The organism is Aquibaculum arenosum, from assembly GCF_029222965.1.
GTDB lineage: Bacteria > Pseudomonadota > Alphaproteobacteria > Kiloniellales > DSM-21159 > Aquibaculum > Aquibaculum arenosum.
In genome coordinates this window covers 110,553-456,566 of the sequence record NZ_JARHUD010000002.1, presented here as the reverse complement: position 1 = coordinate 456,566, position 346,014 = coordinate 110,553, and the positions used below count along the sequence as shown (strand labels likewise).

Genomic DNA, 346,014 nt, shown 5'->3' with positions numbered 1-346,014 from the left:
AAAGGCGCCAAAGGTGGCCCTCACAGCCATCATGCGCAAGCTCGTGATCCTCGCAAACGCCCTCCTCAGAGATCAGCGTCCATGGGTCAACTTTCCTTCTTGATCAACACGGATACTCTAGCGCGGGCCGATCACGTCCTTGCCAACATAAGGACGCAGCACCTCGGGCACCTGAATGGAGCCGTCCGCCTGCTGGTAGTTCTCTAGCACGGCGATGAGCGCGCGGCTGGTGGCGACCGCCGTGCCGTTGAGCATATGCAGGTGCTGCGGCCGGCCCCCGCCCTGTGGGCGGTAGCGGATGTTGAGGCGGCGGGCCTGATAGTCGGTGCAGTTGGAGGTGCTGGTCACCTCGCCGAACTCGCCAGCCTCGCCACGGCCCGGCATCCAGGCCTCCAGGTCGTACTTGCGATAGGCCGGGGCGCCCAGGTCGCCGGTGGCAATATCGAGAATGCGGTAGGGGATGCCCAGGTCATCGAACAGTTGACACTCGATGGCCTTGAGCCGCTCGTGCATGGCCGCGCTGGCATCGGGCGTGGTGAAGGCGAACATCTCCACCTTCGTGAACTGATGCACCCGGTAGAGCCCGCGCGAGGCGCGGCCGTGAGCGCCGGCTTCGGTACGGAAGCAGTGACTGTGGCCGCAGAGCAGGATCGGCAGGTCCGCTTGCTCCAGGATTTTACCGGAGAGCATGCCCGCCAATGTGATCTCGGACGTGGCGATGAGCGAGAGGTCGCTGTCGGCGATGGAGTAGATCTGGGTCTCCGGGCCGCGCGGCACGTAGCCCGTGCCGGCCAGCACCTCGTTGCGTGCCAAGTCGGGCGTAGAGACCAGGGTGAAGCCTTCTTGGACCAGGCGGTGCAGCGCAAAGCTCTGCAGCGCCATGTCGAGCAGCACCGCCTCATTGCGCAGGAAGTAGAAACCATGACCAGCGACCTTGGCACCGGCCTCCAGGTCGATGAGGTCGAGTGCTTCGCCGAGCTCCACATGATCTTTGGGCTGGAAAGCGTAGGCCGGCAGCGGAGTCTTACCCCGTCCGATCTCGCGGCTGTCTTCTTCGCCGCCTGCGGGGGACTCGGGGTGGCTCATGTTCGGGATAGCGGCCAGCAGCGCATCCGCTTCCTGCACCACGTCCTGCAGCGCCTGCTCCGCCTCGGCGCGCTGGGTGCGCAGGGTCTTGCCCTGCTCGATCAGCGCCGGCTTCTCCTCTTTGGCCGCCTTGGGAATGGACTTGGCCAGCTCGTTGGCGGAGCGGTTCAAGTCATCGACCTGCTGCTGCAAGCGCTTGCGCTGCTCCTCCAGAGAGACGAAGCGCGAAAGATCCAGGTGGATTCCCCGACGTTCGCAGTTGTCGCGGACGGCGTCGATGTTCTCCAGAACGAAGCGGCGGTCGAGCACGAGAGGCTCCCTCACGGTACAAACAGGCTGATGCGTCCTTTCCAGCCACGCCGGCAGCGTCGGGTCAACCGGAAAAGGGGCGCAAAGGGGACAAGCGACAGCGAAAGAGGATCAATCCTGTGTCACCTGGGAGCGAGGCGCGCACAAGATAGATAAAGATTTATCATATTGCCTCTTGATTCTCGGTGAAGCCTGCCTCTAGCATCCCTCCCACGGCAAGTTGTACAGGGCAAGGCTATCCAAAAGAGAGGGCCGCCGCCTTGATTGAGGCGAGCGGCCCTCCGTCTTTTCCAAAGTCTGTCGAGCTGGGGGAACAGGCCGCCTTTTTAGGCCGTCGCGCCGCACTCGGTCTCGGATGAAGCAAGGCTGCAATCGCTTTGCTGGCGCGCGCCATGGTCGTAGTCAGGCATCTCATCGCAGGACGTCAATTCGCTCACGAGAGGATGGCAGCGTACCAGGGTCACCAACTCTTCGCGCGTCACTCCGTCGCTCGCCATCATCGAGCGCATCACCGGGTCGTCCAGCATCTCCTGTAGACGGGGCTCTTCGCCCTGGCGCATCCATGTCTTCACTATCGTGTCTCCCTTTGCCCCGCTGCTGCGGCCACAGTCCAAGGCCGACGGCCCCGGAACCTGCACATCTTGTATCGCTAGTTGGTGACGTAGTGATGACGGCACCAGGGACAAAAAATGGACCGGAGCAGGAAAACCCACAGTACAGGGTGCGCGTTGCCTCTGTGATCGAGTCGGGGTGGACGGGCCGCCGGGAGCCATTATGCTCCACCTCCACGCCGTCTGGAGGAGAAGGCATGGCAGGCGCCAAGTTTCCCAATTTCGACACCCTGGCATTGCATGCCGGGCAAGTTCCCGATCCCGTGACAGGCTCCCGCGCGGTGCCGATCTATCAGACGACGTCCTACGTCTTTCAGGATGCCGACCACGCCGCGGCGCTCTTCAATCTCGAGCGGCCGGGCTACATCTACTCGCGAATCGGCAACCCCACTGTGTCGGTGCTGGAGGAGCGGGTGGCAGCGCTGGATGGCGGTGTCGCGGCCGTCGGAACCGCGTCGGGCCACGCAGCGCTCTTTCTGGCGATCGCCACTTTGATGGGGCAGGGGGGGCACATCGTCGCCTCCTCGGCGCTTTATGGCGGCTCGCTCAATCTCTTTGCCCACAGCCTGCCGCGCTTCGGCATCGAGACCACGCTGGTTAATCCGCGCGACACCGAAGCCTTCCGCGCCGCCATCCGGCCGGAAACCCGGCTGCTCTTCTCCGAGTTCGTCGGCAATCCCGGCCTGGAAGTCGCCGACATTCCGGCGCTGGCCGAGATTGCACATGAGCACGGCGTTCCACTTGCCGTGGACAACACCTTCCTCACGCCCTGGCTGTCCCGTCCCCTGGACCTAGGCGCGGACCTGATCGTGCATTCAGCCACCAAGTGGCTGGGCGGCCACGGCCTGGCCATCGGGGGAATCCTCGTCGACGGAGGCCGTTTCGACTGGGCGGCCAGCGGCAAATTCCCCACCCTGACCGAACCCTATGAGGGCTACCACGGCATCAACTATGCCGAGGAGTTCGGCCCCTCGGCCTTTGCCATGCGCGCACGCACCGAAGGACTGCGCGACTTCGGTGCCGTCATGGCCCCACAGACCGCCTTCTATCTGCTTCAAGGTGTAGAGACGCTGCCGCTGCGCATGGAGCGGCACATGACAAACACCCACAAGATCCTGGCGTTCCTGGAGAGCAGCGACGACGTGGCCTGGGTTTCACACCCGGACCTGCCGTCCCACCCGGATCACGCCCGCGCCCGAAGCCTGCTGCCCAAGGGCGCCGGCTCCATCGTCTCCTTCGGCGTGAAGGGCGGACGCGAGGGCGGCCGGGTCTTCATCGAGAGCTGCAAGCTGGCAAGTCACCTGGCCAATGTCGGCGACGCCAAGACGCTGATCATCCATCCGGCCAGCACCACGCACTCCCAGCTCGATGCCGAGGCTCTGCAGCGCGCTGGGGTGGGAGAGGACATGATCCGGCTGTCAGTCGGTCTGGAAGACGCGGGCGACATCATCGACGACCTGAAGCAGGCGCTGCGGGCTGCGCGCAAGGCGGTGTCGACATGAGCCGCGCGGGTCTGAAATTGCAGGTTGCCGGCAAGGGCGTTTTCGCCGGCACCGGCGGCGTCGCCTTCGATGCCGCGCAGCCGGTGGCCGTCTTCCTGCACGGCGCCGGCATGGATCACAGCGTCTGGGCGCTGCAGAGCCGCTATCTGGCCCATCATGGCCGGGCGGTGCTGGCCCTGGACATCCCCGGACATGGCCACTCCGAAGGACCGCCGCTGGCATCCATCGCCGAGATTGCCGACTGGCTGGCCGAAGTGCTGAATGCTGCCGGAGTCGAGCGGGCGAGCCTGGTCGGCCATTCCATGGGAGCGGTGGCGGCGGTCAGCTTCGCCGCGCGGCATCCCAAGATGGCCCAGTCCCTAGCTCTGCTGGGCTGTGCCGCCAGCATGCCGGTGCACCCCGACCTTCTGGCTGCGGCGGAGGCCAACGATCATGCGGCCATCGATATGGTCAACGGCTGGGCCCACGGCGCAGGCGCGCACATCGGCGGCCATCCGCTGCCTGGCACCTGGCTGACTGGGCAGGGCAACCGGCTGCTGGAGCGTGCAGCACCCGGCGTGCTCTACGCTGACCTGGCAGCCTGCAACGTCTGGAGCGACGGCGCAGCCGAGGCGGCGGCAGTGAAGTGCCCGGTGCTGCTGCTGATGGGCGAAGAAGACAAGATGACGCCGCCCAAGGCAGGCCGCAAACTGGCCGCGGCGCTCTCGGACTGCCGGGCGGAGGAACTGCCCGGTTGCGGCCACATGATCATGACCGAGCGCCCGGAGCAGACCCTGGCGGCGCTGAAGCGCTTCCTGCAGTAATCCCTACTCGTCGGGGTGCTGGCGCGAGGCGTAGGTGGCAAGGACGTCGGCCGGCGTGTTGGCTTCCGTTGTGGACTCGGGCAATTTGTCCAGACCGTTGAGCCAGGCGAGACGGCTCTCGCAGCCGAACTGCTGTTCGGGGACGACTGCGTTTGGCCGGTCAAGAGAGGCCAGGGCGACGTCGATCCAATCGCCTCCCACATAGCGGAAATGCAGCGAGGTGCCGCAAGCGGGGCAGAAGCCGCGCTCCGCCGCTTGTGAAGAGCGGAACCAGCTCGGTTGCTGTCGGGTCCAGACAATATCCGCCAGCGGCAGCTCGGCGAAGGCCATGAAGGGCGCGCCCGCTGCTTTCTGGCACATGCGGCAATGACAGACGTTCGGCTTGATCGGCCAGCTGTGCAGCTCGTAGCGCACAGCGCCGCACTGGCAGCCGCCCTGCAGGGGCAGCGAGGGGGTGGAAGGCGTCGTCATGTCCCCTGCAGCATTCGTCCCGACAGGGGTCGATGTCAAAGGCTTTTGCTGGGGGTGGGCGAAAGCTTGACGGCAACAGTTGCGCCCATCGGGAGAGGGTAAACTGCCCTGGAGTGTTTATGGATCGCTTTGTTGTAATTTCCGGCTGTTCGGGTGGTGGCAAGTCGACCCTGCTCGACGAGCTGGTACGCCGCGGCCACGCCGTTGTCGAAGAGCCGGGCCGGCGCATCGTGGAGTAGGAAGTCAAATCTGGCGGCCAGGCCTTGCCGTGGATCGATCTGGCGGCATTTGCGCGCCGGGCACTGGAACTGGCAATTCAGGATCGCGCCGCAGCGATGCGCACGGCCGGCTGGGTCTTCTTTGACCGAGGGCTGATCGAACCGGCGGCCGCACTGCAACATGCTTCCGGCGAGAAGTCGATAGAGCGCCATGCAGCACTCCATCGCTACCATCCCCGGGTGTTCCTGACGCCACCATGGCCCGAGATATACCGCAACGACTCAGGGCGCCAGCACAGCCTTCGCACTTCAGTCGAGGTGTATGAGCGTCTTCTCCACCTTTACCCACTGCTCGCTTTACCCACTGCTCGGCTACGACGTGGTCATTCTGCCCAGAACAGGTGTCGAGGAGCGCGCCGACCTGCTGCTTGCTGAGTTGGGCGGGGAGACGCCGTCGCGCACAAGCAAGAGTACTTTGGATTGAAGGCCGCGTCGGCGATTCCACCCACTCACGCAGATCGCGTCGCGCTTCCGGCTGAGTGAGCCCTGTATTACTCCGGCAGCTTGAAGATCGAGAGGTCTGGGCGGTTGCCGCCATCGATCGGGGCTTCCGGCTCCGGCTCGACCGGTGGGTTCGGGAGCTGGCCCGTGCGCTCGGCCTCTTCCTTGGCCTTGGCGATGGCCTGGTTCAGCTCAGACTGGCTGCACAGCCCCAGCAGGACCGGATCGCGCGGCCGGATGTTGGGGGAGTTCCAGTGGCTGCGGTCACGCACCGACTGGATCGTCGTCTTGGTGGTGCCGATCAGCTTGGCGATCTGCACGTCCTTCAGTTCCGGATGATTGCGCACCAGCCAAGCAATGCCGTCGGGCTTGTCCTGGCGCTTGGCCACCGGCGTGTAGCGCGGGCCCTTAGTCCGCTTGGTCGGCTGCGGCAGATCCTGGCGTTTCAGGCGCAGGCGGTGGCTGGGGTTTTGCTGCGCCAGTTCCAGCTCGTCCTTGTCGATCTGGTTGGTGGCAATGGGATCCTGGCCCTGGATGCCGGTTGCCACCTCGCCGTCGGCAATGCCCTGGACCTCAAGCTCGTGCAGGCCGCAGAAATCGGCAATCTGCTTGAAGCTGAGCGCGGTGTTTTCGATCAGCCAGACCGCGGTGGCCTTGGGCATCAGCGGGTATTGTTGCATGGCTTTCTCCTCAGGCGCCGGGCCGACCTTTGGCTCGTCGCCGCGCCACCCCTGAGGGTGACGCTTGCTGGGTTATCGGGAATTGAACCTTGGGCGGCTATATAAAGCCTTGCCGCTGGTGGTTAAAGGGCAAGCTTTGTCTTCGCGCCCCATCTGCCGCCCCTTTTTCCCGATCAGGTGGTCAGCATGATCTTACCGATGTGGCTGCTGCTTTCCATCAGCGCATGGGCTTCGGCTGCCTGTACCAGGGGAAAGGTGCGGTGGATCAGGGGGCGCACCTGACCCGATTCCAGCATCGGCCAGATCTTGGCCTGCAGATTGGCGGCAATCGCCGCCTTGAAGGAGATGGGGCGCGGCCGCAGGGTCGAGCCGGTGATGGTCAGGCGGCTGACCATGAGTTTCTGGAAGTCGACCTCCGCCTTGGAGCCGCCCAGAAAGGCGATCAGGACCAGCCGGCCGTCCGGGCGTAGCAGGCGCAGATTGCGCGGGATGTAGTCGCCGCCCACCATGTCCAGGATCAGGTCCGCGCCCTTGCCGCCGGGGGCATCGGCGGTCGCCTCGCGCACGGCCTCGACGAAGTCTTCGTTGCGGTAGTTGATGCCCTTTTCGGCCCCCAGCTCCTCGCAGGTCCGGCACTTCTCTTCGCTGCTGGCGGTGGCGAAGACCCGCGCACCATAGGCCTTGGCAAGCTGGATGGCGGTGGTGCCGATGCCCGAGCTGCCGCCGTGGATCAGGATGACCTCGTCCTCGCGCAAGCCCCCGCGGTCGAAGACGTTCGACCAAACCGTGAAGTAGTTTTCCGGCAGGGCCGCTGCCTCCAGCAGGCCCAAGCCGCGTGGCAGAGGCAGGCACTGGGCCGCCGGCGCCACGCAATACTCGGCATAACCGCCGCCAGCCACCAGGGCACAGACTTGATCACCCAAGGACCAGGACTGCACGCCCTCGCCGCAGGCAACGATCTCGCCGGCCAGCTCCAGTCCGGGAATGTCGGTGGCACCGGGTGGCGGGGCATAGTTGCCCTGGCGCTGGAAGACGTCCGGCCGGTTGACGCCGGCGGCGGCCACGCGGATCAGCACCTCGCCCGGGCCCGGCGTCGGCACCGGCCGCTGTGCGGCCTGCAGCACCTCCGGTCCGCCGGGCTGCGTGATCTCGATTGCCTGCATCGTCTCGGGCAAAGCGCTCATGGCCTCTCTCCTGCACCTTGGGTTCCTCAGCGTCCCGGCGCCGGATCCTTCGCGTGCCCGGCCGGCCGCCTGCTTCGTCCTTGGGACTTAGACCCTGCACGCCGCATGGACAAGCGTCGCCCCGCCCGAAGCTTGTGGTTCAGCCGGAAGCTTGTGGTTCAGATTGAAGGCGATCCGGTTTAAGCTCCCGCCAGCAAAGGAGCGCAGGAGCGAAAGGAGGGCCCCATGGACCGTGATGATCTGGAGCCGCGCGCGGCCAAGCCGAAGCCACGCGACCTGGACCTGATGGGTGTCGAGGAACTCAACGATTATCTGGCCGAGTTGGAGCAGGAGGCCGAAAGGGTCCGCGCCAAAATTGCCGATAAGACGGACTACCGTGGCACGGTGGAGAGCCTGTTCAAGACTTGAGGTCGCGCCCCGCCATATGCCGCCCCGCCATCCGTCGCCGGGTGCGCCAGAAGGCCAGCCAGCCCAGCGGCCCGGTGAGCAGCACCAGTACCAGCCAGCCGACGCGTGGGCCCAGCGGACAGCCGCTGCCCGGCGGCGGCCGCCAGGAGCCCCCACCAGGCGCAAAGCCGATGTGCAGCATCGGCAGCACCCAGCCGAGGATCAGGATCGTCCAGGCCATCCAGGGTTCCAGCATGACCGCAGCATGGCGGGCCCGCCCCCGTCTGCCAAGGCACTCGAATCACTGCCCTGAGAGACACTGACTCGCGTAGCTGACTTGGGGGGCGGAATCGGCTATTTAGCCCCATGACCGACCGCATCCTCATCCTCGACTTCGGCTCGCAGGTCACGCAGCTCATCGCCCGCCGAGTGCGCGAAAGCGGCGTCTATTGCGAGATCATCCCCTTCAATGCCGAGCCGCAGCGCATCCGCGACTTCGGCGCCAAGGGCATCATCCTCTCCGGCAGCCCGGCCTCCACGACGGCGGAGGGCTCGCCGCGCGCACCGGATCTGGTCTTCGAGCTCGGCCTGCCGATCCTCGGCATCTGCTACGGGCAGCAGACCATGACTCGCCAGCTCGGCGGCGAGGTCGAGGGCTCGGACCATCAGGAGTTCGGCCGCGCCTTCCTCGACATCCGCGAGACCTGCGCGCTCTTCGAGGGGCTGTGGCAGCCGGGCGAGCGCCACCAGGTCTGGATGAGCCACGGCGACCGGGTCGTGCGCCTGCCGCAAGGCTTCCGCGTCGTCGGCACTTCGGAGGGGGCGCCCTGCGCCGCCGTGGCCGACGATGCCCGGGGCTGTTACGGCGTCCAGTTCCACCCCGAGGTCATGCACACGCCCGACGGTGCGAAGCTGATCGCCAACTTCGCGCACCGCATCTGCGGCTGTGCCGGCGACTGGACCATGGCCGCCTTCCGCGAACAGGCCATCGCCGCCATCCGCGCCCAGGTGGGGCCGGAGGGGCGGGTGATCTGCGGCCTCTCGGGCGGCGTGGATTCCTCTGTGGCCGCCGTGCTGATCCACGAGGCCATCGGCGAGCGGCTGACCTGCATCTTCGTCGACCACGGCCTGCTGCGGGCCGGTGAAGCGGCGCAGGTGGTCGAGGTCTTCCGCGACCACTACAATATTCCCCTGGTGGCGCGCGACGCCTCCGAGCTTTTCCTTGGCAAGCTCGCCGGGGTCACCGACCCGGAGCAGAAGCGCAAGATCATCGGCAACACCTTCATCGAGGTCTTCGAGGAGGAAGCGGCCAAGGCCGGCGGCGCCGATTTCCTGGCCCAGGGCACGCTCTACCCGGACGTGATCGAAAGCGTCTCCTTCACCGGGGGGCCCTCGGTCACCATCAAGAGCCACCACAACGTCGGCGGCCTGCCCGAGCGCATGCGCATGGCGCTGGTCGAGCCCTTGCGCGAGCTTTTCAAGGACGAGGTGCGCGACCTCGGCCGCGAGCTGGGCATGCCCGAGACCCTGGTCGGCCGCCACCCTTTCCCGGGCCCGGGTCTGGCCATTCGCATCCCCGGCGAGGTGACGCGCGAGGATTGCGAGATCCTGCGCAAGGCCGACGCCATCTACCTCGAGGAGATCCGCAAGGCCGGCCTCTACGACGCCATCTGGCAGGCTTTTGCCGTCCTGCTGCCGGTGCGCACCGTCGGCGTGATGGGCGACGCCCGCTCCTACGACAAGGTCTGCGCCCTGCGCGCCGTCACCTCCACCGACGGCATGACCGCCGACTCCTACCCCTTTGACCACGCCTTCCTCTCGGCGGTGGCAACCCGCATCATCAACGAGGTGCGGGGGATCAACCGCGTGGTCTACGACGTAACGAGCAAGCCGCCGGGGACGATCGAGTGGGAATGATGCGCTGGGCAGCAGGGGCACAATACCCTTGCTTCCGCTCGCGTCGTTTCTTGCGCGGTCTTGTCAGCTGACGATCCGGTATGCCAGGACAGGGAGATCGTCCATCTGCAGCGTCTCCGCCTTCAGCGGAACAGGGCCACACTCGAACAGGGCTTTGAGCGCCTGCGGTGTCGGATCGACGCCGAGAATGATCGCCTGGACAATCGGCCCCTCCTTCAGTCGGATATGGCCGTAGACATAAGGCGCGATCTTCTCGAACCGCGGATGGCAGGCCGGCGAAATGTTGTGCGATGCTAGAAGAAGCGTGGCGTCGCCGCTGAGTTCGACCGGGATCACGTCCCAACTGCCGCAAGTTTCGCAACAACCGGTTGGCGGGAAGGTGTAACCGCCGCAGACTTTGCAAGTGATAGCCCGAAAGACGCCTTCGGAAAGGCCTTCGTAGTAGGAGCGGATGGCGCTCGGCTGTTCGGAAACGGTCGACATGTCAAATGCTCCCTAGAACGACGACGGTGCCGATCATGGCGTAGCCGTGCGTGTGGATGACGGAGATCTCCGGCTGCTTCTTGATTTGCCGCGGCCCGGCTTGGCCCCGCATTTGCAGGACGGCCTCATAGGTATCGGTGCCAGCGCTGGCACCCCACGCATGGCCGAAGGCGTGGCGACCGCCGTGGGTCGACATCGGCCGGTCGCCGTCAAATCGCAGCCGCCCGTCGCGCGCTGCGTTCAGTCCCTCGCCGGGTTCGAGGTAGCCGGTCGCCTCGGCGGTGCAGATCCCGGATATGTGCGAGCAGTCGTGGGTATGCAGGTAGTCGATATCGGCAGGTTTGATGCCGGCCATCTCGAAAGCGGTATCGATCGCGCGGCGGTCGAACTCCCAATATGTCGGGTCTTCGCCGTACCAGGGCAGGTCGCTGTAGCTGATGCCGAAGCCTTTGAGTTCGACCGGCGGCGACTTGCCGCCCTTGGCCAGATCGGCGCGGGTGATCACCATGGCCGACGCGCCGTCGGCGGTCGTCACCAGGCTGAGCAACCGTGACGGCCAGGCGACGAAGGGATTGTGCTCGTCGGACCGCCAATAGTCGAACGGATCGGAGAAGCCTTCCCTCTTGGCGCGGTCTTCGAGCTTTTCCTGGATGTTGGCCTTGGGATTCATCGAACCGTGCAGACGCCGAGTCTTGCATAGCTCGAACATGCTGCGATCGAAGTCCTCGATCGACATGCCGTATTTGCGGCAGTAGCCCAGCGCGACCAGACCGTTATAGGTCGAAAAGATGTCGTAGCCCTGCGGCACGCCATAGGCCTGGTTGACCGCCATGTCGGTCCACAGCCACGTCTGCTGGTGCGACACCGGTTCGCGCTCGTAGGGACTGAAATCTTTTACTTTGGTCCGTGTGGTCTCCAACCCGTAGACTAGTACGGTATCGTAGACGCCGGCCGCGACCGCCATTGCGGCGAGCGCCGCGCCGACATTGGTGGTCGAACATTGCGCCTCGAAATGGACGCCGGCCTTGAACTGGGTGCCCGTCCACTTTGACAGCTGCGAATAGGTGCCGGGCACCTGCGAACTGTGCACCATCGCATTGCCGGCGAATACCGCATCGACGTCCTGCCCGGTCAACCCAGCGTCATCGAGCGCCTCCTTGACCGCACGCGCCGTCAACTCCTGGATCGAGGTGCCCTTGAGCTCGGGCGTCTCAAGCAGATCACCGAAGCGCGAGCAGCCGACGCCCGATATTGCAATTCGTTCCCGCAATTTTCCTGTCATAAGACAACCCCTTTCATGGCCTGCCGCCTTTGCGTGGCAATGGCGGCGAGCTTAACTTCCACGAAATTCATTCCAGCATGACACCTGAACCGCTCCGGTAGCATGGAATAGCGCATGGATTAGCGTGAGCCTCGGCTGGGCGCCCATGCATTGACTCATGTCAACAAGGTCATAAGAAGAAATGCGCCTTCCGATCTCCACGGACAAAATCCGCGCCGCCGCGGCAGGCTGGCCGAGCGCATGCGTATGGCCCTGGTCGAGCCCTTGCGCGAGCTCTTCAAGGACGAGGTGCGCGATCTCGGCCGCGAGCTCGGCCTGCCGGAGACGCTGGTCGGCCGCCACCCTTTCCCGGGGCCGGGCCTGGCCATCCGCATCCCCGGCGAGGTGACGCGCGAGGATTGCGAGATACTGCGCAAGGCCGACGCCATCTACCTCGAGGAGATCCGCAAAGCCGGCCTCTACGACGCCATCTGGCAGGCCTTCGCCGTGCTCTTGCCGGTGCGCACCGTCGGCGTGATGGGCGACGCCCGCTCCTACGACAAGGTCTGCGCGCTCCGCGCCGTCACCTCCACCGACGGCATGACCGCCGACTCCTACCCCTTCGACCACGCCTTCCTCTCCGCCGTGGCGACCCGCATCATCAACGAGGTGCGCGGCATCAACCGCGTGGTCTACGACGTGACCAGCAAGCCACCGGGGACGATTGAGTGGGAGTGAGAGTGAGGGGGTGGCGGGACGCTCTTTGCCCCGGAAGGGGTAGGTGGAACTACCAGCAAGTGAAGCGATGAGCAGCAGCGAAAAGATCTATTCGGGCAAGACCAAGGATGTCTACGCCCTGGCCAACGGCAACGTCCTCCTCGTCTTTAAGGACGACGTGACCGGGGAGGGGGGCGTCATCGACCCCGGCGCCAACAGCGTCATCGGCCAGGTCGAGGGCAAGGGCCGGAAGTCGCTGGCCATGACCCAGCATTTCTTCCAGCGTCTCCAGGCCGCGGGGATCCCCACCCACTTCGTGGGCGCCGATCTCGAGAAGGGCAGCATGGAGGTGCGCCGCGCTGCGCCGTTGGGCAAGGATATCCATGGCACGGGTGGCTTCGAGTTCATCTGCCGCACCCGGCCCTGGGGCAGTTTCCTGCGTCGCTACCAGCGCTACATTCGAGATGCCGAGGGCAAGCTCGACTACCTTGTCGAGATCACCCTCAAGGATGATGAGCGCGGTGACCCCCTGATCAACGAAGACACCATCCTCGCGCTCGGACTTCTCGGCCCGCTTCACCTCGAGCAGGCCAGGGAGCTCACCCGCCGCGTCTGTCGCCTCGTCGAAGCCGACCTGCGTGACAAGGACCTCACCCTGATCGACATGAAGATCGAACTTGGTCTCGTGGAGGCGGAGGTGGTGGTGATCGACGAGATCTCTGCCGATGCCATGCGTGTCATGGACGAGACAGGCAAGGTGGTGGATCACGACACCTTGTACCGAGCGCTGATCCGTTAAGGCGGGGGCGAGCAGGCCTTCACTTATGCCAGGGCGCCAGGGGTTCGATCTCGCGCATGAAATCCACGAAGGCGCGCACGGCGGGCGCAAGCTCCCGCCGGCTGGGGAACAAGAGGGAGAGAGGCACGGGCGGGAGGCTCCATTGGGGCAGTACCTGCACCAGCCGCCCGGCTTCGAGATCCTCTTCGCAAAGGTAGCGCGAAAGGTCACCGATCCCGGCGCCGCCCCGGACCAGCTTGTGCAGTGTCAGGATCTCGTCGACCGTGGTGGTAGGACGCAGGTCGAGGAGCACCATGCCATCCGGACCATTGAACTGCCACCGCCTCGGACGGTGGTCGGGCGTCGGCATGTCCAGCAGGCGATGCTTGACAAGATCTTCGGGGTGCTCGGGCGTTCCGTAGCGGGAGAGATAGCTGGGCGCGGCGCAGAGAAGCCGATCGAGCACCCCCAGCCTTATCGCGACGAGGCTGGAGTCCGGCAGGTCGCCGAAGCGGAGCGCCACGTCGATGCGCTCCGATATCAGGTCCACCCTTTGGCTTTCGAGGTGCAGATCCACTTCGATATCCGGATAGCGTTCGAGGAAGGCCGGCAAGTGCTCCGCCAGAACCTTGATGCCGAGCCCGATCCCGGCGCTGACGCGCAGCGGCCCCGCGGGACGGCCGCCAAGACCCTCCATGTAGTCCAGCGCCTCTGACAGCTCCGCGATCGCCTCGGCCGACCGGCGATAAAGTGCCGCGCCCGCCTCCGTGAGCACCACAGCCCGGGTGGTGCGCTGCAGCAAGCGGGTGCCGAGGGCTTCCTCGAGCGCCGCCACTGCGCGGCTGACGCTGGAGCGCGGCATGCCCAGCTCGCGCGCGGCGGCCGAGAAGCTCCCGAGCCGGGCGACCCGCGCGAAGACCTTCAGATGGTTCAGGTCGACCTTCGCCATTGTTCCATTTCCTGCACAGAGCTGTCCGCACAAGAGGGCTACTGCATCGCGGCGAGAAGCGCGAACTTGACGTCATGGTCAGCACGCACTGCCTCGCCCGACGTCATGGCCCCACCGGCCGAGCGGTCGTCGAGGCTAGCGAGGCGCTGGCCCCAGGCAATCCAGTCACAGCAGGGAAGAGCATCATGAGAAATCTCTTCGAGCCATTCGACCTGAAGGGCCTGGCGCTGCCCAACCGCATCGTCATGGCCCCCATGACCCGCACCCGCGCCACCGAAGAGGGGGTGCCCACGGACCTCATGCGTGACTACTACGTCCAGCGCGCCGAGGCGGGCCTCATCATCACCGAGTGTAGCCGGATCTCCGAGGCGGCGCACGGCATCCTCCGCGCGCCTGGCATCTACAATGACGCCCAGGTCGCGGCCTGGCGCAGGATCACCGACGCCGTCCATGCCGCCGGCGGCAGGATCGTCAACCAGATCTGGCATCCGGGCCGCGTGTCCCATCCGGCGATCCTGGGTGGCAAGGCACCGGTCGCCCCTTCGCCCCTTGCCGCCGCGGGAGACTTTTTTCTACCCAGCGGTCGCGTGCCCTTCACGACGCCGCGGGAACTGCAGACCGAGGAGCTTCCCGGCATCGTCGAGGACTTCGCGCAGGCCGCGCGAAATGCGCGTTCCGCCGGCTTCGACGGCGTCGAGATTCACGCCGCCAATGGTTACCTGCTTCAGCAGTTCCTGGAGGAGGGCTCGAACCGGCGGAGCGACGCCTACGGCGGCTCCATCGAGAAGCGTGCCCGTCTCACCCTGGAAGTGGTGGAGGCGGTCATCGCCGCCTGGGATGAGGCCCATGTGGGCGTTCGGCTTTCGCCGGCCGGCGTGCACTACGGCATGGCGGGACGCGATCGGCCCGCCACCTACGACTACCTCATCCGCGCCCTTGCGGAGCGCCGCCTCGGCTACCTTCACGTCGTCCGGCCCAACAAGGCATCCTTCGATGCGGGGCCGGTGCAGATCGACGACGTCTCGGCCTTCGCCCGTGCGCGCTTCGCCGGCCCGATCATCGTCAATGGCGGCTTCGCTCGCGCTGCCGCCGAGGCGGTGCTCGCCAAGGGCGATGCCGACCTGGTGGCCTTCGGCGTACCCTTCCTCGCCAACCCCGACCTGGTCCGGCGCCTGGCCAGCGGCGCTCCCTACAACCGGCCGGACCCCGCGACCTTCTACGGCGTGGGTGCTGAGGGCTACACTGACTATCCTCTGCTTGAGGAGGTGGGGGTGTGACGGCCCCGACGCGGCCTGCGGTCGCCTCGCAAGCTGCTTCCCCACTTCGCGGCGACGAGTCGAGGGAGGAGCTTGTGGAAGAGGGCAGTACCTTCGCCGTCATCGTGAGAAGGCGCAGCCGACGACGCGATCCGGGCCACAGCCAATAGGTCCTGATCGCGCCGGCCTCAGGGCGCATTTACTGAGGAACCGGGTCTAGTTCGTTTGCGCTTCGAGCCACTTTTTCATCTGCTCGATCTCGTCGGCCTGCGTTTCGATGATCTCCTCGGCGAGGGCGCGCATCTGCGGGTCCTCTCCATGCTCCAGTAGCACTTCCGCCATGTCGATGGCGCCCTGGTGGTGGGGGATCATGGCGCAGGCGAAGGCAATGTCGGCATCCTCGATCATCATGCCGGCATGCATGGCGGGTACGGTGATGTCCATCCGGCGCATGTTCTCCCGGACGTGTTCCGGCAGGCTTTCGCTGTCGTGGGCGCTCATAGCGGTGGATGAGGTACCCGGGTCATGCTGCTCACCGCCATGATCATGGCCGTCGTGGCTGCCATGGCCGTCGTGTCCATCTGAGACCGGGAGGGAGGAGCTGCAGACTTCGGGAAGCTGGAAATGGAGGTCCTGGGCCGTGGCCGAAACCGTCAGGCCGCCTGTGGCCATAGCGGCCAAGAGGAAGGGCTTCAGCGCGTTCATCGGATGTCTCCTGTTGAAGTTGCAGCGCATCGAAGTGGCCGTGGCGGCTAGAGAGCGGCCGCCGTCTGCCGGATTGGGCGGCAGCCATGATCATCAATCAGGTGAGCCCATTACTGCGCCGATAAGCCTGGCGGCGCAGCTACTCTCTTCACCACCAGGGGGCCAGCGCCGCAGTGAGAGCGGTTACTCTTCGTCCTCCGGTGGGCGCAAGGCTCTAACTTCTGCGGCAGTGATTGGATCAGAATAGTCATTGCCGAAATGGCTGCGCACATAGTTCGTTACGGCGGCAACTTGTTCATCTGACATCATGTCACCGAACCGCGGCATCCCGTGATAACCGGTTAGAATGACCCCGGCTAGGAAATGCTTGGAGTTCATTCTGGGATTTTCGGCTAAGGGCGGATGAGCTCCTGCACCCTGATCGCCTCTGCCGTCTTCCATATGGCACGCCTGACAAGCCGCTGTCGCTGCGGTGGATGTTAGACTTAAGTTCCACCTCAAAGACCCTGTATGTGAAAGAATACCTAAGAATAACTGCCTGTAGAGGAACTAGGTTCCAAGGGCAGCAGCAAGGCGTGCGAGCCCCCTCCCGCATGAGGTTCTGGCGAGCCGCATCAATCACAAGTGTTGATCTATCGCGAAGCCGCCGCGGCGACGGCGCGGGGGCGACGAAGATACCGCCTCACCATGGCGTTTCACCCTCCGGCTCGACGAAGTGTCCGGAGCCCGTCCTCTCGCCCAGGGCGTAGGCGATGGGCAGTCTTGCGCCCTCTTCGGGGGTCATAAAGCCCCTGTGGCCGGTGAGGTCGGTCTGCACGAAGCCGGGGCACACGGAGTTCACCACGATCGGCGTGTCGCGCAGCTCGGCGGCGAGTTGCACGGTCAGCATGTTGAGCGCCGCCTTGGAGGCGTTGTAGCCGATCAGGCGTGAAGAATAGTAGGGCGAGGCAGGGTCGCCGTTGATCGCCAGTGATCCCAGGGTGGTGGCGAGGTTGACGATGCGGCCCGCCAATGATTTGCGCAGAAGCGGCAGCATCGCCTGGGTCACCGCCAGGGTGCCGATGAAGTTCGTTTCCAGGGCCCGGCGTGCGGCGGCGATTGCAGCCTGGCTCGGCGGGCCGTCCCCGGCGTCGAGGACCCCAGCGTTGTTGACCAGGATGTCCAGGCGGCCCTGCTTGGCGGCAATTACTTGGGCTGCGGCCGCGATGCTCGCTGTGTCGGTTAGGTCGATCTCGACGCTCCGAACGCGGAGCCCGGCTGCTGCCAGCTCGGCTGCCGCCTGCGCGCCGCGTTCCGGGTCGCGCGCGCCCAGAAGGACGCTCGTGCCGGCCTCCGCCAGTTGCCGGGCAATCTCGCGGCCGATGCCCTTGTTGGCGCCGGTCACGAGCGCGATGCACTGTTTGTCTGCCATGGAAGGCTCCTTTGGGGCTTGGTCTAGGCTTCTACCGAATATATGAAGGATTGTTCGCTTTGAGGATTCGCCTATGGACGCGACGCCGCCCCGTCACCTGAGCCCGCGGAAAAGCCCGCGCCAGCAGCGTGCGCTCGTGACCCTGGACGCCATTTTCGAGTCGACCATTCAGGTTTTGCTGGCCGACGGCCCCCATCGCTTGACCACCACCCGTGTCGCCGAGCGCGCCGGAGTGTCGGTCGGCTCCCTCTACCAGTACTTCCCCCACAAGCAGGCACTGCTCTACGCCCTGAACGAGCGCTATCTCGACAGGCTGGCAGAGAGGATCGAGACGGTCTGCGAGGAACAGCAGGGCGCTGCTGCCGCGGAGATGATCGAGGCACTGGTGAGCGCCTACTGGCGGGCCAAGACCGAGCGGAGGGAGGTGACGCGCGCCCTCTACCGCTCCGCCGTCGAGCTGGACAACGAGGCCTTGCTCGAGGCCTTTGCCCGGCGGGTGGATGCCGCCACGGCCGCCATGCTCGCCAGTGCCTCGGATGGCGGCGGCAGCGACCTTGCGCTGGTCAACACGACTCTGCTGTCGGTGATCTTCGGCACGGTGCGCAATCTTTTCGAGCGCAACCTGCCCGAGGCGCAGGAGGCCAATATCCGCGAGCAGCTGGTGATCCTGTGCCGCGCCTACTTGGCGGCAAGAACGAGCGTCCCGGCGAACTGACGACCGCCCGCCCCCGCGCCCCCCTGCGTCCGGCGCGGCTGCCGGTCTCCGGCATGAGCGGCATCGCCCGACTGCGATTTGCGCGGGGCCGCCGGCGCAGTGACAGCCCCGCGGCACGCCTGATCAGGCGCCGAAGGCGCCGTCGATCGTGTGCATCGCCCCCGTGACGAAGCTCGCCTCCGGGCCCGCCAGCCAGGCGACCATGCCCGCGACTTCCTCCGGGCGGCCGTGGCGCTTAAGGGCCATGAAGCTGTGCATCAGGTCCCTGTTCGGGCCATTGGCCGGGTTGGCATCGGTGTCGATCGGGCCGGGCTGGACCACATTGATGGTGATCCCGCGTGGCCCGAAGTCACGTGCCAGGCCACGCGCCATGCCTTGCAGCGCAGACTTGCTGAGCGCATAGGCCGCACCGCCGGCAAAGGGCATGCGGTCTCCGTTGACCGAGCCGATCACGATGATGCGGCCCCCATCGGCCATCTGCCGCGCCGCCTCGACCGAGGCGTGATAGGGGGCGTGGATGTTGATCCGGAAAAGCCGGTCCACCTCGTCGGGGTCCAGTTCCAGCGCATCGCCGAAGACACCGACCCCTGCATTCACCACCAGCACGTCCAGTGGCCCGGTTTTGCGCACCCGCGCGACAACCGCGTCACGGTCGGCACTGTCGGTCAGGACCGCTGTGCTGTCTGTTTCCGCTGCCAACTGCTCGGCCGCCTCAGGCGACCCGGCATAGGTGAAGGTCACCTTTGCCCCCTCGGCCGCCAGACGCCTCACGGTTGCTGCACCAATTCCCCGGCTCCCACCGAGAACGAGAACGGACTTTCTTTGAAATCTGGCCATCGGGCCCTCCTTGTGCTTTAATGTATCGATTGCTACATAAAACCTTACAGGCGTCCGTCAAGGTATTATGTAATGATCGATACAAAAAAACCTCGGCCCCGTGGTCGCCCGCGCCGCTTCGACCCCGAGCAGGCCGTCGCCGCTGCCCAGCGGCTCTTCCATGCACGTGGCTATGACGCGCTCAGTGTCGCCGAGGTCACCGATGCTCTCGGCATCAACCCGCCGAGTTTCTATGCGGCCTTCGGGAACAAGATGGGCCTGTTTGAGCGGGTACTGGACCGCTACGCCGATACCAGCGCCATTCCCTTTGAGCACCTGCTGCGGCCGGACCGTCCTGTGGCCGAAGCGCTTGCCGATGTGCTGGAAACAGCAGCGCGTCGTTACGCCGCCGATCCGGCAGCGACGGGCTGCCTAGTGCTGGAGGGGACGCGTAGCGACGACAAACAGGCGCGCGAAATGGCCTGCGCCCTCCACCGCGCGGCCGAGGATATGATCCGGCGCTATATCGCCGCGCGCCATCCGGCGGATGCCGATGCCCTGACGGACTACGTCAGCACAGTGATGGCGGGCATGTCGGCCAAGGCGCGCAACGGGCACGGGCTCGATCGACTGCTTGCCACTTCCAGAACCGCCAGCCTCGCGATTGCTCAGGTTCTTTCCGAGTGAGGACAACGCGCGCCGGCTATTATCGGTTTGTATGCAAAGTCTGCTATGTTGCCGTTGTGGGACTCGGCTGGCTCCAATGTCGGCACCCCGTGGGGGAAGGCTAAGCTGGCGATCGTCAAGGAACCAAGCGCGTGCCCTCGTTCCGACAAACAGGGAGGAATAGAATGAAGTTCGTGAAAACATTACTTGCGGCGACTGTGCTGGCGACGGCTGCAGTCCCGGCAATGGCTGAGTATCCTGAGCGGCCAATCACCATTCTCGTCGCGTGGGGCGCCGGAGGTGGAACCGATGCGGTTGCGCGCCTGATCGGAACCGGTCTCGAGAGGGAACTGGGTACCGATGTCAGCATCGTTAATCGCACCGGCGGTTCCGGAGTGGTCGGTCATTCAGCCATGGCCGAGGCCGAGCCCGATGGCTACACGCTGGGCCTTGCCACCACAGAGATCAATCTGATGCATTGGCTCGGGCTCACCGATCTGACCTATGAGGCCTACACGCCGCTCGCCCTAATGAACCAGGACCCGGCAGGCGTTCAGGTCGCAGCGGATTCGGAGTACGAGTCTCTGGAAGAACTGCTCGAGGCAATTGAGTCCTCACCGGCTGGAACGTTCAATGCGACCGGCAGCGGACAGGGATCCAGCTGGCACGTCGCCATCGCAGGATTGCTCAACGCCGAGGGTATGGACCCGTCCAAGGTCGTCTGGGTGCCCAGCGACGGTGCAGCCAGCGGTCTTCAGGATCTTGTGGCGGGCGGTGTCGACATCGTGCCGTCTTCACTCGTGGAAGCGCGCTCGCTCATCCAAGCCGAGCGGGTGAAGTCGCTGGCATTCATGAGCAGCGAACGTTCCAAGCTCTTCCCCGACGTACCGACGCTCCAAGAGGAGACCGGCTCAGACTGGGAGTTTGGCGCCTGGCGCGGCATGGTTGCTCCCCAAGGACTTCCGGATGACGTCCGCGAGCGCCTGATCTCCGCGCTCGACGCGGTGTACCAGAGCGATGAGTACCAGGAGTTCATGGATGCGCAGGGCTTCGGCGTGCAGTTTCTCGCCGGTGATGAGTTCGGCGAGTACATGGCAACCAATGACGTCAACTTCGGCGAGACGATGAAGGCGATTGGGCTGATAGACTAGGCTCGAACTGTTCTCAAAAAGGCTGCGCCCGAGAGGGTTCTCAAACCGAACCCACTCGGGCGCATAAAATTGCCTCGGGCTTTCTGAGCGTCAGGAGACGGCACTTTCGCCCGCCTCCGGCGCACGCACCATCGCCTGGAACACCGGCAGCGCCACATGGATGATCGGGCCGATTCCTAGCGCGAAGAGCAGGGTGCCGAATCCCACCGCGCCGCCCAGCAGCCAGCCGAGGGCCAGCACGCAGACTTCGATTGCGGTGCGCGTCCTCCGGATCGACCAGCCCGTGCGCGCGGAGAGGCCGGTCATCAATCCGTCGCGGGGGCCGGGGCCCAGGCCGGCGCCGATATACATGCCGCTGGCGATGCCGTTGAGCGCCACGCCGGCGATCAGCATCGCGGCCTGCGAGACCAGTTCCTCCGGCTGCGGCAGGATTGCCAGCGAGGCATCAGCGGCGAGGCCGACGAGCAACACATTGCTGATCGTGCCCAGACCGGGCCGTTGCCGCAGCGGAATCCAGAGCAGCATCAGCAGCGCGCCGACGCCGATGATCACCGTGCCGAAACTGAACGGCAGGTGCTGGGCCAGCCCCTGGTGCAGCACATTCCAGGGGTCGAGGCCCAGGTTGCCGCGCAGCATCACGGCCGAGGAGAAGCCAAAGAGCAGCAGGCCGGCATAGAGCAGGACGAGGCGACGAAGCAGCATGGGAGGGCGATCGACAAGAGTGAAGCAGAGGACGAGGCGGCAGCTTAGGCACAGAGCAGCGGCGATTGCACGCGTGGCGGGCGCAGCATTGACTAAGGCTGCCGTGATGACCAGTTATCTAACCAGTCTGTTTCCGCGGAGGCGCCCATGAAGACCTGGCCGGTTCAGGATGCGAAGGCACGCTTCAGCGAGTTGCTGGATAGCTGCCTGAAGGACGGACCGCAGATCGTCACCCGGCGGGGTGCCGAGGCGGCCGTTTTGGTTCCGATGCAGGATTGGGAGCGGCTGCAGAGAGCGGCAAGGCCGTCGTTGAAGGAGCTGCTTCTTTCCGGCGAGGTGCGCGCCGAGCTCGAACTGCCCGGGCGTGGCCGCCTCCGCCGGCGAGAGCCGCGCGAAAGCCTCTAGCGATGTATCTCCTCGACACCAACATCGTCTCCGAACTGCGGCGCCCGCGTCCGCATGGTGCGGTGGTCGCCTGGCTCGAAGGCACGCGCGACCAACAGCTTCACCTTTCGGCCGTCACGATCGGGGAGATCCAGGCGGGTATCGAGATCACGCGTGAGCAGGACAGTGCCAAGGCCGAGGAACTCGAAACCTGGCTGGAACTGGTTGCAGGCACCTACAATGTGCTCGACATGGATGCGCGCGCCTTCCGTGTATGGGCGAGGCTGATGCACCGCAAGTCCGACGAACTCATCGAAGACGCGATGATCGCGTCGACCGCTGCAGTCCACGGGCTGACCGTCGTCACACGCAACACCCGCGATTTCGAGACGCTGAACGTCGCCACCTTCAACCCCTTCGTCGGTTAAGGCGGGATTCGACGATTGATCTGGATATCACTGCCCACGCGCCAGAACTCAGGCCGTCATCTCTTCCTTCTTCAGGCGCAGTGCGCGTAGGCGAGCAGTTTTGCGTTCTTCTGCGCGGCGCTCGATCTCAATGAATTCTCGTGCAATTCGATCGGTGCGCGCGAGGCGGCTTTCTTTTTTCTCCGGAGCTTGGCTGGACATGATCGGCGTCTCCATTCTGGATCACACATATACTGTGTAGATATGGGAATTTTTTATACTATTGCAAGTCGCAACTTGATCCGGCCGCAATCGGAACTTCCGGCTCACGGGCCTTCTCGGTCCTTGGTACCAGTCTGCGCCGGACCTGGCTTCATAGTGGTGCGTTATGAATGCGGCTAATAAAGTGGGGGGTGCTCTCGAAGCGAAAGGAACAGCCCATGGCAAAGAATAGGATCTGCCTCTGGTACGACACAGAGGCCGAGGCCGCGGCCCGCTTCTATGCCGAGACCTTTCCCGACAGCGCGGTGACGGCCGTGCATCATGCGCCAACCGATTATCCGGGCGGCAAGGCGGGTGATGTCATCACGGTGGAGTTTACGGTGGCGGGGATCCCCTGCCTCGGCCTCAACGGAGGGACCGCGTTCAGGCACAGCGAAGCCTTCTCCTTCCAGATCGTCACCGAGGACCAGGAGGAGACCGACCGCTACTGGAACGCCATTGTCGGTAACGGTGGACAGGAGAGTGCCTGCGGCTGGTGCAAGGATCGCTGGGGGATTTCCTGGCAGATCACGCCACGCATACTGATGGAGGCGCTGGCAGCGGGCGGTGCGGCAGCCCAACGCGCCTTCGAGGCTATGCTCCCCATGAAGAAGATCGACGTCGCTGCCATCGAGGCGGCGCGGCGCGGGTGATCCGGTCTAGGTGGTCGCTTCTTCCCGCTTCAGGCGCAACTTGCGCAAGCGGGCAGTCTTGCTCTCCTTCGCGCGACGTTCGGCGGCGATCAACTCGCGTGAAATTGGGGCTTTTATCGGAGTAAGCGGCTGCTCCGCGGCGCGCCCACCCCTCCATTCAGTTGAGGCGCCAGATTGCGCCGTTCAGCAGCATGGCGAAGGCCACCCAGGCGGCGTAGGGCAGGAAGAGGAGGGCGGCGGGCCTGTCCTGGCGCCAGGTGACCGTGATGAAGGCGACGATCGTGAGCAGGAGCAGCAAGACCACCACGAGCGCGAGATCGACACGATGGGCCGAGAAGAAGAGCGGCGACCAGAGGAAGTTCAGCGCGAGCTGTGCCCACCAGAGCGTCATCGGCAGTCCGCGGTGCCCCTGGCGCCAGAGGCGCCAGCCTGCAATCGCGATCAGGATGTACAGCAGGGTCCAGGCCGGGCCGAAGACCCAACCCGGCGGGTTGAAGCTCGGTTTGTTCAGCGCCGCGTACCAGGCGCCGGGCGCCGTCACCAGGCCAATGATGAGCCCGCCACCCAGCACAAGGACCAGGAAGGGGAGTAGGCCGAGCAGGCCGACTGAACGCATTTTCATTGACGCATTGTCAGCCCATGTTAGCGGCAAGGGAAGGGGCGAATGCGATAGACCACTGGCACTGGCGTAAGGGAGGCCGTTATGGAGCGTTTCAGCGGAGGTTGCCTCTGCGGCAAGGTTCGGATCGTTGCGACGGGCATCCCCTATCGGGTCGGTCTTTGTCACTGCCTCGACTGCCGCAAGCACCATGGGGCATTGTTTCATGCCTCTGCCGTCTTTCCGCAGGAAGCGGTGACCATCGAAGGTGAGACCGCTGACTATGCCGGTCGCTTCTTCTGCCCGCACTGCGGTTCGTCGCTTTGCTCGCGCAGCGGCGACGAGATCGAGGTGAATTTGGGTATTCTCGATAGCCCCGACCAGCTGACGCCAACCTACGAACTCTGGACCGAGCGCCGCGAGACTTGGCTGCCGCCTTTCCCGCTCGCGCGACATTACACTCGTGATCGCGAAGGCTCGGGGCGCAGCGAAGGGTAGGGCGGATCGCTGTCAGCGCGCCCTGCCATTCTCTGATAGGCTTGTCCCAGGACGGTTGTCCGGTCCTAGCAGGAGATGACCCATGCCTGACCTGATGCCCGCGCTCTTCATCGGGCACGGCAATCCGATGAACACCCTGGAGGACAACGGCTACACCCGGGCCTGGCGCCGGCTGGGGCAGAGCCTGCCGCGGCCGCGGGCGCTGCTGGTGGTCTCGGCGCACTGGTTCATGGGTGCCACGGCGGTGACCGCCATGGCGCGGCCGCGCACGATCCACGACTTCTACGGCTTTCCCGAAGAGCTCTTCGCCTTCGACTATCCCGCACCGGGCCTGCCGGAACTGGCGGGGGAGGTGGCCGAGGTGGCAAAACCGATCTGGGTCGGCGCCGACCGCGATCAGTGGGGCCTGGATCACGGCACCTGGAGCGTGCTCGCCCACCTCTACCCCGAGGCCGACGTGCCGGTGGTGCAGCTCTCGATCAATGCCCTGAAGCCGATGGAGTACCACCTGGAGCTGGGCGCAAAGCTCGCCGCCCTGCGGGCCCGCGGGGTGATGATCCTGTCCAGCGGTAACGTGGTGCACAACCTGCGCCGCATCCAGTGGGACCAGCCCGAGGGCGGCACCGACTGGGCCCGGCGCTTCGATGAGGCGGTGGTGAGGCAGATGGTCGAGGCGCCCGGCGACGTGCTCAAGCTGCTGGAGCATCCCGACTACGACTTGGCGGTGCCCACGCCGGACCACTTCATTCCGTTGCTCTATACCGCTGGTCTCGCCGCGGCAGGCCAGGATGCCAAGGCGCTGGTGCGCGGCTACGCCCTGGGCTCGCTCTCCATGACCTGCTACGGCGTCGGCATGGAAGGGGTGGGCTGCGCCGAGGGCGAGGGCGCCGCCCCGCTGCCGCGGGACGTGCCGCCGGAACAGACCAACATGTGAGGCCGACGGGCAATGCGTCGTCAGGAAATCGAAGAGCAGAATGCCTTCCTGCTGCAGCAGCAGAACGACTTTCGCGCGGCCGCCGACATTGTGACAAAGGCGTTTGCACGCTTCGAGGAGGTCGAAGCCGTTGCGGTCATCGGCTCCGTCGTCAAGCCGCTTTGGAAGGAAGTGCCACGCTTTCCTGAATATCGGCGCGCAGGGATCGAGGTCTGGCACGAGCGTATGGACCTGGATCTTGCGGTCTGGCTCGGCTCGCTGGACCGTCTTGGCCGTCTGCGACGGGCCAAGGACATCGCCCTTCGCAGGGCCTATGAGGCAGGGCAGGGGCCCAGCGTCGCTTCGCACCAGGTCGAGGTCTTTCTCATCGAACCAGAAAGCGACCGCTATCTCGGCCGGCTCTGCAGCTACAACGCCTGCCCGAAGCACAAGCCGCCCTGTGCCGTGCCGGGGTGTGGCGCAGTGCCCTTCAATCAGGTGATCGAGGGCTTCGAGCCGTATCCGGACTTCCTCGCGCCTGCGGCTCACGCCACGCTCTACCGGCGCGGTCAGGGCATCCTCATGTCCGCCCTCGATCTGCCAGAGCCAGAGGGTCAATTCACCGGGTCGGCGAAGGGCTCGTCGGGCTCGCAGACATAGAAGAGCGCCATGCGGGTCGGCTCGCTGGCCCGGTTCCGGTCGGTCATGCTGACCTCCGCGGGCTCGACGAAAACCTCGCCGGCGGCGATCTGCAGCGGCTCCCGGTCATCGAGCCCAGCCCTGAAAGCAGCGCTTGTCGGATAGCGCGATGCTCTGCCGGTCGTTTCAACCGCAGCAGATTCGAGCCGAAACTGTGACTAGCAGGAAAGTTTGTTAATTCCAGGGATTGATTCTCGGCGTAATCTGACCCAATCTCCTGCCCCAGAGCAATAGCAGGGAGCAGACCATGGCCATTACCTGGAGATTTTCGGCGCTTGCGGATCGGCATCGCGCTCTGGGGTCCAACCTCGAAGACTGGGGAGGAATGGGCACCGCCTGGACCTACGATAAGGATCAGACGGAGGAGTATATGGCGATCCGCACCAAGGCGGGCGTCATGGACGTCTCCGGGTTGAAGAAGGTGCACATCAACGGCCCTCACGCCAGCCAGGTGATCGATCGCGCCACCACGCGCAACGTGGAAAAGATCCAGCCCGGCCGTTCAGCCTATGCCACCATGCTCGACGATCGCGGCAAGTTCATTGACGACTGCGTGATCTACCGCATGGGCCCGAATAGCTGGATGGTGGTGCACGGCACCGGCCAGGGCCACGAGCAGCTCACCATGGCCTCCAGCGGGCGCGACGTCTCGGTGCGCTTCGACGACAACCTGCATGACATCTCCCTGCAGGGGCCGCTGGCCGTCGACTATCTGGAAAAGCATGTCGAAGGCATCCGCAAGCTGCGCTACTTCAGCCACATGCACACGACCCTCTTTGGTTTCCCGGTCACGATCTCGCGCACCGGCTACACCGGAGAGCGCGGCTACGAGATCTTCTGCCGTGGCCAGGATGCGGTGGCGATCTGGGACCGGATCGTCGAGGAAGGCGCGGAGATGGGTATCATCCCGACCCGCTTCACCACGCTCGACCTGCTGCGCGCGGAGAGCTACCTGCTGTTCTATCCCTACGACAACTCCGAGACCTATCCCTTCGAGGACGAGCCGGGCGGCGACACCCTGTGGGAGCTGGGCCTCGACTTCACCGTGTCGCCGGGCAAGACCGGCTTCCGCGGCGCCGAGGAGCACTACCGCCTGAAGGGCAAGGAGCGCTTCAAGATCTACGGCGTGAAGCTGGAAGGCACCGAGCCGGCCGAAGAGGGCGCACCGCTCTTGAAGGACGGCAAGCAGGTGGGTGTCGTGACCATCGGCATGTACTCCCCGCTCAACAAGCACAACGTCGGGATCGCGCGCATGCCCGTGGATTGTGCGGTACAGGGCACGCCCCTCACCGTGAAGAACGCCACCGGTGAGATCGCCTGTATCGCGCATCCTCTGCCGTTCCACGACCCTGAGAAGAAGCGCCGCACGGTCAGGGACTGACCCGGCGAGGGGCGCAGGCCGTTGGTCTGCGCCCTTTTCCGTTTCTTCTCCAAGCCAGCATAAAAACAAGGAGGCGCCCGACGCATGTCGCACTCGCCCATCCAGCCCACCATTCTCAGTCGGCCGGTTTATGGTGAGCTCGAGCCCCGTTCCGGGTCCCAGCATCTCTTCGTGGCCGACGCGGAAGGCGGCGAGGCCATCCTGGACATGGCACGCGCGGCCCCCGAGGGTTTCTTCGACAAGGCCCACATCATCTTCATTCCGAAAGAGACCGGACAGTCCCTGGTCGCCAGGCTTGAAAGCTTGAAGCCGGCGCAGTTGCACATCGCGCCCTCCTACTCGGCTGTCGTGCCGCGGCTGCATAGGGTCCTGTCCAGCGCTCATATGGGCCTGCAGCTCTACCTCAGTGGCACCGAAGGCCTTATGGGTCAGGCGATGCTTGAGGCCACCAACCAAGGCATTCCGCATACCGCCATTCAGACCGAGCACCGCGGCTCACTCTGCCGCCGCGTACAGTGCGTGCACTGCAAGGGGATCACGGAAGACGTCACCATGGACCCCTTCCAGTGCTCGCACTGCGGGCTCCATCTCTTCGTGCGGGATCACTACTCGCGCCGTATGGCGGCCTTTCAAGGCGTGTGCGTCGATGCGGAGAACCCAGGCGATATTCCCGAGCCAGTGGAGCGTTTCCCATGAGTGGAGGTGCCAATTTCCAGGTGACCGTTTTCGAGGTCACACCCGTCAACGATCTGATCACGCGCTTCAGCTTCGTGCGCAGTGACGGCGGTGAACTGCCGCGCTTTTCCGGGGGCGCGCACACCGTAGTCGAGATGCACGATGAGGGTAAGCGTCGGCTCAATCCCTATTCCCTGATGAGCGACCCGGCGGACACGCGCGCCTACAGCATTTCCGTGCGCCGTGACGATGCGGGTCGCGGCGGCTCGCTCTTCATGCACCGCCAGGTCAAACCGGGCATGGAAATGACCATCAGCGCGCCAGTGAACCTCTTCGCGCTCGACCTGCGCGCGCGCAAGCACCTGATGATCGCGGGCGGCATCGGCATCACGCCCTTCATGGCCCAGATCCGGCAGCTTTCGATGATGGGCGGCCGCTTCGAGCTGCACTACGCCGCGCGCTCACCGGATCTTGCCGCCTATGCGGACACGCTGCTTGCGGCCCATCCAGGGCGGGTGCGCACCTATTTCGATGAGCAGGGACAGAAGATCGATCTCGAAGCCCTGCTCGATGGGCAGCCACTGGGCACGCACCTCTATGTCTGCGGCCCCAAAGGCCTCATGAACTGGGTGCTGGAGACGGCCACGCAGCTCGGCTGGCCGCGCGAGGCGGTGCATTCCGAAGAGTTCCTGGCGCCGCCGTCGGGCAAGCCTTTCGAGGTGAGGCTGGCGGCCTCGAACAAGAGCGTCACCGTGGACGAGCACCAGTCCCTGCTCGAAGCCATCGAGGAAGCAGGGGTCGACGCGCCTTATCTCTGCCGCGGTGGAGCTTGCGGACAGTGCGAAACCCGGGTGCTCGAGCACGAGGGGACACTCATACATAACGATCATTGGCTGACCGAGGAGCAGCGGGCCAGCGGGGAGCGGATCATGCCCTGTGTCTCCCGCTTCGAGGGCAGGACCCTCGTTCTCGATCGCTGAGGGAGGATGCGATGACCATTGTTTTCAAGGAAGAGAGCTTCCGCGACGACTTCACCTATTCCAACTCGGACTGGGCAATTCAGCGCTTTCCCTTCCCCTTCGACAAAGACAGCTACATGTACTCGGTCAACATGGAGCGCCACGTCCCCGTGCAAGCGGGAAGCGTGTTCGAGGCAGCCTTCGATGTGGACGAGCACTATGTCTCGGAGATGCGCGACCGCGCGCTGGTGCTGGCGGAGGATCCGCTACGCTGCCAGTCGCTGCCGCACATGACTTTGGCGGGATGGGACGTTCTGGAGCTCATCATGACCTCCAAGGCGGCCGATTACCCCGAGCACTTCGAGCTGCACCGGGACGGCGACACCTGGCGCTGGATCAATCGGCCGCTGGGCATCGACCAGAGCTTCACCTTCCTGGACGAGACCACGCTGCCCTATGGGCCGCTGGAGTACATCACCCGCCAGGCCCAGGGCGACTTCGCGGTCCTCGATCAGCGGGATGACAACCTCTGGATGGACGCCGGGATGGTCACCACCCAGGCGGACTGGAGTCTGGATTTCGACATCGGGATGAACTTTTTCGAGTGGCATGCCCCGGTGCCGAAGGCGCACGAGATGGGCATCTTTCAGCGGGCGTTGCAGTATCTGCTGAACATCCGCCAGGGCGAGCCGGCACGCCGGCTGAACTGGACCATGACGGTCAACCCGCTGCTGGACACCAGCCCGGAGAACTACCACAAGTGGGGCGTGATGCGCGGCGAGCTGACGCCTGAGAACATCGGGCAGAAGCTGCATCTCCGGGTCGAACTGCAGACCTTCTACCGCCTGCCGCGCTCGAACGGCCTGCTCTTCCCGATCCGCTGCTACCTGATCAGCCTGCAGGACCTGGTCACCGTTCCCAAGTGGGGCCGTCGGCTGCACCGGGTGATCCGGGACCTGCCGGAGGAGTTGGCGACCTACAAGGGCTTCATCGACAACCGGCCGCTGATTCTCGAGTACCTCTCCAAATACGATGACGGCGCGCCGACCTCACCCGGGATCTTTCCCGACTGAGTGAAAGTCCCGATCCGTCTGCTGCTTGAGTGAGGTGGGAGTTGGCCCCGACGCGCGCCCGTTCCGTCACCCGCTGGCGATGACCTCGTCCCAGGTGCAGGGCAGGCTTTGGTGGCCTTCGGCCATGGCTTCGGCCTCATAGCGCTGGCTGCGCGAGAGGTTGGTCCAGAGTTGGTCGGCCGTCTCGCCGGCCTCGGTTTCCCCACCGGCCTCGGCGCGGCGCAGCCAAGCGTAAGCCACCGGCAGGTTGGTGCTGCTGCCGGCCAGGCGTTGCGCCACGCGGCGCAGCACCCGCACGCCGGAGACCACGTCACCCGCATAGATCTCGCCCAGCATGTGCGCGGCGGGCGCATAATCCTGCCCCGCCGCTTTGCACAGCCAGCCAACCGACTCGGGCGTATCGTAGAAGCCGTGGCCTTCGTTTACCGAGCAGCAAAGCGCATCGCCGACCTTGTACTGCGCCTCAGCATCGCCAGCCCGGGCGTCGTCGATGTTCGAAGCCAATACCGCCTTGTCCTTGGCGATGTTGGCCCCTTCCGTGGCGGCGCCGACGCAGCCGCCGGCGAGCAGCAGCAGCGGCAGGGCACTCAGCCCCAGCTGATAGACTCGTCTCATTCCATCCCCTCCCTGGTTGGCGGTGCGCGCGACGGCTGGTGCGAGTGCTACCAATCAGGCGCGACCTGCCTCTTACGCGTCGTCTGCACGCGCTTGTCTCGTGACGATAGGCAGGAAGTTGCCGCCGTCGCAATCGGGGAATCAGTCCGCTGCGGCCCAAAGCTTGCGAGAGTGGCGGGTCGTGAAATGAAAAAGGCCCCTGACGGGGCCTGAGGCGCTACTTTTGTTTGGCTGGGGGACCTGGACTCGAACCAGGACTAGCGGAGTCAGAGTCCGCCGTTCTACCATTAAACTATCCCCCAACGTTGGCCGCAGACCTCCGCCGGAGCGCCGCCGCCGTTGCTGGGCAGTATCTAGTCCAGGTGACCGGGGCGTTTCAACCCCCTTCCTCGCAGAGAAGAGCGTCAATGATGGTGCGTCACGCACAAGCGGGGCTGATGGGCATCTGGTCACGACGGGCTGCGATCCGTAGAATGGTGTTATGGATGATTCCGACCTGGCAGAAACAGCCGTTGCGCAGCAGGGCGAGAGGCGAGAGGGCCCTGGCACGGCTGGGCACAGCGCGCTTGCCGGCGCCTCCGCTGCGGCACGAGCGGGCCAGCGCGTGCCCTCTGTCTATGCCGCGCTCGATCTCGGCACCAACAACTGCCGTTTGCTGGTGGCGCGCCGCGCCGGGGACTCCTTCCGCGTGGTCGATGCCTTTTCGCGCATCGTCCGCCTGGGGGAGGGGCTGGAGACCAGCGGCCGGCTGAGCGAAGCGGCGATGGATCGCACTGTGGCGGCGCTTGCGGTCTGCACGCGCAAGCTGCGCTACCGCCGCGTCGAACGCTTGCGGGCCATTGCCACGGAAGCCTGCCGCCGGGCCGCGAATGGCACGGTCTTTCTCGAGCGCGTGCGTCAGGAGACCGGACTGGACCTGGAGGTGATCAGCACCGCCGAGGAGGCGGAGCTGGCCTATCACGGCTGTGCGCCGCTGTTCGAGCCGGAGCGGCCCCATGTCCTGGTGCTCGACATAGGTGGGGGCTCCACCGAGGTCTGCTGGCTTGAGCGCGATCAGGGGGAGGCCATTGGGCGCCTGCGCCGGTCGCTCTCGCTGCCCTTCGGCGTGGTCACACTGGCCGAGCGGCACGGCGGGCGCGATGTCTCTGAACTGGTGTACCGCCGGATGATAGTCCAGGTTACGGAGGCGCTGCATAGCTTTGATCCAAAAGGCGAACTGCTCGCCCTGGCGCAGGCTGGCGCGCTGCAACTCGTGGGCACTTCGGGCACGGTGACCACCCTGGCCGGGGTGCACCTCGACCTGCCGCGCTATCAGCGTGACCGGGTTGATGGATTGCACCTGAGCCGGGAGACGGTCTTGCGCACCAGCCGGCTTGTACGCGAGCTGGACTTTCCGGCCCGCGCGGCGCATCCCTGCATCGGCATTCAGCGTGCGGATCTCGTGGTAGCCGGTTGTGCCATCGTCGAGGCCGTTCTCGAGCTCTGGCCACTCACGCGTTTGCGCGTGGCGGACCGGGGGCTGCGCGAGGGCATGCTCACGCGCATGATTCACGAAGACCTCAGCAGGGCAGGGGCGGCATGAGCGGCAGATCGGCCGGCAAATCCGGGCGCGGCCAACGCCAGTTGCGCCAGCGTGTGCAAACCGCAAAGGGGCGGCGCGCCTCCTCGGTGCGCTGGCTCGAGCGCCAGCTCAACGACCCCTGGGTGGCCGAAGCCAAGGCACAGGGCTATCGCTCCCGCGCTGCTTTCAAGCTGCTGCAGATCGACGAGAAGGTGAAGCTGCTTAAGCCGGGCCAGCGGGTGGTGGATTTGGGCGCGGCGCCCGGCGGTTGGAGCCAAGTGGCCGCGCGCAGAGTCGGCGCCAAAGGCAAGGTGGTGGGAATCGACCTGCTGCCTGTCGATCCTCTCCCCGGCGTTGATCTGATGCAGCTCGACTTCCTGGATGACACGGCGCCCGATCAACTGCGCGCGCGGCTGGGTGGTCCGGCTGATCTGGTGCTCTCTGATATGGCACCGCCGACCTCTGGACACTCGTCGACCGACCATCTGCGCATCATGGGGCTGGCCGAGGCAGCGCTGGATTTTGCCGAAGAGGTGCTGGCTCCCGGCGGCGGCTTCGTGGCCAAGGTCTGGCAGGGCGGCAGCGAAAAGGAGCTGCTGGATCGCCTGAAGCGGTGCTTCGCCAAGGTGCGCCACATCAAGCCGCCGTCGAGTCGCGCGGAGTCGCCGGAGCTGTTTGTGGTCGCGACCGGCTATCGGCCCCCGTCGGGGCAGGGCAGCCGGGTTGAAAGTGCGGATGATAGCCGGGACGAGGCCGGTGCATGACCGGCATGCGGTCTGCCGCGCAGAGTGTCCTTGAGCGGTCTTCCTCCTGGTGTAGGATGCGCCGCCAATTCCCCGCCGTCCGAGGGCTTTTGGCATGGAAATCCGTGAAGCTTTGACCTTCGACGACGTGCTGTTGCAGCCGGCCGCTTCCGCCGTGCTGCCAGCCGCCGCCGATACCCGTACCCGACTCACCCGCAGTATTCAGCTCGGCATCCCGCTGCTGTCCTCCGCTATGGATACCGTGACGGAGGGGCGCTTGGCGATTGCTATGGCCCAGGCCGGCGGGATGGGCGTGGTGCACAAGAACCTGAAGCCCGATGAGCAGGCGGACGAGGTCCGCAAGGTCAAGAAGTTCGAAAGCGGCATGGTGGTCAATCCGGTCACCATCTATCCAGACGAGCCCTTGTCCAACGCCCTGGCACTGATGGAGATGAACCGCATCTCCGGCATTCCGGTGGTGCAGCGCAACAGCGGCAAGCTGGTCGGTATCTTGACCAACCGCGACGTCCGCTTTGCCACGGACCCCAATCAGCCGGTGCAGGAGCTGATGACCCATGAGAAGCTGGTGACCGTCGCCGACGGGGTCAGCCGGGACGAGGCCAAGCGCCTGCTGCATCAGCATCGCATCGAGAAGCTGCTGGTGGTGGACGGCGACTATCGCTGCACCGGCCTGGTTACGGTGAAGGACATCGAGAAGGCCCAGGCCTACCCCAACGCCTGCAAGGACCCTCATGGCCGGTTGCGCGTTGCGGCTGCCGTGGGTGTGGGCGACGACGGGCTGCGTCGGGCCGAGGCCCTGCTGGCCGCCGAGGTCGACGTGCTGGTGGTGGACACCGCCCACGGTCATTCACAGGGCGTGATGCAGGCGGTCGAGCGGGTCAAGCGGCTGTCCCAGGAGGTGCAGGTGGTGGCCGGCAACGTGGCCACCGCGGAGGGTGCAAAGGCCTTGATCGACGCCGGCGCCGATGCGGTGAAAGTGGGCATCGGGCCGGGCTCCATCTGTACCACGCGTGTGGTGGCGGGTGTCGGTGTGCCGCAGCTCACGGCCTTGCTGGACACGGTTGCCGCCTGCCGCGAACTGGACACCCCGGTCATTGCCGACGGCGGCATCAAGTTCTCCGGCGATCTGGCCAAGGCGATTGCCGCGGGTGCCGACTGCGCCATGGTGGGCTCTTTGCTTGCCGGGACGGACGAGAGCCCGGGCGAGGTCTTTCTCTACCAGGGCCGCTCCTACAAGGCCTATCGCGGCATGGGCTCGCTCGGCGCCATGGCCCGCGGCTCAGCCGACCGCTACTTCCAGCAGGAGGTGGCCGATCAGCTCAAGCTCGTGCCCGAGGGCGTGGAGGGCCAGGTGCCCTACAAGGGGCCGGTGGGCGGTGTGGTGCATCAGCTCGTCGGCGGCCTGCGCGCCGCCATGGGCTATACCGGCAACGCCACGATCCCCGACATGCAGCGCAACTGCCGCTTCGTGAAGATCACCAACGCGGGCCTGCGCGAAAGCCATGTCCACGACGTTCTGGTGACGCGCGAAGCGCCGAACTATCAGCATAAGGGATGACGCCAGCCGCACGCCTGCAGGCTGCAATCACGCTGCTGGAGGCCATTGGCGAGGCGGCGCCAAAGCCGGCCGATCGGGTTGCCTCGGCCTGGTTCAAGCAGCGTCGCTACATCGGTTCCAAGGACCGCCGAGCGGTGTCCGAACTGGTCTGGGGCTGCCTGCGGGCGCAGGCGCGGCTGGGCTGGTGGCTTGAGCGACTCTACGTTCCGGACGGCGCGCGTGCGCGCGTGCTGGCCTTCGCCTTGCTCGAACAGGGCACGAGCGCAGAGGAGCTGCTGCGCCTGCTGGACGGCGGTGATCGCTATGGGCCGCCGTCGTCGGATGCTGCGGAGGCGGACTGGATTGCCCGTCTCGCCGGACAGCCGCTCGAACATGCCGAGCAGCCCCCTTCGGTGGCGCTGGAGGTGCCCGAGTGGCTGCTGCCGCGCTTCGAGGCGGCGCTGGGGCCGCAGGCTGAGGCGGAGTTGCGTGCCATGCGCGCACCGGCCGAGGTCGACCTGCGGGTCAATCGCCTCAAGGCCACGCGCGAGGCGGCGCGGAACGCGTTGGCTGAGGAGGGCATTTCGACCTGGCCGGGGCAGTGGTCGCCCCTGGCACTGCGGGCAGACGGGCGTCGACCGGTGGCGGCCACGCGGGCTTTTCGTGACGGCTTCGTGGAGGTGCAGGACGAAGGCTCGCAGCTTGTGGCATTGCTGACCGGTGCCAGGCCGGGCATGCGGGTGTGCGATTTCTGTGCCGGTGCCGGCGGCAAGACCCTCGCGCTGGCCGGTGAAATGGACAATCGCGGCCAACTCGTCGCCTGCGACGTTCTGGAGAAACGTCTGGAGCGCTCTGCCCTGCGCCTGCGCCGCTCGGGTGTGCACAACGCCACCCGGCGGCCGCTGAGCAGCGAGCGGGATCCTTGGGTAAAGCGCCACAAGGGCAGCTTCGACCGTGTGCTGGTGGATGCCCCTTGCAGCGGCAGCGGCACTTGGCGGCGCAATCCCGAGGCGCGCTGGCGGTTTGATGAAACGGGACTCGATGAACTGCTGGCTCTGCAGGCCTCGATCCTGGAAAGCGCCGCCCGCTTGGTACGCCCCGGCGGCCGCCTGACCTATGCCACCTGCTCGCTCCTGCGTGAGGAGAACGAGGAGCAGGTGGAACGCTTCATTGCCACCCGCGAAGATTTTCGCCTGTTGCCCTTGGCCGAGCTCTGGGATGATTCGATGGAGGGCGCGCCGCCCTGCGAAGGGCCGATGTTGCGGCTGACTCCGGCGCAGCATGGCACCGACGGCTTTTTCGTCGCCGTCCTGGAACGCGCGGCGCCAAACGTGAGTGAACCTGACGAAGCAGAGTCTAGGGAGGAAGAGAAACCATGATGTTGGCAGGCAAGACGGCCCTGATCACCGGGTCGACCAGTGGCATTGGCAAGGCCATGGCCGAGACTCTGGCTGCAGCCGGGGCGAACGTGGCGCTCAACGGCTTCGGCGATGCTGCAGAGATCGAGGCGCAGCGCGAAAGCCTGGAAACGCAGTTCCAAGTGAAGGCCAGCTATCATGCCGCAGACATGTCGAAGCCGGCGGAAATCGAGGCGATGATGGCCGCCGCGGCAGACACCCACGGCCCTATCGACATCCTGATCAACAATGCCGGCATTCAGCACGTGTCGGACATCGCTGATTTTCCGCCGGAGCGTTGGGACGCGATCATCGCGGTCAACCTCTCCTCAGCCTTCCACACCACGCGCCTGGCGCTGCCGTCGATGCGTGAGGCCGGTTGGGGGCGGATCATCAACGTTGCCTCGGTGCACGGCCTGGTGGCCTCCAAGCACAAGTCGGCCTATGTAGCGGCCAAGCATGGGATTGTCGGCCTGACCAAGGCGACGGCGCTGGACGCGGCCGGCAGCGGCGTGACCTGCAATGCCCTTTGCCCGGGCTGGGTGCTCACAGCGCTGGTCCAGAAGCAGGTCGACGCGCTGGCCGAGCAGGAAGGGCTGGATCAGGAAACCGCCAAAACCCGCCTCGTGAGCGAAAAGATGCCGGCGAGCCAGTTCGTCACGCCAGAGCAGCTGGCCGGCCTCACCCTCTTCCTCTGCGGGCCTAATGCCGATCAAATGAGCGGCGCGAGCCTGCCGGTGGATGGCGCCTGGACGGCGCAGTAGCCCGCTCGCAAACTTGAGAACTGGCTGGCCCGGGGCTGTGCGCTCCGGGCTGCTTGCGGGATTCCACTGCTCCGCTTGAGCGCGTTTGCCAGCACCGGGTGCACGGTGTCGCACGCTTGCCGATAATGTACTGCAAAGAGAAAACGCGGCCGTGGTGGCCGCGTCTTACCCTGGAATCAAGCCGGGGTCGGATGCCGGGCGATCCAGGGGGATCGCCGATCGGACACTCAGAAGCCCTCGCGTTCCATACGCTTGCGCAGAAGCTTGCGATAGCGGCGCACAGCCTCAGCCTGCTCGCGCTTTTTGCGCTCAGACGGCTTCTCGAAGTGGCGGCGCAGCTTCATCTCGCGGAAGACACCCTCCCGCTGCAGCTTCTTTTTAAGCGCGCGCAGCGCTTGATCGACATTGTTGTCGCGAACGTGGACTTGCACGGTGGCCTAGACCTCCAGCTCTTGAATGCATGCAGGAAAACCCACCTTAAGAGGCGGGCAAGTGGCACTTACCTAACACAGCTTCCGGCCCCTGTGAAGGCAAAGTTGCACCGATCCGCCCCGGCCTCCAAAGAAGGAGAAGCGCGCGGGACGGTCGGGGCCGGAGGTCAGGTTTGGTCACCCTAACGCAGCGATCACAACTCGTCCTGGGTTTCCTCAGCCTCGTGCTGCAGGCCTTCGCCACCTGATTCGATGTCTTCGCCCATGCCCTGCATGGTGTTGCAGGCGCTGGCGCCAAAGAGCAAGGCTGCGAAAAGGGTTGCGGTAGCAAGACGATGATTGAGCGGCATGGACAAGATACACTCTCCTTTCGATTATGGGCGAAGCGTTGCTCAAGGCAAGCATCTGCCCCTTAGCAGGAGATTAACGCCGGCAGTGTCGATAGGTTCCCGGATCGCGGGTCAGCCGGGATGCGGCACGCCGAAGGCTATTTGACAGCCATCCAAGTCCGGCGCATCATGCTGGCATGAGACGCTTTGCGACATACCCCCGCTTCTTGCATCACGCAGGAACATTGCGCTCGGGCGATTTGCCCCGGGCGTGGATTGTGCTTTCGTAAAGCTTCCCCGCCCGGGGCCTCCAGAATCCGTTCAATCACGCGAACAGAGGATAGTGCGAAATCCTCCGGGTGGAGTGCCTTATGGCTGCGTCATCATCCCATTGCGTCGCCTGTGGCGCCTCCCAGGCGCCGCAGGTTCCCACAGCGGTCCCTGAGCCCCGGACCGGAAGTTTCGTTCCGACCGCGCAACACCTGGTCCAGGTGAAAGCGGCTGCAGGCCGTTGCCTGCTCACGGCCGGTGACTACGCCGTGCTGCAGGAGTTGGCAGAAACCGCCGAGCATGGCGATCCGCTTGTCAGTTTCCTGCTTCGGCAGAAACTGGCGGCGGCGCGGGTTATTTTGCCGCAGGACATGCCGGCAAGTGTTGCGACGCTCAACAGCCGGGTCGTCTTCCGGCTTGAGGGGCGGGCGGCCGAGGCCCGCGTTCTCGCTTTTGATACGCGCCACGGGGCCCCGGGTCTGACGCTGGGGCTTTACACGCCCCTGGGCATCACATTGCTGGGCATGAGCGCCGGCGACCAAGCGCAGGTCTGCATGCGCGACTCCTCCTTCTGGCCCGTCATCCTTGAACAGGTAACGTGGCAGCCGGAGGCCAGTCTCAACCATACACTAGAAGGAGCGGCACAATGAGCCAGTTACCTGTCGAATCGGCGCCTGAAAGCGCGCCAACAGTCATCATCGATGCCGGTCAATACGAGCGCCTCGAAAGTCTCGCCGTTGGAGCTTTGGAGCACAGCGAAGACGTGGCGCAGCGTTTGCTGGATGAACTCGAGCGCGCCGAGGTGCGGCCGGCAGAATCCATTCCGCCGAGCGTTATCACCCTGGGTTCCGAGGTCACCTATCGCGACGAAACCAATGGTCGCACTCAGACGGTGCAGCTCGTCTTGCCGGGGGAGGCCGATATCAGCCGCCGGCGCATTTCGGTGCTTACGCCGATTGGCACGGCGCTTATCGGCCTGTCCGAAGGGCAGTGCATCGACTGGGAAACCCGCGACGGCAGCGAGCGGCAGTTGACCGTAGTCTCTGTGCGCCCCGGTAACGCGGACTGAGGTCCAGGAGCTGTTGTGCTCAGATGTCCTTGGCCGAGAGGCGCTTCAGCGCCTCACCGGCCTGGAGATAGACGAGCTTGTCCAACTGCCGCGCGCCGGGAAGGCTGTCGTAGAAGCGGCGCGCGCTGCGGTTCGGCCGGTCGACGGTCCAGACCAGCTTGGTCCAGCCCCGCGCGTTCGCCGTACGGGCGAGTTCGGCCATGAGGGCGCGGCCGAGGCCCGCCCCGCGGGCGCGCGGCCGCAGGTAGATTTCCTTCAGGAACAGGCCCATGGCACAATCGCTGGTCCAGAACACCGGAGCATAGAGCGCATAGCCCAGTATCTCGTCGTCAGTCGTTTCGACCAGCAGCGCCTCGAAACCCGGATCTGCGCCCAGATGACGGGCCAGGCGGCTTTCCAACTCGGTACGCGGGCAGGGTGGTTCTTCGCCGTAGAAGGCAAAGGTTTCAGTGAGCAGCGTCGCGAGCAGCGGCACGTCGCCCGGCTGAGCCGGCCGGAAGCGATGCGGTGCTTTGGCCGCCGGTTTCATTCCGGAAGATGCCCCACCTGGCCCCGGTGGCGCAGCAGGTGGTCGGCCAGGACCAGCGCCATCATGGCTTCGCCCACAGGCACAGCCCGGATGCCGACGCAGGGATCATGGCGGCCGCGGGTGACGATCTCAGTCTCCCGGTTGAAGCGATCGACGGTGCGCCGTGGCGTCAGGATGGAGGAGGTCGGCTTGACGGCGAAACGCACAACGATGTCCTGTCCGCTGGAAAGGCCGCCCAGCACCCCGCCGGCGTTGTTCGACAGGAAGGAAACCTGGTTGCCGGCCATACGCATCTCGTCGGCATTGGCCTCACCGTCGAGACGGGCAGCCTCGAAGCCGGCGCCGATCTCCACGCCCTTGACGGCGTTGATCGACATCATCGCTTTCGCCAAATCGGCGTCCAGCTTGTCATAGACCGGTTCGCCCAGTCCGGCCGGCACGCCTTCGGCCACCACCTCGACAATCGCCCCAAGGGACGTGCCGGACTTGCGCGCCTTGTCCAGGTCTTCCGCCCACTGCGCTGCGGCTTCGGCGTCAGGCGCAAAGAAGAGGTTGCGGTTCACCTCGTCCCAATCCCAGCGAGCCCGTTCCACCGCACGACCGCCCATCTCCACCAGCGCACCGCGGAGCGAAACCCTTCCCGCGCCAAGCAGTTGCTCAATCACCTTGCGCGCAACGCCGCCGGCGGCCACGCGCATGGCGGTTTCGCGTGCGCTGGAGCGCCCGCCGCCGCGGTAGTCGCGGATGCCGTACTTGCGGAAGTAGGTGAAATCGGCGTGGCCCGGCCGGAACTTGGACGCGATCTCGCCGTAGTCCTTGGAGCGCTGATCCTCGTTGCGGATGACCAGCGCGATGGGTGTGCCAGTGGTGCGGCCCTCAAAAACGCCGGAGAGAATTTCCACCCGATCCGGTTCGCGCCGCTGGGTGGTGTAGCGCGACTGTCCGGGACGGCGTTTGTCGAGCCAGGGCTGGATATCGCTCTCGCTTAGGGAGATGAGCGGCGGCACACCGTCGATGACACAGCCGATGGCCGGGCCGTGGCTTTCGCCCCAGGTGGTGAAGCGAAAAGCCTCGCCGAAGGAATTGCCGGGCATGCTATCAGCCTTGCGACTTGAAGCCTTCGAGCAGATCGCGGATCTGCGGCGCTGCGTCGACCTCCATCATGCCGACGGTGTGATAGCCGGAGTCCACATGGTGTACTTCGCCGGTAACGCCGGAGGAGAGGTCGGAAAGCAGATAGAGCGCCGAGCCGCCCACTTGGTCCAGCGAGACGTTCCGCCGCAGCGGAGAGTTGTACTCGTTCCACTTGAGAATGTAGCGGAAGTCGCCAATTCCCGAAGCCGCGAGCGTCTTGATCGGACCGGCAGACAAGGCGTTGACCCGGATGCCCTCGGCGCCGAGATCGGCAGCCAGATAGCGCACGCTCGCCTCCAGGGCGGCCTTGGCCACGCCCATGACGTTGTAGTGCGGCATCACGCGCTCGGCCCCATAGTAGGTGAGGGTGAGGAGGCTGCCGCCTTCGCGCATCATCGGCACGGCGCGTTGCGCTACCGCCGTGAAGGAGTAGCAGGAGATGTCCAGGCTGCGTACGAAGTTGTCGCGGGTTGTGGCGAGGTAGCGCCCCTTGAGCTGGTCCTTGTCGGCGTAGGCGATGGCATGGACCACGAAATCGAGGCCATCCCAGGATTTGCCCAGAGATTCGAAGACGGCGTCGATGGAGTCCTCGTCGGTCACATCGCAGGGCAAGACGAGGTTGCTGTCGACCGATTCGGCCAGTGGACGCACGCGCTTGGCCAATGCGTCTCCCTGATAGGTGAAGGCCAGTTGTGCTCCTTGCTCATGCAGGGCCTTGGCAATGCCCCAGGCGATCGAGCGGTCGTTCGCCACCCCCATGATCAAGCCACGTTTGCCGGACATCAGCAGGGAAGATTCACTCATCAGGTTACTCGCTCGAAGGCGGCCGGCAACGCGGCACAAACTGTCAAAAGGCGCGGCAGTCTACACCAAGCACCCGGGCGGTCAAAGGCAGGCTCTTCGCGGAAGAAGTCCGTTGGGAGGCCACGTTTATGTCAGGGTTTCGCTTCGGCTGTGGTCTCGGTCTCCGCCACGGTGGAAGGCCTAACGGGAGGCCCGGCGTAACCGAAGAAGGGGTCAAGATTTTCCGTGAGGTAGCGTTCCACAGCCTCGATCTCTTCCGGTTCGAAATAGTCGCGCCAGCCGCCGACCTTGGCCCGGCGCACCTTGTAGGCGTTCGGGTTGCTGGTGTCTTTGGTGGTCATGCGGCTGCCGGAGAGCCAAAAGGTCCGCTGGCTTTCCATCTTGCGCATGTTCTCGACAGAGGCGAAGTCAACCGCCTCCTGGATCTCCTCCGCTGTTGCCGGCGTGCCGATGAACTCCATGACGCGGACCAGCGCCTCGCCAGGATCGGCGCGCATGTCCTCATAGCGCACCAGAAGCAGGGCTTGCAGCTTGGGGGCCTCGCGGGCCCAGAGGTTCATGAAGTCGACGATCTTCGGCAGTCCGGCATCGCTCTGCATGACAAAATCGTAGATCGAGATGTCCGCATTTTCGTCCGGATAGTCGTTGATTTTCTTTTTCCGGCTGCGCATCCGGTACTTCCACTGGAAGTACTGCGACACGGCGGTGTCGGCCGGGTGACGCGCGAGGAGTACCACGGGGGTGTCGCGATAGTCGGACTTGTCGGCGTCGTGGCCGGTGTAGTCCTTTAGGTAGTTGTCGTGGCTATAGTGAACCTTGGGCACCGCGCTGTTGCGTCGGTGCATGTTGTCGTACTGCAGCAGCATCTGATCGGGCAGGCCGTGGCGCAATTGATAGAGCCTCGACATCATCACCCGCAGCCAAGTGCGCCCGCTCTTGCCGAAAGAAACGACAACGACGTCGCAGCCGCGCAGCTTCTGCCACTCGAAACGGCCGCGAATGCGCCGCTCAAGCGCGATGCGCCGCTCCGGAGGGAGAAAGAAGCAGCAGAGCAGGGTCGCTTCGCGAATGAGGGTTTCGATGACCGAGCGCATGGACAGTCCAAAATTCGGGGAAGGTGGGGAGCAATAGCAAGCGCGCCGCCCACTGACAACGCCGGGCGGGGCGCAGCTTACGGCGGCGCCGGCTTCAGTCTTCGTTTTCGCCTAGGACTTCGGCCAGCAGGGCATCGTCGACATTGCCGCCGGACAAGGTGATGGCGATCACCTTGCCCTTGGCATCGAAGCGCCCGGAGAGCAGGGCGGCGAGGCAGACGGCACCGCCGGGCTCCACCACCAGCTTGAGCCGCCGGGCGGCGAAGGCCATGGCTCGCCGGACGGCTGCATCGCTCACCGCCACACCACCCGCGGTGCACGTCTGATTGATCGCAAAGGTGAGTTCGCCGGGGGTGGGTGCCAGAAGAGCGTCGCAGATCGAACGGGCGTCAGCACTGTTTTCCTGACGCATACCGGCAGCCAGGGAGCGCGCGGTGTCGTCGAAGCCCTCAGGCTCAACGGTGTAGACCGCGGTCTCGGGAGACAGGGCTTTGGCCGCGAGCGCGATCCCGGCAGTCAGGCCGCCGCCGCCGCAACAGGCGAGAATGGCGTCAGGCGTGAGCGAAAGTTCGCGGGCCTGCTGCACGATCTCCAGGCCGACCGTGCCCTGCCCGGCGATTACGTGGCGGTCGTCGTAGGGGCGCACCAGCGTGGCGCCGGTGGTGGCCTGGACCTCGGCCGCGACCTCTTCGCGCACGTCGCGATAGCGATCGTAGGTGAGCACCGTGGCACCCAGGGCGCGGGTGTTTACCAGCTTGATTGCGGGCGCGTCGGCCGGCATCACGATGGTGGCCGGCAAGCCCAACCGTGCGGCGGCGGCTGCCACGCCCTGGGCGTGGTTGCCGGAGGAATAGGCAACGACACCCTTGGAGTGCTCACCCTTGGGTATGCGGCTGATCCGGTTGAAGGCGCCACGGAACTTGAAGGAGCCGGTGCGCTGCAGCACCTCAGGCTTGATGAGTATGCGCCCGCCGGTGCGGCGGTTCAGTTCATCGGACTCGAGCAGGGGGGTAAGAACCGCCTGGCCACGAAGCCGCTCCGCTGCTGCCTCCACGTCCTCGTAACGAGGCAACTCATCTCCCGTCATTCACCTATGCTCCTGGTTTCGTTGTGTCTGTTGTGTGCTCAGGGGATTCCCAGCAGCGCGCCGATCTCGTCAAGCGTGGCGACGATGCGGTCAGGCTGGGCGTCCAGCCGCTCCGGCGGCGCAGCAGTCCGGTTCAGCCAAGCCACTCGGAAGCCAAAGGCCGCCGCCCCGGCGACATCCCAGCCGTTGGCGGAGACGAACAGGATGGCGTTCGCCGGCATTTCCAATCGTTCCACAGCCAGGTGATAAACCCGCGGATCGGGCTTGTAGACGCCCAGTGCGTCGACTGAGAGCACTTGATCGAGCAGCGGCGTCAGTCCGGCGGCTTCCACGGCAGCGTCCAGCATCGCAGGGCTGCCGTTGGACAGGATGGCGGTCGCCAAGCCGCGGTCCCGCAGGTCTCGTAAACATGCTGCAGCATCGCTGTAGGCATCCAGCCGGCGGTAGAGTGCCAGCAGCCGCTCCCGCCGTTGCGGATCGACGAGACCTTCACTGTCGAGCGCATAGTCGAGGGCATCCGCCGTGATTCGCTCAAAGTCGACGTAGCGGCCCATGAGGCTGCGCAGCCAGGTGTACTCGAGCTGCTTCTGCCGCCAGACGACAGAGAGGCGGGCCAGATCCATACCTTGTGCCTCTGATTCCCGCTTTGCCGCGGCATGGACATCGAGCAGCGTGCCATAGGCATCGAACACGCACGCACGGATGCCGGTCAGCGGGGTCATGGCGCTCAGTTCTCGAGGCTGCTTTCAGCCGGCTCGGGTTCAATCTCGTGCAGTGCCACCGGCGTCGGCCGGGGCAAGGCGACGAAGGGGTTGTCGTCGGGGCGCAGACGGCGCTGGTAGACTGTGTAGGATTCCAGCACACGCTGAACGTAATTGCGTGTCTCGGAAAAGGGGATCTGCTCCATCCAGTCGATGGGATCGACGCTGGGGTGACGCGGATCACCGAATTCCACGATCCACTGATCGGCGCGGCCAGGCCCGGCATTGTAGGCAGCCAGGGCCAGCGGCAGGAAGCCCGCATAGCGGTCCAGCATGCGCTCCAGATAGTCGCGCCCCAGGCGGATGTTGTACTGCGGGTCAGTGGTCAGGCGATCGAAGCTGTAGTTGACGCCGATGCGCCGGGCCACCTGTTCAGCCGTGCCGGGCATGAGTTGCATCAGCCCCCGAGCGCCGGCCGGGCTCACCGCGCGGCGGTCGAAGGCGCTTTCCTGGCGCATCAAGCCGAGAAGAAGCGGCCCATCGGGGTCACCGCTGAGATCGACCGGTGGCGGCGGATAGAGCAGACCGGAAAGCTGATGTCCATCGGTGAGGGCCATGCGCCCGACACGGACCGCTTGCTCGGGATAGCCAAGGTCGAGTGCCAGGCGGCCCGCCAGGTAATAGTCCTCTGCCGAGCTTGCGTTGGAACGCAGAGCCAGGAAGAAGAAGGGCAGGAGATCCTGTCGGTTGAGCGCCGCGAGGGCGCGGGTGACGCGGGTCAGGTCCGCCTGTTCGAAAGCCTGGCGCTCGCTTTCGCTGAGCTGAACCACAGCATCCAGACCGCCGACGGGCAGGGCGCCCAGGTGCAGGCCGGCCATCTGACCATAGAACACCGTGTCGTACTGGGCTGCCACCCGATACCACTGCGTGGCCCAATCCTCGCGCCCCATGGCCTTTGCTGCTTCGCCGGCCCAGTAGGCGCCGCGCCCGAGCGAAATCGGCATGGAGACGTTGTGATAGAGGCGGTCGAAGTGGCGGTAGGCCTGTTCCGGGTCGTTGAGGAAACGCAGTGCGATCCAGCCCGCCAGGAACTCGCCTTCTGCCATGGTGAGGCCGGAGTCGGCACCATGGCTGCTGGCGATACGGTAGGCGGTGGCGGCTTGACCCTGGCGCAGGGCGCGCCGAGCCGCCCAATGCTTTACCCGCCACCAGTGGTCCGCGGTGAGCTCTGACACCGATGGCGCGGGGTCGAGCAGATCCAGCGCACCGTCGGAGGCGTTGCTGCGCAGGCGCCAACGCGCGCGCTCGTACGTCAGGCCCGGATCGTTGCGCAGGCCATCGGGAAGTGCCTCGATTGCGGCGTCGACACCACCCTGCATGGTGGCCAGGCGCAGTCGGGCTTCGGCCAACTGGGCTTGATCAGCTCCCAGGCGCTGCGCCAGTGCCACGGCCGAGCGGTCGCCGTTCTGCAGCAGGCGTTCAACGCGCGCCGCGAGATCGGCCTCCGTGAATGCTGCAGGAAACTCGGCCAAAAGCGCGCTTTCGGTCGATGAAGAGGGGGAGAGGTTGTGCCAGGCGTTTCGGGCGACGTCCTGGGCTTCATCGCGCAGGCCAAGCCCCGCAAGGGCGCGGGCAAAGCGGAGCGCTCCATCGCCCGTCTTGGGCGGATGCTGGCGGAACCAGTCGACGGTTTCCTGGGCGCCGAGCCAGTCGGGCAGGGCAACCTCGGCATAGCGGGCAAGGGTGCTGGCACTGGGCCAATGGCCATGCGTTTCCAGAAAGTCGGCCAGTTCGCCGAAGCCGACACGCGTTCCTTCGCGCATCAGGCGACGCCATTGCACGAGGTCGCGTAGGGCCGGGTCGCTCAGGTCGCGGGAGAGCGCCACGGCTTCGTCGTAGCGATCCTCGTCGATCAGGTCCATCAACCGGTCGAGGCGCTGCAGTTCCGCCCCGTCCTGCGCGTGGGCGGAGGCACCGCCCATCTGTGCCGGCCCGGCGAAGAGGGCCAAGAGGAAAACCGCGGTGGTAACGGCCATTCGGAACACGCTGCCAACTCCTACTTTAACCGGATACAGCCCCCAGCTTGCCATTGATTACCACGCCCGTGCTGCAGCCCCAAGAGAATGCGATCTATGATGCGATTCGGGCTGCTTGTTCCCACGGAGGGCGAACGCTATCTTGCGCCACTTCACCCGGCGAGCAGCCGCTTTCCGGGAAGAATAATGTTCTGCAGCTATGCGAGGCTAGGATACCATGACCGGGCCGCTATTTACGGGCTCCCTGACCGCCTTGATCACTCCCTTCGTCGATAATCGCGTGGACGAGCAGGGTTTTCGCGATTTCGTCAAATGGCAGATCGATGAAGGCACCGATGCCCTGGTTCCGGTCGGTACGACGGGTGAGTCGCCGACTCTCAGTCATGATGAACACAAGCGCGTGGTCGAACTCTGCATTGAGGCCGCCGCGGGCCGGGCACCGGTGATCGCAGGCGCCGGCTCGAACTCCACCGCTGAAGCCATCGACTTCATGCAGCATGCCGAGAAAGCAGGTGCCGATGCCGCATTGGTGGTGACGCCCTATTACAACAAGCCGAACCAGGAAGGGCTCTACCAGCACTTCAAGGCGATCCACGATGCCAGCAGCCTGCCGATCCTGATCTACAACATTCCTGGCCGCTCCATTGTCGACATGAGCGTGGAAACCATGGCCCGGCTGGCGGAGCTGCCGCGCATCGCCGGCGTGAAGGACGCAACCGCCGATCTGGTGCGCCCCGCGCTTACCCGGGCCGCCATCGGCAAGGACTTCTGTCAGCTCTCCGGCGAGGACGCGACCATTCTGCCCTACATGGCGCAGGGCGGGCATGGCTGCATTTCCGTGACCGCCAACGTGGCCCCGCGTCTGTGCGCAGAGTTCCACACGGCCTGGAAGCGTGGTGACATCGCGGCCGCGCAGGAGATCAACGATCGCCTGATGCCGCTACACACCACGCTGTTCATCGAGCCCAGCCCGCAGCCGGTGAAGTATGCGCTCTCCCTGCTGGGCCACTGCCGCAATGAACTGCGGCTGCCGCTGGTGCAGGTTACGCCGGAGACCCAGAAGCGAGTGCGCGACGCGATGATTCACGCAGGGCTGCTCAACTAGCCGCCCGGGACAGCAACACAAGACTGAAGAGGACCGGAGCCGTGGCGCAGGGGCGAAAGGTCGTCGCCCAGAATCGCCGGGCGACGCACGACTACTTCATCGAGGAGCGGCTGGAGACCGGTCTTGTCCTGATGGGCTCGGAGGTGAAATCTCTGAGAGCAGGCAAGGCCTCTTTGGGCGAATCCTACGCGGCGGAGCAGAAGGGCGAGCTCTATCTGCTCAACGCGCATATCTCCGAGTATGCGCCGGCCAATCGCTTCGGCCATGAACCCAAGCGGGCGCGCAAACTGTTGGTGCACCGCCGTGAGCGAGAACGCCTGCTGGGGCTGGTGCGCCGTGACGGCTACACCCTGGTGCCCCTTGCCATCTACTTCAATGATCGCGGCATGGCCAAACTGGAACTCGGTCTGGCCAAGGGCAAGCGTAAGGCCGACCGCCGCGAAGACATCAAGAAGCGCGATTGGCAGCGCCAGAAAGCTCGCCTGCTGCGTGACCGCGGCTAACTTTTGAAGCGGGTTTTTCTGGCCTCAGGGCGGCCTCAGCGGTCGCTTGGTGCGGCGTCCAGTTCTGCGCGCAAGCGCGCAACCACCGTATGAAACATCTCCGGCGTCAGGCGACGCGTGTTCACGTTATAGCGTGAGCAGTGGTAGCTGTCGGCCAAGAGGAGGCCGTTCGGCAAGCGGTGTAGCGCGCCATGGGCGAAGGCATAAGTGTTGCGCCGCAAGCCGAGGGTCGCCAGCAGCTGGTCGTGTGCAATGCGCCCCAGCGCCAGCACGATGCGAAGCTGCTTCAGGTTGGCCAGTTCCGCTTCGAAGAATGGGCGGCAGGCTTTGATCTCTGCTGTGGTCGGCTTGTTCTCGGGTGGAACGCAGCGCACAGCGTTGCTGATGCGGCAATCCTTGAGTTGCAGTCCGTCATCGGGGCGGCGCCCATAGTCACCACTGGCGAAGCCTTCAGACACTAGCGTCGGGTAAAGCAGGTCGCCGGCATAGTCTCCGGTGAAGGGTCGGCCGGTCTGATTGGCGCCGTGCAGGCCCGGCGCCAGCCCGAGGATGAGCAAACGCGCATCCTCGGGGCCGAAGGAAGCCACCGGCGCATTGTGGTAGCTGGGAAAGCGCACTCTGTTGTCCGCGCGAAAGCCCGCAAGCCGCGGGCAGCGTGGACAGTCATGCGGGGGAACGGTGAACGTCATGGACGACTATGCCTGCTCATGCACCGGTCGAGACAGGCTCAGTCCTGGCGCTCTTCGTCAAGCTCCGGGCCGTCGACTTCTTCACCGAGCGGGCGCTGCGACCGGCGACCCTCGCCATTCTGGCGCTGGATGTGTTCGCGAAGCTGGACGAGGTCGACGAAATTGTCGGCTTGGCGGCGCAGGTCGTCTGAGACCATGGGCGGCTGGGCCTTGATCGAGGAGATGACCGTGACGCGTACGCCGCGCCGCTGCACGGCTTCGATCAGGCGGCGGAAATCACCGTCGCCGGAGAAGAGCACCACATGGTCGAGGCGGTTGGCCAGTTCCATCATGTCGATGGCCAGCTCTATATCCATGTTGCCCTTGATGCGACGACGACCGGTGCCGTCGGTGAACTCCTTGACTGGCTTGGTGACCAGGGAGTAGCCGTTGTAGTCGAGCCAGTCGATCAGCGGGCGGAGCGGTGAGTACTCCTGTTCATCCAGCATGGCTGTGTAGTAAAAAGCACGCAGAAGGCGGGCCTGACTGGCAAAAAGATCATACAGCCGTTTGTAATCGATGTCGAAATTGAGGCTTTTTGCAGTCGAGTGGAGATTCGCGCCATCGATGAAGAGAGCGACGCGCTCTTCAGGGTAGAAATTCATGAGACAGGGATCCTTGTCGGCAGAATGCTGTTGAAGTGTCGCATCAGGAATGAAATGCGCGGGCCATTGCGGTTAAAAAGAGGACACAGTGGCCGGGTGCCCGCAAATTGGCATGAGCGTGCTGTGCGTGCAATGCCATGGTTATACATCAGTTGAGCGATACTTTGGTTTATGGACCATAATGAAGGTTTGGTGTCGGTGATCCTGATAGCTATAGGCTCCAATCTGCCGCATCCCGAGCATGGTCAACCACGTGCGGTTTGCGAGGCTGCTTTGCTTCGACTGGCGGAACTGGGCGTGCCCTTGCTGCGTCGTTCGCGCTGGTTTGGCAGCGCGCCGGTCCCGCGCTCCGACCAGCCTTGGTTCGTCAATGGTGTGGCAGCGGTCGAGCCGGAGCCAGCCCTCGCGCCTGCCGATCTATTGGCCGTGCTCCATCAGGTCGAGGCGGAGTTCGGGCGCGAGCGGCGGCTGCGGAATGAGGCCCGGATTCTCGATCTCGATCTGATCGACTACCGGGGGATCGTCTCGCCGCCCGATTCGGATCTGCGCCTGCCGCATCCGAGGCTTCAAGAACGCGCCTTCGTGGTGCTGCCGTTGCAGGATGTATCGCGCAATTGGCGCCATCCGGTCAGTGGCGAAGCGATTGCCGATATCGCCGCGCGTCTTCCCGAGGAACAGCAGACACAGCCACTGGAGTAGAGGGCGCTGGAATCGCACTCAGCCGTTCAACACGGTGCCGCCATTCGGATGCAGCACCTGACCAGTCATATAGGACGCATCCTCACTGGCCAGGAAGACATAGCTGGGGGCGACTTCGTTCGGCTGCCCGACGCGCCCCAGCGGCGCGCTGTCCCCGTGCTCGGAGACCATCTCTTCGTCAAAGCTTGCCGGGATCAGCGGTGTCCAGATCGGCCCCGGCGCAACCGCATTCACCCGTATGCCGCGGTCGAGCAGGGACTGAGACAGGGAGCGGGTGAGGGAGACGATCGCACCGCGGGTGGCGGCGTAGTCGATGAGCAGGGGATGCCCCTTGTAGGCCGTGATGGAGCTGGTGTTGATGATGCAGGCGCCACGGCCGAGATGCGGCAAGGCGGCTTTGGTCAAATAGAAGTAGCCGAAGACATTTGTGCCGAAGACTCGCTCCAGTTCTTCGGCAGTGATCTCCTCAAAACGGCGACGGACGTGCTGCTCCGCGGCGTTGTTGACCAGGATGTCGAGCCGGCCGAAATGGGCCAGGGTTTCCTCCACAATCTCCTGGCATGAGAGTTCCGAGCTGATATCCCGCTTTATCGCCCGTCCCTCGCTGCCTTCTTCGCGCAGCAGGGCCAGGGTATCCTGCGCATCATCATCCTCTTCGAGGTAGACGAAAGCGACCCTCGCGCCTTCCCGGGCCATGGCCAAGGCAACCGCGCGGCCGATGCCGCTGTCCCCGCCCGAGATCAAAGCAACCCGTCCATCAAGCTTCGCCGCCCCGGGATAGCGGGGGCGGAAGGCGGGCGCCGGGACCATTTCCCGTTCTTCTCCGGGCTGGCTCTCCTGCTCCTGTGGTGGAGGGGTCTCGATGGACGACATGGCGCTCTCCTCATTTGGCGGTAGCTCAATGTCGCGAAATCGCCGTCGCAGGCATGGGGTTCCGTGGGTCACAAACTGGAGGGATTGCTGGTTCCTAGAGTTCGAGACCAATCCGCTGCAGCTTTTGCGCAGTCAGTGACTGGCGCAGGTCCGCATAGCCCTTCCAGGGATCATCGGATTTCACGCGCTCGATGGCCTCCTTAAAACTGAAGCCGTTGGCCCGTTTTAGGCTCGATAGCTCGCTCCAGGTGACCGGCAGGGCCACAGGCGCACCTTCGCGCGCACGCGGCGAGTAGGGGGCAATAGCCGTGGCACCGCGGCGGTTGCGAAAGTGGTCGATGAATATCCGATCTTTGCGCTTTGCCTTCGACATGGTTGCCACGAATCGCTTCCGGTCCAGTTCCGCCATCTTTTCGGCAAAGGCTTTGGCGAAGGTCGAGGTCGTGTCCCAGCTGTGCCGTCGCACCACCGGGACGACCAGATGCACCCCTTTGCCGCCGGTGATCAGCGGAAAGGATACTAGGCCGGCTTCCTCCAGAATGTCCGCCAGGTCGCGCGCAGCCCGGCGAACCGCGGGGAAGGACACGGACTCGTCGGGATCGAGGTCGAAGACGATGCGGTCGGGCTTCTCGATGGCGTCCTTGCGACTGCCCCAGACATGCAGCTCCAGCACGCCGATCTGGGCACAGGACGCCAGTGCCGCCTCGCTTTCGACAAGGACGTATGCGCGCTCCGCGCCGTTTTTCTCGGCGATCGAGATGCTTCCGAAGGCTTCGGGAAAGCCCTCGCCGGCGTGCTTCTGGAAGAAGCAGGTCTTGGCACGTCCCTGGGGGCAGCGCACCAGACTCACCGGTCGGCCAGCCAGTTGCGGCAGCAGGCGCGGGGCGACCGCGACCAGATAATCGGCCAGATCGCGTTTCGTTGTGCCCATGGCTGGGAAGAGCACCCGCTCCGGGTTGGTCAGCGTCACCCCGGCAGGTTTCTCGTTCTTGCTTTCGTTTTCTGCGGGTTTGCGAGCTTCCATGACAACGCTCCTTGCCGGTTTGTCCTCGCGCAGCCCCAGGAAAACGCCGTGGCGAAGGTTCCCGTCGTGGGTCATCTCGCTATAGGCCACTTCTGCCACGAGGTCGGGCCGACACCAGTGGGCGGAGCGAGCAATCGCTGCCGGGACCGCCTCGAAGGGCGAGGTCTTTCGTTCGCGCTTGCGCAGATCCGCTCCGAGACGCTCCAGTGTCTGTTCATCGAAGCCGGTTCCAACCCTGCCAGCGTAGAGTAATTGCGGGCCCTCCCAGGCGCCGAGCAGCAGGGAGGCGAAGGGACGCTGGCGGGTCGAAGGCGACCAGCCGCCGATCACCAGTTCCTGGCGGCGGACACACTTCACCTTGCGCCAGTCACGGTTACGTGCGGAGCGGTAGGGGGCCTGCGCGCGCTTCGAGATGATGCCTTCCAGGCCCAGGCGGCAGGCCTGCCTGGCCACCCGATCTCCGCGACCGCGCTCATGGTCGCTGTAGCGCAAGGCATCGCGACGCCGGCCGAGCAGCTTCTGCAGCGCCTCCTTGCGTTCCAGCAGCGGCCGCGAGCGCAGGTCCGCTTTGTCGTGGCGCAGCAAATCGAAAAGGTAGTAGACGAGATCTCCGCTGCCTTGTTTCAGGGCTTTTTGCAGGGCGCCGAAGTCCGAGCGACCGCCGGTGCCGGCCACCACCACCTCGCCATCGAGCAGGACCGGCGGCCAGTCGCGCGCCTTCAGTGCTTCGGCGATCGACCCGAAGCGGTGGGTCCAGTCCCGCCCCGATCGGGTGTAGAGCCGCACCCTGTCGCCGGACACGGCCGCGAGCAGGCGATAGCCGTCGTACTTGATCTCGTGCAGCCAGTCCTCCCCCTCCGGCGCCGCATCGACCAGGGTCGCGAGCTGTGGCGCCACGAAGGCCGGCGGTGGGGCAGAGCGCGTTTTTGTTCGGCTCCGGCGTTTTACGGCCCGGCCGCCACCGGCGGGCGCCGCCTGCGCGATGGCGTCCATGTCCCTGCTGCTAGCGACGCTGGTGTCAAAGGTTTCAGCCTGCCAGTCGGCATCGACCACCTCGTCCTTCTGCTTGATCAGCAGCCAGTTCTCTCGCTTCTCGGCTTTGCGGCCGCGCAGACGTACCAACGCAAAGCGGCCATGCAGTCGCTCGCCCGCCAGTTCGAACTCCAGCTTGCCGCGCTTCAAGCCCTCCTCGAAATCCGCGAGTGGCTTGTAGGAGCCGCGATCCCACAGCATCACGGTGCCGCCACCGTATTCGCCCCTGGGGATCGTGCCTTCGAAGTCGGCATAGTCGAGAGGGTGGTCTTCTGTGCGCACGGCCAGCCGCTTTTCCGAAGGATCGAGGCTGGGGCCGCGCGGCACGGCCCAGCTCAGCAGCACCCCCGCATGCGCGAGCCGAATATCATAGTGCAGGCGCCGCGCCGCGTGCTTCTGCACGACGAAGGAACCCTCCGCCTTGCGTCTGCGACCGCCAGTGCCTTTGCCTGAGGGTTCTGTTGTGCGCGCAAAGTCGCGCAGCGCGCGGTAGCGTTCCAGCCGTGCCTCGGCCATTACGCTGCCTTGCCGGACCGCTTGCGGCTACTGGTGCTCTTGGATCGCCCAGACGCTTTGCTTTTGCTGCTGCGTTTGGTTGTGCCGCCCTTCTTGTCTCCAAGGCTCTTCTTCAGGGCCTGCATCAGGTCGACCACCTCGCCGCCCTGGTCAGATGTGGTTTCTTCGCTTTCCAGAGACACCGCTTCGCGGCCCTTGATCTTCGCCTTCACAAGTTGTTCCAGCGCCTTGCTATAGCGGTCGGTGAAGCTCTCCGGCTCGAAGGGGCCGGCCTGCCGCTCGATCAGTTCTTCGGCCAGGGCGACCAGGTCCTTGTCGCTCTTGGTATCGGCAATGGATTCGAAATAGGCATCGCTGCGCCGCAGTTCCTCGTCGAAACGCAGGGTCTCCAGCAGCATGCCCTTGCCGCAGGGCTCAAGCGCGGCGATGTACTCCCGCCCGCGCACCACGATCTGTCCCAGACCCACCTTACGGCTGCGGCGCAGAGCGTCGCGCACCACGCGGAAGGCATCCTCGGCCAACTCGCCGTCAGGGACCACGAAATAGGGGCGGTCGAAGTAGATCGGGTCGATCTCGCAGTGGTCGACAAACTGGACGAGCTCAAGGGTCTTCTTGGCGTCCAGTTTGATGTCGTTGACTTCCTCGTCCGAGAGCAGGACGTAGCGGCCCTTCTCGTACTCGTAGCCGCGCAGGATTTCGTCCTTGTCCACCGGTCCAATGCCGGGAACCACCTTTTCGTAGCGGACACGCTTGCGCGAGGGTTCGTGGACCTGATGGAACGCCAGCTTCGCGCGGGATTGGGTGGCTGCGTAAAGTTTCACTGGCAGCGATACCAGCGACAGACGAATCTGGCCCGTCCAGACGGCGTTTCCCAAGGATGCCATCGACACCTCCCGGCCCAATATCAAGCGTGACGTTGTTCGCCACCACAACGTCCGGCAAGCATCCTGGGTTCCGGTTCGCGTCGCTTCAGTGTGCGGTGGCCCAGCTCTCGCCAACGCCGGCGTCGGCCACCAGCGGGACCGAGAGGGTCACCACGGGGGCGCAGGCGTTCTCCATCACCTGCTTCACCAGTGCCTTGGTCTCTTCCAGCTCGGCTTCCCTCACTTCGAACAGCAGTTCGTCGTGCACCTGCAGCAGCAGCTTGGCAGAGAGGCCGGCGCGGGTGAGGGCCGGGGGCACATGGATCATGGCGCGCTTGATGATGTCGGCGGCTGTGCCCTGGATCGGTGCGTTGATCGCCGCGCGCTCGCCGAAGGCGCGCCTGGCCGGGTTTTTTTCCTTCAAGGCCGGCACGTGCACTTTGCGCCCGAAGAGGGTCTCGACCCAACCCTGCTCCCGGCCGAGCGCCTTCATGCTGTCCATGTAGTCGCGGATGCCGGGGAACTGCTCAAAGTAGGCCTGGATGTAGCTGCGCGCCTCGCCCTGGGTGATGCCCAGGTTCTGCGCCAATCCAAAGGGGGAAATGCCGTAAATGATGCCGAAGTTGATGGCCTTGGCCCGCCGGCGGGTTGCCGGGTCCATTTCCGCCAGCGGCACACCGAAGACCTGGCTGGCCGTCATGGCGTGAATGTCCTGGCCCTGCTCGAAGGCGTCGCGCAGTGCGGCCACATCGGCAATATGGGCGGTCAGGCGCAGTTCGATCTGGCTGTAGTCGACCGACAGAAGCTGGCAGCCCGCCTCAGCCACGAAGGCCTCGCGAATCTTACGCCCTTCCTCGGTGCGGATGGGAATGTTCTGGAGGTTGGGATCATTGGAGGAGAGGCGGCCGGTGGAGGCCACAGCCTGGCTGAAGGTGGTGTGCACCCGCCCAGTCTCGGCGTTGATCTGCTGTTGCAGGGCGTCGGTATAAGTGGATTTCAGCTTGGTCAGCTGGCGCCAGTCGAGCACCCGGCGCGGCAGGTCGTGCCCCTGGGCAGCCAGCATTTCCAGGATGTCGGCTCCGGTGGAGTAGGCGCCGGACTTACCCTTCCGGCCGCCGCCGTCGAGACCCATCTCGTCGAACAGCACTTCGCCGAGCTGCTTGGGGCTGCCGATGGTGAAGCTGCGCCCGGCCAGTTGGTGAATTTCCCTCTCCAGCGTATCGATGCGCTGGGCGAAGTCATTGGAGAGCCGGCGCAGATGCTCGCGGTCCACCTTAATGCCGGTGCGTTCCATTTCCAGGAGCACAGGCACCAGGGGGCGTTCCAGTGTTTCGTAGACCGTGGTGACTCGGGCCTGGGTCAGGCGCGGTTTGAGTGCGCGCCAGAGCCGCAGGGTGACATCAGCGTCCTCCGCCGCATAGTCGAGCGCTTTGTCCAGCGGCACGCGGTCGAAGGTGACCTGATTGCGCCCGCTGCCGGCCACCTCCTTGTAGGAGATCGGCGTGTGGCCGAGATGCAGTTTGGATAGCTCATCCATGCCGTGGCCGTGCACGCCGCCTTCGAGCACATAGGAGAGCAGCATGGTGTCGTCGATGGGCGTGACGGCGACGCCATAGCGGGCGAGCACGCGCATGTCGTACTTGAGGTTCTGCCCCACCTTCAGCACGGCATCGTCGCTCAGCAATGGCGCCAGCTTTTCCAGGACCGCATCGCGCGGGAGCTGCTTCGGCGCATCCGAGCCGTCGAAATCCAGATTGCCGTCGCCACCCACGGGTGAGCGGTGCCCCACCGGAATGTAGCAGCCCTGACCCTCCGTGACCGACAGGCTGATACCGACCAATTCAGCCTGCTGCGGATCCAGGGAGGTGGTCTCCGTGTCGATGGCGACCACGCCGCTTTCATTGGCGGCAGCAATCCAGGCGTCCAATGCCGGCCAGTCCTGGATGAGCTCATACTCGGCCCCGCTGCCCGGCTCCGGGAGCGAAGCCTTCGAACCGGCTTCGGGCTTGAGGCCGAGCTGGTCGCTCAAACGGGCCAGGGTCGAGCGGAACTCGTAGGCCTCGAGAAAGCGGCGCAGCTTGTCCGGGTCCGGGTCGGGCTTGATCCAGGACTCGAGCCCGTTCGGCAGCGGCACCTGCGCATCCAGGGCGACGAGCTGGCGCGAGATGCGCGCCTGATCGGCGAACTCCAGCAGTCGTTCGCGACGCTTGGGCTGCTTGATCTCGCTGGCGCGCGCCAGAAGCGTGTCCAGGTCGCCGTAGGTGCGAATAAGCTCCGCTGCGGTCTTCACGCCGATGCCGGGGACGCCTGGGACATTGTCCACCGAATCGCCGGCCAGGGCCTGAACGTCCACCACCTTCTCGGGCGGGACGCCGAACTTCTCCTCTACCTGCTCGACCTGGATCGGGGTGTTGCGGATCGGGTCGAGCATATCGACCCCATCGCCTACGAGCTGCATCAGATCCTTGTCCGAAGAGACGATGGTGACTTGCACGCAGGCTTCCCGCGCCTGGCGCGCGAGGGTGGCGATGATGTCGTCGGCTTCGTAGTTCTCCAACTCGATAATCGGCAGACCGCAGGCCTCGGCCGCCTCGCGCACAATGGCGAACTGCGGAATCAGGTCCTCGGGCGGATCGGGCCGGTTGGCCTTGTAGTCGGCATAGATGTCATTGCGGAAGGTGCGCTTGCCGGCATCGAACACGACGACCAGTCCGCCGGCCTCGTTGTCGCGCAGGAACTTCAGCAGCATGTTCGTGAAGCCGAAGACTGCCGACACCGGCACGCCTTGGCTTGTGGTCATCGGCGTCTTCAGCGCGAAGTAGGCGCGGAAGATGTAGCCGGATCCGTCAATGACGAAGAGGTGGTCATAGGGAGGCGTGGGGAGGGGCTTGGCGTCGCTCATGGCCGCGAGCATGCCGCGGCGCCCGCGACCTGTCGAGCCGCTTGCGCCGCCTTGATCACCACCGTCAGTGTGCGCCGGCTTCAGCGCCCTTCTTGAGAACGAAATGCCGGCTGCAGTAAGGGCAGACGATCTCGCCGCGCCCTTCCATGTTCAGCCAGACCCGGGGATGGCCGAGCGGACCGGTCCCGCCATCACAGGCGACTACTTCCGACTCCACCTCGATGTGTTCTTCCGACATCATCCAACCCCTCCAACGACTTGCAGTTCTGCACCGATCATAGTGGGCCTCGCTTCGCTGGCAACGGCAGCGATCGCTGCCTTGCACCCCGGCGGCGGGTGACTTAAGTCATCAAGCCATGCAACTGCAAGACAAGAAAACCCCCGCAACTGCCCAGCTTCCTCGGGACGCCGTGTCCGTTTCCAGCCTGAGGAAGGTTTACAAGGGCAGCGGTCGCAGCCCGGAAAAAGTCGCGCTACACGACATCGATCTCACGGTGCCGCGCGGCTCGCTCTTCGCACTGCTCGGCCCTAATGGCGCAGGAAAGTCGACACTGATCAACATTCTCGCGGGCTTGGTGCGCAAGACCAGCGGCCAGGCCGCGATCTGGGGCTACGACATCGACCGCGACACGCGTATGTCCCGGGCCTCCATCGGCGTGGTGCCGCAGGAACTCAATATCGACCCCTTCTTCACGCCTCACGAACTGCTGGAACTGCAGGCTGGCCTCTACGGCGTCCCGAAGCGCGAACGGCGCACCAATGAGATCCTCGAAAGCCTGGGGCTCCTGGACAAGGCGGACGCCTACACCCGCACGCTCTCCGGCGGTATGCGCCGACGCCTCATGGTCGCCAAGGCCATGGTGCATGCGCCGCCAATTCTGGTGCTCGACGAGCCGACTGCCGGTGTGGATATCGAATTGCGCCAGCAGCTTTGGTCGCAGGTGCGTGCTCTCAATGCCGCCGGCACGACCGTGCTTCTGACCACGCACTATCTCGAAGAAGCCGAGGAACTCTGCGATACCATCGCCATCATCAACTACGGTCGGGTGATCGCCTGCGAGCCGAAAGAGCAGCTCTTGCAGCGGCTTGATAACAAGGAGTTGCAGGTGACGGTGGAAGGGGACCTGCGGGTCACGCCGCCCGAGCTGGAAGCCTTTGCTCCGGAGTTGGCCGCATCGAACCGCTTGGTCTTCCGCTACAAGGCCAGTGAGAGCCCCGTGGCGTACATACTCGAAGCCCTTTCGCGGGCCGGTTTGACGGTGGCCGACCTGCGAACGGAAGAAGCCGACCTGGAAGACATCTTCCTGCAGCTCACCAGCGGGGCGCACGCGACGGACGATTCGTCCGGGAGAGGCGATGTCGGGGCTGTGCAAGGCTAAGGACTGGCTCGCTCGCCGCGTCGTGCTTGGCGTCGGGGTCTTTTCTGCCCTGTTCCTGGTGGCGACGGCCTGCACACCTGTGCAGGCGCCTGGCGGCTCCGAGAACCACAGCCCGGGCTTCAGCTTGGCCGAAAAAGCGAGCGCGGAGGAGGAACGCGGCTATCGCACGCACGTCGGGCATTTTCTCAGCTCCGATGGCCTCGAACTGGCGGTACGAGCTTGGTTGCCGCTGGAAGAGGAACCCCGGGCGGTGATCCTCGCCTTGCATGGTTTCAACGACTACGCCCATGCTTTTGCGCCACTCGGTGAGGCCTTGGCTCAACAGGACATTGCGGTTTTTGCCTACGATCAGCGAGGCTTTGGCGAGAGTCCCAACACCGGACTTTGGGCTGGCGGCGAGGTGATGACCGCCGACGTTCGCACTGTCTCCGCTCAGTTGCGCGGCACCTTTCCGGGGGTTCCGCTTTACCTTTTCGGGGAATCCATGGGCGGCGCTGTCCTGCTGGCTGCCGAAGCCGAGCCGGAGGGCCTGGATGCGGATGGCCTGATTCTCTCTGCACCGGCCGTCTGGGCGCGGGAAACACAGCCCTGGTATCAGCGAGTGGGGCTTTGGGTGGCGTTGCGCACCGTCCCCTGGTTCCGCCCCTCGGCCAGCAGCGTGCGCCGCCAGGCCTCGGACAACATCGAAATGCTGCGCGCTCTGGGGCGCGACCCCCTGGTGCTCGGGAGTGCACGCATCGATACCATTGCCGGGCTTGTCGACCTGATGGACCGGGCCCTGGCGGCCGGTCCGGCCGTGCACACTCCCACCCTGCTGCTCTATGGCGAGCGGGACGAAATCATTCCCCCCGAGCCAGTGGAACGACTTTGGCAGGAGATGCCGCAAGAGGCCGGTCATCGCTTCCTGCGCTATCCTGAAGGCTGGCACCTGCTGACCCGCGATCTGCAGGGACCGCGGGTGATTGATGACATTGCTGCCTGGATCGATAATCCGACCGGAACCTTGCCCTCGACGGTCGAGCGTCTTCCCGAAGAACACGCCCAGGAGGTGGAGCAGCGGGAAGGGTAAATGACCCTCCAGCGGGCTTGTTCGATGCCGCCCCCTCGGCTAATGTCCGCTCGCACGCGGGCCCGTAGCTCAGCTGGATAGAGCGCTTCCCTCCGGAGGAAGAGGTCTGGGGTTCGAATCCCTACGGGCCCGCCAATCTCTCAAAGACTTAGAGTTAGTCTTTGATCTGCGGGCTAAAGTGTTACCGCCCACGTCTCCACCTTCGGCGATGTCCGGCTCGATCACGAGGCCCATCCGCATGACCTCCCCGAAGTTGAGCGGTTTTCATTCTCCTGATTCTGTGCCGACCTGCTGCCCGGTGTGCCTTGCTCCCAATCCGGAGCCTTTCCTGGAGGTCGAGGAGAAGCACTATTGGTGCTGCGGCCTTTGCGAAGCGCGCTTCCTCGATCCCTCCCTACGCCTGAGTGCGCGGGAAGAGCATGTTTTCTACCTGACCCATGAGAACAATTCGGGGGATGCTGGTTACCGCCGCTTCCTGGCGAAACTCGCAATCCCGCTGCTGGCGCGTCTGCCGGCTTCATCCAACGGTCTGGATTATGGCTGCGGCCCGGCGTCGGCGCTGGCGGCCATGCTGCGGGAAGCGGGCCATGCCGTCGCGCTCTATGATCCCTTCTTCCGGCCCAACACCGACGACTTGGCCGGCACATACGACTTCGTGACCTGCACGGAGACGGCGGAGCACTTCCATCGGCCGGCTGAGGAGTTCGCCCGTCTCATGGCGCTGGTGCGCCCCGGCGGCTGGCTTGGTCTCATGACCTGCTTTCAGACCGATGATGCGCGCTTCGCCGACTGGCATTATCGGCGGGACCCGACCCACGTGGTCTTCTACCGGGAAGAGACCCTTCGCTACTTGGCAGCCAGCCGGGGTTGGAGCATAGACGTGCCGGTCAAGGACGTGGCGCTTCTGCGTCGGCCGATCAGTCCGAGCACCCCTTACTAAGCGGCCAGTTGCCGCCAGCCCTGCTCTGAGCGCGACGCTGTGACGCAAGAATCCTGCTTTTGATTCCGTTTGTGTACGTTTATTCAGGCACGCCCGCTGCCATCGGGGCGCTAGACCTGCTCTAGTTCCGGGCTGGGTGAAGAGGAGAGACACACTCAGGGGAGTAGCAAGCCTTGCCGCCGATCGACGAGAAGCTGGAAGCCATCCTGGCAGACGTGGTCCACCGCAATGCCGGTGAGGAAGAGTTCCACCAAGCCGTTCGCGAGGTTCTCGAAAGCCTGGGCAGGGTGATCGCGAAGCACCCCCACTATGCCGACCAAGCCCTGATCGAGCGCATCTGCGAACCGGAGCGCCAGATCATCTTCCGCGTGCCCTGGGTCGACGACCGTGGCCTGGTGCGCATCAACCGCGGCTTTCGGGTGCAGTTCAACTCGGCGCTGGGCCCCTACAAGGGCGGCCTGCGTTTCCACCCTTCGGTCAATGTCGGCATCATCAAGTTCCTGGGCTTCGAGCAGACCTTCAAGAACGCCTTGACCGGCATGCCCATCGGCGGCGGCAAAGGTGGGTCCGATTTCGATCCGCGCGGCCGTTCCGACGGCGAGATCATGCGTTTCTGCCAGTCGTTCATGACCGAACTCTGGCGCCACGTGGGCGAGTATACCGACGTGCCAGCCGGGGACATTGGTGTGGGCGGCCGGGAGATCGGGTACCTCTTCGGCCAGCACAAGCGTCTGACCAATCGCTTCGAGGCGGGGGTGCTGACGGGCAAGGGCTTGGTTTACGGCGGCTCGCGTGCGCGCCGAGAAGCCACGGGCTATGGCACCACCTACTTCGTGCAGTCCATGCTGGAAAGCCGCTCAGATTCCCTGGAAGGCAAGCGCTGCGTGGTGTCGGGCTCCGGCAATGTGGCCATCTACGCTATGGAGAAGATCCGCGCTTTCGGCGGCAAGGTCATCGCCTGCTCCGACAGCAATGGCTATGTGGTGGACGAAGCCGGCATCGACTTGGATCTGGTCAAGGAGATCAAGGAGGTCCGTCGGCAGCGCATTTCCGAGTATGCCCGGCGCAAGGGCGGCGACGCCCTGTATGTGGAAGGCGGCTCCGTCTGGGACGTGCCCTGCGCCGTGGCCATGCCCGCGGCCACTCAGAACGAGCTGACCGGCAAGGATGCCCGCACCCTGCTGAAGAACGGTGTGATCGCGGTCGGCGAGGGCGCCAACATGCCCTGCACCCCCGAAGCCATTCGCACCTTCCAGGAAGCGAACGTGCCCTTTGCCCCTGGCAAGGCAGCCAATGCCGGTGGCGTGGCCACCTCGGCGTTGGAAATGCAGCAGAACGCCTCCCGGGACAGCTGGACCTTCGGCCAGACCGAGGCGCGCCTGGCAGAGATCATGCGCCGCATCCATGATTCTTGCGCGGAAACCGCGGAGGAGTATGGCGCACCGGGCAACTATGTACTGGGCGCGAATATCGCCGGCTTCGTGCGCGTGGCCGAGTCCATGCAAGCACTTGGCGTGGTCTGAGCCACTGCGCTCAGAGCAAACGCGCGAATCCGCTCTGAATCAAAGGTGTAGAGCAGGTCGAGGTAGGCCTTTTCCCATCTGGCGGAGCTACCTGACCCTGATGCGTCGCCCTTGCCCCCTTTGGCGGCGGCGGGTAGCGTGACGGGCGTTGCAGCAGCCGAGTGTGACTCTTCATGGGGCGCCTGACCCTTCCCTTGTATCTTGCGCTCGTTCTGGCGAGCGGTTTGCCCGGTAAAGCCTGGAGCCAGGATTACGATGCGGGGCTGGCCGCCTATGGCCAGGGCAATGCGGCGCGGGCCGAAGTGAATTGGCTGATGGCCGCGGCCAACGGCAGTTCCGAGGCCGAGTTTGCCTTGGGCAAGCTCTACGAGGAGGGGGGCGCAGACGTGGGCGCCGATCCCGAGCGCGCTGCCACCTGGTATCGCCGTGCCATGCAGCGCGGCTCTCTTGCAGCCGAAACCAACTTTGCGCTCCTGCTGCTCGAGGGCCGGGGCTTGGTGCGTGACAGCCAGCGGGCCGTCGATCTTTGGCAGAATGCCGCCGAAGCCGGGCAGGCCGAAGCGCAGTACAATCTGGCGCTCGCCTACTACAACGGTATTGGCGTGGCGCCGCGCCTGCGACGGGCCGCAGAGTGGATGGAACTCGCCGCGGAGAACGGCCTGCCGGCAGCGCAGTTCGGCCTGTCCGAGTTCTACCGGCTGGGGATCGGCGTTCAGCGCGACTCGGGACAAGCAGCAGCCTGGGAGGAACGCGCGCGCGGCAACGGCTATGGGCGGGATGCAGGCGTCGGCGCGCCTGCCGAAGCGGAAGAACCGCTTGCGGTTGACGAGCCGCCGGCGGAGGAAGAGCGCCAGGTCACGGTCACGCCTGAGCCGCAGCCCGACAGGCAGGAACCGCCTTCGGCGGAGGCGGAGGCAGAGCCCAACTCCGATGACGGGACGCGTGAGGTGAGTGAAGCTCCGGACATCCCGGCGATACCCGGTCCGCCGGAACAGGTCGATCCAGCGCCGCCTGCGCGTTACGCTTCCCCACCAGAGACCGGCTTCGCCAGCCGGGAAACCGCGCTGTCGGCCACGATCTCCGCCATCCTGGAAGGCGAAGACAGTGACTTCTCGGCACGGGCGGAAAGGGGCATTGAGTCGATGGACGAGCGCGCGACGGAGGTATCCGAGATGCCCCTGTCCGAAGCGGAGGTCTTGGCGCCCGAGATGAGCGAGGCCGTCGTCCTGAATGGTGCGGTCAGCGATAGCGCCAAGGTGGCGGCAGAGAGTGCCGATCCGAAGCAGAACGCAATCGAAGAGCCTGAAGCCGCACCGGAACCGGAAGCAGCACTCGAACCCGTGCCTGAGCCCGAAACGGTTCCGGAGGTCCCGCAGGCAGCAGCCGACAGCCAAACAGCAGACGTCGGAGAGCCAGTGGCAGCAGCGGGCGGTGGCAACGCCTCCGAATCCTCGGCGGCTGAGAGCGACTTCGCGGTCTGGCTCGGCTCCATGCAAAGTCAGGAAGGGGCGAGCAGGCTCTGGCAGGAGGCTCGTGCCACCCATCCGGATCTGCTGGGTGATCGATCTGTTCACTATCAGACTGTCGAAACCGATCGCGGCGCCTATCGACGCGTCCTGGCTGGCGGCTTCAGCAGTCGAGAGGACGCCGGCGCTTTCTGTGAGCGCCTGCGGACTTCCAACGACGACGCCTTCTGTCAGCCCCTGCGCAAGGAATAAGTGATGTCAGCATCTCGGCCCGGTCCCAAAGCTCGCATGGCAGCAGGGGAAACGCTCTTCGGTGTGTGGCTTGAACTGGGCTCGCCCATGGCCGCTGAAGTGCTGGCCGAATGCGGCTACGACTGTGCCATGATGGATATGGAGCACGGCCCCCACTCCATCGGCGACACCATTGGCATGATGCAGGCAATGAAGGGCACTGGCTGCCTGCCGCTGACGCGCATCCCCGCAAACGACCCCGTGGCCATCAAGCGGGTCCTCGATGCGGGTGTGCGCGGCGTCATGGTGCCCTCAGTCAACACCGCCGAGGAGGCCGAGGCCGCCGTCGCTGCCTGTCGCTATCCCCCCCGCGGCAAGCGGGGATATGCTGCCTCCATTGTGCGCGCCACGCGCTTTGGGCTGGACCTCGAGGACTACCTGCGCCGCTTCGAGGAGGAGGAACTCCTCGTGATCTGCCAGATCGAAACCTGTGAGGCGGTGGAGAACATCGAGAGCATCGCGGCCGTTGAGGGCGTCGATCTGCTGTTCATCGGACCCAACGACCTCGCCGCCGATGCCGGGTTCTTCAACCGGCTGGACGCGCCGGAGGTCGATGCCATGGTCACACGGGTTGAGGAGGCCTGTCGAGCTGCGGGTCGCGGTCTGGGGGCGATTGTCAGCCCGAATCGCTCCCTGGCGCAGCTCAAGGCAAGCGGTGGCTATCGTATAATCCTGCAGGATGCCGATGTGGCGCTGCTGCGCGATTCGGCCCGTGCCTCGCTGGAGGCCCAGCGAAAAGCCTGGGGCTGATGGTAGAACTGAGGAACGCCCCGGCTGTCCTGCGGCCTGCCAGGGCGTTTCCGTCGCGTTACTGGCCCGCGACCTGGGCGACGTAATCGGCCAAGATCTGCTTTTCCTCTTCGCTTAGATCGTCGTAGGGCATCATGGGGCCGATGCCCTGGGTTATGGCGCGCATGACGATCTCGGATTCGGGCTGCATGACGTCGAGGCTCGGGCCGATGGTGCCGCTGGCCCCAGCGTCCTTCAGGGTGTGGCAAAGCGCGCAGGGCGGTTCGGCCTGTTCGGTGAAGAGGCTACGGCCCTGTTCGCGTGTGCTGTCGCTTTCGGCGCGAGCGCCGTCGAGGGGAGCAAGGAACAATACGGCTGTCGCAGCGAGTGCCGGCAGCCCAAACAGTGTCCGGTTCATCCAAGGGTTCCGCTGAAAAAAGGGAGCCCCCCGCCCATGCTGCGGACGGGGGACAAGGCGGGATTAAGAAACAGCGATCTCGACGCCGGGCGCGCGCCAGCCGTTGTGGCTGTAGCCCGACTGATTGGGTTCGAAGTTCTCCGGCTGGCTGTTGCCTTCGCTGTCGGTGGCCCGGCTGACCAGCATATAGTTCCCGGGCTCCAGGTCGACGGCCAGGACGAAGGGGCGCCAAGCGAAGCGTCCGAGATCGGGGCCGACGAAATCGGCCTGGTGCCAGGTCTCGCCGCCGTCGACCGAGACCTCGACAGAGTCAACCGGAGTGGTGCCGCCGAAGGCCACACCGGTGACCAGCACGGGGCCGGCACCGCGGTTGTCGAGTGGGCCGGTGATCCAGGACTTGACGTCCATCTTCCACACCGACGGCCACTGCGGGCCTCCTTCCTCGCCCACCGGCATGAGGCGGTAGCGAGTCTGCTGGATCCGGGCCGGTGACTCCTCCTCGGTGAAGGCGATCTTCTTGATGTACTTCACATTGTTCACACCGGTGTAGCCCGGCACGACCATGCGCAAAGGCCCGCCGTGCGCCAGCGAAATGGGCTCCCCATTGATGTCCCAGGCCAGCAGGATGTCTTCCATCGCCTCGAGCGGCACCGAGCGTTCGACCAGAATCGAAAGTGGGTCGATCCCCTCGGGGAGTTCTTCGCCACCCGTTCCGGTGACGTACTCTGCGCCCTCGGCGACACCGCCTAGCGCCTCCACGATGCTGCGCAGAGGCACCCCTGTCCACATCACGTTGCCGGCAGCACCGAGCTGCCACTGGGTGCCGCTGGGATCGTGATCGAAGTAGGCGCGGCCGTTGCCGGAGCATTGTAGGACCATGGTCACGGTTTCGATGCCCATGGTCTTCAGTTCGGCCAGGGTCAGTGTGCGCGGCTCGGCCACACCTTCGATCGAGACCTCCCAGGAGTCGCGATCCTCGACAATGGAGGACGGGGGCGGGGAGATGTTGTTGCGAATGTAGAGCCGGTCTTCCGGCGTGATGCTGGCGGTGCCGAAGGCGCTGCGCTTGGTCTCAAGCGTGTTATCCGAATGGATGATCAGCGTTTCCGGTTCTTTCCAGTTCACATACTCCGGCAGGTCGCTGCCTTCGCTGGCACGCAGGTTGGCGCCTGGCACAAATGTCCCTGCTGCGACCGCTGTGGCGGCAGTACCGGCTAGCAGGTAGCGGCGCTGCAGATTGATAACCTCGGGCATAATCTTTCCTTCCCTGTCGTCGTTTCTGTGCATGCGCGCGTGGACGAAGGCGCTGAGCAGCCCTCCGCTATCGAGAGAAGACGCCGCAGGGAGCCGAATTATTCCCGGCGGGTAGAGGAATAACGCAGCGAATGGCGGAAAGGTTGCGCATCAGGCCAGACAGGGGGCACTTTTCTCGCGATTGTGGGCCAATGCGGAGCGGGTTTTGGCAGGCATGGGAGCCAGCCGGCGGGTTGCCTCCTCCACCGCCCGCGCAATGAGCGCCATGCGCTCGGACTCCATGCCATCGGCCAGAAGCACATAGGCGACCGACCCGCCCTTCCAGAAATAGGCTTCCTCGCCATCCCCAGTGCGATGCGTCAGTTTCTGGGGGAAGCCGGCGACCGCCTTCTCCTGGCTTCGGAAAGCCAACAGGCTTACCTGGCAACCCCGGGTGCCAAGATAGCCCACGTGCAGCACGTCGCGTTGCGGGCCTGCCAGTGCGATATGCGCGATGCTCAAGCGCGTATCGCTGAGGTCCGGGATCTGTAGCGGCAGACCGAAGTCCTGGAGGGTGGCCAGCAGGACACCCGCCGAGGGTTCCGCCGCTTCTCCAGCGCCCTGCAGCCAGGTCTCGTGCAAGGACTCGGCCGTCTGCAGCGTCGCCTCCAGACGCGTAGGCGGTTGCAGGCGGGGATAAGTCAGCCAGAGTCCGCCCGCCATTACGGCCAAGAGAATGCAGGCGGCCAGCGCTTGCGCGACCCGGCGCGCACGGTGACGGCGGAGCAGCGCTTGCAGCAGTTCAGGCGGCAGGGCTTCCGCGCTGGCTTGCAGCGAGGATTTCAACTCCGCCAGTTGCGCGATCTCACGGGCCAAGCGGTGATCGGCCGCCGCTGCCGCAGCAACGCGAGCGGCCTCCTCACTGTCGAGTTCGCCGTCCACATAGGCATTCAGTTCCGCCCAGCTTGGGGCGTGGTCAAAGGGTTGAGAAGTGCTCATCGCGCCGATCGTCCGTTGCGGGGGCGCAGCGGTATCACATTGTCATCCTCGATGGCTGTCAGAAGCGCCGCGCGGGCGCGAGACAGGCGACTCATCACGGTGCCGTTCGGCACCTGCAGCAAACTTGCCGTTTCCGCATAGCTGAAGCCGGCTATATCGATCAAGGCGAGGATTTCCTGGTGTGCCGGCGAGAGGCGGCTCAGTCCGCGACGAACCGTGAGGCTGTCAATCAGAGGGCGCTCGCCCATGGTAGGCGGCGTGGAACCCGCGTTTGCATCGTCATCTGTCTGCTCAAGAACCTGCCTGCCCTTACGGCGCTGGGTGTCCAGGAAGCGATTGCGCAGGATGCGGAACAGCCAGGCACGATATGCGCTTTCGTCCTCCGGCACACGCCGCGCACCGAGCGCCCGCACCACGCAGTCCTGCACGAGATCTCGCGCCGCCTCCCGGTCATGTGCCAGAGAGAGCGCGTAGCCATAGAGCCGGTCGAGATAGGTCTCGATGCGCTGGCGTCGCGCTGCGGCCACCGCTCCGCTCCTCGCGTGGTCTAAGAAGGCAAGGCGATCGTCGCTCGAAATGCTGTAGGCCTGCAAGTATTCTGTGTTCTCTCGGCGGTACAGCCTATGGGCACAGGTTGGAGGCAGGGAGTGAACGATCATGGAGACCCAGCGACTGTGACGTGGCACACGAACATTACCCGCAACTCAGATTTGGCCATCCTGCCCGTGGAAGCCTGTTACCGCGCAGACCAGGCGGCGGCTGCGGCGGGCGTGCCCGGGGTGCGCCTGATGGAGAATGCCGGCCGGGCCGTCTTCGATGCCCTGCGGGCCGCCTGGCCGCTGGGCACGATACGCGGCGATGTGCTGGTGCTCTGCGGTCCCGGCAACAATGGTGGAGATGGCTTTGTCGTGGCCCGTCTGCTGGCGGAGGCCGGCTGGCCGGTGCGGCTCGGGCTCCTGGGCGCGCGCGAAGCTCTGAAGGGCGATGCGGCCCACCATGCCGCCCGCTGGAGGGGGGCCGTTGCAACGCTTGCGCCAGGACTGCTGGAAGGCGCGGGCCTGGTGGTGGATGCGCTGTTCGGTGCCGGCCTCGCGCGTCCGATCGAAGGCATGGCGGCGCAAACCCTGTCAGCGATAAGAGAGCGCAAACTGCCGGTTCTGGCCGTCGATGTGCCCAGTGGCCTGCAGGGCGACAGCGGCACGGTCCTGGGCGAGGTGGTCGCGCCGGCCAACGTGACAGTGACCTTCTTCCGCCCCAAGCCGGGGCACGTGTTGTTTCCCGGACGCAAGTTCTGTGGCCGGCTGGTGGTGGCCGACATCGGCATTCCCGAGAGCGTGCTCGCAACCATCGCGCCGCAGCTCCACCGCAATCAGCCGCCACTGTGGCTGCAGCACTGGCCGCAACGCACGGCGGAGAGCCACAAGTATCACTTCGGCCACGCTTTGCTCCTGGGCGGGGCAGAGATGACCGGCGCGGCCCGCCTGGCGGCCCGGGCGGCGCTGCGGGTCGGCGCCGGGCTGGTAAGCCTTGCCGCTCCGTCCGAAGCGCTTGCGGTCTACCAGCTCAGCTCGCCCAGTCTGATCGTGCTGCAGGGGAGCGATCCGCGGTCCCTGGCGCGCCGCCTGCAGGATCCGCGCTACAATGCCCTGCTGATCGGGCCTGGCCTTGGGGTGGGGGAGGAGACCAGCGAGGCGGCGGAAGCGCTGTTGGCCACCGGTCGCGCCTGCGTGCTCGATGCCGATGCCCTGAGTTCCTTTGCCGGCGCGCCGTCACGCCTCTTCGGCGCCATTAAGGGCCCGGCGGTGCTGACGCCGCATGATGGCGAGTTCGCGCGGCTCTTCCCCTCACTGAAGGGCGACCGCCTGCAGCGGGCCAGTGCTGCCGCGCGCGAGAGCGGTGCCGTCGTGCTCCTGAAGGGTGCGGACGCCGTGATCGCTGCACCCGACGGCCGCGCGGCCCTGGTGGAGAACGCGCCGCCCTTCCTAGCGACGGCCGGGACGGGCGATGTGCTCAGCGGCCTGATCGTTGGCCTCCTGGCTCAGGGCCTGCCGGCTTTCGAGGCCGCGGCGGCCGGCGCCTGGCTGCTTGGGGCTGCGGCTGAACAGTTTGGCCCGGGCCTGATATCTGAGGACTTGCCGGACTGCCTGCCCGCCATTCGAGCGGCGCTCGATCGTTAGGCGCTGACTGGTACGTGGTCAGGCTTGAGCCTCTGGTGGGCGCGTGGCAGCTTGCCGCCGGCTCGAACTCAGGAGGAAGTGACACATGCGGCTCAAGGACAAGGTGGCGGTGGTAACGGGCGCGGCGGCCGGAATCGGTTTCGCCTGCGCCGAGGCTTTTGCGCGCGAAGGCGCCAAGGTCGTGCTCTCCGACATCAACAGCGAAAGAGGTGAAGCCGCAGCGCAGCAGGTCCGCGATCAGGGTGGCGAGGCGCGCTTCGTCGCCTGCGATGTCGGCGACAAGGCTGAGGTTGACCAGCTGATCGAAGCCGCGGTCGCCGCTTATGGCGGAGTGGACATCGCCGTGGCAAACGCCGGCATCGTTCATGCCTGCGATTTCCTCGACCTTGCCGAGGAGGATTTCGACCGCGTGCTGCGCGTGAACCTCAAGGGCGTCTTCCTGACCGGCCAGGCGGCGGCACGCCAGATGGCAAAGCAGGGCCGGGGTGGCACAATCATCAACATGTCCTCGGTCAATGCCGTGCTCGCCATCCCGGCGATCACGCCCTACGTGGTCGCCAAGGGCGGGGTGAACCAGCTCACCAAGTCCATGGCACTGTCGCTGGTCGACAAGGGCATCCGCGTGAACGGCATCGGCCCGGGTTCGATCCGCACCGAGGTCTTTGCCACCGTGGCCAATGATCCGGAGAAGATGAAGGGCATCCTCTCGCGCACCCCCATGGGCCGGGTCGGCGAGACCTCCGAGATCGCCTCGGTTGCCGTCTTCCTGGCCAGCGAAGACTCCAGCTACATCACCGGCCAGACCATCTACCCCGACGGCGGCCGCATGGCGCTCAACTACACCGTGCCGGTCAAGCAGGACTGATGGGTTTTGGCTCTCGGCCTCAGACCGCGCCCGGGATGGGTTGTGGCGCGGAATAGGGCTGAGACTTTTCCGCCGGTTGGGCCAAAGTAACGGCCCAGCTGTCGTGCAGGCGCAGTTCGCTCAGGGTCAGCTCGTAGTCGATGCGCTCTCCGATCGCCACGCTGCGCTGGGGCACGCGGAACATGCGATTCCTCCAGTGCGTTCGGCGGCTGAAGGGTGAGGTGTCGAAGCGCAGGCCCTCATCGAAGACCACAGCGAAATACTGATAGAAGCCGTCGAGCCGGCCCGGTCGCTGCACCTCCCGCGATAGCGCGATGCGTTGCGGCAGGCCCGCGGCCTCGTCGATCTCGTTGAGGTCCACCGTAAGGGCCGCGCTCGGCTCGCCCAGGAAGTAGTCCACGTCGGCCCGGTCCATGGATCGACGGCGGTAGTGCGGGGAGCGGTAGGAGCGGGCGATCTCCGCCAGATGGCTGAAATCCAGCCCCTGGACGCGGATCTCCTCCAGGAAGGGCACGCGGTAGTCCGGATGGAGACAGGCCGGCTCCAGGTAGAGCTCGAAGCGCCCGGGCAGGATGCGCCCGCCCGGCTTGAGTAGTCGGCGCTTCAGGTCCAGCAAATTGTCCACCATGTTCTCGTTGAAGAGATTGTCGCCGATTTGTTCGTGCAACAGCACGTCAACCTGCTCCGGTGGGCGGAACTGCCGGCTGTTGGCATGGACAAAAGTGATGGTGTCGATGCCGTTGCGCCGCGCGTTGGCCTCGGCCAGGGAGATGAAGTCTGAGTGGTCGATGGCGTAGACCTTCGCCCCCTGGCGCGCGGCGAGCATGGCGAGCACGCCGCTGCCGGTGCCCAGGTCGACCACGACGTCGCCGGGCTTGATCAGGCGTCGGATGGCTTCGGCGTAGCTGTCCACGCGCACGCTGTCGGCCAGCATCTTCTCATGCTCGTAGAGATCGCTGAACTCGTGACTGTTGCGCAGACTATAAGCCAGGTCATAGAGGGTCTTGTTCGACTTGATGGTGTGCAGGGCGCGCCGGGACAGCCCGATGCCCAGCCCGGCCATTCGCCAGCCCACCCACGTCGTTGCATCGCGCAGCATGTCGTTCCGCCCTCCCGCAGCCTCGGTTTGTGGCTTGCTATCCTTAGACCGGGCTGCGGTGATCCAACGGTGATCTTGCGGCTGATTGGCGGGCGCGAAGGAGGGGGACTGTCCTCTTGCGGGTCAACGCAACAGACGAGTCACCGGTGTCGAGATCATAGCATCAGACGGCATTCTCCAGCACGGAGCTATGATCTTGGTGGGATCGACGATGCCCGCCATACTGGCGATCGGCGGGCTTGGCCTGGATCAAGGGTGAGGAGCGAGATGATGGAGCAGTTTGTCATGCTGGCCGGCTACAACAGCTGGGCCAATCGGCGCATTTACGCAGCCGCAGGCGCGTTGCCAGAAGAAGCCTATCGTCGGAATGCCGGGGCTTTCTTTGGATCGCTGCATGGCACACTCAATCATTTGCTGGTGGCGGACCGGATCTGGATGCAGCGTTTTACCGGCACGGGCGCTGCGCCGACGCAGCTGGATGCGATCCTTTTCGACTCGCTGCCCGAACTCACAGCCGCGCGCGAAGTGGAAGACCGGCGCATCGAAGACTTTGTTTCCGGCCTGAATGACACGGCGCTGGCCGGCAACTTTCGCTACCGCACGATCTCGAAACCCCAGGACATCGAGCAGCCGCTGGCGCCGGCCCTGACCCACTTCTTCAATCATCAGACTCACCACCGCGGCCAGGCTCACTGCCTGCTTACGCAGATGGCGGGCAATGCGCCGGGGCTTGATCTCATCACCTTTCAGCGCGAGACCGGCCTCGGTCTGGCAGGCACGGGAGCGGCCACTTGACCTTCTCCATCGTGGCCCGCTGTCCGCGCAGCGGGCAGTTCGGCATCGCGGCGGCCACCGCCATGCCGGCAGTCGGCAAATTGCTGACCCATGCCCAATCCGGTGTGGGCGCTGTGGCGACCCAGGCGCGGATCAATCCCTATCTCGGCATCGACGGTCTGGCGCTGCTGGCGCAAGGCGTGCCCGCTCCCGACGTTATCGAGGCCTTGAAGCCGCGCGATCCGCGCATGGACCTGCGCCAGGTGGCTGTGATCGACGCAGCGGGGCGAGCGGCCGCCTTCACCGGCGAAGGCTGCCCGGCCTGGTCGGGTCATATCACCGGGGAGGGCTACAGCTTTCAGGGCAACCGCCTCGCCGGGGCGAACGTGCTGGAGCGGGCGCGCGAGCGATTTCTGGCGTTGGAATCGGAGGCTCTGCCGGAACGCCTCGTAGAGGCCCTGGCCAGTGCCGATGCCGGCGGCGGCGATCTCAAGGGAGAACGCTCGGCGACGCTCTATGTGGTCGACAGCGAGGACTACCCGCTCTGGGACATTCGGGTCGACGAACATCCGCGGCCAATCGAGGAGCTGCGGCGCCTGCTGCAGGTCTTCGCGCGAGACGTGGTGCCGCATATCAAGCGCATGCCGACCCGGGAGAATCCGGCCGGAGAGGCGGGGGAAGAGGTGGCCTAGCTCTCCGGCACCGTCAGTGCACGAGCTGCAGCAGAACAGTGCCGGTCACAACCAGGGCCGAGGCGGTGATGCGATGGGCGCCGAAACCTTCCTTGAGGATGAAGGCGCCAATGCCAGCGGCCATCAGCACGCTGGTTTCCCGCAAAGCCACCACATGCGCCATGGGCGCCACGGTCATGGCCCAGATGACAATGGCATAGGCCGTACCCGCCATCAGGCCGCCGCCGATCCCAGGCAGCAGAATCGGGCGAAAGCTATGCACGAGACGCCCGCGCCGGAGATAGGCGACGATGACCATGAAAATCGTGCCCTCGAGAAAAAACAGCCAAGCGATGTAGCTAAGCGTCGAGCCTGCGTTGCGCGCGCCCAGGCCGTCGGCCAGGGAATAGCTGGCGATCGACAGTCCGACGAGCAGCGCCAGGACGACGGAGCGCAACTCACCAGCTCGGCGCGGTCCGCGCCGCAATGAGAGACCGAGAATGCCAAGGCTGACGATTGCTATAGCAGCCATCTCCGCCGGGGTCTTGGTTTCGCCCGCCAGCAGCCAGCCGCCCAAGGCTACCAGCAGCGGCGCGGAGCCGCGGGCGATGGGATAAACCTGAGAGAGGTCTCCCTGTTGGTAGGCCGCAGCCAGCAGGCCGTTGTAGGCGATGTGGATAATGACGGACGCGACGAGAAAGGGCAGGGCGGCTGCGGCCGGAAGGGGCAGGAACAGCAGGAAGGGCGCCGCCACGAGACCAGGTGCCAGCATCACCAGCGCCTGCACAGCCAGGCGGTCGCCGCCGGCCTTGACCAGCGCGTTCCAGGTTGCGTGCAGCGCCGCAGCCAGCAGCACCAGGGGCAGAACCCAGGTCGGGCTCATCGCCCCCAGATCCGGCATGGCCTAGCTGTCCAGGCCCATCAAGCCGCGGGCAAAGGCCTTGGCTTCGAAAGGTCGCAGGTCGTCGGCGCCTTCGCCCACGCCCACGGCATGCACCGGCAAGCCGAACTTCTCGGCAAGCGCCACCAGCACGCCGCCGCGTGCAGATCCATCTAACTTGGTTACCACCAGGCCGCTGACATGCACCAGGTCCTTGAAGGTGGACACCTGCTGGAGCGCGTTCTGGCCGGTGGTGGCGTCCAGGGTCAGGAGGACGTCGTGCGGGGCGACGGGGTCGAGCTTGCGGATCACGCGGATGATCTTCTGCAACTCGGCCATCAGGTTTTCTTTGTTGTGCAGCCGGCCGGCGGTGTCGATCAGCAGCAGGTCGGCGCGCTCGCTCTGCGCTTTCTGCAGGGCGTCATAGGCCAGGCCCGCAGCGTCGGCGCCTTGCTTGCCGGAGACAACTGGACAGCCGGTCCGTTTGCCCCAGATCTGAAGCTGCTCGATGGCCGCGGCGCGGAAGGTGTCGCCGGCGGCCAGCACCACGCTCAAGCCCTGCTCGCGGTAGAACTTGGCAAGCTTGCCGATGGTGGTCGTCTTGCCGGTGCCGTTTACGCCCACCACAAGGACCACATGCGGCTTGCGCGCCGGATCGGGCTCGAGCGGTCGGGCCACCGGCTCCAGCATCTTGGCCGCTTCCTCGGCCAGGGCGCCGCGGATCTCTTCCGGGCTCACATCCTTGCCGAAGCGGGTGCGGGCCAGTTGGCTCGTCAGCTTTGCCGCCGGCGCCACACCGAGGTCGGCGGCGATCAGAAGCTCTTCCAGCTCCTCCAGCGCCGCGTCGTCGAGCTTGCGCTTGGTGAAGATGCCGGTGATGCCTTCGCCGAGTCGGGAAGAGGAGCGGGCAAGGCCTTGCTTGAGGCGCGAGAACCAACCGCTCATGCCGCAGACTCCATTGCCTGCGCTTGCAACTGGCTATCTGTGCGCGAGGTGATCCGCGCCGAGACGATTTCGCCCACCGGCCCATCCAGGGCAACGGGTGCGAAATGGCTGCAGCGCCCCAGGCCGGGCTGTTCGATCAGGATCTCCGCGTGACTTCCCACCCGGCTTTCCAGAAAGCGGTCGACGGCCGCGTCTCCGGCGGCGCGCAGACGGGCGGCGCGCTCCTTGCGTTCGGGCTTCGGCACGGCGGGCATGCGCGCGGCCGGGGTGCCCGGGCGTTCGGAATAGGGGAAGACATGCAGCCAGGTCAGGCCGGCATCCTCCACCAAGTTCAGGGTGTTGCGGAACATGCTTTCGTCCTCGGTCGGGAAGCCGGCGATCAGATCGGCGCCGAAGACCACGTCGGGGCGCAGACGGCGCACCTTTTCGGTGACGGCCAGGAGATCGCGGCGCAGATGCCGGCGCTTCATGCGTTTGAGAATCAGGTCGTCGCCGGCCTGGGCCGAGAGGTGCAGGTGCGGCATGAGCCGCGGCTCTTCCGCCAGCAGGCGGTAGAGATCCTCGTCGATCTCCACCGGATCGAGCGAAGAAAGGCGCAAGCGCGGCAATTCCGGCACGGCCGCCAGAAAACGGCGCAGCATTTGCCCCAGGCTCGGTTGCCCCGGCAGGTCGCTGCCGTAGGAGGTGACGTCCACGCCGGTCACGACCACTTCGCGCACGCCGCCGGCCACGAGGCGTCGCACCTGTTCGACGATCTCGCCCATCGGCACTGAGCGGCTGGGGCCACGCCCGTAAGGAATGATGCAGAAGGTGCAGCGATGATCACAGCCCTGTTGCACCTCGATGAATGCACGGGTTTTCTCCGCGAAGCCCTCGATCAGGTGCCCGGCCGTTTCTCGCGCTTCCATGATGTCGGCCACCACCACCCGCGGAACGCCGTGGGGATTGAAGGAGCCGGCTTCGAGCTTCTCGAGATTGCCCAGGACGCGGTCCACCTCCGGCATGGCGGCGTAGCGTTCCGGATCGATCTGCACGGCGCAGCCGGTGACGATGATCATGGCGTCGGGATGTGTGCGCCTGGCCTTGCGCACAGCTTGGCGAAATTGGCGCTCAGCCTCGGCCGTCACGGCGCAGGAATTGAGGATCACAGCGCGCTCGAGCCCTGCCGCCTGGGCGTGGCGGCGCATCACCTCGGACTCATAGGCATTGAGCCGGCAGCCGAAGGTCACCACCTCCAGGGCGCTGCTCGACGGGTCGCGGGAAGGTTCTGCTAGGGTTGAGCGCATTCGGCGGTTATAGGAAGCAAAGCGAGCGCTGTCCATGGCCGCCCCGGGCCAGGCGCGCATGGCGGCTGCGCAGTCTCTGCGCAGCCGGAAAACCATTGTCTGGGCTTGCCTTCTTCGTGACTGTTCCTGCGCCGCGCCGAAACAATCGCTCCATCGCCGACCTGCTGGAGGGTCTGTCACAGACCTTGCCAGCGGGGGCCATCCACTTGCGCCAACTGCTCGATGCCCTGGGAGATCGGAGTATGGCCTCGGCGCTGCTCCTGCTCACGATTCCCCAGGTGCTGCCGATACCCCTGTTTGTTTCCAATCTCCTGGCGCTGCCGATTCTGGCTGTAGCCGTACAGATCATGCTGGGGCGCCAGAGTCTCTGGCTTCCGAACTGGCTGCTGGATAAGCCGGTCGCCCGCGAGCGGTTGGAGCAGATCTGCGAAAAGGTGGTCCCGACCTTGCGCCGGGTGGAGCGTCTGATCCGCCCGCGCTATGCGAACATCTGGGCCAGGGACGGCGGCCGGCTGCTCGGGCTGGCCTGCATTGCCATTGCGTTGGTCTCGGTGGCGCCGCTGCCCTTTACCGGCTGGGTGCCGGGCTGGGCCCTGCTGCTGATTGCACTGGGCCTGCTGCAGCACGATGGCTTGGTCGTGTTCGTTGGCCTGGCAATCGGCACGGTGGCCGTTGCGATCTTCATCGCGGTGGTGGTTGGGCTGGTGAGTGTCGGTGACTGGGTGACCTAACCGACAGACAGGGATTCACCCATCTCAGATGGAATGGCCGCCGCGGCGGAAGGGGGCGGCGGGGTAGACGCCGAGGATGCGGACCTCGCGGCTGAAGAATCCCAGTTCTTCCAGGGCAAGGCGCACCAGGCGCTGCTCGGGGTGGCCTTCGACGTCGGCATAGAACTGCGCCACCGTGAAGCGGTCGTCGATCATGTAGCTTTCAAGCTTCGTGATGTTGACGCCGTTGGTGGCGAAGCCGCCCATGGCCTTGTAGAGCGCTGCCGGCACGGAGCGGACGCGGAACACCAGCGAAGTGATCACCGGGCCGTTCTCGGGACCGATATCCAATGGCTCCCGCGCCATGACGACGAAGCGGGTGGTGTTGTGCCGCTGGTCCTGCACGTCGGGCAGCAAAGTCTGCAGACCGTATTCGCGCCCGGCCAGGGCGGACGCAATCGCACCGATGCGCGGATCCCCGCGCTCGGACACCTCTTTGGCTGCACCAGCGGTATCGGCGTGCACCACCGGCCGTAGGCCGTGCTCACGCAGGAACTTGCGGCACTGGGACAGGGCCTGCTCATGGCTGTGAACTTCCGCCAGCCCTTGCAGAGTCGCCCCCGGCGGTGCCAGCAACTGGTGCTCCACCTTCTGGAAGTGTTCGCCGATGAAGTGCAGGCCCGAGTCGGGCAGCAGGTGATGGATGTCGGCGACCCGCCCGGCGCTGGAATTCTCGATGGGAATCATCGCCAGTTCCGCCGCGCCCTCGCGCACGGCGGCAAAGGCTTCCTCGAAGGTGGAGCAGGGCAGGGTGGTGCGCTCGGGAAAGACCGCCCGGCAGGCCATGTCGGAATAGGCGCCGTGCGTGCCCTGAAAGGCAATGGCGGTAGAGGTTTCGGCCATGGAATTCACCGGTTCTCGGAACAGCGGGAGCGACTCAGCGAGGCGCGAGAAGCGAGCGGGCCCTCTCAAGGTCAGCGGGAGTATCGACACCCAGCGGAAGGGTGTCAACGCGCGCCACATCCACGCGCATGCCGGCTTCAAGAGCGCGCAGCTGCTCCAGTTTCTCCCGCAGTTCCAAGGGGCTGGGCGGCAGGGCTACAAAGCGGTCCAAGGCGGCGCGTCGATAGGCATAGATGCCGATGTGGTGATAGAGCGGCTTTCGCGGATCGCCCCCATCCCAGGGTGCACTGCAGCGTGTGAAGTAGAGCGCCCGAGCAATCGATGTCTTCTCAGCGAAGGCGCAGACCGGCTTCACGACGTTGGGATTGTCCCTTTCCTGCGCGTCCTCGATCTCCACCGCGAGGGAGCCGATATCTACGGCCGGATCGGCCAGCGGGCTGAGCACGGCCCGAATAAGTTCCGGGTCCAGCGTAGGCAGGTCGCCCTGGAGATTGACGATCAGATCATGTCGCGCCTGCGGATCGATCCGCTGCAGCGCCTGGTGGATGCGGTCCGAACCCGACGGCAGGTCGGGATCGGTCAGCACCGCCCGGCCGCCTGCAGCCTCCACAGCCTCCACGACCTCGGCTTCTGCGGCCGCGACCACCACGGGGCCGACCGCGGCTTCGCGTGCCCGGTCGAGGACATGGACGATCATGGGTTTGCCGTGAATGTCGGCCAGCGGCTTGTTCGGGAGCCGCGTCGAGGCCAGACGGGCGGGAATCAGTACGATGGGATCGGACAAAGCTGTGGCTTCCACTTGCGGGTCGGGGCTTGAGCGGTTAAAGCATCGGCCGGTGCCGTCGGCAAGCGCCTGTGGGGGTATGGCATTTCGGCAGGGGTCGATGCAGCCTTGCTTTTCTTCACATGCGCGGGTCAGGCACGCCCAGACGCAGGTCGCATCGAAAGGGTAGCGGAGCGCGATGTCCCTCGAGCTGAACAAGATGGCCGCGGCGGTTCTCACTGCCGGCGTGGTTGCAATGTCCACCGGCTTCATTGCCAAGCTGCTGGTTCACCCGGCTTCGCTTGAAGAGAATGCCTATCCTATCGAAGTCAGTGACGCCGGAGGAGCGGCGCCTGCGGAAGCGGAGGAGCCGGGTCTCGAGCCCGTGTTGCCACTGCTTGCGGATGCTGACGTCGAAGCCGGCGAGGGGGCCTTCCGGGCCTGCGCCGCCTGTCACACTGTCGACGAGGGCGGCGCGCATCGCGTGGGTCCGAACCTCTGGGACATCGTGGGTGCGTCCCATGCGCATGCGGACGGCTTCAACTATTCCGACGCCATGGCGTCCCTGAGCGACGAGCCTTGGACCTATGAGGCACTGAACGCCTTCATCGAGAACCCCCGAGAGACCATTCCGGGCACGCGCATGAGCTATGGTGGCATGCGCAGCGTGGAAGACCGGGCGAATCTGATCGCTTATTTGCGCAGCCTGTCCAACGATCCGGCTCCGCTGCCCACTGAGGAAGAGATTCAGGAAGTGGTCGGCGAAGAGGAAGCCGAGCCTGCTGAGGCCGAAGGCGAAGGCCAGGCTGAGGCTGAAGGCGAGGAGCAGGCCGCAAGCGAGGAAGACGGCAGCGAGGCCGCCACTGAAGAAGCCGCCGGCGAAGAGGCCGCACCTGAGGAAGCCGAGGGTGAAGAGGCTGCAGCCGGTTCCGAGGAGGCTGGTGCCGAGGACACGGCAGCTGAAGGTGACAGCGAATTGGCGGCGGCAATCGGCGATGCCGATCCGGCCGATGGAGAGAGCCTGTTCCGTCGCTGTGCCTCCTGCCACACGGCGGATGAGGGTGGTCCGAACCGCGTCGGTCCCAATCTTTGGGATATCGTCGGCGCATCAGTGGCTCACCTCGACAGTTTCAACTACTCCGATGCCGCCCGGGAGATGGGTGCGGAGGGTGTCACCTGGACCTATGAGAACCTCGATGCCTTCTTGGAGGCTCCTCGTGACTGGATGCCGGGCACTCGGATGGTTTTCCCAGGCCTTCGCGATGCGGCCGACCGGGCAGCCATGATCGCCTTCTTGCGCAGCAAGAGCGATGATCCCGCGCCACTCGAGTAGTGGACGACGCCATGACGGTCATCGCCGATGACAGCAACGAGGCCTGCCCTGCAGGCCTCGTTTCTCTTGCAGAGAAGCTTGCGGATGTGGGGGGCGAGATCGCCCTGCGCTATTTCCGCAGCCCGCTGGACGTAGACACCAAAGCAGACGAAAGCCCTGTCACCCGCGCCGATCGGGAGGCTGAGGCGGCCATGCGGGCAATCCTCGCGGAGGAGGTGCCGGACCATGGCATCGTCGGGGAAGAGCATGGTGTCCAGGGCGCGGACTCCGACTATGTGTGGATCCTGGATCCCATCGACGGCACCAAGGCCTTCATCACCGGCAATCCGATTTTCGGCACGCTGGTTGCACTCACCTACCGTGGCCGCCCCCTGGCCGGGGTGATTTCCATGCCTGCGCTGAATGAGCGCTGGGTCGGCGCGCTCGGCCATCCCACGCGCCATCGAGACCCGCAGGGTGTGACATCGACGGTCCAGGTGCGTGCGTGCGACGATCTCGAGCAGGCGATCCTCCGCTGTACCTCGCCACAGATGTTTGCGGCGTCAGCCCGCGATGGCGCGGCCTTCTCGCGCCTGGCGTCCAGAGCCCGCCTCGCGCTGTTCGGCGGTGACTGCTTCTGCTACGCCCAGCTTGCCAGTGGCTGGGTCGACCTCGTGGTCGAGGGCGATCTTCAGCCATACGATTTCATGGCGCTTCTGCCCGTTGTGGAAGGCGCAGGCGGCGTCGTCTGTGACTGGCAGGGCCAGCCTTTGACTCTGAAGTCCGATGGGCGGGTGGTTTGTGCGGGAAACACTAGGCTGCGCGACGCGGCCTTGGCCTGCTTGCAGCAAGTTGCGTGAAGCCTGTCGCGCGCAAATCTTTCCAAAATATAATGTTGCGTTAAACCTTCGACTGTTGCGACGCCTGCCTTATGCCTTAGGTTAAGGCCGCAATTGGAAACCGGGGACTCCGGGGAGGTTTTGAGGTGTACTTGCGCGTCGCTGTCTTGGCGTTGGCTGTGGGAGCGGCTTGCGTGCCGCCCAGTCTGGCTCAGGACGCAGAGACGCCACCCCTGTCCCCACCGCCCGAACTGGCGGTGCAGCCGGCCCATGGGCTCGCCATGCACGGCGAGCCGAAGTACCCGCCGAGCTTCACGCACTTCGACTACACCAATCCCGATGCTCCCAAGGGCGGGCGAATCCGCCTTGCCGCCCAGGGAACTTTTGATTCCTTCAATCCATACATCGTGCGCGGCACCTCGTCCTCGGGCATGGGCTACATCTATGAGACCCTGATGGTCTCCAGTGCCGACGAACCCTTTACCATGTACGGGCTTCTGGCAGAGACCATGGAGGTTCCAGAGGACCGCTCCTGGGCGATCTTCAACCTGAACCCCGAGGCGCGCTGGCACGACGGGCAGCCGGTGACCGTGGAAGACGTGATCTTCTCGCACGAAATCCTCACCACCGAGGGGCACCCGATCTATCGCTACTACTACAGCAATATCGAAGCGATCGAGAAGCTCGGCAAAGGCCGGCTTCGCATGCTGTTCAGCGAGGGCGAGAACCTGGAGTTGCCGTTGATTGCCGGGCAGATGCCGATTTTGCCCAAACATTGGTGGGAGACGCGGGACTTCGCACGCTCGAGCCTCGATCCACCTTTGGGCAGCGGCCCCTATCGCGTGGCCGACTTCGAGGCCGGACGGCATGTAACACTGGAGCGGGTCGAGGACTATTGGGGCGCGGATCTGCCGGTCAATCGCGGCCAGTACAACTTCGATCGCATCCGCTACGACTACTACCTCGATGACACGGTGATCCGGGAAGCCCTGAAGGCGGGCCGGGTGGATCTACGCCAGGAGAACCAAGCCAAGGCCTGGGCGCTCGACTACAATGTACCAGCGGTGCGCGACGGCTGGTTGATCATGGAGGCGCTGGAGCACGAGCGGCCCACTGGCATGCAGGGCTTCGTCTTCAACACGCGCCGAGAGATCTTCAGCGATCCGCGAGTGCGCGAGGCGCTGGCCTATGCCTTCGACTTCGAATGGTCCAATCGCAATCTCTTTTTCAGTCTCTATGCGCGCACCGACAGCTACTTCTCCAACTCGGAACTGGCGTCCAGCGGCCTGCCGGAAGGCCGGGAACTCGAGATCCTGGAGCAGTACCGCGGAGAGGTGCCGGAAGAGGTCTTCACCGAGGTCTTCGAGCCGCCCTCCACCGACGGCAGCGGCTGGCCGCGCGAAAACCTGCGTGCTGCTTTCCGCTTGCTGGCGGAAGCAGGCTGGGAAGTGGACCCGGACACGCTGCTCCTCACCAACCAGGAGACCGGTGAGCCCATGCGCTTCGAGGTGCTGCTGGTCAGTCCGGCGATGGAGCGCATCGTGCTGCCGTTCCAGCGCAACTTGCGGCGCCTGGGCATCGAGGTCTCGGTGCGCCTGGTGGACAGCTCCCAGTACATCAATCGCTATCGCGCCTTCGACTTCGACATGATTATCAACGTCTGGGGGCAATCGAGTTCCCCCGGCAATGAGCAGCGGGAGTTCTGGTCGTCCGCAGCGGCGGAGATGCCGGGCAGCCGCAATCTCGCCGGCGTGCAGGACCCCGTCATCGACGAGCTGATCGAGCTGCTCATCGCCGCGCCCTCCCGCGAGGAGCTGGTTGCGCGTACCCGCGCGCTCGACCGCGTGTTGCTCTGGGGGCATTATGTCATTCCACAGTACCACTCGCGGGTGGATCGGCTTCTCTATTGGGACAAGTTTGCCCACCCTGACGTGATTCCCGACTCGGGGTTCGAACTTGATACCTGGTGGTACGACGAAGAGCGGGCCCGGCGTCTCGAGGCGCGTGAGCAGCTTGTCGAGGGGGAGGGGTGATGGCCGAAACGAGGCTGACGCCGGCAGGTAGGACGGGGTGGTCGGCTCGATGAGCGCCTACATCGTTCGTCGCCTCTTCCTCATGGTACCGACACTCTTCGGCATCATGCTGCTTAATTTCATGGTGCTGCAGTTCGTACCCGGAGGACCGGTGGAGCAGGTGCTGGCCCAGCTCACCGGCGAAGCCGGCTCGGCCATGGAGCGGGTGACCCGCGCCGGCGACGCGGATGTCAGCGTCGCTGCACCCAGGCGGGAAGGCCAAACCGGGAGCTATCGCGGGGCGCAGGGGCTCGACCCAGAGTTCATCGCTGAGCTGGAGCAGCAGTTCGGCTTCGACAAGCCAGCGCATGAGCGCTTCTTTTTGATGCTCGGCAACTATCTGGTCTTCGACTTCGGGGAGTCCTTCTTCCGCAACCGCAGCGTGGCGGAACTGGTGGTCGAGAAGCTCCCGGTATCCATCTCGCTGGGGCTCTGGACCGCGCTGATCACCTATCTGGTCTCGATCCCACTGGGCATTCGTAAGGCCGTGCGCGATGGCAGTTCCTTCGACATCTGGACCAGCGGCCTTGTCATCGTGGGCTTTGCGATCCCGAACTTCCTCTTCGCCATACTGCTGGTGGTGCTCTTCGCGGGAGGCGGCTATCTCGACTGGTTCCCGCTGCGCGGCCTGACCTCGGACGGCTGGGATGACTTCTCCCTGCCCATGAAAATTGCTGACTACCTGTGGCACATCACCCTGCCGGTGCTGGCCATGGTGATCTCCGGCTTTGCCGGACTGACCATGCTGACCAAAAATTCCTTTCTCGATCAGATACATCAGCAGTACGTTCTGACCGCGCGCGCGAAGGGGCTGACCGAGAACCGGGTGCTCTACGGCCATGTCTTCCGCAACGCGATGCTGATCGTGATCGCCGGCTTCCCCTCGGCCTTCATTGGCGTGCTGTTCACCGGCGTCCTGCTGATCGAGGTCATCTTCTCGCTCGACGGCCTGGGGCTGCTGGGCTTCGAGGCGGTGGTGAACCGCGACTATCCCATCGTCCTGGCGACGCTCTACTTCTTCACGCTGCTGGGGCTCTTCCTGAACCTCGTGGGTGATCTGCTTTACACGGTGATCGACCCGCGCATCGACTTTGAAACGCGGGAGGGCTGATGGCACGCTCACCGGCTGCCGCCCCGCCGCGGCATTGCTTTCTCGGGTTCTCGGTCTCGCCCATCACGGCACGGCGCCTGCGCAATTTCCGCGCCAATCGCCGAGGGTTCTGGTCGCTGTGGGTGTTTTTGGTCCTCTTCCTGCTCAGCCTCTTTGCCGAGTTCCTGGCCAACGACAAGCCGATCCTGGTGCGCTACGACGACGCCTTCTACATGCCGATCTTCCAGGCCCTGCCGGAAACCCACTTCGGCGGAGAGTTCCCCACGGAAACGGACTATCGTGACCCCTATGTGCGTGAATTGATCGCCGAAAAGGGTTGGATGATCTGGCCGCTGGTGGCCTACAACCACCGCACGGTGGCCTGGGATCTGGCTGAGCCGGCACCGACCCCACCGGATTCGGAGCACTGGCTGGGAACCGACGATCAGGCCCGCGACGTGGTTGCGCGCCTCATCTACGGCTTTCGCATCTCGGTCCTCTTCGGCCTGGCCTTGACGCTTTTCAGCTCCATTGTCGGCGTGGCGGCCGGCGCGGTGCAGGGCTATTTCGGCGGCTGGACCGACCTGCTGTTCCAGCGCTTCATCGAGATCTGGTCCGGGTTGCCGGTGCTCTACCTGCTGATCATCCTGGCCAGCGTGGTGGAACCGAACTTCTGGTGGCTGTTGGGGATTATGCTGGCTTTCTCCTGGATGGGGCTGGTGGGTGTCGTGCGCGCCGAGTTTCTCAAGGTGCGCAACTTCGACTATGTCCGCGCGGCCCGGGCGCTGGGTGTGGGCAACGGCACCATCATCTTCCGGCACGTGCTGCCGAACGCCATGGTGGCCACGCTGACCTTCATGCCCTTCGTGCTTACCGGCTCGATCACGACGCTGACGGCGCTGGACTTCCTGGGATTCGGCCTGCCGCCCGGTTCGGCCTCCCTCGGTGACCTACTGGCCCAGGGCAAGGCCAACCTGCAGGCGCCCTGGCTTGGGCTGACGGGCTTCTTCGTCCTGGCGGTGATGCTGAGCCTGCTGGTCTTCATCGGCGAGGCGGTGCGCGATGCCTTCGACCCGCGCAAGCTCTTCGCCGGAGCGGCACCGCCGCCGGAAAGCGCCGTGACCGACAGTTCCCGCCCAGCGGCGGCAGCGAAGGGAGCCGAGTGATGGCGGAAACCGGCACGACGCCGCTGCTCCAGGTGCACAACCTCGGGGTTCGCTTTCGGAGCGGAGGGGCGGTCAGCGAAGCAGTGAAGGGCGTCTCCTTCGACCTGAACCGGGGCGAGACGCTGGGCCTGGTGGGGGAAAGCGGCTCCGGCAAGTCGGTGACGGCTCTCTCGGTGCTGCAGCTTCTGCCCTATCCCCTGGCCGAGCACAGCCCCGGCAGCTCTATACGCTTTCAGGGGCAGGAACTGATCGGCATTGGCGACCGGCGCATGCGCAGTGTGCGCGGCAACGCGATCTCCATGATCTTTCAGGAGCCCATGACCTCGCTGAATCCCCTGCACACGGTGCAGAAACAGATCGGCGAGGTCCTGCTGCTCCACAAGGGCATGGACCGGGTGCAGACGCGGCGCCGGATTCTCGAACTGCTCGACCTCGTGGGCATCGGCGATGCCGAACGGCGCCTCAATGCCTATCCGCACGAACTCTCTGGCGGCCAGCGTCAGCGGGTGATGATCGCCATGGCCCTGGCCAACGAGCCGGACCTGCTGATCGCCGACGAGCCGACCACGGCCCTGGATGTTACGATCCAGGCACAGATCCTCAAGCTCCTCAAGGAGCTGCAGGAGCGCCTGGGCATGTCCATGCTGCTCATCACCCACGACCTGGGCATCGTGCGCAAGATGGCGCAGAACGTCTGCGTGATGACCCAGGGGGAGATCGTCGAGCAGGGAGCGGTGGAGGAGATCTTCCAACGCCCACAGCACCCGTACACCCAGCGCCTTCTGGCTGCTGAGCCCAAGGGGCGCCCGCCGGCGCGAGATGCCTCTGCGCCGGTGGTCATGGAGGGGCGCGACGTCAAAGTCCACTTCCCCATCCGCAAGGGGCTGCTCAAGCGCGCGGTGGACCACGTCAAGGCGGTGGATGGCATCGATCTCACCGTGCGCGAGGGGCACACCGTCGGCGTGGTCGGGGAATCGGGCTCGGGCAAGACCACCCTGGGCATGGCCCTGCTGCGCCTGACCGCCAGCCAGGGCTCGGTGGTCTATCTCGGTCGCGATATCCAGGGATGGAAAGCAAAGCAAATCAGGCCGTTGCGCCGTGAAATGCAGGTGGTTTTTCAGGATCCCTACGGCTCGCTTTCGCCGCGGCTGTCCATAGCCGAGATCGTGGGCGAGGGGCTGAAGGTGCACGACAGCGGAAGCGCGGCAGAGCGCGATGCCCGCATTGTCGAGGCGCTGGAAGAGGTGGGACTGGATCCGGACAGCCGTCACCGCTACCCGCACGAGTTCTCCGGCGGTCAGCGGCAGCGCATCGCTATTGCGCGCGCCATGGTGCTGAAGCCGCGATTTGTGGTGCTCGACGAGCCGACGTCGGCGCTCGACATGTCGGTGCAGGCGCAGATCGTCGACCTGCTGCGCGGCCTGCAGTCCCGGCACCGCCTGGCCTATCTCTTCATCAGCCACGACCTGAGGGTGGTGCGCGCGCTTGCCGATGAGGTTCTGGTCATGCGCAATGGCCGCGTGGTGGAGCAGGGGCCGGCGGACCGGATCTTCGACGCGCCGCGTGAGGCTTACACCCGCGCACTGATGCGCGCCGCCTTTGAACTGGAAACCAGCGACGCCGTCTGAGCGAACTTACCTTCCAGATGGGCTTGCCGCCGCTGGGCTACGTCACCTCCGGCTCGTGGCGAACGGGGAAGTTGACCGAGCGGGCGATGAAGCAGCGGGCGTGCGCCTCCGCGTGGAGCGCCAGGGCCTTCTCCTGCGCCGCCATGTCCGAGCCCGATGCCAGGGTCACCCGCGGCCGCAGCGTCACCTCGACGAAACGCCCACCGCCATCGGATTCCAGAACCATGCGGCCCTCGGCCGGGTCCTCGTAGGCCATCACCACCACACCGGCCTCGGCGCAGAGGTGCAGGTACCAGAGCAGGTGGCAGGCCGAGAGCGCGACCAGCAACAGATCCTCGGGGTTGTGCCGGCTCGCGTCGCCTCGAAAGGCCGGGTCGGCCGAGCCGAGCAGCGGCGGTTTGCCGGCGATGCGCACCTCATGCTCGCGCCCGTAGGCACGGTAGTTCGCGGTGCCGGCGCCGCGGTTCCCGGTCCAGACAATCTCCGCGACATAGCGATGCTGGCTCACGGGTGTGGCTCCTTTGCTTGCGCTGGCCCGAGGGTTGGTAGGGGCGCCCGATTTGGGCAAGGGCCGCTCCGCTTGGAAGGGCGCGACCATCGCGGACGCCAAGCGGGTTGCTGCCCTACTTCCAGATCGGCTTGCCGCCGCCGGGCAGGCCGAGGTCGTTCCAGATTCCGGAGACGCGGTCGACGACCTCCTGGTCCATGCGCAGCACGTGGCCCCACTCGCGCTTGGTCTCCGGCGGCCACTTGTCGGTGGCGTCGAGGCCGATCTTGGAACCCAGGCCGGACTCCGGGCTGGCGAAGTCCAGGTAATCGATGGGGGTGTTCTCCAGCAGCGTGACGTCGCGGGCCGGGTCCATTTTAGTGGAGACGGCCCACCAGACGTCCTTCCAGTCGCGGGCGTTCACGTCGTCGTCCACCACGATCACCCACTTGGTGTACATGAACTGCCGGAGGTAGGACCAGGCGCCCAACATCACGCGCTTGGCGTGGCCAGGATAGGCCTTCCTCATGGAAATCACGGCAATGCGATAGCTGCAGCCTTCCGGCGGAAGCCAAAAGTCCACGATCTCCGGGAACTGCTGCTGCAGCAGCGGGATGAAGACCTCGTTCAGCGCCTCCCCCAGCACCGAGGGTTCGTCGGGCGGACGGCCGGTGAAGGTGGAGAGATAGATGGGGTCGCGCCGGCGGGTGATGGCGGTGATGGTGAAGACCGGGAAGGGCTCCACCGAGTTGTAGTAGCCGGTGTGATCGCCGTAGGGCCCTTCGTCGCCATAGTCCTCCAGGCTGACGTGGCCTTCCAGCACGATTTCGGCTTCGGCCGGCACCTTGAGCGGCACGGTCTTGCAGTCCACCAGGTCCACCTTGCGCCCGCGCAGGAGGCCGGCGAACTGGTATTCAGAGAGCGTGTCGGGCACCGGCGTGACGGCGGCAAGAATGGTGCCGGGGTCGGCGCCGAGCACGACGGCAGCCGGCAAGGGCTCGCGCTTCTCCGCCTTCCAGCGCTGGTGGTGCTGGGCGCCGCCGCGATGCTTCAGCCAGCGCATCAGGGTCTTGTTCTTCCCCAGCTTCTGCATGCGGTAGATGCCGAGGTTGAAATCGTCCTCGCGGCGCTTGCCCGGCCCCTTAGTCACGACCAGCGGCCAAGTGATCAGCGGCGCCGGCTCGCCGGGCCAGCAGGTCTGGATCGGCAGATCGTCAAGATCGATCTCCTCGCCCTGAAGCACGACCTCCTGGCAGGGGCCACGCGAGACAGTGCGGGGCTTCATGGCCATGACCGTCTTCAGCAGCGGCAGCAGGTCGACCGCTTCGCGGAAGCCGCCGGGCGGCTCCGGCTGGCGCAGGAAAGCCAGGGTCTCGCCCACTTCGCGCAGTTGATGCGGCTCCCGGTCCATGCCCCAAGCCACCCGTTCCACCGTGCCGAAGAGGTTGACCAGCACCGGCATGGCGTAGTCGCTGCCCTCGGGCTTCACAACCTTCTCGAACAGCACGGCAGGACCGCCTTCAGCGAGCAGCCGGGTTTGGATCTCGGTCATCTCCAGCACCGGCGAAACGGGATGGGTTACCCGCACCAGCCGGCCGTTTTGTTCCAGGCGTTCGATGAAGTCGCGCAGGCTGCGATAGGGCATGGCAGCGGGCTCCTGCAGTGGCGAGGCACGCCTTCAATGGCACCGCCGGCACCGGAAGAAAAGCAGAAGCTGGCTCAGCGCCATTGTCCAGCCGGGGTCAGGCCTCCTCGTCGGTTTCCTGCCACGACTGCAGGATTTCCACGAGAGTCGCAACATTTCCCGCCGGGAAGGGGTGCTGTTCCTTGAGCAGCGCCTCGTCGCTGCTGACCCAGGCCCAAGCCTCCTGGAGTTCGCCTTCCTGAGCGCCAGTGGCCACGAGTTCCGCCGCAAACTCGTCATCGACCGGGCCCAGGACCCGGTGAATCGCTTCGCGCGTCAGCATGGCTTGCGCCTCAGTGCAATGTGGGGCTCATCGGAAAGGTCCAGCTTTCATCGCGCGCTGCGTTGCCGGTCTCGGCCAGCAAAACTGAGACCTCAGTGCCTTCTCGGCTTTGTGGATACGGCAGGGCCATCGAGGCTTTCCCCAGCGCACGCAGCAACACGCGGTGGGCCGCTTCAGCGACTTCAACCCGCGAAGGAGGACGGCGCTTTGGACTGCGAACCGGCTGTGCCAGGCAGAGGTTGTGCAGTATGGTAAAGACCCATGCGCGCATTTCCCGCTCTGAGCGGTGCTGCCGCACACGGGTCAGTGCACGGATGATGCACTCCTCGACCAATTCCTCCGCGGTGCCTAGGTCGAGGCAGCGCGCCAGGGCATAGTCCAGGAGGTCCGGGATCTGAGCGACGATTCCCGCGTAGGGCGGGCGGGGAAGAGCGAATGAAGCCATGACAACACTCCCTGGTTGAACCAAGGATGCAGCGTCTCCCGGATCCGAAAAAGAACTTGAAGGCCTCCGGGTGACGCCCTCTCCCATACAGCATTGTCGGGCAAAGCTTCCGCCTGGTGCAAGCCAAACCGACAACTTGTCATGGGTCGCTCACAAACATCTTAAGTCAGCACAATTTGGAGCACGATTTTTCCTTGATCTGGGCGTTGAGGGTTCTAGCTCTTGCCCTAGGTCTGCGGCACTTCTCTGCTTTTCACCACATGGGAGATCGTTGTGCGCCCGGAAACCCGGCTGTTTCTTTCTCGTTGGCTGGCCAAGCCCACCCAGGTGGCTTCGCTTTATCCCAGCTCGCCGAAGCTTTCGGCCCAAATTGCTGCCAAGGCCCTGCGCACATCTCAGGAGACAGTGCTCTATCTGGGCGCTGGCACGGGTGCTGTGGGAACCGCGATGGTGCAGGCGGGCTTGCCAGAAGCGCAGCTCGCCATGGTCGAACTGGACGCGACCCTGTGCGAACATCTACGCAGCGCATTTCCCCGGGCTTTGGTGGTCCAAGGTGATGCGCTCAATCCGGCGACCTTACTGCCGCCGGAATGGGCCGGGCAGATCACAACCTGTGTGTCCGGATTGCCGATCGTCCACTATGGCGTGGAGAAGCAGAGGCGCTTTGTGGAGCAGGTCTTCGGCTTGATGGCCGAACCGCGGTTGGTGCAGTACGGCAATCTTCCGCGCCCGCCCATCGCTCACCGCCAAGTGGGAGTGTCAGCGAACCGGTTGGGCTTCGGCTGGAGTGGCGTTGTGCCGCACTTCATCTGGGAGTTTCGGCCCAACGCCTGACGCTGCGCGAGTGCGCGAGTGCGCGATTGTGCGTTGCTCAGTCCTGTCGGCCATGCATGAACCAGGCGGTGGCGATGGCCGCCACGCCCAAGACCAGCAGTCCGGTCACGGCGGGATGACGTTGCGCCAAGTCCCCGGCTTCGCGTCCGAGTTCGCCCGTGCGCCGTCCGGCGCGGCGCAGGCGTCGCCGCACCTCACCATCCTCGTTGCCCAATTCCTCAAGGCTACGAGCGGCCTCGTTTACCTGCTTTTGTAGTTCACGGATCCGTTTGTGAAGATTGTCGTTCATGCTCGCTACTCCTCTGGGCGGTCAAGGCGCCCTGAAACCCACCGATCCATCGGCAGCGGCAGGGTTCGGGGCCGGCCTATCATAGATATAGGCAAGTTTACGGCAGGAGGAAGCCGGGGTTTTGCCCCTGCTCCCACCTGACCGAATTGCGCACCATTCAAGTGCTCGTGCTTCGGATTGAATGCGACGGGCCCTACAAGCTGTGGCGCTCGATCTCCATGAACTCATCGTGGTGATACACCTGGAGCAGCAAGAGCAGGCGGCTGCGTGCACGACTCACGCGGCTTTTGATGGTGCCCAGGGCGCAACCGCACTGCTTGGCGGCTTCCTCGTAGCTCAATCCCGTTCCGCTTACCAAAAGCAGCGCCTCCTTCTGATCGTTGGGCAACTGCGCCAAGGCGTTGTTCATTGCCCGCGCCTTGATCGACCACTCCTGTGGCGCCTCGACCCAAGGCATGTCCTCTACCTCTCTCGAGAGCACAGTCCCTTCACGGTGGCGTTTGCGGTAGTTGGTGTAGAAGACGTTGCGTTCGATCCGGAACAGCCAGGCTTTCATGTTCGTTCCCGGCCGAAACTGATGGAGGCTGGACAGCGCGCGAAGCAGCGTTTCCTGCACCAAATCGTCAGCTTCGCTGGCATTGCGGGTAAGCGAGCGGGCGAAGGCGCGCAAAGATGGCATCAGTGAGATGATCAGTTCGCGCTCTGGCAGGCCGCTCGTGGCCGAGTTACGGGGCGTATCGAAAGGTTGCTTGTAAGACGCGTGTGGACTTCTCCTATCTACAGTTCTGTTGTGGGAATATTGAGGGGCAGTTGCTGTACACATGTTCATCCCGCTCTCCCATTCGTCTTTTAGGCGACGTCTACTAGATAAGACGCTTGTACGACGGGAAAAGTTCCGCAAGGTGCAATTATGGTACGAAAGGGCGCAGTTTTCTCACAGGTTGTAGGGTGATTACGTCCGTGAGTGCTTGTTTCACGGGAACAGGTCCCTAAATCCACGGCCAAAGCGGCGCCGCCGTTTTGCCCAACCACCGAGGATCGCCTGCATGCACGACGCGGAAGAAGCGCAGACTTTGGAAGAGGTTGTTCGGCGTATCAGCGCGGCCGGAGCTGGTGAGCGCGTCTCTGTCGCCGAGATCATGCAATCCGTTGGTCAGCGCAGCTTCGGGCCGCTTCTGCTGGTGCCAGGACTGCTGCTTGTATCACCTTTGAGCGGCGTTCCCGGCTCGGGCACCGTCGGCGGTCTGATCATCGGCATCATCAGCGTGCATTTGGTTCTCGGGCGCAGACGTATCTGGTTGCCTAGCTTCCTGCTGTCGCGGGCGGTGCCGCGGGCGCGGCTGACGGACGCGCTGCGCTTTCTCACACCCGCTATTCGGGTGGTCGACCGCTTGATAAACAGGCGCTTCAGCTTTCTCACCGAAGGAGCGTTTGCTCGTTTGATCGGCGTGATCTGTTTGACCATCGCCTGTTTCATGCCGCCCATGGAACTCATTCCCATGAGCAACTCGGCTATGGCAGCTACGGTGAGTCTTTTTGCCTTGGCGCTGGTTGCGCACGACGGACTGCTGGCGACCCTGGCCTTCCTGGCCACCGGTGCCGTCGGCTATCTGGTTCTACAAACGTTTTTGTTCTAGCGCTGATCGACTCAAATCGGGCTGGCGAAGCGACCCCGCGATCCGCTTTAAGGCCGAGCGCTTACTGCGGATGTCGCTTACTCAGCAGAAGCCGTGGCGTCCGTCATGGCGCCCGCTCGCCCCTTGGCCATGTCATAGTCGCGAAAGACGCGCGCAACACGGATCCGGTAGTCTTTGAAAATTCGCGCGCGTCCAGCCTGCTGCGCCGCCGAATGGCCGCTGTGGCAGTACCAGTCTTCGATCGCCGCTTCGTCACGCCAGGTGGAAAGCGAGAGAAACTTTTCCGGGTTGGTCACGGACTGGAAGCGCTCGATGGAGATGAAGCCGTCGATCTTCTGCAACTCTTCGCGCAGGCCCGCAGCGAGCGTGAAGTAGTCGTCGGTGGCCTCGCCTTTCGGCTCGACCTCGAAAATCACCAGGATCATGGCCTCATCCTCCGCCCAGCACTGCGCAGAGGATGCGGGGAAGGCGCGGGCGGGGTCAAGCCGCCAAGCCGCGGCTCAGGTCACCATGACGATCCAGAGCGCTGCCGCGCCCAGGAAGAGGGAGGCGATCAGGCCGCGGGCGGCAAACTCGCGCCAGCGTCGGCGCGTGGCCACTGCGGTGGGGAAGGCAGCCGGGTTTTCCTGCTGCTGGTACTGATTGGATCGGCAGGCGTCCATGCGACCCTGCTCCCGACTGTTTCAGATGAAAGCCGGGTAGGGTTATTTCTCTACCAAGTCAATAGGGAATAGGCGCAACAGACCGGCAGGCCGTCATCATCGCTCGGAGGTGGTGGCATCGTCTGTTTCAGAGGGCCCAGTGTATTCAAGAGGATAGATCACCTCCCGGACGTAGAGTGGACCCCCTGACTGCAGATGGCTAGAGTAGAGGTTGAAGGCATCAACCGTGATGGGGCCCAGTCGGAAGAGAGAATGCTCCATCAGGAAGCGCTCCAGCTTGGGGCCATGCTCGATGCGCCCGCGCGCCAGAGTGACGTGCGGCTTGAACTTGCGCCGGTCGGGTTTCACGCCAGCACGCACACTTGCCTGGTCCACCTTGGCCTGCAATCGTTCAAGCTCAGGGTTGTTCTCAACACCCACCCACAAGGTGTTGATACGTTTACCTTCAGTGAAGACGCCGATTCCCGTTAAGGTCAGCCCGAAGCGTGGAAAGTCGATGCTGTGCAGGGCATCGTCGATATCGCGTGCCAGCCCATGGTCCACGTCGCCAAGGAAGCGAAGGGTGAGGTGGAGGTTCTCAGGCGGCACCCAGCGCGCACCCGGCAGTCCACCGGCGAGGAATTGGAGCCGCTCGCGGACGTCTTCGGGCAGGCCGAGAGCGATGAAGAGGCGCATAGCACGACGCTCCCGCAGAACAGGGGACAAGCCTCTCTGTTAACAGGAAGCGGGCGGCCTTTCAAAAGCCGCCCGCAATTCCCGATCCAACGATGTAGCGTGATGCCTGCGCACTTAAGGGCAGGGGAACGTAAACTCGTGGTGGATCTTCTCGATCTCCGCCAGGATCTCCGGCGACAGGGTAACCGCGGTCGAATCGATGGCGGTCTTGAGCTGCTCCAGCGTCGTGGCGCCGACGATGGAGGAGGTGAGGAAGGGACGCGACAGCACGAAAGCGTGCGCCATCTGCGAGGGGTCGAGGCCGTGATCTCGCGCCAATGTGACATAGCGTCGTGTCGCCTCTTCCGCGCGCGGCGTGAAGTAGCGCGTGTTGTCCGGGAAGACGGTCATGCGCGCCCCGGGTGGGCGGGCGCCATCGAGGTACTTGCCGGAGAGCACGCCGGCTGCGTTCGGCGCATAAGCAAAGAGACCCACATCTTCGCGATGGGCGATCTCGGCCAGCCCCACCTCGAAGCTGCGATTGAGCAGGCTGTAGGGATTCTGCACGGTGACGACCCGCGGCCCAATGCCCTGTTCGGCAAGCTGCAGGAACTTCATGACGCCCCAGGGGGTCTCGTTCGACAGGCCGATATGGCGGATCTTGCCGCTTTCGACCAGCTCGTTGAGCGTCCCAAGGACATCCTCCAGCGGTGTCCAGTCGCCCTCGTCCGGGTTGGGCATGTAGCCCAGCTTGCCGAAGGTGTTGACGCTGCGTTCCGGCCAGTGGAGCTGATAGAGGTCGATGTAGTCGGTCTGGAGCCGGCGCAGACTATCGTCCACTGCCTGGGTCAACTGCTCCCGGGTGAACTTGGGGTAGCCGTCGCGCACGTGCCGGAAACGTGCGCCCGGCCCCACAGCCTTGGTGGCCAGGATCACCTTGTCGCGCTGGCCGCGGCTGGCGAACCACTCGCCGATGATTTCCTCGGTGCGCCCGTAGGTCTCGGCCTGCGGCGCGATGGGGTACATCTCGGCCGTGTCCCAGAAGAAGACGCCGCGGTCCAAGGCGTAGTCCATCTGTGCCAGCCCGTCTTCAAGGCTGTTTTGGCGACCCCAGGTCATCGTGCCCAGGCAGATGAGACTGACGTCGAGATCGGTTCGTCCGAGACGGCGAAGCTCCATGAGGCGTGGCTCCAAGCAGTTTTGAGCAGGTGCGGCTCGGGCAGAGCAGCGACACCGGCAAAAAGGGATGAAGTGCCCCTGGTATAGCCGCAGCGGAGGGCCATGGAAATCGCCGACTGTGGCTCAGCTTTCTGCCTCGGCCTGGTCGTTCACTTCCGACAGCAGTTCTTCGACGCTGGGCAGGATGCGCGCCACAATCTCCGCCACCCCTTCCGCGTTGGGATGGATGCCGTCGCCCTGGTTCAGCGCCGGCTCGGCCACCACACCCTCCAGGAAGAAGGGATAGAAGACGACGTCGTGATTTTCCGCCAGCTCGGGGAAAAGGGCATCGAACTCCGCCGCATAGTCAGACCCAAGATTGCGCGGCGCCAGCATGCCGGTGAAGAGGGTCGGAAGCTCTTCCTCTTCCAGCCGCTCGAGCAGCCCGGAGAGGTTGCGCCGGGTCTCACTGGGGTCCAAGCCCCGAAGGCCGTCGTTGGCGCCCAGCACCACCAGAATGGCGTCCGGCTCGTCAGCCAGGGCCCAGTCGATTCGGGCCAATCCGGCCGCCGTGGTGTCGCCCGAGTTGCCGGCGTTGATCACCTCCACCGCGTGCCCCTGGTCCCGTAGCGCGGTCTCGAGCTGCTGCGGGAAGACGTCGTCCGGGTCGAGGCCGTAGCCATGCACCAGGGAATCGCCGAACGCCATCAGGCGGATCGGTTCCGATGCCTGGGCGATCCCTGCAGTGAGCCCGACCACAAGGGCGAGCGAGGAGAGGCTGGTGGCCAGGCGGCGGGCGATGGGCATGAAGTCTTCCTCTTCGGCAGGGCGCGTTCGTCGATTGCACTGGGGTTCAGGTAGGCGTCGACACGCGCCGGTCAAGCAATGGCTCGCTCTGTCGCATGTCCCGCCTCCGGCGCGCTTCTCGTTGATCGTTTCGCTCTCTGCCCCATATCTGCCCCATGTCTTCCCCATCATCTGCGAAGCAAACGGCACAGAAGGACGGCGCAATGCAGCGAGCTGCTGACCGAGATACGGAGGAAATGATTGCGCTGCAGGACCTGCGCCTCACCTATCGCTCCGGCGCGGGACCGGTGGAGGTGCTCCGCGGCATTGATCTTACGATTCATGCCTCGGAAACGGTTTCGCTCGTCGGGCCTTCGGGCTCGGGCAAGACCTCCCTGCTCATGGTCATTTCCGGTCTCGAGCGGGCCAGCAGTGGGCTGGTGAGGGTGGCGGGCGCCGATCTCAACGCCCTGGACGAGGATGAACTGGCGGCTTTCCGCCGCGATTACGTCGGCATCGTGTTCCAGGACTTTCACCTGATTTCCACCATGACGGCGCTGGAGAACGTGGCGGTGCCGCTGGAGTTTGCCGGGCGCGATGATGCCTTCGATCGCGCAGCGCAGGTGCTGGAGCAGGTCGGGCTGGGCCACCGGCTGGATCACTACCCCGGCCAGCTCTCCGGGGGCGAGCAGCAGCGGGTGGCCTTGGCCCGGGCCTTCGCGCCCGGCCCGAAACTGCTGCTGGCAGACGAGCCGACCGGCAACCTCGATGGCGACACTGGCGCGCGCGTGGTGGAGCAGCTCTTCGCCCTGCAGCGCGCGCATGCAACGACCCTGCTCCTGATCACTCATGACACTCGGCTGGCCGAACGCTGCAACCGCGTGGTGCGGATCGGCGACGGTGCGCTGGTGGAGGATCGCAGGCTGGACGGGAACCGACAGGAATCGACAGGGCTGGAAGCGGAGCCGGTGGCGTGAGCGAGGGTGTGCTGGTCGGCCGGCCCCGCAGCGAGACGCAGCGGCCGCCATCCACGGTCGGTCTGGCTTGGCGGCTGGCGCGACGGGAACTGCGCGGGGGGCTTAAGGGCTTTCGCGTCTTCCTGCTCTGCCTGCTCCTGGGCGTGGCCGCGATCGCGGCCGTGGGCTCGCTTTCGCAAGCGATGCTGGGCGGGCTGTCGGAGAATGGGCGTGCGCTGCTGGGCGGCGACGTGGAGCTGCGGACCATTCACCAGCCCCTCACCGCCGAACAGCTCGACTGGATGGCGGACAACAGCGCGCGCCTGTCCCGGGTCGCCGACCTGCGGGCCATGGCGCGCACTGAGAGCCCCGATGGCGGCCGGCGTCTGGTAGAGTTGAAAGCTGTCGACAGTGCCTATCCGCTGCATGGTGCGGTGGCCGTCGATCCGCCGGTGGAGGGCGCGCTGCCGCTCACCCAAGAGGGCGAACGGTGGGGCGCCCTGGTCGACCCGGCGCTGCTGTCCCGCCTGGATCTCTCCGTCGGCGACAGTCTGCGCATCGGCGAACTTGCCTACGAGGTGCGGGGCACGGTCACCCGGGAACCGGATCGGGCGGCCCGGGCCTTCACGCTCGGGCCCCGCGTGCTCGTCCATGTGGACAGCTTGGGCGCCTCCGGGCTCGAGCAGCCGGGATCGCTCATCTACTATCACTATCGTGCGGATTTGCCCGAAGGCGAGACGGCCGAGTCCTGGCGCAGCCGTCTGGATGCGGCCTATCCCGATGCCGGTTGGCGTGTGCGGGACATCTCGCGCGCTGCGCCTGGCGTCGACCGCTTCATCTTCCAGGTGACGCTCTTCATGACACTGGTCGGGCTGACGGCCCTGCTGGTGGGCGGTGTTGGCATTGCCAATGCGGTGCATGCCTTTCTCGACAGCAAGCGCAGCACCATCGCTACTTTGAAGTGCCTGGGTGCGCCGGGGCGTCTGATCTTCACCACCTATCTGGCGCAGGTCCTGGCGCTCGCCCTACTGGGCATCGGCGCCGGCCTGGCCTTGGGCGCGCTTGCGCCGCTGGTCGCCGGGCCAATTCTCGCCGAGCGCCTGAACTTCCAGCTCCAGGGCGGTTTGCACTGGCCCGCGCTGGCGTTGGCCGCGGTTTTCGGGCTGCTCACAACCCTGGTCTTCACGCTTTGGCCTCTGGCCAGGGCGCAGTCGATTCCGGCTGGGAGCCTGTTCCGCGATGTGGTGGATCGTGCAGCAAGCCGGCCGCCGCGCTGGGCGCTTGTGGCGCTGGGGCTGTCGGGCCTGGCCCTGGCGGCGGTGGCGGTTCTCGGCACCGATGGCGGTCGCGTGTCGTTTGGGTTCGTCGTGGGTGCCGTCGGCGCGTTGTTGCTGTTCCGCCTCGCGGCGGCAGGCATCGCCTGGGCCGCGCGCCAGTTGCCCCGGCCGCGGCGCCCCGGATTGCGACTGGCGCTGACCAACCTCTACCGCCCGGGCGCCAGCACCGGCAGCGTGGTCACCTCCCTGGGGCTCGGCCTGACGGTGCTGGTCGCCATCGCGCTGATCGAGGGAAACCTGCGGCACCAGGTGGTGGAGCAGATGCCGGAAGAGGCGCCGGGCTTCTATTTCATCGACATTCAGCCGGATCAGGTGGAGCGCTTCGATGCGCTGGTGCAGGCCCATCCGGGCTTCGAGTCCATGGAGCGCGTGCCGATGCTGCGCGGGCGCATCACCCGGGTAAACGGCCTGCGGCTGGACGAGATGGAGGTGGACTCGGATGTTTCCTGGGTCTTCCGCGGCGACCGTGGTGTCACCTGGTCGGCGGAACCGCCGGCGGGCAGTCGCATCACGGCGGGAGAATGGTGGCCCGAGGACTACAGCGGGCCGCCGTTGATCAGCCTGGAGGCGCGCATCGCCGAGCAGATCGGCATCGGCCCGGGCGACAGCCTGACCGTTAATCTCCTGGGACGCGACATCGAGGCGGAGATCGCCAACCTCCGACCCGTCGACTGGTCCGAGCTGTCGATCAACTTCGTGATGGTCTTTTCCCCCGGTCTCGTGCAGCAGGCGCCGCAGACCCACATCGCCACGGTGTCCCTGGATCCCGAAGAGGAGGAGGCCCTGGAGGCTGCGGTTGCGGATGCTTTCCCCAATGTCTCGGCCGTGCGGGTCAAGGAGGCCTTGGAAAGTCTCGCGCAGATGCTGCGCGCCATTGCCACGGCGGTCACCTTGACCGCGTCCGTGACGGTTGCGGCAGGCCTGCTGGTGCTGGCCGGGGCGGTGGCGGCCGGGCAGCGGCGTCGGGTCTATGACGCCGTCGTGTTGAAGGTGCTCGGTGCCCGGCGCCGCGACGTGCTGCGTGCCTTCCTCCTGGAGTTCGGCCTGATGGGCGTGATTGCCTCACTGCTGGCGGTCATCATGGGCACGCTGGCAGCCTGGGCTGTGCTGACCACGGTCATGCGTGTCGAGAACTTCACCTTTCTGGTGACACCGGTGGCGCTGACCGCGCTTGTCGCAGTTGCCGTAACCCTCATCTTCGGATTTGGCGGAACATGGCGGGCCTTGGCGCAGAAAGCAGCGCCAATCCTGCGCAACGATTGATGGCACGCGGCGCTTTGATTTGTGCCTTCATGTCGCTTTTCGGAGGCAGTGCGACCGGTTTCTGTTGACCCCATTTCAGGGATCGCCCATATCTGGGTACGACATTTTTCTGTGTTTCAGGAGTGAGGAGCGCCATGGCGTTCGGTCAGGATCGCACCAAGTACATGTCGCGCAGTCAAGCTCAGACTGCGCAGCTAGACGAGGGCCTGCGCAGCTACATGCTGCGCGTCTACAACTACATGAGTCTCGGCGTCGCCTTTACCGGCGCCATTGCCATGATCGTCGCAATGAACCCGGCCCTGGTTCAGGCTGTGGCGTCGATGTTCTGGCTTTTCTTCATCGGTGTTCTGGGGCTTGGCTTCATGGCGCCGCGCATCATGACCTCCAAGTCCGTAGGCGCCGCCCAGATCTGCTTCTGGGTCTATGCGGGGCTTTGGGGCGCACTACTGGGGCCGATGATGGCGGCCTATGCCGCCATTGATCCCATGCTCATCGCACGGGCCTTCTTCATCACCGCGGGCACCTTCGCCGGCATGAGCCTGTTGGGGTACACGACGAAGAAGAACCTGGCGCCGATGGGGGCTTTCCTCGCGATGGCGACCATCGGTCTGCTGATCGCGCTGCTGGTCAACGCCTTCTTTATCCAGGATGGCGCCTTCCAGCTGCTGCTGTCGGTGGTCGTGGTTCTGGTCTTCTCCGGTCTCACCGCCTACGAGACCCAAATGATCAAGAACATGTACTACGAGACCGACGGCGCCGACGTGGCCACCAGGAAGTCGATTTTCGGCGCCTTCATGCTCTATGGCTCCTTCATCACGCTGTTCATCTACATCCTCAGCATCCTCGGGATCATGCGGGAGTAGCCACAGCAACGCTTTCCCTCCTGCGAGGGAGCGAAACGAGAAAGCCCGGTGAAGCTGTCTTCACCGGGCTTTTTTTGTCTGCGCCAAGGCGGTGAGCGGCATGCGGTCTTGGCCCCAAGCCAGAGGCAGATGAGGCCTTGTTCGACCGTGGCTTTCTCTGGGAAGCTGCGCCGGTTTCAAGATCGGAAAAGGAGATCGAGGTGAGTGCCTATCTGATAGCTCTGGTGGAGGTGACGGATGCGGAGGCCTATAAGGCCTATGCGGCCCGGGCGCCCGAGACCATTGCCCGCTACGGCGGGACCTACTTGATTCGCGGGGCTCAGCCCAAGGTCATGGAAGGCGACTGGCCGATCGACCGTATGGTGGTGTTGGAGTTCCCGGATATGGCCGCGGCCGAGCGCTTCTACAGCTCACCCGAGTACCAGGAGATCCTCCCGCTCAGGCAGGCCGCCTCGAAGGGTGCGGTGGCCATCCTGCCCCGCTACGAGGGATAGCGCTCCGCACTATAGCAGCAGGGCGCCGGCCGCCAGCAGGAGGGCCAGCGCGGCCAAAAGCATGGCCCGGCGGATGCCGGCGGCCTGTCGCTTGGCGTCGGTGAAGGCGGCCACCGTCTCGGGATGCAGGCGCAGACCGCCTACCGCTGCCTGCTGCACGATGCTTTCCATCTGGGCCAGTGTCGCAGGCAGGCGTTCCAGGCCTTCGATCATGGACTGCCCGGCATCGCGCACCCTGGCCTGGGGGCCACGGTGTGCGCGCATCCAGTCGGTGATAAGTGGTTCGGCCAGCACCCAGATGTTCAGGCTGGGGTCGAGATGGCGGCTCACCCCTTCGGCCATGAGCATGTTCTTTTGCAAGAGCACGAGCTGCGGCTGGACGCTGAGGTTGAAGGATTCGGTCAGACGAAAGAGCTGGCCGAGCAGGCGCGCAAAGGAGATGCGCGCCAGCGGCCGGCCGAAGATCGGCTCGCACACCGCGCGCAGGGCCTGGGCATAGAGATCCATGGACTGGCCGGGCGGCAGGTAGCCGGCATCCACCTGCACCTGAGCCAGGCGGCGATAGTCGCGCGCCAGGGTGGCCAGCAGCATGTCGGCCAGAAAGGTGCGGGTGCGGTGATCGAGACGCCCCATGATGCCGAAATCGACCGCCCCGATGCCACCGTCGGCGGTGACGAACATATTGCCGGGATGCTGGTCGCCGTGGAAGAAGCCGTCCCGGAAGACCTGATTGAAGAAGATGGCCGAGGCCTTGCGCAGCACCTCGGTTAGGTCATGACCGGCGGCCAGCAGAGCCTGGCGGTCGTCGAGGCGGATGCCGGACAGCCGGCTCTGGGTCATGACCCGCCGGGCCGTGCGCTCCCAATCCACGGCGGGAACCTGATAGTCCGGGTCGCCTTCGAAGTTCTCCCCCAGTTCCGAGGCGGCTGCGGCCTCCATACGCAGGTCCATTTCCGTGCGCACCGTTTCCTCGAAAAGCCCCACCACCTCCACCGGCTTGAAGCGGCGAAGGCGTGGCTGGGTGCGCTCGACCAGATAGGCGAGGTAGTAGAAGAGCTGCAGGTCCCGCTCGAAGGCACTTTCAATGCCCGGACGCAGAACCTTGACCGCCACTTCCCGGCTTTCGATCTCCGGATCCTCTTCGCGGGTAATGGCGAAGTGGACCTGGGCGATCGAGGCGGCCGAGATCGGCTTCTGCTCGAAGTGGTCGAAAAGATCGTCGAGCGGTCGCCCCAGTTCGCTTTCCAGGATGTCGCGCGCTTCCTCGAAGGAGAAGGCGGGCAGGCGATCCTGTAGCTCTGAAAGGTCGGCCGCCATCTGCTCGCCAATCAGATCAGCACGGGTGGCAAGGAACTGCCCGAACTTGATGAAACTGGGTCCCAGTTCGGTGAGCGCCCGTGCCAGCTTCTGCCCCGGTCGACCGCTGCCTGTGCGGCCGCCGACGCGTCGCAGCAGGGCGATGAGCGTGGGGTAGATGCCGAGCGCTTCCACCGCGGAAAGGGCATCGTGGCGCCGCAGGACGCGGGCGATGGTCAGCAGACGGAACGGCAGCCGCAGGGTGTGACGCATGATGCTAGAGGCGCCAGGCGGAATGGATGGCCGCGATTCCGCCGCTCAGATTGCGCCAGCGCGGCTGCTCGAGCCCGGCATCGGCCATGCGGGCCGCCAGATCGGCCTGCGGCGGAAAGCGGCGGATCGACTCGACAAGGTAGCGATAGGAATCGCGGTCCCGCGCCACCACCTGGCCCAGCCTCGGCAGCAGCTGGAAGGAATAGAGGTCGTAAAACCGGTCCAGCACAGGCAGCACGACCTGGCTGAACTCCAGGCAGAGGAAGCGCCCACCCGGCTTCAACACGCGGCGCGCCTCGCTCAGGGCATCCTCGATTCGCGTCACGTTCCGCAGGCCGAAAGCGATGGTGTAGGCGTCGAAGCTGCGATCGGGGAAGGGCAGGCGCTGAGCGTCGCCGCAAATCCACTGCAGGCCGTCCAATCGTCCGCTGTCGATGGCCCGGTCGCGCCCCACCCGAACCATATCCTCCGTCAGGTCGCAGACCATGACCTGTCCCTGACCCTCCATGCGCTCGCGGATGCGAAAGGCGATGTCGCCGGTGCCGCCGGCAACGTCGATCACCTGCCAGCCGGGGCGAGGCCGCAGCCAAGAGACCATTTCATCTTTCCAGAGGCGATGGATGCCGCCGGACATGAGATCGTTCATCAGGTCGTAGCGCGCCGCCACATTGGTGAAGACGTTGCGGACCAGCGGGGCCTTTTCCGCTTCCTCGACCTCGCGGAATCCGAAGTGCGTGGTGCGGTGCGGCGGGTTGGGAGACTGCTTCCTGGACATGGCGCGCAAGATAGCCATCCCGGGCCGCTTCGGCTACTCTGCCGCGACCTCAGCAATCAAATCGACAGCACCCATGCCAGAACTGCCTGAAGTGGAAACGGTCCGGCGCGGTCTGCAGCCTCTGCTGGAGGGGCGGCGGCTCGTCTCGGTGCTGCAGCGCCGGCCTGATTTGCGCTTTCCCCTGCCGCTGGATTTCGTGGCCCGCCTCGAGGGGCAGCGGGTGGAGCGCATCGACCGGCGCGCCAAGTACCTCCTGCTGCATCTGGACAGCGCGGAGGTGCTGCTGGTGCACCTTGGCATGTCCGGGCGCATGCTGCTGATCGACGACCCCGACTCCGTGGCCCTGCTGCCCCACGACCACATCGTGCTGCGCACCGAAGAAGAACGGGAGGTGCGTTTCAACGACGCTCGGCGCTTTGGCTATATGGATATCATTCCGGCGGGCGAGCTTGCGGGACATCGGCATCTGGCGGGGTTGGGCCCGGAGCCGCTGGGCAACGACTTCAATGGTCCGGTCCTGGCCGCGGCGCTGGCGAAGAAGCGCACGCCCATCAAGGCCGCCCTCCTGGATCAGCGGGTGGTGGCCGGCTTGGGGAACATCTATGTCTGCGAAGCGCTCTACCACGCGGGCATCGCGCCTGGTCGCCTGGCGTTGACGATTGAGGAGCATGAGGCCGACGTACTTGCTCAAGCCATTCGCCGAGTGTTGACCGAGGCCATTGCCGCGGGCGGCAGCAGTCTGCGTGACTATGTGCAAACCTCTGGCGAACTGGGGTATTTTCAACATTCCTGGGCGGTCTACGGGCGTGAAGGGCTGGCGTGTCCGGCCTGCGACTGCGGTGGTCCGCCGGCCGGCGGCATATCGCGGCTTGTGCAGTCGGGGCGCTCCACGTTCTATTGCTCGCATCGGCAGCGGTGAGTCGCTGGCGCCTGCGCCGCGGCCTGCCAAGCCCAAACCCCTTCAAGGAGACACTCATGGCCTACGAGAACATCCAGGTGGAGAAGAAGGATGGCGTCGGCATCGTCACCCTGCATCGGCCGCAGGCCCTGAACGCCCTCTGCGCAGCGCTGGTCGACGAAGTCGGTCAGGCAATGCGTACGTTCGATGCGGACCCGGAGGTCGGCTGCATCATCCTTACCGGCTCCGAAAAGGCTTTCGCCGCCGGGGCCGACATCAAGGAGATGAAGGACAAGAGCTATCAGGACGTCGCCGACGAGGACTTCATCACCGACGACTGGGAGGTGATCACCACGATCCGCAAGCCGGTGATCGCGGCCGTTTCCGGTTATGCCCTGGGCGGGGGCTGCGAATTCGCGATGATGTGCGACTTCATCATTGCCGCCGACACGGCCAAGTTTGGCCAGCCGGAGATCAAGCTCGGGACCATCCCCGGTGCCGGTGGCACGCAGCGCCTGACCCGCGCGGTTGGCAAGTCGCTTGCCATGTATCTCTGCCTGACCGGCGACATGATCGATGCGGAGACGGCTCTGCGTGCTGGCCTCGTGGCCAAGGTGGTGCCGGCGGACAGCCTGCAGGAGGAAGCCATGAAGGCCGCGAAGACCATCGCGGGTCTGTCGCAACCAGTGGTGCGGACCTGCAAGGAATCGGTCAATCGTGCCTTCGAGACCACGCTCGCCGAAGGCATGCGCTTCGAGCGGCGGCTGTTCCACTCGACCTTTGCGTTGGACGATCGGACCGAGGGCATGAGCGCCTTTGCCGAGAAGCGCAAGCCGAACTGGAAGAATCGCTGACCCACAGGGCCTGCTTTGGCCGCCGCTTGGGCCAAAGTTCGGCCCGGGTTGTGCGGCCGGCAGTCCTTGACGCAGCCGGGCTCGAGCAGTATATCGCGCCCTGAAACACGCTTATCCAACGGGATCAATTATGGCCAACCACAAGTCCGCCCAAAAGCGGATCCGCCGCAATGCAAATCGTAGCGAGATCAATGGTGCGCGCATGGGGCGCATCCGCACCTTCGTGAAGAAGGTTGAGCTGGCGATCGCCAGCGGCAACCAGGACGCCGCTAAATCGGCGCTGCAGGCCGCTCAGCCGGAGCTGCACCGCGGCGTTACCAAGGGCGTGCTCCATCGCAACACCGTGGCGCGGAAGCTCTCCCGCCTCAGTGGCCGCATCAAGGCGATGGCCTGACCCAAGGCTGACAGCCTCTCCTTACGGGGCGTCAATCCACACAGTCGGTAAAGTGGGCACCGGGCTTCCCGGTGCCCATTTGCATGGGCACAGGTCTGGCTTATCGCTCCTGGCGGGTGATTATGAGTCGGGTGCCCGCGCTCGGGCCATTGGGGGCGGATGCGATTTTTTTCGTATTTGTGACAGCTCAGGATTCTCGTTGAATCCGACGACTCTAAGGGCCGGAAGCTGAAGCTCGGACTCAGCAGAGCGCGGGCGTTCTGCAAACGGTCTCATTGCCTCTCACCCTCAGCCCCTGTACATTACCTTACTCGCACTAATGGTTGCCGTGTTCCCGGCACGCACCTTTTTGTAAAAGGGCTGTTAGGGCCAATTAGCACTTTGCAGATAGTACAAGAAAGACCTCTGGCGGGTGAATAACGGCTGCGAGGTCTGCGGGAAATAGTGGCCGCGCTTCGTTTGTGACTTTGAAAGTGGGTGTACGGTGGAGACTGTGGTCCTCACCGACATGTGGTGGCGCGCTCGGGGGCGATGGGCGGCATGAAGGGGCAGGAGTAGGCATGGCTGCGGGGCTGCAAGCGAGAGAGCTGGAGGACGTTGGGGCTGCCGGAGGAGAAACCGGCGATCTCGTGGAAATCTGGGCCAGGGTGCGGGCGCGGCTGCGTGCCGAGGTCGGCGATGCCGCCTTCCGCAGTTGGTTGAAGCCTCTGACGCTGATCGGCCTGCACAATGGACAGCTTCGGATGGCGGTCCCCTCGCGCTTCATGCGCGATTGGCTCAACAGCAATTACGTCGATCGGATCCAGATGCTCTGGAGCGAGGAGCAGCCGACGCTCGTCGGCGTTGAGATTGTTGTGCGCCCGCCTGCCCGCCCGGCAGCGGCTGAAACGCCCGCGCCTGCAAATGCGCCGTCAAACAAGAGTGCGCCCGGCGAGGCCCCTGTGGTGGAAGTACCGACTGGCCTTCCCGAACGCATTTCCCGGGCTGAGCCGGAGCAACCGCCCCTGCTCGAGGTAGATGACGAGGCTGAGCGCTGTCGAGCCATATCCGCCTCCCTGGATCCGCGCTTTACCTTCGAGAACTTCGTCGTGGGCAAGCCCAACGAGTTTGCCTATGCCGCAGCTCGCAGGGTGGCGGAGGCGGAAACGGCCCCCTTCAATCCGTTGTTTCTCTACAGCGGCGTGGGACTGGGCAAGACTCACCTCATGCATGCCATCGCTTGGCAGATCCGGCACTCTCATCCCGACAAGCGGGTGATCTATCTTTCGGCCGAGAAGTTCATGTACCAGTTCGTGCGCGCTCTGCGCACCAAGGACACCATGGCCTTCAAGGAGCAGTTCCGCTCCGTCGACGTGCTGATGATCGATGACGTGCAGTTCATCTCCGGCCGCGATGCGACCCAGGAAGAGTTGTTCCACACCTTCAACTCCCTGGTGGATGATAATCGACAGATTGTGATCTCCGCAGACAAGAGCCCCTCGGACTTGGAGGGTGTGGAGGAGCGTATGCGCTCGCGTCTAGGCTGGGGCTTGGTGGCGGACATCCATCCCACCACCTATGAGCTGCGCCTGGGAATCCTCCAATCCAAGGCGGAGCAGCTCGCTGTTCCTATCCCTGAGAAGGTGCTGGAGTTCCTGGCGCACAAGATCACCTCGAACGTGCGCGTGCTGGAGGGGGCGCTGAACCGCTTGGTCGCCCATGCCACCCTCGTGGGCCGCTCCGTGACCCTCGAGACCACCCATGATCTGCTCCAGGACCTGCTGCGCGCCAGCGACCGGCGGGTCACCATCGAAGAAATCCAGAAGAAGGTTGCCGAGCACTTCAATGTCCGCCTCTCGGATATGTACTCGGCGCGACGGGCGCGGTCCGTGGCTCGGCCGCGCCAGGTGGCGATGTATCTCGCCAAACAGCTCACCTCGCGTTCCCTGCCCGAGATCGGCCGCAAGTTCGGTGGGCGCGATCACACGACGGTGATGCACGCCGTGCGCAAAATCGAGGAACTCAAGGCCACCGACCACGCCTTTGCGGAGGATGTGGACCTGCTGCGGCGCATGCTCGAGGGCTAGCTCCAGCGGCCGCAGTTGCGCGCGGCAGAAGAGGCAAAAAGCCTGCGACTCGGCGCCTCGCCGCAGGGTGGCGCTGCGACGCCCAAATCCGCGAAAAACCTTATCTTTTTGCTGTGTTGTGGTATAGTGCCCCTCCGCTTCTCCGGCGGCCTTGCTGATGGCCGTCCGAAGGCGCGGAAACATGCCACATTTGGCCGTTCGGCGGGTTTGTCGGGCGCGCTCGGGTGTGCGTTCGTAACTCGTAATCGCAATCCGGACGTTTCTAGAGACGATATGAAGCTGACCATCGAGAGAGCGGCTCTTTTGCGGTCGCTGGCCCATGTCCAGAGCGTCGTGGAGCGACGCAACACCATTCCGGTGCTGTCCAACGTGCTGTTGGAGGCCTCTGAGGGGCAGCTTGGCCTCACGGCGACGGACATGGATCTGACCATTCATGAAACCACGCCGGCGATGGTCCAGGAGGCCGGGGCGACGACGGTGCCGGCCCACACCTTCTATGACATCATCCGCAAGTTGCCGGATGGCAGCGAGGTGGAGCTGGCCCTGGACGGAGAGAAGGGGCAGGTTCGTCTGCGCGCGGGGCGTTCGAACTTCTCGCTCTCGACGCTGCCGCGCGAGGACTTTCCCTCAACGGCCAGCGTCGAACTGCCTTGCCGCTTCACGCTGCAGGCCGGCGAGGCGATCAACCTGATCGACCGGACGCGCTTCGCCATCTCCACCGAGGAGACACGCTACTATCTGAACGGCATCTACCTCCACGCCGGAACCAGCAATGGCGTCGATGTCCTGCGCGCCGTGGCCACAGACGGCCACCGGCTTGCACGCTTCGAGATGGCCTTGCCGGAAGGGGCGGGGGAAATGCCTGGGGTGATCGTGCCGCGCAAGACCGTCAATGAGCTGCGCAAGCTGATCGATGAGGTTGAGGGCGGGGTCGAGGTGGCGTTGTCGGAGACTCGGGTGCGCTTCACCTTTGGCAGCGTCGAGCTGGCGTCGAAGCTGATCGACGGCACCTTCCCGGACTACGAGCGCGTCATTCCCAGCGGCAACGACAAGGTCATGAGCGTCGATTGCCGGTCTTTCGCTTCCGCCGTCGACCGTGTTTCCACGATCTCGACGGAGAAAAGTCGGGCGGTGAAGCTGGCGCTGCGGGATTCGGCGCTGGTGCTCTCTGCGACCGCCCCCGATGCCGGCAGCGCAGAAGAGGAGGTTCCGGTCCACTACGAGGGTCCTCCTTTGGAGATCGGCTTTAATTCCCGCTACCTCCTGGACATCGCCCAGCAGATCGAGGGCGAGGGGGCGGAGTTCACCATGGCCGACGGTGCCTCGCCGACAATCGTGCGTGATGCCGCCGACCCCAGCGCGCTCTACGTGCTGATGCCAATGCGGGTGTGAGGCAAAGCGCCCTGTCCGGGTGCCAGGCCCAGCCAGACGGAATGGAGCAATCAGCAATACAGCATAGCTCAGCTCTGCCAAGTGACACGCACCCGCTATCGGGGGCTGACGAGGGACGGGTATGGGTGGCACGGCTGTCGGTCCAGCGCTTTCGCAATCTGCGTCAGGCCGAACTGACAGTCGGTGCCGGGCCGGTTGTGCTTTTGGGCGAGAACGGCGCCGGCAAGACGAACCTTCTGGAGGCCCTGTCCTTCTTGACCCCTGGCCGCGGGCTGCGTCGTGCGCGCCTTGGTGACCTGGAAAGCCGGCTGCCCGGCAACGAGGGAGCGGGGCAGGGCGGCTGGGCCGTGGCAGCACGGGTGGAAACCCCTTGGGGCGCGCATGACCTTGGCACTGGGCGCGACATTACCACCGCGCCGGGCCAGGAGCGTCGCGTGATCAAGGTCGACGGCGAGTTTGCCTCGAGTCAAGCGGCTCTGGGCGCGGTGCTGGCGGCGGTCTGGGTGACGCCGGAAATGGACGGCCTGTTCCGAGAGGGCGCCAGCGAACGTCGGCGCTTTCTCGACCGATTGGTCTATGCCTTCGATCCGGCTCACGCCGGGCGTCTGAGCGCCTATGAGCGCGCTTTACGCGAGCGCGCGCGTCTGTTGCGCGAGGGGCGCGGCGAACCCGAGTGGCTGGGCGCCCTGGAGCGGACCATGGCGGAGAAGGCAGTGGCGATCGCCGCGGCCCGCCGGGATATGGTGGGGCGTCTTGCTGGTGCCTGCGCCGAGACCAGCGGTGCTTTCCCGCGCGCCGAACTTGGCTTGGCCGGAGATGCGGAGACCTGGCTGGACGAGTTGCCGGCCCTTGCGGTTGAGGAGCGGCTGCAGACGCGCCTGCTGGAAAGCCGGGGGCGTGACAGCGAGACCGGTGGCGCCGTGGTGGGCGCGCACCGCTGTGACTTGCTGGTTCATCACGGCCTGCACGGTCGTCCCGCCGGCCTCTGCTCCACTGGGGAGCAGAAGGCACTGCTGCTGGCTATCGTGCTGGCGCATGCGCGGCTGACCGGCCTGGAGCGAGGTGGCATGCCGCTCTTGCTCCTGGATGAGGTCGCCGCCCATCTGGATGCCCGGCGGCGCGACGCGCTCTACGAAGAGATTCTCGCCATGGGGCTGCAGGCCTGGCTGACGGGAACGGATGCCGCACCTTTTGCGGCTCTGAACGGCGCGGCACAGCGCTTTCGCGTGCAGGACGGCATGTTTATCGAGTGACGGCTGGGCGCCCGCCTGGCTGCTTTGTTGATGCAATGAAAGACGGAAAACTCATGGTCAGCGCAAACGTGAACCCCACTCCGGAGCGCGAAGACGGTCTGGATCCGGAAGTCTATGGCGCCGGATCGATCAAGGTCTTGCGTGGTCTGGAAGCCGTGCGCAAGCGCCCGGGCATGTACATCGGCGACACCGACGATGGCTCGGGCCTGCACCACATGGTTTATGAGGTGGTGGACAACGCCATCGATGAGGCGCTGGCAGGCTGGTGCGATACGGTCACCGTTACCCTGAACGGCGATGGCTCGGTGACGGTCACGGACAATGGTCGCGGCATCCCTGTCGACATGCATGAGGAAGAGGGCGTGTCGGCGGCAGAGGTCATCATGACCCAGCTCCATGCCGGCGGAAAGTTCGATCAGAACTCCTACAAGGTCTCCGGCGGACTGCACGGTGTCGGCGTCTCCGTGGTGAACGCGCTGTCTTTGTGGCTCGAACTGCGCATCTGGCGCGACGACAAAGAGCACCTGGTACGCTTCGAGGACGGGGAGACGGTGCAGCATCTCTCCGTGGTTGGACCGGCCGACGGCAAGCGCGGCACCCAGATCACCTTTCTCCCCTCCAAAGAAGTCTTCACGCAGACCGAGTACGATTTCCCCACGCTCGAGCACCGTCTGCGCGAACTGGCGTTCCTGAACTCTGGGGTGCGGATCCGCCTCACCGATGCGCGCCATCCGGAGCCGGTGCACAGCGATCTGCACTACGAGGGTGGCATCCAGGCCTTCGTGCAGTGGCTGGATCGCAGCCGGCATCCGCTGATCGACAAACCAGTCCACATGAGTGTGGAACGCGACGGCATCACTGTCGAAGTGGCGATGCAGTGGACCGACAGCTACCACGAGACAATGCTGTGCTTCACCAACAACATCCCGCAGCGCGACGGCGGTACCCATCTCGCCGGCTTCCGCGCCGCATTGACCCGACAGATCAATTCCTACGCCCAGTCCAGCGGCCTCCTGAAGAAGGAGAAGGTGAGCCTGACCGGCGATGATGCCCGTGAAGGTTTGTCGTGCGTGCTGTCGGTCAAGGTTCCCGACCCCAAGTTCTCCAGCCAGACCAAGGACAAATTGGTCTCTTCCGAAGTGCGTCCGGTGGTGGAGTCGGTGGTGAACGACCGCCTGTCGCAGTACTTCGAGGAGCACCCGGCCGAGGCCAAGAAGGTCGTCGGCAAGGTGGTGGAGGCGGCAGCTGCCCGCGAGGCAGCGCGCAAGGCCCGCGAGCTCACCCGCCGCAAGGGTGTGCTGGATGTGGCTTCGTTGCCAGGCAAACTGGCCGACTGCCAGGAGCGTGACCCAGCCAAGTCCGAACTCTTCATCGTCGAGGGCGACAGTGCCGGCGGCTCGGCCAAACAGGGTCGCGACCGGAAATTCCAGGCGATCCTGCCGCTGCGCGGCAAGATCCTGAACGTCGAGCGGGCGCGTTTCGACAAGATGCTTTCGAGCAACGAAATCGGCACGCTGATCACCGCGCTGGGCACCTCGATCGGGCCGGACGAGTTCAACATCGAGAAGCTGCGCTACCACAAGATCATTATCATGACCGACGCGGACGTGGACGGTTCCCACATTCGCACTCTCTTGCTGACCTTCTTCTTCCGGCAGATGCGTGAATTGGTGGAGGGAGGGCACCTCTACATTGCCCAGCCGCCGCTCTATCGTGCCAAGCGCGGCGAATCCATGACCTACCTGAAGGGCGACCGGGAAATGGAGGAGTACCTGATCGCCAACGCGATGAAGTCCACGGTGCTCACCAGCGACGGCCAGCAGCGCTCCGGCGAGGACCTTGCCGGGCTGGTGCGCCAGGCCCTGCATGCCCGCAAGCTGATCGAGACGCTGGTGTGGAAGGTCGGGTCCTGGGACGTGGTGGAGCAGGCGGCCATTGCCGGGGCCCTCGCGCCGCACCTGATGGCCGACGAGGCTGAGGCCGATCGGCTCGCCACGCTCGTGGCCGAACGCCTGGACACCCTCGCGCCCGAGTTCGAGCGGGGTTGGACCGGCAGTGCCGATGGAAAAGGGGGGCTGGTTTTCACCCGCACTTTGCGCGGCGTGCCGGAAACCCGTCGCCTGGAAGCCTCGGTCATCGCTTCCAGCGAGGCGCGCAGCCTAACCACGCTGCGCGATTCACTTTGGGAGCTTTACGAGGAGCCCTGCCTGCTCACAGGCAAAGACGTCGAAAAGATGGTCTATGGGCCTGTGTCCCTGTCGGACACGGTGCTGGCCTGGGGCCGCAAGGGAGTAACGGTCTCGCGTTACAAGGGCTTGGGCGAGATGAACCCCGGCCAGCTCTGGGAAACCACCCTCGATCCCGAGGCCCGTTCCCTGCTGCGGGTGCGGGTTGCACACGCCGAGGAAGCGGGCCAGATATTCGAGACCCTTATGGGCGACGAGGTGGAGCCACGGCGCGAGTTCATCCAGTCGAACGCCCTGCAGGTATCGAACCTCGACGTTTAGGCCCGATCGTCACTCCCTCTTTGGTATCGACCGGATTCACGCAAATGAACTAAACCCGGTGTGGCGTGGTTCATATTGAATGCGTGAATCCGATCAGAGACGACCGGCTCTAGGGAGAAGCCTGATGGACTTGGAAGAACAGCGCGAGGCATTGCTGCAGGCAGCACTGCCGCACGTGGTCTTCGACGGTTGGAGCGAAGTGACGCTGCGCGCCGCCTGTCGCGACCTTGGAATGGGCGTCGAGGCGGCCATGTCGGCCTTCCCCGGCGGCCCGCAGGATCTCGTCGAGGCTTTCTCCACCTGGGCCGACCGCGAAATGCTGGTGCGCCTGGCGGACCTCCCGCTCGAGGAGATGCGTGTGCGCGAGCGCGTTTCAGCCGGTGTGCGGCTGCGCCTCGAGGTCCTGGCGCCGCATCGCGAAGCCGTCCGACGTAGTCTGTCCTTTCTGGCGCTTCCGCAGAACGCCACGCTCGGTCCGCGCCTGCTCTGGCGCAGCGCGGACTGCCTCTGGTATGCCGCCGGTGACCGTGCAACGGACTACAATCACTACAGCAAGCGCATCCTGCTCTCCGGCGTGCTCTCCACCACCACGCTCTATTGGCTGGAAGACCGCTCGGAGGACTTCGCCGACACCCATGCCTTTCTCGAGCGTCGGATCGACGAGGTGCTCAAGGTCGGTGGCCGCTTCGGCAAAACCATGGGGCGCATGCTCGATCTCCCCGACCGCTTGATGCAGCGACGCAGTCGCTCTCCACTGCGCCGCCGCATGCGTGGCCTCGGCGTCAGGTAATCCGGCGCAGCAAGGCCAGAAAGGTCACCCGTTCCTCGGAGGACAGGCGGCCAAGGAGCCTGGCATCGGCTTCCTGTGCGCTGTCCAGCAGTCCGGCAATCAGAGCTTCGCCATCCTTCGTGAGTGTGAGCAGGGTGCGTCGCCGGTCCTGTGGATGGGGTGCCCGCGTGATCATGCCTCGCTCGCTCAAGCGCCTGACGACCCCCTGCACTGTGGCCGGGTCCATCGCCGCCAGCCGTCCCAGGTGGTTCTGCGACACGGGGCCCTGTTCGTGCAGCCGGGCCAGGGCAAAAAACTGGGTGGGAGTGAGATTGTCGGCGCCGATGCTCGAGAGGAAGAGCGCGCAGGCACGTTGATGCGCCCGGCGCAGCAGGTGTGCTACCTGCTCCTCGACGCAGAACGCAGGATCCGCCCCGTTGCGGTGGGCTGGGGACAGACTGATAATTTGGCTCATGAGGTTGCCTCCTGAAGAGAAGAGAGGGAACCTCCGCCTTTGATCCCGGCCAGTTTCATTGATCCGACCGTGCCAGCAACGGCATTTGCTTGATTTGTATCATATACGGGGCTTGCTGACCCGTCTATGGGAATGACACCATGCGCAGCAGTGCTCAACGCACGGGCGCGCAACGCGCAACGAGAACAGTGGGAGGATGGAGATGTTCCGCAAGATCCTGTTGCCGGTCGACCTGTCCGACGAAAGGCATGCTGATGCGGCTGTCGAGGAGGCGCGCAAACTGGCGCTGGTGCACGGCTCCGACGTGAGGGTGGTCACGGTGATCGACCTGCCTCCTGCGCCCGCGGCCAACTACCTGACCCGCTACATGCCGGATGAGATGCGAGCGGAGTTGGTGGGGACAGCCGAACGTGAAGCCGAAGCGATCGCCAAGTCCGTCCAAGCCGAGGGTCATTCCGCCGACGCGGTTGTGCGCTCGGGCAAGGTCTACCACGAAGTCCTGGAAGAGGCGGAGTCCTGGGGCGCCGATCTCATAGTCATGGGCTCGCACCACCCGGGGATGCAGACTTACCTTCTGGGCTCCAACGCAGCGCGCATCGCGCGCCACGCGGACTGCTCGGTGTTGATCCTGCGCACCCGCGAGGACTGATCACCCGGCCAGGGCACTAGAGCGGATCGCGTTTGATCTGTAACGCGCAGCGTTCAGAACAAAAGCGTGAATCTGCTCTAACGTTTGGTCTCAGCGGCAGAAGCGCCACTTTCCCATGTCGAGGTGGAAGTGGTCGTGGTGGGCGCGGTCGTGATCGGGGCCGATCACCCCCTGGAAGATGCTGCAAGCGCCGAGGTGAACCTCGCGCAGAAAGGCACGCTCGTCGCTGCGCCCGCGCCAGCCGGCTTCCACCTTGATCTTCCGTCCACTGGCCAGCGTGACCCCCGCGATGTCGATGGCATTGCCGGTGGCATGTTCGCTGCGTGGCCCCGCCATTCGGTTGTTCCGGTTGCGGCAGGCATAGGTTCCCCAATGCTCTACGTCGACCACGGCTTCGCCGAAGTGCCGCTGTGCCGCTGGCTGCAGCACATCCGCCTCGAAGATCGCGTAAGCTGCGGCGAGCGGGCAGGTGGCGGTGAACTCCCTGTTGAAGTTGACCGACGTGCCGCTCACCTCGATGGCGTTTGTGATGCCGCAGCCCTGCTGCACCGGCCGGTCAGGCACTGATGACAGGCGATGACCGCTGGCGCCCAGCGCAAAGGTGCAGAGCTGCGGGTTCTCCTGCAGGCTCGCCAGACTGACCCCATAGAGGTTCGCATTGGGATCGCGCGGTACCTCGCGCACGCTGCTGCCGCCCCCGCAGGCGGAGAGCAGCAAGGCAAGACCGGCAAGTGCCGTTGCGGCGGTTGTGGCTTCAGCGCCCCTGCCAGACCGGTTTGCGCTTCTCCATAAAGGCATCGATGCCTTCCCCCACGTCTGCGGCCATCATGTTGCAGGCCATCACCTCGGCCGCGTAGGCGTAGGCCTCCTCAAGCTGCTTTTCCTGCTGGCTGTAGAACATCTGCTTGCCGGTGCGCACCGCCACCGATGATTTGTCCACGATGCGGCCGAGCAGAGCCTGCACCTCGTGATCCAGCGCCTCTGGTGCCACGACGCGGTTGATCAGTCCGAGCCGCTGGGCCTCCTCGGCACTGATGAAATCCCCTGTCACCAGCATCTCGAAGGCAGGTTTGGTGCCGATATTGCGCGAAAGCGCCACCGCGGGTGTGGAGCAGAACAGGCCGGTGTTGATGCCCGAGGTGGCAAATCGCGCCTCGCTGCTCGCCACCGCCAGATCGCAGGTGCCCACAAGCTGACAGCCGGCGGCGGTGGCGATGCCGTGCACGCGCGCGATCACCGGCACCGGCAGGCGCCGAATGGAAAGCATCATGTCACTGCAGGCGGCAAAGAGGCGCCGGTAATAGCGCTGGTCCGGTTGGGCGCGCATCTGCTTGAGATCGTGTCCGGCACAGAAAGCCTTACCGGCAGCGCCGAGAACCACGGCCTGCAGCTTCGGGTCGTCTGCCAGGCTTCGGAACGTCTGGGTCAGTTCCGCAAGCAGTTCCTCGGACAGGGCGTTGTACTGGCGTGGTCGATTGAGGGTGAGCCAGGCCACGCCTTCGTGCTTCTCTTGCAGGAGCAACGGTTCATTTGCGCCTGTTGCAGTCATGCTCTCACGAGTCCCTTTGCTCTGGGCGGTGCTCCCTTGGAGTCGTCAAGTTCAATCTGGACCTTTCCTTCGCGTCGGGGCAAGTCATAAACACTGGATCGAATCGCATTCAATCTGAACCGCCACGGTGTTCAGATTGAATGCGTGAATCCGATCCAGATCAAAAAGGTAGAGCCGCTTTGCGCCTCTGTCGGATCGCTTCGCGAATCCAAACAGAGGTGATCGGCTCTCAAATCTGCGCAAGCACAGCGGGAGCAGCGGCTCATGGCGAAAATCACCGTCGAGGACATTGCCGAAATTGCGAAGGAGTTGAAGTGGGTGACCCTTCTGGGCATCACCGTGGAGAAGGTGGGGGAGGGCATGTCGCGCCTGCGCCTGCCGGCCTCGGAGGAGGTGCTGCGCCCCGGCGGCACGATCAGCGGCCCCACCATGATGACCCTGGCGGACTTCGCCATGTATGTTGCGGTGCTGGGTGCGATCGGCCGGGTTGAGATGGCGCTCACCACCAACCTCTCGATCAACTTCCTTCGCCCACCGCCTCCAGGTGACCTGATCGGCGATTGCCGCCTGCTCAAGCTGGGCAAGCGCCTGGCCTATGGGGAGGTATTGATCACCAGCGCGGCGGTGGGCGACGGCGAGCCGGTGGCCCACTCAACGCTCACCTACTCCATACCGCCGGAGCGCTGACTCTGGTTAGTTTCCCCTACCCAGCCTGTCGATATAGGCGATCACATGCGCTTGCTCGTCCGGGTAGAGCCGGAAGGTGGGCATGGGAAGGTGCTCTTCGGCCATGAAGTCTTCCAGCCAGACGTGCCCCTTGCGCGGATCCTGGCCGATTTCCATGAAACTGGGTGCTGGGCGGCGCGGCGCGCCGTCTGGTGCCACCTGATGGCAGGAGGCGCACCAACGCTCGGCCACTTCCAGTCCGCGGTCCGCGTCGACCGCGACGGCCACGCTTGGCGCCGCCGGTTCCTGAAAGGCGTCGGCAGAAGGCTCCGGTTCCTGCCCGGCGCAGGCAGCCAGCAGGATTGCGAGAAGGGGGAGGGCGCTGAAGTGTCTCATAACGATAGTCTATGCCGATTCCTTCTCGCGTGGGCAAGAACTCTGCCTGGGCGGTGATTTCGAGTCTTATGGTTCAGATCGGACCCGATTCGCGCTAGTCTCTGGTGACGGAGGTGGCGCATGACCGAGCTTTCAGCCTTCTCCCGCCAGATCTGGGAAGCGAAGTACCGCTATGCCGGTCCGCTGGACAGTCCCCCGGAGGCGGAGATCGATGCCACCTGGGACCGGGTGGCACAGGCCCTGGCTGCGGTCGAATCCGAGCCGGAGCGCTGGCGACCGCGTTTCCGCGATGCGCTGCAGGACTTCCGCTTCATGCCGGCGGGCCGGATTCTCTCGGGCGCTGGGACCGATCGGACGGTCACGCTGTTCAACTGCTTCGTCATGGGTGCTATCCCCGATGACCTCGGCGGGATCTTTGCCCATCTGCGTGAGGCCGCACTGACGCTGCAGCATGGCGGCGGCATCGGCTATGACTTCTCAACGCTCCGCCCGAAGGGCGCGCTGGTGAAGTCCCTGGGCGCGCCCTCGTCGGGGCCGGTCTCCTTCATGCAGGTCTGGGATGCCATGTGCGAGACCATTATGTCGGCCGGAGCCCGGCGCGGCGCAATGATGGCGACCCTGCGCTGTGATCATCCGGACGTGGAGGAGTTCGTCGATGCCAAGCGGGTGCCGGGGCGGCTGACCAACTTCAACCTTTCGGTCCTGGTGACGGACGCCTTCATGCGCGCCGTGCGAGCCGACGAAGACTGGTCGCTGCACTTTAATGGCCAGGTCTTCCGTAGTGTGAAGGCGCGCCGGCTTTGGGAACGCATCCTGCGCGCCACATACGAAACCGCCGAGCCCGGCGTGATCTTCATCGACCGGGTGAACCGTCTGAACAACCTGGCCTACTGCGAGACCATTCAGGCGACCAACCCCTGCGGCGAGCAGCCCCTGCCGCCCTATGGCGCCTGTCTCTTGGGCTCGATCAATCTCGCGGCCCTGGTCCGTGATGCCTTCACGGCCAAGGCGCGCCTCGATGAAGCGGCGCTGGAGGACCTGGTGAGGGTGGCGGTGCGCATGCTCGACAACGCCATCGACGCCTCGCGCTTTCCCCTGGAGGCCCAGCGCCGGGAAGCCCGGGCCAAGCGGCGGATTGGTCTCGGCATCACTGGCCTGGCCGATGCCCTGATCTACTGCGGGCTGCGTTACGGCAGTCGAGAGGCGGTGGACTGGGTGGAGGGCTGGATGGCCGCCTTGCGCCGCGCCGCCTATTTGGCATCAACGGAGCTTGCGGCGGAGAAGGGTGTTTTTCCGCTGTTCGACCGTGAGGCCTTTCTCGCCGGCGAGGCAACCCAGGGCCTCGAGCCCGAAATTCGCGTAGCCATTGCCGAGAAGGGCCTGCGCAACGGTCTGCTCACCTCCGTTGCGCCGACCGGCACGATCTCGCTGCTGGCAGACAATCTCTCCTCGGGTCTCGAGCCGGTCTTCGCCTTTTCCTATCGTCGACAGGTGCGCGAGCCCGACGGCAGCCGTCGCAGCGAGCTGGTGAGCGACCCCGCCTGGCGGGCCTACCGCGAGCGCTTCGGCGCTGCGGCGCCCCTGTCCCCGGCCTTTGTCGAGGCCAAGGACCTCTCGCCGGAGGATCACCTGGTGATGCAAGCGGCGGTGCAGAAGTACGTGGACGCCGGGGTTTCCAAGACCATCAACCTGCCGGCGGAGATCCCCTTCGAGTCCTTCCGTCGGGTCTACGACCAGGCCTGGGACCTGGGCTGCAAGGGCTGCACCACCTACCGGCCCAGCCCCCTGCGGGGGGCGGTGCTGGAGGCGGGGGCGGATCGACCGGCAGCTCAGCCAGAAGCGGAGCCGCCGACGGCCGAGCCGCTGGCCCGGCCGGAGACCCTGCCAGGGCGTACCTACAAGCTCACCTGGCCGGAAAGCGATCACGCACTCTACGTCACCATCAACGATGTTGTGCGCGAAGGCCGTCGCCGCCCCTTCGAGATCTTCATCAACTCGAAGAACATGGAGCACTACGCCTGGACGGTGGTGCTCACCCGCATGATTTCCGCGGTGTTCCGTCGCGGCGGCGCGGTCGGCTTCGTCGTGGAGGAGCTGAAAGCCGTCTTCGACCCGCGCGGCGGCGCCTGGATGGACGGACGCTATGTGCCCTCCCTCCTGGCGGCCATCGGCGGCGTGATCGAGCGGCACATGATCGACACCGGCTTCCTGCCTGCCGACGCCGAAGGGAAGCTGGTGGCGGGAGAGGGCGTGGCTTCCAACGGTGACGCCATCGCGCCGGCCCTGCGCCAGTGCCCCAAGTGCGGCTCCCTGGCCCTGCTGCGCCAGGAAGGCTGCGATCTCTGCACAGCGTGCAGCTACAGCCGCTGCGCGTAATTCCTGTCAGCCGAGGCCTTGGCTGCGGACAGCGCGCTGACACAGGCACGAAATGAAAGAGGCCGCTGCGAGAGCGGCCTCTTTCGAAAGATTGGCTTCATCAAGCCTTTGTCTGGTGGAGCCGAGCGGGATCGAACCGCTGACCTCTACAATGCCATTGTAGCGCTCTCCCAGCTGAGCTACGGCCCCATCTGAAACCCGCTGCCGGGCGGAAGAGCGTGCCCGGCGGCGGAGCGGAAACTAGGAAGAGCGGGCGGTGGTTGCAAGCGAAAAATGCGCCCTGCCGGGAGGATCCTTTGCCCAGCCCCACGCCCGCGGAGGATCAGCTTTCCTTATCGGTGTCGTCTACGCTGACCTTGCCCAGATCCTCGTCGCCGTCGAGGTCATCGGTGTCCTCGATGACGCTTTCGCTTTCGATGTCGGCCAGCTCGTCAGCAGCCTCCTCGACTTCGGGCTCCTCGGCCTCGACGGGCTCAACCTTGGGCTTCGCCTTTGCCGGGCTGGCCTTGCTGCGACGCGACCGCAGCAGCGTTTCCGGGTCGAAGGTGGCTCCGCAGCTCGGGCAGAGAATTGGCGAGCGGGAGAAGTCATAGAACTTTGCGCCACAACTCTGGCACATCCGCTTGGTGCCCCATTCAGGCTTGGCCACTGCAACCTCCTCGGATCCTGACCGTCGAACGACGAGGCGCGCATTTGCCATGGGTTCGCGATACTGTCAAACACCTTCCCTCGAGCGGATCGTATTTGATCTGTAACGCGCAGCGTTCAGAACAAATGCGTGAATCCGCTCTGAATCAAGGGTTAGAGCAGATTCACGACTCAAACCGGGTCGCTTCGCGAACCCGATTTGAGTCGATCTGCTCTAGGCGGCGCCGGAAAGCTGCCCGATGCGTTCTCTTGGGAGGGCGGCGGGCGCGTGCTATCACCGCTCTCGCGGCCGTCGGTCGCCCTGATCTTTTCTTTCTTCCTCAAGCCAGGAGTTCTGTCGTGACGGCTGCCGATGCCCCTTCTTCTTCGGAGCACTTCCTCGCGGGTCCGGCGCTGACGGCGCTGCCCAGCGATGGGCTTAAGGGCAGCCTTAAGGTGCCAGGCGACAAGTCGATCTCCCACCGCGCCCTTATGTTCGGCGCTTTGGCGGTGGGAGAGACGAAGATCGAAGGTCTGCTGGAGGGCGAGGATGTGCTGCGCACTGCCGCGGCCATGCGCGCGCTCGGCGCCGAGGTGATCCACGAGGGGCCGGGGTGTTGGCGGGTGTTCGGGCGCGGCATCGGCGGCTTGGGCGAGCCGGACGACATACTGGACTTCGGCAACGCCGGAACTGGCGCCAGGCTTGCCCTGGGTCTGCTTGCCGGTCAACCGATCACCGCTTTCCTGACCGGCGACGCCTCGCTGCGTCGGCGACCCATGGGGCGGGTGATGGAACCGCTGGAGCGCATGGGGGTGCGCTTCGTCTCGCGTGAGGGCGGGTGTCTGCCTTTGGCGGTGACCGGTCCAGAAACGCTCTTGCCCATCGAGTATCGCCTGCCGGTGCCCTCGGCCCAAGTGAAGTCGGCGGTGTTGCTGGCGGGTCTCGCGGCGCCGGGCGAAACGGTGGTAATCGAGCCGGAAGCCACGCGCGACCACAGCGAACGCCTGCTGCAGCATTTCGGCGCCAACGTTGCGGTCACCGACGGCGAAGACGGGCGGCGCCTGGTGCTGACCGGTCAGCCCGAATTGCAGGCAGCGCCGGTGATGGTGCCGGCCGATCCTTCGTCCGCCGCCTTTCCGGCTGTTGCAGCCTTGCTGCTGCCTGGTTCGGATTTGCGCCTACAGGGGGTCTGCCTCAATCCCTTGCGTGACGGCGTGTTCCGCACGCTGCTGGAAATGGGTGCCGACATCGCCGAAGAGAATCGCCGCGTCGAAGCCGGTGAGCCAGTTGCCGACCTGCGCATCAAAAGCAGCAGTCTGCAGGGCATTGAAGTACCGGCCGAACGCGCGCCCTCGATGATCGACGAATATCCCATCCTCGCCATGGCGGCCGCCTGTGCGAAGGGGCGCACGGTCATGCGCGGCCTGGCAGAACTGCGGGTGAAAGAGAGCGACCGCCTCTCGGGTGTGGCCCGCGGCCTGGCCGCCTGCGGCGTTGTGGTGGAGGAGGGCGAGGACAGCCTGATCGTGGAAGGCTGTGGCGGCCGCCCGCGCGGTGGTGCCACCATCGCCGCGGAGCTGGACCACCGCATCGCCATGTCCTTCCTGGTGCTGGGCCTGGCCAGCGAGCAGCCGGTGACGATCGACGACGCCGCGCCGATCGCTACCTCCTTCCCAGGGTTTACCGAGCTGATGTGCGGTCTGGGCGCGCACTTTTCCTAAGTCAGTCCTGACGCTCGAAGCGGCCGAGCCCCTGCTCGTTCAGGAACTCGATGGTCAGGGCAGCGGCCTTCTCGCCGTCACGCTCGAAGGTAACCTTTGAGATCGAGCCAGCCGGAGCATTCTCCCCAAAGGGGCGATAGGTGAAGCTGTCCCCATCCCAGTGGCTCAGCCGGTAGTTGAGGTGAGCTGGGCCGATGGTCAGTCGCAGCCCCTCGGCGCCGTTGCTGATCTCGGCCGTGCCGAAGTAGGGATTGTCGTAGACACCGGCGTAGTGCGCCAGTGGTGCCGGTTCAACCGCCTCGCTCGGTGGTTCCTTGCCGACGAGCTCGCCTATCGGGGCAAGGATTGGCTCCATCAGCGGCTGGTAAGCAGCATACCAGTCGCGGCTGATGCCGCCGTACTGCACCAGTTCTGAGAATTCCATGGCCAAGGCCTCACCAACACCGGTCGGCGCAGCGTTGGTGAGAATCACGATGCCGAGATCCAAAGAGGGCAGGAGGGTGTAGTTGGTGCCTGCGCCCAGGGCGAAGGCACCGGAGTGACTGAGTGACACCCGGCCCGAGGCTTCGATGCCCACGCCAATGCCGTAGCCATAGAAGCTCGGCCGGGCGTCGGGCGCGTAGGAGGGCGATGAGATCATCTTCGCCGTCATCGGCTCCAGCAGGGCACCCGGCGGGAGGATCTGCTGATCCTCGAAGCGCCCGTCTTGCAGCAACAGCGCCATCCAGCGCGCCATGTCATTCACGCTGGCGCTCACACCGCCTGCGGGAGACTGCGCGTCCGGTTGCCGCACGTAGAGCGCCTCGAAGTCATCACCGACACGCACGTGCCCGTGGGCGCGATTTTCCCGCGCCGCATAGTGAGCGAAGCGGAAACTGCTGGAACTCATACCCAGGGGCGCGAAGAGCGCATCTTCGGACAGACTCTCCCAATCCCGTCCAGCCGCAGCAGCCACGGCCTCCGCTGCGGCGGTCAGGCCGAAGTTGGTGTAGGCGTAGGTGTCGCGAAAGGGGCTGAGCGGTAGCAGGTGGAGATGAGAAAGCACCTCTTCCCGCGTATAGCCGAGATCCTCCAGGTTGTCTCCGGCATGATCGGGCAACCCCGAGCGATGCGAGAAAAGGTCACCGATGGTGACATGCTCGGTAACCCAGGCGTCGGCCAGCTTGAAGTCGGGCAGGAACTCAGTAACTGGCGTGTCCCAACTTACCACACCTTCTGCCACCTGTTGGGCGACGACAGTTGCGGAGATGGATTTCGACAGGGAGGCGAGCTGAAACACCGTGTCGGCATCGACCTTGGCCTCTTCGCCCATCTTGCGCAGGCCGAAGCCGGAGGCATAGACGGTTTCGCCTTCATGCACGACGGCAACCGCCATTCCGGGAAGACCGGAGCGTTCCATCAGTGTCTCTGCCCGTTCGTCGAGCTGCTCGATGGCAGCTTCGATCTGGCCGGCCGGCACGGCCACTGCCGTGGTCTGCGGTGGCGGCAGGTCACCTTCCGGCGCTTCGGCAAAGGCGACGGCTGGCGCAATCAGCAGCAGTGCAGCGGCAGAAATGGGATGAAACAGTGGCGGGAAGGGCATGGGCGGTGCTCGCGTTCTGGCAGAGTTGCCCATTTCACGCCACTTTCATGCCAGGGGCAAGCTTCACCCCGACCCGGCAGGCGCTAAAAGTGTGTCCAGCCCCGGACTTCGAGTGTGAGTGGTCGGCCCCCGCGGTCGAGAATCAGCACGCCTGCGCCCTCAGCAAAGCGACCGACCCGGGTCAGAGACAGCCCCAGTTCCTGGCTGAGTACGGCGATCTTCGGCTCCTCTACCGGCGGGATCGCAAAGGCCAGTTCGTAGTCGTCGCCGCCCGTCAGCACCTGGGTGAAAAGCTCCGGATCCTCTGCCAGGGCAGCCTGGGCGGCATCTGAGAGGGGCACCGCGGGCGCTTCGATGATGACTTGGAGCCCGGATTCCTCGGCCAGATGTGCGGCGTCGGCCAGCAGGCCATCGGAGACATCGAGGCAGGCGTTGGCCAGGCCGATCAGCGCCGGTCCCAGGCTGCAGCGCGGCTCTGGCAGGCGATAGGCCTGTTCGAGTTGCTCCTGCTCGCTCAGGGAGAGGTGTCGCAGTGCGCCACGCAGCGCCAGGAGCCCCAGCGCGCCGTCGCCTATGCGCCCGGAAACATAGAGGCCATCGCCTGTCTTGGCGCCGGAGCGGGTGAGGGCGCCGCCGCGGGGCAGGCTGCCGAAGGCCGTGATCGAGAGCGTCAGCGGGCCTGGAGTCTTGACCGTGTCGCCTCCCAGCAGATGCAGGCCGAATGTCTTCTGGTCGGCCGCCAGCCCGTTGGTGAAGCCCTCGATCCAGGCATCGTCAATTCGTGAAGACCAGGCAGTGGACAGCAGATAGCCCAGCGGACGCGCACCCATGGCGGCCAGATCGGAGAGATTGACCCGCAGGGCCTTGCGGGCCAGCAGGTCCGGAGGATCCTCAGGCAGGAAATGCACGCCCTCGACCAGCGTGTCGAGGGTAACGACCAGTTCCTCGCCCGGCGGCGGGCTGAGCACTGCGGCGTCGTTGCGCAGGCCAAAAGCGCCGGGGGCGCCGGCGGCGAGCGGCGCGAAGTACCGGGCGATCTGGTCGAACTCGCCGCGCACCACGTTAGCGGCCTAGTCCGCCTGGAAATCGTCGGGGCGGAGCTCGTGGGCCAGTCGGTTCAGCATGCCGTTGGCCATGCCGGCCTCGCGCTCATCGAAGAAATCATGCGCCAGGCCGACGTACTCCGAAACGACCACCTTGGCGTGGACCTGTGGGCGGTAGGCCAATTCCCAGGCCGCAGCGCGCAGGATGTGGCGCAGCATGCTGTCGAGACGCTCGACCGACCAGCCTTCGGCGATCACCGCCATCAGCATGTCGTCCAGTTCCTCGCGCTCAGCATGGGTGCCGCGGAAGACCGCGATGAAGAGCTCCTGGTCGATGTCGCCCAGGGTGAAGCCGTCGAAGTCCTCGCTCAGTCGGTGCTGCAGAAACTCCAGCGCGACGGTATCGGGCGTCACCTGGCCGATATCGGCCTGATAGAGCGCCTGCACCGCAGCAAGCCGCGCAGCGCGGCGCCGGCGCATGACCTTGTCCTGGCGACTGGTGCTGGGCGTTCTGGGGCCGGGGTTTGAGGTGGTCAAGGCGCTCACGCCTCCTCGTGCAGGCCGAAATGCCGGCGCAGTTCGATCATGCGCAGACAGGCCTCAGCGGCGTCGCGGCCCTTGTTCTTGCGTTTGCGATCGGCACGGGCCCAAGCCTGATCGGCATTTTCCACCGTCAGGATGCCATAGCCGATGGCGGCCAGATCGCCCGTTGCCAGTTCCTGCAGGCCGCGGGCACTCTCACCGCAGACGTAGTCGTAGTGGCTCGTCTCGCCGCGAATGACGCAGCCCAGGGCAACGAAGCCGTCGTAAGGCGGGCGCTGGCCAACATCAGCGGCGGCGATGGCCATGGAAATGGCAGCGGGAATCTCGAAGGCACCTGGCACCTGGAGACGTTCGACGCTTGCCCCGGCTTCCTGCAGGGCCTCTTCGGCACCGGCAAAGAGTTCGTCGGCAATCTCTTCGTAGAAGCGCGCTTCCACCACCAGGATGCGCGGCTTGGATGGGGTGCTCATGGGCTGCTCCTCAATCGCTGGATCGCAAGGGGCGCTGGCCGACGACGGTCAGACCGTAACCCTCCAGGCCGACGATGGTGTGGCGGGTGTTGTGCAGCAAAATCATTTGGCGCACGCCGAGATCGAGCAGGATCTGCGCGCCTTCGCCATAGTCACGCAGGGCCACTTCCGGCGCATCGCGCCCCGCGGCTCGCGCCGCCAGGTGATCGGAGATGGAGGCCGGGGAGGGATCGCGGATCAGCACGACAACGCCCTCTCCCTCGGCGGCGATCTCATCCATGGCTGCCTGCAGTTCGCCGCCGCGACCCAGCGCATCGTCCGCCAGCACGTCGTCGAGCACTGAGAGAGCGTGCACGCGCACCAGCACTGGCTTCTCGGAATCGATCGTGCCCTTCCACAGGGCGACATGCTCGGCGCCGCTGGCCATGTTGCGGTAGACCGCCAGTTCGAAACGGCCGCCGTGGCGGCTGTCGAAGGGCTGCTGCAGCGTGCGCTCGACGATCTTGTCGTAGCGCCGGCGGTAGGCGATGAGATCGGCGATGGTGGCGATCTTCAGACCATGGCGCTGGGCGAAGCCGATGAGATCGTCGCGCCGGGCCATGGAGCCGTCGTCGTTCATGATCTCGCAGATCACGCCCGCGGGATAGAGCCCCGCCAAACGCGCCAGGTCCACCGCCGCTTCCGTGTGGCCGATGCGCTCCAGCACGCCGCCGTCGCGGGCCATGAGCGGGAAGACGTGCCCCGGGGTGACGATGTCCTCGGCGCCCCGGTCCGGATCGATGGCCACGGCCACGGTACGGGCGCGGTCCGAGGCGGAGATGCCGGTGGTCACCCCTTCACGGGCCTCGATCGAGACCGTGAAGGCCGTTTCATGGCGCGTCTCGTTCTTGCGCGACATCATGGGCAGGCCGAGCTGCTCGATCCGCTGGCGGGTCATGGCCAGACAGATCAGGCCGCGGCCGTACTTGGCCATGAAGTTGATCGCCTCGGGGCCGGCCATTTGGGCTGGAATGACCAGATCGCCCTCGTTCTCTCGGTCCTCGTCGTCGACCAGAATGAACATGCGACCATTGCGCGCTTCTTCGATCACCTCCTCGATGGGGGAGACCAATTCGCTGAAAGACAGGCGCCAGGCTTCGTCCGTTTGGGGCATGATTGGGGCTTTACTCGGGCTTGGGGAGCAGGCGCGCAACGTAGCGTGCCAGCATGTCGATTTCCAGGTTGACCCGGTTGCCGGGCCGGTAGGCGCCGAAGGTCGTGACCTCGGACGTGTGCGGAATGATGTTCACGCCGAAAGCCTCGCCGTCGACCTCGTTCACCGTGAGCGAGACACCGTCAAGGGCGATGGAGCCTTTGGGCGCCAGAAAGCGCAGGAGTGCGGGGTCAGCGCGGAAGCGATAGCGGTGGGACTCGCCCTCGCGCCGGATGTCCAGCACCTCGGCCAGTCCATCCACGTGGCCGTAGACCAGATGACCGCCCAGCTCGTCGCCGAGGCGCAGGGAGCGCTCCAGGTTGATGCGCTGGCCAGCTTGCCAGGTATCAAGTGTCGTCTTCGACAGGGTTTCAGCCGAGACGTCGAAGGCCAGGCGCTGCGGCCCGCGTTCGACGACGGTGAGGCACACGCCGTTGCAGGCCACTGATGCGCCCAGTGGCACCTCGGCGGTATCCCATGCGGTTTGCAGAAGCAGCCGCAGGTCGCCGCCGGCCTTGGCGTCGGCTTCGAGGACTTCGCCCAGATCGGTGATGATTCCAGTGAACATGGGGCTTCCTTACTCCTTCCGGACCCAGCTTTCCAGCAGGTCCCCGTCCAGGCGTTCGACGCTCTCCAACTCGAACTGCGGCGCCTTGGCCAAGGTAGCCAGATCGAGTGCTTCGACCGCTTCGCGACCGTCGCTGCCGATCACTTTCCCGGCGCGAAACCAGACCAGGTGATCCACCAACCCTGCCTTGAGGAAGGCAGCTGCAGCACCGGCACCGCCTTCGACCATCAGGCGGGTAACCTCGCGGCGTACCAGCTCTGCAAGCACGGCCTTTGGTGTCGGGCGTCCGTCGGGTCCGCAATCGGCCAGGGCCGTCACCTCCACACCGCGAGCATGGTAGCTGCTCCGGCGTGCTTCGGTATGGCCAGGACGAGTCAGGATCAGCGTGTTGTGCTCCCAACCACGGGCGATCAGGTCGTGGCTGCCCGGCAGACGCAAGCCGGCGTCCAACACCACGCGCAGTGGCTTGCGCGCCGCCAGTCCGGGCAGGCGCACGTCAAGGCGCGGGTTGTCGGCGAGAGCGGTACCGGAACCCACAAGCACCGCGTCGTGCGCAGCACGTAGCAGATGGGCGCGCTGACGGGCGGCCGGTCCGGTGATCCAGCGGCTTTCACCCGAGGCCAGGGCAATTCGGCCGTCAAGACTGGTCGCAAGCTTTAGCGTGACCAAGGGGCGCGTGGCGGTGCGGTTCAGGATGAAGCCGCGGTTGAGCGCCTCGGCTTCCGCCTGCAGCAGGCCCGTGTCCACACTGATCCCGGCGTCGCGCAGGCGGCGCAGGCCGCTGCCTTGCACCCGCCGGTCAGGGTCGATGCAGGCGACAACGCAGCGGCGGATGCCGGCAGCGATCAAGGCGTCGCTGCACGGCGGTGTGGTGCCGTGGTGGGCGCAGGGCTCCAGGGTGACATAGGCCGTTGCCCCGGCAGCCTCGGCTCCGGCGCGGCGCAGCGCTTCGGTCTCTGCATGCGGCCGGCCGCCGGGCTGGGTCCAGCCACGGCCCACCACGCGCCCCTCACGTACGAGCACGCAGCCCACGGCCGGATTGGGGGCCGTGGTCCCCAGGCCGCGGCGTGCCAATGCCAGGGCGGCGCGCATGTGAAGCTGGTCGCTGCTGCTCATCTCTGCCCGAATCTTGGCCGCCGGTAGCCGGAGGCCTACTTGCCCGCGATGGCGGAGGCCTGCGGGGTTGCCCTCAGCCTTCCTCGGGCTCGCCGCCGAGCTGGCCCACGAACTCGCCGAAGTCGCTGGCCTCGCGGAAGTTGCGGTAGACCGACGCAAAGCGGATGTAGGCAACGGGATCGAGGGTCGAAAGGGCGTCCATGACCATCTCCCCGATCACCTTGCTCTGAATCTCGGCCTCACCGGTGCTTTCCAGGCGGCGAACGATACCGTTGACGATGCGTTCCAGCCGTTCCTGATCCACGGCCCGCTTTTGCAGGGCGATCTGCATGGAGCGCATGAGCTTGTCGCGTTCGAAGGGCTGGCGCTTGCCGTCGGACTTGATCACCGTGAGCTCGCGCAGCTGCACGCGCTCAAAAGTGGTGAAGCGCGCCCCACAGTCGGGGCAGTGGCGCCGCCGACGGATCGCGGAGGCGTCCTCCGTCGGCCGGGAGTCCTTCACCTGGGTGTCTTCGTGACCGCAGAACGGACAGCGCATTCCTTCTCCCCCTGCTCAGCCCTTGAGCGCCACGCTCGCCCTCAGACCTCCAGGTCCGGGTAGATCGGGAAGCGCTGGCAAAGCTGCTGCACTCTTCCGCGGACGCGATTTTCGGCCAGCGCATTGTCCTCGCCGGCGCTCGCAAGCCCGTCCAGGACCTCCGTGATCATCCGGCCGATCTCGCGGAACTCTTCCACGCCGAAGCCGCGGGTGGTGCCGGCCGGCGTGCCGAGACGGACGCCCGAGGTCACGGTCGGCTTCTCGGGATCGAAGGGCACGCCGTTCTTGTTGCAGGTGATGCCTGCACGATCGAGACTCTTCTCCGTCACGTTGCCGGTCAGCCCCTTGGGGCGCAGGTCGACCAGCACGACGTGGGTATCGGTGCCGCCGGTGACGATGTCGACGCCGCCCTCCTTCAAGGTCTCGGCCAGGGCCTGGGCGTTATCCACCACCTGGCGGGCATAGTCCTTGAAGTCAGGCCGCAAGGCCTCGCCCAGCGCGACCGCCTTGCCGGCAATGGCGTGCATCAGTGGGCCGCCCTGCAGGCCGGGGAAGGTGGCGCTGTTGATCTTCTTGCCGATGTCGGGATCGTTGCTCAGCACCATGCCGCCGCGCGCGCCGCGCAGCGTTTTGTGGGTGGTGGTGGTCACGATATGGGCGTGGGGCAGGGGGCTCGGATGGGCGCCACCGGCCACAAGGCCGGCGAAGTGGGCCATGTCCACCATGAAGAGCGCACCCACTTCATCGGCGATGGCGCGGAAGCGGGCAAAGTCGATGATGCGCGGATAAGCCGAGCCGCCGGCGATGATCATCTTCGGCTTGTGCTCGCGGGCCAGGCGCTCGACCTCCTCGAAGTCGATCTGCCCGGTCTCGGGGCTCACGCCGTACTGCACGGCATTGAACCACTTGCCCGAGAGGTTGGGGGCGGCGCCGTGAGTCAGGTGCCCGCCGGCCGAGAGCGCCAGGCCCATGAAGGTGTCGCCGGGCTTCAAGAGCGCCAGCATGACGCTTTGATTGGCCTGCGCGCCGGAGTGCGGCTGGACGTTCACGTAGCTGCAGCCGAAAAGTTCCTTGGCGCGCTCGATGGCCAGTTCCTCGGCCACATCGACGGCTTCGCAGCCACCGTAGTAGCGTCGGCCCGGGTATCCCTCCGCATACTTGTTGGTCAGCACCGAACCCTGCGCTTCCAGTACGGCGCGCGAGACGATGTTCTCGCTGGCGATCAGCTCGATCTGCTGCTGCTGGCGGCGCAGCTCGGCGGCGACGGCATCGGCCAGCGCAGGATCTGAGTCGCGGAGACCGGTGGTGAAAAAGCCGGCGTGAGGGATATCAGCAGTCATCTAGATTCGGTTCCTTGTCGCGGTGGTGCAGCCGTTGGATCAGGCGCAAGCAGGGGTCAGGGAGTCTCGCCAAGCTTGGCGATGCGACGGTGATGGCGACCGCCTTCGAACTCCGTCTCGAGAAAGACCTTCAAACAGGCTTTTGCGACCTCCTCGCCGATTAGGCGGGCGCCAAGCGCGAGGACGTTGGCGTCATTGTGCAGGCGAGCCAGTCTGACGGAGGTTTCGTCATGGCAAACGGCAGCGCGGATCGCCGGATTGCGGTTGGCAGCGATAGAGATGCCGATGCCGGTGCCGCAGGCGACGATGCCGGCCTTGGCCCTGCCGTCGGCGACGGCCTCGGCCAACGCCCGGCCGAAGTCCGGATAGTCGACGGAGTCAGTCGAATGGGTGCCAAGATCGAGCACCTCGTAGCCGAGTTCGCGCAACTCGTTTGCCAAGGACTGTTTCAGGGGATAGCCGGCGTGATCCGCCGCCAATGCGATCGTCCGATTGGACATGGGTCATCAACCGCTGTGGTGAGAAGTGGCTGAACGCTACCACATGTGCCCCGGGCCTGAAAGGCCGAGCCCGGCTCAGTCCTCCCTGGCGCAGCCGGGGCAGCGACGCCCCGTGACCAGGCGGCGCAACGGCAGCAACAGGCAATAGAAACCTTCCACCAGCCAGAGCAGCGGGGGATGTGCCAGAAGTGCGGCCGGGCGCCGAAAGCCAGGCACTTCTCTCAGCAGAGCCACCACAACGCGTCCGCCGGTAAGCGTCTCCCGATCGGCCGTGCGCGCATGGAGGCGATGCAGCGCCCGGCGATGACTGATGCCGCTGCCTAACAGCGGCCGGGCATCGCGGCCGATGTCGTGCCAGGCCACGCGTCCTGCAGCGGTATGCCTTTCCCAGAAGGCCTTCTGTCGGCGGCAGAGCGCGCAGGTGCCGTCATAGAAGATGGTCAGACGTGGCGGCTCAGTCATAGCCTCGACATGGCGGAGCGTGCCCCCTATAGCGGAGCAGCGGCGGTTGCGAGCCATCTCCATTCAGTAGGATGGCACAGTCTTGGCCGGGAAAGAGGGTGTCATGCAAGAGACAAGAATAGCGGTTCTGGGCTGCGGCGGTCGGATGGGTCGGCGCCTCCTGGCGGTTACGCTGCAAAGCGATGGCTGCCGGCTCGTCGGCGGCTCCGTGCGTAGCGAAAGCCCTTTGCTGGGGCAGGACCTGGGGCGGCTTGCCGGGCATGGAGACATCGGCGTCGAGAGCAGTGCCAACACCCGGGAGGTTCTGGCCGACTGCGAGGTCGCCATCGACTTCACCACGCCGGAGGCCACGGCCCAGCACGCCGCGATGGCAGCGGAGACTGGCACGGCCCTAGTGGTCGGCACCACCGGTATGACGGATGATGACCTCGCCGCCCTGCAGCAGGCGGCAGAGCGCATTCCCGTGGTCTATGGGCGCAACATGAGCCTCGGCGTCAATCTGCTTGCGCTGCTTGTGGAGCAGGCAGCCCGCGCCCTGGACGCCAGCTACGACATCGAAATCGTCGAGATGCACCACCGCCACAAGGTCGATGCGCCTTCGGGCACGGCCCTGCTCCTGGGCGAAGCGGCCGCAGCAGGCCGTTCCGTGGCGCTGGCGGAGGTGGAGCGGCAGGGGCGCAGCGGCATCACCGGATCGCGACCGGCGGGTGAGATCGGTTTTGCCAGCCTGCGCGGCGGCGATGTGCCCGGAGACCACAGCGTGATCCTCGCCGGTGACGGCGAGCGCATCGAACTCGGTCACCGTGCGAGCAACCGGGATGTCTTCGCCTTGGGCGCCGTGAAGGCCGCGCGCTGGGTCAAGGGGCGTCCGGCCGGTCTCTACGGCATGCTCGACGTGCTCGGCCTGGGCGCCGCGCAGCAGGCGTGAGCCTCTGGGGCGCCGCCCTGCTGGTGGCTGCGGGCAGCGCCTGTGGCGGCTTGGCACGACACGCCGTCTCCAGCCTGGTGGGACGACTGGCGGCCGGATTTCCCTGGGGCACGCTCGCGGTCAATGTCAGTGGGAGCTTCCTGATCGGCATTCTGGCGGTCTGGGGCGTGCAGGCGCAGTGGTTCGCCGCTCAGCCGCAGGTCTGGCTTTTGGCCGGCGTGGGCTTTCTCGGCAGCTACACGACCGTCTCTTCCTTCAGCCTGCAGACCTTGGAGCTGCTGCAAGCCCGGCGCTATGCGCAGGCCGCCGGCAATCTTCTCTTGTCGCTGGGGCTTTGCCTCGCAGCGGTGTCGGCGGGAGCCGCGCTGATGGGGGCCGGGTCGTGAGCGGCACAGAGATAGGTGCCCGCAAGCCTTGGCAGAGCGCTTACCTGGCAGTCGCTCTTGGCAGCGCGCTGGGCGGCCTCGCACGCTGGGGCCTTTCGCTCGTGCTGCTGGCGGAGATGGGCGAGGGGCTGCCCATAGGGACGCTGGCGGTGAACATTCTCGGGTCCGCCCTGATCGGCTTCTATGCCAGCCTTATCGGTCCGCGGGGCTGTGTTGTCGTCGGGGACTGGCAGCGGCATTTCGTGATGACCGGTGTTTGCGGCGGCTTCACCACCTTTTCTCTCTTCAGCCTGGAAAGCCTGTACTTTTTGCAGGACGGCCAGCTGATAGCGGGTGCCGGCCTGATAGCCCTGTCCATGCTGCTCTGGATGCTTTCGGTGTGGGGTGGCCACCATCTCGGGCAGATGTGGTGCCGGCGACGTTGCGGCGGGACACAGGGCACGCCATCTTCAGAGCAGCAGTGATAGCGGAGGTCTCCCATGTTCTTTCGTCAGACCGTGCAACGCCTGCCCATGGTGAGCGAAGCCTTGCCGGGGCGCGAAACCCCGCTTCCCGCGCCGGCGTCCCATCATGTGAATGGCCGGGAACTCTTGCCCCCCTATCCCGAGGGCATGGAGGTCGTGGATTTTGGAATGGGTTGTTTCTGGGGTGCTGAGCGGCTGTTCTGGCGGCTGCCTGGTGTCTGGGTGACGGCTGTCGGCTATCAGGGTGGCCACACGCCCAATCCGACCTACGAGGAAGTCTGCAGCGGCATGACCGGCCACGCCGAGGTTGTGCGCGTGGTCTACGACCCCGCGGTCATCTCTTTCGATGCCCTGCTCACGGTCTTCTGGGAGAGCCACGACCCAACCCAGGGCATGCGTCAGGGCAACGACCACGGGACCCAGTACCGCAGCGTCATCTTCACTCACAGCGATGTTCAGCTCGCGCAGGCCGAAGCTTCGGCCGAGCGATTTACCGCAGCCCTACGCAGCGCCGGCCACGGCCCGATCACGACCACCATCCGCAAGGCGCCCCCCTTTTACTTCGCCGAGGACTATCACCAGCAGTATCTCTCGAAGAATCCGGCTGGCTACTGCGGAATCGCCGGCACCGGGGTGAGCTGCCCATTGCCGACCGGCGTCGCGGCCACCTGAGCCTTCAGGCGGCTTGCGCCGGCCGGAGGTTCTCCAGCCCCTGGAACTCAATGAAGCGAGTCATGGCGCTCCAAAGGTGGTCGCCGTAGACGAAGGGCTCGAAACGCTCCGCCTGCGCGAGCGGTAGCGGCGCGATCCGCGCCTCGGCCGCCGGCTCATAGAAAAAAGGAATGGAGAAGCGTTCCGCTTCGTTGGCAAGAATCCGGTGAGGTGTTGCGCGAATGCGCCCGCCGGTCCAGCGCTCCAGTAGCTTTCCGAAATTCACCACCAGGCCGCCTTCCTGCGGCGGCACGTCATGCCAAGAGCCGTCGGGCAGTTGGGCCTGCAGCCCACTCACCCCGTGCTGCTGCAGCAGGGTCACGAAGCCGGAGTCCACATGGGCCTTGCCGGCCAGCAGGCGCCGCTCGCCCCGGTCTTCTACGCTGAGTTCCGGATCCCGAAGTTCAGCTGATCCCAGGAGCCTGGGCGGGTAGCGCAGCAGGCGCAGGGTGGAAATACCCTGTTCGAAATAGGGCGCGAAGGTGCTTTCCGGGAGACCGAGGCCGCGGGCGATCGAAGCCATCAGCGCGGCGCCGGTGGCCTCCATCGCCGCGAAATAGTCCGCGGCCGACGCGCGCCAGCCAGGCAGGTCGCGCTCCTCGGGCAGCGGTGTGGCCTCCCGCAGCGGGTCGTCGGCTTTTCGGCGTTGCGGGTCGAGCAGATCGGGTCCGATGTCGATCCCTTCCTTGCAGGTCGCCTGTCCCTCCTGCACGGGAAAGTACCCGCGATAGACGTTGGGATTGTCCGGTGCGAACTTGCGGCGGGACAGTGGCGTTTTCGCCTGCTGCGGCAAGGTGAAGAAGCGCAGCAGTTCGCTACGGCAATCCGGGTCGGCGCCGCCCTCCGCGCCGAGCCCGGTCACCACCATGAAACCGCTGTCTTGCGCCGCCGCCATGATTGCCCTGTCCGTTTCCCGGCGGATCTGGCTGTCGCTTGCGAAAAGGCTGGCGATGTCGATCAGCGGAATCATGCGGGCTCCTGTACTGGGATAGGGCTACTCAGTTGCGTCCGGGGGCCAGCAGCCCACGGGCGATCACCTGGGCCTGGATCTCCGCAGCGCCCTCGAAGATGTTGAGGATGCGCGCGTCGCAGAGCACGCGGGAGATGGGGTACTCCTGCGCATAGCCGTTGCCGCCGTGGATCTGCAGCGCCGCGTCGGCATTGGCCCAGGCCACGCGGGCGGCGAGCAGTTTCGCCATACCCGCCTCAATGTCGCAGCGGCGATCCTGGTCCTTCTCCCGCGCCGCGTAAAGCGTGAGCTGGCGTGCCGCCATGGTCTCCACAAGCATCCAGGCGAGCTTGCCGCTGACGCGCGGAAAGGCATGGATGGCTTTGCCGAACTGCTTGCGATCACGCGCATAGGCCAGCGCCAGCTCCAGCGCGTTCTGCGCCACCCCCACGGCACGGGCGGCGGTCTGGATGCGGGCCGATTCGAAGGTGGCCATGAGCTGCTTGAAGCCCTGGCCCTCGATGCCACCCAGCAGGCTGTCCGCCGGCACCTCGAAGCCGTCGAAGGCGAGTTCGTACTCCTTCATGCCGCGATAGCCGAGCACGGGAATCTCGCCGCCGCTCATGCCCGGCGCCGGAAAGGGATCGCTGTCGTTGCCGCGCGGTTTCTCGGCCAGCAGCATGGAGAGGCCGCGGTAGTCCCGGCTTTCGGGATCGGTACGCACCAGCAGGGTCATCAGGTCGCTGCGGGCGGCGTGGGTAATCCAGGTCTTGTTGCCGGTCACGCGATAGATCGCCTCCTCGCGCACCGCCCGTGTCCGCAGCGCCCCCAAGTCCGAGCCGGTGTTGGGTTCGGTGAAGACGGCGGTGGGGAGGATCTCGCCGCTGGCGATGCGCGGCAGCCAGTGGTCCTTCTGGGCGGGCGTGCCGCCCAGGCGGATCAGTTCGGCGGCGATCTCCGAGCGGGTGCCGAGCGACCCCAGACCGATGTAACCGCGCGACAACTCCTCGGTGACGACGCACATGGCCGTCTTGCCCAGCCCCAGTCCGCCATGCTCCTCGGGCACCGTGAGGCCGAAGACGCCGAGGTCCGCCAACTGCCGGATGACGTCGATGGGGATCAGATCGTCGGCGAGGTGCCACTGGTGGGCCCGTTCCGCATGCTCGTCCGCGAGACGCCGGAACTGCTCCGAGATCATGGCTTCGGTTTCGTCCAGACCACGCTCGCCGAAGTGTCCCTCGACGCTGAGGTCGGCGAGGCGCCGCCGCACGGCTGCGGTGTTTCCTCCTTGGATAAGCTGGGTGACAGGCGGGTTGCGCAAGATATCGCTATCGAGACCGAGATCACGCGGACGGAAAACCTCGACCTGACTGAGCGCGATACCGCCGATCAACTGGCCCAGGTATTCGCCCCAGAGCGCCTGGAGAGTCAGCGCTTCTAGTTCGCCCAGTTTCGAGTTGGCCTCGAGGCGCTCGGCCCATTGCAGGCTCTCGCGCAGGGCGGCCACATAGGTGGCCAGCCAGGCATAGCCGTGCGCGGCAAATTGCTCGCGCTCCATCAACTCGGGGAGCGGCTTGCCTCCGGGTGCCACCAGGGCGGCCAGTGCCTGGCGCGCTTCAGCCTCGAAGCGTTCCACGGCCGGGAGTGCCGCGCGGCAGAGATCAAGAAGGTCGGGCAGCACGGGCGAGCTCGTGCCGGCCTGCCCGGCGGAGGAGAAGATCATTGCTACGGTTTTCCCGCTTCGGGTCTCGAATCACGCCCTTGCCGCACCGGCTCACTGGCCGGTGGAGCACTGGCTGGGCACGGATGGCAAGGAGGGAGCCTAGCCGCTCCCTCCCGGCCAAGCCAATGCTCCGGGCCTTTACCCTTCAGCCGCATCCTCGAGGGTGCGCAGACCGGGATGCTTTGCCTGAACCAGCACCGCCATGTTTCCGGGCTTGTGCTGGTTGTTCATCATCTTGGTGTGGGCGTGCGGAATGTCGTCCCAGGCGAAGACCTCGCTCATGCAGGGATCGACCCGCCGCTCGACAACCAGGGTGTTCGCCTGCGCCGCTTGCTTCAGGTTGGCGAAGTGGCTGCCCTGGATGCGCTTCTGGCGCATCCAGACGAATCGGGCATCCATGGTCAGGTTGTAGCCGGTGGTGCCCGCGCAGAAGACCACCATGCCGCCGCGCTTCACCACGAAGCAGGAAACGGGAAAGGTCTGTTCGCCGGGATGTTCGAAGACGAAGTCGACGTCCTTGCCCTTGCCGGTGATCTCCCAGATTGCCTTCCCGAACTTGCGGCATTCCTTCATGTAGTCGGAGAAGGCCTCTCCGTTTACATCCGGTAGCCGGCCCCAGCAGTTGAAGTCCTTGCGGTTGATGACGCCGCGCGCGCCCAGCGACAGCACGAAGTCGCGCTTGGATTCGTCGCTGATGACACCGATGGCGTTCGCGCCCGCCGCCGCAATCAACTGGATGGCCATGGAGCCGAGGCCGCCGGAAGCGCCCCAAACCAGCACGTTGTGCCCCGGGCGCAGGATGTGCGGCCGGTGACCGAAGAGCATGCGGTAGGCCGTGGCGAGGGTGAGCGTGTAGCAGCCGCTCTCCTCCCAGGTCAGGTGGCGCGGCCGCGGCATGAGCTGGCGGTCCTGCACGCGGCAGAACTGCGCGAAGGAACCGTCCGGCGTCTCGTAGCCCCAGATGCGCTGGGAGGGGGAGAACATCGGATCACCGCCGTTACACTCCTCGTCGTCGCCATCGTCCTGGTTGCAGTGGACCACGACCTCGTCGCCCACCTTCCAGCGCTTGACCTTGGATCCGACAGCCCAGATCACACCCGCGGCGTCGGAACCGGCGATGTGATACTCGGCCTTGTGGACGTCGAAGGGGGAGATCGGCTTGCCAAGGCCGGCCCACACGCCGTTGTAGTTGACGCCGGCCGCCATCACCATGACCAGAACGTCGTGGCTGTCGAGCTCCGGCACCTCGACCACTTCCTGCTGCATGGAGCTTTCAGGCTCACCGTGCCGCTCGCGGCGAATCACCCAGGCGTACATCTGCTTCGGCACGTGGCCGAGCGGCGGAATTTCGCCCACCTCGTAGAGATCCTTGGCCGTGCGTGCAGGACGCAGGGCCACAACCTCGGCGGCTTGTTTCGTTGCGGCGGGGGAGGGGGCAGCTGCACTGTTCATCTCGGCACTCTCCTTTGACAAGCCGGTTTGGCACTCGGCGACCCTGTGTTCGCCATCGTTCGCTGCGATGCAAAACGATTAAATCTTGCGATCATTATTCATTGCAAGCAATTTTTATATTGCTATGGTCGATGAAGGTTGATGAAAGCTGTTTCAGGGGGCGACGTATGGCCGTTGCACAGCGCGCGGAGAGTGCATTGCAGCAGAAGCGGGAACCCGATCGGCCCTGGCTGATCCGGACCTATGCGGGCCATTCCACGGCCGCCGCTTCCAACGCGCTCTACCGCGGCAATCTGGCGAAAGGGCAAACGGGGCTGTCCGTGGCCTTCGATCTGCCCACCCAGACCGGCTACGACGCCGACCATACGCTGGCGCGCGGCGAGGTGGGAAAGGTCGGCGTGCCGATTTCGCACCTGGGTGATATGGAGCGGCTGTTCGAGGGCATTCCGCTGGAGCGGATGAACACCTCCATGACCATCAACGCCACGGCGCCCTGGCTTCTGGCGCTCTACATCGCCTGTGCGGAGCGGCAGGGCGTGGCGCGAACGTCTTTGCAGGGAACGACGCAGAACGACGTCTTCAAGGAGTATCTCTCCCGCGGCACCTACATCTTCCCGCCGCGGCCATCGCTGCGCATGGTTGGCGACGTCATCGCCTTCACGGTGGCCGAAGTGCCGAAATGGAACCCCACCAATGTCTGCAGCTATCACCTGCAGGAGGCCGGGGCGACCCCGGCCCAGGAACTGGCTTATGCCCTGTCTTCCGCGATTGCCGTGCTGGATTCGCTGCGCGATGGCGGTCGGGTGCCCGATGAGCAGTTCCCCAAGGTGGTCGGCCGCATATCCTTCTTCGTGAACGCCGGGCTGCGCTTCGTCGGCGAGCTCTGCAAGATGCGCGCCTTCACCGAACTCTGGGATGAGATCTGCCGCGAGCGCTACGGCATCACCGAGGAGAAGTATCGACGTTTCCGCTACGGCGTACAGGTCAACTCCCTGGGCCTGACCGAGCAGCAGCCGGAAAACAACGTCTACCGCATCCTGCTGGAAACCTTGGCCGTCGTGTTGTCGAAGCGGGCCCGGGCTCGCGCGGTGCAACTGCCCGCCTGGAACGAGGCGTTGGGCCTGCCCCGACCCTGGGACCAGCAATGGTCTCTGCGGTTGCAGCAGATCCTGGCCTATGAGACCGACCTGCTGGAGTACGAGGATCTTTTCGACGGTAACCCGGTGGTGGAGGCCAAGGTTGCCGACTTGATGGCCGAGGCCAAGGCGGAGATGGCCAAGGTGGAGGCCATGGGCGGTGCTGTGGCGGCCATCGAGAACGGCTATATGAAGGAGCGCCTGGTGGAGAGCGCCGTTGCGCGCTTTCGGGCGATCGAGGCCGGGGAGCAGGTGGTGGTCGGCGTCAACCGCTACACCGAGAGCGAGCCCTCACCCCTGACCGAGAGCGGCGATGGCGGCTTCCTCCTGCCCGATCCCGAAGCAGAGGCCCAGCAGATCGCAGCACTTCAGGCCTGGCGGACTCAGCGCGACGGCGCGGCGGTCGAGGCCGCGCTCCGAGAACTGGAGGCCGCCGCGCGCGGGGAACGCAACGTGATGGAGCCCTCCATCGCCTGTGCCCACGCCGGCGTCACCACGGGAGAATGGGGCGAAACTCTGCGCCGAGTCTGGGGCGAGTACCGCGCCCCGACCGGGGTGGGAAAGGCGGCGCCCTTGCGCGACAGCGGCCGCGATCAATTGGCCGTGCTGCGCCAGCGAGTGGAGGCTGTGTCAGAACGCCTCGGCCGGCGCATCAAGATGCTGGTGGGCAAGCCGGGCCTCGACGGCCACTCGAACGGGGCCGAGCAGATCGCGGTGCGCGCCCGGGATGCCGGGTTCGAGGTGGTCTATGAGGGCATTCGCCTCACGCCGGGGCAGATCGTCGGCGCTGCCCTGGAGGAGGGCGTGCATGTGATCGGCCTGTCCATCCTCTCCGGCAGTCACCGCGCCCTGGTGGAAGACACACTGGCGCGCCTGCAAAGGGAGGGCATGGAGGATGTGCCGCTCGTCGTGGGTGGCATCATCCCTCTCGAAGACGCAGACGCCCTCCGAAAGGCCGGTGTTGCAGCAATCTTCACGCCCAAAGATTACGACATCACCGGCATTCTGGCGCAAATTGTAGAGATCGTGGACGGCCGCTGGCAGGAGGAGTGAGGCTCAACTCTGGGCGCGGCGCAAACGTTTGGCGTTTGCCTTGGCAATCCGATGCCAGGGTGCCAGTAACGCTTCCGGCGTGGGTGTCCCCGTGGCCGCGGCTAAGGCTGTGCCCTGCAACGCCTTAGCCTTTTCGCAGACCATGCGCTGGTACTCTGTGAGTGTAAAATTGCCGGTGGCGATGAGCAGGCTGCGCCGGGCTATGGTTTCCATGGAAGCGGCGAGCATATCGGTCCAGAGGACGGGAAGGGGCAGTGGCCGCGAGCCTCGCGACTTCGGCTTCTTCTGGTTCTTGCGTGCCATGCAGGCCTCTGGCTGTGAAAGGGTGTTGGCCTTCAAGTAAGGCTTTTGGGTGGGCCATACCATAGGCGCGTGCTCTCCCATGTGCGAGCCGCAAGGCTCCTAAACCCTGGCGAGGGCTGGCGGCATGGCAGCGTGAAGGTAATCTGCAACCACCGTTGCCACAGTTACTGCCCGAGTCTGCTGTTGATGCACTCCCCCCGGCGCCATCCGCTGCTTCTGCCACTGGTCATTGTTCTGGTCGCCTTCGGCCCGATCTCGACGGACCTCTATCTGCCCTCCCTGCCACGCTTGGGGGAGGTTTTCGGGGCGTCCGCCGGGACGGTGCAGCTGACCCTCTCGGTGTTCCTGGTCGGCTTTGCCAGTGGTATGCTGATCTACGGGCCGCTGAGTGATCGCTTTGGCCGACGACCGGTGCTGGTCGGAGGCATTCTGCTGTTCCTGCTGGCCAGCTTGCTTTGCCTGCTGGCGCCCTCGATTGAATGGCTGATCGCGGGACGGTTGCTGCAGGCGCTCGGCGCCGCCGCCGGACCGGTGCTCGGGCGCGCCGTGGTGCGCGATCTCTATGGTCCCAACCAGGCAGCCCGCGCCCTGTCCTATGTTGCGATGGCCATGGCCCTGGCCCCGGCCTTGGGCCCGATCCTGGGCGGGCTGGTGACGCAGTGGTTCGACTGGTGGGCCACCTTCCTACTGCTGCTCCTGTTCGGTGTGATCGCGCTCACCGGCGTGCTGTTGGTGCTGTCGGAGACCAACCGCTACCGCGATCCCACTGCGACCCAGGCCGGGAAGCTGATCGCCAACTATGCGGGCCTGCTACGCAATCGCGAGTACCTGGGCTACGTGATGACGGTGAGTGCCGGCTATGGCGGCATGTTCGCCTTCATCTCTGGTTCCTCCTTTGCGTTGATCGGCGGACTGGGGCTCACTCCCCTGGCCTACGGCCTGAGCTTTGCCGGCGTGATCTGCGGCTATGTGCTCGGCAGTTTCGCCAGTGCTCGGTTGCAGGCGCAGTTCTCCATCGACCGGCTGATCGGCTTCGGAATCGTTGCGCTCTTGATCGCGACGGTAAGCGGTCTGGGCTTTGCGCTCCTGGGCGTGGCTTCGGTCGCAAGCATCGTCCTGCCAGCTTCCTGCTACTTTCTCGGCACGGGCCTGGTGATGCCGAACGGCCAGGCCGGTTGCCTGCGACCCTTTCCACGACTGGCCGGCTCGGCCTCGGCGATGCTGGGCTTTGTTCAGATGGGCAGTGCGGCCGTTTTGGGCGTGTTCGTAGGCCAGTTCCAGGACGGCACGCCCAAGGTCATGATGGCAGTCATGTTCCTCTCCGCTTTGGTGGCACTGGCGAGCCAGCGCTTCCTCTTGGGCTCGGCCACGCTGGACAGTGCGTCGTGAAGCGCTATCTTCCGCGCCATGTCCACAAGAACTCCTGACCGGCCGATCGTTCGGCTGAAGCCGAAGGCGCAGAAGCGTCTGCGGCTGGGCCACCCCTGGGTTTATTCCAACGAGATCGAGATGTCGGCGGAGGTCAAGGCACTGCCGCCGGGCAGCCTGGTGCGGCTGCTGTCCAGCGGTGGCGACGAACTTGGCACCTTCCTGTTCAATCGCCATCCACTGATCGCGGCCCGCCTCCTGTCGCGCGATCCGGTAGAGGTCATCGATGCCGGCTTCTTCCGCCGCCGTCTGCAGCGCGCGCTCTCGATCCGCGAGCGGCTCATCGGCGTCCCCTTCTACCGGCTTGCGCATGCGGAAGCCGATGGACTGCCGGGGACGATCATCGACCGCTTCGGTGATGCACTGGTGCTGCAGGTCAATACTGCCGGGATGGAAGCGCTCACGCCGGCGCTGCTCGAGGCGATCGATGAAGTGATCGCGCCGGAGACGGTGCTGCTGCGCAACGATTCGCCGGTGCGTGAACTGGAGCGGCTCGATGGCTACGTGCGCCTTCTGCGCGGCTCGGTGGAGCAGCCGGTGGAGGTCAGGGAGCATGGCGCTCGCTTCCTCGCCGACCTGAGCGAGGGACAGAAGACCGGCTGGTTCTATGACCAGCGCGACAACCGCCGTTGGGCCGGGGATCTGATCCGCACTGCGGCGGAGGGCGCCCGGGTCCTCGATGCCTACTGCTTTGCCGGCGGCTTTTCGATTCAGGCGGCCTTGGCCGGTGCGCAGACGGTTATGGGCGTCGATCGCTCGGCGCGGGCTCTGGAACTGGCGGGAGAGGCAGCGGCGCTCAATGGCGTGGCCGAACGCTGCACCTTCCGCAAGAGCGATGCCTTCGCAGCGCTGGAGCACCTAGCCAAAAAGCGGGACAGCTTCGATCTGGTGATCGCCGATCCGCCCGCCTTCGTGAAGGGCCGCAAAGACCTGCCGCAGGGTTTGCGGGCCTATCGCAAGCTGGCGCGCCTCGCTGCGGAGGTGGTTGGGCCGGAGGGTTACCTGGTGATCTGTTCCTGCTCCCACCACGTGGATATGGCATCCTTTGTGGATCAGATCGGCCGGGGCCTGGCGGAAGCAGGACGGCCGGCACGTTTGCTGCGCAGCGCCGGCGCGGCCCCGGATCATCCGGTCGACCCGCGCCTACCGGAAACTCAGTACCTCAAGGCCCTTTTCCTAGCTCTGGATTGAGACGGGTCCGCCGGCGGCCGGGCGTACTTAGGTCAGAATATGTCCAGGATGATCTCAGCGCGGCGATTAAGGTTCTCCTTTCCGCCGTCGCGTGCGGGCAACAGCGGGCGAGAGTAGCCGGCGCCCGAAAGGGAGATGCGCTCGCGCTCAATTCCCTCCTCGATCAGCCAGTCGCTCACCGCCGCCGCCCGCCGGACCGAGAGGTCGATCGCTTCCTCTTCGTTACCCAGCCGATCAGTATGGCCCGTGATGGCGATCGGCGCCCGGGTTTCCAGCTTTGCGGCTGCGAGCGCGCTGCGCAGCATGGCTTCCTCGCCGGGTCTGATCGCAGAGTCTTCCGGATCGAAGTAGATCACATAGAGCCGCGGACCGCCGTCATCGCCTGAGAGCTTTGGCGCGCAGTAGGGTGAGGTGCGGAAGTAGCGGCAGTAGGTCGCCAAGTCTACGGGACGGTCGGTGCTGTCCACGTGGGCGGCTGCATCATTGCTGCCCGCAGCCTGAGCCGTGGACGCGAGAAACAGCAGCATGAACGCTGGAAGAAGGCTGCGAAGGCAAGAACCGGACCACTGCAACAGCTGTCGAGGCATGGATCGCTCCACTCGAGGGGAAGGAAGAAGGGCTTTCGTCCGGAAGGATGGAATCAGGCATCCCAACCGGGATTGACGCGGGAAAGAACGCGCAAGTGAGCGTTCCACTCCATGTCCAACTCGTGGGTCCCACTGCCCAGCCCGCGGTCGTACTGCTGGGCCGTGTGCTCGCAGGTTTCCGCCGAAGGGAGCACGAAGGCCTGGTTCATCGCACAGACGTCCACTTGAATCTCGCAGGCGCGGTTCAGGTAGAACATCAGGGAAAAGGCCTCTGCCACCGAGCGGCCCACCGTCAGCAGGCCATGGTTGCGCAGAATCAGCGATTGAGCCCGGCCGAGATCCTGGGCCAGACGCTCGCGTTCATCGAGGTCCAGGGCGATGCCCTCGTAGTCGTGATAGGCGAGGCGATGGCCGTAGAACTGCAGTGCGATCTGATTCAGCGGCAGCAGCCCCTCCTTCATGCAGGAGACAGCGACTCCGGCGCGCGTGTGCGTATGGAGCACGCAAGCTGCGTCGTCGCGCGCGGCATGAATGGCCGAATGGATGGTGAAGCCAGCTGGATTCACGTCGAAGCCGTTATCCACCACCTTTTTGCCGTCGTGATCGATCTTCACCAGGGAGGAGGCTGTGACCTCGTCGAAGGTCATGCCATAGGGATTGATCAGGAAATGCCCGCGTTCACCCGGTACACGTGCGGAAATGTGCGTGTAGATGTGATCGGTCATGCGGTAGTGCGCAACTAAGCGGTAACAGGCAGCGAGGTTGCAACGGACCTGCCATTCGGCCTCGCCGACTTTCGGCGTTGATCGTAAGGGGGTCAGGTTTTCGACCTCGGCGGACATTGCATGCTCTCCTGTTATCTGGCGCGCGCCGCAGTCTGCGCGAAAGCCCGTGGTGACGTCGAGTCCTAGCTGCCGCATGGCGGCTCTGTTCGCGTCAACTTTCTTGGCCGGTGGAACAGCCCGGTGGGGGATGTTGGCTGCTCCCCGCTGCGTAAAGGCAATCAGAGATGCGAGTAGAATGAGGCCGCACTGCGCGGCCCGGGGGAGAGAGTGCGTAAAGCTCTATACATTGCAAGCGCGGTGGTACTGCTGCTTCTGGCCGGCCTGGGCGGAAGCATGGCCTGGTCGGCCCTTACACCCGCCGGTGAGGACGCGGTGATGACCACGCCCGTCACCAAGGGGACGCTGCGCGACGAGGTCAGCGCCCTGGGAACGCTGGAACCACAGGACTTCGTGGATGTCGGCGTCCAGGTATCCGGGCAGATCCAGGCCTTGCACGTGGAATTGGGCCAAGAGGTTGTCGAAGGTGATCTCTTGGCCGAGTTGGATGCCGATGTGTTTCAGGCCCGGGTCGACTCCGACGCGGCCGAGCTGCGGCGGCTCGAAGCCTCCCTGGCCGAGCGCGAGGCGCAACTGGAACTGGCGCGTCGTCAGTTCGAGCGGTCTGAGAAACTCCTGGCGCAACGCGCCACCAGCCGGGAAGCCTATGAATCCGCCGAAGCGGCTGTGAAGGTCGCCGAAGCGCAGATCATGGGCCTGCGTGCACAGATCTCCCAGAGTGAATCGGCATTGCGCGCCAACGAGGCAAACCTGGGCTACACCCGCGTCTACGCACCGATGAGTGGAACCGTGGTCTCTCTTGATGCCAAGGTTGGACAGACCCTGAATGCGAATCAGTCCACGCCGATCATTCTGCGCATCGCCGACCTCGCGACCATGACTGTGCGTGCCCAAGTGTCCGAAGCCGACGTGATGCGCCTGGAACCGGGGATGCGCGCCTACTTCACAACGCTGGGCGACCGCAACCGGCGCTGGGAAGGCAGTTTGCGGCAGATCCTGCCGACCCCGGAGGTGGTCAACGACGTCGTGCTCTATCAGGCGCTCTTCGAGGTTCCGAATGCGGACGGGCGGCTGCTGACGCAGATGACCGCCCAGGTCTTCTTTGTTCGGGATGCTGCCGAGGACGCCTTGCAGGTCCCGCTGAGCGCAGTCGAAAGCCTGGGTCCGAATGCACAGGGCGAGGAACAGGGCCAGGTATTGGTTCAGAGCAATGGCAGGCTGGAGCCACGGCAGGTCGTGCTCGGGCTGCGTAACCGTGTTGCCGTCGAGGTGCGTGACGGGCTGCGCGAAGGCGAGCAGATCGCGCTGCAACTCCCAGCCTCTGGTGCAGCACCAGGCGGGGCTAGCCGACAGCGGGTGCCGCGCCTGTGAGCACACCGCTGATCGAACTGGTCGGCTTGCGCAAGGCCTATGGCGAGGGGGCAACCCGCTTCGAAGCGCTGCGCGGCATCGATCTCACCATCGAACGCGGCGAGTTTGTCGCCATTGTCGGCAGTTCCGGTTCTGGCAAGTCCACGCTGATGAACCTGCTCGGCTGCCTGGATCAGCCAAGCGGCGGGCACTATCGCTTCCAGGGCCGGGAGGTTGGGGATCTCGATCCGGAGAGCCTGGCGCGGCTGCGTCGTGACTCCTTCGGCTTCGTGTTTCAGCAGTACAATCTGGTTGGTAACGCCGATGCCCTTGGCAATGTGGAAGTACCGGCACTCTATGCCGGGCTCGGTCGGAGCCAGAGGCGCGAGCGGGCGCGCGGCCTGCTGGAGCGCCTCGGCCTGGGCGAGCGCGTAACCCATCGCCCCTCGGCGTTGTCCGGCGGCCAGCAACAGCGCGTGTCGATCGCGCGCGCTCTGATGAATGGTGCCGACGTCATTCTGGCCGACGAGCCGACCGGCGCGCTCGACAGCGCCAGCGGCCAGGAGGTGCTCCGCCTGCTGCGCGAGCTGCACGCCGAAGGCCGGACCGTCATTCTCATCACCCATGATCCCGCGGTGGCGGCCGCCGCCGACCGGCGGATCGAGATCGTGGATGGCAGCATTGTCTCCGACACAGGCACCATCGACATCGACCCCGCTGGGGCAGGGGCTGTGGCGCCTCTACAAAGACCACCCGAACGCAGCGGCGGCCTGCCGCTCAGTGAAGCGGCCGGCATTGCCTGGCGGTCGCTGGCAGCCAATCGCTTCCGCACCCTGCTGACTCTGCTCGGTATCGTCATTGGCGTGGGCGCCGTCATCGTGATGCTGGCCATCGGCGACGGCGCCCGGGACGAGGTGGTGGCGCGTATCCAAGGTATGGGCAGCGACCTGCTCGTCGTGCGGCCCGGCGCACCCGGTCAGCGCGGCGGCGACGCCACGCTCACCGCGGCCGATGCCGAGGCGGTGGCGGGCCTGCCGAACGTGCGCGCAGCTGCTCCTGAAATCAGCGGTTCGATGACCCTGCGCGCCGGCCTGCAGGACATCCGCACGAGCCTGCTGGCGACGTCGGCCGACTATGCCGCCCTGCAGAACTGGCCGGTTGCGGCCGGGATGTTCCTGCAGGACAGCGATCTCGACAGCTATGCCCCCGTCGTGGTGCTCGGACAGACCGTGGCCGAAGCCCTCTTTCCCGCCGGAAGCGATCCAATCGGCCAATGGGTGTTGGCGCAGAACGTGCCGTTGCAAGTCATTGGCGTGCTGACGCCCAAGGGTGCGACCAGCTGGGGCTCCGATCAGGACGACGTGGCCATTGCGCCACTGACCACGGGACAGCTCCGCCTGCTGGGCCAGCAGCACCTGCGCTCCATCACGGCCCAGGTAGAGCGCGGCGCCGACGTGCACGCGGTCGAGGCAGCGATTGATCGGCTGCTGCTGGAGCGCCACGGGCTGCGCGATTTTTCGATCCGCAACCGGGCGGCCTTGATTGCCTCAGTGGAGGAAACGCAGCAAACCCTAACGCTGCTTCTGGGATCGATTGCCGCAGTTTCGCTGCTGGTTGGGGGAATCGGGGTGATGAACATCATGCTGGTTTCCGTAACCGAGCGTACGCGCGAGATCGGTGTGCGCATGGCGGTGGGAGCCAGACCGCGTGATGTCATGGCGCAGTTCCTGGTCGAGGCACTGGTGGTCTGCGGACTTGGCGCGGGGATCGGTGTCCTGCTGGGCCTGGCCGTGACCTGGGGAATTGGCGCCGTGGGAACGCCCGTCCTCATAACCTTGCCGCCCATCGTGGGAGCGGCGGCCTGTGCCATGTTGATCGGGCTCGTCTTCGGGTTGATGCCGGCACGCCGCGCAGCGCAACTCGACCCCGTGCGCGCCTTGGGAGCGGATTGATGATGCAAAGTAGTAACCGGCGAAGCTTCGGGCGCGGGCGAGCTGTTCTTGGGCTGACCACAGCCGCGTTGATACTCGGCGCTTGCGCGACACGGCCGCCGCCCGAAAGCCAAGAGATAGCGTTACCCGAGAGCTATCAGTTGGCGGAACTGGCACCGGCGGACGTGGCTTTTCCGGAGCCGGATTGGTGGCAGCGTTTCGACAGCCCCGTTCTCGACGATCTCGTCACCCGCGCGATCGATAACAATCCTGATCTCTCTGCTGCGGCTGCACGCATCGCCCGGGCCGATGCCGAACTGCGGCGCAACCGCGCCGGCCTGCTACCTCAGGTCAACGCCGATGGCAGCGCCAGTCGCAACAGCCGGCCCTTCGTGGACCCACCGCAGGACCGCGGCGGGTCGAGCTACAGTCTCGGCCTGCGGGCCAGTTATGAGCTGGATCTTTGGGGCGCAGAAAGTGCCTCAGTGGAGGCGGCGCAGGCGCGGGCCTTGGCGAGCCGCTACGATCAGGAGGCCGTGGCGCTCTCTTTGGTGTCGGAAGTGGCGCTTGGCTATATCGCCCTGCTAGGGCTCGAGCGGCAGATCGAAGCCACTCGGCGTAGCCTGGATCTGGCACGCGAGGTGGAAGCCCTGACTGCAGTGCGCGAACGGGCTGGGGCCAGCTCTGGCCTGGAATCGGCCCAGCAGCGCAGCGTGATTGCCGGTCTTGAAGCGAGGGCAACCGACCTCGAACGGCAGGTCAGAGCCCGCCGAGCGGCCCTGGCTGTCCTTCTGGGCGAAGCGCCTGGCGCTGAGTTTGGCAATGGGGAGGCCATGCTGGATCTGGCCGTGCCATTGCCATCCCCGGGCTTGCCGGCTGAGCTTTTGCGCCGGCGTCCGGATCTGCGGGCGGCCGAAGCGGAACTGGCTGGCGCTGCGGCCGATGTGGCCGTGGCCAGGGCCGCGCTCTTCCCGAGCCTGTCACTCACCGCCGGAGGCAGTTCCGCCAGCGATGCGCTGCGCTCCCTGCTGGATCCGGCCGGACTGGTGCTAACCGTGAGCGCCAGCCTGGCTCAAAGTGTCTTTGATGGTGGCGCAAGACGTGCCGGCATTGAGAGCAGCGAGGCGCAACAGGTCGCCCTGTTGGAAGGTTATCGCGGATCTGTGCTGAGCGCGCTGCAGGAAGTCGAGACGGCGCTGTCAGATGCGCAAGCGCAGGCCCGGATTGAAAGCGCCCGGTTGGAAGCGCTGGATGCGGCGCGCCAAGCGCTGGCAATCGCCGAAGCGCAATTTCGCACCGGTGCCGTAGATTTCCTTAATCTTCTGGAAGCCCAACGTAGCCTGATCGACGCCGAGACCCAGGCGATTCTAGCACGTCAGGCGCGACTGGAAGCTGCCATCGGTCTCTATCGAGCGCTGGGCGGGGGTTACGACCCTGAAGCGCCAGGCTTGCGCCTGGCTCAGACAGAGTAATCCGCCACTTGTCCCGCCTGTTGCTGCCTGCCACGACCGTGCCCCCAAGCAGGAGGCACGGTCGCAGGAGTTAGCAGCAGTGGTCAGCCGGCGCGGCGGCGCTCACGCATGAAGCCGACGCCACCCATGTCGGGCCGGCCGCCGTCATCAGCGGGCTTACCAGCGCCGCGGCCGTTGCCGCGCGAGTTGGCCTGTGCCGGGCGAGAGCGCGGTTTGCCGGCGCGCGACCCCTTGTTCCAGCCAGAGTCGTTGTTGGCAGGACGCGGTGAACGCTGGGACTTGCCGTTCCCACGGCCCTGCTTGGGCCGGGGCATGAACTCGGGTTCGTTGCCGCGACGGCGGTCTTCGGACGGGATCTGCTGACGGATCAGCTTCTCGATGTCCTTCAGGTAGGCCCGCTCCTCCGCATTGCAGAAAGAGATGGCTTCGCCGTCGGCACCGGCGCGCGCCGTGCGGCCGATACGATGGACGTAGCTTTCCGGCACATTCGGCAGATCATAGTTCACCACATGGGTGATGCCGTCCACGTCGATGCCGCGTGCGGCAATATCCGTGGCGACGAGCACGCGCACCCGACCTTGCCGGAAAGCACCAAGCGTGCGTTCACGCTGGCCCTGGGACTTGTTGCCATGAATGGCTTCGGCCGGCAGGCCATCGCTGGTCAGGTTGCGGGCGATCTTGTCCGCGCCATGCTTGGTGCGGGAGAAGATCAGCGCCCGGTCAAAACCGACATCATTGAGCACCTCGGTGAGCAGGCCGCGCTTGTCGACCCCGTCCACCAAGATCACTCGCTGGGACACCCGCTCGGCAGTCGAAGCCACCGGTGTGACCGCGACGCGCAGGGGATCGGTGAGCAGTTCCCCGGCCAGCTTGGCAATGTCGCCCGGCATGGTGGCGGAGAAGAAAAGGTTCTGACGACGCTTGGGCAGCTGTGCCACCACCTGTCGGATCGGCTGGATGAAGCCCATGTCCAGCATCTGGTCCGCCTCGTCGAGGACGAACATCTCGACGCCGGTCAGGTCCAGGGCGCGCTGACCAGTGAGGTCCAGCAGGCGACCGGGTGTGGCCACCAGGACGTCGACGCCGTTCTGCAGGGTGCGGATCTGCCGATTGATCGGCACGCCCCCGAAGACGACAGCGCTGGTCAGGGAAAGGTGACGCCCGTAGGCGCGGAAGGAGTCGCGAATCTGGCTCGCCAACTCCCGGGTGGGGCTGAGAACCAGAACCCGGCAGCTCTTGCGCTTCGGCCGGCCGCCCATCTCATGCAGGCGGTGCAGCAGGGGCAGGGCGAAAGCCGCTGTCTTGCCGGTGCCCGTCTGTGCAACGCCCAGCAAGTCGCGACCGGCGGCAACGCCGGGAATGGCCTGCGCCTGAATCGGAGTGGGCGTGGTGTAACCCTCGTCGGTCAGAGCGCGCAGGAGCGGCTCGGCCAGGCCGAGGTCAGTAAACTGTGTCAAAATGGAAACTCGCTTTCGTGTAGCAACAATCGCGTGGCACGAACCGGGCGCGCCGAAAGGCGGCAACCCTGGTGCGCTGAACGCGGGGATGGTGTGGAGATGCCCCGCGTGACTGGGCGATCGCTGTGAAAGGACGGGCGCGCGGCGAGACGATGATCTTAGAGATCCCGTTCACGCGGCCGCTGCGCCGAACACTGCATTGTGCAGTGCACAAGATATGCCTGCTTTTGGTCTCACGTGCAAGGAATCTTTTGCGCTGTCGTGCTAGGTTTAGCGCTGACAAACAGCGAAAGCGGTGGGAGGCAGGGGCCAATGGACTTCATCATCAAGGGCGCAACGCTCTTCGACGGGTCGGGAGAATCACGAAGAGAAAACTGCGATCTGTCCGTGAGGGCCGGTCGCATTGACGCTGTGGAACCGGACATTGCCGTTCCGAAGGGCGCGGAGGTGATTGATGCCGAAGGCCTCGCCCTCATGCCGGGGATCATCGACACCCACACGCACTATGATGCGCAGGCGACCTGGGACCCCGGCTTGTCTCCCTCGCCGGCCCACGGGGTGACGAGCGTTGTAATCGGCAACTGCGGGTTCACGATTGCCCCCTGCAGGGAAGAGGACCGCGAACTGGTGATGCGCAACCTCACCTAGGTGGAGGGCATGTCCCTGGACGTGCTGCGCCAGGGCATCGCCTGGGATTTCGAGACCTTTCCCGAGTACCTTGCATCCTTGGAACGGCGCGGGACCCAGGCCAATGTGGCGGCCTTCCTCGGCCACAGCGCCTTGCGCAGCTACGTCATGGGTCAAGCGGCGGTGGAGCGCACTGCCACCGATGAAGAGGTGGCGGAGATGCGCCGCCACGTCGGCGCAGCGATGGCGGCCGGTGCCATCGGCTTCGCAACCTCGACGGCGCCGCAGCACAATGGCTGGGGCGGCGTTCCCATGCCCTCGCGGCTTGCAGACGACCGCGAACTCTATGCGTTGGTGCAGGAGATGTCCGACTCGGGGCGCGGCCTTTTCATGCTGACCAAGGGCAATCACACGGACGTGCCCTGGCTCGAAGCCCTGGCAGCCGAGACAGGTTGTCCGGTGATGATAGCGGCCTTGCTGCACAATCCCACCAACCCGCAGGGTACATTCAAGGAGCTGGCCCAGATTGCCGAGGCGCGCTCACGCGGTCGCGAACTCTGGGGCCAGGTGAGTTGCTGTCCCCTGACGATGGATTTTTCCCTGGCGTCCGCCTATCCGCTGGAAAGCCTTGCGGCCTGGCAACCGGCAATGGCTGCCACGGGTGAAGAGCTGCGCAGACTACTGGCCGAACCGGCGTTTCGGCAGTCGGTGAAGGAGGAACTGGAGCAACCGGCCGGCGTGCGGTTGTTTAACGGCGAGTGGGATAAGCTGGCGCTCACCGAGGCGGCCAGGGTGGAGAATCGGCACCTGGAGCATCGCAGCATCGCGGAGCTTGCGGCAGAAGCCGACCAGCATCCGTTGGACTGGCTCCTGGACTTTGGCTTGTCGGAGAACCTGGAAAGCCTCTTCACCGCGATACTGCTGAACGCCGATGAGGAGGCCGTGGGCCGGATGATACGCCATCCCAATGCCTCGGTGGCGCTGTCGGATGCCGGGGCGCACCTCACCTTCTTCTGTGACGCTGGCTTCGGCCTGCACCTGATGGGGCACTGGGCCCGCCGGCGCGGTGTCCTGAGCCTCGAGGAGGCGGTGCGGGAGTTGACGGCGAAACCCGCCGAGATTTTCCGTCTGCCCAACCGGGGCCGCCTGGCGCCGGGCTACGCCGCCGACCTGCTGCTTTTCGATCCAGAAACCGTTGACCGCGGCCCCAAGCGCCGGGTTCACGATTTGCCTGGCGGCGGTGCCCGCCTGACCACCGAGGCGATCGGCCTGCACGGTGTCTGGGTGAACGGACAGCGTATCGTCGATGGAGAGGGCCGGCTGACTTCAGACAGTGCCCCGGGTCAACTGATGCGACCCAAGGCCGCGACGGCGTCTTGAAAGTCGGGACGCCGTCGCGGGCTTCCGGTTCCAGCGATCAGAAGAGCATTACCGTCCGGGTGATCACGGCGAGCTGGTAGATCATTTGCGCCAGCTCCTGGGCAAAGACCCAGCCCTTGAAGTCGACACGCGGCGGCGCGATGACCTCGTCACCCGCACGGACGACTGTTGTGGGCGAGACCACTTCAACCTGGCCGTTGAGGCGGCGCAGTATGACCTTTCCGCTGTCGCCGCGATCGGTCAGGCCACCCGAGCGCCCGATGTAGAAGCGCGCGGTCTGCCCTTCCTCGAAGGCCAGAGCCTGCGGTGCCATGACTTCGCCAGAGACCATGACCACGCCGCGCTGCGGCGGGATGATGATCTCGTCACCGTCTTCGAGGCGCAGGTCGACGAACTGGCCGCGTGAATTCACCACCACCACCGTGCCGTCTGGTTCGACCCGTCGGGCGCGCTCGATGTAGCCCATCACCATCTCGGCTTCGGCACGACGAATTGTCGCCTCGCCCTGAAGATCGATGGTGGAACTGACCAGCGAGCGCTCCAGCCGGTCCAGCGCGGCTTGTAGAGATGCCTCCTGTTGCCGCGCGACGCTCTCGCGGCGGAGATGGACGGCGTGCACGGCTGCCAGTTCGGGATCGACCTTGATGTAGTCGAGAAGCTGGAGCAGCGAGGCATTGCGGCTGGTGACATAGGTTGAGGGGCCGATGTGCGCGCCGCTCACCTCCACCATGATGGTCTCGCCAGCCTGATCGGCGCCGAAAGTGACGCGATCCTGATCTCTCAGTTGCTCGCGCTCGAAGACATCGAGAGGGATGTAGTCTGACTCGGGCATGCCATTGCGGCTGCCGATGACCCGCGCATGAGTCGCCTTGGGGAGCGGTCTGCTCATCCGGATCAGTTCCGCACCGGTCAGCGGTCCGTCCACCGGAAATTCAAAGCGGTAGTTGTTCCGGACGTCACCCTCCGCGATCACGGTACTGCGCTGCTCGCCCACGAGGATGGTGTCACCTTCCTGGAAATTGACGCGGGGCAACTGGCCGCTCAGGAGAAAGTCATAGAGATCCGCGCGAGCGATGACGCGGTCATTACGCAGGATGGTGATGTCGCGATAGCTGCCACGGTTCGGGTCGACACCGCCGGCCTTGGCGAGAAAGTCGATCACCGATTCCGAGGGCGCTCCGGGGAAGCGGCCCTGGCGTTCCACAAAGCCGGTGACGAAGACACCGATGGCGCGGGTGCTCGCAAGGGTCGCGTAAACGCCCACGTTCTCACGGTAGACCGAACGCACTTCCTGTTCGACGTGCTGCGAGAGCCCGCCGCTCGAAACGCCGCGGACCTGTACCGGGCCGATGCCGGGCAGGAAGATGTTGCCCTGGGGGTCGACGGCGGTCGTGATCTCCTGTTCCACCTGTCCCCAGGTGCTGACCAGGATCTGGTCGCCGACATCCACCTGGTAGTTGGGATTGGGTCCTTGGCCGCCGGCCATTCCCGGCGCTTCGAACAGACTGGCGCCGAAGGGCGGGAGCTGCGCGGCGAAGGGATCTTCCGGTGCGCCGGGCACAACCACTTGGGGCCAGCGACCGGGTTGCTGTGTTTGAACCGACCCGTCGTCGGGGCGAGCCCGAGGCAGCGGCGGCTCCGCCCGCTGCTCGGAGTCTGCCTGCGTCGAAGTCACTGCCTGCCCTGCCTGAGCCAGGGCATCCCCGGATGTTCCCAGGAGCAGCGCGAAGCCGAATAGTATCAATAGTAAGCGCACGATTGGCTGTCCCCTGCCCAAATGGATGCGTGGGAAGATGCAAGACGGGCTGTTTGGCCTTCCCCCGAGTGCCGGCCCCGACGAGCCTCCCGAATAGATGTTCCTCACGCCACCCCTTACTCCAGCCTCAATTCATGAGGTGGTCATTGATGCCTGTTACGATCAGGCGTCCGATGAGAAAGATCAACAGTGAAGCCACGAAGATCAAAGCCATGTTCTCTTCCCGGCGCGGGAACTTGGCGGCTTCCGCCTGGTGCGGCTCGACAATTGGCACGAGATAGACTTGCTGGCGCTGTGCCTCGACGCGCGCGCTTTCCAGGGAGGCGATGGCCGAGGTGTAATCCTGGTGAGCCAGTTCGCGCTCCAGGGTCAGCATCTCGTAGTCGTTCAGCACATTGGCATAGCGTCGTTCCCCGTCGTCTCCAATCAGACGCTGCTCCTCGACGCGGATCTGTTCTTCGATAGCGTTGAGCCGGTTGCGTAACGACGTCATCTGCATGCTGTCGCCGTCCATGTAGCTGCTCATCTCACCCAGCTGAGAGGCGACCTGTGCGTATTCTGACTCCAGGCCCGAAATGATGCCGAGGATGCTGCCTGAGCGCTGCTCCGGGTCGAGCTCCTGATTCGTCAGGCGGAACTGCAGCAGTTCGCTGCGCACGTCGGCCATGCGCTGCTCGGCTCGTTCCACCTCGCTGCGTGCCAGGCGCAGGGAGTCTGCTTCGGCTCGTTGATTGAATTCGTTGACGAGCCGTTCGCTGATGTCGTTCAGCGCCACCAGAATATTGCGCGAATCATCCGGCCGATAGGTCTTCGCGCCAATGGTGATGATGCCGGAGGTTTGGTCATAGGTGACTTCGACTCGATCTTGGAAGTGCTCGACCAGATCTTCCAGCGGGGCACTGGCGGACAGACGAGAAAGAAAATCGCCTTCCTCGCGGGAGAATATCGTCCGGAGGTCTACCTGCGTCGTCAACTGCTGAACAGCGTCATGCGAGGTCGCAAACTCCGCAATGCTGTCGGCCTCGATGGAGGCGCTGCCCAGCTGAATGCCGCCAATGGCCGAACTCATGAGCGAGGGCGCGCCGGTCGCGCTCTGCGAGCGCACGGAGATGCGCGTTTCCGTGTAGTAGAGATCCGAGGCGATAAAGCCGTAGTAGAGCACGCCGCCCAAGGTCGGCAGGCCCACAATCAGCAGTGCCGGCAACCAGCGCTTCAAACGTGCGAAGAAACCCGGGCGAGTCTTGCCCTTGTGAAGACTCGAATCGCCTTCACGAATCTCCGGTTGAGTCGCAGGTTTTGTTGTCGCGCCGTCGTTATCCTCTTCTTGCTCCTCGCGCCTGGGAGCACGAGCCGCTGCGCCGGACTTAGCCCGCGCCGCAGAGGCTTTGGCAGCTTTCTTCCTCGCGGGCGCAGCGGCTGGAGCACTGCTCTTTTCTGACAACATATCGTCATCAAAGAGATCGTCGTCGGCTTCCTCTCCTGGCGGACGCTCGGGAGGAGGTACTGCCTTCAGTTTGGCCTTCTGACGCGCTTTGCGCTTGGCAACCTGAGCTTCGCGCCGCGCAGCGTCATCCTCAGATGCCGCTGAACCAGCCTTCTGCGCTGATTCGAGTTCCGTTTTCGCCTTATCGCCATTCGCGGGCGAGTCAGTTCCAGCCTTCTGACGCGTGGCGCTGTCGGCTGCGTCATCAGGGCGGCGGTATTTGGAAAGATCGTCTAAGTGGGCCATGTAAGTCGCCTACATCTGGCGGTAAAGCCGCAGCGCTTCGTCGACATCGTCATAGCGCTCAAGCCTACCGTCATTGAGAAGAAAGACCACGTCGCAGATCTTTCTGATGGTTGCCTCGCTGTGCGAGATCAGGATCATCGTGGAACGTTTCTTCAATTCACCAAAGGATTGGGTAAAACGACGGCGGAAACGGGAATCGCCGACGCCCGGGATCTCGTCGATGAGATAGCAGTCGAATTTGACAAAAAAGGACATACCCACGGCTAGGCGGGCGCGCATGCCCGAGGAGTAGGTTTTGATAGGCATGTGCATGTATTCGCCGAGCTCGGCGAAGTCCTGTACGAAATCCACCGCGTCTCGCCAGTTGACGCCGTAAATTCGGGCGATGAAGCGAATGTTGTCAGCTCCGCTCATCGAGCCTTGGAATCCACCACTGAAACCCATGGGCCAGGAGAGGCGAACGTTGGAACGGACCATGCCTCGGTTCGGTGCTTCGGCCTTGGCCAGAATTCGCAGGAGCGTTGATTTGCCTGCCCCGTTACGGCCCAGGATTCCCACGTTCCGATCAGTAGGGATGTCCTCGGTCAGATCCCGGAAGACATAATGCCGCCCATCGTTGGTGCGGTAGTATTTGGTCACGCCCTGGAGTTGGATCACTTTTCCTTCCTCCGGTCGCGAAACATGCGCTCGCAGAGCAGACCCATGAAGGTGGTGATGAGAATCCACCAGTTCACGTAGCCATAGCTCACCCGATAGGGCTCGACCTGTGCAAAGTAGGCAGCGCGCATCAATTCGATCACGTGCAGGATCGGGTTCCAGACAAGTATGTCCTGCACCGACATGGGGAGCTGCTTCAACGTGAAGAAAATCCCGGAGATCCACAGCATAAGGCGCCAAGTCGGGCGCATGAAGTGGTCGACCCAGGGAAAGTTCATTGTGATGGCACCGAGCAGCATGCCGATGCCCGCGCCAAGTAGGGCGGTGTAGATCACTGTGACTAGCAGCAGGAACGGCCGGTCCGGCGGCGAGGCAAAACCGAGTATAACTCCCCCGCCGATGATCACCACAAAGACCGCGATGAAGGTGGCAGTTTCCAGCAGCAGGCGTCCGAGCATCAGGTCAAAGGGCGTGACCTGTGGAAAGAGGAGAAGGCTGCGATTGCTCTCGATGGCGCTGGACATGCGGGAAGCGATGTTGCGCATTGAGAGATAGGCGATGATACTTGTTGCCAGAAACGGCAAGAACTCCATGCCCTGCGGTGGCGACCGTCGGCCGATCGCAACGTACCCGAGAGTGAATACGCCCACCAGCAGCAGCGGCTCCACCAAAGCCCAGAGATAGCCGATATTGGATCGACCGAAGCGGGACTGCATTTCCCGCAGAATCAGGGCGTAGATGACTCGCCCTTGGACCGTCAAGCTGCGGCCCAGATCGCCAAAGCTCCTGGTAGCACTCATCTGGTTACCTTTTCCGCCGCTGATGTCAGCGGGATGCCAACTCGCGCAGTGGCCTGATCAAGTGCCAGCCTTGCTGCCCCTGGCACATGACGCGTTCGCTGGGGCGAGCCGTCTGCGTGTTCCAGAGTGTCAGGCGCCGACACAGGCGGCCGCGAGCCGAGACATACTCCTCGTTGATCAGCACCTGGGCCTCGACGCCGCCTTCAAGCGGGATCAGCTCCTGGCTGCCCGGAGGCGCCGTGGACGCAAAATTAAGCAATGCTGCGTCGGCTGGTGTCGTTGTCTGCTGCTCGACAGCAACCGGTATGCCACCCGCAGTCGGCGCGCCTTCCGGTGTTGCGCTGTTAACTGTGCTACAAGCCGCCACGAGAAGGCAGAGTGACAGGCCGCCCAGCAATTTCATCGTAAGATGCACGTTCTTGCCCGCTCCTCTTTTGCTTGGTGGCTGTGAAGCAACTCGGTCTGATACCACAAGCGTCAATCCTGGCCAAAGCCCGGCCTCTTCCTGCGGAAATCTCTCGCGAGTGACTGGCGCAGGGGTGCGAGAGTAACGGCACGCCACGGGCTCATGCGAGTGTGAGATTAGGGGTCACACCCGGTTTCTGTCAACTCTGTTGACGATATTGCTCTGACACTGCCTCAAAAGTGCCCGCGATCCCGGAGGAGGGAGCGCAGGGCTCATTCCCTCCAGCCGGAGCACTCACGGCGGATGGCCGCGTCAGTGACAGCAAATCAAATGACACCGCGGCGGCGCAACTCATCGATGATGCGATCAGCCATTGCATCTGGTTCCTCTTCGGCGCCGGGCAAGCGCATCTCCGGCGCTTCCGGTGCCTCGTAAGGGGAGTCGATGCCGGTGAAGTTCGCGAGCTGGCCGGCACGCGCCTTGCGGTAGAGACCCTTTGGATCGCGGGCTTCACAAATCTCCAGCGGCGTATCGACGAAAACCTCAATGAACTCGCCGTCCTCCACCAGATCCCGCGCCATTCGGCGTTCCGAGCGGAAGGGGGAGATGAAGGACACCAGTGTGATCAAACCGGCGTCGACGAAGAGCTTGGCCGTTTCGGCGACGCGGCGGATGTTCTCCACCCGGTCAACGTCGGTAAAGCCGAGGTCGCGGTTCAGCCCGTGCCGCACGTTGTCGCCGTCAAGCAGGTAGCTGTGATGGCCGAGAAGGTGCAGCTTCTTCTCCAGGGCGTTCGCGACGGTGGATTTGCCCGATCCCGACAGACCGGTGAACCAGAGGATAGCCGGCTGCTGGCTTTTCAGGGCCGCGCGGGCCTGTTTGTCGACCGCTATCTCCTGCCAGTGGACGTTGGAAGCGCGGCGCAGCGGGAAGTCGATCATGCCGCAACCGACCGTGATGTTGCTTATCCGGTCGATCAGAATAAAGCCACCGCCTTCGCGCTCCTGCTTATAGGGGCCGAAGGGAATTGGCTGGTCGGTGGAGACGTTGCAGACAGCAATCTCGTTCAGTTCAAGCTGCTTGGCTGCCGTGTGCTCCATGGTGTTGACGTTGACCGCGTGTTTTATCTCGGTCACCTGGGCCGAGACCTGCTTCGGCCCCAGTTGCAGCAGAAGCTTGCGCCCCGGCAGCAGCGGTTGGTCGCTCATCCACACCAAATGAGCCGCGAACTGATCGGTCACCTCGGGTCGGGCGTCGGCAGCAGCAATGACGTCGCCGCGGCTGATATCCACTTCGTCCTCGAGGCAGAGGGTCACGGCCTGACCGGCGACGGCTTCGTCCAGTTCGCCGTCATAGGTGACGATCCGTTCGACCTTGCTCGTGCGAGCGGAGGGAAGAACCACGATCTCATCGCCAGGGCGTATGCGCCCACCGGTAATTGTGCCGCTATAGCCCCGGAAATCGAGGTTCGGGCGGTTGACCCACTGTACGGGCAGGCGGAAGGGGAGTTCTTCCTGTTCGCGGCCCACCCTTGCCGTGTCCAAGGCTTCCAGCAGCGACGGGCCTTCGTACCAGTCAGTGCGATCGCTCGCGCTGATGACATTGTCGCCAGTCAGCGCTGAGAGCGGAATGCCGATGATGCTCTCGAACCCGAGGCCTTCAGCAAATTGACGGAAGTCGCTGACAATCTCTTCGAAGCGGCCGCGATCGAAATCCACCAGGTCCATCTTGTTCACAGCGAGCACGACCTGCCGGATCCCCAGTAGCGAGACCAGGAAGGCGTGGCGGCGGGTCTGAGTCAGCACGCCTTTGCGCGCATCCACAAGAATGACCGCCAGTTCCGCTGTGGAGGCGCCGGTGACCATGTTGCGGGTGTACTGCTCGTGGCCCGGGGTGTCGGCCACGATGAACTTACGCTTCTCGCTGGCGAAGAAGCGATAGGCCACGTCGATGGTGATGCCCTGTTCGCGCTCGGCCGCCAGGCCGTCGACGAGCAGCGCCAGATCCATCTCCTCCCCGGTGGTGCCCCAGCGTCGACTGTCCTGGCCAAGCGCAGCGAGCTGGTCTTCGAATAGCTGCTTGCTGTCGAAGAGCAGGCGGCCGATCAGTGTCGATTTTCCGTCATCGACGCTGCCGCAGGTGATGAATCGCAGCAGCTCCTTGTCGCTCTGCTGCAGCAGGTAGGCTTCGGTGTCTTCGGGGCGCAGCGATGTAGCGTCCAGCATTAGAAATAGCCCTCCTGCTTTTTCAGCTCCATGCTGGCGGCTTGGTCGCGGTCGATGACGCGCCCCTGCCGCTCGGAACTGCGGGCGATCAACATTTCGTGGATGATCTCCACCAGATTTTCGGCGCGGCTTTCGATGGCGCCGGTCAGGGGATAGCACCCCAGGGTGCGGAACCGCACCCAGCGCTCCTGCACCGTTTCGCCCGGCTCCAGCGGCATGCGCTCATCGTCGACCATGATCAGCGTGCCGTCGCGCTCGACCACCGGCCGCGGCTTGGCGAGATAGAGTGGCACGACAGGGATCTGCTCGAGAAGGATGTACTGCCAAATGTCGAGCTCGGTCCAGTTGGACAGCGGGAAGACCCGGATCGACTCGCCCTTATGGATGCGCCCGTTGTAGGCGTTCCAGAGTTCGGGGCGCTGGTTTTTCGGATCCCATCGATGCGTCGAAGTACGGAAGGAGAAAATCCGCTCCTTTGCGCGAGACTTCTCTTCATCGCGACGCGCGCCGCCGAACGCGGCGTCGAACTTATACTTGTCCAGAGCCTGCTTCAGGGACTGCGTTTTCATTACGTCTGTGTGAACGGCAGAGCCATGGCTGAAGGGGCCGATGCCCTCGCGTACTCCGTCCTCATTGATATGGACGATCAGGTCCATGCCAAGTTCCGCTGCGCGTCGGTCGCGGAACTCGATCATCTCCCGGAACTTCCAGGTCGTATCCACGTGCATCAGCGGGAAGGGTGGCTTGGAAGGGTAGAAGGCCTTCATCGCCAGATGGAGCAGCACCGAGCTGTCCTTGCCGATGGAATAGAGCATCACCGGGTTACGGAACTGTGCCGCGACCTCGCGCATGATGTGGATGCTTTCCGCCTCCAGGCGCTGCAGGTGCGTCAGTGTCTGCCTTGCTTGCATTCTCTCGGCTCGAACAAGTGGAACAATGGCCAGGCGCGGACTCTCGACCCTGAACCGCGCAGCCCTAGGCCGATGCTGGATATAGCTGCTCGGCGAAACGAAGGAAAGCCTCGGTTGGGATTCGCGAAATCGAGCTTGGCCAGTGACCGGAGCGGGGTCGTGTTCGTAATTCAGGCGCGCGCTGTCCATGCGGAAATGCAATTTGGTAACGAGGCACCGCCGCGGAGTGTATTAGGCGATGATTCGGCGGCCGCTATTCTGTCTGTGCGTTGAGGTTCTTCACCCTTGCTTGACCCTTGTCCCACTGTCGTGGCATTTCGGTGTGAAAATGCGGAATGCACGGGGGGAACATGACACGGGGCATGGCTATTCACCACGGTTTATTGCAAACGGCCACCCGTCGCCAACGCCTTCTCTGTTCGGCAGCAGCGGCCATCTTTGCTTTGGGTGCGGCCTCCTCTGCTCGTGCTGCGCCTGATGCCTGCGATCTATCGAGTGACACAGCGGTGTGCGGCGGCGATCAGTCTGCGGGCATCAGCGGGACCGTCGGTGGTGATTTAGATCCCAACATCATTGAAACGCTGCTGGTTCAGGATCTGGCCCACAACATTGCGCCGGTTGAGGGGGGCATGGCATAGAGTTCGAATCAACATCGAACATCCGCATCATCGCGGATATCGGGCCGTACAGCATTGTCACGACCGGTGACGGAATCGGCATTTTGGCGCAGACCGAAGCGGCCAGTCTCAGCAGCGGCGATCACAATGTCGCGATCATGAACGGCGGTGACATCGACGCCGGCGGAAGCGGCATTGTGGCCCACGTTCATGGTTATCATATCGTGGACATAGAACGGCAACACTCTCGGCTTTCCATCGATGACAGCAGGGCTGAGTTTAACACTGACCACAAAGAATTTCCCCGAGTTGAATTTTTTGCCGGTGTGTCCGTGGAGAATAACGGCTCCATTTACACGGAAAAACATGGTGCAGTAGCAACTACCCTCTTGAACGCGGAGCAGGATTACACACAGGTCAGCGACCAAGAAAATGACGCCCAGCAGCTTGTCGGTGTTCAGTCTGAGGTAGCTGGCGTTGATGTGATAGCCAAAGATTTTGCTGAGACGCGGCTCAACGTGGAGCAAATCAGTGGCGTGCAACAGGAACTGGACCTAGGCGGATTACATGGCTCCGGGAATGTTAGGTTATCCAACGATGGGATAATAGAGGCTGGCGGCAGTGGCATACGGGCCTGGTCTCAGATCGAATTAACCCATCGCCTCAGGCAGGGGGCATCTCAAGCGAACGACGCCGAACAGGATGCATTGCAGAAGAATAACGCTGATCAGCGCATAGTAGGCTTGGGTGTTGCCGGTTCCGGTCGGGCGACCGTCATCAATGAGGGCATTGTCGTGGCCGGTGGCGACGGCATTGTGGCCGTCAACCAGCACAGACATAGCAGTGGCACTCATCAAATCAGCGACCAGGGTGGTGGATCGAGCGTAAGCGAATGGGCATCATTGGATGAAGCAACCGCAGACGCGTCCGATCTCATGGACGTGGAACAGCTGAATGCTTCTGATCAACGCGCCGAAAGTGCACTGGGCGAGGCGCGGGGCGCGATCTACGTCGAAAACAGCGGCCTGATTGAGGCAGCAGGCGACGGCATCGTGGCGGCGACGCACGGCGAGATGAACAATTTCGTAATCCAGGCCGCGGACCAGACTCTTTCCGGCATGCAGGCGGCCTTTGGCCGGAACGGCGATCGACTTCAGGCGCAGTCATTGTTCCAAAGCCACGATAACCGACAACAAGCCGAACGGTCCGTGGGCGATCGGCTGGGCGCGGTCAGGGTCGAGCACAGCGGGCTGGTGATGGCCGAGGGAGACGGTCTGGTCGCTGGATCTGCCTGGCGCATGGAGTCGAGCCACTATCAGGAAACCTGGCAGAACACCGACCTTGTCCAGCTGCGTCACAGTGACAGTGGCGCAGAACAGATACTCGTCGGCGAGCAGTCGAGCGAGAGCGAGCAAAGCTCGAGTTCCAGTTTTGGACAGGAGATCGCCGCACTTGATCTTCGCAATGATGGGTCGGTGATGGCCTTGGGCGACGGCATGTCGGCCTCGACCCGCGTCGAAAGCCATTGGGAAGCATCGCAGTCCGTGGGTCAGATCGATGGACTGGTTCAGGTCGCCAACAGAGGCAGGCCGGAGGATATGGATGCTCCAGCGCTGCAGGGACAGGCGTTCGAGCATCACCTCTTGTCGCAGCAGGACTTGGACATCTCGGTCGGCGGCGATCTTGGTGCCGTCCGGGTTCGCAACGACGGCGATGTGATGGCCGAGGGTGACGGTCTGCGGGCCGATACGCAGATGGCACTGGGCTTTCACCTGTCGCAGGAGCAGCGCCAGAACGGCGATTTCATTCAAACCGGACAGAGTGCGACCGAAGTGGATCTCGAGCAGGACCAGGACGGGCAGCAGTCGAAGAGTGGCGCGCAGGCCGCGAACTTTCATCTGGGCAATGGCACAGCATCGATCCTGGTCGAGAACAGCGGCTTGCTGCTCGCCGACGGTGACAGCTTGGTGGCGGCCTCTCAGCTCGACTTTGACCTGTCGCTGGAGCAGTCGATCGAGCAGCGTGGCTACCAGCTGCAGCGCATGAGCGCCGAGGAGGTGGAGCAGTCCCAGGCGGCGGTGCAGGACGCAACGGCGACCCAGGAGGTCGATGTGGGCCTGGGCCAGCGTGCCGGAGCCGTCACGGTCCGAAACAGCGGCACGGTGGACGCCGAGGGCGATGGCATCCGTGCCGAGTCTCACCTGTCTCTGGGCCTTTCGGCTCCCAAGAGCATCAGCCAATCGCTCGGCGGTGATCAGCTCGCCTCCGAAAGCCTGAATGGGCGCCAGGCCACGGACCTGTCGCAGAGCCAGACCGCTGCGCAAAGCACGCTTGTTTCGCTGGGAGAGGAAGCGGCGTTCGTGCGGGTAGAGAACGACGGCCTGGTGCTGGCTGAAGGCGACGGCGTCACGGCGCGCGCCCGTGCCGACCTGTCGATTGGGCAGGTGTTTGGCGAGGCCGAGGACAGTGCCGAGTGGAACTCCAGCCAGGAGACCTCTGCCGGCATCCTGCAGACTTACGAGGTGGGGCAGTCGCAGAATGGGGATCAGTCCCTGGCTGTCCATCTCGAGGAAGACATTGCGGGGATCGAGGTGAGCAACAACGGGGCGATCGTCGCCGGCGGGGATGGCATCGTTGCCGAGTCCGCCATCAACGTCGCCTCCAGCCAGATGCAGGGTCTTGGGATGCCGCCGCATCGACGCATTCTGATCGAGAACGATGGTTTTGTTCTGGCCCGCGGCACGGGCATTCGCGCGGCGTCTCATACGAGCACGCCCCAGGGCACGGGCCACCCCGGCGATATCGAGATTACCGTTGGCGAAGACGGAGCCGTGCTGTCGGAAAGCGGCTTTGCGATCGATATCGAGGGCGGCGCGGATAACCTGGTGACCAATCACGGGGCCATTGCATCCGACGGCGAGCTCGCGATCCGTGGCGGTGGCGGCAACGAGACGGTGGTGAACCATGGCTGGATCTACGGCAGCGTCGATCTCGGCACGGGCCGCAATCGTTTGGACAATCGTGCCGGCGCGCTGTTCGAGCCGGGCAGCCTGGTTGCCTTGGGTGGTGGTGAGCTGCGCAATGCCGGTGATCTCTCCCCGGGCGGTTCGGGGAGGATCGAGCGCACCAAGGTCGAGGGCGACCTCCGCTTCGCGAATGGCAGCCGCTACCTGCTCGATATCGCACCCGAAAACCGCTCGGACCGCCTCATCGTCGAAGAGGCCGCTTCCATCGAGGCTGGCGTGGACGTGGTGGTTGAGAAGGCGGAGGGCGCCTATCCCTATGGCACCCGCTACGAGATCCTGAACGCCTCGGAAGGCGTGGAAGGCACCTTCGCCGGCGTGGTTCAGGACCGGCCGTTCCTTGAACTCCGCCTCGATCACGGCGCCAAAACGGTGGCCCTGGATGTGGGGCGCAGCGGCACGGATTTCGCAACCGTCGCCCGCACGAGGAATCAGCGCGCAGTCGCTGGAGCCCTGGAAAGCTTCGGCAGGGATACGGACAATCCGCTCTATGCCATGCTGGTCTGGGCGGACGAGGAAGAGGCCCGGGAACTCTACGACACGCTTTCCGGTGAGACGCACGCCACGGCCCAGTCGGCGCCCGTCGACATTGCCCGGCGCACACGCAGCCAGCTCTTGGGCCGCCTGTCCGGCTTCGGTGCAGGATTCTCCAGCGGCTCAGGCGGTGAGCAGAATGCCCTGCAGGCCAACAGCTTGGCCTCGCTTGCGGTGAGCGACGCAGGCGAGCCGGAGCGCTCCTCGGCTGAGCCCGGGCAGCCGGCACTCGGACCTGCGGCCTGGGTGCAGGCCCATGGTTCCAGCGGCTCGCTCGATTCCGATGGCAACGCCGCGGAAACCGATACGCAAAGCTGGGGCACGATGCTGGGCGCCGAAATGCTCTTCTCGGAGAACTTCGGCATGGGCCTGGCGCTCGGCTTCCAGGATGACCGCCTTGAGACGGCGGCCCGGGACAGCCGCACCGAGATCGATACCTACTCGATCTCGACCTACGGCCTCTGGCGGAGCGGAGCCTGGCGGCTGCGTGGCGGTGCCGGCTTCGGTTGGCATGACTATGAATCCCGCCGCACGGTCAACCTGCCGACCGGAAATGAAACCGCGAAGGCGGACTACAAGGGCTGGTCGGCGCAGAGCTTCGGTGAGGTGGGCTACCGCCTGCCCTTGGGAACCGCCGAGGTCGAGCCCTTCGCTGGGCTGGCGTTCCAGCACACCCGCACCGACAGCTATTCCGAAAGCGGCGCCGGAGCGGCCAACCTGGACATCGACAGCGACCGGGCCTCGATGCTGCATTCGAGTATCGGCGTTATGCTCAGCGAGACCTTCTCCTTCGACAGCGGCCTGCGCCTGCGCCCGCACGCCAGCGTGGCCTGGGAGCGGCGGCTGGTGGGCTCGAGCGGTGATGCCCGCATGGCCTTCTCCTCCGGCGGCTCCAGCTTCAGCGTGTCGGGGCCGAAGCGCAGCAAAGATGCCGCGGTGGTTGGCGTGGAGCTCGATATCGGCCTCGACAACAACGTCGAGGCCTTCGCCGGCTACGACGCTTACCTGTCGTCCACTCAGAAGGAGCACACGGCCCGCGCCGGTATCCGCTTGCGGTTCTGATGGAAAAGCCTGGTGCTCAGCGACGCTGCACCAGGCCACCCAGCACCAGAGCGGCGACGAAGCAGAGGAGGGCGGCGACAACGATGCTGGGACCTGATGGGGTATCATAGCTCAAGGACCCCCAGAGGCCGCCGCCCACGGCCAGGACGCCGAACAGCGCGGCCAGCACCGCCATTTCCTCCGGCGTGCGGGCAAAACGCCGGGCGGCGGCTGCCGGCAGGATCAGCATTGAGGTCACCAGCAGGATGCCGACAATCTTCATCGCCACCGCGATGGTGATCGCCAGGGTCAGCATGAGCGTCAGCCGCATGGCCAGCACTGGCACGCCCTCGGCCCGGGCCAGTTCCTCATGGAGTGTGGCCAAGAGCAGCGGCCGCCAGGTCAGGACGATCACTCCCAGCACGGCCAATCCACCCAGCCAGATCCACAGGATGTCTCCAGTCCCGACCGCGAGCACGTCACCAAAAAGATAGCCGAGCAGGTCGACGCGCAGGTCCGACATGAAGGAAAGGGCAACGAGGCCCAGTGCCAGGCCCGAGTGTGCCAGGATGCCGAGCAGCGTGTCTGTCGGCAGGCGTTGCTGCTGGTGCAGGGCAGCCACCGTCAGGGCCACCGCCACGCAGGTGGCCAAGACGCCCAGTTGCAAGTCGATGTTCAGCAGAAAGCCGAGGGTCACGCCGAGCAGCGCCGAGTGCGCCAGGCTGTCACCAAAGTAGGCCATGCGTCGCCAAATCACGAAGCAGCCCAGCGGGCCGGCCACATGCGCCAGGCCGGCGCCGGCCAGGAAAGCGCGAAACAGAAAATCGTCCAGCATCAGACCTGCCTGTCTTCGCGAGATGCCTGGTCGGCTGTTGCAGGGCCGTTTTCCGTCTGACCTGCCAATGGCACCGGCTCACCGGCAATGTCGTGGTGGTGGTCGTGATCGTGGTGATAGATGGCGAGGGCCTGCGCTGCCCGTGGGCCGAAGAGGGCCAGGTACTCGGGATGCCGGCTGACGGCCTCGGGCTCGCCCGAACAGCAGACATGGCGGTTAAGGCAGATGACCCTATCGGTTGCGGCCATCACCAGGTGCAGGTCGTGAGAGACCAGCAGCACGCTGCAGCCGCGTTGCCGCCTTATCCGATCAATGAGCTGATAGAGGTCGAGCTGGCCGCTGAAATCGATGCCCTGTGCCGGCTCGTCGAGCACCAGGATGTCCGGGCGGCGCAGCAGGGCGCGGGCCAGCAGCACGCGCTGGAATTCGCCACCTGAAAGCGCATGGACCTGCGCACGCTCGAGATGGGCTACGCCGGTTTCCTCAAGGGCTTCGCGGGCCGCTGCGCGAGAGACACGGTGTGGCAGACTGAGAAAGCGCAGTACGGTCATAGGCAGGGTTGGCTCGACCGTCAGGCGCTGCGGTACATAGCCCACGGTCAGGCCCGGACGGCGCGCTACTCGGCCAGCATCGGCTTGCTCAAGTCCGAGCAAAATGCGCAGCAAGCTCGTCTTGCCCGAGCCGTTGGGGCCGATCAGCGTGACCACCTCGCTTGGCTCGACCGAAAGGGAGATGGAATCCAGGATTTGCCGGCCGCCACGATTGAAGCAGACGCCGTGGGCGGAAAGCAGCGCGCTCATGGGTTGGGGCTTCCTTGGATGCTGCAATCCGGGCAGTGACCGCGCACCTCGACGATGCGCTGATTGACGGCGAAACCCAACGCGGCCGCGGAACGGTCGATGCGCTCCGCCAGCCCGGGATCGCTCAGTTCCGCGGTGGCGCCACAGGCTTCGCAGATAAAGAACTGGCCGTTGTGGACGTGGCTGGGCCGCGGGCAACCGACGAAGGCGTTGAGGCTTTCGATGCGGTGGATCAGTCCCTGGGCCAGCAGGAAGTCCAGGGCGCGATAGACCGTTGGCGGCGCGACACGGCCGCGCTCGGCTTGCAGTTGCTCGAGCAGTTCGTAGGCGCCCTGGGGCCGATGCTCTGACCAGACCAGTTCGAGGACCCGTCGACGCACCGGCGTCAACTGCGCGCCTCGGTCGCGGCAGAGCTGCTCCGCTTCCTGAAGGGCCTCGGCGAGGCAGCGCTCGTGGTCGTGAACGGGATCGTGGAAGCCCGGGGTGGTCATGTGAAAGCTTTCCGATTGATTGTTATACTATAACGTATCAAAGTGACGCTCCGATCATGCCAATCGCGGCGCGTTTGGCAAGTCTCCATGGCAAAGGGTAAGGGGTGACCTATGAGCGCTGTTGCGCGGTGGCTGGGCAGAGTGGTGCCGGCAATTTTCCTGTCTGGCGGCGTCTTAGCGGCGGCGCCGGTCTCGGCCCAGAGCGATCTCGATGTGGTGGCCTCCATCCTGCCGCTGCATGCCCTGGCGGCTGCCGTGTCTGAGGGGGTAGGGGAGCCGGCGCTGTTGCTCGAGGGTGGGGCGTCGCCGCACAGCTTCTCCCTGCGTCCCTCCGATGCGCGCGAACTGGCTGATGCCGAGCTGGTGATCTGGATCGGTGAGGATCTCGAACTCTTCTTGCGGCGGCCGCTTGAGACGGTGGCAGCCAAGGCGACCGTCCTGACCGTCAGCGAACTCGAAGGCATAACGCTTCTGCCTGTTCGCGAAGCCGGATTGCACAGTACGGCAGAGTTGGCACACGACCACGACCATGATCAGGACAACGATCACGATCACGACGCAGGTCATGACCATGACCACGCTCATGGGAGCTACGACCCGCATCTCTGGCTCGATCCTGCAAACGCCCAGGTGATCGCGGCGGCAATCGCCGAAACCCTGACAGAGATCGATCCCGCTCACGCGGAGCAGTACCGCGCCAATGCCGCGGCGCTGCAGGAAAGTCTGACCGAGCTGGAATCTGACCTGCGCGCACAGCTCGAACCGCTAAAGGGCTCAAGCTTTCTCGTGTTTCACGACGGCTACCAGTACTTCGAGGCGGCCTTCGACCTTCCCTCCGCTGGGGCGTTGTCTCTCGGGCCGGAACGCCAGCCGGGCGCCCAGCGGCTGAAAGAGATCCGTGCCTGGGTCGCCCAAGAGGAGGCCGTCTGCCTGTTCAGCGAGCCCCAGTTCGAACCACGGATTGCTCGGGTGGTCGTGGAGGGGACGGATGCACGTCTGGGAGAACTGGACCCGCTGGGCGCGACCCTGGCCCCCGGCCCCCATGCCTATGAGCAGTTGCTGCGTGCCCTGGCCGACAGCCTGACCGAATGCCTGACAGCGGACTGATCCGGACCGTATCGACAGCAAATCTTGTCAACTAAATTGATGAAAACCGCGTGAGGCTCTAAGCTGAGCCTTCCTGCCGTTTGCGGACTCCGACGTGTCGCCTGGCGACCAAGCACGCGGATCCGCCAGTCTTGATGGAGCTTTTGCATGTCCCAAAAGGACAGCACCTCAACCCGGCGTACCGAGGTGAGTGACGAGCTTGCCGCATTGGTGAGCACCATCAATGCCTTCAGCCGGCGGCTGGGGCGCAAGCTCTCTCGTCGCGACCCGTCGTTTCGACTGGGGGACTGGCTGTTGCTGAAGCGGCTTTCCGGCGCACCCTCGAACCAGATGGCGGAGCTTGCCAAGCAACTCGGCGTCAGCCGTCAGCGTGCGCAGAAGCAGGTCGCAGAACTCGTGATGCAGGGCTATCTGGTGACAGCCGGCGATCCCAAGGACGAGCGGCGCAAACGGGTGGAACTGACCGAGCAAGGCTGGGAGCGGTTGCGCAGCATGGATGCGCTGATCGAGGCCGAGACGCCGGAGTTCCCGCCAGAGATACTCAGCGCCTGGCGGATCCAGCTTCAGCGCATGACCGGCTTGTCTGAGAAGGGCAAGGCAAGTGACAAAGGCGGCTGACGATCGAGGTCGACTGGTGAACTCAGTTTAAAATCAGCGCCGACCGGGAGTCCGCAACAGGACGGTCTCGCTGATCAGGCCGCGCACAGTCAGATTCTCATGAAAGAAGTCGGCAGCGCGCTGCATCCATTGATCGAAAACCTTACCGCGCGGCACATGGCTCACGCCGTTGCTGATCTCGATCTCGTAGGGTGCTCCGGCTGCTTCCAGCAGTTGGGCCGCCTGCATCGCGCGGTTGACCGGTACGATGCCGTCGCGATTGCCATGTAAGATCAAGGTGGGAGGCATGGACTCCACCCCTTCGCTCACCCGTCGGCCATCCATTCCACCGGCAAGAGCAACGACGGCGCGCACGCGGCCGTCCCGATTGGCCCGCTCCAAGGCCTGAAAGGCGCCGAGGGAATAGCCCATCAGCCCGAGGCGATTGCGATCGATGAAGTGCAAGGAAGAGACGTAATCGATGGCGTCGGCGATCACCTCATCGCGCAGATAATAGCGCCCGATACCGGCACGATTGCCGTGCTTGATGGCGTCGAAGTAGTGAACCGCGAAGACTGCCAGTCCCGTCTCGGCCAGACGTTCCGCCATGGCATAGATCAGATAGCCATCACCCACGCCGCTGGCACCGTGTAGCAGGACCACGGCGGGAAGAGGGTGCTCCTGGTCTCGGGGAACGAACATGTCGACCCGAACCTGACTGCCGTTGCTGTGAAAGGCGCTAACGCCATCGAGGACACTTGGACCAATCATCATGGCCGCCGCAGGCTCTGTCCGCCCGCCAAACAGCAAGCCTGATGCCAGTATCAGCATGCAGAGGTATAAAAAGGGCGGGCGCGCAGCCTTCCCCCCCATAGAATTCTTCCCTCTCTGAATAGCTCAACGAGCCCCAACGCGGTTATAACATGCCTCGCCTGGTTCGCGAGGCGGAATTTGGACAAATCGAAGGCGGTATCCGATTTCACTTTCGGCTCAAGGCTTTGCCACCGGAAGCCAGAGCACGTCCTCGATATGGGCTGCGCCGCTGAGCAGCATCACCAGACGGTCGACTCCAAGCGCTATGCCGGCCGCTTCGGGCATGCCAAAGGCCAGGGCATCCAGGAAATCTTCGTCGATGGGATAGCGTTCGCCGTAGAGGCTCTGCTTGAGCGCCTGGTCCGCTTCGAAGCGGCGACGTTGTTCCACTGCTTCGGTCAACTCCCCGAAGGCATTGGCCAGTTCAACGCCGGCCACGTAGCACTCGAAGCGTTCGGCGACGCGTGGGTCGGAAGGTTTGGGCCGGGACAGCGCGGCCTGTGAGACGGGATAGTCATAAAGGATCGTCGGGACGGGGCTGCCGAGCCGGGGCTCGATGCGCGCCAGCATCACCTTGGTGAAGATGGCCAGCCAATCATCGTCCTCGGCAACGCGAATGCCGGCCGCTTGTGCCTGGCGGGCAAGATGGTCCCGATCAGGAGTCCAGGGATCGGGCGTGGTGGCGAGGAGGTCGATGTCGGCCCAGCGCCGGAAGGCCTCGGTGACGGAGATGCGCTCGGGTGCTGCAGTGGGGTCGCAGGTTGAGCCGTTGACCTCCACAAGGCTGCAGTCGATTGCCTCGGCACAGTGGCGCAAGAGGTCGCCGCAGTCCTGCATCAGTGTCTCATAGCCGTCCCCTGCACGGTACCACTCCAGCATGGTGAACTCGGGATGGTGCCAGGCGGCGCGCTCCCCGTTGCGGAACACCCGGGCAAGCGCATAGAGCCGCGGCTCGCCGGCCACCAGTAGTTTCTTGCAGGCGAACTCTGGGGAGGTGTGGAGGTAGAGCTGCTGCCGGCTGCCGTCCGGGGTGCGCAGTTCGGTGGCGAAGGCCTGCAAGTGCGGCTCCATACCCGGAGAGACCTGCAACGCCGGGGTTTCCACCTCGACGAAATCCCGCGCTGCGAAGAAGCTGCGCAAGGCGGCGAGCACTGCACTGCGCTTCAACAAATAGGGGCGCCGTCGGGCATAGACCTCCGGATGCCAGGCGGGACGCGTGGCGGCCGGCGATGACGATTGCATGGAGCTTCCTTTGCGCAGCGACGTTGAGCGGGGAGGGTCAAGCTGTTAGTTTCCTTGCCATCCTCAAGCAAGCTCGGGTTTTAAACACGTGAAGGTCAATGCTAGCGCCCTGCGCAACGGCAACGTCGTCGAGATGGACGGCAAGCTCTATGTCATCCTCAAGGCGGACAACATCCAGCCGGGCAAGGGCACGCCCGTCACGCAACTGGAGATGCGTCGCATCTCCGACGGTGTGAAAACCTCCGAGCGCTTCCGAACCACTGAGCAGGTGGAGCGCGCTTTCATCGAGGAGAATGACTTCCAATTTCTCTACGATGAGGGCGAGGCTTTTGCCTTCATGCAGACCGAAACCTTCGAGCAGGTGTCCGTGCCCAAGGACGTGATGGGCGACCAGGGCGTCTATCTGCAGGAAGGCATGGTGGTCCAGATCTCCCTACACGAGGGCGTGCCGGTGAGCGTGAGCCTGCCGCAGCGGGTCATTCTTGAGGTGACGGAGACGGAGCCGGTGATCAAAAACCAGACTGCCACCTCTTCTTACAAGCCGGCCATGCTGTCCAACGGCATGCGCACCGGCGTGCCGCCGCACATTTCCGTGGGACAGCGAATCGTGGTCAATACCGCCGACGGCAGCTACATGGAGCGCGCGAAGGACTGAGCCGGCGCCAGCGCTGGTTGGCCGCAACGCCGCCAGCGCTTTGCCACTTGGCCTCAGCTATTCCTTTGCCGTCGCGCTCGTGATCGGCATACGTCCCCGATAAGGGTACTTCGGATCCTGGTAGTCCGGCGTCGAGGCCTTGCCCGGCGGCACCAAGGCGTCGAAGAAAGCCTCGTCTTCTCCGGTAAACTCGACCTTCAGCACATCGAGATAGGCGGACCACTGTTCGAAGGTGCGCGGCCCGGCGACGAGTGAGGAAACCGCACCGTTGTTCAGGCACCAGCGCAGAGCCAGCGCGCCCGATGTGGTGCCGCGGGTCTCCGCATGCGCTTTCAGCTTCTTCGCCAGTTCGATCGATTCCGGCCGCCATTCCGTTTCCATGATGCGCCGGTCGCCGCGTCCAGCGCGGCTGTCGGGGTCCGGTTTATCGGCTGAGGCGTACTTGCCGGTCAGCACCCCGCGCGCCAGCGGTGAATAGGGGATGACCCCGACGCCAAAATGCGCGCAGGCGGGTATGTAGTCGGCTTCCGCGAGGCGGTTGGTGGCATTGTAGAGCGGCTGGGACGCCACCGGGCGGGGCAAGCCAGCCAAGTCCGCCAGGCGGATCAGATCCGCGATCTGCCAGCCCCAGAAGTTCGAGAAGCCCCAGTAGCGGAACTTGCCGGCGGCGTAGGCGCTGGCCAGCGCGGCCACAGTTTCCTCGAGCGGTGTGTCCAGGTCTTCGCGATGCAGGTACCAGAGGTCGACGTGGTCGCAACCCAGGCGTTGCAGTGAACCGTCGAGTGCCTGGAGCATCCAGCGGCGACTCAGTCCCTGACGGTTTGGGCCCGCGCCCATGGGATTGCCCACTTTGGTTGCCAGCACCCACTCGTCCCGCCGCCCCGCGATGGCCCGGCCGACAATGCGCTCGGATTCGCCGTCGCAGTAGACGTCGGCGGTGTCGATGAAGTTCACGCCCTTCTCGGCTGCATCGAGAATGATGCGCTCCGACCCGCTCGCATCGGTCTGGCCGCCGAACATCATGGTTCCGAGGCAGAGCGCGCTGACCTGCACGCCGCTGCGGCCGAGGGGACGGTACTCCATGTCGCTCTCCCGTTGAGGCAATCTACACGTTGAGCAACAGGTGCTCGCGCTCCCAGGAGGAGATCACCTGCTGATAGGCATCGAGTTCGGACTGTTTCACCGCCCAGACCGCATCGATGAAGCTCTCACCCAGCACATTCTTCAAGGGCCGGGAGGAGGAGAAGCGGTTTAAGGCATCGTAGAGCGTGCGTGGCAGGGTGTGCGCCAGACGATAGGCACTGCCCTCGATCGGCGGGCGCGGCTTCATGTTCTGCGTCATGCCGATGTAGCCGCAGGCAAGCGAGCCGGCGATGGCCAGGTAGGGATTGGCGTCGGCGCCGGGAACGCGGTTTTCCACGCGTCGCGAGGCGCGATCCGAGTGGGGCACACGCAGGCCAACGGTGCGGTTGTCATAGCCCCAGTGGGTATTGATCGGGGCATCGGTGTCGGGCATCAGCCGGCGGTAGGAGTTCACGTTTGGCGCGAAGAGCGGCATGACAGCCGGCAGGTGCTTTTGCAGCCCGGCGATGTAAGCCTGGAAGGCGCGGCTGTCGCGGCCGTTGCGGTTGGAGAAGATGTTGCGCCCCGTTTCGTCCACCACCGACTGGTGGATATGCATGGAACTGCCAGGCTCACCCTGCATCGGCTTGGACATGAAGGTGGCGAAAAGCTTGTGGCGCAATCCGGCCTCGCGCACCGTGCGCTTGAAAAGGAAAGCCTCGTCGGCCTGCTCGAGAGCCTCGCCGTGATTGAAGTTCATCTCCATCTGGGCGGCCCCGGCCTCGTGGGTCAGGGTGTCGATGTCGATGCGCGAGGCTTCACAGAAGTCGTAAATTTCCTCGAACATCGGGTCGAACTCGTTGACGGCATCGACCCCGTAGGCCTGACGGCTGGTCTCGCGCCGGCCGGAGCGGCCGACGGGCGGACGCAGGGGATAGTCGGGATCGTCGTTACGCTCGACGAGGTAGAACTCCAGTTCCACCGCGACCAGCGGCGTCCACTTCCGGGCCCGAAACAGCTCCGCCACGCGTTTGAGCACATGCCTCGCAGCGAAGGGAACAGGCGTGCCGTCAAAGTAGTAGGGATCGCAGATGACCTGTGCCGTGGGTTCGGGGTACCAGGGAACCAGGCGGATTGTCTCGGCATCCGGTACCAGATAGACGTCGGAGGTGGCCGCGTTGATGACCCCGGCATCGCTCGGCGGGTAGCTGCCAGTGACGGTCTGAACAAAAATGGCCTCCGGAATCCGAAGGCCGTTGTTGCGCATGCCCTGTACGAATTTCTGAGCCGGCAGGATCTTGCCCCGGGCAATTCCCGCCATGTCCGGAACCAAGCATTCCACCTCTTCGATCCGGTGCTCCTTGAGAAATTCTTCGATCACGGACATTTTTCTTGCTCTGGTGACTCGGCCCGATGCGGCCGCGTCGGCAGAGCTAGCACCGCCCTGCTTGGCTGACAAGCGAGGCGCCGCCCGCCTATTCTTCAGTTCACCTCCTCACACGAGGCCTCATGTCCGATCCGGCTCACATCGCATCCTGGTACGCTCAAACCCTCAACGACCCCTGCAATCGTCCGCGCCTGAATGAGGCCATCGAGGCCGATGTCTGCGTTATCGGCGCCGGTTACACCGGATTGCATACGGCCATCGAACTGGCTGATCGTGGCTACTCGGTCGTGGTGTTGGAAGCACAGCGGGTCGGCTGGGGGGCCTCGGGGCGCAATGGTGGGCAGGTTTGCACGGCCTATGCCTCCGGCATGGACAAGATCGCCGGATGGTTGGGCCAGGCAGATGCCAAGCGGCTCTTTGATCTGGCTGAGGAGTCGAAGGATGTCCTCAGGGCGCGGATCGAGCGCTTCGAGATCGATTGTTCACTCACCTGGGGCTATCTGCTGGCCGCAAACCGGCCGCGCGAACTGCGTGAATGCGAGGAATGGGCCGAGAGCGCAGCGCGCGACTACGGCTACGAGAAACTGGAAGTGATTCGCGATGCCGCGGCCATGCGCCAACTGGTGGACTCGCCACGCTACTCCAGTGGCCTGGTTGATCACGGCGCCGGGCACCTGCATCCGTTGAACTACTGCGCCGGCCTCGCCCGTGGTGCAGAAAGTCTGGGCGTACGTATCTTCGAAGACAGCGCGGCCGTTGCGGTGGAGCGCGGCGAGCCGATCGTGGTGCGCACCGCAACGGGCCAGGTGCGCGCGAACTTCGCTGTTGCTGCCGGCAATGCCTATCTGGGTGGCCTACTGCCGGAACTGCGGAGCACGATCATGCCCGTCGGCACCTATATCGGCGCCACGCCCCCCCTTGGCGAGGAGCGGGCTCGGGCACTGCTGCCGCACAATCACGCCGTCGCCGACCTCAAGTTCGTTCTGGACTATTTCCGTCGTTCAGAAGACCAGCGACTGCTGTTCGGCGGCCGGGTCAGCTATTCCAAGCTTGAGCCTACCAACCTGCGCAGCTCCATGCGCCGGGCGATGCTCAAGGTTTTTCCGCAGCTCTCAGACGTGCAGATCGACAGCGCCTGGGGTGGTTTCGTCGGCATCTCCCGCGAGCGCACGCCGGAGCTTGGCCGCCTCACGCCGAACCTCTATTTTGCTCAAGGCTTCTCCGGCCAGGGTGTTGCGCTCACCGGCATCGCCGGCCGGGTGCTGGCTGAAGCGATCGCGGGGCAGGCAGAACGCTACGACCTCTTCGCCCGCCTCCCACACAGTTCCTTCCCCGGCGGCCCGCTGCTTCGCACCCCGAGTTTGGTACTCGCCATGCTCTGGTTCCGGCTGCAGGATCTCTTGCCTTGAGGGTGGCGAAGGGCCGAATGTCGGCAGCAGTGACGCCAAGGAGTTAAGGTCATGACACAAGCGACGCGGATACTCGATGGCGGGATGGGCGGTGAGTTGCAGCGGCGTGGGGCGCCCTTCCGGCAGCCGGAATGGTCGGCGCTGGCATTGATGGAGGCGCCTCATACGGTGCGCGAAACCCATGCGGCCTTCATCGCTGCCGGCGCAGAGGTGATCACCACCAACTCCTACGCGCTCGTGCCCTATCATATCGGCGAGGAGCGCTGTCACCGCCAGGGGCGTGAACTGGCGGATCTCGCTGGCCGCTTGGCGCGGGAAGCCGTTCGCGACAGCGGCAAGGCGGTGCTGGTGGCGGGCTCACTGCCGCCGCCTTGCGGCTCCTACCGGCCGGACCTGTTCCAGCCGGAGGACGCGGCGGAGGTCTGGGGGGAACTGATTGCGGGTCTGGCCCCCTACGCGGATGTCTGGCTGGCCGAGACCCAGAGCGCCCTGCAGGAAGCCGAGGGCGCGCGTGCCGCGTTGGGCGATGATCCGCGACCCTTCTGGATCTCCTTCACCCTGAAGGACCGCCTGATTGAGGGGGAGGCCGTGCTGCGTTCCGGCGAAACGGTCGCCGATGCTGCGGTCAAGGCCGAGGCGTTGGGGGCGGAGGCCCTGCTGTTCAACTGCAGCCAACCCGAAGTGATGGAAAGCGCGGTGCGCACGGCCAAGCAGACGCGGCCCGGGCTCGCAGTGGGGGTCTATGCCAATGCCTTCCCGCCCCAGGAGGAGGATGCAATCGCCAACGAAGGCTTGTCACCTTTCCGCAAGGAGGTCGATCCGCCGGCCTACTTGGACTGGGCGCGGCGCTGGGTGGCGGCGGGTGCGTCGATAGTTGGCGGCTGCTGTGGCATCGGACCGGACCACATCGCAATGCTGGCCAAGGGGCTGCGGTCCGACTAGTCAGCCCAACGCTGTCTCTGCGAAGGGATTGCGGCCCTGCGGATCTTCCACCTCGACCAGCCATAGATCTGGATCGCGCGCCAGGGTGCGTTCGAGGTAGGCCTCGATCTCCGGCTCCGGCAGAGCCTCGTCCCGCGGCACACCCATCCAGCCCAGGCGACCGTCCAGGTCGCGCTGCTGCGTATAGGCGCGGGCGGTGCCGTCGAGGAGCGCAATCTTGAGCAGCAGCAGGCCGCTCATGGCTTCGCCCCGATGACGCAGCATGGCCGGGATGCCCCGCTGGTTGCTGCTGCGGATGCCGGCCATGATCCAGACGTGGCTGGCAATGCGCTCCTCGTCCCAGCTCACGCTGTCCATTCCTCGATCACTTGAGGGTCTTCTTCGTCCGGCAGGCAGCGGGCACGTGCTTGCGACACGGTGTCTTCCGCTGCCAAGCGTCGGAGAGCCCAGACCGCAGCGCCGCGCACCAGCGCAGACTCGTGGTTCAGGCGTGCCCGAACCGTCGGCAGCAGGCCGGGCGCGCCGCTGTTGCCGATTGCGATCAGCACGTTGCGCAGGAAGCGCGCTACACCGATCCGCTTGACCGGACTGCCGGAGAAGAGCGCGCGGAAGCTGGCGTCGTCCAGCGCGGCCAAGTCCGCGAGCCGCGGCGCGGTCAGCTCGACCCGGGGAAGGAAATCCGCTTCACGCGCGACCTGAGCGAACTTGTTCCAGGGGCAGACGGCCAGGCAGTCGTCGCAGCCATAGATGCGATTGCCCATCAGGGGCCGCAGTTCGCGCGGGATTGGGCCCTTATGTTCGATCGTGAGGTAGGAGATGCAGCGCCGGGCATCGACCTGATAGGGCGCCGGAAAGGCGCCGGTGGGGCAGGCGTCGAGGCAGGCGGTGCAGGACCCGCAATGCTCTTTTTCGGGTGCGTCGGGTTCCAGTGGGAGGGTCGTGAAGACCTCGCCCAGGAAGAACCAGTTGCCGTGTTGGCGGGACAGCAGGTTGCTGTGTTTGCCCTGCCAGCCCAGACCGGCGGCCTGGGCGAGTGGCTTCTCCATGACGGGCGCGGTGTCGACGAAGACCTTGACCTCCTCGCTGTAGTGCTCATGCATCCAGCGGGCCAGGGCCTTGAGACGCTTTTTCACCGTGTCGTGATAGTCGCGGTTGCGGGCGTAGATGGAGATGTTGCCGCGCTCGCTATGGCTCAGCAGGGCCAGCGGGTTTAAAGCGGGCCCGTACTCGAGACCCAGCACCACGACGCTGCGTGCCTTGGGCCAGAGCGATTGGGGGTGCGCCCGACGTTCGAAGGTGTCGGCCATCCAGCCCATGTCACCGTGACGGCCCTGCGCCAGCCAGTCGGCGAGCCGGTCGCGCGCCTGGTCACCCAAGTCTGCTGCCGCGAAGCCGACCGCATCGAAGCCCAGGTCCAGAGCCTTGTCGCGGATCTCTGCCTTGGCATCGGTCATGGCGCTTCAGCTTTCGTGAGGCGGGATGTCGCCCTGCGCCTGTTCCTCAAAGAAGCGGGCCGCGAAATCCTGCACCCCTCCTATCTCGATGGCCCGGCGCAGTCCGGCCATCACTTCTTGATAATAATAGAGATTATGCAGCGTCAGCAGGATTGGGCCCAGCATTTCCTCGGCACGGAAAAGATGGTGAACGTAGGCACGTGACCAGGTCCCGCAGGCCGGGCAGGCGCAGCCGGGATCAATGGGGCGCGGATCGTCCCGGTGGCGGGCGTTGCGCATGTTGATGACGCCGCGCCGGGTGTAGCCGCGGGCGGTGCGGCCGCTGCGTGTCGGCATGACGCAGTCGAACATGTCGACGCCTTCCAGCACCGCCTTCACCAGATCGTCCGGCGTGCCCACACCCATGAGATAACGCGGCTTGTCGGATGGCAGCGCGGGCAGGGTGAAGTTCAGCACCTTGAGCATGGTCGCCTGCGGCTCGCCGACGGCAAGACCGCCGATGGCGTAACCGTCGAAGCCGATGGCGGTCAGGCCCTCGGCCGATTGCTGCCGCAGGGTCTCGTCGACGCTGCCCTGCACGATGCCGAAGAGGCCGTAGCCGGCGCGGTCGCGGAAAGCCTGTCGGCAGCGCTCCGCCCAGCGCAGCGAAAGCTGCATGGCCCGCTCGGCCTCGCCTGCGGGCGCGGGGTAGCCGATGCATTCGTCGAGCTGCATGGTGATGTTGGAGTCCAGCAGGTCCTGGATTTCCACCGATCGCTCGGGCGTCAGGTCGTGTGTGCTGCCGTCCAGGTGAGATTTGAATTCTACACCGCGCTCGTCGATGCTGCGCAGCTTGGCCAGGCTCATGACCTGAAAGCCGCCGCTATCGGTCAAGATGGGCCGATCCCAGCCCATGAAGCGGTGCAGGCCGCCCAGCCGCGCCACCCGCTCAGCACCGGGGCGCAGCATCAGGTGGTAGGTGTTGCCCAGCAGGACCTGCGCACCGCTGGCTGCAACCTGCTCGGGCATCAAACCCTTCACCGTCCCCACGGTCCCGACGGGCATGAAGGCGGGGGTGTCGATAGTGCCGTGGGCCGTGTGCAGGCGACCGCGGCGTGCCGCGCCATCCTGGCCGAGAAGTTCGAAATCCAGGCTCACGCGTGCCGCTCCAGCAGTGAGGCATCGCCGAAGGAGAAAAAGCGATATCCCTCGTTCACGGCGTGCTCGTAGGCGGCGCGCATGCGCTCCTGCCCGGCGAAGGCGCAGACCAGCATGAAGAGGGTCGATTTTGGCAGGTGGAAATTCGTCATCAGCAGATCGACCAGCTTGAAACGGTATCCCGGCAGGATGAAGATGTCGGTCTCCCCTTCAAAGGCACCAATGTGCCCGCTGTCGTCGGCGGCGCTTTCCAGCAGGCGCAGCGCCGTGGTGCCGATGGCCACAACGCGTCCGCCAGCGGTTTTGGCCGCTTCGATCTTCGCAGCTGCCTCAGCCGAAAGGCTGCCCCATTCGGCATGCATGCGATGCTGGCTCACATCCTCGTCCTTGACCGGCAGGAAGGTGCCGGCGCCCACATGAAGGGTTGCGTTGACGCGTTGGACGCCGCGCTCGTCGAGCGCCTGCAGCAGTTCCGGTGTGAAATGCAGCCCGGCGGTCGGCGCCGCCACCGCGCCGGCGATGCGGGCATAGACGGTCTGATAGGTTTCCAGGTCCAGGGTATCGGCGCCGCCGGCACGTTGAATATAGGGGGGAAGTGGCAGTTCCCCGTGCCGATCCAGCGCTTCCATCAAGGCAGCGCCGCCCCGATCGAACTGCAGGAGCACGTCGCCACCCTCTCCGCGCTCGACAACCTCTGCCGAGAAGTCTTCGGCAAAGTCGATGCGGTTGCCGTGTTGCAGCTTGCGGGCCGGCCGGGCGAAGGCACGCCAGCGCTCGGCCGTCTCGCGCTTGTGCAGTGTCACCTCGACCGACGCCGTGCCGCGTTTTCCGCGCAGACGGGCCGGGATCACCCGGGTATCATTGAAGACGGCGACATCGCCCGGACGCAGCAGCCGGGGCAGGTCGCGCACGCCCAGATCCTGTGGTGCGCCTTGCGCGGGCAGATGCAGCACCCGGGCCGCATCGCGCGGTGTCACCGGCCGTTGCGCGATCGCTTCGCGCGGGAGATGGAAATCGAAGTCGGAGAGCCTCATGGCAGCATTGGTTAGCACCGCGACCAGGGCGCCGAAAGCGCTTATGCAGTCCGGGACCGCCGTCCACCCAGCGATGAGATCACCAGGGCCAGCAGGATGAGGCCGGCGCCCAGCAGGCCGGCGAGACCAAGGCGCTCGCCAAACAGCAACCAAGCCAGCACTGCGGCAGCCAGAGGCTCCAGCACCGTCAGCAATCCGGCAAGCGTGGCGCTGGCTTCCCGAAGCCCCGCAAAGAAGAGCAGGTAGGCAGCGGCAGTCGGCAGCAAGCCGATATAGATCAGCAGGCCCCAGGCAGCCAGACTCGATGGCACGGCCAGCCCCTGATGCAAGGCGAGCGGCAGCACCAGAATCAGCGCGCCGCCAAAGGCCAGCAGGACAAGCTGGACGGGGTCATAGGAGTTTGCCACCACCCGGCTCTGCAGCGCGAAAGCGGCATAGCTGAAGGCAGCACAGCTGGCGAGCAGGGTCCCCAGGAGCGGGTCGCCATCGGCCAGTTCCTGGCGGGGGAGGCCCACGAGCAACAAGGCTCCTGGTACAGCCAGGAGGAGCGCGATCAAGACGCCCCGGCTCGGGCGTTCCTTGAGCACAAGCGCGGCCAGCAGAGCGACGAGAAAGGGGGCGCCGCCCAACGAGACGAAGGTGGCCAGGGTGACCCCGGCCTCCTGCACCGCGGCAAAATAGAAGACCTGATAGCATGCGGTGGTCAAAGCCAGGACGAAGACAGCCAGCCAATGTTCACGGCGGACAGCCAAGAGGCGTGCACCGTAGCGCGTCCAGCCATAGACGAGCAGCAGGGGCAGGCAGAACAGCAGGCGATAGAAGACAATCGATACCGGGCTCACTGGCTCGATGCCGTTGACCGCCTTTGAAGCAACCCCCGCAGTGCCCCAAAGCAGGACGGCTGCCGCAAGCAACAGCGGACCCTGGATGGGCAGGGGGCGGCGCGGACGAGTCTCACTTGGGCGGGTCACGGATCAGCCTCAGGGGGGTGGAAAAGCGGAAGGATGCAGGCCGTGTCCAGACGTGACCCAGCAAGGGAGCCTCGACCATAGCCAAGGACCGGCAAAGCTTATGGGCGGGCCCATCGGCGTGCAAGTTGTGTGGGTGGCTGCCTTGGCTGGCGGTTGACGCTGCGCTGAGCCTATGCCCTATGGGTTTTCTCTAGCAAAACGCTTGAAAGCCTCAACCCCAATGAGCGACGACCGCCGCATTCACCTCTTCGATTCAACCCTGCGCGATGGCGCCCAAACTCAAGGGGTCGACTTTACTGTCTCCGACAAGACGGCCATTGCCGAGGCCTTGGATCGCTTGGGGGTGAGCTACATCGAGGGTGGCTGGCCAGGTGCAAACCCTACCGATGACGCCTTTTTTGCCGAGCCGCCCGAGCTGAAGGCAGCCAGTCTGGTGGCTTTTGGCATGACACGGCGGCCGGGACGTTCTGCTGAGAACGATCCCGGCCTGTCCGGGCTGGTGAACGCCAAGGCGCCAGTGGCCTGCATCGTTGGCAAGACCTGGGATTTTCATGTCGATCTGGCGCTGGAGATCTCCCACGAGGAGAACCTCGCCATGATCGCGGACTCCATCGCGCAGCTTGGACGCAGCAAGCGCGAAGTGATGTTCGATGCCGAGCACTTCTTCGATGGCTTCAAGGCCAACAAGGCCTTCGCCCTGGCCTGCCTGCGCGCGGCATCGGAGGCCGGTGCTGCCTGGCTGGTACTCTGCGACACCAACGGCGGCACCCTACCGGATGATGTGCGCGCCATCGTCGCCGAAGTGCGCGAGACCCTGCCTGAAGTACGTATCGGTATCCACGCGCACGACGATACCGGCAACGCGGTGGCCAATTCGCTTGCCGCGGTCGCTGCCGGCGCACGCCAGATCCAAGGCACCCTCAATGGTCTGGGCGAGCGCTGCGGCAATGCCAATCTGATTTCCCTGGTTGGTTCTCTGGCCCTGAAGACCACCTGGGACTGCGGCATCGATGCCGAGCGGTTGCGACTATTGACGCCCACGTCGCGCCTGCTGGATGAGCGCTTGAATCGCACCCCCACGCGCGGCGCACCCTATGTCGGTGAAAGCGCCTTCGCTCATAAAGGTGGTCTGCATGTTTCGGCCGTCGCCAAGGATCCGCGCACCTATGAGCACGTGCCACCGGAAACGGTGGGCAATCGCCGGCATGTGGTGGTGTCGGATCAGGCAGGGCGCGCCAACGTTCTCACCCGCCTGCAGGAAGTGGGGGTGGAGGTTGACCCGAAGGACCCAAAGGTCGGTCGCCTGATCGAGGAGGTGAAGCGTCGCGAGTACGAGGGCTATGCCTACGACGGTGCCGAGGCGTCCTTCGAGTTGATGGCGCGGCGGCTGCTGGACCAGGTGCCGGACTACTTCTCTCTCAATCGTTTTCGAGTGATGGACGATCGACGTTGGAACGCCCGAGGAGAGCTGGTCACGGAATCGGAAGCCACGGTGACGCTGACGATTGGCTCGGACCAGCTCATGACCGTGGCCAATGGCAACGGGCCAGTGGATGCGCTGGACAAGGCCGTGCGCAAGGCCTTGATCCCACGCTATCCGGTGCTCGAACGGGTGCGCCTGCTGGACTACAAGGTGCGCATTCTGACGCCACAGGACGGCACTGAGGCGGTCACGCGGGTGATGATCGAAAGTGGCGTCGATCGGGAGCGCTGGACCACGGTCGGTGTGTCGCCCAACATCATTGATGCCTCCTTCAACGCCCTCTACGACGCGCTGAGCTGGAAGCTGCACAATGCCGGCGTTGAGGCACCGAAGGGCTGAAAAATGGCGGGCACGAATCGGACGGTGGTGAGGCCGGCTGCGACCCCGGGGCCGGCGGTCATTCTGGTTGCCCCGCAGCTGGGTGAGAACATCGGGATGGTGGCGCGCGCGATGCTGAACTGTGGTCTCAGCGACCTGCGCCTGGTGCGGCCTCGCGATGATTGGCCCAATCAGTCGGCGGAGCGGGCCGCAGCGGGTGCGCTCAGCGTCATCGAAGGTGTAAGGGTCTATGAGACCACGCAAGCTGCCGTGGCCGATCTCCATCGCCTTTATATAACCACGGCCCGCAACCGCGAGCAGGTCAAAGCCATCGTCACGCCGCGGCAAGCGGCGCGCGAGATTCGCGCCCTGGAGACGGCAGGAGAGCGCGTCGGACTGCTCTTCGGCCCCGAACGCACCGGCCTGTCCAACGACGATGTGGCCCTGGGCGATGTCATCGTGAACGTGCCGCTCAACCCGGGCTTTTCCTCGCTCAACCTGGCACAGGCAGTGCTGCTGCTGGCCTACGAGTGGTATCAGGCGGAGGATGAAACGCCGGCGCGCAGCCTGCACCTAGGCGGCGGGCGTCCGGCTGAGAAGCAGGAGCTGATCGGCTTCTTCGAGCGCTTGGAAGCCACGCTGGAGCAGGTGGGCTTCTTTCATCCACCGGAGAAGGCGCCGGGCATGCGCCGCAATCTGCGCACGCTGATCGATCGCGCCACGCCAACGGAGCAGGAAGTGCGCACGCTGCACGGCGTGCTGTCAGCACTGTTGGGCGCAAAACTGAAACGTGCGCCCCGACCTGAGGCGTCGGAAGGCGACGGTAGTCAGCCGCCGACCTGAGGCGGCAAAGCAGAAGGAGGTGCTGCTAGAACAGCACCATACGCACCCAGAGAGCAGCCGCCAGGGAGCCTATCAAGGCCACGCCGGTCAAAAGGCCAATGTTCATGACAAGGCGCCGCCGCAGCGCCGAACCACGAGCCGAGGTACGGGGAACCGGGTTTGAGGGTGTGTTGTGCACCGTCATCGCTTTCCTCCCGGATGACCTCATTGTTGCGTCACCCCTCTGATGGATGACGAGGCAATTATAACTCAGATGGCTTTGCGGGCGAAGCAAAAGCGTAACGGCCGCGGGAAAGAGTGGGGCCGTGCTTCAAAGATTGTAACAGCGTGACGGGCTTGATTTACATCAAGGCGCCGTCCGGCGCTCCTGGCTTACTTAAGCTGTTGCTGAGCCAAGGAGGTTTCGATGACTTCTGCAGAATCAATCTATCTGGCTACCGTTATCGGCGCCTTTGCGGCCTTTGCCCTGGCTCTGGCCTTTGCCAGCCGGTCCAAGGAGTGAAGCAAGCTTCACCGACCCAGATCGCAAAGAGCGATCCGGTCGTGTCCCGCTTTCCCGTACCTGCCCCCGACGCCTGGCGCCGGGGGCAATTTTTTATCACTGTCAACGCAACGCAGATGTTAAATCTTGCGTTCGAGGTTGGGTTGTGGCAGGAAAGCTATCGCTGAGTTATCCCAAGTCTGTGGGAAGGCTCGCGCCCTGGAGACAAACAACGGGCCGAATGGCTCTACGACCCCCAATCGGGGGTCGTTCTGATTCTGGGCCCAGCACGCTGATTCTGGGCAGCACGTAGCAGATCCCTTCTCCTTGCACCGAACCGCAGCCACAACCTGTGCCTTGTCGGGATGCTGTGGTAAATATCGCGGCAACCGGCTGGGCCTCGCCCGGTCGCTGCCTGAGCAAGGAAAGATTCAGATTTATGGCTATCATCCGGGCCCATCGCGGCATCACCCCGAAGATTCATCCCGATGCGTTCATCGCCGAGAATGCTGTGATCATCGGCGACGTCGAGATCGGAGCCGGCAGCTCCATCTGGTACGGCTGCGTTCTGCGCGGAGACGGCAACTGGATTCGTATCGGCAAGAACACCAACATCCAGGATGGCACCATCGTTCACGTCAACCACGACCCCAAGGGCGATTATCGTGAGACCGGTGGTGGCATGCCCTGTTACATCGGGGATGATGTGACGGTGGGGCACCTTGCCCTGCTGCATGCCTGCACCATCGAGAGCAGCGCTTTCATCGGTATGCGATCCGTCGTGATGGACCTGGCCGTGGTCGAAGGTGGCGCCATGGTCGCTGCGGGTGCGCTGGTCACGCCGCGCAAGCGGGTGGCGAAGGGTGAACTCTGGGGTGGCAATCCCGCCAAGCGCTTGCGGGAGCTCAAGCCTGAGGACATGGAGGTCTTTGCCCACATCGGCCAGAGCTACGTCGACCTGGGGGCAGCCTATCGCGCGGAGCAATCTTGATGCTGCGTCTGGGAACGGTTTTGCTGCTGCTGTGCTTCGCACTGCCTTTTGCGGCAAGTGCGGTGGAGTGGGAGGTGGATCGCCTGGAGATCGAAAGCAGTGACGGCAACCGCCATGTCTTCAACATCGAGTTGGCCGTCACGCCCGAGCAACGGGCCCAGGGACTGATGCACCGCGAGTCCCTGGCCGAGGACTGGGGAATGCTTTTCCTGCACCGGCGTGACCAGGTGCTCAGCATGTGGATGCGCAACACGCTCATTCCGCTGGACATGCTGTTCATCGACCGCCGTGGGCGCATCGTGCGCATTGCCGAGCGCACCACGCCAATGTCCGAACGCGCCATCACTTCGGGACGCCCGGCACGCGCCGTGCTCGAGGTTCCGGGCGGCACCGTCGAGCGGCTTGGCATCTCCAAGGGCGACCGCGTGATCTACTCGGCTTTTGAATAGGGAAGAGCTGCCAACCCTGGTCTTAAACCCTCGCCGTTAAGAGACCACCCGCAGCTTCTTCTCAATCCCTTTCAGCAGGCTCGGCAAGTGCTTGTTGCTGTCCAGTTGGCGCGGTCCTGAGAGCAGCAGGTACTCCGTGCCGCTGTTGCCCGGCCGGACACGCTTGATCACCGAAAACAGCGGGCGGTCGAAGGAGTGGCGGAACACCGAGAAAATGGCGCAGCCCACTTGATGATCGAGCGCATAGTCGCGCCATTCGCCCTTGGCCACCCGAGGGCTGTAGACTGCAAGGAGTTGATCGAGTTCCTGTCTGTGGAAGTAGACGACGCCTTGGCCCTTGCGATGTCCCGCGCGGTACTCTTCAAGCTGGACCACCCCCACCATCCGTCAGCCTCCTCAGCCGTTCATCCGGTCGCGTGATACCGTCGAAAACAGTCTCGCCTAAATCACTTGGCAGGTCCAGGGCACCATGCCTTACCTTGAGCGGCGGTTCGGGCTATGGTACCCGCCAAAGTCAAGCGGCCAGAGTTGGGGCGGCGCAGCAGCCTAGAGGCATTTCGTGAGCGATATTTTCAAGGAAGTCGAGGAAGAGGTCCGCCGCGACCAACTGCTCGCACTGTGGAAGAAGTACCGCGTTCTGATCATCGTCGTCGTTCTGGCGGTGGTGCTGGGCGTTGCCGGTTTCCAGGGCTGGACGGCCTATGTGCAACACCAGCGGACACAGGCTGCGGAAGCTTACGGCGCGGCTGAAGCGCATCTTGCCGCGGGCGAGCAGCAGGAAGCCGCGGAAGCCTTTGCCGAACTCGCCGACCCCGATGCTGGAGGCTATGCGCTGCTCGCTTCCTTTGAAGTGGCGCGGCTGGCGGCTGAAACCGGCAACGGGGACCTGGCTCTCGAGTACTGGGGGCGCATTGCCGAAAGCAGCGCCGCGCAGACCTTCCGCGACGCGGCGGTTCTGGCGGCGGCGCGCTATCGCTTGGATGCGGGGGAAGCGAGCGAAGCTGAAATGATGCTGGAGCCGTTGGGCGAGCCGGGCCGTCCCTATCGCTCGCTGGCGGTGGAACTGTCTGCCGCAGCCGCTCTGGCTCAAGGTGAGCGGGAAACCGCGCGCGAGCGGTTGGAAGTGCTGCTGGCGGACGTCGAGACACCGCCGGGCGTGCGTGAGCGCGCTGGCGAACTTGCTGCAACATTAGCCGAGTGACACTTATGCGCATGCGTTTGCTGCTTGCAGGTTTTGCCTTAGCCGGCATGACGGTTTTGTCTGGCTGCGACACGGTGGGTGGTTGGTTCGGAGAGGCAGACGATCCGCCGCTTCCCGGCGAGCGCGTTGCCGTGCTCATGGGAGAGCGTGGTCTTCAAGCCGACGCCGGCGCAGCAGCCGAACGGGTCAGCTTGCCCGCAGCCTACCGCAATGCGAACTGGCCGCAGCCAGGTGGCGATTCCGCCCATGCGTTCCGGCACCTGGAGCTTTCCTCCAGCCCGCGGATTGCCTGGCGCGCAAGTGTAGGAGAAGGCAGCAGCAGCAATCGAAGGCTCCTGGCGCAGCCCGTGGTTCGCGATGGTCGCGTTTTCACACTCGACGCCCGGCGGCAGGTCAGCGCGTTTGATCTCAGCAGCGGTCGTCGGGCTTGGAGCCAGAACCTGGGCAGCGAGCGAAGCAGCCGCGAAGAGTACTTCGGCGGCGGTGTCTCGAGTGGGGATGGGCGCGTTTACGTCACCACCGGCTTTGGCAGCCTCTTTGCACTGAACGCCGGCAGCGGAGAGATCCTGTGGGAAGCGTCGTTGGGCGCGCCCTTGCGCGCGGGCCCGACCTTCTCTGACGGCCGGGTCTATGCCAGCACCACCGAGAACGTAATCCACGCGGTGGATGCCGAAACGGGCGAACGGCTCTGGAACCACACCGGACTGGAAGAGATTGCCAGCCTGCTTGGTGGTGCCAGTCCTGCCGTGGCCGGTGACACGGTCGTCGCGGCCTTCTCGTCCGGTGAGATCGTGGCGCTCTTGACCGACAATGGCCGCGTGCTCTGGGAGGATTCCCTGGCGGGCGTGCGGCGGCTCGAGCAGAGTGCCAACATCGCTCAGGTGCGCGGTCATCCCGTGATGGACGAGGGCTTGGTGGTGGCCGTGTCCAACTCCGACCTCATGCTGGCGGTGGATCAGCGCAGTGGGATGCCGGTCTGGGAGGCCTCCATCGGCAGCACGCAGACACCTTGGGTTTCGGGCAACTCGGTTTTCCTGGTCACCAATGACGCGCAGCTTGTGGCCCTGCGCCGCAATGACGGCAGCGTGCGCTGGGTGCAGCAGCTTGAGCGCTACGCCGACCCGGAGGACAGGACCGATCCCATCGTCTGGAGCGGGCCGGTTCTGGCCGGTGGGCGTCTCGTGCTGACTAACAACCGGGGGCATCTGGTCTTTGCCTCGCCGCAGGACGGGACGGTTCAGGCCAGCCAGTCGCTTCCCGGCCCGGTCACCATCCAGCCGGTTGTTGCGGACGGCACTTTGCTGTTGCTCACCGACGCCGGTCAGCTTCTGGCCTTGCGGTGACCCGGGCACGCAAGGCGCCGACACGACCGAGGGAGGAGGCGCCCGCCTTTACCCTGGCCCTGGTGGGTCGGCCCAATGTTGGCAAATCCACGCTTTTCAATCGTCTGGTGGGCCGCCGGGCGGCGCTCGTGGATGATCGACCGGGCGTAACCCGTGATCGACGCGAGGGGCAGGGCCGCCTCTTCGATCTCGTGTTCACCGTGGTGGACACAGCGGGTCTTGAGGACGTAACCGACGACAGCCTGGAAGCGCGCATGCGCCGCCAGACGGAGAAAGCCGTCGAGCAGGCCGATGCCATCCTGATGATGATCGACGCCCGGGCTGGGGTGACCCCGCTGGACTCGCACTTCGCCGATCAACTGCGTCGGGCGCACAAGCCTGTGCTGCTGGCCGCAAACAAGAGCGAGGGTAAGGCCGGAGAGACCGGGCGGTTGGAGGCCTATGCCTTGGGCCTCGGCGAACCCATAGCGCTCTCGGCAGAGCATGGGCTGGGCCTCGACGAGCTCTACGAATTCCTGGCACCCCACATCGCGCCGGCCCCTCCTGAAGACGAGGCGGAGGCTGAGGAGCAGGATGTGGATGAGGTCGGGGATGGCGGCGAAGATCTTTCCGCCGAAGATGACCTTCCACCGGAGGCCGAGGAAGACAGAGGTCCCCTGCAGCTGGCGATCGTGGGCCGGCCCAACGTGGGGAAGTCGACGCTGGTCAACTGCCTGATAGGTGAGGACCGCCTGCTGACCGGTCCGGAAGCGGGGATCACCCGTGACGCCATCGAGATCGACTGGCGCTACGGTGAGAAGCAGCTGCGTCTGATCGACACCGCCGGACTGCGGCGCCGCGCGCGCGTTGATGATCGGGTTGAGCGCCTTTCGGCTGCGGAGACCAAGCACGCCATCGATTTTGCGCAGGTCGTGGTGCTGCTGCTCGATGCGGCGCAGGGCATGGAGAAGCAGGATCTCACCATCGCCCGCCAGGTGGTGGAGGAGGGGCGCGCTCTGGTCATCGCGCTCAACAAGTGGGATGCAGTGGACGACCGGGCCATGGCCTTGCGTGCGGTGGAGGATCGCCTGCTGCGCTCCTTCCCCCAGACTCGCGGCATTCCCGTGGTCACCATTTCGGCGTTGCAGGGCCGCGGCACCGATCGGTTGCTCAAGGCGGTCTTCGACATCTACGCCATCTGGAACAAGCGTCTTTCGACTGGAATGCTGAACCGTTGGCTGCAGCAGGTGGTCGCGTCACACCCGCCGCCGGCGCCAGGGGGGCGGCGCATTCGCCTGAAGTACATTACCCAGGCACGCAGTCGGCCGCCGACTTTTGCGCTCTCCTGCTCCCACCCTGAAGAGCTGCCGGGCGCCTATCTGCGCTACCTCGAGAATGCCCTGCGCGAGGATTTCGATATGCCCGGTACGCCGATCCGGCTGCATCTGAAGAAATCGCGCAACCCCTACGCCAACGACTAGCCCCACGGCTTGCCCTGCGCAGCGTCGTTGGCTCCGATCAGGGAGGAAGATGACGATGGGCGTTGAGGTCCTGACCGACCAGGAGATCCTGGCCTCCGCGCGCAAGGGCGGACATCGCCACATCGTTCGTGTCGTGCAGGCCGTGAAGGAGGCTTTGCGCCAAGGGGAGACGGCGCTGCTGGACGGTTTTCTGCAGGAAGAGCATCCCGCGGATATCGCGCTCCTGATCAAGCGTCTGGAGCCCAGCGAGGCCACAGAGCTGCTGCTGCGTCTGGATCCGACCAAGCGGGCCGAGACCTTCTCACAGCTCAGCGGGCGGCGGCAGCGCCTCCTGTCCCAGGAACTGCCGCGACCGGTTCTGGTCGGCCTCATTTCCGACCTCAAGGCCGATCGGCGCGCAGACTTCTTCAAGCACTTGCCGGAGAAGCTGCGCGAAACCTTGCTGCCTGCGCTGGCACAGGCCAAACGCGAGGACATCCGCCGCCTGGCGAGCTATGCCGAGGAAACTGCGGGCGCGTTGATGACCTCGGAGTACGCGGTGCTCGCCCCGCACCTCACGGCGCGCCAAGCCTTGGAGCGACTACGCCACGAAGCGCCGGACAAGGAGACGATCTATCGCACCTACGTTGTCGACGAGCAGCGTCGGCTGATCGGCTCCTTGCGCCTGCAGACCCTGATTCTGGCGGCGCCTCAGGCCACGATTGCCGACCTCATGGAGCGCAACCCCAAACGCGCGCATGTAAACGACGACCAGGAAGAGGTGGCGCGGCAGATCGCGCGCTACGATCTCATCGCCTTGCCCGTAGTGGATGACGCGGGGCGCCTGGTGGGCATTGTCACCCACGACGATGCGGTGGACGTGGTCCACCAAGAAGCGACGGAGGACATGCACAAGGTGGGCTCCCTGGGCCGCATCACCACCTCCGTGCGCGAGGCAGGGATCGGGCTGCTCTACCGCCGGCGGATCGTCTGGCTGGTGGTGCTGATCTTCGGCAACCTGCTCTCCGGGGCCGGCATCGCCTTCTTCGAGGACACCATCGCGGCCTATATCGGCCTGGTCTTCTTTCTGCCGCTGCTGGTGGGCAGCGGCGGCAATGCCGGATCGCAGGCTGCGACGCTGATGGTCCGGGCGCTTGCCACCGGAGAAGTGGTGTTGCGTGACTGGTCCAGGATGCTCGGGCGCGAACTGCTGGTGGCGGGACTTCTGGGGCTGACCATGGCCCTGGCGGTGTCGGGCATCGGACTGCTGCGTGGCGGACCGGAACTTGCGCTGGTGGTGTCGGCGACCATGGTGCTGATCGTGCTGATCGGCAGCCTGATCGGCCTGTCGCTGCCCTTCCTGCTCAACCGGCTGAACGTCGATCCGGCCACCGCCTCGGCGCCCCTTGTAACCTCGCTGTGCGACGCCGTGGGGGTGGCGCTCTACTTCGGTATGGCCACGGTCCTGCTCGGCCTACCGAGTGTATAGATGGGACCGCGCAGCTCAGCGCTTCCGATAGACGACCGTCAGGTTGTTCGCCGGCATCTCCACCACACGCTCCAGCACCAGACCCTCGGCTTTGGCCTGCTGGGTCACGTCTTCCAGCAGGCGCAAGCCCCAGCGCGGATCGCGGGCCTGCAGGCTCTCGTCGAAAGACTCGTTGCTGGGCGCGGTGGGTGCATCCTTTCGGCGGTAGGGGCCGTAGAGGATCAAGGGACCGCCGCTGGGGAGAGCCGCGCCGGCCCCCTGGAGCAAGCCGAGCGTGGCCTCCCAGGGGGAGATGTGGACCATGTTCACGGCCAGGATGGCGGCCGGCTTCTCTTCGAGTGCCAGGTGCCAATCCGGGCGACTGACGTCGATCTTCAGGGGAGGGCGCAGGTTGGCGAGCGCGGCTTGTGCGGCATGGGCAGCGATGGATCGCCGTGCTGCCGGATCGGGATCGCTTGGCTGCCAGATCACGCCGGGACAGGCGGCGGCAAAGTGCACCGCGTGTTCGCCGGTGCCCGCCGCAATTTCCAGCACCAGCCCCGAGGCAGGCAGCACCTCTTCGAGTATCTTGCGAATGGGTTCCCGGTTGCGCAGCGTTGCCGGCGCGTGCTGGGCCTCGCCGGGGCTCATTGGGCCCCTTCCACGGCTTTTGGTTTGCGCTGCTGCCAGGAGGAAAGCGCCGCGTGCGCATCTTCCGGCGGCGCTGCTTCGCCGGTGAGCGCCGTCAATTCCACCACATAGCCGTTGGGGTCGCGAAAGTAGATGGAGCGGATGAAGCCGTGATCCGCCGGCCCCCGCGTCTCCATGCCGGCGGCGCGCCCCTTTTCCAGCATGTTGTCCAACACCGGCGGATCCACCTGCAGTGCGATGTGCAGGTCAAAGTCGTGCTGATCCTTGAAGTCGAAGGGCATGTCCGGCGCTTCGAAGAAGGCGATGTGCGAGCCGTCATCCATACGATAGAAGCTGTGCAGCACATGGGTCTCGCGCGCGCTCTTCGTCTGCGTGATCTCGATGACGTGCACCAGCGGCAGGCCAAGGAAGTCCTCGTAGAACGCCCGGGTCTCTTCGGAATCGCGGCAGCGATAGGCGGCGTGATGGAGGCCCTTGAGCATCGCCTTCCTCCCTTTGGCTTTGATCAGTCCAGAAGCGGCTCCAGGCTGGCCAGTCTGCCACGAATCGCATCGCGCGCCGAGCGAAAGCGTGTGCGCATCTCCTCCGCGGGCAAAGAGCCGTCCTTGACCGCCGGATCGGGAATCGGCCAGTGCAGCCGCCGGACCGAGCCGGGAAGGATGGGGCAGACCTCTTCGGCGCAGAGCGTGATCACTAGATCGAGCGCAGTGACATCGATCTCGTCCACGGACTTGGAGCGATGCTGCGAGATGTCGATGCCGACTTCGGCCATGGCTTCGATGGCGTAGGGATTGACCGTGGCGGGCTGCGAGCCCGCGCTCAGAACCTCTGCCCGGTTGCCAAAGGTACGGCGGGCGAGCCCTTCGGCCATCTGGCTGCGCGCAGAGTTGGCGACGCAGAGGAAGAGGATGCGCTTCATCGCACGGGGTCCTTGCTGGCTGTGAGAAGGGGCTCGGCGGCACGCCGCTCGAAATGCGCCCGGGAGCGATTGGCCAGGGCGACCAGGGAGAGCATCACGGGCACCTCGACCAGAACCCCCACCACGGTGACCAGGGCGGCGCCCGAGTTCAGGCCGAAAAGCCCGATCGCCACCGCCACGGCCAGTTCGAAGAAGTTCGAGGTGCCGATGAGAGCGCAGGGTGCGGCCACATTGTAAGGCACCCGCCAGAGCCAAGCGGCGCCGAACGCGATCGCGAAGATGCCGTAGGACTGGATGAGCAGCGGCACGGTGATCAGGGCAATGAGCAGTGGCTGCTCGAGGATCACCTCACCCTGGAAACCGAAGAGCAGGACAACTGTGGCCAGCAGGCCGAGCACCGAGAAGGGCTTCACCTGGGCCGTAAAGCGGGCAACGCGGGCCTCCCCATTGGTGCCGTTACGGGCGTGGCGCACCAGTTGCTGGCGGGTGAACGCGCCGGCTGCAAGCGGGATGACCACATAAAGCCCCACCGACAGCAGCAGCGTTTCCCAGGGCACCGAGAGATCGGTGACGCCGAGCAGCAATGCGACGATGGGCGCAAAGGCGAAGATCATGATGATGTCGTTCACCGAGACCTGCACCAACGTGTAGGTCGCATCGCCCCGGGTGAGCTGCGACCAGATGAAAACCATGGCGGTGCAGGGGGCTGCGCCGAGAAGGATGAGACCCGCGATGTACTGGGAGGCATTGGCAGGATCGATCCAGCCGGCGAAGAGGTACTCGAAGAAGAGCACGCCCAGCGCCGCCATGGTGAAGGGCTTGATCAGCCAGTTGACCACCAGGGTGATGACGAGGCCCTTCGGCCGCTCCCCGATGTGACGCAGACTGGAGAAGTCCACGTTGACCATCATGGGGTAGACCATCATCCAGATCAGCACTGCGATCAGCAGATTGACCGAGGCATATTCCCAGCCGGCCAGCAGCTCGAAGATCCCGGGGGCGAAGCTGCCGAGCAGCAGGCCCGCCACGATGCACAGGCCGACCCAGAGGGAAAGATAGCGTTCGAAGGAACTCATGGGTGGCACTGCTCCCTGGCCGATGACGTGGGTTCGCAAGCGCAGGTGCTGATTTCGGTAAGCAAGAGCGAAAGCGGCGACACGCTGGCGGGATTGAGCGAGTAGCAGACCCGCGGCCGCTCGATCTCGCCGACCACGATCCCGGCGGCCTTCAGGATGCGCAGATGCTCCGAAACGGTGGACTGCGCCAGGCCCACGTCGTCCACCAGGTCGCAGCCGATACACGAGGGCGTGGCCAGCAGCTTGCGCACGATGCGCACCCGTGCCGGGTGGGCCAGCGCCTTGGCCAGCGCGGCCACCGTCTGGTCGGAGGCAGTCGTTGCGGAAGGCGGGGGACTTGCGGTTATCTGGGTCATCTAAATGTCCATCGCCATTCGTCGATGAACGATAGATTTGCCCGGCCGTTGCTGCAAGGCCGAACTCCCTTATGTCGATTCCCGGCCGGTGTCTGGCGAGGGGCGGGTTGGGGCGCTATATGAGAGAGCGAAAACCCAATGTCTGCGACCGACCGCAACCGTCGCAGCGGAGAGGAGAAGCCATGACCGCCTGTATCGTTGGCTGGGCGCACACGCCCTTCGGCAAGCACGAGAATGACGATACCGAGTCCCTGATCGCGCAGGTCGCCACCCAGGCGGTGGCCGATGCCGGGCTCGATCCCTCGGACATCGACGAGATCGTTCTCGGCTCCTTCGGCGAGGGCTTCTCGCCACAAGGGTTTCCGGCTTCGCTGGTGCTTCAGGCCTCGGACGCCTTCCGCTTCAAGCCGGCCACCCGGGTCGAGAACGCCTGTGCCACCGGGTCTGCCGCCATTCACCAGGGCCTGAAGACCATCGCAGCCAAGCAGGGACGCTTCGTACTGGTGGTGGGCGTGGAGAAGATGACCGGCCTGCCGGGTCCGGAGATCGGCGCCAACCTGCTCAAGGCCTCCTACATCAAGGAGGAGGGCAACATCGAAGGTGGCTTTGCCGGCGTGTTCGGGCAGATCGCGGCGCAGTACTTCCAGCGCCACGGCGACCAGTCCGATGCCCTGGCGCAGATCGCGGCAAAGAACCATCACAACGGCGCGGTGAACCCCCTGGCGCAAATGCAGAAGGACCTGGGCTTCGAATTCTGCCGCAATCCCTCGGACAAGAACCCCTACGTGGCCGGCCCTCTCAAACGCACGGATTGCTCGCTGGTATCCGATGGCGCGGCAGCATTGGTGCTGACCGACGTGGACACTGCGCTGGGCATGGACAAGGCCATCGCGTTTCGCGCCGCGGTGCACGTGAACGACTATCTGCCGCTCTCCAAGCGCGATATCCTGCTGTTCGAGGGCTGTGAGGTTGCCTGGAAACAGGCCTTCGACAAGGCCCGCGTCTCGCTGGAGGACCTGTCCTTCGTCGAGACCCATGACTGCTTCACCATTGCCGAGCTGATCGAGTACGAGGCCATGGGTCTGACCGAGCGCGGCCAGGGCGCCCGTGCCGCAATGGAAGGCTGGACGCGCAAGGACGGCAAGCTGCCGGTCAATCCCTCCGGCGGGCTCAAGTCCAAGGGCCATCCCATCGGGGCCACCGGCGTGTCTATGCACGTTATGGCATCGATGCAGTTGACCAACACCGCCGGGGAGATGCAGCTGCGCGCCCCGAAGCTGGCAGGCATTTTCAACATGGGTGGTGCTGCGGTCGCCAACTACGTGTCGATCCTCGAGCCACTGCGCTGAGGCAGCGCCGCGTTTGCGGTTCGGCGCAGTGTATCGTTAGGCGGTGAATCGTTAGGCGGTGTACCGTTAGACTTAGGGGTGCACTCGCAGGGCGACGGAGGGGCTATGAGCCGGTATGCCGCGCGTTTGACCTATCGGGATCTGAAGCTGGCCTTGCTGGCCACGCTCGACCGGGAAGGGCCGCTGGCCCGCCAGGTGCTGGTCGGCGGCCAGCGTCGGCCGGGCCTCGTCGATATCGCGTTCGAGCGGCCGCTGCCCAGTCGCGAGCGCGTCAGGGTGGAAGAGGCTCTGGACCTGCTGCAGCGTGACGGTCTTGTGATGGAGTCCGACAGCGGCTTTCAATTGACTGAGCGCGGCAGCGAGGCCCTTGCGCGCTCTTGCCTCGATCCCCTCGACCTCGCGCTCCATCGGGAGAACCCGCGTTTGGTGGAACGACGGGCCAGTGCTTGGGCCGCCGTTGCCGCCGGCAGTGCCGATGCTCTGCGGGCAGCAGCAACGGCGCCCGGCGAGATCGTCGCCGCCTGCCTGGAACAATTGGAGTCGGAAGACGATCTCGACGACATCGGAGAATGTGCTGCCGACCTGGCGCTGGCCCTTGACCGCCGGATCTCGGAACGCGCCCAAGCCGACGAAGCGCCCGAAGCACAGGACCTCGCCGACGCCATCCGGGTGGCCGAGATCGTGGTGCGCCGTACTCTGCTTGCCAGGTGGCGATAGCGTCTCTAGCGACTTGAATACAGCCAAGATTCTACTGTCGCTTCCCAGCGCTTGTGGTTTCGAACAAGGATGATCCGGGCTATACAGCCTGCGTTCGGAACCATCGTGCCGATGACCCATCGGCGCCGGGGCGGGATTCGGGAGGGGTGAATGCGAGACTTCCTGCGCGGAGGTCTGTTCGCACTGGGGATGGCTGTTGCTGCGGCCGGGCCGTCGCTGGCCGAGGAGAGCCTGTGGCTTGACCTCCCCTGGCACGAGCGTGTGGGGCCGGGCTGGTACGAAAGGCTCGCCGAGCGCGGCGATGCGGAAGCCCAGTACCGCCTGGGCCAGCTTTACGAGGAAGGCATCGGCGTCGGAGCGGACCCTGAATTGGCGGAGCACTGGTATGCCGCCGCCGCCCGGCAGGGTCATTTGCAGGCACAGTGGCGCCTGGCACAACAGCTTAAGACCGAGGATCCCACCGCCGCTGCGCACTGGTACCGCAGCGCGGCTGAGCGGGGGCATGCCCCGGCAGCCTTCAATCTCGCTGTCATGCTGGAAAATGCCCAGGGCCTGGACCTCGATTTGGAGGCAGCCGCTGCCCTTTATGAACAGGCCTATGCCGGCGGTGTTGTAGAGGCCGCGCTGAATCGCGGTCTTCTGGAACTGAAACAACCGGCCAAGGATGAGGTGACGGCGCTTGCCTGGCTGCTTCGCGCCCGCGCCGCCGGTGTCTCCGGGTCTGGAGCGGCAGTCGTGGCGGTTGGCGAGGGCATGGCGGCCTCCGAACGATCCCGCGCAGAATCGCTGGCGGCGCAGTAGCTCTCAGGCCTGCTGCGGCAGGTACTGGTAAAGCCAGGTTTCGCTCAGCGTTTTCTTCCCCAGGCGCAGATAGAGGCGCAGGTCCAGCGCGTCGCCCTCGGCGCCCACCAGATCAAAGACCGCCCGCCAGCGGTTGGTGCCGACGATCTGGATCGCATAGGGGCCTTGAATCTCGCCGCTGGGTGCGGAGATGACAGGCTCCACAGGCTCGCTGCGTACCAGCTCCTCCAGGGGGCCGCCTTCGAAGTCGATCACGAACTTGCGGCCGTTCTCGGTGCGATTGCCCGGGACACCGGCCGGGCCGCTGCGGGTGGCCACGACGCGTGCGACGGCGCGCGGCGGATAGGGCTCCTCGGCAAGCCAATGGAGGCGGTAGGAGAGCGAAAGGCGTGAGCCCGGCTCGGGCGGTGTCTGCGGCACCCAGAAGGCGACGATGTTGTCCATGTCCTCGTGGTCGGTGGGAATCTCAATCAACTGCACCGAGCCGCTTCCCCAATCGCCCAGCGGTTCCACCCAGACGCTGGGACGGCGCTCATAGAAGTGCGAGTCGTCCTGATAGGCATCGAAGCGGCGTTCGCGCTGCATCAGGCCGAAGCCGCGCGGGGAGGTGTCCAAGAAGCTGTTGCTACGCAGGCCGCCGGGGTTGTTGAGTGGCCGCCAGATGCGTTCGCCGGCACCGGTCCACATGGCCAGTCCGTCGCTGTCATGTATGCGGGGGCGCCAGTCGGCGGCCTGCTCGCGGTCGTGCTGGCCGAACCAGTACATGGAAGTGAGGGGGCTGAAACCGAGCCGCTCGATGCTTTTCCGGATGGAAAGCTCCGACTCCACCTCCATGACCACGCCGCGTTCATAGCGGATGTCGAAGCGATAGGCGCCGGTCAGGCTTGCGCCTTCGAGCAGCGCATAGACCAGCACCCGGCGGCTATCCTGCGGTGCCCGCTCCACCCAGAAGCGCGAGAAATAGGGGAACTCCTCTTCGCGCTCGGGCAGGGCGGTGTCGATCGCGACCGCGCGGGCTGAGGCTCCATACTGGTCCTGCTCTCCCGATGCGCGGAAATAGGACGCACCGAGGAATGACAGCCAGTCGCGGGTGCTTTCCGGACCGTTCATCAGGCGAAAGCCTGCGAATCCCAGGTCGTCGGGGATCGGCTCCTCAATTCCCAGTTCGCTGTAATCGAAGGCGTCCGGATTGAAGATCAGTTTTCGCGCCTGTCCGTCTTCAACGATGTTGAGCCCGACCGGGTAGGGAAACCAATGACCCCGGTGATGCGGGCGCAGGGGAAAGAGCGACTCCTGCCAAATCTCGTATTCGGGCTTGAAGCGAATGCGGCCATGTCGGTGAGGATTGATGCTGCGCACGAAGTCTTCGTGGGTAAGCGGCGGTTCCACATGCGGCAGCGCCGCGAGGGAGCGTGCGAGCGATCGTACCAGTTCAAAATCGAAGGGCTCAGGCGGTCCAAGCTCGAGACCCTGTGCCCGCAATGCGGTCACGGGCTGCGCCAGGCTCGCCAACCCCAATGCCGCTGCGGCGGTGAGCAAACCTCGTCGAGATAAATCTGGCATGAAGAACCCTTCGCTGCGGTCCGGCCGATGCCCCCCGTGCAAGGCCGGGATCATAGCAGGAAAGTTTCGCTTGGCAGCAGGCATCTGGAGTACAGCGAGTCCTCATCGAGGGCGCCGCCAACGGGCGTTACGGCTTTCGCAGAACGAGGTGGTAGAGGTGCCAGTGCTTTCTCACCCCTTTGGCGGTTGTGCTGTCGCTTTCCTCCTCTTCGCATAGCTCCACCGACCAGCCCGAGAGCAGCCGGTCCAGCGCCTGCCGGTCCAGACTGGTCACGCCGCCCGAGGCGGCCCAGTCGTCGCCCGGTCCCAGCAACTGGCCGGCAAAGCGTCCGCCTGGACTGAGGCTGTCCCCGATGAGTCGCCAGAGCTGGGGAAAGGCGGCAGGAGGACAGAAGGGCAAGGAAAAGCTGGCATTGATCAGACGGCAGGGCGGAAGGGCATCCAGATCCTGGAAGCGACAGGCGCGTGTTTCCAGGCGGCTGCCGGCCGGAGCCTTGCTTTCGAGTGTCGCGAGTGCGTCTGCCTGCCCATCAATGGCCAAGACCTGCCATCCCCGGCGGAGCAGTTCCAGGCTGTCGCGGCCGGTACCAGCACCAAGGTCGATGGCCTGCCCCGGCGCCACGCTCTCCCGCGCAAATGTCTCCAATGCGCGCAGCAGAGTGGGGCGCGGCGGACGCCCCTCCACCGCACGATAATAGCCCTGCCAGCGCTTCTGCTCCTCCGACATCGCTTGCTCGCCTGCTGGGCGCGGTTCGGATCAGTCGTCCAGCATCGGCAGGTTCAAGCCCTGCTCGCGGGCGCAGTCGAGGGCCTCCTCATAGCCCGCGTCGGCATGGCGCATCACGCCGGTTGCCGGGTCGTTCCAAAGCACGCGTTCCAGGCGCCGCGCCGCATCTTCCGTGCCGTCGCAGACCACGACCATGCCGGCGTGCTGGCTGAAGCCCATGCCGACACCGCCGCCGTGGTGCAGGGAAACCCAGGTGGCGCCGCTGGCGGTGTTGAGCAGGGCGTTCAGCAGGGGCCAGTCGGACACCGCATCGGAGCCGTCGCGCATGGCCTCCGTCTCGCGGTTCGGACTAGCGACGGAGCCGCTGTCGAGATGATCGCGCCCGATGACGATGGGTGCTTTCAGCTCGCCCTTGGCCACCATCTCGTTGAAGGCGAGTCCCAAACGATGGCGTTGGCCCAGGCCGACCCAGCAGATGCGCGCGGGCAGACCCTGGAAGTGGATGCGCTCGCGCGCCATGTCGAGCCAGTTGTGCAGGTGAGGATCGTCGGGGATCAGCTCCTTCACCTTCTGGTCGGTGCGATAGATGTCTTCCGGGTCGCCCGAGAGCGCGGCCCAGCGGAAGGGCCCGATGCCGCGGCAGAAAAGCGGGCGGATGTAGGCCGGCACGAAGCCCGGGAAGGCGAAGGCGTCGGCCTCGCCCATCTCCTTGGCCATCTGGCGGATGTTGTTGCCATAGTCGAGGGTGGGCACGCCGCTGCGATGGAAGGCCAGCATGGCCCGGACCTGCACCTTCATGGATTCCTTAGCCGCCTGTACCGTCCCCTCCGAGTCACTGTTGCGGCGCTGCTCCCACTCGTCGAGAGACCAGCCGGCGGGCAGGTAGCCGTTCAGCGGATCGTGCGCGCTGGTCTGGTCGGTGACGGCGTCAGGTCGCACACCGCGCTTCACCAGTTCCGGAAAGACCTCGGCCGCGTTGCCCAGCAGGCCGACTGACACGGCCTCGCCCTTGGCGCAGGCGTCATGAATGATGGCCAGTGCCTCATCCAGATCCTGAGAAGAGCGGTCCAGGTATCCGGTTTCCAAACGCTTTTCGATTCGGCTCGGCTGGCATTCCACGGCGAGCATCGAGGCGCCGGCCATGGTGGCTGCCAGAGGCTGTGCACCGCCCATGCCGCCCAGGCCACCGGTGAGGATCCACTTGCCCTTGAGGTCGCCGCCGTAGTGGCGTCGGCCCACCTCGACAAACGTCTCATAGGTGCCCTGTACGATGCCTTGGCTGCCGATGTAGATCCAGGAACCGGCGGTCATCTGGCCGTACATCATCAGCCCAACCTTATCGAGGCTGTTGAAGTGCTCCCAGGTGGCCCAGTGTGGCACCAGGTTGGAGTTGGCGATCAGCACCCGCGGCGCGTCCTTGTGGGTGCGGAAGACGCCCACCGGCTTGCCAGACTGGACCAACAGTGTCTCGTCCGACTCCAAGTCGCGCAGGCAGGCCACCATGCGATCAAAGGACTTCCAGTCCCGCGCCGCCCGGCCGATGCCGCCGTAGACAACCAACTCCTCCGGGCGTTCGGCCACCTCCTGATCCAGGTTGTTCATCAGCATGCGCAGGGGCGCTTCGGTGAGCCAGGATTTGGCGCTGATCTCGGTGCCCCGCGGCGACTTGATCTTGCGGGCATTGTCGAGGCGGGGATGGCTGGTCATGACGAACCTCCGGCGTTGGCAGAAGCGGTGAAAAGCTGCCGGCCCGCAAGGCGGTAGCGTGGGCCGGGATAGAAGAAACGGGCGCGGCTGGCGATCATGCCGCCCGACCAGGTGCGCCGCGTGAGCAGCAGGCAAGGATCATCGGCCTTGAGCGCAAGCCGACGGCGAATCTCGGCGCGCGGGCGCACTGCCTCGATGACGTGCTCTGCCGCTTCGATCTGGCCCAGGCCGGTCAGATACTCGTTGGGTGTGATACGCGTGAAGTCCTGGCGATCGTAGTCCGAGGCGAAAGCCGGATTGACCCAGCGTTCTTCCAGGGCGGCGGGAACGTCGCTTTCCAGATGCAACAGCCTCGAATGGAATGCGTGCGATTCCGGAGAAAGTCCAAGAGCTGCAGCCAGTTCGCCTTCGACCTTGCAGTCTTCAAGCAGCAGCACCTGGCAACTGTGCGTGTGGCCGCGCTCCTCGATCTCTTCGCGTATGTTGCGGATGCGCAGCAGTTCCGACTGCGGCTTGGGGGCGGCGACGAAGGTGCCCAAACCCTGCACCCGCTCAAGCACCCCTTCGGCTGCCAGTTCGCGCAAGGCGCGGTTCGCGGTCATGCGGGAGACACCGAGACTGCGTGTCAGCTCATTCTCCGAAGGCACCTTGGCGCCGGGCGGCCATGTGCCTTCGGCGATACGGGCGCGCACGTGCTCCGCCACCTGTCGGTAGCGGGGCTCCTCCATGCCATCCTTGTTGCGCAGCGCTTCAGCCAATGGCAACCTCCAGCAGCTTGTATAGACAAGTCGGCGACAGCGCGCCAGTCTGCTAACTTCCGGGTGGCCCGGGCACCCAGGCGGGCCGTGAATCTGATCTCGGAGAACTGTGATGGAAGCCTTTCGCTTCAAAGCCGGTCCGGCGCCGCTGCTGGTGTCGATGCCGCACGTGGGAACCCACGTGCCCGAGCAGATCGCCGCGCGCATGACCGCGGATGCGCTTACGCTGCCCGACACCGATTGGCATGTGGACCAGCTCTACGACTTTCTGGACGACCTGGGCGCCAACATCCTGACCGCCACCCACTCGCGCTACGTGATCGACTTGAACCGTCACCCGGAAGGCCGGCCGCTCTATCCCGGCGCCAGCAATACTGAGCTCTGTCCGACAACCAGTTTTGCCAATGCGCCGCTCTATCGCCCTGGGCAGGCGCCGGATGAGAACGAGGTGGCCGAGCGGCGCCGGCTCTACTGGCAGCCCTATCATGACAGACTGGCCGCCTGTCTTGCCGCGCTGCAAGCTGAACACGGGCGTGTGCTGCTCTGGGATGCTCACTCCATCTGCAGCCGCGTGCCGCGCTTCTTTGAGGGCCAGCTTCCCGATCTCAACATCGGCAGTGGTGGTGGGGTGACGGCCGCGCCATCAGTGATCGACGCTGTGGCCGAGGTGGCCCGAGACCCAGAGTACGGCCACGTTGTCGACGGTCGCTTCAAGGGTGGCTACATCACCCGACACTATGGCCAGCCCGAGCAGGGCCTTCACGCGGTCCAGCTTGAGCTCTCCTGGGCGACCTACATGGACGAGGCGCCGCCCTTTGCCTTCCGCGATGATCTTGCGGCAGGAATCCGACCGGTCCTGCGCCGGATGGTCGAGGCGGGGCTTGGTGCGCTTGAAGCAGTCGGCTAACGCCCCTGTTTCTTGAGGCCCTGAGCCTCAGGTGAGTTCGACGGCGCGCCCTTCCTTGTAGCAGCGGTGAAGCGGATTGAAGCCGACGCGGTAGGCGAGTTCAGCCGGCCGCACGATGTCCCAGACCGCCAGATCCGCCACCTTGCCCACGGACAGGGTGCCGTGGCTTTCGCCCAGGCCCAGGGCCCGGGCACCTTCGCGCGTAACCCCGGCCAGCGCTTCTTCCGGCGTCATGCGGAAATAGGTGCAGCCCATGGACAGCATCAGCAGCAGCGATGTCACCGGCGAGCTGCCGGGATTGCAGTCGCTGGCCAGTGCCATTCCCACGCCATGCCGGCGAAAGGCCTCCATGGGCGGCAGCTTGGTCTCGCGCAGAAAATAGAAAGCGCCGGGCAGCAGGACCGCCACCGTACCGGCGGCTGCCATGGCTGCGGCGCCCTCCTCATTGGTGTGCTCCAGATGATCAGCCGACAGCGCGCCGAAGCGCGCGGCCAGCGCCGCGCCTTGCGAGTTGGAGAGCTGGTCCGCATGCAGCTTGACCGGCAGGCCGGCGTCGCGCGCCGCCGTGAAGAGGCGCTCGGTCTGCTCCGGGGTGAAGGCAATGGTCTCGCAGAAGGCGTCCAGCGCGTCGGCGAGCCCGGAAGCGGCGACTTCCGGGAGCATGGCCAACACGCTCTGGAGATAGTCTTCGCTGCGGCCCTTGTACTCGGGCGGAACGGCATGGGCGCCCAGGAAGGTGGTGCGCACGCTCAGCGGCAGTTGCTCCTGTAGCCGCCGGGCGACCCGCAGCTGCTTAAGTTCCTGGTTGAGCTCGAGTCCGTAACCCGATTTAATTTCGATGGTGGTGACGCCTTCGCGCAGCAGCGCGCGGGCGCGGGGCAGGGCGCCAGAGAGCAGCTCGTCTTCGGTGGCGGCACGGGTGGCGGTGACGGTTGAGAGGATGCCGCCGCCGGCGCGCGCGATCTCCTCATAGCTCGCGCCCTGCAGGCGCAACTCAAACTCCGCTGCTCGATCGCCGCCATAGACCAGATGGGTGTGGCAGTCGACGAGCCCCGGGGTTACCCAACGACCTTCCGCGTCGTAGAACTCAGCAGCCTCGCCGCGCGGCAATTCAGCCTGGGGCCCCAACCAGACGATCCGACCCTGTGCGACGGCCAAGGCACCGGGTTCGATCGCGCCATAGGGAGCGGCGCCCTTCTCCATGGTGGCGAGACGGGCATTCGTGATCAGCAGATCCCACGCAGGCATGTCGCTCTGGTCTCCTCATTCATCGGCAGGCTATGCTTTCGGGCCCGCCCCTGCATTGCAAGAGATAGCCTCATGAGCGCCCTTTTTCCCACCCTAACCCGTCTTTACGCGCCGTCGGCCATGCTGGCGGAGGGTTGGGCGAACGATGTGCTGATCGAGATCGACGAGGCCGGTTGGATCCAGCGCATCGAGGCCGGTGTCGCGCCAGGCGATGCGGAGCGGGCTGCCGGTCCTCTGCTGCCCGGAATGCCTAATCTGCACGGCCATGCCTTCCAGCGCGCCATGGCCGGACTGGCGGAGCATGCCAGTGCGCCGGAGGACTCCTTCTGGACCTGGCGAGAGGTCATGTACCGCTTCGTCGACCGCTTGGGGCCGGAAGAAGCTCAGGCCATCGCTTCGCAGCTCTATGTCGAGATGCTGGAGGCGGGCTACACCGCGGCTGCCGAGTTTCACTATCTCCATCACGCACCCAACGGACGCCCTTACGCCGATCCAGCGGAGATGGGGCGACGGGTGGTGGCGGCGGCCAGTGAGACGGGCATGGGCCTGACCTTGCTGCCGGTGCTCTATGCGCAGGGTGGCTTTGGTAATCAGCCGCCGGGCGACGCGCAGCGGCGTTTCATTAATGATATCGACAACTTTCAGAAGATTGTTGAAGTGCTGTATGAGGATGGGGCGAGGGACCCCAATCGGGCCACCGGAATTGCGCCCCACTCCCTGCGGGCAGTGACCGAAGGACAACTGCGCGAGGCGGTGGAGTCGCTGAACCGCCTCGACACGGGGGCACCGATCCACATTCATGTGGCGGAACAGCTTCAGGAAGTGCGTGACTGCCTGCTCTGGTCGGGCCAGCGGCCGGTGCGCTGGCTCTTGGATCGCTTCGAGGTGGATCGGCGCTGGTGCCTGGTGCATGCCACGCACATCGACGCCGGAGAATGCCGCGATCTGGCTGCAAGCGGCGCCGTCGCCGGCCTCTGCCCCACAACCGAGGCCAATTTGGGCGACGGACTCTTTCCGGCGCTCGATTATCAGCGATCCGGGGGTACGTGGGGCATCGGCTCCGACAGCCACATTTCCGTCAGCCCCTGGGAAGAACTCCGGCTGCTGGAGTACGGGCAGCGCTTGGCGCATCAGCGGCGCAACCTTTTGCGCCCGGCCGCGGGCGGGTCTCTGGGTGGTAGCCTCTATCGCCAGGCCCTGGCCGGCGGAAGCCAGGCTTGCGGTCGCCCGATTGGCGCTCTGGCCCCGGGCCGGCGCGCGGATTTCCTGATTCTGGACGGCACTGCCCCGGCGCTGTGGAATCGCGAGGGCGATGCTTTGCTCGACGCGGCGGTCTTTGGCGGATTTCCCTTGCCGGTGCGTGATGTTGCGGTCGGGGGCCGCTGGGTCGTGCGTGAAGGCCGCCACCCCCTTCGCGATGCCGTGGCGGAGGGCTATCGGGCTGCCCTGAGCCGCTTGCTTGTGTGACAGTTGATCAGAACTAGGCGAACGCGCGGACTTGCGCTAGCCTTCCATGCGGTATGAGCCTGATCTCTTTCGATATGGACGACGAGCAGCCGCAAACACGCCATGCGGAGGTGCGCCGCCGCGAAGCGCTGCTGCAGGCCGCTGTGGCGCGCGTTGAGGCAGCCGTTGGCGAGGCGGATCCAAGCTTAGAGGCGGAGACCGACTGGTACGTGGCGGTGCTGCTCGACGGGATGCTGCGACGGGCAATCGTGGTGGAGTACCGCGAATGGGTCGGGCACTGCGAGGATCTGCTGCGCGATCAGCTGACCAGGCTGGGGCGCGATCCCGAACTCTGGAGCGCTCAGCGTCGTGCTGTGCGCGGGGCCGAACTGGTCGCCCTGGTGCGGCGTGTGCTTCTGGAGGAACTGGACGCGGACCTCCCTGACTCTGTGTGGGATGGGTTGGAGGAGCTGTCGACGGTCGCGGAAACCATCGACGATGCCACGCTCGCTGCGCGCCGCAGCTTGCGCGACCGCTACCCTGATTATTTCAGCCCTATGGATCCCTTTGGTGATGGGGACGAAGGCGGGCGCCTGACTATTACCGAAGAACATGCAGCGCGTGCCTTTGCGGCTGTTGCTGCTTTCTGGGCGCCAAGCCGGGGGCTGCCTTACAGGTTACCGCGCCACCGAATATAAATGGCATAAAACTCAAATAGATAACGCCTTATGCCCCTGTTTCGCCTCAAGCTTGGCACAGCGATGGCGGTTGTTTTGCGGCAAGGCCTTTCCCACTTTTAGGTGACGATGCTTCGACCAAGTCGCGCTGCAACCGGCGCGGGGTCGGGCGTTTGATCACTCAGCAAGGGGGAACCGATGCTTTACTATGCGCTTGTATTCCTTGTCGTCGCTTTGATCGCTGCGGTCTTCGGCTTCGGGGGGATCGCTTCGGCAGCGGCCGGGATCGCGAAGGTGTTATTCTTTGTGTTCCTGGTGCTGTTTTTGATTGCACTGGTGAGCGACTTTGTCGCTGTTGCTGCGCCGCTCGCAGCCATCTAACGTGACCGCTAAACCCAGGAGGAGAATTCACATGGCCAACGAAGCTGTAGACAAGGAACTTAACACACTCCGCGGCGATCTAGATACATTGCGTGAAGACGTGAAGAAGCTGACGGAACAGCTGAGCCGTACGGCGAAGACCGGTGCATCCGCGGCCTCGGAAGAGGCGCAGGCCGAGCTGACCCGCCTGCGCGCCGAACTCGACGAACTCTACGGCCGCGCAGTCTCCGGCGGCCAGGCCTCGATCGAGAGCGTGGAGCGACAGGTCGAGCGCCATCCGCTGGCCAGCCTCGCCGCCGCATTCGGTGTGGGGCTGCTACTCGGCAAGCTGCTGGATCGGAACTAACCGATGATGAGCAGGATCGTCGATCGCTTGCGCGCCAGTCTGCGGCGCGCGGCGATCGCATCCTTCTTTCTGCTGCTCGCGCTGCTGCTGGCCTTCGCTGCGATGGGTTTTGGCATCGCCGCGCTGCACCGCCTGCTCGAGGGCAGCTTTTCGCCGGAAGGCGCTGCGGCGATCACGGCAGGCATCCTGCTGGTGGGTGCTGGGGTGATGGGCCTGGTGGCGATTGCGCTCTTGCGCAGCCCGGCCAAGCCTGCGTCAAAAGCGCGCTCAGCTTCCACAACTTCCAAAGCGGCGCGCCCTGGCGCAGGAGACCCCAGCCAACTGGCACGGGATTTGATGGCTGGAGGCACCTGGTCACCGCTGACCGTGGCGGTGATTGCTGGCTTCGCTTTCGGGGTTTCGCCTGAGATCCGCCGGGAAGCAGCACGGCTGCTCCGCAAGGAAGCGGACCGATTGTAGACCGGACTGGGTTGCCGGATCGGCGTTACGAAGGAAGCGAACGCGATCCGGTCCCAGCGTCTTCAGGTCTCCCAGCGCTCGATGACCAGGGGCGCCAGGGCCTGGCGAATCTTGTCGGGCATGGCGGTCGGGCGCATGGACTCACGCTCGACGAAGACATGCACGAAGTGGCCGAGCGCCGCCGGGCTTTCGTCCCCCTTGCGGAACAGACCGACGAGGTACTTCACCGAACTCCGCCCCAGGCGCTCGACGGCTAGACCGGCCTCTATGACATCTGGGAAGGTCAGAGATTTGCGGAACTGGCAGAAGGTCTCGGGCGTGATGCCGATGACGGGATCCTGCTGGATATCCAGGCCGCCGACCTCGATGAGATAGCCGCTGATCAGCGTATCGAAGTAGCTGTAATAGGTCACGTTGTTGACGTGTCCGTAAACGTCGTTGTCCATCCAGCGGGTTGGGATGGACCGGAAATGCCGGTAGGCCTCACGCTGTTCCGGTGCTACTGAACTCACTCTCTCGCTCTCCTCGCACTTCACCTATGCCGGCACCGATTGGAATTTTCTCTCGCCTGCCGGGCCCGATTGATCCAACATGCAATACGCCCTGGGGCTAAGAACAACAATTCTTACCAAGTGACCGCTTGCTTTCCCTGACGTCCCGTTCACTCTTTCACGTCCTGCGACTCAAGCGCACGAGAGTCGGCGGTGCTCTGCTGCCGATTTAAAGGATCAACAGTTCGGATGAGCGGATGCTTTATCAGATCTATGAGTTTCAGCACACAGCCCTGATGCCCTGGCGCATGCTGGGCAACATGACCCAGGGTCTGTTGAGCAATCCCCTTTTTCCCGCCACGCATACCCATGCAGGACGCAGCCTGAAGGCAGGGTTGGAGGTCTTCGACCATGCCACGCGACAGCGCGAGCGCCCGGCCTGGGGCATCGATCGCACCGAGGTCGAGGGTCGCGAGGTTGCGGTCAGTCTCGAAACCGAACTGGATCGTCCCTACTGCACCCTGCTGCACTTCAAGCGCCAGGGCTGTGCGGAACGCAAGGATCCGCGCATTCTGCTGGTTGCCCCACTGTCCGGACATTACGCGACGCTGCTGCGCGGGACCGTCCAGGCACTGCTGCCCGATCACGAAGTTTGGATTACCGATTGGAAGGACGCGCGCGAGGTTCCCGCCGACGCGGGGCCTTTCGGCATCGAGAACTACATTGACGAGGTGCTGCGCTACATCCGCCATCTGGGCCCCGATGTGCATGTGATGGCGGTGTGCCAGCCGGCGCCCTTGGTCTTGGCCAGCGTGGCGCTGCTGGCTCAGGCCGGCGACGCGGCGCAGCCACGTTCGATGATCCTGATGGGCGGCCCGGTGGATATACGGGCGGCGCCGACTCAGGTCACGCGCTTTGCCGAGTCGCGCCCGCTGTCATGGTTCCAGCAGTCGCTGATCGCCCAGGTCCCAGCTTACTATCCAGGCGCAGGGCGTGAGGTCTATCCCGGCTTTCTGCAGCTCGGCGGTTTCATATCCATGAACCCGGCTCGACACTTCGAGTCGCACGTCAAGATGTTCCGCCATCTGGTGCAGGGGGACGGGGACTCCGTGGAGGCGCACCGGCGCTTTTATGATGAATATCTGGCGGTGATGGACGTGCCGGCGGACTATTACCTGCAGACGGTGGACCAGGTCTTCCAGCGCCAAGTCTTGGCGCGCGGACAGATGACCTGGCGCGGATTGACAGTACGCCCCGAGGCCATCCGCCACACGGCACTCATGACCGTCGAGGGGGAGATGGATGACATCTCTGCGCCGGGGCAAACCCTTGCGGCGCACGATCTCTGCGCAAGCCTGCCGAAAAGCATGCGCGCCAACCATCTGCAGCCCTCTGTCGGCCACTACGGCATCTTCAACGGTCGCCGTTGGCGCGAAGAGATCAAGCCGGCGATCGGCGCTTTCGTGCGCAAGCACGCGCAGGGGTCCCGTTAGGGCTGTTCAACGCCCGCCGGGGCGATGGCGTCTCGGCGGGCAGATCATTCCCGACGCTGCTGTGCCAGCAGGTCACGAATTTCTTCTAGCAGCACTTCCTGGCGTGGCGGTGCCGGCGGCGCCGAAGGCTGCTCCGCTTCGCGGCGATAGAGGCGGTTTACCTGCTTGACCAGGACGAAGACCGCCAGGGCGATGATCAGGAAATTGATCACCGTGTTGATGAACACGCCGATGTTAAGCGTGGCGGCACCGGCCTCGGTCGCCTCGGCCAGTGAGGTGTACTCGCCGCCGGACAGCGTGATGAAAATGCTGGAGAAATCCACTCCGCCCAGCAGCAGGCCGATGGGCGGCATGAGGATGTCGGTAACCAGGGAATTGACGATCGCCGTGAAGGCCGTGCCCAGGATGATGCCCACAGCAAGATCGATTACGTTGCCGCGGGAAATGAAGGCCTTGAATTCGTTGAACATGCTCTGTTCCTCGCGTGGATGCCCCAGGCGAACAGCATAGGCGGCTCAACTGCGCAGCGCGACCTGCAAAAAGTAGACCTGTTCAGGGAAAACTCAGCGGTGAGAACCGCGGGATTCGCTGCTGCCCCTGTCGTCGGCCGCGTCTTCGGGTGCACCTGGGGCATCGGGCGCGCCCGGCTGATGCGGGTCCGGCTCGCGGTGGACGCCCTGTTCGTGGTGCGTGTCGTCATGCCCGTGGCGCGCGGAGTAGAACATCAGCGCCATCAAGCCGATGCCAAGCGCCAGCGTCAGCACCGAACCGCCAATCAGCGCCAACCATCCCTGCCAGGGCATGTCGACACCGGCCAGTCCACTCCAGGCCTTAACGCCGATGAAAAGCGCTCCCAGCAGGAAGGCGCCCAGGAATGCGATGATGAGGAAAGTGCGCATGATTAGCAGGCTAACAGTGCCCTCAGCGCAAAACCAGTAGGGTAAAACAAAGAGGTCTTGTGCTGTGCTTTCAAGGTCGCTAGATAGTCGCTCGTTCGGGTCGCCCGGACGGTGTACCGGGCCGCTTGTGGCCCGTTGTTGCAAACCTATGCGGCTGTGGCGGAATTGGTAGACGCGCAGCGTTGAGGGCGCTGTGGGGGAGACCCCGTGGAGGTTCAAGTCCTCTCAGCCGCACCATTCGCAGGCACGATAGCGGGCTGCGAAAAGGGTTTGACAGACACCGGCGGGATGGCGAAGAACAGGGGACTACCGCCCGGTTTCACCGGGTCCCCAGCAAAGACGCTGCGGCTGTGGCGGAATTGGTAGACGCGCAGGTTTCAGGTACCTGTGGTGGAGACACCGTGGTGGTTCGAGTCCACTCAGCCGCACCAAACCCCTCTCGCGAGGGGTTTTTTGCTTTCTGGGGCCACCGTGTTCGGTGCAGCAACGGTCTCTGGTGTACTCCTCATAGCACACCCATGTTAGAAGGCCTCCGGAACCTGGATGCCGTAACGTGAGTGCCAAACGCCCGTCCCCTCCGCCGCCCGATCCTCGGAGCGGCCACGACGATCCCCTCTCAAAGCTGGAACTGCGGCCCGGATTGTTCGGACGCCTGCGTAACTGGTTTCTCACCGGCGTGCTGGTGACAGCCCCGATCGGGATCACGATCTGGATCGCGTGGGCAGTCATCGATTTTGTCGACAATCGCGTGAGGCCGCTCATCCCGGAACCCTGGGATCCTGAGAACTACCTGCCCTTTTCCGTGCCGGGGTTGGGTTTGCTGCTGGTGCTGGCGGGGCTGATTGCCATTGGCATGTTCACGGCCGGGCTTCTTGGCCGCTGGTTCATGCATGTGGGCGAACGCCTGCTGGCGCGCGTTCCTGTCGTGCGCTCCATCTACAGCGCCGTGAAGCAGGTTTTTGAGACCATCCTGGCCGATCGCTCACGCGCTTTCCGTGAGGTGGTGCTGGTCGAGTATCCCTACCGCGGTGTCTGGGTCGTGGCCTTTGTCACCTCCCAGACCAAGGGCGAGGTGCAGCGCCTGCTGCCGGGCGAGACGGTGTCTCTCTTCATGCCGGCGGTGCCCAACCCCACCACGGGGTTCCTGCTCTTCGTGCCGCGGGAGACGGTGCGCCCCCTCGACCTGACAGTGGAGGAGGGGCTGAAACTTGTGGTGTCCGGCGGCATCGTCACACCGGAGCAATTGGCAGCGCGACCTGTCGAATCAGTTGAGACGGAAGCAGTGCCACCGGCCGCGCCGCCGCGGCTCAGCCTGATGCGCCGCCTGCGCAACTATCTGCTCGCCGGTATCCTGGTGACCGCACCAGTGGCGATTACCTTCTGGCTCATCGCCCAGTTCATCTCCTTCGTCGATTCGCGCGTGAAGCCTCTCTTGCCGGATGCCTGGCGTCCTGAAACCTACATCCCTGTCACGCTGCCGAGTGTCGGCGTGCCCGGCGTGGGCGTGGTGGTGGCGGTGATCGCACTCACCCTGATCGGCATGCTGGCTGCCGGGATCCTCGGCCGCTGGCTCCTGCGCACCTCGGCGTGGCTGTTCAGCCGCCTGCCTATTCTGGGCTCGATTTACAGCGCCTTGAAGCAGATCGTGGAGACGATCCTGGCCAGCCGGTCCGATGCCTTTCGCTCCTGCGTGCTTTTTCAGTATCCCCGCAAGGACTGCTGGGCCATTGGGCTGGTGACCGGCAAGACCGAGGGGCAGGTCCAGGAGTTGACTGAAAAGGAGGTCGTGAACGTCTTTCTGCCCACCACGCCCAATCCGACCTCCGGTTTCCTCATGTTCGTGCCGCGCGACGACACGGTCCCCTTGGCCATGAGCATCGAGGAAGGCTTGAAGATGGTGATTTCGGGCGGCCTGGTCGTGCCCCCGGACCCGGGTGCTGACCACCCAGCCGACCAGAAAGCATCGCAGGCCTCAGCGCAGCTTGCTTAGGCGCCAGCGGCGCCGATAGGCTCCGGCGATGTGATTCACTGCGCTTATCTGGAAGGACCGTGATGGACGCCCAACCCCTGCTTGCCGGCTCGCCTATGCCACTGGTCCCCGTCGTGACTGCTGAAACGTCGACCTCGCCGGAGGGAGCTGTTGCCTGGGCGGAAGCAAACGCAGCGGCCTTGGATGCTCTGGTTAGCCGCAGTGGCGCGCTGCTGCTCCGCGGCTTTGCGATCGAGACTGTGCAGGATTTTCGTGCCGTGTGTCGGGCCATTCGCCCGGATCTGAAAGGCTACGCAGGCGGCGATTCGCCACGCAGCGCCGTGGGCGAACAGGTCTACACTTCCACGGAGTACCCGAGCCATCTGGAGGTGCTGCTGCACAACGAGCTGTCCTATGCGGGCTGGTCACCGGAGCGCGTGTTCTTCTGCTGCCTGATACCGGCCGAGACCGGCGGCGAGACCCAGATTGCCGATGGCAGGGCGATCTATCGTTCCCTGCCGGCGCCGATTCGAGAGGCTTTCGAGGAGCGGGGGGTGATCTATCACCAGCACCTCTGGGATGCAGAGGGCGAGCCCGGTGTGGGCAAGAGCTGGCAGGAAACCTTCGAAACCAATGACCGGGCGGCAGCCGAGTGCTATCTGCGCGAGGCGGGCATGGATTTCGAGTGGACGACGTTTGGGCTGCGGACCCGCGCCCGCCATGCTGCGGTGCGGGTACATCCCGTGACCGGCGAGACCTGCTGGTACAATCAGGCGGACCAATGGCATCGGGCTTTCGATAGCGTCAAGGTGGCCATCGGCCGCCAGGACGACCTGCGCTTCGATCCGCGCACTGCCGGCGAGGCGACTCTGGGCAATCATGCGACCTACGGCGACGGGGGCGAGATCGACCCGGCCGACCTCGAGGTGGTGCGCGAGGTCTCCCGCGGCTGCGAAGTGCTGTTTCCCTGGCGCGCCGGCGACATCATGCTGCTCGACAACCTGCTCACCATGCATGGACGCAAGCCCTTCACCGGCGCCCGCCGCGTCCTGGTGGCCATGGCATGAGTGCGCTGCGGCTTCGCTTGACCGGGTGCGGCCCTGCCGCCTAGAAGAATGCCATGTTCGGTCTCCCCTCCCTGACGAAGCTGCTGGTACTCGCCGGAATCATTCTGGCAGTCTGGTACGGCTTCAGATTCGTCGGCAAGCTCGATGCCGCCCGCAAGGTGCAGGCCAAGCAGCAGGGCCGCGGCCCGAAAGCCAATAAGGGGAGGGCGCCCCGCGCGGCGGTTCCGGATGCTGAGGAAATGGTCGCCTGTCCGGCATGCCGCGCTTATGTGCCTGCAACCAATCCCAGCAACTGCGGTCGGCCCGATTGCCCCTACTGAGCGCAAAGTGCTTGTCCTGCTGTCGTTTCCACCGCTCAGCGCCGCTTGATTATCCTCAGCCCGGGTTTTAGGGTCGGCAACGTCTTTTCCCGCACTGCAACAAGAATCACGGCCTTATGCCCAAGCGACACGCAGACAAGGATAGCTGCTTCCAGTCCATCATACTGAAGTTGCAGAGCTATTGGGCCGACAAAGGCTGCGCCATCCTGCAGCCCTATGACATGGAAGTGGGAGCCGGAACCTTCCATCCGGCGACGACGCTCCGGGCGCTGGGGCCCGACCATCACTGGAACTGCGCCTATGTCCAGCCGTCGCGCCGTCCCACCGATGGGCGCTACGGCGAGAATCCGAACCGGCTGCAGCACTATTACCAGTTTCAGGTGCTGATGAAGCCGTCGCCGTCGGACATTCAGGAACTCTATCTCGGCTCACTCAGGGCGATTGGTATCGACCCCCTGGCGCACGACATCCGCTTCGTCGAGGACGACTGGGAAAGCCCGACTTTGGGCGCCTGGGGCCTAGGCTGGGAGGTCTGGTGCGACGGGATGGAGGTGACCCAGTTCACCTACTTCCAGCAGGTTGGCGGGATCGACTGCAACCCTGTTCCGGTCGAACTGACCTACGGGATCGAGCGGCTGGTCATGTACGTCCAGGGTGTGGATCGAGTCTACGACCTCGACTGGGACGGAGTGCCGACAGAGAAGGGAGGCAAATGCTACGGCGATGTCTTCCTGCAGGCCGAGCGCGAGTTCTCCGCCTTCAACTTCGAGCACGCCGATACACAGCGGCTGTTCCGGCACTTCGAGGATGCGGAGCGAGAATGCGCCTTGCTGCTGGAGCAGCGCTTGCCGCTGCCAGCCTATGACAACTGTCTGAAAGCCAGCCATCTCTTCAATCTTCTTGACGCGCGGGGCGTGATCTCTGTCACCGAGCGACAGGCCTACATCGGCCGGGTTCGGGCGCTGGCCAAGGGGTGCTGCGAAACCTGGGTGGCGGTCAGTGCGGCGCAGGGGGAGACGGCCAGTGCCTGAGTTGCTCTTCGAGATCCTAAGCGAGGAAATCCCGGCCCGTATGCAGCAACGCGCAGTGGCTGATCTTGAGCGCATCGCGGGCGAGAAGCTGCAGGCGGCCGGATTGCAGTACGAAAGCCTGGGCAGCCTCGTGACGCCGCGCCGGCTGACCCTGCACGTGGCCGGCCTGCCCGAGCGGCAGCCGGATGTGACTGAGGAGCGCAAGGGACCCAAAGAGGGCGCGCCGGAGAAAGCACTGCAGGGCTTCGTGAAGGGTGCCGGGCTTTCCTCTCTCGATGAGGCGGAGCTGCGCGACACGCCCAAGGGGCGGTTCTATTTCGCTGTCCGTCACGTTCAGGGGCGTGCCACCCGCAGCGTGCTGCCGGAGGTACTGGTCGACGTGATCCGCGCGCTCGGCTGGCCGAAGTCCATGCGCTGGGCGGAAGGGGAGTTCCGCTGGGTGCGGCCCATGCAGAACATCCTGGCGGTCTTCGATGGCGAAGCGCTGCAGGGCGGTCTGGATCTGGGGGGAGAGCGCCGCCTTGCTTTCACCGACGGTACGGTCGGCCATCGCTTTCTCGCCCCGGACTCCTTCCTGGTGCGCGACCATGAGGGCTATGTCGAGAGTCTGAAGCAGGCCTTTGTCATTCCCGACTTCGATGAACGGCGGAAGTCGATCGTGGAGCAGTGTTCGGCCCTGGCCCATGCGGCCGGCTTGGCGGTGCGGCCCGACAGCGGGTTGATCGATGAGGTCACGGGTCTGGTGGAATGGCCCTGTGTGCTCATGGGCCGGATTGCGACGGAGCTCATGACCCTGCCGCCGGAGGTTCTCGTCACCTCCATGCGCAGTCATCAGCGCTATTTTTCCCTGATGAAGCCCGATGGCCGCCTGGCAGATCGTTTCTTGGTCGTTGCCAATCTGGAGGCACCGGCAGACTCCGAACTTGCGGCCACCATCGTGGCCGGCAATGAGCGGGTGCTGCGGGCGCGGCTGGCGGATGCGGCCTTCTTCTGGGATCAGGATCGCAAGCAGCGACTGGAAACGCGTATCCCCGCGCTGCGGCCGATGGTCTTCCATGCCAAGCTCGGCAGTCTGGAAGAGAAGGTGCTGCGTGTGGCGGTCCTGGCGCGCAGCCTGGCGGCACAACTTGGCACAGATACGGCGCTTGCAGATCGCGCGGCCATGCTGGCGAAGGCCGACCTGACCACCGGCATGGTGGGCGAGTTCCCCGAACTCCAGGGCGTGATGGGGCGCTACTATGCCGCAAACGACGGCGAGGCAGAGGAAGTCGCCGCCGCCATCGCCGAACACTACGCCCCACTCGGCCCCAACGACGCCTGTCCCTCGGCCCCGGTTTCCGTGGCGGTGGCGCTTGCGGACAAGCTGGATACCCTGGCCGGTTTCTGGGCCATCGGCGAAACGCCGACCGGCTCCAAGGATCCCTATGCCCTGCGTCGTGCTGCGCTTGGTGTGATCCGCTTGATCGTCGAGAACGGGCTGCGTTTGCCGCTTGCCCGGGTGCTGGCGGAAGCGGTGGCGCCAATCCTCAACGAGATGAAGCTGCGCGAACAGCTGGCACCCATCGAGGCTTTGGACCGACTGGTGCAGGAAGGCAGCAGCGGGCAGCGCCTGGTCGAGCTGGAAACCAACCTTCTGAAGAACCTGGATATTGCCGAGGTCGATGAAGGACGCATTGCCTTCGTGGTCAACGCATTACTCGCCTTCTTTGCCGATCGCATGAAGGTGGTGCTGCGTGAGAAGGGCGTGCGCCACGATCTGGTTACGGCCGTGTTCAATCTCGGAGGGGAAGACGATCTCGTGCGATTGTTGGCGCGGGTCGATGCCTTGGCCGGCTTCTTGGAGAGCGAGGAGGGGGCCAATCTCCTGATCGCCTTCCGCCGTGCGGCCAACATCGTCCGGATCGAGGCGAAGAAGGATGGCCGCGACTACCTGGGACCGGCCGATGCCTCCGCCTTGGTCGTGGATGAGGAGCAAGCGCTGCACAAAGCGCTGCAGACCGCCGAGGCGCAGGCCCGCGATGCCCTGGCCCGGGAAGACTTCACCGCAGCCATGGCCGCGCTGGCGCGGCTGCGTGCCCCGGTCGACGGCTTCTTCGACAAGGTGACGGTCAATGCCGAGGATCCAGGCCTGCGTGCCAATCGCCTGGCGCTGCTGGCGCAGATTGGCGGCACTCTGGGTCAAGTTGCGGATTTCTCAGCCATCGAAGGCTGATGCGGAGCGGTCTTGCGACGCAGCTGTTCCGTGCTCAGACGGGCAGCGGAATAGAGCATGTTAACCAAGGGTTGCTAAACGGAAGTGTCCCGCTGTAATCGACCTGGTGAGCAGGCCGGTTTGCGAATCGAGGAGGCAAAAGGCGGCTATGAGCAAGTGGGTCTATGGCTTTGGCGGTGGCGATAGCGAGGGCAGGGCAGATCTGCGCAATCTGCTGGGCGGAAAGGGAGCCAATCTGGCCGAAATGGCTTCAATTGGGTTGCCTGTCCCGCCGGGCTTCACCATCACCACCGAGGTCTGCACGCATTTCACCAAGACCGGAAGCTACCCGGACGATCTGGATGCCCAGATCAAGGCGGCGCTAGAGAAGGTCGAGACGGTGACGGGCACCAGCTTCGGGGACGCCCAAAACCCGCTGCTGGTTTCTGTTCGCTCGGGCGCTAGGGTTTCCATGCCCGGCATGATGGACACCGTGCTGAACTTGGGCCTGAACGACACCACTGTGGCTGGCCTGGCCGCACGCAGCCAGGACCCGCGCTTTGCCTATGACAGCTATCGCCGCTTCATCCAGATGTACGCCAACGTCGTCCTTGATGTGGAGCATCACCTCTTCGAGGAGGTGCTGGAACTGGCCAAGGAGGACAAGGGTGTCAGCCTGGACACCGATCTTGATGCCGATAACTGGCACCAGGTGATCGAGCGCTACAAGGCAATCGTCGAGGAGGAGACCGGCGCGCCCTTCCCTCAGGACCCGCAGGATCAGCTCTGGGGCGCGGTTGCCGCTGTCTTCCAGTCCTGGACCAACCAGCGGGCCGTGACCTATCGCCGGCTGCACCACATCCCGGAAGAGTGGGGCACGGCGGTCAATGTCCAGGCCATGGTCTTCGGCAACATGGGCAATGATTGCGCCACCGGCGTGGCCTTTACCCGCGACCCCTCCACTGGCGAGAACCGCTTCTACGGCGAGTACCTGGTCAATGCCCAGGGTGAGGACGTGGTGGCCGGCATTCGCACGCCTCAATCAATCTCCATTCGTGGCCGGGAAGAGCAGGGCTCGGACCTGCCGGCCATGGAAGAGGTGATGCCGGAGGTGTTTCAGCAGCTCTGCAAGGTGCGCGAACTGCTGGAAACCCATTACCGCGAGATGCAGGACATCGAGTTCACCGTACAGTCGGGCACGCTCTACATGCTGCAGACGCGCACCGGCAAGCGTACGGCAAAAGCAGCGCTGAAGATCGCAGTCGACATGGTCGATGAGGGCCTGATCGACCAGCAGGAGGCTGTGCGCCGTGTCGATCCTCTCTCGCTGGACCAGCTGCTGCATCCGACGCTGGACCCCAAGGCCGAGCGCAACGTCATCGGTCGCGGTTTGCCTGCTTCGCCGGGTGCCGCCTCGGGCGAGATTACCTTTTCTGCCGACAAGGCCGAGGCCGCGGCCCTTGAAGGTCGCAAGGTCATCCTCTGTCGGATCGAAACCAGCCCGGAAGACATCCACGGCATGCACGCGGCCCAGGGTATCCTCACCACCCGCGGCGGCATGACCAGCCACGCGGCCGTGGTCGCTCGCGGCATGGGCCGAGCGTGCGTCGCCGGGGCTGGTGAACTGCGCATCGACTACAAGGCAGGCGTGCTGCGCGCCGGCGAACGCGAGTTGAAGGAAGGGGAGGTCATCACCCTGGACGGCAGCAGCGGCGAGGTCATGTTGGGCGAGGTGCCCACGGTGCAGCCGGAGTTGACCGGCGATTTCGCCAAGCTGATGGTCTGGGCGGACAACATCCGGCGCCTCAAGGTACGCACCAATGCCGAGACTGCTCTCGACTGTCGCACTGCAATCAAGTTCGGATGCGAGGGCATTGGGCTATGCCGCACCGAGCACATGTTCTTCGAGGCCGAGCGCATCGTTGCGGTGCGCGAGATGATCTTGGCCGACAGTGAGGACGGGCGGCGCAAGGCGCTGGCCAAGCTGCAGCCGATGCAGACCCAGGACTTCGTCGAGATCTTCAAGATCATGAAGGGGTTGCCGGTTACCATTCGCCTGCTTGACCCGCCCCTGCATGAATTCCTGCCCCATGGCGAGCAGGAGATCCGAGAGGTGGCCCAGGCCACTGGCGTTTCGCCGGAGAAGCTGCGCCAGCGCATGCTGAAGCTGCAGGAAAGCAATCCGATGCTCGGTCATCGCGGTTGCCGCCTGGGCATCACCTATCCCGAAATCTATGAGATGCAGGCCCGTGCCATATTCGAGGCGGCGGTGCAGGTGCACAAGGAAACCGGCGATACGGTCGAGCCGGAGGTTATGATTCCGCTGGTCTCGGTGCGGCGCGAGTTCGAGATCCTGAAGGACGTCGTCGACCGCGTGGCGAAAGAAACCATGGAGGCGGCCGGCTGCGAGATCGCTTATCTCGTCGGCACCATGATCGAACTGCCGCGGGCCGCGCTTCGGGCCTCAGAGATTGCGGAAACGGCGGAGTTCTTCTCCTTCGGTACCAACGACCTCACCCAGACGACCTTCGGTCTTTCCCGCGACGACGCCGGCAGTTTCCTGCCGACCTATGAAGCCCGCGGTCTCCTGAACCGCGACCCCTTCGTCAGCCTGGACCAGGATGGAGTCGGGGAACTAGTGAAGATTGGTGTTGAGCGGGGGCGCGCCAGTCGGCCTGACATCAAGCTCGGCATCTGCGGCGAACATGGCGGCGACCCCGAGTCGGTGCGCTTTTGCCATCATGTCGGCCTGGATTACGTCAGCTGCTCGCCCTACCGCGTGCCCATCGCCCGCTTGGCGGCAGCCCAGGCGGCATTGGAACAGACCGAGCGCGACGTCTGATTGCCGCTCTGTCGGGGCAGCGCGTTCTGGAAAGCAGCCGGGAAGGCCACTTTCGGGGAGCCAGAAGGCCCCGGAATGGGCCGTCCCGGCTTTTCCGTGTCGGGGCTTGTTCGGGGAGTCAAAAAAACTATACTCGCGCCGCAACTTGGCAGGCTGCGGTTAGGGTAAAATGACGCTTACGCTGGATCCTGACTACCGACCGACCGAAAGCGAACCTTTCATGAACCCGCGCATGCGGGAACATTTCCGGCAAAAGCTTCTGAAGTGGAAAGCTGAGCTGCTGCGGGAGTCCGGCACGACGCTGGAGCATCTGCAGAGCGAGAGCCTGGCGGAGCCGGATATCGCCGATCGCGCATCACTGGAATCGGATCGCTCCTTGGAGCTGCGGACCCGCGATCGGGAGCGCAAGCTGATCTCCAAGATCGATGCCGCCTTGAAACGGATCGAGGACGGAACCTACGGCTACTGCGAGGACACGATGGAACCGATCTCCATCGGGCGTCTGGAGGCACGGCCAATCGCAACCCTATCGCTCGAAGCGCAGGAACGTCACGAGCGTATGGAACGCACTCAACGCGACGACTGATCGGAGACTGGGCGGCTCCCGCCTGGCATGACCGCTATCGGAAGCCGCCGTTATCTCAGCCGACGTTGAACACCCGCTCGAAAATCTGGTCCACCCGCTTGGTGTGGTAGGAAGGGTCGAAGCAGGTATCGAGCGCAGCGGCATCCAGAACCACCTCCGGATCGGATTCGAGCTCCTTGCGGAAATCCCTGCCTTCCAGCCAGACCTTCATGGCATTGCGCTGCACCAAACTGTAGGCGTCCTCGCGGCTGACGCCAGCCTGGGTGAGGGCCAGCAGCACGCGCTGTGAATTCACCAGTCCGCCAAGCCGGTCGAGGTTGCGCTGCATCTGGTCGGGATAGACCAGAAGCTTTTCCATCACGCCGGCGAGACGGTTGAGCGCGAAATCGAGGGTCACGGTCGCATCTGGCCCGATCATGCGCTCGACGGAGGAGTGGGAGATGTCTCGCTCATGCCAGAGCGCCACGTTCTCCATCGCCGGGACGACGGCAGAGCGCACCATGCGGGCAAGTCCGGTCAGGTTCTCGGTCAAGACCGGGTTGCGCTTGTGCGGCATGGCCGACGAACCCTTCTGCCCCGGCGAAAAGTATTCCTCAGCCTCGCGCACCTCGGTGCGCTGCAGATGGCGGATCTCCGTGGCCAGGTTCTCGATGGAGGAGGCTATGATCCCAAGCGTGGCGAAAAAGGCTGCGTGGCGGTCACGCGGGATGACCTGAGTCGAAACAGGCTCCGGCGTCAGTCCTAGCTTCTCCGCCACATAATTTTCCACGAAGGGGTCGATGTTGGCGAAGGTGCCAACCGCGCCGGAGATGGCGCAGGTGGCGATTTCAGTCCGTGCCGCCTCGAGGCGGGCGCGGTTGCGGGCAAAGGCGGCGTAGTGGCCGGCGAGCTTGAGGCCGAAAGTGGTGGGCTCGGCATGGATGCCATGGCTGCGGCCGACGCAGAGCGTGTCCTTGAATTCGAATGCGCGGGACTTCAGGGCGGCAAGCAGCCGATCCATATCCGCCAGTAGCAGGTCGGCAGCGCGCATGAGCTGGACTGCGAGGCAGGTGTCCAGCACATCGGAAGAAGTCATGCCCTGGTGCAGGAAACGTGCCTCGGGGCCGACATGCTCTGCCACGTTGGTGAGGAAAGCGATGACGTCGTGCTTGGTCTCCCGCTCGATCTCGTCGATCCGCTCCACCTCGAAGGCACCGCGCTCCCAGATGGCCGCTGCGGCTTCCTTGGGGATCACGCCCAGTTCAGCCATGGCATCGCAGGCATGGGCCTCGATCTCGAACCAGATGCGAAAGCGGCTCTCGGGCGACCAAATTTCGGCCATCTCCGGCCGGCTGTAGCGGGGAATCATGTCTCGTTCCTCAAATGGCTGTCGTCACGGCTGTGTGCAGGCCCGAAAGAGCAGGCGCCGCATAGACTACGCTGCACCGACCGGGGGCGCTCGCATTGGAGCGCTGTTCCTATCACAGGCCGCGGGGCTCCTCACGACCCTCAGTAATCCATTTGCCAGCGGACGCCGGCGCGGCTGCGACCGTCGGCGCCCACGTCGCTGTGCGCCTTGATCTGGTCGGTGATGTCGATCTCAACGCTGACGCCTGTGCCGCTGGACCCCAATCCCTGTTCGACGCCGACGTAGATGCCGTCGTCGAGATAGGTGCCGATGGCGACCGCGCCGGGATCGTCCTCGTTCGCACCCGGCTTGAACCCAAGAACGTCCACGCCCACGGCCCTGCGCATGAGCGCGGTCACCCCCGGGCCACCCGTCGCCAGACTGGCGGCGGCATCGGCGAGCTCCACGGCTTCCAGAGCGGAGAGGTTGGCCGATGTCTTGTTGAAGAGGACGCGCGAGAGGATTTCGTCCTGCGGCATTTCAGGCTGGGAGGAGAGCGCAATCTGGGGGTCGGAGGCCGTACCCTCTACGCCGACGATCGCCGTGAAGCCACTGCCGGTATAGACGGCGTGAAGATCGAGCTCAGGATCCAGGCTGCTCGCGCCCACGGGCAGCGTGATGGCGCCTTCCTGCAACATGAAGGTCTTGCCGATGACCGTGAAACTACCACGCAGCGGTTCAAGCTGGCCACTGATCTGCGGGTCATTGGCATGGCCCTCGACCCGGAATCTGCCGCCCCACTCGGATTCGAGACCACGGCCGCGCACGAAAACGCGGCGCGGCAGATCGATTTCGACATCGAGCAGGATGGGGGAGGGGGCCGGGGGCCCGGTATCGGGCTCCTCCACCGGCTCCACCGGCTCTCCAGCGCGGACCTCGACAACCTCGATCTCGGCAACGCTGGGCGGGAGTGCGTCTACCAACCTGACTTCGATAAAGTCGTTGGTCAGGCGGCCAATGACCTCGGCGCGCTGCATGGGATTGCCGATGACATCGATCTCCCCGCTGATGCGCGCGGTGACGTCATCGCGCTGCGCAAGGCGCATGTTGTTCAGGGTTACGCGGAGGTCGGTCTCCACCCCTTCCTCACCAAGCCAGGTCACCGTGCCGCGGCCATCCATGTTGCCGTCATTGCTGTCACTGGCGTTGAAGCGCTCGATGGTGAGGGTGTTGCCGGCGCCCACCACCACCAGTTCCAGCGGGTCGAGCAGCGTGCCGCTGGTGTAGTTCTCATAGCGCGCGTCGGTCAGCGCCAGCTGGCCGCCAAGCTGAGGTGCGTTGAGGGTACCGTAGGCCGTCAGGTCAATGTCCGCCTGGCCAGTGAGCCGCAGGGTGTCCACGGGCATCAGGGACATGACCGGAGCCATGTCGCCGCTCCACTGCAGGCGGGCGCTCAGTTGCCGTTCGGCGATGGTGTCGATCGCAAAGGGCGCGAGTGAAAGCCTCAGCGGCAGATCAGCGTCCAGGCTGAGGGGGCGCTCGGCAAACCCTTCCATCCGAGTGGTCAATTGCAGGCGTCCCGGCTCCAGCGTGGCATCGGCACGGATGTCGAGCGGCGGACGGTCACTGAGTTCGGCTTCTGTGCCAGAAGCGAAGTCATCGGCGAAGAGATTGAGCTGGCCACGCGGTGCGTTCATTGACCCCGCGAGGGAGAGCTCGCCGGAGAGTTCACCAGTGACGTCGCTGCCACCCGCCAGATCGGCCAGACGATCCAAAGGGATATCCGCAAGCCGCAGATCGGCCTGAATGGTGTCGCCCTCTTGCCGGGCCTCGCCCGCCAGGCTACCTCCCAGCAGGGTCAGGTCCAGGGATTGCAGCGCCAGATCGTTCGGGGCGATGGTCAAAGTGGCGGGACTGGCGAGAGCGACGGTTTCCTCGCCCCAGTCGGCCGTGAGCAGGGGCAGCTGGATTCGAGTAATGGGTCCTTCGAGTCCCACGTCGGCCTGCGCCCGCAGTCGCAAAGGATCTTCGGCCACTTGTCCATCGGCGTCCAGATCGATCCGCAGCGCCGCAAGGTCTCCGGTGGCGTTGATTTCCGCAGTCTCTATTTCAGCCCCGCCCGCGGACAATCCCGCCGCGGTCAGGCCGGCTTGCACGCCTGGCGCACCCAGCAGGTCGCTTAGCGTGAACTGCATGTCGACCCGCTCGCCTGTCACGCTGGGTTCGCTCGCCGGTCCCATCCTGACGCTGCGCAGCGCGAGAGTCCCGCGCAGGGCCTGCTGTGCTTCTTGGGGCAGGAGCTCCGCATTCAGGGTCAGGCTACCGCCCGCCTCGACGCCGGCAATACTCGCAAGCGCCCCCAACTGCGGCACGTTCCCCTCGACCGCACCGCGGCCGGGTCGCCCGTCCAGCGGCCAGACCAGATTCCCGCTCACGCTGGCGGCATCTCCGAGGCGCAGGTTCAGATTGTCGAGTGTCAGCTCCTGCTCGACGAGCTGAAAGTCCACCTCCGAGGAGAGGGGGCCGTACTGCCCCTCAGAGCCGTTCACTTCAAGACGACCACGTGGGCCTGGGGCGTCTAGGTCCACGTTGAGCGCTGCATTGAGCGTTCTGAGCGCTTCGCCCGGCAGCGACAGCTCTTCGCCCGTCAGCCGTGCCTCCACCCGGGGCGTCGCCAAGGCGCCCTGCGCGATCCCCTCGAGCGAGAGCGAGCCGCCAAGAGGCTGTCCCAGGGCGTCGCCCAAGGGCTCCAGTGCCGAGACATCCAAGCGATAGCCGGCGTCAACTTCCGAGAAGGCGGCGTCCAGGGTGCCCCAGGCGGTGAGCGCTGCTGTTGCTGCATCCAGGCGTGCTTCGTCAAGCAGGATGCGACCACTGGCATCGCGGCGCAGTTGCATCGAGAGGCCGGGGCGCTCGCCGAGCACCGCTTCTGCGATCGGGATGCCCAGTTGCAGGCGATCGGTAAGGGCATTGAGCCGGGCATCCAGGCTGCCGTCACTTGCCAGGTTGGCCTGCAGGTCGATCCCCAGTGCACCTGAGAGGTCAAGGCCCGAGAGGCCGGCGAAGCGCTCGAGCTTCGGATGATCCAGTCTCATGCCCAGGTCGGCCGTGGGACCGGCGTCGGCCAGCGTCGCTTCTCCCCACAACGACAGCGCCAGCTCGTTCAGTCCGGCATCAAGAGCGATCACCGTCAATCTTTTCTCGGCAAGACCATAGCGCCCCTGGCCCTGCAAAGTCAGATCGCCATCGGCCAACTGCTCGAGGGCCGCTTCGCTGGCCTCGAGAGCTTCTGCGGCGAAGGAGATGTCGAACAATACCGCAGCTTCCGGCCCGTCCAGCGGAGCTTCGGTCTTGGCGTCAAGGGTGAGGCGCAGACTTTCGGCCGTCGCTTCGGGCAATGAAAGCGCTGTTAGGTTGGCGTTGGCCTGCAGAATCGGTTGATTCAGGCTGCCGTTCACCGTCAGGTTAAGGATGGCGCCGTCGAAGCGCGCCGGCTGGGTGAGCGCTGCGATCGCTTCGGGATCCAGCAGTTCCAGGTCGAGGGCGCCGTCCAGCGTCTGGCCATCCGCCTGCAAGGCGAGGTGGCCCGTCGCTTGTAGCGCCGCAACACCAGCTCGAAGATCCTGCACCCGCAAGGCCCCTTCCTCGGTGCGCTGCACGCGCAACGCGAGGCTGGGTTCATCCCCTACGAGCGAACGAAAGTCTTCCGGCACCAAGGCCGTAGCCTGGCCTTTCGCTTCAAGCGAGAGATCAAGCGGCTCCAGACTGTGTAGCAGGAGATCGGCTTCGAGCCGGGCTGTTGCGTCAGCCTCCGCAACCAACTGCGCGCGCCAGCCCTCGGGTGGGCCGTCCCCTTCGAGTCGGATGCTTACGGGAGGACGCTCCGGGAGGTCGAGCAGCTCGGCGATCAGCCCACCGGCGGGTTCGGCGCCATCGATCCGCGCCGTCAGCCGTTCGCCACCCGCGGTCAGCGCCAGTTCCAGATCCAACCGGCCGGGTTGCTCGTCCTTGCGTTCCACAGCCAGCTGCGTGTCCAGCGCACCCTCGCGGTCGACCCTGGCCCTGCCGGAAAGGCCGAGCAGGGCCGGCGTGCCGGCGATCTCCTGCCCAAGATAGAGCTCCTGTACCTCGAGTTGCTCAAGTTGCAAGCTGACCGGCAGCTCCGGCAGAGCAATGTCCAGCGGTGCGTCGCTTGGCGCCGGCTCTTCCTCAGTGTCGCTACCGGCCGGAAGGCGCTGAAGCTCCAGCCGGTTCGCCCTGAGATGCTCGATCTCTACCCGCCTTTGCAGCAGCGACCAGGGGCGCCAGGCGAGTTCCGCCCAGTCGAGGTCGATGAGCACGCCCTCGGGGTCCCGTAAGACCAGGTCGCGCAGCACGATCTGCTGGGGCAGGGGGCCATCCAACCGGCCGATTTCAAGCTGCAGCCCATCCGGAGAACTCACGACGTCTTCGATCAGGGTGGCGAGAGTGGCGCGCCCGCCTTCGGTTTGCAGCGCGAGATAGAGGCCGCCCAAGAGCAAAAGCGGCAAGCCCACCAGGAGGATGAAAAGCCCCCAGAGGATGCGGGATAGCCAGCGTCGCCGGCGTGGGGCCGGTTGAGGATTGGTTTGATCGCTCACGGGCTTAGAAGGACTGTCCAATGGAGATGTAGAACTGATAGGCGCGGTCAACGCCCTTGCGCGGGTTCACCGGCGTGGCGACGTCGAGGCGCAGCGGTCCGAAGCTGGTGTAGTAGCGCAGGCCCAAACCGGCACCGATGCGCAGCTCTTCACCCGTCGGCCAGGATGTTTTGTAGACCTGGCCCGCATCCACGAAGGGCACGATACCAATGGTGTCGGTGATCTTAATGCGCGCTTCCAGGCCGATCTCGGCAACGGCCCGGCCGCCGATCGGGTCGTCATCATCGTCCAGCGGCCCGACGCTGCGAAACGCGAAGCCGCGCACCGAGCCGCCGCCGCCGGCGTAAAAGCGCAGGTTTGCCGGAATGTCGCCATGGGAACTGCCGGCCAAGGTGCCGAAGCGCCCGCGAGCTGCAAGCACCAGGCGGTCGCTGTCGAAGGGCGAGAGGTAGAAGGATCCGCTGGTCTCAGCCCGGACGAAGCGCGCGGATTCGCCCACGGCGCTGATGTAGGGCGTGACGCTGGCGTCCAATCTTGCGCCCTTGGTGGGGTTCAGGGGATCGTCACTGCCGTCGTAGCTGACGCCGCCGGTCAGCCCGACGAGCCCGTACAACTCCGTTTCATCATCTTCTGTCACGCGGGTGAGCAGGAGTGAGGGGCCGGCACGCGCGGTCCAATTGTCGCTCAAGCGCCGTTCTAGCCCGAGAAAGTGACTGCTGGTCAGTTCATCGAATGCCTCGCTGCGCTCATGCCGCAACTCATTCTCGAACAGCAGCGCCTGTTCAAGACGAAGGTAGTTGGGCTTGCGGAAGTCGGCTGTGAGGCTTTGGCGCGGCCGGGTGGCGCTGGCCTCGAGGCGCAGGCTCTCTGCTTCCGAGAAGAGGTTGCGGTGTTCCCAAAACACCTCGATCCCAGGTCCATCTTCGTCGGTGGAGTAGGAAACGCCGGCGCCGATGGTGCGGTGGGGACGCTCGGCCACCTCTGCCGTGACCGGGAGCTCGCCGTCGGCTTCGACTTCGTCGGGAGTGTCGACAATGACCGTATCGAACAGGCCGGTGCGAGACAGTTCCCGACGGACCCGCTCGGTCTCACGCTGGTCGTAAGTTCGCCCTTCCTCCCAACCTAAAATGCGGTGGAGATAATCCTTGCGCACGGATTCCACCCCGATGATGGACAGCGGTCCGAAGGCTGCGGGTTCACCGGGTGCGACGATGATTTCAGCGCGGACGGTGGCGTCGTCCATGTCGGCCAGATAGCGGGTATTAGCCACGCGGCCGAAGGGGTAGCCATTCTGATTGAGCCACAAGGGAATCTCGCGTGCCGCCGCCTGCAGAGCTGCCGCTCTTGCTGGCTGCCCCAACTCGAGGCCGACGTCCTCGGCCGTTCGTGGCGCGCTGTCCGGAACCGGCTCTTGATAGCTGATCTCGTAGTTTTCGAGCCGAAAGCGCGGTCCAGGCTCGACGTCGATGCGAATGTGGATCGGGTCGGCACTGTCGTCGACCACCGATTCGATCTCGTTTCGGTAATAGCCCTCGGAACGCAATACGCGGGCGATGCGATCGATATCGTCACGAAGGCGACGACGCAGGGCCGCCTCGCTGGCGGGTAGCCTTTCCGTTTCCGTGAGAAGGGCGGCGCTCTCATCAATCAGACTGCGAAGTCTATTGGAAAGATCACCTTCAATCTCGGCGGTGTAGGCGAGGCCCGGCGGTGTGCTTTCGCTGTCCGGCGTCGGCTCCTCGTTCTGTGCGGCGGCGGATATGGGGAGCAGAATCGCGAAGGCCGCTCCGGTCCAGCGGAGGGTCCCTGCTCTAAGCAGACGATAGAGTAAGTGCTTCAATCCTGACTGCCGCCATATGTTATGTCTGCAACTGCACTTCGCCCAAGCTGGTCATCGCTATGGGCTGCTGATGCGAAAGAGCCCTTCCTCACCGAGACCCTCAAGTTTTTCTAGCCTGAACGGGACAAAGGCTCCAGAGAATCCGGGATTAGGCGCAAACCTGACTCGCCTCGGTCGACTTCCTGTGCTGTCAGCCGCTGTTGCTACCTACTTGTTCCCGTGATTCCAAGAAATAAGGGGTGCTGGTAGACACCCGGGTCTGTTCAATTCGACGTTCTTGCGGGTGGCGTGGTGTGCCGGAGGAAGTCCAAGGCGCCTTGCAGGATGTAAGCGGCCGCCATCTTGTCGACCACCTCGCCACGCCGGCGCCGGCTCATATCCGCCTCTCCGATCAGAAAGCGTTCCACCACAGCCGTGGAGAGGCGCTCGTCCCAGAAGGCAATTGGTAGGTTAAGCGACGCGATCTCTGAGAGATTGCGCGCAAACTGCCGGGTCGAGCGCGCGCGCTTCCCTTCCGTACCGTCCATGTTCAGCGGCAGGCCGATGATGAGCGCGCCGACGTTGTGGGTTTTGCACAGGTCCGTCAGCTTCGCCGCGTCCTCGCGAAACCGGCTGCGCTGGATCGTCTCCAGTGGGGACGCAAGGGTGAAATCACTGGTTCCCAGCGCCAGTCCAATGGTCTTCTCGCCGAGATCGAGCCCAAGAGGCCGGCTGCGCGCAGGCATGCGCGAAGGCAGGTCTCGCAGATCGATGATGGTCATGGGAGAAAGACCCTGATTACGAGCGGTTCGCAGCGAGTCACGGATGGTCGCTTAGCCTGCCTTTTGTCGCAGCCTGACCGAATCGGCTTCCCCGGCAGCACCTGGATGGGCAGAGTGTACGCATAAAGGGCCTGAACACCAGTCCCTCCAAGGGTGCTCTGTTGTTAGCTCTTCGTGCGCTGCTTTCCATCTTGTGTTGCTTACTGACGGTCGCGCTTTTTCCAGAAGAAAGCCGATCCCAAGGGCATGATCGCGTCCTTCGCGTGGCTTGGTCCCTGCAGGCACCCTATCAGTTTTTGCGCTCGGGCAGCGAGGTGGAACAAGTCACCGGCATCGATGTGGCGATGTTTCGGGCTGCGGCGGCGCATGCCGGCCTGAGTGTGATCTTCAGTCAGTTGCCCTGGGAAGAAGCTTTGGAACGAGTGGAAGAGGGTAGTATCGACGTTGTTCTCGGGGCCTTTCCGACGGCGGCGCGCGCGGAGTATGCCTACTTCTCCGACGCTATCCGCTTCGCGACGGAAAGTATCTTTCTGCTCCGCGATCGCATGCCCCATGCACGTTCCCTGGAAGAACTGCTGGACGCACTGGCGCGCGACGGCCTGCGGATTGCAGCGATCGAAGATTTCGAACTTGGCGACCGCTTCAACCGCTTCCGCAACGACCCGGAGCACGCCCACCTGGTCGTTCCGACAGCGGACTTGGCGCAAAGCCTCCACCTGCTGGAACGGGGAGAAGTGGACGGCTTCGTCATGGATCGCTTGGCGGGGTATAACGCACTGTCTGAGCGACACATGTGGAGCCTTCAGTCGCATCCTGTCCCGATTCATGAGGAAGATATCGTCGCGCTTTTTTCGCGAGCCTCTGTGGATTCCGCTCTGGTCGAATATTTCAACTGGGGCCTGCAGCAGGTCTATCAGGATGATCAGCAACGCGTCATCGAGCGACGTTTCGTCTTACCGGTCATGCTCGACATGGCGCTCTACGGTGCCTGGTTCGAGATCATCCTGATTGTGGGGATGGTGGCGTTCTCCATATCGGCCGTGGTGATTGCCCGTACCGGCGACTACGGCCTGTTCGGCGCCGTTGTGCTGGCGTCGCTCCCCGCTTTGGGCGGCGGCGTGGTACGCGATGTCCTCATCTTGCGCGAACCGTACATATTCGCCTTTCCCGTTTACGTCTATATTGTGCTCGGCACTCTGGTGGGAGGCTTCCTCTTCAATCGTGTGCTGGCACGATTGCGCGGCCGCTCCCTGCTTTTCTTCGATTTCGTCAACCTGGTGCTTTTGATGCGCCAGCGGATTCAGCCGAAGCTGCTAATGGGAATTTTCGACGCCGCCGGCATAGCTGCCTTTACCGTCGTGGCAGTCACCATCGCGGTCGAGTTCGGGCGCGAGCCACTCTGGCTCTGGGGCCCTGTGCTCGCAGCGCTGACGGCTACCGGCGGGGCGATTATCCGGGACATGATCCGCAAGGACAGCGGCAATGAGATCCTCCACCACGCCTTCTACGCGGAGACGGTGATTATCTGGTCGCTGCCGCTCTCACTCTATCTGCAGTACTTCGGGCTTTCCGCCGATCCGCAGGTCATCTTTTGGGCGTTGATGACCACCATGTGCGGGATCTTCGCGACGCGCATCGCATTCGTGGTCTACGGCTGGTCGGGCCCTCGCTATTGATCATAAGGAAGCACGTTTCGCGAGATCAGACCGGACAAAGGAACCTCGGAAATTTTAGTTGTGTTTGTACATTCCCGCAGCGTGAATCAATGGCTGTGGTCACTTTTTCGTTACAGTTCTGGCCGAATCGGCTTTCTTGACGGTAACTGGTTGGGCAAACTCTACGTCCAAAGCGTGTAAACACCACCTCTGCCAAGAGTCGTGTCCTTGTCCCCGTTCCGCGCCTTTCTCTCCTTACTCTGTTGCCTACTGGCGGTTGTGGTGTGTGCTGGTGAGACGGCCGCCCAGGGTCACGACCGCGTGCTGCGTGTAGCCTGGTCACTGCAAGCACCCTATCAATTCCTGCGCTCGGACAGCGAGATAGCGCATGTCACCGGCATCGACGTGACCACCTTCAGAGCGGCGGCGGAACATGCTGGGTTGAGCGTGGTGTTGGACCAGGTTCCCTGGGAACAGGCTCTCAAGGGTGTTGAAGAGGGCAGCATCGACGCTGTGCTGGGCGCGTACCCGACACCGGAACGTGCAGACTACGCCCACTTCTCAGATCCGATCCGCTTTGCGACCGAGAACATCTTTCTTCCGGCTGACCGAATGCCGACAGCCAATACCCTATCGGAACTCTTGGACGCACTGATACGCGAGCAGCTGCGAATCGCCGTGGTCGAGGACTATGATCTTGGTGCCACTTTCAACAGGTTCCGTGACGATCCGGCGCATGCCGACGTAATCGTCCAGACAGTCGACCTGGCACAGAGTCTCCATCTTCTTGAGACGGGAGAAGTGGACGGCTTCGTCATAGATCGCCTGGCCGGTTATCACGAACTTTCCGAACGACATCTGTGGGGCCTGGAATCACACCCTTTACCGATTCTTGAGGAAGATGTCGTTGCGCTCTTCTCGCGTGCCTCGGTTGCTCCAGGTCTTGTCGAACGTTTCAACTGGGGGTTGGAACGGGTCTATGAGAGCGGCGAACGCCAGGTCATCGAGAGACGTTTCGTCCTGCCCGTCCTGTTGGACATTGCGCTCTACGGCGCTTGGTTTGAGATCATTCTGATCGTTGGGATGGTATCCTTCTCCATCTCCGCCGCGGTGATCGCCCGAGCGGGAGATTACGGCATTTTCGGTGTGGTGGTGTTGGCGTCCTTGCCGGCGCTGGGTGGGGGAGTGGTTCGCGATGTGCTCATCCTGCGCGAGCCTTACATTTTCGATTACCCCATTTACGTGTATATCGTGCTTTCAACTCTCGCTGTGGGCTATGTAATCAACCGTATTCTCGATCGCTTGCGCGGGCGATCGTTGCTCCTCTTTGACCTCGTGAATCTCATTCTCATCGTGCGGCAGCGCGCGAAGCCGCAGATCTTGCTGGAAGTGTTCGACACAGCGGGCATTGCCGCGCTAACGGTGCTGGCGGTGACCATCGCGGTGGAGTTTGGCCGCCATCCTCTCTGGCTCTGGGGCCCTGTACTGGCCGCTTTGACGGCTGCTGGCGGTGCAATCATCCGCGATATGATCCGAAGTGACAGCGGTAACGCCATCCTGCATCATTCCTTTTACGCTGAGACCGTGATTCTCTGGTCGCTGGGGCTGTCGCTTTACCTGCAGTACTTCGGCCTCTCCGCGGAACCGCATGTCATCTTCTGGGCGCTGATGACGACCATGGGCGGGATTTTCGCGACGCGCATTGCCTTCGTTGCTTTCGGCTGGTCGGGCCCGCGTTATTGAAGGTGCAGGCGATCGATTTCTGGGGGTGATTGCGCGCGCGCCCGCCTTGCCGGTCACCGGGGCCGGTGCTAGGTTCCGCGCCATTCCGAGTTTCGGATCAGCACGACGTAACAACGAGGATAGGGCAGCATGTCGGTCAACCTGGATACGGTCCGGCACATCGCCAAGCTTGCGCGGGTTCGGGTCGAGCCGGCACAGGCCGAGGCACTGGTGGGCGAACTGAACAACATCCTCGGCTGGGTGGAGCAACTGGGTGAACTCGACACCAAGGACGTGCCGCCCATGACCTCGGTCGTTGAGCGCGGCCAGCCCCTGCGTGAGGATCGGGTGACCGACGGGGGCGATCCTGAGCCGGTTCTGCGCAACGCGCCCGATTCTGCTCATGGCTTCTTTGTTGTCCCGAAGGTGGTGGAATAATGAGCGCTCCCACCCGTATGACGCTTGCGCAGGCGCGCGATGCCCTTGCCGCCAAGAAGATTTCTGCACGCGAATTAACCGAAGCGCACCTGACGGCGGTCGAGGCGGCGCGGCCGCTCAACGCCTACACGGTGGAGACGCCGGAAAAGGCCCTGGCCATGGCCGATGCCTCGGATGCTCGGCTCGCCAAGGGCGAGGCCGGCCCGCTGGAGGGCATACCGCTTGCGATCAAGGACCTCTTCTGCACCGAAGGGGTGGAATCGACCGCTGGCAGCCATATCCTCAAGGACTTCAAGCCGGCCTATGAGTCCACCGTCACTGCCAATCTCTGGCGCGATGGGGCGGTGATGCTGGGCAAGGTGAATATGGACGAGTTCGCCATGGGCTCCTCCAACATGACCAGCACCTATGGCGGGGTGGTCAATCCCTGGCGACGTAATGGCAGCGATGAGAAGCTGGTGCCTGGAGGCTCTTCCGGCGGATCGGCGGCGGCCGTGGCCGCGCGCTGCGCCCTGGGAGCAACGGGCACCGATACCGGCGGCTCGATCCGTCAGCCGGCTTCCTTCTCTGGAGTCGTGGGGCTGAAGCCCACCTACGGGCGCTGTTCGCGCTGGGGCATTATCGCCTTTGCCTCCTCCCTGGACCAGGCCGGTCCCATGGCGCGCTCGGTGCGGGACTGCGCCATTCTGCTGCGCTCCATGGCCGGTTTCGACGCCAAGGACTCCACCTCGGTGGATGTGGCGGTGCCGGACTTCGAGCAGGCTCTGACCGGCGATGTTCGCGGCCTGAAGGTGGGCATTCCCAAGGAGTATCGTGTCGACGGCATGCCGGCGGAGATCGATAGCCTTTGGCAACAGGGCATCGACTGGCTCAAGGCAGCCGGTGCGGAGCCGGTGGAGATTTCCCTGCCACACACCAAATACGCGCTGCCGACCTATTACATCGTCGCGCCCGCGGAGGCCTCCTCCAACTTGGCGCGCTATGACGGCGTGCGATACGGACTGCGGGTCGAGGGTGAAACCCTGGACGAGATGTACGAAGCCACCCGAGGGGCGGGCTTCGGCGACGAGGTCAAACGCCGCATCCTGATCGGCACCTACGTGCTCTCGGCCGGCTATTACGACGCCTATTACAACAAGGCCCGGCAGGTGCGCACCTTGATTGCGCGGGATTTCAAGGCTGCCTACGAGACCGTAGACGTGATCTTGACCCCGACAGCGCCTTCGGCAGCTTTCGCCATGGGTGCCAACATGGATGATCCCGTCGCCATGTACCTCAATGACGTCTTCACGGTGCCGGCCAGTCTGGCGGGCCTGCCTGGCATTTCGGTGCCGGCGGGATTGTCGATGGATGGTCTGCCGCTGGGTCTGCAGCTCATCGGTCGGGCCTTCGACGAGGAGACTCTGGTGCGGACGGCTGGCGTGCTGGAAGAAGCCGCCGCTTTCACGGCGGAGCCGGCCTTCATCGCCGGTGACTGAACCAACGATGAGAATGTGTCACGGAATGAAGCAAGTGGACGGGCGACGGGCATGGCTCTGATCGAAGGTGAGACCGGTAAGTGGGAAATGGTCATCGGGCTGGAGGTCCACGCCCAGGTCATTTCCAATGCGAAGCTCTTTTCCGGCGCATCCACGGCTTTCGGTGCGACGCCGAATTCTCAGGTGTCGCTGATTGATGCCGCCATGCCGGGCATGCTGCCCGTGCTGAACCGCGAGTGCGTGGCGCAGGCCGTGCGGACCGGGCTCGGCCTGAAAGCGAAGATCAACCTGACCTCGGTTTTCGAGCGCAAGAACTACTTCTATCCCGACCTGCCTCAGGGCTATCAGATCAGCCAGTATCAGCAGCCGATCGTGGGGGAGGGCGTGCTGACCATCGATCTGCCCGACGGCAGCACCAAGGACATTGGCATCGAACGCCTGCATCTGGAGCAGGATGCCGGCAAGTCGATGCACGACCAGGACCCGCGCCGCACCTTCGTCGATCTCAACCGTTCGGGTGTTGCCCTAATGGAGATCGTCTCCAAGCCGGACATCGGCTCCGCGGAAGAGGCCGGGGCCTATATCCACAAGCTGCGCTCCATCCTGCGCTACCTCGGCACCTGCGACGGCAACATGGATGAGGGCAGCCTGCGCTGTGACGTCAATCTCTCCATGCGCCGGCCCGGCGAGCCGCTCGGCACGCGCACCGAGACCAAGAACGTAAACTCCATCCGCTACGTCCAGCAGGCCATCGAATACGAGGCCCGCCGTCAGGTAGAGGTGTTGGAGGCCGGCGGCGTGATCGAGCAGGAAACCCGCCTCTTCGATGCACGCAAGGGCGAGAGTCGTTCGATGCGCAGCAAGGAGGAGGCGCACGACTATCGCTACTTCCCAGACCCCGACCTCTTGCCGCTGGTGCTGGAACAGGAGTTTGTGGACGGCTTGGCGGCCGAGCTGCCGGAGCTGCCCGACGAGAAAAAGCGCCGCTTCATGGAGGACTACGGACTGTCGATTTATGACGCCGGCGTGCTCGTCGCGGAGCAGGCCAATGCGGCCTTCTATGAGTCCGTGCTGGCCGGCGGCAAGCGTGACCCGAAGCTCGCGGCCAACTGGGTGACGGTGAACTACTTCGGTGCCTTGAACGCCTCGGGCACGGATCTGGATGACGCGCCCGTGGATGCGGCGAAGCTGGGCGGCCTGCTCGATCTGATTGCCGATGGGACGGTGTCCTCCCGCCTTGCCAAGGAAGTCTTCGAGGCGATGTGGGAGAGCGGCAAGGATGCCGCGACCATAGTCGAGGAGAAGGGGCTGAAGCAGATCACCGACGAGGGCGCCATCGAGGCCATCGTCGACAAGGTGATCGCCGACAACCCGGGCCAGGTGGAGCAGTATAGCAGCGGCGCCAATCCCAAGGTCATCGGCTGGTTCGTGGGCCAAGTGATGAAAGCCAGCCAGGGCAAGGCGAACCCGGGAACCGTGAACCAGATCCTCAAGCGTAAGCTCGGCGGTTAGCGGGCCGGCTTACCCGGCCCCGCCGAGCGCAGCCTCTCTTTTCCTGCCACAGGTCAGGTGCCCGTGCCTGCAGCCCTTCAGCGCGCTCTCCTCTTCTGCATGCCGGCGGTCTTCGTGCTGCTTTGGTCGACCGGCTTCATCGGCGCGATCTGGGGGCTGCCCTATGCGGAGCCCTTCACCTTCCTAACCCTGCGCTTCGCGTTGACCGTGGCACTGCTCCTGCCGCCACTGTTGTTCTTCCGGGCATTGCAGTTCGAGTCGAAAACCCAGGTCTTCCATATCGCAGTGGTGGGGTTCCTCGTCCATGCGATCTATCTTGGCGGCGCCTTCGGCGGCATGGCTCGGGGGCTGCCGGCGGCCTATTCGGCACTGATCGTCAGTCTGCAGCCGCTCCTGACGGCCGTACTCGTCGGGCCGTTGCTGGGCGAGCGGGTGACCCTGCGCCAGGTGCTCGGCCTTCTGCTCGGCCTGATGGGGGTGACGTTGGTGCTGGCGGAGAAGCTGGCACCGGCGGGCAGCGGGAGCGTCTTCGAGGGCTTCGACCTTTGGGCCATCGTCTTCTCGCTGGGTGCGCTGCTCGGCATGACGCTGGGCGTCGTTTATCAGAAGCGCTTTTGCGGTCAGGTCCACCTCTGGAGCGGTGCCCTGGTGCAGTACGCCGCGGCCGGCCTGGTCACCGGCGTGGTGGCCTTTGTCTTCGAGACCAACCGGATCCAGTGGACGGGTGATTTTCTCTTTGCGCTGGGATGGCTGACCCTGGTGCTGTCGCTGGGTGCGGTCAGCCTGCTGATGCTGCTGATCCGACTGGGCGAGGCGGCGCGCACCGCCAGCCTCTTCTATCTCGTGCCCCCGGCCACCGCGACCTCCGCCTGGATCCTCTTCGGCGACCGGATGGGCCCGCTGGCCCTGGCCGGCATGGCCGTTGCCGTCCTGGGGGTTGCGTTGGTGGTGGTGCGCCGCGCTCCTCGTTGACCGCGCGATCAGGCCTCTTCCCGGGCAAGCACGGCAAGCAGCACGATCCCGATCATCAGTAGAAAGCGCGCGGCGGCACTCTGGCCGTTCCAGGTGTCCGACTGCCACATGGCGAACCACTCGCCGCCGATGGTCATGAAGCCCACGGCATAAAGCAGGAAGCCCGCGGTCAGGCCCAGCACTGCCGTGGGCCGAGCCTGGGCGAAGGCAATACCATCATCGCTGGCCTCCCAAAGCCGGTAGGCACCGTACCAGCAGAGCAGGGCCGTCACCGTCTGCCAGGCGATGATCAAGGCGTAGGCCGCATGATGGATCGCTGGACTGGTGAGAGCTCGCCAAGAGAGGGCGGAATCCGAAAAGATCGTATCCATCGAGAGCACATGCTGCACGAAGGCGAAATTGCTGCCGTAGTCGGTGATGTTGCCGAAGGCAACCAGCGTGAAGAAGAGCGCGATGCCGGCCACGAGCGTCGCCTTGCAGCGGCGGATCAGAGTCATGGTCGGCACCCCCTTGAATTGATCAGCGTTCGGTCAGCTTGAGCTCGATGCGCCGGTTGCGTTGGAAGGCCGTCTCGCTGTCGCTCGGATCGAGCGGCTGGTACTCGCCGAAGCCGGCGGCCACGAGGCGGTTGGGTGGGATTCCTTCCTGGATCAAGAGCCGCACGACCGAGATCGCCCGTGCGCTCGACAGCTCCCAGTTCGAGGGGAAGAGCGGAGTCGAGATTGGTCGGCGGTCGGTGTGGCCGTCGACCCGAAGAACCCAGTCAATGTCTTCGGGAATCTGTTCGGCGATGTCTCGCAGCAGGCTCGCCAGTTGTCGGATCTGCGCCCGCCCCTCGGCCTGCAAGGCGTCCGAGCCGCTGGGGAAGAGCACCTCGGCCTGGAAGACGAAGCGGTCGCCGACAATCCGGACGTTCGGATTGTCGTCGCCAAGGATCTCCCGTAGGCGCCCAAAGAACTCGGAGCGATAGCGCGCCAGTTCCTGCACCCGACTGGCCAGGGCCATGTTGAGCCGGCGCCCGAGATCCGCGATCTGCACTTGCTGCTCGCGCTCGCGTTCTTCGGTGGCCTCCAGGGCACTTTGCAGGGCGGCAAGCTGCCGGCGCAAGGCGTCGATCTGGCTGTTGAGCAGTTCAACGCGCTGCTGCGCCTCGGCAGCAAGTTCCGATTCCGACTCCACCTGGCGCCCACGGTCCTGCAGGCGTTGCATCAGGGCGTCGCGGGCCGCGCGCAATGTCCGCAGCTCGTCCAGCCGCTCGCGCTCGCTTTCGTCCATCTGCGCCAGTTGCGCTTCCAACTCATCGATCCGCCGGTCACGCTCGGCGATCTGTTCGCGCACCCGGGAGAGGGTTTCCTCGCTCAAGGCTAGTTCTTCTGTGCGAGCCTCGAGGCTTTCCTCTTGTTCGGCCAGCATGGCTTCGCGCGCAGCCAGTATTTCTTCCATCCGCTCCAGGGTCGTGCGGGTGAGCTGGATCTCATCCGCGCGGGCTTCCAGGGCTTCGGCCTGGGCTGCAATTTCCTCGGATTGCCGGGTCGCCAGTTCCTCGCTTTCCGCCAGGGCGGCGCGGGTCTCCGACAGGTCCGTTTCGCTGCGCTCCAGCTCTTCACGGGTGCTGGCCAGAACTGCTTCGCGTTCGGCCACCTGTCGCTCCAGGTCCTCGAGTGCGGCACGGCTTTCGGCCAGCAGGGCCTCCGTGGCCCGCAGGTCGTTTTCCCGGTCGGCGATCTGCTGCTCGAGCTCGTTGCGCAGATCACGCATCAGCGCCAGTTCCGCCAGCTGAACCTGAATGGTCTCGCGATCGGCTTCGATGGTGTTCTCGGCCTCGAGCAGCGCCTGGTCGAGGCTGTCGCCGCGATCTTCCGCCAGCATCAGGTCCTCACGCAGCTGCTCGCGACTTTCCGTGACAGCGAGCAGTTCTTCCTCCACGGCCTCGTGTTCCTCCGCCAGGGCGGAAAGCTGCGAAGCCAGGGAATCGCGCTGATCCTCCACCCGCGCCAGTTCCTGCACCAGCGTTTCGCGCAGGGCCATGGAATCCTGCAGTTCGCTCGTCAGGCTGTCGAGCGTGCTGCGTAGCTCGGTGGTGGTTTCGCGCTCCAGGGCCAGGAGTTCGCTGAGTTCGGCGATTTGTTGGTCAAGCCGGGCCAGGCGCTCGTCTCGTCCGCTGAGCGCGACGGACAGATAGTACTGCGCAATCACAAAGACCATCAGCACGAAAATCACCACCAGCAGCAGCGTCGCCAGCCCGTCGACGAAGCCGGGCCAGATGTTGGTGGAGCGAGTGCGACCGGTGCGGTTGAGCGAGTACATGGGGTGCTGGGTCCGGCCTCAGCCTTCTTCCGCCAAAGCGGCGATGGTGCGCGCCAGCAGGCGTATCTCGCTGCGGATCTGTTCCACAGTCTGTTCACGGCCCCCGCGCATCTCGTTGGCCATGCGGCTCAGGTGCATGTCGATGTTGCGGATGTGGTCGCGGGTGGCATCGTCCATCCCGCCGTTCGACATCTGCGATTCCGAGAGCTGTGCCAGGAGCGGGCGGATAGCGGCGTGGGTTTCCGCCAGCTTGCGCAAGACCTCCTGTTCCGTGCGCATCTGATCGGTCAGCAGCGTCAGGCGCTCGGTCAGGGTGGCCAGGTTGCGATTTGCGGTCTGCTTATCCTCCTCGCCGCGCTGAATGGTGTTCTGGAGGTTTTCCAGACTGTCGGCCGTCTGCTCCAGCAACGCCTGCAGGTAGGCCGGCACCGATGCTTCGCCTTCGCCGCCGCCGAAGCTGCTGCCGCCGATCCGGGTCATGCCCGAGAGCCATTCCTCCATCTCGTTCATGAAGCGGTTGTGCGCCTGGCCTGACTGTAGTTCCAGAAAGCCCAGGACAAGGGAGCCGGCGAGACCGAAAAGCGAGGAGGAGAATGCCGTGCCCATGCCGCCCAGCGGCTGCTGCAGCCCGCGCTGCAGGTCCCCGAACAAGGCGGCGGCATCACCATCGCCCAGCGAGAGCGCGCCGATGGTCTCGCCCACGGCATTCACCGTCTCCACCAGACCCCAGAAGGTGCCCAGCAGGCCAAGGAAGATCAGCAGACCAATCAGATAGCGGGAAATATCGTGGCTTTCGTCGATGCGCAGGCGGATGCCGTCCTGCAGGGTGCGCATCGCCATGGCGGAAAGGGTGATACGTCCCTTGCGCTCGCGTAGCATGCGCGCCATCGGACCGAGCAGGCGCGGCGCTTCGAGTTGGGTCATCTGACCGGGAAAGATCAGCCCGCCACTGCTTTCGCGTTTCAACTGCGCAAGGAACGCAATCTCTCGCCGCAGCAGGAACACCTGACGAAAGGAGTAGATTATTCCCAGAACCAGGACCCCGAGGATCATCCCGTTCAGGACCGCATTGGCGAAGAAGGCATCCGCCAACTGCGGGTAGAGCGCAGCGCCGGCGGCCAGCACAAGGGCGAGAAAGATGCCCATGCGGATGAGGTAAATTTGGGGACGCGTCATTGCTTAGACTGTTCTCTTAATCGATCGGCGCAAGCGCAGCCTAGTGCAGTTGTCCCCGTGAGGAAATTGCCGATCCATCGGTTGCACGCAGATTCTGCTGTTTTTCAACGCTCTGCAGGCAGAATGTCGACGCGATCCGCCGGCTGACCGCTTGCGCTGCGCCCGATGGCGCGCACGTCCATCCGGGTAGAGCGGATGCCCTGATCGAGTAAGAAGGCGCGCACGGCCAGTGCCCTGGAAAGGGACAGGCGCCGCGAGCCGCTCATGTCCTGGTCATAGTTTGCCGCATAGGCCTCCAAGCGCAGGCGCTGGCCTTCCTCTTCGCGCAGTTGCTGCGCGAGCGCCAACAGGCGATCTTCCATCGCTCGGGTGAGATCAGAGGAGCCGCTTTCGAACTCCAGCCGTACCCCTTCGGCGAGAGCAGGCGAGGGCAGGGCGGCCTGCTGAACGGGGCGCTCTTCTTCCTCAAAGGTATCGAGATCGATCTCCTGCTCTTCTGGCGCGCTGGGTAGTGCGCTGGCCGCGGGCGCAGCGGTGCTTTCAGGGTCAGCCTGCTCGGCGGTTGGTTCTTCTTGCGGTGCTTGCGCTGATGCGTCCTGCTCCGGCCGTGCCCGCGGTTCGGGCGTAGGATCAGCCGGGGCCTCTGTGGGCTCCGAGGGCTGCTCCTCGGGCTTGCCCACATCACGCGCCGGTTCAGCTGAGGGTTCACTCGGCGCTGTGGGCTCGCTCGGCGTTTGCGATGCCTCTGGTGCTTCCGTCGCGGCTTGCGTCTCTGTCTCTTCCGGCAGCAAACCCCGGGGCCGTGTGGGAGGCACTGGCGGCACGGCAGCGTCCTGCTCAGGCGTTGGAGCACCCGCATCCGAGGCATTGCGGGGCGCAGGAGGCGACGCAGTGGTGCTGGGCTCGTCCCTGCGCGCCGGTGGCGCGGCGGGTATCGGCTGCTGCCGCTCGCTGGCGGCAGGGGCTTCAGGCCTCTGCTGACCACCGCTGCTACCGGGTTCGATCAAAAGGCGAGAGCGCGGCGCTTCGCCAGGTGGGGGCAGGAGCCGTGCCGCCTGCAGCGCCGGCGGCAAGCCTTGGCCCAGCGGCTGTGCGCTCTGTGCCGGGTCGCTCGGCGCGCTCTGGAAAGTTTCGCAGGCGCTTAACACCAGCATGCCGGAAAGCGCCAGAAATGGCAGCGCCATTCCCTTGGCGCGTCGCTCCCATCCGGCAGGCCGATGCATGCTCATCTCCCTCTCGCTCTCAACCCGATCCCTGCATCAACCCGCAGGCGTGCCGCAGCGTTCCCCGGAATCGCGGGCAAATTCAGCCGCAAGGGTAGTGGAGCCCCCGTCGGGGCGACAAGCGCTTTCCGAGAGGTAGAGGGCGAGGAGGTCTCCCGAAGCAAGAGTTTAGCGGATCAAGCTCACGTTCTTGATCCCTGCAAGCCGCAGCAGCAGGCGCACCAGCAGCAGGAAGCCAACCACGGTTGCCATGATGCAGACCGAGAAGGCTGCGGCCTGATTTGTCGCGCCACGGTCTTCCAGGAGCAGCACCGAGACGGCGGCAACCTGGGTCTGCGGTGTGATCAGGAAGATCACGGCCGACAGCGTGACCATCGAGCGCATGAAGAAGAACACGGCCACCCCGATAAGCGTCGGTGCGATCAGCGGCAGGGTGACTTTGCGCAGGGTTTGCACCCGGGTGCCGCCCAGCGTCGCCGAGGCTTCATCGAAAGTGCCGCTGATTTGCTTCATCGAGGTGGAGGCGATCAGGAAGCCTTGCGCATGGTAGTAGTAGACGTTGGCGATCGCGATGATGATGAGTGTGCCGTAGATCAGGTAGACTGGGTTCGACGGGTTGTTGAAGGCCAGGATGTAGCCCAGGCCCAGCACCATGCCCGGTACGGCGGCGGGCAGGATCGACAGGAAGTAGAGCGGCCGCGTGACCGGCGACTTGAACTTTTCGATCACATAGGCCGAAGCCGTCACCACCACCACGCCAAGCCCGGCCGCCATGAGCGAGATGTAGATCGAGTTCCACAGCGGTTCGATGCCGTTCTGCACATCGAAGGCATAGTGCCGCAGCGACATGGTCATGTTGTAGGGCCAGAGGTGTACGAAGCTGGCGAAGATCACCACGGCGACGATCGAGAGGATCATCAGGGCGATGAAGGCGGAGATGCCGGCAAACGCGAGGTCGCGTACCCGGTCGGGCACGATGACCAGCGGGCGGGACTGGTCAGAGACCAGGGAATACTGCCGCCGGCTGATATACTTCTCCAGGATCGCGGCCACGGCGGCGGGTACCAGCAGCACCATGCCGATCACCGTGCCGCGTTCGAAGTTTGCCTGGCCTATGACCTGGTTATACACCTCGGTCGCGAGCACGTTGTAGTTCGCGCCGATCACCATGGGGTTGCCGAAATCGGTGATCACCAGGGTGAAGCAGACGAAGACCGATGCGGCCAGACCGTACTTGGTGGACGGCAGTGTCACGGTCCGGAAGGTGCGCCAGGGGCCCGCGCCCAGCATCTTGGCGGACTCGTAAAGCCGTGAGTCGGTCACGGCCAGTGCGGTGGAGAGGATCAGGAAGGCATAGGGGAAGACGTAGAGGACCATCGAGATGACGATCCCCCAATAGCCGTATATGTCGATGTCGGTGCCGAAGGTGCGGTTGATCAGGCCGTTGCGCCCGAACAGCAGCACCAGGCCCTGCGCCTGCACCAGAGAAGGGGCGAACAGCGGGATGAGTGCAACAATGCGAAGCACGTTCTTGCCCGGCATCAAGGTGCGCTGCACCGCGTAGGCGAAGGCATAGGCCATGATCACGGCAAAGGCCGTCGAAACCAGCGTGACCTCGAAGGAGTTGTAGAGGATGCCCTGGAAGCGGGAGGTGGTGAGCATCGACAGATAGTTGTCGAACCCGAAGCCCTCCGGCGTCGAAAAGCTGCGGCCCAGAATGAAGGCCAGGGGATAGACGATGAACAGCAGCAGAGGCACGCCGACCAGAAGGCTGGCCACGATCATTGGCATGCGGTCGTGGTTGGTCTTCCGGGTGGCGCCCGTGCCGGCGGTTGTGGCGCTCACCGCCATTCCAACACCCGCAATGCGTTGGCCGGCAGTTCGGCCTGCAGCATCGTCCCTTCAGTCACGGGCTGGTCGTCGCCGGCATGAACCTCGGCAACAAGCGGCTGGGCGTTGTCACTGACTTCCAGAACCACGTGGGTGATGTTGCCGAGAAAGATGGATTGGCGCACCCGCACGGGAATGCGGTTGGGTGCCTCTGTGCCCCCGGAGCTGGACAGGCGAATTTCCTCCGGGCGTAGCCCCAGTACGGCGGGCGTGCGGTCTTTCGTGGTGCGCTGCAGGTGCAGGGGGTGCCCGGCAAAGTGCAGCGCCTCGGCGCCGCCTTCTACGGGCAGCACGTTCATCCTGCCGATGAACTCGGCGACGAAGCGGGTTTCCGGCTTCTGATAGAGCTCGTGCGCACTGCCCACCTGCTCAATGCGGCCGGAGCGCATGACCACGATGCGGTCGGCCATGGTCAGCGCTTCTTCCTGATCGTGCGTGACCATGATGGTGGTAATGCCCAGGCGCTGCTGCAGCGCGCGGATCTCCAGACGCAGGTCTTCACGTACCTTCGCATCCAGTGCCGAGAGCGGCTCATCGAGCAGGAGCAGCGACGGATCGGGCGCCAGGGCGCGGGCCAGGGCGATGCGCTGCTGCTGGCCGCCGGACATCTGCGGCGGATACTTCTGCGCCTGGTCGGCAAGCTCGACCACGCGGAGCATCTCATCCACCCGTTCGGCAATGCGGTTCTTCGGCCAGCGCCGGCACTCGAGGCCGTAGGCCACGTTGCGCGCCGCCGTCATGTTGGGAAAGAGGGAATAGGACTGGAAGACAACCCCGAAGTTGCGCAGACGAGCCGGCACTGCGATGAGATCGCGGTCGTCCAGCAACACCTCGCCGCCATCGGCCTGCTCCAATCCGGCAACCACACGCAGCAGCGTGGTCTTGCCGCAACCCGATGGGCCAAGGAAACAGACGAACTCTCCGGCATCGATATCGAGGGACACGCCGTCGAGCGCGGTCAGATTGCCGAATCGCTTCACGACCTCGCGAATGCGCAGGGACATAAGGTGGCTCCAGGAAAGGGTAGGGACGCTCTGCTGCTGAGAAAGGGAAGGTGGCCGCTCCGAGCGCTTGCTTACGGTAATGGCAGGCAGCGGGTGGAGGCGCTGGGGCCTCCACCCGACTTGCGGAGCGAGCGGGTGCCCCGAGCCTTATTCGGACTCGAACTCGGACTGCCACTGCTCCAGGATGCGGTCGCGGTTCTCCGCCGACCAGGCGAAATCCATGTCGTACATCACAGAGCCGATGTCCTCCGGCAGGCCCGCGTCGAGGAAGTTCTGCGGGATGCTGCCGCCGGAGACCGTCACAATCTCTTTCCAGTTGTAGTACTCGTCTACGGCCGCGTCGCTCAGTGTCCAGTCGAGGAAGCGCTTGGCGGCGTCCTTGTTATCGGAACTCGCCATCAGGCCGTGGGCTTCCAGTTCGTTGCCCGCACCCTCGGAGGGGATCACCATCGTGATCGGATAGCCCTCGTTGATGTTCTTGATGGCACGCAGGGCGTAGGAGGCGCCGATGGCATACTCGCCCTGGCTGGCGACGTTACAGGGGCGCGAGCCGCTCTTGATGTACTGCGCCATGTTTTTATCGAGGGCGCGCAGGAACTCCCAGCCCTCTTCCTCGCCCTTCATCTGCAGCAGGGACGCGATTTGCAGGTAGCCGGTGCCCGAGCTGGCCGGGTTCGGCATCACGATCTCGCCCTCGTAGACCGGATCCAGCAGGTCTTCCCAGGAGCTGGGCATAGGCAGGCCCTTGTCTTCCAGCACCATGTTGTTGACGCAGAAGGCACCCATGTAGCCGGTGACGGCGAACCAGCGTCCGTCGGGATCGCGAAAGCGCTCGGGCACGCGGTCGATGTTCGCGGGCTCGTAGGGCTCCAGCATGTCCTGGATGCGTGGGTCGACCATGGAGGTGACAGCCCAGCCCCAGATTACATCGTGCTGGGGGTTGCCGGCTTCGGCCAGGATGCGGGCGTGCAGATCGCCGGTGGACAGGCGCAGAACGTTGACTTCCAAGTCGGGCAGATCTTCTTCCATGCGCTCGAGGAAGGCGGCCAGCTCGTCCTCTTCATAGGAGGTGTAGACGGTGATGGAGTCGGCCTGTGCCGCTGCGATTCCGGCGACGGCGGCAATCGCCGTTCCGGCGATCAGCGAGCGGAAAAGCCCGCCCCTGCGATGACTGGACATGAATGTCTCCCCGTTATGTTAAGGCGATAAGCGCTCAGAACCCGGCTGAGTAGTCGAGCGTGTCGTCCGATCCCCCAAAGCCCGGCCCCTGGGGAAGAATGATAGAGCAAGTTTACCAAGATATGAAAGCGCCGTGACAACTGGCTGCCGACTCGCGCCGCGAGCGAACATGATTATCTTCGCTCGTACAAAGCCTCGAGCTTTTCCCCGAAGGCAGCGCGTACAGCATGGCGCCGCACCTTGAGCGTTGGCGTGATCATGCCGTTATGGACAGAGAAGGGTTCTGGGGCGATCAGAAAGCGACGCACCTTCTCCATGTTCGACACCTCGCCGTTGACCCGCTCCACAGCTTCGGAAATGGATTTACGCAGCGACGAGTCATCGAACAGCGCCTCCAGGTCGCCTCGCTTGCCATTGCTGCGTGCCCATTCCTGGAGCCAGGTTTCGTCGGGGACGATGAGGGCGACGAGATGGGGCCGCCGATCACCCATCACCATGACCTGTCCGATCTCGGGCTGTAGCGACAGCTTCCCCTCGACGCGGGCCGGGGAGATGTTGTCGCCGCCTGACAGGACGATGATGTCCTTCTTTCGATCGGTGATGGATATGTAGCCGTCGGCGTCGATGCTGCCGATATCACCGGTGTGCAGCCACCCGTCGCGCAGCGTTGCCTGCGTAGCGGCCTCATCGCGCCAGTAGCCCTGCATGACCAGTTCGCCGCGCACCAGGATTTCCCCGTCCTCACCCAGAGCGACCTCGACGCCCTTCAGCGGTGGGCCAACGCTGTGCATCTTGATCTTGAAGGGGCGGTTGGCGCTGACGACGGGGGAGGCTTCGGTCTGGCCATATCCCTGTAGGATGCGCAGGCCCAGCGCGTGAAAGAAGAGGCCGATTTCCGGGTTGAGGGGCGCACCGCCGGAGATCATTGCTTTCAAGCGGCCACCAAAACGCTGGCGCACCTTGTCACGCACAAGGCGCTCCAATGCGAGGTCGAAGATTCTTTCCCAGAGCGTGAGGCTGTTCGGGTCTGCATAGCGCTTGCGGCCAATGCGCTCGGCGGCGGCGAAGAGCCACTGTTTGAAGGTCGGTTCCTTCCGCAGACCGCGATGAATGCGCTGGTACATGGCCTCATAGAGCCGGGGCACCGCGGTCATGATGGTGGGCTGCGCTTCGGCCAGGTTGGTCAGCAGCGTCTCCACACCCTCGGCATAGTAGATCTGGGCGGCAATGGTGACGGGGAAGATGTGGCCCGCGGTGTGCTCGTAGGAGTGGGACAGTGGTAGGAAGGACAGGAATACTTCCTCGCCGATACCGTATTCATTCAGCAGGTCGTAAGCCGAAAGGCAGTTGGCCAGAATGTTGCCATGGCTGAGCATCACCCCTTTGGGCGCACCGCCCGTGCCCGAGGTGTAGATGATGCAGGCCAGCTCATGCCGGGCGATATTGGATGCGGCTTTTACGATTTCCGCCGTGGCCTCCTCAGGTCCGGCCAGCGCGCCCCAGGCATGATTGCTCCAGGGGCCGTCCAGCGCTGCCGCTTCGTCCATCGTGACTAGATGCCGGCAGTCCGGCGTATCCGGGAGGGCTTCGCAGAGCGGGGCGGCCAGTTGCGCAGTGGAAACAATGGCACAGCAGGCGCCGGAATCCGCCAGGATATGCCTGTGATCGCCCGCACGATTGGTGGTGTAGGCGGGCACCGTGATGGCGCCCAGCGCCATGATGGCGAAGTCTGCGATGAACCACTCCGGCCGGTTCTCCGAGACAAGCAGCACTCGGTCGCCGGCCGTGACGCCGAACATCGAGAGACCGGCAGCCACCCTGCATACCTCCGCCGCGACTTCGGCCCAGGTCCAGGGCTGATATCGGCCTTCGCGTTTCGCCCAGAGAAAGGGGCGGCTATCGAGGCGTTCGGCCTGTTCGAAAAAGACAGCGGGCAGGTTGGCTGCGTTGGTGTAGTCCATGTCCTCCCTTTCTCCCCGGGCCTTGTTAGCGCAGGGTGAGCCGCAAGGCATCCACCCTTGGTTCGCTTTGGCGCTGCAACTATATGCCAAAGTCCCTGCCACCAAGCCACGATAAGCGGAGCACCATGAGCGACGTCGCACAGCCAGAGAGCACGCCCGAAGCAACACTAGGTCCCTTGCCGGAATGGGATCTGAGCGATCTCTACCCGGCACCGGACTCTCCGGAATTGGAGCGCGATCTCGTCGAGGCGGAAACTGCGGCCCGGAAGTTCGAGGCGCAATGGCAGGGCCGGCTGAGCGACAGTGACGGTGCCACCCTGGCCACGGCCATCGCTGAGTATGAGCGAATCCAGGAGCAGCTCGGGCGCATCGCATCCTATGCGCATCTCACCTACGCCGGCGATATGAGCCGCGCAGAGAACGGACGCTTCTACCAGGCGATACAGGAGCGGGTGACCGGCGTTTCCACCCATCTGTTGTTCTTCGCGCTGGAGCTGAACCGCATCGACGAGCAGGCTCTCCAGGAGAAGTTTGTCGACCCGGCTTTAGCGCGCTGGGCACCCTGGCTGCGCGATCAGCGCGCCTGGCGCCCGCATCAGCTTGAAGACGCGGTCGAGCGGGTGCTGCATGAAAAGCACGTCACCGGGCGCGCGGCCTGGACCCGTCTGTTCGACGAATCGATGAGTGCGATGCGTTTCGATCTGGACGGCGCGCAGCTCTCGGAAACGGAAATCCTCGACAAGCTCACGTCACGCGACCGCGATCTGCGTCAACGCGCCGGGCAGGCCTTCGGCGCCGGGCTGAAGGGGCAGGAGCGCCTCCTAGCCCTCATCACCAACACCCTGGCCAAAGACAAGGCCATCGAGGATGGCTGGCGCGATTTCCCGCGACCGGTCTCCTCGCGCAATCTGGCAAATCTCGTCGAGGACGAGGTGGTCGATGCACTGGTCACGGCGGTGGCGGAGTCCTACCCGCGCCTGTCCCATCGCTACTATGCTCTGAAGGCGCGTTGGCTCGGCCTCGACACGCTCGCCTTCTGGGACCGCAACGCACCGCTGCCCGAAAGCGACGACCGACGCATTCCATGGGACGAGGCGCGCCAGACGGTGCTGGAAGCCTATGCCGCCTTCTCACCGGACCTGGCGGCCGTGGGGCAGCGCTTCTTCGATAACGACTGGATTGACGCGTCGCCACGCTCCGGCAAGGCGCCGGGAGCCTTCGCTCATCCCACCGTCCCCTCGGCCCACCCCTATCTTCTGCTGAACTACCAGGGGCGGGTGCGCGACGTCATGACCCTCGCGCATGAACTGGGTCATGGCGTGCACCAGGTGCTCGCCGGCGAACGTCAGGGGCATCTCCTGTCCAACACGCCGCTGACCCTGGCGGAAACGGCAAGCGTGTTCGGAGAGATGTTGACCTTCCGGGCACTGCTGGCCCAGACCAAGGATCTCGCCAAGCGCAAAGCCATGCTGGCCGGCAAGGTGGAGGACATGCTGAACACCGTGGTGCGGCAGATCGCCTTCCACCGCTTCGAGGAGCGGGTGCACGACGCCCGGCGCCAGGGCGAGTTGCTGCCGGAAGAGCTGGGTCGGCATTGGATGGAAACCCAGAAGGAGGCGCTCGGCCCGGCCTTCACCCTCGATGACAGCTACGCCATCTACTGGGCTTACGTGCCGCACTTCGTGCACGTGCCTTTCTATGTCTACGCTTACGCCTTTGGCGACTGTCTGGTGAATTCGCTTTATGCTGTCTATGAGCAGGCGCATGAGGGCTTTGCCCAGCGCTACCTCGAGCTTCTCGCCGCCGGCGGAAGCCAGCGGCACAAGGAACTCCTTGCACCCTTCGGCCTCGATGCCTCCGACCCTGCCTTCTGGCGCAAGGGCCTGGGTGTGGTGGAAAACATGATCGACGAGTTGGAGGCTATGGAACGCTGAGCGCTCGTCCGCGGCAGTGGTACGCAGGCGTGCTGTCCGCCATGGCACCTGTAACCTTCCCTTAAAGGACCTCGATGAGCGATCCCGAGAACGAAAAGGCATTCGATGACGAAAGTGCACGCTTTGGTGGGCGCTTGCGTCGCTATGCGAAGGTGGGAAGTGAAGTCGGGGTGCTGGCAGCGCAGTTGGCCGGTGCGCGCGTGCTGGGCAGAAAGATCGACCGCGGCCGCCATTCCTCGGAGCTGAAAACGGCCCTCGGCGGTCTCAAGGGGCCGCTGATGAAGGCGGCGCAGATCCTCGCCACCATTCCCGATGCCTTGCCGCGGGAGTATGCCGAGGAATTGCGGCAATTGCAGTCCAACGCGCCGCCGATGGGTTGGCCCTTCGTGCGTCGGCGCATGCGCACCGAACTGGGGCCGGGCTGGGAGAAGCGCTTCGACAGCTTCGAGCGGGAAGCCGCCGCGGCAGCCTCACTGGGACAGGTGCATCGCGCCGAACAGGGCGGCCGCACGCTGGCATGCAAGCTCCAGTACCCGGACATGGCATCGGCCGTGGCCGCCGACGTGCAGCAGTTGCGCTGGGCCTTTGCCGCCTATCGCCAGTACGATTCCGCGATCGATACCTCTGACATCTACAAGGAATTGACGGCGCGTCTGCAGGAAGAACTCGACTATGAGCGCGAAGCGCGCGCCATGCTGCTCTACCGCCACATGCTGGCCGAGGAGCCGCAAGTTCATGTGCCAGAGCCGGCGATGGACCTCACCACGCCGCGGCTGCTCACCATGAGTTGGCTCGAGGGACAGCGGCTGCTGGATTACATAGCAGCCCACCCGGATCAGGAGATGCGCAATCAGGTCGCCTACAACATGTTCCGGGCCTGGTACACGCCCTTCTACTACTACGGGGTCATCCACGGTGATCCGCATCTCGGCAATTACACCGTGAATGAAGATACCTCGGTCAACCTCCTGGATTTCGGTTGTATTCGCATCTTCAAGCCGAGCTTCGTCGAAGGCGTGATCGACCTCTATCGGGCGATCCGCGACGATGATCGCGATCTGGCGATCCATGCCTATCGCACCTGGGGGTTCGAACAGGCCGGCGACAATGCGGAACTGGTGGACGCGCTGAACATCTGGGCGCGCTTCATATATGGGCCGCTGTTGCAGGATCGCAGCCAGCCAATCATGGAAGGCTCCGGCGGCGCCCAAGGCGCCCAGACTGCAAGTCTTGTACACAAGGAGCTGCGCCGTCTGGGCGGTGTGAAGCCGCCGCGGGAGTTCGTGCTCATGGATCGTGCCGCGGTGGGGCTGGGATCGGTCTTCATGCACTTGAATGCCGAGATCAACTGGTATCGCTTGTTCCATGATCTGATTGCAGATTTCGACGTCGACAAGCTTGCCGCCCGACAGCGCGCGGCCCTGGACAGCGTGGGATTGCCAGCCGACGTCGAGTGACGCGATAGCTGACCGAACTGCACCCCTCTGAGGCGCTTGCAGGAACCCTTGCCGGCCCTCCTCGTTTCGTCAGTCGTGATGCGGCTCTGGTCTGGCGCCGCACCCTGCCTGGCGGAAGGAGCAAGGACATGAGCGGCGAGCCCTACAGCGGAAAGCACGACAGCGCGCGCTATCACGAACAGACGATCAACCGCGGCGAAGGCGGCGAAACGCACCAGGTGGCCGGCGGCGAGGCACCGGTGCTCACCACGCAACAGGGTATCCCGGTTGGCGACGACCAGAACTCGCTGAAAGTGGGAGACCGGGGGCCGCTTGCGCTTGAGGACTTTCATTTCCGGGAGAAGATCTTCCACTTCGACCATGAGCGCATCCCTGAGCGCCTTGTGCATGCCCGCGGTTTCGGCGCGCACGGCTTCTTCGAGCCTTATGAATCGCTTGCGGACATCACCAAGGCCGACCTTTTCCAGCGCCCCGGCGAGCGGACTCCGGCCTTCGTGCGCTTCTCCACCGTGGCGGGGAACAAGGGCTCCTTTGACCTGGCCCGCGACGTGCGCGGTTTCGCGGTCAAGCTCTACACCAAGGAGGGCAACTGGGACCTGGTCGGCAACAACATCCCGATCTTCTTCATTCAGGATGCGATCAAGTTCCCGGACATCGTGCACGCCGTGAAGCAGGAGCCGGACCGCGGTTTTCCGCAGGCGCAGTCGGCGCACGACAACTTCTGGGACTTCGTTTCGCTCACGCCCGAAAGCACTGCCATGACCCTGTGGATCATGTCGGACCGGGCCATTCCCCGCTCCTTCCGCTTCATGGAAGGTTTTGGCGTTCACAGCTTCCGTTTCGTCAATGCGGTCGGAGAGTCCACCTTCGTCAAGTTCCACTGGAAGCCGAAGCTGGGCATGCAGTCTGTGGTCTGGAACGAAGCCCTGAAGATCAACGGCGCCGACCCGGACTTCCATCGCCGGGATCTTTGGGACGCCATTAAGGCCGGTGACTATCCGGAGTGGGAACTGGGGCTGCAACTCTTTGACGATGCCTTCGCGGAGCGCTTCGCCTTCGACATCCTGGATCCGACCAAGATCATTCCCGAGGAGGAGGTGCCGGTGCGTCGGGTGGGGCGGTTGGTGCTGGACCGATGCGTCGATAACTTCTTCGCTGAAACCGAGCAGGTGGCCTTCTGCACCCAGAACATCGTCCCCGGCATCGACTTCAGTAACGATCCGCTGCTGCAGGGCCGCAACTTCTCCTATCTGGATACTCAGCTGAAGCGGCTGGGCAGTCCGAACTTCACGCATCTGCCCATCAATGCGCCCAAGTGCCCCTTCCACACGCTGCAGCAGGACGGGCACATGACTTTCGTCAATCCTACGGGGCGCGTGAACTACGAGCCCAATTCCTGGGGGCAGGCAGATGGCGGACCCGGGCCGCGCGAGGCACCGGATGCCGGCTTCCACAGTTGGCCTTCGGAGGAGGCGGGCCGCAAGCGAAGGGTGCGGCCGGAGAGCTTTGCCGATCACTACAGCCAGGCGCGGCAGTTTTACATCAGCCAGACCGAGGTAGAGCAGGGACATATCGTCCAGGCTTATGTCTTTGAACTGAGCAAGGTGGAAACACCGAGGATCAGGGCGCGTATGGTGTCCCATCTGCGCAATGTGCATGAGGATCTGGCAAAGGCCGTGGCGGACGGGCTACGGCTACGGGAAATGCCGCCGCCGGCCGACGCCGCCCGACCTACGCGCGAAGATCTGCCCTCATCCCCCGCTCTCAGCATTCTGCTCAACGGACCTGACAGCTTCCACGGGCGCAAGGTGGGTGCTCTGGTGACCGATGGTGTCGATGCCGATCTGGTCGCTGCCCTCAAGGATGCCTGCGAACAGGAGGGCGCGATGCTGAAGTTCGTGGCCCCGCGCATCGGCGGGGTAGAAGCCAGCAACGGCACTTGGATCGAAGCGGATGAGAAGATCGATGGCGGGCCGTCGGTGGTCGTCGATGCCGTGGTCGTCCTGCCTTCGGCTGCGGAAGCGGCGCTGTTGGCTTCGGAGGCTACGGCGCGGGACTTCGTGAGCGACGCCTTTGCCCACTGCAAGTTCATCGGCTACGGCGCCGACGCCATGCCGCTGCTGGAGAAGGCCGGCGTGGCGCAGGAACTGGATGGTGGCTGTCTACCGCTCAACACCACGGGGGACGCTTCCGCCTTTATCATGGCCTGCCGCAAGCTGCGCCATTGGGAGCGCGAGCCGAAGGTGAAGCAGGTGTAGAGATTTCCCCGCTCAAGAAAGAGGACTTGTCCAACGCCCCGGTCTCAGTAATCCAACTTCTCCGGGAAGGGTGTGCTCTATAAGGTGGGTTGTAGGGCACGGCGATGCTGGGCGTCGACGCCGTGGCGTGAAAGGATCTGGGCGGGGAGGGACGGATGGCGCAGGACACAACCGGCGGGCCAATTGACGGGCTCGGCGCCGGACAATTCTCGGGTTTCTGGAAGCGACTGCGCGCAAATCCACCGGGGTGGCGCCTCACCATCGGCGTTCTTGGGGTGACGACCGTGCTCTGGGTCCTCGGGCGCATGCACACCCCCTCATCGCACGCCTTCTGGCCCTGGTTCGGCCCCTCGATGCTGCTGGCGATCCTGGCGGTCGGGCTGATGGCCGTTGTCCTTCTGGCCACCGTGCGCAGTCCCATGATCGAGCCGCTGTTCGGCGGGCTTGATCGGGCCATCCGGTTGCATCGTCAGCTCGCGCCCTGGGCTGTGGGACTGATCGTGGTGCATGTGGCGATGCTGGTGCCCATGACGATCGGGGAGGGCGGCTCCCTGGGTGATCTCTTGATACCCTTCTGGTCGCCAACCGCCTTCACCCCAGATTCACTGGCACTGATCGCGCTATTGATCTGGACCGGCTTCGCCTATGCCCGCTGGTGGAGTTACGAGGGCTGGCTGGCCCTCCACAACTTCATCGGTCCGATTTTCCTAATCGGAACCGCCATTGCGATCCGCAATCCCGGCACAACGGTGGTGCACTACGAACCCCTGCGCTTCTGGATCTGGCTGTTGATCCTCGTCGGGCTGGGCGCCTGGGCCTATCGGGTGGCCTACCGCTGGATCGCCCCGCGTTTCAATTACCGGGTGGAGGCCGTGACCCTCCGCAATCACGATACGGTCGACTGTATACTGCGCCCCCAGGACCGGCGGATGCTGCATGAACCGGGTACTTTTGTCTTCATCAACCGGCCAGGTCCGGAAGGAAAGCGATGGGAGTTGCACCCCTTCTCGGTGTCCTCCTCTCCCACCGAGCGTGATCTGCGCATTTCGGCCCGGATGGTTGGCGATTTCACGCGCGCCTTGCCGGCGATGGCGCCCGGTGAACCCGTCGAGGTTTTTGGTCCCTTCGGCGGTTTCACGCCCCATCGCTATGCCCGCTACCGGCGGCTTGTCTGTATTGGGGCAGGCATTGGCATCACGCCCTTCATGGCCATGCTGCGCTTTGAAGCCAGCAACAACGACTTTCGCCGCATCTGGCTGTGGTATGTCGCCCGGACCGAAGCCGATGCGCCCTATGACGACGAGTTGCAGGATGCTGTCGAGACAGCGGATTCTTACGTCGACTACGAACTCTGGCTGACCTCGGAGAAGGGGCGGCTCACTGCGCAACAGGTGATGGAAGCCGTTGCGCCGCTGGACGACTACGCGGTGATGCTTTGCGGCACACCGCAGTTCGTTCGGGCGATGACAAAGCAGTTCGTAGCCGCCGGCTTGCCCCGCGAACGAGTGATAGCGGAGGATTTCTACTTCCGCTGACCCACGCGCGAGGAACAGTCATTCAATCGGATGACTGGGTAGATGATGGCTGCTCATCTGCCAGCGCGGCACGGATCAGTCCTATTGCGTTCTCCAACCCATAGAGCGCGAAAAAGGAGCCCAGGCGGGGGCCCTGCTCCTGGCCCAGCAAGATCTCGTAGCAGGCCTTGAACCAGTCGCGCAGGCCGGGGAAGGGGTGACGCTTGCCGACTTCGTAGACCTGGTTTTGGATGGTTTCCGCATCGGCATCGGCCGGCAACTCCTCCAGGGCCTGCAGCAGATCGGACAGCGCGACGCGCTCCATCTCGTCCGGTGCGCGGTAACGCTTCGTGGGCTTCACGAAGTCGCGATAGTAGGCGATGGCGTAGCCCACCAGCCGGTCCAGCAGCGGCTCACTTTCAGCGCTGGCGCCGGGTGCATAGCGGCTGATGTAGCCCCAGATTACCGAAGGCTCGTCGGCATTGACCGTGCCCACCAGGTTCAGCAGCAGGGAGAAGGTGAGCGGCGGCACCTGAGCAGGCGGCTTGCCCTCGTGGATGTGCCAGACCGGGTTCTCGAGCTGCTTGGACGCTTCTTCCTGCGGATACTTGCCCAGGAAGGTGAGATAGTCGTCGACCGTGCGCGGAATCACATCGAAGTAGAGCCGCTTTGCGGTGCGCGGCTTCTGGAACATGAAGAGCGAAAGGCTCTCCGGCGGTGCATAGGCCAGCCACTCATCGACCGATAGGCCGTTGCCCTTGGACTTGGAAATCTTCTGGCCCCGGTCGTCGAGGAAGAGCTCGTAGTTGAAGCCCTCGGGCGGCGGTGCGCCCAGAATGCGACAGATGCGCGAGGCAAGCTGCACAGAGGGGATGAGATCCTTGCCGCTCATTTCGTAGTCGACGCCCAACGCGGCCCAGCGCATGCCCCAGTCGGGCTTCCACTGCAGCTTGCAGTTCCCGCCAGTGACCGGCAGCTCGGTGCGTGTGCCGTCCACATCCTCGAAGACAATCGTTCCCGCTTGCGCATTGTGCTCCAGGATCGGCACCTGGAGCACCTCACCAGTCTTGGGGGAGATCGGCAGAAAGGGGCTGTAGCTCTGCTGCCGCTCGGAGCCGAGGGTCGGCAGCATCACCTCCATGATGGCGTCGTAGTTCTCAAGGACCTTGAACAGGGTCTCGTCGAAGCGGCCGGAGAAGTACCAGTCCGTTGAGGACTGGAACTCGTACTCGAAGCCGAAGGAGTCCAGAAAATGACGCAGGCGAGCGTTGTTATGATGCCCGAAGGACTCGTGCTCGCCGAAGGGGTCGGGGATCTTTGTCAGCGGCTTGCCCAGGTGGGAGCGCAGCATCTCCTGGTTCGGCACATTGTCCGGCACCTTGCGCAGGCCGTCCATGTCGTCGGAGAAGCAGAACAGCCGGGTGGGGATGTCCGACAGTGTATCGAAGGCACGGCGCACCATGGTGGTGCGGACCACTTCGCCGAAGGTCCCGATGTGCGGCAGGCCGGACGGGCCATAGCCGGTCTCGAAGAGCACATAGCCCTTCTCTGGCGCTTTGTCCCCCAAGCGAGCCAGCAGCTTGCGCGCCTCCTCGAACGGCCAGGCCTTGGCCGCCAATGCCAGCTCTCTATCGCTCGTCATGATCGCGCACACTCCAGCGTCGGGATTACGGGGGAGGGCGACGTTATGCACGGGGCAAACCGAAGGTCAATCGCGGCTGTTGCCGTTGTCGTTGCTGTTTCCGCTGCCATTGCGAGCGAAGAGCAGGGCACGCAGGAAGCCGCGCTCTGATTCGGCCAGTTGCTGGAAGCGCTGGCGCTGCTCCGGGGTGAGTGCCTGCAGGAAGCCGTGAACCTCCTCGCCCATGTCGAGCCAACGCTCCAGGCGGGCATCGCTGTCCTCGCGCAGGATGGCGCGCATGCCGCTGCGGTCGTAGCTGTCGCGCACCAGGGCTTCCAGCACCTCGCTCTGGCGGGTATCGCGGCGTTCGTCGTTGCGGTCCCGCTCTATGCGCGCGCGCAGGGTATCGCGCACCGCGTCCAGCGCAGCTTCCTGTTCGGCATTAAGGTCGAGCTGTTCGGCCGCCTGCGCGGTTTCGTTGGTGGCTTCATGCGACATCCGCTCGGCCTGCTGCTGGGCTTGCAGCACGCCGAAGAGGAAGCCGGCATTCACGAGCAGGGAGAGGACCAGGAGCAGCCAGGGGAGTTTACGGTTCATCAGGGAAGGGGCCTTTGGCTCAGGGCAGGTCAGGGAGCGGGATCGCACTCAACTCAATCGAAGAAAAACTCGTCTTCCGGCGGCAGGAACTCGGGCAGGCTTGCTTGTGCAAACTGCCTTTCCTGCTCCAGAGCCGGCAGGCTGCCGCGCAGCCCCATCTCATAGCTGCCGTAGGCGCCGAAGAGACCGATCGCCAGCGTTGCCGCCACCGCTGCTACCTGCGGCATGCGGCGCCAGAACGACGGCATCGGCTGGTGTGTTGATTTGCGCTGCGGTCGCAGTGCGCGCAGGCGCAGCAACAGCTTGTGTGGCACGTTCGGCGGTGCTTCGGTCAGGCTTTCGCGCAGCTCGGCAAGACGCGTACTGGCTTCGAGTGGATTGGCGGCGATCCAGCTCTCCACCGGTGCGGCCTCGCTTTCCTCCAGCCGACCTTCCAGCCAAGCTGCCAGGAGATTGACATCGGGCTCGCTGATGGGCCTGCTCTCGCGCAAAGCCTGCGCTACGGCGCTCCAGGCGGCACCGGCATCCTTGGGGTGTGGCAATCCTGCTCCGGTCGACATAAGCCGTTCTACTCCTGCTCACTTGCCGGTGATACGCGCCGGTCGGGCCTTGGCATCCCCCAGCTCCGGAAACTCTTCGGAAAAATAGACCCGCAGCCGGGTCAGTGCCTTGTGGTGGGCCGAGCGTACGGTCTGTTCGGTGATGCCGAGCAGGCGCGCGACCTCGGAAACATCCAATTCACGTTCGTAGAGCAACGCCATGATCGCAGCCTGCCGCGGCGTGAGCAGGTTGCGGGGAATGGGCAGGGGATCCGCCGCGGGAGGGGTGGTCTCGCCGTCTTCCGGCAGGATCTCCCTGGGCTCCGGTGCGCGCTTGAGGCGGCGAAGGTGGTCAAGGGCGGCGGAGTTGGTGACCACCGAGAGCCAGGTCGAGAGCTGCGCGCGGCCAGGGTCATAGGTGCGCAGTAGCCGAAAGTCGTCGCGCACCAGCTTCTCGAACACCTGTTGCACAACGTCGTCTGCTTCATTCGTGCGACCGGCCCGCTCGAGAGTACGGCGGGCAGCGGCCAGTACCACCGGCGCAGCACTACGCACGAAGGCGTCCCAGGCGCTCCTGTCGCCGGCAATCAGCCGGGAAATATCGCTGTCCTGAAGTGACATGGAGCTCAAGGTCCAATGGCTCCATGGCGAAAGGGAGGCGCGGCCTGTTGGAGCATTGCGGATGGCGAGAGGGCTCTACTCGGGGGCCCCGAGCAACTGCAGCAGGGTGGCGGCGCGACCTAGACGTCCTCGAATGGCCGCCCAGTCCGTTGCTTCGCGGTCCATCAGTACCTGTGCCATGGGCCGCTCGTCCAGTTGCACATCCGCTGTCAGTTCCTCTTTGCTCAGACGGCCGTCCCCGTCGGTGTCGTAGAGGGAGAACACACTGGAGAGCGGCGCGATGCGTGCCAGACCGCGGGAGAGGTGAAGTACGGTTCTCTGCTTGCCGGACAGACTGTCCTGCATGTTGCCGGACCAGTCGAGAAAGCCGCTGCGCACGGCCTGAAGTTCGGCAAGGTCGAGATGGCCGTCGCCGTTCGCATCGGCGAACTGCCAGCCGTGATCCAGGCAATCGCGCGATGGTGCTTCGGTGCAGAGCAGACTGCCGATGGCGACGAACTGGTGGAACACGTCGGGCGTGGGCGGGTCCTGAGCGCTTGCCGTGCCCGCAACAAGGCCAAACAGGACGGGCAACGCCGCAAGGCGCCGCAGGAGTGCTCTCATGGCGGCGGACTTCGTCAGTTTGCTTTCACCTTCACGTAGGAGCCCGGCGCATCCTCGATGGGGGAGAGCTTGCCGTCGCCGGGCTGGCGGGCCGGCACCTTGGCGCCGCCCTTGCTTCCGACCCAGGTGCCCCAGAGTGGCCACCAGGAGCCCGGCTCTTCCTTGGCGCCCTCCAGCCACTCGTCGGGCGTCTTGGGGCAGCGGGTATTGACCCAGTGGCTGTACTTCCCCGCAGCAGGGGGATTGACCACGCCAGCGATATGACCCGAGGCCGCGAGCACGAAGCGCTTCGGACCTGAGACCATCTGCGTCAAGGCATAGGTCGATTTCCAGGGGGCGATGTGGTCCTCGCGGGTGGAGAGCATGAAAATCGGCGTCTTGATGCGGCGCAGGTCGATGGGCACGCCGAGCAAGGAGAGGCCGTCAGGCTGCGCCAGCAGGTTCTCCTGGTACATCTTGCGCAGATAGAAGGAATGCATGGCCGCGGGCATGCGGGTTGAATCGCTGTTCCAATACAGCAGATCGAAGGGAAAGGGGTCCTTGCCCAACAGATAGTTGTTCACCACGAAGGACCAGATCAGGTCGTTGGCCCGCAGCATGTTGAAAGTCGTCGCCATGGCGGAACCTTCGAGATAGCCCTTCTCCTCCATGCGCTTTTCCAGCGCCTGTAGCTGCTCCTCGTCGATGAAGACTCCCAACTCGCCTGATTCCGTGAAATCGGTCAGCGCGGTGAAGAAGGTCGCGCTCTTGATCCGCTTGATGTCCGGACCGGGCTTGTCGGCGGGCTTGGCGTGCAGATAGGCCAGCGTGGCGGCCAGCAGGGTGCCGCCCAGGCAATAGCCGATGAGGTTGATTTCCGGCTCGCCCGTTGCCTGCTCGACGGCGTCGATGGCGGCGAAGAGACCCTCGACCATGTAATCCTCGAAAGACTTCTCGGCGAGACGCTCATCGGGGTTCACCCAGGAGATGACGAAGGTGGTGTGCCCCTGCTCCACCGCCCATTTCACGAAGGAATTCTTCTCGCGAAGGTCGAGGATGTAAAACTTGTTGATCCAGGGGGGCGCGATCAGCAGCGGCCGCTTGTATACCTTTTCCGTTGAGGGCGTGTATTGAATCAATTGGAAGAGGTCATTCTGGAAGACGACCTTGCCGGGGCTGACCGCTATGTTTTCGCCCACCGTGAAGGCTTCGTGATCGGTCATGGAGATCGCGAGCTCGCCCTTGCCGCGCTCCAGGTCGTCCAGCAGGTTTTGTAAGCCTTCCAGCAGGTTCTCTCCGCGGGATTCCACGGTCGCCCGCAGCACTTCGGGATTGGTCATCAGGAAATTGCTGGGAGCAAGGGCGTCGACGAACTGCCGGGTATAGAAGTCCACCTTCTGCGCGGACTTGGCATCGAGACCTTCGACCTCCTGCACCTGGGCCTGCATCCAGCGGGCCGTGAGCAGATAGGACTGCTTGATGAAGTCGAAGAGCTGATTGTCCTCCCAGGCCGGGTCCCTGAAGCGACGGTCGCCACGCTCCGGCGACACCACCGGGTCCGTTTCCTGACCCATCATCCGCAAGGTCGTGGACTGCCACAGCCGCATGTAGTCCTGCCACAGGCTGGCCTGGGCCTGCATGAGCCGTACCGGGTCGGCCATCATGCGCGCCGTCATCTCCATGAAGGCGCTGCCGATGTTCAGCGGGTCCGCTGCGGGAGGCTCTTTCGACTGAGTCGCCTGCCGCTCAAGGAACGCGCTCACGATCTTTTGGCTACGCTCGGCAATTTCGGCCATGGTTTTTGCGGTTGCGACCGGGTCCGGCAGGTGGCCTTGTCCCTCGTTCGTGCCCTGTTGCTCGGCCATTGGCCCTTCCTTATGCTCCGATTGCGAGTAGCCATTCAACACCAGTCCACTCGATATGAGCAGTGAAATCGCGGCTGCAACCGTCCGTTCGCAGGGGCGTTAGCATTTTGGCAGCCGGCATTTGACACCCTCACCTGCGTGCAGGGGCTTGAGAACGCCGGTTCGTTGCCTTCCCTCACCCCCGGCCATGCCGTAAGAAGTTGGCAGGGCAACACGGAGATGAAGATGGCCTTAGGGACGTTCCGCAGTATCACGCCGCTCGTGGCAGAGGCCGGATCGCTTGGGCGCGTGCCTACGAGTGGCATGGTGCAAAGGGCGTGCGGCATCCTACTGGGCACGCTGCTCCTCACCGGCTGTACCGGGGGACTCTTCGGGTCGGAGGAGGCCCGCCCGCAGCGCATTGCCGTGGACGAGTCAGCGGTGGCTGAGGAAACCGCACCGCCCCTGACCTCCGTGCCCACACAGGCGCCGGCGGTGACGCCGCCGGAAGAGCGTGAAAGGCTCCTGCAGGAACTGCGCAATGATCGCGCACGTGCCCAGGGCCGTCAGGTTGCAGCGAACGCTGGGACTGATCTCTCCGGCAGCAATCAAGCCCAGGCAAGCCAGCAGGCGGAGCGCCCAAGCGGCGCCCAGCGTGAGGGAGCAGAACTGGCAGCCGTCATCCAATTCGCTCGCGACTCCGACTCGCTCGATTCCCGCGATCGCTCAATCCTGGACGATGTGGCCCGCTTGCAGCAGGAGCGGGGGGCAAACCTCCTTGTGGTGGGGCATGCCTCGGCCCGTACGGCCCAGATGGCGCGGGAGCGGCAGTTGGAACTGCACTATGACATATCCCAGCGTCGCGCTGATGCCGTTGCCCGGGCGCTGCGCGATGCCGGTGTGGCGCCAGGCGCGCTTTTTGCCCAGGCCATGGGTGCCGACGCGCAGCTCTATCAAGAATCCATGCCCAGCGGCGAAATCGCCAATCAGCGGGTGGAGATCTACCTCTTCTAAGCTTTGGGCTGGGACGAGGGCCTCCGCTGCAGCGCGATGCCATGCCGACCTCACCGAGACGGATGGCGTGTGCGTGTTGAAGGCGCGTCCCACGCTTGCTTCAACGTGCCGCTATTGCTTTCGCCGGACGGCGAGACGCGCTATCCCTGCCGGAACATGAATCGCTTGAGAAAGAGGATGCTGTGGTGACGGGTGCGATGAAGATCGGCGTGGCGGGATTGGGGACGGTCGGGGGCGGTCTGTGCCGACTGATCGAGACCAATGGAAGCCTGCTGGCGCAGCGTTGCGGCCGTTCGCTTTTGGTATCGGCTGTTTCAGCCCGCGACCGCCGCAAGGACCGGGGTCTGAGCCTCGAAGGGGCGCGCTGGTACGAGGATCCGGTCTCACTCGCAAAGGATCCCGAACTCGACGTGGTGGTGGAGTTGATCGGCGGGTCGGAAGGTGTGGCTTACGAGGTGGTGGCAACGGCGTTAAGCGCCGGCAAGCATGTGGTCACCGCCAACAAGGCCCTGATCGCCCACCACGGCACAGCCCTGGCGCGGATTGCTGAGGAGAAGGGCGTCACCTTGGCCTACGAGGGCGCAGTGGCCGGCGGTATTCCCGCGATCAAAACCCTGCGTGAGGGACTGGCGGGCAACCGGGTCACTCGGGTGCAAGGTATCCTCAACGGCACCTGCAACTACATCCTCACCACTATGCGCGAAACTGGGCGCGAGTTCGGCGAGGTTCTGGATGAGGCGCAGAAACTGGGTTACGCCGAGGCTGATCCCAGCTTTGACGTGGATGGCGTGGACGCGGCGCACAAGCTTGCGATCATCACCGCCCTCGCTTTCGGCTGCGAGGTCGATTTCGATGCGATCCAGGTGGAAGGCATCCGCCGCGTCAGTGCGATCGACATCGCCTATGCCGAGGAGTTGGGTTTCCGCATCAAGCTGCTGGGCATCGCCCAGCGTCGCAATGGCGCGATCGAACAGCGCGTCCATCCCTGCATGGTGCCGAAGAGCGCCCCCATCGCCAGCGTCGAAGGAGTGTTCAACGCCGTGCATGCCGAGGGCGATTTTGTCGGACGGATCATGATTGAAGGCGCTGGTGCCGGGGAACGTCCCACCGCCTCGGCCGTTGCCGCGGACCTGCTGGACATCGCCCGCGGGGCGCAGTTGCCGACCTTCGGAATTTCGGCAACGGCGCTGGAAAGCTTGCCCACCCTGCCTATGGCAGAGCATCGCGGCGCCTACTATTTGCGCCTGCTGGTGGTCGACCGCCCCGGCGTCATCGCCGACGTGGCCGCTGCCCTGCGCGACGAAGATATTTCCGTGGAGGCCATGCTGCAGCGCGGCCGGGCGCCGGGCGAGGCAGTGCCCGTGGTCATCGTCACGCACGAGACCGGAGAGGCGCAGATGGCCAAGGCCCTGGCCCGGATCGAGGCGCTCAAGAGCTGCCTGGAAACTCCGCGCATGATCCGCATCGAACAACCGTGACGCCAAAGATTAAGCCTGAGATCAAGAACGAGAGTTGGAGGAAAGAACAGTGAGCACCCTGGATCGCAACCTTGCCCTGGAAGTCGTGCGCGCAACAGAGTTGGCGGCCTTGGCTGCAGCGCGCCTGATGGGGCGTGGAGATGAGAAGGCGGCCGACCAGGCAGCGGTCACAGCTATGCGCGCAGGCCTGAACAGCCTGACCATCGACGGCACGGTGGTCATCGGTGAGGGTGAGCGCGACGAGGCGCCGATGCTCTACATCGGTGAGCGGGTCGGCAGCGGCGGTCCCAAGGTGGACATTGCGCTGGACCCGCTGGAGGGGACCACGATCACGGCCAAGGGCGGCCCCAATGCGCTTGCGGTCATCGCGTTGGCGGGGGAGGGGGGATTTCTCCACGCGCCGGACGTCTACATGGACAAGATTGCCGTAGGCGGCGGGCTGCCGGACGGGGTGGTCGACCTGGATGCCTCGCCGGAGGAAAACCTCAAGGAACTTGCCAAGGCCAAAAAGATGGATGTGGAGGACCTGGTGGTCTGCATCCTCGACCGACCGCGCCATGAAGACCTAATCGCCAAGGTGCGCGCAGCAGGCGCGCGGATCATGCTGATCGGCGATGGCGACGTGTCGGCGGTGATTGCGACCAGCCGGGGCGACACTGGCGTTGACCTCTACATGGGCAGCGGCGGCGCACCCGAGGGTGTGCTGGCTGCGGCAGCGCTGACCGCCATTGGCGGACAGTTTCAGGGGCGATTGATCTTCCGCAACGATGATGAGCGCGCTCGCGCCCGCAAGGCCGGGATCACCGACTTTGATCGCAAGTATCTGCTGGAGGATCTGGCCAGCGGCGAGGACGTGATGTTCGCCTGCACTGGCGTGACCGATGGTTCGATGCTGCGCGGTGTGCGCCGCTTCCCCGGTGGCGCCATGACCCACTCCCTGGTCATGCGCTCGCGCTCCGGCACGGTGCGGCTGGTCGAGACCGAGCACAACTTCACGCGCAAGACCTGGTACGATCAGATAGGCAATCTGTGAGTCTGACGCTCGACTCGCCGGCGAATGAGCGGCGGCCCTGTTTTTTGGCCGTCGAACGCTCGTTGACTGGCAAGCGCTGGGAGCTGCGTTCCCGGGATGAGCGCGCAGCGCTGGGCTTGGCCCAACGACTGCGGCTCCCGGAGCCGGTGGCACGTGCCTTGGTGGCCCGCGGCGTGGCTGAGGAGGCGACGGAAGTCTTTCTGGAGCCGAGCCTGCGCTACCAGCTGCCGGACCCTTACTGCCTGAAGGATATGGAGGCGGCGGCGGATCGCTTGGCTGCGGCGATCCGCAAGGGTGAGCGGCTGGCTATTTTCGGCGACTACGATGTGGACGGCGCAACCTCCGCCGCCGTGCTGCACCGCTTCTTCCGCTCCGTCGGGGTTGATCCGCGCATCTACGTGCCCGACCGCCTGCGCGAGGGCTATGGCCCGAACAGTGCGGCGCTACTGCAATTGAAGGAAGAGGGTGTCGACCTTGTCATAACCGTTGACTGCGGCATCACTGCCCATGAGCCTCTTGCTGCTGCCAGGGATGCCGGACTGGAAGTGATCGTGGTCGACCATCATGCGGCTGAGCCGGCCTTGCCGCCGGCTGTGGCGGTGGTCAATCCGAACCGTCTCGACGACGACAGCGGCTTGGGCCATCTCGCCGCCGTGGGGGTGGCCTTCCTGCTGGTGGTGGCGGTGAACCGAACGCTGCGGCAGTCGGGCTGGTACGTCGAGGGGCGTGCGGAACCGAACCTGCTGCAGTGGCTGGACATCGTGGCCCTGGGCACGGTCTGCGATGTGGTGCCGCTCACCGGTCTCAATCGCGCCCTGGTTTCCCAGGGTCTCAAGATCATGGCCAGCCGACACAATCCCGGCCTGCGCTCGCTTTGCGATGTGGCGGGCCTCGATGAACGGCCGGGCGCCTATCACCTGGGCTTCCTGCTCGGCCCGCGGGTGAATGCGGGCGGACGGGTGGGGGAGGCCGCCCTGGGCGCCGGGCTGTTGGCGACGGATGACCGAGCCGAAGCGGAGGCAATCGCGGCCAAGCTCGATGCCTGGAACCGCGAGCGGCGCCAGATCGAGGCGGAGGTTCTGGCCCAGGCGATCGAGCAGGTTGAAACGGCATCCCCGCCGCAGGGTGTGGTGTTCGTGGCGGGACCCGGATGGCACCCCGGTGTGATCGGCATCGTCGCCAGTCGCCTGAAGGAACGCTACGGCCTGCCCGCCCTGGTGCTGGCCATGCAGGACGACGGCCTGGCGAAGGGCTCGGGGCGCTCGGTGCCGGGGCTCGATCTCGGTGCGGCGGTCATCGCGGCGCGCCAGGCGGGGCTGCTGGTCAATGGCGGCGGCCATGCCATGGCCGCCGGCCTGACCGTGGCGAATGACGCCATTCCCGTCCTGCGCGCCTTTCTTGAGGAGCGCTTGGGCGAGGAACTGATCCGCATCGCCTATCGCCCTGCATTGGGGTTCGACGGTGCGCTGGCGCCGCGTGGCGCACATCATGGGTTGCTGCAGGCGCTCGAACGCCTGGCGCCCTTCGGGACGGCCAATCCCGAGCCGCGCTGGGCCCTGCCCAACCTGCGCCTGGTCAAGGCCGACCCGGTGGGCGCAGACGGCAATCATCTGCGGATGATCGCCCAAGGGGAGGACGGCGGAAAAGTGAAGGCCATTGCGTTCCGTGCCTTCGAGAGCCCGCTCGGAGAAGCCCTGCACCGGGGTGCCGAGGGCCGACTGGTGCATCTCGCCGGGAAGCTGCGCGCCGATGCCTGGACCGGGGCAGAGGCGGTGCAGCTCATCGTGGATGACGCCGCGCTGGCTCAATGAACGGGGGTTGCGGCCTCCTTTTCTTGCCCGCCTTCTCGGAAACGGACTGCTGCCGGCGCATCTGGCCGGCTATACTGGTGGCATGATCTCGCTGCGCGTCCTTTTTCTCTTGGTCCTGCTGAGTGTAAGTCTTGCCGAGCCCCTGCGGGCCCAGGCTCCCGTTGACCTCGCGCTTGTCTTGGCGGTGGACGCCTCCTCTTCGGTCAATGCCTACGAGTTCGATCTGCAAATGAACGGCATCGCGGATGCTTTCCGCGACCCCGAGGTGCAGGGTGCGATCAGCGGCGTGGGGGACCGCGGGATGGCTGTGGCGCTGGTGCAGTGGGGCAGCCAGAACGAACAGGTCGTCGCGGTGGACTGGAGTCTGGTTTACGATCCCGCGACTGCTGCTGCCTTCGCTGCCGCGGTGCAGGCCGCGCCGCGCTATGTCGATGGTGGCAGCACGGCCATTGGCAATGCTTTGCGCTTTTCCACCCGGTTCCTCGCCAGCGCTCCTTACCAAAGCATGCGCCAGGTGATCGACGTCTCCGGAGACGGGCGGATCAATCAGGGCATAGCCACACAAACCGGACGCGACGCGGCCGTGGCCGCCGGCGTGACGGTCAATGGTCTGGCGATCCTCAATGAAGAACCGGGCCTGGACCTCTATTACCGTGACAATGTCGTCGGCGGGCCGGGCGCCTTCGTTCTGAGTGCAGTAAACTATGAGGACTTCGGCCGCGCCATGCGCCTCAAATTGGTGCGTGAGATGGCCGGCCCACCCATAGCGCAGCAGGCGCCCGAGGGGGAAGGCCTGTTGCTGGCCTGGCAGAACTGCCGCTTGAATGCGCCGGCCGGTGCGGACTGCGCGCCCGAGCCAGCGGGCAGGGCGCAAACCTCCCCCCGCTGAACGGGGGCTCAGCCTTGCTGGCTGCAGCAGGTCGCCACTTGCGCCGCCAACCGGGCATTGTCGATCAGCAGGGCGCGATTGGCTTTGAGCGTTTGACCTTCACTGCGTCGATGCAGGTGGCTGAGCAGGAAGGGTGTCACCTGTGGGCCGGCCACCTTCTCGGCCTGTGCGGCTGCGAGCGCCTCCTCCAGCCAGGCCTCCACGGTCTGCGTGGGCAGCGCCATGCTCTCCGGCACAGGATTGGCCAGCAGCACCCCGCCCAGTCCCAGTTCCCACTGCGCAGACAGCAAACTGGCGGCTTGCTCCGGCGAGTCCACTCGCATGGTGACGGGCAGGGCGGCGTCGCGGGAGTAGAAGGTCGGGAAGCTGTCGGTACCATAGCCCACAACCGGCGTGCCGAGACTTTCCATCACTTCCAGTGTGCGCCGCAGGTCGAGGATCGATTTGGCGCCGGACGAAACGACGCAGACCGGGGTGCGTGCGAGTTCGTAAAGGTCGGCGGACACATCGAAGCTGTCGCCCTGGCCCTCGGCGCTGCGATGCACGCCCCCGATGCCACCGGTTGCAAATATCCTGATGCCGGCCATTGCGGCGGCGATCATGGTGCTGGCCACGGTGGTCGCCCCGTCGCAGCCTTCGGTGAGGGCGCGCGCCAGGTCGCGGCGGCTCACCTTGATCACCTGTCGGCCATGCTTTGCAAAGCGCTCGATGTCTCCCGCTTCCAGGCCGACGACCAGACGGCCGGCGGTCACACCCACCACCGCCGGCACGGCGCCGCCGCTGCGCACGGCTTCCAGCATTTCCTGGGTCGCGTCCAGGCTGTCCGGCCAGGGCAGCCCGTGGGCGATGACCGTGGATTCCAGCGCCACCACGGGGCGCCCTTCGGCAAGCGCCGCCTGGACCTCCTCGCCGATGCGCAGCAGCCGGCTCATAGGTTCAGGGCCTGGCGCAGTTCATGCACGCGGGCCTCCAGTGCAGCCGAGGGATAGGGCTGCATCGGCAATGCGCCCCAGATGGGCTTGGGCCAGGCCGGATCCTTGGAAAAGCGTGCGATGACATGGATGTGCAACTGTGGCGTCATGTTGCCGAGCGCCGCCACGTTGATCTTCTGCGCGGCGTAAAGACGTTTGAGCACCTCGGAGCAGGCGGTGATCTCGTCGCAGACCCGGTACTGGTCGAGCGGCTCTAGGTCGTGCAGATCGCGCATCTCAGCTCGCTCGGGCACCAGAACCAGCCAGGGCCAGCGCGCTTCCTTCATCAGCAGCAGCCGCGACAGGCGCAGGTGCCCCACCTCCACGCCGTCCCGGGCGAGATCAGGGTGCAGTTCGAACGACGTGTTCATGGAGCCTCCTGTGGAAGACTGCGGTCGGGTGCGCAGCTTGGCCGCTTCACCGGGCGCAACGCAAGCCGAAGTGTGCCGGACTATGGTGGTGAGTGGCGTCTATCCCTATTTGAAGGCTCATGTCCCGCGAAGCCCACCCCGAAAACTGGCTCCAAGTCACTCCGCGCGGCCTCTATTGCCGGCCCGGGGATTTCTTCATCGATCCGCACCGCCCCGTGGAGCGTGCCGTGGTGACGCACGGTCATGCCGATCATGCCCGCCCGGGGAACGCTGCGGTCATCGCCACGCCCCAGACCCTCGCCATCATGCAGGCGCGTTACGGGGAGCGCGCCGGCGCAGTCCTGCATCCCCTGGCCTATCATCAGCGGCTCTCTCTGGGTCCGGTCACTGTCAGGCTCGTGCCCGCGGGCCATGTGCTCGGCTCCGCTCAGGTCGTGATCGAGTGGGGTGGCTGGCGTGTGGTGGTTTCGGGCGACTATAAGCGCCAGCCCGATCCCACCTGCGCCGCCTTCGAGGTGGTGCCCTGCGACGTCTTTGTGACCGAAGCCACCTTCGCGCTGCCGGTGTTCCGTCATCCTCCGGCCGATGAGGAGGTGCGCCGCCTGCTGCATTCGGTGGACCTGTTTCCCGAGCGCACGCATCTGGTTGGTGCCTACTCCCTGGGCAAAGCGCAGCGGCTTCTGGCGCTGCTGCGCCACGCGGGCTGGGATCGCCCGGTCTACCTGCACGGCGCACTGGAGCCGCTCTGCCAACTCTACGAAGAACAGGGCGTTGATCTGGGGCCGCTCCGCTCGGCCACGCGAGCGGAGGCGGACTTGGCGGGCGACATTGTCGTGGCACCGCCCTCCGCGCTGGCGGATCGCTGGCTACGACGCTTCGCTGATCCCCTGACCGCCATGGCATCGGGCTGGATGCGGGTGCGGCAAAGGGCGCGCCAGCGGGGCGCGGAGCTGCCGCTGGTGATTTCGGACCATGCCGACTGGGATGAGCTGACCCAGACCCTGCGCGAGGTCGGCGCGCCGGAGGTCTGGGTGACGCATGGCAGCGAGGAGGCCTTGATCCACTGGGCCCGGGGCGAGGGGATGCGGGCGCGGGCACTTTCGCTGATTGGTCGCGGCGAGGAGGAGCAGGACGCTCTGCCATGAGGGACTTCGCCGAGCTGTTGGACCGGCTGGTGTTCACGCCGCGTCGCAGCATCAAGCTGCGCCTCATCGGCGATTACTTCGCCCGGGTGCCCGACCCGGATCGGGGCTGGGCCCTGGCGGCACTGACCGGCGGGTTGACCTTCCCGGGCGCCAAGCCGGCCATGATTCGGGCCTTGATCGAGGAGCGCTGCGATCCCGTTCTCTTCCGCTGGTCCTACGATTATGTGGGCGATCTGGCGGAAACCGCAGCGCTGCTCTGGCCCGAACGCCGGGGTGCCAACCGCGAGCCGGGGCTGGCGGAGGTGGTGGAGACACTGCAGGAGGCCGGCCGCACCGAAGTTCCCACGCTGCTCGCCGGCTGGCTGGATGCGCTCGATCCCACCGGGCGCTGGGCACTGCTCAAACTCATCACCGGCGGCTTGCGCGTCGGCGTGTCCGAGCGGCTCGCGAAGACGGCCTTGGCAAGCTTTGGCGGTCAGGATGCGGGCGCAATTGAGGAACTCTGGCACGGCCTGCGCCCGCCCTATGACGACCTCTTCGCCTGGCTAGAAGGCCGGGCACCTCAGCCGGAGGTGGCCGAAGCGGCGCTGTTCCGGCCCTTGATGCTGGCCCATCCCCTGGAGGAAGCGGAGGTCGACGCGCTTCCTCTGGGAGAGTTCTTGGCTGAGTGGAAGTGGGACGGCATCCGCGCGCAGCTGGTGGCGCACAAGGGGGAGTGCCGCCTCTTCAGCCGCACGGGCGAAGACATTGGTCCGGCTTTCCCGGACTTGCTGCAGAATATTGGCTTCGATGCCGTGCTTGACGGAGAACTGCTGGTCGCGCGCGAGGGCGCGCCAGCGCCCTTCAACGAGCTGCAGACACGACTGGGACGCAAGGCACCGACAGCCAAGCTACAGCGCTCGCATCCGGCACATCTTCGGCTCTACGACCTGCTAATCGACGCCGGGGAAGACCTGCGGCACCTGACCTTCTCCGAGCGGCGGGCACGGCTGGAGGCCTGGTATGCCCGCCACCGGCCGGCGCTCATGGACCTTTCGGAGCTGGTGGTCGTGGAGAACCACGCGGAGCTCAAGCGCTTACGGCGGGAGGCGCGCACGAGCGGCGTCGAAGGGCTGATGCTGAAACGGGCGGCCAGCCCCTATCTTGCCGGCCGGCCGAAGGGCCATTGGTACAAGTTCAAGCGCGATGCGCTGACGGTTGATGCGGTGCTCATGTACGCGCAGCGCGGTCACGGGCGGCGCAGCTCGCTCTTCTCCGACTACACCTTCGGCGCCTGGACCGAGGAGGGAACGCTGGTGCCCATTGGCAAGGCCTACAGCGGCTTCACCGATTCGGAGCTCAAGCGCCTCGACAAGTGGGTGCGTGACCACACGGTCGATCGATTCGGGCCCGTGCGGGCTGTCGAGCCAGGACTGGTACTGGAAGTGGCCTTCGATGCGGTCCAGCCCTCCAGCCGTCACAAGTCGGGCATCGCCCTGCGTTTCCCCCGCATCGCCCGCATCCGCTGGGACAAGCCGGCCGGCGAGGCAGACCCGCTGGAGCGGCTGCGTGCGATGATCGCCTGATCGTGGAGGCGACCCGCGGGCCCTTACGTCTGAGTGCACCGTGGATCGCGCTGCGTACTTAGCAGCCATCCTTGCTCATACTGCCCTGCTTCCAGAGTTGTTTGCCTTGCGGGAAATGGCATGGCAGGCTCTTTCCTTGGTCGGCTTGGACGGTGTGCTGCCGCCTGAAAGCTGCGGGAAAGCAGCCTGAAATACATGAACCGAAGGAGGTATATGGATGACTGAAGCCTTGAACCTGAAGAGCAGGCTGTTGCGGCGTGGCGGTGGTATCGCTGCCGGTGCCTTGTTGGCTGCAACGCTGCTCACACCGGCTGTTTCGGAGGCCCAGACCATCACCGGCGTCATGCACTCCGGGCTGCGGGTTCTCGATCCTGTCATCACCACGGCGCATATCACCCGCAACCATGCATACATGATCTACGACGTTCTCTTGGCGCAGGACGAGAACTTCGAGCCGCAGCCACAGATGGCCGATTGGGAGGTCTCCGATGATGGCCTCACCTATACTTTTACCCTGCGCGATGGCTTGGTGTTCCACGATGGGGAAGCGGTGACCGCTGAAGACGCCGTGGCTTCGCTCAACCGTTGGGGCAAGCGGGATTCCGGTGGTCAGCTTATCTTCGATGTGACCGAAAGCCTTGAGGCGACTGATGAGAAGACCCTGACCTGGACTCTCTCTGAACCCTTCGAGCCGCTGATTTCCGTCATCTCCAAGCAGTCGGCGCTGCCTCCCTTCATCATGCCCAAGCGCGTGGCGGAGACCTCGGCGGACACCCCCATCGAGGAGCATATCGGCTCGGGTCCCTTCGTCTTCGTTGAAGATGAGTTCGATCCCGGCCAGCGTGTGGTCTATGAGCGCTTTGATGACTATGTGCCGCGCGATGAAGAACCCAGCTGGATGGCGGGCGGCAAGCACGTCTATGTCGATCGCGTAGTCTGGGTGAACATGGCGGACCAGCAGACCGCCATCAACGCGCTTGGCGCCGGTGAGATTGACTACATCGAGCAGGTCCAGGTGGACCTTCTGCCGATGGTCGAGAGCAACCCGGATGTGGTTGTCGAGCGGCGTGATCCTCTTGGCTATCAGACCATGGGGCGCATGAACTTCAAGCACCCGCCCTTCGACGATAAGAAGTTGCGCCAGGCGGCGCTGCTGGCTCTGAGCCAGGAAGATGTGCTGGCCACCATGGTCGGCAACCCGGAGTACTATGAACTCTGCGGCGCCATCTTCGGTTGCGGTACCCCGCTGGCCGACGAGACAGGCTCCGAGAGTTTGACCAGCGGCGGTGACCCGGAAGCGGCAGCCCAGCTTCTGGAGGAGGCGGGCTATGACGGAACGCCGGTCGTGCTGATGGCGCCGACGGATGTGGTCACGCTGAACGATCAGCCTGTGGTGGCGGCGCAGGCCCTGCGGAACGCCGGCTTTGTGGTCGATTTGCAACCGATGGACTGGCAGAGCGTGGTCACGCGCCGCGCCAGCATGGACCCGCCGTCCGAGGGCGGCTGGAACATCTTCTTCACCAACTGGATGCTGCCTGAAGTCGCGGACCCGCTGATCAACGTGATGTTGAACGGCCGCGGTGATGACGGCTGGTTCGGCTGGCCAGAGGACGAGGCGGTCGAGGCGCTGCGGGCGGACTACGTCGCGGCCGCCAGCCCGGAAGAGCAGGCGGAAGTGGCGCGCAAGATCCAGGCGCATGCCCTGGATGAGGTGCTCTATGTGCCGCTTGGCCAGTACTTCTTCCCGCAGGCCACTGGCACCAACATCAGCGGGATCATTCCCGCTCCAGTCCCGGTCTTCTGGAACGTCAAAAAAGAAGACTGAGGCATGTGCACGGGCGGCCGGCAGCAATGCCGGCCGCCGCTTGCCGCTCAAGCTTGACGTTCTTGAGGAAATTCTTTCCTGATGCTTGGCTATATCATCCGGCGCATTCTAGCGATTCTACCCGTATTGCTGATCGTCGCGGTCATCGTTTTCTTGATGCTGCGTCTCTCCCCTGGCGATCCAGCGGCCATCCTGGCGGGAGATGCGGCCACCCCGGCTCAGATCGATCGCATCCGCACGGAACTGGGTCTCAACGACCCTCTCCATGTCCAGTTCATCACCTGGATGGGTCAACTGCTTCAGGGCGACCTGGGCACGTCGTTGATTTCGCGCACCGACGTTTGGACGATGATCGAGCGGCGCATCGATCCGACGATCAACATCGCTCTTTTGACCATATTCATCTCAGTCATGCTGGCGGTCCCGATGGGTGTAATCGCCGCCTGGAAGCACCGGACTTGGGCCGACTACCTGGTCATGACTTTTTCCGTGCTGGGCTTTTCGATCCCCGTCTTCGTCATCGGCTATATCTTTATCAGCATCTTCTCCCTGCAACTGCGATGGCTTCCAGTGCAGGGCTATACGGCTCCGAGTGAAGATCTGCTGGGCTTTTTTCAGCGAGCAATCCTGCCGGCCCTGACCTTGGCGACAATCTACATCGCGCTGATCGCCCGCATGACACGCGCGAGCATGCTGGAGGTCTTGAACGAGGACTATATCCGCACCGCCCGGGCCAAGGGTGTGTCGGAGCGTGACGTTCTCTTTCGCCATGCGCTGCGCAACGCCGCCGTGCCAATCATGACCATTATCGGCATCGGCTTTGCCTTGCTCATCGGCGGGGTGGTGGTCACTGAAAGCGTCTTCAACATACCCGGAATCGGGAGGCTGACGGTCGATGCCATCCTGGCGCGCGACTACCCGGTCATTCAGGCAATGATTCTCCTGACCGCCGGAATTTACGTGCTCGTCAATCTTCTGATCGACCTGTCCTACAGCCTTATCGACCCGAGGATCCGCTACTGATGGAAAAGGCGGTACAACCTGCTTCTTCGTCGCAATGGTTGCTGGGCGCTCTGTCGCTGCCGCGCCGTTGGCGCCTGGGCGCTGCCCCGATCATTGCTGGACTGCTCCTGCTTGCCATTGTGCTGGCGACGCTGCTGGCGCCGCTCTTCGTGACCCACGATCCGCTGGCGATGGAGGCAACCAAACGCCTGCAGCCGCCCTCGTCGGAGTATCTGCTGGGGACGGACCCCTATGGACGGGACATGTTCAGCCGGGTTTTCTATGGCGGCCGGGTTTCGCTGCTGATCGGCGTGGGGGCGGCGCTCGTGAGCATCGCGCTCGGACTCATCATAGGTCTGATCGCTGGTTTCTTCCGCACAGCGGACGCCATCATCATGCGCATCATGGACAGTCTCATGGCCATCCCGGCCATACTGCTGGCGATTGCGCTGGTTGCGCTCAGTGGCGCCAGCATCGGCTCCGTGATCATCGCCATCACAATCCCCGAGATTCCGCGTGTGGTACGCCTCGTGCGTTCCGTGGTCCTCAGCGCACGCGAGGAGCCCTATGTGGAGGCCGCAACAGCGCTGGGTTCGAGCATGCCCAAGATTCTGATCCAGCATCTCATGCCTAACACCATGGCGCCGCTGATCGTTCAGGGGACCTACATCTGCGCATCGGCGATCCTGATCGAAGCCATCCTGTCCTTCCTGGGCGCAGGCGTGAGTACCGAGATCCCCACCTGGGGCAACATCATGGCTGAGGGACGAAGCTACTTTCAACTCAACCCAGGCTTGATCTTTTGGCCTGGCCTTATGCTTTCGCTGTGCATCCTGTCGATCAACCTGATCGGCGATACGGCCCGCGATCTGCTGGATCCGCGCCTGAAGAAGCGGGAGGCCTGACCCATGCGGTTCAATTCTCGCGACTTCTCGAACAACAAGGTCGTTCTGGATGTGCGCGACCTCTCAGTTCGCTTGCCGAACCAACCTCAGGTGGCGCCTATTCTGAACCAGGTCAGCCTCCAGATTCGCGCCGGAGAAACCGCCTGTCTGGTGGGGGAGAGCGGCTCGGGAAAATCGGTGACTTCGCTGGCGGTGATGGGCCTTCTGCCGAAGGATGCGCTGCGTGTGACCGGCGGCGGCATCACGCTGAGTGGCCGCAATCTTCTGGAGCTAACGCAAAAGGAGATGCGTGCGGCGCGCGCCCGCAACATGGCCATGATTTTTCAGGAGCCGATGACGGCGCTGAATCCGGTGATGCGGGTTGGCGACCAGATCGAGGAAGTACTGAAAGTCCATGGCGACCTGCCGCAGAAAGCGCGCCAGGAGCGCGTGCTGGCCATCATGGAGCAAGTGCACCTGCCGGATGTGCGTCGGGTCTATGCCTCCTATCCCCACCAGCTTTCCGGAGGACAACGCCAGCGCATCATGATCGCTATGGCCTTGATCCTGGAGCCCGAGCTGTTGATCGCCGATGAGCCGACGACCGCGCTCGACGTCACGACCCAGGGGCAGATCCTGAAACTGATTGCCGAGTTGCAGGAAAAGCAGGACACGGCAGTGCTCTTCATCACTCACGACATGGGAGTGGTTGCCGAGATAGCGGACTCGGTGCACGTGATGAAGGACGGTCAGGTGGTGGAGCAGGCGCCGGTTGAACAACTCCTGCGGCAGCCGCGCGAGGACTACACCCGTAAGCTGCTGAAGGCGGTCCCCAGCCTGATACCGCGGCAAGAGCGCCCAGAGACGCTAAGTGAGCCAGAGAGCCAGGGTGAAAAGGTTCTTCAGGTGCAAAAGCTGCGAAAGGTCTATGGTGGGCGCGGCTTTTTCCGGCGGGGCGAAGGGACGCTCGCAGCGGAAGATGTCAGCTTCGCCATTACCCGGGGCCGAACCTTGGGCATCGTCGGTGAAAGCGGCTCCGGAAAATCCACGGTGGCGCGCTGTGTGATGCGCCTTATCGAGCCGACCGACGGGCAGATCGTTGTCGCAGGCAGCGAGATCGCGCAGCTATCCCGCCAGGCACTGCGGCCGCATCGTCGCCACATCCAGATTGTTTTCCAGGACCCCTTCCGCTCACTTAATCCCCGCTGGAAGGTTGGGCGCAGCCTGGTCGAAGGGCCAGTGAATTATGGCGCGTCGCGGCAAGAGGCCATGCAGCAGGCGGGTGACCTGATGGAACTGGTCGGCCTGCCCCGCGAAGCGCTCGGCCGCTATCCGCACCAGTTTTCCGGTGGGCAGCGCCAGCGGATCGCCATCGCACGTGCGGTGGCAATGAAGCCCGACGTTCTGGTGGCCGACGAAGCGGTCTCGGCGCTGGATGTATCCATTCAGGCGCAGGTGCTCGAACTTCTGGCGGACATCCAAGAGAAGCTCGGGGTCGCGATTCTCTTCATCACTCATGACCTGCGGGTGGCGGCGCAGATTTGCGACGACATCCTGGTGATGCAGAATGGCAAGATTGTCGAATATGGCCCCGCCGGCGACGTTCTCGCCAACCCGCGTGACGCCTACACCCGCGCCCTGACCGACGCGGCGCCGGGACGGGGCTGGGACTTTGCCAACTTTCGTGAGCTCCAATCGGCTTGAGTTGGGAAGGGCCAGAACGGCGCTGACGCCTGCGGCCGACGGCGTATGCCGTGGGTTCCTTCACTGGGACGCCTTCGCCCACCCCGGGGAGCGGAAGACTGTTAGAAGCGGCCGGCTGATGCGGCGGCGTCATGAAGAGAGGAAGATGAGATGCCTGTTTTGTCCAGAATACAGGAATTCGCTGAAGAGCTGCGTGCCATTCGCCATGACATTCACGCCCACCCCGAGCTGGGCTTTGAGGAAACGCGGACAGCCAACCTGGTGGCGGACAAGCTGGAAGCCTGGGGCGTCGACGAGGTGCACAGGGGGATCGGGGGCACTGGCGTCGTCGGTGTCATCCAGGGAAAGCATCCCGGCAATCGCGCGATAGGCCTGCGCGCCGACATGGACGCCCTGCCCATTCAGGAGGCGACGGACCTTCCTTATGCCTCCAAGCATGAGGGCAAGATGCACGCTTGCGGGCATGACAGCCATACGGCGATCCTGCTGGGCGCGGCGCGCTACCTTTCCGAAACGCGCGAGTTCGCCGGCAAGGTGCATCTTATCTTTCAGCCCGCGGAGGAAGGCCTCGGTGGTGCTCGGCGGATGCTCGCAGAGGGACTCTTCGAGCGCTTTCCCTGCGACGAGATTTACGGAATGCACAACGATCCGACGAGTCCGGTGGGTCAGGTGCGGTTGAAGCCCGGGGCCGCCATGGCAGGGGCAACCTTCTTCGACCTCACCGTCAAAGGGACCGGTGCCCATGCCGCCATGCCGCACCAGGGCCAGGACCCTATCATCGTGGCGACAGCACTGGTGCAACAGCTTCAGACCATCGTTAGCCGCAATCGTGCGCCCGCCGTGCCGTTGGTCCTGTCGGTGACGCAAATCCACTCAGGCTCAGCTTATAATGTGGTGCCCAACACGGCGACGGTCTCTGGCACGATCCGCTACTTCTCGGACGAAGCCTGTGAGATGACCCACCAGCGCATCCATGAGCTTTGTGCGGGCATGGAGACGGCCTATGGGGTCAGAATCGAGGTGGACCTTCGTAACATTTTCGATGTGCTCATGAACGACCCGGAATTCGGCCAAGCCTATCTGGAAGCCGCGGCCGATGTGGTGGGTGCCGAGAATGCGCTGGAATCCGAGCAGTATGCGACCGGCAGTGAAGATTTTGCCGACATGCTGAAGGTGGTGCCCGGCGCCTATTGCCGTGTCGGTCACGGCGGAGACGTGCCGCTACACAACCCAGGCTTTTTCGTGGATGACGGCATTCTGCCGATCGGCGCTTCGATCATGGCGCGGATCGTTGAGCGCCGCCTGCAGGCGGCCTGACCAGTCCCCAACAAGTCCAGAAACCAGAGGAGATTCCCCACCATGCGCCTGCTCCTGGCCATGATGAAGCACGAGACCAACACCTTTTCGCCGGTGGAGACCAAGATCGAGCGTTTTGCCCGGCGGGGGGATCAGCCCCTGCGTGGCCAGGAGGCGATCGACGCCTATCGCGGCACCGGTACGGTTCTGGGCGGCTTCATGGCGGTGGCCGAAGAAAGTGGTGCGGAGATCGAGGTTGCCATTGCCGCCGAGGCCTGGCCCAGCGGGCCGGTGGATGACGAGGCCTACCGCATCATGACCGACGCAATCTGCGATGCGGTCGAACGAGGCGGCTGGGACGGCATTCTCCTCGATCTGCACGGCGCCATGGTGACGGAAAGCCTGGAGGACGGAGAGGGCAGCCTGCTCGCGCGGGTGCGAGCGCTTGCCCCCACGACCCCTGTCGCTGTCGGCCTCGACATGCACTCCAACATTTATGATGCCATCGTCGCCAACAGCGACGTCGTCGCCGGGTACCAGACCTATCCGCACATCGACATGTTCGAGACCGGGCAGCGGGCGGCGAGAGCACTGGTGGCGAAGATTCGTGGCGAGGTACGGCCGGTTCAGGCGTGGGACAACAACCCCATGCTGCCTCACGTGATGCGTCAGGGCACCGACGATCACCCCAACGGCATGCTGCAGGCGCGCGCACAAGAGATGGAAAACCTTCCCGGCGTGCTGGCCGTCAGCCTTTTTGTGGGCTTTCCCCATGCTGACATCCGTGATGCCGGCCTTTCCGTGGTGGTGGTAACGGATAACGATCGCGCCTTGGCCGAGCGATTGCGCGATGAGCTGCTGGACAGTGCCTGGAAAGAACGAGCGGCCTTCGTCTACCATCCGGAACCTCTGGCTGCATCTGTCGGGCGCGCCAAGGAGCTGCCGAAGGATGTGACGCAGGGTCCCATCATCCTGCTTGATCACTACGACAATGCAGCTTCGGGCGGTACCATGGATACCACTGCCGTTCTGGCAGAGATCCTTCGGCAGGAGTTGGAGAATGTGGCAGCCTTCGCGATCTTTGATCCGGAAGCGGTGCAGCAGGCCGTGGCTGCGGGCATTGGCGAGAGCGTGACGCTGAGCATTGGCGGCAAGCTGCCAATGCCGAGCATTCCTGTTGACAGCAAGCCCCTCGAAGTGACGGGGCGGGTCAAGACCATCTCCGAGGGTCGCTATCGTAACAAGGGGCCGATGTACGCGGGCGTCGCCATGGACATGGGCACCGCTGTGGTTCTGGATACCGGCCGCGTGGAGATCGTCATCATCTCCCGCCACGTGGAGCCTCATGACATCAATGTGCTGCTCAGCCTCGGCATCGATCCGATGCAAAAGCGCTACATCATGCTGAAGAGCCGCATCCATTGGCGCGCGGGGCTGAAGCATATCGCCCGGGATATAATCGAATGCGCGGGCGTGGGCGTTTGCACCTCCGACTACAGCCAGCTCAACTTCACCAAGGTTCGTCGCCCGATTTATCCCCTGGACGATATCCAGGACCGCAGCACCACGAACTGACCGGAGCGGATCGCGTTTGATCTGTAACGCGCAGCGTTCGGAACAAACGCGTGAACCCGCTCTGAATCAAAGGTGTAGAGCAGATCCGGCTCTTACCCGCGGGCGCTTATCGGTATGTCGGCCTTCAAGCGGTGGAGGAGAAGGAAGAAGGCGACGGCGAAGTTGACCATGTTCCAGGCGATGCCGTTCAGGAAGGCGACCTGATAGGAGCCGGTCCAGTCGTAAATGGCACCGGAAAGCCAGCCGCCCAGCGCCATGCCGATAATTGTGGCCATGAGGACGAGGCTCACCCGGGCACCGGCTTCCTTGGCCGGGAAGTATTCCCGCACGATCAAGGCATAGCTCGGCACGATACCGCCCTGCGCCAGGCCGAAGAGCGCCGAGACGACATAGAGCGAAGTGAGGCCGTCGAAGGGGATGTAGAGGATCAGCGCCAGGCACTGCAAAGTGGATCCCAGAATGAGCGTGCCCAGACCGCCGATGCGGTCGGCGATCACCCCGGAAATCAGCCGACTGACGATGCCCATGGCCAGCATCAGGGACAGCATTTCTGCCCCGCGCACCGCCCCATGACCCAGGTCGCCGCAGTAGGCCACGATGTGGACCTGGGGCATGGCCATGGCCACGCAGCAGGCGATGCCGGCGAAGACCAGCAGGGCCTGCAGGACGGGCGCAGGAAGGGGGGCACGGACCGGCGGACGGGTGCTGACGGCTTTCGGCCCGGCGTGGATCGGCGTGGGCCGACGCATCAGCATGATCAGCGGCAGCATGATGACCAGGCTGACCACCCCGATGACCAGATGCGCTTCGCGCCAGCCATAGGCTTCGGTGATGTAGCTCAGGATGGGTGGCCAGATGGTGCCGGCAAGGTAACTGCCGCTGGCGACGACCGCTGTGGCGATTCCCCGGCGTTTGAGAAACCAGTGAGTCACATCAGCGATCAGTGGCCCAAAGGAGGCGGCGCTGCCGAGCATGCCGACCATCACGGCCTGGATCGCCACGAACTGCCAGTAGGCCGAGACCTGTGAGATGGCGATGTAGCCGCCACACAGCATAACGGCACCGAACAGCAGCGGCCGGACGATGCCATAGCGGTCGGTCATGCGACCGAAAAACAGGCCGCCGATGGCAAAACCGATCATGGTGGCTGTATAGGGCAGGGAAGCGTCGCCGCGGTCGATGTTGAACTCGGCCTCGATGGCGGGCAGAACGACAACCGAGGACCAGAGGCCAATGCCACCGACCATGGCAATGAGCAGCGAAACCAACAGGCGCCACCAGGCGTAGGGGCTGTCTATCACCTCGCTGGACTCCAGGTGGTCCCCGTCAACCTTTGCGCTCACGCCATACCCCTCCCATTCGACGACAGACTTCTTGATGCTGGCAGCAGCGTTACCCCGCTGCTCCCTGAGGCACAACTGGCGGAAGGCGGGACCAGGATTGCATTATCCACGGGGCTGAACTTCAACGTCGTGACGGGGTAGACGGGTGGCTGCTTTTGTTTGACCGAAGGCCTGCTTGCGGGTTCTCTGCGCGCCTCAGGACATCCTCTAGTCAGGTTCACGGAAAGGAAGCCATGTTCGATCCAGCAGCTGCCGATCTTCGTTTGGGCATCGTCGGGGCCGGCGCGATGGGGGGCGGCATCGCCCAGGTCGCCATCTCCGCCGGTGTGGACGTCATTCTCTTTGATCAGAACGCTGAGGCTGCCGCCAAGACCCGAGACGCGGTTTTCGCCCGCCTCGACAAGCGTGTGACAAACGGCAAGGCGAGTCCCGAAGAGGTGGCTGCAGCCAAGGCCTGCCTGCGCCTGGGCGAGAGTCTGCAGGATTTCGCCGACCGCCAGGTGGTGATCGAGGCGATCATCGAGGATCTGGAGATCAAGCGCGGTCTGTTCCGGGAACTGGAGGGCATTGTCGCCGCAGACTGCGTGCTCGCTTCTAACACCTCGTCGCTGCCCATCGGCGCCATCGCCCGCGTGTGCGAGCGGCGCGAGCGCATTGCAGGCCTGCATTTCTTCAACCCCGTTCCCGTGATGCGGCTGGTCGAGGTTATCCGCGGCCCGGACAGCGCCCCGAAGGTGGTGGAGGCTCTGCGTGGTCTGGGGTCCCGGCTGGGACGCACGCCGGTGGAGGTGCCGGATTCGCCGGGCTTTCTCGTGAACCTCGGCGGGCGCGCCTACACCACCGAGGGCCTGGCCGTGGTGCAAGAGGGCGTGGCCACGCCGGCCCAGGTCGATGCCATCATGCGCGACGGCTTTGGCTTTCGCATGGGTCCCTTCGAGTTGATGGACCTGACCGGCATGGACGTGAACTTCCCGGTGACCCGTCTGGTGCACGAGTCCTTCTTCCACGACCCGCGCCTGCGCTCCACCACGCTGCATCGTTCGCTTTTCGAGTCCGGCCGCCTCGGGCGCAAGACGAATCACGGGCACTACGTCTACCGCGACGGCAAGCCGGAGGTGCCCAGTGCCGATGCTGCCGTCGGGGACAAGCCGGCACGCAAGCTGGTCCTTTTCGAGGCCGATGAGCATCTGCGCGCCTTCGCCGGGGAACTGGGTGCCGACCTCCTGGAGGAAGATGACGGCAGCAGCCCGATCCTGGCCGCGCCGCTGGGTGAGGACTGTACGGAGTTGGCCCGACGCAGCGGCATCGACCCGACGCGGCTGATCGCCATCGACCTGCTGCCCGATGTATCCGCCCGGATTACGCTGATGGGCGCACCGAACGTCGATCCAGAGGTGCGCCAGGCGGTGATCGATCTGCTCGGCCAGAAGCGCAAGGTCACGGCCATCGCCGATTCCTTAGGCTTCGTCGCACAGCGGATTCTTTCCATGGTCGGCAATCTCGGTTGCGAGATGGCCCAGATCGGTCTGGCGCCGCCGGAAGACATCGACACCGCCATGAAGCTGGGCCTCAACTATCCCAAGGGTCCGTTGGAGATCGTGGAACACCTCGGCTGCCGCCAGGTCTTCACCATTCTCGAGCGCATGCAGGCCCTGACCGGCGACGACCGCTATCGGCCGTCGCTGTGGCTCCGGCGCCGGGCAGCGCTCAACCTCCCGGCCGGTTACCGGCCCAGCGTCTGAAAGCGCCCGAGAAGCGAAAAGTGAAAGGAACGAGTGACGTGAGCCAGGAAGCATTTGTCTGCGACGCGCTGCGCACCCCTATCGGTCGCTATGGCGGAGCCCTCGCCTCCGTGCGACCGGACGATTTGTTGGCCGGTGTCCTGCGTGGCCTTATGGGGCGCAACGAGGGCGTCGACTGGAGCCAGGTCGACGACGTGATCATGGGCTGTGCCAACCAGGCCGGCGAGGATAACCGCAATGTGGCGCGCATGGCCGCACTGTTGGCCGGGCTGCCGGAAGCAGTGCCGGGGGCGACGGTGAACCGGCTGTGCGGCTCAGGACTGGAGGCCCTGGGGCAGGCGGCGCGCGCCATCCGCACCGGCGAGGCCGATCTTGTCCTGGCCGGTGGCGTGGAGTCCATGAGCCGGGCGCCATTCGTGATGGGCAAGGCGGACAGCGCCTTCTCGCGCAAGGCGGAGGTTTTCGACACCACCATCGGTTGGCGCTTCATCAACAAGCAGATGCACAAGCTCTATGGCACGGACTCCATGCCGGAGACGGCGGAGAACGTGGCGGCCGAGTTTGCTATTGCGCGCGCGGATCAGGACGCCTTCGCCCTGCGCTCCCAGGAGCGGGCGGCCGCAGCGCAGCAGTCCGGTCGGCTGGCCCGCGAAATCCTGCCTGTCACCATCCCGCAACGGCGCGGTGATCCGCTCGTTGTCGCGCAGGACGAGCACCCGCGGGCGACCACGCTGGAGAAGCTTGCGTCACTCGGCACACCTTTCCGCCAGGAGGGGACGGTGACCGCCGGCAATGCGTCGGGCGTGAACGATGGAGCTGCGGCGCTGATCGTGGCCTCGGAAGCGGCCGTGAAGCGCTATGGCCTCACCCCGCGTGCCCGCGTGGTTGCCTGCACCAGCGCCGGTGTGGCACCGCGCATCATGGGAATCGGGCCGGTGCCGGCGACACAAAAGCTGCTGGCCCGCAGTGGTCACACCATCGCGGACATGGATGTGATCGAGCTGAACGAGGCCTTCGCCGCCCAGGCGCTGGCCGTCCTGCGACAGCTCGGCCTGCCCGACGACGCGCCGCAGGTGAACCCCAACGGCGGCGCCATTGCGCTGGGGCATCCCCTGGGCATGTCGGGCGCGCGCCTGGCCTTGACGGCGACGGAAGAGTTGTCGAGCGGGGACGGGCGCCTGGCGCTCTGCACCATGTGCATCGGCGTCGGACAGGGCATCGCGCTGCTGTTGGAGAAGGTGTAGACCGAGGTGCTGCTCAGCGCGGCACGCTGAGTTCCTTTTCCACGCCGTCGATCAAGCGATCGGGGTGGCAATAGGCGGCCAGGGCGACCGGATCCTTCAGCAGGATCCGGTCGTTCTGCGTTTCCACCCCCAGGTCGCGCAGCGTTGCCAGAGCGCGGGACAGGCTTTCGCGCGTCATGCCCAGTTGCGAAGCGATGACCTGCTTGTCGTAGGGCAGTTGAACAGTCATTTCCGATTCGTCTCCGGGCTCAGCCAGGCTGAGCAGGAAGCAGCCGACGCGCTGCACCGTGGTGCGCAGCTTGAGGTTCTTCACCTGGCGGACCATGCGGCGGAACTGGCCGGCGAGGGAGGCGAGCAGCGTCAAGGCCAGCTCGGGATGCGCGGCAATGTTGCGGCGGAGCTCGGCCGCGGGCAGCAGCAGAAGGCGCGCCGGCTCCTGCACCGTTGCGCTCATCAGGTAGGGCGTGTCGGTCAGGGCGGCCGCCAAAATGAAGCAGTCCGGCGGTGTCACGATCTCGATGACGACTTCTCGTTCACTGTCCGCCTCTGTGGCAGAGAGCTGCACGCTGCCGTCGAGCAGGATGTGCAGGAAGTCCGGTTGCGCGCCCGAATCGAACAGACGGGTGCGGGCTGGGAAGCGTTGTAGCAGCGCTCCCGCCGTCAGGGCCTTGAGATCCGGGATTCCCAGCCCGGAGAAGAGCGGAATCTGCTGCAGACTCTCGATGTCGCTCTCGCGTAGCGGCACGGCGCTTACTCCTGTCCGCTCGCCGGCGGGATCGGGCAATTGTGAGCTATATCACAGCATAGAATGATATTCATCATGTTCTTCTTTGCGGTCAGGTAAATTTGTAAGGAATGAATAGGGTAACTTTAATAACTCTATCCAAGAAGTGCGGGTTTCAGATCACTACTTTGCGCTGGATCAATCAAGGCGGGCGACATTCCGAATAGCGTCCTTTCCGAACGGCACAACAAGTGTCGAGCATTGCCGGAGAGGGCGACATGCCGACGAGGCCAAGCAGCGGATCCACCACGCCGAACCGCATCCTGTCGCTGAGCACCGTGGCTTTCACGGTCTGTTTTGCCGTCTGGACGATCTTTTCCATCATCGGTGTGCAGATCAAGGAGGAGCTGGGTCTTTCCGAGACCGAGTTCGGTCTGCTTGTCGGCACGCCCATTCTCACCGGCTCGCTGGTGCGGCTCATCCTGGGCATCTGGGCCGACCAGTACGGCGGTCGACTGGTCTATACGATCGTCATGATCGCTGCGGCGATCGCCACCTTTCTCCTCTCCTGGGCCACCACCTACGAAACCTTCCTGATCGCCGCGCTGGGTGTCGGGCTGGCGGGCGGCTCCTTCTCGGTCGGGGTCGCCTACGTTTCCAAGTGGTATCCGAAGGAAAAGCAAGGCACGGCGCTCGGCATCTTCGGCATGGGCAACGTCGGTTCTGCGGTGACCAAGTTCCTGGCGCCCTTCGTGATGGTGGCCTACGGCTGGCAGGCGGTGGCCGTGGTCTGGGCGGCGGCGTTGCTGGTCATGGCGGTGGTCTTCTGGTTCACCACCGAGGACGATCCGGCACTGGCGGAACGGCGACGCAGCGGAAGCAAGCCGCAGTCCATCGCCCAGCAGCTCGCGCCGCTGAGGAAGCTGCAGGTCTGGCGCTTCGCGCTCTATTACTTCTTCGTCTTCGGCGCCTTCGTCGCCCTGGCGCTCTGGCTGCCGCGCTACTTCGTCGGCGCCTACGGCCTGCCGATCACCGCGGCGGGCATGCTCGGGGCCGCTTACTCGATCCCAGCCAGTGTGTTCCGGGCCTTCGGCGGCTGGTTGTCCGATCGCATCGGTGCGCGAGCGGTGATGTACTGGACCTTCGGGGTTTCGGCGGTCGCGACCTTCCTGCTCTCCTATCCCTCGACCGACTATGTGGTGCATGGGATCGACGGGCCGATCGCCTTCACGGTCGAGATGGGGGTGCTTCCTTTCACCATCCTTGTCTTCATCCTCGGCTTCTTCATGTCGCTGGGCAAGGCGGCGGTCTACAAGCACATCCCGGTCTACTACCCCGATCATGTGGGCTCCGTCGGCGGTGTCGTCGGCATGATCGGCGGGCTGGGCGGCTTCATCCTTCCGATTACCTTCGGCGCCCTCAACGACATGATCGGCGTCTGGACAAGCTGCTTCATGCTGCTCTTCCTGCTGGTCGCCGTGGCCTTTATCTGGATGCACCTCGCCGTCCTGCGCATGGAGCGCGCCGCCGCGCCTGGTCGCAAGGAGCTGCCCCAGCTCCCCGAGATGCTGGAAATCCATCGGCCAGAGCATCTACGGCCTGAACATCAACGCCCCGAAAACCAACGTGCCGCACATCAACGCCCCGCTGCGCCCCCCAAGGGCGCGGCTTGATGGTCCTGTCTGGGAAGGGAGCGCGAAAGCATGTCGAGCGAAAGCCTGCAGGCCGGCCGTCAGGGCTCCACCTGGCTGAAGCGGTGGGAGCCAGAAGACCCGGCATTCTGGGACAGTCAGGGCAAGGCTCTGGCCTGGCGCACGCTTTCCATCACCACCGCCAACCTGACCATGGCCTTCGTGGTCTGGTTCATGGTCAGCGCCCTGGTGGTGCGTCTGCCGAACATCGGCTTCGACCTGACCGGCAGCCAGCTCTTCTGGCTGACCGCCATGCCGGGCCTGGCGGGCGGCACGCTGCGCATCCTCCACACCTTTCTGGTGCCGATCTACGGCACCCGCCACGTGGTCACGCTCTCGACCCTATTGCTGCTGCTGCCGATGATCGGTTGGTTCTTTGCAGTGCAGAATCCCGAGACGCCTTACGCGGTGCTGCTCGGTCTGGCCTTCCTGGCCGGACTGGGCGGCGGCAATTTCTCCTCCTTCATGCCCTCGACCAGCCTGTTCTTCCCGAAGCGGCTGCAGGGCACGGCGCTGGCGGTCCAGGCGGGCATCGGCAACTTCGGCGTCTCAATCGTCCAGTTCGTGACCCCCTGGATCATCGGTTTCGCGCTGATCGGCGGCCTGGCAGGCGGGCCGCAGGTGGCGACGGGGGCCGAGCGGGAACTCTGGCTGCAGAACGCCGCCCTGGTCTATGTCCCCTTCATCCTGGCCTTCGGTCTTGCCTCCTGGTTCCTGCTGCGCTCGGTCCCGGTGCGGGCGAACTTCCGGGAGCAGCTGGACATCTTCAAGCTCAAGCACGGCTTGCTGATGACCGTCCTCTACATCATGACCTTCGGCACCTTCTCGGGGTTCTCCGCCACCTTCCCGCTGCTGATCCGCCAGCTCTACGGCGACTTCGAGAATGCACCGGACCCCCTGGCCTGGGCCTTCCTCGGGCCCCTGGTGGGTTCGGTCATGCGGGTCGTGGCCGGACCGATCTCGGACCGCTTGGGCGGTGCCAAGGTCACGCAGGTTTCGGCGATCGGGCTGATCATCTGCGTCCTGGCTGTCACCTTCTTCACCAGCCCCACCTCGTTGGACCAGTTCCCCTGGTTCGTGGCCTTCATGCTGGGGATCTTCTTCTTCTCCGGCATCGGCAATGCTTCGACCTTCAAGCAGATGCCGATGCTCTTTACGCCGCGCCAGGCGGCCGGCGTCATCGGCTGGACCAGCGCAGTTGCCGCCTACGGGCCCTTTGCCGCCGGCATGATGCTTGGGCTCTCGGTCAGCTTCTTCGGCACGCCCAATGCCTTCTTCTACTGGGCCGCGATTTTCTACACCGCCTGCCTTGCCATCAACTGGTGGTTCTACGCCCGCAAGGGCGCGGAAGCCCCCTGCTGAGGAGTGGAGTACCCCGATGAGTCACTTTCTCGACCGCCTCAACTTCTTCCGTAAGACCGTCGGCGACTTCTCCGAAGGGCACGGCATCGTGACCAACGAGGATCGGGGCTGGGAGGAGTCCTATCGTCGCCGCTGGCAGCACGACAAGACGGTACGCTCGACCCACGGTGTGAATTGCACCGGCTCCTGCTCTTGGAAGATCTACGTGAAGGGCGGGATCGTCACCTGGGAGACGCAGCAGACAGACTATCCGCGCACCCGCCCCGACATGCCGAACCATGAGCCGCGCGGTTGCTCGCGTGGTGCCAGCTACTCCTGGTACCTCTATTCCGGCAACCGCCTGAAGTACCCCATGGTGCGCAAGCGCCTGATCCAGCTCTGGCGTGAGGCGCGGGCGGTGCAGACTCCGGTGGCGGCCTGGGCTTCCATCGTGGAGGATCAGGAAAAGCGCGAACGCTATACCCGGGTGCGCGGGCAGGGCGGTTTCGTGCGAGCCGACTGGGCTGAGGTGGAGGAGATCGTCGCTGCTGCGAATGCCTACACGATCCGCCGCTACGGCCCCGACCGCGTCGCGGGCTTCTCGCCGATCCCGGCCATGTCGATGATCTCCTACGCCGCGGGCACGCGTTATCTCTCGCTACTCGGCGGCACCTGCCTGAGCTTCTACGACTGGTACTGCGACCTGCCGCCCTCCAGCCCGCAGACCTGGGGTGAGCAGACTGACGTGCCCGAGAGCGCGGACTGGTACAACGCCGGCTTTCTGCTGATCTGGGGCTCGAACGTGCCGCAGACGCGCACGCCGGACGCCCACTTCTACACCGAGGCGCGCTACAAGGGCGCCAAGTCGGTGGTCATCACACCCGACTACTCGGAAGCCTCCAAGTTCGCCGACCTGTGGATCTCGCCGAAACAGGGCACCGATGCCGCCCTGGGCCTGGCCATGGGCCACGTGATCCTGCGGGAGTTTCATCTCGACAAGCATTCGGACTACTTCCAGGACTACTGCCGCCGCTATTCCGATATGCCCTTCCTTGTGCGACTCGTGGAGCAGGACGGGCGCTGGGTGCCTGAGCGCCAGCTGCGCGCCAGCGATTTTGCGGACGGTCTGGGCGAAACGAATAATCCGGAATGGAAGACCCTGGCCGTCGATGAGCGCAGCGGCGAGATCGTGGTGCCCAATGGCTCCATCGGCTTCCGCTGGGGCGAGCAGGGGCGCTGGAACCTCGAGGAGCGGGCCAGCGGGCGCGATGAGGTGCGCCTGCGGCTGTCGCTGCTGGATGCCCGCGATGACGTGCTGCCGGTGGCCTTCCCCTACTTCGGCGGCACGCCGCATGAGCACTTCCAGCACAGCGAGCATCCGGACGTCCTCGAGCGCAATGTACCCATCCGTGAACTGGATTTGCCGGAAGGCCCGGTGAAGGTGGCCACGGTCTTCGATCTGTTCTGCGCCAACTATGGCCTCGACCGCGGCCTGGGTGGTGCCCACGTCGCGAAATCCTTCGATGAGGATGTGCCATACACCCCGGCCTGGCAGGAGAAGATCACCGGTGTGCCGCGGGCCCAGGTGATCGCGACGGCGCGGGAGTTCGCACAGAACGCCGACAAGACCGAAGGCCGCTCCATGGTGATCCTCGGGGCGGGCCTGAACCACTGGTACCACATGGACATGATCTACCGCTCCATCATCAATCTTCTGGTGATGTGCGGTTGCGTCGGCCAGTCGGGCGGCGGCTGGGCCCATTACGTCGGGCAGGAGAAGCTGCGGCCGCAGACCGGCTGGCTGCCGCTGGCCTTTGCCCTCGACTGGGGCCGTCCGCCGCGGCAGATGAACTCCACCTCCTTCTGGTACGCCCACAGCGACCAGTGGCGCTACGAGACGCTGCCCGTCGCCTCCATCCTTTCGCCCACCGCGCCGAAGGGCGACTGGGACGCCAGCCTGATCGACTTCAATGCGCGCTCGGAGCGGATGGGCTGGCTGCCTTCGGCGCCGCAGTTGCGCACCAATCCGCTTGAGGTGGTGAAGGCGGCGGAAAAGGCCGGCAAGGACCCCAAGGACTATGCGGTCGAGGAGATGAAGGCAGGCCGGCTGGAGTTCTCCTGTCAGGACCCGGATGCACCGGAGAACTGGCCGCGCAATCTCTTCGTCTGGCGGTCCAACCTGCTGGGCTCCAGCGGCAAGGGGCACGAGTACTTCCTCAAGCACCTGCTGGGCACGACCCACGGCGTGCAGGGCAAGGACCTGGGCGAGACCGGTGGCCAGAAGCCCAAGGAGGTCGTCTGGCACGAGCAAGCGCCGGAAGGAAAGCTCGACCTGCTAGTGACGCTCGACTTCCGAATGTCCACCACCTGTCTCTACTCGGACATCGTGCTGCCCACGGCCACCTGGTACGAGAAGAACGACCTCAACACCTCGGATATGCACCCCTTCATCCATCCGCTCTCGGGCGCGGTGGATCCGGTCTGGGAAAGTCGCAGCGACTGGGAGATCTACAAGGGCATCGCCCGGGCCTTCTCTGCCGTGGCGCCCGAGGTGCTGGGCAAGGAGAAGGATCTGGTCCTCACGCCGATCCAGCACGACAGCCCCGGCGAGCTGGCGCAAGCGCTGGAGGTGAAGGACTGGAAGAAGGGCGAGATCGACGCCCTGCCAGGCAAGACCATGCCGGCCATGGTCGTGGTCGAGCGCGACTACCCCAACGTCTACAAGCGCTTCACCGCGCTCGGCCCGCTGATGGGCGAGATCGGCAACGGCGGCAAGGGCATGGCCTGGAAGACCGGCGAGGAGGTCGAGTACCTGGCCCGCCTGAACGGCGCCGTGACCGAGGAGGGTCCGACCAAGGGCATGCCGCGCATCGAGACCGACATCCATGCCGCTGAGGTGATCCTCACCCTGGCGCCTGAAACCAATGGCGAGGTCGCAGTCAAGGCCTGGGAGTCTCTGGGGAAGTTCACTGGCCGCAACCACCGGCACCTGGCGGTTCACAAGGAAGACGAGAAGATCCGCTTTCGCGACGTCCAGGCCCAGCCGCGCAAGATCATCTCCTCGCCGATCTGGTCCGGGCTGGAGAGTGAGAAGGTCAGCTACAACGCCGGCTACACCAACGTCCACGAATTGATTCCCTGGCGCACGCTGACGGGCCGTCAGCAGCTCTACCAGGATCACCTCTGGATGCGGGCCTTCGGGGAGGCGCTTTGCGTCTACAAGCCGCCGATCGACACCCGAACCGTGGCGCCTGTGATTGACAAGAAGGGCAACGGCAATCCCCAGGTGGTGCTGAACTTCATCACGCCGCACCAGAAGTGGGGCATCCACAGCACCTACACCGACAACCTGCTGATGCTCACGCTCTCGCGCGGCGGCCCCATCGTCTGGATCAGCGAGGATGACGCCAAGGCTGCGGGCATCGAGGACAACGACTGGATCGAGGCCTACAACGCCAATGGCGCGCTGGTGGCCCGGGCGGTGGTGTCGCAGCGGGTCAAGCCGGGACTGGTGCTGATGTACCACGCCCAGGAGAAGATCGTGAACGTGCCCGGATCGGAGATCACCGGGACGCGCGGTGGTATCCACAACTCTGTCACCCGCACCGTCACCAAGCCCACCCACATGATCGGCGGCTACGCCCAGCTTTCCTACGGTTTCAACTACTACGGCACCGTGGGCGCCAACCGCGACGAGTTCGTCATCGTCCGCAAGATGAGCAAGGTGGACTGGCTCGACCGGCCGGCGGCCACCTCCGACGCGACCTCGTCCCAGACTGCCACCGGATCCGCGAAGGAGGCGGCCGAGTAATGAAAATTCGCGCGCAAATGGGCATGGTCCTGAACCTCGACAAGTGCATCGGCTGTCACACCTGTTCGGTGACCTGCAAGAACGTCTGGACCTCGCGGGAAGGCGTTGAATACGCTTGGTTCAACAACGTCGAGACCAAGCCCGGCATCGGCTACCCCAAGGAGTGGGAGAACCAGAAGAAGTGGAACGGCGGCTGGGTGCGCACGCGCTCCGGCAAGCTGCAACCGCGCATGGGCGGCAAGTGGCGCCTGCTCTCGAAGATCTTCGCCAACCCGGACCTGCCGGAGATCGACGACTACTACGAGCCCTTCACCTTCGATTATGAGCATCTCCACAACGCGCCGGAGATGGAGGCCCCGCCCACGGCCCGGCCCCGCTCTTTGATCAGCGGTGAGCGGATGGAAAAGATCGAGTGGGGGCCGAACTGGGAGGAGATCCTGGGCGGCGAGTTCTCCAAGCGCTCCAAGGACGTGAATTTCGAGGGGGTGCAGAAGGACATCTACGGGCAGTTCGAGAACACCTTCATGATGTACCTGCCCCGGCTCTGCGAGCACTGCCTCAACCCCACCTGCGTCGCCGCCTGCCCCTCGGGCGCGATCTACAAGCGCGAGGAGGACGGCATCGTCCTGATCGACCAGGACAAGTGCCGTGGCTGGCGCATGTGCGTCTCCGGCTGCCCCTACAAGAAGATCTACTACAACTGGTCCTCCGGTAAGTCGGAGAAGTGCACCTTCTGCTACCCGCGCATCGAGGTGGGGCAGCCCACGGTCTGTTCCGAGACCTGCGTCGGGCGCATCCGCTACCTCGGCGTGCTGCTCTATGATGCCGACCGCATCGAGGAGGCGGCCAACGCGCCGGACGAGCAGGATCTCTACGAGGCGCAGCTCTCGATCTTCCTCGACCCGCACGACCCCGAAATCCAGGCCAAGGCCCGGGCGGACGGCGTGCCGGAGGCCTGGCTGGAGGCGGCGAAGAAGTCGCCGGTGTGGAAGATGGCCATGGACTGGAAGGTCGCCTTCCCGCTGCACCCCGAGTACCGCACCCTGCCCATGGTCTGGTACGTCCCGCCGCTTTCCCCGATCCAGTCGGCGGCCGAGGCGGGTGCCATGGGACTGGATGGCGACATGCCCGACGTGCGCAGCCTGCGCATCCCCCTCAAGTACCTTGCGAACATGCTGACGGCCGGCAAGGAGGCCCCGGTGGCCCTGGCGTTGGAACGCATGCTGGCCATGCGCGCTACTATGCGCGCCAAGACCGTCGAGGGGGTGGAGGACGCCAGCTTTGCCGAAAAGGTCGGCCTCTCGGTCGCGCAGATCGAGGAGATGTATCACATCATGGCGATCGCGAACTACGAGGACCGCTTCGTCATTCCCACCAGTCACCGCGAGGTGACGGAGGATGCCTACGATCTGCGCGGTTCCTGCGGCTTCAGCTTCGGCAACGGCTGCTCCAGCGGGTCGAGCAAGACGAACCTCTTCGGCACGCCCCGCGACAAACCCCACAAGACCCCGCTGGAGGCCTGAACCATGCTGACCTATCGAGTGTTGTCACGCCTGCTGTCCTATCCCGGCGCGAAGACGGTGGCGGCCGTTGGGGAGATGCGGGCCGTTCTGGAAGGGGAGGGGCTGGTCTCCTCGAGCGACCGGAAGGCGCTGGAGCCGCTGCTGGCGGACCTGGAGAGCAAGGAACTGCTCGACCTGCAGGAACGCTACGTCCTGCTGTTCGACCGCAGCCGCAGTCTGTCGCTGCACCTCTTCGAGCATGTCCATGGCGAGTCCCGCGACCGGGGGCAGGCCATGGTGAACCTGGGCGAACTCTATGCCGAACACGGCCTGGAGGTGAGCGATCGGGAACTGCCGGACTACCTGCCGCTCTTCCTCGAGTTTCTCTCCCTGCTGCCGCCCCGCGACGCAGCCGAGTTGCTGGCCGAGCCGGCGCATGTGGTGGACGCCCTGCACCGGCGGCTGCTGAAGCGGGAGAGCTGCTACGCCGGGGTCTTCGGCACCTTGTTGAGTCTTGCCGCGGGAAAGGCCGATGATGAGGCCCTCACCGCGCTGCTGCAGGAACCCGACACGGACCCGGACGACCGGGAGGCGCTGGACCGGGCCTGGGAGGAAACGGCGGTGACTTTCGGGCCCGATCCCCATGCCGGCTGCCCGCAGACCCGCGACCTGCTCGCCCGGATGGCGCCGCCCCCGGCGCGCTCCTGACAGGAGAGGATCAATGTACGCCCACCTCAACTCCTTCTTCTTCGGCTACTACCCCTACATTGCCCTCACCATCTTCCTGCTCGGGAGTCTGATCCGCTTCGACCGGGAGCAGTATTCCTGGAAGGCCGGGTCGAGCCAGCTTCTGCGGCGGCGGCAACTGCGCTGGGGCAGCAACCTCTTCCATGTCGGCATTCTGGTCATCTTCGTCGGCCACCTCTTTGGGCTGCTGGTGCCCTCGACGATCTACGCCTTCTTCGGCATCGGCTACACCGCCAAGCAGTTGCTCGCGATCATCCTGGGCGGCGTTGCCGGGATTGCTTGCTTCGTGGGACTGACCATGCTGATCCATCGGCGGCTGGTCGATCCCCGTATCCGCTCCACCAGCAGCGCCGCCGACATCGGCATCCTGTTGCTGCTCTACGCGCAACTCACGCTGGGCTTGCTGACCATTCCCCTGTCGCTGGGGCACCTGGACGGCTCGGAGATGCTGCGCTTCATGGCCTGGGCGCAGGGCATCGTGACCTTCCAGCCGGGCGTGGCCGACCTCGTGCTCGATGCCCATCCCATCTTCAAGGCGCATCTCTTCCTGGGGTTGACCCTCTTCCTTGTCTTCCCCTTCACGCGACTGGTCCACATTTGGAGTGCGCCCATCTGGTACCTGGGCCGGCGCGGCTACCAGATCGTGCGCAGCAAGCGGCCCCAGGCCGCGGAATGAAGGAGCACGCCATGATCCAGGTGAACGATCGCAACATTCCGGAATCCGCCCTGGCCGCGGAGGTGCAGCATCACCCGGCCCCGACCCTGGAAACCGCCCGCACCGAGGCGGCCCGGGCCCTGGTGGTCCGCGAGCTTCTGCTTCAGGAAGCCTGGCGCCTGGAGGTGGAGCCGTCCGACAGCATTCCCAGCGAAGCCAAGGAGGAGGCGCTGATCCGGGCATTGCTGGAGCAGGAGATCGCGCTGCCGGAGCTGAGCGAGGAGAACTGCCGGCGATACTATGACGCCAACAAGCGGCGCTTTCGCAGCCCGGATCTCTTCGAGGCGGCGCACATTCTCTTCGCCGCCGCGCCGGAGGATGAAGAGAAGCGCCACGAGGCGCGCACGCGGGCCGCGGCGGCGCTGGAACTGCTCAGGGAGCATCCCGAACGCTTCTCGGGCCTGGCCAAGGAACTCTCCGACTGCTCCTCGCGCGACCAGGGGGGCAGCCTGGGTCAGGTGGCGCGCGGCCAGACCTGCAGCGAACTGGAAACATTCTTCTATGCCTTAGAGCCGGGACAAATTGCCCCAGAGCCGGTGCCCAGCCGCTACGGCTATCATCTGCTGCGGCTGGATCAACGTGCCCTGGGCGAGACGCTGCCCTATGAGTCGGTGCGCGAGCGCATCGCCGACTATCTGCGCCAGCAGTCCTGGCAGCGCGCGGTGCGCCAGTACATTCAGATCCTCGCCGGACAGGCGCGGATCGAAGGTTTCGCTCTGGACGCCGCGGACAGCCCCCTGGTGCAGTAGGAGACCCGATCTCGAGTATGAGTGCATCTCTTCATCTGTTGGCGGCGGTGCTGCTGGTGCTGGGCCACGCCGTTCCCTCGGCGCCGGGGCTGCGGGAAAGCCTGATTGCCCGCTTGGGACGGTCGGGATTCATGGTGCTGCATTCCTTGGTGAGCCTGGCGACGCTGGGCTTCATCGCCTGGACCTATTGGCAGGTGGACAGCATCGTCATGCTGTTCTGGCCACCACCGGAACTGCGGCTGCTGGTGTTGTTGCTCATGCCGCTGGCCTTTCTGCTGATCGCCGGGCGGCTGGCGACGCCCTTCGGCGACCTGCGCCAGCCACCTCCGCCGCGGGGCATCTATCGCCTCTGCCGCTTCCCCGGCTCCTTGGGGCTTCTGCTCTGGGCGACGTTGCATATCCTATCCACCGGCGATTCCGCCCGGGTGACGCTCTTCGGTGCCATGGCGGCCATCGCGCTCTGGGCCATGATCAAGAACGAACGCGTTCTGCGCCGAGCCGCTGCGCCAGAAGCCGTGCGATTCCTCTCCGGCACCAGCCTGCTGCCGGGCCTTGCGATCCTCTCCGGCCGCCAGCATTGGCCCCGTTCCGAGATCGGCTGGCGCTGGCCGCTCTTGGCCATGGCGGCCTACCTGCTGGTGCTGTTCCTCCATCCTTTCGTCTTCGGGGTCGATCCCCTGCAAGGAGCTTTGTCATGGCCGTAGGTGCCAAGGCGCAACCCGCTGTCGAGGCCCGGGCTCGGGCCGCCCGTTCCCTCCCGCTTCTGCAGGCCGGGTTCCGACCGTTCTTTCTGCTCTCCGGGCTTTGGGCGGCGGTTGCCGTGGGCCTCTGGATTCCGGCCTATCTCGGCCACATGACGCTGCCCACTGCCTTCGATCCCATGACCTGGCACCTGCACGAGGCGATCTACGGCTTCGGCGCTGCCGCCGTGGCCGGTTTCCTACTCACTGCCGTGCCGAACTGGACCGGGCGTTTGCCCATCGCCGGCGCTCGGCTGGCGGGTCTGGTGGGGCTCTGGGTGGCGGGTCGGGTGTTCTGCCTGCTGTCGGGCTGGAGCGGCTGGCTGCTCGCCATGGCCGTTGACCTGGCCTTCCTGAGCGTCCTTTTCGTCATGATCCTGCGCGAGGTTATGGCGGGTAAGAACTGGCGCAACCTGCCGCCGGCCGTGGCGGTGTTGGTCCTGGCGCTGGGCAATGCCGCCGTGCACCTGCAGGACCATGTCGCATGGCTGCCCTATGGCTTTGGTGGTCGGTTGGGGCTGGCGGTGCTGCTGATGCTGATCGCGCTCATCGGTGGGCGGATCGTCCCCAGCTTCACCCGCAACTGGCTCGCCAAGCGCAAGGCGGACGCCTTGCCCACGCCCTTCGGCAGACTGGATCGCGTCGCCTTGATCGCGGCGCTGATCGCGTTGCTGGGCTGGGTGCTGTTTCCTCACGCAACCGCTGTCGGTGCTCTCCTGGCGCTGGCGGGCGCGTTGCACTTCCTGCGCCTGGCTCGCTGGCGCGGGCTGGCGACGCTGGCCGAGCCGCTGCTGACCATCCTGCACGTTGGCTACTTCTGGTTTGCCCTGGGCCTGCTGCTGCTCGGGGTCGAGATCCTGACCGGCATAGCGGCTTTGCGCGGTGGCATGCACGCGCTTGCAGCGGGGGCGGCCGGCACCATGATCCTTGCCGTCATGACACGGGCGAGCCTGGGGCACAGCGGCCGAGACCTGACGGCGGATGCGGGGACCAGCCTCTGCTATCTGCTGGTGACGGTGGCAGCGGCGATGCGGGTGATCGCTCCGGCCTTGCCCGGAATCGAGATCACGCTGCTGGCGGCATCCGCCTTGGCCTGGATCGGAGGTTTCGGTCTCTTCGTGGCGCTCTACGCGCCACTGCTGCTGCGCCGAGTTTGAGCCCCTGTGAAGCTGTCGCCAGAAGTCAGCGCAGGGGTGCCTTGTCGGTGGCAAATGCCTTCGCCACCGCGCTGGACAGTTCGGAGAAGCTAAAGGGGCGGGGTAGGACGGCGTCGGAGCCGGCCCGGTGGATGCGCGCCAGCGTCGGCTCATCGTCCCGTGCCGTCATCACCACCACCGGCAGCTTGGGCTCTCGCTCACGCAGTATCCGGAGAAAGGCGCTGGGTTGAGCGTCCGGCAGATCCCAGTCGACAAGCAGGCATGCGGCCGCGCAGGGGGGCTTTATTTCGCTGAAGGCCTCGGCCGTATCGAAGGCCCGGTAATGCCAGCCGTTGCTCGCCGCCAAGGCACAGATCGATTCCCGAACGGCTTCATCGTTCTCGAGAACGTAAAGAGTCCAGTGATCTGGTAGGACAATAGGCATTGCAAGGCATCATCCGTGGGGGAAAGGACCGGCAACCGTCATTGAGCTTGCTTAGCGCAGAAGACGAGAAACGCGGTATGAGGTATTTCCCTTAGGCAATAGCCCTGATGGCGCCGTTTTAGGCCGTGCCGTGCAGCAGCCAGGGCAGAAGGGCGTTCAGGCGCAGGCGGCCTTCGCTGCTGCAGTGCAGCCGCTCGTCATCGAGGTGCAAGTAGCCAGCCTCCTGTGCGCCGGCCAGTCGGCCGCTGTCGAGAAGGGCGTCCGGCTGCGCGCCGAATTCCCGTTGGAAGGCCGCGCGCGGGATGCCGTCGGTGAGGCGCAGGCCCATCATCAAGAGCTCGGCCAGACGTTCCTCTCTGGTGAGAAGACTTTCCTGCCGCGTGGCATGGCCCAGGGTTTCGACCCGCTGCAGCCAGGCTTCGGGCGCGCGATGCTGGCGCAGTGCATACTTGCCTTGACTCGTGGTGAGGCGGCCGTGAGCGCCTGGTCCGATGCCCACATAATCGCCGTAGCGCCAGTAGGTCAGATTGTGCCGGCTTTCGGCGCCGGGGCGGGCATGGTTGGAGATCTCGTAAGCGGGCAGTCCGGCCACCTCGAGCATCTCGGCGGTCAGTTCGAACAGCGTCGCTTGTCGGTCGTCGTCAAGGAGGGGAAGCTCACCCCGGCGCGCGGCGGCATGAAACTGCGTGCCCGGTTCGATGGTGAGCTGGTAGAGCGAAAGGTGCTCCGGCCCTTCGTCGAGCGCGCGCGAGAGTTCATCTCGCCACTCCGCGGGTGTCTGCCCGGCGCGACCATAGATCAGATCGAAGGAAAAGCGCGGCACGCTCCTTCGCGCCAAGGCCACGGCCTCCAGAGCTTCTTCAAAGGAATGCTGGCGGCCGAGAAAGGCGAGGGCGGCGTTGTCGAGGGCTTGCACACCGATGGAAAGCCGGTTGACGCCAGCCGCAGCGAAGCCGGCGAAGCGCTCAGCTTCCGCGGACGTGGGGTTTGCCTCCAGTGTCACTTCCAGCGCTGGGTCCAGCAGCCAGTAGGTCTGAAGGCGCTCCAGGATGGCCGCCACGGTCTCGGGCGCCATGAGCGAGGGTGTACCGCCGCCGAAGAAGACCGAGGTCAGCTTGCGACCGGCGGTGCGCCGGCCGAAGTGGTCCAGTTCCGCCAGCAGTGCGCGGCGCCAGCGCTGCTGATCCACCTTCGCCCGCACATGACTGTTGAAGTCGCAGTAAGGGCACTTGGCCAAGCAGAAAGGCCAGTGGACATAAAGCCCAAACCCGGGATCGGGAGCAGTCTGCGCCATGGGTCAGCCTGCGCGCAGGCGGTCGACGAGTTGGGCGAAGGCGCGGGCGCGATGGCTGATGGCGTGTTTTTCCGCCGGATCCATTTCCGCGAAGGTGCGAGTGTCGTCCTCCGGCACAAAGATGGGATCATAGCCAAAGCCCCTGGTGCCGCGCGGCGGCCAGGTCAGCGTTCCCTCGATCCGTCCCTCGAACACCTCCGTCGTGCCATCGGGCCAGGCCAGTGCCAGGGCGCAGATGAAGGCAGCCCCGCGATCGGAGGTGTCGCCGAGCTCGCGTTCGACGCGCTCCATTGCGACGGTGAAATCCTTGTCCGGGCCGGCCCAGCGAGCGGAGTAGATTCCCGGCGCCCCGTCCAGTGCGCGCACGCTCAGACCGCTGTCATCGGCCAGAGCGGTCAGGCCCGTGGCCTCGGCCGAAGCACGGGCCTTGAGTTCGGCATTGGCCGCAAAGGTCGTGCCGGTTTCCTCCGGTTCAGGCAGCCCGAAGTTGGCGGCGGATGTCACTTCCAGATCGAAGGGCGCGAGCAGATCGGCGATTTCGCGCACCTTACCGGGGTTGTGGCTGGCGATCACCAGTTTACGCCCGGGAATGTCACGTTTCATGGCTGAGGATGTCGCCTTTCCGGGCGCCTGCTTCAAGTCTATTCGGAGAGGCCCAGCACCTCGCGCTGCAGCGCCACCAACTCGCCGACACCCTTCTCGGCCAGGTCGAGCAGGGCGTCCAGTTCCTGGCGTCGGAAAGCCGTCTTCTCCGCGGTGGCCTGCACCTCTACCAGTTGCCCCGAAGCGGTGATGACGAAGTTGGCATCCGCTTCGGCCTGGGAGTCTTCCGCATAGTCCAGATCGAGCACCGGCGCTCCCTGATACAGCCCGCAGGAGATGGCGGCCACAGGCTCCAGCAGGGGGACGCGTGTCACCGCACCTAGGCGCCGCATATGCTCGAAGGCGAGATGAAGCGCAACGTAGCTGCCCGTGATCGCGGCGGTGCGGGTGCCGCCGTCGGCCTGCAGCACGTCGCAGTCGACGCGGATTTGGCGTTCACCGAAACCCTTCAGATCGGTCACTGCACGAAGCGAACGGCCGACAAGACGCTGGATCTCCTGGGTGCGCCCGCTTTGCTTGCCGCGTGCGGCTTCGCGGTCGGTGCGGGTGTCGGTCGCCCGGGGCAGCATGCCATACTCGGCCGTGACCCAGCCGCGACCGCTGTTGCGCAGCCAGCCCGGCACCGACTGCTCGATGCTCGCGGTGCAGAGTACGCGGGTGTCACCGAAGGAGATGAGGCAGGAGCCCTCGGCATACTTGTTGACGTCGATCTGAAAGTCGATGCTGCGCAAGGCATCGGCCGCACGGCCGCTTGGACGCCCGCTCGAAGGCATGGGAACACTCCTGCTCATGATTGGAAGGGCGGACCCTAATGCGCCCTTGGTGTCTCGTCCAGCACAGCAAAGCTGGCTTCTCGGCTCGGCCCGTTGAAAGCACCGTCACTGTGGACTAAATGCCTTTCCGTACTAGAATTTCCAAAAATGAGGTCCCTACTCGGCTTGGCCTACGCATGAGCGAACCGCTTCACCCCTCCCTGAGCAGCGTGCTTAACGCACGTTCGCGCGATATTTTGCGCACGATCGTCGACGCCTATGTGGAAACCGGGGCGCCGGTCGGCTCGCGCACGCTTGCGCGCAAGATGGGGCTGGACCTCTCGCCTGCCACCATCCGCAACGTGATGGCGGACCTGGAGGATCTGGGGCTGCTGATGGCGCCGCACACCTCGGCCGGTCGTCTGCCCACCGATCAGGGATTGCGGCTGTATGTCGACGGACTGCTGGAACGCGGCAATCTCGGCCGGGATGAACAGGAGTTGATCGAAGGACAGTGCGCGGCCTTCGGTCGCTCTGTGCCGGAAGTTCTGGAGGAGGCTACGCGTCTGCTGTCCGACCTTTCGCGTTGCGCCGGTCTTGTGATGGCGCCGAAGCAGGACGAGCCGCTAAAGCACATCGAGTTCGTGGCACTCGGGCCGGGGCGGGCGCTGGTCGTGCTGGTGACGGAATCGGGCAATGTCGAAAACCGCATCGTCGACGTTCCCATAGGATTGCCACCCTCGTCCCTGGTCGAGGCGGGAAACTTCCTGTCGCACCGGCTGAAAGGCCGTTCTTTGGGCGACACCCAGAAGGACATCGCCGATGAGATTCGCAGTCAGCGCGCTCAACTTGATGAGTTGACCGGCCGGGTGGTTCAGGCCGGCCTGGCCACCTGGGCCGGTGGGGAGCGCGGGGCGGCGCTGATCGTGCGCGGCCAAGCTCAGCTCCTGTCCGATGTTCAAGCCATTGAAGACCTGGAGCGCATCCGGCATCTCTTCGCCGCGTTGGAGCAAAAGGAAGCCCTGCTGCGCATGCTCTCCCTGACCGAGCGCGCCGAGGGGGTCCAGATCTTCATTGGCACGGAGAACGAACTTTTCGGATTGACCGGTTGTTCAACGGTGATTGCGCCTTACTACAATCAGCAACAGCAGATTGTCGGTGCGATTGGCGTCATCGGCCCGACTCGCATCGACTATGCCCGCATCATCCCCATGGTCGATTACACCGCAAAGGTGATCGGCCGCCTGCTTGGATGAGCGGCGTCTCCCAACAGTAGAGTAGTGGAAAGGATCCATGGTCACGCATAGCACGCCACCGGGCGGCAAGGATGCCCCGCGAGACGACACGAAGGACGAGGCCGCGGCCGCGGATGCCAGCGCCGAGGTGCTCGATTTCCCTGAATCGGAAGCTGGCGCGACTTCAGAAGGTGAGGGATTGGCGGAAGGAGAGAGCATGGAGAGTGACGATCCACTCGCCGTCCTGAAGGCCGAAGCCGATGGCCTGCGCCAGGAGGTTACCGAGCTGAAGGACCAGTTGCTGCGCGCTCTGGCCGAGGCCGAGAACGTGCGCAACCGGGCCAAGCGCGAACGCGAAGAGACGCTGCGCTATGCTGCGGCCCCGCTGGCCAAGGATCTGCTCCCCGTCGCCGACAACCTGCACCGCGCCATCGAGGCCGTTCCCGCAGAGGCCGCAGAGGCTGACGAGCGCCTCAAGGGCCTGCTTGTGGGCGTGGAGATGACCGAGAAGGCGTTGCTGGACACGCTTGCCAAGCATGGCGTCGCGCAGGTCGATCCACTGGGAGAGAAGCTGGACCCCCACCGCCATGAGGCCATGATGGAGGTGCAAGATCCCAGCAAGCCTTCGGGCACCGTCGCCCAGGTGTTCGAGATCGGCTATGTGCTGCACGAACGCCTGCTGCGGCCGGCGCGTGTCGCGGTTGCAAAGGGCGGTCCGGCGCCTGGTGCGGCCAAAAGCTCTGACGACACGGCCGGCGAAGAGCGGCAGTCCTAAAATACGTTACGTGCCCCGGCCGGACAGTCATTACATTTGGTTGTCCGGCCGGCGTCGTGTCGCTCAGACCGGTGTCTACTCGTGCCTCACGCGCTCGATTGACGGCCAGCTTCGACCACCTTGTCGGCTTCGCGCCCGTGCAATTCCTGCAGGTGATGGAACTTGGCGCTGTAGGAGCCGACGCCAAGAGTCAGCGAGCGCAATTCGATGATGAGATCACGCAGTTCCGACTGCGGCATGTGGGCCTGAACCTCGTCCCAGCCTGGCCAACCGGGTCGCGCATCGAAGCCAAGGATCTGTCCGCGCCGTCCCGAGATCAGGCCGTGGACGCGATTGGTCTGCTCTTGCGGCACGAAGATTGAGACTTTGCAGATCGGCTCCAGTAGCACCGGGTCGCAGGCTGGCAAGGCTTCCGTCATGGCTTGGCGGCCTGCGGTTTTGAAAGCCATGTCTGAACTGTCGACGGCGTGGTGCTGCCCGTCCAGCAATGTGACTTCCAGGTCGACCACCGGAAAGCCCAAAGGACCTCGGCTTAGGTATTCCTTGATGCCGACTTCAACGGCGGGAATGTAGTTGCGCGGCACGGCGCCGCCCACGACCTTGTCATGAAAGCGGAAACCTTCGCCGCGGGGCAGGGGATCGATCTTCACTTTGATGTCGGCAAACTGCCCGTGACCACCAGTCTGGCGCTTGAATCGCGCATGCTGGTCGGCGCCCTTTCGTATTGTTTCCTTGTAGGCCGGGGTCGGGGGGTGGGTTATGACGGCGACATTGAAACGGTTGCGCAGGCGCTCAACGGCGATCTGTAGGTGAATTTCGCCTTGACCGGAGAGGAGCAGTTCGTGCGTATCCGGGTCGTGACGAAAGCTGAGCGAGGGGTCCTCTTCGCATAGGCGCGTGAGTGAAGCGGTCAGTTTGACTTCGTCCTGACGGTTCTCCGGCTGCAGCGCGAGGCTGTAGACCGGGGTTAGGGGCTCGGGCCAGAGCAACTCGGCCGTGACCGCTCCCTTCTCCGTCACCAGATCGCCGGTGCTGAGCTTGTCCATACGCGCCAGGCCCAGCAGGTCTCCGGGCGCGGCCTCCGAAAGCTTTTCCTGGCTGCCGCCCTTGAGACGCACCAAGCCGGAGAGGCGTTCGCCGCCAATGGTGGCGTTCTCCTTTATCGAGCCATGCCAAAGTCTGGCGGCGCTGACCTTTCCGGTATGGGCGAGATGGAAGGTCTTGAAAACGCTGGCTACGAAGCCGCCATTGCCTGCGGCGGGAACACCCAGCCGCTCGGCGGCGCGCTCATGGCTCGGGGCCTCGTGTCGCAGGGCCTTGAGCAAGCGTCGTACGCCATGGCTGCTTTCCGCGGCGCCCAGCAGCACCGGCACGATCAGGTCATCCTGCAGATCCTTGGTGATCTCTTGATAAAGCGCCTCTGGGGGCGGTTCCTTGTCTTCGAGCAGCTGCTCCAGCAGCGCATCGTCGAAATCCGCCAAGCTTTCCATCATCTCCCGGCGGGCTTCGCTTTCGCGTTCGCGCACCGTGTCTGGCATCTCGATCAGCGCTGAGGCTTGGCTGGGCTGATAGCGCCAGGCACGCTCGCTTACGAGGTCCACGAAACCAGTGACGGAGTCACCTTCGCGGATTGGCACCTGGCGCAGCAGCAGCGGTCGGCTGGAGACGGCTTGCAGTGCCGCCAACAGGTCGCGGATGCGCGCAGAGGCCCGGTCCATCTTATTGACGAAGATGACATGTGGGATCCGACGGTCGTCGAGAAACTTCAACAAGGGCGACAGCGTCACCGCCTTGTCCGGCTCGGCTTCGGCCACGACCACGGCGATATCTGCGACCATCAGTGCATTGATAGCGTCCTGCGCCAGTTCCACCGAGCCCGGGCAGTCGACCACCGCCCAGGGGTCGCCCAGATACTCGAAGTGCGCCAGGTTGGGCTCGGTGCTCATCTGCCGGGCACGTGCTTCCGGGGAGGCATCTCCGAAGCTCGCACCGTCACCGACCTTGCTCTTGCGCGGCACAGCTCCGGTCGCAAACAGCATCGCTTCCAGCAGGCTGGTCTTGCCGGAGGTGTAAGGCCCTACAAGGACGGCGCAGCGTGTGGTGGAAACCTGTTCGGCCATTTTGTCCTCCCCTTTTGTGCTCGTGCCTCTACGTCACGGGTCTCGTCACCGAGCCGCAGGCCGGGAGGCGCGCTGGGGCGGCAGTGGCCCGCTCGCGCATCCGGGCAGCCACTCTTTCCTGATTATGGTTTCAGAGCCGCGTGCTCACGGCAACCGGAAAGGCAATGCGGGCGGTCGATGAGTGTGAGGACGGCCCCAGAGAGGGCAAACCAAGCCCAGAAAAGCGTTCACAATCCGCCGCTGGATTATGCATTATAAAAGCGCCCATTCGGTCGGATGTGGCTGCCAGAAGTCAAAAACTTAGGAACTACAGATACTTGGCACGTAGGCCCACTTGGCTGAGTTACGCAGTGGAGGAACGGCCGCCCGCGCCGACATTGCTCGTGCTGGGCCTTCAGCACGCAGGTCTCGCGATCATGTTCATGATCTACCCTGTGGTGGTCGCGCAGGAGCTTGGCCTCACCTCTGCGGAAACCAGCGGACTTCTGGCTTCCAGCCTGCTTGCCATCGCCATTGCGACCTTGCTGCAGTCCAGGCAGCCTCCCATGGGCAGCGGTGAACTCGCGGTGCTTATCCCAACGCCGGTCATGCTCCCGGCAATGATCCAAGCTGGGTCCATCGGCGGCGTTGGCTTAATTGCCAGCATGACCTTCATCCTTGGTCTGCTGGAGTCCGGTTTGGCGCGCATTTTGCATCGCCTGCGCCGCCTGCTTCCCCCCGAGGTTTGTGGCGTCGTGGTGTTCATGCTGGGGGTGTCATTGGCCAGTCCCGCGCTCATCCGCTTCACAGGCGGGACCCTCGAGCCGTTGCACCGAACCAGCGTTGATCATCAGCATTTGGCGGTAGCAGGGGCAACGCTCGCGACCATGGTGCTGGTGGCGATCTTCGGCCGCGGTGCTCTGAAGCTCTTTGCCCTCGTCTTTGGCCTTCTGGTCGGAACGGGACTCTGCCTGCTCCTCGGCCTTTTTGAGCCGATGGCTAGCGAAAGATTGGCCGCGGCATCAATTCTGGGCTTGCCGAGCTTGGCTTTGCCCACCTGGAAGTTCGAGTTGGTCTTGCTTCCGCTCTTCGCGCTCATGGCGATCGTTAACAGTGTCGACAACCTTGGTGTTCTGGTCAGCATACAGCGCTTGAATGATGCTGACTGGAAACGAATGCACCTGCGAAGCGCCAGCGGCGGACTTCAGGCCAATGCGGTGGGTAACATGTCAGCGGGCGCGCTGGGCGGCAGCGCCATGGGTGTCTCTTCGGCCCACGTAGGCCTGTCTTTTGCCAGTGGTGCAACCTCCCGGGTGATCGCGCTTGCCGCTGGCATCCTCTTACTGCTTGCGGTCTTCATGCCGAAGGTGGTGACGGCCCTGGCGCTGATACCGCCGCCGGTGATTGGTGCGATCATGGTCTATACCTCTGCCTACATGATGGTTTCCGGCATGGACTTGATCCTGTCACGCATGCTGAGCGAGCGGCGCATCTTCACCGTGGGGCTCTCCATCTTGCTTGGGCTCAGCGTCGTTTTGCTGCCCGGGGTCTACGACAATCTGCCGCCCTGGCTGGCGCCACTGTTCCGCTCGGAACTGGCTGTCGCAGCGCTCGCTGCCATTGGCCTCAACCTCTTGTTTAGGATCGGCATCGCGCAACAGGCTTCACTTCCCGTTCCGATGCAGGTCGATGCCTATGAGTTTGCGCAGTCGTTCCTGGGACGACAGGGCGACATTTGGGGGGCGCGGCGAGAGGTTATCGGGCGGGCGGCACATGCGGCGGCTGAAACGCTGGAAACCTTGCGCGAGCACGGGCTGGCCGAGCACGAAATCGAACTCGGCGCCCGCTTTGATGAGTTCAATCTCGATGTCGTCTTTCGCTGGCGTGGTCGGCCGCTCGAGACGCCAGCGGAGCGCCCGGATTTTGATGCGATCATGGACGACGATCAAAGCTTCGCGCGTCTCGCCGGGTTTCTCATAAGACGCTATGCGGACCGCATGACTCAGAGAAGCGAGGGCGAGAGCCAGAGGCTGACGCTGCACTTTGAGCATTGAGCCGGGCGCGCTCCCAGTCGTAGCGTGAAGCGGTGCCGATCGCGGGGCCCGGCCCTAATTCTGGAGCGTGAGGGTGAGAACGCAGAGATCACCCTGGCGCTCGGCCTTGGCGCGGTCAGCGGCGCGGCCGACCATGTAGCGGGCAAGCCGAAGCTGACCATCCTCTTCCAAGACCTCTTCGGAACTGGGGCGCTTGTCGCTCGGCTCCAATAGGACGCCGCGATAGGTGATGGTGACCTGCAGGCTGAATTCGTCAAAGCGGGTCGACAGGCCGATCAGCCCGCCGGGGATCGAGACCGGCGGTTGTTGCCGGCTGACCTTCACCGCATCCTGCACCAAGCCATGGTCCACCAGGGCGTCGATGGCCTCGATGGTCATGAACTCGGTCCGATAGACCAGATCCTGGGGTGCACCCCAGAGGGCGCCTTGGCTGGCGATGAACTCCGCAAGCTGGCGCTGGTCAATGCTGTGGCTGTCCAGAGTGATGGCGTTGCGCTGAAAGACGCCGAAGCGGAAAATGAGATTCAGCAGCACGGCCGTTGCTACCGAGATCGACAGTGGTGAACCGACCCAGGGCTGCAGCCAGTCGGGCGCGCCCTCGAAGTGCTCCGGGAAAACGAAGGCCGCCACACCCAGCGAGAAGGCGATGCCCAGCACGAAGGTCTTGCGCGCATCCAGCATGCGCGAGGCGATCATCTGGATGGCGGAGGTGATGAGGAAGCAGCCGGAGAAGGTCAGGGCAGCGCCCACCACCGGCGCAGGCATGGCCAAGAGAAAGGCGCCGATCTTCGGCAGGAAGGCCACGAGGATCAGCAGGCCGCCGAGCACGAAAGCGATCACGCGGCTGTTGGCGCCGGTTGCTTCTGAAAGACCGACAGCGCCCGAAGTGGAAGCCTGCCCGAAGCCGCCGAGCAGGCCCGCAACCACGTTCGTGGTGCCATCGGCCATGATGCCGCGGCCAAGCGATCCCATCTCAGGACGCTTCCAGTCGGCATCCTCCACTTTTTGGGCCGCGGTTATTGCACCAAGCGCATTGAGTGCGATGGCCAGTGCAGCAATGGTAAAAGGCACAAGCAAGGCGGCATCGAACGCTAGGCCCATCGTAAAGGGGCGCGGCAGAGCGATCCAGGGCGCCTCACCGACCGCGGCCAGTTCGCGATGGCCGAAACCGCCCGCGACCAAAGCGGCTATGCAGCCAATGCCCACTCCCAGGAGAGAACTGTAGAGCCGCAACTGTGCTGATCCCCAGACGTTCAGCGCGACCATGCAGGTGAGGGCGAAGCCGGCGATAAGGACGCTGCTGCTTGCGTCCCCGTGGGGCAGGCCGACCCCCAGAAAGTTCCGCATGGCGAGGACCACCACGCTGAGTCCCACCATCAGCACCACGAAGCCAGCGATTTCCGCGGGAAAGATGGGGCGCAGGCGATGGATGAAGCGCGACAGGACCGCGGTCACCAGGCCACTGTAGACCATCATGCCAAACAGCAGGGGCAATCCACCTGCTGCCAGAGCGCTGCCTGCTGCCGGCAGGAAGATGGTCGTGGTGGTGGGGGGTACGAGGTAACCGGAACCCATGCCGCGCCAAGCCAGCGCCTGCAGGATGGCGCCCAGCCCACCGGCCACCATGGTCAGCGCGAGAAAATTCCGCCCCGATTCCGCATCAAGACCCGCCATGCGTGCAACCGTTACGGCGACGATCAGGAAGATCGCCACAAGAGCGGCATGCTGCAGGGCGAGCACCGCCAGCGTTGCAGCCGGCGGGATGTCGCGACGCCTGTAGATTAGGGTTCTCGGGCGGCGAACCGGACTGACAGTGGCGATGGCCCTTGCCCCTTTTGCTTGCGGTCAACGACTCTTGGCTCCAAGATTAACCCGCAAGCGGGCCCATGCCTATGTTCAACCGTCGAGCGGCGTAACCAATCAATGATTCGTCGAACTTTTGCTGCGACGTCGCGAGATCCACGGCATTGAATCTCTTCCTACGTCTTTGGATCATGGGGACCAGCATCGCTCTGGCGGCCGCGGCCATAGCCATCGGTGCTTACATGCTGGTGAATCAGCGGCAGGCGGAAGCCGAGGCGCATCATGAGGCAACCAGCATCGCGCGGCTCATCACCCATGCCATCGCCTTCGCCCCCTTCGAGGCCGGTGAGGGGCCGGAAGGCATCGAACTGCTGAGACAGCGCGCGCAGGAGATCATGGACACGGGGCGCTTGCTTGCCGTCACCGTCGCGAATCAGCATTCCGAGCCGCTTGTCGAGTTGACGCCCCCGGGGCTGGAAGAGGAGGGGGCTTTTGCCGTCTTCGGGGCAGCGCCCTTTGAGAGAGTTATTCGGCAACCCGTATTGCACGTGATCACGTTGCCCGACGCCTTCTATGTTTTCGCGCCACTGGTGGACAGCAGCGGGAACTCCCACTTTGTGCTGGGCGTGGGTCTACCGAAAGAAGTTCTGGTGATCGGCAACCGCTACGAGTGGCTCTTCGCCAGCCTCGCCTTGGCGCTCTCCGTGTTGCTGGGGTTGATTGCGGCGGCTGTGCTCACTGGTCAGGTCGCGCGCCCGATCGGACGGTTGGCAGCCGTTGCCGACCGCTTGGAAAGCGGTCGCTTCAACACGGCCAGCATCACGTCGTTGATCGACCGGCGTGACGAGATCGGGCGCCTCGCGCGTGTGGTCCTGCGCCTGGTGCAGGCTCTGGATCACCTTGGCTTCGAGATGGACCGTTCTGCGGAGAAGGGCCAGCGGGAGCAGAAGGATGAGGACCCGGTCGAAGGCGGTCCGCGTACTCCGGGATGAGAGTTTTGGAGGAAAGCGAAAGCACTGTCCTCACACTGGGGGACACTGAGGTGCCATTGCGCCTCCGCCGCTCCGCTCGCGCCCGGCGCATCACGCTGCGCTTGGCGCCGGCGGAGGGAGCCCTGGTGCTGACTTTGCCGCCCGGTGTGAAGCCGGAGGAGGGCATGGGCTTCGCCCGGCGCCAGGAGAAGTGGGTCCGAGCGCGGCTGTCCCATCTGCCGCCGCGCGTTCCCTTTGGGCACGGGACCCAGATTCCTTTCCTGGGTGACCTTCATGAGATACGGCATGTGCCGCGCGCCAGAGGCGGTGTCTGGCGGGAAGAGGGAGCCTTCTACGTGAGCGGGCAGGCCGAGCATCTGTCGCGACGCCTGCACGATCATCTGCGCCGCGAAGCGCGAAGTCATATGACCGCACAAGCCCGCGAGCTGGCAGAGGCATTGCCCAAAGGAGCGCGGGCCCTCGGCCGTGTGTCGGTGCGTGATACAGTCAGTCGCTGGGGGAGCTGTTCTTCGACCGGCAATCTCAGTTTCTCCTGGCGTTTGATCTTCGCGCCACGCTTGGTCCTGGAGTATGTGGTGGCCCACGAAGTGGCCCACTTGGTGCACATGGATCACTCCCCGGCGTTCTGGCGTCTCAACGCCGCCCTGTCGCCGCACGTCCGTGAGGGGCGGGCTTGGCTGCGCCACGAAGGGCCGCGCCTGCTGCGCTACGGCTGAAGGCGGAGGGAAAGCAAAGGCTTGCCAGGAGTGGGAGTCCGGGCGAGATAGTTATCTCATGGAACCCCGGGTCACCGCTTCCACCGCTCCGGCGCCCCTGCCACTGATCTACCCGGGCAGCCGGTTGCGCCTGCGCACCCTGATCTTCATTCGCTGGATCGCGGTGTTGGGCCAAGTGGTGGCCGTGGTGGCGGTACAGGCTGGGCTGGATTTCGATGTGCCGCTGGTGCCGGTGGCAGCGACCATCGGGGCCCTGGCCTTGCTCAATCTCGTGACGGCTTTGCGGCACCGCGGGGCGATCTGGTTGCGGGACAGTGCGGCTCGGGTCTATCTCGCTTGCGATCTGCTGCAGCTTTTGGTGCTGCTGGGCCTGACCGGTGGTCTACAGAATCCCTTCTCTGTTCTGATCCTGGCGCCGGTGGTGGTCTCTGCGGCCACTCTGTCGCGGCGCAGTACGGTTTTGCTGGCCGTGCTCGCGGTTGCAGGCATCGCCGCTTTGGCGGTCCTGCGCCTGCCGCTGCCCTGGGGTGGGGCCGGGCTGGAGGTGCCGCAGCTCTATGTGGCCGGGATTCTGGTCTCGCTCATCCTGGCGGTGGTCTTCATTGCCGCCTATGTCTCCTCGCTGGCCCTGGAAGCCCGACGCATGGCCGATGCCCTGGGGGCCACGCAATTGGCCCTGGCACGCGAACAGCGCCTGTCGGCCTTGGGCGGACTGGCCGCGGCGGCGGCCCATGAACTGGGCAGCCCGCTGGCAACCATCGCCGTGGTGGCGCGTGAGTTGGAGCATGAACTGCCGGAGACTCTGCCCCCGGAGCATCCTTTGCGCGAGGACACGGCCCTGTTGCGCAGTGAGGCGGAGCGGTGCCGGCGCATCCTGGCCGAGCTGGCCAACCGTCCGGACGAAGACGAGGACACGCCCTACCATCGTCTGCCGTTGTCGGCTTTGGTGGAAGCGGCAGCCCAGCCGCATGCCCATCCTGGAATAGCGCTGCGGCTGCAGTTCGAGGGCCCGCAGGAAGCGCAGCCCAGCGTGCCACGTCTGCCGGAACTGCTGCATGGCCTGGGCACGCTGTTGCAGAATGCGCTGCAGTTTGCGCACAGCGAGGTGACGGTCGAGATCGGGTGGGACGACGTGCAGGCACGCCTCACCATTTGCGACGATGGGCCGGGCTTTGACGAGGCCGTGCTCGGTGAGCTGGGCGAGCCTTATGTGTCAACGGGCAGCCGTGGCCGCCGCAGTGCCGCGATTGCGGATGGTTCGGCCAAGGCCGGCCAGTCGCCACGCCGGGACCATGGCCGGGACACGCAGAGCGATGCGCACATGGGACTCGGCGTCTTCATTGCCCGCAATCTACTGGCGCATGTCGGTGCCAGTGTGTCCTTTGGCAATCGCGCGGCCGGTGGGGCGAAGGTTGTCATCCATCTGCCGCTGGCACATCTTAGGATCAGGAGTGAAGATACATGAGCCTGAATGCCGCCCAGCGCCCCCCGGGAAGCCGCCATTTGCTGATCGTCGATGATGATGAGCGTTTCGCGCAGCGTCTTGCCCGCGCGATGGAACGACGTGGCTTCGCCGTCGACGTGGCGCTCTCGGTCGAGCAGGGCGTGGAGAGCGCCCGCCGCAGTCCACCGGACTATGCTGTCGTAGACCTCCGCTTGGGCGATGGAAGTGGCCTCGACGTGGTGCAGGCGCTGCGCGATCTGAAGAGCGACGCCCGCATCATCGTGCTGACCGGTTACGGCAACATCGCCACCGCGGTCGCCGCGGTGAAGGTGGGGGCAACCGATTACCTACCCAAGCCGGCCGATGCCGACCAGATCGAAGCGGCTCTGTTGGCGGAAGAAGGCTCCCTACCGCCGCCCCCGGAGCAACCCATGACTGTGGACCGTGTGCGCTGGGAACACATCCAGCGCGTCTACGAGCAGTGCGACCGCAATGTCTCGGAGACCGCACGTCAGCTTCGGATGCACCGTCGCACCCTCCAGCGCATCCTGGCCAAGTACGCGCCCAAGGGCTGAACCTGCTCAGAAATCCTTGGCGAGCCGCAACGCGTCGTAGATTGCGGCGTGGATGTTTCGCGACGCCACGGCATCCCCGATGCGGTAGAGTTCAAAGCGTCCTTCCGGGTTGCGGACTTCCTTCTGGGGCTGCCCGGCGATCAGCGCCTGTTGGTTCATGGCCCCTAGGTTGCGAGAGTCCGGTTTCAGCGTGAAGTAGAGCTCATCCAAGGGCAGGGTGCCGTGCTCGACCACCACCTGATCGACTTGCCGGATGTCCTCGATGTCATCACCGTAGTCACTGCCGAGCCGGGCTGAGAGCCGGTTGCCCTCGCGGGTGACCGACAGCAGGCGCCGGGCGATGGTGATGCGCACGTCCTTGCGTTGAAAGGCCTCGGCGTAGTGGGCGTGGTTCAGGCCACCGATCTCCGGCGCGAAAAAACGTTCAGGGGTGACCAGTTCCAAACGTCCACCGGCCTCGGCAATGGTCTCGGCAGCCTGCAAGCCGGGATGGGCGCCATTGTCATCGAACAGAAGCACCTCTGCGCCGGGTTTGACATCTCCGGACAGAATATCCCAGCTCGACACCACCAGGTCGTTGCCGGCTTCAAGACTCTCGCTGTTGGGCAGGCCGCCGGTGGCAAGGACGACGACATCCGGGTTCTCGGCCAGCACGTCCGCAGCCTCGGCCAGCAGGTTGTAGCGCAGTTCCACACCGGCAGCCGCGCAGCGTTCCAGGCGCCAGTCGATGATGCCGATCAACTCGCTGCGACGACGGCTGCGGGCGGCCAGGCGCACCTGTCCGCCGGCCTGGTCCGCAGCCTCCATCACCACCACGTTGTGACCGCGCTCGCCGGCGACCCGAGCCGCCTCCAAACCGGCCGGCCCGGCGCCGACCACCACCACCTTGCGCTTGGGGCCGTCGCTGGGGCGGATAACATGGGGCATGCTGGCCTCGCGGCCGGTGGCGGCATTATGGACGCATAAGGCCTCGCGCCCCTCGTATATGCGATCCAGGCAGTAGGTCGCGCCGACGCAGGGACGGATCTCCTGCTCTCGCCCCTCTGCGACTTTGCGTGCGATGTGCGGATCGGCGATGTGGGCGCGGGTCATACCCACCATGTCCAGCTTGCCTTCGGCGATGGCATGGCGGGCCGTGGCCACGTCGTTGATGCGTGCAGCGTGGAAGACCGGGAAGCGGGTCGCTGTCCTGACCTCGCCGGCAAAGTCCAGATGCGGGGCGGCAGGGGTCCCGTGAACGGGAATGACACGCGCCAGGGCGGCATCGGTGTCGATGTGCCCGCGGATGACGTTCAGGAAGTCAATCTGGCCGCCGGCCACCAGGCGCTGGGCGATCTCAACGCCTTCCTGTCGGCTCAAACCTTTGCGCCAGTCTTCATCGGCAACAAGGCGCAGGCCCACGATGAACTCCGGTCCCACGGCGGCACGCACGGCGTCGAGCACCTGGTGCGTGAAACGCAGTCGATTGTCGAGGCTGCCGCCATAGTCATCCTGGCGGCGATTGGTTGCCGGTGACCAGAAGCCGTCCATGAAGTGCCCATAGGCCTCGATCTCGATACCGTCGAGGCCGGCTTCCTGCATCCGCTGTGCTGCGGCGGCATAGTCGCGAAGGATGCGCTCGAGGTCCCAGTCCTCGGCCTCCTTGGGGAAAGAGCGGTGTGCCGGCTCGCGGATGGGCGAGGGGGCCAGGACTGGCAGCCAGTGTCCTTGGTTCCAGGCGGTACGGCGGCCCAGATGCGTGATCTGGATCATCACCGCGGCACCGGCCTCGTGGCAGTCGTCGGCGAGGCGGCGCAGCCAGGGGACAATCTCGTCCTTGTAGGCGTGCAGGTTGCCGAAAGCCTCGGGCGAGTCGGGCGAGACCACGGCAGAGCCGGCGGTCATGGTCAGCGCCACACCGCCCCTGGCCCGCTCCAGGTGATACAGCCGATAGCGATCCTTCGGCAGACCATCCTCGGAATAGGCGGGCTCGTGGGCCGTCACCATGAGGCGGTTGCGCAGCGTGAGATGCTTCAAGCGGTAAGGCTGGAGGAGGGGATCATTGGACATGGGCTTGCCGGTGCCTTTCGCGTGAACAGTTTCCCAACAGCTATTCTGAGCCTTTCTCGCTTGTCCATGCCGAAGTCGTTCGGAGAACAGGCATAGCCGCTACCACATTCGCGCTCTTGTTAACCCCCATTTATGGTCCGCAACATCGTATGAACTCTGCCTATAGTCCGCCGCCTTCACACACAGAAACAGGGCGTCAGCGGACGCAGGGCGCGGGTGCCGCAAGCTCGTTCGCTTATTCCCTATTTTGCAAACAGGGAGAGCGACCATGGCAAAGTACCGTGCAGAGCTGCCGCAAACCAAGAGCGTACCCTTTCTGACGGACGCAGGTCTCGAGACCACGCTGATCTTTCATGATGGATTGGACTTACCATACTTCGCAGCCTTCACGCTGCTGCGCGACGAGGCCGGGCACGAGACGCTGCGCCGCTATTTCCGACAGCACGCTGAAATCGCCTTGGACAAGAAAGCCGGCTTCGTTCTGGAGAGTGCCACCTGGCGAGCCAGCCCCGACTGGGCTGAGAAGCTGGGCTACTCGCCGGAAGAGCTGGAGGAAGCCAATAGACAGGCGATCGAAATGTTGGTCGACCTTCGCAATGAACTGGAGAGCGAAACCTCGCCCATGGTGGTGAGTGGGTGTTTGGGGCCGCGCGGCGATGGCTACGATCCAGGCCAGGTCATGACGGCTGAAGTGGCCCAAGCCTACCACGCCCACCAGATGCGGGTCTTTGCCAAAAGCGGGGCCGACATGGCCACGGCGATCACCATGACCAATACGCCCGAGGCGATCGGGCTGGTCCGGGCCGCGCAAGCGGAGGGCTTGCCGGTCGCAGTTTCCTTCACCACCGAAACCGATGGTCGTCTGCCCACCGGAGAGAGCTTGGGTGAAGCCATTGAGGCGGTGGATGCGGCAACGGGGCAGGGGCCAGTCTACTACATGGTCAACTGTGCCCACCCCAGCCACTTCGCGGGCACCTTGGAAGACGCGCCCTGGACGGGGCGGATTCGTGGTCTGCGCTGCAATGCCTCCAAGCGCAGCCACGCTGAACTGGATCAGGCGGAAGACTTGGATGCCGGCGATCCGCTCGAACTGGGAGAGGACTATGCCGGGCTCTGCCGACGCTTCCCGCAGATCACTGTGCTCGGTGGCTGCTGCGGCACTGATCACCGCCACATCGAGGCAATCGGCCGTGCCTGTCTCGGTGCGACATAGGCAATGGAGCTTCAATTATGGTTGAGCAGAGTTCGGTTCAAAAAAGTGCGCTCAAAATTCGTCCAGCAGTTCAGGAAGATGCTGGCGCCATTGCCGAGCTTTTCCTGATCTCCTCCGATGGCATGGCAAGCTACATCTGGAGCGCCATGGCGCAGCCGGGTCAGGCCCTGGAGGAGGTGGGCAGGGCGCGCTATGCCCGCAGCGGTGTGCCCTTCTCCTATGAAAACTGTCTCATCGCAAAACGCGGCGAGGAGATACTGGGCATGCTCCACGCTTTCGAGATGACGCCGCGCGAACCGGGTGAGGTCGAGGAGGACCCGGTGCTGCATCCCTATTCGGAACTGGAGGATCCGGGATCGCTGTATGTCTCAGGCTTGGCGATCTACGAGCCATACCGCAGTCAGGGGGTAGGTGCAGCCTTGATGGACGCAGCCGAGGACTCCGAGACGGCGCGCCGGCTGGGCCGCATGTCACTTATCTGCTTTGATGGAAATGAACGGGCCATGACGTTCTATCGGCGGCGCAACTATCGCGAACTGGACCGCCGCCCCATCGTGCCGCACCCGAGCCTCCACTACAGCGAAGGCAATGCCGTCCTGCTGGGTCGCAGCTTGTCGTGAAGAAGCCTTGGGAACTACGCCCGAAGCGGTGCGAAGTAGTGCCGGACCAAGCTGTGCGCGTCTTCCGGCATTCGATAGCTGCCCGGTGAGCGCAGATAGCCGGTGAAAAGGCCGGTCATGTAGTCGTGCAGGCCAAGGGCCAGCAGGCGTGGATCGGACTCGGGCGGCAGGACCCCTCGCTTCAGTTTACGAGTAAAGAAGGCCGCCAGACGTTGTGTGCTTTCTCCCTTGGCCGCCTGCATGCGGGCGAGCAGGGCTTCGGTATCGGGCGTCGATTCGCACTTCAACAGAACGACTGCGAAGCGTCGGCGGACCTCTGCATCTTTATGCAGGCGCAGCAGTGATTGCACGCAGAAGCACTCTAAACGCTGCAAGGCATTCGGACCATCATCGGCAAAGATGGCGTTGGCTACGTCCTGCATCGGCAGAACGGCCTGCTGATGGATCGCTTCGAAGAGTTCCGCCTTGTTGCGGAAATGGTGATAGATCGCGCCGCGGGTGACGCCGGCAGCCTGGGCGATTTGCTCAAGGGTTGTGCAGGCGACACCGCGATCATAAAAAACATCCAGCGCGGCCGCGCAGATCGCTTCGCGCGTGGCCTGTGCTTCGGCTTTGGTACGCCTCACTTCTCAGGCACCCCATAAGCCTCGGACGGCGAGATGTGGCCGAGCCTAAAATGACAAAGCATGACCAGCCCTTCTTGTTTACAAACGTTCATGAATGTATATAAACCTGCAGACGGCGCCTCGCAAGCTGGGGCAGGTTTGCTATGGGTTGGTGGGTCGTGCACAGGCAGAAGGGATCCTGCCTGTGCGGTCCCTTGGTCCTGACTGCAGGCTTCGCGCTTCCGCCCATCAAGTCATAGTTTTTTGCCGGCCCAGCGTGGTACGGCCATCGCTCGGAGAGTTGAAACATGCCGGCTCATTTTCCCTTTACGCCGCGGCTCGGTCGCCGGGGCAGGCTCGTGCCACTTGCCGTGATTGTCTTGGTGCTGGGGCTCGCAGCCTGTGATGCGGGTGGGCCGGACGAAGGCGCGGGAGCCGGAGGTCCGCCGCAGGGACCACCGCCGAGCGTGACCGTCTTACCGGTCGAGTCGACCTCAGCCGATGTCTACTCCGACTATGCCGGCCGGGTGCGAGCCTCACGCCAGGTGGAGGTGCGTGCGCGCGTTGACGGCATTCTGGAAGAGCGCCTCTACGACGAAGGTTCGGTGGTGTCGCAGGGTGAACCGCTGTTCCGCATCGATCCCAAGCCCTTCGAGGTTGCGGTGCTTGCGGCGCAAGCGGAGCGTGAAACCGCTCAGGCCGATCTGCGTCAGGCTGAAAGTGACTGGCAGCGCATTGCTCGGCTTTTCGATCGCAATGCGATCAGCGAACGTGAACGCGACATGTCACGCGCTCGCCTTGAAGTCGCCAAGGCTGCCCTGGCTGCTGCCGATGCTGGGCTGCAGCGGGCTGAGCTGGAACTGGGCTACACCCAGGTGGAAGCACCGATCGCCGGTGTCACGAGCCTGGAGGCGCAGTCAGAGGGTACTCTGGTGAGTCGGGGCACTCTGCTGACCGAGATCGTGCAGCGGAACCCAGTGCATGTCCGCTTTGCCCTGCCCGAAAGCGATGCGGCTCTGCAGCACACGGCCCTGCAGGCCATGTCCAACGGGAATGGGGAGCAATATCGCCGCGAGGCTCGGTTGCTCCTGCCCGACGGCAGCGAGTACTCCCGGATAGGTGAGATCGACTTCACCGCAAGCACGGTGGACCCCAACACCGGCACCGTTCTGGCCCGCGCGGTGTTCGACAATCCCGAGGGCGAGGTGGCTCCGGGACAGTTCGTGCGCGTGCGCATGCTGTTGCACACACTCGATGATGTGATCGTGGTTCCGGAATCTGCGGTCGGGCAGGGGCCACAAGGGCCGCAGGTCTTTGTGGTCGATGAAGAGGACACTGCGCGTTCGCGCATCGTAGAGCTGGGTCCGCTGGTGGCCGATGGCCGAGTTGTCCTTTCCGGACTGGAGGCAGGTGATCGTGTGGTGATCAACGGCCAGGTTGCCTTGCAGGATGGTGCGCCGGTGACCCCCGAAGTGGCTAGCGACCCGGGCGATGCCGATGAGGCAGACGGTGCTGCGAATGCCGGGGAGGCCGGCTGATGTTCCGTTTCTTCATCGACCGCCCCATTTTCTCGGCGGTCATCTCCATCATCATCGTTTTGGCCGGTGTCGCTGCGCTGCGCAACCTGCCGGTGGAGCAGTATCCCGATGTGGTGCCGCCGCAGGTGGTGGTGCAGGCCAGCTATCCCGGTGCCAGTGCCGATACCCTGTCAGAGACCGTTGCCGCGCCGCTGGAGCAGGAGATCAACGGCGTCGACGACATGATCTACCTGGAATCCAGCAGCACCGACGCGGGCAGCATCCAGGTGACCGTGTCCTTCGACATCGGCACTGACCCCGATCAGGCCGCGATCAACGTGAACAACCGCGTGCAGGCAGCCATGTCGCGCCTGCCGCAGCAGGTGCGAGATCAGGGCGTCCGGGTCGAGGCTCGCTCCACCAACATTCTCATGGTGCCGGTACTCTACTCTCCGGATGGTACCTACGACCCGCTGTTCATCAGTAACTATGCCCTGTTGAACATTCTGGATGAGCTGGTGCGTATTCCCGGTGTGGGCGATGCCTCGCTCTTTGGCGCGCAGGACTACTCCATGCGCATTTGGCTGCGGCCGGACAAGCTGGCGCAGTACGACCTGACGCCCAGCGAGGTTGCTGCCGCGATCCGTGAACAGAACGCGCAGTTTGCGGCCGGGCGATTGGGCGCAGAGCCCTCGCCGGAGGGCCAGGCCTTCACCTTCGCGGTGACCACCAGCGGTCAGCTGGCCGACGCCAAGGAGTTCGAGAACATCATTCTGCGCTCCGACCAGGATGGCAGCACGCTGCGCCTGGGCGATGTGGCTCGCGCTGAGCTGGGCGCGCAGGATTATGCCTTCTCGGCCACCTATAACGGCCGAGCGGCAGTGCCGCTGGGCATCTTCCTTCAGCCAGGCGCCAATGCTCTGGATACGGCCAGTGCTGTGCACGACGCTCTGGAGGAGATGTCGGGGCGCTTTCCCGAGGGCGTGAGCTATGCGGTGCCCTACGACACCACCGAGTTCGTGGAAATCTCGATCCGGGAAGTCTTTGTCACGCTGCTGCTCGCCGTGCTGCTGGTGGTGCTGGTCACCTATCTCTTCCTGCAGAACTTCCGCGCAACCCTCATTCCCGTTGCGGCCATCCCGGTTTCGCTGATCGGCACCTTTGCCGGCATGCTTGCGCTGGGCTTCTCAGTCAACCTGCTGACTCTCTTCGGCCTGGTGCTGGCAATCGGCATCGTGGTGGACAACGCCATCATCGTGCTGGAGAACGTGGATCGCTTGATGCGCGAGCGTGGCCTCAGTGCGCGCGATGCGGCCGTGGTCACCATGGACCAGGTTGCGGGCGCGGTTGTGTCCTCTACCCTCGTGCTCGTGGCGGTCTTCGCGCCGGTTGCCTTTCTGGGTGGACTGACGGGTGAGCTCTACCGTCAGTTCGCGGTGACCATCGCCGTCTCCGTGGTGGTCTCCGGCATTGTCGCCGTCACCCTGACCCCGGCCATGTGCGCCCTGTTGCTGGACCGCCAGCCCAAGCGCCCCGCTTTGCCGTTCCGCTGGTTCAATGCGGGCTTCCATCGTCTGACTGCTGGCTTTGGTTGGGCCGTCGACCGACTGCTGCGTCATGCGATCATTGGCTGCCTGCTCTTTGCCGGCGTTGTCGGTGCCACGCTGTGGATGCTCGATCGGCTGCCCTACGGACTGGTGCCACAAGAGGACCAGGGCGTGGCCCTGGTGATGGTGGAACTGCCGCCGGTGTCCGCTCTGTCCCGCACTGAGGTGGTGCGAGACGAGGTCGCCGGTCGCCTCTTGGAGATGGACGAGATCCAGGACTTCACCGCCTTCGCAGGCTGGGACATCATCGCTGGATCGCTGCGGACCAATGCCGGCGTGGGCTTCGCCAATCTGTCGGATTGGAGTGAGCGCGAGGGACCGGGGCAGGACGCTGCCTCCATGGCTGGGCGCGTCATGGGCATGGGCGCGGACATTCAGGAGGCCAATGTCATCTCCTTCATTCCGCCGCCGATCATGGGCCTTTCGCTCACCGGCGGCGTGGAGGGCTATCTGCAGGTGCGCGGCGGCGCAACAACCGCCGAGATCGAGGCCATCGCCCAGCGTCTGGTCGCCGCAGCCAACGAGCGGCCCGAACTGATCAATGTCCGGACCACCCTCAACACCGGCATTCCTCGTTTTGCTGCGGAGGTCGATCGGGAGAAAGCCAAGGCGCTCGGCGTGCCGATCAACGAGATCTTTGATGCCATGCAGAGCACCTTCGGTTCGCTCTACGTCAATGATTTCACGCTGTCCGGGCGAAACTGGCAGGTCAATCTGCAGTCCGAGGGTGAGTTCCGTAGCAAGCCGGAGGACCTGCGACGGGTTTTCGTGCGCTCCTCCTACGGCGACATGCTGCCGCTCAGCTCCCTGGTGACTCTGGAACGCACTGCCGGCGCCGACATTAACAACCGCTTCAACGTCTTCCCGGCCGCCAAGCTACTGGCCGACCCGGCGCCGGGCTATACCAGCGGCGAGGCCAAGGTGGTGATGGAAGAGGTTGCCGCCCAGGTGCTCGACAGCAACAGCCTGATCGGCTGGATCGGCGAGGCCTTCCAGCTCGATGCAGCTGCCGGTGCGGGCGGAGCCGCTTTCGGACTGGGGCTGCTGATGGTCTTCCTGATCCTCGCCGCCCAATATGAACGTTGGACCTTGCCGCTGGCCGTGGTGACGGCCGTGCCATTCGCCGTGTTCGGCGCGGTCATAGCCTTGATGCTGCGGGGTTTCCCCAATGACGTCTATTTCCAGGTGGGGCTGCTGGTGCTGATCGGACTGGCTGCGAAGAACGCCATTCTGATCGTCGAATTTGCCGCGCAGAATCGGCGCGAGGGGCTCAGCGCGACTGAAGCGGCCAGCACTGCAGCACGCCAGCGTTTCCGAGCGATCATGATGACAGCGCTGACTTTCATCATCGGCACGCTGCCGCTGATGCTGGCCACGGGCGCCGGTGCCGCCAGTCGGCAGGAAATCGGCACGGTTTCCGTGGGCGGGATGCTCGCAGCGAGTTCTTTGGCCCTGCTCTTCGTGCCGCTATTCTATAAGCTGCTCGATGGGTTGCGCAGGGGGAGCAAGCGAGTGGATGCGAGCGAGAGCAGCAAGGCGGCCGGACATGGTTGATCGTCGGTTTTGTCGCGGTGCAGCCCTGGCCCTGGTGCTCTTCGCCCTCGGGGCCTGTGCGATGGGGCCAGACTATGAGGCGCCAGTGGTCGAGGTGCCGGATTCCTGGCCGGCACATCTGCTCCTCACGAGTGAGGAGCGGCAGGACTGGACCGACTGGTGGACTCGCTTCGAGGAGCCGCAACTCGACGCTCTGGTGGCGCGCGCGCTCGACGACAACCTGGACATCCGCTTACAGGTCCAGCGCCTACAGGAGGCGCGGGCCCAACTGGGACTGGCTCGGGCCGAGCGTTTGCCGACGCTCGAGGGCCAGGGGAGGGCCGCGCGCGAGCGACAGTCGGAAGCGACCTCCCGGACCCCGATCGATGGCGGTCCCGAGAACTTCTACTCCCTGTCCGCCACGCTCGGGTATGAGGTCGACTTCTGGGGTCGGCTCGCCCGTGAAGAGGAAGCGGCTGCGGCGCTGCTCGACGAGTCGATCTTCAGCCGGGATGCCGTACGGCTTAACGTCGTCGCTGACGTGGTCGCCACTTACTTCAATCTTCGGGCGGCGCAGCAGCAGTTGCGCATCGTTGAGCGGGCGTTGGAGGCACGCGAGCGTACCTACGCGCTGGAGGACATGCGCTATCGCGATGGCGAAACCGACTCGCTGACCTTGCGTCAGGCGGAATCGGAACTGCAAGCAACGCGCGCCCGCTTGCCAGCGCAGCGTGAACAGGTGTTGCTCCTCGAAAGTGCATTGGCCACGCTGGTGGGCATGACGCCGGCGGAGCTGTTCGACAATCTGAACTTTGGCGAGGGCAGCCTGAATGGCATCGCACGGCCGGAAGGGGTGCCGGCAGTCGTGCCGTCGGAACTCCTGCGCCGGCGGCCGGATATTCGCGCGGCGGAGGCCGGTCTTGTAGCCAACAATGCCCTGATCGGGGTGGCCGAGGCCGAGCGCTTTCCGCAGCTCAATCTTTCAGCCTTCCTGGGTACGGCAGCCATCAGCGTCGGTGACCTCTTCACCGCCGCGTCTGCGACACGTGGCGTGGGCGCTGGTTTGCTGGGCCCGATATTCGATTTTGGTCGGGGACAGGCACGTGTGGAATCTGCAGAAGCCCGGCGTGACCAGGCGGAAACGCAGTATCGCATCACCTTGCGCACCGCCTTCCGTGAAGTGCGCGACGCCCTGATCACATATGATACGACGGGCGAGCGCATGGAAATGCTGCAGCGCCAGGTGGAAGCGCTGCAGGAAACCTTGCGTCTGGCCGAGCTGCGCTATCGCGAGGGCTTTGTCGGTTTCATCGATGTGCTGGACGCGCAGCGCGCGCTGCTCGAAGCGGAACTGGCGCTGACGGAAGCTCAGCGTGATCGGCTCAACGCAACCACCACCCTCTTCAAGGCCATGGGCGGCGGCTGGACCGGGGAGATCGCTGAGGCTGAGGCAGAGTGACGCCGGCTTTACGCGGCTGAGAGCACTTCGCCCAGTTTGGCCGCCAGGTCCTGCAGGCGATAGGGCTTAGGCAGTATGGCGAGCTCGCAGTCACTCGAGCCAGCTCGGGCCAACGCCACTTCGGAATAGCCCGTCGTCAGGAGTACGGGTAGGTGGGGCAGGTGCTTGCGCGCTGCTTGCGCCAGATCGTCTCCGCTCATTCCGCCCGGCATCACGATGTCGGTGAAGAGCAGATCGAAGGTGGCACCGCTGCAGATGATATCGAGAGCGGCAGGTCCGTTCTCCGCGCAGGTCACGGCATAGCCCAGGCTTGTGAGCTGGCGTTCGACATGGTGTCGCACCAGAACATCATCTTCGACTAGGAGGATGCGCTGCCGCTTCGTGCTGGCTGCCAAGCCTTGCAGCCTGCTTTCCGTCTCCTCGAATTCGGTGGTCTCGGCGGCCGGCAAGTAGAGGCGTACCTGGGTGCCTTTGCCGAGCCCAGAATCGAGTGCAACATGTCCCTTGGACTGCTTGGCGAAGCCATAGACCATCGACAGACCCAGACCGCTGCCTTCGCCCACGTCCTTGGTGGTGAAGAAGGGTTCGAAAGCGCGCAGGCGTGTGGACCTATCCATGCCGCTGCCGGTATCGCAGACCGTCAGCAGCACATAGTTTCCCGGCATGGGCCCCTGCTGCTGTACGTCCTCGGTTTCGACCAGCCGGCTTTCTGTGGCGATGGTCAGGCGGCCGCCGTTGGGCATGGCGTCGCGTGCATTGATGCACAGGTTGAGCAGCGCGCTTTCCAGCTGCGGGGCGTCGAGCAGGGCAGCCGGAATGCCCGCGCCGGCATTCACTTCGAGCTCGATCGGCTCGCCCAGTGTCCGACGTAGCATCTCCTCCAGGCCTCGTACGAGGGCGTTGACGTCGACCGCCTTGGGGTTGAGCGGCTGCTTGCGGGCGAAGGCGAGCAGCCGCGCAGTCAACTCAGCGCCCTTCAGCGCGGCTGTTCCCGTCATGTCTGCCAGCCGGGCCAACTCCGGGTTGTCTGAGAGGCTTTCGCTTAGCAATTCCGCATTGCCCAAAATGACGGTCAGGAGATTGTTAAAGTCGTGGGCGATGCCGCCGGTGAGATGACCGATGGCATCCAGGCGCTGTGCCTCGCGCAGTTGCTCCTCGAGCTTATGCTGTTCCGAGACGTCGACCACGCTGCCGATCATGCGCACCGGCCGTCCGGAAGCGTCATTCAATAGAAAACCCTGATCACGGACATGCGCCCAGCTGCCGTCGGCGCGGGCCACCCGGTAAAACTCCCGATAGGGTTTTCCTCCGCCGAAGGCCTCCTGCGCCGCTGCCAATACCCTTTCGCGGTCCTCGGGATGAATCAGGTCCGTCCAGAGTTCGGCACTCTTGCTGAGCGCCTCGGGCGGGTAGCCGAAGACGTTGAGCATCCCCTCACTGTACCAAACCTTGCCGTTGGGCAGTTCCCGATCCCAAACAACGTCGCTTGTAGCCTGCGCAATCACGCGAAAGCGGTCATTGGCATACTTGCGCTCTGTGATGTCCATTTCGGTGACCAGCACCCGGGTCTCGCCTTTGTCGATGTCGGGCAGGGAAAAGCGTGCAAGGACGTCAAAAGGGCGGCCCGAGATGTCGTGCAGTGTGTTTTCGGCCTCGTAATCGCGCGCCCCCTTCGCCAGCGCGGCGATGCCTTTAATGAAGGCTTTGCGCGTAACCTCCCCGCCAAACACGATCGGGAAGGATTCCATGAGGTGTGCCTGATCCTTCGCACCGAACATGGAAACTGCGGTGGCGTTCGCGTTGAGCACGCGTGTGCCCGAGAGGGCCTCTGCCATGAGGGCGTCATCAGCCAGCAACGCTGCGCCGACATCTGTGATCCCTTGGTCACGCAAGCGCTTGATAATGCCAATCGGACCGCTCCAGTCCTCCTCCCAGATGGAAACAGGGACCAGGTCGTACACCGATCGGAAGTTTGCTTCGCTTTCCCGCAGTCTCTGGTGCTGACGTGTGCGCTCAATTGCTACCCGCAGGAACTGACCGATGCGCGCAATGAAGGCCTGCTCGGAGGATGACGGGCGTAACGGGTGATCGTAGTACATGGCGAAGGTGGCGAGCACAGCACCCTCAGCATCCAGCACCGGCGTCGACCAGCAGGCAGCCAGGTTGTGCGCTTTCGCAACCTCGCGATAGTCTCGCCACAGAGGACTGGTCTGCGTGTCTTCGACCACGACCTGACGGCGGCGGGCCGCGGCTGTACCGCAGGATCCGACGCCTTCGCGCACCGGCAGGCCATCCACGAGACGATTATAGGCTTCGGTTAGATGGGGCGCGGCGCCGTGGCGCAGCCGGTCATCCTCGACCAGCAGCACGGAGGAGCGCACCCCTGGCTGCAACCGGTCGACGGTCTCGGTCAGGGTTCCCAGGATTGCCGATAGGGGCAGGCCCGCGCTGACCGCATCTAGAATGCTGGCTTCCAACTCCCGCAGCTCGGCGAGATGGCGCTGCTCTGTGATGTCCCGGGTGACGCTCAGGACCGCGTAGACCTGCCCGCTGGCGTCATACATCGGTGTGGCATGGGCCGACATCCAGCGCGTCGTGCCCTTCAGACCGATCAACCGGAAGGATGCTTGGCCAGTGTGGCCGTTCATAGCCTCTCGGTGCAGCGTCTTGTAGCGCTCGCGATCCTGGGGATGCACCAGACCTCGAACGATGGTTCCGACAACCTCTTCGCGGCTGTTTGCCTCAATCAGGTGTAACCCCGCCGGGTTTATGTCGAGCAGTTTGCCGTCAGCGGCAACGAGCTTCACGCACTCCGGTTCATTCTCGATGATGGCCCGCTGGCGTGCCTCGCTGTCGCGCAGCGCTTCGCTGGCAGCCTTCAGACGGTCGATGTCGGTGAGGGTGCCGTAGTACTTGAGGACCCGACCCCTCTCGTCCTTGAGCGGGGCTCCGGTGTCCACGTACCAGCGATAGCTCCCGTCACCTTGACGCAGGCGCAACTCGACGGCAAAGCTCTCGCCCGCTTGCACGGCCTCCCTGGCAGTGCGCTCGACGCAGTCGAGATCATCGGGATGGATCAGGGAAAGCCAGTGGCGTGGGTCGAACTCCTCGCGCGTGTAGCCCAGCCAGGCGAAGAGGATGCCATTGGCATAATACACGCGCCCATCGCCATCTGCGGCCCAGATTGGTGCCGGCACTGCGTCCAAGAGGGCATCGAACTGCTCGCTGCGATCTCCGGTGTCGGCACCTTTGGCATGAGCGTCCCGCCTCCGGCGGGAAGCCGGGGCGGACTGTGCCTGTGGGCGCAGTTCGACGGCGTTGCCGTGCCAGTGAGTGAGCTTGCCGTTCGCATCCAGCATTGGGTGGGCGGTGAAGAGGAAAGAGCGATGAGTGCCCTCATCACCAAGCTGCAGGCGAAGCTCCTCCGCATAGACTTGACGGCTGCCAACGGCCTGCTGCCAGCCCTCTCTGCCGCGTTCTTGGTCATCGGGGTGCAGAGCATCCAGCCAGGTTCTAGGGCTGTACCCCGCGGCGGTCCGACCGATGAGCTCGTAAAAGTTCGGGCTGATGTAATCGACGCTGCCGTCAGCGCGGGCCGTCCAGGCGATAGAGATCCTTATGCCGGCTCCGCGTGGGTCGGAAGCCTGCAAGGATCGACCTTCAGCTGCCGCCGAGCCGGGAGGGTTCTTCTGAAGCATTGCCGCTCACGTTTGAGACTGTTGCTCGCAACCGGCCAAATGTTCGCTATCGCTACGAGTTTCACTTTCTACCGCATCACAGGGCGGGAGGCCATCGGTGCTTTCGGTTCGCTTGTCGAGCGTTCTGATGGGGCCGGGCGCCGAAGCGCTATCGCTTCTTCGCTTCGTCACTGATCGCACGCGCCTTCTCAGTCGCAGCGCCTAAGGCTTCGGCAAGTGCTTTGGAGAACCCGGCGCCTTCGGCAGCGTCCAGTCCGGCGGCCGTGGTGCCCCGGTAGCTGCGGTAGAGGGCCACGGTCTCTTCCGCCTCGCCGATGTGTCCGCGCAGGGTTTCGCCGCCGTCGCACACCGCGGCTTCCACCGCGCGCTGGGCGACGCCTTCGGGTAGACCGGCCTTGCGCGCGTCCGCGAGCATGGCAGCAGCCATCAAGGCCGGGTAGGCGGCTCCGGAGCCGGAGAGCGCGGTGAGATAGTCGATCTGCGCTTCGTTATCCACCTCGTCCTCGCGGCCCACAGTGGACAGCAAGTCACAAACGACGGCCCGATCCTCTCGTGTCACATCCGGTCCGGCGATCCAGGGGGTGTAGGACTGTCCCCGATCCGCAGCGCCGTTTGGGGCGGAGCGCACCACGCGGGCACCACTGGCTGCGAGTACCTCGAGCGGTGTGCCGGCCAGGAAGGAGAGTAGCAATCGGCCTTCGGCTCGCAGACCGAGCCCCGCATAGTCCTCGGGCCGAACGGAAAGCACGATCACGTCCGCGCGTGCCACCAGGTCCGCCGGATCGCTGGCCCAGTGCGGCTCACTGTAGCCGAGGTAGTCGGGACGGGGGCCGCTGCGGTTCAGCAGCACGAGATCCTGCGGCTCCACAAGGCCGCTGTTGAGCACGGCCTTGCCCAGGGCGCTGCCGAGCCAGCCGGTGGCACCGATGATTCCCAGGCGCATGCCCATCCTCCTTACGATTTGCTTGAATTGCTCTACTCCGGGCGCGTTTCCAGCCAGCGCCACAGGTAGGGAAGGTAGCCCGATTCTACGTGCAGGCGCACCCTGGCCTCCGCTGTGCGATAGAGCAGAACGCTCTGCAGTCCGGCAAACAGTGTGGCGGCCGAGGGGCTGCCAGCGTCCAGATCGGCGGTGGTCGCCTCGCTCACGACGTTGCGCGTCTCGCTCCCTTCGAGCTCCAGAACGGCGTAGCTGTTGTCTGCCACCGTGGCCGCCCATCCGTCGGCGTGCCAGCCCGGATCGAACGCCATTGCCTCGGGGGAGACGAGCAGGGCGCGATCGCGGGCGATTCGCACCCGGTAGGGGGTTTCGGGCGATGCAATCTGCCACAGTCCGACCTCCGCGCCCTCCGGGCCGAGTTGAGCCCAGGCCTTGTCCAGCGCGCCGCTGACCAGAGTCTGGGATAGCCCGGGCACCACTCGCGCCCGCCAGCCGTCGCGCAGCAGTTCGGCTTCGCTCCACTCGGGAAAGGCGGTCCACTTCTGGGCGAAATCACGCATTGAGGCGCGCTCCTTCGGGATCGAAAGCGCAGGGTGCCACCACCCGCGCCCGGCGCTGCTGGCCGAGATGATAGATCTCGATCTCCTGCTGCAGGCGCGCCCGGCCCGCCTCGACGAGCGCCAGGGCGATGGGGCGGCCGAGCATCGGGCTCCAATAGCTGGAGGTCACGAAGCCGAGCGAGCGCTGACCCGTTCCGCTCCGCTCGATGGCGTGGGCGCCGGTGGGCAGCGGTTCCGACCCTTCCACCTCGAGGCCGACGAGTGCGGGCCGGTTCGGCTTGGTGGCCTCGGGGGTAAAGAGCGCACGCTTGCCGACATATTCGTCCTGTCGCTTCTCGCGCGGCCCGCTGAGGCCCAGGTCCATGGGCATGGTGTAGCCGTCCGTGTCCTTGCCGGCGACGATATAGCCCTTCTCGGCCCGCAGGATCATCAAGGCTTCGGAGCCGAGCAGGGTCGCCTCGCGCTTCTGCCCCTCCACCAGCATGCGCTGCCAGAGTGTCAGTGCACCGGCGGCCGGCAGGGAGAGTTCGTAGGAGCGGTCACCGGTGAAGCTGACCCGGGCCACCCGCACGGGCCACTGCCGGAAGCGCCCCTGAGCGAATGCCATGTGCGGCAGGGCGTCGTCGCCGAGGTCGACGCCCAGGTCCAGTGCAGCGACCAACGACCGGGCCTGCGGGCCGGTGGCGGTCAGGGTCGACCACTGGGCCGTGGAGTTGTGCACCACGACCTGGCTCGGGTCGAAGCGGTCCTGCCGCCACTCCTCCAGCCGCATGACCACACCCGGCACGTGGCCGGAGGAGCAGGAAACGATGAAGTGATCCTCGCTCACCCGCAGCACCACGCCGTCGTCGTAGACCACGCCGCTTTCGGTCAGCATGAAGCCGTAGCGGATGCGGCCGGGCTTCAGGGTCGAGAGGCGATTGTAGGAATTGAAATCCAGCAGAGCCGCAGCCTGGGGGCCCATGACCTCGATCTTGCCGAGTGGCGAGCCGTCGAAGAGTCCAACGGATTGGCGCGCCTGCCGTGCCTCGCGGTGGATCGCCTCTTCCGGCGTACCGACGCCGTAAAAGGCCGGGCGCAGCCAGGAGCCATACTCGCGAAATGCGGCGCCGGCCTGCCGGTGCGCGTTCTCCAGCACCAAGCGCCGCACCGGCGAGAAGAGCTCGCCTCGGCGCCGCCCGGCGATCACCGTGAAGGGCACCGGCACGTAGGGCGGGCGAAAGGTGGTGGTGCCGACTTCGGGAATGGTCCGCCCGGTGACCGCCGCCATGGCCGCCAGGCCGTTCATGTTCGAGGTCTTGCCCTGGTCGGTTGCCATGCCGAGCGTGGTGTAGCGCTTGAGATGCTCGACGGAGCGGAAGTTCTCCTGCGCCGCCAGTGCCACATCCTTGAGCGTCACGTCATTCTGAAAATCGATCCATTGCCGCCCGGCCAGCTTGGTGTCGGGCCAGGCAGCCTCGATGCTGAACTGTTCGAGGGCGGCCTCAGCGCGCGGCACATCCTCCTTGCTGCCGGCGCTCCGGTGCCCTTCCTTGAGGGCATCGGCCAGCAGGAAAGTGCCATTGGCCGCGCCGACAACCTGCAGGCCTGGGACGGCCTGGCCCGGCCGGAAGGCGAGGCGTTCTTCGTCATAGTGCAGACGGCCTCGGGCCTGGCAGTAGAGGTGCACGTTGGGCGTAAAGCCGCCAGAGACCAGCACGAGATCCGCCGCGAGACTGCGACCTTTCACAATGACGGCCTCGGCCCGCTTGCGACCCTGGACCGAGGTGACGGGCGCGCTGGTCAACAGTTCTACGCCCTCGGGCGCGGGCAGAGACGCCTGCGCGCGGCTGTCGGCGATGGTGACCCTGGCGCCGGCGTCGCGCAGCCCCGTGGCGACTGGCCAGACGCTGTCGTTGTTGGTGGCGATCACCACCCGCTCGCCCAGGCGCACCCCATGGCGGCGCAGATAGTGCAAGCCTGCGTCAGCCGAGAGTATGCCCGGGCGGTCGTTGTTCTCAAAAACCAGAGGGCGTTCACTAGCACCGGTGGCCAGGACGATCTCCCGCGGGCGCACGCGCCAGAGGCGGTCCGGCCGGCCCTGCCGCTGTTCCCAGAGGCAGACCAGGTTGTGGTCATAGATGCCGTAGGCGGTTGTACTCGTCAGAAGCTCTCCGCCTTGGTCCGACAGCTTGTTGAGCGTGGCGGCAACCCAGTCCGTCCCGTCGAGGCCCTCGATCCGGGCCGGGCGGTGCAGCAGGCTGCCGCCGGCCTGGCGCTGCAGCTCGACGAGAAGCACGCGCCGGCCGGCGGTTGCGGCGGCGTGGGCTGCTGCCAGTCCTGCGGGCCCGGCGCCGATGATCAGCAGGTCACAATGGAGAGAGCGTTGAGGCGAGTTCCCCGGTGGCTCGAAGGCCGGGTCGAGGCGACCCAGGCCTGCCATGGCGCGGATGCGCGGTTCGTAGAGATGCCAGTCGGGCCACAGGAAGGTCTTGTAGTAGAAGCCGGCTGGCAGGAAGCGACCCAGCCGATCCAGCAGGCTGAGGCGATCCTGCGCAGCAGAGGGACTCGTGTTGACCGAGCGTACTTCCATACCCGCCTCCAGCGGCACGAGGGTGCCGCGGGCATTGGGGTGGTGGCGACCCTGGTGGCGGATGTCGAAGAGCCCGTTGGGCTCTTCGGCGCCGGCGCTCCAGAAGCCGCGCGGGCGGTGGTACTTGAAGCTGCGTCCGATGGTGAAGACGCCGTTGGCGAGCAGGGCAGACGCAACCGTGTCGCCATGCCGCCCGACAAGCGCGCGCCCGTCGAAGGTGAAGGTCAGCGCGTCGGTGGACGTCGTGTGCTGCTTGCTCTGGCTGGCGGCGGTCATGGCGCGGCCCTCCGCAGGCTCTCGCTGGCAAAGACCTCGTGCGTCACCGTATCGCGCTCCAGCAGGAAAAACTCGCCGCACGTCATGTGCACCCAGATCTCGCGCGAGCGTCCCTTTGGGTTGGTCTCGATGTGAAGATACTCGGCCCAGCCCTGGTCGCTCACCTCTGCGGCTGGTTCCGGCCTGTCGTTGCCGGCTTCGCCCCCGTAGTGGAACTCGGTTTCGTCGCGAAGTCCGCAGAAGGGGCAGGGAAAGCGCTGCATGAAATGCCTCCTGGGCGCCGATCAGTGGGCGATGGCCGAACCGGCCGCCTCATCGATCAGGCGTCCGGTGGTGAAGCGGGAGAGGTCGAAGGGGCGGCTGATCTCATGATGCTCGCCGGTGGCCATCAGGTGGGCCAGCAGCCAGCCGCCGGCCGGTATGGCCTTGAAGCCGCCGGTGCCCCAGCCGCCGTTGATGAAGAGACCGGGCAGGGGAGAGGGGCCGATGATCGGCGAGGAGTCGGGCACCACGTCCACGATTCCGGCCCACTGCCGCAGCAGCTTGAGCTGCCCGAAGGAGGGGAACATCTCCAGCATGCCCGAGATCACCTGCTCCTGCAGCGGCGGATTGCCGCGCTGGCCATAGGAGAGCACGCGGTCGAGCCCTCCGCCGATCACCAGTTCGCCCTTGTCGGATTGGCTGAGATAGGTGCCAGTTCCCATGTAGAGCAACACGGTATCCAGGCAGGGCTTCACCGGCTCCGACACCATGGCCTGCAGCGCGAAAGATCGGATCGGCAAGCGGAAGCCAGCGAGGCCGGCCAGCACGCCAGAGTGTCCGGCAACGGCCATGCCTGTCACCCCGGCGCGGATGGTCCCGCGGCTGGTCTCGACTCCGACACAGCGCCCCTGTTCGACCAGGAAGCCGGTCACTTCACAGTTCTGGATGATGTCGACGCCCAGCGTGCTGGCGCCGCGCGCATAGCCCCAGGCCACAGCGTCGTGGCGCGCCGTCCCTGCGCGGCCCTGCCAGATGCCCCCGTAAATGGGATAGCGGGCGCGGTCGCTCTGATTGAGCAGGGGCGCCTTCTCCAGGACCTGCTCGCGGCTCAGCAGTTCGGCGTCGGTGCCGTTGATCTGCATGGCGTTCACGATCCGGGCGGCCATCTCCATCTCGGCTTCGGAGTGGGCCACCACGGCCAGACCGCGCTGCGAGAACATGATGTTGTAGTTGAGGTCGCGTGACAGGCCTTCGTAAAGCTTCAGCGCAAAATCATAGAGCGCCACGCTTTCCGGGTAGAAATAGTTGGAGCGGATGGCCGTCGTGTTGCGACCGGTGTTGCCGCCGCCCAGCCAGCCTTTCTCCACCAGCGCAATCCGCTTCAGGCCATGATTCTTGGCAAGGTAGTAGGCCGTGGCCAGCCCGTGCCCGCCGCCGCCGATGACCAGTGCGTCGTAATCGCCTTTGGGTTCGGCATCGCGCCAGGCTGGCTGCCAGCCGGTGTGTCCGCGCAGCCCTTCCCGGAGCAGACGCAGCGTCGAATAGTCCTTCGCCAAGGCTTGGCCCCGTCCCGTTGCAACTCGTTGACATCGCCGATCCCTGGACACTAATGTCCATGAAACAGGCAAATCAAGTCACAGCCTTGCATAACGAGAGAGGGGAGCAGCAGAAAATGATCAAATCACTTTCCACCTTGGCCTTCACCGCCGCGGCGGTCCTGGCGCTGGGCACGGGTTCGGCCTCCGCGATCACCTTCAAGCTGGCCACCGATTCCGGCGCTCCCGGCTCGCCGACCGCTGCCTCCATGGAGCAGTGGGCGGAGTTGATCGAAGAGGGCACCAACGGCGAGATCGAGGTCGATATCTTCTATCAGAACGAACTCGGCAGCCAGCAGGAGGTTTTCGACCTGCACGTGGCCGGCGATGTCGATCTGATGATCAACTGGCCGATCACCGCCTACGACCGGCGCATCGGCGTGATCTACACCCCCTACATGGTCTTCACCTGGGAAGAGGCGCTGGAAGCCTACAAGCCCGGCGGCTGGATCAACGGCATGCTGGACGGCATCTACCAGGATGTGGGCCTCAAGTTCTTCGGTGCCTGGCCGGAAGGCTTCAACGGCGTTGCAACCCGCGGCAAGTATGCCCTGACCGTTGAGGATGCCGGAGACATCAAGGTCCGCGTGCCGCCGATGTTCCCACAGGCCGAGACTCTGGAAGCCATGGGCTACCAGACGGCCTCCATCGACTGGAGCGAGGTCTTCACCTCCATTGAGACCGGCGTGGTGGACGGCGATGCAGCCAACGTCATCTACTGGGATTACGAGTATTTCCGCGACACGCTGGACTACTACGTGCGCACCAAGCAGTCCTTCGTTACCGGCATGATCTCCATGAACTTGGGCTCCTTCGAGGGCCTGAGCGAAGAGCACCAGAAGGTCGTTCAGGACGCCGCGGTCAAGGTGATGGAAGATCACTTCGTCAACGGCCGCGAGATCGACGCACACTACGCTTCACTCGCCGAGGAATCCGGCATGGAGTACATCGAGCCCGACGAGGAGACCATCATGGGTCTGGCCAAGGTGGTGCGTGAGAAGGTCTGGCCGCAGATGGAAGACCAGGTGGGTTCCGAAATCATGGACGTGGTGCGGGCCAACGCCAGCCCACTCTAATCTCGAGACCCGGACCGACTGAAACGACGTGTTAGGCAAGATCGACAAGACCATCGCCACGGTGCTCCGCGCCGTGGCGATTCTTTGCAGCCTTTCGCTGGCTGGCTTCCTGCTGTTGCTGGTCTTGGCCCGCTACGTCTTCGGCTGGAACTTCGCGGCAGCGCATGATCTCAGCCTCATGGCGTCGATCTTCCTCTACATGAGCGGCGCGCTCATCGCCTCGCGGAGCAGCGAGCACCTGACCGTCACCTACCTCTCGACCCGCCTGCGCAGCGAACGCAGCCGCATCATCCAGCGCATCGTGGTGGCAACGATCACCACGGTGGTCTGCGGCTTCTTCATTTACTGGAGCTACGAGATGGTGTCCTGGGGTCTGCAGCGGCCGCAAACCACGGTCACCCTGCACATCCCGCTTTGGGTCCCGCAGTTGGCCATCGTCGCGGCGGCACTGGGCTGTTTCGCCTATGCGCTGCGTGACCTCGTGCTGGCAGTCGGCGACCTGCGTCGGCTGAAAGGGGCGGAAGTCTGATGGAAGGCTTGCTCGCAATCGGTCTCCTGATCCTGCTCATGGGCATCGGCGTGCCCGTGGCTTGGGCTTTCGCCGGTACCCTGGCTTATCTGGTCTATATCTACGACAGCAACCTGAGCACCCTGCTGCTGCAGGGCTTTCGCTCGCTGAACTCCATCGTGCTGCTGGCGCTGCCGCTTTTCGTGCTGACGGGCTACCTGATGCAGTCGGGCGGGCTCGCAACGCGCATCATCCGATTCATCGACGTCTTGGTCGGCGGGCGACGTGGCGGCATGGGTGCTTCGCTCGTCTTGAGCTCCGGCATCTTCGGGGCGATCGCCGGCACCGCGACGGCTGCCGTTGCCTCCATCGGCACCATCATGGTCGACCCGCTGGAAAAGCGGGGCTATCCGCGCGGCTACACATCAGCGCTGCTGGGCGTGTCGTCACTGCTGGGCATCCTCATACCGCCGTCCATCACCATGATCCTTTTCGCCGTGGTGACCCGGCAATCGGTGGCTGCGGCCTTCGCCGCGACCATCGGCCCCGCGCTTCTGCTGATGATCGGTCTCATCCTCTTCAACCGCTTTTGCGCTGGGCGCCTGTTCGAGGAGATTCCGGGCGAGGCCGTGGCGAAGGGCCAGCGCGGCAAGGCGGTGTTCGCGGCGCTGCCGGCGCTCGTCCTGCCCTTCATCATCCTGGGCGGCATCTACGGCGGCGTTTTCACCCCAACGGAGGCGGCTGCGGTTGCCGTTGCGGCCTCGCTCTTCATCGGTGCCTTCATCTACCGGGATCTGACCTGGGGGCGCTTCGGCAAGAGCATCATCGCCGCCGCGGAGACCACGGGCACGATCATCTTGATCCTGCTGTTCTCCTTCATGATCAGCCGCATCCTTGCCTTCGAGCGGGTGCCGCAGGAACTGACCGAGACCATGCTCTCGTTCTCCCTGGGGCCGATCGGGACGCTGTTGCTGGTCAATGCGGTGCTGATCGTCACCGGCGCCTTGATGGACGACGTGTCGGTCACGGTGGTCATCGCGCCGTTGTTCATGCCAGTGGTCACCGCGGTCGGCGTGGAGCCGCTGCACTATGCGGCAATCGTCGGCTGCTCCGTGGTGATCGGGGCCAACTCGCCGCCGGTGGCACCGATCCTCTATATGGCCTGTCGGATCAGTAAGGTGCCCATTCATAAGACGGTGGGACCGGCGCTGCTGCTGCTGGGGATCGTCGCGCTGCCAGTTATGCTGGTCACCACCTTCTGGCCAGCGCTGTCGCTCTCCTTCCCGCGCTGGCTCGGCTTCTATTGAGCGCCTGAACGGCTTCCGTCGCGAAGAAAGACCTGGAAGTCGGCGATCTCGGCCTCTGTCGGCTCGAACCCCGTGAAAACGCGCAGGTAGTTGGCGATGTAGGCCATGCGCGTTTCCATGGGCTCCTGGATGTCCAGCGAGTAGTAACCGATCTGCATGTAATAGAGGACGCGCGCGCGGATGAAGGCTTCGTCCTCCGCGTAGCCGTGGCGGCGGAACATGGCGGTGAGTGCCCGCATGCGCTCCTCGTCACCGGCATCCACTGCTTGGCGGGCCTTGTCCGACTTGCGGGCCCAATCGCGCACCGCGATGTCCAGGTGCGGGTCGAACAGGGTTTCCTTCACCCAGCATTCGAAGACATTGAGCACGCTGCGGCAGGGCGTGTCGGCCTTGCGCCCTGCGCGTTCGACGATGGCAGCGGTGTTGGTCGCCTGCCAGTGGGCCAGGAGCTGGTCAAGCAGGTCCTGTCGGCTCTTGAAAAACCAGTAGAAGCTCGAGCGAGACACGCCAAGTTGCCGCGCGATCACCTGCACCTTCACCCGATCGACCCCACCCGCCACGATGAGGTCCACCGCCGCGCGCAGCCAGTCTTCTCTGGTGGAGCGGCCAGGGCCGCTATCGGGATGGTTGGGCATGGTGTCGGCTTTGACCGTTCCTGAGTGTTCCGCATTGGTGTTTCCGCAACGTCTGTACACTTCTGTCTAGACGCCCTCGCGTCAAGCCGATTAGGCTGTTCGCAACAGTCGATCCAGTGGGAGAAGCGGTCATGCAGTCACAATACAGGGTGGTGGTGATCGGGGGCGGCGTCGTCGGCGCCTCGGTTCTTTATCATCTGACAAAGCTGGGATGGAAAGACGTGGCGCTTGTCGAGCGCTCGGTGCTGACAGCCGGTTCGAGTTGGCACGCGGCCGGTGGATTCCATGCCCTGAATGCCGATCCAAACATCGCCGCGCTGCAGTCCTACACGATCAACCTGTTGAAAGAGATCGGCACCGAATCCGGCGTCGACACCGGCATGCACATGACCGGGGGCATCTCGATCGCCGCCGATCCGGCGCGCTGGGAGTGGCTGCAGTCGGCCTACCGCACTTTCCAGACCATGGGCATCGAGGATGTGCGCCTGGTCGGCCCCGAGGAGATCAAGGAGGCTTGTCCCCTGGTTTCGACTGAGGGGCTCTTTGGCGGCCTCTATGCCGAGCGCGAGGGTTACATCGATCCCTCGGGCGTGGTGCACGCCTACGCCCGGGCCGCCCGCAAGCGCGGTGCCACGGTCATCGAGCACAACCGGGTTCTGGAACTCAACCAGCGCCCGGATCTGAGCTGGGACGTGGTGACCGAGCAGGGGACAATCCAGGCCGAGCATGTGGTAAACGCCGGCGGGCTCTGGGCCAAGCAGGTGGGCCGTATGGTGGGGCTCGAACTGCCGGTCAGTCCGCTGGAGCATCACTACCTCGTCACCGAGAACATCCCAGAGGTGGAGGCGCTCGACCGCGAGCTGCCGATGATCGTGGATCTCGAGGGCTTCACCTACATGCGCCAGGAGCAGAAGGGCATGCTGCTGGGCATCTACGAGCGCAACTACCAACACTGGAACATGGACGGCGCACCCTGGGACTATGGCATTGAGCTGATCCAGGAGAACATCGACCGGATTTCCGACGAACTGGCTACCGGCTTCAATCGCTACCCCTGCCTGGAGAATGTCGGGATCAAGCGCTGGGTGAACGGCGCCTTCACCTTCTCCCCGGACGGCAACCCGCTGGTGGGGCCGGTGCGGCGCGTGCCCAACTATTGGCTGGCCTGCGGCGTGATGGCCGGCTTCCTGCAAGGCGGCGGCGTCGGCAAGGCACTCGCCGAGTGGATGATCGAGGGCGAGCCGGAGGGCGACATCTTCGGCATGGACATCGCCCGCTACGGCGATTTCGCGTCCAACAAGGAGTATATCCGCCAGACCACGGGGCAGTTCTACTCCCGGCGCTTCGTGATGACCTACCCCAACGAGCAGCTGCCGGCGGGTCGGCCGCTGCGCAAGGCGCCTGCTTATGATGCCATGACCCACGAGGGGGCCCGCTGGGGCAGCACCTGGGGCCTTGAGGTGCCGATCTACTTCGCGCCTGAGGGCTTCGAAGAAAAGCCGACCCTGCGGCGGTCCAATGCCTTCGACCTGGTGAAGCGCGAGTGCGAGGCCGTGCGCAGTGGCGTCGGCCTGATCGATATCTCCGCCTTCTCCCGCTACGAGGTGAGCGGGCCTCATGCCGAGGCCTGGCTCCATCACCTTCTGGCCTGCCGCTTGCCGGCACCGGGCCGGACGCGTCTGGCGCCAATGCTTGGCCACGACGGGCGACTGAAAGGTGATCTCACGGTCTTCAATTGGGGCGACGGCCGTTGGTGGCTCCTCGGCTCCTATTACCTGCGTGAATGGCATATGCGCTGGTTCGAGCAGCATCTGCGCGAGGGTGTGAATGTGCAGGACATCTCCGACGCTGTGGTGGGGTTTGCACTCACTGGACCGGATGCCCGCAAGGTGCTGCAGCAGGTCACCCCCCAGGACGTCAGCCACGAGGCTTTCGGCTTCATGGCTTGTCGCCCGCTGGATGTGGGTCTCACCCGTGTGCAGGCCGCGCGCCTGTCCGTGACCGGGGAACTCGGCTACGAGTTGCACTGTCCGGCGGTTGAGCACATCTCCCTGCGCGAAACGCTGAAAGCGGCGGGAGAGGAGCACGGTCTTGTCGAGTTCGGTTTCCAGGCCCTGAATTCCCTGCGCCTGGAGAAGAGCTTCGGCATCTGGTCGCGGGAGTTCACGCAAGGCTACACCGCGGGCATGACCGGCATGGACCGCTGGATTGCCTTTGATAAGGGAGACTTCGTCGGCCGCGAGGCTGCCTTGGCCGAGAAGGAGCGCGGCGCCGAATCCTGCCTGGTCACGCTCGAAGTCGATGCTAGCTCGGCCGACGCATCCGGGTACGAGCCGGTTTGGCACGAGGGCCGCCGAGTGGGCTTCGTCACCTCTGGCGGCTACGGGCACAGCCTGGGCAAGAGCCTGGCCATGGCTTTGGTCGAGCCGGGTGTCAGCAGCCCCGGAACAGAGCTGAGCACCCACATCGTGGGCGAAGAGCGCCCGGCAAAGGTGATTGCGCCGTCGCCTTACGACCCCGACGGCCGCCGCATGCGCGGGTAGGGGCAAGAAAAGACTTCGGGCCTCTCACCGGCGTAGATGGGAGGCCCGATTGTCGTTTTGCCCTGGTGGCTGGCCGGTCAGCTGCGTCGAAGCAGGCGTTGAACCTCGGGCGGCAGGGCGAAGGCTGCCTGGTGAACCGATGGATTGTAATAGCGGGTCTTGCCGTCCAAGGGCGCAAAGCGTTCTTCCAGCGTTTCCAGAGGCACCCTCCGCAGGGCCGGTTCATCGCTGGCCCAGCCCAGAGTCATAGCGCCGCCGGTATAGGTCGGCACCACGGTCAGATAGAAGGTCGCGTCCGCAAAGAGCGCGGTTAACTTGCGGTAGCCATCAGTCAACTCATCGGGCTGCAGGCGCGGCACGCCGTGCTGTGTGACCAGGACACCGCCGGGCGTCAGGCAGCGTTTACAGTCGCGATAGAAGTCGCTCGTGAACAACACCGCCCCGGGGCCGATGGGATCGGTGGAGTCCACGACGATGACATCGAAGCGCTCCTCGGTCTCCGCCACATAGCGGCACCCGTCGGCAATCACAACTTCCGCCTTCGGGTTGCTAAAGGCACCATCCGAAAGCTCGGGCAGGTAGCGCTGAGAGAGTTCAATCACGGCCGGATCGATCTCCACCATCACCGCCCGCTCGATGGGGTGCTTGACCGCCTCGCGCAGGCTCCCACCGTCGCCGCCGCCGATGATCAGCACCCGCTTGGCCTGCCCGTGTGCGAGCAGGGGCGGGTGCAGGAGCATCTCGTGGTAGGCGTGGTTATCAGCCGTGGTGGTCTGCACGGCGCCGTCGAGAGCGAGCACCTTACCAAAGGTTTGGTTCTCGAAGATCACCAGATCCTGATACTCGGTCTTATCGCGGTAGAGCTCACGCTCTACCGCGAAATACTGACCGTAAGGACCATGCAGCGTTTCCAGATACTGCATCATTCGACGATACCGCGCTTATGTTCGCCGACGTTGACCCGCGCCGGACCGAAGGCCTCCCGGAACACCGCGATGGCCTTGTGCGGCTCGGCGGCGCCGCACATGAAGAGGTCGATGGCCGCGTAGCCGCACTCTGGCCAGGTGTGAATCGAGATGTGACTCTCGGCCAGCACCGCGACGCCGGAAACGCCACCATTGGGCGTGAAATGATGCAGATCTACGTTCAGCAGCGTGGCACCTGCCACCTCTGTCGCTCGTTTCAGAGTGTCCTCGACGTGCGCCAGGTCGTCGAGACGCATGGCATCCCAAAGATCGACGATCAGGTGCGTGCCGGCGAACCGCAGGCCGTCCTTCTCGACGAAGTGATCGAGCCGATCGTCGTTCGGTACAGTGGTGCCGTCGTGAGCCGCACCATTGGTATTCGCCGGCGTCGGGCCATTCCCAACGTCGGTGATGGGGTTTTCCTCTTTGGTTAGGGTGCCTGCCGTATGCAGGTCCAAGCCCATCCCCAATTCGGAAAGGGTCGTCGAATGCTTCATCGCATCCCCCTCCGGACCAGTAGATGAACCCAGCCAGCCGCTTGCTTTCGGGTGAGCGCCGGAAATGGCTTATTTGACAGCGCGTTTCAAGGATAGATTTGTCAGGTCTGGAAGAAAGAATTCGCGCCTTGTTCAGCCCTGGCGGTTGGCAAAGACGGTTCGCGCTGACACCAGGATTTCGCGCTTGCCCACGTGATTAGGGGGGCTCACCACGCCTTCCTGCTCCATGCGTTCCACCAGGCGGGCGGCCCGGTTATAGCCGATCTGGAGGTGGCGCTGCACGAAGCTCACAGACACCTTGTTCTCGCGCAGGATGAGGGCCAGAGCCTGGGTGTAGAGATCGCCTTCCTCTCCCTCGTCGCTGCCGGTCTCCTCGCCCGAGGCGCCGGGGGCGGGAATCACCTCCTCTTCCTCCTCCTCTTCCGTGACCGCGTAGACATAGTCCGGCTCGCCTTGGGCGCGCAGGTGGGCGACCACGTCTTCCACCTCCTGGTCGGAGACGAAGGGGCCATGCACGCGGCTGATGCGTCCGCCTGCGGCCATGAAGAGCATGTCTCCCTGGCCCAGAAGTTGCTCGGCGCCGGATTCTCCAAGGATCGTGCGGCTGTCGATCTTGCTGGTCACCATGAAGGAGATGCGGGTCGGGAAATTGGCCTTGATGGTGCCGGTGATAACGTCCACCGATGGCCGCTGCGTCGCCATGATGAGGTGGATGCCGGCCGCGCGTGCCATCTGGGCCAGGCGCTGAATGAGAGTCTCGATCTCCTTGCCGGCAACCAGCATGAGATCGGCCATCTCGTCGACCACGACGACGATGAAGGGCAGGTGCTGCAGCTCGACGATGCGGTCCTCGAAGACCGGCTCCTGCTTCTCGCGGTCGTAGCCGACCTGAACGCGGCGCGTCACCTTCTCCTGCCGCTCGGCCAGCTCGGCGACCTTGGCGTTGTAGCCCTCGATGTTACGCACACCGAGCAGCGACATGGCGCGGTAGCGGTTTTCCATCTCCCGCACCGTCCACTTGAGCGCCGCGACGGCTTTGTGCGGGTCGGTTACGACGGGCGTGAGCAGATGGGGGATGTGGTCGTAGACCGAGAGCTCCAACATCTTGGGGTCGACCAGGATGAGGCGCACCTGCTCCGGCGTCAGCCGGTAGAGCAGAGAAAGGATCATCGCGTTGATGCCGACCGACTTGCCGGAGCCGGTGGTGCCGGCGATCAGCAGGTGCGGCATGCGCGCCAGATCCACCACCACAGGCTCGCCACCGATGTTCTTACCCAGGGCCAACGGCAAGCGGGCCTTGGAATCGAGGTAGGCGTCGCTCTCGAAGACCTCGCTCAGGAACACTGTTTCACGCTGCTCGTTGGGCAGTTCAATGCCAATGACGCTGCGACCCGGCACCAGCGCGATGCGTGCCGTGACGGCTGCCATTGAACGCGCGATGTCGTCGGCCAGGTTGATCACCGTGGAAGACTTTGTGCCTGGTACCGGCTCCAGCTCGAACAACGTCACGCAGGGGCCTGGACGCACCTCCATGATCTCGCCACGCACCCGGAAGTTCTTCAGAACCGTCTCCAGTTTGCGCGTTTTCTCGGCAAGGTCGTTTTCGTCTGTTTCAATGACTTCTTCGGCGCTGGGGCTGCCGAGCAGCTTGGCTTCCGGCAGTTCAAAATGCTGAGGCTCGCCGCTGCCCGATTCTCCGGCGGTTACCCCCGGTGTCGCATCAGACGAAGGATCGGCCATTTGGGCAGAAGCCTGTGCTTCGCGCGCCTTTTCGGATGCTTCTGTCTTACCGGCCTCAGCCTGTGTCGTTTCGGCTTCGGCCACGCTCAAATCGCTGCTCGCGGTAGAGTCAGCCGCATCGCCGTCACGTTCGGCAAGCTGCACTTCGGACCACTCGATGCCGGCGATGAACCCATAGGCCACGGCGACCGCCACCGCTTCCTGGTCGCTGCCGGTGCCGTAGATGGCGGCTGCGGCGGAGGTGCCCGGTTCGGACTCCAGGCACCATTCCGCAGCTTCCGGTCCCCAGCGATGCAAGCGCAGGCGCAAGGGGCGATCGTTCATGGCGCACCAGAGATTGAACTCCTCGGCGCTTGCACCGGCGGTCGAGGAGTCGTCACGGGCGGTGCCGAAGAGGGAAACGGGCCGGCTGTCACTCATGATTCTAACCTGTACGCTGCGACCAGAAGTTTGACCACCTCGCCGTCCGGCGCGAAGAACGGTAACACGAGGCGTTCCCAGGTCTGCTCTTCTGCGCCGAAGGATGCTGTATAGGTGCGGCTGACTGGCAGGCGGTCTTCACGCACCTGCTCGTACTCTTTGCGCAGCAGGGCACGCTGTGGGTCCGGAAGCGCGTCGATGGATTGGCCGACCCGGTCGCCGTCGAAGGTCTCGGCGTAGCTCGGGCTGTAGTAGCCGTAGACGAAGTCCCCGTTCTCGATACGGATCAAGACCAGGTGGTCCAGCCAGGGGCGCAGGCTGGCGGGGTCGAGGTCGGTGGCCAGCGGGAACTCGCCATCCCCGCACAGCGCGATCCACTTACGGTACAATTCCTTGAGCGCCGGATGGCGCAGGATCAGGGCCAGGTTGCTGTTACTCATTGTCTCCCCACGTCGCTGCGCACAGGTGAATCACAATCCGGGAGTCCTGCCAAGACGTTTCCACTGTCTGGCACCTCCACTCAGGGCTGATCCGGCGCACTCAGGCCGGCCTGGAGTAGCAAATCGGTGATGCCATCGGCGGCTGCCTCGGCTATATGAACGGCCGCATCGCGCCAGGGGCCGACCAGGCTGTTCATGGGCACACGATTCTCCTGGGTCACCGTCCCGATCTCGCTGAAGTCTGCCGCGCGCTCCAGCCGCCAGCGGATCTCGACGTACTGCCAGGGACCGCGCGGTTCGCTGACGGCCACCTCGCACCAGAGCAGCAGGTCCTGCTCCTCCGGCAGGGCGGCCAGGGGCACGTCGCGTTCACCCAGCGCGCGCAGGATGGCGCGCTCCAGGCTCTCCGCCCCGTCGCCCGGAGCGCCCTCGATCGGCAGCAGCACCAGACGCTGGTTTGGCGCTGCATCCGACGAGCGTTCGAGACCGGGCATCGCGCCCAGGGCACGTGCAACGGAGGCAGCGCTGATCTCTGCGGCATCGGCAAGGCTGTCCTCGTCGCCACTTTCCCAGGCTCCGGCCGGCAGCAACAGCTGCGTTGGAGCAAGCGGTGTCTCGCGGCCATCCGGCGACAGGAGGCGCCAGGCCAGTTCCACGCGCTCGTTGCCGTCATTGGCGGCGCCCACGCTGGCGGTGCCCGTCATGCGCCTGATCTCCAAGGGCGGGGCGCCGCTCAGGCTGAACCAATCGGGCTCTGCTGCGATTCCCCGTTCGAGAAGATTCTCCGCAAAGTGCAAGGCGAAGCGCCGGGGATTGCCGGGTGCATCGCCTTCAGGGGCGCTCACCCTCAAGGGTGAGCGGGTCGAGGGCGCGCGCAGGTCGATGGAGACCTTATCGTCCTGGTGAAAGGGGCGCGGCACAGGGCCGCAAGCGGTCAGCGTTAAGGCTATCAGCACCAGACTGGCCAGTAGGGGGCTTTTCACGCCATGACGCAGGTGGCCAGCACGCCCAGAAAGAGTGCGAAGAGAAAGATGATCATGTAGGGCACGTGGCGTGGCCTCCCGGGTTTTGCTGTGCAGCATGACCAGCCCTTGATCGCTCAAAGACGAACCAGATCCAAGGGCATGCGCGACAGGGGCTCCGCACCGGAGTCTCCGATCATGCTGCTGCGGCCCAGGGTCATGGCGAGGCCCCGCTCGCTGTCGAAGATGATGATGTGCACGAAGAAGGTCATGCCGGGCCGCAACTCCACCGGGTTGGCGTGATAGAGCATCGGCCAGTCCATCCAGTTCGGCGCGAAGGTGGTGCCCTGGGAATAGCCGCAGGCGTTCATGCGGTGCTGCTTGTAGCCGGCGGTATCGAGCACGCGACTGTGTGCATCGAAAGATTCGCCGGCTGTGCGGCCCGGACGCAGCTCAGCCTCGACCGCCAGCAGGGCGTCCCGGGCGACGGCGTGCATCTCCACCTGTTGCGGCGGGACGTCGCCAATGATGAAGGTGTTCATGGCGGCTGCGTGGTAGTGGCGGTAGGTGCCGGCCCACTCCAAGGTCAGCTGATCGTTGGCGTCCAGGTGGCGCCGGCCACTGTGGTAACGGCAGAGCAGGGCCTGCTGGCCAGAGCCGATGACGAACTCGTTGGAGGGATCGTCGCCGCCGCGGCGAAAGATGGCGCTGTGCATGGCGGCCAGAATGTCGCCCTCGAAGGCGCCCGGACCGGCTTCGGCCACGGCGGCTTCATACGCGGCGTCCGTGAGCGCGCCGGCCTTGCGCGCGTACTCGATCTCGGCCGGGCTTTTCACCACGCGCAGCCGGCTGATGAGGAAGGAGGCGTCCTCCAGGGCGGCAAAATCGGAAAGGATGGCATCGAGCCGCTTCGCGTTGCGGCCGTTGAGCCCATAGCTCTCGTACTCCACACCGAGGCGCTTTGCCTGCATGCCCTTTTCTTCGAGAATCGCGCGCAGGTCGCGTGTCGGCTCCGCATCAGGCAGGTCGACCCAAATGCGAATGTCTGGGATGCAGGAGGTCTGTTGTGCCTGGCGCAGGTCGGGCGCGCGGGTCAGCAGCACCAGTTCGCCATCGGTGCGCAGGAAGAGGCACTGGAACCAGACGTAGCCGAATGTGTCGTAGCCGGTGAGCCAGTACATCGATTCCTGGCGAAAGATCAGCAGGCCATCCAGCCCTTCGTCAGCCATGGCCGCGCAGCAGCGACGCCGACGCTCGGCAAACTCCTCGGTGCTGAAGTGTAAAGGCATGCTGCAGGGTCCTCGATGTTGGCTGGGTGGTTGGATCAGGCGGTCAGCGCGATGGCCGATAGCTGGCGGCCGTAATCCGGCTCGCCACGCTGGCAGGCGCGGCGATAGCTGAAAAAGCGCTCTTCCTCGCTGCAGGTATCGCAGGGCAGGGGCTGTACCTGGCGCAAGCCGGCGCGGTGGAGGCGGCGGGCAACGTAGCCCTTGAGATCGAAATGCAGCCGGTCGCCGGCCCCGGGGCGAAAGAGATCGCGGTTCTCCTCCCCCTGAGCCAGGAAGGGTGCGGGAAAATCCGGGCCGACCTCGTAGGAGCGCTGCGCGATGCAGGGGCCGATGCCGGCGATGATGGCGTCACGGCGGGCGCCGAGGGCTTCCATGGCGTCGACCGTCGCTTCCAGAACGCCGCCCAGCGCGCCTTTCCAGCCGGCGTGCGCCGCGCCGATCACTCCGGTCCGGGCATCGGCAAGCAGTACGGGCGCGCAGTCGGCGGTGAGGATGCCCAGCGCCAGTCCGGGGGTGGCGGTCACCAGGCCGTCCGCTTTTGGCCGATCTGTTGCGCCCCAGGATTCGGCCACCGTCACCACGTCGGGCGAATGCACCTGATAGCAGGTGAGCAGACGGTCCGCTTCCAGGCCGAGTCCCGCAGCGGCGCGCCGGCGGTTCTCCGCCACATCATCGGGATTGTCTTTGCTGCCGGGCCCGCAGTTGAGGGAGGCATAGATTCCCTGACTCACTCCACCTTCCCGGGTGAAGAAGGCGTGGCGTAGGCCGGCGACGGCGTTGAAGGGTCCAATGGTCAGCATGGCAGAAAACCTAGCGCGCTAGCGCCTTGCGGCATAGAGCCGCTTCGGGTGGGGATCATGCCTGCATCTCCTGCGGCTGGGGAAACCCGGCCGGGACGGGCGCCGCTCTCGGCGTGAAGGCCAAGGCCTTGAAGAGCGAACCCATCTGCGCTGAAGAGGTCAGGCGCTCCAGCGCCGCCAGCAGATTGCGCCGCTGCGCTGCGGTGGCTTGGGCGGCGAGAGCTTCGCTGCGTTCACAGATGCCCAGGGCGCGCAGGAAGGTGCCTTGCTCGACAGGGCCGTGGACCTCCGCCCCGGCAGCGGCTGCGGCCTGAGCGAGCGCCTGGAAATCCACATGTGCGGTGATGTCGGCATCTCCCGGATGGGCGAGGGGATCGTCCGGGCTGTGGTGGCGCAGCGCCTGCAGGCTGTCGCCGGCCGACCCGCCGGTGTAGCCGTAGTCGACGATCAGCGCGGCCCCGCCATGGGTGCTCACCCGGCGCGCCAGGTCCGCAACGATGGTCCGGGCCGCCGGGCAGATTTCGCGGATCGCCCCTTCCGGTGCCTCCTGCGGTAGTTCGGGCATGGCAGGCAGGGACGCGCCCAGGCCCCAGGAGAGCGATTGGCCATCGGGGCTGAGCCCGATGCGCCGTTCCGCCCAGCCGACAGCCGTTCGCTGAAACTGGCGGATGGGCAAGGCATCGAAGAACTCGTTGGCGATCAGCAGCAGCGGCCCTTCCGGCAAAGCGGAGAGCGTGTCGTGCCAAGTCACCTGCGTGGGGGAAAGACTACGCGCTTGTGCCTCCCGCAGCGTCGGGCTGTTCTCGATCAGGTGCAGGTCGATGGCCGCGCGAAAGGCGGGCAGGAGGGCAGCGGCGCGTAGCGCATCGGCCATTAACGTCCCGCGACCCGGCCCCAGCTCCACCAGCATGATTCGGGAGGGCTCGCCCATCGCCTGCCAACGCTCGGCGCACCAAAGACCCAGCAGCTCACCGAAGACCTGGCTGATCTCCGGCGCGGTGGTGAAATCGCCGGCGGCGCCGAAGGGATCACGCGTGGCGTAGTAGCCCACCTGCGGGTGGGTGAGCGCGAGCGTCATGTAGTTGGCTAGGCTCATGGGCCCTTCGGCACGGATGTGACGCGCAATCATCTCGAAGGTCGCAGACTCGCTCACGTCTGCCTCAAGCCTCGGCGCGGCGTCGCGCATAGATCAGCAGCGCCACACCTGCCAGCACCATCGGCACCGACAGCCACTGGCCCATGGTGGTGCCGGCAAGCAGGAAGCCGATGTGAGCGTCGGGCTCGCGGAAGAACTCGCCGATGATCCGGGCCGTGCCGTAGCCGATCAGGAACATCCCTGACAGCAAGCCGAAGCGACGTTGTGCGCCGAGTAGCACCGCGGCCAGGAGCAGCAGGAAGAGCAGCAATCCCTCCAGTCCGGCCTGGTAGAGTTGGCTCGGATGTCGGGGCTCGGAGCCGGCGTAGGGAAAGATCACGCCCCAGGGGACGTCGGTCACGCGCCCGTAGAGTTCGCCATTGATGAAGTTCGCAATGCGTCCGAGGAACAGGCCAATGGGTGCGGCGCAGGCCACGATATCGCTGAGCGCCAGCAGGGGGATGCCACGCGAACGCGCGAAGAGCACAATCGCAACCACGACACC

General features: G+C 64.7%; 317 protein-coding genes, 5 tRNA genes and 4 pseudogenes (1 of these 326 cut by a window edge). 163 read left to right on the top strand and 163 right to left on the bottom strand.

Annotated elements, in window-relative coordinates:
- Positions 1-103 (top strand): annotated as a pseudogene (locus P2G67_RS05090) (IS110 family transposase); the annotation flags it as partial.
- A gap of 14 nt (positions 104-117) precedes the next feature.
- On the opposite strand, the gene serS reads toward P2G67_RS05090, so the two are convergent.
- Positions 118-1,395: a serine--tRNA ligase gene (serS, locus tag P2G67_RS05085; RefSeq protein WP_275820667.1), complete on the bottom strand. Its 1,278-nt coding sequence runs from the start codon at positions 1,393-1,395 to the stop codon at positions 118-120.
- Between the two features lie 326 nt (positions 1,396-1,721).
- Positions 1,722-1,967 (bottom strand): hypothetical protein, encoded by a 246-nt coding sequence (locus P2G67_RS05080; protein ID WP_275820665.1) that lies wholly within the window; start codon positions 1,965-1,967, stop codon positions 1,722-1,724.
- Positions 1,968-2,203: 236 nt separating this feature from the next.
- Here P2G67_RS05080 and P2G67_RS05075 point away from each other — a divergent pair, with 236 nt between their 5' ends.
- Positions 2,204-3,508: an O-acetylhomoserine aminocarboxypropyltransferase gene (locus P2G67_RS05075; RefSeq protein WP_275820663.1), complete on the top strand. Its 1,305-nt coding sequence runs from the start codon at positions 2,204-2,206 to the stop codon at positions 3,506-3,508.
- Positions 3,505-4,311: an alpha/beta fold hydrolase gene (locus P2G67_RS05070; protein ID WP_275820661.1), complete on the top strand. Its 807-nt coding sequence runs from the start codon at positions 3,505-3,507 to the stop codon at positions 4,309-4,311. Before P2G67_RS05075 ends, P2G67_RS05070 begins: the two co-directional genes overlap by 4 nt.
- A gap of 3 nt (positions 4,312-4,314) precedes the next feature.
- Here P2G67_RS05070 and P2G67_RS05065 read toward each other — a convergent pair whose 3' ends face one another.
- Positions 4,315-4,782: a GFA family protein gene (locus P2G67_RS05065; RefSeq protein WP_275820660.1), complete on the bottom strand. Its 468-nt coding sequence runs from the start codon at positions 4,780-4,782 to the stop codon at positions 4,315-4,317.
- 32 nt (positions 4,783-4,814) lie between these two features.
- On the opposite strand from P2G67_RS05065, the pseudogene P2G67_RS05060 reads away from it, so the two are divergent.
- A pseudogene (locus P2G67_RS05060) lies at positions 4,815-5,435 on the top strand (AAA family ATPase).
- A 116-nt stretch (positions 5,436-5,551) separates the two neighbouring features.
- On the opposite strand, the gene P2G67_RS05055 reads toward P2G67_RS05060, so the two are convergent.
- Both P2G67_RS05055 and P2G67_RS05050 read right to left on the bottom strand, forming a co-directional pair.
- A complete protein-coding gene (locus P2G67_RS05055; RefSeq protein WP_275820658.1) occupies positions 5,552-6,181 on the bottom strand; it encodes a DUF1013 domain-containing protein in 630 nt (209 codons plus the stop codon).
- Positions 6,182-6,354: 173 nt separating this feature from the next.
- Positions 6,355-7,365 (bottom strand): NAD(P)H-quinone oxidoreductase, encoded by a 1,011-nt coding sequence (locus tag P2G67_RS05050; protein ID WP_275820656.1) that lies wholly within the window; start codon positions 7,363-7,365, stop codon positions 6,355-6,357.
- 225 nt (positions 7,366-7,590) lie between these two features.
- On the opposite strand from P2G67_RS05050, the gene P2G67_RS05045 reads away from it, so the two are divergent.
- Positions 7,591-7,773: a DUF1192 domain-containing protein gene (locus P2G67_RS05045; protein ID WP_275820654.1), complete on the top strand. Its 183-nt coding sequence runs from the start codon at positions 7,591-7,593 to the stop codon at positions 7,771-7,773.
- On the opposite strand, the gene P2G67_RS05040 is transcribed toward P2G67_RS05045, so the two are convergent.
- Entirely contained in the window at positions 7,763-7,993 is a 231-nt protein-coding gene (locus tag P2G67_RS05040) for a hypothetical protein (RefSeq protein WP_275820652.1), read from the bottom strand. The genes P2G67_RS05045 and P2G67_RS05040 overlap by 11 nt on opposite strands.
- A gap of 125 nt (positions 7,994-8,118) precedes the next feature.
- On the opposite strand from P2G67_RS05040, the gene guaA reads away from it, so the two are divergent.
- Positions 8,119-9,669 carry a glutamine-hydrolyzing GMP synthase gene (gene guaA / locus P2G67_RS05035; protein WP_275820650.1) on the top strand — a complete coding sequence of 517 codons (1,551 nt, stop codon included), beginning with the start codon at positions 8,119-8,121 and terminating at the stop codon, positions 9,667-9,669.
- Positions 9,670-9,732: 63 nt separating this feature from the next.
- Here the strand turns inward: guaA and P2G67_RS05030 are convergent, their stop codons facing one another.
- Positions 9,733-10,152 (bottom strand): Zn-ribbon domain-containing OB-fold protein, encoded by a 420-nt coding sequence (locus tag P2G67_RS05030; protein WP_275820648.1) that lies wholly within the window; start codon positions 10,150-10,152, stop codon positions 9,733-9,735.
- Position 10,153: 1 nt separating this feature from the next.
- Positions 10,154-11,434 carry a thiolase family protein gene (locus P2G67_RS05025; protein WP_275820646.1) on the bottom strand — a complete coding sequence of 427 codons (1,281 nt, stop codon included), beginning with the start codon at positions 11,432-11,434 and terminating at the stop codon, positions 10,154-10,156.
- Between the two features lie 222 nt (positions 11,435-11,656).
- Here P2G67_RS05025 and P2G67_RS05020 point away from each other — a divergent pair.
- Positions 11,657-12,151, top strand: a pseudogene (locus P2G67_RS05020) (GMP synthase (glutamine-hydrolyzing)); the annotation flags it as partial.
- A 67-nt stretch (positions 12,152-12,218) separates the two neighbouring features.
- A complete protein-coding gene (locus tag P2G67_RS05015; protein ID WP_275820644.1) occupies positions 12,219-12,929 on the top strand; it encodes a phosphoribosylaminoimidazolesuccinocarboxamide synthase in 711 nt (236 codons plus the stop codon).
- 19 nt (positions 12,930-12,948) lie between these two features.
- Here the strand turns inward: P2G67_RS05015 and P2G67_RS05010 are convergent, their stop codons facing one another.
- Complete coding sequence (locus P2G67_RS05010; RefSeq protein ID WP_275820642.1) at positions 12,949-13,857, bottom strand: LysR family transcriptional regulator; 909 nt, start codon at positions 13,855-13,857, stop codon at positions 12,949-12,951.
- 185 nt (positions 13,858-14,042) lie between these two features.
- On the opposite strand from P2G67_RS05010, the gene P2G67_RS05005 reads away from it, so the two are divergent.
- A complete protein-coding gene (locus P2G67_RS05005) occupies positions 14,043-15,134 on the top strand; it encodes an alkene reductase (RefSeq protein ID WP_275820640.1) in 1,092 nt (363 codons plus the stop codon).
- Between the two features lie 195 nt (positions 15,135-15,329).
- Here P2G67_RS05005 and copM read toward each other — a convergent pair whose 3' ends face one another.
- The 3 genes from copM to P2G67_RS04995 form a co-directional block, all read right to left on the bottom strand.
- Positions 15,330-15,818, bottom strand: coding sequence for a CopM family metallochaperone (gene copM, locus P2G67_RS05000; RefSeq protein ID WP_275820638.1), 489 nt, complete (start codon positions 15,816-15,818; stop codon positions 15,330-15,332).
- Positions 15,819-16,001: 183 nt separating this feature from the next.
- A complete protein-coding gene (locus P2G67_RS16420; protein WP_367575370.1) occupies positions 16,002-16,319 on the bottom strand; it encodes a c-type cytochrome in 318 nt (105 codons plus the stop codon).
- A gap of 181 nt (positions 16,320-16,500) precedes the next feature.
- Positions 16,501-17,229: an SDR family NAD(P)-dependent oxidoreductase gene (locus P2G67_RS04995; RefSeq protein WP_275820636.1), complete on the bottom strand. Its 729-nt coding sequence runs from the start codon at positions 17,227-17,229 to the stop codon at positions 16,501-16,503.
- 73 nt (positions 17,230-17,302) lie between these two features.
- On the opposite strand from P2G67_RS04995, the gene P2G67_RS04990 reads away from it, so the two are divergent.
- Complete coding sequence (locus P2G67_RS04990; protein WP_275820634.1) at positions 17,303-17,944, top strand: TetR/AcrR family transcriptional regulator; 642 nt, start codon at positions 17,303-17,305, stop codon at positions 17,942-17,944.
- A gap of 123 nt (positions 17,945-18,067) precedes the next feature.
- On the opposite strand, the gene bdcA is transcribed toward P2G67_RS04990, so the two are convergent.
- Positions 18,068-18,781, bottom strand: a complete 714-nt coding sequence (bdcA, locus tag P2G67_RS04985; protein ID WP_275820632.1) for an SDR family oxidoreductase — start codon at positions 18,779-18,781, stop codon at positions 18,068-18,070.
- Between the two features lie 72 nt (positions 18,782-18,853).
- Here bdcA and P2G67_RS04980 point away from each other — a divergent pair, with 72 nt between their 5' ends.
- Positions 18,854-19,447 carry a TetR/AcrR family transcriptional regulator gene (locus tag P2G67_RS04980; RefSeq protein ID WP_275820630.1) on the top strand — a complete coding sequence of 198 codons (594 nt, stop codon included), beginning with the start codon at positions 18,854-18,856 and terminating at the stop codon, positions 19,445-19,447.
- A 164-nt stretch (positions 19,448-19,611) separates the two neighbouring features.
- Positions 19,612-20,577: a tripartite tricarboxylate transporter substrate binding protein gene (locus P2G67_RS04975; protein WP_275820627.1), complete on the top strand. Its 966-nt coding sequence runs from the start codon at positions 19,612-19,614 to the stop codon at positions 20,575-20,577.
- A 90-nt stretch (positions 20,578-20,667) separates the two neighbouring features.
- Here the strand turns inward: P2G67_RS04975 and yczE are convergent, their stop codons facing one another.
- Positions 20,668-21,279, bottom strand: a complete 612-nt coding sequence (yczE, locus tag P2G67_RS04970) for a membrane protein YczE (protein ID WP_275820625.1) — start codon at positions 21,277-21,279, stop codon at positions 20,668-20,670.
- Between the two features lie 147 nt (positions 21,280-21,426).
- Between yczE and P2G67_RS04965 the strand changes: the two genes are divergently transcribed.
- A complete protein-coding gene (locus P2G67_RS04965; protein WP_275820624.1) occupies positions 21,427-21,684 on the top strand; it encodes a type II toxin-antitoxin system Phd/YefM family antitoxin in 258 nt (85 codons plus the stop codon).
- A gap of 2 nt (positions 21,685-21,686) precedes the next feature.
- Entirely contained in the window at positions 21,687-22,091 is a 405-nt protein-coding gene (locus P2G67_RS04960) for a type II toxin-antitoxin system VapC family toxin (protein WP_275820622.1), read from the top strand.
- A 48-nt stretch (positions 22,092-22,139) separates the two neighbouring features.
- Here P2G67_RS04960 and P2G67_RS04955 read toward each other — a convergent pair whose 3' ends face one another.
- Positions 22,140-22,292, bottom strand: coding sequence for a hypothetical protein (locus P2G67_RS04955; RefSeq protein WP_275820620.1), 153 nt, complete (start codon positions 22,290-22,292; stop codon positions 22,140-22,142).
- A gap of 218 nt (positions 22,293-22,510) precedes the next feature.
- On the opposite strand from P2G67_RS04955, the gene P2G67_RS04950 reads away from it, so the two are divergent.
- On the top strand, positions 22,511-22,984 hold the full coding sequence (locus P2G67_RS04950) for a VOC family protein (RefSeq protein WP_275820618.1): 474 nt from the start codon (positions 22,511-22,513) through the stop codon (positions 22,982-22,984).
- A gap of 157 nt (positions 22,985-23,141) precedes the next feature.
- Here the strand turns inward: P2G67_RS04950 and P2G67_RS04945 are convergent, their stop codons facing one another.
- Positions 23,142-23,600, bottom strand: coding sequence for a TspO/MBR family protein (locus P2G67_RS04945; protein WP_322099637.1), 459 nt, complete (start codon positions 23,598-23,600; stop codon positions 23,142-23,144).
- Between the two features lie 87 nt (positions 23,601-23,687).
- Here P2G67_RS04945 and P2G67_RS04940 point away from each other — a divergent pair, with 87 nt between their 5' ends.
- The 7 genes from P2G67_RS04940 (at position 23,688) to P2G67_RS04910 (ending at position 29,780) form a co-directional block, all read left to right on the top strand.
- Complete coding sequence (locus tag P2G67_RS04940; RefSeq protein WP_275820614.1) at positions 23,688-24,080, top strand: GFA family protein; 393 nt, start codon at positions 23,688-23,690, stop codon at positions 24,078-24,080.
- A gap of 82 nt (positions 24,081-24,162) precedes the next feature.
- The gene (gene ygiD / locus P2G67_RS04935) at positions 24,163-25,014 is read left to right on the top strand and encodes a 4,5-DOPA-extradiol-dioxygenase (protein ID WP_275820611.1); all 852 of its coding nucleotides are present in this window, start codon (positions 24,163-24,165) and stop codon (positions 25,012-25,014) included.
- A gap of 12 nt (positions 25,015-25,026) precedes the next feature.
- Positions 25,027-25,653: a hypothetical protein gene (locus tag P2G67_RS04930; RefSeq protein WP_275820609.1), complete on the top strand. Its 627-nt coding sequence runs from the start codon at positions 25,027-25,029 to the stop codon at positions 25,651-25,653.
- Between the two features lie 286 nt (positions 25,654-25,939).
- The gene (locus P2G67_RS04925; RefSeq protein WP_275820607.1) at positions 25,940-27,073 is read left to right on the top strand and encodes an aminomethyl transferase family protein; all 1,134 of its coding nucleotides are present in this window, start codon (positions 25,940-25,942) and stop codon (positions 27,071-27,073) included.
- An 84-nt stretch (positions 27,074-27,157) separates the two neighbouring features.
- A complete protein-coding gene (locus tag P2G67_RS04920) occupies positions 27,158-27,769 on the top strand; it encodes a dimethylamine monooxygenase subunit DmmA family protein (RefSeq protein WP_275820605.1) in 612 nt (203 codons plus the stop codon).
- On the top strand, positions 27,766-28,728 hold the full coding sequence (locus tag P2G67_RS04915; protein ID WP_275820603.1) for a PDR/VanB family oxidoreductase: 963 nt from the start codon (positions 27,766-27,768) through the stop codon (positions 28,726-28,728). Before P2G67_RS04920 ends, P2G67_RS04915 begins: the two co-directional genes overlap by 4 nt.
- A gap of 11 nt (positions 28,729-28,739) precedes the next feature.
- A complete protein-coding gene (locus tag P2G67_RS04910) occupies positions 28,740-29,780 on the top strand; it encodes a heme-dependent oxidative N-demethylase family protein (RefSeq protein ID WP_275820601.1) in 1,041 nt (346 codons plus the stop codon).
- 66 nt (positions 29,781-29,846) lie between these two features.
- On the opposite strand, the gene P2G67_RS04905 is transcribed toward P2G67_RS04910, so the two are convergent.
- The gene (locus tag P2G67_RS04905; RefSeq protein WP_275820599.1) at positions 29,847-30,395 is read right to left on the bottom strand and encodes an SEL1-like repeat protein; all 549 of its coding nucleotides are present in this window, start codon (positions 30,393-30,395) and stop codon (positions 29,847-29,849) included.
- A gap of 228 nt (positions 30,396-30,623) precedes the next feature.
- Positions 30,624-30,697, bottom strand: a tRNA-Gln gene (locus P2G67_RS04900).
- Positions 30,698-30,876: 179 nt separating this feature from the next.
- On the opposite strand from P2G67_RS04900, the gene P2G67_RS04895 reads away from it, so the two are divergent.
- The 5 genes from P2G67_RS04895 (at position 30,877) to P2G67_RS04875 (ending at position 36,418) form a co-directional block, all read left to right on the top strand.
- The gene (locus P2G67_RS04895; RefSeq protein ID WP_275820597.1) at positions 30,877-31,977 is read left to right on the top strand and encodes a Ppx/GppA phosphatase family protein; all 1,101 of its coding nucleotides are present in this window, start codon (positions 30,877-30,879) and stop codon (positions 31,975-31,977) included.
- Positions 31,974-32,720, top strand: a complete 747-nt coding sequence (locus tag P2G67_RS04890) for an RlmE family RNA methyltransferase (RefSeq protein ID WP_275820595.1) — start codon at positions 31,974-31,976, stop codon at positions 32,718-32,720. The genes P2G67_RS04895 and P2G67_RS04890 overlap by 4 nt, the downstream gene beginning before the upstream one ends.
- 94 nt (positions 32,721-32,814) lie before the next feature.
- On the top strand, positions 32,815-34,278 hold the full coding sequence (gene guaB / locus P2G67_RS04885; RefSeq protein ID WP_275820593.1) for an IMP dehydrogenase: 1,464 nt from the start codon (positions 32,815-32,817) through the stop codon (positions 34,276-34,278).
- Positions 34,275-35,636: an RsmB/NOP family class I SAM-dependent RNA methyltransferase gene (locus tag P2G67_RS04880; protein ID WP_275820591.1), complete on the top strand. Its 1,362-nt coding sequence runs from the start codon at positions 34,275-34,277 to the stop codon at positions 35,634-35,636. Before guaB ends, P2G67_RS04880 begins: the two co-directional genes overlap by 4 nt.
- Positions 35,636-36,418, top strand: coding sequence for a 3-hydroxybutyrate dehydrogenase (locus P2G67_RS04875; protein ID WP_275820691.1), 783 nt, complete (start codon positions 35,636-35,638; stop codon positions 36,416-36,418). Before P2G67_RS04880 ends, P2G67_RS04875 begins: the two co-directional genes overlap by 1 nt.
- Before the next feature lie 227 nt (positions 36,419-36,645).
- On the opposite strand, the gene rpsU is transcribed toward P2G67_RS04875, so the two are convergent.
- Together rpsU and P2G67_RS04865 are read right to left on the bottom strand one after the other, a co-directional pair.
- Positions 36,646-36,849 carry a 30S ribosomal protein S21 gene (rpsU, locus tag P2G67_RS04870; protein WP_275820589.1) on the bottom strand — a complete coding sequence of 68 codons (204 nt, stop codon included), beginning with the start codon at positions 36,847-36,849 and terminating at the stop codon, positions 36,646-36,648.
- A gap of 194 nt (positions 36,850-37,043) precedes the next feature.
- Entirely contained in the window at positions 37,044-37,199 is a 156-nt protein-coding gene (locus tag P2G67_RS04865) for an entericidin A/B family lipoprotein (protein ID WP_275820689.1), read from the bottom strand.
- A 470-nt stretch (positions 37,200-37,669) separates the two neighbouring features.
- Here P2G67_RS04865 and P2G67_RS04860 point away from each other — a divergent pair, with 470 nt between their 5' ends.
- Together P2G67_RS04860 and rnk are read left to right on the top strand one after the other, a co-directional pair.
- Positions 37,670-38,098 (top strand): GreA/GreB family elongation factor, encoded by a 429-nt coding sequence (locus P2G67_RS04860; protein WP_275820587.1) that lies wholly within the window; start codon positions 37,670-37,672, stop codon positions 38,096-38,098.
- Positions 38,095-38,517: a nucleoside diphosphate kinase regulator gene (gene rnk / locus P2G67_RS04855; RefSeq protein ID WP_275820585.1), complete on the top strand. Its 423-nt coding sequence runs from the start codon at positions 38,095-38,097 to the stop codon at positions 38,515-38,517. The genes P2G67_RS04860 and rnk overlap by 4 nt, the downstream gene beginning before the upstream one ends.
- Before the next feature lie 19 nt (positions 38,518-38,536).
- Here rnk and P2G67_RS04850 read toward each other — a convergent pair whose 3' ends face one another.
- From P2G67_RS04850 to P2G67_RS04820, 7 genes are all read right to left on the bottom strand, one after another.
- Positions 38,537-39,046, bottom strand: coding sequence for a GNAT family N-acetyltransferase (locus P2G67_RS04850; RefSeq protein ID WP_275820583.1), 510 nt, complete (start codon positions 39,044-39,046; stop codon positions 38,537-38,539).
- Positions 39,043-40,140 carry a chorismate synthase gene (aroC, locus tag P2G67_RS04845; RefSeq protein ID WP_275820581.1) on the bottom strand — a complete coding sequence of 366 codons (1,098 nt, stop codon included), beginning with the start codon at positions 40,138-40,140 and terminating at the stop codon, positions 39,043-39,045. Before aroC ends, P2G67_RS04850 begins: the two co-directional genes overlap by 4 nt.
- A gap of 4 nt (positions 40,141-40,144) precedes the next feature.
- Positions 40,145-40,984, bottom strand: a complete 840-nt coding sequence (gene fabI / locus P2G67_RS04840) for an enoyl-ACP reductase FabI (RefSeq protein ID WP_275820579.1) — start codon at positions 40,982-40,984, stop codon at positions 40,145-40,147.
- A 131-nt stretch (positions 40,985-41,115) separates the two neighbouring features.
- Positions 41,116-42,078 carry a sulfotransferase domain-containing protein gene (locus P2G67_RS04835; protein ID WP_275820577.1) on the bottom strand — a complete coding sequence of 321 codons (963 nt, stop codon included), beginning with the start codon at positions 42,076-42,078 and terminating at the stop codon, positions 41,116-41,118.
- 94 nt (positions 42,079-42,172) lie between these two features.
- Complete coding sequence (locus tag P2G67_RS04830) at positions 42,173-43,165, bottom strand: threonine ammonia-lyase (protein WP_275820575.1); 993 nt, start codon at positions 43,163-43,165, stop codon at positions 42,173-42,175.
- A 38-nt stretch (positions 43,166-43,203) separates the two neighbouring features.
- Positions 43,204-43,887 carry a haloacid dehalogenase type II gene (locus tag P2G67_RS04825; protein WP_275820573.1) on the bottom strand — a complete coding sequence of 228 codons (684 nt, stop codon included), beginning with the start codon at positions 43,885-43,887 and terminating at the stop codon, positions 43,204-43,206.
- A gap of 5 nt (positions 43,888-43,892) precedes the next feature.
- On the bottom strand, positions 43,893-45,902 hold the full coding sequence (locus P2G67_RS04820) for a lytic transglycosylase domain-containing protein (RefSeq protein WP_275820571.1): 2,010 nt from the start codon (positions 45,900-45,902) through the stop codon (positions 43,893-43,895).
- Between the two features lie 217 nt (positions 45,903-46,119).
- On the opposite strand from P2G67_RS04820, the gene dapA reads away from it, so the two are divergent.
- Both dapA and smpB read left to right on the top strand, forming a co-directional pair.
- Positions 46,120-47,007, top strand: coding sequence for a 4-hydroxy-tetrahydrodipicolinate synthase (gene dapA, locus P2G67_RS04815; RefSeq protein ID WP_275820569.1), 888 nt, complete (start codon positions 46,120-46,122; stop codon positions 47,005-47,007).
- A gap of 41 nt (positions 47,008-47,048) precedes the next feature.
- On the top strand, positions 47,049-47,510 hold the full coding sequence (smpB, locus tag P2G67_RS04810; RefSeq protein ID WP_275820567.1) for an SsrA-binding protein SmpB: 462 nt from the start codon (positions 47,049-47,051) through the stop codon (positions 47,508-47,510).
- A gap of 35 nt (positions 47,511-47,545) precedes the next feature.
- On the opposite strand, the gene P2G67_RS04805 is transcribed toward smpB, so the two are convergent.
- Positions 47,546-48,199 carry a uracil-DNA glycosylase gene (locus tag P2G67_RS04805; RefSeq protein ID WP_275820565.1) on the bottom strand — a complete coding sequence of 218 codons (654 nt, stop codon included), beginning with the start codon at positions 48,197-48,199 and terminating at the stop codon, positions 47,546-47,548.
- A 38-nt stretch (positions 48,200-48,237) separates the two neighbouring features.
- Complete coding sequence (locus tag P2G67_RS04800) at positions 48,238-48,843, bottom strand: LabA-like NYN domain-containing protein (RefSeq protein WP_275820563.1); 606 nt, start codon at positions 48,841-48,843, stop codon at positions 48,238-48,240.
- 171 nt (positions 48,844-49,014) lie between these two features.
- Between P2G67_RS04800 and folK the strand changes: the two genes are divergently transcribed.
- Entirely contained in the window at positions 49,015-49,542 is a 528-nt protein-coding gene (gene folK, locus P2G67_RS04795) for a 2-amino-4-hydroxy-6-hydroxymethyldihydropteridine diphosphokinase (protein WP_275820561.1), read from the top strand.
- Between the two features lie 18 nt (positions 49,543-49,560).
- Here the strand turns inward: folK and P2G67_RS04790 are convergent, their stop codons facing one another.
- The 5 genes from P2G67_RS04790 to P2G67_RS04770 all read right to left on the bottom strand — a co-directional run bounded on the left by P2G67_RS04790 (position 49,561) and on the right by P2G67_RS04770 (position 56,993).
- Positions 49,561-50,415, bottom strand: coding sequence for an SDR family oxidoreductase (locus P2G67_RS04790; RefSeq protein WP_275820559.1), 855 nt, complete (start codon positions 50,413-50,415; stop codon positions 49,561-49,563).
- 94 nt (positions 50,416-50,509) lie between these two features.
- Positions 50,510-52,987, bottom strand: a complete 2,478-nt coding sequence (ligD, locus tag P2G67_RS04785) for a DNA ligase D (protein ID WP_275820557.1) — start codon at positions 52,985-52,987, stop codon at positions 50,510-50,512.
- On the bottom strand, positions 52,987-53,871 hold the full coding sequence (gene ku, locus P2G67_RS04780) for a non-homologous end joining protein Ku (protein ID WP_275820556.1): 885 nt from the start codon (positions 53,869-53,871) through the stop codon (positions 52,987-52,989). Before ku ends, ligD begins: the two co-directional genes overlap by 1 nt.
- Positions 53,872-53,956: 85 nt before the next feature.
- Positions 53,957-56,752, bottom strand: a complete 2,796-nt coding sequence (gene polA / locus P2G67_RS04775) for a DNA polymerase I (protein WP_275820554.1) — start codon at positions 56,750-56,752, stop codon at positions 53,957-53,959.
- Between the two features lie 64 nt (positions 56,753-56,816).
- Positions 56,817-56,993 carry a zinc-finger domain-containing protein gene (locus P2G67_RS04770; RefSeq protein WP_275820552.1) on the bottom strand — a complete coding sequence of 59 codons (177 nt, stop codon included), beginning with the start codon at positions 56,991-56,993 and terminating at the stop codon, positions 56,817-56,819.
- Between the two features lie 115 nt (positions 56,994-57,108).
- On the opposite strand from P2G67_RS04770, the gene P2G67_RS04765 reads away from it, so the two are divergent.
- The 7 genes from P2G67_RS04765 (at position 57,109) to P2G67_RS04735 (ending at position 64,170) form a co-directional block, all read left to right on the top strand.
- Positions 57,109-58,131, top strand: a complete 1,023-nt coding sequence (locus tag P2G67_RS04765; protein WP_322099636.1) for an ABC transporter ATP-binding protein — start codon at positions 57,109-57,111, stop codon at positions 58,129-58,131.
- A complete protein-coding gene (locus tag P2G67_RS04760) occupies positions 58,109-59,200 on the top strand; it encodes an alpha/beta hydrolase (RefSeq protein ID WP_275820548.1) in 1,092 nt (363 codons plus the stop codon). Before P2G67_RS04765 ends, P2G67_RS04760 begins: the two co-directional genes overlap by 23 nt.
- A gap of 58 nt (positions 59,201-59,258) precedes the next feature.
- Positions 59,259-59,335, top strand: a tRNA-Arg gene (locus P2G67_RS04755).
- Positions 59,336-59,438: 103 nt separating this feature from the next.
- Positions 59,439-60,140 carry a class I SAM-dependent methyltransferase gene (locus P2G67_RS04750; RefSeq protein ID WP_275820546.1) on the top strand — a complete coding sequence of 234 codons (702 nt, stop codon included), beginning with the start codon at positions 59,439-59,441 and terminating at the stop codon, positions 60,138-60,140.
- 173 nt (positions 60,141-60,313) lie between these two features.
- The gene (gene gdhA, locus P2G67_RS04745) at positions 60,314-61,663 is read left to right on the top strand and encodes an NADP-specific glutamate dehydrogenase (RefSeq protein ID WP_275820544.1); all 1,350 of its coding nucleotides are present in this window, start codon (positions 60,314-60,316) and stop codon (positions 61,661-61,663) included.
- 173 nt (positions 61,664-61,836) lie between these two features.
- Complete coding sequence (locus P2G67_RS04740; protein WP_275820542.1) at positions 61,837-63,381, top strand: SPOR domain-containing protein; 1,545 nt, start codon at positions 61,837-61,839, stop codon at positions 63,379-63,381.
- Between the two features lie 3 nt (positions 63,382-63,384).
- Entirely contained in the window at positions 63,385-64,170 is a 786-nt protein-coding gene (locus P2G67_RS04735; RefSeq protein ID WP_275820540.1) for an HpcH/HpaI aldolase family protein, read from the top strand.
- Positions 64,171-64,228: 58 nt separating this feature from the next.
- Here P2G67_RS04735 and sorU read toward each other — a convergent pair whose 3' ends face one another.
- The 4 genes from sorU to P2G67_RS04715 all read right to left on the bottom strand — a co-directional run bounded on the left by sorU (position 64,229) and on the right by P2G67_RS04715 (position 67,326).
- Entirely contained in the window at positions 64,229-64,567 is a 339-nt protein-coding gene (gene sorU / locus P2G67_RS04730; RefSeq protein ID WP_275820538.1) for a SorU family sulfite dehydrogenase c-type cytochrome subunit, read from the bottom strand.
- A gap of 63 nt (positions 64,568-64,630) precedes the next feature.
- Positions 64,631-65,821 (bottom strand): SorT family sulfite dehydrogenase catalytic subunit, encoded by a 1,191-nt coding sequence (gene sorT / locus P2G67_RS04725; protein ID WP_275820536.1) that lies wholly within the window; start codon positions 65,819-65,821, stop codon positions 64,631-64,633.
- A 150-nt stretch (positions 65,822-65,971) separates the two neighbouring features.
- Positions 65,972-66,799 (bottom strand): hypothetical protein, encoded by an 828-nt coding sequence (locus P2G67_RS04720; protein WP_275820534.1) that lies wholly within the window; start codon positions 66,797-66,799, stop codon positions 65,972-65,974.
- The gene (locus P2G67_RS04715; protein WP_275820532.1) at positions 66,796-67,326 is read right to left on the bottom strand and encodes an RNA polymerase sigma factor; all 531 of its coding nucleotides are present in this window, start codon (positions 67,324-67,326) and stop codon (positions 66,796-66,798) included. Before P2G67_RS04715 ends, P2G67_RS04720 begins: the two co-directional genes overlap by 4 nt.
- A gap of 147 nt (positions 67,327-67,473) precedes the next feature.
- On the opposite strand from P2G67_RS04715, the gene P2G67_RS04710 reads away from it, so the two are divergent.
- Both P2G67_RS04710 and P2G67_RS04705 read left to right on the top strand, forming a co-directional pair.
- Positions 67,474-68,976, top strand: coding sequence for an NAD(P)H-hydrate dehydratase (locus P2G67_RS04710; protein ID WP_322099635.1), 1,503 nt, complete (start codon positions 67,474-67,476; stop codon positions 68,974-68,976).
- 85 nt (positions 68,977-69,061) lie between these two features.
- Positions 69,062-69,841 carry an SDR family NAD(P)-dependent oxidoreductase gene (locus P2G67_RS04705; RefSeq protein WP_275820531.1) on the top strand — a complete coding sequence of 260 codons (780 nt, stop codon included), beginning with the start codon at positions 69,062-69,064 and terminating at the stop codon, positions 69,839-69,841.
- A 19-nt stretch (positions 69,842-69,860) separates the two neighbouring features.
- Here the strand turns inward: P2G67_RS04705 and P2G67_RS04700 are convergent, their stop codons facing one another.
- Positions 69,861-70,940 carry a 50S ribosomal protein L11 methyltransferase gene (locus P2G67_RS04700; RefSeq protein WP_275820530.1) on the bottom strand — a complete coding sequence of 360 codons (1,080 nt, stop codon included), beginning with the start codon at positions 70,938-70,940 and terminating at the stop codon, positions 69,861-69,863.
- Positions 70,941-71,210: 270 nt separating this feature from the next.
- Here P2G67_RS04700 and P2G67_RS04695 point away from each other — a divergent pair, with 270 nt between their 5' ends.
- Positions 71,211-71,735, top strand: a complete 525-nt coding sequence (locus tag P2G67_RS04695) for a DinB family protein (RefSeq protein WP_322099634.1) — start codon at positions 71,211-71,213, stop codon at positions 71,733-71,735.
- The gene (locus tag P2G67_RS04690; protein WP_275820527.1) at positions 71,732-72,406 is read left to right on the top strand and encodes a DUF1028 domain-containing protein; all 675 of its coding nucleotides are present in this window, start codon (positions 71,732-71,734) and stop codon (positions 72,404-72,406) included. The genes P2G67_RS04695 and P2G67_RS04690 overlap by 4 nt, the downstream gene beginning before the upstream one ends.
- A gap of 13 nt (positions 72,407-72,419) precedes the next feature.
- Here the strand turns inward: P2G67_RS04690 and P2G67_RS04685 are convergent, their stop codons facing one another.
- From P2G67_RS04685 to mtaB, 3 genes are read right to left on the bottom strand one after another with little or no spacing between them, the layout of a single operon-like run.
- On the bottom strand, positions 72,420-73,268 hold the full coding sequence (locus tag P2G67_RS04685; RefSeq protein ID WP_275820525.1) for a DMT family transporter: 849 nt from the start codon (positions 73,266-73,268) through the stop codon (positions 72,420-72,422).
- 21 nt (positions 73,269-73,289) lie between these two features.
- Positions 73,290-74,210, bottom strand: a complete 921-nt coding sequence (gene ftsY / locus P2G67_RS04680; protein ID WP_322099633.1) for a signal recognition particle-docking protein FtsY — start codon at positions 74,208-74,210, stop codon at positions 73,290-73,292.
- Positions 74,207-75,496: a tRNA (N(6)-L-threonylcarbamoyladenosine(37)-C(2))-methylthiotransferase MtaB gene (mtaB, locus tag P2G67_RS04675; RefSeq protein ID WP_275820685.1), complete on the bottom strand. Its 1,290-nt coding sequence runs from the start codon at positions 75,494-75,496 to the stop codon at positions 74,207-74,209. The genes ftsY and mtaB overlap by 4 nt, the downstream gene beginning before the upstream one ends.
- Positions 75,497-75,612: 116 nt before the next feature.
- Here mtaB and P2G67_RS04670 point away from each other — a divergent pair, with 116 nt between their 5' ends.
- On the top strand, positions 75,613-76,227 hold the full coding sequence (locus P2G67_RS04670) for an exopolysaccharide biosynthesis protein (RefSeq protein ID WP_275820523.1): 615 nt from the start codon (positions 75,613-75,615) through the stop codon (positions 76,225-76,227).
- 24 nt (positions 76,228-76,251) lie between these two features.
- On the opposite strand, the gene P2G67_RS04665 is transcribed toward P2G67_RS04670, so the two are convergent.
- Entirely contained in the window at positions 76,252-77,109 is an 858-nt protein-coding gene (locus P2G67_RS04665) for a prephenate dehydratase (protein ID WP_275820521.1), read from the bottom strand.
- A gap of 34 nt (positions 77,110-77,143) precedes the next feature.
- Entirely contained in the window at positions 77,144-77,893 is a 750-nt protein-coding gene (locus P2G67_RS04660; protein WP_275820519.1) for a 3-deoxy-manno-octulosonate cytidylyltransferase, read from the bottom strand.
- Positions 77,894-78,071: 178 nt separating this feature from the next.
- On the opposite strand from P2G67_RS04660, the gene P2G67_RS04655 reads away from it, so the two are divergent.
- The 6 genes from P2G67_RS04655 to P2G67_RS04630 all read left to right on the top strand — a co-directional run bounded on the left by P2G67_RS04655 (position 78,072) and on the right by P2G67_RS04630 (position 85,979).
- Positions 78,072-79,205 carry a c-type cytochrome gene (locus tag P2G67_RS04655; protein ID WP_275820517.1) on the top strand — a complete coding sequence of 378 codons (1,134 nt, stop codon included), beginning with the start codon at positions 78,072-78,074 and terminating at the stop codon, positions 79,203-79,205.
- 11 nt (positions 79,206-79,216) lie between these two features.
- Positions 79,217-80,044, top strand: a complete 828-nt coding sequence (gene hisN, locus P2G67_RS04650; RefSeq protein WP_275820515.1) for a histidinol-phosphatase — start codon at positions 79,217-79,219, stop codon at positions 80,042-80,044.
- Positions 80,045-80,169: 125 nt separating this feature from the next.
- Positions 80,170-82,056 carry an extracellular solute-binding protein gene (locus tag P2G67_RS04645; RefSeq protein WP_275820512.1) on the top strand — a complete coding sequence of 629 codons (1,887 nt, stop codon included), beginning with the start codon at positions 80,170-80,172 and terminating at the stop codon, positions 82,054-82,056.
- Positions 82,057-82,105: 49 nt separating this feature from the next.
- Positions 82,106-83,206, top strand: a complete 1,101-nt coding sequence (locus tag P2G67_RS04640) for a microcin C ABC transporter permease YejB (RefSeq protein ID WP_275820510.1) — start codon at positions 82,106-82,108, stop codon at positions 83,204-83,206.
- Entirely contained in the window at positions 83,206-84,351 is a 1,146-nt protein-coding gene (locus P2G67_RS04635) for an ABC transporter permease (protein WP_275820508.1), read from the top strand. The genes P2G67_RS04640 and P2G67_RS04635 overlap by 1 nt, the downstream gene beginning before the upstream one ends.
- Entirely contained in the window at positions 84,351-85,979 is a 1,629-nt protein-coding gene (locus P2G67_RS04630) for an ABC transporter ATP-binding protein (RefSeq protein ID WP_275820506.1), read from the top strand. Before P2G67_RS04635 ends, P2G67_RS04630 begins: the two co-directional genes overlap by 1 nt.
- A gap of 37 nt (positions 85,980-86,016) precedes the next feature.
- On the opposite strand, the gene P2G67_RS04625 is transcribed toward P2G67_RS04630, so the two are convergent.
- From P2G67_RS04625 to P2G67_RS04610, 4 genes are all read right to left on the bottom strand, one after another.
- Positions 86,017-86,487, bottom strand: coding sequence for an OsmC family protein (locus P2G67_RS04625; protein WP_275820504.1), 471 nt, complete (start codon positions 86,485-86,487; stop codon positions 86,017-86,019).
- A 115-nt stretch (positions 86,488-86,602) separates the two neighbouring features.
- Positions 86,603-88,111: a UbiD family decarboxylase gene (locus P2G67_RS04620; RefSeq protein ID WP_275820502.1), complete on the bottom strand. Its 1,509-nt coding sequence runs from the start codon at positions 88,109-88,111 to the stop codon at positions 86,603-86,605.
- A 97-nt stretch (positions 88,112-88,208) separates the two neighbouring features.
- On the bottom strand, positions 88,209-88,433 hold the full coding sequence (locus P2G67_RS04615; protein ID WP_275820500.1) for a hypothetical protein: 225 nt from the start codon (positions 88,431-88,433) through the stop codon (positions 88,209-88,211).
- A gap of 10 nt (positions 88,434-88,443) precedes the next feature.
- Positions 88,444-88,878: a sigma factor gene (locus tag P2G67_RS04610; RefSeq protein ID WP_275820498.1), complete on the bottom strand. Its 435-nt coding sequence runs from the start codon at positions 88,876-88,878 to the stop codon at positions 88,444-88,446.
- Between the two features lie 273 nt (positions 88,879-89,151).
- Between P2G67_RS04610 and P2G67_RS04605 the strand changes: the two genes are divergently transcribed.
- Positions 89,152-89,712 carry a class I SAM-dependent methyltransferase gene (locus P2G67_RS04605; RefSeq protein ID WP_275820496.1) on the top strand — a complete coding sequence of 187 codons (561 nt, stop codon included), beginning with the start codon at positions 89,152-89,154 and terminating at the stop codon, positions 89,710-89,712.
- 37 nt (positions 89,713-89,749) lie between these two features.
- Here the strand turns inward: P2G67_RS04605 and P2G67_RS04600 are convergent, their stop codons facing one another.
- The gene (locus P2G67_RS04600; protein ID WP_275820494.1) at positions 89,750-90,001 is read right to left on the bottom strand and encodes a hypothetical protein; all 252 of its coding nucleotides are present in this window, start codon (positions 89,999-90,001) and stop codon (positions 89,750-89,752) included.
- 193 nt (positions 90,002-90,194) lie between these two features.
- Entirely contained in the window at positions 90,195-90,680 is a 486-nt protein-coding gene (locus P2G67_RS04595) for a sigma-70 family RNA polymerase sigma factor (protein WP_437124246.1), read from the bottom strand.
- A 367-nt stretch (positions 90,681-91,047) separates the two neighbouring features.
- Here P2G67_RS04595 and P2G67_RS04590 point away from each other — a divergent pair, with 367 nt between their 5' ends.
- A complete protein-coding gene (locus tag P2G67_RS04590; protein ID WP_275820491.1) occupies positions 91,048-91,638 on the top strand; it encodes an exopolysaccharide biosynthesis protein in 591 nt (196 codons plus the stop codon).
- Positions 91,639-91,715: 77 nt separating this feature from the next.
- On the opposite strand, the gene P2G67_RS04585 is transcribed toward P2G67_RS04590, so the two are convergent.
- From P2G67_RS04585 to P2G67_RS04565, 5 genes are all read right to left on the bottom strand, one after another.
- On the bottom strand, positions 91,716-92,063 hold the full coding sequence (locus P2G67_RS04585) for an antibiotic biosynthesis monooxygenase family protein (protein ID WP_275820489.1): 348 nt from the start codon (positions 92,061-92,063) through the stop codon (positions 91,716-91,718).
- A 75-nt stretch (positions 92,064-92,138) separates the two neighbouring features.
- Positions 92,139-92,300, bottom strand: coding sequence for a hypothetical protein (locus P2G67_RS04580; RefSeq protein WP_275820487.1), 162 nt, complete (start codon positions 92,298-92,300; stop codon positions 92,139-92,141).
- Between the two features lie 96 nt (positions 92,301-92,396).
- A complete protein-coding gene (thpR, locus tag P2G67_RS04575) occupies positions 92,397-92,975 on the bottom strand; it encodes an RNA 2',3'-cyclic phosphodiesterase (protein WP_275820485.1) in 579 nt (192 codons plus the stop codon).
- A gap of 114 nt (positions 92,976-93,089) precedes the next feature.
- Positions 93,090-94,133, bottom strand: coding sequence for an NADP(H)-dependent aldo-keto reductase (locus P2G67_RS04570; RefSeq protein ID WP_275820484.1), 1,044 nt, complete (start codon positions 94,131-94,133; stop codon positions 93,090-93,092).
- Positions 94,134-94,256: 123 nt separating this feature from the next.
- On the bottom strand, positions 94,257-94,919 hold the full coding sequence (locus P2G67_RS04565) for an arylesterase (protein WP_275820482.1): 663 nt from the start codon (positions 94,917-94,919) through the stop codon (positions 94,257-94,259).
- Between the two features lie 203 nt (positions 94,920-95,122).
- Between P2G67_RS04565 and P2G67_RS04560 the strand changes: the two genes are divergently transcribed.
- From P2G67_RS04560 to P2G67_RS04545, 4 genes are all read left to right on the top strand, one after another.
- Complete coding sequence (locus tag P2G67_RS04560; protein WP_275820480.1) at positions 95,123-95,875, top strand: ABC transporter ATP-binding protein; 753 nt, start codon at positions 95,123-95,125, stop codon at positions 95,873-95,875.
- Positions 95,872-98,454, top strand: coding sequence for an ABC transporter permease (locus P2G67_RS04555; protein WP_275820478.1), 2,583 nt, complete (start codon positions 95,872-95,874; stop codon positions 98,452-98,454). The genes P2G67_RS04560 and P2G67_RS04555 overlap by 4 nt, the downstream gene beginning before the upstream one ends.
- A 134-nt stretch (positions 98,455-98,588) precedes the next feature.
- Positions 98,589-99,317 (top strand): Bax inhibitor-1/YccA family protein, encoded by a 729-nt coding sequence (locus tag P2G67_RS04550; protein WP_275820476.1) that lies wholly within the window; start codon positions 98,589-98,591, stop codon positions 99,315-99,317.
- 200 nt (positions 99,318-99,517) lie between these two features.
- Positions 99,518-99,811 carry a DUF1330 domain-containing protein gene (locus tag P2G67_RS04545; RefSeq protein WP_275820474.1) on the top strand — a complete coding sequence of 98 codons (294 nt, stop codon included), beginning with the start codon at positions 99,518-99,520 and terminating at the stop codon, positions 99,809-99,811.
- 9 nt (positions 99,812-99,820) lie between these two features.
- On the opposite strand, the gene ubiB is transcribed toward P2G67_RS04545, so the two are convergent.
- Both ubiB and ubiE read right to left on the bottom strand, forming a co-directional pair.
- Positions 99,821-101,380 (bottom strand): 2-polyprenylphenol 6-hydroxylase, encoded by a 1,560-nt coding sequence (gene ubiB / locus P2G67_RS04540; protein ID WP_275820472.1) that lies wholly within the window; start codon positions 101,378-101,380, stop codon positions 99,821-99,823.
- Between the two features lie 4 nt (positions 101,381-101,384).
- Positions 101,385-102,155: a bifunctional demethylmenaquinone methyltransferase/2-methoxy-6-polyprenyl-1,4-benzoquinol methylase UbiE gene (gene ubiE / locus P2G67_RS04535; protein ID WP_275820470.1), complete on the bottom strand. Its 771-nt coding sequence runs from the start codon at positions 102,153-102,155 to the stop codon at positions 101,385-101,387.
- A gap of 73 nt (positions 102,156-102,228) precedes the next feature.
- On the opposite strand from ubiE, the gene mutM reads away from it, so the two are divergent.
- The 8 genes from mutM (at position 102,229) to P2G67_RS04495 (ending at position 112,309) form a co-directional block, all read left to right on the top strand.
- The gene (gene mutM, locus P2G67_RS04530) at positions 102,229-103,074 is read left to right on the top strand and encodes a bifunctional DNA-formamidopyrimidine glycosylase/DNA-(apurinic or apyrimidinic site) lyase (protein ID WP_275820681.1); all 846 of its coding nucleotides are present in this window, start codon (positions 102,229-102,231) and stop codon (positions 103,072-103,074) included.
- Positions 103,075-103,130: 56 nt separating this feature from the next.
- Positions 103,131-103,907 (top strand): enoyl-CoA hydratase, encoded by a 777-nt coding sequence (locus P2G67_RS04525; RefSeq protein WP_275820468.1) that lies wholly within the window; start codon positions 103,131-103,133, stop codon positions 103,905-103,907.
- Positions 103,908-104,037: 130 nt separating this feature from the next.
- Entirely contained in the window at positions 104,038-104,301 is a 264-nt protein-coding gene (gene rpsT / locus P2G67_RS04520; RefSeq protein ID WP_275820465.1) for a 30S ribosomal protein S20, read from the top strand.
- Between the two features lie 560 nt (positions 104,302-104,861).
- Positions 104,862-106,367 (top strand): chromosomal replication initiator protein DnaA, encoded by a 1,506-nt coding sequence (dnaA, locus tag P2G67_RS04515; protein WP_275820463.1) that lies wholly within the window; start codon positions 104,862-104,864, stop codon positions 106,365-106,367.
- 273 nt (positions 106,368-106,640) lie between these two features.
- The gene (gene dnaN / locus P2G67_RS04510) at positions 106,641-107,759 is read left to right on the top strand and encodes a DNA polymerase III subunit beta (protein WP_275820461.1); all 1,119 of its coding nucleotides are present in this window, start codon (positions 106,641-106,643) and stop codon (positions 107,757-107,759) included.
- Positions 107,760-107,884: 125 nt separating this feature from the next.
- Positions 107,885-109,012 (top strand): DNA replication/repair protein RecF, encoded by a 1,128-nt coding sequence (recF, locus tag P2G67_RS04505; protein ID WP_275820459.1) that lies wholly within the window; start codon positions 107,885-107,887, stop codon positions 109,010-109,012.
- Positions 109,013-109,065: 53 nt separating this feature from the next.
- On the top strand, positions 109,066-111,519 hold the full coding sequence (gene gyrB, locus P2G67_RS04500) for a DNA topoisomerase (ATP-hydrolyzing) subunit B (protein WP_275820457.1): 2,454 nt from the start codon (positions 109,066-109,068) through the stop codon (positions 111,517-111,519).
- 124 nt (positions 111,520-111,643) lie between these two features.
- Positions 111,644-112,309 (top strand): COQ9 family protein, encoded by a 666-nt coding sequence (locus P2G67_RS04495; RefSeq protein WP_275820455.1) that lies wholly within the window; start codon positions 111,644-111,646, stop codon positions 112,307-112,309.
- Here P2G67_RS04495 and P2G67_RS04490 read toward each other — a convergent pair.
- Positions 112,302-112,763 (bottom strand): MarR family winged helix-turn-helix transcriptional regulator, encoded by a 462-nt coding sequence (locus tag P2G67_RS04490; protein ID WP_275820453.1) that lies wholly within the window; start codon positions 112,761-112,763, stop codon positions 112,302-112,304. The two genes, P2G67_RS04495 and P2G67_RS04490, sit on opposite strands and share 8 nt — an antisense overlap.
- Before the next feature lie 202 nt (positions 112,764-112,965).
- Here P2G67_RS04490 and P2G67_RS04485 point away from each other — a divergent pair, with 202 nt between their 5' ends.
- Positions 112,966-113,412: a universal stress protein gene (locus tag P2G67_RS04485; protein WP_275820451.1), complete on the top strand. Its 447-nt coding sequence runs from the start codon at positions 112,966-112,968 to the stop codon at positions 113,410-113,412.
- A 90-nt stretch (positions 113,413-113,502) separates the two neighbouring features.
- Here the strand turns inward: P2G67_RS04485 and P2G67_RS04480 are convergent, their stop codons facing one another.
- Both P2G67_RS04480 and P2G67_RS04475 read right to left on the bottom strand, forming a co-directional pair.
- Positions 113,503-114,096, bottom strand: a complete 594-nt coding sequence (locus tag P2G67_RS04480) for an extensin-like domain-containing protein (RefSeq protein WP_275820449.1) — start codon at positions 114,094-114,096, stop codon at positions 113,503-113,505.
- 70 nt (positions 114,097-114,166) lie between these two features.
- Positions 114,167-114,961: an enoyl-CoA hydratase gene (locus P2G67_RS04475; RefSeq protein WP_275820447.1), complete on the bottom strand. Its 795-nt coding sequence runs from the start codon at positions 114,959-114,961 to the stop codon at positions 114,167-114,169.
- A gap of 264 nt (positions 114,962-115,225) precedes the next feature.
- On the opposite strand from P2G67_RS04475, the gene P2G67_RS04470 reads away from it, so the two are divergent.
- Positions 115,226-115,648: a PaaI family thioesterase gene (locus P2G67_RS04470; RefSeq protein ID WP_275820444.1), complete on the top strand. Its 423-nt coding sequence runs from the start codon at positions 115,226-115,228 to the stop codon at positions 115,646-115,648.
- Between the two features lie 6 nt (positions 115,649-115,654).
- Here P2G67_RS04470 and P2G67_RS04465 read toward each other — a convergent pair whose 3' ends face one another.
- A complete protein-coding gene (locus tag P2G67_RS04465) occupies positions 115,655-116,023 on the bottom strand; it encodes a cytochrome c (protein WP_275820442.1) in 369 nt (122 codons plus the stop codon).
- Between the two features lie 120 nt (positions 116,024-116,143).
- Between P2G67_RS04465 and P2G67_RS04460 the strand changes: the two genes are divergently transcribed.
- Positions 116,144-118,399 (top strand): adenosylcobalamin-dependent ribonucleoside-diphosphate reductase, encoded by a 2,256-nt coding sequence (locus P2G67_RS04460; protein ID WP_275820440.1) that lies wholly within the window; start codon positions 116,144-116,146, stop codon positions 118,397-118,399.
- Between the two features lie 113 nt (positions 118,400-118,512).
- Here the strand turns inward: P2G67_RS04460 and P2G67_RS04455 are convergent.
- Positions 118,513-118,588: transfer RNA gene (locus tag P2G67_RS04455), tRNA-Ala, on the bottom strand.
- A 133-nt stretch (positions 118,589-118,721) separates the two neighbouring features.
- The gene (locus P2G67_RS04450; protein WP_275820438.1) at positions 118,722-119,048 is read right to left on the bottom strand and encodes a TIGR02300 family protein; all 327 of its coding nucleotides are present in this window, start codon (positions 119,046-119,048) and stop codon (positions 118,722-118,724) included.
- Between the two features lie 392 nt (positions 119,049-119,440).
- Between P2G67_RS04450 and aroA the strand changes: the two genes are divergently transcribed.
- Entirely contained in the window at positions 119,441-120,748 is a 1,308-nt protein-coding gene (gene aroA, locus P2G67_RS04445) for a 3-phosphoshikimate 1-carboxyvinyltransferase (protein ID WP_275820679.1), read from the top strand.
- Between the two features lies 1 nt (position 120,749).
- Here aroA and P2G67_RS04440 read toward each other — a convergent pair whose 3' ends face one another.
- The 11 genes from P2G67_RS04440 to P2G67_RS04390 all read right to left on the bottom strand — a co-directional run bounded on the left by P2G67_RS04440 (position 120,750) and on the right by P2G67_RS04390 (position 130,102).
- Positions 120,750-122,330 carry a serine hydrolase gene (locus P2G67_RS04440; protein ID WP_275820436.1) on the bottom strand — a complete coding sequence of 527 codons (1,581 nt, stop codon included), beginning with the start codon at positions 122,328-122,330 and terminating at the stop codon, positions 120,750-120,752.
- A gap of 83 nt (positions 122,331-122,413) precedes the next feature.
- Positions 122,414-123,391, bottom strand: coding sequence for a thiamine-phosphate kinase (thiL, locus tag P2G67_RS04435; RefSeq protein WP_275820434.1), 978 nt, complete (start codon positions 123,389-123,391; stop codon positions 122,414-122,416).
- Positions 123,392-123,400: 9 nt separating this feature from the next.
- Entirely contained in the window at positions 123,401-123,910 is a 510-nt protein-coding gene (nusB, locus tag P2G67_RS04430) for a transcription antitermination factor NusB (protein WP_275820432.1), read from the bottom strand.
- A 5-nt stretch (positions 123,911-123,915) separates the two neighbouring features.
- Positions 123,916-124,386: a 6,7-dimethyl-8-ribityllumazine synthase gene (locus P2G67_RS04425; RefSeq protein WP_275820430.1), complete on the bottom strand. Its 471-nt coding sequence runs from the start codon at positions 124,384-124,386 to the stop codon at positions 123,916-123,918.
- A gap of 10 nt (positions 124,387-124,396) precedes the next feature.
- Positions 124,397-125,539 (bottom strand): 3,4-dihydroxy-2-butanone-4-phosphate synthase, encoded by a 1,143-nt coding sequence (gene ribB, locus P2G67_RS04420; RefSeq protein ID WP_275820428.1) that lies wholly within the window; start codon positions 125,537-125,539, stop codon positions 124,397-124,399.
- A 10-nt stretch (positions 125,540-125,549) separates the two neighbouring features.
- A complete protein-coding gene (locus P2G67_RS04415; protein WP_275820426.1) occupies positions 125,550-126,146 on the bottom strand; it encodes a riboflavin synthase in 597 nt (198 codons plus the stop codon).
- A gap of 9 nt (positions 126,147-126,155) precedes the next feature.
- Positions 126,156-127,262, bottom strand: a complete 1,107-nt coding sequence (gene ribD, locus P2G67_RS04410) for a bifunctional diaminohydroxyphosphoribosylaminopyrimidine deaminase/5-amino-6-(5-phosphoribosylamino)uracil reductase RibD (protein WP_275820424.1) — start codon at positions 127,260-127,262, stop codon at positions 126,156-126,158.
- Positions 127,263-127,335: 73 nt separating this feature from the next.
- The gene (nrdR, locus tag P2G67_RS04405) at positions 127,336-127,800 is read right to left on the bottom strand and encodes a transcriptional regulator NrdR (protein ID WP_275820422.1); all 465 of its coding nucleotides are present in this window, start codon (positions 127,798-127,800) and stop codon (positions 127,336-127,338) included.
- 41 nt (positions 127,801-127,841) lie between these two features.
- Entirely contained in the window at positions 127,842-129,140 is a 1,299-nt protein-coding gene (gene glyA / locus P2G67_RS04400) for a serine hydroxymethyltransferase (protein ID WP_275820420.1), read from the bottom strand.
- A gap of 56 nt (positions 129,141-129,196) precedes the next feature.
- Positions 129,197-129,640, bottom strand: coding sequence for a ribose 5-phosphate isomerase B (gene rpiB, locus P2G67_RS04395; protein WP_275820418.1), 444 nt, complete (start codon positions 129,638-129,640; stop codon positions 129,197-129,199).
- A gap of 75 nt (positions 129,641-129,715) precedes the next feature.
- Positions 129,716-130,102: a thiol-disulfide oxidoreductase DCC family protein gene (locus tag P2G67_RS04390; protein ID WP_275820416.1), complete on the bottom strand. Its 387-nt coding sequence runs from the start codon at positions 130,100-130,102 to the stop codon at positions 129,716-129,718.
- A 103-nt stretch (positions 130,103-130,205) separates the two neighbouring features.
- Here P2G67_RS04390 and dapB point away from each other — a divergent pair, with 103 nt between their 5' ends.
- The 4 genes from dapB to msrA are packed head-to-tail and all read left to right on the top strand — an operon-like array spanning position 130,206 to position 132,552.
- A complete protein-coding gene (gene dapB / locus P2G67_RS04385) occupies positions 130,206-131,030 on the top strand; it encodes a 4-hydroxy-tetrahydrodipicolinate reductase (protein WP_275820414.1) in 825 nt (274 codons plus the stop codon).
- Entirely contained in the window at positions 131,027-131,416 is a 390-nt protein-coding gene (crcB, locus tag P2G67_RS04380) for a fluoride efflux transporter CrcB (protein WP_275820412.1), read from the top strand. Before dapB ends, crcB begins: the two co-directional genes overlap by 4 nt.
- On the top strand, positions 131,413-131,880 hold the full coding sequence (locus P2G67_RS04375; RefSeq protein WP_275820410.1) for a CrcB family protein: 468 nt from the start codon (positions 131,413-131,415) through the stop codon (positions 131,878-131,880). Before crcB ends, P2G67_RS04375 begins: the two co-directional genes overlap by 4 nt.
- A 15-nt stretch (positions 131,881-131,895) precedes the next feature.
- The gene (gene msrA, locus P2G67_RS04370; RefSeq protein ID WP_275820408.1) at positions 131,896-132,552 is read left to right on the top strand and encodes a peptide-methionine (S)-S-oxide reductase MsrA; all 657 of its coding nucleotides are present in this window, start codon (positions 131,896-131,898) and stop codon (positions 132,550-132,552) included.
- Positions 132,553-132,556: 4 nt separating this feature from the next.
- On the opposite strand, the gene P2G67_RS04365 is transcribed toward msrA, so the two are convergent.
- The 3 genes from P2G67_RS04365 to ccrA form a co-directional block, all read right to left on the bottom strand.
- Positions 132,557-133,561, bottom strand: coding sequence for an isopenicillin N synthase family dioxygenase (locus tag P2G67_RS04365; protein ID WP_275820406.1), 1,005 nt, complete (start codon positions 133,559-133,561; stop codon positions 132,557-132,559).
- 28 nt (positions 133,562-133,589) lie between these two features.
- The gene (locus P2G67_RS04360) at positions 133,590-135,263 is read right to left on the bottom strand and encodes an acyl-CoA dehydrogenase family protein (RefSeq protein ID WP_275820404.1); all 1,674 of its coding nucleotides are present in this window, start codon (positions 135,261-135,263) and stop codon (positions 133,590-133,592) included.
- Between the two features lie 138 nt (positions 135,264-135,401).
- Positions 135,402-136,715, bottom strand: coding sequence for a crotonyl-CoA carboxylase/reductase (gene ccrA, locus P2G67_RS04355; protein ID WP_275820402.1), 1,314 nt, complete (start codon positions 136,713-136,715; stop codon positions 135,402-135,404).
- Between the two features lie 167 nt (positions 136,716-136,882).
- Between ccrA and P2G67_RS04350 the strand changes: the two genes are divergently transcribed.
- Complete coding sequence (locus P2G67_RS04350; RefSeq protein WP_275820400.1) at positions 136,883-138,904, top strand: protein meaA; 2,022 nt, start codon at positions 136,883-136,885, stop codon at positions 138,902-138,904.
- Positions 138,905-138,907: 3 nt separating this feature from the next.
- On the opposite strand, the gene P2G67_RS04345 is transcribed toward P2G67_RS04350, so the two are convergent.
- Entirely contained in the window at positions 138,908-139,207 is a 300-nt protein-coding gene (locus P2G67_RS04345) for a hypothetical protein (RefSeq protein ID WP_275820398.1), read from the bottom strand.
- A gap of 186 nt (positions 139,208-139,393) precedes the next feature.
- Between P2G67_RS04345 and P2G67_RS04340 the strand changes: the two genes are divergently transcribed.
- Complete coding sequence (locus tag P2G67_RS04340) at positions 139,394-140,596, top strand: multidrug effflux MFS transporter (RefSeq protein ID WP_275820677.1); 1,203 nt, start codon at positions 139,394-139,396, stop codon at positions 140,594-140,596.
- 18 nt (positions 140,597-140,614) lie between these two features.
- Positions 140,615-141,826 (top strand): class I SAM-dependent rRNA methyltransferase, encoded by a 1,212-nt coding sequence (locus P2G67_RS04335; RefSeq protein ID WP_275820396.1) that lies wholly within the window; start codon positions 140,615-140,617, stop codon positions 141,824-141,826.
- Positions 141,827-141,858: 32 nt separating this feature from the next.
- Here P2G67_RS04335 and P2G67_RS04330 read toward each other — a convergent pair whose 3' ends face one another.
- Together P2G67_RS04330 and P2G67_RS04325 are read right to left on the bottom strand one after the other, a co-directional pair.
- A complete protein-coding gene (locus P2G67_RS04330) occupies positions 141,859-142,353 on the bottom strand; it encodes an OmpA family protein (RefSeq protein WP_275820394.1) in 495 nt (164 codons plus the stop codon).
- Between the two features lie 113 nt (positions 142,354-142,466).
- A complete protein-coding gene (locus P2G67_RS04325) occupies positions 142,467-143,255 on the bottom strand; it encodes a class II aldolase/adducin family protein (protein WP_275820392.1) in 789 nt (262 codons plus the stop codon).
- A 210-nt stretch (positions 143,256-143,465) separates the two neighbouring features.
- Between P2G67_RS04325 and P2G67_RS04320 the strand changes: the two genes are divergently transcribed.
- From P2G67_RS04320 to P2G67_RS04310, 3 genes are read left to right on the top strand one after another with little or no spacing between them, the layout of a single operon-like run.
- Entirely contained in the window at positions 143,466-144,626 is a 1,161-nt protein-coding gene (locus P2G67_RS04320) for an efflux RND transporter periplasmic adaptor subunit (protein WP_275820390.1), read from the top strand.
- Positions 144,623-146,557 carry a MacB family efflux pump subunit gene (locus P2G67_RS04315; RefSeq protein ID WP_275820389.1) on the top strand — a complete coding sequence of 645 codons (1,935 nt, stop codon included), beginning with the start codon at positions 144,623-144,625 and terminating at the stop codon, positions 146,555-146,557. The genes P2G67_RS04320 and P2G67_RS04315 overlap by 4 nt, the downstream gene beginning before the upstream one ends.
- Positions 146,557-148,008, top strand: a complete 1,452-nt coding sequence (locus tag P2G67_RS04310) for an efflux transporter outer membrane subunit (RefSeq protein WP_275820387.1) — start codon at positions 146,557-146,559, stop codon at positions 148,006-148,008. Before P2G67_RS04315 ends, P2G67_RS04310 begins: the two co-directional genes overlap by 1 nt.
- 83 nt (positions 148,009-148,091) lie before the next feature.
- On the opposite strand, the gene P2G67_RS04305 is transcribed toward P2G67_RS04310, so the two are convergent.
- On the bottom strand, positions 148,092-149,465 hold the full coding sequence (locus P2G67_RS04305; RefSeq protein ID WP_275820385.1) for a DEAD/DEAH box helicase: 1,374 nt from the start codon (positions 149,463-149,465) through the stop codon (positions 148,092-148,094).
- Between the two features lie 312 nt (positions 149,466-149,777).
- On the opposite strand from P2G67_RS04305, the pseudogene P2G67_RS04300 reads away from it, so the two are divergent.
- A pseudogene (locus tag P2G67_RS04300) lies at positions 149,778-151,472 on the top strand (N-acyl-D-amino-acid deacylase family protein).
- A gap of 37 nt (positions 151,473-151,509) precedes the next feature.
- Here P2G67_RS04300 and P2G67_RS04295 read toward each other — a convergent pair.
- From P2G67_RS04295 to cysD, 7 genes are all read right to left on the bottom strand, one after another.
- Entirely contained in the window at positions 151,510-153,147 is a 1,638-nt protein-coding gene (locus P2G67_RS04295) for a polysaccharide biosynthesis/export family protein (protein WP_275820384.1), read from the bottom strand.
- Positions 153,148-153,355: 208 nt separating this feature from the next.
- Positions 153,356-154,957 (bottom strand): KpsE/RkpR family capsule polysaccharide export protein, encoded by a 1,602-nt coding sequence (locus P2G67_RS04290; RefSeq protein ID WP_275820382.1) that lies wholly within the window; start codon positions 154,955-154,957, stop codon positions 153,356-153,358.
- A gap of 9 nt (positions 154,958-154,966) precedes the next feature.
- Positions 154,967-155,614 carry an ABC transporter ATP-binding protein gene (locus P2G67_RS04285; RefSeq protein WP_275820380.1) on the bottom strand — a complete coding sequence of 216 codons (648 nt, stop codon included), beginning with the start codon at positions 155,612-155,614 and terminating at the stop codon, positions 154,967-154,969.
- Positions 155,611-156,414, bottom strand: coding sequence for an ABC transporter permease (locus tag P2G67_RS04280; protein ID WP_275820377.1), 804 nt, complete (start codon positions 156,412-156,414; stop codon positions 155,611-155,613). Before P2G67_RS04280 ends, P2G67_RS04285 begins: the two co-directional genes overlap by 4 nt.
- 25 nt (positions 156,415-156,439) lie before the next feature.
- Entirely contained in the window at positions 156,440-156,829 is a 390-nt protein-coding gene (locus P2G67_RS04275; protein WP_275820375.1) for an RT0821/Lpp0805 family surface protein, read from the bottom strand.
- Positions 156,830-157,146: 317 nt separating this feature from the next.
- The gene (gene cysN, locus P2G67_RS04270) at positions 157,147-159,045 is read right to left on the bottom strand and encodes a sulfate adenylyltransferase subunit CysN (protein ID WP_275820373.1); all 1,899 of its coding nucleotides are present in this window, start codon (positions 159,043-159,045) and stop codon (positions 157,147-157,149) included.
- Complete coding sequence (gene cysD, locus P2G67_RS04265) at positions 159,045-159,956, bottom strand: sulfate adenylyltransferase subunit CysD (protein WP_275820371.1); 912 nt, start codon at positions 159,954-159,956, stop codon at positions 159,045-159,047. Before cysD ends, cysN begins: the two co-directional genes overlap by 1 nt.
- A 362-nt stretch (positions 159,957-160,318) precedes the next feature.
- Between cysD and P2G67_RS04260 the strand changes: the two genes are divergently transcribed.
- Positions 160,319-160,594: a hypothetical protein gene (locus tag P2G67_RS04260; protein ID WP_275820369.1), complete on the top strand. Its 276-nt coding sequence runs from the start codon at positions 160,319-160,321 to the stop codon at positions 160,592-160,594.
- 8 nt (positions 160,595-160,602) lie between these two features.
- On the opposite strand, the gene P2G67_RS04255 is transcribed toward P2G67_RS04260, so the two are convergent.
- Positions 160,603-161,115 carry a hypothetical protein gene (locus tag P2G67_RS04255; protein ID WP_275820367.1) on the bottom strand — a complete coding sequence of 171 codons (513 nt, stop codon included), beginning with the start codon at positions 161,113-161,115 and terminating at the stop codon, positions 160,603-160,605.
- Between the two features lie 108 nt (positions 161,116-161,223).
- Entirely contained in the window at positions 161,224-161,412 is a 189-nt protein-coding gene (locus P2G67_RS04250) for a hypothetical protein (RefSeq protein ID WP_275820365.1), read from the bottom strand.
- A 63-nt stretch (positions 161,413-161,475) separates the two neighbouring features.
- On the opposite strand from P2G67_RS04250, the gene P2G67_RS04245 reads away from it, so the two are divergent.
- Positions 161,476-165,192, top strand: coding sequence for an autotransporter outer membrane beta-barrel domain-containing protein (locus tag P2G67_RS04245; protein WP_275820363.1), 3,717 nt, complete (start codon positions 161,476-161,478; stop codon positions 165,190-165,192).
- Positions 165,193-165,208: 16 nt separating this feature from the next.
- On the opposite strand, the gene P2G67_RS04240 is transcribed toward P2G67_RS04245, so the two are convergent.
- The 3 genes from P2G67_RS04240 to P2G67_RS04230 are packed head-to-tail and all read right to left on the bottom strand — an operon-like array spanning position 165,209 to position 167,297.
- The gene (locus tag P2G67_RS04240; RefSeq protein WP_275820361.1) at positions 165,209-166,006 is read right to left on the bottom strand and encodes a metal ABC transporter permease; all 798 of its coding nucleotides are present in this window, start codon (positions 166,004-166,006) and stop codon (positions 165,209-165,211) included.
- Complete coding sequence (znuC, locus tag P2G67_RS04235) at positions 166,006-166,806, bottom strand: zinc ABC transporter ATP-binding protein ZnuC (RefSeq protein WP_275820359.1); 801 nt, start codon at positions 166,804-166,806, stop codon at positions 166,006-166,008. The genes P2G67_RS04240 and znuC overlap by 1 nt, the downstream gene beginning before the upstream one ends.
- On the bottom strand, positions 166,803-167,297 hold the full coding sequence (locus P2G67_RS04230) for a Fur family transcriptional regulator (RefSeq protein ID WP_275820357.1): 495 nt from the start codon (positions 167,295-167,297) through the stop codon (positions 166,803-166,805). The genes znuC and P2G67_RS04230 overlap by 4 nt, the downstream gene beginning before the upstream one ends.
- A gap of 111 nt (positions 167,298-167,408) precedes the next feature.
- Between P2G67_RS04230 and znuA the strand changes: the two genes are divergently transcribed.
- Both znuA and P2G67_RS04220 read left to right on the top strand, forming a co-directional pair.
- Positions 167,409-168,404, top strand: a complete 996-nt coding sequence (gene znuA / locus P2G67_RS04225; RefSeq protein WP_275820355.1) for a zinc ABC transporter substrate-binding protein ZnuA — start codon at positions 167,409-167,411, stop codon at positions 168,402-168,404.
- Between the two features lie 147 nt (positions 168,405-168,551).
- A complete protein-coding gene (locus tag P2G67_RS04220) occupies positions 168,552-169,022 on the top strand; it encodes a MarR family winged helix-turn-helix transcriptional regulator (RefSeq protein ID WP_275820353.1) in 471 nt (156 codons plus the stop codon).
- A 33-nt stretch (positions 169,023-169,055) separates the two neighbouring features.
- On the opposite strand, the gene P2G67_RS04215 is transcribed toward P2G67_RS04220, so the two are convergent.
- Complete coding sequence (locus P2G67_RS04215; RefSeq protein ID WP_275820351.1) at positions 169,056-169,703, bottom strand: dienelactone hydrolase family protein; 648 nt, start codon at positions 169,701-169,703, stop codon at positions 169,056-169,058.
- Positions 169,704-169,991: 288 nt separating this feature from the next.
- Positions 169,992-171,056: an EF-P lysine aminoacylase EpmA gene (gene epmA / locus P2G67_RS04210; RefSeq protein WP_275820349.1), complete on the bottom strand. Its 1,065-nt coding sequence runs from the start codon at positions 171,054-171,056 to the stop codon at positions 169,992-169,994.
- A gap of 88 nt (positions 171,057-171,144) precedes the next feature.
- Between epmA and efp the strand changes: the two genes are divergently transcribed.
- On the top strand, positions 171,145-171,711 hold the full coding sequence (efp, locus tag P2G67_RS04205) for an elongation factor P (RefSeq protein WP_275820347.1): 567 nt from the start codon (positions 171,145-171,147) through the stop codon (positions 171,709-171,711).
- Positions 171,712-171,768: 57 nt separating this feature from the next.
- Here the strand turns inward: efp and P2G67_RS04200 are convergent, their stop codons facing one another.
- Positions 171,769-172,794 (bottom strand): aldo/keto reductase, encoded by a 1,026-nt coding sequence (locus P2G67_RS04200; protein WP_275820345.1) that lies wholly within the window; start codon positions 172,792-172,794, stop codon positions 171,769-171,771.
- Positions 172,795-172,816: 22 nt separating this feature from the next.
- Positions 172,817-174,160 (bottom strand): glutamine synthetase family protein, encoded by a 1,344-nt coding sequence (locus tag P2G67_RS04195; RefSeq protein WP_275820344.1) that lies wholly within the window; start codon positions 174,158-174,160, stop codon positions 172,817-172,819.
- A gap of 122 nt (positions 174,161-174,282) precedes the next feature.
- Here P2G67_RS04195 and P2G67_RS04190 point away from each other — a divergent pair, with 122 nt between their 5' ends.
- Both P2G67_RS04190 and P2G67_RS04185 read left to right on the top strand, forming a co-directional pair.
- On the top strand, positions 174,283-175,569 hold the full coding sequence (locus P2G67_RS04190; RefSeq protein WP_275820342.1) for an NAD(P)/FAD-dependent oxidoreductase: 1,287 nt from the start codon (positions 174,283-174,285) through the stop codon (positions 175,567-175,569).
- A 51-nt stretch (positions 175,570-175,620) separates the two neighbouring features.
- Entirely contained in the window at positions 175,621-176,511 is an 891-nt protein-coding gene (locus P2G67_RS04185; RefSeq protein WP_275820340.1) for a homocysteine S-methyltransferase family protein, read from the top strand.
- Here P2G67_RS04185 and P2G67_RS04180 read toward each other — a convergent pair whose 3' ends face one another.
- The 5 genes from P2G67_RS04180 to P2G67_RS04160 are packed head-to-tail and all read right to left on the bottom strand — an operon-like array spanning position 176,512 to position 181,107.
- Positions 176,512-176,868 carry a DUF1491 family protein gene (locus P2G67_RS04180; protein WP_275820338.1) on the bottom strand — a complete coding sequence of 119 codons (357 nt, stop codon included), beginning with the start codon at positions 176,866-176,868 and terminating at the stop codon, positions 176,512-176,514.
- Entirely contained in the window at positions 176,856-177,965 is a 1,110-nt protein-coding gene (gene queG, locus P2G67_RS04175; protein ID WP_275820336.1) for a tRNA epoxyqueuosine(34) reductase QueG, read from the bottom strand. The genes P2G67_RS04180 and queG overlap by 13 nt, the downstream gene beginning before the upstream one ends.
- Positions 177,966-177,971: 6 nt before the next feature.
- Positions 177,972-179,102: a tRNA guanosine(34) transglycosylase Tgt gene (tgt, locus tag P2G67_RS04170; RefSeq protein ID WP_275820334.1), complete on the bottom strand. Its 1,131-nt coding sequence runs from the start codon at positions 179,100-179,102 to the stop codon at positions 177,972-177,974.
- Entirely contained in the window at positions 179,099-180,136 is a 1,038-nt protein-coding gene (gene queA, locus P2G67_RS04165) for a tRNA preQ1(34) S-adenosylmethionine ribosyltransferase-isomerase QueA (RefSeq protein WP_275820332.1), read from the bottom strand. The genes tgt and queA overlap by 4 nt, the downstream gene beginning before the upstream one ends.
- A 41-nt stretch (positions 180,137-180,177) precedes the next feature.
- Positions 180,178-181,107 carry a DMT family transporter gene (locus tag P2G67_RS04160; RefSeq protein ID WP_275820330.1) on the bottom strand — a complete coding sequence of 310 codons (930 nt, stop codon included), beginning with the start codon at positions 181,105-181,107 and terminating at the stop codon, positions 180,178-180,180.
- A 220-nt stretch (positions 181,108-181,327) separates the two neighbouring features.
- On the opposite strand from P2G67_RS04160, the gene cimA reads away from it, so the two are divergent.
- Together cimA and P2G67_RS04150 are read left to right on the top strand one after the other, a co-directional pair.
- Positions 181,328-182,929: a citramalate synthase gene (cimA, locus tag P2G67_RS04155; protein ID WP_275820328.1), complete on the top strand. Its 1,602-nt coding sequence runs from the start codon at positions 181,328-181,330 to the stop codon at positions 182,927-182,929.
- A 3-nt stretch (positions 182,930-182,932) separates the two neighbouring features.
- On the top strand, positions 182,933-183,751 hold the full coding sequence (locus P2G67_RS04150) for an RNA methyltransferase (RefSeq protein WP_275820326.1): 819 nt from the start codon (positions 182,933-182,935) through the stop codon (positions 183,749-183,751).
- A gap of 25 nt (positions 183,752-183,776) precedes the next feature.
- On the opposite strand, the gene P2G67_RS04145 is transcribed toward P2G67_RS04150, so the two are convergent.
- Entirely contained in the window at positions 183,777-183,935 is a 159-nt protein-coding gene (locus tag P2G67_RS04145) for a hypothetical protein (RefSeq protein ID WP_275820324.1), read from the bottom strand.
- Positions 183,936-184,671: 736 nt separating this feature from the next.
- On the opposite strand from P2G67_RS04145, the gene P2G67_RS04140 reads away from it, so the two are divergent.
- Together P2G67_RS04140 and P2G67_RS04135 are read left to right on the top strand one after the other, a co-directional pair.
- Positions 184,672-185,223 (top strand): gamma carbonic anhydrase family protein, encoded by a 552-nt coding sequence (locus tag P2G67_RS04140; protein ID WP_275820322.1) that lies wholly within the window; start codon positions 184,672-184,674, stop codon positions 185,221-185,223.
- Positions 185,223-185,672, top strand: coding sequence for a DUF192 domain-containing protein (locus P2G67_RS04135; RefSeq protein WP_275820320.1), 450 nt, complete (start codon positions 185,223-185,225; stop codon positions 185,670-185,672). Before P2G67_RS04140 ends, P2G67_RS04135 begins: the two co-directional genes overlap by 1 nt.
- A gap of 36 nt (positions 185,673-185,708) precedes the next feature.
- Here P2G67_RS04135 and P2G67_RS04130 read toward each other — a convergent pair whose 3' ends face one another.
- Complete coding sequence (locus tag P2G67_RS04130) at positions 185,709-186,056, bottom strand: DUF2794 domain-containing protein (RefSeq protein WP_275820318.1); 348 nt, start codon at positions 186,054-186,056, stop codon at positions 185,709-185,711.
- Between the two features lie 175 nt (positions 186,057-186,231).
- On the opposite strand from P2G67_RS04130, the gene P2G67_RS04125 reads away from it, so the two are divergent.
- From P2G67_RS04125 to mgtE, 4 genes are read left to right on the top strand one after another with little or no spacing between them, the layout of a single operon-like run.
- A complete protein-coding gene (locus P2G67_RS04125; protein WP_275820316.1) occupies positions 186,232-186,873 on the top strand; it encodes a tetratricopeptide repeat protein in 642 nt (213 codons plus the stop codon).
- An 11-nt stretch (positions 186,874-186,884) separates the two neighbouring features.
- Positions 186,885-188,216 (top strand): outer membrane protein assembly factor BamB family protein, encoded by a 1,332-nt coding sequence (locus tag P2G67_RS04120; RefSeq protein ID WP_275820314.1) that lies wholly within the window; start codon positions 186,885-186,887, stop codon positions 188,214-188,216.
- Positions 188,213-189,676, top strand: a complete 1,464-nt coding sequence (der, locus tag P2G67_RS04115) for a ribosome biogenesis GTPase Der (protein WP_275820313.1) — start codon at positions 188,213-188,215, stop codon at positions 189,674-189,676. The genes P2G67_RS04120 and der overlap by 4 nt, the downstream gene beginning before the upstream one ends.
- Before the next feature lie 49 nt (positions 189,677-189,725).
- Positions 189,726-191,144, top strand: coding sequence for a magnesium transporter (gene mgtE, locus P2G67_RS04110; protein WP_275820311.1), 1,419 nt, complete (start codon positions 189,726-189,728; stop codon positions 191,142-191,144).
- Positions 191,145-191,159: 15 nt separating this feature from the next.
- On the opposite strand, the gene P2G67_RS04105 is transcribed toward mgtE, so the two are convergent.
- The 5 genes from P2G67_RS04105 to P2G67_RS04085 are packed head-to-tail and all read right to left on the bottom strand — an operon-like array spanning position 191,160 to position 194,125.
- A complete protein-coding gene (locus P2G67_RS04105; protein WP_275820309.1) occupies positions 191,160-191,774 on the bottom strand; it encodes a DUF938 domain-containing protein in 615 nt (204 codons plus the stop codon).
- Positions 191,771-192,256: a VOC family protein gene (locus P2G67_RS04100; RefSeq protein WP_275820307.1), complete on the bottom strand. Its 486-nt coding sequence runs from the start codon at positions 192,254-192,256 to the stop codon at positions 191,771-191,773. The genes P2G67_RS04105 and P2G67_RS04100 overlap by 4 nt, the downstream gene beginning before the upstream one ends.
- Before the next feature lie 23 nt (positions 192,257-192,279).
- Positions 192,280-192,693: an arsenate reductase ArsC gene (locus tag P2G67_RS04095; RefSeq protein WP_275820305.1), complete on the bottom strand. Its 414-nt coding sequence runs from the start codon at positions 192,691-192,693 to the stop codon at positions 192,280-192,282.
- The gene (gene arsB / locus P2G67_RS04090; protein ID WP_275820303.1) at positions 192,690-193,769 is read right to left on the bottom strand and encodes an ACR3 family arsenite efflux transporter; all 1,080 of its coding nucleotides are present in this window, start codon (positions 193,767-193,769) and stop codon (positions 192,690-192,692) included. Before arsB ends, P2G67_RS04095 begins: the two co-directional genes overlap by 4 nt.
- Entirely contained in the window at positions 193,766-194,125 is a 360-nt protein-coding gene (locus P2G67_RS04085; protein WP_275820301.1) for an ArsR/SmtB family transcription factor, read from the bottom strand. The genes arsB and P2G67_RS04085 overlap by 4 nt, the downstream gene beginning before the upstream one ends.
- Before the next feature lie 182 nt (positions 194,126-194,307).
- Between P2G67_RS04085 and P2G67_RS04080 the strand changes: the two genes are divergently transcribed.
- The 3 genes from P2G67_RS04080 to P2G67_RS04070 all read left to right on the top strand — a co-directional run bounded on the left by P2G67_RS04080 (position 194,308) and on the right by P2G67_RS04070 (position 196,992).
- Entirely contained in the window at positions 194,308-195,474 is a 1,167-nt protein-coding gene (locus P2G67_RS04080) for an acetyl-CoA acetyltransferase (RefSeq protein WP_275820299.1), read from the top strand.
- Positions 195,475-195,579: 105 nt separating this feature from the next.
- The gene (locus tag P2G67_RS04075) at positions 195,580-196,191 is read left to right on the top strand and encodes a hypothetical protein (protein WP_275820297.1); all 612 of its coding nucleotides are present in this window, start codon (positions 195,580-195,582) and stop codon (positions 196,189-196,191) included.
- Between the two features lie 150 nt (positions 196,192-196,341).
- Complete coding sequence (locus P2G67_RS04070) at positions 196,342-196,992, top strand: tetratricopeptide repeat protein (RefSeq protein ID WP_275820295.1); 651 nt, start codon at positions 196,342-196,344, stop codon at positions 196,990-196,992.
- Between the two features lie 3 nt (positions 196,993-196,995).
- Here P2G67_RS04070 and P2G67_RS04065 read toward each other — a convergent pair whose 3' ends face one another.
- The 4 genes from P2G67_RS04065 to hutC form a co-directional block, all read right to left on the bottom strand.
- On the bottom strand, positions 196,996-198,555 hold the full coding sequence (locus P2G67_RS04065) for an OpgD/OpgG family glucan biosynthesis protein (protein ID WP_275820293.1): 1,560 nt from the start codon (positions 198,553-198,555) through the stop codon (positions 196,996-196,998).
- A gap of 127 nt (positions 198,556-198,682) precedes the next feature.
- Positions 198,683-199,282 (bottom strand): class I SAM-dependent methyltransferase, encoded by a 600-nt coding sequence (locus P2G67_RS04060; protein ID WP_275820291.1) that lies wholly within the window; start codon positions 199,280-199,282, stop codon positions 198,683-198,685.
- A 30-nt stretch (positions 199,283-199,312) separates the two neighbouring features.
- On the bottom strand, positions 199,313-200,989 hold the full coding sequence (hutU, locus tag P2G67_RS04055; RefSeq protein ID WP_275820289.1) for a urocanate hydratase: 1,677 nt from the start codon (positions 200,987-200,989) through the stop codon (positions 199,313-199,315).
- Entirely contained in the window at positions 200,986-201,747 is a 762-nt protein-coding gene (gene hutC / locus P2G67_RS04050) for a histidine utilization transcriptional repressor HutC (protein ID WP_275820287.1), read from the bottom strand. The genes hutU and hutC overlap by 4 nt, the downstream gene beginning before the upstream one ends.
- Positions 201,748-201,859: 112 nt before the next feature.
- On the opposite strand from hutC, the gene hutG reads away from it, so the two are divergent.
- Complete coding sequence (hutG, locus tag P2G67_RS04045; protein WP_275820285.1) at positions 201,860-202,654, top strand: N-formylglutamate deformylase; 795 nt, start codon at positions 201,860-201,862, stop codon at positions 202,652-202,654.
- A gap of 27 nt (positions 202,655-202,681) precedes the next feature.
- On the opposite strand, the gene hutI is transcribed toward hutG, so the two are convergent.
- On the bottom strand, positions 202,682-203,902 hold the full coding sequence (gene hutI, locus P2G67_RS04040) for an imidazolonepropionase (RefSeq protein ID WP_275820283.1): 1,221 nt from the start codon (positions 203,900-203,902) through the stop codon (positions 202,682-202,684).
- Positions 203,903-203,974: 72 nt separating this feature from the next.
- Between hutI and P2G67_RS04035 the strand changes: the two genes are divergently transcribed.
- The 5 genes from P2G67_RS04035 to P2G67_RS04015 all read left to right on the top strand — a co-directional run bounded on the left by P2G67_RS04035 (position 203,975) and on the right by P2G67_RS04015 (position 207,211).
- Positions 203,975-205,369: a formimidoylglutamate deiminase gene (locus tag P2G67_RS04035; protein ID WP_275820281.1), complete on the top strand. Its 1,395-nt coding sequence runs from the start codon at positions 203,975-203,977 to the stop codon at positions 205,367-205,369.
- Positions 205,370-205,422: 53 nt separating this feature from the next.
- Positions 205,423-206,046: a hypothetical protein gene (locus tag P2G67_RS04030; RefSeq protein ID WP_275820279.1), complete on the top strand. Its 624-nt coding sequence runs from the start codon at positions 205,423-205,425 to the stop codon at positions 206,044-206,046.
- 177 nt (positions 206,047-206,223) lie between these two features.
- Positions 206,224-206,406: a DUF1328 family protein gene (locus tag P2G67_RS04025; RefSeq protein ID WP_275820277.1), complete on the top strand. Its 183-nt coding sequence runs from the start codon at positions 206,224-206,226 to the stop codon at positions 206,404-206,406.
- Positions 206,407-206,437: 31 nt separating this feature from the next.
- Entirely contained in the window at positions 206,438-206,752 is a 315-nt protein-coding gene (locus P2G67_RS04020; protein WP_275820275.1) for a hypothetical protein, read from the top strand.
- Positions 206,753-206,758: 6 nt separating this feature from the next.
- The gene (locus tag P2G67_RS04015; RefSeq protein ID WP_275820273.1) at positions 206,759-207,211 is read left to right on the top strand and encodes a phage holin family protein; all 453 of its coding nucleotides are present in this window, start codon (positions 206,759-206,761) and stop codon (positions 207,209-207,211) included.
- Positions 207,212-207,273: 62 nt separating this feature from the next.
- On the opposite strand, the gene P2G67_RS04010 is transcribed toward P2G67_RS04015, so the two are convergent.
- The gene (locus tag P2G67_RS04010; RefSeq protein WP_275820271.1) at positions 207,274-207,723 is read right to left on the bottom strand and encodes an acyl-CoA thioesterase; all 450 of its coding nucleotides are present in this window, start codon (positions 207,721-207,723) and stop codon (positions 207,274-207,276) included.
- A gap of 236 nt (positions 207,724-207,959) precedes the next feature.
- Between P2G67_RS04010 and P2G67_RS04005 the strand changes: the two genes are divergently transcribed.
- Positions 207,960-209,195, top strand: a complete 1,236-nt coding sequence (locus P2G67_RS04005) for a polyhydroxyalkanoate depolymerase (RefSeq protein WP_275820270.1) — start codon at positions 207,960-207,962, stop codon at positions 209,193-209,195.
- A 44-nt stretch (positions 209,196-209,239) separates the two neighbouring features.
- Here the strand turns inward: P2G67_RS04005 and mscL are convergent, their stop codons facing one another.
- Positions 209,240-209,665: a large conductance mechanosensitive channel protein MscL gene (mscL, locus tag P2G67_RS04000; protein ID WP_275820268.1), complete on the bottom strand. Its 426-nt coding sequence runs from the start codon at positions 209,663-209,665 to the stop codon at positions 209,240-209,242.
- A 93-nt stretch (positions 209,666-209,758) separates the two neighbouring features.
- On the bottom strand, positions 209,759-210,094 hold the full coding sequence (locus P2G67_RS03995; RefSeq protein WP_275820267.1) for a hypothetical protein: 336 nt from the start codon (positions 210,092-210,094) through the stop codon (positions 209,759-209,761).
- A gap of 150 nt (positions 210,095-210,244) precedes the next feature.
- Between P2G67_RS03995 and P2G67_RS03990 the strand changes: the two genes are divergently transcribed.
- The 9 genes from P2G67_RS03990 (at position 210,245) to dksA (ending at position 220,100) form a co-directional block, all read left to right on the top strand.
- Positions 210,245-210,331 (top strand) — tRNA-Leu (locus P2G67_RS03990).
- A gap of 107 nt (positions 210,332-210,438) precedes the next feature.
- Positions 210,439-210,525: transfer RNA gene (locus P2G67_RS03985), tRNA-Leu, on the top strand.
- 122 nt (positions 210,526-210,647) lie between these two features.
- A complete protein-coding gene (locus P2G67_RS03980; protein ID WP_275820265.1) occupies positions 210,648-212,084 on the top strand; it encodes a DUF502 domain-containing protein in 1,437 nt (478 codons plus the stop codon).
- A gap of 62 nt (positions 212,085-212,146) precedes the next feature.
- Positions 212,147-213,130 (top strand): TauD/TfdA family dioxygenase, encoded by a 984-nt coding sequence (locus tag P2G67_RS03975; protein ID WP_275820263.1) that lies wholly within the window; start codon positions 212,147-212,149, stop codon positions 213,128-213,130.
- A 53-nt stretch (positions 213,131-213,183) separates the two neighbouring features.
- A complete protein-coding gene (locus P2G67_RS03970; protein ID WP_275820261.1) occupies positions 213,184-213,450 on the top strand; it encodes a hypothetical protein in 267 nt (88 codons plus the stop codon).
- A gap of 116 nt (positions 213,451-213,566) precedes the next feature.
- Complete coding sequence (locus P2G67_RS03965) at positions 213,567-214,481, top strand: glycine--tRNA ligase subunit alpha (RefSeq protein WP_275820259.1); 915 nt, start codon at positions 213,567-213,569, stop codon at positions 214,479-214,481.
- Entirely contained in the window at positions 214,474-216,693 is a 2,220-nt protein-coding gene (gene glyS, locus P2G67_RS03960) for a glycine--tRNA ligase subunit beta (RefSeq protein WP_275820256.1), read from the top strand. Before P2G67_RS03965 ends, glyS begins: the two co-directional genes overlap by 8 nt.
- A 148-nt stretch (positions 216,694-216,841) precedes the next feature.
- Positions 216,842-219,514 carry a pyruvate, phosphate dikinase gene (gene ppdK, locus P2G67_RS03955; RefSeq protein ID WP_275820254.1) on the top strand — a complete coding sequence of 891 codons (2,673 nt, stop codon included), beginning with the start codon at positions 216,842-216,844 and terminating at the stop codon, positions 219,512-219,514.
- Positions 219,515-219,683: 169 nt separating this feature from the next.
- Positions 219,684-220,100 carry an RNA polymerase-binding protein DksA gene (gene dksA / locus P2G67_RS03950; protein ID WP_275820252.1) on the top strand — a complete coding sequence of 139 codons (417 nt, stop codon included), beginning with the start codon at positions 219,684-219,686 and terminating at the stop codon, positions 220,098-220,100.
- Between the two features lie 55 nt (positions 220,101-220,155).
- Here the strand turns inward: dksA and purB are convergent, their stop codons facing one another.
- From purB to ruvX, 4 genes are all read right to left on the bottom strand, one after another.
- Entirely contained in the window at positions 220,156-221,448 is a 1,293-nt protein-coding gene (gene purB / locus P2G67_RS03945) for an adenylosuccinate lyase (RefSeq protein WP_275820250.1), read from the bottom strand.
- 140 nt (positions 221,449-221,588) lie between these two features.
- Positions 221,589-226,046, bottom strand: coding sequence for a translocation/assembly module TamB domain-containing protein (locus tag P2G67_RS03940; RefSeq protein WP_275820248.1), 4,458 nt, complete (start codon positions 226,044-226,046; stop codon positions 221,589-221,591).
- A gap of 4 nt (positions 226,047-226,050) precedes the next feature.
- Positions 226,051-227,886 (bottom strand): autotransporter assembly complex protein TamA, encoded by a 1,836-nt coding sequence (locus tag P2G67_RS03935; protein WP_275820246.1) that lies wholly within the window; start codon positions 227,884-227,886, stop codon positions 226,051-226,053.
- Between the two features lie 263 nt (positions 227,887-228,149).
- Complete coding sequence (gene ruvX, locus P2G67_RS03930; RefSeq protein ID WP_275820245.1) at positions 228,150-228,647, bottom strand: Holliday junction resolvase RuvX; 498 nt, start codon at positions 228,645-228,647, stop codon at positions 228,150-228,152.
- A 263-nt stretch (positions 228,648-228,910) separates the two neighbouring features.
- On the opposite strand from ruvX, the gene P2G67_RS03925 reads away from it, so the two are divergent.
- From P2G67_RS03925 to P2G67_RS03900, 6 genes are all read left to right on the top strand, one after another.
- Positions 228,911-230,323 (top strand): TRIC cation channel family protein, encoded by a 1,413-nt coding sequence (locus P2G67_RS03925; protein WP_275820243.1) that lies wholly within the window; start codon positions 228,911-228,913, stop codon positions 230,321-230,323.
- A gap of 300 nt (positions 230,324-230,623) precedes the next feature.
- A complete protein-coding gene (locus P2G67_RS03920; protein ID WP_275820241.1) occupies positions 230,624-232,045 on the top strand; it encodes a TRIC cation channel family protein in 1,422 nt (473 codons plus the stop codon).
- Positions 232,046-232,174: 129 nt separating this feature from the next.
- Positions 232,175-232,462, top strand: coding sequence for an Asp-tRNA(Asn)/Glu-tRNA(Gln) amidotransferase subunit GatC (gene gatC, locus P2G67_RS03915; RefSeq protein ID WP_275820239.1), 288 nt, complete (start codon positions 232,175-232,177; stop codon positions 232,460-232,462).
- Complete coding sequence (gene gatA / locus P2G67_RS03910; RefSeq protein WP_275820236.1) at positions 232,462-233,940, top strand: Asp-tRNA(Asn)/Glu-tRNA(Gln) amidotransferase subunit GatA; 1,479 nt, start codon at positions 232,462-232,464, stop codon at positions 233,938-233,940. The genes gatC and gatA overlap by 1 nt, the downstream gene beginning before the upstream one ends.
- A gap of 51 nt (positions 233,941-233,991) precedes the next feature.
- A complete protein-coding gene (gene gatB / locus P2G67_RS03905; protein ID WP_275820234.1) occupies positions 233,992-235,452 on the top strand; it encodes an Asp-tRNA(Asn)/Glu-tRNA(Gln) amidotransferase subunit GatB in 1,461 nt (486 codons plus the stop codon).
- Positions 235,453-235,515: 63 nt separating this feature from the next.
- Entirely contained in the window at positions 235,516-236,424 is a 909-nt protein-coding gene (locus P2G67_RS03900; RefSeq protein WP_275820232.1) for a DMT family transporter, read from the top strand.
- An 8-nt stretch (positions 236,425-236,432) separates the two neighbouring features.
- On the opposite strand, the gene P2G67_RS03895 is transcribed toward P2G67_RS03900, so the two are convergent.
- The 8 genes from P2G67_RS03895 to P2G67_RS03860 form a co-directional block, all read right to left on the bottom strand.
- Positions 236,433-236,921 (bottom strand): DUF2165 family protein, encoded by a 489-nt coding sequence (locus P2G67_RS03895; protein ID WP_275820230.1) that lies wholly within the window; start codon positions 236,919-236,921, stop codon positions 236,433-236,435.
- Between the two features lie 22 nt (positions 236,922-236,943).
- Complete coding sequence (locus tag P2G67_RS03890) at positions 236,944-238,731, bottom strand: peptidoglycan -binding protein (RefSeq protein WP_275820228.1); 1,788 nt, start codon at positions 238,729-238,731, stop codon at positions 236,944-236,946.
- Positions 238,732-238,749: 18 nt separating this feature from the next.
- Positions 238,750-239,907 carry a flagellar motor protein MotA gene (locus tag P2G67_RS03885; protein ID WP_275820226.1) on the bottom strand — a complete coding sequence of 386 codons (1,158 nt, stop codon included), beginning with the start codon at positions 239,905-239,907 and terminating at the stop codon, positions 238,750-238,752.
- Positions 239,908-240,011: 104 nt separating this feature from the next.
- Positions 240,012-241,130, bottom strand: a complete 1,119-nt coding sequence (locus P2G67_RS03880) for an OmpA family protein (RefSeq protein ID WP_275820224.1) — start codon at positions 241,128-241,130, stop codon at positions 240,012-240,014.
- Positions 241,131-241,298: 168 nt separating this feature from the next.
- Positions 241,299-242,975: an ABC transporter permease subunit gene (locus tag P2G67_RS03875; RefSeq protein WP_275820222.1), complete on the bottom strand. Its 1,677-nt coding sequence runs from the start codon at positions 242,973-242,975 to the stop codon at positions 241,299-241,301.
- The gene (locus P2G67_RS03870; RefSeq protein WP_275820220.1) at positions 242,972-244,024 is read right to left on the bottom strand and encodes an ABC transporter ATP-binding protein; all 1,053 of its coding nucleotides are present in this window, start codon (positions 244,022-244,024) and stop codon (positions 242,972-242,974) included. Before P2G67_RS03870 ends, P2G67_RS03875 begins: the two co-directional genes overlap by 4 nt.
- Positions 244,025-244,171: 147 nt before the next feature.
- Complete coding sequence (locus P2G67_RS03865) at positions 244,172-245,203, bottom strand: ABC transporter substrate-binding protein (protein WP_275820217.1); 1,032 nt, start codon at positions 245,201-245,203, stop codon at positions 244,172-244,174.
- Between the two features lie 173 nt (positions 245,204-245,376).
- Positions 245,377-247,164 (bottom strand): AMP-dependent synthetase/ligase, encoded by a 1,788-nt coding sequence (locus tag P2G67_RS03860; protein WP_275820215.1) that lies wholly within the window; start codon positions 247,162-247,164, stop codon positions 245,377-245,379.
- A gap of 125 nt (positions 247,165-247,289) precedes the next feature.
- Here P2G67_RS03860 and P2G67_RS03855 point away from each other — a divergent pair, with 125 nt between their 5' ends.
- From P2G67_RS03855 to P2G67_RS03840, 4 genes are all read left to right on the top strand, one after another.
- Positions 247,290-249,098 carry a M3 family oligoendopeptidase gene (locus tag P2G67_RS03855; protein ID WP_275820213.1) on the top strand — a complete coding sequence of 603 codons (1,809 nt, stop codon included), beginning with the start codon at positions 247,290-247,292 and terminating at the stop codon, positions 249,096-249,098.
- A 74-nt stretch (positions 249,099-249,172) separates the two neighbouring features.
- Positions 249,173-250,555 carry an ABC1 kinase family protein gene (locus P2G67_RS03850; RefSeq protein WP_275820211.1) on the top strand — a complete coding sequence of 461 codons (1,383 nt, stop codon included), beginning with the start codon at positions 249,173-249,175 and terminating at the stop codon, positions 250,553-250,555.
- Positions 250,556-250,683: 128 nt separating this feature from the next.
- Positions 250,684-252,813 (top strand): catalase, encoded by a 2,130-nt coding sequence (gene katE, locus P2G67_RS03845; protein WP_275820209.1) that lies wholly within the window; start codon positions 250,684-250,686, stop codon positions 252,811-252,813.
- 155 nt (positions 252,814-252,968) lie between these two features.
- Positions 252,969-254,348, top strand: a complete 1,380-nt coding sequence (locus P2G67_RS03840) for a ferredoxin reductase family protein (RefSeq protein ID WP_275820207.1) — start codon at positions 252,969-252,971, stop codon at positions 254,346-254,348.
- A gap of 22 nt (positions 254,349-254,370) precedes the next feature.
- Here the strand turns inward: P2G67_RS03840 and P2G67_RS03835 are convergent, their stop codons facing one another.
- The 6 genes from P2G67_RS03835 to P2G67_RS03810 form a co-directional block, all read right to left on the bottom strand.
- On the bottom strand, positions 254,371-255,969 hold the full coding sequence (locus P2G67_RS03835) for a lysine--tRNA ligase (protein ID WP_275820205.1): 1,599 nt from the start codon (positions 255,967-255,969) through the stop codon (positions 254,371-254,373).
- A gap of 66 nt (positions 255,970-256,035) precedes the next feature.
- Positions 256,036-256,545, bottom strand: coding sequence for a Spy/CpxP family protein refolding chaperone (locus tag P2G67_RS03830; protein WP_275820203.1), 510 nt, complete (start codon positions 256,543-256,545; stop codon positions 256,036-256,038).
- Between the two features lie 53 nt (positions 256,546-256,598).
- The gene (locus P2G67_RS03825; RefSeq protein WP_275820201.1) at positions 256,599-257,105 is read right to left on the bottom strand and encodes a hypothetical protein; all 507 of its coding nucleotides are present in this window, start codon (positions 257,103-257,105) and stop codon (positions 256,599-256,601) included.
- An 18-nt stretch (positions 257,106-257,123) separates the two neighbouring features.
- Positions 257,124-257,705 carry an RNA polymerase sigma factor gene (locus tag P2G67_RS03820; protein ID WP_275820199.1) on the bottom strand — a complete coding sequence of 194 codons (582 nt, stop codon included), beginning with the start codon at positions 257,703-257,705 and terminating at the stop codon, positions 257,124-257,126.
- Positions 257,706-257,780: 75 nt separating this feature from the next.
- Positions 257,781-258,308: an EF-hand domain-containing protein gene (locus tag P2G67_RS03815; protein WP_275820197.1), complete on the bottom strand. Its 528-nt coding sequence runs from the start codon at positions 258,306-258,308 to the stop codon at positions 257,781-257,783.
- Between the two features lie 14 nt (positions 258,309-258,322).
- The gene (locus P2G67_RS03810; protein WP_275820194.1) at positions 258,323-260,152 is read right to left on the bottom strand and encodes a PHA/PHB synthase family protein; all 1,830 of its coding nucleotides are present in this window, start codon (positions 260,150-260,152) and stop codon (positions 258,323-258,325) included.
- A gap of 225 nt (positions 260,153-260,377) precedes the next feature.
- On the opposite strand from P2G67_RS03810, the gene P2G67_RS03805 reads away from it, so the two are divergent.
- The 5 genes from P2G67_RS03805 (at position 260,378) to P2G67_RS03785 (ending at position 266,356) form a co-directional block, all read left to right on the top strand.
- Positions 260,378-261,145, top strand: a complete 768-nt coding sequence (locus P2G67_RS03805; RefSeq protein WP_275820192.1) for an OmpA family protein — start codon at positions 260,378-260,380, stop codon at positions 261,143-261,145.
- A gap of 185 nt (positions 261,146-261,330) precedes the next feature.
- The gene (locus P2G67_RS03800) at positions 261,331-262,623 is read left to right on the top strand and encodes a homoserine dehydrogenase (protein WP_275820190.1); all 1,293 of its coding nucleotides are present in this window, start codon (positions 261,331-261,333) and stop codon (positions 262,621-262,623) included.
- 58 nt (positions 262,624-262,681) lie between these two features.
- A complete protein-coding gene (glpX, locus tag P2G67_RS03795; RefSeq protein ID WP_322099639.1) occupies positions 262,682-263,656 on the top strand; it encodes a class II fructose-bisphosphatase in 975 nt (324 codons plus the stop codon).
- Between the two features lie 62 nt (positions 263,657-263,718).
- A complete protein-coding gene (gene recJ, locus P2G67_RS03790) occupies positions 263,719-265,467 on the top strand; it encodes a single-stranded-DNA-specific exonuclease RecJ (RefSeq protein ID WP_275820186.1) in 1,749 nt (582 codons plus the stop codon).
- A gap of 7 nt (positions 265,468-265,474) precedes the next feature.
- Positions 265,475-266,356, top strand: a complete 882-nt coding sequence (locus P2G67_RS03785; protein WP_275820184.1) for a DUF1194 domain-containing protein — start codon at positions 265,475-265,477, stop codon at positions 266,354-266,356.
- An 8-nt stretch (positions 266,357-266,364) separates the two neighbouring features.
- Here P2G67_RS03785 and P2G67_RS03780 read toward each other — a convergent pair whose 3' ends face one another.
- Positions 266,365-267,288, bottom strand: a complete 924-nt coding sequence (locus P2G67_RS03780) for a pseudouridine-5'-phosphate glycosidase (RefSeq protein ID WP_275820182.1) — start codon at positions 267,286-267,288, stop codon at positions 266,365-266,367.
- Positions 267,285-267,698: an HIT domain-containing protein gene (locus P2G67_RS03775; protein WP_275820180.1), complete on the bottom strand. Its 414-nt coding sequence runs from the start codon at positions 267,696-267,698 to the stop codon at positions 267,285-267,287. The genes P2G67_RS03780 and P2G67_RS03775 overlap by 4 nt, the downstream gene beginning before the upstream one ends.
- A gap of 119 nt (positions 267,699-267,817) precedes the next feature.
- Between P2G67_RS03775 and P2G67_RS03770 the strand changes: the two genes are divergently transcribed.
- The 8 genes from P2G67_RS03770 to P2G67_RS03735 all read left to right on the top strand — a co-directional run bounded on the left by P2G67_RS03770 (position 267,818) and on the right by P2G67_RS03735 (position 278,694).
- On the top strand, positions 267,818-268,843 hold the full coding sequence (locus P2G67_RS03770) for a ligase-associated DNA damage response exonuclease (RefSeq protein ID WP_275820178.1): 1,026 nt from the start codon (positions 267,818-267,820) through the stop codon (positions 268,841-268,843).
- Complete coding sequence (locus P2G67_RS03765) at positions 268,840-270,408, top strand: cisplatin damage response ATP-dependent DNA ligase (protein ID WP_275820176.1); 1,569 nt, start codon at positions 268,840-268,842, stop codon at positions 270,406-270,408. The genes P2G67_RS03770 and P2G67_RS03765 overlap by 4 nt, the downstream gene beginning before the upstream one ends.
- A gap of 217 nt (positions 270,409-270,625) precedes the next feature.
- Positions 270,626-272,233, top strand: coding sequence for an ABC transporter substrate-binding protein (locus P2G67_RS03760; RefSeq protein ID WP_275820174.1), 1,608 nt, complete (start codon positions 270,626-270,628; stop codon positions 272,231-272,233).
- An 81-nt stretch (positions 272,234-272,314) separates the two neighbouring features.
- Positions 272,315-273,256, top strand: a complete 942-nt coding sequence (locus tag P2G67_RS03755) for an ABC transporter permease (protein WP_275820172.1) — start codon at positions 272,315-272,317, stop codon at positions 273,254-273,256.
- A complete protein-coding gene (locus tag P2G67_RS03750) occupies positions 273,256-274,140 on the top strand; it encodes an ABC transporter permease (RefSeq protein ID WP_275820170.1) in 885 nt (294 codons plus the stop codon). Before P2G67_RS03755 ends, P2G67_RS03750 begins: the two co-directional genes overlap by 1 nt.
- Positions 274,141-274,143: 3 nt before the next feature.
- Positions 274,144-275,823 (top strand): ABC transporter ATP-binding protein, encoded by a 1,680-nt coding sequence (locus tag P2G67_RS03745; RefSeq protein WP_275820169.1) that lies wholly within the window; start codon positions 274,144-274,146, stop codon positions 275,821-275,823.
- A 150-nt stretch (positions 275,824-275,973) separates the two neighbouring features.
- Entirely contained in the window at positions 275,974-277,140 is a 1,167-nt protein-coding gene (locus P2G67_RS03740) for a M20 aminoacylase family protein (protein WP_275820167.1), read from the top strand.
- Positions 277,141-277,182: 42 nt separating this feature from the next.
- Positions 277,183-278,694: a M81 family metallopeptidase gene (locus P2G67_RS03735; RefSeq protein ID WP_275820165.1), complete on the top strand. Its 1,512-nt coding sequence runs from the start codon at positions 277,183-277,185 to the stop codon at positions 278,692-278,694.
- Positions 278,695-278,786: 92 nt separating this feature from the next.
- On the opposite strand, the gene P2G67_RS03730 is transcribed toward P2G67_RS03735, so the two are convergent.
- Positions 278,787-280,037 (bottom strand): MFS transporter, encoded by a 1,251-nt coding sequence (locus tag P2G67_RS03730; RefSeq protein ID WP_275820163.1) that lies wholly within the window; start codon positions 280,035-280,037, stop codon positions 278,787-278,789.
- A gap of 233 nt (positions 280,038-280,270) precedes the next feature.
- On the opposite strand from P2G67_RS03730, the gene P2G67_RS03725 reads away from it, so the two are divergent.
- A complete protein-coding gene (locus P2G67_RS03725) occupies positions 280,271-281,779 on the top strand; it encodes a 3-hydroxyacyl-CoA dehydrogenase (protein ID WP_275820161.1) in 1,509 nt (502 codons plus the stop codon).
- A gap of 38 nt (positions 281,780-281,817) precedes the next feature.
- Positions 281,818-283,023, top strand: a complete 1,206-nt coding sequence (gene pcaF / locus P2G67_RS03720; RefSeq protein ID WP_275820159.1) for a 3-oxoadipyl-CoA thiolase — start codon at positions 281,818-281,820, stop codon at positions 283,021-283,023.
- Between the two features lie 13 nt (positions 283,024-283,036).
- Here pcaF and P2G67_RS03715 read toward each other — a convergent pair whose 3' ends face one another.
- Positions 283,037-283,768, bottom strand: coding sequence for a helix-turn-helix domain-containing protein (locus tag P2G67_RS03715; RefSeq protein ID WP_275820157.1), 732 nt, complete (start codon positions 283,766-283,768; stop codon positions 283,037-283,039).
- A 257-nt stretch (positions 283,769-284,025) separates the two neighbouring features.
- On the opposite strand from P2G67_RS03715, the gene P2G67_RS03710 reads away from it, so the two are divergent.
- From P2G67_RS03710 to P2G67_RS03670, 9 genes are read left to right on the top strand one after another with little or no spacing between them, the layout of a single operon-like run.
- Positions 284,026-285,420, top strand: coding sequence for an MFS transporter (locus P2G67_RS03710; RefSeq protein ID WP_322099632.1), 1,395 nt, complete (start codon positions 284,026-284,028; stop codon positions 285,418-285,420).
- A gap of 30 nt (positions 285,421-285,450) precedes the next feature.
- Positions 285,451-286,800 carry an MFS transporter gene (locus tag P2G67_RS03705; RefSeq protein ID WP_275820155.1) on the top strand — a complete coding sequence of 450 codons (1,350 nt, stop codon included), beginning with the start codon at positions 285,451-285,453 and terminating at the stop codon, positions 286,798-286,800.
- A 16-nt stretch (positions 286,801-286,816) separates the two neighbouring features.
- Positions 286,817-290,590 (top strand): nitrate reductase subunit alpha, encoded by a 3,774-nt coding sequence (locus P2G67_RS03700; protein WP_275820153.1) that lies wholly within the window; start codon positions 286,817-286,819, stop codon positions 290,588-290,590.
- The gene (narH, locus tag P2G67_RS03695) at positions 290,590-292,113 is read left to right on the top strand and encodes a nitrate reductase subunit beta (RefSeq protein WP_275820150.1); all 1,524 of its coding nucleotides are present in this window, start codon (positions 290,590-290,592) and stop codon (positions 292,111-292,113) included. The genes P2G67_RS03700 and narH overlap by 1 nt, the downstream gene beginning before the upstream one ends.
- Positions 292,114-292,116: 3 nt before the next feature.
- Entirely contained in the window at positions 292,117-292,800 is a 684-nt protein-coding gene (narJ, locus tag P2G67_RS03690) for a nitrate reductase molybdenum cofactor assembly chaperone (RefSeq protein WP_275820148.1), read from the top strand.
- 13 nt (positions 292,801-292,813) lie between these two features.
- Positions 292,814-293,515: a respiratory nitrate reductase subunit gamma gene (gene narI / locus P2G67_RS03685; protein WP_275820146.1), complete on the top strand. Its 702-nt coding sequence runs from the start codon at positions 292,814-292,816 to the stop codon at positions 293,513-293,515.
- A gap of 11 nt (positions 293,516-293,526) precedes the next feature.
- The gene (locus P2G67_RS03680) at positions 293,527-294,303 is read left to right on the top strand and encodes a peptidylprolyl isomerase (protein ID WP_275820144.1); all 777 of its coding nucleotides are present in this window, start codon (positions 293,527-293,529) and stop codon (positions 294,301-294,303) included.
- 17 nt (positions 294,304-294,320) lie between these two features.
- Positions 294,321-295,007: an NnrU family protein gene (locus tag P2G67_RS03675; protein WP_275820142.1), complete on the top strand. Its 687-nt coding sequence runs from the start codon at positions 294,321-294,323 to the stop codon at positions 295,005-295,007.
- Positions 294,998-296,200 (top strand): NnrS family protein, encoded by a 1,203-nt coding sequence (locus tag P2G67_RS03670; RefSeq protein ID WP_275820140.1) that lies wholly within the window; start codon positions 294,998-295,000, stop codon positions 296,198-296,200. Before P2G67_RS03675 ends, P2G67_RS03670 begins: the two co-directional genes overlap by 10 nt.
- Positions 296,201-296,225: 25 nt before the next feature.
- On the opposite strand, the gene P2G67_RS03665 is transcribed toward P2G67_RS03670, so the two are convergent.
- The 4 genes from P2G67_RS03665 to rph all read right to left on the bottom strand — a co-directional run bounded on the left by P2G67_RS03665 (position 296,226) and on the right by rph (position 299,294).
- Positions 296,226-296,624 (bottom strand): response regulator, encoded by a 399-nt coding sequence (locus P2G67_RS03665; protein ID WP_275820138.1) that lies wholly within the window; start codon positions 296,622-296,624, stop codon positions 296,226-296,228.
- 118 nt (positions 296,625-296,742) lie between these two features.
- Positions 296,743-297,918, bottom strand: coding sequence for a radical SAM family heme chaperone HemW (hemW, locus tag P2G67_RS03660; RefSeq protein WP_275820136.1), 1,176 nt, complete (start codon positions 297,916-297,918; stop codon positions 296,743-296,745).
- A gap of 3 nt (positions 297,919-297,921) precedes the next feature.
- Positions 297,922-298,521 carry an RdgB/HAM1 family non-canonical purine NTP pyrophosphatase gene (gene rdgB, locus P2G67_RS03655; protein ID WP_275820134.1) on the bottom strand — a complete coding sequence of 200 codons (600 nt, stop codon included), beginning with the start codon at positions 298,519-298,521 and terminating at the stop codon, positions 297,922-297,924.
- A gap of 38 nt (positions 298,522-298,559) precedes the next feature.
- Positions 298,560-299,294 (bottom strand): ribonuclease PH, encoded by a 735-nt coding sequence (rph, locus tag P2G67_RS03650; RefSeq protein WP_275820132.1) that lies wholly within the window; start codon positions 299,292-299,294, stop codon positions 298,560-298,562.
- Positions 299,295-299,470: 176 nt separating this feature from the next.
- Here rph and hrcA point away from each other — a divergent pair, with 176 nt between their 5' ends.
- Entirely contained in the window at positions 299,471-300,529 is a 1,059-nt protein-coding gene (hrcA, locus tag P2G67_RS03645) for a heat-inducible transcriptional repressor HrcA (RefSeq protein WP_275820129.1), read from the top strand.
- A gap of 37 nt (positions 300,530-300,566) precedes the next feature.
- Entirely contained in the window at positions 300,567-301,283 is a 717-nt protein-coding gene (gene grpE / locus P2G67_RS03640) for a nucleotide exchange factor GrpE (RefSeq protein ID WP_275820127.1), read from the top strand.
- An 86-nt stretch (positions 301,284-301,369) separates the two neighbouring features.
- On the opposite strand, the gene P2G67_RS03635 is transcribed toward grpE, so the two are convergent.
- The gene (locus P2G67_RS03635) at positions 301,370-303,403 is read right to left on the bottom strand and encodes an elongation factor G (RefSeq protein ID WP_275820125.1); all 2,034 of its coding nucleotides are present in this window, start codon (positions 303,401-303,403) and stop codon (positions 301,370-301,372) included.
- Positions 303,404-303,567: 164 nt separating this feature from the next.
- On the opposite strand from P2G67_RS03635, the gene P2G67_RS03630 reads away from it, so the two are divergent.
- Positions 303,568-305,436, top strand: coding sequence for a uracil-xanthine permease family protein (locus tag P2G67_RS03630; RefSeq protein ID WP_275820123.1), 1,869 nt, complete (start codon positions 303,568-303,570; stop codon positions 305,434-305,436).
- 54 nt (positions 305,437-305,490) lie between these two features.
- Here P2G67_RS03630 and P2G67_RS03625 read toward each other — a convergent pair whose 3' ends face one another.
- On the bottom strand, positions 305,491-307,176 hold the full coding sequence (locus P2G67_RS03625; protein WP_275820121.1) for a uracil-xanthine permease family protein: 1,686 nt from the start codon (positions 307,174-307,176) through the stop codon (positions 305,491-305,493).
- Between the two features lie 254 nt (positions 307,177-307,430).
- On the opposite strand from P2G67_RS03625, the gene P2G67_RS03620 reads away from it, so the two are divergent.
- Genes P2G67_RS03620 through P2G67_RS03605 form a run of 4 tightly spaced genes read left to right on the top strand, consistent with a single transcriptional unit; the run spans position 307,431 to position 310,966 of the window.
- Positions 307,431-308,231: a HAMP domain-containing protein gene (locus P2G67_RS03620; protein ID WP_275820119.1), complete on the top strand. Its 801-nt coding sequence runs from the start codon at positions 307,431-307,433 to the stop codon at positions 308,229-308,231.
- Positions 308,232-308,281: 50 nt separating this feature from the next.
- Complete coding sequence (locus P2G67_RS03615) at positions 308,282-308,947, top strand: M48 family metallopeptidase (RefSeq protein ID WP_275820116.1); 666 nt, start codon at positions 308,282-308,284, stop codon at positions 308,945-308,947.
- A gap of 58 nt (positions 308,948-309,005) precedes the next feature.
- Positions 309,006-310,412 (top strand): ActS/PrrB/RegB family redox-sensitive histidine kinase, encoded by a 1,407-nt coding sequence (locus tag P2G67_RS03610; protein WP_275820114.1) that lies wholly within the window; start codon positions 309,006-309,008, stop codon positions 310,410-310,412.
- Positions 310,409-310,966: an ActR/PrrA/RegA family redox response regulator transcription factor gene (locus P2G67_RS03605; protein ID WP_275820112.1), complete on the top strand. Its 558-nt coding sequence runs from the start codon at positions 310,409-310,411 to the stop codon at positions 310,964-310,966. The genes P2G67_RS03610 and P2G67_RS03605 overlap by 4 nt, the downstream gene beginning before the upstream one ends.
- Before the next feature lie 6 nt (positions 310,967-310,972).
- Here P2G67_RS03605 and P2G67_RS03600 read toward each other — a convergent pair whose 3' ends face one another.
- A complete protein-coding gene (locus P2G67_RS03600; protein WP_275820110.1) occupies positions 310,973-313,015 on the bottom strand; it encodes an NADH:flavin oxidoreductase in 2,043 nt (680 codons plus the stop codon).
- 268 nt (positions 313,016-313,283) lie between these two features.
- Here P2G67_RS03600 and P2G67_RS03595 point away from each other — a divergent pair, with 268 nt between their 5' ends.
- The gene (locus P2G67_RS03595; RefSeq protein ID WP_275820108.1) at positions 313,284-314,228 is read left to right on the top strand and encodes a homocysteine S-methyltransferase family protein; all 945 of its coding nucleotides are present in this window, start codon (positions 313,284-313,286) and stop codon (positions 314,226-314,228) included.
- Positions 314,229-314,245: 17 nt separating this feature from the next.
- Entirely contained in the window at positions 314,246-314,848 is a 603-nt protein-coding gene (locus tag P2G67_RS03590) for a GNAT family N-acetyltransferase (RefSeq protein WP_275820106.1), read from the top strand.
- A gap of 14 nt (positions 314,849-314,862) precedes the next feature.
- Here P2G67_RS03590 and P2G67_RS03585 read toward each other — a convergent pair whose 3' ends face one another.
- The gene (locus P2G67_RS03585) at positions 314,863-315,474 is read right to left on the bottom strand and encodes a TetR family transcriptional regulator (protein WP_275820104.1); all 612 of its coding nucleotides are present in this window, start codon (positions 315,472-315,474) and stop codon (positions 314,863-314,865) included.
- Between the two features lie 287 nt (positions 315,475-315,761).
- Here P2G67_RS03585 and P2G67_RS03580 point away from each other — a divergent pair, with 287 nt between their 5' ends.
- From P2G67_RS03580 to P2G67_RS03570, 3 genes are read left to right on the top strand one after another with little or no spacing between them, the layout of a single operon-like run.
- On the top strand, positions 315,762-316,991 hold the full coding sequence (locus P2G67_RS03580) for an efflux RND transporter periplasmic adaptor subunit (protein ID WP_275820103.1): 1,230 nt from the start codon (positions 315,762-315,764) through the stop codon (positions 316,989-316,991).
- Positions 316,991-320,131 carry an efflux RND transporter permease subunit gene (locus tag P2G67_RS03575; protein WP_275820101.1) on the top strand — a complete coding sequence of 1,047 codons (3,141 nt, stop codon included), beginning with the start codon at positions 316,991-316,993 and terminating at the stop codon, positions 320,129-320,131. The genes P2G67_RS03580 and P2G67_RS03575 overlap by 1 nt, the downstream gene beginning before the upstream one ends.
- On the top strand, positions 320,124-321,569 hold the full coding sequence (locus P2G67_RS03570) for an efflux transporter outer membrane subunit (RefSeq protein WP_275820099.1): 1,446 nt from the start codon (positions 320,124-320,126) through the stop codon (positions 321,567-321,569). The genes P2G67_RS03575 and P2G67_RS03570 overlap by 8 nt, the downstream gene beginning before the upstream one ends.
- Before the next feature lie 8 nt (positions 321,570-321,577).
- Here P2G67_RS03570 and P2G67_RS03565 read toward each other — a convergent pair whose 3' ends face one another.
- From P2G67_RS03565 to P2G67_RS03540, 6 genes are all read right to left on the bottom strand, one after another.
- Complete coding sequence (locus P2G67_RS03565) at positions 321,578-325,267, bottom strand: PAS domain-containing protein (RefSeq protein ID WP_275820097.1); 3,690 nt, start codon at positions 325,265-325,267, stop codon at positions 321,578-321,580.
- 148 nt (positions 325,268-325,415) lie between these two features.
- A complete protein-coding gene (locus P2G67_RS03560) occupies positions 325,416-326,210 on the bottom strand; it encodes a pyrroline-5-carboxylate reductase family protein (RefSeq protein ID WP_275820095.1) in 795 nt (264 codons plus the stop codon).
- A gap of 32 nt (positions 326,211-326,242) precedes the next feature.
- Positions 326,243-326,767 carry an aminomethyltransferase family protein gene (locus tag P2G67_RS03555; RefSeq protein ID WP_275820093.1) on the bottom strand — a complete coding sequence of 175 codons (525 nt, stop codon included), beginning with the start codon at positions 326,765-326,767 and terminating at the stop codon, positions 326,243-326,245.
- Entirely contained in the window at positions 326,760-329,615 is a 2,856-nt protein-coding gene (locus P2G67_RS03550; RefSeq protein WP_275820091.1) for a 2Fe-2S iron-sulfur cluster-binding protein, read from the bottom strand. Before P2G67_RS03550 ends, P2G67_RS03555 begins: the two co-directional genes overlap by 8 nt.
- A complete protein-coding gene (locus P2G67_RS03545; RefSeq protein WP_275820089.1) occupies positions 329,612-329,878 on the bottom strand; it encodes a sarcosine oxidase subunit delta in 267 nt (88 codons plus the stop codon). Before P2G67_RS03545 ends, P2G67_RS03550 begins: the two co-directional genes overlap by 4 nt.
- Positions 329,879-329,899: 21 nt before the next feature.
- Positions 329,900-331,153 carry a sarcosine oxidase subunit beta family protein gene (locus tag P2G67_RS03540; protein ID WP_275820087.1) on the bottom strand — a complete coding sequence of 418 codons (1,254 nt, stop codon included), beginning with the start codon at positions 331,151-331,153 and terminating at the stop codon, positions 329,900-329,902.
- A 116-nt stretch (positions 331,154-331,269) separates the two neighbouring features.
- On the opposite strand from P2G67_RS03540, the gene dctP reads away from it, so the two are divergent.
- The 3 genes from dctP to P2G67_RS03525 are packed head-to-tail and all read left to right on the top strand — an operon-like array spanning position 331,270 to position 334,083.
- Positions 331,270-332,268 carry a TRAP transporter substrate-binding protein DctP gene (gene dctP, locus P2G67_RS03535; RefSeq protein WP_275820085.1) on the top strand — a complete coding sequence of 333 codons (999 nt, stop codon included), beginning with the start codon at positions 331,270-331,272 and terminating at the stop codon, positions 332,266-332,268.
- Positions 332,269-332,296: 28 nt separating this feature from the next.
- Positions 332,297-332,797, top strand: a complete 501-nt coding sequence (locus P2G67_RS03530) for a TRAP transporter small permease (RefSeq protein WP_275820083.1) — start codon at positions 332,297-332,299, stop codon at positions 332,795-332,797.
- Positions 332,797-334,083, top strand: a complete 1,287-nt coding sequence (locus P2G67_RS03525) for a TRAP transporter large permease (RefSeq protein WP_275820081.1) — start codon at positions 332,797-332,799, stop codon at positions 334,081-334,083. The genes P2G67_RS03530 and P2G67_RS03525 overlap by 1 nt, the downstream gene beginning before the upstream one ends.
- Here the strand turns inward: P2G67_RS03525 and P2G67_RS03520 are convergent.
- On the bottom strand, positions 334,077-334,718 hold the full coding sequence (locus P2G67_RS03520; RefSeq protein WP_275820079.1) for a TetR/AcrR family transcriptional regulator: 642 nt from the start codon (positions 334,716-334,718) through the stop codon (positions 334,077-334,079). The genes P2G67_RS03525 and P2G67_RS03520 overlap by 7 nt on opposite strands.
- Before the next feature lie 131 nt (positions 334,719-334,849).
- Here P2G67_RS03520 and P2G67_RS03515 point away from each other — a divergent pair, with 131 nt between their 5' ends.
- On the top strand, positions 334,850-337,261 hold the full coding sequence (locus tag P2G67_RS03515) for a GcvT family protein (protein ID WP_275820077.1): 2,412 nt from the start codon (positions 334,850-334,852) through the stop codon (positions 337,259-337,261).
- A gap of 77 nt (positions 337,262-337,338) precedes the next feature.
- Here the strand turns inward: P2G67_RS03515 and speE are convergent, their stop codons facing one another.
- The 9 genes from speE to lgt form a co-directional block, all read right to left on the bottom strand.
- Entirely contained in the window at positions 337,339-338,187 is an 849-nt protein-coding gene (gene speE, locus P2G67_RS03510; RefSeq protein WP_275820075.1) for a polyamine aminopropyltransferase, read from the bottom strand.
- Positions 338,184-338,723, bottom strand: a complete 540-nt coding sequence (gene speD / locus P2G67_RS03505) for an adenosylmethionine decarboxylase (RefSeq protein ID WP_275820073.1) — start codon at positions 338,721-338,723, stop codon at positions 338,184-338,186. The genes speE and speD overlap by 4 nt, the downstream gene beginning before the upstream one ends.
- Before the next feature lie 132 nt (positions 338,724-338,855).
- Positions 338,856-340,883: a DNA translocase FtsK gene (locus P2G67_RS03500; RefSeq protein WP_275820071.1), complete on the bottom strand. Its 2,028-nt coding sequence runs from the start codon at positions 340,881-340,883 to the stop codon at positions 338,856-338,858.
- A complete protein-coding gene (locus P2G67_RS03495; protein ID WP_275820069.1) occupies positions 340,880-341,323 on the bottom strand; it encodes a PAS domain-containing protein in 444 nt (147 codons plus the stop codon). The genes P2G67_RS03500 and P2G67_RS03495 overlap by 4 nt, the downstream gene beginning before the upstream one ends.
- A gap of 80 nt (positions 341,324-341,403) precedes the next feature.
- Positions 341,404-342,306 carry a hypothetical protein gene (locus P2G67_RS03490; RefSeq protein ID WP_275820067.1) on the bottom strand — a complete coding sequence of 301 codons (903 nt, stop codon included), beginning with the start codon at positions 342,304-342,306 and terminating at the stop codon, positions 341,404-341,406.
- 116 nt (positions 342,307-342,422) lie between these two features.
- Positions 342,423-343,574, bottom strand: a complete 1,152-nt coding sequence (locus P2G67_RS03485) for a M24 family metallopeptidase (RefSeq protein ID WP_275820065.1) — start codon at positions 343,572-343,574, stop codon at positions 342,423-342,425.
- A 35-nt stretch (positions 343,575-343,609) separates the two neighbouring features.
- A complete protein-coding gene (pgeF, locus tag P2G67_RS03480) occupies positions 343,610-344,374 on the bottom strand; it encodes a peptidoglycan editing factor PgeF (protein ID WP_275820063.1) in 765 nt (254 codons plus the stop codon).
- Between the two features lie 55 nt (positions 344,375-344,429).
- Entirely contained in the window at positions 344,430-345,527 is a 1,098-nt protein-coding gene (locus tag P2G67_RS03475; RefSeq protein ID WP_275820061.1) for a class I SAM-dependent methyltransferase, read from the bottom strand.
- A gap of 7 nt (positions 345,528-345,534) precedes the next feature.
- Positions 345,535-346,014 carry the 3' portion of a prolipoprotein diacylglyceryl transferase gene (lgt, locus tag P2G67_RS03470; RefSeq protein WP_275820059.1) on the bottom strand. The gene runs 333 nt beyond the window's last position, so the window shows 480 of its 813 coding nt (coding positions 334-813); its start codon lies off the right edge, out of view; the stop codon is at positions 345,535-345,537.

What these genes read in the sequence shown, in the direction of transcription:
- P2G67_RS05075 (WP_275820663.1), top strand. Translation starts at nt 2,204, where the DNA reads ATGGCAGGCGCCAAGTTTCCCAATTTCGACACCCTGGCATTGCATGCC.
- P2G67_RS05070 (WP_275820661.1), top strand. Translation starts at nt 3,505, where the DNA reads ATGAGCCGCGCGGGTCTGAAATTGCAGGTTGCCGGCAAGGGCGTTTTC.
- P2G67_RS05065 (WP_275820660.1), bottom strand. Translation starts at nt 4,782, where the DNA reads ATGACGACGCCTTCCACCCCCTCGCTGCCCCTGCAGGGCGGCTGCCAG.
- P2G67_RS05055 (WP_275820658.1), bottom strand. Translation starts at nt 6,181, where the DNA reads ATGCAACAATACCCGCTGATGCCCAAGGCCACCGCGGTCTGGCTGATC.
- P2G67_RS05050 (WP_275820656.1), bottom strand. Translation starts at nt 7,365, where the DNA reads ATGAGCGCTTTGCCCGAGACGATGCAGGCAATCGAGATCACGCAGCCC.
- P2G67_RS05045 (WP_275820654.1), top strand. Translation starts at nt 7,591, where the DNA reads ATGGACCGTGATGATCTGGAGCCGCGCGCGGCCAAGCCGAAGCCACGC.
- P2G67_RS05040 (WP_275820652.1), bottom strand. Translation starts at nt 7,993, where the DNA reads ATGGCCTGGACGATCCTGATCCTCGGCTGGGTGCTGCCGATGCTGCAC.
- guaA (WP_275820650.1), top strand. Translation starts at nt 8,119, where the DNA reads ATGACCGACCGCATCCTCATCCTCGACTTCGGCTCGCAGGTCACGCAG.
- P2G67_RS05030 (WP_275820648.1), bottom strand. Translation starts at nt 10,152, where the DNA reads ATGTCGACCGTTTCCGAACAGCCGAGCGCCATCCGCTCCTACTACGAA.
- P2G67_RS05025 (WP_275820646.1), bottom strand. Translation starts at nt 11,434, where the DNA reads ATGACAGGAAAATTGCGGGAACGAATTGCAATATCGGGCGTCGGCTGC.
- P2G67_RS05015 (WP_275820644.1), top strand. Translation starts at nt 12,219, where the DNA reads ATGAGCAGCAGCGAAAAGATCTATTCGGGCAAGACCAAGGATGTCTAC.
- P2G67_RS05010 (WP_275820642.1), bottom strand. Translation starts at nt 13,857, where the DNA reads ATGGCGAAGGTCGACCTGAACCATCTGAAGGTCTTCGCGCGGGTCGCC.
- P2G67_RS05005 (WP_275820640.1), top strand. Translation starts at nt 14,043, where the DNA reads ATGAGAAATCTCTTCGAGCCATTCGACCTGAAGGGCCTGGCGCTGCCC.
- copM (WP_275820638.1), bottom strand. Translation starts at nt 15,818, where the DNA reads ATGAACGCGCTGAAGCCCTTCCTCTTGGCCGCTATGGCCACAGGCGGC.
- P2G67_RS04995 (WP_275820636.1), bottom strand. Translation starts at nt 17,229, where the DNA reads ATGGCAGACAAACAGTGCATCGCGCTCGTGACCGGCGCCAACAAGGGC.
- P2G67_RS04990 (WP_275820634.1), top strand. Translation starts at nt 17,303, where the DNA reads ATGGACGCGACGCCGCCCCGTCACCTGAGCCCGCGGAAAAGCCCGCGC.
- bdcA (WP_275820632.1), bottom strand. Translation starts at nt 18,781, where the DNA reads ATGGCCAGATTTCAAAGAAAGTCCGTTCTCGTTCTCGGTGGGAGCCGG.
- P2G67_RS04980 (WP_275820630.1), top strand. Translation starts at nt 18,854, where the DNA reads ATGATCGATACAAAAAAACCTCGGCCCCGTGGTCGCCCGCGCCGCTTC.
- P2G67_RS04975 (WP_275820627.1), top strand. Translation starts at nt 19,612, where the DNA reads ATGAAGTTCGTGAAAACATTACTTGCGGCGACTGTGCTGGCGACGGCT.
- yczE (WP_275820625.1), bottom strand. Translation starts at nt 21,279, where the DNA reads ATGCTGCTTCGTCGCCTCGTCCTGCTCTATGCCGGCCTGCTGCTCTTT.
- P2G67_RS04965 (WP_275820624.1), top strand. Translation starts at nt 21,427, where the DNA reads ATGAAGACCTGGCCGGTTCAGGATGCGAAGGCACGCTTCAGCGAGTTG.
- P2G67_RS04960 (WP_275820622.1), top strand. Translation starts at nt 21,687, where the DNA reads ATGTATCTCCTCGACACCAACATCGTCTCCGAACTGCGGCGCCCGCGT.
- P2G67_RS04955 (WP_275820620.1), bottom strand. Translation starts at nt 22,292, where the DNA reads ATGTCCAGCCAAGCTCCGGAGAAAAAAGAAAGCCGCCTCGCGCGCACC.
- P2G67_RS04950 (WP_275820618.1), top strand. Translation starts at nt 22,511, where the DNA reads ATGGCAAAGAATAGGATCTGCCTCTGGTACGACACAGAGGCCGAGGCC.
- P2G67_RS04945 (WP_322099637.1), bottom strand. Translation starts at nt 23,600, where the DNA reads ATGCGTTCAGTCGGCCTGCTCGGCCTACTCCCCTTCCTGGTCCTTGTG.
- P2G67_RS04940 (WP_275820614.1), top strand. Translation starts at nt 23,688, where the DNA reads ATGGAGCGTTTCAGCGGAGGTTGCCTCTGCGGCAAGGTTCGGATCGTT.
- ygiD (WP_275820611.1), top strand. Translation starts at nt 24,163, where the DNA reads ATGCCTGACCTGATGCCCGCGCTCTTCATCGGGCACGGCAATCCGATG.
- P2G67_RS04930 (WP_275820609.1), top strand. Translation starts at nt 25,027, where the DNA reads ATGCGTCGTCAGGAAATCGAAGAGCAGAATGCCTTCCTGCTGCAGCAG.
- P2G67_RS04925 (WP_275820607.1), top strand. Translation starts at nt 25,940, where the DNA reads ATGGCCATTACCTGGAGATTTTCGGCGCTTGCGGATCGGCATCGCGCT.
- P2G67_RS04920 (WP_275820605.1), top strand. Translation starts at nt 27,158, where the DNA reads ATGTCGCACTCGCCCATCCAGCCCACCATTCTCAGTCGGCCGGTTTAT.
- P2G67_RS04915 (WP_275820603.1), top strand. Translation starts at nt 27,766, where the DNA reads ATGAGTGGAGGTGCCAATTTCCAGGTGACCGTTTTCGAGGTCACACCC.
- P2G67_RS04910 (WP_275820601.1), top strand. Translation starts at nt 28,740, where the DNA reads ATGACCATTGTTTTCAAGGAAGAGAGCTTCCGCGACGACTTCACCTAT.
- P2G67_RS04905 (WP_275820599.1), bottom strand. Translation starts at nt 30,395, where the DNA reads ATGAGACGAGTCTATCAGCTGGGGCTGAGTGCCCTGCCGCTGCTGCTG.
- P2G67_RS04895 (WP_275820597.1), top strand. Translation starts at nt 30,877, where the DNA reads ATGGATGATTCCGACCTGGCAGAAACAGCCGTTGCGCAGCAGGGCGAG.
- P2G67_RS04890 (WP_275820595.1), top strand. Translation starts at nt 31,974, where the DNA reads ATGAGCGGCAGATCGGCCGGCAAATCCGGGCGCGGCCAACGCCAGTTG.
- guaB (WP_275820593.1), top strand. Translation starts at nt 32,815, where the DNA reads ATGGAAATCCGTGAAGCTTTGACCTTCGACGACGTGCTGTTGCAGCCG.
- P2G67_RS04880 (WP_275820591.1), top strand. Translation starts at nt 34,275, where the DNA reads ATGACGCCAGCCGCACGCCTGCAGGCTGCAATCACGCTGCTGGAGGCC.
- P2G67_RS04875 (WP_275820691.1), top strand. Translation starts at nt 35,636, where the DNA reads ATGTTGGCAGGCAAGACGGCCCTGATCACCGGGTCGACCAGTGGCATT.
- P2G67_RS04865 (WP_275820689.1), bottom strand. Translation starts at nt 37,199, where the DNA reads ATGCCGCTCAATCATCGTCTTGCTACCGCAACCCTTTTCGCAGCCTTG.
- rnk (WP_275820585.1), top strand. Translation starts at nt 38,095, where the DNA reads ATGAGCCAGTTACCTGTCGAATCGGCGCCTGAAAGCGCGCCAACAGTC.
- P2G67_RS04850 (WP_275820583.1), bottom strand. Translation starts at nt 39,046, where the DNA reads ATGAAACCGGCGGCCAAAGCACCGCATCGCTTCCGGCCGGCTCAGCCG.
- aroC (WP_275820581.1), bottom strand. Translation starts at nt 40,140, where the DNA reads ATGCCCGGCAATTCCTTCGGCGAGGCTTTTCGCTTCACCACCTGGGGC.
- fabI (WP_275820579.1), bottom strand. Translation starts at nt 40,984, where the DNA reads ATGAGTGAATCTTCCCTGCTGATGTCCGGCAAACGTGGCTTGATCATG.
- P2G67_RS04835 (WP_275820577.1), bottom strand. Translation starts at nt 42,078, where the DNA reads ATGCGCTCGGTCATCGAAACCCTCATTCGCGAAGCGACCCTGCTCTGC.
- P2G67_RS04830 (WP_275820575.1), bottom strand. Translation starts at nt 43,165, where the DNA reads ATGACGGGAGATGAGTTGCCTCGTTACGAGGACGTGGAGGCAGCAGCG.
- P2G67_RS04825 (WP_275820573.1), bottom strand. Translation starts at nt 43,887, where the DNA reads ATGACCCCGCTGACCGGCATCCGTGCGTGCGTGTTCGATGCCTATGGC.
- P2G67_RS04820 (WP_275820571.1), bottom strand. Translation starts at nt 45,902, where the DNA reads ATGGCCGTTACCACCGCGGTTTTCCTCTTGGCCCTCTTCGCCGGGCCG.
- dapA (WP_275820569.1), top strand. Translation starts at nt 46,120, where the DNA reads ATGACCGGGCCGCTATTTACGGGCTCCCTGACCGCCTTGATCACTCCC.
- P2G67_RS04805 (WP_275820565.1), bottom strand. Translation starts at nt 48,199, where the DNA reads ATGACGTTCACCGTTCCCCCGCATGACTGTCCACGCTGCCCGCGGCTT.
- P2G67_RS04800 (WP_275820563.1), bottom strand. Translation starts at nt 48,843, where the DNA reads ATGAATTTCTACCCTGAAGAGCGCGTCGCTCTCTTCATCGATGGCGCG.
- folK (WP_275820561.1), top strand. Translation starts at nt 49,015, where the DNA reads ATGGACCATAATGAAGGTTTGGTGTCGGTGATCCTGATAGCTATAGGC.
- P2G67_RS04790 (WP_275820559.1), bottom strand. Translation starts at nt 50,415, where the DNA reads ATGTCGTCCATCGAGACCCCTCCACCACAGGAGCAGGAGAGCCAGCCC.
- ligD (WP_275820557.1), bottom strand. Translation starts at nt 52,987, where the DNA reads ATGGCCGAGGCACGGCTGGAACGCTACCGCGCGCTGCGCGACTTTGCG.
- ku (WP_275820556.1), bottom strand. Translation starts at nt 53,871, where the DNA reads ATGGCATCCTTGGGAAACGCCGTCTGGACGGGCCAGATTCGTCTGTCG.
- polA (WP_275820554.1), bottom strand. Translation starts at nt 56,752, where the DNA reads ATGAGCGACGCCAAGCCCCTCCCCACGCCTCCCTATGACCACCTCTTC.
- P2G67_RS04770 (WP_275820552.1), bottom strand. Translation starts at nt 56,993, where the DNA reads ATGATGTCGGAAGAACACATCGAGGTGGAGTCGGAAGTAGTCGCCTGT.
- P2G67_RS04765 (WP_322099636.1), top strand. Translation starts at nt 57,109, where the DNA reads ATGCAACTGCAAGACAAGAAAACCCCCGCAACTGCCCAGCTTCCTCGG.
- P2G67_RS04760 (WP_275820548.1), top strand. Translation starts at nt 58,109, where the DNA reads ATGTCGGGGCTGTGCAAGGCTAAGGACTGGCTCGCTCGCCGCGTCGTG.
- P2G67_RS04750 (WP_275820546.1), top strand. Translation starts at nt 59,439, where the DNA reads ATGACCTCCCCGAAGTTGAGCGGTTTTCATTCTCCTGATTCTGTGCCG.
- P2G67_RS04740 (WP_275820542.1), top strand. Translation starts at nt 61,837, where the DNA reads ATGGGGCGCCTGACCCTTCCCTTGTATCTTGCGCTCGTTCTGGCGAGC.
- P2G67_RS04735 (WP_275820540.1), top strand. Translation starts at nt 63,385, where the DNA reads ATGTCAGCATCTCGGCCCGGTCCCAAAGCTCGCATGGCAGCAGGGGAA.
- sorU (WP_275820538.1), bottom strand. Translation starts at nt 64,567, where the DNA reads ATGAACCGGACACTGTTTGGGCTGCCGGCACTCGCTGCGACAGCCGTA.
- sorT (WP_275820536.1), bottom strand. Translation starts at nt 65,821, where the DNA reads ATGCCCGAGGTTATCAATCTGCAGCGCCGCTACCTGCTAGCCGGTACT.
- P2G67_RS04720 (WP_275820534.1), bottom strand. Translation starts at nt 66,799, where the DNA reads ATGAGCACTTCTCAACCCTTTGACCACGCCCCAAGCTGGGCGGAACTG.
- P2G67_RS04705 (WP_275820531.1), top strand. Translation starts at nt 69,062, where the DNA reads ATGCGGCTCAAGGACAAGGTGGCGGTGGTAACGGGCGCGGCGGCCGGA.
- P2G67_RS04700 (WP_275820530.1), bottom strand. Translation starts at nt 70,940, where the DNA reads ATGCTGCGCGATGCAACGACGTGGGTGGGCTGGCGAATGGCCGGGCTG.
- P2G67_RS04695 (WP_322099634.1), top strand. Translation starts at nt 71,211, where the DNA reads ATGGAGCAGTTTGTCATGCTGGCCGGCTACAACAGCTGGGCCAATCGG.
- P2G67_RS04685 (WP_275820525.1), bottom strand. Translation starts at nt 73,268, where the DNA reads ATGAGCCCGACCTGGGTTCTGCCCCTGGTGCTGCTGGCTGCGGCGCTG.
- ftsY (WP_322099633.1), bottom strand. Translation starts at nt 74,210, where the DNA reads ATGAGCGGTTGGTTCTCGCGCCTCAAGCAAGGCCTTGCCCGCTCCTCT.
- mtaB (WP_275820685.1), bottom strand. Translation starts at nt 75,496, where the DNA reads ATGCGCTCAACCCTAGCAGAACCTTCCCGCGACCCGTCGAGCAGCGCC.
- P2G67_RS04665 (WP_275820521.1), bottom strand. Translation starts at nt 77,109, where the DNA reads ATGGCCGAAACCTCTACCGCCATTGCCTTTCAGGGCACGCACGGCGCC.
- P2G67_RS04655 (WP_275820517.1), top strand. Translation starts at nt 78,072, where the DNA reads ATGTCCCTCGAGCTGAACAAGATGGCCGCGGCGGTTCTCACTGCCGGC.
- hisN (WP_275820515.1), top strand. Translation starts at nt 79,217, where the DNA reads ATGACGGTCATCGCCGATGACAGCAACGAGGCCTGCCCTGCAGGCCTC.
- P2G67_RS04640 (WP_275820510.1), top strand. Translation starts at nt 82,106, where the DNA reads ATGAGCGCCTACATCGTTCGTCGCCTCTTCCTCATGGTACCGACACTC.
- P2G67_RS04635 (WP_275820508.1), top strand. Translation starts at nt 83,206, where the DNA reads ATGGCACGCTCACCGGCTGCCGCCCCGCCGCGGCATTGCTTTCTCGGG.
- P2G67_RS04630 (WP_275820506.1), top strand. Translation starts at nt 84,351, where the DNA reads ATGGCGGAAACCGGCACGACGCCGCTGCTCCAGGTGCACAACCTCGGG.
- P2G67_RS04620 (WP_275820502.1), bottom strand. Translation starts at nt 88,111, where the DNA reads ATGCCCTATCGCAGCCTGCGCGACTTCATCGAACGCCTGGAACAAAAC.
- P2G67_RS04615 (WP_275820500.1), bottom strand. Translation starts at nt 88,433, where the DNA reads ATGCTGACGCGCGAAGCGATTCACCGGGTCCTGGGCCCGGTCGATGAC.
- P2G67_RS04610 (WP_275820498.1), bottom strand. Translation starts at nt 88,878, where the DNA reads ATGGCTTCATTCGCTCTTCCCCGCCCGCCCTACGCGGGAATCGTCGCT.
- P2G67_RS04600 (WP_275820494.1), bottom strand. Translation starts at nt 90,001, where the DNA reads ATGAACGACAATCTTCACAAACGGATCCGTGAACTACAAAAGCAGGTA.
- P2G67_RS04595 (WP_437124246.1), bottom strand. Translation starts at nt 90,680, where the DNA reads ATGCCATCTTTGCGCGCCTTCGCCCGCTCGCTTACCCGCAATGCCAGC.
- P2G67_RS04590 (WP_275820491.1), top strand. Translation starts at nt 91,048, where the DNA reads ATGCACGACGCGGAAGAAGCGCAGACTTTGGAAGAGGTTGTTCGGCGT.
- P2G67_RS04585 (WP_275820489.1), bottom strand. Translation starts at nt 92,063, where the DNA reads ATGATCCTGGTGATTTTCGAGGTCGAGCCGAAAGGCGAGGCCACCGAC.
- P2G67_RS04580 (WP_275820487.1), bottom strand. Translation starts at nt 92,300, where the DNA reads ATGGACGCCTGCCGATCCAATCAGTACCAGCAGCAGGAAAACCCGGCT.
- thpR (WP_275820485.1), bottom strand. Translation starts at nt 92,975, where the DNA reads ATGCGCCTCTTCATCGCTCTCGGCCTGCCCGAAGACGTCCGCGAGCGG.
- P2G67_RS04570 (WP_275820484.1), bottom strand. Translation starts at nt 94,133, where the DNA reads ATGGAGCTTCGCCGTCTCGGACGAACCGATCTCGACGTCAGTCTCATC.
- P2G67_RS04565 (WP_275820482.1), bottom strand. Translation starts at nt 94,919, where the DNA reads ATGCCCATCGCCCGCCGCCTGGCCACCAGCCTCTCCTCGCTCGCCCTT.
- P2G67_RS04560 (WP_275820480.1), top strand. Translation starts at nt 95,123, where the DNA reads ATGCAGCGAGCTGCTGACCGAGATACGGAGGAAATGATTGCGCTGCAG.
- P2G67_RS04550 (WP_275820476.1), top strand. Translation starts at nt 98,589, where the DNA reads ATGGCGTTCGGTCAGGATCGCACCAAGTACATGTCGCGCAGTCAAGCT.
- ubiB (WP_275820472.1), bottom strand. Translation starts at nt 101,380, where the DNA reads ATGCGTCACACCCTGCGGCTGCCGTTCCGTCTGCTGACCATCGCCCGC.
- ubiE (WP_275820470.1), bottom strand. Translation starts at nt 102,155, where the DNA reads ATGTCCAGGAAGCAGTCTCCCAACCCGCCGCACCGCACCACGCACTTC.
- mutM (WP_275820681.1), top strand. Translation starts at nt 102,229, where the DNA reads ATGCCAGAACTGCCTGAAGTGGAAACGGTCCGGCGCGGTCTGCAGCCT.
- P2G67_RS04525 (WP_275820468.1), top strand. Translation starts at nt 103,131, where the DNA reads ATGGCCTACGAGAACATCCAGGTGGAGAAGAAGGATGGCGTCGGCATC.
- rpsT (WP_275820465.1), top strand. Translation starts at nt 104,038, where the DNA reads ATGGCCAACCACAAGTCCGCCCAAAAGCGGATCCGCCGCAATGCAAAT.
- dnaA (WP_275820463.1), top strand. Translation starts at nt 104,862, where the DNA reads ATGGCTGCGGGGCTGCAAGCGAGAGAGCTGGAGGACGTTGGGGCTGCC.
- dnaN (WP_275820461.1), top strand. Translation starts at nt 106,641, where the DNA reads ATGAAGCTGACCATCGAGAGAGCGGCTCTTTTGCGGTCGCTGGCCCAT.
- gyrB (WP_275820457.1), top strand. Translation starts at nt 109,066, where the DNA reads ATGGTCAGCGCAAACGTGAACCCCACTCCGGAGCGCGAAGACGGTCTG.
- P2G67_RS04495 (WP_275820455.1), top strand. Translation starts at nt 111,644, where the DNA reads ATGGACTTGGAAGAACAGCGCGAGGCATTGCTGCAGGCAGCACTGCCG.
- P2G67_RS04490 (WP_275820453.1), bottom strand. Translation starts at nt 112,763, where the DNA reads ATGAGCCAAATTATCAGTCTGTCCCCAGCCCACCGCAACGGGGCGGAT.
- P2G67_RS04485 (WP_275820451.1), top strand. Translation starts at nt 112,966, where the DNA reads ATGTTCCGCAAGATCCTGTTGCCGGTCGACCTGTCCGACGAAAGGCAT.
- P2G67_RS04475 (WP_275820447.1), bottom strand. Translation starts at nt 114,961, where the DNA reads ATGACTGCAACAGGCGCAAATGAACCGTTGCTCCTGCAAGAGAAGCAC.
- P2G67_RS04470 (WP_275820444.1), top strand. Translation starts at nt 115,226, where the DNA reads ATGGCGAAAATCACCGTCGAGGACATTGCCGAAATTGCGAAGGAGTTG.
- P2G67_RS04465 (WP_275820442.1), bottom strand. Translation starts at nt 116,023, where the DNA reads ATGAGACACTTCAGCGCCCTCCCCCTTCTCGCAATCCTGCTGGCTGCC.
- P2G67_RS04460 (WP_275820440.1), top strand. Translation starts at nt 116,144, where the DNA reads ATGACCGAGCTTTCAGCCTTCTCCCGCCAGATCTGGGAAGCGAAGTAC.
- P2G67_RS04440 (WP_275820436.1), bottom strand. Translation starts at nt 122,330, where the DNA reads ATGCCCTTCCCGCCACTGTTTCATCCCATTTCTGCCGCTGCACTGCTG.
- P2G67_RS04425 (WP_275820430.1), bottom strand. Translation starts at nt 124,386, where the DNA reads ATGAGCACCCCATCCAAGCCGCGCATCCTGGTGGTGGAAGCGCGCTTC.
- ribB (WP_275820428.1), bottom strand. Translation starts at nt 125,539, where the DNA reads ATGCCCCAAACGGACGAAGCCTGGCGCCTGTCTTTCAGCGAATTGGTC.
- P2G67_RS04415 (WP_275820426.1), bottom strand. Translation starts at nt 126,146, where the DNA reads ATGTTCACTGGAATCATCACCGATCTGGGCGAAGTCCTCGAAGCCGAC.
- ribD (WP_275820424.1), bottom strand. Translation starts at nt 127,262, where the DNA reads ATGAGCAGCAGCGACCAGCTTCACATGCGCGCCGCCCTGGCATTGGCA.
- nrdR (WP_275820422.1), bottom strand. Translation starts at nt 127,800, where the DNA reads ATGCGCTGTCCGTTCTGCGGTCACGAAGACACCCAGGTGAAGGACTCC.
- glyA (WP_275820420.1), bottom strand. Translation starts at nt 129,140, where the DNA reads ATGACTGCTGATATCCCTCACGCCGGCTTTTTCACCACCGGTCTCCGC.
- rpiB (WP_275820418.1), bottom strand. Translation starts at nt 129,640, where the DNA reads ATGTCCAATCGGACGATCGCATTGGCGGCGGATCACGCCGGCTATCCC.
- P2G67_RS04390 (WP_275820416.1), bottom strand. Translation starts at nt 130,102, where the DNA reads ATGACTGAGCCGCCACGTCTGACCATCTTCTATGACGGCACCTGCGCG.
- dapB (WP_275820414.1), top strand. Translation starts at nt 130,206, where the DNA reads ATGCAAGAGACAAGAATAGCGGTTCTGGGCTGCGGCGGTCGGATGGGT.
- msrA (WP_275820408.1), top strand. Translation starts at nt 131,896, where the DNA reads ATGTTCTTTCGTCAGACCGTGCAACGCCTGCCCATGGTGAGCGAAGCC.
- P2G67_RS04365 (WP_275820406.1), bottom strand. Translation starts at nt 133,561, where the DNA reads ATGATTCCGCTGATCGACATCGCCAGCCTTTTCGCAAGCGACAGCCAG.
- P2G67_RS04360 (WP_275820404.1), bottom strand. Translation starts at nt 135,263, where the DNA reads ATGATCTTCTCCTCCGCCGGGCAGGCCGGCACGAGCTCGCCCGTGCTG.
- ccrA (WP_275820402.1), bottom strand. Translation starts at nt 136,715, where the DNA reads ATGAACAGTGCAGCTGCCCCCTCCCCCGCCGCAACGAAACAAGCCGCC.
- P2G67_RS04350 (WP_275820400.1), top strand. Translation starts at nt 136,883, where the DNA reads ATGGCCGTTGCACAGCGCGCGGAGAGTGCATTGCAGCAGAAGCGGGAA.
- P2G67_RS04345 (WP_275820398.1), bottom strand. Translation starts at nt 139,207, where the DNA reads ATGGCACGCAAGAACCAGAAGAAGCCGAAGTCGCGAGGCTCGCGGCCA.
- P2G67_RS04340 (WP_275820677.1), top strand. Translation starts at nt 139,394, where the DNA reads ATGCACTCCCCCCGGCGCCATCCGCTGCTTCTGCCACTGGTCATTGTT.
- P2G67_RS04335 (WP_275820396.1), top strand. Translation starts at nt 140,615, where the DNA reads ATGTCCACAAGAACTCCTGACCGGCCGATCGTTCGGCTGAAGCCGAAG.
- P2G67_RS04330 (WP_275820394.1), bottom strand. Translation starts at nt 142,353, where the DNA reads ATGCTGCTGTTTCTCGCGTCCACGGCTCAGGCTGCGGGCAGCAATGAT.
- P2G67_RS04325 (WP_275820392.1), bottom strand. Translation starts at nt 143,255, where the DNA reads ATGTCCGCCGAGGTCGAAAACCTGACCCCCTTACGATCAACGCCGAAA.
- P2G67_RS04310 (WP_275820387.1), top strand. Translation starts at nt 146,557, where the DNA reads ATGATGCAAAGTAGTAACCGGCGAAGCTTCGGGCGCGGGCGAGCTGTT.
- P2G67_RS04290 (WP_275820382.1), bottom strand. Translation starts at nt 154,957, where the DNA reads ATGGCCCACTTAGACGATCTTTCCAAATACCGCCGCCCTGATGACGCA.
- P2G67_RS04280 (WP_275820377.1), bottom strand. Translation starts at nt 156,414, where the DNA reads ATGAGTGCTACCAGGAGCTTTGGCGATCTGGGCCGCAGCTTGACGGTC.
- cysN (WP_275820373.1), bottom strand. Translation starts at nt 159,045, where the DNA reads ATGCTGGACGCTACATCGCTGCGCCCCGAAGACACCGAAGCCTACCTG.
- cysD (WP_275820371.1), bottom strand. Translation starts at nt 159,956, where the DNA reads ATGCAAGCAAGGCAGACACTGACGCACCTGCAGCGCCTGGAGGCGGAA.
- P2G67_RS04260 (WP_275820369.1), top strand. Translation starts at nt 160,319, where the DNA reads ATGGCTATTCACCACGGTTTATTGCAAACGGCCACCCGTCGCCAACGC.
- P2G67_RS04250 (WP_275820365.1), bottom strand. Translation starts at nt 161,412, where the DNA reads ATGTCTGTGCTGGTTGACGGCCACAATGCCGTCGCCACCGGCCACGAC.
- P2G67_RS04240 (WP_275820361.1), bottom strand. Translation starts at nt 166,006, where the DNA reads ATGCTGGACGATTTTCTGTTTCGCGCTTTCCTGGCCGGCGCCGGCCTG.
- znuC (WP_275820359.1), bottom strand. Translation starts at nt 166,806, where the DNA reads ATGAGCGCGCTGCTTTCCGCCCACGGCGTCTGCTTCAATCGTGGCGGC.
- P2G67_RS04230 (WP_275820357.1), bottom strand. Translation starts at nt 167,297, where the DNA reads ATGACCACCCCGGGCTTCCACGATCCCGTTCACGACCACGAGCGCTGC.
- znuA (WP_275820355.1), top strand. Translation starts at nt 167,409, where the DNA reads ATGAGCGCTGTTGCGCGGTGGCTGGGCAGAGTGGTGCCGGCAATTTTC.
- P2G67_RS04220 (WP_275820353.1), top strand. Translation starts at nt 168,552, where the DNA reads ATGTCCCAAAAGGACAGCACCTCAACCCGGCGTACCGAGGTGAGTGAC.
- P2G67_RS04215 (WP_275820351.1), bottom strand. Translation starts at nt 169,703, where the DNA reads ATGTTCGTTCCCCGAGACCAGGAGCACCCTCTTCCCGCCGTGGTCCTG.
- epmA (WP_275820349.1), bottom strand. Translation starts at nt 171,056, where the DNA reads ATGCAATCGTCATCGCCGGCCGCCACGCGTCCCGCCTGGCATCCGGAG.
- P2G67_RS04200 (WP_275820345.1), bottom strand. Translation starts at nt 172,794, where the DNA reads ATGGAGTACCGTCCCCTCGGCCGCAGCGGCGTGCAGGTCAGCGCGCTC.
- P2G67_RS04195 (WP_275820344.1), bottom strand. Translation starts at nt 174,160, where the DNA reads ATGTCCGTGATCGAAGAATTTCTCAAGGAGCACCGGATCGAAGAGGTG.
- P2G67_RS04190 (WP_275820342.1), top strand. Translation starts at nt 174,283, where the DNA reads ATGTCCGATCCGGCTCACATCGCATCCTGGTACGCTCAAACCCTCAAC.
- P2G67_RS04185 (WP_275820340.1), top strand. Translation starts at nt 175,621, where the DNA reads ATGACACAAGCGACGCGGATACTCGATGGCGGGATGGGCGGTGAGTTG.
- P2G67_RS04180 (WP_275820338.1), bottom strand. Translation starts at nt 176,868, where the DNA reads ATGGACAGCGTGAGCTGGGACGAGGAGCGCATTGCCAGCCACGTCTGG.
- queG (WP_275820336.1), bottom strand. Translation starts at nt 177,965, where the DNA reads ATGACCGATGCCAAGGCAGAGATCCGCGACAAGGCTCTGGACCTGGGC.
- queA (WP_275820332.1), bottom strand. Translation starts at nt 180,136, where the DNA reads ATGAGGCTCTCCGACTTCGATTTCCATCTCCCGCGCGAAGCGATCGCG.
- cimA (WP_275820328.1), top strand. Translation starts at nt 181,328, where the DNA reads ATGAGCGACGACCGCCGCATTCACCTCTTCGATTCAACCCTGCGCGAT.
- P2G67_RS04150 (WP_275820326.1), top strand. Translation starts at nt 182,933, where the DNA reads ATGGCGGGCACGAATCGGACGGTGGTGAGGCCGGCTGCGACCCCGGGG.
- P2G67_RS04145 (WP_275820324.1), bottom strand. Translation starts at nt 183,935, where the DNA reads ATGACGGTGCACAACACACCCTCAAACCCGGTTCCCCGTACCTCGGCT.
- P2G67_RS04140 (WP_275820322.1), top strand. Translation starts at nt 184,672, where the DNA reads ATGGCTATCATCCGGGCCCATCGCGGCATCACCCCGAAGATTCATCCC.
- P2G67_RS04135 (WP_275820320.1), top strand. Translation starts at nt 185,223, where the DNA reads ATGCTGCGTCTGGGAACGGTTTTGCTGCTGCTGTGCTTCGCACTGCCT.
- P2G67_RS04130 (WP_275820318.1), bottom strand. Translation starts at nt 186,056, where the DNA reads ATGGTGGGGGTGGTCCAGCTTGAAGAGTACCGCGCGGGACATCGCAAG.
- P2G67_RS04120 (WP_275820314.1), top strand. Translation starts at nt 186,885, where the DNA reads ATGCGTTTGCTGCTTGCAGGTTTTGCCTTAGCCGGCATGACGGTTTTG.
- mgtE (WP_275820311.1), top strand. Translation starts at nt 189,726, where the DNA reads ATGACGATGGGCGTTGAGGTCCTGACCGACCAGGAGATCCTGGCCTCC.
- P2G67_RS04105 (WP_275820309.1), bottom strand. Translation starts at nt 191,774, where the DNA reads ATGAGCCCCGGCGAGGCCCAGCACGCGCCGGCAACGCTGCGCAACCGG.
- P2G67_RS04100 (WP_275820307.1), bottom strand. Translation starts at nt 192,256, where the DNA reads ATGCTCAAGGGCCTCCATCACGCCGCCTATCGCTGCCGCGATTCCGAA.
- P2G67_RS04095 (WP_275820305.1), bottom strand. Translation starts at nt 192,693, where the DNA reads ATGAAGCGCATCCTCTTCCTCTGCGTCGCCAACTCTGCGCGCAGCCAG.
- arsB (WP_275820303.1), bottom strand. Translation starts at nt 193,769, where the DNA reads ATGAGTTCCTTCGAACGCTATCTTTCCCTCTGGGTCGGCCTGTGCATC.
- P2G67_RS04085 (WP_275820301.1), bottom strand. Translation starts at nt 194,125, where the DNA reads ATGACCCAGATAACCGCAAGTCCCCCGCCTTCCGCAACGACTGCCTCC.
- P2G67_RS04080 (WP_275820299.1), top strand. Translation starts at nt 194,308, where the DNA reads ATGACCGCCTGTATCGTTGGCTGGGCGCACACGCCCTTCGGCAAGCAC.
- P2G67_RS04075 (WP_275820297.1), top strand. Translation starts at nt 195,580, where the DNA reads ATGAGCCGGTATGCCGCGCGTTTGACCTATCGGGATCTGAAGCTGGCC.
- P2G67_RS04070 (WP_275820295.1), top strand. Translation starts at nt 196,342, where the DNA reads ATGCGAGACTTCCTGCGCGGAGGTCTGTTCGCACTGGGGATGGCTGTT.
- P2G67_RS04065 (WP_275820293.1), bottom strand. Translation starts at nt 198,555, where the DNA reads ATGCCAGATTTATCTCGACGAGGTTTGCTCACCGCCGCAGCGGCATTG.
- P2G67_RS04060 (WP_275820291.1), bottom strand. Translation starts at nt 199,282, where the DNA reads ATGTCGGAGGAGCAGAAGCGCTGGCAGGGCTATTATCGTGCGGTGGAG.
- hutU (WP_275820289.1), bottom strand. Translation starts at nt 200,989, where the DNA reads ATGACCAGCCATCCCCGCCTCGACAATGCCCGCAAGATCAAGTCGCCG.
- hutG (WP_275820285.1), top strand. Translation starts at nt 201,860, where the DNA reads ATGGAAGCCTTTCGCTTCAAAGCCGGTCCGGCGCCGCTGCTGGTGTCG.
- hutI (WP_275820283.1), bottom strand. Translation starts at nt 203,902, where the DNA reads ATGCCTGCGTGGGATCTGCTGATCACGAATGCCCGTCTCGCCACCATG.
- P2G67_RS04035 (WP_275820281.1), top strand. Translation starts at nt 203,975, where the DNA reads ATGAGCGCCCTTTTTCCCACCCTAACCCGTCTTTACGCGCCGTCGGCC.
- P2G67_RS04030 (WP_275820279.1), top strand. Translation starts at nt 205,423, where the DNA reads ATGAGCCTGATCTCTTTCGATATGGACGACGAGCAGCCGCAAACACGC.
- P2G67_RS04025 (WP_275820277.1), top strand. Translation starts at nt 206,224, where the DNA reads ATGCTTTACTATGCGCTTGTATTCCTTGTCGTCGCTTTGATCGCTGCG.
- P2G67_RS04020 (WP_275820275.1), top strand. Translation starts at nt 206,438, where the DNA reads ATGGCCAACGAAGCTGTAGACAAGGAACTTAACACACTCCGCGGCGAT.
- P2G67_RS04015 (WP_275820273.1), top strand. Translation starts at nt 206,759, where the DNA reads ATGAGCAGGATCGTCGATCGCTTGCGCGCCAGTCTGCGGCGCGCGGCG.
- P2G67_RS04005 (WP_275820270.1), top strand. Translation starts at nt 207,960, where the DNA reads ATGCTTTATCAGATCTATGAGTTTCAGCACACAGCCCTGATGCCCTGG.
- mscL (WP_275820268.1), bottom strand. Translation starts at nt 209,665, where the DNA reads ATGTTCAACGAATTCAAGGCCTTCATTTCCCGCGGCAACGTAATCGAT.
- P2G67_RS03995 (WP_275820267.1), bottom strand. Translation starts at nt 210,094, where the DNA reads ATGCGCACTTTCCTCATCATCGCATTCCTGGGCGCCTTCCTGCTGGGA.
- P2G67_RS03975 (WP_275820263.1), top strand. Translation starts at nt 212,147, where the DNA reads ATGGACGCCCAACCCCTGCTTGCCGGCTCGCCTATGCCACTGGTCCCC.
- P2G67_RS03970 (WP_275820261.1), top strand. Translation starts at nt 213,184, where the DNA reads ATGTTCGGTCTCCCCTCCCTGACGAAGCTGCTGGTACTCGCCGGAATC.
- P2G67_RS03965 (WP_275820259.1), top strand. Translation starts at nt 213,567, where the DNA reads ATGCCCAAGCGACACGCAGACAAGGATAGCTGCTTCCAGTCCATCATA.
- ppdK (WP_275820254.1), top strand. Translation starts at nt 216,842, where the DNA reads ATGAGCAAGTGGGTCTATGGCTTTGGCGGTGGCGATAGCGAGGGCAGG.
- dksA (WP_275820252.1), top strand. Translation starts at nt 219,684, where the DNA reads ATGACGCTTACGCTGGATCCTGACTACCGACCGACCGAAAGCGAACCT.
- purB (WP_275820250.1), bottom strand. Translation starts at nt 221,448, where the DNA reads ATGATTCCCCGCTACAGCCGGCCGGAGATGGCCGAAATTTGGTCGCCC.
- ruvX (WP_275820245.1), bottom strand. Translation starts at nt 228,647, where the DNA reads ATGACCATCATCGATCTGCGAGACCTGCCTTCGCGCATGCCTGCGCGC.
- gatC (WP_275820239.1), top strand. Translation starts at nt 232,175, where the DNA reads ATGTCGGTCAACCTGGATACGGTCCGGCACATCGCCAAGCTTGCGCGG.
- gatA (WP_275820236.1), top strand. Translation starts at nt 232,462, where the DNA reads ATGAGCGCTCCCACCCGTATGACGCTTGCGCAGGCGCGCGATGCCCTT.
- gatB (WP_275820234.1), top strand. Translation starts at nt 233,992, where the DNA reads ATGGCTCTGATCGAAGGTGAGACCGGTAAGTGGGAAATGGTCATCGGG.
- P2G67_RS03895 (WP_275820230.1), bottom strand. Translation starts at nt 236,921, where the DNA reads ATGACTCTGATCCGCCGCTGCAAGGCGACGCTCGTGGCCGGCATCGCG.
- P2G67_RS03890 (WP_275820228.1), bottom strand. Translation starts at nt 238,731, where the DNA reads ATGTACTCGCTCAACCGCACCGGTCGCACTCGCTCCACCAACATCTGG.
- P2G67_RS03885 (WP_275820226.1), bottom strand. Translation starts at nt 239,907, where the DNA reads ATGACGCGTCCCCAAATTTACCTCATCCGCATGGGCATCTTTCTCGCC.
- P2G67_RS03880 (WP_275820224.1), bottom strand. Translation starts at nt 241,130, where the DNA reads ATGCATCGGCCTGCCGGATGGGAGCGACGCGCCAAGGGAATGGCGCTG.
- P2G67_RS03870 (WP_275820220.1), bottom strand. Translation starts at nt 244,024, where the DNA reads ATGTCCCTGCGCATTCGCGAGGTCGTGAAGCGATTCGGCAATCTGACC.
- P2G67_RS03865 (WP_275820217.1), bottom strand. Translation starts at nt 245,203, where the DNA reads ATGTCCAGTCATCGCAGGGGCGGGCTTTTCCGCTCGCTGATCGCCGGA.
- P2G67_RS03860 (WP_275820215.1), bottom strand. Translation starts at nt 247,164, where the DNA reads ATGGACTACACCAACGCAGCCAACCTGCCCGCTGTCTTTTTCGAACAG.
- P2G67_RS03855 (WP_275820213.1), top strand. Translation starts at nt 247,290, where the DNA reads ATGAGCGACGTCGCACAGCCAGAGAGCACGCCCGAAGCAACACTAGGT.
- P2G67_RS03850 (WP_275820211.1), top strand. Translation starts at nt 249,173, where the DNA reads ATGAGCGATCCCGAGAACGAAAAGGCATTCGATGACGAAAGTGCACGC.
- katE (WP_275820209.1), top strand. Translation starts at nt 250,684, where the DNA reads ATGAGCGGCGAGCCCTACAGCGGAAAGCACGACAGCGCGCGCTATCAC.
- P2G67_RS03840 (WP_275820207.1), top strand. Translation starts at nt 252,969, where the DNA reads ATGGCGCAGGACACAACCGGCGGGCCAATTGACGGGCTCGGCGCCGGA.
- P2G67_RS03835 (WP_275820205.1), bottom strand. Translation starts at nt 255,969, where the DNA reads ATGACGAGCGATAGAGAGCTGGCATTGGCGGCCAAGGCCTGGCCGTTC.
- P2G67_RS03830 (WP_275820203.1), bottom strand. Translation starts at nt 256,545, where the DNA reads ATGAACCGTAAACTCCCCTGGCTGCTCCTGGTCCTCTCCCTGCTCGTG.
- P2G67_RS03825 (WP_275820201.1), bottom strand. Translation starts at nt 257,105, where the DNA reads ATGTCGACCGGAGCAGGATTGCCACACCCCAAGGATGCCGGTGCCGCC.
- P2G67_RS03820 (WP_275820199.1), bottom strand. Translation starts at nt 257,705, where the DNA reads ATGTCACTTCAGGACAGCGATATTTCCCGGCTGATTGCCGGCGACAGG.
- P2G67_RS03815 (WP_275820197.1), bottom strand. Translation starts at nt 258,308, where the DNA reads ATGAGAGCACTCCTGCGGCGCCTTGCGGCGTTGCCCGTCCTGTTTGGC.
- P2G67_RS03810 (WP_275820194.1), bottom strand. Translation starts at nt 260,152, where the DNA reads ATGGCCGAGCAACAGGGCACGAACGAGGGACAAGGCCACCTGCCGGAC.
- P2G67_RS03805 (WP_275820192.1), top strand. Translation starts at nt 260,378, where the DNA reads ATGGCCTTAGGGACGTTCCGCAGTATCACGCCGCTCGTGGCAGAGGCC.
- P2G67_RS03780 (WP_275820182.1), bottom strand. Translation starts at nt 267,288, where the DNA reads ATGAGCCGGCTGCTGCGCATCGGCGAGGAGGTCCAGGCGGCGCTTGCC.
- P2G67_RS03775 (WP_275820180.1), bottom strand. Translation starts at nt 267,698, where the DNA reads ATGAACACGTCGTTCGAACTGCACCCTGATCTCGCCCGGGACGGCGTG.
- P2G67_RS03770 (WP_275820178.1), top strand. Translation starts at nt 267,818, where the DNA reads ATGTCCCGCGAAGCCCACCCCGAAAACTGGCTCCAAGTCACTCCGCGC.
- P2G67_RS03765 (WP_275820176.1), top strand. Translation starts at nt 268,840, where the DNA reads ATGAGGGACTTCGCCGAGCTGTTGGACCGGCTGGTGTTCACGCCGCGT.
- P2G67_RS03760 (WP_275820174.1), top strand. Translation starts at nt 270,626, where the DNA reads ATGACTGAAGCCTTGAACCTGAAGAGCAGGCTGTTGCGGCGTGGCGGT.
- P2G67_RS03755 (WP_275820172.1), top strand. Translation starts at nt 272,315, where the DNA reads ATGCTTGGCTATATCATCCGGCGCATTCTAGCGATTCTACCCGTATTG.
- P2G67_RS03750 (WP_275820170.1), top strand. Translation starts at nt 273,256, where the DNA reads ATGGAAAAGGCGGTACAACCTGCTTCTTCGTCGCAATGGTTGCTGGGC.
- P2G67_RS03745 (WP_275820169.1), top strand. Translation starts at nt 274,144, where the DNA reads ATGCGGTTCAATTCTCGCGACTTCTCGAACAACAAGGTCGTTCTGGAT.
- P2G67_RS03740 (WP_275820167.1), top strand. Translation starts at nt 275,974, where the DNA reads ATGCCTGTTTTGTCCAGAATACAGGAATTCGCTGAAGAGCTGCGTGCC.
- P2G67_RS03735 (WP_275820165.1), top strand. Translation starts at nt 277,183, where the DNA reads ATGCGCCTGCTCCTGGCCATGATGAAGCACGAGACCAACACCTTTTCG.
- P2G67_RS03725 (WP_275820161.1), top strand. Translation starts at nt 280,271, where the DNA reads ATGTTCGATCCAGCAGCTGCCGATCTTCGTTTGGGCATCGTCGGGGCC.
- P2G67_RS03710 (WP_322099632.1), top strand. Translation starts at nt 284,026, where the DNA reads ATGCCGACGAGGCCAAGCAGCGGATCCACCACGCCGAACCGCATCCTG.
- P2G67_RS03705 (WP_275820155.1), top strand. Translation starts at nt 285,451, where the DNA reads ATGTCGAGCGAAAGCCTGCAGGCCGGCCGTCAGGGCTCCACCTGGCTG.
- P2G67_RS03700 (WP_275820153.1), top strand. Translation starts at nt 286,817, where the DNA reads ATGAGTCACTTTCTCGACCGCCTCAACTTCTTCCGTAAGACCGTCGGC.
- narH (WP_275820150.1), top strand. Translation starts at nt 290,590, where the DNA reads ATGAAAATTCGCGCGCAAATGGGCATGGTCCTGAACCTCGACAAGTGC.
- narJ (WP_275820148.1), top strand. Translation starts at nt 292,117, where the DNA reads ATGCTGACCTATCGAGTGTTGTCACGCCTGCTGTCCTATCCCGGCGCG.
- narI (WP_275820146.1), top strand. Translation starts at nt 292,814, where the DNA reads ATGTACGCCCACCTCAACTCCTTCTTCTTCGGCTACTACCCCTACATT.
- P2G67_RS03680 (WP_275820144.1), top strand. Translation starts at nt 293,527, where the DNA reads ATGATCCAGGTGAACGATCGCAACATTCCGGAATCCGCCCTGGCCGCG.
- P2G67_RS03675 (WP_275820142.1), top strand. Translation starts at nt 294,321, where the DNA reads ATGAGTGCATCTCTTCATCTGTTGGCGGCGGTGCTGCTGGTGCTGGGC.
- P2G67_RS03670 (WP_275820140.1), top strand. Translation starts at nt 294,998, where the DNA reads ATGGCCGTAGGTGCCAAGGCGCAACCCGCTGTCGAGGCCCGGGCTCGG.
- P2G67_RS03665 (WP_275820138.1), bottom strand. Translation starts at nt 296,624, where the DNA reads ATGCCTATTGTCCTACCAGATCACTGGACTCTTTACGTTCTCGAGAAC.
- hemW (WP_275820136.1), bottom strand. Translation starts at nt 297,918, where the DNA reads ATGGCGCAGACTGCTCCCGATCCCGGGTTTGGGCTTTATGTCCACTGG.
- rdgB (WP_275820134.1), bottom strand. Translation starts at nt 298,521, where the DNA reads ATGAAACGTGACATTCCCGGGCGTAAACTGGTGATCGCCAGCCACAAC.
- rph (WP_275820132.1), bottom strand. Translation starts at nt 299,294, where the DNA reads ATGCCTTCGAGCGGGCGTCCAAGCGGCCGTGCGGCCGATGCCTTGCGC.
- hrcA (WP_275820129.1), top strand. Translation starts at nt 299,471, where the DNA reads ATGAGCGAACCGCTTCACCCCTCCCTGAGCAGCGTGCTTAACGCACGT.
- grpE (WP_275820127.1), top strand. Translation starts at nt 300,567, where the DNA reads ATGGTCACGCATAGCACGCCACCGGGCGGCAAGGATGCCCCGCGAGAC.
- P2G67_RS03635 (WP_275820125.1), bottom strand. Translation starts at nt 303,403, where the DNA reads ATGGCCGAACAGGTTTCCACCACACGCTGCGCCGTCCTTGTAGGGCCT.
- P2G67_RS03630 (WP_275820123.1), top strand. Translation starts at nt 303,568, where the DNA reads ATGCGGGCGGTCGATGAGTGTGAGGACGGCCCCAGAGAGGGCAAACCA.
- P2G67_RS03620 (WP_275820119.1), top strand. Translation starts at nt 307,431, where the DNA reads ATGGGGACCAGCATCGCTCTGGCGGCCGCGGCCATAGCCATCGGTGCT.
- P2G67_RS03610 (WP_275820114.1), top strand. Translation starts at nt 309,006, where the DNA reads ATGGAACCCCGGGTCACCGCTTCCACCGCTCCGGCGCCCCTGCCACTG.
- P2G67_RS03605 (WP_275820112.1), top strand. Translation starts at nt 310,409, where the DNA reads ATGAGCCTGAATGCCGCCCAGCGCCCCCCGGGAAGCCGCCATTTGCTG.
- P2G67_RS03600 (WP_275820110.1), bottom strand. Translation starts at nt 313,015, where the DNA reads ATGTCCAATGATCCCCTCCTCCAGCCTTACCGCTTGAAGCATCTCACG.
- P2G67_RS03595 (WP_275820108.1), top strand. Translation starts at nt 313,284, where the DNA reads ATGGCAAAGTACCGTGCAGAGCTGCCGCAAACCAAGAGCGTACCCTTT.
- P2G67_RS03590 (WP_275820106.1), top strand. Translation starts at nt 314,246, where the DNA reads ATGGTTGAGCAGAGTTCGGTTCAAAAAAGTGCGCTCAAAATTCGTCCA.
- P2G67_RS03580 (WP_275820103.1), top strand. Translation starts at nt 315,762, where the DNA reads ATGCCGGCTCATTTTCCCTTTACGCCGCGGCTCGGTCGCCGGGGCAGG.
- P2G67_RS03575 (WP_275820101.1), top strand. Translation starts at nt 316,991, where the DNA reads ATGTTCCGTTTCTTCATCGACCGCCCCATTTTCTCGGCGGTCATCTCC.
- P2G67_RS03570 (WP_275820099.1), top strand. Translation starts at nt 320,124, where the DNA reads ATGGTTGATCGTCGGTTTTGTCGCGGTGCAGCCCTGGCCCTGGTGCTC.
- P2G67_RS03565 (WP_275820097.1), bottom strand. Translation starts at nt 325,267, where the DNA reads ATGCTTCAGAAGAACCCTCCCGGCTCGGCGGCAGCTGAAGGTCGATCC.
- P2G67_RS03560 (WP_275820095.1), bottom strand. Translation starts at nt 326,210, where the DNA reads ATGCGCCTGGGAATCATCGGTGCCACCGGCTGGCTCGGCAGCGCCCTG.
- P2G67_RS03555 (WP_275820093.1), bottom strand. Translation starts at nt 326,767, where the DNA reads ATGCGTGATTTCGCCCAGAAGTGGACCGCCTTTCCCGAGTGGAGCGAA.
- P2G67_RS03550 (WP_275820091.1), bottom strand. Translation starts at nt 329,615, where the DNA reads ATGACCGCCGCCAGCCAGAGCAAGCAGCACACGACGTCCACCGACGCG.
- P2G67_RS03545 (WP_275820089.1), bottom strand. Translation starts at nt 329,878, where the DNA reads ATGCAGCGCTTTCCCTGCCCCTTCTGCGGACTTCGCGACGAAACCGAG.
- dctP (WP_275820085.1), top strand. Translation starts at nt 331,270, where the DNA reads ATGATCAAATCACTTTCCACCTTGGCCTTCACCGCCGCGGCGGTCCTG.
- P2G67_RS03525 (WP_275820081.1), top strand. Translation starts at nt 332,797, where the DNA reads ATGGAAGGCTTGCTCGCAATCGGTCTCCTGATCCTGCTCATGGGCATC.
- P2G67_RS03520 (WP_275820079.1), bottom strand. Translation starts at nt 334,718, where the DNA reads ATGCCCAACCATCCCGATAGCGGCCCTGGCCGCTCCACCAGAGAAGAC.
- P2G67_RS03515 (WP_275820077.1), top strand. Translation starts at nt 334,850, where the DNA reads ATGCAGTCACAATACAGGGTGGTGGTGATCGGGGGCGGCGTCGTCGGC.
- speE (WP_275820075.1), bottom strand. Translation starts at nt 338,187, where the DNA reads ATGATGCAGTATCTGGAAACGCTGCATGGTCCTTACGGTCAGTATTTC.
- speD (WP_275820073.1), bottom strand. Translation starts at nt 338,723, where the DNA reads ATGAAGCATTCGACGACCCTTTCCGAATTGGGGATGGGCTTGGACCTG.
- P2G67_RS03500 (WP_275820071.1), bottom strand. Translation starts at nt 340,883, where the DNA reads ATGAGTGACAGCCGGCCCGTTTCCCTCTTCGGCACCGCCCGTGACGAC.
- P2G67_RS03495 (WP_275820069.1), bottom strand. Translation starts at nt 341,323, where the DNA reads ATGAGTAACAGCAACCTGGCCCTGATCCTGCGCCATCCGGCGCTCAAG.
- P2G67_RS03485 (WP_275820065.1), bottom strand. Translation starts at nt 343,574, where the DNA reads ATGCCTTTACACTTCAGCACCGAGGAGTTTGCCGAGCGTCGGCGTCGC.
- pgeF (WP_275820063.1), bottom strand. Translation starts at nt 344,374, where the DNA reads ATGCTGACCATTGGACCCTTCAACGCCGTCGCCGGCCTACGCCACGCC.